We start from the raw sequence: 367,419 nt of genomic DNA, 5'->3' as shown, positions 1-367,419 counted from the left end.
AGGATCAAACTCTTCAGTTCGATCTTGTTAAATTTAAGGTCTTGCGACCTCACTCATAAAAACGGAATTGAAGTGAACTTCACTTCTATCTCCATGAGCGTTTGTTTCAGACCCATCCCAAAGGACGAGCCCAGCAGGCACTCACCAGGAGCACCACCAAACGCCCACGCTTATCGGCTGTAACTTGTTAACGATCCCTTCTCCCCCACAAAAACCCCACAGATCAAGTCCGGGAGCATCCCTTGCAAAGAAGCGCTGCGATCAGCGAAGCCTTGCATTGTATACCCGTTTTTACGAACCGCGCAAGAAGTTGAGGAAAAAATTTGGATGACCTCCTTCCCGCCTCGATAATTCCACCCATGGCACTGATGACACTGATGGATGGGCAGCTGGCCTTCGGGCACTGGCCCCTGCTGGACAAGGCCAGCTTTGCACTGGAGGCGCAGGAGCGCGTGGGACTGATAGGGCGCAATGGCGCCGGCAAGTCGTCGTTGCTCAAGATTCTGGCCAATCTGGCGGCCCTGGACGACGGTCTGCTCGCAGTGCAGCAGGGCACCCGGATCGCCTACGTAGCGCAGGAGCCTGAATTGCAGGCGCAGACGACGGTATTTGAGGCCGTGTCACTGGGCCTTGCGCAGGTGAAGGCCTTGCGCGAGCGCTACCAGCATGCCGGCAATGCGGCAGAGCTTGCGAGCCTGCAGGCCGAGATCGAGGCGCTGGATGCATGGAACTGGGAACAGCGCGTGCAGGAGGCCCTGCAGCGCCTGCACCTGGATGGGGACGGCAAGGTGGGCGAGCTCTCGGGCGGCATGCAAAAGCGCGTGGCACTGGCCCAGGCGCTGGTGGCACGCCCCCATGTGCTGCTGCTGGACGAGCCGACCAACCATCTGGACCTGGAGGCGATCGAGTGGCTGGAGGACCTGCTGCTGGGCTTTGCCGGCAGCGTGGTGACGATCACGCACGACCGCAGCTTTCTGGACCGCATTGCCACGCGCATCGTGGAGCTCGATCGCGGCAAGCTCCATTCCTACCCCGGCAATTTCGCGGCCTACCAGCGACAGAAGGCCGACCAGCTGGCGCAGGAAGAGGCCATCAACGCCAAGGCCGACAAGCTGCTGGCCCAAGAAGAGGTGTGGATACGCAAGGGCGTGGAGGCGCGTCGCACACGCAGCCAGAGCCGCATCACGCGGCTGCACGACCTGCGCCGCGAGCACGCGCAGCGGCGCAACGCCCTGGGGCGCGTGAAGCTGGATGTGGATTCCGGCCGCAGCAGCGGCTACCAGGGCAAGATCGTGGCGCAACTGGAGAACGTGGGCAAGGCGTTTGGCGACAAGGCGATCGTCACGGATTTCACCGCCACCATTTTGCGCGGCGACAAGGTCGGTCTGATCGGCCCCAACGGCGCGGGCAAGACCACCTTGCTCAAACTGATGCTGGGCGAGCTGCAGCCGGACAGCGGCGAAATCAAGCGCGGCGCCAACCTGCAAATTGCCTACTTTGACCAGATGCGGGCGCAGCTGGACCTGGACGCCACGCTGGAAGACTTCATCAGCCCGGGCAGCGAATGGATAGAGATCGGCCAGGAGCGCAAGCATGTGAAGAGTTACCTGGGCGACTTCCTGTTCTCCCCGGCACGCGCGCACTCTCCGGTGCGTTCGCTCTCGGGCGGCGAGCGCAACCGCCTGCTGCTGGCGCGCCTGTTCGCCCGCCCTGCGAATGTGCTGGTGCTGGACGAGCCGACCAACGATCTCGATATCGACACGCTGGAACTGCTGGAAGAACTGCTGCAGACCTACGACGGCACGGTCTTCCTCGTGAGCCACGACCGGCGCTTCATCGATAACGTGGTGACCAGCATCATCGCCAGCGAAGGCGAGGGGCGCTGGCGTGAATACGAGGGCGACGTCGAAGATTGGCTGACGCAATCCCGGCGCAGCCGCACGCTGGCCAGTCCCAAGGACGCATCGCCCGAAAATTCAAGCAAAACCAGCATCAAGCCCAATACTGGAGAGCGCGAGAAGCTACAAAAAAAGAAGTTGAGCTACAAAGAGCAGCGCGAGCTGGAGCAATTGCCCGCCCAGATCGAGGCGTTGGAAGCGGAGCAGCAGGCGCTACGCGAGACGCTGGCCGACGGCACGCTCTACGCGAGCGACCACGAACGCGCAGCGCAGCTGGCCCAGCGCGACGGTGCCATTGAAGACCTGCTGATGCAGGCCCTGGAACGCTGGGAAACGCTCTCCGGCTGAAGGCCGCTACCGAAACACCACCGTCTTGTGGCCGTCCAGCAGCACGCGGTGCTCGCTGTGCCATTTGACGGCGCGTGCCAGCACCTGGCTTTCCGTGTCGCGTCCGCGCGCGGCAAGGTCTTCCACCGTATCGGTATGGTCCACGCGCGCCACGTCCTGCTCGATGATCGGGCCTTCGTCGAGGTCGGCCGTCACGTAGTGCGCCGTGGCGCCGATGAGCTTCACACCGCGCTCGTGCGCCTGGTAGTAGGGCTTGGCACCCTTGAAGCTCGGCAGGAAGCTGTGGTGGATATTGATCGCCCGCCCGGCCAGCCGGGTGCACATGTCGTTGGACAGGATCTGCATGTAGCGCGCCAGCACCACCAGTTCGGCGCCTGCGGCATCGATGATCTCCAGCTGCCGCTGCTCCACCTGCGCCTTGGTGGCGGCGGTGACGGGCAGATGATGGAACGGAATGTCGTAGCCGGCGGCCAGTTGGTAGAAATCGCGGTGGTTGCTGATGATGGCCGCCACTTCGACGGCCAGCAGACCGCTTTTCACGCGAAACAGCAAGTCGTTCAGGCAATGGCCCTGCTGGCTCACCAGGATCACCGTCTTCATGGGCCGCGCGCGGTCGCGCAGGCTCCAGCGCATCGCGTAGGGCTCGGCAAACCCCGCAAGGCGCGCCGTCAGCGCCGCATGGTCATGCCGGTCGCAGAAAAACTGCACCCGCATGAAAAACAGGCCGGTGGCCGGATCGTTGTATTGCGCGGCTTCTTCGATGTTGCCGCCATGTTCGAGCAGAAAGCCGGAGACGGCGTGCACCAGCCCGAGGCGATCCGGGCAGGACAAGGTCAGCACATAGGTGTGATTCATGCCGGTGATTGTCGCAGCAGGAAGCTCCCGCGGGGCCGCGGCGGTCTCTCATTCAGTATTGAATACATAGCTGGCAGCGCCCGTATTCACTGCGTCGGGCACCATTTTTTCGCTATTCCCACCACATGGCCGCGAGGTCGTGCGCCACGATGGGGTAATTGACCCACGCGCCGCGCAGGCCCTTGCGCGCCACCGTGCCCACCTGCGGCGTATAGATCCAGGCGTTGACGGCGTCATGGGCCAGAAAGCGCTGGATGCGTGCAAACAATTGCTGGCGCTCGCGCGCATTGGTGCTCGTGGCATGGCGTGCGACCAGCGCACGAAACGCGCTGCTGTCGTAGTGAAAGTAGTAGGCCGGGTCGGTGTAGATGAGGTAGTCCAGCGGCTCGACATGGTTGATGAAAGTCATGTCGAAATCGCCCTTGAACGGCCCCGCCAGCCATTGCGCCCACGTCATGGGCACCGGTTCCACGCGGATGCCCACGGCCGCCAAGTAGTGGGCCAGCAGCGGCGCGCCGGTGACCGCGTACGGCGTGGGCGGCAACGCCAGCTGCAGGCGCAAAGGGGTACGCACACCCGCTTCCGCCAGCAGCGCGCGTGCTGTTTCGGGGTTGTAGGGGTACAGGCTTTCCAGGTGCAGGTAACCCGGATCGGTCGGTGCGAAGTGGCTGCCGATCGGGACGCCGCGCCCGCCGAAGGCCTGGCGGATCAGGCTTTCGCGATCGATGGCATGCGTGAGGGCGCGGCGCACCCGCGCGTCATCGAGCGGTTTGCGCCGGTTGTTCAGTGCCAGCATGGCCTTGCCGCTGGACGCGCCCACCAGCAGTTGAAAGCCTGCGTTGCGCTCGAAGCGCTGCACCGTCGGGGTCGCGAACTGGAAGAGAAAGTCCAGTTCGCCGTCATCCAGCGCCGCCGCCTGCTGGTCGGGGTCGGTGATGAAGCGGAACACGCCCTCCTCGATCTGCGGCGTGCCGCGGTCATGGTGCGGCGCACGCACCAGGCGCAGGCTGTGGCCCTTGGTCCAGCGGTCCAGCCGGTACGGCCCGGTGCCGACCGGTTGCGTGGCCGCCTGGCCCGCGCTGTCGGGGTGCAGGATCACCGCCGTGTTTTCGCCCAGATGGAAGAGAAACTGCGCATCCGCGTGGTGCAGCGTGATGTCGATCTGATGGGTGCCGCGCGCCTCGATGCGCGCCATGTTGGCAAACAGCGCCTTGCGCGCCTTGTTGGTCGATCCGGGGGCGGCCGCGCGCTCGAAACTGAAGCGCACCGCCTGCGCGGCAAGCGCGCTGCCGTCGTGAAAATACACCCCCTGGCGCAGGTGAAAGCGGTAGTGCAGCCCGTCGTCGCTGGCACTCCAGTGCTCGGCCAGCAGCGGCGCCACGCTGCCGCTCTCCTCGATCCGGGTGAGCCCCTCCAGGATGTTGTAGTGCGTGGCGCCGCCCACGGCCGCCAGCGCATCCATGGTGGGATCCAGACTGGAGGGCTCCTGCGTGGTGCCCAGCGTCACGCGGCGCGCGGAACCCGCAGCCTGTGCCGGCCGCACCCAGGCCGCCGCGGCACTGCCGCATGCCAGCAGGCTTGCCAGCGCCTCGCGCCGACGCCATCCCGAGAGGGCACCTGAATCCGCATCCGCATCCGCGCCCGCACACCCCTGACTGCCCGTCCGCACTGCCATTGACCACCTTGTTGAGTGCCACGCCTCCCCCGGCGCATAGTGCCAACGGGCTATTTCGGCATGTTTCGAAGTGTGACATAGTAAGCCTTCTCTGCTCCATTTCCCGGCCTCCACTGCTGCAGATGTCTCCCGCTGCCCCGCTTACCCGACAGTCCCCGCGCACCCTTGCCGCACTCACACTGCTGCTGATCGCCGTTTTTTCGGCCACGGGCTGGGGCCTGTGGAACAGCTATGCCAACCGCGAAGCACGCTTTCGCCACCAGGTGGAAGCGGGGCTCAATGCGATCAACGAGCTGCAGGTGAGCTCCGTCGCGACGTGGCGTGCGCGGCGCGTGGCCGAGGCCGGCATGCTCAGCGACGATCCGACGCTTGCCGATGCCACCGCGGCCTGGCTTTCCGGGCGCAATCCGGCCGAAGAGGTGGCGTTGCGTGAACGGCTGCGCTCGCTGGTCGAGCGCCTGCAGTACGGCAACGCCTGGCTGGTGAACCCGCAGGGCCGGCTGCTGCTGGCAGCGCATGGCGCGCGCCGCGGCGAGCTGCCGGTGGCGGAGCAGCAGGCGCTGGCGCGTGCCTTTGAGCTGGCGGTGCCCGCAGTCGTCGGGCTGCGCAGCGACCAAGGCATTGGCTACCCGTTCTACAGCCTGCTTGCGCCCTTGTTTGATGCCCAGGGCACGGCGCTGGGCGCGATCTGGCTGGTGATGAATGCCAACACCACGCTGTTTCCGCTGCTGCAGACCTGGCCCACCAGCAGCCAGAGCGCGGAATCCCTGCTGGTGCGGCGCGAAGGCGATGGCATGCAGATGCTGAGCCCGCTGCGCCACCGCGATGACCCGCCGCTGAGTCTGCATCTCTCGTCCAAGGATGCACAGGATCCGGTGGCCGCCCAGCTGGCGCAGGGCGTGCGCGGCACGCTTCAGGGGTCGGACTACCGCAATCAGCCGGTACTGGCCACCGTCGGCGCCATCCCCGAAAGCGACTGGCTGATCATCTCCAAGGTGGACCGCGCCGAAGCCTTCTCCGACAGCGAGCAGCGCGAGGGACTGGCGGTGCTGCTGATCGCCAGCCTGGCGCTGCTCTTCACCGGCAGCCTGGTGCTGCTGTGGCTGCGCAGCGCCTGGCAGCGCGAGCGCACGCTCAAGCATGATCTGCAAGAGCACATGCTGTGGCTGGATGCGGCGCAAATGGCCGCGGCGATCGGCTACTACGCCTACGATACCGCGACCCGGCGCTACGCCATCTCGCCCATGGCGGCCGAGATTTACGGCTTCGCCGGCCGCTCCACGGTATCGCGCGAAGACTGGCTTGCCGCCGTCCACCCGCACGATCGCAACTGGGTATGGGACTACACCGGCCAGGCCCTCAAGGACCGCCGCGCGCTGCGCATGCAGCACCGCATCGTGCGCGTGAACGACCAGGCGACACGCTGGATCGAGGTGCTCGGCGACTTCATGCAGGACGCGCCCGGCGCCGCCACGCGCATCGTCGGCACGATGCAGGACATCACCGAGCGCAAGCTGACGGAAGAGCGCCTGGAGCACTACCGCCAGGAGCTGGAAGCCCAGGTGCGCCTGGACCCGCTGACGCAGGTGGCCAACCGGCTGGCATTGGACGAAGCCCTGTCGCAGGAATGGGCGCGGGCACAGCGCGCCCACACGCCGGTGGCGCTGCTGATGATCGACATCGACCTGTTCAAGGCCTTCAACGACCACCACGGCCATGTCGCGGGCGACCAGTGCCTGCGCCGCGTGGCCCAGGCGCTGATGCAATCGACCGGGCGCGCCGGCGATCTGGTGGCGCGCTACGGCGGCGAGGAATTCGCCGTGCTGCTGCCCGGCACGGATGAAGAGCAGGCACGCACCGTCGGCGAGCGGCTGCGCCACGCCGTGCGCGAACTGGGGCTGCAGCATCTGCCGGGCGAAGACGGCCACCCGGTCACCATCAGCGTGGGCGCCGCCAGCGTCTGGCCGCACGCCCAGCCCGCGCCCGGCGCGACCGAGCCGACCGGACTGGAACTGGCCAATGAGCTGGTGCACCGCGCGGATACCGCGCTGTACGCCGCCAAGGCGCAAGGGCGCGACCGGGTGGCATCGTGGCTGCCGGGCATGGGGCAATCGACGCTGTTTGACCTGGCCCCGCCGGCGACATTGCAATGAGCTTTCAGGCAGTGCTTTTCGACTGCGACGGCGTGCTGGTGGACAGCGAAGCCATCACCAACGGCGTGCTGTGCCGGATGCTCAACGAAGCCGGCTGGGCACTTTCGCCGCAGGCGTGCCTGCGCATCTTCATCGGCAAGGCGGTGCGCAGCGAAACCGAGCGCATCGAGCGCGAAACCGGCCAGCCGTTGACCGATGCCTGGATGGCGGCCTTCTACGCGCGGCGCAATGAACGCTTGATCGCAGAGCTGCAAGCCATGCCCGGCGCCGTGCAGGCCGTGCGCACGCTGCATGCGCGGCTTGGCGGGCGCATCGCCTGCGCCTCGGGTGCGGACCTGGCCAAGGTGCAGATGCAGCTGGCGCAGGTCGGTCTGGCGCCCTACTTCGGCGCGCATGTCTTCAGCGGCCACGACCTGCCGGCCAGCAAGCCCGCGCCGGACGTGTACCTGGCCGCCGCCGCCAGCCTGGGCGTGGCGCCCGGGCGCTGCCTGGTGGTGGAGGACACGGCCATCGGCGTGCGCGCCGGCGTTGCCGCAGGCGCCACCGTGGTGGGTTTCTGCCCGCCGCAGGGCGCCGTCAACACCGAGGCGCAATTGCGCGAGGCTGGCGCGGTGCATGTGCTTGCCGACATGCACCAGCTTCCCGCCTGGATCAGCGCAGCTTGATGAAGAACAGCACCGTCATCACCAGCCCGATGACGACGATGCTCCAGCGCAGCACGGCGGGCGGCAGCTTGCGCGCACCGCGCGCGCCGAGGTAGCCGCCAAGCGTGGCGGCCACCATCATGATGAGGGCTTCCTTCCACTGCACGATGCCGCCCACCGCATAGATCGCCACGGCAATCGCGGTGAGCAGGGTCGACACCAGATTCTTGATCGCGTTCATTGCATTGAGCCGCGTCTGGCCCAGCAGCCCGAACAGCGCCAGCATCAGAATGCCCATGCCGCCGTTGAAATAGCCGCCGTAACCCGCCACCAGCAGCAAGCCCGCCACCGCTTTTGCGCGCGAGGGCTGCGCGCCCTCGGCACGCTGGCTGTCGGCCCAGCGGCGGATCTGCGGCCCGAAGGCGAACATGGCGGTGGCCAGCAGCAACAGCCAGGGAATCAGGCGATTGAACGCGGCATCCGAAGTCACCAGCAGCAGCGCCGCACCCAGCACGCCACCGACCAACGAAAGCAGGATCACCAGGCGCATCGACAGACCGGGCGCCGGCTCCATGTCCTCGCGCGAACCGGCGATGCTGGCGACATAGCCCGGCAGCAGCGCCACCGTGCCGGTGGCATTGGCGACGATCGGCGGCACACCCACAAAAATCAGCGCGGGCAGCGTGAGAAAGCTGCCGCCGCCGGCAACGGCATTGAGCGTGCCGGCGAAAAAAGCGGCGATGAGCAGAAGAGCGATGTCCATGAGGCGTGAGGCGTGAGGCGTGAGGCGTGGGGCGTGGGGCGTGGGGCGTGGGGCGTGGGGCGTGAGGCGTGAGGCGTGGGGCAAGGCATACCTGTGGTGGTTTCCTCGCTCAACGCTCAACGCCGAACGCTCAACCTCCCCCGTAGGGATCTGAAAAGCCCAGCCCCGCAAGAATGGTGGTCTCGCGCGCTTCCATCGCACGCGCATCGTCCTCGCCGGTTTCATGGTCCCAGCCCTGGGCATGCAGCGCACCGTGCACCAGCAGGTGGGCGTAGTGCTCCTCCAGGGTCTTGTTCTGTTCGCGCGCCTCGCGCTGCACCACCGGGGCGCACAGCACCAGATCGGCCAGCACGGTGGGTTCCTGCTGGTAATCGAAGGTCAGTACATTGGTGGCGTAGTCCTTGTGGCGGTAGCTGCGGTTGAGCTCGCGGCCTTCCTCCTCGCCGACGATGCGCACCGTGATCTCGGCAGGCCGGTCGAGCGCGTGGCGAATCCAGCGCGCGACTTTGTGGCGCGCCAGCAGCGCACGGTGCTGCGACGCATCGCGTGCGATCTGCAGGGAAAGCGCGAGGGCACTGAGTTTCATTTAACCAACAAAATGGGCCTATGACGCTTATGCAGCAAGCGATGACAGCTATTGAAATAGTTGCTCACAGCATCTGCGTCGGTACCTTGTGCGTCAGCGAGACCTGGCGGTTTTTCTCGTCGACGAAGACCAGGCGCGGCTGGTGCGTGGCCAGTTCCTCCTCGCTCACCTGCGCGAAGGCCGCGATGATGAGCAGATCGCCCACGCAGGCGCGGCGCGCGGCCGATCCATTCACGGAAATCATGCCGCTGCCGCGCTGGCCCTTGATGGCGTAGGTGACGAAGCGCTGGCCGCTGTCCACGTTCCAGATGTGCACCTGCTCGTTTTCGACGATGCCCGCTGCGTCGAGCAGATCCTCATCGATGGCGCAGGAGCCCTCGTAGTGCAGGTCGCAAAGCGTGGCACGCACGCGGTGAATCTTGGATTTGAGCAGAGTACGGATCATGGGGGTAGGGCAGAAAAATCAGGTCGCGCTGCGCGCCTTGCGCTGCGCATCATAGGCATCGACGATGCGCGCCACCAGCGGATGGCGCACCACATCGGCGCTGGTGAAGTGCGTGGTGGCGATGCCTTGCACACGCCTGAGGATACGCTCCGCGTCCACCAGGCCGCTGGTTGCCCCGCGGGGCAGATCCACCTGGCTGATGTCGCCCGTCACGACGGCCCTGGAGCCAAAGCCGATGCGCGTGAGGAACATCTTCATCTGTTCCGGCGTGGTGTTCTGCGCTTCATCGAGGATGACGAAGGCGTTGTTCAGCGTCCTGCCGCGCATGAAGGCCAGCGGCGCGATCTCCAGCTGGGCGCGCTCGAAGGCTTTCTGCACACGCTCGAATCCCATCAGCTCGTACAGCGCGTCATAGAGCGGGCGCAGGTAGGGATCGACCTTCTGCGTCAGATCGCCCGGGAGAAACCCCAGGCGCTCGCCCGCCTCCACCGCCGGACGCGTGAGGACGATGCGCTGCACGCCGTTCCTCTCCAGCGCATCGACCGCGCAGGCCACCGCCAGGTACGTCTTGCCGGTGCCCGCGGGGCCGATGCCGAAGGTGATGTCGTGCGCCGCGATGTTGGCCAGATACACGCTCTGGTTGGGCGTGCGCGCCTTCAGGTCGGCACGGCGCGTGCTTAACTGAATGGCGCCGTCGGCATCTTCGGCCAGCTGCAGATCGCTGGCCAGCACCAGCTGCACCTGTTCGGGGCGCAGGGGCCGCGCCGCCATCTCGTACAGCGCCTGCAGCACCTCCATCGCGCGCGTGGCCTGCGCCTTGGCGCCCTCCACCTTGAACTGCTCATGCCGATGCGCAACCTTCACCTGCAGCGCGATTTCGATGCTGCGCAGATACTCGTCGGCGGGCCCGCACAGGTGCGCAAGGCGGGTATTGTTCAAGGGAATGAAGGTATGGCGCAGGATCACGCAGATAATTTCCGTCAGGCGCCGCAAGGGTTGCGGCAAAGGATGTGAATGATAGGCAAACTCACCGGACAGCTGCTGGAGAAGAACCCGCCCGAGGTGCTCATTGACTGCCACGGCGTGGGTTACGAGGTGCTGGTGCCGATGAGTACCTTCTACCACCTGCCGGCCACCGGCGAGCCGGTCAGCCTGCTGACGCAGTTCATCGTGCGCGAGGACGCGCAGCTGCTCTACGGTTTTGCCACGGCGGCCGAGCGCCAGACCTTTCGCGAGCTCATCAAGGTCAGCGGCGTGGGGCCGCGCACCGCGCTGGCGATTCTCTCGGGCATAGGCGCGGCAGACCTCGCGCAGGCGGTGACGCTGCAGGAAGCAGGCCGCCTGGTGAAAGTACCGGGCATCGGCAAGAAAACCGCCGAGCGGCTGCTGCTGGAGCTCAAGGGCAAGCTGGGCGCCGACATCGGCGCCCGCGCGCAGCCCGGCAGCCAGGCGCAGACGGATATCCTGCAGGCGCTGCTGGCGCTGGGCTACAACGACAAGGAAGCCGCCGCTGCGCTCAAGGCACTGCCAACTGACGTGGGCGTGAGCGAGGGCATCAAGCTCGCGCTCAAGGCGCTGGCCAAATAACAGGACAACCATGCACACAACGCGTTTCCAGCGGATCTCATCGCTTTGCCTCTTGCTGGCACTGGCGGCCTGCGGCGGTGGTTCGGACGCACCGGCTCCCGCACCATCGCCAGCGCCTGCACCGGCCCCCGGCTCCAATCGCATCGAACCCTATGACCCCGGGCCGCTGCTGAAGCAGGCACCCTTGCCCCAGGCCGAGCTGCCGCTGGTCAGCGCGGTGCCCGGCGCCACCATCACCCTGCCCCTGCTCCCGCCGCCCCTCGCCAAGGCCGGCGATACGCAGCAGGCAGGCACACCGCTGCAGATCGGCACGGGGCGTTCGATCACCGCCACCGCGGACGAGGCATCCACCGCGGCACTGCTGCAATGGCAGCCGGCGGAGCACGGCATGCAGCAGGCCGCGCTGCGCTTTCACGCCGATGGAGCGCAGGGCCTGCGCCTGGGGCTGGCCGTGCGGGCACTGCCAGATGCCGCGCAATTGCTGGTTCAGAGCGCGGACGGACAGGCCCGGCCCATCGACACCGCGCTGCTGCCAGCCGCCGCGCCGCTGTACTGGAGCCCCGAAGTGGCCGGAGAAGAAGCCACCCTCGTCATCCAGATTCCCGCAGCAGCATCGCCGCCGCAGGTGCGCCTGGCGGTACCGCGCCTGTCGCAGACCACCCTGGCGCCCGGGCAGGCACCAACGCTGGCCAAAGCCGGCGCGGGCAGCTGCGAAGTAAGCGTCGCCTGCAGCCCGGACTACATCGAGCAGGGCCGCTCGGTCGCGCGCCTGCGCTTCGTCGAGGCCAGCGGAGACGCCTTCCAGTGCAGTGGCACGCTGATGAACGACATGGCCTCCAGCGGCACGCCCTACCTGCTCACGGCCCGCCACTGCATCGCAGACCAGGCGACGGCCGCCACGCTCACGACCGACTGGCTGCTGCGCGCCAGCGCCTGCGGCAGTCCGGCCCCTTACGCGGGCCACGCACAGCGCACCGGCGGCGCCACGCTGCTCTACACCAGCACCAGCACGGACACCACGCTGCTGCGCCTGAACGATGCGGTGCCCGCAGGCGTGGTCTACGCCGGCTCGTATTTCGGCGCCAATGTCGTCGCGGGCACGGCCATCTCGGATGTGCATCACCCCGAGGGCGACTTGCAGCGCGTCAGCACCGGCGCCATCATCGGCTACAGCAACTGCAGCAGCAGCCTGTGCCAGGACACCGACCGCAGCCTGGCCCGCTTCTACGCGGTGCGCTGGCAGCAGGGCGTGGTCGAGCCGGGCAGCAGCGGCTCCGGCGCCTTCACCGCCATGGGCTCGCGCCGCTATCTGGTGGGGCAGCTCTTTGGCGGAACGTCCAGCTGCAGTGCGCCCAACGGCACGGACTACTTCGCACGCTTCGACGTGAACTACGCGAATGCGCTGCACCAGTGGCTCAATCCTTGACGCAGCCGCACGCCCATGAGCATCCACACCGACGACTTCGCCGCCCCGTCCGCGCCCGCCCATGCCCGCGTGATCTCGGCGGCGCCCGCCTCACCCCAGGAAGAGGCGCTGGAGCGCGCGCTGCGCCCCAAGCTGCTGCAGGAGTACGTGGGCCAGGCCAAGGCGCGCGAGCAGCTGGAAATTTTCATCGGCGCCGCCAGGAAGCGCGGCGAAGCGCTGGACCATGTGCTGTTGTTCGGCCCGCCCGGCCTGGGCAAGACCACGCTCTCGCACATCATCGCGCACGAGTTGGGCGTGCAGCTGCGCCAGACCAGCGGCCCGGTGCTGGAAAAGCCCAAGGACCTCGCCGCGTTGCTCACCAATCTGGAGCGCAACGATGTGCTCTTCATCGACGAAATCCACCGTCTCTCGCCGGTGGTCGAGGAAATCCTCTACCCCGCGCTGGAGGATTACCAGATCGACATCATGATCGGCGAGGGCCCTGCGGCGCGCTCGATCAAGCTCGATCTGCAGCCCTTCACGCTGGTGGGCGCCACCACCCGCGCCGGCATGCTCACCAACCCGCTGCGCGACCGCTTCGGCATCGTCGCGCGGCTGGAGTTCTACACCGCCGAGGAACTCTCGCGCATCGTCACCCGCTCCAGTGGCCTGATGAACGCCCCCATCGAAGCAGATGCCAGCCTGGAGGTCGCGCGCCGCTCGCGCGGCACCCCGCGCATCGCCAACCGCCTGCTGCGCCGCGTGCGCGACTACGCCGACGTGAAGGGCGATGGGCGCATCACGCTCGATATCGCCCGGCGCGCGCTGGCCATGCTGGACGTGGACCCACAGGGCTTTGACGTGATGGACCGCAAATTTCTCGAAGCCGTGGTGCAGCGCTTTGACGGCGGCCCCGTGGGGCTGGACAACATCGCGGCCAGCATCGGTGAAGAAGCCGGCACCATCGAGGACGTGATCGAGCCCTATCTGATTCAGCAAGGCTTTCTGCAGCGCACCCCGCGCGGGCGCGTGGCCACGCTCGCCGCCTGGCGGCACCTGGGCCTGCAGCCAAGCAGCACTGCAGGAGGACTGTTCGATCAGGCTTCTGGCCCGGCGTAGATATCGGGGTAGGTCTCGAAACTCTGCTTGATGAGCTCGCGCAGCCAGACCAGACCCGGTTCGTGGTGGAACAGCGGATGCCAGTACTGGTTGATGGCAAACGTCGGCAGTTCCACAGGCGGCTGCAGCATGCGCACCGTGCCCAGGCGGGCGAAGACATTGCCCAGTTCCAGCGGCACGGTGGCGATCAGCTCGGGGTTTTGTTCCAGCAGCAGCGGCACCATCAGGAAGTGGGGCGTGCGCAGCACCACGGTGCGCCTGATTCCCGTGTCTTCCAGCACCTTGTCGTAGGCCACAGGCTCGCGTCCCGTCAGGGTCACCACGATCTGCGGCGTCTGTTCGAACTGCGCCAGGCTGATGTCCTGCCCCCACCGGGTGTTGTCCGCATGGGTGATCGTCACGAAGCTGTGCATGAACAGGCGCTGCTTGTACAAGCCATCCGGCGCTGTCCGGTAGGAGCCTATGGCTAGGTCGACGGTGCCCTCGGCCAGCAGTTTCTCGATCTGTTCGGCGGGCACCTGCAAGGTCCGCAGCGAGCACTGCGGCGCTTCAAGCCGCAAGCGCCTGAGCAGCGTGGGCAGGAAGACCAGTTCGCCCATGTCCGTGATGCACAGCACGAATTCACGCTCCGCGGCCTGCGGCTGGAATACCGCCTGCGTGCGGATGCGCTGGCGCACCGTGGACATGACATCGAAGACGGCGGGCTGCAGCGCCTGCGCCTTGGGGGTCGGCACCATCGCGTTGCCCGACTTGACGAACAGCGGATCATCAAAAAATTCACGCAAGCGATTGAGCGCATGGCTGGCCGCGCTTTGCGTCATGTCCAGACTGCGCGCCGCACGCGTCACGCTGCGTTCGGAAAGCAGGGCCTCCAGCACCCGCAGCAGATTCAGGTCGAAGGCATCCATATGAATCTTGTGCATTGTTTGTATGAGAACAATGATATTGCTGCATTCAAGAAGAACCCATACAGTTCATCGGCCTATTCATCAGGAGACCGAGATGTGGCTTCGCAATTGCTGGTACGTCATCGCCTGGGACCATGAGATCCCGGCGGCCACCGAAGGCACGCTGTTTTCCCGCAAGGTGCTGGGCGAGCCCATCCTCGTCTACCGCACCGCGGACGGCACATTCGCCGCGCTGGAAGATCGCTGCTGCCATCGCCACGCGCCCCTGTCGATCGGCCGGCGCGAAGGCGACGCCGTGCGCTGCGGCTACCACGGGATGATGTTCAATGCCAGTGGCCAATGCGTAGACCTGCCAGGCATGGAGCGCATTCCGCCCCGGGCGCAGGTCAAGACCTATCCGGTCGCCTGCAAGAACAACTGGGTTTTCGTCTGGATGGGGGATCCGGCCCTGGCGGATGAGAAAAATTTGCCGGACAACTTCTCGTGCGACCACCCGGACTGGGTCAACATCCCCGGCTATCTGCACTACGACACGCCCTACCTGCTGATCTGCGACAACCTGCTGGACTTCTCGCACCTGAGCTATGTGCACGAAAAGACGCTGGGAGGCTCCACCGCGATCGCACAGGCCCGCCCCAAAATCGAGACGGTGGACGCCGGCGGCCAGCGCGGCATCAGGGTCACGCGCCACGTGCACGATGTGCCCGCGCCGCCGTACTACCAGCGCTTTCGCAAGTTCGAATCGAACCTCGACCGCTGGTTCATCTACGACTTTCTTTTCCCCGGCACGCTGTTGATGCACTCCGGCGGGCGGCCCGTCACCGATGCGCCTGACGACCTCAGCCATGCCGTTCAGCTGCACAGCTGCCAGACGCTGACACCCGAGACGGAAACCACGACGCACTACTTTTTCCAGCAGTCGCACCGCCGCGGCGAAGGCGATTCGACGATGAAAAACTCGATGTACCGCACGCTGCTGGAGGCTTTCAACGAGGACTGCCGCATGATCACCGCGCAGTTCAAGAACCTGGCGCCGGGGGCAGAAGAGCACATGCTGCCCCTGCACTTCGATGCCGCACTGGGGCGGTTTCGCCACATGCTCGCAGACGCCGTCGCCCTGGAGCGGGCGGGCGCAATAGCAGGCGCCAGCACTTCCTCCTGACCACCACCGAACCCTGACACCGGAGACACTTTCATGAAATTCCCCCTGATCGCACGGGTTGCGGCTCTGCTCCTGACCGGCGCAATGACGGCAGCACAGGCCGACGTCAATGTCGGCGTGACGCTCTCCTTGACCGGGCCAGGCGCCTCGCTGGGCATCCCCAGCCACAACGCGGTCAAACTGTTTCCCAGGGACATCAACGGCGAGAAGATCAACTACGTGGTGCTCGACGACGGTTCCGACCCATCGACCGCGCTGCGCAACCTGCAAAAACTCTCCGACGACAACCTCGCCGACGTGATCATCGGCTCCAGTATCACCCCTGCGACGCTGGCCATGGTCGATGCCGCCGGCGAACGCAAGCTGCCCCTGCTGAGCCTGGCGGCCAGCGCACGCATCGTGCTGCCGCAGGACGCCAGCCGGCACTGGGTCTTCAAGGCCATTTCCAACGAGAGCCTGGTGGCTGCCGTCACGGTCGACAACATGCTGGCCAACAAGGTCAAGACGCTGGGCTTCATCGGCTTCTCCGACCCCTATGGCGAATCCTGGCTCAATGAAATCAAGGCCGCCGCAGAACCCGCAGGCATCAGGATCGTGGCCGTCGAGCGCTATGCGCGCAACGACACCAGCGTGATCGGCCAGGCCGTCAAGCTGCTCTCGGCCAAGCCCGATGCCATCATGATCGCCGGCGCCGGCACCCCCGCCGCACTGCCGCAGAAAACCCTGGTCGAGCGCGGCTACAAGGGCCACATTTACCAGACCTACGGCATCGCCAACAACGACTTCCTCAAGGTCGCCGGCAAGGACGCGGAAGGCGCCGTGTTCGCGGCCGGTGGCGTGGTGGTGGCGGACCAGCTTGACCCATCCAACCCCACGCGCAAGATTGCGCTGAGCGAAATCCAAGCCTACGAAAACGCATACGGCAAGGGCTCGATGAATATCTTCGCCGCCAATACCATCGACACCAACCTGCTGCTGCGCAAGGCCTTGCCTGCCGCGCTGGCCAAGGCCAGGCCGGGGACGGTGGAATTTCGCAGCGCGCTGCGCGATGCGCTCGAACAGGTGCGCGACCTCGTGACCACGCAGGGCATCATCAACATGACGCCCGAAGACCATGTCGGCTATGACAAGCGCGCCGTCGTTGCCATTCAGGTGAAGAACGGGGCGTGGCTTTATGTGAAGTAAAAACCTCGGCTCGACACATGATGGAGGCGGTTTCATCGCCATCGGTCAAGCAACCATGCGACGTGAATGCCGTACCGATGCGCAAAATTCCGCCCGTTGCTTCAGCCATCAACGCCTTGCGGCGTTGACATGCCCGGCATTCATGTGCAAGATGATTCGTTCAAGATTTCAGCCAGCCCATTGATTCATGACAAGTATTTTCTTTGGCTGAGTTTTTGAAATTTTTGTTTTCAAACTGGAGATATTGATGCCGAAATTCAAAAAAATATTCCTTGGATGCATTGCCATCTTTACACTTGGAATTTCATATGCCGATGTCAACGTGGGTGTGATTCTTTCCTTGACGGGCCCCGCGGCTTCTCTTGGAATTCCCGCGCAACAGACCATAGAGATGTGGCCCACAACCATCGGCAACCAAAAACTCAACGTCACCGTGCTGGACGATGCTTCCGACCCGACGGCTGCGACACTGGCCGCACGAAAGCTCGTTACCAAGAACAACGTGGATATTTTGATCGGTCCATCCATCACCGCGACGGCACTTGCCGTGCTGGAGGTGGCGGGAGAAACAAAAACGCCCATGATCACGCTCTCGGGTGGGGGCGCCGTGATCAACCCTCAGGAAGGGCCCAAAAAATGGGCCTATAAATTGCCGCCCTCGGAAGAAATCCAGTTGAATGTCATTTTCAATCGCATGAAAAAGCGGGGAGAAAAGACGCTCACCATCATTGCGGCCAAAGACGGGTATGGCCAGGTTTTCATCGAAGAAGCCAACAAACTCGCACCCACCGTCGGCATTGACATCGTCAGTATCGAGCGTTTTGCCAGCAACGACACTTCGTTCGTCTCGCAGGCACTGAAAATCATGAGCAAGAAACCGGATGCGGTATTCATCGCAGCATCCGGCACACCCGCGGCGCTGCCTCAGCTGGAGCTGAAGAAAATTGGCTATGGCGGCACGCAATACCAAACCCAGGCGGTCGCCAACAACGATTACCTGCGCGTTGGCGGGAAATCGATCGAAGGCACTTTCATGTCGGTCTCTCCTATTCTGGTCGCGGAACAATTGCCGGAAAACAATATCGTCAAGCCGGTCGCGGTCAATTATGTTGAAAAAGTGAAGGCCAAGTATGGTATCGGCGCACTTTCCCTGTTCGGCGGCACCGCCTGGGATGCGCACCTGATACTCAACCACATCGTGCCTTTGGCAATGAAATCAGCCGCCCCGGGCACGCCGGAATTTCGCCTGGCATTGCGCGACACGCTGGAAAACGACATCAAGAATCTGGTCTTGGCGGAAGGCGTATACACGATGTCGCACACCAACCACAACGGTGCGGACGAGCGCAGCCAGGTACTGGTCGAAGTCAAAAACGGCAAGTGGAAGTTTGTCGACTGACATTGGCCGGATTTCGCTTCATATCTCACGACAAGGAGATTGACATGGAAAGATTATTGACGAAAGAAGAAATTTCGGCGTACGAGCGCGATGGAGTCATATGCGTCAGAAACATATTGACTCCAGAATGGATCGATAAAATGACCAGCGTCGTTGATGCGCAGTTGGCAGCACCAAGCCGCTGGGTCAATGATGCCAATCCCAACGCGAATCGCAATCGATTGTTTACAGATCGGTATCTGTGGCGGGAAAACCCGGAAATCCGGAACTTCGTGTTCGAATCCGGAATCGCCGCCATTGCCGGACAGGCGATGCGAAGCTCGGTGGCGCGGTTTTATTTCGATCACATGCTCGTCAAGGAGCCGGACACCACCGCGCCGACGCCATGGCACCAGGATGTGCCGTATTGGCCGTTCAAAGGCCGCCAGATCTGTTCGATCTGGGTGGCGCTGACCGATTCGACGGTGGAGCAAAGTGCGCTGGAATTCGTGCGTGGTTCACACGCCGATCGGCGCTACTACATGCCGGAACAATTCGGAAAACGCGACAACCATCCCAGCAGTTGGCAGCTCAAGGGCATCGAAGGCGAGCCCGTTCCGGCCATCGAAGAAGACAGAAGCGCCTATGACATCGTCGGCTGGGACATGAAAGCCGGGGACTGCGTGCTGTTTTCTGCCTGGGTCCTGCATGGTGCGCGCGGCAACAGTTCGTCAAAACACCGCCGAGCAGCCATTTCCACCCGCTGGCTGGGCGACGATGCGATCTGGTATCCCCACCCCGGATCCGACCCGACGGTCACGCAGGCGGATGTGACCGTCCAGCCAGGCGAGGCGGCCCACGACGACGACCGCTTCCCGATCGTCTGGAAAAAATGATGGGCGGCTGCCGGCGCCGTCCTACCGCCGGCGCGCGCCCCCGCGCAGCATGCCGACGACGATCAGCGTCTGCGCCGCGTAGTAGCTGGACAGCACCCCTGCCTGCGACCAGGGCAGCGGCTGCACGAAGCGGTTGATCGCCAGCAGCGAATCGCTGAGCATGAAGCAGCAGGCGCCGAGCGCCACCCACAGCGCAGGCCCATTGCGCAGCGTCAGCCAGCGTGCCCAGGCCTGCGCCGCCATCAGCGCAATCACCAGCACATAGGCGGCCACCGGCGCACGCAATTCCGGCGGCAGGCCGCCGTGCCAGAGCAAGGCATACATCCCGCCCCCCAGGCTCAGCGCCGCCAGCAGCGCCTGGCGGTGCGCGAACCACGGCGCATCGCGACGGAACAGCACGATGTAGCACAGGTGGGCCAGCAGAAAACTCACCAGCCCGGGAATGAAAAACCCCGGGAACATGAGGAAGACGTCCCCCGCGAGCGAGCCGAGCAGCGCCAGCAGCAGCCATGCGGACGAATACGAATGAAATCCGCCTTTAAGGCCTGATGGATAAGCGCGATAAGCTGCTGAGATGATAGCAAACACCATGGCTGCCGGCTTGGCGATGTGATGCCATTGAGCCAAGCCGAGTTCAGCGCTTGCCGTGGCCAGCGCACCGGCCTCGATCATCAGCGCCACGGCCATCGACAGCCGCCCCTGCATCACCGCTCCCAGCGCCCACTGGCACACGAGCAGCACGGCAAACCAGAGCAGGTTGTCGGCCAGCGGCGCACCGTCGGCATGCCAGAGGAAAACGCTGACGCCCGCCAGCAGCAGCACGAATTGCACACCCGCGAACCAGCGCTGGGCACGCGTCATCGCCGGGTCGAAGAGGGTCATCCGCGCCAAGTCGAAGGCCGGTTTGGGGAAGCGCTCCGCGACATCCGCCGGCCTCCAGCCCGGCGGCTTGAGCCAGACCAGCAGCTTGTCGCGCCAGCGCCGCGCATGCCAGCTGTCGCGCGCCAGTCCGGCATAAACCTGCAGATTGGCCCAGAGCGGATCCCAGCTGGCGAGCAGCCCGCGCGTGCCGTAGACGCAGGGCTCGCGATCGTCCTCCTCGACAAAGGTGCCGAAGAGCCTGTCCCAGACGATGAGGATGCCGCCGTAGTTCCTGTCGAGATAGCGGTCGTTGACTGCATGGTGGGCGCGGTGGTTGCTCGGGCTGCAGAACCAGCGGTCAAACCAGCCCAGGCGCCCTATCTGCTCTGTATGCACCCAGAACTGGTAGAGCAGATCGACGAGGCCGACGACGACGAACACCAGCGGCGGCACGCCAGCCAGCGCCATCGGCAGGTAAAACAGCCAGCCCAGCAGCGCGCCCGAGCTGGTCTGGCGCAGCGCGGTGGAAAGGTTGTAGTCCTGGCTTTGGTGGTGCACCGCGTGCGCCGCCCACAGCACCGCCACCTCGTGCCCCATGCGGTGCAGCCAGTAGTAGCAGAAGTCGTACAGCAGCAGCGCCAGCAGCCAGCCCGGTGCGCTCAGCCAGAACGCATCGTCGCGCCACAGCGCCAGCTGCTGCCACGCCAGCGTGTACAGCCCCACGCGCAGCAGCACGGTGAACACCGCGCTGGTCTGGCTCAGCATCCCCAGACTGATGCTGCTGACCGCGTCGGCCAGGCGAAACGCCACTCGCCCACGCGCACGGCCCACCATCCATTCCAGCGCCATCAACGCGAGGAATACCGGCGTGACGAGAACGATAATCTGGCTGCCCGACACAGTGTAAAAAAGGGCTCAAATCAGACTCTGACGCTTATCCAGAAAGCGCCTTTAGCTCCTGAAACAGGAATCACCTGGCGGGCTTGGTCTTGCGCGCCGGCGCCTTCTTTGCCGCAGCCTTGCCCTGTGAGCCCTGCGGTTTTTTCGCCGCTGCCGCCGGCGCCTTTGGCACCAGCGAAGACGCCATCTCCTCCGCTGCCTTGAGCGCGCCGGTGGTCATCTCGCGCGTGGCCTGCAAGGCTGCCTGCTGCGCGCCGGCGTCGGTCATGGCCTTGGCGGCGATCTGCTGGAATTGCTGCGTGAGCGCGCCCCACCACTGCAGCGGATCGATCGCCGGCGCGGCCGCGGATTCCCGCGGCTGGGCGGCCTCCTGCGCCGGCGCTTCTGCAGCCGGGGCGGGCGCGGGCGCCTTGGCCTTGGGCGCGGCAGCGGGGGCTGTTGCATCTGCCGCCTTGAATGCCCCGCCCGCGAGGTCCTTCATCGCCACATTCATGCCCTGCAGCGTGGCCAGGGTCATGCGCTGCACCTCCAGCGCCTGGATGGTGGCAGCCAGCGCGCGGGCGTTCTGCTCCAGCCAGAACTGCACCGTCTTGAGCTCACGGATGCGCTGGTCGATTTCTTCCACGCTCATCGTCGGTGCCACCCAGTTGGCCATGGGCGGCATGGCGGGCATGCCGGCCGCCGCACCTTCGGTGAGCTTCTGCAAAAAGTCAAAGCCCGGGACGAAGCGCCCGAAGCCGAAGGGGGAAGAATCGCTCATGTTCGCTCCTCGCGGTGGATGAAGGCGCCAGCTTAGCGCGGCGGCGCCTCGAGGTACAGCGCCGCGAGCCGCGCGCGTGCGGCATCGCTCAAACCCAGACGGCCCTGAAGATAGCCTTGCAGTCCACCCGAGCCCTGGTCGACCGCGGCGAGCGCCGATTGCAGATACTCGGCGCGCACGCCCCAGATCACTTCGTGCACGGCGCGCGTGGTGTCATCCTGCGCGGGCGGCGGCGGACGGCGGTAGAGGCGATTGGTGAGCAGATAGTCCTGCATCACCTGTTCGCGCCCCACCCCCAGGGCCAGCAGCAGCAGCGCAGCCGCAAACCCCGTGCGGTCCTTGCCCGCGGTGCAGTGAAAGACCAGCGGCGCGTCGTCCTGCAACAGTTGTTCGAAAAACTGCGCGAACTGCGGGGCATCGTCGGCGACGAACCCCAGGTAGGTTTCTCGCATGAGCCGATCGGCCAGCGCCACGCCGAAGCGCTCGCCGCGCGCCGCCAGCTCGCGGTAGCGGCGCACCACCGTGGGCTCTATCGGCAGGGGGAGCTGGCGCACCCGTGGCAGGGCATAAGGCTGCGCGGAGCGCTCTTCCTGGCCGCGGAAATCGATCGTTCGGGCCAGCCCCAGCCGAGCCAGTGCCTGCGCATCCGCCTGCGTCAGGGCAGACAGCTGGTCCGAGCGGAACAGCCGGCGCCAGCGCACCCGCATGCCGTTGCCGGCCGCATAGCCCCCCAGGTCGCGAAAATTGCTGGCCCCTTCCAGCGGCAAGGCGCGCATTGCATCATCCATGCCGCAACTGTATGCGATGGCGACGCCGGCCCATGCGCTCACGCGCGGGCGATCCATTCATGGCGATCGGGGGCTGCCTCCGCTGCGCAGGGGATGTGGCAGCAAGGCAGGATGGTGCGGCTGGCGGGGATCGAACCCACGACCCTTGGCTTCGGAGGCCAATACTCTATCCACTGAGCTACAGCCGCACAAAAGAAGCTTCAAATTATCGCATGCCACCCTGCAGGCGATAGCCAAGCCCGCGCAGATAGGCGCCTACCGCACCCGCACCAACCTGCTCCAGGTCAAACGGCGTGCCGCCCAGAATCCAGGCCTGCAGCAAGCCCTCGAACAGGGCTTGCAGTCCGAGCGCGGCATCGGCGGCGGGCAGCGGCAATGACAGGCACTGCTGCTGCCCCGCCAGTGCGAGGTCGCGCGTGAGCTTGGAGTGAAAGCGCTGCAGCGCAGCCTGGTGTCGCTCGCGCACGCCGCTCAATTCCTCGACATACTCCACCCGGTACAAGGCAATCTCGAAAACCCGGCGGGCATGGGTGTCCTGCACCGCCGTCTGCAGCAGGCGCTGTACGGCGTTCTGAACACGATCAAGCGGATTTCCGGCAAGCTCCGCGTCGCGGTACGCGGCCTCCAGCGGCAAGGCGACGCGGTCCATCATCGCATTGAACAGATCCACCTTGTCCTTGAAATGCCAGTAGATCGCGCCGCGCGTGGCGCCGGCAGCCTGGGCAATCTCCGCCAGCGAGGCGCGGCCCACGCCTTTTTTGTGGAAGACATCCTCCGCCGCATCCAGCAGCGCCTGCCGGGTTGCGTCCGCGCCTTCCTTGGTACGCCTTGCCATCTGAAAGAATTCTTGAAAAAAGGGACAATCCGCGATTGTCCGAATCCGTGGATTATACATTCATCAATGTATGTATAATTCCCGGCTCCGCATTTGTGCGCCCAATGCGCGCTGTGCCCAAACATCTGGGCTGGCGCTGGTCAGCGCACCGCCCAGCAAAGGAATTTCATGTTGCGACTGCCTTCCTCGGCCCGTCCTGCCTCCCGTTTGCGCTCGCGCGCGCTGGTTCTCCCGCTGGCCCTTGCGGGCGCACTGGCGCTCAGTGCCTGCGGCCAGTCTGGCGCGCAACCGGCCGGGGGTGGCACGCCGCCTCCGCCCCAAGTCGGGGTGGTCACCGTGCAGCCCGGCAACGTGGGTCTGGTGACGGAGCTGCCCGGGCGTCTGGAGGCCTCGCGCATAGCCGAGGTGCGCGCGCGCGCCGCAGGCATCCTGCAAAAGCGGGTGTTCACCGAAGGGAGTGACGTCAAATCCGGGCAGAAGCTGTTTCTGATCGACGACGCGCCTTATCGCGCCGCCGTCGCGCAGGCACAGGCCAGCCTCGCGCAGGCACAGGCCAGCCTCGCGCAAAGCCGTGCGCTCGCCGATCGCTATGCGCCGCTGGTGGCCCAGAACGCCGTCAGCAGGCAGGATTACGACAACGCCATCGCCGCCCAGCGCGCCGGCGAGGCCAACGTGGCCGCCGCCAAGGCAGCGTTGACGGTGGCGCAGATCAACCTGGGCTACGCGACGGTGACCGCGCCGATCGGCGGGCGCATCGGCCGCGCGCTCGTCACAGAGGGCGCCCTGGTCGGCCAAGGCACGCCGACGCAACTGGCGCTGATCCAGCAGATCAACCCGCTCTATGTGAATTTCACGCAGTCCGCGGCCGACGCGCTCAAGCTGCGCGCGCAAATGGCCAGCGGCAAGATCCAGTCCGCCGGGGCCAACGCGGCCAAGGTCAGCGTGATCCTGGAGGATGGCAGCACCTACACGCACATGGGCAAGCTGCTGTTCACCGACTTGTCCGTCGATCCCACCAGCGGGCAGGTGACGCTGCGCGCCGAAGTCCCCAACCCCGAGCACGCGCTGCTGCCCGGCCTGTACGTGCGCGTGCGCCTGGAACAAGCGCAGGCAGACAACGCGGTGCTGCTGCCGCAGCAGGCGGTGACACGCTCACCCGCCGGCGATACGGTGATGGTGATAGGCGAAGGCGACAAGCTCACGCCGCGCCCTGTCAAGCTCGGCCCAAGCCAGGGCGACAGCTGGGTGGTGCTGGATGGTCTGAAGGCAGGTGAACAGGTGATGGTGGATGGCTTCCAGAAGCTGCCACGCGTCAAGCCGGGCGATCCGATCATCGTGCAACCCGTGCCATGGACGGCGCTGGGTGCCGCCCCCGCCAAGGCGCCCGCGGCACCAGGCAAGGACGCGGCTGCCGCGGCCAAGTCCTGATCGCCGGGAGCACGGCACATGGCCAAATTTTTCATTGAACGGCCCATCTTTGCGTGGGTCATCGCCATCTTCATCATGGTGGCGGGCGCGGTCTCGATCACCAAGCTGCCCATCGCCCAATACCCGGCGGTGGCGCCACCGACGATTCAGGTCTCGGTCGTCTACCCGGGTGCGACGGCACAGGTGCTGGAAGATTCCGTGCTCGCCGTGATCGAGCGCGAGATGAACGGCGCCACCGGCCTCGTGTACATGGAGACGACCAGTCAGGCCAATGGCACCGGCACACTGGTGCTGAGTTTCGAAACCGGCACCAACCCCGACCTGGCGCAGGTGGACGTGCAGAACCGCCTCTCGCGCGCCACGCCGCGCTTGCCGGCGGCAGTGGTGCAGCAGGGCGTGCGGGTGGAAAAATCGCGCTCCAACTTCCTGCTGTTTTCCATGCTGACGACCGAGACCCAGGACGTCACCATCGATGCGCTCAATGACTACGCCGCACGCAACATCGTGCCCGAGCTGCAGCGCCTGCGCGGCGTGGGCACGGTCACGCAGTTCGGCGCCGAACGCGCAATGCGCATCTGGATCGATCCGGCCAAACTCAAGGGCTTCAATCTCTCGCTCGACCAGGTGAACGCCGCCATCCGTGCGCAGAACGTGCAGATTTCCGCCGGCAACCTGGGTGACCTGCCCAGCACGCCGGACCAGACCACCACGGCCACCATCGTCGTGCAAGGGCAGCTCACCACCCCCGAGCAGTTTGGGGCCATCGTGCTGCGCGCCAACACCGACGGCTCCAGCGTTCGCCTCAAGGACGTGGCGCGCGTGGAGCTCGGCGCGCAAAGTTACAGCAGCGGCGCCCGCCTGGATGGCGCGAAAGCCGTGGGCATGGGCGTGCAGCTCACCCCGACCGCCAATGCGCTGGAGACCGCCAAGCTGGTCAAGGACAAGCTCGATGAGCTCCAGCAGTTTTTCCCGCAAGGCGTGAAATACACCATTCCCTACGACACCTCGGTGTTCATCTCGGTCTCGATCCAGAAGGTGGTCGAAACCCTGCTCGAGGCGGTGGCGCTGGTGTTTCTGGTGATGTTCCTGTTCCTGCAGAATTTCCGCTACACCATCATCCCGACCATCGTGGTTCCCGTGGCCCTGCTGGGCACCTTCTCGGTGCTGATGGCCCTGGGCTTCTCGATCAACGTGCTGACCATGTTCGGCATGGTGCTGGTGATCGGCATCGTGGTGGACGACGCCATCGTGGTGGTGGAGAACGTCGAGCGCATCATGGCCGAGGAAGGTCTCACGCCACTGCAGGCCACGCGCAAGGGCATGTCGCAGATCTCGGGCGCCATCATCGGCGTGACCGTGGTGCTGATCTCGGTGTTCGTGCCGCTGGCATTCTTCCCAGGCTCGACGGGCAACATCTACCGCCAGTTCGCCGCGACCATGGGCACGTCCATCGCATTCTCGGCCTTCCTGGCGCTCTCGCTCACGCCGGCGCTGTGCGGCACGCTGCTCAAGCCCATGGCCGAGGGGCACACCGAAAAACGCGGCTTCTTCGGGGCCTTCAACCGCGGCTTCAAGCGCACCACCCATCGTTATGAATCCGGCCTCTCGCGCCTGCTGCACCGCGGCGGGCGCATGCTGGTGGTCTACGCGGCACTGATCGCCGTGGTGGCGCTGATCTACACCAAGCTGCCCACCTCCTTTCTGCCCAACGAAGACCAGGGCAATCTGATCACCAACGTGCAACTGCCGCCGGGAGCGTCGCTCGCCCGTACCGAGGTAGCGCTCAAGGCGGTGGAGAAATACTTCCTCGCGCAGCCCGAAGTGGAGCACATCGTGACGGTGGCCGGATTCTCGTTCTCCGGCCAGGGACAGAACGCGGGCCTGGCCTTCGTCACGCTCAAGCCGTGGGATGAGCGCAAAGGCGCGCAGCACGACGCCAGCGCCATCGCCAACCGTGCCACGATGGCGCTGCATGGCTTTCGCGACGCCTTCCTGTTCGCGATCAACCCGCCGCCGATCCCGGAATTGGGCAACGCCGCAGGCTTCACCTTCCGCCTGCAGGACCGCGGCGGCAAGGGGCATGACGCGCTGGTTGCCGCGCGCAACCAGTTGCTGGGCATGGCGGCACAAAGCAAGGTGCTGGCCGGGGTGCGGCCAGATGGCATCGAAGACGCGCCGCAGATGCAGATCGACATCGACCGCGACAAGGCGGCGGCGCTGGGGGTGGGCTTTGACAGCATCAACGCAGCCCTCTCGACCGCGCTCGGTTCCGCCTACGTCAACGACTTCCCGAGCCAGGGCCGGTTGCAGCGCGTGGTCGTCCAGGCCGACAGCGAGGCGCGCATGCAGCCCGAGGCGGTGCTGGATCTGCCGGTACTGAACAACAAGGGACAGGTGGTGCCACTCAACACGTTTGCCAGCACACGCTGGATCACCGGCGCGATGCAAACCGTGCGCTACAACGGCTATCCGGCCATGAAGATTGCCGGCGGCCCGGCGCCCGGCCTGAGCACTGGCGAGGCCATGGCCGAGATGGAGCGCATCGCCGCCAGCTTGCCCGAGGGCTTCGGCTACGAATGGACCGGGCAGTCGCGCGAGGAAAAACTCGCCGGTGGCCAGGCGATGATCCTCTACGCCTTCTCGCTGCTGGCGGTGTTCCTGGCACTCTCCGCCCTGTACGAGAGCTGGGCGATTCCATTCGCGGTGCTGCTGGTGGTGCCGCTGGGCGTGCTCGGCGTGCTGCTGGCCACCCTGTTCAGAGGGCTGGCCAACGACGTGTATTTCCAGATCGGCCTCGTGACCATCATCGGCCTGTCGGCGAAAAACGCCATCCTGATCATCGAATTCGCCAAGGATCTGCATGCTTCGGGCAAGAGCGTGTTCGAGGCCGCACTGGCAGCGGCGCACCTGCGCTTTCGCCCCATCGTGATGACCTCGCTCGCGTTCACCCTCGGCGTGATGCCGCTGTTCCTGGCCACCGGCGCAAGCTCCGCCAGCCAGCGTGCCATCGGCACCGGCGTGGTCGGCGGCATGATCACGAGCACCTTGCTGGCCGTCCTGTTCGTACCCACCTTCTTCGTACTGGTCCGCAGCTTCTTCAAGGGCAGCAAGCGCCAGCAGGAGCATGATGCCGAGCAGGCCCACCAGCACGGCAACGACCATTGACCACTGACATCGAGCCTCCCATGATGCAAACCACACACTCGCCGCGTACGCTGGGCGCTGCCCTGGCGGCGCTGATGCTTGCCGGCTGCAGCTTCATCCCCGCTTACGAGCGCCCCTCGGCGCCAGTGCCGACCAGCTACCCTGCCACCGTGCCGACAGATACAGCTGGCGCGAAACCGGCAGCAGACATTCGCTGGCAGGACTACTTCACTGATCCGCGGCTGCAATCGCTGATCCAGCTGGCACTGGAAAACAACCGCGACCAACGCGTCGCCGTGCTGCGCGTGGAACAGGCGCGCGCACAGTTCGATATCCAGCGCGCAAACGAGTACCCCACGCTCAGCGGCATTGGCAACTTCACCCGCCAGCCCAGCACCACCACCGGGAAATACGGCTCGGTCTGGCAGGTGGGCGCCGGCATCACCAGCTGGGAGATCGACTTTTTCGGCCGGGTCGCCGCACTCAAGGAACAGGCGCTGGCCCAATACCTTTCCACCGACGAGGCGCGCAAATCAGGGCAGATCAGCCTGGTGTCCGCGGTGGCTTCCGGTTGGCTGGCGCTGATGTCCGACGAAGAGCTGCTTGACCTCTCGCGCCGCACGCTGCAGACGCGCGAAGAGTCGGTCAAGCTCACGCAGTTGCGGCTGGATAACGGCGTCAGCTCTGAACTCGATCTACGGCAAGCGGAAAGCCTTGCGCAGCAAGCGCGTGCCACGCTGGCCCAGCAGGAACGCCAGCGCATGCAGGATGAAAACGCGCTGGTGCTCCTTGTCGGCCAACCATTGCCCGATGAAGTGCGCGCCAGCCTTGCGGCTTCGCGCCTCGCCAAGGCTGCGCCCATGCAGCCCCTGCCCGCCGGCCTGCCGTCGGATTTGCTGCAGCACCGTCCGGACATCTCGGCCGCGGAGCAGCAGTTGATCAGCGCCAACGCCAACATCGGTGCCGCACGCGCAGCATTCTTTCCACGCATTTCACTGACGGCGCAGCTGGGCACGGTGAGTACCGAGCTGTCGGGCTTGTTCAAAAGCGGCTCCTGGGCTTTCTCCTTCGCACCGCAGGCAGTTGTGCCGATCTTCGATGCCGGACGCAACCAGGCGAACCTGGCAGCCGCTCAGGTCGGGCGCGATATCGCCGTGGCCCAGTATGAAAAATCAATACAGACTGCGTTCCGTGAAGTGGCTGACGCCTTGGCTGGCCGCGCAACGCTGCAAAAACAACTCGATGCGCAGCAGGCACAAGCCAAATCCGATACCCGCCGCTTTGAACTTTCCGACCTTCGCTATCGCAATGGCGTAGCCAGCTATCTGGATCTTCTCGATGCACAACGCTCGCTGTTCGCGTCCGAGCAGGCCTTGGTCCTCACGCGATTGCAGCAACTGCAAAATCAGGTGGCGCTCTACAAGGTACTGGGGGGCGGCTGGAACGCAGCACCCGATGACCAGGTGGCTGCGAACGCCCGCCGATAGCCGGGACCAGTCTCCGATTTGTGTCCAGATACGAATGGACACTCCTATAATCGGGCAAGCCGCTGCACGCGCGGCACATCTGTATTCATCGAGAACACCATGAGCCAGGAACACGAAGAGACAAACCACGGATTGATCAAGACACCCATGCAGACCTTGGTCGCGGCCGGGCTGGGTTTCGCTGCACCCGTATTCATAATCATGGGGCTGGTGAGTTTTTATTCGTCCGGTACAAAGACCGGTGTGGGCGCCATTCCGACACCGCAAGCCTTGGAGCAGCGCATTCAGAAGGTTGGTGAATCCGAAGTGGGCGACCCTGCGAAGATTGCAGCAGCGGCGGCGGCCACACCGGTGGCAGCCGCCGCTGCGCCTGCAGCCGCGCCCGCCGCAGATGCCGGCAAGAAAATCTACGACACCACCTGCGTTGCCTGCCACGGTACCGGCGTGGCCAATGCGCCCAAATTCGGCGACAAGGAAGCCTGGGCACCGCGCTTGGCGGCTGGATTCGATGAAGTGCTCAAGATTGCCACCCAGGGCAAGGGAGGAATGCCTCCCAAAGGCGGATCCAGCGCCTCAGATGCCGACTTCAAGGCGGCGGTCGAATACCTGGTCAACTCCGCCAAATAGGTCCATCAGGGCCCCCTCCGCAACCCTCGGAGGCGTCTACCGTTGAACCGGGTCGTAGGCTGGTGACACGACATATCCAAACCGCGCTGGAAGGGTTTGCGCAACAACATCCTCTGGCGCTGCCAGCCTGCCTTGCTCCAGCAATGCAGCTACCGTGGGGACATCGAGGCTGTGCACAATGCCCAGCCCTATAGCAGTGGCGATGTACACCCGGCCCTGCTCATCCAGCAATATCTGCTCAGCAGTTGCTGGTTGATCCGTATGTGACCGAATCTCGCCATCAGCGCTGATGCGCCACACCCAGGGCGTGGCCTCAAGCTCAACAAAGACCTGCTGCGGGCCATTCTGGAAGAACCAGCGCCCCCTCTCGTCCGCCAGATAGTTGCGCCCGATGAACGCAAGAAGCTTGACGTGGCGCAGCCAGTCTCCCTTCGAGACGCGAAAGCTTCCCTTGGCCTGTGTTGCCGCATCCCGCAGATACCACCGGCCGCGCGCATCCAACCCGAGCCAGCCAAAGCACGCAGGAACCCGAGGCCACTTCGCAATGGCTTGTCTGACGATTGCATCCATTACGGCATTGTGGCACCCGAAAAAAGGCCCGCTGATGCGCAATGCCAGTTCGTTAAGTCCTGACTGGCATTTTCTTTCGTGGGTACTTGCTGCGTATGGAACGCTTGACTTCACGAGGAAAGCTGCGCCCCTGCCTGCGTGGCGCAAGCACGAAGTGCCGGACCCCATCCATCAGCCCTGGCAACAACTGGGGTACGCCAGGCTGCCACGCGGTTTTCTGATCCCGACGCCAGTCGGCGACTACAACCCGACCGGGCCATCAGCTTCAGGGAAGGCCCGGTCAGGCACATCTGCTTCGTCGCGAAAACCAAGGGAACGATGCCTCGATGGATCTGCGCAAGATCGAGGAGACCAAGATCAAGTGCGCCCGCAAGTCCTTCGATGAGATGAACCGCCGCTTTGCGCCGGAGAACGCCAAGTACGACGTGGTGGACGGCTTTGGGAAATTGATGAAGGCGGTGAAGTGAAGCGCCTTTTCGTCACCAAAGACTGTTTGCAAGGTCAGCACACCTGCGCACGTGTCCAGACATTTCCAGCAAGCGCCTACTGCAGCCGGGACGACATGGCATACCTAATGGCATGCTGGCTCAATACAAAAAGAAAAACCCCAAATGAATCAATCACTTAGGCTTTATCCTTGGCGGAGACGAAGGGATTCGAACCCTTGATGAGGCTCAACACCCCATACTCCCTTAGCAGGGGAGCACCTTCGGCCACTCGGTCACGTCTCCAGGAACCCGCGATTATGCCTGAGTTCGCGGGCCAATCCGTCACAATTTCAGGCGGATCGTCACTGGTCAAGCCCAAACGCCTTGTGCAGGGCGCGCACGGCGAGTTCGACGTATTTTTCGTCGATCACGACCGAGGTCTTGATCTCGCTGGTGGAGATCATCTTGATGTTGATGCCTTCTTCGCTCAGCGTGCGGAACATGGTGCTGGCCACGCCCACCTGGCTGCGCATGCCGATGCCGACGATGCTGACCTTGGCGATGTGCGCATCGCTCACGAGCTGGTCGGTGCCCAGCTGCGGCAGCACCTTCTCGCGCAGCAGCGCGCTGGCGCGCTCCAGGTCACCGCGCGGCACGGTGAAGCTGAAATCGGTGATGCCGTCCTTGCTCAGGTTCTGGATGATCACGTCCACATCGATCCTGGCGTCGGCCACGGCGCCGAGGATCTGGTAGGCGATGCCGGGCTTGTCGGGCACGCCGAGCACGGAAATCTTGGCCTCATCGCGCGAGAAGGCGATGCCGGAGACGATGGCTTTTTCCATTTGTTCATCTTCCTCAAGGGTGATCAGGGTGCCGGATGCGGCCTCTTCGTTGATGGCGATATCCCAGGGCGTGAAGCTGGAGAGCACACGCAGCGGCACCTTGTACTTGCCGGCGAATTCGACCGAGCGAATCTGCAGCACCTTGCTGCCCAGGCTGGCCATTTCCAGCATTTCCTCGAAGCTCAGCGTCTTCAGGCGTTTGGCTTCCGGCACGACGCGCGGGTCAGTGGTGTAGACCCCGTCCACATCGGTGTAGATCAGGCATTCGTGCGCCTTGACGGCGGCGGCGATGGCGACGGCGGAGGTGTCCGAACCGCCGCGGCCCAGCGTGGTGATGTTGTTGCCCGCGTCTATGCCCTGAAAGCCGGTGACGATGACCACCTTGCCGGCATCGAGCTCGGCGCGGATGTGCTTGTCGTCGATCGATTCGATGCGCGCCTTGGTGTAGCTGCTGTCGGTGCGCACCGGTACCTGCCAGCCGGTGAAGCTCACGGCCTGCTGGCCCTCGCTCTGCAGCGCGATGGCCAGCATGGCGGACGATGCCTGCTCGCCGGTGGCGGCGAGCTGGTCGAGTTCGCGGTGGTAGGCGTCGCTGGCACGCCCGGGGGCGAGCTCCTTGGCCAGGCCGAGCAGGCGGTTGGTTTCGCCGCTCATGGCGCTGGGCACGACCACCACCTGGTGGCCTGCCCGCACCCATTTGGCGACGCGCCGCGCGACATTGCGTATGCGCTCGGTGGAGCCCATCGAGGTGCCACCGTATTTGTGAACGTACAAGGCCATGAGAGTGTGCGTGGTGCGGCGCCAGATGCTCGGAATACCCGGCTTGGCGGCGCCTGGGGTGAATTCAGGACAGCCGGAAATTGTACCAATGCAGCAGCGCGCCTTCGCGCCGCACAAAGCCGCCGCCGACCTTGAGATCGATGCGGTGTCCGCGCGTGGTGCACGCCGCGATCTGCACCAGCAGCGCCTGCAACTGGGCTGCGGTGGGCGTGGTGGCATGGTGCTGGCGCAGCCAGTGGCGCAGCACATTGGCCTGACGCGCTGCGCTCAGCCCCCGCAGCGCCGCAAGGGCGGGCGGCACGCCCACGGCCGTCAGGTCTTCCTCGGCCAGCTCCTGCAGCAGTTGCGCGGCCTGGGCCGCGTGGCGGCTGGAGCGCGCAAAGGTATCGCGAAATTGCGGGAACACCTGCTCCAGCATGGGCAGCAGCCGGTGGCGGATGCGGTTGCGCGTGTAGCGCTCGTCCTGGTTGCTCGGGTCTTCGGTCCAGCCCACGCCCTGCGCCTGCAGCCATGCGCGGATGTCGGCGCCCGCCACGGCGAGCAGGGGACGGTGGAAGGTGATCCCGCCCTGCTGCCAGCGCGCCGGCATCGCTGCCAGCCCGGCGACACCCGCGCCACGCGACAGTGCCAGCAGCAGGGTTTCCGCCTGATCGTCGGCATGCTGGGCCAGTGCAATATTTTTGATAGCTGATAGCGATTGACTGGCCTGCGCCAGATCCTCAAAAGCCTTGTACCTTGCACGCCGAGCTGCGTCCTCCGGGCTCTCGCCTTGCGCGTGGCGTGCATCGACATGGGCCACCTGCAGCGGCACGCGCAACCCGGCGCACAGCTGCTCGCAGTGGCGCACGAAGCCATCGGCCGCCGCCTGCAGCCCATGGTGGACATGCAAGGCCCGTACCTGCCCCGGCCAGCGGCGTGCGCAGGCGACGAGCAAGGCGGTGGAATCGGCCCCGCCGCTCAGGGCCACGGCCAGCGGCAGGCCGGGCGAAAACGCGGCAATGGCTGCATCAAAGAGTTGCGTCATGCCGCTGGCACCAGGCCATTCAGTCCGCGGCCGCCGAATCAGTGCGCGTCGGCCTTGGTGTCGGTAAAGCGCCCATAGCTGCGCAGGCGCTCGTAGCGGCGCTCGAGCAGTTCCTTCACCTTGAGATCGGCCACCTGGCGCCAGGCGTCGCCCAGCGCGCGCTTCAAGCTGGCGGCCATCTGCTTGTGGTCGCGATGCGCGCCGCCCACGGGTTCGTTGACGATCTTGTCCACCACGCCCAGCGCCTTGAGCCGGTGCGCGGTGATGCCCATGGCCTCGGCGGCGTCCTGCGCCTTGTCGCTGGTCTTCCAGAGGATGGAGGCGCAGCCCTCGGGGCTGATGACCGAGTAGATCGAGTATTGCAGCATGATGAGCTGATCGGCCACGCTGATGGCCAGCGCGCCGCCCGAGCCGCCCTCGCCGATCACGCTGGTGATGATGGGCACTTCCAGCTGCGCCATCTCGAAGATGTTGCGCCCTATGGCTTCGGACTGGCCGCGCTCCTCGGCATCGATGCCCGGGAAGGCGCCCGGCGTATCGACGAAGGTGAACACCGGCAGCTTGAATTTTTCCGCCGTCTTCATGAGGCGCAGTGCCTTGCGGTAGCCCTCGGGGCGCGTCATGCCGAAGTTGCGCGCGGCGCGCTCCTTGGTGCTGCGCCCCTTCTGGTGGCCCAGGACCATGCAGGCGTTGCCGTTGAAGCGCGCCAGGCCGCCGACGATGGATTGGTCATCGGCGAAGTGCCGGTCGCCGTGCATTTCGATGAAGTCCGTGAAGATTTCGTTCACGTAGTCCATCGTGTAGGGCCTGTCCGGGTGGCGCGCGATCTTGGTGATCTGCCACGGTGTCAGGCTGCTGTAGATGTCCTTGGTGAGCTGCTGGCTCTTTTTCGTGAGCTGGCCGATTTCTTCGGAAATATCGACCGCGCTTTCGTTGTGCACGTAGCGCAGTTCCTCGATTTTGGTTTCAAGCTCCGCAATCGGCTGCTCGAAATCCAGGAAGGTTTTTTTTGCCAAGTTGTTCTCTCCTCGGGCGCCGGCACGTGGGGCGCGCCCGCCGCGGACCGGACTTCAATTCAGACCGGAAGCGGATCCAATGAGCGCCAAATATACCAACTCGCCACGCTGCACCAGGGCGCCCAGGCCTGGGCCACCTCGCGGATTTCGCTGCGGCTCACCGCCTCGCCCGAGAAATAGTGGCGGCTGATGCCGCGCGCCAGGCCCACATCGTCGAGCGGCAGCACATTGGGCCGCGCGAGGTGGAAGATCAGCAGCATCTCGGCCGTCCAGCGGCCCACGCCGCGGATGGCGGTGAGCTCGGCGATGATGGCCTCGTCCTCCATCCGCGCCCAATCCTGCACATGCAGGCGGCCGTCGCTGAAGTGCAGCGCCAGATCCACCAGGTAATCCACCTTGCGCGCCGACAGGCCGGCGGCGCGCATGTCGTCCACCTTGAGCAGCAGCACGCGCCGGGGCGTGACCTTGCGCGAGAGCCTGGCAAAGCGCTCCCAGATGCTGGAGGCCGCCGCCACCGAGACCTGCTGGCCGATGATGGAACGCGCCAGCGTCGCGAACGCGTCCTGCCGGGGCTGCAGGGCGGCGTTCTCGAACTGCGGGATCAGACGGCGCAGCACGCGGTCTTTCCGGGCCAGGTGCTTGCAGGCATCGGTCCAGTAATCCGGTTCGGAATTAACGGTTTTGATAGCTATCACCGACCGTCCCATCTGCGTTTTAGCCCTATTTCCATGTTGGACATTCAGACCGCCTCCCAAGTCGTGCCGCCGGGGCCGTCCTTGAGTGCAACGCCTTGCGCCAGCAACTCCTGGCGGATGCGGTCGGCCTCGGCCCAGTTCTTGGCGGCCTTGGCGGCGGCACGCGCGGCGATCTGCACCGCGATCTGCGCTTCATCCAATGGGCTGCCGGCCTGCAGAAAGGCCTGCGGATCGCCCTGCAGCAGACCCAGAACGCCGCCCAGCGCCTTCAGCAGGCCAGCGGTCCGCGCCGACCGGCTGCGGTTGACATCCGCGGCCAGCTCGAACAGCACAGCCACCGCCTCGGGCGTGCCGAAATCCTCGTCCATCGCCGCCTTGAAGCGCGCGGCGTGCGGCTCGCTCCAGTCCATCTCCACCGCCTCGGGCGCCACCAGCGACAGCGCGGTGTACAGCCGCTTGAGCGCGGCGCGCGCATCGTCCAGGTGCACGTCGCTGTAATTCAGCGGGCTGCGGTAGTGGCTGCGCACGACGAAAAAGCGCACGGTCTCGGCGTCGTAGACCTTGAGCACGTCGCGGATGGTGAAGAAGTTGCCCAGGCTCTTGGACATCTTCTCGTTGTCCACGTTGATGAAACCGTTGTGCATCCAGACCTGCGCGAAGGGCTTGCCGGTGACCCCCTCGCTCTGCGCGATTTCATTTTCGTGGTGCGGGAACGCCAGATCGGCGCCGCCGCCATGGATGTCGAAACTCTCGCCCAGCAGCGCGCAACCCATGGCCGAGCATTCGATATGCCAGCCCGGGCGCCCGGCGCCCCAGGGGCTTTGCCATTTCACCTCGTCGGGCTCCTCGGGCTTGGCGGACTTCCACAGCACGAAATCCAGCGGATCGCGCTTGCCGTCCTGCACCGCCACGCGCTCGCCGGCGTTGAGCTCATCGAGCGACTTGCCCGAGAGCCTGCCGTAGCCCGGAAACTGGCGCACGGCGAAATTCACGTCGCCGCCCTGCCCCGCCTGGTAGGCCAGGCCTTTGTGTTCGAGCCGGCCGATCATGCCCAGCATCTGCGGCACGTAGTCGGTGGCGCGCGGCTCGTGCGTGGGGCGCTCAACGCCCAGCGCATCGGCGTCCTGGTGCAGCGCGGCGATCATGCGGTCCGTCAGGCTGCGGATGCTCTCGCCGTTTTCCACCGCGCGGCGGATGATCTTGTCGTCGATGTCGGTGATGTTGCGCACATAGGTCACCGCCAGGCCGGAGGCGCGCAGCCAGCGCTGCACCACGTCGAACGCGATCATCGAGCGCGCATGGCCGAGATGGCACAGGTCGTAGACCGTCATGCCGCAGACATACATGCGCACATGGCCGGGTTGCAACGGGGCGAAAGCTTGCACCGCACGCGCAAGCGTGCTGTAGATACGCAGACTCATGGATGGTGTGGACAAAGGCGCCGCCCGCGCCGGCCGGCGGGCCGGGAGACCCCCTCAGATAGAATCCGCCGCAGTATAAATCGCGGGTCCCGCGCACAGATTCCACGCACTCCCGCACCCGGAGAATCTCCATGCCTTTCGCCCGCCTCTCCCTCCCCCGTTTTCTGCAGCTGGCGGCAGCGGCAGCGCTGCTGGCCGCATCGGCGGCGCAGGCGGCCGACTACGGCGACATCACCAGCCTGCTCAAGGCCGGCCAGCCCGCCCAGGCGCAGGTGCTGGTGGAGCAACGCCTGGCGGCCACGCCCAAGGATCCGCAGCTGATCTTCCTGCGCGGCGTGGCGCAGAGCGAAAGCAAGCAGGCCAAGGCGGCGATCGAGACTTTCAACGAGCTCATCCGCGACTACCCCGAGCTGCCCGAGCCCTACAACAACCTGGCCGTGCTGTATGCCCAGGACAACCAGCTCGACAAGGCGCGCGTGGCGCTGGAGATGGCGGTGCGCAGCAACCCGCGCTACGCCACGGCGCAGGAGAACCTAGGCGACATCTACGCCCGCCTGGCGGCGCAGGCCTACCACCAGGCGCTGCGGCTCAATGCCAGCGCGGGCGATGGCACCCAACGCAAGCTGGCGCTGATCCAGGAGCTGTTTGACACCCCGGGCGGCGCAGGCGCGGCACCGGCGAAGTCCAGCGAGGCGCCGGCCGCCGCACCCGCCACAACCGCCGCTGCCGCAGGCGCGGCGCCTGCCCCGGCGCCGGCAAGCACCGCCGAACACGGCAGCGCTGCCGCCGCGCAGCCTGGCGCACCGGCGCCCGACAGCCAGGCCGTGGCCAAGGCCATAGAGGCCTGGGCGCAGGCCTGGTCCGAGCGCGACGTGCCGCGATTTCTGGGCAGCTACGCCAGCGATTTCGTCCCGGAAAGCCCGCTGTCGCGCCAGGCCTGGGAAGAACGCAAGCGCACCCAGATCCGCAACAAATCGCACATCGACGTGCGGCTTTCAGACCTGCAGATCGCCCTACGGGGCCGGCAGGCGGTGGCGCAATTCCATCAGGCCTACCAGGGCGATGCGCTGCAATTGCAGACACGCAAGGAGCTGGCGCTGGTGCAGCAGGCGGGAACCTGGAAGATCGCGCGGGAATCCATTCTCCGGTGACGCACCGCCCATTGGCGGTGCAACGACCGGCACACCCTGCGCCAGCCATCGCCGGCGCTTTTTTCATTGAGGAATAACTGATGATCTCCAGACGGGCGGCCGCGCAGGCCATTTTCATCGGCGCCGCAGGCGCGCTGGGCCTGCCGCTGCAGGCCGCGGAGCAGGCCGCGCCCAGGGTGAAGCTCAAGACGAGCCTGGGTGACATCGTGGTCCAGCTCGACCCGGCCAAGGCGCCCAGGACAGTGGAAAATTTCCTGCAGTACGTCAAGGACAAGCACTACGACGGCACGGTGTTTCACCGCGTGATCAACGGCTTCATGATCCAGGGCGGCGGCTTTACGCCCGACATGGCGCAAAAGCCCACGCGAGCGCCCATCCCGCTCGAAGCCGGCAATGGCCTGAAAAACGACCAGTACACCATCGCCATGGCGCGCACCGGCGACCCGAATTCCGCCACCTCGCAGTTCTTCATCAACGTCAAGAACAACGACATGCTCAACGCCCCCAGCCCCGACGGCCACGGCTACGCGGTGTTCGGCAAGGTCGTCGAGGGGCAGGAGGTGGTTGACAAGATCAAGGCGGTTGCCACCGGCAACCGCGGCCCCTTCCAGAACGTACCCGCGACACCCGTCGTGATCGAATCCGCCACTGTCTTACCCTGAGGAAAACACCATGAACCACCCGCAAGTCCAGCTGAACGTCACCATCAACATGGCCGAAACCGCCACACCCGGCGTGATCGTGCTCGAACTCGACACCGACAAGGCGCCCGAATCCGCCGCCAACTTCCTCGCCTACGTGAACAAGGGCCACTACGACGGCACCATCTTTCACCGCGTGATCAAGAATTTCATGCTCCAGGGCGGCGGTTTCACCCCCGACATGCAGCAAAAATCCACGGATGCGCCGATCCGCAACGAGGCCGCCAACGGCCTGAAGAACGACAAGTACACCATCGCCATGGCGCGCACGGGCGACCCGCACAGCGCCACCGCGCAGTTCTTCATCAACGTGGTGGACAACGATTTCCTCAACCACACCGCGCCCTCGGGCCAGGGCTGGGGCTATGCGGTGTTCGGCAAGGTGGTGCAGGGCCAGGACGTGGTGGACCAGATCAAGGGCGTGCGCACCACGCGCAAGGGCCACCACGACGACGTGCCGTTCGACACCGTCGTGATCGACAAGGCCGTCGCGCTCTGAGCGGCAGGGCATGCCGGTGCCGCCCATCGCCGCACTGACGGCACCGAGCAGCTGGCGGGCCGTTGATTGCCTCTCGGACCTGCACCTGGACGCGGCGCACCCGGCCACGCTGCAGGGGCTCGCCAGCTACCTGGACCGCACGCCGGCCGATGCGGTGCTGATCCTCGGCGACCTGTTCGAGGTCTGGGTCGGCGACGATGCCATGACCGAGCCCGGCAGCTTTGAAGGCGAAGTCTGCACCTTGCTCGCCAAGGCCGGCCGCCAGCGCGCGCTGTACTTCATGCACGGCAACCGGGATTTTCTGGTGGGCCAGGGCTTTGCGCGCGCCACCGGCATCACGCTGCTGGCCGACCCCACGCTGCTCACGCTCGGCAGCCGGCGCTGGCTGCTGAGCCACGGCGATGCGCTATGCCTGGATGACGGGGATTACCAGCGCTTTCGCGCCATGGTGCGCGATCCGGCATGGCAAGCCAGCGTGCTCGCCCAGCCCCTGGCCGTGCGGCGCGCGCAGGCGCGCGGCATCCGCAGCGAGAGCGAGGCGCGCAAGCAATCGGGCGCGGCCTATGGCGACGTGGACAGCGCCGCGGCGCTCGATTGGCTGCGCGCCGCGCAGGCGCCCTGCCTCGTGCACGGCCACACCCACCGCCCGGCGGACCACCAGCTCGCGCCCGGCGTCACGCGCCTCGTGCTGACCGACTGGGATCTGGACGCGGCCGAGCCTCGCGCCGGGGTGCTGCGCCTGACCGCGCGGGGCGCCGGGCGGCTGCCGCTGGACGCGGTCTAGTGCCGCGCCTCTTCACCCGCCTCGCCACGCGGCTGCAACGGCTGCTGGCGCCCGTGCCGGTCATCGATGATGCGCTGTGGCTGCCCACGCTCGCGCACTACCCGTTTCTCGCGGCGCTGCCGCTGCAGGACCAGGCCAAGCTGCGCGCGCTCGCGGCGCTGTTCTTGCGGCACAAGGAATTCACCGGCGCGCATGGCCTGGCCGTCACCGATGCGATGGCGGTGGCGATCGCCGCCCAGGCCTGCCTGCCGCTGCTGCATTGGGGCGAGCCGCGCAATGCGCTGCGCTGGTACGGCGACTTCGTCGGCATCGTCGTGCACCCAAGCGAGGCGCTGGCGCACCGCGAAACCATGGACGCCGCGGGCGTGGTGCACCACTACAACGAACCCTTGCTGGGCGAGGCGATGGAGCATGGCCCGGTGATGCTGGTCTGGCCCGCGGTGCAGGAGGCCGGCCGGCGCGCCAGCAGCGTGGTGATCCACGAGTTCATGCACAAGATCGACATGCGCGCCGGGCATGCCAACGGCTGCCCGCCGCTGCCGCTGCATTTCATGGGCAGCGCCACCCTGCGCGCCGGCCGGCGCCTGTGGCGGCGCACCTGGACGGTGGCCTACCAGCGCTTTCGCGAACAGGTTGCGATGGCCGAGCGCTTTGGCGGCGACTGGCCCTGGCTGGACGCCTACGGCGCAACCGCGCCCGCCGAGTTCTTCGCCGTCGCCTGCGAGGCGTATTTCGTTGATCCGGCGGGGTTTGAGCGGGAGTTTCCCACGCTCATGCCGCTGCTGAATGCGTTCTTTCGCCCGGCTGCAGCGCCGGGCTGACGCGGGCTACGGCCTGGCCGCGGGCACCTTGGCAACGCGGGCGCGCACCTTGCCGAGCACGGCCTTGAGCCGGCGTTCGTTCTGCAGGCCGGCGCGCACCATGACCTTCTGCCCGGCGGAGAGCGCCTGCAGCTGCGGATCCACATACTCATAGCGCACCCAGGGGCGCAGCGAAGGCACCTGCCCTTCCACCTGCACCAGATGCACCGCCACCGGCCCCTGCGGCTCGGGCGCCGCCAGCAGGTGATCGATCACGGCCACCAGCCGGTCGTTGAAGTATTTGCCCGGAAAGCCCAGTTCCTCATACGCCACCTGGAACAGCGGGTAGAGCCGGGCGTACAGGCGCACCGCCGCCTCCACCGGAACGCCCTCGGCAAATGCCACGAAAGCGTCGTAGCGCTGCGCATTGACGTCGGCGATCTGTTCCGTGCCGCCGGCCTTCTGCACCGCGAAGCGCCCCGGCATGGGGTGCACCGGCCACATGCGGGCCGGCGCCTGATCACGTGCGAGGTTGTCGACGGTCGCCACCACACGGCGCACAAAGCCGTCGATCTGCAGAAAGGCGCCCACACGCCTGGCGCCCAGCAGCTCAGTCAAGGCCTTGCCCACTTCGGCATCGGCATCCGCGAGCGCCGGCAGCGCGGGCTGCGCGCCCTCGGGCTCTTCCACCGGGTTTTGCGGGGCTGCGGGCAGTTCCGGCTGCGGCTCCGGGGGCTGCGTCGCCACGGGCGCCGCGGCAGGCTGCTCAACGGCCGCAGGCACCGCCGCCGGCGCCTGCCGCCCGTGCCACCAGTTCCAGCCGAACCCCGCCGCCGCGAGCAGCAGAACCAGCGCCACCAGCCAGGCGCCACCGCCGCGTCTGCGCGGCGGGCGCAATTCCTTGGGATCGTGCATGGGCATGTGCTGTCTCCTTTCGCGCCCGCAAGCTTACAGCGTCGGCACCGGCTGCGGGAGAGCGCCCGGCCCGCGTCAATACCCGTGCTGCTGGCGAAACGCCCGCGCCTTGCCGAAGTGCCCGCAGCCGATGAAGGGCACGGGCGGGCGCAGCGCCGACAGGGGCGAGGGGTGGTTGGCGCAGAGCACGAGGTGGCCGCGATCCACCGGTATCAGCGCGCGCTTGGCCTGCGCATGGCTGCCCCAGAGCATGAAGACGACAGGCCGCTCGCCCTCGGCCACGTGGCGGATCACCGCGTCGGTGAGCAGTTCCCAGCCCTTGTCGGCGTGGCTGGCGGGCTGGCCCTCTTCCACCGTCAGGCAGGTGTTGAGCAGCAGCACGCCATGGCCGGCCCAGTGCGCCAGAGAACCGCCGGGCGCGGGAAACGCCGGCCAGGGCGTGGCCAGATCGCGCTGCAGCTCCTTGAAGATGTTGCGCAGCGAGGGCGGCAGCGGCACGCCCGGCGCAACGGAAAACGCCAGCCCCTCGGCCTGCCCGCGGCCGTGGTAAGGGTCCTGGCCCAGGATGACGACGCGCACCGCTTCGGGCGCGGTGAGCTGCAGGGCGCGCAGCGGCTGGGGCGGAAAAATCGCCGCGCCAGCCGCCAGGCGCTGGCCGAGGAAATCCAGCAGGCCCCGCCCGCGCTCGCCCTCGAAGAACGCGCGCACCAGCGCCGCCCAGCCGTCCGCGACCGGCCAGTCGGCGGGTTGGGCAGACATCAATTGGACAGGGACTGGCATGGCGCTGGATTATCTGATTGGAAACTTGTTTTTTTCATGCCTGACATACGTTTAATGCTATTAATTTTGAATACACTGCAGCGCCTCAAGGGCCGCGTTCCGCCCCTGGGACTTGGACCGGTACAGGCCGGCATCGGCCTGGCGCACCAGAGCGGCCGGATCGCCGCCTGCCTGCGGCACCACACAGGCAATGCCCACGCTGATGGTGAGCACCGGCGCCACCGGCGAGCGCGGGTGTGCGATCTGCTGCTCCAGCACCGCCTGGCGCAGCCGCTCGGCCACCGCACGGGCGCCGGACAGGTCGCACTGCGGCAGCAGGCAGACGAATTCCTCGCCGCCGTAGCGCGCCAGCAGGTCCGGCCCACGGCCCAGGCAGGCCGACAGCGCCGCCGCCACCTGCCGCAGGCAGGCATCGCCACGCGCGTGACCGTGGCTGTCGTTGTAGGCCTTGAAGTGGTCGATATCCAGCATCAGCACCGCCAGCGGCAGACGGCTGCGGCCGCAGCGGCTCCATTCACGGGCCAGCGCTTCATCAAAACTGCGGCGGTTGGGCACGCCGGTCAGCGCGTCCACATAGGCCAGTTTGCGCAGCAGCTCGTTCTGCGCCAAGTGCACGGTATGGTCCTCGAAGGTGACGAGCAGCCGCTCGCCAAAGACCATCCCGGCCACGTCCATCACATGGTGCGCGCCGTCGCGCGAGGTGATGCGGTAGGGCCGGGCGGCGATCTGCCCGTTCACCGCAGCCGCCTTGCTGCGCTTCCACTGGGCCGCCGCCTCGTCGCGGTAGGCCGGGTCGGGGTAGGCCTGCACCGCCCACTCGCGCAGACTGGGCACGTCCTGCTCGGAAAAGCCGAGCTGGTCCAGAAACCGCTGGTTGCGGTAATAGATGCGCAAGTCCGCATCGACCATGCACAGGGCCACCGGCATCTCGCTGATGATCTGGCGCAGCACCTGCTCGGTCTCCTGCAGCCGCCGCGCCTTCCTGCGCAGGGACAGCCAGGCCGCTGCCATGGCAAGCGCCAGGGCCGCAACCATCAGCCATGCCAGCAGCAGGGCCGCCGTCATGCCTGCCGCCGCGGGCAGTTGCCGCCCACCGTGTCACCGCCCGCCGTGCCGCTGCCCGCCATGCGCTCGTCCCTGTCCCGTGTTCTCACGTCCACCTGCGCCATGAAGCCAAGGAAACCCGCCATCCTACGCAGGCTTGGCCGTCAGCGCCAGTGCAAAGCCTGCCGGTTCAGAGGATTTTGGAGAATTGCGCCCGGCTTTCCTGCGCCTGCAGGTAGCGGTCGAACACCATGGCAATGCCGCGCACGAAAAACCAGCCCAGCGGCGTGACCTCGATCGCATCGGCGCTCAGATGCACCAGGCCATCGTCGTGCATCGTGCGCAGGCGGGCCAGTTCGGGCGCGAAGGTGCTGCGAAAGTCGATGAGGTGCGCGGCTTCAATCGCCTCGAACTGCACCCGCCCCTGGCACATGATGGCGTTGATGACCGCGCGGCGCAGCACGTCGTCGCGCGACAGCGCCACGCCGCGCACGATGGGCAGGTGGCCGTGGTCCAGCATGTCCTGGTACTGCAGCAAATCCTTGGCGTTCTGGCTGTAGGTGGCACCCACCTTGCCGATGGCGGAATTGCCCAGCGAGATCAGATCGCAATCGGGCTGCGTGCTGTAGCCCTGGAAGTTGCGGTGCAGCCGCCCCTGGCGCCTGGCCACCGCCAGCGAATCGCCCGGCAGCGCGAAGTGGTCCATGCCGATGTAGACATAGCCCGCCTGCTCGAACATGGCGATCGAGTGCGACAGCATCGCGATCTTGTGCCTGGCCGCCGGGATGTCGGCGGCGCGGATGTGGCGCTGCGACTTGACGCGCGCCGGCAGGTGCGCATAGGCGTAGAGCGCGATGCGGTCGGGCCGCAGCTCGGCCACCTGAGCCAGGGTGCGGTCAAACGACTCGGGCGTCTGCCTGGGCAGGCCGTAGATCAGATCGACGTTGATCGAATCGAAGCCGATGCGGCGCGCCGCCGCGACCAGCGCGAACACCTGCTCCGCCGGCTGCACGCGGTGCACCGCCTTCTGCACCTCGGGGTCGAAGTCCTGCACGCCGAAGCTCAGGCGGTTGAAGCCCAGTGCGCGGATGACCTGCAGGCGTTCGGCGCTGATGGTGCGCGGATCGATCTCGATTGAATACTCGCCCTTGGGCGCGAAGGCAAAACGCCGACGCAGCATGTCCATCAGCCCGGAGAGCTCTTCGTCGCTCAGGAAGGTGGGCGTGCCCCCGCCGAAATGCAGCTGGCTGACCGGCTGGCCGGCGCCGCCCAGGTGTTTGACATGCAAATCCAGCTCGCGCTCGACATAGCCCAGGTAGGGCGCGGCGCGCTCGTGGTGCTTGGTGATGATCTTGTTGCAGGCGCAGTAATAGCACAGCGATTCGCAGAACGGCAGGTGCACGTAGAGCGAGAGCGGCTGGGCGGCCGGGCTGGAGCCCACCCCGCGCTGGCGCAGCGCCTGCAGGTAATCGTCCTCGCCGAAGGCCTCGACGAAACGATCGGCCGTCGGGTAGGAGGTGTAGCGGGGTCCGGAGACGTCGAACCGCTGGATCAGCTCGGGGGTAATCATCGGCATGGTCAACGCTACTGTCGTCCGCCGGACATCCGGTGTCCTTGATCGGCATCAAGATTGCTGCGCCCTTGCCTAGAATGAGCGCCTACGCCACGACCGAGCCAACGCCATGCCCCACCGCGCCCTCCAGATCGCCTGTTCGCGCTGCAGCCTGCGTGAGCTGTGCATGCCGGTCGACGTCAGCGCCGCCGACATGGAGCGCCTGGACACGCTGGTCACCACGCGCCAGCGCGTGAAAAAGGGCGATGCGCTGTATTCGCGCGGCGAACGCTTCAGCGGGCTCTACGCCATACGCTCGGGCTTCTTCAAGACCCGCATCACCACGCACGACGGGCGCGAGCAGGTGACGGGCTTCCAGATGGCGGGCGAGATCATGGGGCTCGATGGCATCGTCTCGGACGAGCACACCTGCGACGCGCTGGCGCTGGAAGACGCCGAGGTCTGCGAGATGCCATACGACCGCATCGAATCGCTCTCGCACGAGGTGCCCGCGCTGCAGACCCACGTGCACAAGATCATGAGCCGCGAAATCGTGCGCGAGCACGGCGTGATGCTGCTGCTGGGCAGCATGCGCGCCGAGGAGCGCGTCGCCTCCTTTCTGCTGAACCTGCTGCAGCGCCTGCATGCGCGCGGCTTCTCCGAGGCCGAACTGGTGCTGCGCATGACGCGCGAGGAGATCGGCAGCTACCTGGGGCTGACGCTGGAGACGGTGAGCCGCACCTTCTCGCGCTTTGCCGAGGACGGACTGATCGAGGTCAAGCACCGGCAGGTGCGCATCGTCGACGGCGCGGGGCTGCACGCCATCGTCAACAGCGGCACGCGCTGATTCCCTGGCGTATAGCTATTCAAAAGATAGCTTTCAGCGCTTGATGGACAAGAGCAAACACCATTTTTCATTCAAATTTCCCTGTGCCGGAGCGCAGCGCCTTGACCGCGCCGCGTTCGCGCTTGGCCTGCAGGCGCCGCTCGCGCGAGGCGCGTGTGGGCCGGGTGGCGCGCCGTGTCCGGGGCGGGCGCGCCACCTGCGCCACCAGTTCCTGCAGCCGCTGCAGCGCATCGAGCCGGTTGGCCTGCTGCGTGCGGTAGCGCTGCGCGCGGATCACCACCTCGCCGGCGTCGGTGATGCGCGCATCGGGCAGCGCCAGCAGCCGCTGCTTCACATCGTCGGGCAGTGACGATGCGGCAATGTCAAAACGCAGATGCACCGCGCTGGACACCTTGTTGACGTTCTGCCCGCCCGCGCCCTGCGCGCGCATGGCGCTGAAACCCACCTCGCGCTCATCCACGAGCGACATCGTTACCATCGGCGTCTCCTGCCATTGCCCTGCATCCGCCCGTCCTCCATGCCCATTCTCTCGCGCCGCCAGCTGATCGGTCTCACGCTGCTGGTGCTCGCCTGGGGCATCAACTGGCCGGTGATGAAAGTGGCGCTGCGCGAGATGGGACCGCTGTATTTTCGCGCGCTCACCATGGGTCTGGGCGCGCTCGCGCTGGCGGGCTACTTTGCCACGCGGCGGATACGCCTGATGCCGCGCGGCTGGGTCGAATGGCGCGCGGTGGCGGTGCTGGGCCTGCCCAACATTCTCGGCTGGCATGCGCTCTCGATCATCGGCGTGGCGCAGCTGCCGGCCGGGCGCGCCGCCACGCTGGGCTTTACCATGCCGGTGTGGACGGTGCTGCTGTCGGTGCTGTTCTATGGCGAAAAGCTCACCGCGCGGCTGATGATCGCGGTGGCCGCCGTGCTCGCGGGCATCGCGCTGCTGCTGTGGAACGAGCTGGCGCAGATCGCCGGGCGGCCGGCCGGCATCGCCTGGATGCAGGGCGCGGCCTTCTGCTGGGCGCTGGGCACGATCTGGATGCGCCGCGCGCGGCTGACGCTGCCCGCCGAAACGCTGCTGGTGTGGATGATGGTGCTGGCGACCGCCGCCCTGGTGCCGCTGGCGCTGTGGCTGGACCCGCCGCAGCGCTGGAGCTTCAGCGCACCGGTCTGGGCCAGTCTCATCTGGGGCGTGTTCATCAACTACGGCCTGGCCCAGGTGATCTGGTTCGCCCTGGTGCGCGTGCTGCCGGCCACGACCAGCGCGATGAGCGTGATGGCGGTGCCCATCATCGGCATTCTGAGCGCGCCCTTCGTGATCGGCGAGTGGCCGCACTGGCAGGACCTGGCCGCCATGGCCTGCGTGGTGGTGGCGATCGGCGCGGTGCTGCTCAGGCGGGCGTAGCGCCCAGCGCGCCGAGCAAGACCCGGTCAAACGCCTGCGGCTGTTCGTACTGCGCCCAATGCCCCGCATCGGGTACCAAAGTGAAGCCACGGCCATCGCAGCCGGTGGCGCGCACGGCCGCCTGCAGTTCGTCAAACCGCCCGAGGTACAGCGCATCGTGCTCGCCGTAGATCACATGGACCGGGCAGCGCACCTGGCGCAGCGCGCGCGCCAGGATGTCGGTGTTGGAGAGGCGCCGGCGCTGCATGCGGTCGCGCGCCACGTTGTGCGCGTGCAGCGCCAGCGTCGCATCGTCGATCCGGCCGGCATCCGCCAGCATCAGCACCGCCAGGTTGTGGCGGTGCACGCGCTGCTGCGCTTCCCCATCGGCCAGATGCCGCCAGCCGCGCAGAGTGACCCGGTTGGCCCGCTGCTCGGTGAGCGCCGGCGCGCCGACCAGCACCAGCCGGCGCGCGCGCCCGGGATGCGCCGCCTCCAGCAGGCCGGCCGTCATCGCGCCAAAGGAAAACCCCACCAGATCGCAGACTTGCTCGCCAAACAGGCTTTGCAGCGATTGGTGCAACGGCTCTATCACCGCATCCACATCCTGCCCGACGGCGCCGGAATCGCCAAAGCCCGGAATATCCACCGCCCAGACCTCGCGGCCGCTGGCGGCCAGCGCATCGATGTTGCGCAGCCAGTGCGTCCAGCTGCCGCTGCCGCCATGCAACAGCACCAGCGGCGGATGGGCGTGCGCCGCCTGGCCCCAGACATGCCAGACGACGGCGCCTTCCCTGTCCGCCAGCGGGGTGCGGATGCAGCGCGCCCGCTGCGCCAGCCGCAGCACCGACGCGGGCGGTGTCACGGGCAGGGCTACCACTGGGCGATCGCTTCGATCGCGAGCGCGTAGCCCGCCACGCCCAGCCCGCAGATGACGCCGCGCGCGGCGGGCGAAATCCAGGAATGGTGCCGAAAGGACTCGCGCGCAAAGACGTTGCTGATGTGCAGCTCGATCAGCGGCACGCCCGTGCCCTTGATGGCATCGAGCAGCGCCACGCTGGTGTGCGTGTAGGCGCCGGCGTTGAGCACCACGCCTGCCAGCGTGCCCGCGGCGTGTTCGCGCCCGGCCTCGTGGATCCAGTCCACCAGCACGCCCTCGCGGTTGCTCTGGCGAAACACCATGGAAAAGCCATGCCGCGCGCAGGCCGCCTCGCACAGCCGCTCTACATCCGAGAGCGTATGCGCGCCATAGACCTGCGGCTCGCGCGTGCCCAGCAGGTTCAGGTTGGGGCCGTTGAGGACATGGACAGCTTCGGACATGGGCAGGGCTTTCAGAGAGAGCGCCGATTATGCGATGGGCCCCACGACGAAAACGGCCCCGCGCGGGGCCGTCGATACGCACTGCGGCGATGCTCAGCGCCAGTCGCGGCGGTCACGGTGATCGCGACGGCCATGCCTGTGTTCCCAGCGCTCGTGGCGGCCCCCCCAGTAGGGGCGCGGCGGCGCATACACCACCGGGGGAGCATAGACCACCGGCGGCGGCGTGTAATACACGGGTGGCGGCGCGCGGTAGACCGGCGCAGGTGCGTAATACACCGGCGGCGCCGAGTAATACACCGAGCCCGCATTGCTTGCGCCCAGCACGACGCCAGGCACGCCTATGCCTACCGACCAGGTCACATCGTTGCGCGCCTGGGCGCTGGTGGCGCCCAGCATCAAAGCCATGGCCACTCCCGCCGAGGCTGCTGCAGCCAACCAGGTACGACGAACAGTCATTGCCTTCTCCTTGAAAAGCGGCCGGTTTCCAGCCAATACGGTCATAACGCGCGACATGGCGTTCAGGATGGCATGCCGAGGTATCTATCTTGTGTCTGGACGTAGGCAGCCTTGTATCCGGACGTAATTCCCGCTGGCCGGCGCCACCTAGAATCCATGCCATGAGTACGCCCGATACCGCTCCCACGCCGCCCACGAATTTCCTGCGCCAGATCGTCGAAACCGGCCTGGCCCAGGGCACGCACGCGCACAAGCGCTGGGCCGGCAGCCCCGGCGACGGCGCGCACCAGGCCCAGGCGCCCGTCGATCCGGCGCGCATCCGCACCCGCTTTCCGCCCGAACCCAACGGCTACCTGCACGTGGGCCACGCCAAGAGCATCTGCCTGAATTTCGGCCTGGCGCGTGACTACCAGGGCGTGTGCCACCTGCGCTTTGACGATACCAACCCGGAAAAGGAAGACCAGGAATACGTGGATGCCATCATCGACGCGGTGCACTGGCTGGGCTTTGACTGGAAGGACCCGGACGGGCACGAGAACCTGTACTACGCCAGCAGCTACTTCGACTTCATGTACCGCGCCGCCGAGTACCTGATCGAGAGTGGCAATGCCTATGTCGATGAACAGACCGCCGAGGCCATGCGGGCGAGCCGGGGCGACTTCGGCAAGCCGGGGATGAACAGCCCTTTCCGCGACCGCACACCGGCCGAAAACCTTGCACGCTTTCGCGAGATGCGCGACGGCAGGCATGCGGATGGCGCCATGGTTTTGCGTGCCAGGATCGACATGGCGCACCCCAACATCAACCTGCGCGACCCGGCGATCTACCGCATCAAGCGCGCCGAGCACCACGCCACCGGCAACCACTGGTGCATCTACCCGATGTACACCTTCGCGCACCCGATCGAGGATGCGCTGGAATGCATCACGCACAGCATCTGCACGCTCGAATTCGAAGACCAGCGTCCGTTCTACGACTGGCTGCTCGATCACCTCGCCGCAGGGGGGCTGATCGCCACTCCCCAGCCGCGCCAGTACGAGTTCGCGCGGCTCAACCTCACCTACGTCGTCACCAGCAAGCGCAAGCTCAAGCATCTGGTGGACAGCGGCACCGTCGCCGGCTGGGACGACCCGCGCATGCCCACCCTCGTGGGACTGCGCCGGCGCGGCTACACGCCCACGGCCATCCGCGCGTTCTGCGATCGCATCGGCGTGACCAAGGACTACAGCTGGATCGACTACGCCACGCTGGAAGGGTGTCTGCGCGAAGACCTGGAGCCCTTCGCCCATCGCGCCATGGCGGTGCTGGACCCGGTCAAGCTCGTGCTCACCAACTGGGACGCCGTCTTTGGCGCCGGGCACCTGGAACCCTGCCAGCTCCCGGCGCTGCCGCACGGAGCCGAGGGCCAGACCATCCCGCAGCGGCACTTCCAGCTGGGGCGCGAGGTCTGGATAGAACGCGAAGATTTTGCCGAGACGCCGCCCAAGGGCTACAAGCGCCTGTTCGTCGGCAACAAGGTGCGGCTCAAGGGCGGCTACGTGATCGAATGCACCGGTGCTGCCCGCGCTGCGGATGGCCAGATCGTCGAAGTGCAGGCGCTGGTGATTCCGGATACCAAAAGCGGCACGCCCGGCGCCGACAGCGTCAAGGCCAAGGCCGCCATCACCTGGGTGGGCGCGGCGGATGGCGTGCGGGCCGAGGTGCGCCTGTACGACCGGCTCTTCACCGATCCGCAGCCCGACGCGGGCGGCAAGGATTATCTGGCGCTGCTCAATCCGGACAGCCTCAAGACCACCACGGCGTGGGTGGAGCCCTCGCTCGCCCAGGCGCGGCCGGACGACAAGTTCCAGTTCGAGCGCCACGGCTACTTCGTCGCCGACCGCGTCGATCACACGGCGCAAGGTCTGGTGTTCAACCGCATCGCGGGCCTGAAGGACTCCTGGGGCAAGTAACTCAAGCGGCGGTGCAATCCGGCGGGCACGGCAGCAGCGCCATTCGAGGCGGATCAGGGTTTGTTCGGCCTCGTGCCGCTGGGCTGCCGGCAAAGGTATATTGCCGCCCTTGGGCAGCCGTTCCAATCCTCATGCGCGACAACCTGGTTCCATCGGAAGACAGCATCGACCACAGCACGCACTACCTGCGCACCCTGACCACCATGGCCCAACGCCGCAAGGTCACGGCGCAGGAGGCCATATTCAGTGTCAACGGCATCAAGCTCGTCGACAAGGGGGCGCGCATCGACAGCCGCATGCACGACCGGCTGGTGCAGCACAAGCTGCGCGAACCCGTGGACATGCACCTGACCGTGGAAGATGCGGTCACCAGCGCCTTCCTGCGGCAGCAGGCCGATCACCTGCTGCTGCATGCCGACCTTCCCAGGCTGCTCGCGCAATCGCTCGGCGGCACGGCACGCCTGTCCGCGCCGCTCAAGACCCTGTCGCTTACCCCGCGCATCGCCTTCAGGCTCACCGTGATGCGCGAGGAGCTTCCAGAGCTTTTCACGCACAGTCTGCAAGTGATGCTGACGGCGCAGTACCTGGCATTGGTCAGCCGCATGGCCGACGAGGACTGCAACCGGCTGGCCGCCGCCGCCTTGCTGCATGACCTGGGTGTGCTGCACATGGACCCCCTCTGGCGCGATCCGGACCGCAAGGTGACCGGCGCCGAGCGCCGCCATCTGGTGGCCCACCCGATCACGGCCATGCTGCTGGTGCGCGATGCCGGCATTTACGGCCCCCGCGTCGAAACGGCCATCCTGGAGCACCACGAACGCATGGATGGGACGGGCTATCCACGCGGACTGTCCGGCAACGATATTTCGCCCCTGGGGCAGGTGCTGCTGATGGCAGAGCTCGTGGCCGCATTGGCAGAGAAGCACCCCGATACGGCATTCGAGCAACTGTCGCTGGTGCTGCGGCTCAACCATCGCAAATTTCCCAAGGCCCTGGCGGAGCACACCCTGGCATTGCTGAGCGCCGCGGGGCATGCCGACAAGCCACCGCCACCGCCACCGCCACCCACGGAGCCGTTGCGGCCGCTCGTCCTGCACCTCGTGCAGGCATTCGGCCAATGGAAACAGGCCAAGGCACAGCTCGATGGCACGGGCGATGCCACCGGAAAATCCGGGCCGGCAGCCTTTGTCGAAGAGCGTCTGCACCTTCTGGAACGCGCCCTGGCAGAAGCGGGCATGCAAACGGCAGAGTCCGAGTCATTGCCGGACGACGATGGCGCCGATCTGTCCGAGCTTTCCTTCGTGGTGCGTGAAGCCCTGTGGCAACTGACCAGCATCGTCAACGGCTGCGAACGCCGCTGGCCCACAGAACTCCAGCAACGAACCGACCCCCAGGCATCGGCCGTCGGCCAGTGGTGCGATTGGGTGCGCGGCATTCCCCGGGCCTGAGCCGCCTGGCCTCGGTCACACCACGATAGGCTCTTCCCGCATCGCCGCGATCTGCTCGCGCAGCAGGGCCACCTGCCCCTGCCAGTAATCCACCGTGCCGAACCACGGGAAGTGAATGGGGAAGGTCGGATCGCTCCAGCGCCGCGCCAGCCAGGCGCTGTAGTGGATCAGGCGCAGCGTGCGCAGCGGCTCGATCAACGCCAGCTCGCGCCGGTCAAAATCGCGCACCTGTTCGTAGCCGTCGAGCAGCGCCGAGAGCTGCTGCGTGCGCTGGCGCCGGTCGCCCGAGAGCAGCATCCACAGGTCCTGCACCGCCGGGCCCATGCGCGCATCGTCCAGATCAACGAAGTGCGGGCCGCCACCGGCATCCTCCACCGGCGTCCAGAGCACATTGCCCGGATGGCAGTCGCCGTGCACGCGGATCACGCGGGAATTCTTTAAGCCAAATTGGCCCGTAGCGCTTTCCCCGTCTGCGTTACCAGCTATCAACGCAAGAGCATCTTCACACACCATACGCCACTCGGTGCGCACCTCGGGCGCCACCGCTTCGTGCGCCAGCAGCCAATCGCGTGCCTGCTCGCCAAATTCCTGCAGGCCCAGTTGCGGCCTGTGGGCAAACGGCTGCGCACTGCCCACGGTGTGCATGCGCGCGATGAAGCGGCCCAGCCACTCCAGCACCTCGAAGTCATCGAGCTCAGGCTGGCGCCCGCCGCGCCAGGGGCTGACCGAGAACGCAAAACCGGCGTGGTGGCGCAGCGTGGCACCGTGGAGCACCAGCGGCGCCACCACCGGCACCTCGGCAGCAACCAGGTCGGCGGCAAAGGCGTGTTCCTCCAGGATCTGCGCCTCGCTCCAGCGCCCCGGCCGGTAGAACTTGGCGACGACGCGCCGGCCATCCTCCAGCCCCACCTGATAGACACGGTTCTCGTAGGAGCCGAGCGCCATCAGGCGCCCATCGCCCTGCAGACCGCAGGCCGAGAGCGCATCGAGCACCACGTCGGGCGTAAGCGCGGCGTAGGGGTGCGAAGCTCCCGCGCGGCCCACGATGCCTGAGGGCATGTCAGTAGGTATAGACGCCCTTGCCGGTCTTGCGCCCCAGGCGCCCGGCGGCGACGTATTCCTTGAGCAGCGGGCAGGGGCGGTACTTGCCGTCGCCGAACTCGCTCAGGTAGACCTCCATCACCGCCAGGCACACGTCCAGGCCCACCATGTCCGCCAGCGCCAGCGGTCCGATCGGCTGGTTGCAGCCGAGCTTCATCCCGGCGTCGATGTCCTCGGGCGTGGCCAGGCCCTCGGCGAGCACGAAGAAGGCCTCGTTGATCATGGGCACGAGGATGCGGTTGACGACGAAGCCGGGCGCGTTCTTCACCGTGATCGGCGTCTTGCCCAGGCGCTCGGCGAGGTCCTTCACCGCGGCGTGCGTCGCGTCGCTGGTCTGCAGGCCGCGGATGATCTCCACCAGCGCCATCATCGGCACCGGGTTGAAGAAATGCATGCCGATGAATCGATCGGCACGGCTGGTGGCCGCGGCCAGCTTGGTAATCGAGATCGAGGAGGTGTTGGAGGCGATGATCACCCCGGGCGCGACCAGCGCATCCACCTGCCTGAGAATCTTGAGCTTGAGCTCGTGGTTCTCGGTCGCCGCTTCGATGATGAGCTGCGCACCCTTGAAATCCTCGTAGTTCGTGCTGCCCTTGATGCGCGCCAGCGCCGCATCCCTGTCGGCAGCGGTGATCTTGTCCTTCTTGATCAGCCGGTCCAGGCTGCCGGCGACGGTGGCGATGCCTTTCTGCACCGCGGCTTCGGCGATGTCCACCATCACCACGTTGATGCCCGAGACCGCGCAGGCCTGGGCGATGCCGTTGCCCATGGTGCCCGCGCCGATGATGCCTACTGTCGAAATCTGCATGGAATACCTGCCTGGTTGAAGAGAGAAAGCGATGATGGTAGCGGCAAGCCTCAGGCCCGAAAGCGCCGACGGGTAAGTGCCAGCGCCACCCAGTAGGCCAGCACCGTGGTTGCCAGCAGCACCAGGCCCAGGCGCAGCGGATGCGCCGGCCACTGGTCCATGAACAACGGGCGCACCAGCTCCACGGCGGTGGTGAGCGGCAGCCATTCGGTGGCCACGCGCACCACCCAGGGCAGCTGCTCGCGCGGGAAGAACACGCCCGAGAGAAACATCATGGGCGTGAGCACCAGCGTGAAGTAGTAGGTGAAGAAGTCATAGCCCGGCGCCAGCGCGTTGAAGATGAGCGCGATACTCGAGAACATCATCCCCACCAGCACCAGCACGCCCCAGACAATGATGAGCTTGGGGCTGTGGCTGATCGAGAGCGCCAGGATCACGCCGAGGATGGCGGTGGCCGTGAACGTGGCCCACAGCATCTCGGCCAGCACCACGTTGTCGAGCGTGACCGGGGCGTTCATGATGCCGTCCCAGGTCTTCTGCACATGCATGCGCGAGAACGCCGAGTACAGCGCCTCGAAGCTCGCGGCATTCATCACGCTCATGCAGATGGCGCCGCTGGCGAGAAACAACAGGTAGGGCATCTTCTGCCCGTCCACCGTGAGCTCACCCACCAGCGCGCCCATGCCGTAGCCAAAGGCGACCAGCCACATCAGCGGCTCGGCGATATTGCCGATGAGGCTGGGAATGGCGAGCTTGCGCCAAACCAGAAAGTTGCGAAGGAACACCGGCCACCAGCGCAGCGAGAGATCGGGCGCGTGCCAGAGCCCGGAGGTGAGCGGGGAAGACATGTCAGGCATCTTCGCGGATCTGGCGGCCCGTGAGCTTGAGGAACAGATCCTCCAGATTGGCATGCCGGTGCAGCGTGTGCTGGTGCCCCCGCTCTGCCAGCGCCTGCAGCAGCGGCCGCGCGTCCGGGGTGTAGAAGAACACCGTCTCGCCGCTCACCTCCACGCGCGCCGCCAGCGGCCGCAGCCGCGCATCGTGCGCCAGCGCCGGCGCGCCGCTGCCGTAGGCCTCGACCACCTCGCGCTCCAGATGCTCGGCGATCAGCGCGCGCGGCGCGCCCTCGGCGATCTTGCGGCCATGGTCCAGCACCAGCAGGCGCGAGCACAGGCGCTCGGCCTCGTCCATGAAATGCGTCGTCAGCAGAATCGACTTGCCTTGCTGCAGCAGCTGCTGCAGCCGCTCCCACATCAGGTGGCGCGCCTGCGGATCGAGCCCCGTGGTCGGCTCGTCGAGCAGCAGCAGGCGCGGGTCGTTCACCAGCGCGCGCGCCAGCGACAGCCGCCGGCGCATGCCGCCCGAGAGCTCGGCCGGGCGCGCGTCGGCCTTGGCCCTGAGCGCGGCAAAGTCCAGCAGCGCCGGAATGCGCCGGTCCATGACCGCGCCACCCAGGCCAAAGTAGCGCCCGAACACGCGCAAATTTTCGGCGCAGCTGAAGTCCGGGTCCAGGCTGTCGAACTGCGTCACCACGCCCAGCTGCGCCTTGATGGCCAGCGCGTCCTGCGGCATGGCCAGCGGCGCGGCGCCGTCACCGGGCTGGAACTGCACGCTGCCCTCGTCGGGCGCGGTGAGGCCCAGGCAGATGCGGATGGTCGTCGTCTTGCCCGCGCCGTTGGGGCCGATGATGCCCAGGCACTCGCCGGGGGCAATGGCGAACGACACGCCGTCCACCACGGTGGCGGCGCCGTAGCGCTTGCACAGGTTCCGGGCTTCGAGGAGCACGCTCATGCGGCGATTGTGGGGTAAGGCCCCGGGAATGTGCTGGAATATTGGTGAAAATTGCTCCAAATACTTGCCTTACAAGTGCTACAAGCTATGAATATGAAAGCGATCTAGTGTGCCCGGGGAGCAGCGCTTCCCTGCTCTTCCATGCTCCAATCGCCGCAACCAACCTCACAAGAATGGACACCATGGACATATCCGGCTTCCAGGACACGCTGGCCGTGCTGGCCGGCGCCCTGGGCAGCGGCCTGCTGATGGGCATAGAGCGCGAACGGCGCAAGGGCCAGGGCCCGCTGCGCGCGCTGGCCGGCGTGCGCTCGTTCGCGCTGGCGGCGGTCTCGGGCGCCACGGCGGCGCTGCTGGGCAGCGAGGCGCTCACGGTGGTGGGAGCGGTGTTCATCGCGCTGCTGGGCGTGGTGGCCTATGCGCGCGACCGGTCCGAAGACCCCGGCGTGACCACCGAAATCGCGCTGCTGCTGGCCTACCTGATCGGTGTGCTGTGCACCCAGAGCCTGCCCGTGGCGGCGGGGCTGGCCGTGGCCGTCACCAGCCTGCTGGCCGCGCGCGAGGCGCTGCACGAGTTTGCGCGCGAATGGCTGCGCCAGGGCGAGGTGCGCGGCGGGCTGATCCTGGCGGCGCTGGCGCTCTTGGTGCTGCCGCTGGCGCCCAACCGGCCGCTGTGGGGCGAGGCGCTGAACCCCCAGGTGCTGCTGCGCCTGGTGCTGGTGCTGCTGGTGATCCAGTCGCTGGCGCACCTGGCGCGCCGGCTCATGGACGCGCGCCGCGCCAGCGCGCTGTCGGCGCTGGCCTCGGGCTTCATCTCCAGCACCGCCACCATCGCCAGCCTGGGCGTGGCCGTGCGCGAGGGGCGCGAGCCCGTGCGCGCGCAGGGCGGCGCGGCGGTGCTGTCGTGCGTGGCCACCATGGTGCAGATCCTGGTGGTGGCGGCCACCGTGCAGCCCCAGTGGCTGGCGCGGCTGTGGGCGCCGGCACTGGCGGGCGGCGTGGTGGCGCTGGCCTGGGGCTGGGTGCTGCTGCGCAGCATGCCCGCGGGCCAGGCGCCCGCCCCGGCGGATGTGGATGGCACGACGCTGTTCAAGCTGCACGACGCGCTGCTGATCGCCGTGCTGCTCACGGCCGTGCAGGTGCTGGTGCAGGCGCTGCGCGCCTGGTGGGGCGACGCGGGCCTGCTGGCCGGTGCGCTGCTGGCGGCGCTGGCCGACGTGCATGCGGCCACCGCTGCCATCGTGTCGCAAGGCCTGCCGCAGGGCGCGGCGGACGCCAGCCTGGTCCAGGCGCTGGCCCTGGCCCTGAGCGTGCACGCCGTCAGCAAGTGCGTGGCCGCCCTGGCCAGCGGCGGCTGGCGCTACGGCCTGGCGGCCGGCGGCGGCGTGGTGCTGCACACGCTGGCGTTCGTGGCGGTGCTGCTGCTGGTTTGAGGTTTATATAAAAAAACGGCTCCAGCACTTGTGTGGCAAGCGCTGGCAGCTATCAAATGTACGGTAATTTGCCGGCAGGACTTACTGGAACGCCACCTCGGCAAAGCTGCGCAGCTTGCGGCTGTGCAGCCGCGCCACGCCGCCCTCCTGCAGCAGCTCGATGGCGCGCATGCCGATGCGCAGGTGCTGATCGACGCGCTCGCGGTAGAAGTGGTTGGCCATGCCGGGCAGCTTGATTTCGCCGTGCAGCGGCTTGTCGCTCACGCACAGCAGCGTGCCGTAGGGCACGCGAAAGCGGAAGCCGTTGGCGGCGATGGTGGCGCTTTCCATGTCCAGCGCCACCGCGCGGCTTTGCGAGAAGCGCCGCTGCGGCGTGTTGTCCGGCAGCAGCTCCCAGTTGCGGTTGTCGGTGCTCGCCACCGTGCCGGTGCGCATGATGCGCTTGAGCTGGTCCTCGGGCATCTGCGCCACGTCGGCCACCGCTTGCTGCAGCGCCTGCTGGATTTCGGCCAGCGCCGGAATCGGCACCCAGATCGGCAGCTCTTCATCGAGCACATGGTCTTCGCGCACATAGGCGTGGGCCAGCACGTAGTCGCCCAGCTGCTGGCTGTTGCGCAGCCCGGCGCAGTGGCCCAGCATCAGCCAGGCATGCGGGCGCAGCACGGCGATATGGTCGGTGATGGTCTTGGCATTGGCCGGGCCCACGCCGATATTCACCATGGTGATGCCGCCATGCCCCTCGCGCACCAGATGGTAGGCCGGCATCTGCGGCAGGCGCGGCGGCGCGGCGCCGAGCGCATCGGCAGGCCCCGCCGCCAGGCCCGCGCGGCGCGTGATGACGTTGCCGGGCTCGACAAACGCGGCATAGGGGCTGGCCGCGTCCTGCATCGCCGCGTGGCCCAGGCGCACGAACTCGTCGATGTAGAACTGATAGTTGGTGAACAGCACGAAGTTCTGGAAATGCTCGGCTCGCGTGCCGGTGTAATGGCGCAGGCGCTGCAGCGAATAGTCCACGCGCGGCGCAGTGAAGAGCGAGAGCGGATGCGCCTCGCCCGGCTGCGGCTGCCAGGTGCCGTTGGCGATGCCGTCGTCCATCGCGGTGAGGTCGGGCAGATCAAACAGGTCGCGCAGCAGCAGGCGCTGCCCGCGGTCGAGCGTGCCTTCCAGCGGATCGTCGGCATCGAGAGCAAAGTAGACCGGAATCGGTTGCGTGCTGGTGCCCACCTCCAGCGCCACCCCGTGGTTGTGCGTCAGCAGGCTGAGCTGCTTCTGGTAATAGTGGGCAAACAGGTCGGGGCGGGTGAGCGTGGTCTCGTAGCGCCCCGGTCCCTGTACAAAACCATAGGCCAGACCCGAAGGCGCGCGCGCCACGGTGCTGGTGTGCAGGCGCACAAAGGGGTAGAAGGCGCGCACCGGCTGCGCCGGCGCCTTGCCGGCAACGAAGCGCTGCATGGCCGAGCGCAGATGCGTGGTCTGCTGGGCGTAGATGCGCTGGATCTGCGCCAGCGCCTCGGCCGCATCGCGGTGGTGCGTGGGGGCGATGAAATCAGGTGTCAGAGGCATGCCGCGATTGTCCACGCGGCGCGGCGGAAAATCACGGCGGCAATTCCACCAATTTGCGCAACAGGGCAATCAGGCGTGCCGCATCACGCGCGCCCAGCGGCTTGAGCACCCTGGCCTGGTGCGCAAGCGCGAGCCGGGTGTGGTCACTGGCCACCTCCCGGCCCTCGGCGGTCAGCGTCACCAAGGTCTGGCGCCGATCCATGGCGGTATCGCCTCGGGCGACCAGCCCCTGGCGCTCCATGCGCTGCACGATCTTGCTCAGCGTCGGCTGCTTGGTCAGCACGAGATCGCTCAAGGTACCAATGGTTTCACCCGCGCTGCCTGAGAGGCTGGCCAGCACACGCCATTCCGTGACGGACAGACCGGCGTCTTCCACCTCCCGGTGAAAGACGCCTGAAATGCGATGACTGGCCTGCGCGAGCAGGAAGGCCAGGTAATCATCAATGAAGCGCGGCGCTTCGGAATCCGCGGCCGACGCGGCCTCGGCCCGAGCGGCCGGGCGTTCTCCACGGCCGGATGCAGGTGTTGTTGCAGGGGCTTTCGTCACCGTCCAAGCATAGCGCGCGGCGCTCAAATTGCATCCGTGGAAGCTAGGGGTTTTCCCGCAATTTTGTATGATTTTTCATGTTTTTTATTGACATCTAAAGCGTTTCTTCCTACAGTCCCTCCCCATCAGCCATCCAATTGCCGCACCGGTGATGCGGCAGCGGGTGGGCGCCACTTCCCACGAAGGCCCTCATGTCCGGTCCCTTGCTCCAGGTCTCCGAAATCCGCGCCGAAACGCCGCTGATCCGCCGCATCCGCCTGGTGGCGCCGCAGGGCAGCACGCTGGCGCCGCTGGCCTCGGGCGCGCACCTGCAGTTCATGGTGCCAGGCGTTGCCGACCGGCGCTGCTACTCCATCGTGCAGCTCACGGCAGCCGAGGCGACGGAACACGCCCCCGCCGCCTACTGGATCGCGGTGCGGCGCGAGGAAGCCAGCCGCGGCGGTTCGGCCTTCATGCACCAGCTCAAGGTGGGCGACACCCTCGCCACCAACGAGCCGCGCAATGAGTTCCCGCTGCATGCGGCCGCTCCGGGCGAAACCTCCACGGTGCTGATTGCCGGCGGCATAGGCGTCACGCCGCTGGCCAGCCACGCGGCAGCACTCAAGGCGGCTGGGCGCCCGTTTGCCCTGCACTACAGCAGCCGCAGCCGCGACCAGCTGGCGATGGTGGGCGAGCTGCAGGCGCTGTGCGGGGATGCACTGCACCTGTACGCCGATGACGAAGCGGCCACACGGCTCGATCTGGCGGCGCTGCTGAAGACGCTCAAGCCCAGCCAGCACCTCTACGTCTGCGGCCCCAAGGGCATGATCGATGCTGCGATTGCGCTGGCCACGCAGCAGGGCTGGCCCAAGGACCACGTGCACGTCGAGCTCTTCGTCGAAGCCGCCACGCTGTCGGGCGACCAGCCGTTCGAGGTCGAGCTGCGCCAGTCCGGCAAGGTGCTGCAGGTGCCCGCCAACAAGACCATTCTCGAAGTGATGGAAGAGGCGGGGTGCGACCCGATGTTCGATTGCCGCCGCGGCGAATGCGGCGTCTGCCAGGCGACGGTGCTCGAAGGCATTCCGGACCACCGCGACTACGTGCTCAACGACGCAGAGCGCGCTTCCAACACGCTCATCCAGACCTGCATCTCGCGCGCCAGGACGCCGCGCCTCGTGCTCGATTTGTAGGTCCCTACAGGCCCCGCCTCAAGGAGATTCACCATGGGTCGATACACCGACAACCCCGCCGCCATCCGCGCCCTCGTGCGCGAGGCCGAAGTCCACAAGGACACCTACATCGATCCCGAGATCTTCGATCTGGAGATGGAGCACCTGTTCGCCAACACCTGGGTCTACGTGGGCCACGCCAGCCAGATCCCGAACAAGGGCGACTACTACAGCACCACGGTGGGACTGGAGCCGGTGGTGATGGTGCGCCACACCGACGGCAGCATCCGCGTGCTCTACAACCGCTGCCCGCACAAGGGCGTGAAGGTGGCGGGCGAGACCTGCGGCAACACCGGCAAGTTCTTCCGCTGCCCCTACCACGCCTGGACCTTCAAGACCGACGGCTCGCTGCTCTCCATCCCGTTCAAGCAGGGCTACGAGAAGACCGAATTCAGCTGCTGCGAAGCCAGCGGCGGCATGGCCGCGGTGCAGGCCGTGCAGGTCTACCGCGACTTCGTCTTCTGCCGCCTCAATCCCGAGGGCATCTCATTCGACGATTTTTTCGGCAAATCACTCTCGACCATAGACAACATGGTCGATCGCTCGCCCGAAGGCAAACTGCAGATCACGGGCGGCGTGCTGCGCTACATCAACCGCTGCAACTGGAAGATGCTGGTCGACAACCAGACCGACACCACCCACCCCATGGTGGTGCACGAATCGTCTGCCGGCACGGCGGCATCGGCCTGGAGCAAGGCGCCGCCGGGCACGCTCAAGCCCATGGCGGTGGAGGTGTTCACGCCCTTCGTCAGCTCGTATGAATTTTTCGCCGAGATGGGCATCCGCGTCTGGCCCCACGGCCACGGGCACACCGGCGTGAGCAAATCCATCCACTCCGACTACTCCGCGATTCCCGGCTACCTGGAGCAGATGGAAGCCGCTTACGGCAAGGAGCGCGCCCACGCCATCCTGCACGAGAACCGCCACAACACCATCTACTTCCCCAACCTGACGATGAAGGGGCCGGTGCAGACCATGCGCGTGTTCAAGCCGCTGGCGGTGGACAGGACGCTGGTCGAATCCTGGACCTTCCGCCTGGTGGGCGCGCCCGACATGCTGCTGGAGCGCACGCTGATGTACAACCGCCTGATCAACGCGCCCACCTCCGTCGTGGCGCACGACGACACCGAGGTGTACGAGCGCGCGCAGGAGGCGCTGCACAGCCGCGGCCGCGACTGGATGAACCTCTACCGCCTGTACGACAAGGACGAGCCGCGCGACGACCCGCAGCACGAGACCAACGGCACGAACGAGCTGCAGATGCGCAACCAGATGCGCGCCTGGGCAGATTTCATGACCGCCAGCATGCAGGGCAAGACCGAAGGGGGTGCAGCATGAGCACCATCACCGACGAGCAACTGCGCACTTTCGTCTACGACGAGGCGGCGCTGATCGACGAGCAGAAGCTGCAGCAATGGGAGCAGCTCTTCACCGACGACGGGCACTACTGGATGCCCCTCACGCCCGGCCAGACCGACCCCATCCTGCAGGGTTCGCTGATGTACGAAGACAAGATGCTGCTGCAGATCCGCATAGAGCGCTTCTTCGGCAAGCGCACCTTCTCGCAGCAGCCGCACACGCGCTGCCACCATCTGCTGCAGCAGCCGCGCATCACGGCGCGCGACGATGCCGCCGGGCGCTACACGCTGCGCACCGCCTTTCACTACGTTGAAACGCGGCGCGACGAAGAAGCGCTGTACGCGGGCTGGGTCACGCACGAACTGGTGCGGGTGGATGGCACACTGCGCATCCAGCTCAAGCGCGTGGACCTGCTCAACTGCGACGCCGCGCTGCCCAATATCCAGCTTTTCATGTGAGGCCTGCTTGAACGACGCCATCGCCCGTTTCGCCCCGTCGGACCGCACCCTGCCCGCGATGCTGGCGCAGCAGTGCGCGCGTTTTGCCGATCGTGATTTATTGGTCTGCGGCGACACCCGCTGGAGCTATGCCCAGGCGCTGCACAAGGCACGCGCCATGGGCGCGATGCTGCTGGCGCAGGGCATCAGGGCAGGAGACCGCGTCGCGCTGATGTGCGGCAACCGGCCGGAATTCATCCAGGTCTTCCTTGGCTGCGCCTGGATAGGCGCCGTCACCGTGCCGATCAACACCTCGGCACGGGGCACCAACCTGCGCCACATCCTGAGCAACTCGGGCGCGCGCCTGTTCATAGCCGAGGCCAGCACGCTGCCCGCGCTCGCGGGGCTAGAAGAACGCGCCACCCTGCCGCTGGAAAAAGTCTGGAGCGTGGACGGCTCGACAGAGGCTGGCGCCCAGCCCATGCCGCTGCCGGGCGATGCACTGGCCGATGCCGCCGCCATCACCCCCGGCGACACGCTGGCCATCCTCTACACCTCGGGAACCACGGGCCTTTCAAAAGGCGTGTGCTGCCCGCACGCGCAGTACTACTGGTGGAGCCGCTATTCCAGCGAACTTCTGGGCCTGCAGGATGGCGATGTGCTGCTCACCACCCTGCCGCTGTTTCACACCAACGCGCTCAACGCCTTCTTTCAGGCGCTGCTCACCGGCTCCACGCTGGTGGCCGAGCCGCGCTTCTCGGCGTCCGACTTCTGGGCCGCGCTGGTGCGCCACCAGGCCACGGTAACCTACGTACTGGGCGCCATGGTGCCCATCCTGCTGTCCAAAGACCCGACGCCCGACGACCGCGCGCACCGGGTGCGGGTGGCCCTCGCCCCCGCCATTCCGCAGCGCTTTCACGCCACCTTCAGCGAGCGCTTCGCCATGCGGCTGCTCGACGGCTACGGCTCGACCGAGAGCAATTTCGTCATCGGCCTGGATGCCGAACAGAAACCCGGCAGCATGGGCCGCGTGGTGCCGGGCTTCGAGGCGCGCGTGGCCGACGAGTTCGACGAAGCCGTGCCCGACGGCACGCCCGGCGAACTGCTGCTGCGCGCCACCGAGCCGTTCGCCTTTGCCTCGGGTTACTTCGGCATGCCCGAGAAAACCGTCGAGGCCTGGCGCAATCTGTGGTTTCACTCGGGCGACCGCGTGGTGCGCGATGGCGATGGCTTTTTCACCTTCCTCGATCGGCTGAAAGACGCCATCCGCCGACGTGGCGAAAACATCTCTTCCTACGAGGTCGAGCAGGTGTTGCTGAGCCACCCCGCGGTCGCCGTTGCCGCCGTGTTCCCGGTGCAGAGCGAACTGGCCGAGGACGAAGTCATGGCCGCCATCGTGGCGCGCGAGGGGCAGACGATAGATCCGGTGGAACTGATCCGCTACTGCGAGCCGCGCATGGCCTATTTCGCCGTGCCGCGCTTCCTTGAATTCATGGCCGAGCTGCCCAGCACCGAGAGCGGCAAGATCCAGAAATTCAAGCTGCGCGAACGCGGCACCACCCCCGCCACCTGGGACCGCGAGGCGGCCGGGATCAAAGTCAGCCGTTGAAATGATGCCCGCCCGCTGTTTTCACGACACGCTTGCCTCCATTGTGGGAGCGGCTTCAGCCGCGAATGCCTGTTCAAAAATGGGATTGAAAATCATCGTCTCACTCTTCGCGGCTGAAGCCGCTCCTACAAAGACAAGACAGTGCCTGCCTGCAAAAAGGGCGAGGGCGATTACCCCATGACCGCCTACCTCCAGCGCAAGGGCTACGAAGGCGTGGCCGTCACCGTGCCGGTCACCGTGGCGTATGAGCGCTATTCCACGCACGGCGCGCACTGGTTCCTCGGGCAGGCGGTGCGCGCGCTGGTACAGCAATCGGGCTTGGCCAAGGAGCAGATCGACGGCCTCACCGTGAGCAGTTTCTCGCTCGCGCCCGACACGGCGGTCGGCGTCACGCAGCACCTGGGCCTGTCGCCGCGCTGGCTCGACCACATTCCCACCGGCGGGGCGTCCGGCGTGATGGCGCTGCGCCGCGCCGCGCGCGCGGTGCAGGCGGGTGATGCCGAGGTCGTCGCCTGCGTCGCGGCGGATACCAACCACGTCGATTCCTTCCGCCATACGCTGGGCGCGTTCAGCAATTTTTCGCGTGACGCCAGCTACCCCTATGGCGCGGGCGGGCCGAACTCGATGTTCGCCTTCATCACCGCGCACTATATGCGCCAGTACGGCGCGCGGCGCGAAGACTTCGGCCGCATCGCGGTGGCGCAGCGCAGCAATGCGCTGAAGAACCCCAACGCGCTGTTCAAGAAGCCGCTCACGCTCGATGAATACATGGCGGCGCGGCCGGTGTGCTATCCCATCCATCTGTTCGACTGCGTCATGCCCTGCGCCGGTGCCGAGGCCTTTCTCGTGATGTCGCCCGAGCGCGCGCGCGATCTCGGCCTGCCGCATGTGCTGCTGCGCGGCGCGATCGAGCGCCACAACGCGTTCAGCAGCGACCCGGTCATGGTCTGCGGCGGCTGGGCCATGGACCGCGACGACCTCTACGCTCAGGCGGCGGTCAAGCCCCAGGACATCGACCTGCTGCAGACCTACGACGACTACCCGGTGATCGTGATGATGCAGTTCGAGGATCTCGGCTTCTGCGCCAAGGGCGAGGGAGCGGAATTCGTGCGCAGCCACGATTTGGCGTATGCCGGCGACTTTCCGCAGAACACCGGCGGCGCGCAGCTTTCCTGCGGCCAGGCGGGCGCGGCCGGCGGCTTCATCGGCATGACCGAGACCCTGCGCCAGCTCACCGGGCAGGCCGGTGAGCGCAATGTAAAGGATGCCCGCTACGGCATGGTCGGCGGCTTCGGCATGGTGACGTATGACCGCTGCCTGTGCACCGGCGCCGTGATACTGGAGGCCGCATGACCGAGCCCCTGCAGCGCCCGCCGCGCAAGAACCCCATGCTGCGCACGCCGCAGATGAACCTGCCGCCGAGCCACCGCGGCCGCGTGGCGCTGGGCATCACCGCTGGGGCGGCGGAAGGCCGCTTCGTGCTGCAGGTGTGCAGCGAATGCGGCACAACTCAATACCCACCGCGCGAAGCCTGCTATCAATGCCTTTCGCCCGCGCTGCACTGGAAGACGCAGGATGGCCAGGGTGAGCTGCTCGCCGAAACCACGCTGGACCACAGCAACGACCTGTACTTCCGCGAGCGCCTGCCCTGGCGCCTGGGCATGGTCCGCCTGGATGCTGGCCCCAGCGTCATGGTGCATCTGCATGGCGAAGTGGGCGCTGCGCCTGCGCGCGTGCGCATCACGGCGCGCCTCGACCGCTCCGGCCAGGCGGTGCTGATCGCCCTGCCGGAAAAAGGATCCCCGCATATGCAAGACGACCCCATGCTGCGCGAGATGGCGAGCGATCCGAAGCTGCGCAAGGTGCTGGTGACCGATGGCAAATCCCCCGTCGGCCAGGCCATGGTGCGCACGCTGATCGGCGCTGGCGCCGACCATGTCTGGGTGGGCGAGGCCGAGCCGTGGAAGCAGCCGCCGGGTTTTGCCGAACTCGCCCGGCTACCGCAGATCACCGTGGTGCCGCTCGATGTGCGCGACGAACGCTCGGTGCAGGAGACGGCCAGCCTGATCGGCGCCAAGGTGGACATCGTGATCAACACCGCCGAGATGCACCGCGGCGGCGGCATCGGCAACCGGCGCGGCGTGGATGTGGTGCGCGAGGAGATGGACGTCAATTACCTGGGCCTGCTGCGCCTGGCGCAGGCTTTCGGCCCGGTGCTGCGCAGCCGCGCTGCCGATGGCAACCTGCACGCCTGCGCCTGGGTCAACCTGCTGTCCATCTTCGCGCTCGCCAACCATCCGCCGGACGGCACCTTCTCGGCCTCCAAGGCGGCTGCGCTGTCGCTGGCGCAATGCCTGCGCGCGGAGATGCGCGGCGCCGGCATCCGGGTGGTGAATATTTTTCCGGGGCCGATCGACGACGAATGGAACCAGAACCTGCCGCCGCCCAAGCTCGCGCCCAAGGCCGTCGCCAGCGCCATCGTCAAGGCGCTGCAAAGCGGTGTGGAGGATGTCTATCCCGGCGACATCGCGCAGGACTGGCTGGCGCGCTGGCGCGACAACCCCAAGGTGCTCGAACGCGAGCTGGCCGCCGGAGGCATGTAAGCGATGAACCCCACAGCCCATCCCGATCTGCTGGCCCATTTCGCGCTGGGTCTTGCCAGCGGCGCGGTGCGCATCATCGATCTCTCGCACACGCTGAGCACCGACTTCCCCACACTCGGCCTGCCGCCCGAACTGGGCCAGTGCGCGCCGTTTCGCGTCGAGCAGGTCTCCAAGTACGACGAGCGCGGCGCCGCCTGGTACTGGAACAACATCTCGTGCAGCGAGCACACCGGCACGCACTTCGACGCCCCCATCCACTGGGTCACCGGGCGCGATCTGCCGAACAACGCGGTCGATGCCGTGCCGCCGAAGCACTTCATCGCCCCCGCCTGCGTGATCGACTGCAGCGCGCAGGCGGCCCGGAACGCCGACTACCTGATGACGGTGGCCGACATCGAGGCCTTCGAAGCCGCGCACGGCCGCATTCCTGCGGGGAGCTGGGTCTTGATGCGCACCGACTGGTCGCACCACTGGAGCCACCGGCGCGACGCGCGCGCCTACCAGAACTACGACGCCAGCGGCCAGCACACGCCGGGGCCGAGCGTGGAGGCCGTGCGCTTTCTCGTCGGGCAGCGCGACGTGCTGGGCTTTGGCTCCGAGACCATAGGCACCGACGCCGGCCAGGCCGCGCACCTGCTGCCGCCCTACCCCTGCCACACGCTGATGCACGGGGCGGGCAAGTACGGATTGCAGTGCCTCGCCAATCTGGAACAGTTGCCTGCAACGGGTGCGCTCATCATCGCCGCGCCGCTGAAAATCGAACATGGCAGCGGCAGCCCGTTGCGCGTCATCGCGCTGATCCCAGGCCAATGAAGAAAGCACCCCATCATGAGTGAGCCGCAATACACAGCGCTGGTGACCGGCGGTTCCGCCGGTATCGGCGCCGACATCTGCCAACGCATGCTGCAGGATGGCTGGCACGTCATCAGCCTCGCACGCCGCGCGCCCGAGTGGACGCATGCCCACCTGACGGCCATCAACGTCGATCTGCTGGATGCCGCGGCCACCGCGCAGGCGGCGAAGGAAGTCGCCCAGCGCTTTGAGGTCACGCACTTCATCCACAACGCCGGGGTGATCTGGCCGCACCTGCTGCAGAACGCCACCATCGATGAACTGCAGGGCCTGACGCAAATCCACCTTGGCAGTGCGCTGACGCTGATGCAGCACGTGCTTCCAGCTATGGAAAAACAAGCATTCGGGCGTGTGGTGCTGATGTCCTCGCGCGGCGCGCTGGGCCTGGCCACGCGCACCAACTACTCTGCCACCAAGGCCGGCATGATAGGCATGGCGCGCACCTGGGCGCTGGAGCTGGCGCCCAAGGGCATCACCGTGAACGTAGTGGCGCCGGGCCCGATCCAGACGCCGATGTTCTACGACGTCGTGCCCTCGGGCAGCGAGCGCGAGGCCAAGCTGGCGGCCAACATCCCGGTCGGCCGCATCGGCCGCCCCGACGACGTGACGCGCGCCGTGATGTTTTTCAGCGACCCGGCCAACAGCTTCGTCACCGGCCAGACGCTGTATGTCTGCGGCGGCGCCAGCGTAGGCACCCTCACGATTTGAGTTTTCGCGATCCCTTCAACCACACCAGGAGACACCTGCATGCGCATTCCCCGCACACTCAAAATCGCCGCCCAGGCCTTGGCACTTTCCGCCGCCCTGGGGCTGGGCAGCGGCGCCGCCATCGCCCAGATCAAGGTCGGCGTGATCTATTCCGGCACGGGAGCCACCTCCTTTGTCGGCATCCCGCAGGGCAACACCATCGCCCTGCTGCCACAGAAGATCGGCGACTACACGGTGCAGTACATCGGCCTGGATGACGCCAGCGACCCGACGCAGACCGTCACCAACGTGCGCAAGCTGATCGACGAGCAGAAGATCGACGCGCTGATCGGCCCCAGCGGCTCGCCCAACGCCATGGGCGTGATCCAGTTCATCGCCGAGGCCGGCATTCCCATGCTCGCTCCGGTGGGCACCGCAGCCGTGGTCCAGCCCATGGACGACAAGAAGAAATGGGTCTTCAAGACCACGCAGAACGACGAGATCATCGGCGCCGCTCTGTTCGACTACATGAGCAAATCGGGAGTCAAGACCATTGGTTTCATCGGTCTCAGCGACCCCTACGGCGAGAACTGGTACCGCGTCTCCACGGGCCTGGCGGAGAAGCACGGCATCAAGATCATCGCCAACGAGCGCTTCGCGCGCACCGACGCCTCGGTCACCGGCCAGACGCTCAAGCTCATCGGCGCCAAACCCGATGCCGTCCTGATCGCCGCCGCCGGCGGGCCCACCGTGCTGCCCGAAGTGTCGCTGCGCGACCGCGGCTACAAAGGCCCGATCTACCAGACGCACGGCGCGGCGCTGCCGGCCTTCATCAAGCTGGGCGGTGCCAAGGTCGAAGGCACCATCATGGCCGCCAGCCTGATGCTGGTGCTGCCCGAGATCGCGGACAGCAACCCGTCCAAGAAGATCGCTCAGAACTACATCGACGAGTACAAGAAGCGCTATGGCGAGCCGCCTGCCACCTTCGGCGCCAACGTGTTTGACGCCGGCCTGCTGCTGCAGAACGCCATCCCCAAGGCCGCGGAAAAGGGCAAGCCCGGCACCCCGGAGTTCCGCGCGGCGCTGCGCGATGCGCTGGAGCAGACCAAGGAACTCGTCGGAACGCAAGGCGTGTACAACATGACGCCCGAAGACCACAGCGGCTTCGACCAGCGCGGGCGTGAACTCATCACCGTCAAGGACGGGCAGTTCCGCTTGCTCAAATAATCAGAGCATCATCCACAAGAAAACCGGGCGCCAGGTCCGGTTTTTTACTTGGTTCGATGAAGCATGATGTCGGCTTGCGCCGCCAGGCGCGCCCTGCCTGCGCAGCAGGCGTCATCCTTCATCAGTTGAGCAGCTTCACGCCCGTCTTGGACTGAATCTCGTCAAAGCTCACATCCGGCGCCAGTTCCACCAGCTTGAGCCCCTGCGGCGTCACGTGCATCACGCCCAGGTCGGTGATGATCTCGTGGATCACGCCGACGCCGGTCAGCGGCAGCGTGCACTGCGGCAGGATCTTCAGGTCGGTGCTGCCGTCCTTCTTCTTGGCCACATGCTCCATCAGCACGATGACCTTGGGCACGCCGCCGACCAGGTCCATCGCGCCGCCCATGCCCTTGACCATCTTGCCGGGGATCATCCAGTTGGCCAGATCGCCCTTTTCGCTGACCTGCATGGCGCCGAGGATGGCGAGGTTGATCTTGCCGCCGCGGATCATGGCGAAGCTGTCATGGCTGCCAAAGATGGCCGAGCCCGGCAGCGTGGTCACCGTCTGCTTGCCGGCGTTGATGAGGTCGGCGTCCACCTGGTCCTCGGTGGGGAAGGGGCCTATGCCCAGCAGGCCGTTCTCGGACTGCAGCCAGACTTCCTTGTCACCGGTGTAGTTGGCCACCAGTGTCGGAATGCCGATGCCGAGGTTCACATAGAACCCGTCCTGCAATTCCTTGGCGGCACGTTCCGCCATCTGTTCCTTGGTCCACGGCATGTCAGGCTCCTGCTTTCTCGGTGATGGTGCGTTTTTCGATCTGCTTGGTCGGGTTGGCGTTGAGCACGATGCGGTGCACGTAGATGCCTGGCAGATGGATGTCGTCGGGGGCAAGCTCGCCCGGCTGCACGATTTTTTCCACTTCGGCAATGCAGATCTTGCCGGCCATGGCCACGGCCGGGTTGAAGTTGCGCGCCGTCAGGTGAAAGCGCAGATTGCCGGTGGTGTCGGCGACAGCCGCATGCACCAATGAGATATCCGGCGTGAGCGAACGCTCCATCAGATAGGTATGGCCATCGAACTCGCGCGTTTCCTTGCCGTCGGCAACGATGGTGCCCACGCCGGTGCGCGTGAAAAAGGCCGGAATGCCGGCGCCGCCCGCGCGCAGCTTCTCGGCCAGCGTGCCCTGCGGGGTGAACTCCAGCTCCAGTTCGCCGCCGAGGTACTGGCGCTCGAACTCCTTGTTCTCGCCCACGTAGGAGCTGATCATCTTCTTGATCTGGCGCGTGTTGAGCAGCTTGCCCAGGCCCACGCCGTCAATGCCGGCATTGTTGGAAATGGCGGTGAGGTTCTGCACGCCCGAGGCGCACAGCGCCTCGATCAGCGCCTCGGGGATCCCGCACAGGCCAAAGCCGCCGACGCCGATCAACTGGCCATCGCGCACGATGCCCTTGAGCGCCTCGGCCGCGGAGGGATAAATCTTGTTCACAAATGTTTCTCCTGAATCTGAAACGACTGTCCTACGATACTGCGGCTTCAATTTTGTTGCGTCGCACAATGGGTGTCAACAGGCGCGCAACGGGGTTATCCCTGAGCCGCAATCCTGTCCCCTCGCAGCAGGCCTGGCAGCCGCGGCAAGGCCGCGCAGGCATTGCGCCAGGCCGCCTGTGCCAATTCATCCATCGCCATGCCCCGCAGCCCGGCCACCGCCTGGGCAATGCGCGGCAGCTCGGCGGGGCTGTTGCGCCCCTGCTCCGCGCCTGCCTGCCGCCGCTCCTGACTCTGGTACAGCCACTGCGGCGGAATATCGGGCGCATCGGTCTCCAGCACCAGCGCCTCCAGCGGCAGCTCTGCCGCCAGGCGCCGCAGATGCAGCGCGCGCTCGAAGGTCACCGCGCCACCGAAGCCGAGCTTGAAGCCCAGCGCAATGAAGGCCTGCGCCTGCTGCGGGCTGCCGTTGAACGCGTGGGCGATGCCGCCCGCCACCGGCAGCTCGCGCAGGGCCTTCAGCACCCGGTCGCAGCTTTTGCGCACATGCAGCAGCACCGGCAGATCAAGCCGCCGCGCCAGGCGCAGCTGGGCACGCAACAGCCGCTCCTGGTGCGGGCCATCCAGCCCCGGCACAAAATAATCAAGGCCGATCTCGCCCACGGCGACAAGATGCGAATCCTCCCCGCAGGCGTGCAACAAGGCCCCAAGCGCCTCGATATCCGCATCCGTGGCATCCGGCGTGCACATGGGGTGTATGCCCAGCGCATAGCTGTCGCCCCACGCATGCGCCAGACCGCGCACCGCGTTCCAGTTGAAGCGCGCCACCGCCGGGATCACGCAGTGCGTAACGCCCGCGGCCCGTGCCGCGGCGCGCATGGCCGCGCGGTCGGCGCCAAACTCCGCCGCGTCCAGATGGCAATGGGTATCGATGAAGAACGTCACACGCGGCCCAGCACGGGCACCAGAGCGCCGTGCACCGCCCGCGCGGCATCAGACGCCAGGAAGCCGATGACCTCGGCCAGCGCCTCGGGCGCGACCCAGCGCGAAAAATCCGCATCGGGCATGGCGCCGCGGTTGGGCGGCGTATCGATGATGGAAGGCAGCACGGCATTGACGTTGATGCCCTCATCGCGCAGCTCGGCGGACATGGATTCCACCAGGCGCATGAGCGCGCTCTTGGAAGCGGCATAGGCGCCCGTCGATGCGCCGCCCTTGAGCCCACCGGCCGCGCCGACGGCCACGACGCGGCCCCTGCCCTGTGTCTGCATGTGCGGCACCACCGCCGCCGCCATGTGGATGAAGCTGCGCGCGTTCAGGTCCATCATGAAGTCCCAGGCTGGCGCTGGCGTGGCATGCACCGGCTCGCCCATGTGAAAGCCGCCCGCCAGATGGCACAGCACGTCGATGTGGCGCACCTGCGGCAATGCCTGCGCCACGGCCCGCACCACCGCCGCGCGGTCGAGCAGATCGACCGGCAGCAGCACCGCATCGGTCAATGCGCCGTAGCGCGATTGCAATGCTTGCGCATCGCGGTCCAGCAGCATGAGGCGCGCGCCCTGGCGCCCAAACCACGCGGCGACGGCCGCTCCCAGATTGCCGGCCGCGCCGGTGATGCAGACCACATCTCTATCGGTACCCATGACATTCCTCCCGCTGAGAATGCGGATCATAGAAGCGGCGCCGGTCGGCTACGCTTGCGCCCTCGCCAACGTTCTTTCACCAGGGAGCCCCCATGACAGCCGCACTCACCACCACCGATTACAAGCAGCTGACCAGCACCATCTCCGGCAACGTGCGTACGCTCAAGGAAAGCGTCCCCGACGTGCTGGCCAGCTTCAACGCCATGGGCAAAGCCGCGCTGGCACCCGGCGCCATTGATGCGAAGACAAAGGAATTGATAGCGCTTGCCATCGGCGTGGCGGCGCGTTGCGATGGCTGCCTGGGTTTTCACACCCAGGCGCTGGCCCGTCTGGGCGCCACGCGCGAGGAAGTCCATGAAATGCTCGGCGTCGCCGTCTACATGGGCGGCGGGCCTTCGCTGATGTATGCGGCCAGCACGGTTGCCGCGTTTGACGAAGCCCTTGCCGCCAGGAAGGGCTGATCCTCGGCACGGCGCTTCGGGCCCACGGGCCCGAAGCGCCGCGGGACTTACGCCGCGGCTTTTTCCGACGCCGCGGTCCTGGCCTGCTCCTGCGCAATCGCCGTCTCCAGCGTGCGCCGCATGCGCACTGCCGCCACGTCGTTGCTCATCAGCACCGGCTTCATCGCAAAGAAATCATCGGCACTCACGCCCATGCGCTCCTGTATCGCCTCGGCCAGGGGCACGTCTTCATCGACAAAGGCGTTGCGCATGGCCTCGATCTTCATCTTGTTGAAATCCGCGTCATCGACGTTGTGGTTGCGCCGCGTGACGAAGAAATAGTGGGTGGTGGTCAACGTCTCCGGCGTCACCGTATGCAGGTCGTACTGCCCCGTCGTTCCCTCAAGATCCAGCGGTGCGCCCGCATCCTGCGTGGCGCCCACCGACAGCTGGATGTTTCCCGGCATCAGATAGGTGATGTCGAAGAAGTGGCGCGCCTCGGCCTTGGGATCCGGCAAGAAGCCGGCGAAGATCATCATCGCCGGGGTCTGCGACCACTCCCAGCGGGCGGCGAAGGCGTCGCCGACGGCGCGCACCTGCGGCACCAGGGGCGACAGCTTGCCACGCGTGGTGATGATCTCGCCGTGGACATGGTCGATATGGCTCAGGTCCATCACGTTGTCGAGGATGAGCTTGTAGTTGCACTTGACGTAGATATTGGTGTAGCCCACGCCGGTCTCCGGGCCCTCCGTCAGCGGGCCGAAATCGTGCAGCTTGCTTTCGTCGGCTGCCTCGTCGCCCATCCAGATCCAGATCAGGCCATTGCGCTCGCGCAGCGTGAAGCTGGGCACGGTCGATGCAGCGGGAATATGCTGGTTGCCGTGCGGGTTGTGGGTGCAGGCGCCATCACAGTCGAACTGCAGACCGTGGTACTTGCAGGTCACCTTGTCGCCGTCGCGATCACCCATGTGCAGCGGCAGGAAGCGGTGCGGGCAGCGGTCGAGCATGGCGACCGGCTCGCCGCTGCCCTTCTTGCGGTAGATGAGGACCGGGGTATCCAGCAGCGTGCGATGAAACAGCGCTTGCGCATCGACTTCGGTGCTGAGTGCTGCCACGTACCAGGCATTCATGAGGTAGGGCCTGGGCTGGGTCAGCGGCTGGGCAAGATTGGACATGTAGATCTCCTGAATTTTCAAACGTCTAACGGAAAAACTGTGGCTTGCCGCCGCGACACGCGGCCGTTCACCACGGGCGATGCCTGCCGTGCCGTGCCCTGGGCCACGGCACGGCAAACCTAGATGCGCTCCAGTACGAGGCGCGTGGATCTGGAGCGCGAACAGCAGGGCGTGAAGAGCTGGCTCTGGTGTTCACTGTCAGTCAAGAACATGTCGCGATGGTCGGGCTCGCCCGACACCACGCGCATGACGCAAGTGCCGCAAATGCCTTGTTCGCAGGACATGGGTAGCTCCACGCCGTGCTTGCCGAGGCATTGCAGGATGCTTTGGTCCGGCGCGACCGTGAAAACCCCATCCACCCCTTGCACCACCACTTCAAAGTGCCCGCCCGGATCGCAGGCTGCTTGAGGGTCGGCGCTGAAGCGTTCGAAATGAATCCGCGCGTCTTGCCAGCCTTGCGCGTGCGCGGCAGCGCGCACGTAATCGATAAATCCCGCCGGACCGCAGACGTACAGCTGCGTGTCCTGCGAAGGTCGCCCCAGAACGCGCTCGGCGTCAAATTTTCGATCTGCGGCGCAATCATCCAGGTACAGATGAACGCGGTCCGCGTACGGCCGGGCATTCAATCGGTCCAGAAACGCCGCGCGGCCACGGCTCCTCACGCAGTAGTGCAGCTCGAACGACCGGCCATCGGCGTGCAGTTGCTCCGCCATGGCCAGCAGCGGCGTGATGCCTATGCCTCCGGCCAGCAGCACCGTGTGCTCGGCCGGCTGCAGCGCAAAGTGGTTGCGCGGCCCGCGCACACGTACGCGCGCCCCCACGGTCAGATCTTCGTGCACGCTGCGTGAACCGCCTCGCCCGCCTGATTCCAGCAGGATGCCCAGCTCATAGCAATAGGCTTCGCCGGGCGCATTGCACAGGGAATAGTTGCGCACCACGCCTGCCGGCGTTTCCAGATCGATGTGCGAGCCCGCGTCAAACGCCGGCAACCGGTCTCCGCACGCGCTGCGCAGCTCCAGACCAACGACCTGCTCGGCAATCGCCTTGCGCGAGGTCACCACGAGTTCAAACCAACCAGCCTCTGGTTGCATGACTGTCTCCTTGTTTTTTCAACCCAACCGTACGCAGGAGGTGATGAGCAATCAGCGTGCCACCCAATGGAAGATTCATACGTCATTGATTTTCAATGACAATTTATTCGCAGCCCTTCTGCAGCCAGCGGCTCGGCTTGGTAATTTCTCCTGTGCATTAATATTTCTCAAAAATTCCGCCTCAGATGAAATCCAAGCTTCGGCGCCACCGGATCCCCCATGGCCACGCCATAGCCCAGCCTTCTCACCCCGAGCCACTGCCATGAAGCCGCGCACCGCCATCCCTGTTGCCGACCCCGACGCACAAGCCTTGCTGCGGAAATTGCAGTTCACGCCGGAAACGGGCGAGGTGCACTTTCTGGGTCACCGCATGCTGCTGCTGCACGCAAGCTCCCTCGACGAATTGCGCCATGAGCTGATAGACCGGCTGGGGTCGGACATCACGCAGGAGCTGTTCATGCGCATGGGCTACCAGCAGGGCTTCGCCGACGCCCTGAAAATCAAGGAGCTGCACGGCGCGGAGCCGCTGTCCAGACAACTCGCCCTGGGCCCGCGCGTGCGGGAAATCGAGGGTTTCGTGAAAAACCAACCCATCGAGCACATGGAGCTGGACCCCACCAATGGCGCCTTTCGCGGCGACTTCTTCTGGGAGCACTCGTGGGAGGCTTCGGCCCATCTGAACCACTTCGGTCCCAGCGGCGCACCGAGCTGCTGGATCATGACCGGCTACGCGAGCGGGTATTGCACGGCGATCACGGGCGTCCCGATCCACTGGCATGAAAAGGAATGCCGCGCAATGGGCCACGCCCGCTGCCGCGTCATTGCCCGGCCGCTGACCGAATGGAAAGACCTCGCCGAAACCGAGATCGCCTACCTGCGCACCAGCCAGCTCACGGCCGGCGCGGCGGCAGGCGCCGTGGCGCCCCTCCGGCGCAAGACCCCTCCGCTGGGCAAGCCGCCCGTCGCCAGCGTTCAGCCGCCGCAGGCGATGAACCTCCCGGGCTTTGAAGACATGGTGGGCACCTCGCCGGGGTTTCTTGCCGCCGCCGCTCTCACCGGCCGTGTCGCGCCCACCCATGCCACGGTGCTGCTCAATGGAGAAACCGGCACCGGCAAGGAAGGCTTCGCGCGCGCCGTGCACCGGCTGAGCGAACGCCGGGACGCGGCGCTGGTGACGGTCAATTGCGCCGCCATCCCCAGCGAACTCGTGGAGGCCGAATTGTTCGGCGTCGAACGCGGCGCCTACACCGGCGCCACGGCGTCCCGCGAAGGCCGGTTCGAACGCGCCCATCGCGGCACGCTGTTTCTCGATGAGATCGCCAGCCTGCCGCTGGCGGCCCAGGGCAAGCTGCTGCGCGCGCTGCAGCAGCAGGAGATCGAACGGGTGGGTGGCACGCAGCTCATCAAGGTGGATGTGCGCCTGATCGCGGCGGCCAACCGCGACCTGTACCAGGAGGTCCTGGCCGGGCGGTTCCGGGAGGATCTGTACTACCGGCTCAACGTCGTCCCGGTGCAGATTCCGCCGCTGCGCGAGCGGCGCAGCGACATCCTTTTGCTGGCTTCGGTGTTCATGCAGCGCTTTCAGCACCAGTTCAACAAGCACGTGCACGGCCTGTCCCCGCGCGCCAGCAATCTGCTCCTGAAATACGATTGGCCCGGCAATGTCCGTGAACTCGAAAACACGATGGAACGCGGCATCGTGCTGGCCAACCCCGGGGGCGTCGTTGACACCCAGCATCTGCTGCTGCCGCAGGAAATCGGCAGCTCAATCGGCGCAAGATCCGGCGCGCCGGCGCAAGAGACTCCCGAAGCATCGCCCGACACGCTGGTCGATGCGCTGCTGTCCAGCACCCCGCGGTTCGAGGACATCGAGCACCTCGTGCTCTGCCGCACCCTGGCCCTGTGCAAAGGCAACATCTCGGCCACCGCGCGCGCCTTGGGTCTGCGGCGCGCGCAGGTCGAATTCCGCTTGAAACGCCACGGGCTGCACACCGGCAAACCCTCAGGCGGCGCCCCCGGCTGACCCCCACCGCAATACGCCAGCGACCAGCGGCACGGTCTTGTCACACTGCGCCGCAAGCTGCTCATCGTGCGTCACGACGATGAAGGCCGTGCCCTGCTCGCGTGCCAGGCGCAGCATCAGCGCGAACACGGTCTGCGCGGTGCCGCGGTCCAGGTTGCCCGTGGGCTCATCGGCCAGCACGCAGGCCGGGCGCGTCACCAGCGCCCGGGCGATGGCCACGCGCTGGCGCTCGCCGCCGGAAAGCTCGGCCGGGCGGTGCGCCAGACGCTCGGACAACCCCACCTGCGCCAGCATGTCCGCCGCCTGCCGCAGGCATTCCTGCTCGGGCAGGCGCCGGATGCGCAGCGGCATGGCGACGTTCTCCTGCGCGGTGAATTCCGGCAGCAGGTGATGGAACTGGTAGATGAAGCCCAGCTGCTGGTTGCGCATCCGCCCCTGCGCGGCGGGCGAGAGCTGCTGCAGGTTCTGCCCCTTCAGGGCAACGCTGCCGCTGCTGGGTGCGTCCAGCCCGCCCAGCAGGTGCAGCAGCGTGCTCTTGCCCGAGCCCGAGGCGCCGACGATGGCCAGCGTCTCGCCCGCATGCACGGTCAGATCGACGCCCGCGAGCACCTGAACATCCAGCGGCCCTTCGGTGTAGCGCCTGGCCAGGCCCTGGGCCTGCAGTACCACGTCACTCATAGCGCAGCGCCTGTGCGGGGTTGACGCGGCTGGCGCGCCAGCTCGGGTAGAGCGTGGCGGCAAAGGCCAGCAGCAGCGAGATGATGGCGATTGGCACGATGTCGCTCTCCTGCGGATCGCTCGGCATGCGGCTGATGAGGTAGATGTCGCGCGGCAGAAAAGTGACGCCCAGCAGGTGCTCTATGGCCGGCACGATCACGTCGATATTGAAGGCCACCAGCAGGCCCAGCAGCAAGCCGGCCAGCGTGCCGATCACGCCCACCATCGCGCCCTGCACCACGAACACGCCCATGATGCTGGCGGGGCTGGCGCCCAGCGTGCGCAGGATGGCGATGTCGGCGCGCTTGTCCTGCACCGACATCACCAGCGTGCTCACCAGGTTGAACGCCGCTACCGCGACGATCAGCGTGAGGATGATGAACATCATGCGTTTTTCCACCTGCACCGCGGCAAACCAGGTGCGGTTCTGCTGCGTCCAGTCGCGGATCAGGAGGTTGCCCGAGAGCGTCTGCGCCAGCTCCTGCGTGACGCGCGGCGCCTCGTGCAGGTCTTTCAGGCGCAGGCGCACGCCCGTCGGCCCTTCCAGGCGAAAGATGCGCTCGGCATCCGCGTGGTGCATCAGCACCAGCGTGGAGTCGTACTCATAGTGGCCAGAGTGAAACAGGCCCGAGACCGTCACCTGCTTCAGGCGCGGCACGATGCCCGCCGGCGTGATCTGCCCACTGGGCGCCACCAGCGTGACCTTGTCCCCCGGGCGCACGCCCAGCGCGCGCGCCAGATCGCTGCCCAGCACCGCGTTGAAGCTGCCGGGCGTGAGCGTATCGACGGCCTGGCGGTTGGCATCGGCGATCTCGGTGACCGCGCCCTCCTGCGCCGGGTCTATGCCGCGCACCAGCACGCCCTTCATGTCCTCGCCGCGCGCCAGCAGCGCCTGCGCCGAAACGAACGGCGCCGCACCCACCACATTGGGGTTGGCGCGCACCTCGGCCAGCGTGCGCGCCAGATCGGGCAGCGCGCCGCCGTCGGGCGAAAACACCTCAATATGCGCCACCACGCTGAGCATGCGGTCGCGCACCTCCTTCTGAAAGCCGTTCATCACCGACAGCACGATGATGAGCGCCGCCACCCCCAGCGCAATGCCCAGCATGGACACGCCCGAGATGAAGGAGATGAAGCCATTGCGCCGCGTGGCGCGCCCGGCCCGGGTATAGCGCCAGCCCAGGGCCAGCTCGTAGGGGATTTGCATGAAAGGAATGGACCGCCCGGATGGGGCGGGGGCGATTGTGGCATCCCTCAAAATACGCGCCATGCCTTCCCATCTGCTGATCCCCCTGGCCGCAAGCCAGACACCCGGCTGCGAACAGGCGCTCAGCCACCTGAAACTGCCCCAGCTGGACCGCCTGCTCGCACGCCTGACGCTTAGCCACACCGACACCGGCCAGGAAGCCGATTTCGCCCCGCCGCACGAGCGGGCGCTGGCGCGTGCTCTCGGCCTGCCCGAGCCCGCCACGCCCTGGGCTGCGGCGGCGCAGCACACTGCGGGCGAAGGCTGGGCCTACCTCACGCCCTGCCACTGGCAGGTGGGCGCGGACCATGTCACGCTGCTGCACCCGGCGCAGCTGCAACTGACCGAGGCGGATTCGCGCACGCTGGTGGACCTCCTCGCGCCCTGGCTGGCGCAGGACGGCATCACGCTCAGCTATGAGCAGTCCACGCGCTGGCTGGCGCGTGGCGACCTTTTCAAAGACCTGGAAAGCGCGTCGCTCGACCGCGTGATCGACCGCGACGTGCGCGCCTGGATGCCGCGCGGCCCGCGCGCCACCGAGGTGCAGCGCCTGCACAGCGAGGTGCAGATGCTGCTCTACACCCACGCCTTCAGCGAGGCGCGCGCGGCTGCGGGGCAACTGGCGGTCAACGCCTTCTGGGTGCACGGCGCGGGCCAGCTCGCCACCCTGCCTGCGCCCCGCGATGCGCCCGAGATGCCGGGCGCGCTGTTCGATGCCGCGCTGCAGCAGGACTGGAGCGCCTGGGCGCGCGCCTGGCAGCAGCTGGACAGCGGCCCCGTGGCCGAACTGCTGCGCCAGGCGCTGGCGGGCGAGCCCGTCACCCTCACGCTCTGCGGCGAGGCCAGCGCGCTGAGCTTCACCAGCCAGCAGCGCGGCTTGGGTGCAAAAATTCACAGTCTTTTTGGCCGCCAGCGCTTTGCCGATCTGCGCAAGCAGCTATGAAAATCATCAACCGTGACGTGCCGCCCCGAACCACCTGGGCGCTGGAGCAGGCGGGCGTGCACCCGCTGCTGGCGCGGCTGTACGCGGCGCGCGGTGTGCGCAGCGCCGATGAACTCGACGATGGGCTCAAGCGCCTGCTGCCGCCGGCGGGCCTCAAGGGCGTGGAACGGGCCGCGCGCCTGCTGGCCGATGCGCTGGCGCGCGACGCCCGGATCTGCATCGTGGCCGATTACGACTGCGACGGCGCCACCGCCTGCGCCGTGGCGCTGCGCGGCCTGCGCCTGCTGGGCGCCAGGCAGGTGGATTACCTAGTGCCCGACCGCGTGGTCGATGGCTACGGGCTCACGCCACCGATCGCAGAGCGTGTGGCGGCCCGGGGCGCCGATCTGCTCATCACCGTGGACAACGGCATCGCCAGCGTGGCGGGCGTGGCCGCCGCCAGGGCGCTGGGCATGCAGGTGCTGGTGACGGACCACCACCTGCCCGGGGCCGAGCTGCCTGCGGCCGACGCCATCGTCAACCCCAACCAGCCCGGCTGCGGCTTTGCCAGCAAGGCGCTGGCGGGCGTGGGCGTGATGTTCTACGTGCTGATGCAGCTGCGCGCCGAGCTGCGCGCGCGCGGCCTGTTCGACGCCGCCAGCCAGCCGCGCCTGGAACCGCTGCTGCCGCTGGTGGCGCTGGGCACGGTGGCCGACGTGGTGGCGCTGGACGAGAACAACCGCCGCCTGGTGGCGCAGGGCCTGAAGCGCGTGCGCGCCGGCCAGATGCCCGCCGGCATGGCCGCCCTGTTTGCCGCCGCCAGTCGCAAGGCGCCGCAGGCCGCCACCTTCGACTTCGGCTTTGCGCTGGGCCCGCGCATCAACGCCGCCGGGCGGCTGGCGGACATGCGGCTCGGCATCGAATGCCTGACGACCGACGATGCCGCGCGCGCCCAGCAGCTGGCGCAGCAGCTCGATGCCATCAACCGCGAGCGCCGCGAAATCGAAGGCGGCATGCGCGAGCAGGCGCTGCAGATCGCCGAAGGGCTGCTGGATGCCGACGCGGCGCCGCCGCCCGCGATCAGCGTGTTCGACGGCGCATTCCACGAGGGCGTGGTCGGCATCGTCGCCTCGCGCCTCAAGGACCAGTTCCATCGCCCCACCTTCGTCTTCGCGCCCAGCAACGCGCCGGGGCACGAACACGAGCTCAAGGGCTCGGGCCGCTCGATCGCCGGCTTTCACCTGCGCGACGCACTCGATCTGGTGGCCAAGCGCCACCCCGGCGTGCTGCTGCGCTTTGGCGGCCACGCGATGGCGGCGGGCTGCACGATTGCCGAGGCGCATTTCGAAGTCTTCGAACAGGCGCTGGCGCAGGTGGCGCAGGAGTGGCTGGATGCCGCCACGCTCACGCGCCGACTGGAAACCGACGGCCCGCTGGCGCCCGAATACCTGCGCGCCGATCTGGTGGACATGCTCGCGCGCGAGGTCTGGGGCCAGGGCTTTGCGCCGCCCACCTTCAGCGACCAGGTACAGGTGCAAAGCCAGCGCCTGGTGGGCGAGGCCAAGAACCATTTGCAGGTCAAGCTGCTGCACCGGGGCGAGGCGGTGGACGCCATCTGGTTCAACCACACCGAGCCGCTGCCGCAAGAGGTGCTGCTGGCCTACCGCCTGGATGTCAACGAATGGCGCGGCGAGCGGCGCGTGCAGTGGCTGGTGGAGGGGGTGCAGGGCTGACTGCACGGGCTGAGACGACTGTGCATTCAAGCGTAGAACAAGGCGGGAAGCCGCAGATCAGTGCTGTAGCACGGCAAGGCGAACCAACGCAGTGATACGTTTGAAGGCGAAGTCGTATGAGACGCCTCCTACAATGGATCGCATGTCCACCCCAACCCCGCCACGCGCCGATCTGCACTGCCATTCCACCATCTCCGACGGCACGCTCACGCCCGAGCAGGTGGCCGAGCGCGCGCACGGGCGTGGCGTGCAGCTGTGGGCGCTGACGGACCATGACGAAGTGGGCGGCCAGCGCCGCGCCGCGGCGCACGCGCGCGCGCTGGGCATGGATTACCTCGCCGGAGTGGAAATTTCCATCACCTTTGCCGATACCACGGTGCACATCGTGGGGCTGGGGGTGGACCCGGAAAACGCGCAGCTGGTGGAGGGCCTGCGCGCCACGCGCGAGGGGCGCGACGAGCGCGGGCGCGAGATGGCCGCGCAGCTGGAGGCCGTGGGCATCCACGGGGCGTATGAAGGCGCGCTGCGCTACGCCGGCAACCCGGCGCTGCTGGCGCGCCCGCACTTCGCGCGCTACCTGGTCGAGCGCGGCGTGTGCCAGGAGGTGAGCGAGGTGTTTCGCAAATACCTGACCGAAGGCAAGCCCGGCTACGTGCCGCACCGCTGGGCGACGCTGGCCGACGCGGTGCGCTGGATCCGCGGCGCCGGCGGGGTGGCGGTGATCGCGCACCCGGGGCGCTACCGCTTCACCGCGAATGAGGAGTACGCGCTGTTCACCGACTTCAAGGCGCATGGCGGACAAGGCGTGGAGGTGGTGACCGGCAGCCACACCACGGCGGAATACCAGGAATACGCCGACATGGCGCGCGAATTTGACCTGGCGGCCTCCACCGGCAGCGACTTTCACAGCCCGGACGAGTCGCATGCCGATCTCGGCTCGCTGCCGCCGCTGCCCGCCGACCTGACACCGATCTGGGCGCTGCTGCAGGAGCGCATCCAGCGCGCCGCCACGCACTGAAACCCGATACAGCCAACGTTCCATGGCCCAGTATTTCGAAGTCCACCCCGACAACCCGCAGCCGCGCCTGCTCAAGCAAGCCGCCGCCCTGCTGGCCAGCGGCGGCATCCTGGCGGTGCCCACCGATTCCAGCTACGCCTTCGTCTGCCAGCTCGACGACAAAAGCGCCGTGGACCGCATCCGCCGCCTGCGCCAGGTGGATGAAAAGCACCACCTCACGCTGATCTGCCGCGATCTGTCCGAGCTTGCCACCTACGCCCATGTGGACAACCGCCAGTACCGGCTGCTCAAGCTCGCCACGCCCGGCCCCTACACCTTCATCCTGGATGCGACCAAGGAAGTGCCCCGGCGCCTGAGCCACCCGCAGAGGAAGACCATAGGCCTGCGCGTGCCCACGCGCGCCACCACGCTGCAGCTGCTGGAGGCGCACGGCGCGCCGCTGCTGGCCACCACGCTGATCCCGCCGGGCGAGACCGAGCCGCTGAACGACCCCGAGGAGATCCGAGAGCGCTTCGAGAAACTGGTGGACGGCATCATCGACGCCGGCGCCTGCCCGCTGGAACCCACCACGGTGCTGGATCTCACGCCCATGGGCACCGGCGGCGAGCCCGTGGTGCTGCGCGAGGGCCGGGGCAACCTGCAGGCGCTCGGCCTGTAACGGGCTTGCGCCGCGGCAGGCCGCCGGTCTGCGAAAATCCCCCGCGTGAACGCCGACGCCATTCAAACCATCCTCATCTACGCCCTGCCCGTGCTGCTGTCCATCACGGTGCACGAGGCGGCCCACGGCTACGCCGCGCGCCACTTCGGTGACCGCACGGCGGAGATGATGGGCCGCATCACGCTCAACCCGCTCAAGCACATCGATCCCATCGGCACCATCGTGATGCCGCTGTTCCTGTACTTCGCCACCTCGGGCGCCTTTCTGTTCGGCTACGCCAAGCCGGTGCCGGTGAATTTCGGCGCGCTGCGCAACCCCAAGCGCGACATGGTCTGGGTGGCGCTGGCGGGCCCCGCCTCCAATCTGGCGCAGGCGATCGCCTGGGCGCTGCTGCTGGTGGTGTATGCGCTGCTGGGCGTGAGCGAGCCCTTCTTCCTCAAGATGGCGCAGGGCGGCATCCTGGCCAACCTGGTGATGTGGGCCTTCAACCTGTTTCCGCTGCCGCCGCTCGACGGCGGGCGCATCCTCGTGGGGCTGCTGCCCTGGCGCCAGGCGCAGGCCGTCGCCCGGCTGGAGCCCTGGGGGTTTTTCATCGTCATGGCGCTGGTGCTCGTCGGCATCGTCGGCACGTACTGGCTGCGGCCGCTGATGGAGCTGGGCTACTGGCTGATCCACCTGCTGCTCCTGCCGTTTGCAGCGCTGCTGCGTTAGTTTTCTTATGGCCATCACTCGATTTCTTACCGGCATCACGCCGTCCGGCACACCGCACCTGGGCAACTACGCCGGCATGATGCGTCCGGCCATCGCCGCCACGCACAACCCGCAGGTGGAGAACTTCTACTTCCTGGCGGACTACCACGCGCTCATCAAGACGCAGGAGCCCGAGCGCGTGAACCGCTCCACGCTGGAGATCGCCGCCAGCTGGCTGGCCTGCGGGCTCGACCCCGACAAGGTCACGTTCTACCGCCAGTCCGACGTGCCGGAGATCCCCGAGCTCACCTGGCTGCTGACCTGCGTGACCGGCAAAGGGCTGCTCAACCGCGCCCACGCCTACAAGGCGGCGCAGGACAAGAACCAGGAGGCCGGGCGCGACCTGGACGACGGCGTGAACGCCGGCCTCTTCATGTACCCGGTGCTGATGGCGGCCGACATCCTGATGTTCAACGCCCACAAGGTGCCCGTGGGACGCGACCAGGTGCAGCACCTGGAGATGGCGCGCGACATCGCGGCGAGCTTCAACCACCTCTACGGCGAGCATTTCACGCTGCCCGAAGCGGCGATCGAGGAAAACGTGGCGACGCTGGCAGGCCTGGACGGCCGCAAGATGAGCAAGAGCTACGACAACACCATTCCGTTGTTCGCCCCGCGCGCGCAGCTGCAGAAACTGATCGCCACCATCGTCACCGATTCGCGCACGCCCGGCGAGCCCAAGGAGGTCGAGGGTTCGGCGCTGTTCCAGATCTACCAGGCCTTTGCCACGGCCGAAGAAACCATCGCCATGCGCCAGGCCTATGCCGAGGGCATCGCCTGGGGCGAGGCCAAGCAGCTGCTGTTCGAGCGCATCGACCGCGAGCTCGCCCCCATGCGTGCACGCTATGAAGAGCTGATGGCGCATCCCGCGCAGGTCGAGGCGGCGCTCGTCGCCGGCGGCGAGCGCGCACGCGCGCTCTCGCACCCCTTCATCGAGCGGCTGCGCGCGGCCGTCGGCCTGCGCTCGGTGGCGGCGAAGGTGGAGAAAAAGGGCAAGGCCAAGGAGTCCGCCCAGCTGCCCAGCTTCAAGCAGTACCGCGAGAAAGACGGCAAGTTCTATTTCAAGTTCGTCGCCGCCGACGGCCGGCTGCTGCTGCAAAGCACCGGCTTTGACGCTCCGCGCGAAGCCGGGCAGGCCATCGCCCGCCTGCAGCACGAGGCGGGCGCGCTGCAGGCGCTGCAGGCACAGTTGCAGCCCGCCGAGGGTGTTGCGCCGGAAACCATCACCGCGGCATTGGCGTTGTCAGGCGCATCGTCCAGCGACAAATAAACCACTCGTTTTGATAGCTTGCACCGCACGCCCAGATTGGGCAAAAAGCATGAATCATTGGTATTTCTTGGAGGATGCTCATGCGCATCGCGGCGGTAGATGACGATCCGCTCCAGCTTGAGTTCTATGCCCGGGTGCTCGATACCCAGGGGCATGGCTTTCATGGCTTCGCCAGTGGCGCCGAACTGCGCCGCCAGTGGCGCCGCGAGACGTTTGACCTCTTGATCGTCGACTGGCAGCTGCCCGATGCCAGCGGCCCGGCACTGGTCGCCGAATTCCGCGCGCAGTTCGGCGCCGCGATGCCCATCCTCTTCATTACCCACCGCGACAGCGAAGCCGACATCGTGCAAGGCCTGGCCCAGGGCGCCGACGACTACATGACCAAGCCGGTGCGCGTGGGCGAGCTCGTCGCACGCGTCACCGCGCTGCTGCGCCGCGCCTGGCCCGCCCCCGCGGAGGAAACGCTGGATTTCGGGCGCTACCGCTTTCTCGCCGCCCAGCGTGCGCTGGAGATGGACGGTGTCCGGCTGGAATTGACAGGCCGCGAATACGACCTGGCGCTGCTGCTGTTTTCCAATCTGGGGCGGCTGCTCTCGCGCGACCACCTGCGCGAGGCGGTCTGGGGACACAGCGCGGAGGTGGTCTCGCGCACGCTCGACACCCACATCTCGCGCCTGCGCCAGCTGCTTGACCTGCATCCGGCCAGCGGACTGGTCATCACCGCCGTCTACGGCATTGGCTACCGGCTGGAAAACGTCGCCGCCGGGGCCACATGAACCCGCCATGGCCGCAGCCTCCCTTCTGACCCTGCTGGACGACATCGCCGCGCTGCTGGACGACGTGGCCCTGATGACCAAGGTGGCCGCCCACAAATCGGCCGTGATGGCCGACGACGTGGCGGTGCTGAGCAAGGTGGCCGCGCAGAAGACCGCCGGCGTGCTGGGCGACGATCTGGCGCTCAATGCCGAGCAGGTCTCGGGCGTGCGCGCCGAGCGCGAGCTGCCGGTGGTCTGGGCGGTCGCCAAGGGCTCGCTGGTGAACAAGGCCATCCTGGTGCCGGCGGCGCTGGCCATCAGCGCGCTGGCGCCCTGGCTGATCACGCCGCTGCTGATGCTGGGCGGCGCCTACCTGTGCTTCGAGGGCATGGAAAAGCTCGCGCACAAGCTGCTGCACCGCGGCGCGCCAGCCGATGCCGGCGCGCCGCCGGCCGACGCCCAGGCCGCCACCGATCTCGCCACCTTTGAAAAGGAACGGATCAAGGGCGCGATACGCACCGATTTCATCCTCTCCGCCGAGATCATCGTCATCGCCCTGGGCATCGTGGCGCAGGCGCCGCTGGCGCAGCAGGTCGCCACCCTCAGCCTGGTGGCGGTGGTGATGACGCTGGGCGTCTATGGGCTGGTGGGCGGCATCGTCAAGCTGGACGATATCGGCCTGTGGCTGCTGCGCAAGCGCGGCGCGGTGGCGCAGGCGCTGGGCCGGACGCTGGTGGCGGCCGCGCCACGGCTGATGCGTTTTCTCTCGGTCGCCGGCACGGCGGCGATGTTTCTCGTCGGCGGTGGCATTCTGGTGCATGGTGTGGCGCCGCTGCACCACGCGCTGGAGGCAGCGGGCGCCGCCGTGGCGCAGGGTGCGCTGGGCGGGCTGTGGCAGCTGCTCGCCACCAGCGCGCTCAACGCCCTCGCCGGCATGGCCGCGGGTGCGCTGGTGCTGGGTCTGGTCTCCGCGGTTCAAAAACTGCGCGGCGCCTGAACCCGCGAGCGTCCCGCAGGCCACCACCGGGGCAAATGTCAATAATCGTGAAGCCGCTCTCCGGCGGCAGCACCTGCCGCACGCCAGCGGCTAGCATAGGTGCGAAGGGACGACAGGCGTGTTTCATTTCAAACCCCGGCTTGCATGGCCTGCTGGCGCGGCACCCGCGGTGCTCGCGCTATTGGCGCTGGCAGCATCGCTCCCTCCCGCAGCGCGCGCGCAGAACGCAGGGACGGATAGCCTGGAACATACCGTCGTGCCTGGCGATACGCTGGAAGCACTGGCGCGCGGCTACCTCGACGACCCGCGCCAATGGCCCGCCCTGCAACAGGCCAACGGCATCGCCGACCCACGCCGGCTGCAGCCCGGCAGCCGCATCCTGATCCCCCACGCACTGCTGCCCACGCGCCCGGCGCGGGTGCAATTCACGCACGGGCAGGTGCGCGCCACGCTCCCCGGCGCGCAGGCCCCCCGTGCCCCGACGGCGGACGAAGCCTTGCCCGAGGGCACGCGGCTGCAGACCGGCGGCGATGGCTTCATCAGCATCCAGCTGCACGATGGCAGCACGGTGCGCGTGCAGGCCGATACCGACCTGCGCCTCACCCGTCTGCGCAAGCGCGCCCGGCCCGGCAGCGCACAGTCGGTCATCGAGCTGCAGCGCGGCACGATCGAGCCCTCGGTGCCGCCCGCCAGCGATGGTGCGCGCCGGCTCGACATCCGCACGCCGGGCGCCACCGCCAGCGTGCGCGGCACGCGGTTTTCGGTCAACGCGACGGCGGATGCACGCACGCTCACCGCCGTCACCGAAGGCACGGTGGCGGTCCAGGGCAGCGCCGGCGGCGCCACCCCGGTGCCGCACGGTCACGGGCTGGCGGTGGCCGCCAATGGCCTCGCCGGCACGCCGCACGCCCTGTTGCCCGCTCCTGACCCAGCGCAATGGCCCGCGAGCGTGCACGATGCGGACTTCGTGCACCTGCACCTGCCGCCCATGGCCGGCGCCAGCGCCTATGAAGTGCAACTGGCGCGCGATGCCGATCTCACGCAGGTGCTGCGCGCGGCCACCAGCCGCAGCGGCGCTGCCACCCTGCCCGCCGTCGAGGACGGCCACTACCAGCTGGCGGTGCGCGCCATCGATGCGGACGGGCTGCCCGGCCAGCGGACGGTGCGCCCGCTCAGCGTCAAGGCGCACCCCATCCCACCGTTGTACGCCGCGCCCGCCGCCGCAGCCACGCTGGCGGCCGGGGTGCTGCGCCTGAGCTGCACCGGCGTGGCCGAGGCCGGGCGCTACCGCCTTCAGCTGGCCAGCGGCGCCAGCTTTGACCAGCCGCTGCTGGACGCCAGCACCGACGGTGCCTGCGAAGCCGCCACCCCGGCCCTGCCGCCGGGCCAATACCAATGGCGCGTCGCCAGCCTGCGCCGGCTGGCCGACGGCCGCTGGGACCAGGGGCCGTTTGCCGCGCCGCAGCGCTTTACCGCAGTCGCGCCGCCGCAGGCACCTGCGAGCCTTGGGGTGCGCGGTGCCACCCACCTCTTCTGGCCCGCCCAGCCAGGGCAGCGCTTTGAACTGCAGGTCGCCGCCAACGCCGATTTTTCACCGCTGCTGGCCGATGAAACCCTGGCCCGGCCCGAATGGTCTGCGGACGCATTGCCGCCAGGCCGCGCCTTCGTGCGCATCCGCACGCTGGATGCCTCGGGCCTGGCGAGCGCCTTTTCCACGCCCCACCTGCTGACCATCCCGGCCCGGGTGCAGGCGGGCGACGGTCTGCCCGTCACCAGCGGCGACGGACAGCCGCTGCAGCGCCCCTGAAAGCCACGCACCAGAGGCGGTAAGCTCACCGGATGATGCAAGCCAGTGCACGCATCCGACGCCCCTATCTGCGCGAATGGCTGGCGCTCTCGCTCGCGCTGCTGGTCTTCGTGGCGCTGGCCGGCGGCCGCGGTTCGCTGGCGCGGCTGGACCATCTCGTGCAAGACCTTGGCAGCCGGCTGCTGGCGCAACCCGCCGCGCCGGATATCGCCCTGGTCGCCATCGACGACCGCAGCATCGCCGCCATCGGACGCTGGCCCTGGCGGCGCGCGCTGCACGCCGAGCTCGTCAACCGCATCACCGCCCAACAACCGCGCGCCATCGGCCTGGACATCCTGCTGGGCGAAGAAGACCCCGACTACCCGCAGGACGACGCGCTGCTGGCGCACGCCATCGCGCGCAGCGGCGCCGTGGTGTTGCCGGTGGCGCAGCGCGGCCAGGGCAGCACGGAGGCGGCCGATCTGCCACTGACGGCGCTGCGCGAAGCGGCGCGCCAGATCGGCCACGTGCAGGCGCAGGTGGATGCCGACGGCATCACGCGCGGCGTCTTTGCGCGCGAGGGGCCGCAGCCAGCGCCCTGGCCGCATTTCAGTACCGCGCTGCGCTGCGCCGGCGGCCAGGCCGATCCTGCCGCCTGCCGCGGGCATGCACTGCCCGCGGCAGGCCCCTGGGTGCGCGAGGATTTGCGCCTGCTGAGCTTTGCACGCGGCGTGCCGCCCTTCCCCACCTACGCCTACATTGACGTGATCAAGGGGCGCGTGCCGGCAGATGCGTTTCGCGGCAAATACGTGCTGGTCGGTGCCACCGCCGCCGGCCTCGGGGACTTTTTCGCGGCACCCGTCGCCTCGGGTTCCGAGCGCATTGCCGGAGTGCAGCTGCTGGCCCATGCGCTGCATACCGAGCTCTCGGGGCTGGATATCCGGCCCGCCAGCGCGGCGCAGAACGCCGCTTTCAACAGCGTCCTGGTCGCCGCTGCCCTGGTCGGGCTGTGGGTCCTGGGACCGCTGGGCAGCCTGCTGCTCTGCACCGCACTCTGGCTGGCAGCGATGGCGCTCACCCTGCTGACCCCCGGGCTGTGGGGCCTGCAGCTGGCGCCGGCTGCGGCACTGGTCGGCATCCTTGCCGCCTATCCGCTGTGGAGCTGGCGGCGATTGAGCTTTGCCGCGCACTTCCTGCAGCGCGAGCTGCGCGCACTGCGCCAGGATGGCATGCCGGCAGCGCAGAACAGCCAGCCGCCGCTGCTCTCCGCCGACCGGCTGGAGCAGCGCATCCACGCCGTCGAATCGGCGACGCAGCAGCTGCGCGACCTGCACCGCTTCATCGCCGGCAGCCTGGATCACCTGCCTTCGCCCACCTTTGTCTGCGACCAGGCCGGGCGCATCACGCTGGCCAACCAGGCGGCGCAGACCTTCGCCCAGCGGGAAGCCAGCCTGCAGCACCAGCGGCTGATGGATGTGCTCTCGGACACCGTCCGCCCGGAAAGCGGCCAGCCCCTGCTGAGCCACTGGCCGCCCCAGCCCCTGCCGCTGCCGCAGGAAGGGCGCGACCGCCAGGGCCGGCGCTGGCTCATGCTGACCAATGCCTTCGCCCAGCAAGCCGAGCAGCACTGGCTGGTCACGCTCGTGGACTTGACGGAAATGCGCCAGGCACAGGAGCAGCGCGACCGCGCGCTGCACTTCATCTCGCACGACCTGCGCGCTCCGGCCGCCTCCATCCTGACCCTGCTGGAGATGCAGCGCGAGCTGCCCAACCCCATGCCGGAGGCCGAATTGCACGCGCGCATCGCACGCCATGCGCGCACGGCGCTGGAGATGGCGCAAAGCTTCATGCAGCTCGCCAGCGCCCAGACGCAGGCGCTGCGGCGCGCACCGCTGGACCTGGCCACGCTGCTGCAGGAGGTGCTGCAGCAATGCTGGGCGCTGGCGCAGGCGCGCCAGGTGGCGCTCACCTGCGCCGCGCTGCCCGCACAGGCGCCGTGCGAGGGCGATCGCCATCTGCTGCAGCGCACCTTGACCAACCTGCTGACCAATGCCATCAAATTCACCGCACCGGGCACCGAGGTGGTCTGCAGCCTGCGGGCCGAGGACGCCCTGTGGGAAATCGCCGTGCGCGACCAGGGCCCGGGCATCGCGCCCGAACGGCAGGCCGAGCTGTTCCAGCCCTTTCGGCGCCTGCATGGCGCCAGCCACCCGCAGATCGAGGGCGTGGGCCTGGGTCTGGCCTTCGCGCACGAAGTCGCACGCCGCCATGGCGGCGACATTCAGGTGCAAAGCGACGGCCTGCACGGCAGCACCTTCACACTGCGCCTGCCGATGGCGTGAACGCACGGTGATGCGGTTTCGGGGTTTTCCCTGTACCGCTTCGATACACCATGGTCTGCGCACCATCAGGCACTACACTTGTCCGCAGAAATACAGTAGCGCCAGCACGGGACAACCTTGGGGCGCGCTCAGACAAGGGGACATTCGTTGGCAACGCAAAACGCAGGTGCGCCAGCCGATGGCGCGGTGCTGACCTGCGAGAAGGTCAGCCGCTGGTTCGGCGGGGTTAGGGCACTGTCGGAAGTTTCACTGGACATCCAGCAGGGCGAAATTTTCGGCCTGGTCGGCCCCAACGGCTCGGGCAAGACCACGCTGGTCAACTCCATCACCGGCTTTTATCCGCCGCAGGAAGGCGTCATCCGCTTCGAGGGGCAGCAGATCAACGGCGTGCGCCCGCACCGCATCGCATCGCTGGGCATCGCGCGCACCTTCCAGAACGTCGCGCTGTTCAAGGGCATGAGCGTGCTGGACAACATCCTCATGGGACGCCACACCTTCATGAACCCCAGCGCGCTGGCCGCGCTGTTCTACTGGTGGTGGGCACAGAAGGAAGAGCTGCGCCACCGCGACAAGGTGGAGGAAATCATCGACCTGCTGCAGCTGGAGAGCGTGCGCGACGAACCGGTCGAAGTGATTCCGCTGGGCATGCAGAAGCGCGTGGAGCTGGCACGCGCGCTGGCGGCCGAGCCGCGCATGCTGGTGCTGGACGAGCCCATGGCCGGCATGAACCAGGAAGAAAAGGAATACATCGTGCGCTTCATCCTGGACGCCAAGGAAGCGCTCAACCTCACGGTGCTCATCATCGAGCACCACATGGACGTGATCACCGCCATCTGCGACCGCGCGCTGGTGCTGAACAACGGCCGCATGATCGCCCAGGGGCCGGTGCGCGAGGCCGTGAACCATCCGGACGTGATCGCCGCCTACATCGGAGGGGGCCAGGATGCTGCGTGAAGACGCCTCGGGCCTGCAGGCGGCCCAGCCCGGAAATCCGCGCACCAGCGCCAACCCGGGCGACCACCTGATCGCGGCGCTGGCCGCCAACGCCAGCAACCACGGCAGCGGCATCGCCATGCGCGAGCGCGACCGCGGCATCTGGCAGGAAACGACCTGGCAAGACTATCTGCGACACACGCTGGAGGCCGCCGCCGGTCTGGAAGCGCTGGGCATGGCGGCGCACGACAAGGTGCTCGTCGTCGGCGACAACCGCCCCGCCCTGTATTTCGGCATGCTGGGCGCCATCACGCTGCGCGCCATCCCCTCGCCCGCCTACCCTGATTTCACGCCCGAGCAGCTGCTCGGGCAGCTGCAGCGCGAAGGCGTGCGCTTTGCGATTGCCGAAGACCAGGAGCAGGTGGACAAGCTGGTCGCGCTGCGCGGGCAGTACCAGGGCCTGCAGTGGATCATCTACGACGATCCGCGCGGCCTGGCGGGCCATGAGCCCGAAGGCACGATGGCCTTCACCGAACTCGCCCGGCGCGGACGCGAACGCCTCCAGGCCGAACCCACGCTGGCCGACGCGCTGCAGCGCCGCCCGCAGGCCGATGATGTCGCCATCCTGCTGCACTCCTCGGGCACCACCGGCGCGCCCAAGGGCATTCCGCTCAAGCACCGCCACGTGCTGTTCGCCGTGCGCAGCGCCGCGCAGGCCGGGTACTTTCGCACCGGCGAGACGCACATGGCCTACATGCCGATCGCCTGGGTGGGGGATTTCATCTTCACCATCGCGGCGGCACTCGCGCTGCAGTTCTCGGTCAACATCCCCGAGAAACAGGAGACGGTGCAGCGCGATCTGCGCGAGATCGCGCCCACGGTGTACTTCACCTCGCCGCGCGCCTGGTCCACCATGCTCACGCGCGTGCAGGTGGGCATCGCCGAATCCACCCCGGGGAAGCGCTGGCTGTACCAGCGCTTCATGCCGCTGGCGGTTGACATCGAGCGCGCGCGCCTCAAGGGGCAGGAACCCGGCTTGGGTCAGCGCCTGCTGCGCGCCCTGGGCGAGCTGCTGGTCTACGGCCCCATCAAGGACCAGCTCGGCCTGTCGCGCGCGCAGCACGCCTATACCGCGGGCGAAGCGATCGGCGAGGAAATCTTCCTGTTCTTTCGCGCACTCGGCCTGCCGCTGCGCCAGTTCTACGGCCAGACGGAGAATTCCGCCTTGTGCGCCGCGCAGGAAATGGGCTCCGTCAAGCTGCACACCGTGGGCAAGCCCTTCCCCGGCATCGACCTGAAGATCAGCGACAGCGGCGAGATTCTGGTGCGCGGCGGCAACGTGTTCGACGGCTACTTCCAGGACGACGCGGCCAGCGCCGAGTCACTGCGGGACGGCTGGCTGCATACGGGCGACGCGGGCTACCTGGAAGACGACGGCCAGCTCGTCGTGCTCGGGCGCGTCTCGGAGGTCATCTACACCAGAGGGGGCCAGCGCTTCATCCCTACCTTCATAGAGAACCAGCTCAAATTCAGCCCCTACATCAAGGACGTGTGCGTGCTGGGCGACGGGCGCGATTACCTGGCCGCCCTTCTGGCCATCGACTGGGAGGCCGTGGGCCACTGGGCGCAGGAGCGCGGCGTGACATACACCTCGTTTTCCGAACTGTCGCAGCAAAGCGGCGTGTACGACCTGATGGCGGATTTGTTCGCGTCGGTCAATGCCAGGCTGCCCGAGGGCACGCGCATCCGCCGCTTCGTCAACCTGCACAAGGAGTTCGATCCGGATGACGGTGAAGTCACCCGCACGCGCAAGCTGCGCCGCGGGGTGATCGCCGAGCATTACGCCGACATCATCGAGGCGATCTACGCCGGCAAGAATGATATTGAATCCATAGCGCACATCACTTACGAGACAGGCGAAACAGGCGTATTGAAGCGCCATCTCGCGATCCGCGACGTGCCTGCCAGCGCGGGAGCCGCCGCATGAGCTACTTTCTTGAACTGCTGACCAACGGCGCGCTGACCGGCCTGATGTACAGCATGGTGGCGCTGGGCATCGTGCTGATCTACAAATCCTCGGGCGTGCTCAATTTCGCACAAGGGGCGCTGGTGATGATGGCCGGCTATGGCGTCTGGCTGTTCACCAGCTGGGGGCTGCCGCTGTGGCTTGCGGCCATCGCGGCGCTGGTGGCGATGTTCGTGCTCGGCCTGGTGATCGAACGCTTCCTGCTGCGCACCATGGTGGGCCAGCCCATCATCATGGTCGTGATGCTGACACTGGGGCTGGACGTCTTCCTGCGCGGCTTCGGCCCCGGGCTGCTCGGCACCGAACCCAAGCAGCTTGACATCGGCCTGGGCCTGGCGCCCCTCATCATGGGCGACATTCTGGCCAACCGCACCTACGTGGTGGGCGGCATCATCGCGCTGGTGCTCGTGGGGCTGGCGCTGGCGTTCTTCCGCACCCGCCTGGGCACCAAGCTGCGCGCCGTCTCGGACGATCACGTCTCCAGCTGGTCCGTCGGCATTTCGGTGGAGCATGCGGTGGCCGTCTCCTGGGGTCTGGCGGGCATCTGCGCGGTGGCCGCGGGCACGATGTGGGGCTCGGCGCAGGGCGTGGACTGGTCGCTCACCGCGCTGCTGTTCCCGGCCGTGGCGGTAGTGATCCTGGGCGGCATCGACAGCATCGTCGGCGCGCTGCTCGGCGGCCTCATCCTGGGCATCCTGGGCAGCGTGATCCCGGGCTATGTCGATTCCCTGGTGGGCGGCAGCACGCGCGACGTGGTCACCTCGGTGGTGATCCTGCTCACCATCCTGTTCCGGCCCTACGGCATGTTCGGCCGCGAAGACATCGAACGCATCTGAAGGGGCTGCACCATGTTCTATCGCCTCTCGGGTGTCTACCACACGCGCTACAGCCAGACACGCCAGCTCTGGCCGATTCCGGCCGACCGCTGGCAGGTCGGCATCCTGTTTGCCCTGGCGCTGCTCGCGCCGCTGTACATGTCCAACCTGTACCTGTCCAGCTACATGCTGCCCTGGCTGATCTTCAGCACCGCAACGCTGGCGCTGACCCTGCTGATGGGCCTGGCGGGACAGCTGCACTTCGGCTTTGCGGCCGTCATGGCGATCGGCGCCTACACCAGCATCCACCTCACGCGCGCCGGGGTTCCGCTGGAGATCGCACTGCTCGGCTCCGGCCTGATGTCGGCCGTGATCGGCTGCGTCTTCGGCGCAGCGGCGCTGCGCGTGAAGGGCCTGTACCTGGTGATGGCGACGCTGGCCATGCAATTCCTGGTGGACTGGGTCATCACCAACGTCACCGTGATTTCGGGCGGTGCGACAGCGACGCTGCAGACACCCAGCGTGCGCTTTCTGTTCATTCCGCTGCAGAGCCTCACGGCGCGCTACTACCTGGCGCTGGCCTGGACGGTGATCGTGGTGCTGTTCATCCTCAACATCAAGCGCACCAGCTTTGGCCGCGCGCTGGTGGCGGTGCGCGACAAGGACTTCGCCGCCGCCGTGATCGGCGTGAACATCTTCAAGTACAAGCTGCTCGCGTTTTTCGCCAGTTCGTTCCTGGGCGGCATCAGCGGCGCCATCCTGGCCTTCTGCTTCTACAAGGCGGTCACGCCCTCGCAGTTCAATTTCGACGTGACCATCCAGCTCGTCGCCATGGCCCTGGTGGGCGGCCTGGGCAGCGTGATCGGCGGCTTCCTGGGCACCGGTTTCGTGCTGCTGATTCCCATAGTGCTGCTCAATCTGATCTCGTGGATCGTCGGCAACGGCTGGCTCAACGTCTCGACCTCCCTGATGGCGCACATCCCGATGATGCTCTATGGCGCGATGATCATCGGCTTCCTGCTGTTCGAGCCGCTCGGCCTAGCAAAGATTTACGATAACGCGCGCAAATACCTCCTGGTCTGGCCCTTCCGCCATACCCAGAGCTGATTTCCGTCAACCACCCACAGGAGACATCACGATGAACCATACCGATCTGGCGCTGAGCCGCCGTACCGTGCTCGGAGCCGCCGCGGCCGCCAGCCTGGGCGCCGCGCTGCCCGTCTGGGCTCAGGGCAAGGACCCCATCCAGTTCGCGACGCTGCTGGACTTCACCCGCGTCTACACCTTCCTGACCGACGAATACAGCCAGGGCCAGCAGGACTACATCAAACTGCTCAACCTGGAGGGCGGCCTCGACGGCTCGCCGATCAAGCTCATCGTCAAGGACCACGCGAGCTACCCCGAGCGCGGCATCGCCCTGTACAACGAAGCCAAGGCCGCGGGCGCCGTGTTCTTCGACTTCCTCAGCTCGCCGGTGGCCAATGCGCTGATGCCGCGCGCCGATGAAGACCACCTGCCGATGATCGCATTTGCCCACGGGCGCGCCGACGCGGCCGATGGCCAGGCCTTCCCCTACGTCTTTCCGTCGGCCGCCATCTACCGCTCGCAGGCGGCGCTGCTGCTCAAGTACATCGACGAGAAAGAGGGCGGCCTCAAGGGCAAGAAGATCGCCTTCGTGCACATCGACTCGGCCTTCGGCAAGGAGCCGATCGAGCTGCTCGAGCGCGTGGCCAAGACCAAGGGCTTCGAGCTCAAGCTCTACCCCTATCCGGTGCCCGGCACCGAGCAGGCCGCCACCTGGAGCGAGGTGCGCAAGAACCGCCCGGACAAGATCATCATCTGGGGTGCCGGTCCCGGCCAGGCGGTGTCGATCCGCGGCGCCGTCACCAACGGCATCGCGCCCAAGAACATCTACTCGGTGATCTGGCTGTCCGAAGCCGACATGTCGGCCTTCAAGGGCAACGAGGTGGTTGGCGTCAAACGGGTCACCCTGGTCAACACCGGCACGGAGACGCCCATCGTCAAGCGCATCGTCGAGAAGGTCGTCAATGCCGGCAACGGCAGCGGCGACAAGAAGCGCGTCGGCGGAACCTACTACAACATCGGCGTCGCCACGATGGCGATTGCGGCGCAGGCCGCCAAGCTCGGTGCGCAAAAGGCCGGCGGTCCGGTGACGCCCGAGAAGATCAAGCAGGGCTTCGAGATGCTCAAGGACTTCACGGCCGAAGGCCTGATTCCGCCGCTGACCATCACCGCGCAAGACCACCAGGGCGGCGGCATGGGCATGATCTCCGAGTGGGATGGCAAGCAGTGGGCGCCCAAGTCCGACTGGGGCAGCGCCTACCAGGACGTGGTGTGGGATCTGATCAAGGAAGACCGCGCCAAGGCCAAGGAAAAGAAATGAGCCTGCTCTCCCTGAACAACGTCGAGGTCGCCTACGACCGGGTGTTCCTTGCGATCAAGGGCGTCTCGCTCGAAGTTCAGGAGGGTTCGGTGGTGGCCCTGCTCGGCGCCAATGGCGCGGGCAAGTCCACCACGCTCAAGACCGTGAGCGGGCTGCTGGCGCCCGAGCGCGGCGAGGTGCGCCGCGGCGAGGTGCACTTCATGGGTCAGGATATCGGCCACCTCTCGCCGCCCGAGCGTGTGCACATGGGCCTGGTGCACGTGATGGAGGGGCGGCGCATCTTCGGGCACCTCACGCCCGACGAAAATCTCGTTGCCGCCTACCGTGGCCGTGGCGCCAAAAAGAGCTTTGACGAGCTGCGCGAGCAGGCCTACACCTACTTCCCGCGCCTGAAGGAGCGCATCCGCAGCAAGGCGGGCTACCTTTCAGGCGGCGAGCAGCAGATGCTGGCGATCGCGCGCGCGCTCGTCACCGAGCCCAGGCTCATCATGCTCGACGAGCCCTCGCTGGGCCTGGCGCCGGTGCTGGTCAAGGAAATTTTCGCCATCATCCGCGAGATCAACCGTACGCAGAAACTCAGCGTGCTGCTGGTGGAGCAGAACGCCACGGCCGCGCTCAACGTGGCCGATCATGCCTACCTGATCGAGAACGGCAACATCGTGATGAGCGGCGAGGCCGCCGAGCTCAAGAAAAACCCGGACATCCAGGAGTTCTATCTGGGCGGCGGCGAGCGGGTGGACTACCACAACGTCAAGCACTACCGCCGCCGCAAGCGCTGGCTGGCTTGACGAGTTCGTGCGCGAGCACGACCCCGTCCGGGATTCAGGCGCGTGCCTCCACGGCCTGCTGTACCAGCTTTCCGGTCAACGCAAGGTATTCATCGCGCTGCCGCAGCCCATCGATGAAGCGCCGCGGTATCGCCTCCATGCCACCGATCGCGCCGCTGAGCGCCCCCGTGAGCACCGCGCGCGACTGGTTCTGGCCGCCGCCGTTGACGGCGTGCAGCACCGCCTGCTCGAAATTGCCCTGAAAGCGCGCCGCCAGGTAGTAGCTTGAAGGCAGCAGGAAGTAGGCCGCGCACTGCAGGCCATGCACCTGCGCAATGCTGCTCGCGGGCTCCACGCGAATGTGCGGGCTGGCGGCCATGCGCGCCGCCGTCGATGCGACGAGCAGCGGCTCGGGCGTGGAAAACTGCCCCGCCACCGCGGGCTTGCCATCACTTGGCGCTGGCCCCTGAAAGCGCAACTGTCCGCCGCGCGCCGCCGTGACCAGCCTGCCGGAAAGCGCGCCGTCGAGCGGCGCGCCTGCCATCAAGGCACCCAGCACGATGCCGTAGGCCGTGGTCATCGCGGCCACCGTGGCATCGCGCTGCAGCAGCACGGTATTGCCGCTCGCGTGGTCGGCGATCTGGTTGGCGTCCGACGCGTAGCGCGCGGCGATCGCGATGATGCGCTCCGCCGCGTCGGTGTTGTCCGCCAGGCGCGCCACCTGCCCCCATGGCTGGCCCGCATGGCGGCCTGCCCAGCCTTCACGGATGGATTGGTTGGTATAGCCGCCGGGGCCGGAATTGGGCGTGCCATCCATGCGCGCAAAAAGCTCTTCGTCCATGCGGCGGCAGAAATCCGCCTCGTCATAGCCCCCTTTCTCGACCAGCGAGCGCAGCGTCAGCGCCAGGATGAAGCCCGATTGCGAGGATGCTCCCGCAGGCAGTCCGCCGTGGTAGCGCCCCGCCTTGGGTGCGGTATAGCCATCCACCCACTGGCCGTAATCGCGGCGCATTTCGTCCAGGTCGTAATACCAGTGCGGCCCGAGCGCCAGCGCATCGCCGACGAAGGCGCCCATCAATGCACCCTGGATGCGGCTTTGCATGGACGGTTGAACAGCAGCATTCACAGCAGTCTCCTTTCAAAAATCACGCATCAATCCATGACGATGCAGTCGCGCAGGCCAGACCCGCTGGCAAGATGGTCAAAGCCCTCGTTGACCTGCTCCAGCGTGAACGCCTCGCCCAGCAATTGATCCACCGGCAGCTTGCCTGTCTGGTAAAGGTCGATGTAGCGCGGAATGTCGATGGCGGGCACGCCAGAGCCCAGGTAGCTGCCGCGCACCTCGCGCTCCTCACCGACGAGTTGCGCAATCGGGAGGGCGAACGAGGTCTTGGGGTGCGGCAGGCCCGAAGTGATGGTCATCCCGCCGCGGCGGGTGAGCCTGTAGGCCGACTCAAACGCCGCGAGCACGCCGGCGGTGTCATAGCCGAAATCCACAGCGCCGCCCGCCGCCGCCAGCCAATCGGCATCCGTCCCCATCGCCCTCGGATCGATCACATGCGTTGCCCCCAGCGTTTGCGCCAGATCGCGCTTGCGGGCGTCCGGCTCCACCGCCACCACGCGCCGCGCCCCCGCGGCAACGGCCGCCAGCAGCGCGCTCAGGCCGACACCGCCCAGCCCGACGATGGCGATGGCGTCGCCTGCCTTGAGGTGCGCGCGGTTGATGACAGCCCCTGCACCGGTGAGCACCGCACAGCCGAACAGCGCGGCTTCGCGGTGCGACAGCGGTGCGTGCACCTTGACGCAGGAGCGCGTGGACACCACCGCGTACTCGGCAAAGCAGGAAACCCCCAGATGGTGATTGAGGGCCTCGCCGCCCGCACGCAGACGCCGCCCGCCGCCGAGCAGTTCGCCCACGGTATTGGCGCGCGCACCAGGCTCGCACAGCGCCGGACGCCCGGACATGCAGGGTGTGCAATCGCCGCAGCTCGGCACGAAAACCGTCACCACATGATCGCCCGCGCGCAGGCCCGAGACACCCGGGCCGACCTCGGCCACCTCGCCCGAGGACTCATGCCCCATGGCCAGCGGCATCACGCGCGGGCGGTCGCCGTTGATCACGGAAAGATCGGAATGGCAGAGCCCGGCCACCTTGATTTTCAGCAGCACCTCGCCCGGGCCGGGCGGGTCAAGCTCCACGGATTCAATCTGCACCGGCCTGCTCTGCGCGTAGGGCGCGGGCAGACCCATGGTTCTGAGCACGGCGGAACGCATTTTCATGGGCTGTCTCCTTGTCCATCCTGTCTGCTGGATTTATGGCGCAGCGCCCAGCAACACTGCCGGGAACGCACTACATTTATTTCACCAGTATGCGCTTGTCTGCAGCAATGCGCGCTGCACGCTTTCGACGCCCTTCAACCCCAGGAGATTTTCAATGGACATGCCCGCCTCCCCCCTCGGCCAACTGGCCGATGCCAGCCTGCTGGTGACCGACAGCCTGATCAACGGCAAATGGCTCAAGGGCAAGCAGCGCTTTGACGTGACCGACCCGGCCACCGGCCTCAAACTGGCCGACGTGGCCGATCTCGGCGCCAGGGAAACCAAGGCCGCCGTGGACGCCGCCAATGCCGCACTGCCCGCCTGGCGCGCCAGAACGGCCAAGGAGCGCCATGCCATCCTGATGAAGTGGTACGAGCTGCTGGTGGCGAATCAGGAAGACCTGGCGCGGCTGATGACCGCCGAGCAGGGCAAGCCCCTGGCCGAGGCGCGCGGCGAGGTGGCCTATGGCGCGAGCTTCGTGCAGTGGTTTGCCGAGGAGGCCAAGCGCGTGAACGGCCAGACCCTGGCCACCTACGACGGCAACAAGCGCTACCTGGTGCTCAAGCAGCCGATCGGCGTGTGCGCGGCGATCACGCCCTGGAACTTCCCGCTGGCGATGATCACGCGCAAGGTGGCGCCGGCGCTGGCCGCGGGCTGCACCGTGGTGATCAAGCCGGCGGAGCTCACGCCGCTGACCGCGCTGGCGGCGGCCGAATTGGCGCAGCGCGCGGGCTTTCCGGCAGGCGTCATCAACGTCGTCACCGGCATGGATGCACCGGCCATCGGCGGCGTGCTGTGCGAGAGCGACACCGTGCGCCACCTCTCGTTCACCGGTTCCACCGAAGTCGGCCGCATCCTGATGGCGCAGTGCGCGCCCACGGTGAAGAAGCTGGCGCTGGAGCTGGGCGGCAACGCGCCTTTCATCGTGTTCGACGATGCAGACCTCGATTCCGCCGTCGAGGGCGCGCTGGTCAGCAAGTACCGCAATGCCGGCCAGACCTGCGTCTGCGCCAACCGCCTGTACGTGCAGGATGGCGTGTACGAGGCCTTCGTCAAGAAGCTGGCCGCCAAGGTCAAGACGATGAAGGTGGGCAATGGCTTTGACGAGGGCGTGAGCGTGGGCCCGCTGATCGAGCCGGCGGCCCTGGCCAAGGTGGACAAGCATGTGAAGGACGCCGTGAAGAAGGGCGGGCGCGTGCTGGCGGGCGGCGGCAAGCTCAAGGGCCAGTTCTTCGAGCCCACCGTGATTGCCGACGCCAACGCCAGGATGCTGGTGGCGCGCGAAGAGACCTTCGGGCCGGTGGCGCCGGTGTTTCGCTTCAAGACCGAGCAGGAGGCCATCGACGCGGCCAACGCCACCGAGTTCGGCCTGGCCAGCTACTTCTACGCCCGCGACATCGGCCGCATCACGCGCGTGAGCGAGGGCTTGGAATACGGCATGGTGGGCATCAACACCGGCCTGATTTCGACCGAGCATGTGCCGTTTGGCGGCGTCAAGCAATCGGGCCTGGGCCGCGAAGGTTCGAGTCACGGCATGGAGGAGTACCTCGAAATGAAGTACCTCTGCATTGCCGACGTGACGAAATAGGCGCTATTTCGGGTACAGCCCCAGCTGGCGCGCATGCAGCCGCGCCAGCCCCAGCAGCGCATCGGTGAACGGCGTTGCAACGCCGGTGAGCTGACCGAGTTCACGCACCGAGGAAACGAGCGCATCGAGCTCCAGCGCCCGCCCGGCGCGCACGTCCTGCAGCATCGAGGGACTGAAATCACCGAGCTTGGCCGTCACCTGGTGGCGGTCTTCGGGCGAATCGGTGATGGGGATGCCGATGCGCCCGCCGATCTCGCGCGCCTCCAGCATCACGCGGCTCATGAAATCGCGCACCAGCGGATCGGCCAGCACCGGACCGGCGCTGGAACCCGTCAGCGCGCAGATCGGGTTCATCGTCATATTGCCCCAGAGCTTGTACCAGATCTCTTTCTGGATCTGGGGCGTGAGCCGGGCCTGAAGCCCTGCGGCGCGCAGCAGCGCCACCAGCGCCTTGGCACGATCACTCTCGGCACCGGAAGGCTCGCCGATGATGAGCTCGTTGCCGAAACGGTGGCGCACCACGCCCGGTGCATCCACCGCGCAACTGGCGTGCACCACGCAGCCGACGACATGCGGCAGGGCAATGCCGCGCGCGATGACGCCATCCGCATCGACACTGGCGAGCTGCTTGCCCGCCACCGCGCCGCCAAAGCCCTGCAAAAACCACCAGGGCACGCCGTTCATCGCCGTCAGCACCACCGTGTGCGGCGCCAGCAGCGGCGCGATCTGCGCGGCCACACTGGCCAGCGCCGGGCCCTTGACAGCGACGATCACCAGGTCTTGCGGCCCGATCTGCGCCGGGTCGTCGCTGGCGCGCACGGCATGCACGCTTTCATGCTCCGCGCCCTCCAAGCCCTTGCTGCGCAGGCGCAGGCCCTGCGTCTGCAATGCCTGCAGCGTGGCGCCACGCGCGACCGCGCTCAACCTTACGTTGGGCTGCGTGGCCAGATGCGCGCCGATCCAGCCGCCGATGGCGCCGGCGCCGTAGATGCCAATTTTTTGGAACATGAGATTAGAAGGTGCGTGGCATGGTCTTGGGATCGAGCTTGAGGTCGATCAGCAGCGGCTTGCCCGGGGTGCGGGTGCGGATCGCCTGCTGCATCGCGCCCAGGTCTGCCTGCGTGCGCACAACCAGGCCCTGCCCGCCCATGGTGGTGGCCACTTCGGAAAATTCCGGCCAGTCGAACAGCGCCAGGCTCGGGTCCATGCCGTGGTCGGTGAAGTGCAGGTACTCGGCGCCATAGCCGCCGTCGTTGCACAGCACCACGATCAGATCGAGCTTTTCGCGCACCGCCGTGTGGAATTCCGTCAGGCCACCCAGCATGAAGCCGCCATCGCCCACCACCGCCAGCGTCGGCAGGCCGCGTTCGGCCACGGCCGCGCCGATGGCGTAGCCTATGCCGGTGCCGATCGCGCCAAACAGATTGCCCGCAATGAAATGCCGCGGCTGCTGCACGCGCATCAGCTGCCAGGGCTGGCGCATGAAGCGCCCGCCGTCGGTCACCAGCAGGCGCTCTTCCTGCACCGCATGCTCTATGGCGAGCAGCGCCTGCTGGATGGTGATCGGCGCATCCGACGGCGCGGGCAGCGGCGTATCGTAAGAGGCGGCGATCGCCGCCACCGCCTGCGTGACCACCTCTTCGAAGGCGAATTGCGAGGACGGAATTTCCGCCTCGTCCAGCCAGTACAGCATGCGTTCGGCCACCGCGCCGGGCTCACCCAGGATGGCCGCATCCACCGCCATGGTGCGGCCGATGTCATGGCGGTCTTCGGCCACCAGCACCAGACGCTTCTTGTTCAGCAGCGTGCCGTTGGCGGTGGTGAACATGTGCAGGCTGGCGCCAAAGGCGATCACGCAATCGCTCACGCCCACGGCCTCGGTGACTTCCTCGCGCCCGGAGATGCCGAGCACGCCGAGGTTGCCGGCCTCGCCGCGGAACAGGTCCTTGGTGCGCAGCGTGGTCATCACCGGTGCGTCCAGCCGCTTGGCGAATTGCAGCACCGCATCGCGCTGCCCGCTGGTCACCACGCCATAGCCCGCGAGCACGATGGGGCGCTTGGCGCTTGCGATGATGCCGACGGCCAGCTCCAGCGCCTCGGTATCGAGCTGCGTGCCCAGCCGCTCTGGCGTATGCAGACGCGGCGGCTGGTACTCGCCGATGTCTTCCCATTGCTGGTCGTACGAGGGGAAGTTGAAGACGATGGGCCTGCGCTCCGCCCAGGCGCGCTGAAAGGCATGGACCAGATCGCGCGGCACATCCTCGATGCGCCGGGGCGCCTCATAGCCCGCGCCCGTGGCCAGCACGAACTCGCGGTGCGAGGCGCTTTGCGGGTGGTACTTGAATTTGGAGAGGCTGTCGCCGGTGACGATCACCATGGGCACGTGGCCCTTGACCGCCTCAACGATGGGCATCAGCGCGTTGACCAGCCCAGGCCCGCAGGTCACCGTCGCGACGCCGGTTTTGCCCGTCACCTGCGCCCAGCCCGAGGCCATCAGCACCGCCGCCGATTCCGTCGTGGCGCTGGTGTAGCGGCCGCCCTCCTTCATGAAGCGATCGACGATGAAAAGATTCACGTCGCCGATCACGCCAAACATCTGCGCCACACCCAGGTCCTTGAGCAGGCGGGCGATGGTGTCGTTCATCTTCATGCGGAAATCCTTGAAGGCTTTTATGGCTGCAGAGCTTGATACGTAAGCGCTGGCAGCTTCATTGTTTGTAGCTGTCGTCGATACGGTCGATCTGGCGCACCAGCGCATTGAACACATCCTGCCCCGCGCCCATGCGCGGATCGAACTGGAAGGAATCGCGCGTGCACTGCGCGGCGATCGCCTCGGTGATGGGCAGAGGCGTGCCCATGCTTTGCGTGGCAAGCTGTATCTCGCAGGCGCGCTGCAGCGTCCAGAGCACGGCAAACGCCAGCGGCAGCGTCTCACCCCAGGAGAGCAGGCCATGGTTGCGCAGAATCACCGCCTTGCGGCCCGCGATGCTGGCGACCACGCGCGGGCCTTCCTCGGCGCGGATGGTGATGCCCTCGAAATCGTGCATGGCCACCATGCCGTGCAACTGCGCGCTGTAGAAATTGCTCTGGCTCAGGCCCGAGGCGAGCGAGGCCACCGCCACACCCGCCGTGGTATGGGTGTGCATCACGCAGTGCGCGCCGGGCACGCCGTCATGGATGCAGCTGTGCAGCACGAAGCCGGCCGGGTTGATCGGGTAGCTACTCTCCGAAAGGACTTCGCCGGCCAGATTCACCTTGACCAGGTTGCTGGCCGTCACCTCGCTGTAGTGCAGGCCAAAGGGGTTGATGAGAAAGTGCTTCTCCGCCCCGCTCACGCTCTCGGGCACGCGCAGCGTGATGTGGTTGTAGATCATCTCCGTCCAGCCCAGCAGGGCGAAGATGCGGTAACAGGCGGCCAGTTGCTGGCGTGCCGCCCATTCGTCAGGATGCATATGCGCGTTCATGCCTGGCCTTCGGGCAGTAGTCCGTCAAAGTCGCTGGCCGCATGGCGCTCGCGCAGGCCCTTGTGGCGGCGGTTCACCAGGCGCCCGCGCTGCACCGCGGGGCGTGCGGCGATCTGTTTTTGCCAGCGCAGCACATGGGTGTACGCAGCGGCATCCAGAAACTCTGCGGCGCTGTAGGCCTCGTTCACCACCAGCGCGCCGTACCAGGGCCAGATCGCCATGTCGGCAATCGTGTAGTCGCTGCCGGTGATGTACTCGTGCCGCGCAAGCTGCTTGTCGAGCAGGTCGAGCTGGCGCTTGACCTCCATGGTGAAGCGGTCGATTGGATAGGGCTGTTTTTCGTGCGCGTAGGCGTAGAAATGCCCGAAGCCGCCGCCCAGGTAGGGCGTGGCGCCCATCTGCCAGAACAGCCAGGAAAGCACCTGTGCGCGCGCCGCGGGCTCGGCGGGCACGAAGGCGCCGAATTTTTCCGCCAGATACAGCAGGATGGCGCCCGACTCGAACACCGGAATCGCCGCCCCCGCGCTGCGATCGACCAGCGCCGGAATCTTGGAATTGGGGTTGACCGCGACGAAGCCGCTGCCGAACTGGTCGCTCTCGCCAATGTCGATCAGCCAGGCGTCGTATTCGGCGCCGGTAATGCCCAGCGCCAGCAGTTCTTCGAGCAGGATGGTGACCTTCTGGCCGTTGGGCGTGGCCAGCGAATACAGCTGCAGCGGGTGCTGGCCCACCGGCAGTTCGCGCTCGAAGCGCGCCCCGGCCGTGGGGCGGTTGATGCCGGCGAACTGGTTGTCTTCCCTGGGCTCCCAGCGCCAGACCTTGGGCGGAACGTAGGCGGTGCTCATGCGTGTCTCCTTTCGCGTTCGTGTCTATTGCTTCGCATCGGCGAAGCGCTCGACCAAGGCCGTCGTGCCGCGCGCGAGCAGGGTCATGTCTATGCCCACGGCCATGAAGCTCGCGCCCCAGTCCATGAAGCGCCGTGCCATCGCCTCGTCGATCGCCAGGCTCCCCGCAGCCTTGCCGGTCTTCACAATGCGACGGACCGCGTCCTCGATCGCGGCCTGCATGTCCGCATGCCCGGGATTGCCCAGATGCCCCAGGCTGGCCGACAGGTCCGCCGGGCCGATGAACACGCCATCGACGCCGTCGACCGCCGCAATCGCCTCGATGTTGTTCAGCGCCGTGCCGGTTTCCACCTGCACCAGCACGCACAGGCGGTCGTTGGCCTCATGCAGGTAGCGCGGGTAGCGCCCCCAGCGCGAAGCCCGCGCGCCGCCTATGCCGCGGATGCCGCCCTGGCCGCTCGCATCCGGGTAGCGCGCCGCACGCACCACGGCCGCCGCCTGCTCGGCGCTATCGACCATGGGCACGAGGAGGGTCTGCGCGCCCACGTCGAGCACGCGCTTGATCCACAGCTCGCCCACCCGGCCATGGCCCATGGGCACGCGCACGATGGGGTGCACGCCGGGATAGGCGGCGACAGCCTGCAGCTGCGCCTGCACGCCGGCCACGTCGTTGGGCGCGTGCTCGCAGTCGATCAAGAGCCAGTCAAAGCCTGCACCGGCACAGATTTCCGCCGTCGTGGGGTTGGCCAGCGTGAGCCAGAAGCCGATCTGTCTGCGCCCGGCCTGCAGGGCTTGCTTGAAGAGGTTGTGGGGTGTTTCCATGGTGTTTCAGACAAATTCAAATTGCAGTGTGCCGAGGGGCCCGTAATCGGCCTCGAAGACGTCGCCCTTCTTTGCCGCCACCGGGCGCGTGAACGAACCGGCGAGCACGATCTGCCCGGCCTTGAGCGTCTCGCCCCAGGGCGCGAGCTTGTTGGCCAGCCAGGCGATGCCGATCGCCGGGTCGCCCTGCACGCCGGCCGCCAGCCCGGTTTCCTCGACCACGCCGTTCTGGCGCAGGATGGCGCCGACCCAGGGGCGGTCAATGGCGCGCGCATCCGCACGCCCCGCGCCGACGACGATGCCGGCATTGGCCGCGTTGTCGCTGATGGTGTCGAACACCTTGCGCATCACCTTGGTGTGGCGGTCGAACTGCTCGATGCGCGCGTCGATGATCTCGATCGCGGGCGTTACATATTCCGTAGCTGCCAGCACTTGCTCCACGCCAATCTCCGGCCCTTTCAGATCGGATTTCAGGACGAAGGCCAGCTCCACCTCCACGCGCGGCGCGATGAAGCGGTCCGTGGGAATCCTCAACACCTGGCCTGGCGTGGCGGTGAACAGCATCGAGTCGAGCAGCGTGCCGTAATCGGGCTCGGTGATCTGGCTGCTGATCTGCATCGCACGGCTGGTGAGGCCGATCTTGTGGCCTATCACCTGGCGGCCCTGCGCGATCTGCAGCGCCACCCAGGCGCGGCTGACGCGGTAGCCGTCTTCGATCGTCATGCCCGGGAAACGCTTGGAAAAATGCTCGACCTGCCGGCGCGATTGCTCGCTGGCCTGCAGCTCGGCGGCAAGCTCGGTGATGTGTGCTTCGGTCAGCATGGGATCAGGGCTTCTTGAACAGCGGATGGATGGTGCTGTGCTTGGTGTCGAACACTTCGGGTCCCTCGTCCACCTGCACCGTCAGGCCGATGTGGCGCGTCGCCATCGCCGGGTCCATGTGCTTGCGTATGGCAGCGGACACCGCCTCTCCGGCCTTCTGCTGCGACGCGGCGCTGCGGCCGCGCGCCATGCGCAGATTGGCGTACATGAAGCCGTATTCGCCCGGGTCGTCGGTCGCCAGGCCGGTCTTGCCCGCGCCCGCCGCGCGGCCGGCGGCGCCGCCATCGGCCAGCGCGAAGTGCGGCGCGGGGTAGGCCAGCACGCGCGTGCCGCCCGTGGGGAAAACCTGCTTGCCTTCCTCATCGCGCACGGCCAGCATGGCATCGGCGCAGTCGCGGCAGAGCCGGGGCATGTCAAGCACGGCGTCGAGGTTGCCGGAGTAATTGATCACGAGGTGGGGCATGGGCTTATCTCCAATCCAGAAGTTTCACAAACGAGGAAAGGCTTTATAGCTCCCGGCGCGCGAGGCTTCCGGCGCCGGCACGCTGCTCCCGTCCTGCGGCGTGACGGGGAAGATGGCATTCATCTGCCCCGTGCCCGATGCCGCGAAATACGGCGTGATGACCTCGGCCTTGCCGTCGTAGGCCGACCAGCCCAGCGCGCCCAGCAGCATGGCGGTGTCGTGCATCATGCCTTCCCCATGGCCCTTGACGGCGTATTCGGGCAGCATGGCGCAGAAGTCCTGCCACTCGCCGTTCCGCCACATCTGGACGACGTCGTGGTCCAGCCGTTCGAGGAAGGGGCTCCAGACCTTGAAGGCAAATTCCGGCGCCAGACCGTTCTGCGCAAAGCGGTGCGAGAGCGAGCCGCTGGCCAGAAAGGCCACCGTACCGTCGTAATGCTTTTCCACCGCCTCGCGCATGGCCCATCCGAGGCGGGCGCTATCGTTGAGATAGTGGCTGGTGCACAGCGCCGAGACCGAGACCACCTTGAATTTCTCGTCCTCGTTCATGTAGCGCATGGGCACCAGCGTGCCGTATTCGGGCGCCAGCGTGGTGGCGTCATGCGCCAGGGTTTCCACGCCCTGCGCGTTGCACACCTGGGCCAGCAGCCTGCCGAGCTCCGGGTTGCCGGCAAAGCTGTAGCGCATGTTGCTGATGAAGTGCGGCAGCTCGTTGCTGGTGTAGGTGCCCGACCAGTGCGGCGCGCAGTTGAGGTGGTAATTGGCGTTGACCAGCCAGTGGGTGTCGAACACCACCAGCGTATCCACGCCGAGCGCGCGGCAGCGGCGGCTGATCTCCATGTGGCCTTCAATGGCGTCCCTGCGCGTGCCCTGGCGCGGCCCCGGCAGCTCCGAGAGGTACATGCTGGGCACGTGGGTGATCTTGGCGGCGAGGGCAACGGTTCCCATGGGGGTCTCCTTCAGAGTAGCGGGCAGGTGGATGCGAGTGCGTCACGCACCCCAATGCGGTATATGGTGGCTGCCCATCGATACGGCAACGTTCTTGGGCTCCAGGAACACCTCGTAGCTCCACGTGCCGCCCTCGCGCCCGGTGCCGCTGGCCTTGGTGCCGCCAAAGGGCTGGCGCAGGTCGCGCACGTTCTGGCTGTTGACGAAGCACATGCCGGCCTCGACGGCGGCGGCGACGCGGTGGGCGCGGCCGATGTTCTCGCTCCAGACATAGCTGGACAGGCCGTACTGGATGTCGTTGGCCTTGGCGATCGCATCCTGCTCGTCCTTGAACGGAATCAGGCAGGCGACGGGGCCGAAGATTTCTTCCTGGGCGATCTTCATGCGGTTATCCACGTCGGCGAAGACCGTCGGCCAGACATAGTTGCCCTGCGCCACATGCGCGGGAAGTTCTGCCGCATAGCTCGGGCGGGCTATGCCACCGCAGAGCATGGTGGCGCCCTCCTTGGGGCCCAGCTCGATGTAGCTGCGCACCTTGGCCAGATGACCCTGGCTGATCATCGGGCCGACGATGGTTGTCTCATCCTGCGGATCGCCGACGATGATCTTCTTCGCGCGTTCGGCAAATTTCGCGGCAAAGTCGGCGTAAATGCTTTGCTGCACCAGGATGCGGCTGCCGGCGGTGCAGCGCTCGCCGTTGTTGCTGAAGATCATGAACACGGCGGCATCCAGCGCCCTGTCCATGTCGGCGTCATCAAAGATCACGAACGGGCTTTTTCCACCCAGCTCCATGCTGAATTTCTTCAAGCCCGCGGTCTTGACGATGCGGTTGCCGGTGGCCGTCGATCCGGTGAAGCTGATGGCGCGTACATCGGGGTGCGCGCACAGCGGCTCGCCGGCTTCCTTGCCAAAGCCGTGCACGACGTTGAGCACGCCGGGCGGGATGCCGGCCTCCAGCGCCAGCTCGCCCAGGCGCGCGGCGGTCAGCGGCGACAGCTCGCTCATCTTCAGCACCGCCGTGTTGCCGAAGGCCAGGCAGGGCGCGACCTTCCAGGTCGCCGTCATGAAGGGCACGTTCCAGGGGCTGATCAGCGCGCACACGCCGACCGGGTGGAACAGCGTGTAGTTCAGGTGCGTGGGCGTGGGGTAGGTGTGGCCATCGACGCGCGTGCACATCTCGGCGAAGTAGGTGAAATTGTCGGCCGCGCGCGGGATCAGAGCCTTGCCGGTCTGGCCTATGACCTGGCCGGTGTCGTCGGTCTCGGTGCGGGCGATTTCGGGCACATGCTTGGCGATCAGGTCGCCGAGCGCACGCACCTTTTTGGCGCGCTCGGGCGCGGGCAGGCCGGCCCATTTCGGAAAGGCTGCTTTCGCGGCGGCGACGGCGGCATTCACCTCGGCCTCGCCACCCGAAGCCACCTCGGCCAGCACCTGCTGCGTGGCGGGGTTGATGGTTTCGAAATAGTCACTGCCGGCAACTGGCTTACCGTCGATCAGATGGTCAATTTTCATAGCTGTCCTCGCGCGGATATCAAGGGTTTGCGTGGCTTTGCGCCACCATGGTGGTTTCCAGGCTGCCCAGGCCTTCGATGCTGCAGACGATGCGGCTGCCCACCGGGCAATCGACCACGCCATCGGGCGTGCCGGTCAGGATCAAATCGCCCGGGTAGAGCGTCATGAAGCTGGTGAAATATTCGATCAGCGTGGGCACGTCAAACACCATGTCGGCGGTGCTGCCCTGCTGGGTGACGGCGCCATCGACGGTGGTCTGCAACGCCAGCGCCATCGGGTTGGGCACATCCGCCGCGTCCACCAGCCAGGGGCCGATCGGCGTGCAGGTATCGCGGTTCTTCACGCGCAGATTGGGGCGATACCAGTTCTCCAGGTAGTCGCGGACCGCAAAATCATTGGCCACGGTGTAGCCGCGCACGAAGCCGTAGGCGTCCTGCTTTTTCACCTGCTTTGCTTCGCGGCCGATGACGACGGCCAGCTCGCATTCGTAGTGCATGTTCTGCACGCCATCGGGGCGCACCGTATGGGTGCGGTGGCCGATCAGCGAAGCGGCCCCCTTGGCAAAGGCCAGCGGCTCCTCGGGCGGCTTGAAAGCCAGTTCACGTGCGTGGTCGGCGTAGTTCAAGCCCAGCGCCAGCACGGTACGTGCGCGCGGCGTGGGCGCCAGCGGCGGCAGCCAGGTGACTTCGTCGAACGACAGACGGCGCCCCCGAAAAGCCGACGTTTGCAGCTCCAGTTGCCCCTCACGCTCGATGGCGTGGTGCATAGCGCCTGCCCAGGCAATGCGTGCGTGCTTCATGCGGCCTCCTGCACCAGGGTGTGGGTCAGCGGCGCGAGACCGGGTGCGCTGATCTCGATGCGATCGCCCGCCCTGGCCAGCGGGCGCGTGCCGCCCTCCAGGCAATCATTGCCCAGCATCAGCACGTCGCCGGGCTGCAGCGTCATGAATTCGGACACATCGGCCAGCAGCGTGGCGGCATCGCGCACCAGCGTGGAAAGGCTTTGCCGCTGCACCAGCACGCCGTTGACGCGGGTATCGATCGTGAGCGATGCCAGATCGACCTGCCGCAACGGCGTGACCGCCGGGGCACAGGGCAAAAAGCCATCGCGGTTGCGAAAGCGGATCGCCGGGCGGTAGTAACTGGCATGCGGCAGGCTCAGATCGCCGAGCAGCACGCAGCCGGCGATGGGCGGCGAATCAATGGATTTGATAGCTGCTTGCGCTTGCCCAGCATGCGTAAATGCCAGATTTGATTCAAAACCGTCCACCACCAGACCCAGCGAGGCGCTGGCCCAGACTTCGCCCGCCACGGGCACGGCGGCGCCATCGCAGGCAAAGGTATTGGCGGTCTTCACGTACAGCACCGGCGCCTTGGGCGCCGCCTTGTAGGGCACCTCGGTCATCTTGGGCGCCCACAGCGCCTGCTCTCGCCAGAAGTTCAGCAGCGTGCCGTACACGGTGCCTCGCGGCTGCCACGGCAGGTGGTCCGTCATGGTTCATTCCTCCATCGATTCTTCGAGCGCCACCGCATGCGCAGGCAACGCCAGCAGCCCATCCAGCAGGCCGTAGAGCTGCTCCAGCGGCTCGGGGCCCAGATGCTGGGCCAGGTCTTCGTATTGCGCGGCAATCGAGCCCGTCAGCGCCTCGGCCAGCGCCCGCCCCTGCACCGTTGCCCGCACCACGCTGCGGCGCGCGTCCTCGCCGCTGCGCTCGCGCGTCACCAGGCCATCGCGCTGCATGCGCGCAAGAATGCCGGTGAGGCTGGGGCCGAGGATGAAGGCCTGCTCCGCCAGGCGCCCGGTCTCCAGGCCATCGGACTGCTCGCGCAGCACGCGCAGCACGCGCCACTGCTGGTCCGACAGGCCATGCTCACGCAAGGCGGGGCGCCAATGCTGCATCAGCGCCTCGCGCGCCTGCAGCAGCAACAGCGGCAGGTTGCGGTAGCGCAGACGGGTTTTCTGGAGCATTTATTTAATATATTAAATATCTGACCGAAAAGCAAGAGGCTGAAGCATCCGTCGAAAAAAAACAGGGGCAGCGTGCGCCTGCCCTGAAGGCGAAAGCCCGGGCAGGTACTGCCTCAGGCCGCCTTCTTGCCCGCGCCGAGGTAGGTCTCGATCACGCGCTTGTCGCTCATCAGCATGCTCGCCTCGCCGCTGAGCGCGACCGCGCCCATCTCCAGCACGTAGCCGCGGTCAGCCACCTGCAGCGCGCCGCGCGCGTTCTGCTCCACCAGCAGCACCGAAACCCCCATGCCGCGCAGCGAGGCGACGATCTGCAGCACCTCGCGCACGATGAGCGGCGCCAGGCCCAGCGAGGGCTCGTCGAGCATCAGCAGGCGCGGGCGCGCCATCAGCGCGCGGCCGATCGCCAGCATCTGGCGCTCGCCGCCCGAGAGCGTGGCCGCCAGCTGCGCGCGGCGCTCCTTCAGGCGCGGGAACAGCGCGAACACCTCTTCCATGCGCTCCGCCTGATCGCGCTGGCCGCGGCGCCAGCGCGCAAAGCCGCCCAGCAGCAGGTTGTCCTCGACCGACATCTCGCCGAACAGCTCGCGCTTCTCGGGCACCAAGCCCACGCCATGCGCGACCATGGCCTCGACCGACGGGCGATCAACCCTCTTGCCCTCGAACTGCAGCTCGCCGCGCGAGCCCAGCAGCCCCATGGCCGCATTGAGCAGCGTGGACTTGCCCGCGCCGTTGGGGCCGATGACGGTGACGATCTCGCCCTCGTTCACGGTCAGATCGATCTGGTGCACCGCCTCCACCGGGCCATAGGAGACGGAAAAACCCTTCAATTGCAGCAGCGCGGTGGTACTCATGCCGGGGCTCCTTCGGTATCTTCCACGCCCAGATAGGCTTCCATCACGCGCGGGTTGGCCTGCACCTCGGCCGGGTTGCCCAGCGCGATCACCTTGCCGAATTCCAGCACCGTGATGCGGTCGGCCAGGTTCATCACGAATTCCATGTCGTGCTCCACCACCAGCAGGGCCATGCCTTCGCCGCGCAACTGGATGAGCAAATCGGCCAGCGCCTGCTTCTCCAGGTGGCGCAGGCCCGCGGCCGGTTCATCGAGCAGCAGGATGGTGGGCTGCGCCGCCAGCGCGCGGGCGATCTCGACCACGCGCTGCTGGCCCAGCGGCAGCGAGGCCGCGGGGGTGTCGATGTAGCTCATCAGGCCGCAGCGCTCGATCTGCTTGCGCGCCTCGGCCAGCAGCGCCGCTTCTTCATGGCGGTCGCGGCGCAGCATGGCGGCGACCCAGCCCTTCCTGCCGCGCAGGTGCGCGCCCAGGGCGACGTTTTCCAGCACGCTGCGCTGGCCCAGCAGGCGCACGTGCTGGAAGGTGCGGCCCATGCCCAGTGCCGCGAAGGCGCGCGACGGCTTGCCCGCCATGGACTGGCCCATCAGCGTCACGCTGCCCGAGGTGGGGTCGTCCACGCCCGAGATCATGTTGAAGAAGGTGCTCTTGCCGGCGCCGTTGGGGCCGATCAGCGCATGCACCTCGCCCGCCTTCACGTCCAGGTCCACCGCATCGTTGGCCACCAGACCGGCGAAGCGCTTGGTCACCTGCGTGGCGTTCAGCACCACCTGCCCGACCGGTGGCAGCTTGCGCCGCGCCAGCACGGCCTGCGTGACGTGGGCACTTGCCGCCGCCGCGGCGGCAGGCTTGACCCAGCCTCTGGTACGCGCGGTGATGAGTGGCCAGATGCCGTCCGCCGCACGCTGCAGGATCAGCAGCATCAGGATGCCGAAGACGATCACTTCGAAATTGCCGCTGCTGCCCAGCAACTGGGGCAGCAAATCCTGCAACTGCTCCTTGAGCAGCGTGATCAGCGTGGCGCCCAGCACCGCGCCCCAGAGGTGGCCAGAGCCGCCGACCACGGCCATGAACAGGTATTCGATGCTGATGTTCAGGCTGAAGGGCGTGGGGTTCACGAAGCGCTGCAGGTGCGCGTAGAGCCAGCCCGAAATGGCGGCCAGCAGCGCCGCCAGCAGGAACAGCTTCATGCGCTGGCGCGAGGTATCGACGCCCATGGATTCGGCCATCACACGACCGCTCTTGAGCGCGCGGATCGCCCTGCCCTCGCGCGAATCGAGCAGATTGTTCATCGCCCAAATGCCCAGCAGCAGCACCACCCAGATGATGATGCCGAACAGCCGCGGCGAGGTCAGCTCGTAGCCGGCTATCGACAGTGCCTGGATGCCGGATATGCCGGTGAAGCCGCCCAGACCTTCCAGGTTGCCGAAGATGTAATACAGGCTCAGGCCCCAGGCGATCGTGCCCAATGCCAGAAAGTGGCCCGAGAGCGGCAGCGTCACCGCGCCCAGCACCCAGGCGATCACGCCCGTGACGATCAGCCCCAGCACCAGCCCCAGCCACGGCAGCACGTCGGGATGCACCCAGGACAGCGCCTGCGCCGCCACCGGCGAGGTGCAGATCCATGCCGTGGCATAGGCTCCCAGGCCGACGAAGGCCGCCTGGCCGAAGGAGGTGATGCCGCCCACGCCGGTGAGCATCACCAGGCCCACGGCCACCATGGCGTACAGGCCGATGTAGTTGAGCAGCGTGACGTTGAACGGCGACAGCAGCGGCCAGGCGATGACCAGCAATGCAATCGCCAGCCAGGTCCATTGACGGTTGGTCATTCCTCGTCCTCCACGTGGCGGGTATTGAGCGAACGCCACCAGAGCACCGGGATGATGAGCGTGAAGACGATCACCTCCTTGTAGGCGCTGGCCCAGAACGAGGAGAAGGATTCGAGCTGCCCCACCAGCACGGCGCCGGCAACGGCGCCCGGATAGCCCGTGAGCCCGCCGATGATGGCCGCCACGAAGCCCTTGAGACCGATCAGGAAGCCGGTGTCGTAGTAGATCGTGGTGACCGGCGCGATCAGGATGCCCGAGGCGGCCCCGATCAGCGCCGCCAGCGCAAAGCAGACATCACCCGAGAGATCGGTCGGTATGCCCATCAGGCGCGCGCCCACCCGGTTGATGGCGGTGGCGCGCAGCGCCTTGCCGATGATCGAACGGCCGAAAAACCAGAACATCGCGATCAGGAGCACGATGGCCGTGAACACCACCACCAGCGACTGGCCGCTCACCGGCACTCCGCCCAGATCCCAGGAGGCATCCCAGATGGCATTGGTGCGCGAGCCTTCGGCACCGAAGTAATACAGCCCCAGACCGACCATCACCAGATGCAGCGCCACCGCGACGATGAGCAGGAACAGCACCGAAGCATGCGCCAACGGGCGAAACACCAGCCGGTACACCAGCGGCCCCATCGGCGTGATCAGTGCAAAAACCACCAACGCCTGCAGCCAGCCGCTCTGGGGCTTGAGGCCAAACACCAGCGCCGCCGCCATCGCCGGCACCACCACGGCCCAGACCACGGTGGATTTCCAATCCACCCGCACGCCGCGGCTGTGGCGCCAGGTCTCCACGATGAGCACCAGCACCGCCAGCGTGATCAGCAGCCAGACGATGGATGGAAGCTTGCCCGCCTGAATGGCCGCCATCGACAGCGCCGCGTAGGTGACGAACTCCCCTTGCGGAATGAGGATGACGCGTGTAACCGAGAACACCAGCACGAGCGCCAGCGCCATCAGGGCGTAGATGGCGCCATTGACCATCCCGTCCTGCCCGAGCATCAAAGCAATCTGTAAATCCATGGATGCCACACCGCCTTTGCAACTTGATGAAAACGCGGCCGCACGGCCGCCTCTGTCCGGGGAATACGAAACCCGCGTTTATAGCCGATCAAATAGTTATTGAATATCAGTAAATACCCGATGATTCAAGCCCGAATTTATAGGAAAATTCATGTATTTTCCGGCCGAACGCCCTGCGGATTCCAAGGCTGCAGTATCGGCGAACCCCCGCCGCGCCACAAGCCGGATTGCGCAAACGTGGCAGCGCGCCTGTTGCCGGGCGGCCGGTTGTTGCCGCCAAAGGCCGCTCAAAGGCCCAGCGCCCGTTCGGCAGGCGCGGCCGGCAACCCGCCCTCGCGAAAGATTCCGGGCGCGCCCCCGGTTGCCGCACCGGTGCATTCTAGGCAGGGTTGCGCTGCGCAAGGCATCCGGATCGCGCGAACAAAATGTCCGTGAAATTGGACAATCGCCGCCGCTTCAGCGCTGCGTGCGCGCGTAGGCGGCCAGCGCGTCGAGGAAGTGACGCACCTTCTCGGGCACCAGGCGTTTGCCCGGCAGCAGCGCATAGACGCGCAGCGGCTCGCAGGCATAGCCCGGCATGGGCAGGCGTACCAGCGTGCCACCGGCCAGTTGCGGCGCGCAGAAGGTCGCGGTGACGCGCGTCACACCCATCCCGGCGACGGCCGCCTGCACGCGGAAGTCGGCGTTGTTGCTGACGATGCGCGGCGCCTTGATCGGCACGTGGTGGTCGATGCCATGGTGGTCGGCAAACGACCACTGGGTGTCCACCGTGCTGGCCAGCAGCGGCCACTGCCGCAGGTCGTCCGGCGAGCGCGGCTGGCCCAGGGTCTGCACCAGTTCCGGCGCGGCGAACAGGCCGCGTTCGAGCGAGAACATGCGCCGGATGACGACCGTGGACGCGGGCAGCGGGCTCTCCAGCATGGCGAACACGATGTCGTAGGGCTCGGTGAGCGGGTTGATGGGACGGTGCTCGACTTCGATATGCACCTGCAATTCCGGGAAGGCCGCCATCACCCTGCAGGCCACTGGCCCGACATGGTGGGCGCCGAACTCATAGGGCGCGGCGATGCGCAGCGTGCCGGCCACCACGCGCCCCGAGGTCAGCGTCTCGTCGCAGGCCTCGCGCAGGCGGGTGAACAGGTGCGCGGTGCGTTGGTAAAGGATGTCGCCAGCTTCGGTCACGCGCACGCTGCGCGTGGTGCGCTCCAGCAGTCGCGTGTCCAGTTCCTCCTCCAGGCGCTGCACGGCACTGCTGATGCTGGACTTGGGCTGCCCGAGGTAATTGCCGGCGGCAGAAAAGCCGCCATGCTCGACCACGTGGCAGAAAATTTCACAGTCATTCCAGTTCATCACAACGATTATCCGAACTGTTGAACAGTCTGTCCGCCCATACCCGGTTGATCGCGCACCGCCATCTTCCTAGACTGCAGGCTGCATGCTTGGCGGTGCGAGGAAAACGCCGCCATCGGCACCCAAGATACCGCCGCCATGTTCACCAAGGGCCGCTGGCAAGCAGCGGCCTGGAACGGCGGACCATGCGCGTGAACCCGTAAAGGAGATCAAATGGCAGGCAAGGCAGCGAGGATTGCAATCATTGGCGGAGGGCTGGGTGGGCTCGCCGCAGCGATTGCACTGAAAAAGATCGCGGGGGTTCAAGCCACCGTGTTCGAGCAATCCCACAAGCACGATGAGGTGGGCGCGGGGGTGACGATCGCGCCCAACGGCGCCCGCGTGCTCGACACACTGGGGCTGCTGGAAGCGATGCAGCGCGCCGGGGCGATTCCAGACGGGCACGGTGCCTACCTGGATGCCATGGGGAACGTCGTCACGGATGCGGCCTGGGAAGACTCGGCGAAGCACTACCAGAACATCGGCATATACAGGCCGGACATGATCGACATCCTGGCCCAGGCCGTGGACCCCGAGGCGATCCGGCTCAACCAGCGGGTCAAGTCGGTCGAGATGGCGGGCGCTGGCGTGCGCGTTCACCACGAAAACGGCGAGCAGGAAGACTTCGATGCGGTCATAGGCGCAGACGGTATCCGCTCGGTGGTGCGCAAGGCGGTGGGCCAGCCCACCAGATTCGTCTACTCCGGCTTCATCGCGTACCGGGGCGTGATCGATGCGTCCGATCTGCCCAGGGACTGGAACCGGATCAGCCAGACCTGGATGGGCAACGACCGGCACCTGATGACCTACCCCTTGCAGCAGCACAAGCTGTACAACTACGTCGCCTGCATCCCCAGCGACCGGCCGCTCAAGGGCCCCTGGTCCGGCCCCGCGGACATCGCGGAAGTTCAAGCCGAATTCGCGCGCCAGAAATGGGACCCTAGGGTTCACCAATTCCTTGCACAGATCAAGGAAACCTTCTGGTGGGGTCTGTTCGATACCGATCCGATCACCAATTGGTCGCGCGGGCCGATCGCGCTGCTGGGCGATGCCGCCCACTGCATGGTGCCGCACCAGGGCCAGGGGGTGAACCAAGCGTTCGAGGACAGCATCACGCTGGCCTTTTTCCTCAAGCAGGCCGAAAGCGTCAGTGAAATTCCCGAAGCCTTCAGGCGCTACACCGCCGTTCGCATGCAGCGGGCGACGATCCTGCAGGTGGGCTCACGCCGGGCCGGCGCGATGTTCGACTCGCAGTTCCAGTTCACCAACACCCACAAGCGCGACGTCGACATCACGTCCGGACGCGATTTTCGCAGGGCTGCCGTTTTCGACTACGACGCACTGAAAGTCGCCGAAAAGGCACTCGAACGATTCAAGAGGATTTAACGCATATGACATCGATCAGCATCATTGGCCGCGGCAAGATGGGTTCGGCGATCGCGGACATCGCGGCGCGCGCCGGCGCGAGCATTCAGATCGTCAATCGCAGTGCCAAACCCACCGGAGACCACCCGGAGGCCACCTATGCGGCGCTCGGCGACGATCTGACGGGGGATCTCGTCGTCCTCGCGGTCCCTTACAGCGCCTATCCCAACATCCTGAAACACTACCGGGACCGGCTGGGCGGCAAGGTCGTCATCGACATCTCCAACACCATTGATTTCAGCACCTACGAGCAGCCGGAGGCTCTGATCGGCACCTCCACCGCGCTGGAACTGGCCCGGCAGCTCCCCGCAGATGTCGCCGTCCTGAAGGCGTTCAACGTCAACCTCGCCGACACGCTCATCACCCGCACGAATGGCACCACGGCGACGACGGTTCTGTTCGCCGGAGACGACGCCGAGGGGAAGATCGCGCTGGCTGACCTTCTTCAGGCAGCGGGGCTGCGCGCCATCGACGCCGGCCCCCTGCCGCGCTCGAAGCAGTTGGAGGCGATAGGCTTCCTGCAGATGGTGTTGGCATCGACTGGCAAGACGCGCTATGAATCGGGCTTCACTTTGCTGCCCTGAAGGCGGCGATTGTCCACATTCATGGACATTTTGTTCGCCAGATTCCCATTTATCTGCTGACCACGCTCAGCTAAGGTAATCCATCCCCCGCCGCGGGACGGCGACGGGAACGACAACGTCCGCAGACAACCCAGGAGACGACAATGACATACACACAACTGTTGCGCGGCGCATGCGCGCTGGCCGCCATCGCTCTGGCAGCCGCCAGTGCCCAGGCGCAGATCAAGATCGGCGTGGTGCTTTCCACCACCGGCCCGGCCGCGTCGCTGGGCATTCCGGAGCAGAAGACCGTGGAGCTCTTCCCCAAGGAAATCGGCGGCGAGAAGGTGCAGTACATCATCCTGGACGACGCCTCCGACCCGACCGGCGCCGTCAAGGTCACCAAGAAGCTGATCATCGAAGACGGCGTGCATGCCATCATCGGCGCCAGCACCACGCCCAGCTCGCTGGCCATGCGCGACTCGCTGGCCGATGCCGGCGTGCCGCAAATTTCCGTGGCGGCGGGGCGCTCCATCGTCTTCCCCATGGATGACAAGCGCCGCTGGGTCTTCAACACGGCGCCCTCCACGGCGCTCATGGCCTCGGCGATTGCCACCCACATGAAGGCCAACGGCGTGAAGAAGGCCGCCTACATCGGCTTTGACGACGCGTTCGGTGAAGACTGGGCGGTGAACTTTGCGGAATCCGCCAAGGCCGCCGGCATCGAACTTGTTGCCAGCGAACGCTACAGCCGCGCCGCCACCTCGGTCACGGGGCAAACGCTGCACATCAAGGCCGCCAATCCTGATGCGGTGATGATCGGCGCGTCGGGCACGGCGGCGGCCCTGCCCGAGCGCTCCTTCAACCAGATCGGCTACAAGGGCAAGCTCTACCAGAGCGGCGGCGTGGCCAACCCGGATTTCATCCGCATCTGCGGCGCGGATTGCAACGGCACCATCGTTGCCGCAGCCCCCGGGCTGGTGGCGCAGCAACTGCCCGAAACCGCCTCGTTCAAGGCGGCCGCCATGCGCTACGCCAACACCTACGAAGGCGCCTACGGCCCCAAGACGCTCACGCAATTCAGCGCCAACGCCTGGGACTCGGGCGTGCTGCTGGAGCAGGCCATCCCCGTCGCGCTCAAAAGCGCCAAGCCGGCCGACCGCAAGGCCTTCAGCGCCGCGCTGCGTGATGCGCTGGAAGGCCTGAAGAACGTGCCCGCCGCCGGCGGCGTCTACACCATGACGCCGACCGAGCACAACGGCCTGGACGAGCAGGGCGTGGTACTGGTGGAAATTGTCAATGGCGACTGGAAACTGCTGAAGTAGCCCGGCCAGCCCACTCTCTTGCGCACCTCCTGCCCCGCCGCCTGGGGGGGTTTTTTTTGGCTTGCGAACGCAGGCCAGACGCCGCCGCCAGCCGGTCAGGCGCCGCAGCACTTCTTGTATTTCTTGCCGCTGCCGCAGGGGCATGGGTCGTTGCGGCCGATTTTTTCGCTGACGGCGGGCCGCATGCGCGGCCCCAGGCTGAGGGCGGTGTCGTACAGGTCGTACACCGCCCAGATCGCCTCGCCGAATGCCTCCAGACGCGCGTCGCTCACGGAAGGGTCTCCCGTTTCATCGTAGAGATTGACCGTCGGCGCCGCGCGGTCTTCCTGCAGCAGGGCACGCAGCGCGCCCATGGCGCGGCGCATGTCGGCGGCGATTTCCTTGTCGCGCGGCAGCATCCAGTCGTGGGGCCAATAGTCCACGGCGCTGAAAAAACCACCCGCCCAGGCCTGCGCAAACGGGGGCGGCTTGCCGCCGCCAAAGGCCTGCTCACGCTCCTCCTGCGAAATCGTGGCGGCAAGCCCGCGCCAATCCAGTACCCCTGGTTCCAGCGCGCCCTCCTCCTCCAGCGCCTCTACCGGTGCCTGCAGTGCAGCGCGCAATTGCGCCTCGCGCTCCATCCAGTGCATCAGGAAATGCGTGCGCTCTGCCGGACTGGCAAAGATGTCGTCTGCGTCGGCATCGAACAGCATGGGCAGCCATTCTTCGGCAGGCACGACGCGGCGCATGCACAGCATCGCCGTCATCACCCCTTCGCAAAACTCCCACTGCGGCACTTCGCCCGGCCGCCGCTCATCCATGGCTTCCAGGGCCATTTCCAGCGCGTCCAGTGTCCTGCCGTCCGGGGTTTCCGGCGTCTGGCCGGGAGCGCTATCGCTGTCAGTCATGCTGCTTCCTTCCTTGGCCGCGATCGTACCCGTCACCCGTCAGTGCCTGCGCGTGCCCAGCCATACCACGGTGCCTACCACCACCAGCGCGCCGGCGATCTGCACCGCCGCCACGGACTGGCCCAGCACCAGCCAGGCAATGGCCAGGGCAAACACCGGCTCGACGTTCATGACCGCTGAATGGCCCACCACACCCAGCCTCGGCAGGACCGTAAAGAGCAGCGTGATGCCGGTGCCATACAAAACCATGAGCAGACCCAGGCCCCACCACCCTTGCGGCGCCACGGGCAGAGCAAACCCGCCTTGCAGCCCGGCGGCCACGCTGGCCACCACCCCGACGACCGCCATCGAAATCAGGGTCCGCACCCGCCCATCGACAGCGCCGGCTTCATGCTGCGTCAGCACCAGCGCCAGGCCGAACATGGCCGAGCCCGAAAGCGCAAAGGCCACGCCCGTGCCCATCGCGCGCCACTGCCCGCCAGCGCCCAGGCCCGACGCGGCGCCCAGCACATCCAGCGCCAGCACCAGGCCGCAGAGAATCAAAGGCATCGCCAGCAGCACGGCCCGCTGCGGGCGGTGCTGGTAAAGCACGCGCGCCCAGAACGCGGTCATCAGGGGAAAGGTGTTGAACACCAGCAGCGCCAAAGCCACCGGCAGACGTGCCACGGCCGAATACAGCAGCAGGCTTTGCACGGCCACCAGCAGCCCGATCAGCACCAGCGCCCAGCGCTCGCGCGTGCGCAAGACCAACGAGACGCGCTGGCCCAGCACCAGCAGCCCCACGGCTGCCGCCGTGCCCAGGCTGCGAAACGCGACCGCGGTGGTGACATTCACGCCATGGTCGAACGCCAGGCGCGCGGCCACATGGTTGCTCGCCATGAGCAAGGCAATCAGCAGCAGCACGGCGAAGCCGATGGCTGATAACGATGGTTTCAACACAATCCCCTCCGTGGGCCATTGCAGCGGCCGTGCGCAACCATGGCGCGCGCGCAGCGCCGGCGATTGTTCCACGCGGCCATGAAACAGGATGCGAGCGGCCCGCATCCAATGGCGCGGAGACGATCAATCGTGTTACATGCAATAACATTCTGCACGGAGAGCCAATCCGGACCTGCGGTAAAACCACCCGATCGAAGACCCGCCATGCTTTATCAAACCCTCGCCGCATTGCTGATCACGGCCTTGCTCGGCTCCGTCCTGGCGGCCCATGTGCTGCGCGGCAAATTCGCGCCCTGGACGCTTTCGCCGCTGCATGCCTTGCTCGGCACCACCAGCCTCGCGCTGCTGATTGCCATGCTGATCGAAGGCGACACCCCGCCGCAGGTGCTGTATGCCCTGGTCTTGCTGCTGGCGGCGGCGCTGGGCGGATTCTTTCTGGTGTCGTTTCATCTGCGCAACCGCCTGCCGCCGAAAATCATCGTGATCATCCACGCCAGCGTCGCCCTCTGCGGTTTTCTCACGCTGGCCAGCCTGCTGCTGAACTGAAATGAGCCGCCATCCCTTGCATCCCGCGCTGGTGCATTTTCCGATTGCCTGCTGGACGCTGGCCGTGGTCGCCGACTTCGCCAGCTTGCGATGGGGCGAGGCCGCCTGGCACTGGTCGGCGGGCTTGCTGACCGCCGGCTGCCTCATCGCCCTGGTCGCGGTGATCGCTGGCATGGCCGAAATCCCGCGCGTACCCGAAGGCCGGGCGCAGCGCACCGTCAACCTCCACATGGGGTTGATGCTGGCCGCGTTCACGTTGTTCGCAACGCGCCTGCTGCTGCGCATCGAACAAACACAACCACTGGCACCCGACACAACCTCCCTGGTGCTGGATGCCATCGGTTTCGCAACCCTGGTGGCCGGCGGATGGCTGGGCGCACAGCTGGTCTACCGCCACGGCGTGGGCAGCGACAGCCCGCGTGCGTAAGCCGGGCGCTGCCGACAGGGCCGTTACCAATACTTCTGGAGGAACCCGAAATGCTCATGCACGTGTCACCCACAGCCAACGCCCACGAAGGTGAAGCACAGGCGCAAAGTGCGTCGGAGCGCATCCGCTACCGCCTCGTCAGCGCAGGGCAGCGCTTTTTTGCCAACGACAACATCGCCGACTTCATCGAGGACGGCGAACTGGACGCGCTGCGCGACGAAGTGCAGGCCAAAATGCAGGAGGTGCTGCGCGCGCTGGTGATAGACACCGACAGCGACCACAACACCGGCGACACCGCCCGGCGCATGGCCAAGCTCTACATCGATGAAGTGTTCGGCGGGCGCTATGAAACAGAGCCGCAGGTCACGGCGTTTCCCAACGTCTCGCACCTCGATCAGCTGATGATCGTCGGCCCGCTCACGGTGCGCAGCGCCTGTTCGCACCACCTGTGTCCGATCGAGGGCAAGGTCTGGATCGGCGTGCTGCCCAATCCGAAATCCGACCTGATCGGCCTCTCGAAATACGCGCGCATCTGCGACTGGATCATGCGCCGCCCGCAGATTCAGGAAGAGGCCATCACCATGCTGGCCGACGAGCTGGAGCGCCGCGTCAAGCCCGACGGCCTGGCGGTGGTGATGCAGGCCAGCCACGCCTGCATGCACTGGCGCGGCGTGAAGGACAACGGCGCGAAGATGACCAACTCCATCATGCGTGGCGCGTTCCTCACCAACGAGGCGCTGCGGCGCGAGTTCCTGAGCCTCACGCGCCAGCAGGGCTGAGGGCCATCAGGTCTCTTTGCTGATCTTGATGGTCGGAAACGCCGGCTGCTCGCCGCCGCTGCGCGCGGCAATGTTGGCGGCGAGCTGGCGCGCAATCGCCTTGTAGATGCCGCTCACCTCGCTGTCCGGCTCGGCGGCCACCGTGGGCTTGCCCGAATCGGTCTGCTCGCGGATCGAGAGCGCCAGCGGCAATGCGCCCAGATAGGGCATGCCGTATTTCTGCGCCAGGTTCTTGCCGCCATCTTCGCCAAAGATATGCTCGGCATGGCCGCAGTGGCTGCAGATGTGCACCGCCATGTTCTCGACGATGCCGAGGATGGGCACGCCCACCTTCTGGAACATGGTGATGCCCTTCTTGGCGTCGATCAGCGCGATGTCCTGCGGCGTGGTGACGATCACCGCGCCGGTCAGCGGCACCTTCTGCGCCAGCGTGAGCTGGATGTCGCCGGTGCCCGGCGGCATGTCGACGATGAGGTAATCCAGGTCGTACCAGTGCGTCTGCATGATGAGCTGCTCCAGCGCATTGCTGGCCATGGGCCCGCGCCAGACCATGGCCTGCTCGTCGCTCACCAGAAAGCCAATGGAATTGATCTGCAGGCCCATGGCGCGCTTGGGCTCCATGTGCTTGCCGTCCAGCGTCTCGGGCTTGCCCGAGGTGCCGGTCATCAAGGGCTGGCTCGGGCCGTAGATGTCGGCATCCAGCAGCCCCACCTGCGCGCCCTCGGCAACCAGCGCCAGCGCCAGGTTCACCGCCGTCGTGCTCTTGCCCACGCCGCCCTTGCCCGAGGCGACGGCCACGATGTTCTTCACCCCCGGAATCTGGCGCGCACCGCGTCCGGCCACCTGCGAGGTGATCTTGGTGCCGATGTTCACCGACACGTTGGCAACGCCCGGCAAGGTCTTGGCCGCCGCCACTAGCTGGCTGCGCAGCTGCGCCACCAGGCTTTTGGCCGGGTAGGCCATCTCCACGTCGAAGGCCAGATCAGCGCCTGTCACCTGCAGATTGCGCAGCGTCTGCGGCGTGACGAAGGCGGCGCCCGACAGCGGGTCTTTCACACTGGCGAGCGCTGCCAGCAAATCCTGTTCGGTGATCGCCATCTGGACTGATTCCCTTGCGTGGTTGGAAAACAGGGCTAGTCTAGCCAAGCGGCCGTGCCAATGGGCACAGTGAGGAAATACCCGCAAAAATGGCTTGCAGCGCCCGTAATGAAAGCGGACAAAGCTCCTTTTTCAGAAGCATATCGAGATCGCCTTCAACGTGACCGAAAATACCGGCATCCTCCCCGATCCGCTCGCCCCTTGGCCCAGAACCACTCCATCCGCCCCGCGGACATCGCGCAGTTCGACACGCTGATCGACGCCCGCTCGCCCGCCGAATTCGCCGAGGACCACATCCCCGGCGCCATCAACTGCCCGGTGCTGGACGATGCCGAACGCGCCATCGTCGGCACCCTGCACGCGCAGCAGGGCGCGTTCGAGGCGCGCCGCGTCGGCGGTGCGATGGTGGCGGCGCGCCTGGCCGAGCACCTGCGCACCCGGTTCGCCGACCAGCCACCCGGCTGGCGCCCGCTGGTGTATTGCTGGCGCGGCGGCATGAGGAGCGGCGCCATGGTGCAGTGGCTGCGGCTCGTCGGCTGGAAGGCGGAGCAGCTCGCCGGCGGCTACAAGGCGTTTCGCCGCCACGTCATCGAACAGCTCGAAGTGCTGGTGCCGCGCATGCGGATCCGCGCCATCGTCGGCGCCACCGGCTCGGCCAAGACGCGCATCCTGCACGCGCTGGCGGCGCAGGGCGCCCAGGTGCTGGACCTGGAAGGTCTGGCGCAGCACAAGGGCTCGCTGCTCGGCAGCCTGCCCGGCGTGGAACAACCATCACAAAAATACTTCGAAATGCAGATCTGGCGTGCGCTGACAGCTATGGATTTGACGCAAACTATCTACGTGGAAGGCGAAAGCGCGCGCATCGGGCGCCTGTCGGTACCGCCGCTGCTGGTGCAGCAGCTGCGCAACGCGCCCTGCTTCGAGATCGATGCCGCCCCCGAAGAGCGCCATGCCTACCTGCTGCGCGACTACGCCTATCTGGGCGATGACCCGGCGCTGCTGTGCGAGCGCCTGGGCCTGCTGGTGGAAATGCACGGGCACGAGGTCATCACGCGCTGGCAGGGCTGGGCGCGCGGCGGGCAGCTCGCGCCGCTGTTTGACGAGCTGATGCGGCTGCACTACGACCCGCACTACGGACGCTCGCAGGCGCGCAATTTCCGGCACTGGGACGGCCGCACGCAGATGCCAGCGCCCGACCTGTCGGACGCGGGCATCGCGGCGCTCGCGGGCCGCATTCTGGGCGCCGCCGCACCCACCGCCTGAAGGCGAAGCTGAACAAGCCCCTTGCGCGCGGCGCATCCCTGGCTTGGGCGGTCTGCGTCGTTGCAAATGCTCGCCATGGCTACGGCCATGTCTGCGCTTTGCGCCTCGCAGCCCATCCCAAGTCAGGGCGCGCCGCATCGCTGGGATTTATTCAGCGTCGCCTAAAATCGCCCCACCCAGCCTCTGGATGAACACCATGACCCGCTGTCGCCCCCTCATCACCGCCATCGCCGCCCTGGGCCTGCTTCTTGCAGGCCTGCCGGCCAGCAGCCAGCAGCAGCCGCTTGCCACCACGGGTGCGGCGGCGCGCAACTTCCCGGCCAGCGCGCTGCGTGGCTCGGTCACTTTCGTGTCCGGCAACAAGGTGCTGCTCAACGACAACGCGGTGCGCAGCGCGCCGGGCCTGCGCGTCCTTGACGCCAGAAACCGCCTGGTGATGCCCGTCACCCTGCGCGGCAACACCTATACCGTGCACTATGTGCTCGAAACCTCGACAGGCATGCTGCAGACCGTCTGGCTGATCACCGAGGCCGAGGCCGCCAGGCCGCGCGCCGCGCCCGGCATGGTGGTGCGCAACTTCAAGTTCGAGTCCGAACTCCCCGAATCGCGCCAGCAGCGCTGAACCGGCCGCGTTTGGCGCAGCGGCCCGCCGCGGCCGCCTTTTCCCTTTTGCCAAGAGATCCCCATGAGCAAGAAAGTCTTCATCAAAACCTTTGGCTGCCAGATGAACGAGTACGACTCAGGCAAGATGCTCGACGTGCTCGCCGACGCCAAGGGCTACGAGGCCACCGACAACCCCGACGAGGCCGATCTGGTGCTGTTCAACACCTGCTCGGTGCGCGAGAAGGCACAGGAAAAAGTGTTCTCCGACCTCGGGCGCGTCAAGCACCTCAAGGAAAAAGGCGTGCTGATCGGCGTGGCCGGCTGCGTCGCCAGCCAGGAGGGCGAAGAGATCATCAAGCGCGCGCCCTATGTCGATGTCGTGTTCGGCCCGCAGACCCTGCACCGCCTGCCGCAGATGCTCGACGCCCGCATCCGGCAAGGCCGCGCGCAGGTGGACGTGAGCTTTCCGGAAATCGAGAAATTCGACCACCTGCCGCCTGCGCGCACCGAGGGTTGCACCGCGTTTGTCTCCATCATGGAAGGCTGCTCCAAATACTGCAGCTACTGCGTGGTGCCCTACACGCGCGGCGAGGAAATGAGCCGGCCGTTCGAGGGCGTGCTGGTGGAAATCGCCCAACTGGCCGACCAGGGCGTGAAGGAAGTCACGCTGCTGGGCCAGAACGTCAACGCCTACCGCGGCCGGATGGGCAACACCAAGGAGATCGCCGACTTCGCGCTGCTGCTCGAATATGTGGCTGAGATCCCCGGCATAGAGCGCATCCGCTACACCACCAGCCACCCCAACGATTTCACGCCCAGCCTGATCGAGGCCTACGCGCGCATTCCCAAGCTGGTCAGCCATGTGCACCTGCCGGTGCAGCATGGCAGCGACAAGATCCTGAGCTACATGAAGCGCGGCTACACCGCCGCGCAGTACAAGAAGACGATTGCCCAGCTACGCGCCATGCGCCCCGGGATGGCCATCGGCAGCGATTTCATCATTGGCTTTCCGCGCGAAACGGAAGAAGACCACCAGAAGCTGCTGGAGCTGATCGCGGAAGTGAACTTCGACAACTCCTTCAGCTTCATCTTCAGCCCCCGCCCCGGCACGCCCGCCGCCAGCCTGCGCGACGAGACGCCGCAGGAAGTCAAGCAGCGGCGCCTGCTGGAAGTGCAGGCGCTGATCGACCGCCAGATGCACGCCATCAGCGCGCAGCGCGTGGGCACCGTGCAGCGCATCCTGGTCGAAGGCCCGAGCAAGCGCGACGCGAGCGAACTGATGGGCCGCACCGAATGCAACCGCGTGGTGAACTTTGCGGGCGATCCGTCGCTGATCGGTCGCATGATCGAAGTACGCATCACCGAAGCGCGCCACTACACGCTGCGCGGCGAGGTGTGCGAGGAAGTGACGGTTCTCTAAAAACAGGTATGGATCGCGCCAGAGACGGCGCCATCGTCCTCCACCACCGCCATCCAGCGCCACTTGTCAAACGTGGTGCAGGGGTGCGAAATGCCCAGCTCCACGCGGTCACCCACGGCGGGCGCTGGCCCGGCAGGGTCGAAGCGCAGATAGGCGTGCTGGTCGTTGAGCGCGGTGATTTTCCAATCCTGCGGCGGTGCCTGCACTTCGCGGCTGGTGCGCATTGCCCAACCGACCGGCTTGGGCAGGTCGATATCGAACGACAGATCGCGCCGCCCGGCATTGAGCAGCGCCAGGCCCGCCTCGGGCACCGACTGCACCAGCGCCCAGACGGTGAGCGCGGGCTGCAGGCTCTCCGGCAGCCCTTCGCGCTCGGCTACCAGGCGCACGAAGCGCTGGTAGTTGCCGTGGTCGTGCGTGAGATAGCAGCCCGAGCGCAGCACGCCCTGCACCGGGCGTGAGAGCTGCTGGCATTGCAGCAGCGGCAGCACCAGATCGAACACAGCCGAGCCACCTGCGGACAGCAGGATCTCGGTTTCACCATCTACCCAGAGGTTTTCAGCATCCACCGCCTTGGCCAGGGCCAGTGCACGCTGCACCAGATCGGTCACGGCCCGTGCGTCGTGCGCGCTGTCGCAGGTGGCTACCAGCCCCTCATAGCATTCAATGCCGCACAGGCGCGCGGCAGCACTGGCCGCAATGGCCCGCGCCAGCAGCAATGCTTCTTCCTGCGTGCGGCAGCCGGTGCGCTGGCCGGGAATGCCCAGTTCCAGCAGCACATTCAACACCCGTGAACCGCCTCGGCGCTGCGCCCAGTCTTCGATCAGCGCAAGCTGGCGCAGCGAATCGACGAGGAACCAGACCCGCAGACCGGCATGCTGGGCAAGCAAGGCATCGAGCGCATCCAGATCCGCATCCTGCAGCACCTCATTGGCGATCAGGATGCGCTGCGCACCGGCCGCAATGCCCACCCGCGCCTGCCAGACATTGGCAAAGGTCAGGCCCCAGGCGCCGCTGGCCAGCTGCATCGCGCACAGTTCCGGCGACATCGTGGTCTTGCCGTGCGGCGCCAGCCACACGCCGCGCTCGGCGACGTAGCGCTGCATCCAGGCCAGGTTGTGCTCCAGCGCAGAGCGCTTCAACACCGCCAGCGGCAGTGGCAGATCACCCGCCAGCACGTTCCAGCGCCGCGCGCCGATCTCGGTGGCGGCGCAAGCGGGTGCCGTCAGCGGCCAACCCTTGAGTGCGCCATCCAGCGTGAAGTGAGCTGCCATGGCGGTCTCCTTAATTGATAGCTTCTCACGCTTATCCAGCATGCGCTAAGCGTATGAAACGCTTAGAAAGGCATGCCCGGCATGCCCTTCATTCCCTTCATGCCGCCGAGCTTCTTCATCATCTTCATCAGGCCGCCGCCCTTCATCTTTTTCATCATGGTGCGCATCTGGTCAAACTCGTTGAGCAGCCGGTTGACCTCAAACACCTGCACCCCGGCGCCCGCGGCGATGCGCTTCTTGCGCGTGGCCTTGATGATGTCGGGCTTGCGCCGCTCCTGCAGCGTCATGCTGCAGATGATGCCTTCCTTGCGGCGGATGTCGCGCTCGGCCTTGTCCATGTCCATCTCGCCCGCCTTGGCGGTGAGCTGCGACGGCAGCTTGTCCATCAGGCTGGAAAGCCCACCCATCTGCTTCATCTGCTGCAGCTGGCCCAGGAAATCGTTCAGGTCAAAGCCATCGCCGCTCTTGACCTTGGCGGCGAGCTTCTGCGCCGCCTCCATGTCCACGCCCTGCGCCACCTGCTCCACGAGCGCGACGATGTCGCCCATGCCCAGGATGCGCCCGGCGTGGCGCTCGGCATCGAATACCTCCAGGCCGTCGATTTTTTCAGAGACGCCCGCAAATTTGATGGGAGCGCCGGTGATCGCGCGCACCGACAGCGCCGCGCCGCCACGCGAATCGCCATCCAGTTTGGTGAGCACGATGCCGGTAAGCGGCAGCGCCTCTTTGAACGCCTTGGCGGTGTTGACCGCGTCCTGGCCTTGCATGGCATCGACGACGAACAGCGTCTCCACCGGGGTCAGCACCGCATGCAGCTCCTTGATTTCCTGCATCAGCACCTCGTCGATCGCCAGGCGCCCGGCGGTATCCACGAGCAGCACGTCAAAGAAGTGCTTGCGGGCGTAATCCAGCGCCGCCAGTGCGATCTCGCGCGGCTTCTGCTCGGCTCTGGAGGGGAACCACTCGGCGCCCGCCTGCGCGGTCACGGTCTTGAGCTGCTCTATGGCCGCCGGGCGGTACACGTCGCCCGAGACGGTGAGCACCTTCTTCTTGCGCTTCTCGATCAGGTGCTTGGCAAGTTTTGCGGTGGTCGTCGTCTTGCCCGCGCCCTGCAGGCCGGCCATCAGGATCACCGCCGGTGGCTGGGCCGCCAGGTTGATGTCGGCCACGCCCTCGCCCATGGTGGCGGCCAGTTCCTTGTTGACTATGCCCACCAGCGCCTGGCCGGGCTTGAGGCTGCCCAGCACCTCCTGGCCCAGCGCCTTGTCTTTCACGCGGGCGATGAAGTCGCGCACCACGGGCAGGGCCACGTCGGCCTCCAGCAGCGCCATGCGCACCTCGCGCAGCATGTCCTGCACGTTGGCTTCGGTGATGCGCGCCTGGCCGCGCATCTGCTTTACCAGGCGCGAGAGCTTGTCGGTCAATGCGGATGCCATGGGGGGTAGATGCTCCTGCGGGGCCGAAACGCCCCGGTTGACAGCGCTCTGGAACAACCACCCAGAGGCTAAACTGATGGGATCATGATTTTACCGACCGCATCATCGCCGGGATGGCTGCTGGCAGGCGCTGCGGCGCTTGCCTACATGGTGCCGGTCTTCATGGGGCGACACGCATCGGGTCACGCGCAACGCCTGGCCATGACGCCCGGCTGGCTGCTGCACGCCCTGGCACTCGCGGCAGGCCTGCTGGGCGCCAGCCCGCATTTCGGTTTTGCTCCGGCGCTCTCGATGACGCTGTGGCTGGTGCTGGCCACCTACGCCGTGGAACACCAGCTGCTGCCGCAGATGCAGTCGCGCGGCGCCGTCATCGTCATGGCGGTGCTTGCCGCGCTGGTCGTGCTGGCAGCGGCGGCGTTCCCAGGCCTGCCGCTGGAAGAGCGCTCCTCGCCCTGGCTGGCGCTGCACCTCACCTTCGGCATCGCCAGCTATGGCCTGTTCGCCGCCGCGGTCGTGCACGCCTGGCTGATGGTGCGTGCCGAACAGCGCATCCGCCAGGCGGCCGAAATGCAGGGGCGCATGCCGCTGCTGGCGCTGGAGCGCCTGACGTTCCGCTTCATCACCGCCGGCTTCATCCTGCTCACGGCCACGCTCGCCGAAGGCTGGCTGTTTGGCGAGCAGCTCTACGGCCACGCGCCCAAATGGGACCACAAGACGGTGTTCTCCGTGCTCGCCTGGGCAACGATTGCGGTGCTGCTGATAGGGCGTTCTCGTTTTGGCTGGCGCGGCCGCAAGGCGGTGCGCGTGCTCTATGTCGGCGCGGCGCTGCTGCTGCTGGCCTATGTCGGTTCGCGCTTCGTGCTTGAAATCATTCTGGGGCGTGCCACGTGAGCAAATACCTGCTGATCGTCGCCATTGCCGCCGTGGTCTACGCCCTCGTGCGCAGCCAGCGCAAACCGCCTGCGCCGCCCCGGCGCAAACCGCCTGCGGTGGCGGCGCCGCAAGCCATGGTGGCCTGCGCGCATTGCGGCGTGCACCTGCCGCAAACCGATGCGCTGCCGGCGGGTACCCGCTATTACTGCTGCGCCGCGCACCGCGAACAGGGCCCGGCTTGACGCCCAGCGCCGCCACGCCCGCCGAAGGCCAGGCCTTCACCAGGCTGTGGAGCGGTTTCCTTTCCGCCCGCGTGCTGGTCGCCCTGGCCCTGCTGGCGCTGCAGCTCACCGGTCTGGCGCTGGGCCAGCCGGTCACCGGCGCGCTGCTCGGCGCCAGCGGCGCCTACCTCGCGGCAACGGTGGCGCAGCGCTGGCTGCGCCCAACCGCGCCCGCGCCGCAGCACGCTAGCGTGCGCTGGTTGTCGTCCATCGGGATCGACCTCGTCACCTGGACCGGACTGCAGTTTCTGCAACTGCAGTCGCAAGACCCGATGAACTACGCGCCGCTGTACGGATTCTCGGTGCTGATGGCTGGCGTGCTGGGGACGCGCACCACCGCTCTGGGCACCGCGGCCGCGGCGACGATCGCCCTGCTGGCGCTGGCGTGGTGGGCCGGCGTGCGCGGCGGCACCGACGCAACCGGCCCCTACCTGGGCGCCGCCCTCACGGGCACCGCCTACTTCATCGTGGCCTGGCTGGCGCACCAGCTATCCGCCCGCCTGCTGCGCGAGCAGCAGCATGCCGAACAAAGCCGCATGGCCGCACGCACGCAAGAGGCCATCAGCCACATGGTGATGGAGCATGCCAACGACGGCGTCCTGGTGCTGGACCGGCGCAGCCAGGTACGGCTGGCCAACCCGGTGGCCCAGGCCCTTCTGGGACAGTCAACGCAGGGCGGCACGCCGTTCGCGCTCGTGCCCGAGGCCCGCTGGCAGCCCCTGGTTCAGCTGGTGCACCAGACCTTCGCCGAGGCGCAGGCACAGGCGGCGGACATCACCATCCTGCACGAAGGCCAGAGCCCCATGGGCCTGCGCACCCGCACCTGGCTGACGACGACCCGCCATCGCGCGGCAGACGATGCATTCGACATCCTGTGCGTGGTGTTTCTGCAGGACCTGCGGGCGATGGAAGCGCAGCTGCGCACCGAAAAAATGGCAGCCATGGGCCGCATGTCGGCGGCCGTCGCGCATGAAATCCGCAACCCGCTGGCGGCCATACTGCAAGCCAACCAACTCTTGCAGGAAGAGCTGACCGACGCCGGGCAGCAGCGCCTGGCGCACATGGTGCGCCAGAACGCCGAGCGACTCAAACGCATCACCGAAGACGTGCTGGACATCGCCCGCGTGCAGCACCAGATGGGGCACGCGGGCTCCACCGCGCTCGCGCTCGACAGCACCGTGCAGCGCATCGTGCAGGAGTGGCAGGTTTCGCACCCCAGGCAGGCAACCTGCGTCGCGCTGCAGGCACCGGGTACGCAGGTTCCGTTCGATGCCGAACACCTGCGGCGCGTGCTGGTGAACCTGCTGGACAACGCCCAGCGCCACGTCAGCGGCGCGTCCGATGCCTTGCAGGTCCTCACCCAGGGCGGTGGCGACGCCCCCGCCTTCGTGCAGGTCTGGAGCGACGGGGCACCGCTGGAAAAATCGGTCGAGCAGCATCTGTTCGAGCCATTCTTCTCTTCCGAAAGCCGCTCCAGCGGTCTGGGCCTGTACATCAGCCGCGAACTCTGCCAGCGCCACGGCGCGCGGCTGCACTATGCACGCAAGCCCCTGGCCCTGGCCCGCGGCAGCACCGAAGGCAACGCCTTCACCATCACCTTCCGCGCGGCAAGCCGGCCGGCCGGCTCGGCCGCGCTGTTTGACACAATCGTCGTCTAGCCATGAACAGCCCTGCCTCCGCCCGCATCCTGGTCGTCGACGACGAACCGGACCTGCGCACCCTGTGCGAGCTGACGCTGCTGCGCGCGGGCTATCGGGTGGAGACTGCCGGCGACCTCGCACAGGCCCGCAGCCTGCTGGCGCGCCAGCGCTTCGACGTGATGATCACCGACATGCGCCTGCCCGACGGGCTGGGCATGCAGCTGCTGCACGAGCTGCGCGAGCAGCAGCGCGGCGAGCGCTGCATCGTCATGACCGCCTATGGCTCGGCGGAAAACGCCGTCGAGGCGCTGCGTGCCGGGGCCTTCGATTACCTGACCAAGCCGGTGGATCTCAAGCAGTTTCGCAGCGTCGTGGCCTCGGCCGTGCAAGGCGCCGCCGCGCCGCTGCCCATTGCCGCGCGCAAGCGGCAGGACATGCAGGACGCCCCCACGGAAACCGCCGCGCTGGCGCAGATCATCGGGGCGTCCGACGCCATGCGACGGCTCAAGACCGACATCGTCAAGGTGGCCCGCAGCATGGCGCCGGTGCTCGTGCGCGGCGAATCGGGAACGGGCAAGGAACTCGTCGCGCGCGCCCTGCACGCCAGCAGCCAGCGCAGCAGCGGCCCCTTCGTCGCGGTGAACTGCGGCGCCATTCCCGAGGCGCTGCTCGAATCCGAGTTTTTCGGTGCCCGCAAGGGTTCCTACACCGGCGCCACGCAAGACCGCGAAGGCTTTTTCCAGGCAGCACGCAGCGGCACCTTGTTCCTTGATGAAATCGGCGAACTGCCGCTATCGATGCAACCGCGCCTGTTGCGCGCCATCCAGGAGCGCACGGTGCGCCCGCTCGGCTCGACGCAGGAAGAGGCCGTGGACGTACGCATCGTCAGCGCCACCCACCGCGACCTGGCCGCGGACGTGCAGCAGGGGAGCTTCCGCCAGGACCTGTACTACCGGCTCAACGTCATCGAGCTCGCCATCGCGCCGCTGCGCGAACGCCGCGAGGACCTGCCGGCGCTGTGCGCGGCGCTGCTCACCCGCATCGCCGCCGAATCCGGCATGCCTGCACCCGCGCTGGACGAAGCGGCGCTGCAGCGCATTGCGCAGTACCCGCTGCCGGGCAACGTACGCGAGCTGGAAAACCTGCTGCACCGGGCCATGGCGCTGAGCGACGCCGGTGCGCTGCAGATTCCGCCCTTCGGCGGCCCTCCCCGCGCAGGCGCACCAGCTCCCGCCACCGCCCCGCAGCACGCTGTCCCGCAGGAGCAGCCCGCGACGCCTCCCCGCCCGCACACGCTGCAAGCCTGGCTGGACGCCCGCGAACGCGAGATCCTGTTACGCACGCTCGGCGAAGCGGACGATGATCTGGCCACGGCAGCGGCGCACCTGGGCCTGAGCGCGCGACAGTTGCGCCATCGCCTGGAGCGCCTGAAACTGGCGCGCACCGAGCCCGATGCCTCCACGACATGACGTGAGCCCCTGGCGCGGCGGCTGGCTGCGATGGGCGCGTCATTGCCCTTCGCCCAACTGCAATACGCGCCCGGCGCATGCCTGCGTCGATCTGATCGTGGTGCACTCGATCAGCCTGCCGCCCGGCGAATACGGCGGCGGCGCGGTGCAGGACTTGTTTCTCAATCGACTCGGCTGGGACGCACACCCCTACTACCAGCAGATCCGCGGACTGCAGGTGTCCAGCCATTTCTTCATCGAGCGAAGCGGGCGCGCATGGCAATTCGTCAGCGTGCACGAGCGTGCCTGGCACGCGGGCGTATCGCACTACCGTGGCCGAGACGGCTGCAACGACGACTCGGTCGGCATCGAGCTTGAAGGCCTGGAGGACGACCACTTCGAAGCGGCGCAATACGCCACGCTGCTGCGCCTGTGCGACGCGCTGGCGCGGCGCCTGCCCATCCGCCACATTGCCGGCCATGAGCACATCGCACCGCATCGCAAGCACGATCCCGGTAGCGCCTTCGACTGGCACCGGCTCGCGCGCCACTTTGCAGGCACGGGCATCATGATTGCGCCAACCATCCAGCATCACACGTGACGGCGATGCGGAATGGCCCCCGCATGCGCGCCGCAGTTCCTCAGGCGCCTCGCATTCGCGCGCAGACCGCTGCATTGAAGCAACAAATCCCTGTTTTACAAGGCTTGTGTGCTTTTCATTTCGAAGCACTGCTCTCATAATCCGCAGCAGGATTTGCCATACTTCATCAAGCCCAAGACACTCCGCATCCGGCCATGCAATGGCGCGCACCGGCGTCTTCTTTCAACGCCATGCCACTGACCCCGGCCTGATCCGTCACCGCATTTGCAGCGGCTGTCCGCACCTCACCACCGATGAAATTTCCAACGTCCCGCACACCGACCACAGGCCAGAGGCCCTGGGTTGGGGGACGCTCCCCCATTCATGTCGGCGGGCATGCTGCCACGCCGACACGAATCGCTGCATGCGCCATGCAAGCAGGCAGTGCTCTTTGCTAATCGACTCAAGGAGAACATGATGGCAACTGCGAAGAAGCCCGCCGCAAAGAAAGCGGCACCAGCGAAGAAAGCCGCCCCTGCCAAGAAGGCGGCAGTGAAGAAGGCCGCCGTGCCGGCCAAGAAGGCTGCACCGGCGAAAAAAGCGGCTCCGGCCAAGAAAGCCGTGCCCGCCAAAAAGGCAGTCGTGAAGAAGGCCGCGGCACCCGCCAAGAAAGCGGCCCCGGCCAAAAAGGCAGTTCCTGCCAAGAAGGCCGCTCCCGCCAAAAAGGCAGCCGTGAAGAAGGCCGCGGCACCCGCCAAGAAGGCAGCTCCGGCCAAGAAAGCCGTGCCCGCCAAAAAGGCAGCCGTGAAGAAGGCCGCGGCTCCTGCCAAGAAGGCGGTTGCTCCTGCCAAGAAAACAGCGCCTGCGAAGACCGCGCTGAACCCACAGGCGGCCTGGCCATTTCCGACGCAGAACAAGCCCTGACAGCGGCGTGCGTCCTGGCGGCTCCTGCAGTCCTCGGGCGGCAGGGGCCGTTGTCTATTGCACGGTGAAATCCAGCCTGTAGTTCTGCGGTCCGCGGTGGGCGACCTTGACCGCGCCCAGGCGATTACCCAGCGCAGCGCAGCGCAGCAGCGGCCATCCGCGCTCCAGCCCGAACAGCAGGGCACCACGCCAGGCATCGCCGCAGCCCGTAGGGTCCAGCACCGCGCTCGGCGCGACAGGCGGCACCAGCGTGCATACGCCCTTTTCCCACACCTCGCAGCCCTGCGCACCCAGCGTCACCACCAGGCCCTTGACTTGCCGTGAGATCGCCTCTTTGCTCCAGCCCGTGCGTTCGCACAGCATGCGGCCTTCATAGTCATTCACCGCCACCCAGCTGGCCTGGGCGATGAAGCGCCTGAGCTCTTCGCCATCAAACATCGGCAGCCCCTGGCCCGGATCGAACACGAACGGGATGCCAGCCTGCACCATCTGCGCCGCATGCTCGATCATGGCTTCGCGCCCATCGGGCGCGACGATGCCTATCGCCCACTCGGCGTTGCGCGCGATCCGGTTGCCGTGGGCCTGCATCATCGCGCCGGGGTGAAACGCCGTGATCTGGTTGTTGTCGCGGTCGGTCATGATCATGGCCTGCGCGGTGTACACGCCATCGAGCAGCACGACGGTGTCCGTCGAAATGTCCAGCGTGCGCAAGCGCTGCAGGTAATCCGCGCCATCGCTGCCCAGCATGACCATGGGCCGCGGATCGCCCCCCAGCAGCTTGAGTGCGTAGGCGATGTTGCCGGCGCAGCCGCCGAAGTCGCGGCGCAGCGTGGGCACGAGAAACGACACGTTCAGGATGTGCAGCTGTTCAGGCAGTATCTGCTCGGCAAACCGCCCCTCGAAGGTCATGATGGTGTCAAACGCCAGCGATCCGCAAATCAGTGCCGCCATGGCCGCTCCAGTTCAAAAATTCAGGGATAGAAAGCCAGCAGCCGATAGCCGGTGACGCGTGAAGCGCCCTCCTGCAGGCGCAGCTGCACCGCGCCGCTCCAGCGGCCCCGCGGCGCAAGCCGGTCGGGGGCGCCCAGCTCGGTGGCCGTCAACACGCGCCGCACTACGGGCTGCTCGCGCGCATCGATCAGCGTCAGCTCCAGTGCCGGCATGGCCAGCGCGACGGCGGCGCTGCTCTTCACCGTCAGCCGCAGCGCGTACACCGGTTCGTCATCGCGCAGGCGTGCGAAGGAAGACGCATCGATCGCCACGTCGGCAATCTGCCGCGGCATACCCACCGTGCACTGCAAGGGTTCGCACAGGCGCTGCAGCCAGGGCTGCAGCGGCGGATAGGCCCCGGCCAGCCGGTCGCGCTGTTGCACCGCCACCTGCAGGGCAAGCACGGCAGCAAGCGCGAGGAGCAGGATAGCCAGCACGGCGCGCACCAGCGGCCTGCGCCAGAAGGCTCCACGGCGCGCGGCGCGGACAAAATCAAAATCGGGATGGCCGGCTTCTTCCTGCGGCGCAGCGTCAGGCCCTGGTGCAGGCTCGTGCTGCGCCGTGCCGTCCAATGCCTCTTCGACTTCCAGGGCGGGCTCAGGGACGCGCTCCTCCATGGCCGGTTCCGCACCGGGCGCCGTCTCGGTCGCCACCTCTGCCTCGGGCAAGGATGCAACCGCGTCGTCCCATCGGGGTTCGACATCCGGCTCCGGCACAACAGGCTCGGGCATTGCCGGAACGGGTTCCAGCACCGGCTCCACACGCGGCCCAAAGGGTTGCGGCGGGGGTACATCGAGCTGGAAGTCAGGGTCTGGCCGCTGCGGCCGCGCGGGGGCGCCCACCAGATCGTGCAGATGCAGTTTCCACGCGGGCAACTCCGCCGGCGCTGGCGGCATTGGCGGCTCTTGCGGCGCCATGGGGGGTACAGGCAGGGGCAGGGGCGGCGGCAGTCCGCCCGGTGGCTCGGGAACAGCCTGCGGCTCCGGCGCGCGCTCGCCGGCCTCATCGGCGGCCGGGGGCAGTGCCAGTTCGTCGGGCAAGGACAGCAATGGCGCCGGTCTGGCGGAGTCGTCAGCCTCCAGCATGTTTTCGAGCGCATCGAAAACCTGCTTGCATTGCCCGCAGCGCACCCAGCCATCGGCGACGCGCAACTGGTCGGCGACAACCTTGAACGATGTCTGGCAATGGGGGCAGCGCGTGACCTGGCTCATCGGCTTGCGATTGTAGGGAGCGCCATTCCCGCCCGCGCTCAGCGCCTGGCGGTCATCAGAATCCAGCCATCCTCGCTGTCGGCCACGTCCAGTGCGAGCCACGGCGCATAGGCCTCGCGCAGCTCCTGCGCCTGGCGCTCCAGTATCCCGGCAAGCACCAGCCAGCCATCCGCCGCCACATGCGCGCACAGCAGCGGCGCCAGCACCTTCAGCGGTGTGGCGAGGATGTTGGCCAGCACCGTCTGGTACAGGCCCTGCGCCTGGTCCGGCAGCCCTGCCCTGAGTGCCACGGCATTGGCATCGGCATTGGCCAACGTTGCCTCCACGGCGGCCGTGTCGATATCCACGGCATCGATATCCGTGGCACCGAACTTGGCGGCGCCTATCGCCAGGATGCCCGAACCGCAGCCATAGTCGAGCACCCGGCCCAGCGCCGCCCCCTGCGCGCGGCGCGCGACCCAGCGCAGGCACATGCGGGTGGTGGGATGCGTGCCGGTGCCGAACGCCAGGCCCGGATCCAGGCGGATGCTGGTGCGGGCTTCCCTTGGCGGTTCGTGCCAGCTCGGCACGATCCAGAAATCCGGCGTGATCTCGACCGGGCTGAATTGGGACTGCGTCAGGCGCACCCAATCCTGATCGGGCAAGGCGTTGACGCCCGCCACGCTGCAGCCGGTAAAAAAGTCCTGCAGCGGCAACAGGCGCGCGGCCTCATCGGCCGCAGCGCGGGTGGAAAACAGGGCACTGATGCGGCTGCGCTGCCAGCCCGGCTGCGGCGCGGGCATGCCGGGCTCGCCGAACAGCGGCCGCTCGTGTTCGGTGAGCGCGTCGGCATCCTCCACCGACACACTCAGCGCATCGAGCGCGTCCAGCGCCTCGCTCAGCGGCTCGACACGCTCCTCGGGGCACAGCAGGCGCAGCTCGAACAGGCTCACGGCACCTTCAGCGCTTGCGCGCCGCCAGCCATTCTTCCAGGTAGTGGATGCTGGTGCCGCCTGCGACAAAGCGCGCATCCACCATGAGCTCGCTGTGCAGCGGGACATTGGTGGAAATGCCCTCCACCACCGTCTCGCGCAGCGCCGTGCGCATGCGCGCCAGCGCCTGCTCACGCGTGTCGCCGTGCACGATGATCTTGCCGATCATCGAGTCGTAGTTCGGCGGCACGAAGTAATTGGTATAGATGTGCGAATCGACGCGCACGCCCGGCCCGCCCGGCGCATGCCACTTGGTGATGCGGCCCGGCGATGGCGTGAACTTGTAGGGGTCTTCAGCGTTGATGCGGCACTCGATCGCGTGGCCCTGAACCTGCACCTGCCGCTGCGAAAAACCGAGCTTTTCCCCCGCCGCCACCATGATCTGCCAGCGCACGATGTCCACGCCGGTGATCCATTCGGTCACCGGGTGCTCCACCTGCACGCGGGTGTTCATCTCGATGAAATAGAACTCGCCGTTTTCGTAGAGAAATTCGAACGTGCCCGCGCCGCGGTAGCCGATCTTCTTGCAGGCGCTCACGCAGCGCTCGCCGATTTTCTCGATCTGCTTGCGCGGAATGCCGAGCGCCGGGGCTTCCTCGATCACCTTCTGGTGGCGCCGTTGCATGGAGCAGTCGCGCTCGGCCAGATACACCGCGTTCTTGTACTTGTCCGCAAGGATCTGAATCTCGATGTGGCGCGGGTTCTGCAGGAATTTTTCCATGTAGACCGAGGGATTGCCGAACGCCGCCTCGGCCTCGGCCTTGGTGAGCTGCACGGCATTGACCAGCGCCGCTTCGGTGTGCACCTCGCGCATGCCGCGCCCGCCGCCGCCGCCCGCCGCCTTGATGATGACCGGGTAGCCGATGCTCCTGGCGATCTTGCGCCACTGCGCCGGATCGTCGGGCAATTCGCCATCCGAGCCGGGCACGCAGGGCACGCCGGCCTTGATCATGGCGCGCTTGGCCGAGACCTTGTCGCCCATGGTGCGGATGGATTCGGGTGTCGGACCGATGAACTGGAAGCCGCTTTGTTCCACGCGCTCGGCGAAGTCGGCGTTTTCCGACAGGAAGCCGTAACCCGGGTGGATGGCCTCGGCGTCCGTCACCTCGGCGGCCGAAATGATGGCCGGCATGTTGAGGTAGGACTGCGCCGAGGGCGCCGGGCCTATGCACACGGCCTCGTCGGCGAGCTTGACGTATTTGGCATCCCTGTCGGCTTCGGAATAGACCATGACGGCCTTGACGCCCAGCTCGGCGCAGGCGCGCTGGATGCGCAGGGCGATTTCGCCGCGATTGGCGACCAGAATCTTTTTAAACATGGGCTGCTCCGCGGCTCATCACCCGCACGCTCACGCGTGCCAGTGCAATTTGCTTCGCCTTGCCTGCGGCAAGAACGCCCCTGTTGGCAACCAAAATCTTCTTGAACATGATGTCCTCGCGGTTAGTGGGCTCGTCCCCCGCTCACGCAGAGGCCGCGAACATCATTCAATGACGAACAGCGCCTGGCCGTATTCAACCGCCTGGCCGTTTTCCGCCAGCACGCGGGTGATGGTGCCACTGTGATCGGCCTCGATTTCGTTGAGAATCTTCATCGCCTCGATGATGCAGATCACGTCGCCTTCCTTGACCTGGCTGCCGACATCGACGAACGGCGCGCCGCCGGGGCTGGAAGAGCGGTAGAAGGTACCCACCATCGGCGATTTGATGACGTTGCCCTCCGCGGCCTCGGGTGCCGGCGCCGGGATGGGTGCAGCCGCTGTGGCAACCACGGGCTGTTGCACCAGCACGGGCTGCACGGCAGCCTGCTGCATCGGAGCAGCGCCGGCAATGCCGCCCTTGACGATGCGGACCTTGCCCTCAGCCTCGGTGATTTCAAGCTCGGACACGTTCGACTCGGACACGAGATCGATCAAGGTCTTGAGTTTTCGCAGGTCCATGAAAATTCCAAAAGAAACTATAAGACGCTAATTTACCGCAATTGGCATGCAATTGCGAGAATCAGGCTTGGATTTAGAGTGGGCAGACTAAGGTGGATGCCTACAGGGAAGCACGCCACTGCTGCAAATCATCAGAAGAGAGTTCGCCGATTTTACGCTGGGCAATGGCGCCATTCGCGGCAAAAAGCACGGAGAAGGGCAAACCCCCGTTGGGGTTGCCCAGGTCTCGCACCAGCGTCAGGCCCGAGACGCCGCCGAGCGCCACGGGAAACGCCAAAGGGGCCCGCTGCAGAAACTTCCGCACACTGGCGAGTTGATCGATCGCCAGGCCCAGCACCTGCCAGCCGTCTCCCTTGTGCGCTTCATGGAAAGCGTTGAGCCGGGGCAATTCCTGCACGCAGGGAGGGCACCAGGTGGCCCAGAAGTTAAGCAGCAGCGGACGGCCCCGGAATACCGCCATGCCCATCGGCGCGCCATCCAGCCCTTCGAATTCGGAGGCCCAGAACTGATCCACCGCCTGCGCATCGGCGCTCCTCGGGCTGAAGCGCCACCACGCAAGGCCCGCGCCAGCCGCTGCCGCCGCGCCCGCAACGCCGAGCGTCAGCCATTGGCGGCGCGATCCGCCTGCCGCCCCGCCCGAGCCCACAGGAGGCTTCGCCGCTTGCTCTGAAACTGTCATTGCCCAAGCGTACCAGACCCGCCAGCATCCAGCAGCTTGCGCACCGCAGCCGCATCCCCGCGCGGCGTACGCCCGCGCGGATCGCTGCGCAAGGCACCGCGCAGGTCATCGAGGTCGTACACCTGCAGCTGCACCACGACCTCCTGCGCCAGCGCCGCGCTGCGCACCAGCACGGCCAGCGTCTGCACCGGCTCGCCGCGCAGACCGGCGCTGGTGTGCGGCTCGTAGCGTACCTGCTGGTTGAGCAGGTCTATCTCCGCCGACTTCGGATCGTCGCAAAACAGCGCAATCACCACGTCGCTGCGCCGCGTGGCCGTGCCCCACCACACGGCCCCGCCCAGATAGGGGCGAAACGCCTGCATGCGGCGCATCCACTCCAGCGCCAGCAGGCGCAGCGTGTGCAATTCGCCCGGTTGCGTATCGGCATGAAAGAGCGCGATGTGCTCGCGCACCGCATCTTCCATCTGGAGGTTGTCTGGCAGCGGGGTGCGCGCAGGCAACCCCAGCTCGCGCACGGCGCGGCGCTTGGCGCTGCCCCAGTCAAAACCTTCATCGACCGCAAGGCGGGCGGCGGCCTGGAGCAGTTCATCGGAAACAGGGCTGAGCATGGCGTGGGGGCGGCTGGTGCCGCAAGAATACCGCCGGCGCGCACCATGGGGATGCGCCGTGTGCTTTGAACTTTATTTTGATAGCTGTCAACGCTCTATGGTAAAGCCCTGAGGGCGATTTTCAATCAAATATTCCTGGAATGACCCGCCTCTTAGAATCCCCGCATGCACATACACATTCTCGGCATCTGCGGCACCTTCATGGGCGGGCTTGCCGCGCTCGCACGCGAGGCGGGGCACAAGGTCACGGGCTGCGACGCCGGTGTCTACCCGCCCATGAGCGACCAACTGCGCGCGCTCGGCATCGAATTGATCGAAGGCTATGGCGCCGACCAGCTGAGCCTGAAACCCGATCTCTTCGTCATCGGCAACGTGGTGAGCCGCCTGCACCTGGCGGGCGGCGCAGCCAAGTTCCCGCTGATGGAGGCCATCCTGGACGCCGGACTGCCCTACACCAGCGGGCCGCAATGGCTCAGTGACCATGTGCTGCAGGGCCTGCATGTGCTGGCGGTGGCGGGCACGCACGGCAAGACGACGACCACCGCGATGCTCGCCTGGATCCTGGAGGCTGCCGGCCTCACGCCCGGCTTTCTGGTGGGTGGCGTGCCGCTGAATTTCGGCGTCTCCGCGCGGCTGGGCCGGCAGGCCGCCGGACAGGCGCGGCCGCTGTTCGTGATCGAGGCGGACGAATACGACACGGCCTTCTTCGACAAGCGCAGCAAGTTCGTGCACTACCGCCCGCGCACCGCCGTGCTCAACAACCTGGAATTCGACCACGCCGACATCTTCCCGGACCTCGCCGCCATCGAGCGGCAGTTTCACCACCTGGTGCGCACCGTGCCACCCACCGGGCGCGTAGTCGTCAATCGCCAGCAGGACAGCCTGGCGCGCGTGCTGATGCAGGGCGCATGGAGCGAAGTCACCGGCTTCGGCACGCCGCAGAGCGACTTTGCCGCGCTGGGCGAGCCGCACGACTTTGCCGTGCTGCACCAGGGCCAGCGCGCCGCGCAGGTGGCGTGGCAACTCACGGGCGAGCACAACCAGATGAATGCCCTGGCGGCAATCGCCGCTGCCGAGCATGTGGGCGTCGCGCCTGCGCAGGCCGCCCAGGCGCTTGCCGATTTTCACAACGTACGCCGCCGCATGGAGCTGCGCGGCACGGTGCGCGGCATTGCCGTCTATGACGATTTTGCCCACCACCCCACGGCCATCCACACCACCCTGAACGGCCTGCGCCGCCGCGTGGGGCCGCAGGCGCGCATCCTCGCCGTCTTCGAGCCGCGCAGCAACACCATGAAGCTGGGCACCATGAAGGCGCAACTGCCCTGGGCGCTGGAGACGGCGGACCTGGCCTTTTGCCACACCGCGGGACTGGACTGGGACGCCGCCGAGGCGCTCGCGCCGATGCAGCAGCGCGCCCGGTGCAGTGACGATCTCAAGGCGCTCGTTGCGCAGATCGCGCAGATCGCCCGGCCGGGCGACCATATCGTGTGCATGAGCAATGGCAGCTTTGGGGGAATCCATGCGCTGCTGCTGCAGGCGCTCGCTGAATCAACTCCCTCCCGGCAATAAGTCGGTTTGATCATCACCAGATCCATCACCCTCCATCGCCATGCCGATCTACCGGTGCAATCAATGCGGTTTGACTTCGGAAAAATCTCGCGCCCTCATGGAACTGCACGCGGCGCCGGTCCACGTCATCCCGATACAGATCAAAGAGAACCGGCTCGCAGCCCAACCAAGGCAACTCAGTTGGCCCAGGACATTCTTGCCCCTGTCAATTCAAAATGGCGTCAAGCCCAGTGCAGCTCGGAAACGGTTTTTGATATAAGGGCCATCACGAGGGGGCAGCATACGCGGCGGTTGATTGGCATCTATGAAGACCTGAACAAAGGTGGTTTGCTTGCGGGCATTGATACCTTGGGCGATGTCTTCGCAGGCATCCGTGCTGTTCACGGAGAACGAATCGGCAATGCCAAAACCCTTGGCCACTGCAACCAAGTCGGCACCCAGGCTTGAATGACTGCGCTGCATGCCGGTCTCACCGAAATGGCCATTGTCCAGCACGACGATGGTCAGATTCTTTGGCTGTTTAACAGCAATGGAGGCCAGACTGCCAATGCCCATCAATTGCTCACCATCGCCCGTGATTACGATCACCGACTCATCCGGTTGCGCGAGCGCCAGACCCAGGCCCAGCGAGGCGGCTCCACCCATGGCACCCCATAAATAGTAATTTCGATCACGGTCGCCAGCAGCGAACACGTCGTAGGAGGCAGATCCCAGGCCGGCAACAACCAGAGCATCAGGTGCTGCAGCAATCAATTGGGAAACGAAAGCGCGGCGGTCAGCGCGCGAAGCCGATATCTTTTGATTCATGTTTAGCGATCCCATTTCTTGCGACCGATCAGTTCCTGACCCAACAGCACTGCGACTTTCTCGCCAGCCTGGAACGCAGCATCGAAGCCTGCGCTGACGACCTCTTCCACATCCTCAGGCCTGGAGACACGCAGCACGTGAATACCCATAAGCTCCAACGCGGCCTGCGTGGCCTTGCCCATCGGGCCCTGCCAGGGGTTGAACTCGGCATACTCTCCACGCATGGTCACCAGCGTACAAAAAGGAAAATCGGCCGATTGCAGCAACGAAAACATGTTGATGCAATTGCCTACGCCGCTGCTCTGCATCAGGAGCACCGCGCGCTGGCCACCAAGCCAGGCGCCACTGCAGACCGCCACTCCCTCTTCTTCAGTGGTCAAGACCACATCCTGAATTTCAGGGTCGGCAATGGCGCTGCGAATGACATGCGAATGGCCGGCATCTGGCACATAGGCGATCTGGTTGACGCCGCCCTTCCTAAGGACTTTGAAAACGGCTTGCTGCCAAGAAGAAGCCGCTGCAGTTGTTGGGGTCATCGCCGTAGACACCTTCCTAGAGTGATGCGAGTGAAAAATATTGATTTGCGATTCCGGGAACTGGAGCCCTAGGGGGACTTCCCTGTTCGCAGCCAATGCGCCAGTTCGCCCACGACGCCTTGGCGAAACAACCTTACGCAAACAATAAAGATGAGCCCGATCACCATGGGAACGGATTGACCGAGCAGCTCAAAGCCGTTCCAGCCTGTCGCACTCGCCAGCATCTGCCCAAATTCGCCAACCTTGTTCTCGAGCACCACAACGATGAGCGCACCGATCACCGGCCCGAGCAAGGTACCGACTCCGCCAATGAGGGTCATGAGGACAACCAAGCCTGACATGTGCCATACGACGTCAGCCAGCGTCACGGAGACGAACACCAGACTTTTGAGAGATCCGGCCAGGCCCGCAAGCGCGGCGGACAGCACGAATACGATCAGCTTGAAACGCTCCACGTCGTAGCCGAGCGAAATGGCTCGCGGCTCGTTCTCCTTGATCGCCCTGAGCGCGTAACCAAACGGCGAGTTCACGACCCGGCTGCAGAATGCGAAGCTGAGCGCGCACACCATGAGCACAAAGTAGTACAGAGCGAGATCGTTGTTCAGGTCGATACCCAGGATGCTGCCCCGGGGAATCGCCTGGAGACCATCTTCTCCGCCCGTGAACGGTGCCTGCATGAAGAAAAAGTAAGCCATCTGGGCAAGGGCGAGCGTAATCATCGCGAAATAAATACCACTGCGCCGAATGGCCAACGCACCAAACACCACGCCCATCGCCGCCGCCACCATCACACCGAAGACGAGGCCCTGCACCGTGCTCATCCCCCATACCGCGAGCGCATGGCCGGTCGCATATCCCGCCCCTCCCAGGAACGCGGCGTGTCCGAACGAGAGTAATCCCGCATACCCCAGCAGCAGGTTGAATGCGCAAGCGAAAAGCGCATAACACAGGATTTTCATGATGAAGACGGGATACGCGCCTACGAACGGCAGTGCGCACAGCGCCGCGAACACGGCGAGAGAGATCGCAAATTTTTTGTTCATGCCTGTTTTCCAAACAACCCGGCTGGCCGGAGCACCAGAACGATGACCATGATCATGAACACCACCGTATTGGCTGCCTCGGGCCAATAAACCTTCGTCAGGCCTTCCAGAACGCCCAGCCCCAGGCCCGTCACGATGGATCCCAAAATCGACCCCATACCACCGATCACGACAACAGCGAATACGACGACGATGAGATTCGCACCCATGGACGGAGACACTTGCATGATGGGTGCGGCCAGTACACCAACGAAACCGGCCATGGCAACGCCGCAGCCAAACGTCAGGGTGACTATCAACGGCACGTTGATGCCAAAGGCCTCAACCAGCTTGGGATTGGATGTGGCGGCGCGCAGCAGTGCACCAAGCTGGGTTTTTTCCACGAGGAGCCAAACCCCCAGACACAGTGCCAGCGAAACCACCACGACCCACAACCGGTAAATGGGCAGGTACATGAAGCCCAGATCGATGCCTCCCTGCAAGGCGCTCGGCACGGGGTAGGGAAGCCCCGAAACGCCATAAATGCTACGAAAGAACCCTTCCATCAGCAATACGACGCCAAAAGTCAACAACAGGCCGTAGAGATGGTCCAACTGGTAGAGGTGGCGCAGCAACCCTCTCTCGAGAATGATGCCCGCCACCCCCACCAGCAGAGGCGACACCAGCAGCATCACCCAGTAGCTGACCCCCAGGTAGTGCAACCCCATCCAAGCAAAAAAAGCGCCCAACATGAAAAAGGCGCCGTGAGCGAAGTTGATCACATTGAGCAGGCCAAAAATCACGGCCAAACCCAGCGAAAGGACTGCGTAAAACGAACCGTTCACCAGTCCGAGGAGAATTTGCCCCATCAACGCCTGGATGGGAATACCAAATATTTGAATCATCATTCATCCGATTTCGATGGGGTCATGCCGGGGGCCGAAGTACGCAGCAGTGCCACGCTAAACACCCAATAACTCATCCAGCATGGCTTGCTGTTCGGACAACTCCGAGGCCAGGACTTCCCGAACGATTCGCCCATGCTCCATCACGTAGAAGCGGTCGGCGAGCGAAGCGGCAAAGTGAAAGTTTTGTTCGACCATCACGATGGTGAAACCTCGTTCCTTAAGCATCCGAATCAGATGCGCCAGGGCCTGCACGATGACCGGCGCCAAGCCCTCGGATATTTCGTCCAGGAGCAGCAGACCAGCCCCTGTGCGAAGGATCCTGGCCACTGCCAGCATCTGCTGTTCACCACCAGACAGACGCGTGCCGGGGGAATATCGCCGTTCGTGGAGATTGGGGAACAGTTGGTAGATTTCATCCAAGGACATCGCCTGGCCGCCTTGCACCCGCAGTTTGCGGGGGAGAAGCAAGTTCTCCTCGCAGGTCAGGCCGGGGAAAATGCCGCGCTCTTCGGGGCAATAGCCCAGACCAAGGTGAGCGATCTGATAGGCAGGCCAGTCGATGACCTCCTGCCCGCCAATGCGTATTGAGCCCTCTCTCCTGTTCAACAAGCCGAAAACGGCGCGCAGCGTGGTCGTTCTGCCGGCACCATTGCGCCCCAGCAGCGTCACGACTTCGCCCTGGTGAACCTGAAAATTCACGCCGTGCAATACATGCGCCTCACCGTACCAGGCGTGCAAGTCGGAAATCTCCAACATCGGTGTGGTCATCCAGCCTCCTGCTGAAGTTTGGAAATTGCCGTACCCATGTAGGCCTCCACCACGGCCTTGTTTTTCGACACTTCCGCATATGAGCCTTCAGCCAGAACCGAACCACGCGAGAGAACGGTAATCCTGTCGGCGATCTTGGCGACCACGTTCATGTTGTGCTCGACCATCAGGATGGTTTTGCCGACGCTGACTTCCTTGATGAGTTGCGTGACCTTGCCGACATCCTCATGGCCCATGCCCTGGGTGGGCTCATCCAGCAGCATCAGTCTGGGCCGCATTGCCAGCGTCGTTGCGATTTCCAAGGCACGCTTGCGCCCATAAGGCAGGTCGGCGACGATGTGGTGGGCAAATGACTTCAGATCAACCCTTTCCAGGAGTGCATATGCCTGGTCATTGAGCCGATCGAGCCGCCGCCCGCTCTCCCAGAATCGATATGAAGCGCCGGTCATCCGCTGCAAGCCGACGCGGACATTGTCAAGCGCCGTCATGTGGGGGAAAACCGCGGAAATTTGAAACGAACGAACCATTCCGCGGCGAGCGGTCTTGACAGGTTTGTCACGCGTGATGTCTTCTCCATCGAAGAGGATCTGCCCCGAAGTTGGCGTCAGGAATTTGGTCAACAAGTTGAAGCAGGTCGTCTTGCCCGCTCCATTGGGACCGATGAGGACATGAATACTGTCCCTCTCAACCTGCAGATTGACATCCTGAACCGCGACAAACCCTCGAAATTCCTTGGTCAGGCGCTTTGTCTCCAAAATGTATTTTTTCATTCCAAAGACCCCACTCGCTGATACGAGCAGGGTAGAGTTCGTTGACTATGCGGGAGCTGAATAGCGAGCCGTACGGCTCATGGCCTCAGGAAATCAGACAATCGTCTTCCAACGGTTCGAGCGCCGTCGCGTCGGGGTTGCAGTGATGCGCCGCCCGCTTTTTCTTCGTTGGTATATTGCCGACGGAATTCGCATTGATATAGATGATGGAGCGGGGATACGGGGTGACATTGCCCGCGGAAGCATGCAGAAGGTTGCAATGCATGAACATCACGCTGCCTGCCGATCCCGTCAAGGCCTCGATGCCAGATTCCTTCACCAGCCCGGCGACCACATCGCGCGAAACCTCCATGACGGTGTAGCCCGTCTCATCCGGGTTGGGCACCCGCTCGGGAATCTCTCCATACTTGTGCGACCCCGGTATGACCATCAACGGCCCATTGGTGTCATAGATGTCATCCATGAACACGGCGATCATCAGGGCATTGGACGTCGGCATGCCATCCTCGAAATGCCAGGTTGAAAAGTCCTGGTGCCACCAGAAACCCTCACCTTCATAAGGTGCCTTGGGATTGATTCTGAGTTGATGAATGTAGACATCTGATTCGAGTATCTGCTTGGCAGGTTCCATCCACCGTGGATGGCGAACCAGTCGCGCAAAAACCTCGTTGAACTGGTCGGCGCCATAGATGAGACGCGGCGCCTTGCTGTTTTTCTCTCGCGACACGCCTGGCCGATCAATATCATCATTGAGAATTTCCTGAAGCGCGCCACGCAAGGTTTTCATTTCCTCGGACGTGAAAAGATCCTTGCAGATCACATAGCCCTGCTGCTCGAATTGCCGAAGTTGCTCGATGCTGAGTTTCATTGCCATTTACTCCTGTTGACGTTAATGCGTTCATTTCCAATGGGCACACTTGGACTCCGCCTTGCTCATGAAGGCCTTTTCCCCCGGAACTGTGCCGATCAATTTGGAATAGTCCCATGGATATTTCGATTCCGCGGGAGACTTCACTTGCATCAGGAACATGTCGTGCACCATCCGCCCATCAGGGCGAATCGTTCCGTTCTGCGTAAAGAAGTCGTTGATGGGTGTCGCGCGCATTTTTTCCATCACCTTGTCCGCATCGGTGCTGCCCACAGCCTTGACCGCCGAGAGCCAGTGATTGGTCACGGAGGCGTTGCCCGCCTGGTAGCTGGTGGGCATGGCCTTGCGCTTGTCGAAGAAGCGCTTTGCCCAGGCTCGCGACTTTTCGTCGTGGTCCCAGTACCACCCTTCCGTGTAATACAGCCCCTGAGCGACAGGCAGGCCAAGTGCATGAATATCCGACAAGAAGGCAAGCGGCGCCGCAACCTTCATGGATCGGTGCAAACCGAATTCCTGCGCCCCTTTGATGGCCGCCAGAAGGTCACCGCCCCCCGTCGCCAACCCAACCACCTGGGCACCAGACGACTGTGCTTGCAGCAGCATCGACGAAAAATCCGTGGTGCCCAAAGAATGCCGGATTGAACCCTTGATGGTGCCGCCTCCCGCCTTGACGACCTCCACCAGGTCTTTCTCGAGTGAATGGCCGACCGCGGTATCCACTGAAATCAAGTACCAGCTCTTGCCGCCATCCTTGACGACCGCCGACCCCGTGACGCGGGCGATGGCCGTCGTGTCCGTCACGTACTGCACGGACCAGGGACTGCACTCTTCATTGGACAATCTCGTAGTCGCCGCACTGGAGGACAGCATGACCTTCTTCTTCTGGCGCGCCACATGATTGATGGCGAGGACAGCCGATGAGTTGGTGCCTCCGATGATGACATCCACCCCCGAGTCATACCACTCGCGCGCCCGCGCGGCGGCGATGTCCGCCTTGTTCTGGTGATCTGCGACCAGCAACTCGACCTTGCGGCCGCTGATGGCCCCACCTGCATCCTCGATGGCCATCCGGATCGCTTCAACGCCACCCGGGCCATCGATGTCGGCATAGACACCGGTCATGTCGGTAATGAACCCGATCCTGATGGGATCGGTCTGTGCCTTGCCCACGCCGGCAAGGCCCATCGTCAACATGGCTGCGGCCGCTGCGTTCTTCACCCATTTCTTCATTGTCTGTCTCCTGAATCAAGTTTTAAGTCAAAGGAATGCACGAAATCAAATACAGGACTGGTAGGTCAGAGAGTGATACCTCCATCGATCGAATAGATCGCCCCCGTGACGAACGAAGCCTCATCCGACGCCAGGTAGACGACGAGAGGCGCGATTTCTTCCGCACGGGCCAGACGGCCTGTTGGCTGACGCGCGATGAAGGCCTTGGTCGCGGCTTCCGGATCCGGCATGGCACTCATGCGGTCCTTCAGCGAGGGCGTATCGACGATCCCCGGACAAATGGCATTGCACCGCACTCCTTCACGGATGTGATCGATGGCCACGGATTTGGTCAATCCAATGACGGCCGCCTTGCTCGTGGAATATGCGAAGCGATTGGTTGCGCCCTTGACCGAGGAAGCCATCGACGACATGTTGACGATGCTTCCTGTACGGGCCCGGAGCATTCCCGGCAGAAAGGCCTTGATGAGCCAGAACATGCTCTTCACGTTGATGGCCATCGTGGTGTCCCAGGCCGCGTCCGTGCAGTCGAGCACCGTGCCATGGTGGACGTAGCCCGCGCAGTTGAAAAGCACGCCCAACGAACCCACCTGCCCGGCCAGCCGTGTGATTCCCGCCGCATCGGTGACGTCGAGCAAAGCCACCTGGACACGTGGAACATCGCGCAGAGCCTCTAGACCCTTTGCATCCCGATCCACGGCCCATACCATGGCTCCTTCGCGCGCCATGGCATGGACCGTCGCCAGCCCGATCCCATGGGCCGCGCCCGTGACCAAGGCGGTTTTTCCTTCCAGTCTTCCCATGTCTGCTGCCCTCCCATCAACGCTTCGTGATGGCCGACGAACGCAGGCCCGCCAGCCAACGGGTCAGGACGGCGTTGAACGCCTCCGGCCTCTCGATGTTCGGAAGGTGCCGGCACCCCGGTACTTCCTCGTACCGCGCACCAGGAATCAGTTCAGCCAACCGTCGGTTCTCCGCAGGCGGCGTTCCCGGGTCATCGCTCCCGCAAACCACCAGCGTGGGCACTTGCACCTTCGGCAGTGCCTCGGAGAAATCGAATTGCCGGATCGCCCTGACGCACCCTTCGAAGCCATTCACGCTGGTGGCGAGAATGCTTTCATGAACCTGCCGACACCGGAGAGGCGAGCGGCGCCTGAAGTCCTCCGTGAACCACCGGCCCAGCGTAGCCTCAGCCAGAGGAAGAAGGGAGTTGGCGGAGCGTGCAGTGGCGATCCGCTCGTCCCACATGCCTTCAGCGCCTGATGCCGAGGCAGGCATGGTGTCGCACAGCATGGCCGAGCGCATCAATTGCGGGTACTTGAGGGCAAATGCCTGCCCAAACATGCCGCCAATCGAGAGGCCAACATAGTGGACACCATCCAGCCCCAGCCCCTGCACGACGATCGACACATCGTCGGCGAGGTTTTCCAGCGTATAGGCGCCATCCATGGCATCGCTGCCGCCATGTCCCCGGATATCCATTCGAAGCACCCGGTATCCCGCCTGCAGCAACGCAGGCACCTGCTCGGCCCACATACCGCTATCGGCGGTCAGGGAGTGGGTCAAGCAGACGACTGGGGATTCGGGGTCTCCCAACATTTCATACCAGATCCGCCGGCTGTCCGGCAAACGAAAGTACATGTGTTGCTCCTTGTATCCATCCAACATCAACAGCCGAATGCACGGATCAAAGCCCCAAGTCGGGCACCGGTTTTCGACTGACTTTTTGCGCTTGAATTGACGGACATCAATCACTGCGCTCTAAAATCTGTTCTACTCTAATGCAGAAAAAATTAATAGAACAGATACAGATTGCCGAACAATCAATAGATACAGAAGGGAGACCGAATGAACCGATACCTGGAGATCGCACGCAGCCTTTCGGACCTCATCGCCAAGGGCTCTCTGCGGCCTGGCGATCCCATCCCATCCATCCGCCAGGCGTCAGCCCAGCATCGGGTAGGCAACGGCACCGTGGTCCACGCCTATGGAGTGCTCGAAGCGCAAGGGCTGATCGAGTCAAGGCCCCGTTCGGGCTACTACGTCAGTCAGTCACGCGGATTGCGCGAGTTGCCTGAAGTGGCGCTGCGCCGCCCCACGCTGGTAGAAGGCAACAACCAGGCGCGGCTGCACAAAATCCTCGGTGACCTGACCGCGTCCAAGACGACGTTCCTGGGCTCCTCGTTCGTCGATCCGTCGCTATTCCCCCTGAAAGCCTTGCAAAAAGAGTTGATCGCAAGCATGAGGGATCCGAGTTTTTCAGCCCCGGTGCAAGACAGCCTTCTGGGATTGCCCCGGCTTCGTCGGGCCATCGCGCACCGGTATCTCGAGTTGGGCTACGCCGTTCCGACGGACGAAATCATCATCACCAATGGCGGGATGGAAGCCATCTATTTGGCGCTGAAGGCCGTCACCAAGCCCGGCGACCTGGTGCTCATCGACTCTCCGATGTACTTCGCAGGTCTGCAGTTGCTCGAACAGCTTTACCTTCGCACGGTTGAGGTGCCGACGAACCCTGGCGACGGTCTCGACCTGGGCCAGTTGGACAAGACGCTGCATCAGCACAAGGTCGCCGCGTGCCTGCTGATGACGAACTGCCACAACCCGCTCGGCTTTTCCATGAGCGAGGACAAGAAGAATGCGCTCGTCAAGCTGCTGGAAAAGCACCAAGTCCCGCTGGTCGAAAACGACGTGTACACCGAGCTTCAGTTCGACCTGCGGCATGTCCGCGCGGCAAAGGCCTTCGATCGCAGCGGACTCGTCCTGCATTGCGGCTCCTTTACCAAATCCCTGGCGCCGGGCTACCAGATTGGCTGGCTCGCCACGGGAAAATTCAGGGAGCGTGTCGCCCGGCTCAAGTTCGTCACCACCTTTGACACCAACACCCCGACACAGGCTGCGATTGCCCACTACATGCAGTACGGCTCCTACGATCGCCACTTGAGGAAGCTCCGGGGGGAACTGCAATCCCGATTGGCTGGCATGACGAGCGCGGTGGAAAAGTATTTCCCTGCAGGAACGCGCCATACCCAGCCAAAGGGAGGATTCGTACTTTGGATTCAGTTGCCTCAGGCGGTCGACGCGTTTGCCCTGTTCGATCTGGCGGCAACATCCAATGTCGGTATCGCGCCTGGGCCGATTTTTTCTGCCAGCCGCGGGTACCAAAATTTCATTCGGCTCAATTGCAGCCGCGCCTGGACTCCGACCATGGACAAGACCATCGCCTGGCTGGGTCACCAAGTCAGGCGGCTGATGTAATTCAGCACCGCATCCTTACTCCACCGTCACGCTCTTGGCCAGATTGCGCGGCTTGTCCACGTCGGTGCCGCGTGCGCAGGCGGTGTGGTACGCCAGCAGCTGCAGCGGCACCACATGCAGCAGCGGGCTGAGCTGCCCATAGTGCTCGGGCATGCGGATCACGTGCATGCCCTCGCTGCTTTCGATGCGCGTGTCGGCGTCGGCCAGCACGTAGAGCACGCCGCCGCGCGCACGCACTTCCTGCAGGTTGCTCTTGAGCTTTTCCAGAAGCGCGTCGTGCGGCGCCACGGCGACGACGGGCATGGCGCTGGTGACGAGCGCCAGCGGCCCGTGCTTGAGCTCGCCCGCGGGGTAGGCCTCGGCGTGGATGTAGCTGATTTCCTTCAACTTCAGCGCGCCTTCGAGCGCGATGGGGTAGTGCAGGCCGCGGCCGAGGAACAGCGCGTTTTCCTTTTTGGCGAAGTCTTCGGACCAGCCTATGAGCTGCGGCTCCAGCGCCAGCACGGCCTGCAGCGCCACGGGCAGGTGGCGCATGGCGGTGAGGTGCTCCGCCTCCTGCTCGGGCGTGAGCCGGCCGCGCGATTGGGCAAGGGCCAGCGTGAGCAGGAACAGGCCCGCGAGCTGCGTGGTGAAGGCCTTGGTACTGGCCACGCCGATTTCCACCCCGGCGCGCGTGACGTAGGCCAGCTCGCACTCGCGCACCATGGCGCTGGTCGCCACATTGCAGATGGTGAGCGTGTGGCGCATGCCCAAAGACTGCGCGTGGCGCAGCGCGGCCAGCGTGTCCGCCGTCTCGCCGCTCTGACTGATGGTGACGACCAGCGTGCGCGCATCGGGCACGCTGGTGCGGTAGCGGTATTCGCTCGCCACCTCGACCTGCGTGGGGATGGCGGCGATGTCTTCGAGCCAGTACTTGGCCGTGCAGCCGCTGTAGTAGCTGGTGCCGCAGGCGAGGATGAGCACGCGGTCGATTTCCTTGAATACGCGCCAGGCGGCGGTATCCGCACCGTCGAACAGCTCGGGGACGATGGCCTCGATACCGTCCAGCGTGTCGGCGATGGCGCGCGGCTGCTCGAAGATTTCCTTCTGCATGTAGTGGCGGTAGGGGCCGAGCTCGGCCGCGCCGCTGTGCGCGGCCACGGTGCGCACCGGGCGCTGCTCGGTTGCCAGCGGCTTGCCGGCCCTATCGGTGATCCAGTAGCGGCCGAGCTGCAGATCGACCAGGTCGCCCTCTTCCAGATAGACGATCTGATCGGTCACGCCCGCCAGCGCCATGGCGTCGCTGGCGAGGAAATGTTCACCCTCTCCAACCCCCAGCACCAGCGGCGAACCGGCGCGCGCGCCGACCACGCGGTGTGGCTCGTCCTTGTGGATCACGGCGATGGCATAGGCGCCGCGCAGCTCGGCCGTGGCAGCGCGCACGGCGGCGAACAGATCGCCGTCGTACAGGCTGTCGATCAGGTGGGCGATGACCTCGGTATCCGTCTGGCTGGCAAACTGGTAGCCGCGCGCCTGCAGTTGGGTGCGCAGTGCCTCGTAGTTTTCGATGATGCCGTTGTGCACCAAGGCTACGTGGCCGGCCTGCGCGGTGTCGGCAGGTGCAACACCGGGGCCGTAGCTGGCATGCGGGTGGGCATTGCTCACCGCCGGTGCGCCATGCGTGGCCCAGCGCGTGTGGGCGATGCCGGTGGCACCCTGCAGATGGTCCTGCTGCACCTGCGCCAGCAGCTCCGCCACGCGCGCCGTGCTGCGGGCGCGGCGCAGGCCGCCCGTGGGGTGCTGGCCCAGGCTTGCCTCATGCACCGCCACGCCGCAGGAGTCGTAGCCGCGGTATTCCAGGCGCTGCAGGCCCTGCACGAGGATGGGAACGATGTTGCGCTGCGAGACTGCGCCGACGATGCCGCACATGGGAATACCTCCTGAAGCAATGCCATGGATGCTAAGCACCGCAGAAGGGATGGTGAATGCAATATTTGAGTTATTTTGAATTTATATTTCACAAATGAAATAAACTTCAATAATTCATCATTTATTGCCAAATTATGGAATTTTCATTCTCTCCGGATGCCATCGACCTGCGGCTCATGGATCTGCTGCAGCGGGATGCGACGCTCAGCAACCAGCAGCTGGCGCAGCGCGTCGGCGTGTCGCCCGCCACCTGCCTGCGGCGCGTGGCACGGCTGCGCGAGGGCGGCCTGATCGAGCGCCAGGTGGCGCTGCTCTCGCACGATGCACTGGCGCAATGGCAGGGTCACGGGCTGGCGGCGATCGTCGAGGTGTCGCTGGACCGCCAGGGGGCGGAGCACCTCGCCGCCTTTGAAGCGCGGGCGATAGAGGAAGACACGGTGCAGCAATGCTGGCGCGTCTCGCCCGGGCCGGACTTCGTGCTGGTGGTGCAGGTGCTGGACATGCCGCATTACCAGCAGCTCGCCGAACGGCTGTTCACCCAGAACGCCAATGTGCGCAACGTCAAGGCCTTCTTTGTCACGCACCGCGCAAAATTTGATACAAAAATGCCGTTGGCGCCCGTTGGTAAAACGCAAGCAGCTATCAATTCAGCAAAATCCAGCGGCCGATGAACCTCTGCCTCTTGACCTGCGCCGCATTCGCCATCATCTTCTGGCAATGACCGGCCGCGGACACCGCGGCACAGGGAGCGCGACACATGGAGTTCAAGGACTACTACAAGACACTGGGCATCGCCAGGGACGCCAGCGCCGACGACATCAAGAAGGCCTACCGGCACCTGGCGCGCAAGTACCACCCCGACGTGAGCAAGGAGGCCGACGCCTCGGCGCGCATGGCCGAGGTGAATGAGGCCAACGCGGTGCTGTCCGACCCGGAAAAGCGCGCCGCCTACGACGCGCTGGGCAGTGGCGCGGCGCATGCCGGCGGACAGGATTTCCGCCCGCCGCCCCACTGGGATGCGGGCTACGAGTTCACCGGAGCGCCCGGCGGCGGCGCCGGCATGGACGAAGCCCAGTTCAGCGATTTCTTCGAGCAGCTGTTTGGCCGCGCGGCGCAGGCGCGGCATGGCGCCGGCCACGCGCGCGGCGGCGCCAGCGCAGGTGGCGCGCAGCGCGGTGCGGACCACCACGCGCGCATCGAGCTCGAATTGCGTGATGCCTACCTCGGCGGCGATCGGCTCTTGAGCCTGCGCGGCGCGCGGCTGGATGCGCAAGGCCAGCTGGTGCAGCAGGAGCGCCAGGTGCAGGTGACGATTCCCAAGGGGGTGCGCGAGGGCCAGCTCATCCGCCTGAGCGGCCAGGGCGGACCGGGGCTAGGCGGCTCGCCTGCCGGTGACCTGTTTCTGGAAGTGCAGTTCACGCCTGACGCGCGCTGGCACACGCAGGACCGCGACGTTTATCTGAGCGTGCCCGTTACTCCCTGGGAAGCAGAGCTGGGCGGCCCCATCGAGGTGCAGACCCCGGGCGGCGCCACCGTGGAAGTGACGGTGCCGGCGCACTTCAAACCCGGGCGCAAGCTGCGCCTGAAGGGGCGCGGCATTCCCGCGGCCACGCCGGGCGATCTGTATCTGGAGCTGCAGGTGGCGCTGCCCGCAGCCCATACCGAGGCGCAGCAGCAGGCCTACCGCGCGCTGGCAAAGGCCTTTGCGGGGTTCGCCCCGCGCGCTTCCCAAGGAGCTTGAAATGGCTGACCATTCCCCCGTACCGAACGCCGTGGCCGAAATCCTGGGCGATGCCCCCTGCCTGAGCGTGCAGGATCTGGCGCAGGCCTGCCGCATGCAGGTGGGCTGGGTGACGGAGCGGCTGAGTGCCGGCCTGCTGCAGGGCGAACTGCAGGCCGGCCACTGGCGCTGCAGCGGCGCTGCCATCGTGCGGGCGCGGCGCCTGGCGCAGTTTGAAACCGCTTTCGATGCCGACCCTGAACTGGCCGCGCTCACCACCGACCTGATCGAAGAAGTCGCACAGCTGCGCCAGCAGCTCAGGCGGCTGCAGGCACGGCTCGGATCGCTCAACTGATCAGGCGGCAGGCAGCGCCGGCCAATCCAGCGTGATGGTGCAACCCGCACCCGGCTGCGCCGCTGCGCCTATGCGCGCGCCGTGGCGCTCTGCTATCAGTTTGCAGAGCGCGAGGCCCGCGCCCACGCCGTCGAACTCGCCATCGCGGTGCAGGCGCTGGAACACGCCAAAAAGGCCTTGCGCATGCGCCGGGTCAAACCCCACGCCGTTGTCGCTGATCGTGAAAGCCACCCGGCCAGACTCCGCCGCCGCGGGCAGAACTGCAACGCGCGGCGCGCTCTGACGGCCGGAAAACTTGGCGGCGTTGTCCAGCAATTGCCCAAGCAACTGCTGCAGCAAGACTGCGTCGGCCTGCAGCGCGGGCAGCTGCGGTGCAATGTCCCACGCCACCGCAGCGCCACGCGGCAAGCCGGCCGCCGCTTCGCGCACCGCTTGTGCAAGATCGACCGCCGCCAGACGCAAGGGCGCACGCGCCGCACGGCTGAGGGTCTGCAGGCCGTCGATCATCGCCGCCATGCGGCGCGCCGACTGCTCCATCGTGGCCGCAAAGCCCAGCGCCTCCTGCACCTGGGCCGGCGGCTCGGGCAGCTCCTGCAGCACCTCGCGCAGCAGCGCGGCATACGAGGTGACGTGGCGCAGCGGCGCCCGCAGATCGTGCGAAACCGCGCGCAAAAACTCCTCCTGCGCGCCGGTGAGCTCCTGCACGCGGGCCCGCAGCGCGTCGCGCTCGGTCGTGAGGCGCTCAAGTTCGGTGGGCATGTCAGTTCTTCAGCGGCTTCACGGGTTTGTGCCACTCGGTCTTGCTCACCTGGCGCCCGCGCCCCAGCGTGAGCACGCCCGGCGGCGCGTCGTGCGTGACCACCGAGCCCGCGCCCACCACGCCGTCGGCGCCCAGGGTGACCGGCGCCACCAGCACGCAGTTGCTGCCCACGTGCACGTCGTGCTCGATCACCGTGCGGTGCTTGTTCACGCCGTCGTAATTGGCGGTGATCGACCCGGCGCCGTAATTCACGCGCTCACCCACCGTGGCATCGCCCAGGTAGGCCAGGTGGTTGGCTTTTGCGCCGTCGGCAAGCTGCGAATTCTTGATCTCGACGAAGTTGCCCACGTGCACCCCGCGCCCCAGCACGGCCCCCGGACGCAGCCGGGAGAAGGGGCCGACGCGCGCGCCTTCGCCCACCCGAACCCCGGCCTTCTCGCCGTCGATGTGGGTGAAGGGCTGGATCACGCTGCCGGCGGCGATCACCGCGTTGGCGATGCAGCAGTACGCGCCGACCTGCACTCCCTCGCCCAGCTCCACGCGTCCGGTGAAGATGCAGCCCAGGTCGATCTCCACATCCTGCGCGCAGAGGAGCTCGGCGCGCGTGCCGCGCACCGCATCGTCGCGCAGATCAAAGCGCGCCGGGTCCGCCAGGCGCACGCCCTGCTCCATCAGCGCATGGGCCTGGCGCAACTGCCAGGCACGCTCCAACTCGGCAAGCTGCGCCGGGCTGTTCACCCCCGCCACCTGCAGCGCGTCGTCAATGCAGTGCGCGACCACCGGCACGCCGTCGGCCACCGCCATCGCCACCGCGTCGGTCAGGTAGTACTCCTGCTGCGCGTTGTCGTTCCTGAGCTGGCCCACCCAGCGCCGAAGCAGCCGCGTGGGCACGGCCATGATGCCGCTGTAGATTTCGTCGATGGCGCGCTCGGCGCTGCTGGCGTCCTTGTGCTCGACGATGCGCCGCACCTGCCCGCCCGCGGCGCGCACGATGCGCCCGTAGCCGGCCGGGTCCGGCAGGCGCACCGTCAGCAAGGCGAGCCGCTCCCCGCCACTCGCCGCCACCAGCGCCTGCAGGGCATCCACCCGCGTGAGCGGCACATCGCCCGAAAGCACCAGCACCAGCCCATCATCATCGAGCTGCGGCAGCGCCTGCTGCACCGCGTGGCCCGTGCCCAGCTGCGGCTGCTGCAGCGCAAATTTCAAGTCAAATTGGCCACTAAAGCTTACCTGGCGGGCGCAAGCAGCTTCCACTTCCGTAGCGCCATGGCCGGTGATCAGCACCACGCGCCGCGCCTCAAGCTGCGCCGCCCGATCGAGCACATGAAACACCAGCGGCCGCCCGGCCAGGCGCTGCAGCACCTTGGGATGGCGGCTCTTCATCCGCGTGCCCTTGCCCGCGGCCATGACGATGATGTCCAGCGGCATCGCGCTCATGAGAGCACCACCCGCGCAAACTTGCGCTTGCCCACCTGCACGACATAGCTGCCCGCGGCCAGCTTCAGTCCCTTGTCGCTCACCGCGCCGCCATCGATGCGCACGCCGCCGCCGTCGATCAGGCGATTCGCTTCACTCGTGGAGGGCGCCAGCCCCGCCTGCTTGAGCAGCGCCCCCATGCCCAGCGGCGCGCCCGGGAGCCGCACCTCGGGGATCTCGTCCGGAATGCCGCCCTTGGCGCGGTTGGCGAAGTCCTGCTCGGCCGCATCGGCCGCCTGCGCGTCGTGAAAGCGCGTGGTGATCTCGCGCGCCAGCAGTACCTTGGCTTCCTTGGGGTTGCGCCCCGCGGCCACCTCGGCCTTCAGGGCCGCAATCTCCGGCAGGCCCTTGAACGACAGCAGCGTGTACCAGTCCCACATCAGATCGTCGGAGATCGACAGCACCTTGGCGAACATCGAATTCGCCTCTTCAGTGATGGCGATGTAGTTGTTCTTGCTCTTGGACATCTTGTCCACGCCATCGAGCCCCACCAGCAGCGGCATGGTCAGGATGCACTGCGGCTCCTGGCCGTATTCCTGCTGCAGGTGGCGGCCCACGAGCAGATTGAACTTCTGGTCGGTACCACCCAGCTCCAGATCGCTCTTCAGCGCCACCGAGTCGTAGCCCTGCATCAGCGGGTAGAGGAACTCGTGCACGCTGATCGACTGTCCGGCCTTGAAGCGCTTGTCGAAGTCGTCGCGCTCCATCATGCGCGCCACGGTGTAGCGGGCGGCCAGCTGGATCATGCCGCGCGCGCCCAGCGGGTCGCTCCATTCGCTGTTGTAGCGGATCTCGGTCTTCGATTCATCCAGCACCAGCTTGGCCTGCGCGAAATAGGTCTCGGCATTGGTGCGGATCTGCTCGGCGGAGAGCGGCGGGCGCGTGGCGTTGCGCCCGGAAGGGTCGCCGATCAGGGTGGTGAAGTCGCCGATCAGGAAGATGACCTGGTGCCCCAGATCCTGCAGCTGGCGCATCTTGTTGAGCACCACGGTGTGGCCGATGTGGATGTCCGGCGCCGTCGGGTCGAGGCCGAGCTTGATGCGCAGCGGCTGGCCGGTGGCTTCGGAGCGCGCGAGCTTTTGCGCCCAGTCTTGTTCCGGCAGCAGTTCGCTGGCACCGCGCAGGGAGACTTCCAGCGCATGGCGCACGCCATCCGTGACCGGGTATTTTGTAACAACAGGCTGATTCATAAGGGTTTTCCAGCTGGACGCTTAGGCCAAACGGACTATACTGCGCGGGTTTTCGCCGTGGCGGATTTTAGTGACCACCCGTTTCAACGGGCCTCTGTCACACCGCCGCCTTCATTTTTTCTGCGCCACAACGCGGCCGAGCACCTGCATGATGCCCCAGCGCTGGCGCCCATTTGCCTGGGGCCGAGATTGACCAACGGACTGAACAACGCCGGTACGGCATTCCTGAGTTCACTCAAGTCCTCGGTCCGGAAACACCCCAAACGCCTCACCGCCATCATTGCGGCGGTGCTGCTCACGGGCGGCGGCGGCGCCTTTGCCGTGGCGTCCCTCGCACCGGACCCGGCCGACCTGCCCATGGTCACCGTCACCGAAAGCGTTCCCTCGCTGGCGATGGACGCCGAACTCGCCGATCTGTCCAGCATCGGCGCGCTGGCGCTCTACCGCTCCGACATCACGCGCGGCAATGACACGCCCGAGGCCATCCTGCAGCGCCTGGGCATTGCCGATCCGGTCGCCTCCGGTTTTCTGCGCAGCGACGCGCTCAGCCAGCAGAACCTGCTGGGACGCGCCGGCCGCGTGCTGTCGGCCGAAGCCGGCAGCGACCAGGCGCTGATCCGCCTGACCGCGCGCTGGGCGCCCGACGACAGCGGCAGCTTCAAGCGCCTGGTCGTGGAGCGCCAGGAGGGCGGCACCTTCGCCTCGCGCATCGAGAGCGCGCCGCTCACCGCGGGCTCGCGCCTGGGCAGCGGCGCCATCACCAGCTCGCTCTTCGCCGCCACCGATGCCGCCAACATCCCCGACGCGGTGGCCGTGCAACTGGCGGAGCTCTTTTCCGGCAGCATCGATTTTCGCCGTGCGCTGCGCAAGGGCGACCACTTCAGCGTGGTTTACGAATCGCTTGAAGCCGACGGCGAACCCATGCGCACCGGCCGCGTGCTGAGCGCCGAATTCTTCAACAACGGCAAGACCTACAGCGCCGTCTGGTTCCAGGACGGCCCCCAGGCCAAAGGCGCGTACTACACGCTGGCCGGCAACAGCATGAACCGCGCCTACCTGACGTCGCCCGTCGCCTTCACGCGCGTGACCAGCAGCTTCAAGATGCGCTTTCACCCCATCCTGAAAACCTGGCGCGCCCACCTCGGCACCGATCTGGCCGCACCCACGGGCACGCCGGTGCGCACCATAGGCGACGGCACGGTGAGCTTTGCCGGCGTGCAGAACGGCTATGGCAACGTCGTGCATATTCAGCACGCGAACCAGCACGAGACGGTCTACGCCCACCTGAGCCGCATCGACGTGCGCCAGGGCCAGGCGGTCTCGCAAGGGCAGACCATCGGCGCCGTCGGCCAGACCGGCTGGGCCACCGGGCCGCACCTGCACTTTGAATTCAAGGACCATGGCAGGCAGGTCGATCCGATGGCAACCGCGCTGCGCAGCCAGGAAGCCGCGCCGATTGCTCCGGCCCAGCGCCCGGCATTTGACCGTCTGGCGGCGCAGATGCGCATCGAGCTGACGGCCGCCGACCAGACCCTGCTGACCGCCCAAACCAACTGAGCCCGCCCCGAACCCGCCCACGCCGGCAGCCCATGGGCGCCCCCACCGCGCGCTGGTTCATCGGGCTGATGTCCGGCACCTCGCTGGATGGGGTGGATGGCGTTCTTGCGGATTTATCCGAAGAAAAATGCCGTATTGCGCATACTGCATCTGCGCCGTTAGCTCCTGAATTGAAAGCAGAACTGCTGGCGCTCAACCACAGTGGCAGCAACGAGCTGCACCGCGCCCAGCTGGCCGCCAATGCGCTGGCGCGGACTTACGCCGCAGTCGTGCAGCGCCTGCTGGCACAGGCCGGGCTGCAAGCCCGTGCAATCGAAGCCATAGGCGCCCATGGGCAGACCGTGCGCCACCAGCCCCAGGCCTGTGACGGCACGGGCTACACGCTGCAATTGAACAGCCCCGCCCTGCTGGCCGAGCTGACTGGCATCACGGTGGTGGCCGACCTGCGCAGCCGCGACGTTGCCGCTGGCGGACAGGGCGCGCCGCTGGTTCCGGCATTTCATCGGCACGCCTTCGGCCAGCCGGGGCAGACCGTGGCGGTGCTCAACATCGGCGGCATGGCCAACCTGAGCATCCTGGCCGCCGGCGGCGCGACCACCGGGTGGGATTGCGGACCGGGCAATGTGCTGATGGACGGCTGGTGCCAGGCGCACACCGGCCATCCCTACGATGCCGAAGGCCGCTGGGCGCGCACCGGCCAGGTCCTCCCCGCCCTTTTGCAGACCCTGCTGGCAGAACCGTTTTTTGCCCGGCAACCGCCCAAGAGCACCGGGCGCGATCTGTTTCACCCGCAGTGGCTCACGGCCGGTCTGCAGGCGAGCGGCGCCGCAAACGCACAGCCCGAGGACGTGCAGGCCACCCTGCTGGAGCTGACGGCGCGCACCTGCGCGGCCGATGTGCAACGCCACGCCGCAGGCGCCGCCATGCTCATCGTCTGCGGCGGCGGTGCGCGCAACACCGCCCTGTTGCAGCGGCTGCGCACCTTGCTTTCCAGCCTGCGGGTGGATGTCTCGGACAGCCATGGCCTGCCGGCGCAGCAGGTGGAGGCGGCTGCCTTCGCCTGGCTGGCCCAGCGCTGCATCGACGGCCTGCCGGGCAACCTGCCCGCCGTCACGGGTGCCCGCGGCCCGCGCGTGCTCGGGGCGATTTACCCCGCGTAGTCACATTTCCAGGTCCGTGCCCGGCGTGCCCGGCCGTGCGTCAGGCGCCAGCTGGGCAAAAATGAAGGTGGCGGCCAGCGTCAGCAGGCCCATGCTGGCAAATGTCGCCTGGAAGGCATGCAGGGTCTGTGCCTGGCCGGAGCCAAACGCCTCCGAATACGCCCCCAGCGCGGCACCGGCCGCTGCCACGCCCATGCCCATCGCCAGCATCTGTACCATGGACAGCAGGCTGTTGCCGCTGCTCGCCGTCCCCTGATCCAGGTCCTTGAGCGTCACCGTGTTCATCGCGGTGAACTGCAGCGAGTTCACCAGGCCGAACAGCACCAGCTGCACGATGCGCAGCGCCAGCGGCTGGTCCGGCGTCATCAGCGCAAAGCTGGCCATCATCAGCGCCACCGCCAGCGTGTTGCCCACCAGCACCCGGCGGTAGCCCAGGCGGCTGATCAGGGGCGTGGCCGCGCGCTTCACCGCCATGCCGGCGATGGCCACCGGCAGCATCATCAGTCCGGCGTACAGCGGCGAGTAGCCCAACCCGACCTGGAACATCAGCGGCACGAGAAACGGCATGCTGCCGCTGCCCAGACGGGCAAACAGGTTGCCCAGCAGGCCGATACGCATGGAAGGAATGTCAAAAAGCCGCGGCGAAAACAGCGGCTGGGGCACACGCGCGGCATGCAGCCAGTAGGCAGCCAGACTGGCCAGACCGAACACCATCAACAGCACCACGCCGGCCTGGCGCAAGCCAAGGCCGGAGAGGCCATCGAGCCCCAGCGACAGCGCCACCATGCCGAAGGCCAGCATGGCATATCCGGCCAGGTCAAACCGCCCCGCCGCCGCCGCCCCGTCAGGGGCCATGAAACGCAGCGTGGCGGCCAAACCGATCAAACCCACCGGCACGTTGATCAGAAAAATCCAGTGCCACGACGCCACCTGCACCAGCCAGCCGCCCAGCGTCGGGCCGATCAGCGGCCCCACCAGACCCGGGATGGCCACAAAGCTGATGGCTTCGAGAAATTCCTCGCGCGGGAAGGTGCGCAGGATCACCAGCCGGCCCACCGGCAGCAGCAGCGCGCCGCCCAAGCCCTGAAGCACGCGCGCCGCGACGAGGAAATCCAGCGTCGGCGAGAGCGCGCACAGCACCGATCCGAGCACAAAGGCCACGATGGCGCCGAAGAACGCCCGGCGCATGCCGACGCAGTCCGCGATCCAGCCCGACGCCGGAATCAGCATCGCCATGGCGACGGAATACGCCACCACCACCGACTGCATGCGCAGCGGACTCTCCCGCAGGTCTGCGGCCATCGCCGGCAGCGCCGTGTTGACGATGGTCGCATCCAGCGTCTGCATGAAAAAGCCGATCGCCACCAGCCACAGCAGGCGCGCGCGCGAAGGTGGAAACCGCCGCGTCATTGCACAACCGCCGGCATGGTGCCCGGCGCAAAAAAGCCGCCCTCACGGCGGCCTGCGCGCAGCGGCATGCGCGGCTTTCAGCAGTTCGCCGGTGAAAAGCTCGTGCCGCAGCCGCAGGTCGCCTCGGCGTTGGGGTTGCGCACGACGAACTGCGCGCCCTGCAGGCTCTGTTCGCAGTCGATCTCCGCGCCTTCAAGAAAAGGGTAGCTCAACGCATCGATCACCAGCGCCGCGCCATCCTTCACCAGAGTGGTATCGCCTTCCCGGCTGGCGGCATCGAGCGAGAACTTGTACTGCAGGCCAGAGCACCCGCCGCCCTGCACCAGCACCCGCAGCTTGAGCGCGGGGTTGCCTTCCGCCGCCACCAGGCGCGCCACCCGCGCCGCCGCACCATCGCTCATCTGAATTTGAATCGGCAGGTTTGCAGTCACGAAATTTCCTCACAGGCTCAAAAGTGCCGCATGGTAGACCAAGGCCGGCTTTTCCGCCCGCACGGCGTCTCAGCCGGAGGCGGCCGCCAGCTTGAGCCCGGGTTTGTCGTCCGCCAGCGCATCGCCCGCGGGGCACATCTGGCCCGCAATCACCGCGCCTTGGTGCATCTCCAGCGCCTTGTAATGCACATCGCCGGTCACGCGCGCGCGCGGCTGCAGCTCCAGCAGTTCGCGCACATGCACCGGGCCGTCCACCACGCCATCGATGATCGCGTGCGCCGCGACGATGGCTCCGCGCACCTTGGCGGACTCCGAGACGACGACGATGCTGTGCTCGGTCTCGGCACGCACATCGCCGCAGACCTCGCCATCGATGCGCAGGCCATCGGTGAATGTGATATCGCCCTGCACGCTGGTGCCGCGGGCGATCAAGGTCTTGATGAGCGGTGGTTTCTTGCGGGAAAACATCGGCCGGGCTCCAGCGGGTTGCGAGGGCGTGCGGTACGCGGCGCAACCGCGGTCATTCCAGATTCACGGTCTGCAGGGCGCGCACGGAACCGTCCTGCAGCAGGCGTACGGTCACGGTTTTTACCACAGCGCGCTCGGGCAGCTGCACCACGCCCTCCACGCGCCGGTACTGCTGCAGCTGCAGCGGGCGCGCGACCGCCGGCGGATCGGAGGTCCACGGCTTGCCGTCCCTCAGCCCCGCCAGCAGCAGCTCCAGCTGCCCCTTGAACTCCGGCGCGCTGCGCATCGGCTGGATCACCAGCACCTGCCAGCGCAGCTGCACGCCATCGCCCATCAGCTCGGCCTGCAGGCCTCGGATATCCATGGCGCCGCCCTTGCTGGACGAGGCCGGAATGAGCTTTTCGAAAAACGCCAGGTCGTCGCGCAGGCTGCGGTTGTCGGCTTCGAGCTGGCGCAGCCGCTCGGCAAGCGCATCCATCGCGGCACGCTCCGTGGCGCGCAAGCTCTCGGCGGCGGTGGCCGATTCCTTCATCCGATTCACCTGGGCATGCAGGTCCCTGGATTCGGTGCGCAGGTATTTCAGCTCCTGCCGCGCGCCCGCGTCCAGTCCGGCCAGCGATTTGCCGAATTCAAACGCCCACAGCGCCACGGCGGCGCTGAGCCCCAGCACCAGGGCCGCCGCCAGCCAGCGCAAGGGCCAGGGCACGGCACGGCGTACCGCCAGCCGCGGGCCGGTCAGCACGAAACGGCGGCGCAGGCGGCGCAGACGCATGGCTCAGAGCGCCACCAAAAAAGCAAAAACCGCCCCGAAGGCGGTTCTTGCTGTGGCCAGGCCAGCGGCGGCGCCATGCGCACCACCCATGCGCCGCTGCAGCGCACGGTGCGGGCTGCAGGGATGCGGCGGCATGGCAGGGTGCTGCGCGGCGACCCGCTGCGATCAGCGCTTGGAGAACTGCTTGGCGCGGCGTGCGGAGTGCAGGCCGACCTTCTTGCGTTCCACTTCGCGGGCGTCGCGGGTGACGAAGCCGGCGGCGCTCAGGGCGGGCTTGAGCGTGGCGTCGTAGTCGATCAGCGCGCGCGTGATGCCGTGGCGCGTGGCGCCGGCCTGGCCGGACTCACCACCGCCGTTGACGTTCACCTGGATGTCAAACGTCGCGGCATGGTCGGTCAGCACCAGCGGCTGGCGGGCGATCATGATCGAGGTTTCGCGGCCGAAATACTGCTGAATGTCCTTGCCATTCACCGTGATCTTGCCACTGCCTTTTTTGAGAAACACGCGGGCGACGCTGGATTTGCGACGGCCGGTGCCATTGTTCCATTCACCAATCATTGTCCGGCTCCTCAGATTTCGAGCAGCTTGGGCTGCTGCGCGGTGTGCGGATGCTCGGCGCCGCCATAGATCTTGAGCTTCTTGACCATGGCGTAGCCCAGCGGACCCTTGGGCAGCATGCCCTTGACGGCCTTCTCGAGCGCGCGGCCGGGGTGCTTGGCCTGCAGATCGCGGAAGTTGGTCGCGCGGATGCCGCCCGGGAAGCCCGAGTGGCGGTAGTACATCTTGTCGATGGACTTGGTGCCGGTGACCTTGAGTTTGGAGGCGTTGATGACGACGATGTAATCGCCCGTATCGACGTGAGGCGTGTAAATGGCTTTGTGCTTGCCGCGCAGACGGTGGGCCACTTCGCTGGCGACCCTGCCGAGCACCTTGTCGGTGGCGTCAATCACAAACCACTCGTGCACGACCTCAGCGGGTTTTGCGCTGAAAGTAGTCATGAGTTTCTCTTCAAAAAGAGGGTTTGAAGGCCCTTTTCCACGGTCGGTGCTCCTCTTGAAACGGGAGCCTCTTAGGTGGGTTGAATGCTCCGCCGCGGGGCCACGAAATCGCTGCGAAGCCGGGCATTATATCAAGCAGCCGCGCGCAGTTCCCGCGCCGCGGCCACCATGCGCGCCAACGCCGGGATCACCTCACTCCACTGGCGGGTCTTGAGACCGCAGTCGGGGTTGACCCACAGGCGCTCGGCCGGCACGCGCTCGGCAGCCTTCTTCATGAGCTGCACGATGTGTTCCCTGGCCGGGATGTTGGGCGAGTGGATGTCGTACACGCCGGGGCCGATCTCGTTGGGGTACTGGAAGTTCTCGAACGCATCGAGCAGTTCCATGTCGGAGCGCGAGGTCTCGATGGTGATGACGTCGGCATCCATGGCGGCGATGCTGGCGATGATGTCGTTGAACTCCGAATAGCACATGTGGGTGTGCACCTGCGTCTCGTCGCGCACGCCGTTGGCGGTGATGCGGAAGCACTCCACGGCCCAGTCCAGGTATTCCTGCCACTGCGAGCGGCGCAGCGGCAGGCCCTCGCGCAGCGCGGCCTCGTCGATCTGGATCACGCGCACGCCGGCCTTCTCCAGGTCCAGCACCTCGTCGCGGATCGCCAGCGCGAGCTGCTTGCACGAGGCCGAACGCGGCTGGTCGTCACGCACGAAGGACCAGTTCAGGATGGTCACCGGGCCGGTGAGCATGCCCTTCATGGGCTTGCTCGTCAGCGACTGCGCGTAGGTGATCCACTCCACCGTCATCGCCCTGGGGCGGCGGATGTCGCCGAACAGGATGGGCGGCTTGACGCAGCGCGAGCCGTAGCTCTGCACCCAGCCGAACTGGCTGAACGCGTAGCCGTCGAGCTGCTCGCCGAAGTATTCGACCATGTCGTTGCGTTCGGCCTCGCCATGCACCAGCACGTCCAGGCCCAGTTGCTCCTGCTCGCGCACACTGCGCTCGATCTCGGCGCGCATCGCGGCCTGGTAGCCCGCTTCATCCAGGCGCCCGGCCTTGAACTCGCTGCGCGCGTGGCGGATCTCGGCGGTCTGCGGGAACGAGCCTATGGTGGTGGTCGGGTACTTGGGCAGCTTCAGGATGGCCGCCTGCTTGGCCGCGCGCGCGGCGTAGGGACTCTCGCGCCGTCCCAGGTGGGCATCGATGCGCGCCACCGCCGCCTGCACCGCCGGGTTGTTGACGCGCGGCGAAGCGCGGCGAGCGGACAGCGCGGCAGCGTTGGCGGCCAGCTCCGCCTTGATGGCATCGCGCCCGTCGCTGAGCGCCCGGCCCAGCACGCGCAGTTCATCGAGCTTCTGCAGCGCGAAGGCCAGCCAGGATTTGACCTCGGCGTCGAGCTTGCGTTCCTGCGCCAGGTCCACCGGCACGTGCAGCAGCGAGCACGAGGGCGCGATCCACAGGCGATCGCCCAGGCGATCGGCCAGCGGCTCCAGCCAGTCGAGCACCGCCGTCAGGTCGGTCTTCCAGATGTTGCGCCCGCTGATCACGCCCAGCGATAGCACCTTGTGCGCGGGCAGCAGGTTTAGCAGCGGCAGCACGTCATCGCGGCCGCTGACGGCATCGACGTGCAGGCCGGCCACCGGCAGGTTGGCGGCCAGGTAGCCGTTGTCCAGCAGCGGACCGAAATAGGTGGCCAGCAGCAGCTTGACCTTGGCACTCTTGAGCTGGTGGTAGGCGACGTTGAAGGCGTGCTGCCAATCGGCATCCAGCTCGGTCACCAGGATGGGCTCGTCGATCTGCACCCATTCCACGCCCTGCGCGGCCAGGGTGTCGAGCAGCTCGGCGTAGACCGGCAGCAGGCGTTCCAGCAGCGCCAGCTTGTCCGAATCGTCCTTGGCCTTGCCGATGGCGAGGTAGGTGACAGGGCCGACGATGACAGGTTTGGCGCGCACGCCCTGCGCTTTTGCCTCGGCCAGTTGCGCCAGCAGGCGCGAGGCGTCCAGCTTGAACTGGGTGCCGACGGTGAACTCCGGCACGATGTAGTGGTAGTTGGTGTCGAACCACTTGGTCATCTCGCCCGCCGCCACGCCGCCGCAGCACAGCAGGTGCTGCGGATCGAACAGCGCCGAGCGCCCGCGCGCCACGCGGAAGTAGTTGTCCAGCGCGTCGCCATGAAAGCCCTGCACGCGCCCGGGCAGGTTGCCCAGCGTGAAGCTCATGTCCAGCACCTGGTCGTAGAACGAGAAATCGCCCACGGGCACCAGATCGAGGCCCTGCTGGTCGGCCCAGTGGCGCTGGCGCAGTTGCGCGCCCACGGCCTGGAGTTCGTCACGCGAGGATTCGCCCTTCCAGTAGGACTCCAGCGCGAACTTGAGTTCGCGCCGTGCGCCGATGCGGGGAAAGCCGAGGTTGTGGATCATGGTCATGGTTCGTCTTCGAGAAACCGGAATAAGAAACTCCCGGTATCGTATGAAAACGATCTAATGAAGTAAAATGGTTTTATTTCACATATTGATGAATTTAATTCACTTATCATGCTTGAACGCATCCATCTGGCCATCGTTCAGGAAGTCGAAAAGCAAGGTTCGCTGACGGCTGCGGCACAGGTGCTGCATGTCACGCAGTCGGCGCTGAGCCACAGCATGAAGAAGCTGGAGCATCAGTTGGGCACCGCCGTCTGGCTGCGCGAGGGCCGCAGCCTGCGCCTGACGCAGGCCGGCCAGTACCTGCTGACGGTGGCCAATCGGGTGCTGCCGCAGCTCGACCTGGCCGAGGAGCGCCTGGGCCAGTTCGCCGAGGGGCAACGCGGCAGCCTGCGCATCGGCATGGAGTGCCACCCGTGCTACCAGTGGCTGCTCAAGATCGTCTCGCCCTACCTGGCGGCCTGGCCCGACGTGGATGTCGATGTGAAGCAGAAATTCCAGTTCGGCGGCATCGGCGCGCTGTTCGGCTACGAGATTGACTTGCTGGTGACACCCGACCCGCTGTACAAGAGCGGCCTGCACTTCGAGCCGGTGTTCGACTATGAACAGGTGCTGGTGGTGAACGCCCGCCACCGGCTGGCCGACGCCGTCCACATCGAGCCGCGCGACCTGGAGCGCGAGGTGCTGATTACCTACCCCGTGCCCACCGAGCGGCTGGACATCTACACCCAGTTCCTGCTGCCCGCGGGCATCGCGCCCAGGCGGCACAAGACCATGGAGACCACCGACATCATGCTGCAGATGGTCGCCAGCGGCCGCGGCGTGACCGCGCTGCCGCGCTGGCTGGTGGACGAATACGCTGAAACGCTCGGCATCGCGGCGGTGCGCCTGGGTCCGCACGGCATCGCCAAGCAGATCCACCTGGGCATGCGCGCAGGCGAGCTGGCCGTGGACTACCTCGCGGCTTTCATTGCGTTGGCGCGGGACTTCCGGCTGGCCCCTCCCTCCCCTTCCCGGTAGCGGGGAAACCCACGCGCACGCACAGGCCGCCCAGCGCCTGCGATGGCTGCAGCACCAGCCGCGCGCCATGGCGCCGCGCGATGGTCTGCACGATGGCGAGCCCCAGGCCGCTGCCCGGCGTCTGCTGCGCGCTCTGCGGCGAGCGGTAGAAGCGCCCGAGCACCCGCTGGCGCTCCTCTTCGGGCACGCCTGGGCCGCTGTCCTGCACCAGCAGGCTGACACCTGCTTCGCCGCTTTCGACAGCCACGTCCACCCGGCCGCCCTCGGGGCTGTACTTGATCGCGTTATCCAGCAAATTGCGCACCAGGAGGCGCAGTTCTTCGGGCACGCCCTCGACCACGCGAGGGCCTTGCACAGACGGCGCTAGCCCGGCGTCGATGCCGCGCGCCTGCGCACTGGCCGCCACGTCGGCCAGCGCCAGCCGCGCCACTTCCAGCAGATCGACGGGCTGCATGGGACTGCTTGCAGCCTCCTGGCGCGCCAGCACCAGCAACTGCTCCACCAGCCGCGCGGCGCGGTCCATGCCCGCTTCCAGCCGCGCCACGGCGCGTTCGCGCGCGGCATCGTCCGCCGCGCGGCGCAGGCCCTGCGCCTGCAGCTTGAGCGCCGCCAGCGGCGAGCGCAGCTCATGCGCCGCGTCGGCGACAAAATCCTGCTGCGCCGCGAACGCCTGCCGCACCCGCCCGAACAAGGCATTGAGCTCGCGCACCAGTGGCTGGACTTCCGTGGGTAGTCCCTCCTCATCCACCGCCGAGAGGTCTTGCGCCTCACGCTGCGCCACCTGGGCGCGCACGCGGTCCACCGGAACGAACACCCGCCCCAGCAGCCACCACACCGCCAGCGCCAGCAGCGGCGCCATCACGGCCAGCGGCAGCAGCGAGCGCCAGGCCAGGCCGCGCGCCAGCCGGTGGCGCACCGCCATGTCCTGCGCCACCTGGATCACCTGCGAGCGCGTCTGCAGCGAGAACACCCGGTAGGTGCTGCCCTGCGCGCGCACATCCTGGAACCCGAGTACCGCCCGCTGGGGCAGCAGATCGCCCATCGCCGATTCAAAGATGCGCAGGCCCTCGTTGGTCCAGACCTGCACGATGAATTCATTGTTCTGGTATTCGGGGCGCAGGCTGCCCAGCCCTTTGGCATCCGCCGGGAGCCCTGCGCGCAGCGCGAATGCCGTCTGCTGCATGTGGTAATCGAACAAGGCGTCCGCCTCGCTCAAGGCGGATTTATAGGCAAAAATGCCTTGAACGCACGCTGTGATTGCGATGGCAGCTATCAAAAACACCAACAATCGCAGGCGCAGCGACTGCGGCAGGCGCCAGGGCGCGCTCATTTGGGCACCATATAGCCGACGCCGCGCACATTGAGCACCAGCCCGGCCCCCAGCTTTTTGCGCAGGCTGTGGATGAAGACTTCCACCGCGTTGCTGCCGATCTCCTCGCCCCAGCCATAGAGCTTGTCCTCCAGCTGCTGGCGCGAAAGCACCAGGCCGGGGCGCGCAATCAAGGGCTCCAGCACCGCCCACTCGCGTGCCGAGAGCACCACGCTGGCTCCCTGCACCAGCACCTCGCGCGTGGCGGGGTTGATGCTGACGCCCCGGTGTTCATACACCGGTTCGGCCCGCCCGGCAGCGCGGCGCAGCAGCGCGCGGATGCGGGCCAGCAGTTCATCGAGGTCATAGGGCTTGAGCACGTAGTCGTCCGCGCCCGCATCCAGCCCCTCGATGCGCTGCGCCACGCCGTCGCGCGCGGTGGCGATCAGCACCGGCGTGCGGTCGCGCCGCGCCCGCAGGGCGCGCAGCACCGAGAGGCCGTCGCGTACCGGCAGTCCCAGGTCCAGCAGCACCAGGTCGTAGCGCTGCGCGGCCAGCACCGCATCGGCCTGGCCGCCATCGCGCACCCAATCGACGGCATAGTCCTCGGCGCGCAGCAGGTCGTGCACGGCTTCGCCGATCATGGCGTCATCTTCCACAAGCAAAAGGCGCATGGCTTTCAGCATAAGCCATGCGTCTTCGGTTCCCGGCCGACCAAAGGTCAGCCCATATTCACCGGCACGAAGATGCGGTTGCCGTCACGCTCGATCAGCAGCGCGACCGACTTGCCCGACTTGTCCAGCGCCGCGCGCACCTGGTCCATGCTCTTGACCGCGGTGCCGTTGATGGCCAGCAGCACATCGCCACCCTGCACGCCCGCCAGCGCCGCCGGGCCGCGCGCGTCCTCGATCAGCATGCCCTGCTCGACGCCAGCCTCACGCGCCTCCTGCGGCTGCAGCGGGCGCAGCGCCAGGCCGATCTGGCCCTTCTTCACGCCCTGGTCCGCCTGCGCCACCTTGCCGCTCCTGTCGTTGGCGTTGCCCAGCGTCGCCACCAGCGTCCTGGCCTCGCCGTTGCGCCAGACCTCCAGCTGCACCTTCTGCCCCGGCAGCGACTGGCCGATATAGGCCGGCAGATCGCCGGAGGTGATGATGGGCTCGTCGTTGATCTTGAGAATCACGTCGCCCGTCTTCAACCCCGCCTTGGCCGCCGGCCCGGCATCATCCACATTGGCCACCAGGGCGCCCTCGGGCTTGGCCAGCTTGAACGAATTGGCAAAGGTCTGGTTCACGCCCTGCACCGTCACGCCCAGGCGCGCATGCTCGACCTTGCCGGTCTCGACGATCTGCTTTTCCACATGCTTGGCGACCTCGATCGGTATCGCGAACGACACCCCCTGGTAACCGCCGGTGCGGCTGTAGATCTGCGAGTTGATGCCGACCACTTCGCCCCGCGTGTTGAACAGCGGGCCGCCCGAGTTGCCGGGGTTGACCGCCGCATCGGTCTGGATGAAAGGCACGTAGCTGTCGTCCGGCAGCGTGCGCCCCTTGGCGCTGACCACGCCGGCCGTCACGGAATTTTCAAAGCCGAAGGGCGAGCCTATGGCCAGCACCCACTCGCCGACCTTGAGGTTGTTCGAATCGCCCAGCTTGACCGTGGGCAGGTCCTTGGCATCGATCTTGAGCACCGCGATGTCGGTCTTGGGGTCAGAGCCCAGCACCTTGGCCTTGAATTCGCGCCGGTCCGTCAGCTTGACGGTGACGCGGTCGGCGCCCTTGACCACATGGGCATTGGTCAGGACGATGCCATTGGGGTCGATGATGAAGCCCGAGCCCTCGCCGCGCATCGGCTGCCGCATCTGCGGGCCGCGGCCATTGCCAGGCACGCCAAAGTAGCGGAAGAACGGCGCAAACGGGTCATCCGGGTCGATCTGCGGCCCCTGCTGGCGCTGGCGCGATGCAGTGCCGGAATCGCCGTCATCGCCGTTGTCCGACACGTTGCGCATGCCGCTCACGCTGATGTTGACCACCGCCGCGCCGTAGCGCTGGGTGATCTGGGAAAAATCGGGCAGCGTCACCAGCGCGGGGCTTGCCGCCGGGGCGCTGGCCGCCGGCGCGGTCGCGGCCGGCGCGGAGTCGCCGAATGAAAACGCATGCGCCGTGCGCGCCGTCATCAGTCCGGCGCCCGTGGCGCCCAGCATGCCCGCGGCGATGAGGGCCGCCACCAGGCGGCGCGGGGTGGAAATCAAGGTGTTCATGGTGTGTCCTTCCAGCGATTGCTTCAATGGAAGGGCAGTGTGCGGGTGCGGGCTTAGGGGAAACTTAATGCCGACAATGCCGTGCACGGCGTTTTTACAATGCTCCGCATGGCTATGCACTTCGACCTCGTGGATCTGCGCCTGATGACGCACATCGCCGACGCCAACAGCATGACGCGCGGCGCCGAGCTGTCCTTCATTTCGCTGCCCGCGGCCAGCACGCGCATCAAGAACCTGGAAGAGAGCATAGGCGCCAAACTGCTGTACCGCACCAGCCAGGGCGTGACGCTGACGCCGCCCGGCCAGGCCTTCGTGACACACGCGCGCATCGTGCTGGGCCAGCTGGAACACCTGCGCGGCGACATGCAGGAATACGTGCGCGGCATCAAGGGCCACGTGCGCGTGTTCGCCAACACCACGTCGCTGGGCGAATTCCTGCCCCCGGTGCTGCGCCTGTACCTGAGCCGCAACCCGGACGTGAACATCGACCTGCGCGAGCGCCCCTCGCACGACATCGTGCGCGCCGTGACCGAAGGCCAGACGGACATCGGCATCGTCGCCGGTCTGGTACGCACCGAGAACCTGAAGACCCTGCCCTACCGCCGCGATCGCCTGGTGCTGGTGGTGCCGCGCGGCCACGCGCTGGACGACCAGAGGCAGATCGCGTTTGCCGACACGCTGGAGCTCGAACACATCGGACTGCAGGAATCCATGGCCATCCACACCTTCCTGCGCCAGGCCAGCGACCAGTTGCACCGCCCGATCCGGCTGCGCATCCAGGTGGGCAATTTCGAGACGGCCTGCCGCATGATCGAATCCGGCGTGGGCGTGGGCGTGCTGCCCGAATCCGCCGCCCGCCGTCACGCGCAGACCATGCGCATCGCGCTGGTGGCGCTCTCCGATGACTGGGCGGTACGCGAAATGCAGATCTGCGTGCGCAGCATGGACGCCCTGCCCGCCTTCGCCCGCGAACTGGTGGATCTGCTGGTGGCGGACGCGCAGGGGGCGCTGCAGATCGCGTGAAGCCACGCCCGTGGCGGGGGCGGCAGGGGTCTTCACGTCCGCAAAAGACGCGCTTTCACAAACACCGATTGCGCTCGGCGCCGCCACGGGGGACGATGGCGCCATGACCGAGACGTTCATCGACGCGCCCCTGCTCGCCCATCTGCAATCCTGGCAGAGCCGCAGCGAGACGACAGCCGACACGCTCAGCGAAGCCCCGGTGCGCGCGCTCTCGGCCACGCTCGATCGCGACGACCCGCCGCCCGCGCCCGGCGACAAGCTGCCGCCGCTGTGGCACTGGCTGTACTTTCTGCCGCATGCGCGCCAGAGCGGACTCGGACCGGATGGCCACGCCAGGCGCGGCGGCTTTCTGCCGCCCGTGCCGCTGCCGCGGCGCATGTGGGCCGGCGGGCGGCTGCGCTGGGAGGCGGGCAACCCGCTGCGCGTGGGGCAGCAGGTACGTCGCGAGTCCACGATCCAATCGGTGAACCACAAGACCGGGCGCTCGGGCGAACTGCTGTTCGTGCTAGTTCAGCACCGTTTCTTCAATGCCGATGGCCTCGCGCTGACCGAGGAGCACGACATCGTCTACCGCAGCGCGGCCCAGCCCGGCGAAGCCGCGCCCGCGCCTACGTCGCCGCCGCTGGCCGGCCAGCAGGCCTGGTCGCGCCACATCAACGCCGACGCGGTGATGCTGTTCCGCTACTCGGCGCTGACCTTCAACGGCCACCGCATCCACTACGACCGCCAGTACGTGACCGAAGTGGAAGGCTACCCCGGCCTGATCGTGCATGGCCCGCTGATCGCCACGCTGCTGCTGGACTTGCTGCGCCGCGAACTGCCCCAGGCCCGGCTGGCCAGCTTCGACTTCCGCGCCGTGCGCCCGACCTTCGACCTGCATCCGTTCAGCGTGCATGGCAAGCCCTCCGCCGACGGCAAGAGCGTGGAGCTGTGGGCCCAGGATCACGAGGGCTTCCTGACCATGCAGGGCAAGGCCACGCTGGCCTGAAAACCAATAAATCAATAGCTACCAACGCTTGCCGCATCAGCGATAGAGACCAAAAACACTTGAAAGAACCACCATGATTCACCAGCCCGACCAATACCAGGAAATCCGCGACGCCGTGCGCGCCCTCTGTGCCCAGTTCCCCGACGAATACTTCCGCAAGGTGGACGAGGCGCGCGCCTACCCCGAGGAGTTCGTCGATGCCCTGACCAAGGCCGGCTGGATGGCCGCGCTGATCCCGCACGAGTACGGCGGCTCGGGCCTGACCATGGCCGAGGCCTCGGTGATCATGGAAGAGATCAACCGCAGCGGCGGCAACTCCGGCGCCTGCCATGGCCAGATGTACGTGATGAACGCCATCGTGCGCAGCGGCTCTCAGGCGCAAAAGGAAACGTACCTGCCCAAGATTGCCGCCGGCGAGCTGCGCATCCAGTCCATGGGCGTGACCGAGCCCACCACCGGCAGCGACACCACCAAGCTCAAGACCAGCGCCGTCAGGAAGGATGGCCGCTGGGTGATCAATGGCCAGAAGGTCTGGATCTCGCGCATCCAGCACAGCGATTTGATGATTCTGCTGGCCCGCACCACACCCGCCGATCAGGTGAAGAAGCGCTCCGATGGCCTGTCTTGCTTCCTGATCGACCTGCACCAGGCGATTGGCAACGGCCTCACCGTGCGCCCCATCCTGAACATGGTCAACCACGAGACCAACGAGCTGTTCTTCGACAACCTCGAAATCCCCGAGGACGCGCTGCTGGGCGAAGAGGGCAAGGGCTTCAAGACCCTGCTGGACGGCCTGAACGCCGAGCGCACGCTGATCGCCGCCGAGTGCATCGGCGACGGCTACTGGTTCATCGACCGCGCCACCAAGTACGCGAACGAGCGCGTGGTGTTCAACCGCCCCATCGGCCAGAACCAGGGCGTGCAGTTCCCGATTGCCGATGCCTTCATCGAACTGGAAGCCGCCAACCTGATGCGCTGGAAGGCCTGCGAAAAGATCGACGCGCACCAGAACGCCGGCGCCGAGGCCAATATGGCCAAGCACCTGGCGGCCAAGGCCAGCTGGGAGGCGGCCAACGTCTGCCTGCAGACCCATGGCGGCTTCGGCTTCGCCTGCGAATACGACATCGAGCGCAAATTCCGCGAAACCCGCCTGTACCAGGTGGCGCCGATCTCGACCAACATGATCTACAGCTACGTGGCCGAGCACATCCTGAAGCTGCCGCGTTCGTTTTGATGACTGCAACTCCTTCCCCCTCTGGGGCTGAAGGCTGCGGCTCCAGTTCCGCCAGTGCGGAACTGGACTGCCTGAAGAGCGGCGGCGTCTCGCCGCCAGCACCGAGGCAGGGATGGGGGCCGGAGCGCCGGCATCTTGCCGGCATCAAGGCATAAGCGCCGCTGGCCCCCACCCCCGCCCTCCCCCAGAGGGGGAGGGGGTAAGAGAACCCCGCGCACAACACACAACGGAGTTTCCATGACCCGCCCCCTCGACGGCATCACCGTCATCTCGCTGGAACACGCGGTCGCCGCGCCCTTTGCCACGCGCCAGCTGGCCGACCTGGGCGCGCGCGTGATCAAGGTGGAGCGCCCCGGCAGCGGCGACTTTGCGCGCGGCTACGACCAGCGCGTGCGCGGCCAGTCGTCGCACTTCACCTGGATCAACCGCAGCAAGGAAAGCCTGGCGCTGGACGTGAAGCAGCCGGCGGCCAAGGCGGCCTTGCTGCAGCTCTTGCAGACCGCCGACGTGCTGGTGCAGAACCTGGCGCCCGGTGCGGCGGCGCGCATGGGGCTGTCCTATGAGGCCTTGAAGGCGCACAACCCCAAGCTCATCGTCTGCGACATCAGCGGTTACGGCGCCGACGGCCCGTACCGCGACAAGAAGGCCTACGACCTCTTGATCCAGAGCGAGGCCGGTTTTCTGTCCGTCACCGGCACGCCCGAGACGCCGAGCAAGTCCGGCATCTCGGTGGCCGACATTGCCGCCGGCATGTATGCCTACACCAACATCCTCTCGGCCCTGCTCTTGCGCGGCAAGACCGGCGAGGGCAGCCACATCGACGTGTCCATGCTGGAAGCCATGGGCGAGTGGATGGGCTACCCGCTCTATTACGCCTTCGACGGCGCGCCGCCGCCGCCGCGCACCGGCGCCTCGCACGCCAGCATCTACCCCTACGGGCCGTTTGCCGCGGGCGACGACGGCACGGTGATGCTGGGCCTGCAGAACGAGCGCGAGTGGAAGGCGTTTTGCGACGGCGTGCTGCAACAGCCCGAGGTGGCTGTCGATCCGCGTTTCTGTTCCAACGCCGAGCGCAACCAGCATCGCGCAGAGTTGCAGGCGCTGATCCTGCAGACCTTTGCCAGCCTCAGCGTCGCGCAGGTGGTGGAGCGCCTGGAGGCAGCGGGCATCGCCAACGCGCGCGTCAACGACATGGCCGACCTGTGGGCGCACCCGCAGCTGCAGGCGCGCCAGCGCTGGCGCAGCGTGGGCACACCTGCGGGTGAGGTGCCGGCCTTGCTGCCGCCCGGCGTGAGCAGCGCCTTTGATTACCGTATGGATGCCGTGCCCGCCGTGGGCCAGCACAACAGCGCCATCCTGGCCGAGCTGGGCTGGAGCGCCCAGCAGATCGACGCTCTGCAGGCACCCCAGGCCATCTAAAACAATAGCTGCAGGCGCTTGTCACGCCTGCGTTGGAACCTTATATGAAACAAGAACCCCAAGCCACCATCCACCCCCTGGCCCAGTTTGCCGCCCAGCTCCAGTGGAGCGATGTCCCCCCCGCCGTGCAGGATCGCACCGTGGACTTGTGGGTGGACTGGTTCGGCTCGGTGCTCGCCGGCTGCCAGGCCCGGCCCGTGGCCAGCATCACGCGCTTTGCACTGTCGCAGGGCCCGGCGCAAGGCCCGGCCGAGGTGATCGGCCATGGCGCCAGCAGCTCGCCCATGATGGCGGCGCTGGCCAATGCCGCCGCCAGCCATGTGGCCGAGCAGGACGACGTGCACAACGGCTCGGTGTTCCACCCTGCCGCCGTGGTCTTCCCGCCGGCCCTCGCCGTGGCGCAGCAGATCGGCGCCAGCGGCGCCGAGCTCATGGCCGCCTGCGTGGCCGGCTACGAGGTCGGCATCCGCGTGGGCGAGTTCCTGGGCCGCAGCCATTACAAGATCTTCCACACCACGGCCACCGCCGGCACGCTGGCCGCGGCCGCCGCCGTGGGGCGCCTGCTCAAGCTCACACCCGCACAGATGCAGCACGCCTTCGGCTCGGCCGGCACGCAATCGGCCGGCCTGTGGGAATTTTTGCGCACCGCTGCCGACAGCAAGCAGCTGCACACGGCGCACGCCGCCGCGGCCGGCCTGATGGCGGCCTTCCTGGCGCAGGACGGATTCACCGGCGCGCAGGACATCTTCACCGGCCCGCAGGGCCTGGCCGCCGGCATGTCCACCGACGCCAATCCGGCCAGGCTGACCGATGGCCTGGGCACACGCTGGGCCACGGCCGAGACCTCGTTCAAGTGGCACGCCTCCTGCCGCCACACCCACCCCGCGGCCGACGCGCTGCAGCAGGTGATGCGCGAGCATGGCCTGGCGCCCGCCGACATCGCCCAGGTGACCTGTCATGTGCACCAGGGCGCCATCGACGTGCTGGGCCCGGTGGTCTCGCCCAGCACGGTGCACCAGAGCAAGTTCTCGATGGGCACGGTGCTGGCCCTGGCCGCGCGCTTCGGCCATGCGGGTTTGACCGAGTTCGACGCCGAGTTCCTGGCGCCGGACACTGTGGCCCTGCGCGAGAAAGTCAGCATGGTGCTGGACCCGGAAGTCGACGCCGCCTACCCGCAGCGCTGGATCGGCAAGGTCACCGTCCAAACCACCGACGGCCACACCCTGCATGGCCGTGTCGATGAGCCCAAGGGCGACCCCGGCAACACGCTCTCGCGCCAGGAAATCACGGACAAGGCGCTGCGCCTGGCGGCCTATGGCGGCGCGGTGCCGGCCGAACAAACGCAGACGGCCATTGAACGGCTATGGCAGGTCGCGCTGTGGCCGTGCACGCAACGGCTGTTGCCAGCGAATTGATGGCGGCGCGTTTATCAGGATGCAGCGGACGTCATTCGAGCGAACATGCACCCATGTCCGGAGCACCAAGCCGCCTTGAGATGGCAACGGAAATTCTTTTCAGTGCTTTTTTTACGTTATTTATACGGCGTCTCGATCATCTTCATTTCACACGCACTGGAAGGGCGCCCGCCGTGATCGCGATCTCCTCTTACCTGCCTGAAGTCATGCTGCTGTCCGACCGCCTCCTGGTGTCGCGCCAGGGGCGCATCGTCGAGGAATTCAACAGCCTCGAAGCGACGGAGGAAAAAATCATGTACGCCTCCATCCATTGACCTGCACGACAGCAAACCTCCAACCTACTGCCTCAAGGAACAGAAAGCATGCAGAAAAATTTCATCAACGGCCAATGGGTCCCCGCAACCTCCGGCAAGACGCTGCCCGTCCACGATCCGAGCACAGGGGAAGTGTTTGATCACCTGGCGCGCAGCACCGCAGAGGATGTCAACCACGCCGTCGCGGCAGCGCGCGCCGCGCTCGGCGGCGCCTGGGGTGCAATGACGGCGACCGAACGCGGGCGCATTCTCGTCCGCATGTCCGAGCTGATCCTCGCGCGCAGCGAGGAACTGGCGCAGTTGGAGGCGCGCGACACCGGCAAGCCGATCTCGCAGGCGCGCAACGACATCCAGGTCGCCGCGCGCTACTGCGAGTTCTATGGTGGTGCCGCCGACAAGGTCCATGGCCAGCAGATCCCCTACATGAACGACTTCCACGTCGTCGTGCTGCGCGAGCCCTACGGCGTCACCGCCCACATCCTGCCCTGGAACTACCCGGCGCAGATGTTCGGCCGCTCGGTGGTGCCGGCGCTGGCCATGGGCAACGCCGCCGTGCTCAAGCCCTCGGAGGATGCCTGCCTCTCGCCGCTGGCGTTCGCCGCCATCGCCAAGGAGGCGGGCTTGCCCGATGGCGCGCTCAACATCGTGACCGGCCTGGGCGAAGAGGCCGGCGCGGCGCTGAGCACGCACCCGGACATCAACCTGATCACCTTCACCGGCTCGCCCGAAGTCGGCACCCTCATCCAGAAGGCCGCCGCCGACAGCCTGATCAAGTGCGTGCTTGAACTGGGCGGCAAATCACCGCAGATCGTGTTCGAGGATGCGGACCTCGACCGCGCCGTGCAGTTCGTCGTCCGCGCCATCACCCAGAACGGTGGCCAGACCTGCTCGGCCGGCAGCCGGCTGCTGGTACAGCAAAGCATCTACGACCGCTTCATCGCCATGGTGGTTGAGCGCTTTGCGCAAACGGCCGCCGGCACACCGGCCATGGACAGGGAATGCGGGCCGCTCATCAACCGCGCGCAGAAGGAACGCGTTGAAGGTTTCATCCAGCGCGCCAGGGAAACCGGCATCCGTGTGCTGGCGGAAGGGAAGATAGCCGACGGCGTGCCCCAGGGCGGGTACTACGTCGCACCGACCCTGTTTGGCGCGGTGCCGCGCGACCACCCGCTTGCCTGCAGCGAGGTTTTCGGCCCCGTGCTTTCGGCGATGACGTTCACTGACGAAGAGGACGCGGTACGCCTGGCAAACGCCACCGAGTTCGGGTTGCTCGCCGGCATCTGGACACGCGACGGCGGGCGCCAGACACGCATGGCCAAGAAGATGCAGTGCGGTCAGGTGTACCTCAACTGCTACGGCGCCGGCGGTGGAGTGGAATTGCCTTTCGGCGGCTACAAGAAAAGCGGACATGGGCGCGAGAAAGGCTTTCTTGCACTGGAAGAATTCTGCATCGTCAAGACCGTCGTCCAATACCACGGAACGTAAATCGCGCAACGCTGTCGGACCCGACCAACCGCCGTGGCCCGACCACTGATTCAATGGGCAGAAACAGGAGAAACCAATGATTAGTTTTGACATCGTGGCACTGAACCAGCCTCTGGTCCGCACCGAACACCCTACCCCTGAACCCAAAGGCCATCAGGTTCTGATGCGCGTGCTGGCAGCCGGCGTATGCCATTCGGACCTGCATATCTGGCAAGGCACCTACGACCTGGGAAATGAATCGCCGGAGAGGTGATGGCCATTGGCGATCAGGTCACGAATGTGCAGGTGGGCAAGAACTACGTCGTCTACCCCTGGCATGGCTGCGGCACCTGCAAGGTCTGCCGCAGGGGCGATGAAAACCTGTGCACCAATGGGAGATCCCTGGGGCTTTTCCAGCCCGGCGGCTATGCGGACTACGTGCTGGTTGCCGATGCGCGCTATCTGGTGGATATCGGCGACATGTCGCCCGTGCAGGCGGCTCCCTATGCCTGCTCCGGCCTCACGACCTACAGCGCCATCCGCAAGATCAAGGACCAGGTGCTCAAGGACGAAAAAGTCGTGCTGTTTGGCGCCGGCGGGCTAGGCTTCATGGCCATTACCTTGATCAAGGCACTGGGCGGCGCCGGCGTGCTCGTGGTCGAGTCCGATGAATCCAAGCACGCAGCGGTTCTGAAGGTCGGCGCGGATGCGGTTTTCAACCCTCGAACCCCCGGTGTCGCCGATGAGATCAAAAAAGCGGCCGGAGGCAGCGTCTGGGCCATTCTGGATTGCGTCGGAACCAACCAGACGATACAGATGGGCATGGATCTGCTGGTCAAGGGGGGGCAACTCGTCCAGATCGGTCTGTTCGGCGGCCACATCGACATTTCGACGCCCTTCATGGTCCTCAAGGCCATGACCTACCAGGGCACCTATGTCGGCAATCTGCGCGAACTCCAGGAGTTGGTCGCCCTCGTCAAGGACAAGCAGCTACCCGCCGTGCCGACCACCTGCATGCATTTCAGCAAGGCCTTTACCGCCCTGCTCGCCCTGGAACAAGGCAAGGCCATCGGCCGCCAGGTACTCACGCCCGAGAACTCAGGCGCCTGACTGCGCTACCCGCAAAAAAGCCCGGGGTAATGCATCATCACCCCGGGCTGTATGGCTGGCGGAGAGGGTGGGATTCGAACCCACGGTAGGGTTGCCCCTACGCCTGATTTCGAGTCAGGTACATTCGACCACTCTGCCACCTCTCCGCGACTCGAACCGGCGATTGTAGCGGCGATTTCCGGCAACCGGCAACCGGCAACCGGCAACCGGCAACCGGCAACCGGCAACCTGCAACCTGCAACCTGCAACCTGCAACCTGCAACCTGCAACCTGCAACCTGCAACCTGCAACCTGCAACCTGCACGTTTCCGAACAGAAGAATACACTCGGCGGCCCCGGGCAACGAAGGCTGCTCGCTTTAGCCAAGTTGCATGAAATTCCTTATCTTGAAGATGGTGGTTCTGGCGCTGTTGTACGGCGGGACCACCCAGATGGTCGTGGCCGCCACGCCGGTGACGATCACCAACATCGTTTCCGACAGTTTCAACTACCCCGCAGGGCCATTGGCCCCGAATGCAGGCGGCACGGGATGGACGTCGGCATGGCAGAACAACGGGCACAACTCCATGCAGGTCACCACGCCTGGCGTCCTGACCTACCCCGGAGTCACGCCAATGGGAGGGCAGATCAATTGGGGTGGTGGCCCTTTTCAGATCAGCGACGCCACACGCACGCTGCCAGCGGTCAATTCCGGCGTTGTCTTTGTACGTTTCCTGGCGCAGTTCAGCGCGCAAAGTGGCGGCGGCACACCCAACCTGCGCTTTCTCTCCGGCGGCATCGAGACAGGCGCGATCGGCGGGAACAGCGGCTGCCCGGGCATCTATTACTCGATTCTGAACGCCCCTGCCTTGTCCCCGGTCGGATGCACCGGCAAGTCGCTCGCGGCCATGTCCCTCGTATTGGTGCAGATCGATTACACCTCGTCCATCACCAAAATGTGGATCAATCCGGTTCTGTCCAGCTTCGACTACCTGAACCCTCTGGCACCGGATGCGCAGGCCAACCTGGCCCCGGCCATCGACCAAGTGTCTTTGTACATGCGCGGGGGCAGCTTTGATGAACTGTCCATCTTTCGCGTCACAGCGGCTGCGCCTGCCACAGCGCAACCCGTGCCCGGCCTGGCGTGGCCGTCGCTGTTGGGGCTGGCGCTGGGCATCGCCCTGACCGTGGCCGCACTGCGCCGCCGCCAGACCCATTCCTGAGCTTCGCTCTCAGGGCGCGAGCCGTTCCAGCCCGCCCATGTAAGGCCGCAGCGCCTCGGGAATCGCGATCGAACCATCGGCCTGCTGGTTGTTCTCCATCACCGCCACCAGCGCGCGGCCGACGGCGACGCCCGAGCCGTTGAGCGTGTGCACCAGTTCGTTCTTGCCTTGCGCGTTCTTGAAGCGCGCCTGCATGCGCCGCGCCTGGAAGGCTTCGCAGTTGCTGACCGAGCTGATCTCGCGGTAGGTGTTCTGCGCCGGCAGCCACACTTCCAGGTCGTAGGTCTTGGCGGCGCCAAAGCCCATGTCGCCGGTGCACAGGCCCACCACGCGGTAGGGCAGGCCGAGCTTTTGCAGGATGGATTCGGCGTGCCGCGTCATCTGCTCCAGCACCTCATAGCTCTTTGCGGGGTGCACGATCTGCACCATCTCGACCTTGTCGAACTGGTGCTGGCGGATCATGCCGCGCGTGTCGCGCCCGTAGCTGCCGGCCTCGGAACGGAAACACGGCGTGTGCGCGGTCAGGCGGATGGGCAATTCGCTCTCGGGCACCACACGATCGCGCATGAAATTGGTCAGCGGCACCTCGGCCGTGGGGATCAGATAGAGCTGGGCGTGGTCGGGGGCGGGCTCGGCGTCCTGCCCGCCCTTCTGCGCGGCGAACAGGTCGGCCTCGAATTTCGGCAGCTGGCCGGTGCCGCGCAGCGTCTCGGCGTTGACGATGTAGGGCACGTAGCACTCGGTGTAGCCGTGCTCGGCGGTGTGCAGGTCCAGCATGAACTGCGCCAGCGCCCGGTGCAGGCGCGCGATGCCGCCCTGCATCACGGCAAAACGCGCGCCGGTGAGCTTGGTGGCGAGGTCGAAATCCAGACCCAGTGCGGCGCCCAGATCGACATGATCCTTGACGGCGAAATCCATGGCGCGCGGCGTGCCCCAGCGGCGCACCTCGACGTTGGCCGACTCGTCGGCGCCCACGGGCACACTCGCGTGCGGCAGGTTGGGCACAGCGGCCAGCATGGCCTGCAGCTCGCCCTGAATTTGCTCCAGCCGGGCAGCGGAGTGGTCGAGCTCGCCCTTGAGCGCAGAGACCTCGGCCTTGGCCGCCTCGGCGGCGTCTTTTTCGCCCTTGCCCATGAGCTGGCCTATCTGTTTGGACAGGCGATTGCGCGTGGACTGCAGCTCTTCGGTGCGGGTCTGGATGGCCTTGCGCTCGGTCTCCAGCGCCTCGAAGGCCGCCACGTCGAGGTAGGGCTGGGGATTTTTTCGGGTTTGCAGGCGCGCAACGACCGAAGCCAAGTCTTTGCGCAGCATAAGAATGTCAAGCATAGTGCGTGATTTTAGGGTGACACTGCCGATCACCAGAGGCGGGAGGTGCAGCCATGTTCTTCGTCTTCGGCCCCACGGGGCGCATCGCAGCGGGTGACGCGGACAGGATTGCGGGCGTGACCGGCCTGCGCCGCGTGGGGCGGCCGCAGGCGCTGCGCACGCGCCCGGACGAGGGCGAGCCCTTCGCCCTGCCCGAGGGCGCCGCGCCACGCGAAGGCAGCAGCGGCCCGGCCAGCCGCCCCGCGCCGATTGCCGCCTACGAGGAAACGGCCGCCGGGCCCACGCTGCCGCGCCAGCCCATCAAGCAGGTGCGCGGGGTGATGACGCAGGGCGCCATCACCGTGGCGCCGCAGGCACGCGTGAACGATGCCTGGCAGACCATGGCGCAGCACCACGTGGCGCAGGCGCCGGTGGTGGACGACAAGGGCCAGGTGATCGGCCTGCTGCTGCGCGCGGACATGGCGCCGCTGGATCTGCTGCCCGAGCCCGGCGCGGTGCAGCAGGCCATCGCACTGGCGCGCCGACCGGTGGCGGAGGTGATGTTCAGCCCCGTGCCCACGGTGTCGCCCGACACCGACCTGCGTCGCGTGGCGCGCGCCTTTCTCGACACCGGCCTGCCGGGGCTGCCGGTGACCGACGAGGCCGGGCACTGCACCGGCTTTATCTCGCGCACCGACATCCTGCGCGCGATGGTGGCCGATCCGCCGCTCGATCTGTGGAGTTGATTTCCGTGGGAGCGGCTTCAGCCGCGAACGATGGGCGCATGCAATCAACGGGCATTCGGGGAACGGGCATTCGGGGCTGAAGCTCCTACAGGGAGCCATCCGCAAGCACCGCGCTGCCGTAGGGCACGAAGCGGCTCTGGTTCTCGTCCACCGCGAGCGGGCGGCCAATGAAGGGAAAGGCGCGCTGCGGGCAGTTGGCGCGCTCGCACACCTTGCAGCCCATGCCTATGGGCGTGGCCGCGTCGGGGTCGCGCAGATTGAGCCCCTGCGAATACACCAGGCGCGGCGCATGCCGCACGTCGCAGCCCAGGCCGATGGAGAAGATGCGCGGCGGCGTGCCCCAGCCGCCGCGGTGGCTGGCGACGGTGCGCGCGATCCACAGGTAGGCGCGGTCATCGGGCATGCGCGCCAGTTGCGTCAGGATGCGGCCGGGCTGCGCGAAGGCTTCGTACACGTTCCACAGCGGGCAGGTGCCGCCGGTGCGGCTGAAGTGAAAGTGCGTGGCGCTCTGACGCTTGCTGATGTTGCCCGCCCGGTCCACGCGCACGAAGAAGAAGGGCACGCCCGGCGCGCCCGGGCGCTGCAGCGTGGAGAGGCGGTGGCACACGGTCTCGAAGCCGACACCGAACCGCTGGCCCAGCAGGTCGATGTCGTAGCGCAGGCGCTCGGCCGCCGCGAGGAAGGGCGCGTAGGGCAGCAGCAGCGCGCCCGCGAAATAGTTGGCCAGCCCGATGCGCGCCAGGTGCCGCGAGGCGTCGTCGCCGCGCAGCGGCGCTTCGCCCGTGAGCGCATCGAGCAGCGGCGAATGCTCGACCAGCGCGAGCTGCGTGGCGAGCTGGAACACCTGCTGCGCCGGGGCCAGCGCGGGTGCCAGCCGCAGCACGCGCCGCGCGGGGTCGTAGTTGCGCTTGCCGCCGTCGCCCTGTGGCGCCTGCTCGACGCGCACACCGTGGCGCTCGGTCAGGCGCCGCGCGAGCCAGTCGGGCAGCAGAGCAACGCCCACGCCGGCCTCGCCGGCCAGCGCCTCGGCGCGCCGGTCCACCTCGTCGAAATAATTCTGGTGCGCGAAGAAGAAGTCGCGCACCATCTCGAACGGCATGGCGCGCGCCGGCGGCGGGCCGCCGCGGTCGTCGCCCAGGCGCAGCGCCATCGCTTCGAGCTGCGCCTGCACCTCCAGCGTGCGCCGGTGCAGGCCCACCAGCGCGCGGCCCAGCTCGGGCATCTGCGAGGCCACTTCGCGCAGCTCGGGCAGCGAGATTTGCGCGGGCGCGTCCGCCAGCGCCTCGCGCATCGCGGCGGCCAGGCGCTCTTCCTCGTCCTCGGAGAACTGCTGCACATCCACGCCCAGCGCGCGGTGGATCTTCAGCAGCACCGCCACGGTGAGCGGGCGCTGGTTCTGTTCGAGCTGGTTCAGGTAGCTGGGCGAGAGGCCCAGCGCCTGCGCCATGGCGACCTGCGACAGGCCGCGCTCAGCGCGCAGGCGGCGCAGACGCACGCCCATGAAGGTCTTCTTCATCGCGGCCTCGTGGCAAGCGGAAAATTCGCAAAATTTGCAAATTCAAGGATTTTAGTTCGCAAGATTTCGCCTTTTCAGTGCTGGGCAGAAGCCGCTATTTTGCGTAAATTGCGAAGCATGACAAGCCCTTCGGGAACCCTGGAACTGCACGAGCTGGTGCTGCCCGCGCACGCCAACCACCGTGGCACGCTGTTCGCTGGCGAAGGCCTGCGGCTGATGGCCAAGGCCGCGTTTCTCGCGGCACGCGGCCTGGCGCAGCGCGAAGCGGTGATGGCCGCCGTGACCGGCGTGCAATTCCTCTCGCCCGTGGCGCTGGGGCAGCAGTTGCTGCTGCGCGCCTGGGTCAGCCGCGTCGGGCGCAGCTCGATGACGGTGTGCGTGACGGGCCTGTCCGAATCGCCCGGCACGCCACCCGAGGAAGTGCTCAAGGGTGTTTTTGAAATGGTGGCGGTGGACGGCAAGGGCCGACCTAGCCCAGCGAAACGGTGAAATCGGCTGTGCGTGAACGTCTGGCAAGGCCCCAATCGAGGCGACGTGCGCAGTCGGGTTGGACACCCGGCGAGCACGGCAACGACGAGTGTGGCCTTGCCAGGCGTTCACCCGAAGGGCTGGGGCTGCAACGGGCGCATGACAGCGTTGCCCACCTTGCTAAGGCAGCCAGCCTTGGCTGCGGTGCGCGCCTTGCCCTGCACCCGTTGCAGTCCCAGCGCACAGCCGATTTCACCGTTTCGCTGGGCTAACGCCATCGACCGTTCGTACCTGAACCAGGAAGCCGCATGACCACTGCTACCGCAACCCCTCCCAAGGCGAAGAAATCCGTCGCCCTCTCCGGCATCACCGCCGGCAACACCGCCCTATGCACCGTGGGCCGCACCGGCAACGACCTGCACTACCGCGGCTACGACATCCTGGACATCGCCGAAGTCTGCGAGTTCGAGGAGATCGCCCACCTGCTGGTGCACGGCAAGCTGCCCACGCGCGCCGAGCTGAAGGCCTACAAGGCCAAGCTCAAGGCCCTGCGCGGCCTGCCCGGCAGCGTGAAGGCGGCGCTGGAGCAGCTGCCCGCCGCCAGCCACCCGATGGACGTGATGCGCACCGGTGTCTCGGCCCTGGGCTGCGCGCTGCCCGAGAAGGACGACCACAACCTGCCCGGCGCGCGCGATATCGCGGACCGGCTGATGGCCAGCCTGGGTAGCATGCTGCTGTACTGGTACCACTTCAGCAACTCGGGCCGCCGCGTGGAGGTGGAGACGGATGACGACTCCATCGGCGGCCACTTCCTGCACCTGCTGCACGGCGTCAAGCCCAGCGACGCCTGGGTGCGCGCCATGCACACCTCGCTCAACCTGTACGCCGAGCACGAATTCAATGCCAGCACCTTCACCGCGCGCGTGATCGCCGGTACGGGCAGCGACATGTATTCGAGCATCGCTGGCGCCATCGGCGCGCTGCGCGGGCCCAAGCACGGCGGGGCGAACGAGGCGGCGTTCGAGATCCAGAAGCGCTACGACTCGCCCGACGAGGCCGAGGCCGACATCCGCCGCCGCGTGGAAGCCAGGCAAGTGGTGATCGGCTTCGGCCACCCGGTCTACACCGTGAGCGACCCGCGCAACGTCATCATCAAGGGCGTGGCGAAACAGCTTTCCGAAGAGGCCGGATCGACCAAGATGTTCGACATCGCCGAGCGGCTCGAATCCGTGATGTGGGAAGTCAAGAAGATGTTCCCCAACCTCGACTGGTTCAGCGCCGTCAGCTACCACATGATGGGCGTGCCCACGGCCATGTTCACGCCGCTATTCGTGATCGCGCGCACCAGCGGCTGGGCTGCGCACGTGATCGAGCAGCGCATCGACAACAAGATCATCCGCCCCAGCGCACACTACACCGGGCCGGAGGATCAACGCTTCGTACCCATCGACCAGCGCGCCTGAAGCTGCTCCTTCCCCCTTTGGGGGAAGGCTGGGATGGGGGCTTGCAGCGCTCGCTACCCCACTTGCGCCGCAGGCCCCCACCCCTGCCCTCCCCCAGAGGGGGAGGGAGTAAAAACCGCCGAATTTTTCATTTCAACCAGAGCATTTCCATGTCTTCACCCATCTCCAACGTCCGCCCCGACTACGACCCCGTCATCCAGGACATCGCCGACTACGCGCTGAACTACGAAATCAAATCCGAGCTCGCCATCGAGACCGCGCGCAACATCCTCATCGATACGCTCGGCTGCGGGCTGGAGGCGCTGGAATACCCGGCCGCCTGCAAGCTGCTCGGCCCGGTGGTCAAGGGCACGGTGGTGCCGCACGGCGCCAAGGTGCCGGGCACGCAGTTCCAGCTCGACCCGGTGCAGGCGGCGTTCAACATCGGCGCGCTCATCCGCTGGCTGGACTTCAACGACACCTGGCTGGCCGCCGAGTGGGGCCACCCCAGCGACAACCTGGGCGGCATCCTGGCCGTGGCCGACTGGCTGAGCCGCACCGCCGTGGCCGCGGGCAAGAAGCCGCTGACCATGATCGAAGTGCTGCGCGGCATCGTGAAGGCGCACGAGATCCAGGGCGTGATCGCGCTGGAAAATTCCTTCAACAAGGTGGGGCTGGACCACGTGCTGCTGGTCAAGGTGGCGTCCACCGCCGTGGTCAGCCAGATGCTGGGCCTCACGCGCGACGAAACGCTGGCCGCCGTGTCGCTGGCCTGGGTGGACGGCCAGAGCCTGCGCACCTACCGCCACGCGCCCAACGCCGGCAGCCGCAAGAGCTGGGCGGCGGGCGACGCCACCAGCCGCGCCGTGCGCCTGGCGCTGATCGCGCAGACCGGCGAGATGGGCTACCCGAGCGCGCTCACCGCCAAGACCTGGGGCTTTTACGACGTGCTGTTCAAGGGCCAGCCGTTCAAGTTTCAGCGCACCTATGGCAGCTACGTGAGCGAGAACGTGCTGTTCAAGATCAGCTTCCCGGCCGAATTCCACAGCCAGACCGCCGTCGAGGCCGCCGTCACGCTGCACAAGCAACTGAAGGACGCAGGCAAGAGCGTGGAGGACATCGAAAAAATCACCATCCGCACGCACGAAGCCTGCATCCGCATCATCGACAAGCAGGGGCCGCTCAACAACCCGGCCGACCGCGACCACTGCATCCAGTACATGGTGGCCGTGCCGCTGATCAAGGGCAACCTGACGGCCGCCGACTACGAAGACAGCGTGGCGGCGGACCCGCGCATCGACGCCTTGCGCGCGCGCATCACCTGCGTGGAAGACCCGCGGTACACCCGCGACTACCACGACCCCGACAAGCGCAGCATCGCCAACGCGCTGACCGTGACGTTCAAGGACGGCAGCACGCTCCCCGAGGTGGCGGTGGAATACCCCATCGGCCACAAGCGCCGCCGCGCCGAGGGCATCCCGCTGCTGGAGGCCAAGTTCCGCACCAACCTGGCGCGGCGCTTCCCGAAGAAGCAGCAGGACGCGATCCTCGCCGTCTCGCTCGACACCAAGACCCTGGCAGCAATGCCGGTGCACGAGTACGTCGATCTGTACGTCATCTGACACCATGAACACCAAACAGCAACTCAAGGCTCTGGTCGAGGCCCGGCGCGGCGCCATCGTGCCCGGCGCGTTCAACGCGCTCTCGGCCAAGGTCATCGAAGACCTGGGCTTCGAGGCCATCTACGTCACCGGCGCGGGCGTGACCAACATGTGGTTCGGCATGCCCGACCAGGGCTTCATGGGCCTGGCCGAGATCGCCGACCACGCGGCGCGCATCCGCGACGCGGTGAGCCTGCCGCTGCTGGTCGATGCCGACACGGGCTTCGGCAACGCGCTCAACGTTTATCACACCGTGCGCACACTGGAGCGCGCAGGCGCCGACTGCATCCAGCTCGAAGACCAGGTGGCGCCCAAGCGCTGCGGGCACTTCAGCGGCAAGGAAGTCATCAGCACCGAAGAGGCCGTGAGCAAGATCAAGGCCGCCGTCGATGCGCGGCGCGACCCCGATTTCCTCATCATGGCGCGCACCGACGCCGCCGCCACGCACGGCTTCGAGGCGGCGGTGGAGCGCGCACAGAAGTTTGCCGAGGCGGGCGCGGACATCCTGTTCGTCGAAGCCGTAACCAAGGCCGAGGAAGTGCGCGCGCTGCCGCAGCGGCTGCAAAAGCCCCAGCTCATGAACATGGTGATCGGCGGCAAAACGCCGATCTTCAACGCCGACCAACTGGCGGGGCTGGGCTTCGGCCTGGTGCTGTACGCCAACGCCGCGCTACAAGGCGCGGTGATGGGCATGCAGAAGGCGCTGACGGTGCTGCGCGACGAGCGGGAAGTGCGGGAATCGGGCGGCCTGGTCACGCCGTTCGCCGAGCGCCAGCGGCTGGTGGGCAAGCCCGCGTGGGATACGCTGGAGCAGCGCTACCGGTAGAAGTTGGGCGTTGAGCGTTTTGCGAGCGGCCAGCAGCCTCACACCTCACGCCTCACGCCTCACGCCTTCAGGCTCCATCCGCGTGGCCAGTACCTTGTCTATCGTCTTGCCGTCCATATCGACGATCTCCAGGCGCCAGCCTTCCCACTGCACCACGTCGGTCTCGCTCGGCAGTTTGCCGGTCAGCAGCATCAGCATGCCGCTGAGCGTCTGGTAGCGGCCCTTGTCTTCCTCGGGCACGCTGGCCAGGCCCAGGCAGTCCTTGAGCTCGGGCACGGGGATGTGCCCATCGAGCAGCCACGAGCCATCGTCCCGCTGCACGGCCCAGGCATCCTCCACATCCGCGGTCTGGAACTCTCCGGTAATCGCCTCGATCAGGTCCTGCAGCGTGACGATGCCCTGCACCTCGCCGTATTCATCCACCACGAAGGCCATGTGGATATCCGAACGGCGAAAGTCGTGCAGCAGCTCCATGCCGTTGATGGTTTCCGGCACGTACAGCGGCGGCTGCAGCAGATCGCCGTCGAGCGCCTTGGCATCCGCGTCACGCAGCACGCGCGCAAGCCATTGGCGCGCCCGCACCACGCCCAGGATGTTTTCCATGCCGCCGCGCACCACCGGGAAATGCGCGTGGCTGGATCGCTCTATGCACGCCAGGTTGTGCTCGAACGGCGCCTGCACGTCCAGAAACACCACATCCGAACGTGGCACCATCAGCGAGCCGATCTGGCGCTCATCGAGCCGAAAGACGTTGCGCACCATCTGGTGCTCATGGCGCTCGATCACGCCGGCGCTGGTGCCCTCGGCCAGCATCGCGTGGATCTCGTCCTCGGTCACCACCTCGCGCTTGGCGTGCACGCCCAGCAGGCGCAGCAGCGCTTCGGTGGACACCGTGAGCAGCCGCACGAAGGGCCGCGTCGCACGCGCCAAGCCGTTGATGGGGCGGGCAACGGCGCGCGCGATCGTCTCGGGGAAGCTCTGGCCCAGGCGCTTGGGCACCAGCTCGCCGATGACGATGGAAAAGTAGGTGATGACCACCACCGCCACACCCAGCGCCACATAGTCGGCCGTCTTGGTCTGCATGCCGGCTTCCACCAGCAGCGCCGACAGCGGCTGCGCCAGCGCCGTCTCGCCGACGATGCCGTTGAGCACGCCAATCGAGGTGATGCCGATCTGGATGGTGGAGAGAAAGCGCGTGGGGTTTTCGCCCAGCTTGGCGGCCGCCATCGCGCCGGCGTCGCCTTCATCGATCAGCTTCTGCAACCGCGCCTTGCGCGCGGAAACCAGCGCCAGCTCGGACATGGCGAAGACCCCGTTGAGCAGGATCAGTGCAAAAAGAATCGCAATTTCAACCATGGGACCAGGGCGCGAAGGACAGCCCTGATTGTGCTTTCAGTTGGAGCGACACCATTTTTCCATCAAAAAAGTGTCGTTTGCGCACTATACACAAGCGTCTGCAGCTATCTTTTTATAGAGTAGTGCTCGCCTGCCCGCGCACGTGCAGGGCCGAGCGCTCGGGCGGCTCGTCGCCGTCCAGCTTGAGTCCCTTGGGCAGCGGAAAGCGCATGTCCTCCGTCACGCCGTCCATGGTGCGCACGGCCACGCCGCTGATCTCGTGGATGCGCGCGATCACCTCCTGCACCAGCACTTCCGGCGCGGACGCGCCCGCCGTCAGGCCCACGGTGTTCACGCCTTCAAACCATTGGGGCTGCAGCTCGTGCGCGCCATCCACCATGTGCGCGGGCGTGCCCATGCGCTGGGCCAGCTCCAGCAGGCGGTTGCTGTTGGAACTGGTCTGGCTGCCGACGACGATAACCATCTCTACCCGCCGCGTGAGCATCTTCACCGCATCCTGGCGGTTCTGCGTGGCATAGCAGATATCCTGCTGCTTGGGCTCGCGCACCGCCGGAAAGCGCGCGCGGATGGCGGTGGTGATCTCGCGCGCATCATCGACGGAGAGCGTGGTCTGCGTCACCAGCGCCAGCTTCTCGGTCTGGCGCGGCGTGATCTTGTCCACGTCGGCCAGCTCCTGCACCAGATAGATGCCGTCATGCAGCTGCCCCATCGTGCCTTCCACCTCGGGATGGCCGGCGTGGCCGATCATGATGAATTCGTAGCCTTCCCGGGCCAGCTTGGCCACCTCCACATGCACCTTGGTGACCAGCGGGCAGGTGGCGTCGTACACCCTGAGGCCCCGCGCGACGGCCTCTTGCTGCAGCGCACGGCTTACGCCATGGGCCGAGAAGATCACCACCGAGCCCTTGGGAATGCCTTCCAACTCTTCGACGAAGATCGCACCCTTGGCCTTCAGGTCGTTCACCACATAGGTGTTGTGCACGATCTCGTGGCGCACGTAGATCGGCGCGCCGAACTTGACCAGCGCGCGCTCGACGATCTCTATCGCCCGGTCCACGCCCGCGCAGAACCCGCGCGGCTGCGCCAGGACGACTTCCTTGGGTAAATTCACTGTCATAGCACCCCGATGATCTGCACCTCGAAGGTGACGGGTTGGCCCGCAAGCGGGTGGTTGAAATCCATGCACAGCGCGCCATCGCCCCGCACCTGCATGACGGCGCCGGCGTAGGTGCCCAGGCCGTCGGGCGTGGCGAATTCCACCACCTCGCCGACGTGGTATTCATCCTGCGGATCGCCCATCTGATCGAGGAGCTTTTTCGCCACCCATTGCTGCATCTGCGGATTGCGCTCGCCAAAGGCCTCGCCCGCGGGCAGCTCAAAGGTGCTGCGCGCGCCCTCGGGCAAGCCGATCAGGCGCGCCTCCAGCGCGGGCGAAAGCTGCCCGGAGCCCACCGAGAGGGTAGCCGGCTTGCTCTCGAAGGTGTTGATCACATCCCCTGCCGGGCCCGCCAGGCGGTAGTGCAGGGTCAGAAAAGAGCCCTGCGCCACCTGGGCGGTGGCGGCGGTGGCGGCGGGTTCGGTCATGGAAGGCGCTCTGGATAAACTGCCCTATTCTAGAAAGCTGGGGCAAACCCCTACCGACATGCCGCTCAAAGACCTGCCGCCCGAGAGCCAGCCGCGCGAAAAGCTGCTGGCGCGCGGCCCCGCCGCGCTCTCGGACGCCGAGCTGCTGGCGCTGCTGCTGCGCACCGGCATCCAGGGCAAGGGCGTGCTGCAACTGGCGCACGAGCTGCTGGCCGCCCCCGTGCGGGACGACAAGGGCGCACCCACAGGCGGCTTTGGCGGCATCGCCGGGCTGCTGAACGCCCAACGCGACGACTTGAAGCGCATCAAGGGCCTGGGCCCGGCCAAGCGCGCCGAACTGCTGGCGGTGCTCGAACTCGCGCGCCGGGCGCTGGCGCAGCAACTGCGCCAGCGCGCCGTCTTCGACACGCCGCAGGCGCTGCGCGAGTACCTGCAACTGCACCTGGGCGCGCAGCCGCACGAGGTCTTCGCGCTGCTGCTGCTCGACAGCCAGCACCGCCTGATCGCGCTGGAAGAACTCTTCAGGGGCACGCTCACGCAGACCGCCGTCTACCCGCGCGAAGTGGTGCTGCGCGCGCTGCACCACCAGGCGGTGGCGGTGGTGCTGGCGCACAACCACCCCAGCGGCAGCGTGGAGCCCAGCCGCGCCGACGAGATGCTGACGCAGACGCTCAAAAGCGCGCTGGCGCTGATCGACGTGCGCGTGCTGGACCACATCATCGTGGCGCCGGGCGCATCGCTCTCGATGGCCGAGCGCGGACTGATTTGACCCATGCGCGCCTGGGCCGCCCTGATCCTGCTGCTGAGCGGCTGCACGCTGCCGCTCACGCCGCCCGCGCCGCAACCTGCGCAGGCGCCGTGGCTGCGCCTGATAGGCAGCGTGGATTTGCCCACCGCCACCGAATTCGGCGGCACCACCGTCGGCGGCCTCTCCGGCATAGCCTACAGCGCCGAGCGCGATGAATACCTCTTGATCAGCGACGACCGCGGCAACGACGGCCCGGCGCGGGTCTACACCGCGCGCATCCGCTACGACGCAAGCCACCTGCAGGCACCGCAATTCACCGGCGTCCACCACCCACGCCACGCCAGCGGGAAACCCTTCGCGCCCTGGTGGCGCCCTGGCGCCGGCATGGACCGCCCAGACGCCGAGGCCGTGCGCTGGCTGCCCGGCGGCACGCAATTCCTGTGGACCAGCGAAGGCGATTTCGCGCGCGGCTTTGGCCCGCAGCTGCGCGAGAACGCGCTGGAGGGCGCCTTCATTCGCAGCATTGCGCTGCCGTCCAGCATGGAACCGCGAAAAGGCGATCGCGGGCCGCGCGGCAACGGCACGCTGGAAGGCCTTGCACTGGCGCCGGACGGGGACAGCGCATGGCTTTCGATGGAGCTGCCGCTCAAGCAGGACGGCGAACAGGCCACGCCCGACGACGGCGGCGCGCCGGTACGCATCACGCACATCGATCTCGCGAGCGGCACGGTGCTGCGCCAGATCGCCTACCAGCCGGAACCGGTGCCTTACCGCCGCATGCTGCCCGGCCCGCAGATCAACGGCGTGAGCGAAATCCTGATGGAGGACGCGCACCATCTGCTGGTGCTGGAGCGCTCCTACAGCGCAGGTCGGGGTTTTGGCGCACGGCTGTACCGCATCGATACGCGCGCGGGCAGCGACACGCAGACGCTGGATGCCTTGACACCCGCCAACCACCGGACCGCGTCCAAGCAGTTGATCGGCGACCTGGCGGCGCTCGGCATTCCCCTCGACAACATCGAAGGCATGACCTGGGGCCCGCGCCTGCCCGATGGCGGCTGCGTGCTGCTGTTCGTGGCCGACAACAACTTCAACCCGGCCGAAGCCACGCAGTTCATCGCCGCACGCTATCTGGAGCCCCCCGGAGGCGCGGGCCGCTGCCCCGCGAGCGCGCCATGAGGGAACCGGCCGCACGGTCATTCGCCGAACTGGCGCTGCTGCGCCGCCGCTTGCGCGCCCTGCACGAGCAGGAGCTGGCGCGCCTCACGGCCGAGCGCGAGGCGCGCGAGCGGGCCTGGGCCGAGCAGCATCTGTTCGAGAGCACCGTAGGGGCCGTGCTGCCGCTCAGGCAGGTGGAGCGCCACTGGAGCGCGCCGCCGCAGCCCGCGCCCCACCCGGTGCAGCGCCTGCGCGACGAGCGGCAGGTGCTGGCCGAGTCGCTCAGCGACGAATTCGACGTGAGCACGCTGCTGGATGTGGATGACCAGCTGAGCTTTCGCCGCCCCGGCATCGGCCTGGACGTGACGCGCAGGCTGCGCGCGGGCCACTGGAGCATCCAGCGCCAGCTCGACCTGCACGGCCTGCGCCGCGACGAGGCGCGCGAGGCGCTGGCGCAGTTCATCCGCCTGGCGCACCGCACCGGGCTGCGCTGCGTTCGCGTCATCCATGGCAAGGGTCTGGGCTCGCCCGGCAAAACACCGGTGCTCAAGGGGCGGGTGCAGGCCTGGCTGGTGCAGAAACGCGAGGTGCTGGCCTTCGTGCAGGCGCGCGCAGCCGAAGGCGGCGCCGGCGCATTGGTGGTGCTGCTGCAGCCGGGCGGGCGGTGATGGGCTGGCTCGGCCGTCTGGCGGCACTCAAGCTGTGGGCGCGGCGTCTGCGGCTTGAAGTGGTGGCCGTCTACTTCGCCGCGCGCGACCCGCGCACGCCGCGCGCCCTGCGCTGGCTGGCGCTGCTGGTCGCGGCCTATGCGCTCAGCCCGATCGATCTGATTCCGGACTTCATCCCCGTCCTGGGCTGGCTCGACGACCTGATCCTGGTCCCGCTGGGCCTCTGGCTGATCATGCGCTGGCTGCCGCCCGAGGTGCTGCAGGCCTCGCGCCGCAAGGCCGAGGCGCTGTGGCGCAAGCCGCGCAGCCTGATGGCCGCGGCGTTCATCGTGCTGCTGTGGGCGCTGGCGGCGTTGATAGCGGGCGTCGCACTGTGGCGCTGGCTGGCCCGCTGAACAACTTCAAGGTTCAATTATTGAGGCCTATCAGGGTTTATCCTGATGGCGGAATTTTTTTATCGAAATAACAATTGAATTTCAAATTGATTTTTTATTTGAAATTCAATCATGTTCGCCTGCACCGCCCTTCGCGGACGCCCCCAGAGACCGGCGGTGGAAGGTCGTCACCTCCCGCGTGATGGATTCGTAGACGCGTTCCAATGCTTCCAGCTGGTCACGCAATCCGCCGGCCCCGGCCAGAAAGCCAGGCACGCCTTCCGTCCCCTTGAGCAGCAGCTTTTCGCGCAGCCGGGCGTAATCGTCGCAGACCCGCATGCCCTCGGCCGTACCGGCGTAGAACACCCCTTTGCGCGCGCTGCCGCTCTTGGTGACGAAGCCCAGCTGCATCAGCTTGCGCAATGCGTACTGGATGTTGGGCAGATCGCCGCGGTTGGTCATCTGCATCAGCTCGCGCACCGTCTTGGGCTGCTCATGCATGCAGATCACGTGCAGCAAGGTGTTCTCGCTGCCCGACAGCTGCGCGCCGGTGACCGCCGCCAGGCATTCGCTCTGCCAGCGGGCAAACGATTCGGCCGTGCGCATCAGCGCAAATTCCACATCCGTCACCGCCACCCCGGTGCCGCCGCGCGCCAGATGCCAGAAATGGTCATCGCCGCGGTCGCTGGCATCGGTTTGCGCTGTGGTCATGGTCTATCCCCTGCATCGGGCTGCACGGCCAGCCCCTCGCGCAAAGCATAGCAACAGATTCCCCCAACCCGCGGGTGGCAACCCGCAATGACCCCAGGAGCCCGCGTATGTCGCAGCCTGTACAGCAGCACCCCTTCTTCCAGCACGACAAATTCCTGCTGGCCACCTTCTCGTCCAACTGCTCCGGCGGCATGACGGTCTCCAGGCTGCCCGATCGCTGGCAGGCGACGATGGAGAACAACATCCAACTGGCGAAATTGCTGGACGACGCCGGCATCGACTTCATGCTGCCGATCGCGCGCTGGATCGGCTACGGCGGCGAGACGGACTTTCACGGCACGGTGCTGGAGACCATGACCTGGGCCGCCACCATCCTCGCGCACACCAGGCGCATCACCGCCTTTGCCACCATGCACACCGTGGCCAACCACCCGGTGGTGCTGGCCAAGCAGATCGCCACGCTCTCCGAGGCGAGCGGCGGGCGCATCGGCCTGAACATCGTCGCCGGCTGGAACAAGCCGGAATACGACGCGCTGGGCCTGACCCTGCCCGACGACCACGAAACCCGCTACGGCTACGCGCAGGAGTGGTTCGACTTCGTGCGCAAGCTCTGGACGTCCGAGCAGCCCTTTGACTGGAAGGGAAAGTACTGGAACACCACGCGCAGCTACGGCTGGCCGCACCCAGTGAGCGCGCCGCCCATCGTCAACGCGGCGGGCTCGGGCCAGGGGCGCGACTTCGCCACCAGCAATGTCGATTTCCTGTTCACGCCGGCGATCGACCTGGCGCGCTCCAGGGACGAAATTGCGTAGCTCAAGGAGCAGGCCGCCTCGAAGGGGCGCAAGGTCGGTGTGCTGACCTTCTCGCATGTCGTCTGCCGCCCGACCGAGGCCGAGGCCAAGGCCGAGCTCCAGCGCCAGCTGGACAACGCCGACTGGGGCGCGGTGGACAACCTGGTGAAGCTGCAGTTCGCCCATGCGCAGAGCTTCCCGCACGATCTGCTGGCGCTGATCCGCGAGCGCATGGCCACGGGCCACGGCGGCTTTCCGCTGGTGGGCACGCCCGAACAGGTGGCCGACGGCATCACCCAGCTGCACCACGTGGGCTTTCGCGGCACCACGCTCTCGTTCCTGGATTACGTCAAGGAATTCCCGTACTTCCGCGACACCGTGCTGCCCATTCTGTCGGCGCGCGGTATCCGCTGAGAGGGCGCCATGTTGCAACGCGTCTCCCCGGACACCCTGGCCGCGCTGGGCCTGCCCATGCTGGCCGATGCCGCAGGCTTTCGCCTCGCGATGCGCCACTTCGCCGGTTCGGTCTGCGTGCTCACCGCCGATGGCGAAAAAGGCCCCACGGGCTGCGTCGCCAGCTCGGTCAGCTCCTTCAGCGCCGCGCCGCCGGTGCTCGCGTTGAGCCTGGCGCAGCAGAGTTCCACCGCGCAGGCGCTGCGCGTGGGCAGCCCGCTGGGCATCAGCCTGCTGGCACCGGAGGACGAAGCCGTGGCCCAGCGCTTTTCCGGCTTCACCGGTGTGGCGGGGTCAGCGCGTTTTGCGGGTTCCGACTGGCTGGAGCTGGATCCCGGCGCGCAGGTACTGGCCAGCGCAGTGGTCGGCCTGGGCTGCGCAGTCGAGGAAATGATCCCGCGCCATGGTCAGGTACTGGTGCTGGCGCGCGTATGCGCGATCGCGCCCAGCCCCGGCCAGCGGGCGCCGCTGCTGTACTGGCACGGTGCCTACCGGGAACTGCGGGACGGCGGCGCGTGCGCTGGGCCTTGACTGCGGTCCGATGGGCGGCCTGGTCAAGGGAAAATCGACGCGGCGTCCCGGACCGGCACGCAGGTGAAGACCAACTTCGTATGCAACCTGGGCTGCGCCGATCACGGCAAGACGCCGCAGCGCCTGGCGCTTGAAGACGCCTGCGCGGTGATTCAAATAATGCGCTGCTCGTCAAAAATGAGCAGCTCGGCCCCGCCATCGGCGAAGTTGGGCACGTCCTGCGCGGCGCGCTGGCCTTCGGGCGAGCCCAGGCCCTGCATCAGCGCCGGCAGCGATTCGGCGGTGAGCGTCGCCACCATGTGGTAGCTCGCCGGCCCCTGGGGCGTGTTGACCGGCCCCTCGCTGATGGTGAACGCCTGAATGCCCGCAATCTGCTTGACGATGGGGACGTGCTTGTGCATGTAGTAGTCCCGGAACGCTGCCGGGTCCTTGGGCTTGCCATACAGAACCACGAGTTTGGCCATGGTGTGTCTCCTTTGAAGGGTGGTTGAAGTGCCCCAGGCCGCAAGGCGGCGGGCAGAGCCATGCTACGACATGCCGGGGGCATCGTGCCGTTCAAAAGTAACTTTGAATGAAAAGTGGCTACAACACGCACCCACCCTGCGCTGGAAGCTATCTTTTCAGCGACAACACCAGTACGCCGCCCGCCACCAGCCCAATCCCCAGCCAATCGCGCAGGCCGGGGCGCTCGCCCAGGAAGGCCACGGCAAACAGCGTCACCAGCACCACGCTGAACTTGTCCACCGGCGCCACCTGCGAGGCGTCGCCGATCTGCAGCGCACGGAAGTAGCAGACCCACGAGGCCCCCGTGGCCAGTGCCGAAAGCACCAGGAACACCATGCTCCTGCCCGGCAAGGCCAGCGGGTTGCTCCACTGCCCCGTCGCCAGCACGAAGCCGGTGAGCACCACCAGCACCACCACGGTGCGCACCCAGGTGGCCAGATCCGAGTTGATGCCCGTCACCCCCACCTTGGCGAAGATCGCCGTCAGCGCCGCAAAGCCCGCCGACAGCAGCGCCCAGAAAAACCAGGATTGCGTCTGCGCCATGGTTTCACTCCTCCGTACCTGGGCGGCGCTGCATGGTGGTGTCCCAATCCGGATTGGCCACGCCCTCGCCCGCCGGTTGCTGGTTGCGCGAGTTCGACCGCCACACGCCGCCCGACCAGTTCAGCTGCGGCTCGGTGCGGTACCAGAACCAGCGCCCATCGGCATCCTGCGCAAGCCAGTTCCAGCCTGCGGGGGCATCGGCCCAGTCGGGCGCACTGCCGCTCTCGTTCATACAACCCCCGTCATTGCGTCCTATCTGGTGCCAGCCAGACGATCATTTTGTCATCGAAAAATGGCTCTAACGCTTACCCATCAAGCGCCACCAGCTCTCTTGTAGATAGCAAATATTCCAAAAATCTCACTGCGCCGCCTCCCGCAGGGTCTGCACCACCGGGCGGCGCAGCACCTCGCGCAGGCCCCACCAGCCGGCCGCCAGCGCCAGCAGCGCACCGGCGATGCTGCCCGCCAGCGGGATCCACAGGGGGGCCGTCCAGGTGAAATCAAACACGTAGAGCGCCAGCAGCGCGCCCACCACCAGCGCCACGCTGCTGGCGAGCAGGCCCGCCAGCAGGCCCACGCCCGCCAGCTCGGCCCGCTGCACCTGGCGCAGCAGCCGCCCCGAGGCGCCCAGCGCGCGCATCACGGCGAATTCGCGCGCGCGCTCCTCGCGCGTGGCCGTCACCGCCGCAAACAGCACGATCAGGCCCGCCGCCAGCGTGAAGGCAAAGAGGAACTGCACCGCGCCTATCACCTGCGCCAGCACGCCCTGCACCTGCGCCAGCGTGGCGCTCAAGTCCACATTGGTGACGTTGGGAAATTGCCGCACCAGTGCGTTGTCAAAACCCGGCTGGTCCGGCGCGCGGTAGGCGGCCAGGTAGGTGATGGGCACCTCGGGCATCTCGGCCAGCGGGTAGAGCACGAAGAAGTTGGCGCGCATCGAGCTCCAGTCCACCTTGCGCAGGCTGGTGATGCGCGCCTGGCTCTGCATGCCGGCGATGTCGAAGGTGAGTGTGTCACCCATCTTCAGGCCCAGGGTCTTGGCCAGACCTTCTTCCACGCTCACCGCATCCGCCTCGCCCGGTGTCCAGCGCCCGGCGGTGATGCTGTTGTGCGCGGGCGCATCCAGGCTGTGCGAGAGGTTGAATTCGCGCTCCACCAGACCCTGCGCGCGGTCATCCGGGTAATCGGCGGCGCTCACCGGCTTGCCGTTCACCGCCACCAGCCGGCCGCGGAACATCGGGTACCAGTCGTAGTGCTCTACGCCCACGCTGGCCAGCAGCGCGCGAAAGTCCTCGGCCTGGTCCGGCTGGATGTTGATGACGAAGCGGTCGGGCGCATTGGCGGGCGTGGCCTGGCGCCAGCTGGCGATCAGATCGGTGCGCAGCAGCACCAGCAGCACCAGCGCCAGCAGACCCACCGCCAGGCTGCTGACCTGCACCACCGCGTAGGCCGGGCGCGCGGCGATCTGGCGCGTGGCCAGCACCAGCCAGCCCGGGGCGCGCGATTCCCGCACGCTTTTGCGCAATACCCACACCGCCAGCCATGCCAGCAGCGCAAACAGCAGCACCGCCACGGCAAAGCCGCCGACGGCGATCAGGCCCAGGCGCCAATCACGGCTGACGATGAGCAGCAGCGCGGCAAAGCCCGCCATGCCCAGCAACAGCACCGCCGCGGACGCGGGCTTGATGCCGCCCAGATCGCGCCGGATGACGCGCAGCGGCGGCACGCGCGCCAGCTGCAGCACCGGCGGCAGGCCAAACGCCGCCAGCAGGGTAAGGCCCACGCCCAGCCCCAGCAGCGCGGGCCAGGCGCTGGCGGCAGGCAGGCCCGCGGGCACCAGCCCCGCCAGCAGCCAGACGAAGACCCAGTGCACGACCCAGCCCAGCAGCACGCCCAGCAGACTGGCGAACAGGCCCACCAGCGCGAATTCCACCAGGTAGGCCGCGGCAATGCCGCGCTGCGCCTGGCCCAGCACGCGCAACAGCGCCGCGCCATCCAGATGCCGCGCGGCAAACGCGCGCGCCACCAGCGCCACCGCCACGGCGGCCAGCAGCGCCGCCAGCAGGGCGACGAGGTTCAGAAACTGCTGGGCGCGGTCCAGCGTCTGGCGCATTTCGGGCCGGCCGCTTTCCAGCGATTCCACCCGCACGCCGCGCACGCCCGGCGCCTGGGCCTGCTGCTGCGCCCAGGCGGTGTAGCGCGCCACGGCGTCGCCCTGGCCCGCCACCGCGAAGCGCCAGGTGATGCGGCTGGCGGGCTGCACCAGCGCCGTGGCGGGCAGATCGGCCACATTCATCAGCACGCGCGGCGCAAAGCCCATGAAGCCGCTGCCGCGGTCGGGCTCCAGCGTGATGACGCGGGCGATGGCCAGTTCGGCATCGCCCAGCCAGAGGGCATCGCCCACCTTCAAGCCCAGCGCCCCCAGCAGTGGCGCATCCACCCAGACCTGGCCCGGCGCGGGGATGCCCTGCGTCGCCGCACCGGGCTGATCGGGCGCTGCCGCCGTTTGCACCTGCCCGCGCAGGGGGTAGCCAGGCGCCACGCCCTTGAGCGCCACCAGGCGGCTGGCGCCGCCCCGCGCATCGTCCGCGCGCGCCATGGTGGGGAAGGACAGCGTGCCCACGCCCGCGAGGCCGAGAGCGCGGGCTTGATCCACAAAGGCTTCGGGCGTGGCCTGGTCGCTGGCGATCACCACATCACCCCCCAGCAGCTGCACCGCGTCGCGCTGCAGGCCGCCCTGCAGCCGGTCGGCCAGAAAGCCCACCGCGCTGAGCGCCGCCACCGCCAGCAGCACCGCCAGCATCAGCAGGCGCAATTCGCCCGCGCGCAGATCGCGCCAGAGCGCACGCCAGCCCAGCCGCAGGGGCGAAGGTGGACGAATGGTGGGGGCGGGAGCAGGGGCTTGCATGGATGCCATGATTGTCTCTAAAGTGCGAACCTCCCCTTGGAGCATTGCGGCGGCGGGAATATCCGGCGCTCAAGATGCATCTAAACCGGCAGAACCATTCCAAAAAGACACGCCATGACAACACAAACCGTCCACCTCAAGGCCAAGACCGAAGCCGCCAACGGCACGATCGCCTTTCATCTGGAAAAACCCCAGGGGTTTGAATTTCGGCCCGGCCAGGCCATTGACGTGATCCTGGCCGACGCGGGCGAGGCGCGCAACACCGGCGATGGGCGCCATGCGTTTTCCATCGTCAGCGCGCCGCACGAGGACGAACTGGTGGTGACCACGCGCATGCGCGACAGCAAGTTCAAGAAGGCGCTGGGCAGCATCCCGATCGGCGGCGTGCTGGAGATCGACGGGCCGTTCGGCTCGCTCACGCTGCACAAGAAGGTGGAGCGCGCGGGCGTGCTGATCGCCGGCGGAATCGGCATCACGCCGTTCATGAGCATGCTGCGCGATGCCGCGCACCGCCAATCGCCGCAGCCGCTGGCGCTGCTGTATTCCAACCGCCGTCCGGAGGACACCGCCTTTCTCGCCGAGTTGCAGCAGATGGAAAAAACCAACCCGCATTTCAAGCTGGTGGCGACGATGACCGACATGGCCAAGTCCAGCCAGAGCTGGAATGGTGAAACCGGCGTCATCGATGCCGACTACGTCAAGCGCGCCACGGCCCATCTGCCAGCGCCCATCTTCTACCTCTGCGGCCCGCCCGGCATGGTGGAGGCCATGCGCAACATGCTGGCCGAGGCCGGCTACGACGAAGACGACGTGCGCAGCGAAGAGTTCTACGGTTATTGAAGGAGCGGGAAATGGCATTCGCGGCAATGCAACTCAAGGACACGCTGGGTCCCATCGGCGATGTGCAGCTCGTGAAAATGGCGCTGGCCGGCGAGAAGCAGGCCTTCATCTCCATCATGCGGCGCTACAACCAGCTGCTGTTCCGCACCGCGCGCAGCATCCTGAAGAACGACGCCGAGGCCGAAGAGGCGCTGCAGGACGGTTACCTGCGCGCCTGGAAAGCGCTGGCCACCTTCCGCGCCGACGCCAGGCTCTCCACCTGGCTGGTGCGCGTCGTCGCCAACGAGGCGCTGGGGCGCCTGCGCCGCAGACATGGCGAGGTCATTCCGCTGGACGCCGCGATGCTGATCCCCGACGCCGACGTACAGTCCCATTTCATTGCCGACGCCAATGAGCAACCCGAAGGAGCCGCCATGCGCGAAGAAATCCGCAAGCTGCTGGAAAACCGCATCGACCGCCTGCCCGATGCCTACCGCACCGTGTTCATGCTGCGCGCCGTGCAGGAAATGAGCGTGGAGGAAGTCGCCCACGCGCTGCAGATCCCCGAAGCGACGGTGCGCACGCGGTTCTTTCGCGCGCGCGGGCTGCTGCGCGAGGGCCTGGCGAGCGAGATCGACGTGACCCTGGGCGATGCGTTCTCGTTTGACGGCGAACGCTGCGACCGCATCGTCGAGCGCACGCTGGAGCGCACGCTGGCCGAAGGTTTCTTCCGGGCGGCCTGAGAACAGCCGGGCCCGCGGAGCATGAGGTGGCGCCATGAACAGCGTGCTCGGGCATCTGGGACGCTGGCTGGCGCATTACCTGGCCCGGCGCAGCCCGCGCCATGACGCGCTCTCCACCACCTCGGGCGCGCAGCTCAGGGCGCTGCTGCAGCCCGGCGACGTGCTGCTGGTCGATGGCGACACGCGCATCAGCACCGCCATCAAATACCTGACGCAATCCACCTGGTCGCACGCCGCGCTGTACGTGGGCGGCGCGCCGTTTGCCGGCACCGACCACGCCGGCCATTGCCTGGTCGAGGCCGATCTGAACGCAGGCGTGCGCAGCCTGGCGATTGACGAATACACCCAGGTGCCCACGCGCATCTGCCGCGCCGTTGGCCTGAGCGAGGCCGAGCGCCAGGCGCTGGTGGCGTTTGCCATCGCCCGCATCGGCGAGGCCTACGACCTGCGCAACGTGATCGACCTGGCGCGCTACCTGCTGCCCACGCCGCCCATACCGGTGCGCTTTCGCCGCCGCATGATCGCGCTGGGCAGCGGCGCGCCGACGCGCGCCATCTGCTCCACGCTGATCGCCGAGGCCTTCCAGGCCATCGACTACCCCATACTGCCCATCATCGAACACCGGCCCGAGCCCACCGCCGTCTGTCCGGCCTGTACCGCCGAGGTGCTGCACATCCGCGACCATTCGCTGTTCACTCCGCGCGACTTCGATGTGTCGCCCTACTTCGAGATCATCAAACCGAAAATCGCCACCGGCTTTGATTTCCGCCATCTGGTGTGGGACCGCACCAGCGAGCCGGCTCAGAGCGAACAACCCGCCTGATGGCGCGTCCCGCCGGTGACAAGGCCAGACCTGTGTTTTTTGGCGGCTTCTGGCATGCTTGCCGCCACAAGCTCCAACCTGGAAGCGGTCTGGTGAAATCTCAAGTTGCGGGAGCCGCTCCCACAATCAGTACAAACTTCACAGGACCCATCCATACATTCAAGGGACGGCAGCGTGACAGCAACACAGGCTGAGGTTTTGGTCATTGGCGGCGGCCTGGCGGGCATCGTCAGCGCGCTGGAGTTGCTGCGCGCGGGCAAGCGCGTCACCTTGATCGACCGCGACACGCCCGAACGCTTTGGCGGCCTCGCGCTCTGGGCCTTTGGCGGCATGGCGCTGGTGGGAACGCCCTTGCAGGCGCGCGCCAAAATCAAGGACAGCCCGGAAATCGCGCTGGCCGACTGGCTGCGCTTTGGCGAGCTGGCGCCCGACGAGCACTGGCCGCTGCAATGGGCCAAATACTACGTGGAGCACAGCCGCGCGCAGGTGCACGATTGGCTGCTGGCCCATGGCCTGACGTTCATGCCCGCGGTGCAACTGGTGGAGCGCGGGCGCCACGGCGATGGCAACAGCGTGCCGCGCTACCACATTGTCTGGGGCACTTCGCGCCACCTGACGCGCACGCTCATCGCCGCGCTGCTGGCGGCCGACCAGGGGCGGCTCGCGCGGCTGCACCGCCACCGCGTGACGGCGCTCGATACGCAGAACGGGCGCATCACCGGCGCCATCGCGGTCAACGAAGACACCGGCGCTGAAGTACCCCTGCAGGCCGATGCCGTGGTGCTGGCCATGGGCGGCATCAACGGCAGCCATGAGGAAGCGCGCCGCAACTGGCCCAAGGACCGCCCGCTGCCCGCCGCCATGCTCAACGGCGCGCACCCGTTTGCCGACGGGCGCATGCACCACTGGGCGGCCAGGCACGTGGGCGCGCGGATCACGCATGCGGGCGAAATGTGGAACTACGCCGCGGGCATTCCACACCCGTTTCCGCATTTTCCGGGCCACGGCCTGTCCTTGATCCCGGCCAAGTCCGCGCTCTGGCTGGACCACTCGGGCCGGCGCATCGGCCCCGAGCCGCTGGTGACCGGCTTTGACACCCACTGGCTGTGCCAGCAGGTGGCCGCGCAGCCCAAGCCCTGGACCTGGCAGCTGATGAACTGGCGCATCGCGGCCAAGGAATTCGCGATCTCGGGCGCGGAGCACAACCAGCGCATCCGCGATCGGCAGTTTCCGTGGTTTCTCAAGGAAACCCTGCTGGGCAACCACCGGCTGCTGCGCCAGATGCAGCGCCAAAGCCCGCATTTTCTCGTCGCCGATACCCTGCGCGAGCTGGCGAACCGGATGAACCAGCTGACCGCCTCGCTGGATATCGACCCGGCCGTGCTGCAGGCCACGGCAGACCGCTTTGACGCCCATTTCAGCCACGGCAGGCCCGAGGATGATGAACAGGTGCGCCGCATCCTGCAGGCGCGCGCCTGGGGCCCGGACAAGCTGCGCACCAGCCGGCCCGCGCCGCTGCAAAAGCCCGGCAGCGGCCCCTTCATCGCCCTCCACACCCAGCTCATCACGCGCAAAAGCCTGGGCGGGCTGCAGACCGACCTGCACAGCCGCGCGCTCGATGCGCGGGGCGCGCCCATCGCCGGCCTGTACTGCGTGGGCGAGGCGGCAGGTTTTGGCGGCGGGGGCGCCAGCGGCAAGCGATCCCTTGAAGGCACGTTTCTGCCCGGCTGCATCCTCACCGCGCAGGCCGCGGCGCGTTCCATCATCCAAGGAGCCTAGACATGGGTCTTGCCTATTCCGCCACCGCCGCCGACTGGCGGCAGGCCGCGCGCAAGCGCCTGCCGCATTTCTACTTTGACTACATAGCCGGCGGCGCGGGCGAGGAGCGCACGCTGGCCGCCAACGCGCAGGCCTTTGCCGATCTGCGGCTGCGCCAGCGCGTGATGGTGAACGTCGAAGGCGCGAACACGCAGGCCCACATCGCCGGGGAAAGCTGCGCGCTGCCGCTGGCGCTGGCGCCCGTGGGGCTGGCGGGGCTGGCCGCCGCGCGCGGCGAGGTGCAGGCGGCGCGCGCCGCCAAGGCCTTTGGCGTGCCGTTCACGCTCTCCACCGTGGGCGTCTGCCCGCTTGCGGAAGTGGCGGCGGCCACGCAGTCGCCGTTCTGGTTTCAGCTCTACATGCTGCGCGATCGCGGCGCGGTGCAGGCGCTGCTGCAGGACGCCTGGCAGAGCGGCTGCCGCACGCTGGTGTTCACCGTGGACCTGGCCGTGACTGGCCCGCGCTGGCGCGACGTGCGCCACGGCGTGACGGCCACCGGCACGCGCCCGGGGCTGATCCGGCTGCTTCAGGTGCTGGCGCGCCCCGGCTGGGTGCGGCGCGTGGCGCTTGCGGGCAAGCCGCTGACCTTCGGCAACCTGGCCTCGCAGGTGCCCGGCGCGCGCGATCTGAGCGCCTTCCGCGCCTGGGTGGATGCGCAGTTCGACCCCAGCGTGACCTGGCAGGACATCGCCTGGCTGCGCGGGCAGTGGAAGGGGCGGCTGCTGATCAAAGGCATCCTCTGCACCGAGGACGCGCAGGCCGCCGTCGATGCGGGCGCGGACGGCATCGTCGTCTCCAACCACGGCGGGCGCCAGCTCGACTCTGCTCCGGCGACGGCCAGCGCGCTGCCCGCGATTGCGCAGGCAGTCGGCGAAAAGACCGAGGTGCTGGTCGATGGCGGCGTGCGCAGCGGCGTGGACGTGTTCAAGGCGCTGGCGCTGGGCGCGCGCGGCGTGCTCATAGGCCGGCCCTGGGTCTGGGCACTGGCGGCCGAGGGCGAGGCCGGCGTGCGCCGGCTGCTGGCGCACTGGCAGCAGGAGCTCAAGGTGACCATGATGCTCACGGGCGTGACGCGGGTGCAGGACATCCACGCGGCGCATCTTGAACGCAATTCATGGAACCAAAACAAGTGCTAACGCTTGGCTGGAAAGCGCCGTCAGCTATCAACAACATAGTTCATGCCCTTTGACGAACCGGAGACACTGCGATGAACGGCGCCCAAGCCCTGCTCAAGACCCTCGCCGATGCCGGCGTTGACGTCTGCTTCACCAACCCCGGCACCAGCGAGATGCACTTCGTCGCCGCGCTGGACAGCGAGCCGCGCATGCGCGCCGTGCTGGCGCTGTTCGAGGGCGTGGCCACCGGCGCGGCCGACGGCTACGCGCGCATGGCGGGCAAGCCCGCCGCCACGCTGCTGCACCTGGGCTGCGGGCTGGGCAATGGCCTGGCCAACCTGCACAACGCGCGCAAGGGCAAGGTGCCGGTGCTCAACATCGTGGGCGACCACGCCACCAGCCACGTGAAGTACGACGCGCAGCTGCAGTCCGACATCGAGACCGTGGCGCGCAATGTCTCGCCCGGCTTTGTGCGCACCTCGCAATCCACGGCGGATTTGTCCCGGGACGCGCTGGCGGCGCTCGCCGCCGCGCGCGGCCTGCCGGGGCAGGTGGCCACGCTGATCCTGCCCGCCGATGTCTCCTGGGGCGAAGGCGGCGTGCCGTGTGCCGCCGCGCCGCCCACGACAGCGTCCGCCGCCGATGACGCCACCGTGGCGCGCATCGCCGAGCTCCTGCGTTCGGGCGAGAAAGTCGCACTGCTGCTGGGTGGCCACGCCCTGCGCGAAAACGCGCTGTTGCCGGCCGCCCGCATTGCCTCGCAGACCGGCGCGGCACTGATCGCCGAATGCTTTCCCACGCGCATGGAGCGCGGCGCAGGGCTGCCGAACGTGGAGCGCATCGCCTACCTGGCGGAACTGGCCGGCGTGCAGCTCGCGGCCTACAAACACCTGGTGCTGGTCGATGCCAAATCACCCGTCTCCTTCTTCGCCTACCCGGGCAGGAAGAGCGACCTCGTGCCCGAAGGCTGCCAGGTGCACACGCTGGCCAGCCCCGCGCAGGATGCGGCGGCCAGCCTGCACAAGCTGATGCAGCTGCTGGGCACCGCCAGTGCCGCGCCCCTGCTGCAGCCCGCCCTGCGCCCGGTGCGCCCCACGGGCAAGCTGACCGCGCCCAAGGTCTGCAAGGCGGTGGCGCATCTGCTGCCCGAGAACGCCATCCTGATCGACGAGGCCATCACCTCCGGCCTGATGCTGGGCGTGATGACGGCCGGCTGCCCGCGCCACGACCTCATCACGCTGACCGGCGGCGCCATCGGCCAGGGCCTGCCCAACGCCGTGGGCGCGGCCGTGGCCTGCCCCGATCGCCCGGTGGTGGCGCTCATCGGCGACGGCACCGCCATGTACACCCTCCAGGCGCTGTGGAGCATGGCGCGGGAAAACCTGAACGTGACGGCCATCATCTTCAACAACGCCAGCTATTCGGTGCTCAACGTCGAGCTCGACCGCGTGGGCGCCGGCCGCGGTGGCGGGCCCAAGGCGCGCGCGCAGCTCGATCTGCACGGCCCGCAGCTCAACTTCGCCCAGCTCGCCCAGGGCATGGGCGTGCATGCGGTGCGTGCCGGCACGGCGGAGGACTTCTGTCAGGCGTTTGAATACGCCCAGGCGCAGCCGGGGCCACACCTGATCGAGGCGCTGGTGCCCGAATCGCTCGCCGGCGCCAAGCGCCGCGTGCTGCCCTGGATGCTGCGCGCCCTGCCCAGCCTGCCGCCTGCGGTGGCGCAGGCGATCAAGCGCAAGATCGCGCCCTAGGGATGCCCCTAGGCTTCACCCGCCCTGCGGCACATCCTCGCGGCTGCCGGCGCGCCGCACCTTGCCATCGGGGCCGAAGGTGACCGTGAAAAACATCGCGCGCGTGGGTCCGTCCAGCCATTTCCAGTCCCAGTCGGTCTCGCGGCTCTGGTCATAGGTCACCTGGCGCGCCGGCTGGCCCAGCATGCGGCGCACCGCCTGCTGGTCCATGCCTGGCTGCACGCGGGCGAAATGTTCGGGCGTGAGCACCTGCGTGAGCGCGGTCATGGTGCCGTCCGCGGCGATGGTGATCATGTAGTTCACATGGCCTTCGGGCTGGCGGTTGTATTCAAACGTGCTGGCGCCGCCCGCCTCGGGCCAGATGCGCGCCGGCTCGCCGAAGCGTGCGCGCACGTCGGCCTCGGTCGAGGTGCCGGGTTGCAGCTCGCTGATGTTTTTCATGTCACACCCCGCCAGGGCGAAGCCCAGCAGGCAGGTGGCGATGGCAGAAGCCTTGCGAAGCAGAGGACGCATGGTGGTACCGGTAAAATCCGTGGCTGATAAAGGTTGCCCCATGTATCTTATTCGCCGCCCCGACTACCAGTCCGACACCACCCAGTTCATCCAGCAGTTGCGCGAGCAAAAGCCCGGCCTGGAAAAGCGCCAGTTCGACGGCCGCGAGTTGCTCTGGGACAAGAAGGTGGATCGCACGCTCTGGCAGGACCTGCGCGCCAGCCGCGTGCACCAGAAGGCCTATGTCTACTATTCGTTCGACCAGAACGGCAGCGACTCCATTCCCACATGAAAAAAGGGCTCCAGCGCAATGGCAGCAAGCGCTAGCAGCTCCTCCTTGAATAGCAAGACCCTGCACCCCGAGCCCACCGCCCTGCCCGCCGTGGTGGACCAGGTGGCACTGGCCAGGCTCTACGGCGAGCCGCTCTTCAAGCTGCCGCAGGACCTCTACATCCCGCCCGACGCGCTGGAGGTCTTCCTCGAAGCCTTCGAGGGGCCGCTGGATCTGCTGCTCTACCTCATCCGCAAGCAGAACTTCAACATCCTGGACATCCCCATGGTCGGCGTCACGCGCCAGTACCTGGCCTACGTGGACGAAATCCGCAGTCGCAACCTGGAGCTGGCCGCCGAATATCTGCTGATGGCGGCGATGCTGATCGAAATCAAGTCGCGCATGCTGCTGCCCACCCGGGCACCCGAGCCCGGGCAGGAGCCCGAGGACCCGCGCGCCGAACTCGTGCGCCGCCTGCTCGAATACGAAAAGATCAAGCTGGCCGCGCAGCAGATCGGCGAATGGCCGCAGGCCGGGCGCGATTTCCTGAAGGCGCAGGTGGTCATCGAACAAAGCCTGCAGCCGCGCTTTCCCGATGTGTCGATTGCCGAACTGCAGGAGGCCTGGGCCGACATCCTGCGCCGCGCCAAACTGGTGCAGCGCCACCAGATCACGCGCGAGGAGCTCTCGGTGCGCGAGGTCATGAGCCACGTGCTCAAGCGCCTCCAGGGCCGGCGCTTCACCACCTTCGATGAACTCTTCACGCCTGAAAAAGGCGTGCCGCTGCTGGTCGTGACCTTTGTCGCGCTGCTGGAGCTGGCCAAGGAGGCGCTGGTGGAAGTCACCCAGGCCGAGGCCTTCGCCCCGATCTACCTGCGCCTGGCCTACACGCCGGCCTGATACGGGTCCGCATCCGGCCGGATGACAAGGCGGGACGCCGAAGGCAGTGCTGACGCACGGCAAGGCGAACCAACGAAGTCATACGGCTGAAGACGAATCCGCAGGAGACTGCGGCTCGCGCAGGCGCCGGTACAGCGTGCCGCGCGATATGCCCAGCAGGCGCGCCGTGCGCTGCACATTGCCGCCCTGCTCCGCCAGGGTCTGCTGTATCAACTGCCGGCTGTGCGCGCGCAGCGTCGCCGCAGGCTGGGGCTCCTGCTCCTGTTCCCGCGCCACGGGCTGAACGGCGGCGGCCGGCGGCTGCGCCGCGGGCAGCTCCCAGGCCTGCAGCTGGGGCACGCCCTCGCGCAGCCGCACCTGCACCCACAGGCCCAGGCCGCTGGCCAGGCGCAGCGGCCGGGCCGCATCGGCATGCGCCAGGCCCAGCAGGCCGCGCATATCGGTCGCCAGCAGCTCCAGGGCCGACATCTGCTGCGGCCCGGGCGCCGCGCAGCCCAGCAGGCGCGCGCCCGCTTCATTGGTCCAGGCCAGGGTTCCATCGGCCGCGACGCCTGCCAGCCCTTCCAGCGGAGAGTCCAGCAGCGACGGATGCGTCTGAAAGCGCAGCACCAGCTGGTCGCGCGCCTGCGCCCGCAGCAGGGCATTTTCAATCGTCGTGGCATACAGCCCGACCATGGCCGCCGGGTCAAAGCCGAAGGTCTGGTTCTCCACCGATACATCCAGCACGCCCACCAGCGCCCCCTGCGTATTGCGGATCGGCGCGGCGGCGCAGCGCAGCCCATGCAGCCCTTCGAAGTAATGCTCCGAGGCCGTCACCGTGCAGGCCTTTCCCGTCGCCACCACCACGCCCGGCGCGTTGGTGCCCACCTGCGCTTCCGCCACGCACACCCCGGTGCGCGCCACGCCATGCATCAGCATCCTGCGGCCCTGCGGCGCGGGCGTGGCATAAAGCATCACGCCGTCGCCGTTGGTCAGCAGCACATGGGCGCCGGTGCCGCTCAAAGCCTGTTCCAGGGTCTGCAGCGGCGGCTGCGCCAGTTCCAGCAGCCCGCGGCTGCGCTCGCGCGCCGCATGTTGGCGGCTGGCCGACACGGGCTCGAAAGCCACCTTTTGCCGCTGGTTGGAAGACACCCGCAGGCAGCGCATCCACGACTGGATCACCGCCTCGCTGACCAGGCCTGAAGGCCGCAGGCCTTGTTCGAAGAAATCGATGCGCGCCCGCTGCACCCGCTCGGCATGCGTCGGCGCGAAAAGCTGATGGGGTGCATGGGCCGTGGCGCCCAAAGAGTTCACAGACATATGCCTTACTGCCCTCCTGACGGGGCCAGTGTTCCAGTTTTGGACAGAAGTGACATCAGGGTTAGTCCTTAGATGGCGGATCCGGCATTCTCACGGATGCTATGCGCGGCTTCATTTTCAACCATTCCGAGGAGACACACCCATGAGAATCCGCACCTCCGCGCTGGCACTGGCCGCAGTGTTCGCACTGGCCGCAGTGTTCGCACTGGCCGCGGGCAGCAGCTGGGCCGCCAAGGGCGTTGACGGCGCGTCCATCCAGGCCAACACCGCCAAGACCGAGCAATGGCCCTCCGTCGGCCTCGATTACGCCGAAACCCGCTTCAGCAAGCTCAAGCAGATCGACACCAAGAACGCCAAGGATCTCGGTCTGGTCTGGTCCTACGACCTGGAAAGCACGCGCGGCATCGAGGCCACGCCGCTGGTCGTCGGTGGCGTGATGTACGTCTCCGCCGCCTGGAGCGTGGTGCATGCCGTCAACGCCAAGACCGGCGAGCGCCTGTGGACCTACGACCCCAAGGTCAACAAGGGAGCCGAGGGCTTCAAGGGCTGCTGCGACGTGGTCAACCGCGGCGTGGCGCTGTGGAAGGGCAAGGTCTTCGTCGGCGCCTACGACGGCCGGCTGATCGCGCTGGATGCCGCCACCGGCAAGGAAGTCTGGTCGAAGAACACCTTCGAAGGCCAGAAGGGCTCCTACACCATCACCGGCGCGCCGCGCGTCTACAAGGGCAAGGTCATCATCGGCAACGGCGGCGCCGAATACGGCGTGCGCGGCTACATCACCGCCTACGACGCCGAGACCGGCGAGCAGAAATGGCGCTTCTACACCGTGCCGGGCGACCCCTCCAAGCCCTACGAGAGCAAGGCCATGGCGGACGCCGCCAAGACCTGGGATCCGGCCGGCAAGTACTGGGAGCATGGCGGCGGCGCCACGGTCTGGGACACCATGGCCTTCGACCCCGAGCTGAACACCATGTACATCGGCACCGGCAATGCCTCGCCCTGGTCCTCCAAGGAGCGCAGCCCGGCCGGCGGCGACAACCTCTACATCGCCTCCATCGTCGCCATCAACCCGGACACGGGCGAGTACAAGTGGCACTACCAGGAAACGCCCAGCGACAACTGGGACTACACCTCCACCCAGCCGATGATCCTGGCGGATGTGACCATCGAGGGCAAGAAGCGCAAGGTCATCCTGCACGCACCCAAGAACGGCTTCTTCTTCGTCATCGACCGCACCAACGGCAAGTTCATTTCGGCCAAGAACTTCGTGCCGGTGAACTGGGCCACCGGCTATGACAAGAACGGCCGCCCGATCGAGATCGCCGCCGCGCGCGAGGGCGACAAGCCTTATGACGCCATTCCCGGCCCGTTCGGCGCCAAGAACTGGATGCCGATGTCCTACAACCCGCAGACCGGGCTGGCCTATTTCCCGGCCCAGCACATTCCGCTGGTGATGCAGGACAACAAGGACTGGAAGTTCAACAAGGCCGAGCCTGGCTTCCCCATGTCGGGCACGGGCTGGAACCTGGCCAAGCTCCTGCCGGCCGTTGCGCCCGAGAGCAAGCCCTTTGGCCGCCTGATCGCCTGGGACCCGGTCAAGCAGAAGGAAGCCTGGCGCGTGGAGCAGGTCTCGCCCTGGAACGGCGGCACGCTGACCACCGCAGGCAACCTGGTGTTCCAGGGCACGGCCGACGGCCGCATGGCGGCCTACAACGCCAAGGACGGCAGCAAGCTCTGGGAAACCCCGGTGGGCACCGGCGTGGTGGCCGCGCCCATGACCTATCTGCTGGACGGCAAGCAGTACGTCTCCGTCGCCGTCGGCTGGGGCGGTGTGTACGGCCTGATGAACCGCGCCACCGAGCACCAGGGGCCGGGCACGGTCTTCACCTTCGCCGTCGGCGGCAACGCCAAGATGCCGGACTTCGTCGCCTACCAGCAGGGCAAACTGGTGCAGGGCGTCGAGTACGACCCCAAGAAGGTCGACGCCGGCGCGGCGCTGTATGTGGGCAACTGCCTGTTCTGTCACGGCGTGCCGGGCGTGGACCGCGGCGGCAACATCCCCAACCTGGGCTACCGCGACGCCAGCATCATCAGCAACCTGGACAAGTTCGTCTTCAAGGGCCCGGCGTTCGAGCGCGGCATGCCGGACTTCACCGGCAAGCTCTCCAACGACGATGTGCAGGCCATCAAGGCCTTCATCCAGGGCACGGCGGATGCGGTACGGCCCAAGTAACTGAAACGCCTATCTGAAAATGCAACCGCCGGCGTCCAAGCCGGCGGTTTTTTTATTCGCCAAGCAAGCGCTGCATCAGGCCGCGCGTCGAGGCATCCACGCCCCACCACTGGCCGCTCTCCTGGCGCGACTGCAGATCGCCCGCGAGCTGCTTGCCCAGTTCCACGCCCCACTGGTCGAAACTGTTGATGCCCCAGACCGCGCCCGAGACGAACACCCGGTGCTCGTAGAGCGCAATCAGCGCGCCCAATGAGGCGGGATCGAGCTGCTCCAGCAGCAGAAAGGTGCTGGGGCGGTTGCCGGGGCAACGGCGCTCGGGCGCGGCGCCGCCACGCCCCAGCATCAACGCCTGCGCCTGGGCAATCGCATTGACGACCAGGCTCTCGTGGTGCTCGCCCAGGTATTTGCCGCCATGGCGCAGCGCGATGAATTCCACGGGAATCAGGTCCTGCCCCTGGTGCAGCATCTGGAAGAACGCATGCTGCCCGTTCGTGCCCGGCTCGCCCCAGACGATGGGCGCCGTCGGCACCGCCAGCGCTTCGCCCGCGCGCGTCACCTGCTTGCCGTTGCTCTCCATCTCCAGTTGCTGCAGATAGGCCGTCAAACGCCGCAGGCCATGGCTGTAGGGCGCGATGCAACGGCTCGGCGCTCCCGCAAAATTGCGGTACCAGACATCCAGCAAGCCCAGCCGCAGCGGCAGATTGGCGGCGTCAGGCGCCAATAAAAAATGAGCATCCATCGCATGCGCACCCTGCAGCAGCGCCCGAAAACGTTCTGCACCGATGGCGACCGCAACCGGCAGCCCGATGGCCGACCAGAGCGAATAGCGTCCACCCACCCAGTCCCAGAAACCCAGCGTGCGCGTGATGCCGAAGCGCGCGGCGGCTTCCACCTGCGTGGTCAGCGCCACGAAGTGGCGCGCGATCGACAGCGGCCGCGCCGCATCCGTGCTGCCGCCCTGCGCCAGAAACCATGCACGCGCCGAATGCGCGTTGAGCATGGTCTCCGCCGTGCCGAAGGACTTGGAGGCAACGATGAACAGCGTGCTCTCGGCGCGCACACGGCGCAGCACATGGCCGAGCTCATGGCCATCGACGTTGGAGACGAAATGCAGGCACTTGCCGGCGTCATGCCAGTCTTCCAGCGCCTGCACCACCACCTCAGGCCCGAGGTGCGAGCCGCCAATGCCGATGTGCACCACGTCGGTAATCGCGGTATCCCGCCGTACCTGTTCGGCCAGCGCCAGCATGGTGTCCAGCGTGGCATGCACCTCGGCCAGCGCCTCACGCACGGTCGCGCTCCAGTGCTGCGCTATGGGCGATGCCGCCAGCAGCCCGCCATCCGCAGGCGTGCGCAGCAGCCAATGCATCGCCGCGCGGTCTTCGGTCGTGTTGACGGTCTCACCGGCAAACGTCGCATCGCGCCACGCCTGTACGCCGCACTCCCCGGCCAATTGCCGCAGCAATGATTCAGTGGCGGGACGAATCAGGTTTTTGGAGAGATCGGCAAACACCAGCGGCGCCTGCTGTGACAGCGCCGCCAGCCGGTCGCCATCCTGGGCGAATGCCGCGCTCAGATCCAGCGACTGGATGTCAGCCGCCCAATGCTGCTCCAGCGCGGCCCAGGCCGGGGTTTGGTCACAGACGGTCATCAGGCTTGCATCAGCGCTTCCAGCTTGCGCGCATCCACCGCGAAGCTGCGGATACCTTCGGCGAGCTTTTCCGTCGCCATTGCGTCTTCATTGAACGCAAAGCGAAAGCTGGCTTCATCCAATTGCACGAAATCCACGCGCGCCGCCTGCGCGGCTTGCGCGCCCAGCGCACGCGCCAAAGGTTCCTGGCTATCCCCCAGTTCCTGCATCAATGCCGGTGCAATCGTCAGCAGATCGCAGCCTGCAAGCGCCCGAATCTGCCCCGTATTGCGAAAACTCGCACCCATGATTTCGGTGGCAATGTTGAAATGCGTGTAATAGTCAAAGATGCGTTTGACCGATTGCACGCCCGGGTCATTCGCCCCCGCCATCGCCGCTTCATCCCAGCTGCTGCCCGCTGCCTTCTTGAACCAGTCGTAGATGCGGCCGACAAACGGCGAGATCAGCTGTACCTTGGCCTGTGCGCAGGCGACGGCCTGGGTAAAGGAGAACAGCAGCGTCATGTTGGTATGGATGCCACGCGCCTCCAGCCGCCGCGCGGCTTCAATGCCCTCCCAGGTGCTGGCAAGCTTGATCAGCACGCGGTCGATAGGGATGCCTTCGGCTTCGTAAAGCTCGATGAGTTGCTGCGCGCGCGTGACCATGGCCTCGGTATCGAACGACAGGCGCGCGTCGACCTCGGTGGACACGCGGCCCGGAATGACGGAGAGGATCTCGCAGCCAAAGCGCACGATCAGCCGGTCCATCTGCTCATCCAGCGAGCGCTCATGCCAGCGCGCCTTGTTGGCCTGCAGCAAAGGCGCATAGTCGCTTTTTTGCACCGCCTTGAGGATCAGCGAGGGATTGGTCGTCGCATCCTGCGGCGCAAAGCGCGCAAGCTCATGGAAATCGCCCGTATCCGCCACCACGGTGGTCATGCTTTTGAGCGCCTGCAATTGGTTCACATTTCACCTCGCTTGCACAATAGCCTAGCCGCTTCATGGGCTGCTTCATGAAAAAAGCCGCCCGAAGGCGGCTTTCGCTGAATCAGGCACTACCCACAGGGTAGCGGCTTCATCAGAAGTTGTGGCGAAGGCCGATGGTGTAGCTGTTCCGGCGGTCGACACGCAGGTAGTCAGCGTACGCAAAGGTACGCTTGGACAGGCTGTACTTGCCTTCCAACACGAAGTTGGTGCGCTTGCCAGCTGCATTCTTGGTATCACGGGTGATATCCAGAGTGGCCGAAGCAGCGCCGAAGATCGCCGTGCCGCCGATAGAAATACCGCGGCGAACGCTGCGGGCATCGTTGTAGGACGCGGCAACAATGAAGTTACCCATGTTGTAGCGGCCACCCAAGTTCCAGCCGGTCTTCAGGCCTTGCACCTTGTTGACGGTCAGGGCGCCAGACAGGGGACCGTTCGCATAGGTCACAGCACCTGCCCACTTGGAGCCGGGAGTCACGCCCGTGGCCAAGTCAGCGTTGTCATTCTTCGTGGTGTAGGCAATGCTTCCGGACAGACCACCGAAGTTGGGGGCGTCATAACGGAATTGGTTGTCTTGCCACACGCTATCACCACCAATAAGATAGGTGTTGAGCACGACCGAGTAGTTGGCCGCGCCTGTCAGCTCCCAGAAACCCGTTTGCGCGGAGAAAGACGGGGTGTAATAACGCCCCATCGTGAACTGACCCCAGCTGCCGCCGAGGAACACCATTGCATTACGGTTCCAGAACTGATTGACGAGCTTGTCATTACCGGTGAGATCCTTACCAGTGCGCACACCGTAGGCATTGCCAGTGCCCATCCACAAGCCGGTTTCAAAGTTGAAACCAGCCTTCAGGCCGCCACCCAGGTCCTCAACACCCTTCAGGCCAACGCGCGAAGCGCCGTTGTTGGTGTAGCTGTTGGAGCTGACGAAACCGGTCTTTCCACCGGGGGCCTTGCCGATACCGCCATCTGCCACACCGTACAGAGTCACCGACGATTGCGCCATCGCAAAACCCGAGGCGCCCAAGACTGCCAAGGCAATCAGAGATTTTTTCATTACCAATACTCCAAGGTTAAATAGAAGGCTCCGGCCTGAAAGACTTTGTCCATGCGAGCGCTGCCTCGCCGGGCCAACCTCCTGGTGGGGAAGTTCTACGTATTGCAACAGAGACCGGGCGGATACGCAAAGCAATTCACCGACAAACGCCGCGAAGACCGGTCTTTTGTTGTTCTTGGGCAACAGGCCGACGATCGGCTGCGGCTATGGACCGTCATGCCTCGATCAGGTCGAACCCGGTGGTCACGCGCGCCGTGGCCGAGAGCATGGCGATGGCCGAGCAGTACTTTTCGTGGCTGAGCGTGATCGCACGCTCGACGGCGTCGCGCGCCAGTGCCCGGCCGGTGACGCTGAACTGCATGTGGATGCTGGTGAAGACCTTGGGGTCGGTGGTCGCCCGCTCGGCCGACAGGTGCACGCTGCAGCCGCGCACGTCGTGGCGGCCGCGCTTGAGGATCAACACCACGTCGTAGGCGGTGCAGCCGCCGGCCCCCGCGAGCACGGTTTCCATCGGGCGCGGGGCGAGGTTGCGCCCGCCGTTCTCCGGCCGGGCGTCGTCGGGCGCGCCATCCATGGCGATGACGTGACCGCTGCCGGTCTCCGCAACAAAACCCATGCCCGAGCGCGTGCCTGCGGCGCCGGTCCAGCTGACGGTGCATTCCATGGTGGGTGCCTTTCGTGAATCCATCGGTCGATTGTCTCGCACACGATGCGAATCCGCGGCGCGGTCTATGATGGCGGCCCCGTATTTTGCACTGCAACATCCCCCATGGCCGCGCCGCTTTCACCCTCTGACTACCTCAAGAAGATCCTGACGGCGCGGGTGTACGACGTGGCGATCGAATCCGCGCTGCAGCCGGCCAAGGCGCTGTCACGACGGCTGCACAACAAGGTGCTGCTCAAGCGCGAGGACCAGCAGGCGGTGTTCAGCTTCAAGCTGCGCGGCGCCTACAACAAGATGGCGGGGCTGACCCCGGAGCAGATTGCCAAGGGCGTGATCTGCGCCTCGGCCGGCAACCATGCGCAGGGCGTGGCGCTGAGCGCGGCGCGCCTGAACACCCGCGCGGTGATCGTGATGCCAACCACCACGCCGCAGGTGAAGGTGGACGCGGTGAAGAACCTGGGCGGCGAAGTGGTGCTGACCGGGGAAAGCTATTCCGACGCGTACGACGATGCGGTGCGGCTGCAGCGCGAGCAGGGGCTGACCTTCATCCACCCGTTTGACGACCCCGAGGTGATCGCTGGGCAAGGCACGGTGGCGATGGAGATCCTGCAGCAGGTGCAGCAGATCGGTGGCAACCGGCTGGATGCGGTCTTCGTGCCGATCGGCGGCGGCGGGCTGATTGCCGGCGTGGCCAATTACATCAAGGCGGTACGGCCCGAGGTGAAGATCATTGGCGTGCAGATGCTGGACTCGGACGCAATGGCGCAATCGGCGCAGGCACGCCAGCGCGTGCACCTGGATGACGTGGGGCTGTTTTCCGACGGTACGGCGGTGAAGATCGTGGGCGAGGAGACGTTTCGCGTCGCCTCGGCACTGGTGGATGACTATGTGCGCGTGGATACCGATGCGGTCTGCGCCGCGATCAAGGACATCTTCATCGACACGCGCAGCATCGTCGAGCCGGCCGGGGCGATGGGCGTGGCGGCGATCAAGCAGTACGTGGCCACGCACAAAACCAAGGGCGAAACCTACGCCGCCATCCTCTCGGGCGCCAATATGAATTTCGGGCGGCTGCGCTTCGTCGCCGAGCGCGCCGAGGTGGGCGAGGAGCGCGAGGCGCTGTTTGCCGTGACGATTCCGGAGGAGCGCGGGAGCTTTCGGCGTTTTTGCGAGATTGTGGGCGCGCTGCCGGGCGGGCCACGCAGCGTGACCGAATTCAACTACCGCATCAGCGACGCCAAACGTGCCCATGTGTTCGTCGGGCTTTCAACGCACAGCCGGGGCGAATCGGAAAAAATCACCAGGACTTTCGAGAAGAATGGCTTTGCCGCGCTCGATCTGACGCACGACGAGATGGCCAAGGAGCACCTGCGCCACCTGGTCGGCGGGCATTCCGACCTGGCGCGCGATGAGCGGCTGATGCGCTTCACCTTTCCCGAGCGGCCCGGTGCACTGTTCAAATTCCTGAGCCTGATGGCGCCATCATGGAATATTTCGCTGTTCCATTACCGCAATCAGGGCGCGGACTATGGCCGCATCCTCGTCGGTTTGCAGGTGCCGCCGCAGGATGGTCAGGCGTTTGATGCCTTTTTGCGGGCGCTGGACTATCCGTACATCGAAGAGACGAACAACCCGGCCTACCGCCTGTTTCTGTAGGCCAACGGGCACTGAACACGCAGGCGCCAGCTACGGCTTGCGCGGCAACTCCAGCGTCATCGCCGTATCGCCCTCGGCAGCCGCGCCCAGGTGCACCTCGCGTCGGCCCAGGGATTGCACAACCAGCCCGGGCTGTAGCTCGGCACCGACGCGGTAGGGCTTGGCGGGCTTGCCGTCCACCGCAATCAGCGCTGCACCGTCGCCGCTTTGGGTGCCAGCCAACACGCCTTGCAACACAAAGCGCGCAGGCGCCGGTGCGGCAGCTGTGCTTGCCGCGGCCTGCGCGCCCAGCGCCCGTGCCAGCGCCTGTGCATCCACCGCCAGCGGCGCAGGGGCGGCCAGCGGCACCGGGGGCGCACCGGCAGGGCGCGATAGCTTCAGCCCCCACCAGGCCAGGCTCACGCCCAGCAACGCCCAGAACAACAGGGTCGCAAGGCGCAAGGTCCAGCGGGGACGTGCAACAGCGGGCATGGCGCCATTATCATTGAGCGGCTTGCCCCTGTAGCCATCGAAAGCCGCCCCGTGCCCCTGCCGTCCGCCCTTGCCCGCCTGCGCCGCGCCGCCGGCTTCACCCTGATCGAGCTGATGGTGGTGCTGGTCATCATCGGCGTGCTCGCAGCGCTCATCGTGCCCAATGTGCTCGACCGCGCGGATGATGCCCGCTCCACCGCCGCGCGCACCGACGTGACCAACCTGATGCAGGCGCTCAAGCTCTACAAACTGGACAACCTGCGCTACCCAACGGCGGAGCAGGGCTTGCAGGCGCTGGTCAGCAAACCGACGACTCCGCCGATCCCACCCAACTGGCGCCCCTATGTGGAAAAGCTGCCGACGGACCCCTGGGGTCACGCCTACCAGTACCTGAACCCGGGCATCAAGGGCGAAGTGGACGTGATGTCGCTGGGCGCGGACGGCCAGCCCGGCGGCGAAGGCAAGGATGCGGACATCGGCAGCTGGCAGTAGCGCCCACAGCCACCGCTCTAGCGGCTTCACGCTGCTGGAGCTGCTGGTGGTGGTGGCTATCATGGCGCTGGCCACGGCGGGCGTGGGCTTTGCGCTGCAGGACAGCGGACGCGATCGCTTGCAGCGCGAAGGCGAGCGCCTGGCGGCACTGCTCGAATCGGCACGGGCGCAGTCACGCGCCTCGGGCGCCATGGTGCGCTGGCAGGCGGATGCCACAGGGTTCCGCTTTGACGGTCTCCCGGGCACTAGCCTGCCGACGCACTGGCTGCTGCCGCAGACCGGTGTGCGCGGCGCTGCGGTGCTCTGGCTGGGCCCCGAGCCGCTCATCGGCGCACAGCAGGTGGTGATCATCAATGCCGATCTGCCGGGTCAGGCGGTGCGCGTGGCGACCGACGGGCTGCGCCCCTTCACGGCGCAGGCGCTGCAATGACGCAGACGGGCGCACGCGGCTTCACGCTGGTGGAGGTACTGGTGGCGCTGGGCATCGTCGCCATCGCTCTGCTGGCGGGCTCACAGGCGATCTCGGCTCTCACGCGCGCCAGCGCACGGCAGACCGATGTGACGCTGGCCCACATCTGCGCCGAAAACGCGCTGGTGGCGATGCGCCTGTCGCACCAGATGCCTTCGCTGGGCGACAGCAGCGGGCCCTGTGTGCAGGCCGGACGCGAGTACCAGGTGACACTGCAGGTGACGCCGACGCCGAACCCGCAGTTTCGCCGCGTAGATGCGCGGGTTACCGCGGGTCAAATTCCGGTTTTGCGCCTGTCCACCATCGTAGGCCGCTATTGATGCAGGAGCATGTTCCGCACCACTCTCGCGGCTTCACGCTGGTGGAGCTGCTGGTGGCCATCGCCGTGCTGGCGCTGCTGGCGATCGTGAGCTGGCGCGGGCTTGACGCCATGGTGCGCGCCCAGCACCAGACCCGCGAGCACGCCGACGCGGTCGCCACGCTGCAGACGGTGCTGGACCAGTGGGGCGCCGACCTGGATGCGATCCAGACCCTGGAGCACACCAGCGCTATCGCCTGGGACGGGCAGGCCCTGCTTCTCACGCGGCGCAGCAGCCGGGCGGGCGATGCCGGGGTGATCGTCGTTGCCTGGGCGCTGCGCAATGCCGATGGCACCGACCAGTGGCTGCGCTGGCAATCCGCGCCGGTGGCCACGCGCGAACAGTGGAACGCCGCCTGGCAGCAGGCGGCCAGCTGGGCGCGCACGCCGGATGCCGCCACGCGCCGCAGCGAGACCGTGCTGCTGCCGCTGGCCGGCTGGCAGCTATTCTTCTACCGCGATGGCGCCTGGGCGAATGCGCTCTCTACCGGCACCACCAGCGCGGTGCCCGGAGTGTTGGCGCCCACCCCCGCAGCAGGCGCCAGCGCCACAGCCGCGCTGCCCGAAGGCCTGCGCCTGCAACTCAGCCTGCCCGCAGGCGGGGCGCTCTCGGGCCAGATCACGCGCGACTGGGTCAACCCCACCGTGGGGGGCAACAAGTCATGACGCACCCCCTGCGCCAGCGCGGTGCGGCGCTGCTGGCGGCCATGCTGGTGGTCACGCTGGTGGCGAGTTTTGCTGCCTCGGCGCTGTGGCAGCAGTGGCGCGCGGTGGAGGTGGAAACCGCCGAGCGCGCGCGCGTGCAATCGGCGTGGATCCTGATCGGCGCGCTGGACTGGTCGCGGCTGATCCTGCGCGAGGATTCGCTGGCGCGCGGCGACGGCACCGACAACCTGACCGAACCCTGGGCCGTGCCACTGGAGGAAGCGCGCCTGTCCACCTTTCTCGCCGCCGACCACGGCGTGGCAGCGGATGCCAGCACCGACACCGGCGACGCCTTCCTCTCCGGCACCATCACCGACCAGCAGGGGCGGCTGAACCTGCGCAACCTGGCGCAGGGCAATGCCGTCGATGCGCTGGCGATGCGCCAGTTCGTGCGGCTGTTTGGCTACCTGGGGCTGGATGCCGCGTTGCTGGACCACCTGGCGGACGCCATGGTGCAGGCCACGCGCACCGACACGCCGGCCGATGCCGACGCGCCGCTACTGCCGCGCAACATGGATGAGCTGTCATGGTGGGGGGTGCCGCCCGCCGTTATCACCCGCCTGACGCCCTACGCCACACTGCTGCCGGTGCGCACCAAGCTCAACATCAACACCGCCACCGCCGTGGCGCTGTGGGCCAGCGCGGACGGCCTCTCGCTGGCCGAGGCGCAGCAGCTCACGCAGGCACGCGATGCGCACTATTTCGCCAAGCTCAGCGATGCCGGCAGTCGGCTTTCCAAGCCGAATGCACTGCGCGCCGACCTGCACGATGTGAGCTCAAGCTACTTTGAGGTGCGCGGCCAGCTGCGCCTGGGAAGCATCGTGGTGCGCGAGCGCTCGCTGCTCTTCAAGCAGCGCGGCGCCGCGCGCACGCTCTGGCGCGATCGCGCCGGCTGGATTGCCGCCGCGACAAAACAACCCGGCGACGCCGATGCGCCACCTACAATGCCTCGCGCATCCCCGCCATGAGTACGCTTGCCCTTTCCCTGCCGGCCCAGGCACTGACCGCTGCCACCGAGCTGCACTACGTGCTCTCGAGCGACGGCAGGCACGTCACGCGCAGCGGGCGCTGCAGCGCGCCACTGCTGCCCCAGCCGGGGCGCACCGGCGAGACCGTGGCGGTGGTGCCGCCACGCCAGCTCTCCTGGCAACGCGTGACCCTGCCGCAGGGCGCGCTGGCGCAACGCCAGCGCCTGCGCGCCGTGCTCGAAGGCCTGCTGGAAGAACAATTGCTGGACGATCCGGCCCAGCTGCACTTTGCGCTGCCACCCGAGGCCGTGGCCGGGGTCCCGCTCTGGGTCGCGGTCTGCGATCGCGCCTGGCTGCAAGGCGCGTTGCACGCACTGGAAGCCGCAGGCCACCGCGTGGATCGCATCGTGCCCGCCCATGCGCCCGGTCCGACGGCCAGCGGGCAGCCGGAATGCACCGTCATCGGCACGCCGGAAGAGGCCAGCGCCGTACTGGCCGGCATGGGCCCCGAGCAGGCCGTCACCCTGCTGCCACTGCCCGCGCCCGGGCTGCCCGCGCCCGGGCTGACCGCGCTGCTGCCGCCCAGCGCCAGCGTGCGCGCCGAGCCGGCCGTGGCGGCGCTGGCCGAGCGCCTGTTCGGCCAGGCCGTGCCGCTGCTGTCGCAGGATGAAGCGCTGCTCGCGGCTGCCAGCGGGCCCTGGGATCTGGCGCAGTTCGATCTGGTCAACAACGGCCGCCAGCGCGCGCTGCGCTGGCTAGGCACGGGCATCAATGCGCTGTGGCGGGCGCCGCAATGGCGCGCTGCACGCTGGGCGCTGGGCCTGCTGGCGCTGCTGCAGGTGGCGGCACTCAACCTCTGGGCCTGGCAGGATGCGCGCGTCCTGGCGAGCCAGCAGGCGGCCGCGCGCGCCGTGCTGCAGCAGGCTTTTCCGCAGGTCAAGCTGGTGGTGGATGCACCGGTGCAGATGCGCAAGGAAGTGGCGCTGCTGCGCCAGCAGACCGGCGTCCTGGATGAGCGCGACCTGGAGCCGCTGCTGGCCGCGGCCGCGAGCGTGCTGCCGGCCGACCAGATACCCACGCGCATCGACTACGCCGAAGGCGCGCTGCGCCTGAGCGGGCTTACGCTGACCGAGGCGCAGCGCACGGCGCTGGCACCACCACTGGCCGCCCGCGGCCTGCGCGCCAGCCAGCAGGATGGCGCCCTGGTACTGCAACCGGCAGGAGCCACGCCATGAAGACCCCCGCAGCTCTGGCGGCGCGCTGGGCCCGGTTGGCGCCGCGCGAACGCACGCTGGTGCACGCGGCAGCGGTCCTCGTTGCCCTGGCGCTGCTGTGGTGGCTGCTGCTGGCGCCGCCCTTGAAGGCGCTGCGCGCCTCGCCCGCACGCCATGCGCAGACCAATGCCCAATGGCAGCAGATGCAGCAATTGCAGGCGCAGGCCGAGCAACTGCAGGGTGCGCCGCGCCACCCGGGTGCGGACGCGCCAGCGCTGCTGCGCAGCAGCGTCGAGGCCGCCTTTGGCGCCAGCGCAAAAACCACCATCGCGGGTGCTCGCGCCACCGTCACGCTGACGGACGCCCCCGCCAGCGCCGTCGCCGCCTGGCTGGCGCAGGTGCGCGCCAGCAGTCAGGCAGCGCCGGTGCAGGCGCAGTTGAGCCGCGTCGGCACCGCCTTGCCGGTGCGCTGGAGCGGCAGCATCGTGCTGGCGCTGCCGACACCATGATGCGCAACCCCGCCACCGCCGTCGCCGCGCGCAGCCTCTGGCGCTGGGCGCTGATCGGCCTGCTGCTGGGGCTGCTGCCTGCGCTCGCACTGCTGGCGCCGGCACATTGGCTGGCGGCCGCCTTGGCACGCGCCAGCCAAGGCCAGGTGCGGCTGGCCGACACGCAGGGCACGGTCTGGAATGGCTCGGCACAGTTGCAATTGACCGGCGGCAGCGGCAGCCGCGATGCCCTCGCGCTGCCCGGGCGCATGCACTGGCAGTTGCGGCCCGCACCGGACGGCGCCCATGCGCTGCTGCAATTCGACTGCTGCACCAGCACGCCGATTGCCGTCGATGCGCGCCTTGGCCTGGGCGCGCTGCAACTGCAGGTGCACGATGGCCAGAGCCGCTGGCCCGCCGCGCTGCTCGCGGGGCTGGGCACGCCATGGAACACCGTGCAATTGCAGGGGCAATTGGCGCTGGCGACCACCGGGCTTGCGCTCTCCTGGGCGCAGGGCCGCATCGAACTGGCGGGCACGGTGCAGCTGGATCTGCTGAACATGTCCTCGCGCCTCTCCACCCTGCATCCGATAGGCAGCTATCGCGCCACGCTGTCCGGCGGCGCTGCAGCCCATCTGGCACTGGCCACGCTGGAAGGCGCACTGCAGCTTTCAGGCGACGGACAATGGGTGGGTCAGCGCCTGCGCTTCACCGGCGAAGCGACGGCAGCACCGGGCAGCGAGGCGGTGCTGGCCAACCTGCTCAATATCATCGGGCGGCGCAGCGGCGCGCGCTCCGTTATCACGATTGGTTGACCCATGTTTTTCAGGCCCGCTGGATTGCTCAGAAATACTCTCTTGTTGATAGCTGCTTGCGCAATTGCAGTAAGCGCAAACGCCCAAAATCGCTCCAAACCAGCGAGAGTGGCAGCCAGCGTTCAGGCGAGCGAGCCGGTGACGCTGAACTTCGTCAATGCCGACATTGATGCGGTGGCGCGCACCATGGCCACGATCACCGGGCGCAACGTGGTGGTCGATCCGCGCGTCAAGGGGCAGCTCACGCTCTCGACCGAGAATCCGGTCACGCCCAAGGTGGCGTTCGACCAATTCCTCGCCGCGCTGCGGTTGCAAGGCTTTACCGTGGTGGAGGCGAGCGGCCTGTACAAGGTCGTACCCGAGGCCGATGCCAAGCTGCAGACCGACACCGTCGCCGTCTCGGCCGGCGGCGGCCAGGGCGTGGCCACGGGCGGGCAGATCGCCACGCAGATCTTCAAACTCAACTTCGAGAATGCCAACAACCTGGTGCCGGTGCTGCGGCCGCTCATCAGCCCCAACAACACCATCAACGCCAACCCGGGCAACAACTCGCTGGTGATCACCGACTACGCCGACAACCTGCGGCGCATCGGCCGCATCATCGCGGCGATGGATGTGGCGCATGCCACCGATGTCGAGGTGATCCCGCTGCGCCACGCCGTCGCCGGCGAGCTGGCGCCCCTCGTGGCGCGCCTCATCGAAGGCGGAACGCCCACGGCTGGCGCACCGGCGAACGCGCAGGCACAGACCGATACCTCCTACAAGACCACGCTGCTGGCCGAGTCGCGCAGCAACGCGCTGATCGTGCGCGCGGCCAATCCGGCGCGCCTGGCGCAGGTGCGGGCGCTCGTCGCACAGCTGGACCAGCCGGCCGCCACCACCGGCGGCAACACCAGCGGCAACATCCACGTGGTCTACCTCAAGAACGCCGATGCGGTGCGCCTGGCCACCACGCTGCGCGCGGCGCTGGCCGTCGATGCCCAGGGCCAGGCCCAAGGCAGCACCGCAACCGCCGGCCTGGGCGGCACAACGGCCGCCCCAGGGCGCAGCCGCGCCCTGGGCGGGCTGAGCGCCACGGGCGGGGCCGCCAACGGCCTGGGCGCAGGTGCCACATCCATGTCCAGCGGGCTGGGCAGCGGGGCGCAGGCAGGCACCAGCGCCGGCGGCCAGCAGGAGTCTGTCTCCACCGGCGGCATCATCCAGGCCGACCCGGCGACCAACTCGCTCATCATCACCGCGCCCGAGCCGCTGTACCGCCAGATCCGCGCGGTGATCGACAAACTCGACGGCCGGCGCGCGCAGGTGCTGATCGAAAGCCTGATCGTGGAAGTGAGCGCCAACAAGGTGGCCGAATTCGGCATCCAGTGGCAGAGCGTGCTGGGGCGCAGCGGCACGCTGGGGCTGCTGGGCACGAATTCAAGCGTCGCCGGGCCCAACATCCTGAGCCTGGCGCTGGCAGCGGCCAGCGGCGACCCCAAGACCATCGCCCAGAGCATGCCAGGCTCAGGCTTCAACGCCGCCGTCGCGCCGCGCATCAACGGTCGCTACTACCTCGGGGCACTGGCCAACTTCCTGGAGAACACCGGCGACGCCAACGTGCTCTCCACACCCAATCTGCTGACGCTGGACAACGAAGAGGCGCAAATCATCGTCGGCGAGAACGTGCCCTTTCCCACGGGGCAGTTCACCAACACGGGCGGCGCCAACGGCTCGGTCAACCCCTTCACGACCGTGGACCGCAAGGACGTGGGCCTGATGCTGCGGGTGCGCCCGCAGATCAACGAGAACGGCACCGTCAAGCTCACGCTCTACCAGGAAGTTTCCAACGTCGACAAATCGACCTTGACCAACACCTACGGGCCCTCGACCAACAAGCGCGCGATCGAATCCACCGTGCTGGTGGACGACGGCAGCATCATCGTGCTCGGCGGCCTGCTGGAAGACAGCTATTCGCGCGGCGAGGACAAGGTGCCGCTGCTGGGCGATGTGCCGGTGATCGGCAACCTGTTTCGCAGCGAATCGCGCACGCGCCAGAAGTCCAACCTGATGGTGTTCCTGCGCCCTGTGGTGATCCGCGACAACGCCACCAGCGAGACCTTGGTGCAGGACCGCTACGATGCCATCCGCGCGCTGCAGCAGACCAGCCAGCCCGAGCCGCGCGCCGTATTGCGCAGCGTGAACGATGCGCCCGTGCTGCCACCCCTGCCGGGCACCGTCAAGAAGGGCGACGTGCCCGCCCCGCTGCCACCCAGCGTGACGCGCCCACCCGGTCACCCACCGTACCAACCCCTGTCGGGCAACATGCCCCAGCCGTTGCAATAGCCAATCGTCGCGATGCGCTACCCCCTGCCCTACGCCTTTGCCCGCGCCAGCCAGCTGCTGCTGGAGGAAGACGGCGGGCAGTTGCTGCTCTGGCATGGCCCGGCGCCACAGCCCGGGCCGCTCTCCGAGGTGCTGCGCAAGCACCCGTCGGTGGTGCTGCAGCAGGAGCCAGCGACCGAGCTCGCGCAGCGCATCAGCACCGCCTACGCCCAGGGCGAATCGAGCGCCGCCACCGTGGTCAGCGAGGTCGAGGAAGAAGCCGACCTCTCGCGCATGATGCAGGAACTGCCCGCGGTCGAAGACCTGCTTGAATCGGCTGGCGACGCACCCATCATCCGCATGCTCAACGCGCTGCTGACGCAGGCGGCGCGCGACGGCGCGAGCGACATCCACATCGAGCCCTACGAGCGCCATTCGAGCGTGCGCTTTCGCGTCGATGGCCAACTGCGCGAGGTGGTGCAGCCCAACCGCGCACTGCACGCGGCACTGATCAGCCGCCTGAAGATCATGGCAGACCTCGATATCGCCGAAAAGCGCCTGCCGCAGGACGGGCGCATCAGCCTGCGCCTGGGCACGCGCGCCATCGACGTGCGCGTCTCGACCCTGCCCAACGCGCACGGCGAGCGCGCGGTGCTGCGCCTGCTGGACAAGAGCGGGACCAAGCTCAGCCTGGAATCCGTGGGCATGCAAGGCGAGGTGCTGGCGCGCTTCGAGCACCTGATCGCCCAGCCGCACGGCATCCTGCTCGTCACCGGCCCGACCGGGTCAGGCAAGACCACCACGCTCTACGCCGCGCTCACGCGCCTGGACGCCGCGCGCAGCAACATCATGACGGTGGAAGATCCGATCGAATACGAGCTGCCCGGCGTCGGCCAGACGCAGGTCAACGCGCGCATCGAGTTGACCTTCGCCAAGGCGCTGCGCGCCATCCTGCGCCAGGACCCGGACGTGATCATGATCGGCGAGATCCGCGACTTCGAGACCGCACAGATCGCCATTCAGGCCAGCCTCACCGGCCACCTGGTGCTGGCGACGCTGCACACCAACGACGCCGCCAGCGCCGTCACGCGCCTGACCGACATGGGGGTGGAGCCGTTTCTGCTGTCATCGTCGCTGCTGGGCGCGCTGGCACAGCGCCTGGTGCGCAAGCTCTGCAGCACCTGCCACGGCAAGGGCTGCGACGCCTGCGGGCAGACCGGCTACCAGGGGCGCACCGGCGTGTTCGAACTGCTCACGGTGGATGAGCCGATACGCACCCTGATCCACCAGCAGGCGAGCGAAGCCGCCGTCCGCACCCAGGCCCAGACCGGCGGCATGCAACTGATGCGCGAAGACGCCGAGCGCCTGATCGCCGCCGGCATCACCAGCCGCGAAGAAGTGCTGCGCGTCACGCGCGATTGAGCGGCTAGCGCTCGTACTTCGCGGTGAGCTTCGCCTCGCCCAGCCTGGCGAAGTGGATCATGAAACCCACATAGGCGGCGGTAGCGTCCGCGGGCACATCCAGCTTTTCCACATTCAGTGCATGCAGCGTGAAGACGTAGCGGTGCGGTCCATGCCCCGGCGGCGGTGCTGCGCCGCCATAGCCCGCAGTGCCGAAGTCGGTGCGCCCCTGCCTGGCCCCGGCGGGCAAAGCCCCGCCCGCGCTGCCGGCGCCGCGCGGCAGGCCGGTAGCGCTTGCCGGGATGTCATACACCACCCAATGCCACCAGCCCGAGCCGGTGGGCGCATCCGGGTCGTACAGGGTGAGCGCAAAGCTCTTGGTGCCTTGCGGGGCGCCGCTCCAGCTCAACCCGGGAGAGAGGTTCTCGCCACCTGCGCCCATCGCGCTGTGCACAAAGGTCCTGGCCAGCGTCTGCTGCTCGGCCACATCGGTACTCGTCAACACCAAAGCCATCGTTGGTCTCCGTCGTTGCTACGTCGGGCATTATGGACACATGAGCCAAAGCTGCACTGCAGGCGGCACAATTGATCGCCATGAAGAAACCGCAACTTTCCATGCTTGATCTCGTTGCCGTGCGCGCGGGCGGCACGCCCGCCGAGGCGATCGCGACCACCGTGCGCACCGCACGCAAAGCCGAGGAGTTGGGCTTTTCGCGCTATTGGCTTGCCGAGCACCACAACATGCCGGGCATCGCCAGCTCGGCCACCGCGGTGCTGGTCGGCCATGTCGCCGGCGCCACCTCACGCATCCGCGTCGGCTCGGGCGGCGTGATGCTGCCCAACCACGCGCCGCTGATCGTGGCCGAGGCCTTTGGCACGCTGGCATCGATCTACCCCGGGCGCATCGACCTGGGCCTGGGGCGCGCGCCCGGCACCGACCGCGCCACCATGCGCGCGCTGCGGCGCGACCGTGTCGAGAGCGAGGCGGACTTCCCGCGCGATGTGGCCGAACTGCAGCGCCTGCTGGCGCCCGCCGAGCCCGGGCAGGCGATCACCGCCGTGCCGGGCGCGGGCACCGAGGTGCCGATCTGGCTGCTCGGCTCCAGCCTGTTTTCCGCGCAGCTCGCGGCCGAAAGAGGCTTGCCCTACGCCTTTGCCTCGCACTTCGCGCCGCGCCTGCTGATGCCGGCGCTGGAGCTCTACCGCAGCCGGTTTCGCCCGTCCAAGGCCCTGTCCCGGCCGCTGACCATGGTCGGCGTGCCCGTTATCGCCGCTCCCACGGATGAGGAAGCAGAATTCCTCGCCAGCAGCACCTACCAGCGCGTGCTGGGCATCGTCACTGGCCAGCGCGGGCTGCTGGCGCCGCCAGTGCAGGATTTCCTGGCGCAACTGGGTGAGGCCGAACGCATGGCGATTGCCGATTTTCTGGCGCTGGCAGTCGTCGGCAGCCCCGAACGAGTGCGTGAGGGCTTCGCCGCCATCCATGAGGCGACACAGGCCGACGAGTTCATGCTGGTGAGCGATGTCTTCAATGCCGACCTGCGCCTGCGCTCGCTGGAAATCGCCGCACAGGCCAACACATAGGGCGGAGTGCGCCTTACCATTGCCATACCATGCCCGCGTTCTCGTTTGAAGCCCTGGACAGCGAAGGCCGCGTGCGTCGCGGCACGCTGGAGGCGGACACCGCGCGCTCTGCGCGCAGCCTGCTGCGGGCGCAGTCCCTCGTGCCGCTGGAGGTGGAAACGCTGGCCACTGGCAGCAGCGCCAGCACGTCGCTTGGCGAGCGGCTCTTCACGCGCCCGGTCTTCAACGCCACCACGCTCGCGGTCTGGACGCGCCAGCTCGCCGGGCTGGTGGGCTCGGGCCTGCAACTGGAACGTGCGCTCACCGCGCTGGCCGACGAGGCCGACGACGAGCGCCAGCGCCACCTGCTCGCCTCGCTGCGCGCCGAGGTCAACGCCGGCAGCCCCTTCGCCCGCGCGCTGGCGCAGTTTCCGCGCGAGTTCTCGCCGATTTACTGCGCAGTGATTGGCGCGGGCGAGGCCAGCGGGGGCCTGGCGCAGGTGCTGGAGCGCCTGGCCGATGACCTGGAAGAGCGCCAGCAGCTACGCGCCAAACTGGTCGGCGCGGCGCTTTATCCGGCCATCGTCACCGTAGTGGCGATCGCCATCGTGCTGTTTCTCGTCGGCTATGTGGTGCCTCAGGTGGCGAGCGTGTTTGCCGGCAGCAAGCGGGCGCTGCCGCTGCTGACGGTGGTGATGCTGGGCATCAGCGATTTCGTGCGGCACTATGGCTGGGTGGTTCTCATCGCTATTGCAGTGATAGCTGCTGGCGCACGTCTGGCGCTCGAAAATGCTCGATTTCGTGAGAAATTTGATGGCTGGTGGCTGCGCCTGCCCATTCTCGGGCGCCTGGCGCGCGGCTACAACGCGGCGCGCTTTGCCGGCACGCTGGGCATGCTCGCCAGTGCCGGTGTGCCCATCCTGAAGGCCTTGCAGGCAGCGGCCGAGACGCTCTCCAACCAGGCCCTGCGCGCCGATGCGCTGAACGCGCTCGCGCTGGTGCGCGAAGGCGCGCCGCTGGCCTCGGCGCTGGCGCGCACCCGGCGCTTTCCCTCGCTGCTGGCGATGTTCGCACGCCTGGGCGAGCAGACCGGGCAGTTGCCGACGATGCTGGAACGCGCCGCCCGCCAGATGGGCAACGAGGTGCAGCGCCGCGCGCTGCAACTGGCCACCATTCTGGAGCCACTGCTCATCGTCTCCATGGGCCTCATCGTGATGCTCATCGTGCTGGCGGTGCTGCAGCCCATCATCGAACTCAACCAGTTCGTGAAATAGCCGTGCCCCAGACACTCACCGGCAAGCTGGTCGTCGCGATTTCCTCGCGCGCGCTGTTTGATTTCGAAGAGGAAAACCACCTGTTCGAGACCGGCGACGAGGCACGCTACATGCACTACCAGCTCGCGCATGTGCAGCAGCCGCCCGGCCCGGGCGTGGCGCTGGCCCTCGTCAAGAAGCTGCTGGCCTTCAATACCGAAGAGGAGCAGCGCGTGGAAGTGGTCATGCTCTCACGCAACGACCCGGCCAGCGGCCTGCGCGTGTTTGCCTCGGCCCAGGCAGCGGGCATGCGCATAGAGCGCGGGGTCTTCACGCGTGGGCGCGACCCGTTTGCCTACCTGCGGCCGCTGGGCGCTCACCTGTTTCTCTCGGCCAATGCCGAGGACGTGCAGCAGGCGCTGAGCCTGGGTTTCCCGGCCGCGCGGGTGCTGACCGAATCGCGCCCTGCGGGCGACCATTACCCGCAGGAGGTGCGCATCGCCTTCGATGGCGACGCCGTGCTGTTCTCCGACGAAGCCGAGCGGGTGTTTCAGGAACGTGGACTGCCGGCGTTCGTGCAGCACGAAACGCAACTGGCCACAACCCCGCTGCCCAGTGGGCCTTTCAAACCGCTGCTGGCCGCACTCAACCACCTGCAGCAGCAGGCGGCGGCATCGCAGACCATGCGCATCCGCACCGCGCTGGTCACCGCCCGCAGCGCCCCGGCGCACGAGCGCGCGGTGCGCACGCTGCTGGACTGGGGCATCACGGTGGATGAAGCGATGTTCCTCGGCGGGTTGGAAAAGGGGCCGTTCCTGCGCGAATTCGAACCTGATTTTTTCTTTGACGACCAGCGCAGCCATGTGCTGAGCGCCGCGCAGCATGTGCCAGCGGGGCATGTGAGCGGCGGCAGCGCCCAGAAAAAAAGCTAGCGCCTGGCTAGCTTTTCAAAAGCCCCCTGGCCTGACGCCGGCAAGGGCTGCCCCCACCAAAAACCCTGCCGATCACAGACTCCCGGATTTCTTGACCGATGGATCGGCGTAGGTGACGGGCTCGCTCTTGGGCGGCGGCACCTGCTGGTTCAGCCGGTCCGCGAGCGTGGTCTGGTTCATCTCTTCGGCCATCTGGACCGCGTTGCCGCTGGCGCGCCACATGGATTGCACGATGTCGATGAGCTGCTGGTACAGCGGCGGATCGCGTGGCGGCGGCTCCTCCACCTTGGGTCGTTCCTTCTCGGGCTGGGCCAGCGTCCAGTCGTGCTGGATGGCTTCCGGAATCCCCGTCTTGCCGGAAATGCGCACGATGGCGCTTGCGCCGAGCTCATCCGTGGACGCCATCGCATTGACGGAATTCACCGGGCGTACCGGCACGGCCCCGGATGCCCCGGTGGAATACAGGTCGCTCTGCGGCGGCGGCTGCGTCCAGTGAGCGGGCGTTCTTTCTACAGGTGATAGTGGCATGGCTGTGCTCCTCCAATGCGAGGGCGCTAGACAGGGCTAGCACTACGTCGTACCTGCAGTACGGCAAACAAACGGGGAAATGAAGGGTTTTTTAGTTTTAGTTACAAATACGAGGGTAAACCCGCAGGGGTAAATCCATCCCAAAACGCAAGGAAAATTCGTTGCCTGCGCTTGCCTGACATGCGCAAAGCGCTATAAAAATCGCTCAAGCAATTTGCGCGAAGGTTTGTCCAGCTGGTTCACGTCCAGGATCTGGAATTGCACGCCGTCACTGGCGCTGATGCGCAGATGCGTGCGCCTGGCCAGGCGCCGGATGTCTTCCTCACCCTTGAGCACCAGCATGGCCGGGCCCTTGTCGGTTTCGAGCTGCCAGGTGCTGGGCGTGGAAAAGCTGGAAACCGACACGATCCGCTCTATCGTCGGCAGGAATTCACGCGCGACGAGGTCTTCCTCGATCAGCGCACGGACCTCGCCGGGCAACGCGTCCAGCCGATCGATCCAGAGCAGTTCACTGCCTTCGGCGCCCACGAGGGAAAGCCCCTCCTCGGACGCGGTGATCGGAAACGCGCGCACCGGGGTCACGCCCACATGCTCGCTGCCATCGGCCATGTGCAGCACCAGGCGGCCGTGGGCGTTGCGCGCCAGTTCAAACAGACGGCTCATGCGGCTGCTCCTTCTTCCTCGGCTTCGCGCCGGGCCTGCGCCTGGTACAGCCGCCAATAGGCGCCTTCGCGCGCCATGAGTTCATCGTGCGGGCCGATCTCCACGATCTCGCCGCGGTCCATCACCACCAGGCGGTCCGCCTTGCGCAGCGTGGAGAGGCGGTGAGCGATGGCAATGGTGGTACGGCCCTGCACCAGGTTATCCAGTGCGCGCTGGATTTCCTTCTCGGTCTCGGTATCGACGGCGGAAGTCGCTTCGTCCAGGATCAGCACGCGCGGATCAATCAGCAGCGCACGGGCGATGCTGATGCGCTGGCGCTCGCCGCCCGAAAGCCCCTGGCCGCGCTCGCCCACCAGCGAGTCATAGCCCAGCGGCAGACGCAGGATGAAGTCGTGCGCATGCGCGGCACGCGCGGCGGCGATGATCTCGGCGCGCGTCGCCTCGGGCTTGCCGTAGGCGACGTTCTCGGCGATGGTGCCAAAGAACAGAAACGGCTCCTGCAGCACCAGGCCAATGTGGCGGCGCCAATCGGCCACCGCCATGCGGCGGATATCGACGCCATCGACGCTGATCGAACCATCCGCCACATCGGAAAAGCGGCTGATCAGGTTGACCAGTGTGCTCTTGCCCGAGCCGCTGTGGCCGACCAGGCCGATCATCTCGCCGGGGCGGATCGAGAGCGAGACATTCTTGACCACCGTGCGGCTGCCGTAGCGGAAGACCACGTTTTCCAGGTCGATGGCGCCCTGGATGCGCGGCAGGCGCACCGGGTTGGCCGGATCGGGCACGTTGCTCACATGGTCCAGGATGTCGAAGATGCGCTTGGCGCCGGCCGCCGCCTTCTGCGTGACCGAGACGATACGGCTCATCGAATCGAGCCGGGTGTAGAAGCGCCCGATGTAGGCGAGGAAGGCGGTGAGCACGCCGACGGTGATCTGCTCATGCGCCACCAGCCAGATGCCGCAGGCCCAGACCACCAGCAGGCCGATTTCAGTGAGCAGCGTGACCGTGGGCGAGAACAGGCTCCAGGTCTTGTTCAGGCGGTCGTTGGCCGCCAGGTTGCGCTGATTGGCCACGCGAAAGCGCTCGGCCTCGCGCGCTTCCTGCGCGAAGGCCTTGACGACGCGGATGCCGGGAATGGTGTCGGCCAGCACGTTGGTGACCTCGCTCCACAGCCGGTCCATCTTTTCGAACCCGGTGCGCAGACGGTCGCGCACGCTGTGGATCATCCAGGCGATGAAGGGCAGCGGCACCAGCGTGACCAGCGCCAGCCAGGGGTTGATCGAGACCAGAATCACCGCCGTCATGACCATCATGAGCACGTCGGTCGCGAAATCGAGCGCATGCAGCGAGAGGAAGACGTTGATGCGGTCGGTCTCCGAACCGATGCGCGCCATCAGGTCGCCGGTGCGCTTGCTGCCGAAGTAGTCCAGCGACAGGCGCAGCAGATGCTCGTAGGTGGCGGTGCGCAGGTCGGCGCCTATGCGTTCCGAAACCAGCGCCAGCACATAGGTGCGCGCCCAGCCCAGCGCCCAGGCGAAGAGCGAGGCCGCCAGCAGCCCGCTCAGGTACATCGCCACGGTGGAAACCGGAATGCTTTTGCCGTCCTGATAAGGAATCAGCACATCGTCCATCAGCGGGATGGTGAGGTAGGGCGGCACCAGCGTCGCCGCGGTGGAGAGCAGCGTGAGCACAAAGCCCAGCAGCAGCTTGCCCTGGTAGGGCCTGGCGAAGCGCCACAGGCGCAGCAGCACCCAGCCGGAGGCGGCGGGCTCCTCTTCCGTGGGCGCGCAGGCGGGGCATTCTTCGCTGCCTTCGGGCAGGACGGCATGGCATTGCGGGCAGCGCGGCGCCTGCGCCTGCAGCGCAGCCAGCGCCTGCGGACGGCCCAGGTGCGCGATGCAGCGGGCAAAGTGCTGCTGGAACTCCAGCGCCTGCGGATGGCGCGAGAGCGTGAAGCGCCACAGCGCCCGCCGGCCATCGCCATCGTGCAGCTCCAGCGTGCCGACGCCGCCGGCATCGAACTCCTGCAGGGCCTGGTCTTGCGCCAGCGCCCATTCCCGCAGCCTCCCCTGGCCATCGCGCGCCAGCAAACGCTGCGAGGTGAGCGCGAGGCTCCCCCTGGCAAAGCGCAATTCGCTACTGAGGTCAACCTCCAGCACCGCCAGCACGTTTTCGCTGGGTGCAAGGATGTCTTGCCAACCACCCGCCAAGGGTTCCGTCAGTGCGCCTGGGGCGCCCGATTCATGGTGATGTTGCATTGTTTGACTATTGAACGCGCTGCCTGCACCGCGGGAACGCGGCAGGCCGCAGGCGCGACTTCTGGTTATCCCTAACGCCCGCACCCCTCTCGCGGCTGACAGCCGCTTGGTGCATCATTGCCTGCCGCGGCTGCAAAACGGCCCGTTTCCTCCTCCAACCCCTGTCGCTCATGCCACGCTTTGAAGATATCCGATTGCTTCGCGCCACCTACCTGCGCGGACCCAGCATCTGGACCTACCGCCCGGCGCTCGAGGTCTGGCTGGCGCTCGGAGAGCTGGAGCACCATCCATCCAACAAGGTTCCCGGCTTCAACGAAAGGCTGACCGCCTGGCTGCCGGATCTGGTGGAGCACCACTGCGGCGTGGGCGAGCGCGGCGGCTTCATCGAGCGCCTGCGCGAGGGCACCTGGATGGGCCATGTGCTGGAGCACGTCATCATCGAGCTGCTCAACCTCTCGGGCCTGCCGGCCAAGTTCGGCCAGACGCGCGAGACTTCCGTCAGCGGCACCTACCGCATGGTGTTCCGCTGCCCCGAAGAGGCCGTGGCGCGCGCGGCGCTGGCGCAGGGCCATGCGCTCATCATGGCGGCGATCAACGGCGAGGCGTTCGACCTCAAGGGCGCGGTCCAGGCGATCAAGACCACCATAGACGACAACTACCTCGGGCCCAGCACCGCCTGCATCGTCGATGCCGCGCAGGAGCGGCGCATCCCGCAGGTGCGGCTGAACGACGGCAACCTGGTGCAGCTGGGCTACGGCGCGGCGCAGCGGCGCATCTGGACGGCCGAGACCGACCAGACCAGCGCCATCGCCGAGGGCATCGCGCAGGACAAGGACCTGACCAAGCGCCTGCTGGCCGCCGCCGGCGTGCCTGTCCCTGAAGGGCAGATCGTGGCCAGCGCCGACGAGGCCTGGGAGGCGGCGCAGGACATCGGCCTGCCCGTCACCGTCAAGCCCAGCGACGGCAACCACGCGCGCGGCGTGACGCTGGAGCTCTACAAGGAGAAGAACATCCGCGCCGCCTTCCCGCTGGCCGAGAAGGAGGGTTCGGAGGTCATCGTCGAGCGCTTCATCGAAGGCACCGAGCACCGCCTGCTGGTGGTGGGCGGCAAGGTGGTGGCCGCCTGCCGCGGCGAACAGGTGTTCGTCACCGGCGACGGCCAGCGCACGCTCAAGGCGCTGGTCGATGAACTCAACCGCGACCCGCGCCGCGGCGTGGAAGAGGAATACCCGCTGGAACTGCTGGATCTGAACCTGCCCAACATCCAGCTCGAACTGGCGCGCCAGGAGGTCGCGGCCGACACCGTGCCCGCCGCGGGCCGCAAGGTGCTGCTGCAGCGCAACGGCAACATGGCGATCGACTGCACCGACGAACTGCACCCCGACGTGGCCTACCACGCCGAGCTGGCCGTGCGCGTGGTCGGCCTGGACATCGCCGGCCTGGACATGATCCTCAAGGACATTGCCCAGCCCATGCGCGCGCAGGGCGGCGCGATTCTGGAGGTCAACGCCGGCCCCGGCCTGCTGATGCACCTCAAACCCTCCAGCGGCTCGCCGCGCCCGGTGGGCCAGGCCATCGTCGAGCACCTGTTTCCCGGCAGCGGCGAAAAGGGCAGCCACGCGGGCCGCATCCCCATCATCGGCGTGGCGGGCACGCGCGGCACCGCCTTCATCGCGCGACTGGTGGGCTGGCTGCTGCAGCTCTCGGGCAAGCTCACCGGCATTGCCAGCAGCGAGGGCATGTTCATCGCCGGACGGCAAACCCAGAAAACGGACACGGCCCACTGGGCGGGTGCGCATCGGCTGCTGACCAACCGCCTGGCCGAAGCGGCGGTGATCCAGACCACGGCGCGTTCCATTCTCGATGAGGGCCTGGCTTATGACCGCTGCCAGGTCGGCATCGTCACCGACATGGATGGCTGGGAGCAACTCGCCGATCACGACGTGCGCGGCCCTGAGCAGATGCCGCGCGTGCTGCGCACCCAGATCGACGTGGTGCTGGACGGCGGCGCCGGCGTGCTCAATGCGGACATACCGGCGGTGGCCGAGCTGGCAGAACTCTGCGATGGCGAGGTGCTGCTGTATGCGCTCTCGGCCGATAACGCGGCGCTGACGCAGCACCGGGCGCAGCCTGAGGCCCGTGCCGTCTTTGTCCACGGCGACCAGATATGCCTTGCCACCGGCGCCAAGGAGCGCGTGCTCGGCAGGCTGGCCGCGCTGCACCCGGCGGACGGCAGCCCCCCCGATACCGCCGCCCTGCTGGCGGCCATTGCGGGCGCCTGGGCGCTGGGCATAGCCCCCGATCTGATCGCCGCCGGCATCAAGACTTTTGAATACCAACATTGATAGCTGCTGACGCACGCCTATCAAGCGCAAAACCCTTATTCAACCTTTATTTGCACCATGCAAATCCTTCGCTCCCGCGCGCTGCGCGGCCCCAACCTCTGGACCCGCAGCACCGCCATGGAAACCATCGTGCACTGCGCGCCCGGCGAGCACGACATCGCCTCGATCACGGGGTTTGAAGACCGCCTGCGCGCGCGCTTCCCCGCCGTCGGGCCGCTGGCGCCGCAGGGCGCCGAGCAGCCGGTGTCGCTCGCGCACGTGCTCGAAACCGCCGCGCGCCAATTGCAGGCGCAGGCGGGCTGCAGCGTCACCTTCAGCCGCACGCACGAGACGGTGGAAACCGACACCTACCAGGTGGTGGTGGAATACACCGAGGAACAGGTCGGGCACAAGGCGGTCGAAGAAGCCACGGCGCTGATCCGCGCCGCGCTGGACGACCACCCCTACGACGCGGCCGCCACCGTTGCCGCGCTGCGCGAGCTCGACCAGGACGTGCGCATGGGTCCGTCCACGCGCAACATCATCGACGCCGCGCAGGCGCGCGGCATTCCGTTCAAGCGCCTCACCAGCGGCTCGCTGGTGCAGCTGGGCTGGGGCGTGAAGGCGCGGCGCGTGCAGGCCGCGGAGCTGGACATGACCAGCGCGGTGGCCGAATCGATCGCGCAGGACAAAGACCTCACCAAGCGCCTGCTGCATGCCGCAGGCGTGCCCGTGCCCCTGGGCCGGCCGGTCAGCGATGTCGAGGACGCCTGGGCGCTGGCGCAGGAAGTCGGCTTGCCCGTGGTCGTCAAACCGCAGGACGGCAACCAGGGCAAGGGCGTGACGGTGAACATCACCACGCGTGAGCAGCTCGCGGCAGCTTATGCCACGGCGCAGGAATACAGCGGCGAGGTGATGCTCGAACGCTTTCTTCCCGGCCACGATTTTCGCCTGCTGGTCGTGGGCGGCCAGATGGTGGCGGCCGCGCGGCGCGAGCCGCCGCAGGTGCTGGGCGATGGCGAGCACACTATTTCGCAACTGGTGGATATCGTCAACCAGGACCCGCGCCGCGGCAGCGGCCATGGCACCGCGCTCACCAAAATCCGCCTGGACGATATCGCGCTGGCGCGCCTGACCAACGAAGGCTTGACGCCCGAATCAGTGCCCGCGCAGGGCCAGCGCATCGTGCTGCGCCACAACGCCAATCTATCGACGGGCGGCAGCGCCACCGATGTGACCGATGACGTGCACCCAGAGATCGCAGCGCGCGCGGTTGATGCCGCGCAGACCATAGGCCTGCATATCTGCGGCGTGGACGTGATCTGCGAATCCATGCTCAAACCCCTGGAAGAGCAAGGCGGCGGCATCGTCGAGGTCAACGCCGCGCCTGGCCTGCGCATGCACCTCTCGCCCTCCTACGGCAAGCCGCGCAACGTCGGCGTGCCGATGATCGACGCCCTCTTCGCGCCGGGCGAGGATGGCCGCATTCCCGTGGTGGCCGTTACCGGCACCAACGGCAAGACCACCACCACGCGCCTCATCGCCCACCTGTGCAGCGCGCATGGCTGGAACACCGCGATGACCAACACCGACGGCGTGTACGTCGGCGGGCACCAGATCGACAGCGGCGACTGCTCCGGCCCCAAGAGCGCGAGGAACGCCCTGGCCCACCCGGATACCGAGGCGGCGGTGCTGGAATGCGCGCGCGGCGGCATCCTGCGCGAAGGCCTGGGCTTTGACCAATGCCAGGTGGCTGTAGTGACCAACATCGGCGCCGGCGACCATCTGGGGCTGAACTACATCACCACGGTGGAAGACGTGGCCGTCTTGAAGCGCGTCATCGTGCAGAACGTCGCCCCCACGGGCCATGCGGTGCTCAACGCCGCCGATCCGCATTGCGTGCCGATGGCGCATGTCTGCCCCGGCAAGGTGACCTTCTTTGCCCACGACCGCCACCACCCCGCCATGGTCACGCACCGCGCGCAGGGCGGACGCGTGGTGTACGTGGACGAGGGCCGCATCGTGGCGGCCGAAGGCTCCTGGCGCGAGGGCATCCCGCTGCGCGACATCCCGATCACGCACGGCGGCGTGATCGGCTTTCAGGTGGACAACGCCATGGCCGCCGTGGGCGCTGCCTGGGGCCTGGGCCTGCCGTGGGACACGGTGCGCCGGGGTCTCGCAAGTTTCGAGAGCAGCGCCGACGCCGTGCCCGGGCGCTTCAACGTGATGGACTACCACGGCGCCACCATCATCGCCGACTACGGCCACAACCCCGACGCCATCCGCGCACTGGTGCAGGCCACGCAGGCCATGCCCGGCAAGCGCCGCGCGGTGGTCATCAGCGGCGCGGGCGACCGGCGCGACCAGGACATCAGCGAGCAAACCGAAATCCTGGGCAGCAGCTTTGACGACGTGATCCTCTACCAGGACGCCTGCCAGCGCGGGCGTGCCGACGGCGAGGTGCTGGCGCTGCTGCACAAGGGCCTGCAGAACGCCCAGCGCGCCAGCTACATCACCGAAATCCACGGCGAGTTCATCGCCATCGACCATGCGCTCAAGCGCCTGCAATCGGGCGACCTGTGCCTGGTGCTGGTCGACCAGGTGCTGGAATCGCTTGCGCACCTGCAAAAGCGCTGCGGCGAGCCGCATCTGTGAATGACCGCGCTGCGCGCAGCGCAGCGGTCATGCCGCGCAGCGGCGTGATCGAGCCGCCACGCCCCACATCCACAGCCAAACAACCCATGAAACACTTCACATTCACCGCCCTGCTGCTCGTCGCCAGCAGTGCCTTTGCCGCCTCGGGCGAGAAGATCGGCAGCGTCGATACCGCGTTCCAGTGGCTGGGGCGCGACCACGACATCATCGTCGAGGCCTATGACGATCCGCAGGTGGAGGGCGTGACCTGCTACGTCTCGCGCGCGCGCGTCGGGGGCATCAAGGGCACGCTGGGGCTGGCGGAAGACCGCGCGGAGGCATCGATCGCCTGCCGCCAGGTGGGCCCCGTGGCGTTTGCCAAGCCGCTCAAGCAGCAGGACGAGGTTTTCAGCGAGCGCATTTCGCTGGTCTTCAAACGCCTGCGCGTGGTGCGCATGGTCGATGCAAAGCGCAACACGCTGGTCTATCTGACCTATTCCGACAAGCTCATCGACGGCTCGCCGCAGAACAGCATCACGGCCGTGCCCATCCCCGAGACAACGCCGATACCGCTCAAAAAATAGTCACCACGCGGCGACGGGGCTGGCAAAGCCCTGGGGCGCCTCGCGCTCGCGCTCAAAGCTCACGAACTCCCACGCATCCTGCTGCGCCAGCAGGGCGCGCAGCAGCTGGTTGTTGAGCGCGTGCCCGCTGCGAAACGCGGTGTAGGCGGCCAGCAGCGGATGCCCGATGAGATAGAGATCGCCCATCGCGTCCAGGATCTTGTGGCGCGCGAATTCCGCGTCGTAGCGCAGACCATCGGTGTTGAGCACCTTGTAATCGTCCATCACGATGGCGTTGTCCAGCCCGCCGCCCAGCGCCAGGCCGTTGGCGCGCAGCATCTCCACGTCCTTGGTGAAGCCGAAGGTGCGCGCCCGCGCAATGTCGCGCGCATAGTTGCCGCTGCCGAGATCGAATTCAGCCGACTGTTCGGTGGAATCGACCGCGGGGTGGGCGAAATCGATCTCGAAATGCAGCTTGTAGCCGTGGTAGGGCGCAAGCCGCGCCCATTTGAGGTTGCGTCCTTCGCCCTCGCGCACCTCGACGGCGCGCTTGACGCGGATGAAGCGCCGCGGCGCGTTCTGCAGCTCCACGCCTGCGCTTTGCAGCAGGAAGACGAAAGAGGCCGAAGAACCGTCCAGGATGGGCACCTCTTCGGCGGTGATATCGACGTAGAGGTTGTCCAGCCCGAGGCCGGCGCAGGCCGACATCAGGTGCTCCACCGTGTGCACCTTGGCGCCGCCCCGCCCAATCGTGGACGCCATGCGTGTGTCCACCACCGCCTCGGCAGAGACGGGGATGTCCACCGGCTCCGGCAGATCCACGCGGCGAAACACGATGCCGGTATCGGGCGCGGCCGGGCGCAGCGTGAGTTCCACCCGCTGGCCGCTGTGCAGACCCACGCCCACGGAGCGGGTCAGCGTCTTGATGGTGCGTTGCTGGAGCATCGCGGGATTTTAGTGGTGCGCCGAGCGTTGCGCACCGCGCGCCACGCCCCCCGTCAGTCCGCCTGCTTGCGCAGGAACGCGGGAATCTCCAGCTCGTCCATGCCGCCCGAGGACATCGCATCCACGCGCGCCGAAGCCTGCGAGCGGTTGGTGCGCCACACGCTGGGAACCGTCATGCTGGTGTAGTCGCCGCGTGCCACCGGGTTGGCGAGCGCGCCGGTCATGGGCGTCGCCACGAAGGGCAGGTTGTCCGTCCCGGTGCGCTGGCCGCCCTGCACCACCTGGATGGCCTGGCGCCGCGTCTGCGCATTGCAGAGACCGGTGGCCACCACGGTCACGCGGATCTCGTCGCCCAGGCTGTCGTCGTAGGCCGCGCCGAAGATCACATGCGCATCCGGCGAGGCGTAGGCGTTGATGGTGTTCATCGCCAGGCGCGATTCGGAAAGCTTGAGGCTCCCCTTGCTCGCGGTGACCAGCACCAGCACGCCGCGCGCGCCCGAAAGGTCTATGCCTTCGAGCAGCGGGCAGGCGATGGCCTGCTCGGCCGCGATGCGCGCGCGGTCCGGCCCGCTGGCGGTGGCCGTGCCCATCATGGCCTTGCCGGGCTCGCCCATCACGGTGCGCACGTCCTCGAAGTCGACGTTGATCTGGCCGTACTCGTTGATGATTTCGGCGATGCCGCCGACGGCGTTCTTGAGCACGTCGTTGGCGTGCGCGAAGGCTTCTTCCTGCGTGATGTCGTCGCCCAGCACTTCAAGCAGTTTCTCGTTGAGCACCACGATCAGCGAATCGACGTTGGCTTCGAGCTCGGCCAGGCCTTCGTCGGCATTCTTCATGCGCCGCGAACCTTCCCAGCCGAAGGGCTTGGTGACCACGCCCACGGTCAGGATGCCCATCTCCTTGGCCACCTTGGCAATCACCGGCGCCGCACCGGTGCCGGTGCCGCCGCCCATGCCGGCGGTGATGAACAGCATGTGCGAGCCGGCAATCGCCTGGCGGATTTCCGCTTCGGCCGACTCGGCCGCCTCGCGCGCCTTCTCGGGCTTGCTGCCCGCGCCCAGGCCGTTGCTGCCCAGCTGCACCGTCTGGTTCGCGGAGCTGCGCAGCAAGGCCTGCGAATCGGTGTTGGCGCAGACGAATTGCACGCCCTGCACGTTGCGCGCGATCATGTGCTCGACCGCATTGCCGCCGCCGCCGCCGACGCCGATCACCTTGATCTGCGTGCCCTGGTTGAATTCTTCGGTTTCGATCATTTCGATGGCCATGTGTCTGCTCCTGGATAAATGGGTAATACGGTGAAATCGGATGTGAAAAACGGAAACCCTGAATGGCTGTCGGGCGGCGGCTTGGCACGGCACCGCCATCGGTCGCGCTTGCGCCGGCGTGAACGAATCGAGTGGCGCTTGCGCAGCGGCAGGTGAAGAATGCGACGCATCAGAAATTCCCCACGATGAAATCCTTGAAGCGCCCGAACGCGGTCTTCATCGAGCCGTTCTTGGCCGCCACTTTGAAGCCGCGCATGTGCGCCATGCGCCCCTCTTCCAGCAGGCCCATCACCGTGGCGGCACGCGGCTGCGCCACCATGTCGGCAAGCGCGCTGGCGTAGTGCGGCAGGCCGCGGCGCACGGGCTTGAGAAAAATGTCCTCGCCCAGCTCCACCATGCCGGGCATGACGCTGGAGCCGCCGGTGAGCACGATGCCCGAGGAGAGCACCTCCTCGTAGCCCGATTCGCGGATCACCTGCTGCACGAGCTGGAAAATTTCCTCCACCCGCGGCTCGATCACCCCGGCGAGCACCTGGCGCGTGAGCACGCGCGGATCGCGGTCGCCCAGGCCCGGCACCTCGACCTGCGCCTCGGGGTCGGCCAGCAGCTGCTTGGCGCAGCCATGCTCGACCTTGATGTCCTCGGCATCCTTGGTGGGCGTGCGCAGCGCCATCGCGATGTCGCTGGTGATGAGGTCGCCGGCGATCGGCAGCACCGCCGTGTGGCGGATCGCGCCGCCGGTGAAGATGGCGATGTCGGTGGTGCCGGCGCCGATGTCGACCACCGCCACGCCCAGCTCGCGCTCGTCGTCGGTCAGCACCGCCTGGCTGCTGGCCAGCGGGTTCAGCAGCAGCTGCTCCACCTCCAGGCCGCAGCGGCGCACGCACTTGATGATGTTCTCGGCCGCCGCCTGTGAGCCGGTGACGATGTGCACCTTGGCTTCCAGGCGGATGCCGCTCATGCCGATGGGCTCCTTGACCTCGTTGCCGTCGATCACGAATTCCTGCGGCTCCACCAGCAGCAGGCGCTGGTCGCTGGAGATGTTCACCGCCTTGGCGGTTTCCACCACGCGCGCCACGTCGGCCTGGCTGACTTCCTTGTCCTTGATCGCCACCATGCCGCTGGAATTGAGCCCGCGGATGTGGTTTCCGGTGATGCCGGTGTAGACGCGCTGGATCTTGCAGTCGGCGATCAGCTCGGCCTCTTTCAGCGCCTGCTGGATGCTGTGCACCGTGGCCTCGATGTTGACCACCGCGCCGCGCTTGAGCCCGTTGCTCGGCGCCACGCCCAGGCCCGCCAGCTTGAGCCGCCCGTCGGCCAGCACCTCGGCCACGGCCACCATCACCTTGGCGGTGCCGATGTCCAGGCCCACGATGACGTCTTTGCTTTCCCTTGGCATCTGTTTGGTCCTAGCCTCGTTGGTTTTTGGGTGCAGGGCGGCGCACGGGCGCTGGCGCATCGCCGCCGAGGGTGGTGACGCCCTTCAGCCGCAGGGCATAGCCGTTGGCGTAGCGCAGGTCGGCGTATTCGAGCTGGTCGGTGCGCCGGCCCTGGCGCTGCGCCACCTGGGCCAGCGTGCCGGTCAGGCGGCGCAGGCGCTGCAGCAGGTCCGTGGCTTCTCCCTGCCCCAGCTCGACGGCCGCACCGCCCGCCAGCACCGCGCGCCAGCTGCCATGCGCGCTCAGCAGCAAGGATTCGAGCGGCAGCCCCAGGGGTTGCAGCGCGGGCGCCAGACGGTGGAACATCGCCAGCATCCGCGCCGAAGCCCCCGCAGGGCCCTCCAGGCGCACCAGGTGTTCGTCCTCCAGGCTGCCGACATCGGCCTGGAACACTTCCCCTTCGCGGTTGACCAAGGTATCGCCGCCCGCCTCGCCCCAGTACGCCGCGGCCTGCTGCTGGCGCACGCGCACATGCAGGGTGTGCGGGAACTCGCGCTGCACCTGCACGCTCTGGATCCACGGCACCTGCTCGAACGCCTTGCGCACCGCCTGCAGGTCCGCGGTGAAGAAATTGCCGGTCAGCGACGGCGCCACCTCTGCCCGCAAGATCTGCGCGTTCACGCGCGAGAGCTCGCCATCCACGCTGACATGCGTGAGCGCGAACAGCGGCAGGCGCGCCGCCCAGTGGCCCAGCGCCAGCACGAACGCGGCCATGCAGCCCAGCAGCAGCACCGCGGCCGTCCAGTTCATGAGGCGCACGTCGATGGGCAGGGGCACCGCGGCGCTCATGTCCGCCCTCCCCGGCCCTGCCAGGCATCGAGCGAGGCGCCCGCCAGGATCGCGAGGCACAGGTCTTCGTAGGCCACGCCGCAGGCGCGCGCGGCCATCGGCACCAGCGAATGGCCCGTCATGCCCGGCGAGGTATTGATTTCGAGCAGGAAGGGCTTGCGATCGGTGGCCCGCACCATGATGTCCGTGCGCGCCCAGCCGCGGCACGCCAGCGTGCGGTAGGCCGCCAGCGAGAGCTGCTGGATCGCCGCCTCCTCCTCGGCCGGCAGGCCGCTGGGGCAGTCGTAGCGCACCACATCGGTGAAATACTTGTTCTGAAAATCGTAATTGCCCTGGGGCGCGACGATGCGGATCAGCGGCAGTGCCCGCGCACCCTGCCCCTGGCCAACCAGGGCGCAGGTGGTTTCATCGCCATCGATGAACTGCTCGCACAGCACCTCGGGGTCATGGCTGGCGGCCAGGCGATAGGCCTCTGCGCACTGGTCCGCCGACAGCACCTTGGTCAGCCCCAGCGTCGAGCCCTCGCGCACCGGCTTGACGATCATCGGCGCGCCCAGCGCGGCAAAGGCCTGCGCCACGCCCGCGGCGGAGGTCACCAGGCGCCAGTCGGGCGTGGGCAGGCCCTCGAAACGCCAGATGCGCTTGGCCATGGTCTTGTCCATGGCGATGGCGGACGCCATCACGCCCGGCCCGGTATAGGGAATGCCGAGCAGCTCCAGCGCGCCTTGCACCGTGCCATCCTCGCCGTGGCGGCCGTGCAGGGCGATGAAGCAGCGGTCGATTTTTTCGCTCGCCAGCTGCGCCAGAGGCCGTTCGCCCGTATCCCAGCCCTGCGCATCGACGCCGCGCGAGCGCAGCGCCTTGAGCACCCCGTTGCCCGACAGGAGAGAGATCTCACGCTCGGCCGAATCACCACCCATGAGCACCGCCACCTTGCCCAGCCGCGCCGCGTCGATTTTTTGATCAAAAATGCTCATGACGCATGCCCTTCCTGCGCTGGCAGCTCATTATTTCGGAGCAATTCAGCCGTCCTGACCGCCGCCGCGCCGATCGAGCCCGCGCCCATGCACAGCACCACGTCGCCACCCTGGGCGAACTGTGCAATCTGCCGGGGCAGCTCTTTCACATCCTCGACGAAAAGCGGCTCCACCCTGCCGGCGACGCGCAGCGCGCGCGCCAGCGCCCGGCCATCGGCGAGGGCGATCGGCTCCTCGCCGGCGGCATAGACCTCGGTGAGCAGCACCGCATCGGCGCGGCCCAGCACCTGGACGAAATCCTCGAAGCAGTCGCGCGTGCGCGTGTAGCGGTGCGGCTGAAAGGCGAGCACCAGGCGCCGCCCGGGAAAGGCGCCGCGCGCCGCGGCGATGGTGGCCGCCATCTCCACCGGGTGGTGGCCGTAGTCCTCGATCAGCGTGAAACGCCCGCCATCCTGCGCCGGCAGCTCGCCGTGGCTCTGGAAGCGCCGGCCCACGCCGGTAAAGCCGGCCAGCGCCTGCAGGATGGCAGCGTCGGGCACGCTGAGCTCGGTGGCCACGGCGATGGCCGCGAGCGCATTGCGCACGTTGTGCTCGCCCGCCAGGTTCAGCACCACCTGCAGGTCGGGCAACGTCACGCCGTTGCGCCGCTGCACGGTGAAGTGCATCTGCGTGCCCACCGCGCGCACCTCCAGGGCGCGCACCTCGGCATCGTCGCCCAGGCCGTAGCGCGTGATGGGGCAGTTCAGGCGCGTGGCAATCTCGCGCACGGCCGGATCATCCACGCACAGGATGGCGGTGCCGTAGAACGGCATGCGGTGCAGGAAATCGACAAACGCCTGCTTGAGCCGGCCGAAATCATGCCCATAGGTGTCCATGTGGTCGGCGTCGATGTTGGTCACCACCGCCATCACCGGCAGCAGCTTAAGGAAGGAGGCATCGGATTCATCGGCCTCCACCACCATGTACTCGCCCTTGCCAAGCCTGGCGTTCACGCCCGCGCTGTTCAGGCGCCCGCCGATCACATAGGTGGGATCGAGCCCCGCCTGGGCCAGCACGCTGGCCACCAGGCTCGTCGTCGTCGTCTTGCCGTGGGTGCCCGCGATCGCGATGCCTCGGCGCAGGCGCATGAGCTCGGCCAGCATCACCGCGCGCGGCACCACCGGAATCTTGCGCGCACGCGCCGCCAGCACCTCGGGGTTGTCCTCATGCACCGCGGTCGAGGTCACGACGGCATCGGCGCCGGCGATCTGCTCGGCCGCATGGCCCACATGAGTGGCGACGCCCAGGGACTGCAGGCGGCGCAGCACGGGGCTGTCGCTCTGGTCCGAGCCGGAGATGGTGTAGCCCAGGTTGTGCAGCACCTCGGCGATGCCGCACATGCCCGAACCACCCACGCCGACAAAATGGATGTGGTGAATGACGTGCTTCATGCCGCCAGCTCCTCGCACGCGGCCGCCACTTCGCGGGTGGCCTGTGTTTTCTGCATCTTTTTGGCTGCCAGGGCATGTTGCAACAGCGCCGGACGCTCCCATTTTTCAATCATGGCCGCCAGGCCTTGCGGCGTGAGGTCGGCCTGCTGCACCAGCCAGCCCCCGCCGGCATCCACCAGAAAGCGGGCGTTCGCCGTCTGGTGGTCGTCCACCGCGAACGGAAAGGGCACGAACAGCGCGGCGCAGCCCACCGCCGCGAGCTCCGTCACCGTGCTCGCACCGGAGCGGCAGATGACGACATCCGCCTCGGCGCAGGCCCGCGCCATGTCGGTGATGAAAGGCAGCAATTCGCCCTGCACGCCCGCCGCCGCGTAACTGGCGCGCAACTGCTCAAGCTGCTTTTCACCGCTCTGGTGCGTGACGGCGGGGCGCCGTGCCTCGGGAATCAGCGCCAGCGCCTGCGGCACCACTTCATTGAGCGCGCGTGCGCCCAGGCTGCCGCCCACCACGAGCAGCCTCAGCGGGCCGCCGCGACCGGCAAAACGCGCCTCGGGGGCGGGTTGCTGCGTGAATGCCGCGCGCAGCGGGTTGCCCACCCACTGGCCCTTTTTCAGCACGCCGGGAAAGGCCGTGAAGATGCGGTCGGCAATGCCCGCGAGCACCCTGTTCGCCAGGCCCGCCACCGAATTCTGCTCATGCAGCACCAGCGGCTTGCCTGCCAGCACCGCCATCATGCCGCCGGGAAAGGTCACGTACCCACCCAAGCCCACGGCCACGTCGGGCCTGACGCGCCGCACCACGGCCAGCGCCTGCCAGAACGCGCGCAGCAAGCGCAGCGGCAGCAGCGCCAGCGTGATCGGCCCCTTGCCGCGCACGCCGGAGAAATCAATGGTTTCCAGCGCAAAACCCTCGGCCGGCACGATGCGCGCTTCCATGCTGCCGGGCGTGCCCAGCCAGTGCACCGCCCAGCCGCGCGCGCGCAGCTCCTGCGCCAGCGCCAGGCCCGGGAAGATATGGCCGCCGGTGCCGCCGGCCATGATGAGGGCAGTCTTCCGCGTGCTCATACGCGCCCCCCGCGCATCAATAGCTTGTTCTCGTAATCCACCCTCAGCACCACCGCCAGCGCCACCAGATTCATCAGAATGGCCGAGCCGCCATAACTCATGAGAGGCAGGGTCAGCCCCTTGGTCGGCAGCGCGCCCAGGTTCACGCCGACGTTGATGAACGCCTGAAAACCCACCCACACCGCCACGCCCTCGGCGACGAGGCCGGAGAACACGCGGTCGAGCGCGATCGCCTGGCGGCCGATCAGCATGATGCGGCGCGTCAGCCAGAGGAAGGCGACGATCAGCGTGAGCACGCCGATGAGGCCGAATTCCTCGCCGATCACCGCCAGCAGGAAGTCCGTATGCGCCTCGGGCAGCCAGTTGAGTTTTTCCACGCTGCCGCCGAGCCCGACGCCGAAGATTTCCCCCCGCCCGATCGCGATCAGCGCGTGCGAGAGCTGGTAGCCCTTGCCCAGCGCGTGGTCCTCGCTGAACGGGTCGAGGTAGGCGAAAATCCGCTCGCGCCGCCAGGGCGAGGTCCAGATCATCAGCGCGAACGCCGCCACCAGAATGAGCGCGATCAGGAAGAACATGCGCGCGTTCACCCCGCCCAGGAACAGGATGCCCATGGCGATCACCGCGATCACCATGAAGGCCCCCATGTCGGGCTCGGCCAGCAGCAGGCCGCCGACGATGGCGACCGCCGCCGCCATGGGCAGCACCGCGCGGAAGAACCGCTCCTTCACCTCCAGGCGCCGCACCATGTAGCCGGCGGCGTAGATCAGCACCGCGAACTTGGCGAGTTCCGAAGGCTGGAAGTTCATCAGTCCCAGGCTCAGCCAGCGCCGCGCGCCGTTGACCACCGTGCCCACATGCGGAATCAGCACCACGACCAGCAGCACGATGGAGGCGATGAACAGCCAGGGCGCCGTACGCTCCCAGGTATCCATCGGAATCTGGAAGGCCAGCAGCGCGGCGACGAAGCCGACGGCAATCGCGGCGACGTGGCGCACGACGAAGGTGGTGGCGGTGATGTGGCCGAAGCGCGGGTTGTCCTGCATCGCAATCGACGCGGAATAGACCATCACCACGCTGAACGCCAGCAGCAGCACCACCACCCACAGCAGCGACTGGTCAAAGCCGAGCACGCGCGCCGGCACCGCGGCCGTGCGCCGCAGCTCCATGCCGCCGATGCGCACGGGCAGGCGGTCCACGCTTTCGGCCTGCTCCTTGCGCCCGCCGCCGAAGAGGCGCTGCAGCAGGCCGGGCTTGACGGTGGTGCTCATGCGCTCCCTCCCGCCAGCGACTGCCCGCGCGATTCGGCCAGCGCGTGCACCGCATCGACGAAGACCCGCGCGCGGTGCTGGTAGTTGTCGAACATGTCCAGGCTCGCGCAGGCAGGGGAAAGCAGCACCGCGTCGCCCTGGTGCGCCGCCGCGCTGGCCTGCTCCACGGCCTGCGCCAGCGTTGCCGCATCCATGAGCGGCACATGCGTACCCGCCAGCGCCGCGCGGATCAGCGGCGCATCGCGCCCGATCAGCACCACGGCACGCCCATGGCGCGCCACCGGCCCTGCCAGCGGCGAAAAGTCCTGCCCCTTGCCGTCGCCGCCCAGGATCACCACGATGCGCTGGCCCGCGCCCAGACCCGCCAGCGCCGCCACCGTCGCACCCACATTGGTGCCCTTGCTGTCGTCGAAATACTCGACGCCATCGATCAGCGCGACGGACTCCACGCGGTGCGGCTCGCCGCGGTATTCGCGCAGCGCGTGCAGCATCGACGCGATGGAACATCCCGCCGCGCGCGCCAGCGCCAGCGCGGCCAGCGCGTTGGTGGCGTTGTGGCGGCCACGGATGCGCAGCGCATCGACCGGCATCAGGCGCTGCAAGTGCAGCTCAGGCGCGGCGGCAGCGCCGCGCCGCCCCGCATCGTCGGATTCGAGCGCCCGCACCAGCCAGGCCATGCCGCCCACCTGTTCGATGCCGTAGTCGCCGGGCGCACGTGGAGAATCACCGCCAAAGGTGAGGTGCGGGCGCTGGCGCGGCTTCTGCAGCCGCACCGGCACCGCGGGCGGCAGCATGTCCATCACCCGCGGGTCTTCGCGGTTGAGCACCATCAGCGCCTGGCTGCCGAAGATGCGCGCCTTGGCCGCGGCATAAGCCTGCAGGCTGCCGTGCCAATCGAGGTGGTCTTGCGTCACGTTGAGCACCGTGGCGGCGGTGGGCTCGAAGCCCTCCACGCCATCGAGCTGGAAGCTGGAGAGCTCCAGCACCCAGATCTCGGGCAGCGTGCGCTGCAGCAGATGCTGCTGCAGCGTACCGAGCAGCGTCGGGCCGATGTTGCCCGCCACCGCCACGCTGCGCCCGGCGTGCGCCACCAGCTGGCCGGTGAGCGAAGTGACCGTGGTCTTGCCGTTGGTGCCGGTGATGGCCAGCACCTGGGGCGCATAGCCGAAATCGCGGCGCAGTGCATTCAACGCCTGGGAATACAAGCCTAATTCGCCATGAACCTTTGCTCCACATGCGCTGGCAGCTTCCATAACAGGAGCAATCAAGGCCGGCGGCAGACCGGGCGAGCGCGCCACCACCGTCTGCCCCTGCGCCAGCGCGGCGGTGAACGGCCCCGCGACAAACGCCGCCTGCGGCCATTCGGCGCGCAGCTCGGCCAAGTGCGGCGGCGCCTCGCGCGTATCGGCCACGGTGACTTCGGCGCCGCGCAGCGCGCACCAGCGCGCCATCGCTAGGCCCGAATCGCCCAGGCCCAGCACCAGCACGCGCTGGCCTGCCAGCGGCTTCCAGTCGCCGCCCACGGCAATCGCTGGTGCGGCGGCAAGCGGGGCGGGCGCCTCCTCGGTGGGCGCCAGCGGCGTGGGCTCGGCGGCGCCTTCGTCCTGCGCATGCACCTCGGCAAACAGGCGCGCGACGAACTCCGCCGCCTCGGCGGCCTTGCTGGGCGCGCCCTCGGGCGTCGGAGCAATGGGGGCGATGGGGGTGTGGGGCGTGTCGCTCATCGCAGTTTCAGCGTGGCCAGGCCCACGAGGCACAGCAGCATGGTGATGATCCAGAAGCGCACGACGACCTGCGTCTCCTTCCAGCCGCTCTTTTCGAAATGGTGGTGCAGCGGCGCCATCTTCAGGATGCGCCGTCCCTCGCCGTAGCGGCGCTTGGTGTATTTGAACCAGAGCACCTGCGCCATCACCGAGATCGCCTCGACGACGAAGATGCCGCCCATGATCGCCAGCACGATTTCCTGGCGCACGATGACCGCGATCGTGCCCAGCGCGCCGCCCAGCGCCAGCGCGCCCACGTCGCCCATGAAGATCTGCGCCGGGTGGGTGTTGAACCAGAGAAAGGCCAGGCCCGCCCCCGCCATCGCGGCGCAGAACACCAGCAGCTCGCCCGAACCGGGGATATGCGGGAACAGCAGGTACTTGGCATACACCGCGTTGCCCGTCACGTAGGCAAAGATGCCCAGCGACGAGCCGACCATGATCACCGGCATGATGGCCAGGCCATCCAGGCCATCGGTCAGGTTCACCGCGTTGCTGCTGCCGACGATCACCAGGTAGGTCATCACGACGAAGCCCAGCACGCCGAGCGGGTAGCTCACTTCCTTGAAGAAGGGCACGAGCAGCCCGGCCTTGGGCGGAAGATCGAGCGAGAAGCCCGATTGCACCCAGGTGACGAAGAGCTCGAACACGCGCGCGTTGGAGTTCTCGGAGATCGAGAACACCAGGTACAGCGCCGCCATCAGGCCGATCACCGATTGCCAGAAATACTTCTCGCGCGAGCGCATGCCCTCGGGGTCTTTGTTGACCACCTTGCGCCAGTCGTCCACCCAGCCGATCGCGCCCATGGAGAGCGTCACCGCCAGCACGATCCAGACGAAGCGGTTGGAGAGATCGAACCACAGCAGCGTGGAGACCGTGATCGCGATCAGGATCAGCACCCCGCCCATGGTCGGCGTGCCGCTCTTGGAAAGGTGCGACTGCATCGCATAGCCGCGTATGGGCTGGCCGATCTTGAGCGCGGCCAGCATGCCGATCACGCGCGGGCCGGCCACCAGGCCGATCAACAGCGCCGTCATCGCCGCCAGCAGCGCGCGCAGCGTCAGGTACTGGAGCGCGCGCAGAAAACTGAAATCGGGCGAGAGCCCCTGCAGCCACTGGGAGAGCCAGAGAATCATGCCGCGGCCTCCTCGATGGCGCGTACCACGCGCTCCATGCGCATGAAGCGCGAACCCTTGACCAGCACGCTGCCCGCATCCGGCAAGGCCTGGCGCACGGCGACGATCAGCGCATCGGCCTCGCCAAAATGCGCCGCGCCCGCGCCAAAGGACCGCACCGCGTGCTGCGTGAGCTCGCCCAGCGCATAGAGGCGGGTCACGCCGCGCTCCTTGGCATAGCGCCCTGCCTCGGCATGGAACTGCGGCCCCTGGCTGCCGATCTCTCCCATGTCGCCCAGCACCAGCAGGCGCGGCGCCGGCAGGCTGGCGAGCACGTCGATGGCGGCGCGCACCGAATCGGGATTGGCGTTGTAGGTGTCGTCCACCACGGTGATGGAGCGGCCCGCCTGCTGCAATGCAAAGGCACGCGAACGGCCGGAAACGGGCCGGAACTGCGCAAGCCCCTGCGCGATGGCCGCTAGCGGCGCGCCCGCTGCCAGCGCACAGGCGGCGGCGGCCAGCGCGTTTCGGATGTTGTGCTCGCCAGCAATGGCAAGAGGGGTTTCGAATGCGCCCGCGGGCGTTTGCGCCTTCAGCGCCCAGGCGCCGTCCAGCCACTCGGCCGACACGCAGCGCACATCGCCCTGCGCACCAAACGTGAGGCAGCGCCGCTCTGCCGCCAAGGCCTGCCACAACGGCGTGTAGGCATCCTCGGCGGGAAACACCGCGACGCCTTCGGGCGGCAGCGCCTGCAGCACCGCGCCGTTCTCGCGCGCCACGGCTTCGACGCTGTGCATGAACTCCTGGTGCTCGCGCTGCGCGTTGTTCACCAGCGCCACGGTCGGCCGCGCGATCGCGGCCAGCCCGGCGATCTCGCCCGGGTGGTTCATGCCCAGCTCCACCACGGCCACGCGGTGCCGTGCGGACAGGCGCAGCAGCGTGAGCGGCACGCCTATGGCGTTGTTGAAATTGCCGCTGGTGGCCAGCGCCGCATCGCCCTGCCAGGCGCGCAGGATGCTTGCCACCATCTGCGTGACCGTGGTCTTGCCATTGCTGCCGGTCACCGCGATCAGCGGCAATGCACACTGCGCGCGCCAGCCCGTGGCCAGCGCTGCCAGCGCCGCAAGCGTGTCGGGCACCTCGATGCCCGCAAGCTCCGCCGCCGCAAGACCGCCGTGCGCAATGGCGGCAGCCGCCCCGGCCGCGCGTGCCTGCGGCAAAAAATCGTGCGCATCAAAACGCTCGCCCTTGAGTGCCACGAACAGATCGCCCGGCGCCAGCGTGCGGGTATCGGTGTGCACGCGCAGGAACGCCACAGCGCCATCGCCCACCAGCCTGGCCTGGGGCACCCGCGCGCGGATCAGTTCAAACGCCTGGTGCAGCGTGGCCATGCCGCGGGCCTGCGGCGCGCGCCGCGCCAGCGCCAGCCGCGCCTGTTCCAGATCCGAAAACGGCCGGCGCACCCCGGCGATTTCCTGGTAGGGCTCATGGCCCTTGCCGGCGATCAGCACCACATCTTGGCGGCCGGCCTGCGCAAATGCCTGCGCGATGGCGGCCGCACGGTCGGGCTCGGCCCGCACGTGGCGGCTGGCGATCATGCCCTGCAGAATTTGGTGGACGATGGCCGCAGGCGTTTCGCCGCGCGGGTTGTCGCTGGTCACGATCACGCGGTCCGCGCCCTGCTGCGCCGCCGCACCCATCAGCGGGCGCTTGCCGGCGTCGCGGTCGCCGCCGCAGCCGAACACGCACCACAGCCGCCCGCCCCGACCTTGCGCCAGCGGGCGCAGCGCGGCCAGCACCTTGGCCAGCGCATCGGGCGTGTGCGCATAGTCCACCACCGCGAGCGGCTGGCCCGGTTCGGTCACCTGCTGCATGCGCCCGGGCACAGCCTCCAGGTCAGCGCACACGCCGCAGGCGGCGGCGAGCGATACGCCCAGGGAACGCAAGGCCGCAATCACGCCCAGCAGGTTGGAGACGTTGTACTGCCCCACCAGGCGCGTGGAAAGAGGCACGCGCTCACCGCCCTCAACCACCGTGAACGCAAGACCGGTGGCGCCATGGTGCAGATCGACGGCCCGCAGCCGCGCAGGCGCATCAACCGCCACGCTCCACAAGTCCAGCGCGCGAGCGGCCAATACCCGGTGCAGCGCCGCCCCATGCTCGTCGTCGATGTTCACGACCGCGGCACGCAGCCCTGGCCAATCGAACAGCGCGCGCTTGGCCTCCCAGTACGCCTGCATGCTGCCGTGGTAGTCCAGATGGTCCTGCGTCAGGTTGGTGAACAGCGCGGTGTCGATCTGCGTGCCCGCCAGCCGCTGCTCTGCGATGCCGATGGAAGAGGCCTCGATGGCGCAGGCGCCGACGCCCGCACGCACGAAATCCGCCAGCACCTGCTGCAGGCGCAGCGGGTTGGGCGTGGTCAGGCCGGTGGCTTGCAGATCGGGTGCAATTCCCACACCCAAAGTACCTATCAACCCGCAACCATCAAGCGCGAGCAGCTCTTGTTTCGATAGTTTTTGCAGCGCATGGGCAAGCCACCAGGCGGTGCTGGTTTTGCCGTTCGTACCCGTCACGGACAATACCTTGAGGTGGCGACTGGGCTCACCCAGCCAGAGCGAGGCCAGGGCGCCGGCATGCGCCTTGAGCCCCGCGAGCGCTGCCACCCTATCGTCATCGACCAGGCCTGCCGCGTCGCCCTCGACCTCGACGACACAAGCAGCGGCGCCGCGCGCCAACGCATCCTGCACAAACGCCCGTCCGTCCGCGTGGTAACCCTGCAGCGCGATGAAACCGTCGCCCGGCTGGACCGCACGGCTGTCGATGCGCAACTGCCCGCCGACGCGCTGGCGCAGAAACGCCAGTGCCTCATCCACGCTGGAAAGCCGTTGCAACGTCACAGCAGCGGCTCCTCGATCGGGTTGGAGACGATCAGCGGCTTGACCGCCAGATCGGGCGCCACGCCCATGAGGCGCAGCGTCTGCTGCACCACTTCGCTGAACACCGGGCCGGAGACCGAGCCACCGTAATACACACCCGCCGATGGCTCATCCACCATCACCGCGACGATGATGCGCGGGTTGTCGATCGGCGCCATGCCGGTGAACCAGGCGCGGTACTTGCCCGCCGCGTAGCCCTTGCCCACCTGCTTGCGCGCGGTACCCGACTTGCCGCCGATGGAATAGCCCATGGTTTGCGCCTTCTGTCCGGTACCGCCCGGCCCGGCAGCGAGCCAGAGCATGTGGCGCACGAGTTCCGCCGTCTTTTCGGAAAAGACCCGCATGCCCTGCGGACGCTCGCCCGTCTTGAGCATGGTGGCGGGGATGACCTCGCCACCGTTGGCAAAAACGGTGTAGGAGCGCGCCATCTGAAACAGCGAGGCCGACAGTCCGTAGCCATAGGCCATCGTCGCCTGTTCGACCGGCTTCCAGGTTTTCCACGGGCGCAGCCGGCCGCTGGCCGCACCGGGAAAGGCGAGCTGCGGCTTCTGGCCGTAGCCCAGCTCGGTGTGCACCGTCCACATTTCCTGCGGCGACATGCGCTGCGCCACCTTGAGCGCGCCGATATTGCTCGACTTCTGGATCACGCCATCGACGGTGAGCACGCCGTAGTTGTGCGTATCGGAAATCGTGAAGCCGCCGATCGCGTACCTGCCCGGGTTGGTGTCGATGATGGAGTCGTGCTTCACCCGCCCGAGCTCCAGCGCCGTGCCTATGGTGATCGGTTTCATCGTCGAGCCGGGCTCGAAGGTATCGGTGAGCGCGCGGTTGCGCAGCTGCTCGCCGGTGAGTTTGCGCCGGTCGCCGGGGTCGTAGCTGGGGTAGTTGACGAGCGCCAGCACCTCGCCGCTGTGCGCATCGAGCACCACCACGCTGCCGCCCTTGGCCTTGTTGGCGATCACCGTGTCGCGCAGCTTCTGGTAGGCGAAAAACTGCACCTTGCTGTCCACCGAAAGCTGGATGTCGCGGCCGTCCACCGGCGGCGTCTCGGTGCCCACGCCGGCCACCACCCGGCCGCGCCCGTCCTTGATCACACGCAACGACCCGGGCTTGCCGGCCAGCTCGTCATCGAACGCGAGCTCCATGCCCTCCTGGCCATGGTCTTCGACGTTGGTGAAACCCACCACATGCGCCACCGACTCGCCCTCGGGGTACTCGCGCTTGTATTCCTTGCGCAGGTAGATGCCCTTGATGCCCAGCGCCATGATCTTCTGGCCCACGTCCCAGTCGAGCTGGCGCTTGATCCAGACAAAGCTCTTGTCCTCGTCGGCGAACTTGGCCATCAGCCTGTCCAGCGGCATCTCCATGAGCCGGGCCGCCTGCTTGAGCCGCTCGCGCACCGCCGGCTCCTTGTCCTCGACGTCTTCGGGGATGGCCCAGAGGCTGGCCGCCGGCACGCTGGACGCCAGGATCAGCCCGTTGCGGTCCAGCAGCCGGCCGCGGTGCGCCGGCAGCTCCAGCGTGCGCACGAAGCGCACCTCGCCCTGGCGCTTGAAAAAGTCGCTGTGGATGACCTGCACCCAGGCGGCACGTGCCGCCAGGCCGAAAAAGCCCAGCGCCACCAGCGCGACGACGAACTTGCTGCGCCAGACCGGGGTGCGCGCGGCAAGCAGGGGGCTTACGGTGTAATTGACGCGGTGGCGGCTCACGGCTTGCCTCCCGCGGTTGGATTCAGAGCGGTTCCATCGGCGGTCACATACAGCGTGGTGGCCGGCGTCGGCGTCTGCATGCGCAGCTTGTCGCGCGCCAGGCGCTCCACGCGCAGCGGCGTGGCCTGCGCGCGCTTTTCCACCAGCAGGCGCTGGCGATCCACCTCCAGCTGGCGCGCCTGCACATTGGCGCGGTGCCACTCGGTGTTGATCCGGCGCGCGTCGTACTGCACCCGCACCAGCCACATGCCGCTGGCCATCACCGCCAGCAGCAACAGGATGCTGACCCGGGTCATGCCGCCGCCCCCGTGCGTTCGGCCACCCGCATCACGGCACTGCGCGAGCGCGGGTTGGCCGCCTGCTCCGCCGCGCCCGGCTTGACGCGCCCCAAGGCCTTGAGCGGCATCGCGCGTGGCACGGCAAACGGCGCATGCCGGTCCACTTCCTCACGCGAATGGCGGGCAATGAACTGCTTGACGATACGGTCTTCGAGCGAATGGAAACTGATCACCACCAGCCGGCCGCAGGGCGCCAGCACCCGCAGACTGGCCTCTAGCGCCGCGCGGAGATCCTCGAGCTCGGCATTGATGAAAATCCGAAGAGCCTGAAATGTCCGTGTCGCAGGGTTCTGCCCGCGCTCGCGGGTGCGGACCGCGCCAGCCACGAGGTGGGCGAGCTCGGCAGTGGTCTGAACAGGCCCCTGCTTCTCGCGCCGAGCAACAATCGCCTTTGCAATGGCGCCAGCAAACCGTTCTTCACCGTAGTCACGAATCACCTCCGTAATCGCCGATGCATCGGCATGCGCGAGCCACTGGCCCACGCTCTCGCCCCGTGCCGGGTCCATGCGCATATCCAGCGGCCCATCGAACCTGAAACTGAAGCCGCGCTCGGGCGCATCGATCTGTGGCGAGCTCACCCCCAGGTCGAGCAAGATGCCGGCCACGCTGGCGCCCGCCAGTTCGCCCAGCTGCACAAAGCTGCCCTGGCGAATGGAAAAACGCGCATCCGTGATCCGCGCCGCATGGGTCAGCGCCTCGGGGTCCTTGTCAAACGCCACCAAGCGCGCGCCCGGCCCGATGCGTCCCAGGATGCGGCGGCTGTGGCCGCCACGCCCGAAGGTGCCATCGACGAACAGCGCGTCGGGCGCATGCACGTCGCCCACGAGGGCGGCGACCGCCTCTTCGAGCAAGACGGTGGTGTGTGGCTGCTGCTGATCCACCTGCCACTCTCAGAAGGAGAAATCCTTGAGCACGTCGGGCATCGGCGCCTGCATGGCCGCGGTCTCCCTGGCCTCATAGGTTGCCTTGTCCCAGAGTTCGAGATGGGTGCCCATGCCCAGCAGCACCACATCCTTGACCAGGCCCGCGGCAGCCCGCAGTTCGGGCGAAACCAGCACCCGGCCCGTGCCATCCATATCCACATCCATCGCATTGCCCAGAAAAATCCGCTTCCACCACTGCGCCTGCATCGGCAGCTGGGCAATGCGGGCGCTGAAGTCCTCCCACGCCGGGCGCGGAAACACCATCAGGCAGCCATCGGGGTGCTTGGTGATCGTGAGCGGGCCCGCAGCGCCCGCCGCAAGTGCGTCGCGGTGCCTTGTCGGCACCGACAAACGCCCCTTGGCATCCAGACTCAGCGAAGACGCACCTTGGAACACGGACTTGGAACCCCTCGAACAACCCGCAGCCGCCACGACCCTCTTTTTCGGGTCACAACGGCACTTTTCACCACTTCATTGCACTTTTTTGCACTGTAGCAGGAAAGCAGGCGCACACAAGGGGGTTCACCCTGAGAATTTGTGAATGAAATCAAAGGTTTAGCGATTGAACTTCAAGGCAAGAAGAGAGAAAAACCTTGATAGTCAAGCACTTGGATCACATTGCGCATGTGATCCATGAAGGCAGTGCGGCTCGGGGCGAGCCGGTCACAGGATGTAGCGCGAGAGGTCTTCGTTGGTACTGAGCGACGCCAGGCGTGCGTTCACCATGGCCGCATCGACCACCACGCTCTGCCCCGCGCGGTTCACGGCGTCAAAGCTCACCTCGTCCAGCAGCCGCTCCATCACGGTGGCCAGGCGCCGCGCGCCGATGTTTTCGGTGCGCTCGTTCACGTCAAAGGCGATCTGCGCCAGGCGCGTGATGCCCTCGGGGGTGAATTCCAGCGTGACGCCCTCCGTCGCCAGCAGCGCCTGGTACTGCCTGACGAGGCTGGCGTGCGTCTGCGTGAGAATGGCCTCGAAATCCTGCACCGAGAGCGACCCCAGCTCGACACGGATCGGAAAGCGCCCCTGCAGTTCGGGAATCAGGTCGCTCGGCTTGGCCAGGTGAAACGCGCCCGAGGCGATGAACAGGATGTGGTCGGTCTTGACCATGCCGTATTTGGTGGAGACCGTCGTGCCCTCCACCAGCGGCAGCAGATCGCGCTGCACACCCTGGCGCGAGACGTCGGCGCCACTGGTTTCCTGGCGTGCCGCCACCTTGTCGATCTCGTCGATGAAAACGATGCCGTTCTGCTCCAGGTTGGCGATCGCGCGGCCCTTGACCTCATCTTCGTTCACCAGCCTGGCGGCCTCTTCGTCCGTCAGAATCTTGAGCGCCTCGGCAATCCTGAGCTTGCGCGTGCGGCGCTTTTCCTGCCCCATCTGCGAAAACAATCCGCGCAACTGCTCGGCCATTTCCTCCATGCCCTGGGGGCCCATGATCTCGACCTGCGGGCGCGCATCGGCCACTTCGATATCGATCTCCTTCTCGTCCAGCTGCCCTTCGCGCAGCTTCTTGCGGAACACCTGGCGCGCGGTGTTCTCCGAGGGCGGCTCATCGGTGCGGGCCTGGGGCACGAGCACATCCAGAATGCGGTCCTCGGCCGCATCCTCGGCGCGTGCGCGCAGTTTCTTCATGTCCGCCTCGCGCGTCTGCTTGACCGCCACTTCGGCCAGATCGCGGATGATGGCGTCCACGTCCTTGCCGACATAGCCGACTTCGGTGAACTTGGTCGCCTCCACCTTGATGAAGGGCGCGTCGGCCAGGCGCGCGAGGCGCCGCGCAATTTCGGTCTTGCCCACGCCGGTGGGGCCGATCATCAGGATGTTCTTGGGCGTGATCTCGCCGCGCAGTCCTGCATCCACCTGCTGGCGGCGCCAGCGGTTGCGCAGGGCGATGGCGACGGCGCGCTTGGCGTCTTTCTGGCCGACGATGTGGTGGTCGAGTTCGGAGACGATCTCCTGGGGAGTCATGGAAGACATCTGATTCAAATCCGGTGTTTACGCATATTCAGCATGCGCAAGCAGCTATCAAAAACGAGATCAAAGCGTCTCAATCGTATGGTGCATGTTGGTGTAGATGCACAGCTCGCCGGCGATTTCCAGCGACTTCTTGATGATCTCCACCGCCGACAAATCGGTATGGGCCAGCAGCGCCTTGGCAGCCGAATGCGCATAGGGGCCGCCCGAACCGATGGCGACGATGCCCTGCTCGGGCTCCAGCACGTCGCCGTTGCCGGTGATGATGAGCGAGGCGGTTTCATCAGCCACCGCGAGCATGGCTTCCAGGCGGCGCAGCACGCGGTCGGTGCGCCAGTCCTTGGTGAGTTCGATGGCGGCGCGCGTTAGCTGCCCCTGGTGCTTTTCGAGTTTGGCCTCGAAGCGCTCGAACAGCGTGAACGCATCGGCCGTGGCGCCGGCAAAACCCGCCAGCACCTTGTCGTGGTAGAGCTTGCGCACCTTGCGCGCCGAGCCCTTGATAACGATGTTGCCGAGCGTGACCTGGCCGTCGCCGCCGATGGCGACCTGCATGCGGCCGTCCGCAAGCTGGCGCCGCACGCTCAGGATGGTGGTGCCGTGAAATTGCTCCATAGCAGGCGAAAATGGGGGCGCCGCCCGCATTTGCAAGGCAGCGGCGATAGCATCAATCCTTGCGCGGCTCGACCCAGGCGTGGTCGTTGATGCCGATCACGTTGAAGAACACGGCGATCACGCGATGCAGGTTGTGGAAATGCAGCTCGCAGCCCTGCGCCTGCTGCGTTGCCGCCCAGTTGAGCACCGAGCCAACGGCGGCAAAATCAATGCGGATCAGCCGGTCGCAGGCGATCACCAGCGGCTGACCCGGCCGGGCCATGGCCTCCAGGTGTGCCAGCTGCGCCTGCGCATCGCCTTCGATATGACCGGTCAGCTCCGCCTGCGCGGCACCAGCGCCCGTTGCGGGTGCGTCGCTCTCCAGCGCCGCCTCCAGCGCCGCCGCGCCGTCCAGAAGACTGCATTTCGGATCGATCCATGAGGGCGGCGACACTTCATAAGTGACGCAGTAATCCAGCGCCACCATTTCGAAATCGTCAGGCAGGCGCAGCAGGCGCAGCAGCGCCATGCGCAGCAGCCACCACTGCGGATCCGCGCCGCGGTCTTCGGCCACCGTATGGGCCTGCACCACCTGCTGCAAGGCGGCGACCGCTTGGAAGTGCAATTCGACCGCCTCGCTGGCCCAGCGCCCGAACAGTTCAATCAGCGCGGGCAATGCCGCCGTTTCGATATCCGTCAGACGGCTCCAGTTGAGCGTCCACGGCGGGCTGGAGCGCGCCAGCGATGCCTGCAGCGCCGCCACGGATTGCAGCCCCAGCGTGGCCGGCGCATTCCAGGCCAGCTCCCGCTGGGGAGACGCCGGCTCCTCGGCCACCGGTTCGACACCAAGCTGCGCCGGCATGGAAAACCACAAGGGGGAAGAACGTCCGTACTGCGCTGCGTAGTCGATGGCCAGCGCATCGAACGGCTCCTGCTGCCCTGTCGCCCGGTACAGGTCAAACAGGGTCATCCAGATCTCGTGCTGTTGAAGCGGGTCATCCTGTGCATGCCGCACCAGCACGTCGGTCAGGCAGCGCGCCGCGCCAGTGTAGTCAGCGTTGGCAAACAGGATGGCGGCTTCTTCCAGGTCGGGTTCGTGCACGAATTTTTCCTCTCTTGGCGCACTGGTCGCGTCGCCAGGCTGCAGCTGTGCCAGCAAGACCGATGGATCCGGCGCATTGTCCTCTCGAAACAAGGCCCGCGACGGCGCCTCCTCACCCGAGCCCGACTGCAGCCTGGACGGCATCGTCGGTGCAAAGGCCTGCAGCGGATCGGTCCAGGCTCCCGCCTCCGAGCCTGAGTGGACTGGCGGCAGCGTGGTTTCACCCGCCACGGCGGCAGGCTCCAGTGGCGCGGGCGCGGGCATCGCCGCCGCCCCTGCCTGCAGCCCCCCTGGCGCGGTCGCTCCCGGCGCCTTCCACCACTGCTGCGACATCTGCTGCTCGATCGCATCGATCTTGCGCAAGGTCTGGGCGCGCGCCTCGCGCTCACCAACATCGGTATCGAGAAACGAGGTCTGCACCGGCGTGTCGTCCTGCATCAACCCGGGGCTGGCCTCTTTGCGGCGCAGCTTGCGCAACTGGTCGAATTCGCGCTTGCGCACGAAATCGTTGCGCCGCTTGCGCTCGATCATGTCCTTGAGCTTCTGGCGGCTGACCTGGGCCTCGCGGCTTTCGTCGATCGAATCGAGCTCGGACCAGTCCACCGTGGGATTGCGCACAAAACGCACCACCTTGGACAACAAGCCGCCAGGCGCCGTTTCTTCCTTGGTCATGCGCTCTCAGCCTGTTGCCGGCCCGGCATCGGGTCTGTCAATCCCCGAACATCTTCTGCTTGAGCTCGCGCCGCTGCTGCGCTTCCAGCGACAGCGTGGCCGTGGGGCGCGCGATGAGGCGCCCCACGCCGATGGGTTCGCCCGTCTCGTCGCAATAGCCGTAGTCGCCGGCGTCGATGCGGGCGATCGACTGCTCGATCTTCTTCAGCAGCTTGCGTTCGCGGTCGCGCGTGCGCAGCTCCAGCGCGTGCTCTTCCTCGATCGTCGCGCGGTCGGCCGGGTCGGGCACCACCACAGTGTCCTCGCGCAGGTTCTCCGTCGTCGCGCCGGCGTTGTCGTGGATGTCGTTCTTGAGCCGCACCAGCTTGAGGCGGAAGAACGCCAGCTGCTTCTCGCTCATGTACTCGCTCTCGGGCATGGAGAGCACATCCTCATCCGTGAGCTCCTCGATCGATTTGGCCTTCCAGTTGCCGGCCAGCTTGGGAGTTTTCTTGGCGGCCGCCACAGATTTTTGCAGGGTCGTGTTCATGGTGCAGTACGCTGGCGAAAAAGGGAATGGATACGGGAGGTATCGGCGGATGGTAACTCCAGTTGGCGGTGAACGAAAGCCGGTCTCCCTCGAACGGGCGGCGATTGTATAGACGCCCCGCACGGATGCGCGTTTACCCGCGCCCCGCGGTGCGGCACTCGCCGCCCGGCCGGCGCATCAAGGAGGCATCAGGCGGGCACCAGGCATTGTTCCAGCCCCTGGAAAAAAATGTCCCTGGGCAGATCGATGCCGATGAACACCATGCGGCTCTGGCGCAACTCCCCCTTGCCCCATTCGGGCCCGAGGTCGCTGCCCATGAGCTGGTGCACGCCTTGAAAAATCACCTTGCGCTCCGTGCCCTTCATCGCCAGCACACCCTTGTAGCGCAGCATGCGCGGACCGTAGATGTTGACGATGGCGCCGATGAAATCCTCCAGTTTGGCTGGATCGAACAGGCGGTCGGTACGGAAGACGAAGCTCTTGACGTCGTCGTCATAGTGGTGATGGTGCAGATGGGCGCAATGCTCGCCATGCTCATGGCCATGTTCGTGGTGCTCATGGTCATGGTCATGGTCATGGTCATGGTGCCCATGCTCATCTTCCTTGAGCAGTTCGGGATCCACTTCAAGCTTGTCGTTGAGGTTGAAGCCGCGCAGATCAAGCACCTCCTTGAGCGGCACCTCGCCGAAATGCACCGCGCGGATCGGTGCGCGCGGGTTCATGTGCCTGAGGCGGTGGATCAGCGCGTCCTTGTCCTGCTCGCTCACCAGGTCTGTCTTGGAGAGGAAGATCTGGTCGGCAAAGCCCACCTGGCGGCGCGCCTCCTGGCGCGTGTCCAGCTGCCCATTGGCGTGCTTGGCGTCGACCAGCGTGATGACGGAGTCCACCATGTAGGATTCGGCGATTTCGTCGTCCATGAAGAAGGTCTGCACCACCGGCCCTGGGTCGGCCAGGCCCGTGGTCTCGATCACCACGCGCTCGAAATCCAGCAAGCCCTTGCGCTTCTTGGCCGCCAGCAGGCGCAGCGTGTCGCGCAGGTCCTCGCGGATGGTGCAGCAGACGCAGCCGTTGCTCATCTGCAGGATCTGTTCCTTGGATTCGGTGACGAGCAGATCGCTGTCGATGTTTTCCTCGCCGAATTCGTTCTCGATCACGGCGATTTTTTTGCCATGGGATTCATGCAGAACCCGTTTGAGCAGTGTGGTTTTGCCAGAACCGAGGAAACCAGTGAGGATGGTGGCGGGAATCAGGGACATGGCGCACCTTGCAAAAAGACATGGCAGCCCGGAGGCTGCCTGCGGGAATTCTATAGCTACAAGGAATCCCGCACCGCTCCCGCAAGTTCAGCCGCTTGCGGCGACAGCGCAGCCATGCCTTCGTCGTGCAGGCGCCGATAGATCGTCTGGCGGCTGATGCCCAGGCGCCGCGCGGCCGCGCTGACGTTGCCGCGGCATTCCTTCAGCGCCGCGTGCAGCGCCTGATGCGCCAGTGTCTTGAGGCTGTTGTCTCCCGCCGCAGCGGTCACGGGCCCCGATGCACTCGGGGCGGCAGCCACGCCTGCGCCCGCGCGCAGCAGGGTACGCCGCAAATCGTCCGGCAAATGCTGAAAGCCGATGCCGGGCTCATCGGGTTCGCGCAGCGCGCAGGCGGTTTGCAGCACGTTGGCCAGCTGGCGCAGATTGCCCGGCCAGTCATGGCGCAGAAAGGCCTGGCGCAATTCGGGCGCGAGCGTGCAGTCAGCCTCGCCCAGCTCCGCCAGGATGGACGCGACGAGCGCATCGAAATCCGTGCGCTCACGCAGGGGCGGCAAGCGCAGGCCAAAGCCGTTGATGCGGTAGTACAAATCTTCCCGGAACTCCCCCGAGGCGACCGCTTCGTCCAGCGAGCGATGGGTGGCGCTCATGAGCGCGAAGTCGACCGCCACCTCGGCACCCCCCAGAGGCGTCACCTTGCGATCCTGCAGCACGCGCAACAGGCGCGTTTGCAGCACCAGCGGCATATGGCCAATCTCATCAAGAAACAGCGTGCCGCCGTCTGCCTCGCGGATGCGGCCCAGGCTGCCGCCACGCTGCGCCCCGGTGTAGGCGCCGGGCGCATAGCCAAACAGCTCGGCTTCTATCAGCGACTCAGGGATGGCCGCGCAGTTGATGGCCACGAAAGGCTTGCCGCGCCGTGGACCGCTGTCGTGGCAGGCGCGCGCGAAGACCTCCTTGCCTACGCCGGACTCGCCCTGAATCAACAAGGCAATGGATTTGCCCAGAATGCGGCGCGCCCTTTGGGTGGCCGCGCGCCATTGGGCGTCACCCGTGTCATGCCGCGCCAGGGCGTCCTCGGGCCCCTGCTCCATCGGCACTGCGGCAGCTACGCGAGAACCGGGCACCAAGACGGCGGCCGGTGGCAGGTGAACCTGCATGTACAGGCCGCGCCCGTCCGGCAAGGACAGGCGAACCGGCGCCCGCCCGGCGCGTGCCAGCAAGCCCCCCGGGCTCAGGTACAGGCGGTCGGCGATCGGCAGCCAATCAAAATCGCCGCCTTTCAGCCCCAGCAGCCGCATCGCCCGCGGATTGGCGCCCAGCACGATGCCTTCGTGGCTGATGGCCAGCAGCCCGGCGGCCGGCGTATCCAGCCCTTCCATCTCCGCATGCAGATGAAGGATGGGATGCTGCCGAAACTGCGTCTTCAGACCACTGTTTTCCATCAGGCGCGCCGCGTTGCACGCCAGGCCCAGCGCGTGCGGCTGCGATGCGCATTCATCGCCCGAAATGTCGATGACGCCGGCCACGCGACCATGCACATCGAACACGGGCGCCGCGGAACAATGCAGAAAGCCGTTTTGCAGCAAATAGTGTTCTTCGCCACGCACCTGCACCGCGCTGCTCTCGGCAATCGCCGTGCCGACGGCGTTGGTGCCACGCCGGCTTTCGTGCCATGAGATGCCTCGGCGCAGGGCCACGCGCTGCGCCTTTTCCAGGAAGGCATCGTCGCCCATCGTGTGCATCAAGACGCCCTGCGCGTCGGCCAGCACCAGAATGCAGCGGCTGCCGCGGATGGGCGCATGGAAAAAATCCATCACCGGCCGGGCGGTGGCCAGCAGCGAACGATTGCGATCCATCAGATCCGCAAGCGACAGGGCGTCAAGCTCCAGGCCAGGCTCCGCGCCGCCACCGTGCGGCAGCAGGCCAGCCTCCAGACTGCGCCGCCACGAGCGCGCCAGAGGCTCGCTCATCACACCCGGGGCCAGGCTGCCGCATTCCAGCAGCTGTCGCCGCATCTGGGTCAAATCGGGCTGGGAACGCATGCACTTCTCCAAGGACCAGTCACACTGTCAAGACATGGAATTTCGTTGTTCCAAAATGGAATAGCGATTATGCCTTTGGTTCAACTTCGGCGCAAAACCGAGGGAGGCGGTACCCGCACGCCAACCTGGCCCGAAACATGCTTGGTGATGGTTGGGTGGCCGCACGGGGCGGCTTGCTTTTCACCCGAATTCACACAGGAGATTCGTCATGGACATGTTTGAACTGAAGAAATTCAACATCAACGCCAACTACCCCTACAAGGAAAAATACGACAACTTCATCGGCGGCAAGTGGGTCGCCCCGGTGGAAGGCCGCTACTTCGACAACGTGACGCCCATCACCGGCAAGCCGTTCTGCAAGGTCGCCCGCTCCAGCGCCGCCGATGTCGAGCGCGCATTGGATGCAGCCCACGCAGCGCAGGACAAATGGGCCGCCACATCACCGGCCGAACGCGCCGGCATCATGCTGAAGATCGCCGATCGCATGGAGCAGAACCTGGACGTGCTGGCGCTGGCCGAGACCATCGACAACGGCAAGCCGCTGCGCGAGACCATGGCGGCCGACCTGCCTCTGGCCGTCGATCACTGGCGCTACTTCGCCGGCGCCATCCGCACGCAGGAGGGCGGCATCTCCGAGATCGACGCCACGACCGTGGCCTACCACTTTCACGAACCCATCGGCGTGGTCGGCCAGGTCATCCCATGGAACTTTCCGCTGCTGATGGCCTGCTGGAAGCTGCCGCCGGCGCTGGCTGCCGGCTGCTGCGTGGTGATGAAACCCGCCGAGCAAACGCCCGCATCCATCATGGTGCTCATGGAACTGATAGCCGATTTGCTGCCCCCGGGCGTCATCAACATCGTCAATGGCTACGGCAAGGAGGCGGGTGAGGCCCTGATCACCAGCAAGCGCATCGCCAAGGTGGCCTTCACCGGCTCCACGGCCGTCGGCCAGCGCATCCTGCACGCCGCCGCCGACAGCATGATCCCCTCCACGGTGGAACTCGGCGGCAAGAGCCCCAACATCTTCTTTGCCGACGTGATGGATGCCGATGACGAGTTCCTCGACAAGGCGCTGGAAGGCTTCTCCATGTTCGCGCTGAACCAGGGCGAGGTCTGCACCTGCCCATCGCGTATCCTGGTGCAGGAATCGATCTACGAAAAATTCGTCGAGCGCGGCACCAAGCGCGTGCAGGCCATGAAGCAAGGCCACCCGCTGGACATGAGCACCATGGTGGGCGCGCAGGTGTCGCAGGTGCAGATGGACAAGATCCTGGGGTATATCGACATTGGCCGCGGCGAAGGCGCCAAATGCCTGACCGGCGGTGAACGCCTGCGCGCCGGCGACGAAACCAACGACGGCTTTTTCGTCAAGCCCACGCTGCTGTTCGGGCAGAACAACATGCGCGTGTTCCAGGAGGAAATCTTCGGCCCCGTCGCATCGGTCACCACCTTCAAGACGGCCGAAGAAGCCATCAAGATCGCCAATGACACCGAATACGGCCTGGGCGCCGGCGTCTGGAGCCGCAACGGCAACACCGCCTACCAGATGGGCCGCGCCATCAAGGCGGGCCGTGTGTGGACCAACTGCTATCACCTGTACCCGGCACACGCGGCCTTCGGCGGCTACAAGAAGTCGGGCATCGGGCGCGAGAACCACAAGATGGCGCTGGGCAACTACCAGCTGACCAAGAACCTGATGGTCAGCTACAGCACCAAGGCCCTGGGCTTCTTCTGACGCCTTGTCATCCGTTGACGCCCCGGTCGCTGGCACCGCCAGCGACCTGCTGCTCCTCCGCCCCTGGCTGGAGGAGCAGCCCTTTTTCCTGCTGAGTTCGGCCAGCGCGGCAGGCGCCTGCGATTGCTCCTATCGCGGACGGGAGATGCACGGCGTCCCCGAACCGCTGCTGCACGTGATGGACGCGGGCTCCCTGGTCATCCCCGACTACCGCGGCAACAACCTGTTCAACTCCATAGGCAACCTGCTTGAGCACGACCGGATCGCCCTGCTGTTCGTTGATTTCGCCCAACAATGCACCGTGATGATCCAGGGCCGGGCCGAAGTCGCCGTGCGGCAGGCGGACCGCGGCCCCGCATGGCAAACCATTTTCCCCACCGCGCCGCGCGCCATCTTCATCCAGGTGAGCCGCGTGCAGACGGCGCCGGTGGCCGACTTGCCGCATCTGGAATGGGTGGCTGACTGATGATCCGGATCATCCTGGAGGGCTCCGAGCCAGCCGAAATTTTTCATGCCGGCGAACGCGAAGCGCACCGACGATTTGACGTCGTGGGGGAAGCGCGCGAATTGAGTGGCACCATTCAGCCGGGCCTCAGCAGTGGCCAGGCGCGGCTGATGGCGGGCCAGCCATTTTTCTTCCTGAGCGTGCGCGAGCCCAGCGGCGAAATCCACAGCCAGATGGTGACTTGCGTGCAAACCGGGCAAGGGGTCTATCCGCTGGTGGCTTTTCGTGACGCGCAACATTTCTGCTTTCTCCTGCGACACAGCGAAGGCAGCCGGCTCTGGGAGCTGGCCCGGCAATCGGGCTGCCAGGCCGGGGCGATCTTTGTTGACTTCGCGCGCCGTCTGCGCCTGCGCGTCAACGGTCTGCTGCACATGGCCGGCGAAGCCGATCTGCCCGGTTTCCAATGCCCGGCGCAACACCATCTGATGGCAATGGCCGTACAGCAGGCCTATTCGAATTGCAGCACCCGCATCATCAGGATGCAGTCCGTGCCGGACCGCGAACCATCGGCCGGTTCGCGGTGATCCGGAAAGGCCCGCAGATCCGGCGCCAGCCATGCTGAAAAATACGGGGCAATGAACCCGCTCACGGCGGCTTGTGCCGGCGCCATGGGGCGTATAACAGCAAGCCATGCCATGCCTCCGGGAAACCTTCGGATACATCGCGTACCCGCGGACACCGCTGCCCTTTGAAAGGTCTTCCATGTCAGCCAACCACCTCAAGATCAGCACCCGGCTCACCCTGGCGTTTGCCTTCATGGGCCTGATGATCGTCATCATCGGCGCCACGGCGTTGATCAAGACCAACACCTTGCACGACGAATTCCAGTACGTCGTGAAGGACCAATACCCCAAGATCACCGAAGTGCACCGGATCAAGGCGGCGGTCGCGTCCAACGAGCTTGCGATCTCCAACATGCTGGCGTTTCGCAACCAGGACAGCGTCCAGGGGCAGATCACGGCAATGGGGGACACGCGCAAGCAGATTGGCGCGCTGTTCAAGAAGCTGGATGAAACCATTGTTTCCAGCGCCGGCAAGGCGGCGCTGGAGCGCACCCGGGCCCCGCGGACGCAATACCTGGCGCTGCAGGACAAATTCGTCGGCCTCATCCAGCAGGGGCTGACGGGCGACGCCGCCGCCGTGCTGGAGAAAGAAATGCCTGCCGCGCTCGGGCCCTACAAGGAGGCGGTGGACGGCCTGCTCACTTTCCAGGGTGAATTGATGGACAAATCCATAGGCATCGCCACCAGCACCGTCACGGGCATGGAATGGACCATCAGCATCGTGGCGGTGATTGCCCTGGCGCTGGCGGTGATCCTGGCGCTGTGGATCATCCGCTCCATCACCGCACCCATCCGCCAGGCGGTGGGCGTGGCCAACGCGGTGGCGGGCGGCGATCTGACGCAGAGCATCGATGCCAGCGGCCAGAGCGAAACCGCGCTGCTGCTGCAGGCGCTCAAGCGCATGCAGGACGGGCTGGTGCAGGTGGTGTCGCGCGTGCGCGAGAACTCCGAAGGCGTGGCCACGGCCAGCCAGCAGATCGCGCAGGGCAACCAGGATTTGTCCTCGCGCACCGAGAGCCAGGCCAGCGCGCTGCAAGAAACCGCCGCCTCGATGGAAGAGCTCAACTCCACCGTGCGCCAGAACGCCGACAACGCCAGCCAGGCCAACCAGCTCGCGCAGAGCGCCTCCACCGTGGCCGTCAGGGGCGGCGAAGTGGTGGCGGACGTGGTGCGCACCATGAAGGACATCAACGACAGCTCCAGCAAGATCGCCGACATCATCGGCGTGATCGATTCCATCGCCTTCCAGACCAACATCCTGGCACTCAACGCCGCCGTCGAAGCCGCGCGCGCCGGCGAGCAGGGGCGCGGCTTTGCCGTGGTGGCCAGCGAGGTGCGCAGCCTGGCCGGCCGCAGCGCCGAGGCGGCGCGCGAGATCAAGCAGCTCATCGGCACCAGCGTCGAGCGCGTGGGAACCGGCACGGCGCTGGTGGACAAGGCGGGGCAGACCATGACCGAAGTGGTGCAATCCATCCAGCGCGTGACGGACATCATGGGCGAGATCAGCTCGGCCAGCAACGAACAGAGCCAGGGCGTGTCGCAGGTGGGCGAGGCAGTCACGCAAATGGACCAGGTCACGCAGCAGAACGCCGCGCTGGTCGAGGAAATGGCGGCGGCCGCCTCCAGCCTGAGCACCCAGGCGCAGGACCTGGTGAGCGCGGTATCCGTGTTCCGTCTGAGCGGCCACCAGAGCAGCGCGCGCGCCGCGGCGGCCGCAGTCCCCGGCAGACCGGCGCCCGCCAAGGCCGTACCGGCACCTGCGCGGGCCCGGGCCAGCATCGGCCAGGCCCAACCCAGACCGGCCGCGCCCAAGGCCCTGCCGGCGCGCGCCGCCCCGGTGGCCGCTGCACCGGCAGGCAAGGACGACGACTGGGAAAGCTTCTGAAGCGCCGCTCCGCCGCCAATGGAAAACCCTGGCTGACGACGCTGCCGTCAGCCAGGGTTTTTCACTTCCTTGCGCCGTCTGGCTACTTGCGCCAGTAGTTGTTGGCGGCAGCCACGGTCTGGAAGTTGGTCGCGATGACCTGGGACGCGGCCGTCAGACCGGCCGCGTCGTTGGCGTATTCGGGGCGCAGCTTCTTGAGCGTATCCACATCGGGCTGGGTGTACTTGACGCCGCGGCGGCTGAGCGTGATGGCCAGCTCGAAGCCCTGCTGGGGCGTGTCGGTGATGAGCGAGGGCAGCCAGGTATCGGCCATGGGTTTCTCCTTCAAGGGGTGGTGACAGGGCATTGTGCGGGTTTTGCCATTGCCGCAGTCACCGCAGGGAAAAGCCGGGGCGCGGCCCCTGAGGCTATGGCTTCTTGTGCGCGCGCGGGTGCGCCTGGTCGTAGACCTTCGCCAGGTGCTGGAAATCCAGGCGCGTGTAGACCTGCGTGGTGCCGATGTTGGCGTGGCCCAGCAGTTCCTGCACCGCGCGCAGGTCGCCGCTCGATTGCAGCAGGTGGCTGGCAAAGGAATGGCGCAGCATGTGCGGGTGCACCGGCGCGCCCAGGCCCGCCTGCTGGCTGCGCTGGCGCAGCCGCTGCCAGATCGACTGGGCGCTCAGGCGCTGGCCGCGTTGGCCTATGAACAAGGCGGGCTGCGCCAGAACGGCAAAGGGCTGCGTGCGCACGCCCAGCCAGCGCTCCAGCGCCTGCTGCGCGGCCTGTCCGACCGGCACGCTGCGGCGCTTGGAGCCCTTGCCCAGCACATGCGCCTCGCCCGCCTGCAGGTCCAGCCAGCCATGCCCCTGCTGCTGGCTTGTGCCCGTGGGCGCCACGTCCAGCCCCGCCAGCTCGCCCACCCGCAGGCCGCAGCCGTAGAGCAGCTCGACGATGGCCGCATCGCGCGCCTCCAGCCAGGGATCGGCTTGCGGCCGCGCAAAATCCGCCAGCCGCACGGCTTCATCCACCGGCAAGGCCTTGGGCAGCAGCCGGGGCGACTTCGGCGCGCGCAGATCCTGCACCGGGTTGGATGCCACCAGGCCCTGGCGCCCCGCCCAGGTGAAAAAACCGCGCCAGGCCGACAGCGCCAGCGCCAGGCTGCGTCCGCCGTGGCCGCTGCCGTGCAGCCGCGCGACAAAGCGCCGCAGCTCGCTGGCGTCCAGCGCCAGCAGCGGCCGGCCCTCGGCCAGCGCCACCAGCCGCTGCAATTCGAACTGGTACAGAGACAAGGTCCGCGCCGCCAGGCGCTTCTGCACCCTGGCGTATTCGAGGTACTGCCGCACCTCGGGTGGCATGGCGGCAGGCATGGCCCGTGCGATCAACGCAGGCGGGCGAGCGCCGCGCTCGCCAGCTCTGCCATGCGGGTAAGGAAGTCCGTGCCCATGGTGCTGTCAAAGCGCGCCGCATCGTCGGAGGCCAGTACCAGCAGGCCAAAGGCTGGCGCATCCATATCGTCCATCGCGCCTGGGCGCATAGGCAGCAGCGCCACCGAGCGCACCTGGGCCGACTGCGGCAGCCAGCCTATGGCTTCGAAACCCAGGTTGGGGCCGCAAAACGGCATGGTCAGCGAAGTGGCGAACGAGCGCACGTCCTCGCTCACGCCCTGCGTCCACGGCGCCTGCTCCCAGCCGGGCGCCACATCCCACAGCCGCAGCGCCACCTTGGGCACGTCAAACAAGGTTTGCAGGCCTTCCTCCACCTCCTGCACCAGGACGGCGGCATCGCGCACCGCGAGCATGCGGCGCGCCCACTGCTGCACCTTGTCGGCGATGGCGGCGTTTTCGCTGCCGTTGCGCACGATTTCCATGATGTGCTGCTCCAGCCCCTTGATTTTTTCACGCAGCATTTCCGCCTGCCGCTCCTGCAGGCTGACGGCGCGCTGGCCGTGCTGGCTGGTGAGCACCACGCTGGTGAGCAGCTCCGCGTGGCGCTCGAAAAATTCCGGCGTATTGGCAAGGTACTGAGCGATATCGTCTTCGGTGATCGGCGGAATGGCGGAGGAGTTCATGGCGCGGCGGTTGCAAACAAAATGGTCAGGCCGGCATCTTAGAGCCTGGTCATGATCTTTTCATGGCGCCCGTGGCTACCAACCCAAACAACTGCAAGCCCAGACGCTGCGCCCTGACCCATGTGATAATTGATAGCGTACGTGCCCTCGGTTCGTCACCCGTCATTGAGTTTCAGCCCCTTCACGCACCCAAGGTCCCCCCATGAACGTCTTCTACCACCCTCGTGCCGGTGCCATCATCCTGCGCACCGTGCTTGCCCTGCTGCTGCTGTTTCATGGCGTCAGCAAAGTGATGGGCGGGGTGGGATGGCTCGTGGGCGTGCTCGAAAAAATGGGCCTCCCGGGCTTCGTCGCCTATGGCGTCTACATCGGCGAAGTGCTGGCGCCGCTGCTGCTGCTGGCCGGGATCTTCGTCGTACCCGCGGCGCTGATCGTGATGATCAACATGGTCGTCGCCATCGTGCTGATGCACATGCCGCACTTCATGACGCTCAACTCCTCGGGCGGTTGGGCGCTGGAGCTGCAGGCCTTCTTTTTCTTCTCGGCCCTCGTCGTGATGCTGACGGCCAAGCCCAGGAGCTGACGCGCGCGGCGCGCGCGGCGTGGCCATAATCGCGCCATGCCTCGTTCCAGCCAACTCCTCTACCCCCACCGCGAACCCCCGACACCGCTGCCCGCAGCCACCGTGCTGCTGCTGCGCGACGACCCTGCCCACGGCCTGCAGGTGTTGATGACGCGGCGCTCTGCCAAGGCGAGCTTCGCGCCCGGCGCCTACGTCTTCCCCGGTGGCGGCATCGAGGCCGCCGACGAGGCCGCGCACCCGCTGGCCGACCACCGCCCCGGGCAGACGGGCACCGCCCTCACGCAGGCCATCGCCGCCATCCGCGAAAGCTTTGAAGAGCTGGGCTTGGTGCTGGCGCGCCACGCCGACGGCCGCTGGGCCGACGCGGACGACATCGCCGCGCTGGAGCGCCAGGCGCCGTTTGCCGAACAATGCGCCGCGCGCGGCCTGCGCCTGGCAGCCGACGGCATGTTCCTGCTGGCGCACTGGATCACCGACCGCGACCTGCCCAAGCGCTTTGACGTGCCCTTCCTCGTCGCGCGCATGCCGCCGGGCCAGAGCCCGGTGCCCGACAACGCCGAGCAGTTCGCGCCCGAATGGATCAGCCCCGCGGACGCACTCGCACGCCATGCAGCCGGCAGCTTCTTCATGATCTTCCCGACCATCCGCACGCTGGAGCGCCTGACGCGCTTTGCCAATGCCGATGCACTGCTGGCTGCCTTGCACGACGAAAAGCCGCTGTGGGTGAGCTGCCCGCGCGCGGGCCTCAAAAGCGGCAAGGACTCGCGCCACATGGAGCACGAGATGGAGTTCGGCGAGCTGGCGCTGGTCTGCCCCGACGGGCAGATCAAACATGCGCTGGACTGGCAGAGCGACCGTGCCGTGCCGCTGCTGAAAAACGTGCAGCGCCTCACGGCCCCCAACCCCGGCGCGATGACCGGCCCCGGCACCAACAGCTACCTGGTGGGCGACCCGGCCACCGGCTACATCGCGATCGACCCCGGCCCGGTGGACCCCGGCCACCAGGAGTGCCTGTGGCACGCGGCGGGCGGCGATATCCGCATGATCGTCTGCACCCATTCGCACCCCGACCATTCGCCCGGCGCGCGCCCGCTGCAGCAACTGTGCGAGCAATCGGGCAAGCCCCGCCCACCCATCCTGGGAATGCAATCGCTGCCCACGGCGCGCCCGCACAGCGAGTTCACACCCGACCTGGAACTATCAAATGGGGAGCTGCTTGCGCTGACTGGCAAAGCGCCAGAAGGCGAAATCACCCACACTCTGGAAGTGATTCACACCCCCGGCCACGCCGCCAACCATGTGTGCCTGCTGCTGCGCGAAGATGGCCTGCTGTTCTCGGGTGACCACATCCTGAACGGCAGCACCACGGTGATCGACCCGCCCGACGGCAACATGGCCGATTACATGGATGCGCTCGATCGGCTGGACGCGCTGTGCCAGCAGTGGAAGGTGCAATTCATCCTGCCCGCGCACGGCTACGTGCTGGGCGGTCCGCCCAACGGAGCGCGTGATGCCATCGCGCACCTCAAGCGGCATCGCCTGGCGCGCGAGGCCAAGGTGCTGGCCGCGATGCAGAAGCTCCCCGACGGCACGCCCGAGCAGTGGGTGGAACTGGCCTACGACGATGTGCCGCCGCGCATGTGGCCGCTGGCGCAGCGCTCGCTGCTGGCGCATGTGGAGCGCATCCGGTCGCTCAAGCCCGGCAATGACTGAAAGCGAAGCCGGCGAGCGTCTGGCCAAGCGGCTGGCGCACGCATTGCCCTGCTCGCGCAGCGAGGCCGAGCGCTACATCGAAGGCGGCTGGGTGCAGGTCGATGGACAGACGGTGGAGACCCCGGGCGCGCATGTCGGCGCCGCGCAAGCGGTGCGCCTGCTGCCCGGCGCCCGCGCGATCGACATCCCGCCCGCCACGCTGCTGCTGCACCAGGGCGCGGGCTGCACGGATGCCGCCGCGCTGCTGCTGCCCGGCCACTTCGCCGCCGAAGTCGGCGGGCCGCCGCAGCGTGTGCTGCACAAGCACTTTCGCCACCAGCAATGCGTCGCGTCGCTGCCCGCGGGCGCCAGCGGACTCGTCGTCTTCACGCAGGAGGCACGCATCACCCGGCGATTGCACGAGGACCTGCTGGAGCACGAATGCATCGCCCATGTCGAGGGCCAGGTGACCGATGCCGCCGTGCAACGGCTGTGCCACGGCCTGGCCCTTGATGGCCGTCTGCTGCCCGCCATCAAGGTCAGCCGCCAGAGCGAGCAGCACCTGCGCTTTGCGCTCAAGGGCATCGCGCCGCAGCAGGTGGGCGCGATGTGCGCCGCCGTCGGCCTGCGGCTCGTGGGCCTCAAACGCCTGCGCATAGGCCGCATCGCGCTGGCCGGCCTGCTCGAGGGGCAATGGCGCTTTCTGCAGGGCTGGGAGCGGTTCTGATCCGCTGCGGTCAGGCATATCGATATAGCCCATCCGTCTGACACTTCTGCAAGAATTTCCGGTCCAACCCCCTCGTCCTGAACCCCGGAGCCTTTGATGAAAGCCGACACCATCCTGCAGACCATAGGCAACACGCCGCATGTGCGCATCCAGCGCCTGTTTGGCGCCGCCGCCAACGCCTGGCTCAAGTGCGAACGCGCCAACCCCGGCGGCTCGCTCAAGGACCGCATCGCGCTGGGCATGGTCGAAGCGGCCGAGCGCGAGGGGCGCCTCACGCCCGGCGGCACCATCATCGAACCCACCAGCGGCAATACCGGCGTGGGCCTGGCCATGGTGGCGGCCGTCAAGGGCTACCGCCTCATCGTCGTGATGCCCGAAAGCATGAGCGTGGAGCGCCGCCGCCTGATCAAGGCCTATGGCGCGGAACTGGTGCTCACGCCCAAGGAAAAAGGCACGAGCGGCGCCGTCGCCCGCGCGCAGGAGCTGACCGAGGCCACGCCCGGCGCGGTGATGCTCAACCAGTTCGACAACCCGGCCAACATCGACGCCCACGCGCGCACCACCGCGCAGGAGGTGCTGGCCGACTTCCCCGAGGGGCTGGACGCCATCATCACCGGCGTGGGCACGGGCGGGCACATCACGGCGCTGGCGCGCGTGCTCAAACCCAAGTGGCCGCAGCTCAAGGTGTATGCGGTGGAGCCCGCGCAATCGCCCGTCATCAGCGGCGGCGCCCCCGGCCCGCACGGCATCCAGGGCCTGGGCGCGGGCTTCGTCCCGAAGAACCTCGATACCAGCGTGATCGACGGCACCCTCACCATCGCCGACGAGGACGCGCGCGAATGGGCGCGGCGCTGCGCGCGCGAGGAAGGCATCCTGGTCGGCATCTCCACCGGCGCGGCGCTCGCCGCCATCGCCCACAAGCTGCCCGACCTGCCCCAGGGTGCGCGCGTGCTGGGCGTGAACTACGACACCGGCGAGCGCTACCTTTCGGTCGATGGCTTTCTGCCTGCCGCCTGAAGCATTGCGCCTTGCACAGCGGCCGCCTTGAGCGGTCGTTTTCATGCGTTTCCATGCCACTGGCGAAATATCTTTGCGTGTAACATCCCACAGTCAATCAGGTTTCGATGCCGCCTACAAAAGGCCTGAACGACAGGATGAAATTTCTCCTGCCTTGTTACTTACTATGACTATGGGGACGCCATGCTGCAAGTCGACATCAACAAACTGGAACAACTGATCGAGGATCTGCGCTCGCTGCTCAAGGACGGCCTCGCCGCCACCGATATCTGGGACCGCTCAACCGGGCTGTCGCTGGCTGGATACAACGCCCAGCCGGCAGCCGTTGCCCTGTTCAACCAGCTCACCGGCGACCTTGTGGACACCTTGAGCGGAGCCGGCTTTCCAAAGCTGAACCGCTACTACCTGCTTGACCTGGACGCGGACAACGCGGTGGTCATCATGCGGCACGGCGACGACCTGCTGCAAGGTGCGCTGCTCAACTCCAAGAAGGTCAACATGGGGATCCTGTTCAGCATCGCGATACCCAAGGCGATTGACGCGGTCGCCAAGGCGCGCACCTGAAGCCGGACGCCCAGGTGCATGCCGTCGTCGGCAGCCTGGCTGCCGGCGGTCGATAGCTCGTACGCCGCTCCCGCCCGCCCGTTTTCCGCGCACAGACCCATGAATGACAGCCTCTGGACGCCCACGCGCGACAGTGCGGCCGCACGCGCCTTCATGGCAACCCTGCGGCTGCACTCGGCGAGCTGGGAGTGGGCGGAACAAGCCGAGCAGGCCCGCTGGTGGGTCCTCGACGCCAGAGCCATCGCTGACCTGCCGGCCCTGCTGGAGTGCTACGGCCGCATGCCCGTCAAGCCCCGGGTGGCCTTTCTGGCGGCCCAGTTGAGCGCGCTGCCGTGCCCGGCCTGGACGTTCTTCAAGCCCCCGGTGCAAAGCGGCCTGATCTTCAACTGGATACGGCCCCACATCGCCAGCGCTGCCGTCCCACCCGACGCCGCGCCGGACCACGCCCACCCCCCGTGGCGCCACGGCCTGATGCGTCTGCGCAGATGGCCCAACGTGAGCCGCTACGGAAATGCGCTCGAACTCACCGTGGCCTGCTCGCGCCTGTTGACGGCCCCGGCAAGCTACGAGCAGGTGTTGCAGTGGAACGTCCCGGCACCACTGCTCGACCAGTTGCTCGCCGACACCCATCGGCAAGGCTTGCTGCTGCTGGAGCAAGGAACCGCACCGGCACCTGTCAGCCTGGACGCACCGGACGCACCGGCCGTCCAGGCTTCGGGAGAGCGCTCGCGCTGGGATCTCATCAAACGCCTGCTCGGAAAATTCGCGCGCACATGAAAGTCGTTCTCGGACACCAAACGCGGCACCAGGTGGTGTTCGTCGGCCCGTTCGGCGTGGGCAAGACCACCGCCCTGCGCGCCGTCTCTGACATCCCGGTGGTCAACACCGAAGCCTCCAGCGGCGAAGCGACGACCCTGGCCGACAGTGGCAAAACCACCACCACGGTCGGTTTCGACTACGGCGAATGGACTTTCCCGGACGGCGCACGCGTGGCACTGATCGGGGTGCCTGGGCAGGAGCGCTTCAACGCCATGTGGGACGCACTGCTGCCGCAAAGCTCGGCCGTAGTGCTCTGGCTCTATGGGAATCGCGCAAACGCGCTGGCCGAGTGCCGTTTCTGGCTGGAGGCGCTGGCCGTACGCAAGGCGGTTGCACGCCTGGCGCTGGCGCTCACCCGGTTGCCCGGCGACACACCCGACCACACGCTCGAACCGTTTCGCCAACTGACCGGCAATTACCACCCGCTGGCCCCCGTGCTCACCGCCGACCCGCGCGAGCCCGCCCAGGTGATGCAGGCGATCATGGTGGCGCTCAGCACCCCCTACTCGCCGCTGCAGGCCTGAGTGCCGGCGCTCGCTCACCCATGGGTGCCCCAATCGCTCCGGTTACCACGCAGGCCCCATCGCCGCGCCACGCACGAGTGCAAACCATGCGCGCGGCACCTTCCACACCACCGACCACCACCGAAAACTCAAGGAGATGGGTCATGGACTCAGAGGCTCTGGGCCGCTACGTACTGCCGGCCATGGAACAACTACCCAGGCACATCCCGAAGCTGAATGCGGCGGTCCTGTGCACTCCCGACGGTTTCAACATCTGTGCGCTGGGCGTGGACGATAGGCAAGTGGGCAAGCTGGCCGCGCTGTCGGGCTCGCTGCTGTCGGTAGGCAACGCCACCATGACCGAACTGCGTCCCGAACTGGGAGCGCAGTCGATGGACCTGCTCACCCTGCAGGCCGGCACCTTCCAGGTGCTGGGCATCAAGGTGAGCAAGCCCGATGGGCACCTGATCCTCATGGCTGCGGCGCAGGACACGACACTGGGCGTCATGATCATGGGCATGCGGGTTGTGGCGCGCGCCGTCGAGCAGCTATTCAATCCAGCCTGAGTGCCTGTGGGCGCGTCAAGGGGCGGACAACAAGATGCCGGGGGTGCCACCGTTCCCGTGGAACGGGCAACACAGCTGGCGGGAATCGGGGTCGCACCGCTGCAGGAAGGCGGACACGGCCGCGCGCGAGGCGCAGCATTGGCCCGCGGCAAGGTATTGTTTCTCGCGCCCAACGGTGATCGCCTGCGCTGGGTCAATGAAGATGGCAGCTTGGGTGGCACGGGAAGCTGCCCGGCATGCAGGAGCGCGAGCGGCTGAGACCGCCCCAGCCGCATGAAAAAGTGTGAAGCCCGCCGATAAGCCGGATTCTGTGCATGCGGTTGCCCGCATGTGACCGCCATTAATCTGGGCCGAGGGTCGCCCCGCCGGCTCGATGCCACCTACCCGCACACTCCGGGGGCCCCGTCAACGTGTGCCTACTTGGTGTTGCTGCGCGCAGAGATTGCCCGTTTCACCCGAAGCGGGCGCCGCCCGCTTCGGGTGACTATGGTCTTTGCGGCTTTCGCCGCAAACCGTCTGGCTTGCGCCAGCCTGGCCCGCTTGCGCGGGCGACCGATAGAACACCGTCGGTGGCTTGCTGCCTGATTCGACTCGTCTCTGTTGCTCTGATCCTCACCTCACGGTGGACAGCCGTTGGCTGCTGCGCTGCCCTGTGCAGTCCGGACGTTCCTCCAGTGCCTGGTTTCCCAGATTGCACCAGCGGCGGTCTGGCGTGCTTCACGGGCGTGATTATCGGCGACCGGGCTACGATGCGCACATCCATTTCGCACCGTACTGCCATGCACGCCTTTGCACCTCTCACAACGCTCGACCATGCCGCCGCGCAGCTCGCACGCGGCGCCACCAGTGCCGCGCAGCTGGCGGAGACCGCGCTGGCGCGCGCCTGCGAAGGCGAAGGGCCCAAAACCTATACCCGCGTGCTGCCGGGCAGCGCCCGCGCCGAGGCGCGCGCCAGCGACACGCTGCGTGCGGCGGGCCTGGCGCGCTCGGCCATCGAGGGCCTGCCGATTTCGGTCAAGGATCTGTTCGACATTGCGGGCTACCCCACGCGCGCCGGTTCGCGCCTGCTGCAAGGCGAACCTCCCGCCACGCGCAACGCGCGCATCGTCGATCGCCTGCGCGCGGCCGGTGCGGTGATCGTCGGCGCGACCAACATGACCGAGTTCGCGTTCTCGGGCATAGGCATCAACCCGCACTACGGCACGCCGCGCAACCCCTGGGGGCGGAGCGATGGCGGCGGGCGCATTCCGGGCGGTTCATCGTCGGGCGCGGCGATCAGCGTGACGGACGGCATGGCGCTGGCCGCCATAGGCACGGATACCGGCGGCTCGGTGCGCATTCCCTCGGCCTTGTGCGGCCTCACCGGTTTCAAGCCGACGGCGCGGCGCGTGCCCAGCGCGGGCGCCATCCCGCTCTCGACCACGCTCGATTCGATCGGGCCGCTCGCGCCCTCGGTGCGCTGCTGCGCGCTGCTGGACAGCATCCTCGCGGGCGAGCCGTTTGCCGAGCCCATGCCTGCGGCGATTGCACAGATGCAGCTGCTGGCGCCGGCGAATTACGTGCTGGACGGCATGGACGGCCCGGTGGCCGCCGCCTGGGAGCGCGCGCTGTCGCGCCTGTCGCAGGCGGGGGCGCGCATCACGCACGCACCGCTGGCGCCGCTGGATGAACTGGCCGCCATTCATGCAAAGGGCGCGTTTTCCAACGCCGAGGCCTGGGCCTGGCACCGCCGCTACCTGCCCGCGCGCCAGGGCGAATACGACCCGCGCGTGGCCGCGCGCATCCTGGTGGGCAGCCGCATGAACGCGGCCGATTACGTTGATCTGCTGATTGCGCGCCAGCGCTGGATTGCCGCCATGCAGGCGGCGCTGGCGGACCATGACGCGTTGCTGATGCCGACGGTGCCCATCGTGGCGCCCGAGATGGCGCCGCTGGTGGCGAGCGACGAGGCGTTTTCCGCCGCCAATGCGCTGATCCTGCGCAACACCACCCTGGTGAATTTTCTCGATGGCTGCGCGGTATCGCTGCCCATGCACCAGAGCGGCGAAGCGCCCTGCGGCCTGAGCCTGGCCGCGCCGGGCGGGCACGATGCGCGCCTGCTGGCGCTGGCGCTGGCCGTGGAAGCCGTGCTTACCCGCGCAGCGCCTTGAGCGCTTCCACCCGCTGCTCGATCGGCGGGTGCGAGGAGAACAGCTTGCCTATGCCGCCCGCGATGCCCATGGCCTGCAGGCTCTTGGGCATTTCACCGGGCGTCATGCCGCCCAGGCGATAGAGCGCATTGATCATCGGCTGCGTCTGGCCCAGCAGCTGGGCGGAACCGGCATCGGCGCGGAATTCGCGCTGGCGCGAGAACCAGGCGACGATGATCGCGGCAACGAAGCCGAAGACGATGTCGAGCACCAGCGTGGTGACCATGTAGCCTACGCCCGGGCCGCTGTTGCGGTCGTCGCCGCGGCGCAGGAAACTGTCCACCAGGTAGCCGATGGCGCGCGAGGCAAACACCACGAAGGTGTTCATCACGCCCTGGATCAGCGTCATCGTCACCATGTCGCCGTTGGCGACGTGCGCGATCTCGTGGCCCAGGACCGCGCGCACCTCGTCGCGCGTCATGCCGGCAAGCAGGCCGGTGGAAACCGCCACCAGCGCCGAATTCTTGAACGCGCCCGTGGCAAAGGCATTGGGCGCGCCCTCGTAGATGCCGACCTCGGGCATCTGTATGCCGGCCTTGCCGGCCAGCTCGCGCACGGTCTCGACGATCCAGGCCTCATCGGCGTTGCGCGGCGCGCCAATGATCTGCACGCTCATGCTCATCTTGGCGATCATCTTGCTCATGAGCAGGGAAATGATGGAGCCGCCAAAACCCATGATGAGCGCGAAGCCGAGCAGGTTGGTCAGGTCCAGGCCGTTGGCCGTGAGATAGCGGTTGACGCCCAGCAGGCTGGCGACAACGCCGAGCACCGCCACGACGGCGATGTTGGTGAGCAGGAACAGCACGATGCGTTTCATGGGTCGGGGCTCCAGTGGGAGTCGTGGGAAGACGGGATGAAGATGGGCGCCGCCGTGCGCGCTTCAAGGGCTGCGCGGTGGGCGGAACACCGTGGAGTCATCATAAAAGCGAAAGTTCGCGTTTTCGCCGCACCAGCCGGGCACGCCCAGCACCGGCAGCGGCGCGAACGGCTTGCCGGCCAGGTGATCCGCCGTGAGGTCGCGTGCCAGCCAGGTGTCCAAGGATTCTTCTTTTTTGATAGCTGAATGCGCTTGATAGACATGTGCTACAAGCTGTTTTCTTGGTGAAATCAGCTTTTCCATCAAGGCATGGCCGAACAGCCACAGGCGCGCCTCGCGCCACAGCGGGCGCAACGCCACGAAAAGCCGCTGCCAGTCGCGCGCACGCAGCACCTGCCACAGCGGCTCGGGCGCCAGCAGCAGCGCGCCGTTCTCGTCGAACACCGTCGCCGCGTCGCGCAGCGGCCCACGGGTGGCGCCCACGCCATCGCGCGCGATCGCCTGCGCCTGCAGTGCGTTGAGCCGCGCCTTGGCCAGCGGCCAGTGCAGCCAGACGAGGCCATTGAAAAAATCATGCGGATTGCTGCGCGTGGGCACCTCATGGCGTGCGGCGATGAAGGCCTCGTAGGCCGTGCCCGCGGGCAGGCGCGCTTGCGCAACGAAACGCACCGGCAGCAGCGCAGGCGCCTGCGCCATCAGTGCCTCCTCCACCCGCCGGCCCTCTGCGATGGCCTGCGCGATGCGGCGCCCGAGCGGGGCGTAATCCGCCAGCCACGGCGCCTCCCAGGCAATGCCCTGCACCCAGGCGGGTGCGTCAAGGATGTTCCTGAACGCCATCGCCCGCGGGTCCGCCCGTCTGGGTTCCCAGGTAATCCCAGAGCGCCTGCGTGAGGCCCTTGGCCGGTTCGCGCCGCGAGGGCTTCTTGCGGTAGGCGCGCACCTCCATCACCATGCGCAGGCTGTCCGGGTTTTCCCTGGGTGCGGCGCTCGCCAGCTTGCGCCCGCGCACTTCGGCGCGCACCGCGCTGTGCGGCAGAAACGCAATCCCGTGGCCCTCCAGCGCCATCGCCTTCAGGCCTTCGGCCATGTCGGTTTCGTACACGCGGTCCAGATGCACGGCCGTGCCGGCCTGGCGCAGCACCAGGTCGGTCATGCGGCCCAGGTAGGCGCCGGGCGCATAGCCGAGGAAGGGCAGCGGCTCGGCCGCGGTGCCGGGCAGGCGGTAGATCGGTTCGCCATCGCCGCCCGCCTTGGCGTAGGGCGCGATCGGCTCCTCTCCGATCAGGATCATGTCGAAATGCTGCGGATCGAGCTGCAGCGGCTGCGACGGGTGGTGGTAGGTGATGAGTACGTCGCAGCTGCCTTCCATCAGGCGCACCACCGCATCGTGCACATTGAGCGCGATCAGGCGGCTCTTGAGCGGCCCGAAGCCCTTGCGCAGGCTGGTCGCCCAGGTGGGGAAGAAGGTCAGCGCCAGCGTGTGCGGCACGGCGAATTCGATCACGTCATCGCTCGGCGCGGTGTGCGCGCGCAGCACCGCGCGGGTGTTCTGCAGCGTCTGCAGCACCTCCAGCGCCTGGTCGTAGAGCGTGTCGCCGGCGGCGGTGAGGCGCGTGGGGTAGGAGGTGCGGTCCACCAGATCCGTGCCGGCCCAGGCCTCCAGCGCCTGGATGCGGCGCGAGAACGCCGGCTGCGTCACATGGCGCAGCTGCGCCGAACGGCTGAAGCTGCGCGTTTCGGCCAGGCTGACGAAGTCTTCAAGCCATTTGGTTTCCATGGCGCGCATTATCCGGTGGCATCAGGCGTGCACAATGCGCGACTGCGCCGCAGACCCGCGGCCACAGACCATCGCACGCCAACACCCCCCATGGCCGCCGCCCCACCCCCCGCCCCCATTCCCTCCGACTCGCCCGCCACGACCGGCCTGCAGCGCTCGCTGCGCCTGGAGGACTGGGTGACGGTGATCACCATGGCGCTGCTCGCCTGCATCACCTTCGCCAACGTGCTGGTGCGCTACTTCACCGATGCCTCGTTCGCATGGACGGAGGAGATCTCGGTGTTTCTGATGATCGTGCTGGCGATGGTGGGCGGCGCCTCGGCCATGGCGCGCGACGCGCACATCCGCATCGAATTCTTCGCCGAAAGCGGCTCCGCGGCGCGGCGCAGGCGCCTGGCGCAGCTGGGCGCGGCGCTGGTGGCGCTGCTGTTTGCCTTCATCGCGGTGATCAGCGTGCGCCTGGTCTGGGACGATTACCGCTATGAGGAAACCTCGCCCGGCATCGGCGTGCCGCAGTGGTGGTATTCCGTCTGGCTGCCCATCCTCTCGGCGCTGATCGCGGCGCGCGCCGTGGGCCTGTACCGCCGGCGCTCGCGCCAGAGCGATGCCGAATACCTCGCCCGCGACGAGAGGAGCGAAGCATGATCGCGACGCTGCTGTTCACCGCCTTCGTGCTGCTGATGTTCCTGGGCGTGCCCATAGGCGCGGCGCTGGGCCTGGCGGGCGCGGCGGCGATCGCGCTGGCCAACCAGGACACGCAGTGGTTCGGCCTGCTGGCGGTGCCGCAGAACTTCTACGCCGGTCTGGGCAAATACCCGCTGCTGGCGATCCCGATGTTCGTGCTGGTGGGCTCGATCTTCGACCGCTCGGGCGTGGCGCTGCGGCTGGTGAACTTCGCCGTCTCCATCGTCGGGCGCGGCCCCGGCATGCTGCCGCTGGTGGCGATCAGCGTGGCGATGTTCATGGGCGGCATCTCGGGCTCGGGCCCGGCCACGGCGGCGGCCGTCGGCGGCGTGATGATCGCGGCCATGAGCCGGGCGGGCTACCCGGCGGCGTTTTCCGCCAGCGTGGTGGCCGCGGCGGCCTCGACCGACATCCTGATTCCGCCCTCGATCGCCTTCATCGTCTATTCGGTGCTGGTCTCGGGCGCCTCGGTGCCGGCGCTGTTCGCCGCCGGCATGTTCCCCGGCATCCTCGCGGGCCTGGCGCTCATCGTGCCGGCGGTGTGGCTCTCGCGCAGGCACAAGATGGGGCAGAACGAAGCCGGCGAGCCGCGCCCGCCGTTCTGGCGCAGCCTGCGCGAGGCGGCCTGGGGGCTGATGGCCCCGGTGGTCATCCTGGGCGGCATGCGCATGGGCTGGTTCACCCCGACCGAGGCGGCGGTGGTGGCGGTGTTCTACGGCCTGTTCGTCGGCATGGTGGTCCACCGCACCATCGGCCTGCGCGACCTGTTCGAGATCCTGCGCGAGGCAGGCGAGCTCTCGGCGGTGATCCTGATCGTCGTCTCGCTCGCCGGCATCTTCGCCTTCTCGCTTTCCACGCTGGGCGTGATCGACCCGATCACCCACGCCATCGTCAATTCGGGCCTGGGCGAATGGGGCGTGATGGGCGCCATTCTGGTGCTGCTGCTCATCATGGGCATGTTCCTCGACGGCATTTCCATCATGCTGATCTTCATCCCGCTGGCCATGCCGGTGGTGACGCATTTCCAGTGGGACGTGGTCTGGTTCGGCTCCATCCTGGTGCTGTGCATCGCCATCGGCCAGTTCACGCCGCCGATGGCGGTGAACCTGATGGTGGCCTCGAAGATCGCCAACGTGCGCATGGAATCGACCACGCGCTGGGTGCTGTGGATGGTGCTGGCGATGACGCTTGCCACCCTCGTCGTCGTGGCCTTCCCGCAGATCGCGCTCTGGCTGCCTGCCAAACTGGGTTACTGATTTTCAACCACCAAGAGGAGACTTCCCCATGAAACTACGCACCTTTCTGGCCACGGCCACCGCGGCCGCGACGCTGATGGCGCTGGGCCTGCCCGCCGCCCAGGCGCAGAGCAACTACAAGAGCGAATACCGCATGTCCCTCGTGCTGGGCACGGCCTTCCCCTGGGGCAAGGGCGGCGAGATCTGGGCCAACAAGGTCAAGGAAAAGACCCAGGGCCGCATCAACATCAAGCTCTACCCCGGCGTTTCGCTCATCCAGGGCGACCAGACACGTGAATTTTCCGCGCTGCGCCAGGGCGTGATCGACATGGCGATAGGCTCCACCATCAACTGGTCGCCGCAGGTCAAGCAGCTCAACCTGTTCTCGCTGCCCTTCCTGATGCCCGACTACGCCGCGATCGACGCGCTCACACAGGGCCCGGTGGGCAAGAGCCTGTTTGCCACGCTGGACAAGGCCGGCGTGGTGCCGCTGGCCTGGGGCGAAAACGGCTACCGCGAAATCTCCAACTCCAAGCACGCGATCAAGACCCCGGCAGACCTGAAGGGCCTGAAGATCCGCGTGGTGGGCTCGCCGCTGTTCCTCGACACCTTCACCGCGCTGGGCGCCAACCCGACGCAGATGAGCTGGGCCGATGCCCAGCCGGCCATGGCCAGCGGCGCGGTGGATGGGCAGGAGAATCCGCTCTCCATCTTCACCGCCGCCAAGCTGCAGAACGTGAGCCAGAAGTACCTCACGCTCTGGGGCTACATCGCCGATCCGCTGGTCTTCGTCGTCAACAAGGAGGTCTGGAACAGCTGGACGCCGGCCGACCGCGAAGCCGTGCGCCAGGCCGCCATCGAGGCCGGACAGGAGCAGATCGCCCTGGCGCGCAAGGGCGTGGTCGAGCCCGACAAGCCACTGCTCAAGCAGATCGAGGGCCTGGGCGTGACGGTGACCCAGCTCACACCCGCGGAGCGGGAGCAATTCGTGCAGGCCACCCGACCGGTGTTCAACAAGTGGAAGGGGCAGATCGGCGCCGATCTGGTGAACCAGGCCGAGAAGTCGATTGCGGCACGCAAGCAGTAATTAAAAAAGCGTAGCTGTCAGCGCCCGCCAGACGGGCGTTACAGCCCTATTTGGCATAAATTTTCTGCAGGCAGGCAATTCCACCACCAACCGCAACAACTGCTTCGGTTGCTCCAGCCACCCACGGCATGCACAACAACCGAAACGATAGCTTCCGGCGCTTATCCTGCAAGGCTTGCACGTACTTTTTCCTATGAATCAACAACGCCATAGGTAAGCTTGGCGCCGCCCGCCGATTGCTGCACTCGCCCCTGCGATTGCAGCAGAGCCCATACTTTCTCAGCCACCGCAGCGCGATCCAGGCCCACCGGAACATGGGTGGCAATGTGTTTGAGCAGGCTGGTACGGGTCTTAGGGCGCTTGTCGCCCATCTTCTTCAGGCTGGTCAGCACGCGCTGGGCAAGCTTCGCCGGGGTGGCGGTCTTGGCAGCGGCAGCGGGTTTGGCGGCAGCAGTTGGCGCCTTGGCAACAGCCTGCTTCGCGGCTGCTTTTTTGCCAGGCACGGCCTTGGCCGGAGCTGGCTTCGCTGCGACCGTCTTCTTGGGGGCGGGCCTGGCGGCGGGTGAAATTGCCTTCGATGCACCGCCGACAGGCGTGGCCTGCACCACCTTCTCAGGCACAGCGGGCAGCGTTTGCGGTGCACTCTGCGGCGCCAGCAGATGGCCGCGCGCGATCAACCACTGCCAGACATCCTGCAGCAGCGCATTTCGCTGCAAATGCGACGGCGGGACGAACAACCCGATGTAGCTGAGCGCATCGCCCTCGCTTCTGGGACGGTCTGCCAGCGCCATGGTGCGCAAGTTGGACCAGGCCCCACGGCCTATCCGCTCTGCATCTGAAATGGCCGGGGAATTCGATTGAACGACATCCTGCTTGGGCTCTGCCGACTTGCTCCACGCATGGCGTTTGGCATCGAAGCCCAGCACCTCGCGCGCATGTTCAAGCATGGGGTCATAGCCTTGGTCGTTGGAGACCACGACAAAGGCCTGCGGCTGCTTGCGTGCGCACAGATACCCGACGTAATACGCCAAGTGAAAATCGAGCGCGTTTTTGCCGTTGCCCGAACGCGGCACCAGCGTCACCCGCTCCACGCCGAAAACGCGCTCGTGGCTGCTGGTGTCCACTTTCTGCTGCGGGCCATGGAACAGCCAGACGTCAGCGGCATCGGGTATCAGCGCCCGCAGCGCTTCGCCACTGGGCTGCACGTTTTCCCAGTCCACCAGTACCTGGGTGCGCGGCGGTGTCGGGGGCAGCAGCACCTCAGGGTGCCTGGCCGGGTACTTTTCGGCGTTCTTGCGCAGTTTGTGCTCGACCGCCTGTTCCACGTCGATTCCTGCATGGTCGGCAAATTGCAGCAGGTAAATCAACACGTCGGCAACTTCGTCCGCCACGCGACCGCGATCGCCCAGCTGCGCCCCAAAATCGACCGACTCCCGCGGCGTCAGCCACTGGTAGAGCGCCTGCAACTCGGCCGCTTCAACCATCAGCGCCATCGCCAGATTCTTGGGGCAATGCAGCGATTGCCAATCGCGCGCGACAGCGAACTCCCGCAGCTGCCGCTGCAATGCAGTGATGTTCATCCATCCTCCTTTATCGATAGCTGCCAGAGCCTGCCTAGCAAGCGTTAGAGCCCATTTTCATCATTACTCCTTTGCAGCGCCCACATCCCCGCATAGCGCCCGCCCGCAGCCAGCAGCGCCGCGTGCGTGCCGCGCTCGACGATGCGCCCGGCGTCCATCACCAGAATCTCGTGCGCGTCCACCACGGTGGAGAGCCGGTGCGCGATCACCAGCGTGGTCTTGCCCCGGGCCGCGCTGCGCAGTTCGGCCTGGATGGCGCGCTCGTTGGCGGAATCCAGCGCGCTGGTGGCCTCGTCGAAGATCAGGATGGGCGGGTTCTTGAGCAGCGTGCGCGCGATGGCCACGCGCTGCTTCTCGCCGCCGGAGAGTTTCAGCCCGCGCTCGCCCACCATCGCGCCGTAGCCCTGCGGCGTGGAGACGATGAAATCGTGGATGTGCGCGGCGCGCGCCGCCTGCTCCACCTCGGCCTGCGCGGCACCGGGGCGGCCATAGGCGATGTTGTAGGCGATGGTGTCGTTGAACAGCACGGTGTCCTGCGGCACGATGCCGATGGCGCGGCGCAGACTGTCCTGCGTCACCCCGCGGATATCCTGCCCGCCGATCGTGATGGCGCCCTGCTGCACGTCGTAGAAGCGGAACAGCAGGCGCGCCAGCGTGGATTTGCCCGCACCCGAGGGGCCGACGACGGCGACCGTCTTGCCTGGCGGGATTTCGAAATCCACGCCCTGCAGGATGGGGCGATCCGGCGCATAGGCAAAGTGCACGCGTTCAAAGCGCACCACCGGCTCGCCCGCAAGCGCCAGCGGCTGCGCGCCGGGGGCATCGCGCACCTCCTGGCGGCGGTCCATCAGCGTGAACATGCGCGAGAGATCGGTCAGGCTCTGCTTGATCTCGCGGTAAATCACGCCCAGGAAGTTGAGCGGGATGTAGATCTGGATCATGAAGGCGTTGACCATCACCAGATCGCCCAGGGTCAGGCGTCCCTGCACCACGCCCTGCGTCGCCAGCCACAGCATCGCGACCAGCGCCACGGCGATGATGAGCTGCTGCCCGCCGTTGAGCAGGGCGAGCGAGGAGCGGCTCCTGAGCTGCGCCAGGCGAAAGCGCTCCAGGCTCTCGTCGTAGCGCCCGGCCTCGAAGGCCTCGTTGTTGAAGTATTTGACGGTTTCGTAGTTCAGCAGCGAATCGACGGCCTTGGTGTTGGCGGCCGAGTCCGAGCGGTTGGCCTCGCGGCGAAACTCGATGCGCCACTCGGTCACCCAGACGGTGAAGGCGATGTAGATCACCAGCGCCGCGAGCGTGACGGCGACGAAGCGCCAATCGAATCTGGCGCCCAGCACGCCCAGCACCAGCGCCACCTCGATGAGCGTGGCGATGATGTTGAAGAGCATGAACGAGACCAGCGATTCGATGCCGCGCACGCCGCGCTCGATGTCGCGCGTCATGCCGCCGGTCTGGCGCTCCAGATGAAAGCGCAGGCCCAGGCTGTGCAGATGCACGAAGGTCTGCAAGGCGATCAGGCGCGCCGCGCCATGCGTGACCCTGGCAAACACCAGTTCACGCAGTTCGTTGAACACCGAGGTCGACAGCCGCAGCCCGCCATAGGCCAGCAGCAACCCGACGGGAACGACCAGCAGCGCAGCGGCCGTGCCGGTCCTGGCGTCCATCGCGTCGATCAGATCCTTGAGCAGCAGCGGCACGCCGACGTTGGCCAGCTTGGCGCCCAGCATGAAGGCGATGGCGGCGACCACGCGCCACTTGTACTGCCACAGATAGGGAAAGAGCCGGCGCAGGGTGCGCCAATCCGACGCCGTCCCGGGGTCATCGGGCAAGTCGACAAAGGAAGCGGGGCCGCCTGGGCGCATGACGCACAATCCAAAGATTCACCAAAGAAGGGGATTCTTGCCCATGCCGCAAAACGCTGCCGTCATCCACACCAGCCTGCCGACCGACAAGGAGCTGGTGCTCAAGGTCATTCCGCTGCCGAGCGACACCAATGGCAACGGCGACATCTTCGGCGGCTGGGTCATGTCGCAGGTGGACCTGGCCGGCTCGGTGCTGTGCGCGCGCGTGGCGCAGGGCCGCATCGCCACCGTGGCGGTGAATGAATTCGTCTTCAAGCAGCCGGTGCGCGTGGGCGATCTGCTCTCCTTTTATTCAAGCGTGCTGCGCCTCGGCCGTACCTCGATCACGGTGCAGGTCGAGGTCTTCGCCGAGCGCATCCGCGCGCAGGGCCAGTATGTGAAGGTGACCGAGGCGCGGCTGACCTACGTCGCCATCGACGATGACGGGCGGCCGCGGGTGCTGGCGCAGCCGGCCTGAAACGCGCCCGCCGCTCAGAACGCGTCTACGAGCTCAGACGACGATGTAGGCGCCTGAGCCCGCGGCCAGCAGCTCGCCATCGGCGCCGCGGCATTCCATGCGCGTGCTCGCCACGCGCGAACCCAGGCGCAACACCTGGGCCTGCAGATCGATATGCGGGCCGACCGCGGGGCGCAGGTAGTCGATGCGCAGGTCTATGGTGCCCAGCCTGGAAAAAAGCTTTTCCAGCGGCGCGTCGGGGTGCCTGGCCGCCATCGCCGCCATGATGGACAGGCCCGCCATGGCGTCCATTCCGGCACTGGTCACGCCGCCATGCATGCGGCGAAAGCCATAGTGGCCGATCAGCTCGGGCCGCATGGCGATGCGCCCCGAAACCGCATCGGGCGCAAACGCCGTGATCTTCAGCCCCAGCACGCGGTTGAAGACGATTTTTTCCTCGAACATTTCACGCACCTGCGCGACGAATGCATCGGAAAACGGCGCCGGGTTGGGGGTTGCAGTCATGTTTATCAGGGTAAATACGCAGCCCACAATCGCGCCGCTGCTGGCATTATCCGCATTTATTCCAAGCAGGTGCTTGGCAAAAATCACGAACCCCCTCGGTGCAATTCATCCAACTTCTGATCAGTGGCGTCGCGCAAGGCTGCATCTACGGCCTGATCGCGCTGGGCTTCGTGCTGATCTACAAGGCCACCGAGATCGTCAGCTTCGCGCAGGGCGAACTGATGATGGTGGGCGCCTTCATCGGCGTGGCCGTCATGGCGTATCTGGGCTTTCCGTTCTGGCTCGCCGTCATCGCCAGCATGGCGGCGATGGCGCTGCTGGGCCTGCTGCTGGAGCGCCTGGTGATCCGCCCGGTGCTGGGCCAGCCGGCGTTCTCCATCGTCATGCTCACCATCGGCATCGGCTATCTGCTGCGCGGGCTGGTGACCATGATCCCGGGCATAGGCACGGAAACCCGCACGCTGGACGTGCCCTACAAGGATGCCACCTTCCACTGGGGCGGCCTGATCGTCGGCGCCGAGCAGCTCGTGGTGATCGTGGCGACCATGCTGCTGTGCGCCCTGCTGTTCACGATGTTCCGCTACACCCGCCTGGGCGTGGCGATGCAGGCGGCCTCGCAGAACCAGCTGGCGGCCTACTACATGGGCATTCCGGTGCAGCGCATCAACGGCATGGTCTGGGCGCTCGCGGGCATGGTGGCGGCCATCGCCGGCCTGCTGCTCGCGCCCATCACCTTCGTCTACGCCAACATGGGCTTCATCGGGCTCAAGGCCTTCCCCGCCGCCGTCGTCGGCGGCTTCGGCAGCCTGCCGGGCGCCATCGTCGGCGGCCTGGTGATCGGCGTCATCGAGTCGCTCTCCGGCTTTTACCTGCCCGAGGGTTTCAAGGACGTGGCCGCCTACATCGTCGTGCTCATCATGCTGATGGTGCGGCCCAACGGGCTGTTCGGCGAACGCCTCGTGAAGAAGGTGTAACGGGCGATGCGTTTCATTTTCAAGACCCATTACGCGCAGGACATCCGTCTGGCCAGGCACGGCGGGCATGTGTTCTGGTACGGGCTGCTGTCCGCGTTTCTGGCGATCGCACCGTGGGCGCTGTCGGAATACTGGCTGGCGCAGCTCACCTTCGTGCTGATCTACGGCATCGCGGGGCTGGGGCTGATGCTGCTCTCGGGCTTCACCGGGCAGTTTTCGCTGGGGCATGCGGCCTTCCTGGGCGTGGGCGCCTACACACAGGCCTTGCTCACCGCCGCCGGCTGGCCGTTTTTCCTCGCGCTCGCCTGCGCGGCGCTGCTGTCGGCGGCGGCAGGCATCGTCGTCGGCCTGCCGGCGCTGCGGGTGAAGGGCATCTACCTGGCGATTGCGACGCTGGCCTTCGGCTTCATCGTCGAGGAAGTCTTCGCGCGCTGGACCTCGGTGACCGGCGGCAACAAGGGCATGTTCCTGCAGGCGCCGGAGATTGCCGGGTTTGCCTTCGATTCGTCCCCGTCCTTCTACTTCCTCTGCCTGGTGATCGCCGCCGCCTGCACGCTGGCCATCCTGAACCTGTTGCGCTCGCCCACGGGGCGGGCCTTCGTCGCGATCCGCGATTCCGAAATCTCCGCCCAGAGCATGGGCGTGCATCTGGCGTATTACAAGACGCTGTCGTTCGCGCTCTCGGCGGCGCTGGCCGGCATCGCCGGGGCGCTGTACGGCCACAAGCTGCAGTTCATCACGCCCGAGCAGTTCAACATCGTGCAGTCGATCGACCTGCTCCTGATGATCGTGATCGGCGGCCTGGGCTCGGTGCATGGCGCCTTCCTGGGCGCATCGTTCCTGATCTTCATGCCGCAGCTCATCGGCCTGGCCAAGGACTACCTGCCCGATTCGATCGGCCAGTCGCCGGGGCTGCAGACCTTCGTCTATGGCGCCGTGCTGATCGCCTTCGTGATGTTCGAGCCGCTGGGCATCTACGGCCGCTGGCTCAAGGTGCGCGCCTGGCTGCAGCTGTTCCCGTTCTACCGCGCGGGCATGTTCCGGCGGCAGAAGTCCTTTCAGAAATCGGAGCGCCTGCGGTGAGCGGCGCCCTGCTTTCCGCCCGCAACCTGAGCGTGCGCTTTGGCGGCCTGCTGGCGGTCAATGACGTGAGCTTTGAGGTTGCCCAGGGCGAGGTGTTCACGCTGATCGGCCCCAACGGCGCGGGCAAGACCACGGTGTTCAACCTGATCAGCCGCATCTACCAGCCCACCAGCGGCAGCATCACCTACGCCGGGCCGCGGGGCGAGGTCACGCTCACCGGCCAGCCGGCGCACACCGTGGCGCAACTCGGCATTGCGCGCACCTTCCAGAACATCGAACTGTTCGAGCATGCCAGCGTGCTCGCCAACCTCTTGATCGGCCGCCACACGCGGCGCGAGACCGGCCTGTGGCGCGATCTGCTGTTCACCCCGCGCACCCGCGCCGCCGAGCTCAAGGCGCGCGAGAAGGTGGAAGAAGTCATCGATTTTCTCGACCTGCAGCATTACCGCGACACCCTGGTGGGCGGCCTGCCCTACGGCGTGCGCAAGGTGGTGGAGCTGGGCCGGGCGCTGTGCGCCGAGCCGCGCCTGCTGCTGCTCGATGAACCTTCGTCGGGCCTGAACGTCGAGGAAACCGACGACATGGCATTCTGGATCCAGGACATCGCGGGCGACCTCGGCATCACCGTGCTGATGGTGGAGCACGACATGTCGCTGGTCTCGCGCGTCTCCGACCGGGTGCTGGCGATGAACCAGGGCGAGGTGCTGGCGCTGGGCTCGCCCGCCGAAGTGCAGGCCGACCCCGGCGTGGCCGAGGCGTATCTCGGCACCATCGACGACGTCAGCAGCCTGCGCCGCCCGCCGGGACACAAGGTGAGGGGGCGCGCATGAACGCACCCGCCGCCACGGCGCCGCTGCTGCAACTGCAGAACGTGGAAAGCGCCTACGGCCCGATCAAGGCCATCCGCGGCGTGAGCCTGGCCGTGCACGCGGGCGAGATCGCCACCGTGCTGGGCAGCAACGGCGCGGGCAAGACCACCATCCTCAAGACCATCAGCGGCATCATCGACCCGCTCAAGGGCAGCGTGCATTTCAAGGGCGAGAACATCACCGCCAACGACCCCACGGCCATCGTGCGCCGGGGCCTGATGCATGTGCCCGAGGGGCGCGAGGTGTTTGCGCTGCTCTCGGTGCGCGACAACCTCATGATGGGCGCCTACACGCGCGGCGACCGCGACGCGGTGGCGCGCGACCTGGAGCAGGTCCATGCCTACTTTCCCATCCTGAAGGAGCGCGGCCACCAGGATGCGGGCCTGCTTTCGGGCGGGCAGCAGCAGATGCTGGCGATCAGCCGCGCGCTGATGGCCGCGCCGGAACTCATCCTGCTCGACGAGCCCAGCCTGGGCCTGTCGCCGCGCCTGACCAAGGAAATCTTCGAGATCGTGGTGCGCATCAACCGCGAGCGCGGCACCACCATGCTGCTGGTGGAGCAGAACGCCAACATGGCGCTGAACGCCGCCGATTTCGGCTACGTGCTGGAGAACGGCCGCATCGTGATGGAGGGCGCCTGCGAGGTGCTGCGCGAGAAGGAGGACATCAAGGAGTTCTATCTCGGCATGAAGGGCGACGGCGTGCGCGGCGAGCGGCGCTGGAAAAAGAAGAAAAACTGGAGATAGCGGCATGAGCGTGCTCTGGAACCCCGATTGCGCCACGCGCGAAGGCCTCGCCATGCAGGGCGACACCCTGGCCGCGATGTTCTGGAATGGCGTGGCGCAACGCGGGCCGCAGGTCTGGCTGCGCGAGAAGAAGCTCGGCCTGTGGCGGGCCTGGACCTGGACGCAGGTGGGCGACGCGGTGCGCGAGATCGCGGGCGGCCTGATGGCGCTGGGCTTCGAGGCCGGGCACACCGCCTCCATCCTCTCCAACACCATCCTGGAATGGGTGCTGGCCGATCTGGCGGTGCTCTCCTGCGCCGGCGTGGCCAGCGGCATCTATCCCACCGATGCGGCGGCGCAGGTGCACTACCTCACCGAGGATTCGCACAGCAGCTTCCTCTTCGTGGAAGACGACGAGCAGCTGGACAAGGCGCTGGCGGTGCGCGGGCAGCTGCCGGGCCTGCGCAAGATCATCGTCTTCGACATGGAGGGCCTGCACCAGCTCGATGACGCGGGCGTGATGAGCCTGGCCGCGTTGCGCGAACTCGGCCGTCAATGGAACGCGCAGCATCCGCAGGCCCTGCCGCAGCGCGTGGCCGCCGTGAAACCCGAAGATCTGGCGATTCTGGTCTACACCTCGGGCACCACCGGCAAGCCCAAGGGCGCGATGCACACGCACAGCGCGCTGGTGGCCACCGTGCGCGGGCTGAACACCGTGATCGCGCGCAGCGGGGCGGACGAAGCCATGGCCTTTCTGCCGCTGTGCCACATCGCCGAGCGCATGGGCGGCGAATACCTCTCGCTCTATTCCGGCTGCAAGCTCAATTTCGTCGAGAACCCCGACACCGTGCCCGAGAACGTGCGCGAGATCGCGCCCACGGTCTTCGTCGCCGTGCCGCGCGTGTGGGAGAAGTTCTATTCCGGCGTGACGATCGCGCTCAAGGAAAGCACGCGGCTGCAGCAGCTGGCCTACGCCTGGGCGATAGCCGTGGGCCGGCGCATCGCCGACAAGGTGCTGGCGGGCGAGGCCATACCCGCCACGCTCAAGGGGCGCTTTCACATCGCGCGCTGGCTGGTGCTGAACAACGTGCGCAAGATGATAGGCATCCACCGCGCGCGCTATCTGGTCACCGGCGCGGCGCCGATCTCGCCCGAACTCATCAAGTGGTATCTCTCGCTCGGCATCCCGATGCTCGAAGTCTGGGGCATGACCGAGACCTGCGGCGTATCGACGGCGGTGCTGCCCACGCACATCAAGCCCGGCTCCATCGGCCCGGCGGCGCATTACAACCAGGTGCGCATCGATGCGCAGACCGGCGAAATCCAGGTCAGGGGGCCCAACGTCTTCGCGGGCTACCTGAACCAGCCCGAGAAAACAGCCGAGACCTTCACCGAAGACGGCTGGCTGCGCACCGGCGACGTGGGCACGGTGGATGCAGAGGGCTTCTACCGCATCACCGACCGCATGAAGGACATCATCATCACGGCGGGCGGCAAGAACATCACGCCCAGCGAGATCGAGAACGAGCTCAAATTCAGCCCCTACATCACCGACGCGGTGGTGATCGGCGACCGGCGCGCCTACCTCACGGTGATCGTCATGATCGACCAGGAGAACGTGGAAAAATTCGCGCAGGACCACGACGTACCCTTCTCCAACTACGCCAGCCTGACGCGCGCGGCCGAGGTGCAGGCGCTGATCCAGAACGTGATCGACGAGGTCAACGGCAAGTTCGCGCGCGTCGAGCAGATCAAGAAATTCTTCCTGCTCGACACCCAGCTGACGGCGGAAGACGAAGAACTCACGCCGACGATGAAGCTCAAGCGCAAGCTGGTCGAGAAGAAATACGCGGCGCAGATCGACGCCATGTACGCGGGCGGCACGGGTAAACCCTGAGCCCCTGCAGGCACCCCACTGTCCACAATCGTTTCACCCACACAAGGAGGACTTCCCATGCAGACGAAATACCGCCTTCTGGCCCTGGCTTGCGCCCTGGGCTTTGCCGGATCGGCGCTGGCGCAGAACCAGGGCATCACCAAGACCGAGCTCAAGATCGCCACCATCCAGGACCTCTCCGGTCCGATCGCGGCGATCGGCAAGCAGGCGCGCGACGGCATGCAGCTGCGCGTGGACGAGGCCAACGAACAGGGCGGCATCAACGGCCGCAAGATCGTGCTCAAGGTCGAGGACGACGGCTACGACCCCAAGCGCGCCGTGCTCGCCGCGCAAAAACTGGTGAACCAGGAAAAGGTTTTCGCCATGGTGGGCCATATCGGCACGGCCGCCAACCTGGCCACCTTCCCGGTGCTGTTCCCCAAGAAGGTCTTCAATTTCATGCCGCTCACGGCCGCGCGCGAGATGTACGAGCCGCTGAACCCGCTGACCTACGCCTTCATCGCGCCCTACTACCAGCAAATCCGCGAAGCCGTGCCGGAGATGGTCAAGGAGAAAAAGCTCACCAAGGTCTGCGTGATCTACCAGGACGACGAATTCGGCGAGGAGGTGCTCAAGGGCACCGAAGACGGCCTCAAGGACATCGGCATGCCATTGGCCGAGAAGGCCAGCTTCAAGCGCGGCGCCACCGATTTCTCCTCGCAGGTCGCCAAGACCAAGGCCGCGGGCTGCGAGCTGGTGACGCTGGGCACCATCATCCGCGAGACCATAGGCACCATAGGCACGGCCAAGAAGATGGGCTTCAACCCGGTGTTCCTCGGCTCGGCCGCCGCCTACAGCGAACTGATTCCCAAGCTCGCCGGCAAGGCGATGGACGGCCTCTACGCCACCATGGCGGCGCAGGTGCCCTACACGGATGACGCCAGCAACAAGCCGCTGGCGTTCTGGGCCACCAAGTACAAGACCAGGTTCAATGAAGACGGCGGCATTTTCTCGGCCTATGGCTACATCGTGATGGACGCATTCCTGCAGGCCGTGGCCAAGACCGGCCCGAACCTGACGACCGACGGCTTCATCAAGACGATGGAGAACTTCAGCACGCAGACGGACATCTTCGGCAGTGCCCCCACCACCTTTACCGCGACCAAGCACCTGGGCAGCACCGCCTGGCGCCTGTCGCAGGTGCAGGATGGCAAGTGGAAGGTGGTCTCGCAGTACCACACCAAATAATTTTTACCGAACCACGACACAAACCGCCTCCGGGCGGTTTGTCGTTTGGGCGACTGGGTTTGCCGCACCAGGCTGCCACAATTAAATCAAGCAATTGCTTTGGGAAATACCGCCATGATCGAACGCACGCTTTTTGATGCCGACCACCTGTCGTTCGCCGACAGCTTCCACCGCTTCATCGAGAAAGAGATCACGCCGCACCACGCCAGCTGGGAAGAACAGGGCTATGTGGACCGCGAGGTCTGGCGCAAGGCCGGCGCCAACGGCTTTCTGTGCATGAGCATGCCCGAGGCCTACGGCGGCGCGGGCGCCGACAAGCGCTACTCCGTCGTGCAGATGGAGGCCATCGGGCGTGCGGGCTGCACCGGCATAGGCTTTGGCCTGCACAGCGAGATCGTCGCGCCCTACATCCTGCACTACGGCACCGAGGCGCAAAAGAAGAAATACCTGCCCCAGCTTGCCAGCGGCGAAATGGTGGGCGCCATCGCCATGAGCGAACCCGCGGCCGGCAGCGATCTGCAGGGCGTGAAGACCACCGCCCTGCTGTCGCCGGACGGCAGCCACTACGTGGTCAACGGCAGCAAGACCTTCATCACCAACGGCTGGCATGCGGATCTGGTCATCCTGGTCGCCAAGACCGACCCGGCCGCGGGCGCCAAGGGCACCAGCCTGCTGCTCATCGAGCGCGGCATGCCGGGCTTCGAGAAAGGCCAGCGCCTGAAAAAGGCCGGCATGAAGGCGCAGGACACCTCCGAGCTGTTCTTCAACGACGTGAAGGTGCCGGTCGAAAACCTGCTGGGCGGCGCCGCGATGCAGGGCAAGGGCTTCATCTGCCTGATGGAGCAGCTGCCGTGGGAGCGGCTGCAGATCGCCATCACCGCCGTCGCCGCCGCGCAGGCCGCGATCGACTGGACGCTGGACTACGTCAAGCAGCGCAAGGTCTTCGGCCAGACCGTGGCTGCGTTCCAGAACACACGCTACACGCTGGCCGAACTGCAGACCGAAGTGCAGGTGGCGCGGGTTTTCGTGGACAAGTGCTGCGAGCTGATCCTCAAGGACCAGCTCGACACCGCCACCGCCAGCATGGCCAAATACTGGACCAGCGACCTGCAATTCAAGGTGATGGACGAGTGTGTGCAGCTCTTCGGCGGTTACGGCTACATGTGGGAGTACCCCATCACCCGCGCCTGGGCCGATGCACGCGTGCAGCGCATCTACGGTGGCACCAACGAGATCATGAAGGAAGTGATTTCGCGCAGCATGGGGTTGGGTGGCGCCAAATGAGCGTCCCTCCGGTATCGGCTCCCTCCCCCTCTGGGGGAGGGCTGGGGTGGGGGCCAGCCTGCCGCCGCGCCTTTGCCAGCCCGCCCCCATCCCTGCCTTCCCCCAAAGGGGGAAGGAGATAAATGCATAGCTGATAGCGCATGATGAGCAAGCGTTAAAGCCAGTTTCTATTAAGATTTTAGGAGACCCCAGCATGACCACCGCCTATGTGTTCGAGGCCCTGCGCACCCCGCGCGGCAAGGGCAAGAAGGATGGAAGCCTGCACGAGGTCAAACCCATAGACCTGGCCGTCGGACTGCTGCACGAATTGCAGGCGCGCCAGGGCTTTGACACGGCGGCCGTCGATGACGTGGTGATGGGCATCGTCTCGCCGGTGGGCGAGCAGGGCTCGGTGCTGCCCAAGATCGCGGCACTCAAGGCGGGCTGGAACTGGACCTGCGCCGGTCTGCAGATCGACCGCTTCTGCGCCTCGGGCCTGGAGGCGGTGAACCTGGCCGCGCAGAAGGTGGCCAGCGGCTGGGAAGACCTGGTCGTCGCCGGTGGCGTGGAGAGCATGAGCCGCGTGCCGCTGGGCAGCGACGGCGGCGCCTGGGCGCAGGATCCGGCCACCAATCTGGAAACGCTCTTCGTGCCCCAGGGCATAGGCGCGGACCTGATTGCCACGCTCGATGGCTTCAGCCGCACCGACGTGGATGCCTTCGCCGTCGAATCGCAGAAGCGCGCCGCGCACGCACGGGCGCAGGGCTGGTTCCAGCGCTCGGTGGTGCCGGTGCGCGACCTGCTCGGGCAGGTGATTCTGGCCGAGGACGAATTCATCAAGCCGCAGACCACGCTCGAAGGGCTGGCGGCGCTCAAGCCCTCGTTCGCGCAGCTCGGCGACATGGGGTTTGACCAGGTGGCGCTGCAGCGCTACCCGCAGGTGCAGCGCATCCACCATGTGCACCACGCGGGCAATGCCTCGGGCATCGTCGATGGCGCCACCGTGGTGCTGATCGGCAGCGAAACCGCCGCAAAAACCCACGGCCTCACGCCGCGCGCGCGCATCGTCGCCACGGCGGTGAGCGGCGCAGACCCCACCATCATGCTCACCGGCCCCATGCCTGCCACGCGCAAGGCGCTGGCGCGTGCGGGCATGGCCATCGACCAGATCGACCTGTTCGAGGTGAACGAGGCCTTCGCCGCCGTGCCCATGCGCTTCATGCGCGAGATGGGGGTGCCGCATGAGAAGGTCAATGTCAACGGCGGCGCCATCGCCATGGGCCACCCGCTGGGTGCCACCGGCGCGATGCTGCTGGGCACGCTGATCGATGAGCTGGAGCGGCGCCATCTGCGCACCGGCCTGGTCACGCTGTGCGTGGGCGGGGGCATGGGCATTGCCACCATCGTCGAGCGCGTCTGAGCACCGAGGAGACACCCCATGAAAACCATCCGCTACGAACGCATCGCCGCGCAGGGCGAAGGCCAGGTCGCCCTCATCACCTTTGATGAGCCGGATTCGCCCGTCAACACCATGTGCCAGCAATGGCAGGACGACTTTGCCGAGGTCACCGCGCAGGTGCTGGCCGACCGCGAAAAGCTGGGCGGCGCGCTCAAGGGCATAGCCCTCGCCTCGGCCAAGAGCAGCTTCTTCGCCGGCGCCGATCTCAGGGCCGTGCTGCGCCTGACCGAAGCCGACGCACCACAGGCGTTCGCGCAAATCGAGCGCCTGAAGAAGCAGGCGCGCACGCTGGAGACGCTGGGCATTCCCGTCGTCGCCTGCCTCAACGGCTCGGCGCTGGGCGGTGGCTGGGAGGTGGCGCTGATCGCGCACCACCGCATCGCCGTCGATGACGCCAGGATCCAGCTCGGCCTGCCCGAGGTCACGCTGGGCCTGATCCCCGGCGCCAGCGGCATCACCAAGATGGTGCGGCTGCTCGGCCTGATGGGCGCGCAGCCCTATGTGCTCGAAGGCAAGCTCTTCAACCCTTCAAAAGCGAAGGAGCTCGGGCTGGTGCATGCACTGGCCGCAGGCAGGGACGCGCTGCTGCCCGCGGCGCTGGCCTGGATTGCCGCCCACCCCGAGGCGCACCAGCCCTGGGACGAGAAGGGCTACAAGATTCCGGGCGGCACGCCGAGCAACCCCAAGATCGCCGCCGGCCTGGCCGTGGCGCCCGCCATGCTGCGCAAGACCACGCGCGGCCGCTACCCGGCACCCGAGGCGGCATTGAGCTGCATGGTCGAAGGGGCGATCGTCGATTACGACACCGCGCTGCGCATCGAAAGCCGGTATCTGGCCAAGGTCATGACCGGGCAGGTGGCGCGCAACATGGTCAGCGCCTTCTTCTTCGACCTGAACGCGATCAAGAGCGGCAAATCGCGCCCGCCCGTCAAGGAGCGCTTCAAGCCCGCCAAGGTCGGCATCCTGGGCGCCGGCATGATGGGCGCGGGCATCGCCTGGGCGCAGGCCAGCCGCGGCATCGCCACCATCCTCAAGGATGTGAGCCTGGAGAAGGCCGAAGCGGGCAAGGCCTACAGCGCCAGGCTGGCTGCCAGGCGCGTGGAAAAAGGCCGCATGAGCGCCGAGGCGGCCGAGGCGCTGCTCGCGCGCATCACACCCACCGCCAACGCGGCCGATCTGAACGGCTGCGATCTCATCATCGAGGCCGTGTTCGAGAACCGCGCCCTCAAGGCCCAGGTCACACAGGAGGCCGAGCCGCACCTGGCGGCGGGCGGTTTCTTCGCCAGCAACACCTCCACGCTGCCGATCAGCGGCCTGGCCAGCGCCAGCAAGGCGCCGGAGACATTCATCGGCATCCACTTCTTCAGCCCGGTGGACAAGATGCGGCTGGTGGAAATCATCCGCGGCAAGCAAACCAGCGACGCCACCGTGGCGCGCGCGTTCGACTACGTGCAGGCGCTGGGCAAGGTGCCCATCGTCGTCAACGATTCACGCGGCTTCTACACCAGCCGCACCTTCGCCACCTTCGTGATGGAAGGCGCGGCGATGCTGGCCGAGGGCATCCCCGCCGCCGTCATCGAAAACGCCGCGATGCAGGCCGGCATGCCCGTCGGGCCGCTGGCGGTGCTCGATGAAACCTCACTGTCCCTGGGCGTGCACGTCATGGACCAGACCCGCGCCGACTTGGCCGCCGAAGGCAAGACCTACGGCGCCACGCTCGGCGAACTGCTGGTGGAGCGCATGGTCAAGGAACTGGGGCGCCCGGGGCGCGCGGGCGGCGGCGGCTTCTACGACTACCCGCAGGGCGGCAGGAAAGAACTCTGGCCGCGGCTCACAAGCCTGTTCGAGAAACCCGGCGCCGCCTGGAACGTGCAGGACATCCAGGACCGCATCCTCTACCGCCAGGCGATAGAGACCGCGCGCTGCCTGGCCGAAGGCGTGCTCACCAGCGCGCACGACGCCAACATCGGCTCGATCTTCGGCATCGGCTTCCCGGCCTGGACGGGCGGGGCGATGCAGTTCATCCATGGCACGGGCGTGGAGGCGTTCCTCCGGCGCGCGGATGAACTCGCCACGCGGCATGGCGCCGGTTTTGCGCTGGATGCGGCCGCGCGCAAGGCGATCACGGCACACCAGCCACAGCGCTGAACCGCGCAGCCAGGCAGGCATGCAGACGCGGTATGCTGCATGCGATGAACCGCAAATCCGCTGTCGCCCTGGCACTTGCCGCCTTGCTGCTGGCCTGGATCATCGCGGCGCCGTGGCTCACGGTGGTCCGCATCCGTGACGCCGCCCAGGCACGCGATGCCCAGGCCCTGGCAGGCCACGTGGATTTCGCCAGTGTGCGCCAGAGCCTGAAAGACCAGATGAATGCACGGCTGCTGCACACCATGGCCGAGGGCGGCGGCAACGAGCTGAACCCGCTGGCTGCTCTGGTGGCGCCGCTGGCGGGTGCGGTGGTGGACAGGCTGGTGGACGCCTACGTCACCCCCGCCGGGGTCGCCGAGCTCATGGCCGGCGGCAATCCAAAGAAGCCGCAGCCTCCCACGCCCGCCGGCCCGGAGAACGAAGCCGGCGGGGACGCGCGCCAGCCGCTCGCCCAGGCCGACATGGGCTACCGCTCGTGGAACCGCTTCGTCGTGACCGCCCACGGGCGCGGCGGCGACACGCAATTCGTGCTGGGCCGGCGCGGGCTCGGCTGGAAGCTCACCGAAATCATTCTTGCGCCGCAGTGAGCCTGGCGGGCCGCGCCGTGCTCCATTCGCGGATGGCGCCGCTCAGGGCGTGGCGGACCGGCTGCGCGCCGCGGCCTGCTTGCGCGGCAGCCAGCGCCAGAACATCCAGGCGGACACAAACCCCAGCCCGCCCGTCACCACGATGCCGCCCGCCAGCGTGATGAGCGCCGTCAGCCCCGACAGCAGCAGCGGCCCGCCGCCGCCGCCGATGTCGGTGATCACGCGCCACAGGCCAAGGAACTGCGTGCGCCCCTGCACCGGCGAGGCATCCGCGCCGATGGTGAGCACGATGCCCGCGCCTATGCCATTGCCCACGCCCAGCAGCATGCTCGCGGCCAGCAGGCTGGCAAAGCCGCCGGTGAGCGGCATCACCAGCAGGCTGGTGCCCATGATGAGCAGGCTGGGGATGGTCACCGCACGGCGCCCGCGCTGGTCCATCACGCGCCCCGCGGGGTAGAACAGCAGCATGTCCACCGCGCCCATCAGGCCGTAAATCAGCGAGGTGGTGGCGGCATCCAGCCCGATGTGGCTGGCCCACAGCGGTATCACCACCTGGCGGCAGGCGCGGATGGCGGACACCAGCGCGCTCGCCACGCCCAGGGTCAGCAGCACAGGGCGGTGATCGCGCAGCAGCTGCAGCGTGGTGGGCGCGGCCGGCGATGGCGCATCGGCGGGCGCGCCAACAGGCTCCAGATCCGGCACCAGCGCCGACAGCGCGCCCATGGCCAGCGTCACCACCAGCGCCGCCCAATAGGCGCCCGAAAGCCCCAGGCCATGGATGGCCGCCGCCCCGAGAAAAGGCCCGATGAACATGCCGATGCGGTGCACGCCGCCCAGCATCGCCATCGCCCGCGCGCGCACGCCCGGGGGCGCCGCCTCGACCAGGAAGCTCTGGCGCGCCAGCAGAAACACGGCGCGCGACAGCCCCACCATCAGCACACCCAGGCCAAACAGCCACACCGCGGGCGCCACCAGACAGACGACCAGCGCCAGCAGCGAACACACGGAGGCGCCGATCATCGCCCGGCGCTCGCCAAAGCGGCTGGCCAGCCAGGCGGCAGGGATGTTGGCCAGGAACGAGCCCAGACCCACCAGCGCGACGATGAACCCGGCCTCGGCCAGGCTCGCGCCGAGCGCTCGCGCGCTGAGCGCGAGCACCGGCAGGATGGTACCCTCGCACAGGCCGAACATCAGGGAAGGGCCGAACGCGGGCAGCGCCAGCCGCCGCAGGCTGAAGATTTCGTCGGATGAGGTCATGGGCGGCGCGATTGTCCGCGTTTGGCGGCGACGATGCCGGCGCGGCGCCGCCTGTCAGCATTTCTTGCAGCGTTTCACGCCATCGTCATGAGCTGCGCGTTGCCTCCGGCCGCTGCCGTGTTGGTGCTGATCGACTGCTCATGCACCAGCGCCGCGAGGTCGTAGCCCCGGCCGGCCTGCAGCTCGAAGACCGTGCGGCGGCTCACCCGCGCCAGCGCACCGGCGCGTTCGGCCACGGTGCCCAGAAGCTGTTTCAGCGCATCGCCATCGCCTTCAAAGAGCAGCGCCGCCACGGGCAGCGCGCCGTCGGCGATGTCCTCATGCCTGCCCTGCCGCAAGCGGCCCTCGGCGGCGGCACCCAGCGCGGCGCGCAGCGCCTGCCACAGCGCGGCGCAGGCGCCCCCGTCCTCGGGCAGCACCGCATGGCAGCGGTTGCCGCTGGCCAGCGCCGCCACCACCTGCGCGAGCAGCCCCAGTGGGCTCGCGGGCAGCGCCCAGACCGGGCCGCGCGGCAGCAGCCGCCAGGCATTGGATTCGCCCGTGGGGCCCGCGAGCAGCCAGCGCTCATGGAGGCGCGAGGCGCGCATGGCCGCATCGATCAAGGCCTTTGCCTGCGCGCCGTCCACCTGCGGCAGATTCGCGCCGGCGAGTGGGGCGAGCACCGCCCCCGAAGGCTCGCCCACCGTGGCCTGCGCCTTGGGCAGCAGCGCCAGCGCGTCGCCCGGCGCCTCCTGCACCAGGCGGTGCAGGTACAGCGGCCCGCCCGCCTTGGGGCCGGTGCCCGAGAGCCCCATGCCGCCAAAGGGCTGCACGCCCACCACGGCGCCGATGATGTTGCGGTTCACGTAGATGTTGCCCGCCTGCACCTGGTCGGTGAGGTGTTCTATGGTTTCGTCGATGCGGCTGTGCACGCCAAAGGTGAGGCCGTAGCCGCTGGCGTTGATCTGCGCGATGAGTTCATCGAGGTGATCGCGCTGGTAGCGAACCACATGCAAAACCGGCCCAAAAACCTCGTGTGTCAAGCGCGAGGCGATATCAATTTCGATAATTGCGGGCGCCACGAACCAACCATTGCCATCGCTCTGGTGCAGGCGCGTGACCTTCTGGCCCGCGGCCTGCATGGCGTCGATGTGCGCCTCGATCTGCGCGCGCGCGGCCTCGTCGATCACCGGGCCCACGTCGGTGGCGAGGCGATCGGGGTTGCCCATGCGCCACTCCTGCAGCGCCGCTTTCAGCATGGTGAGCTGGCGCGCCGCCACATCCTCCTGCAGGCACAAGAGGCGCAGCGCCGAGCAGCGCTGCCCGGCGGAATCGAAGGCCGAGGTCAGCACGTCGAGCACCACCTGTTCGGCGAGCGCGGAGGAATCCACCACCAGCGCGTTCAGGCCGCCGGTCTCGGCAATCAGGGGCACGGCATGGCCATCGGGCGAGAGGCGCGTGGCCAGCTGGCGCGCCAGCCGCCGCGCCACCTGCGTGGAACCGGTGAACATCACGCCCGCCACCAGCGGGTGCGCCACGAGCTGCGCGCCCACGGTTTCGCCCTGGCCCGGCAGCAGCTGCAGCGCATCCTGCGGCACGCCCGCCTCGTGCAGTATGGCCACCATGGCGGCGGCGGTGAGCGGCGTCTGTTCCGCCGGTTTGGCCAGCACCACGTTGCCCGCGGCGAGCGCCGCCGCGAGTTGCCCGGTGAAGATCGCGAGCGGGAAATTCCAGGGGCTGATGCACAGCACCACGCCCAGCGGGCGCTGCGCCGCGTTGTCGAACTGCGCCGCCACCTGCGCGCCGTAGTAGCGCATGAAGTCCGCCGCCTCGCGCACCTCGCCGAGCGCGCTGGCCAGGGTCTTGCCGGCCTCGCGCTGGATCAGCCCCATCAGTGTCTGGCCGCGCTGCTCCAGCAGGTCGGCCGCGCGCAGCAGCGCATCGGCGCGGCCCGCGGGCGGCATGCCGGCCCAGATCGGCAGCGCCTGCGCGCCGCGCCGCACGGCCAGGTCGGCTTCGTCGGCCGAGGCCTCGCGCACCCAGCCCACGGTGTCGGTGAGCTGCGCCGGGTTGCGCACCGCCTGCCAGCCATCGGCCTGCGCCGGGTCGGGCGGCGGCTCCACGCCGGGCGCGGCGGCCCACCAGGGGTGGCTGGTGCTCTGCAGCAGGGCCACGGCCAGGGAGGCCAGGCGCTGCTCGTTGTGCAGGTTGAGCCCGTGGGAATTGGCCCGCGAGAACATGGGCTGATTCAGGTACAAGTCCCTGGGCAGGGCAATGCCCGGGTGCGGCGCGCCCAATTGCCCTTCGGCCTGCGCGATCGCGCGCACATCATCCACCGGGTCGCGCACCAGCTCGGCCACGGGAATGCTGGCGTCGCCTATGCGGTTCACGAACGAGGTGTTGGCACCGTTTTCCAAGAGGCGCCGCACCAGGTAGGCGAGCAGCGTTTCGTGGTTGCCCACCGGCGCGTAGATGCGGCACGGCCGCGCAAGTTTGCCCTCGGCCGTCGGCCCCACCACCTGCGCGTACAGCGGCTCGCCCATGCCGTGCAGGCATTGGAATTCGTATTGCCCACTGTAGTAGCTGCCGCCCACGGCCAGCGCCAGGTGGTGGATGCTGGCCAGCGTCTGCGCGTTGTGCGTGGCAAATTGCGGGTAGATCGCATCGGGTGCGCAGAGCAGCTTTTTGGCGCAGGCGATGTAGCTCACATCGGTGTAGGCCTTGCGCGTGTAGACGGGATAGCCCGCGTAGCCGTCGATCTGGGCGCGCTTGATTTCACTGTCCCAGTAGGCGCCCTTGACCAGGCGCACCATCAGGCGGCGGCGGCTGCGGCGCGCCAAATCAACCAGGTAATCAATCACCTGCGGGCAGCGCTTCTGGTAGGCCTGCACCACGAAGCCTATGCCGCTCCAACCCTTGAGCGACGGCGCGGCGCACAGGGCCTCCAGAATGTCGAGCGAGAGCTCCAGCCGGTCGGCCTCTTCGGCGTCGATGTTCATGCCGATGTCGTACTGGCGCGCGAGCTCCGCCAGGTGCAGCACGCGCGGCAGCAGCTCCTGCATCACGCGCTCGTACTGCGCGCGCGCATAGCGCGGGTGCAGCGCCGAGAGCTTGATGGAGATGCCGGGGCCATCGAAGATGCCGCGTCCGTTGGACGCACTGCCTATCGCGTGGATGGCCTGCTGGTAATGGGCCAGATAGCGCTGCGCGTCCTGCTCCGTCGTCGCCGCCTCGCCCAGCATGTCGTAGCTGTAGCGAAAGCCCTGCTTTTCGTGGGCGCGGCTGTTGGCCAGCGCCTCGGCGATGTTCTGGCCGGTGACGAACTGCTCGCCCATGAGTTTCATCGCGCGGTGCACGCCCTGACGGATCAGCGGCTCGCCGCCCTTGCCGATCACACGCGTGAGCGCCGCCGATAGCGTCCTTTCGCTGCTCGTGGCCGTGAGCTTGCCGGTGAGCACCAGACCCCAGGCGGCGGCATTCACGAACAGCGAGGGCGAGCGCCCCACATGCGCGCGCCAGTCGCCGCGGCTGATCTTGTCCCGGATCAGCGCGTCGCGCGTGGCGCGGTCGGGAATGCGGAGCAGCGCCTCGGCCAGGCACATCAGCGCCACGCCTTCCTGGCTGGAGAGCGAGAACTCCCGCACCAGCGCCGCCACACCGCTCGTGACCGGCGCATCGCGCAGGCCCTGCACCAGGCGGGCGGCCAGCGCGCCGACCTTGGCGAGTTCCCCCTCATCGCTCAGGCGCGCCTGCGGCAGCAGGGTGGCCAGACACTCGGGCTCCGGGCGATGCCAGGCTGCCGTAATCGCCGCGCGCAGCGGGGTTTGCGGCAGGATGGACTGGGCAAAGGCAAGAAATGGTTGCACCTCTTGCGCCGAAGCTGGTTGCACCGCCTCGGCTGTTGCTTCCTCCGGTCCGCCGGGCAGGCCGCGCAGCGAGATGTCCGTGGCGCCGCGCTCGACGGCATCCACATAGAGCATCGCCGCCTGCTTCACCAGCCAGTGCGGTGTCCGCCCGATCTGCCGCGCCGCGGCGTGAATGCGATCGCGCTGCAGGTCATCGACCTTGATACCCAGGGTAGTGGCCGCCATGGGACTCCATCCAGAAAAGAGAGCGAGAGCGCCATCCTGCCGCAGGCGGGGTTATTTTGGAAACAAGGGTTAACCCTTGGTTCCCTCTATTCCTCGATGACTGGAAATCGGCGCGGCGCCACCAGCAGCACGAGCAGCATCAGCAACGCAATCACGCTCATGCCCCGATAGAGCGCATCGGTCGCCGCACCCATTGCACCGCGCAGCCAGGCACCCACCGCCGGGGCGGTGGCGGGCGAGTGCAGCGCCCCCATGACGGCATCCACCGTCTGCGGCACCTGCCCCGCCAGGGCCTGGGGAGCACCCGCCAGCCGCGCGCCCAGCGCCGCATTGAAGATGGCGCCAAACAGCGCCGCGCCCAGGCTTTGTCCGAGGTAGCGCGCAAACATGTGCGAGCCCGTCACCACGCCGCGCTGCCCCCAATCGACGGTGGACTGCATGCCCACCAGAATCGGCGTGGAAAAGAAGCCCAGTCCGGCGCCCAGCAGCACCTGGTCGAGCAGCACCCACGGCACCGGCTGCGGACGCGGCAGCCAGAGAAAGGCGAGCGAGGCCAGCAAGATCAGCGCGCAGCCGAACAGCCCCGCATCGCGAAAGCCAAAACGCGCGTACAGCGGCGGCGACAGCGCGGACGCCGCCGGCCAGCCCAGGCTGAGCGTGGCCAGCACGAAGCCGGCGGCAATCGCTCCCAGCCCCTGCACCGATTGCAGAAAGGTGGGCAGAAAGATGCTGGGCGCCATCATCACCAGCCCCATGCCGATCGCCGCCAGGTTGGAGCCCGCCAGCTCGCGCCGGCGCCACAGCCAGCCCGGCAAAATCGGCTCCGCCGCGCGGCGCTCCACCAGCACCAGCGCCGCCAGCGAGAGCACCGCCAGCACGCCAATCAAGCCCATCTGCCACGATGCCCAGGGCCAGGCCTGCCCGCCCTCCAGCACGCCAAAGATCAGCAGGCTGAGCGCGACGAACAGCAGCACCGCGCCCGCGACGTCGATGCGCGCCTCGCGCCGGTGAAAGGTTTCATGCAGCTCCCGCCCCACCAGCAGCAGCGCCAGCGCGCCGATCGGCAGGTTCACGAGGAAAATCCAGCGCCATGAGGCGTATTCGGCAAACGCCCCGCCCAGCAGCGGCCCGGCGATCGCCGCCATGCCCCAGACGCTGGACAGCCAGCCCTGCACCGCGCCGCGCTCCTGCACGGTGTAGAGGTCCCCCGCCAGTGTCATCACCGTCGCCATGATCGCGCCCGCGCCCAGACCCTGCAGGCCGCGGAAGGCAATGAGGGCGTGCATGTTCCACGCCATGGAGCAGGCGACCGAGCCGATCAGGAACAGCACCGTGCCGCCCAGCAGCACGGGCTTGCGCCCGAACAGATCGGAGAGCTTGCCGTAGATCGGAATCGTCACCGTCTGCGCGACGAGGTAGATGGAGAACACCCAGCTCACCAGTGCCAGCCCGCCCAGGTCGCCGACGATCTGCGGGATGGCGGTGGAGACGATGGTGGTGTCCATCGCCGCCAGCATCATCATGGCCATCAGGCCGATGAGAATCCAGCCACGGTGGGCAGGTGCGGGCGCGGAGGTGGCAGACATCGCCCGATTCTCTACCCGCCGAAACCGCGAACGGCAGCCTCGGGACGCAGCCCAAGCAAAAAGCGACCGTGCGAGGTGGTGGCATGTCGCGGAAGATTGGGAGGCAGCTCGGGCCTTCCATCGGCCAGGCGTGCATTTGAGCAGACAGGGGCGAACGGGCTTCCCAATTTTGTAGTTAACAAACCGGGAGCGTCCCTGTCTGTGGCAGGGGTGCCGTCAATAATGATTGCCCCCTATGCCGATTGAAACCACCGGCCCACGAAAAGTCGCCTCCTCAGACCGGATTCGCCGCGAAGGCCTCGACCAGGTAGTTGACCATCACCCGGACCTTGGCCGGCGGGCGGCGGTCGGGCGGGTAGAGCACGTGGATGCCGCCCAGGTCCACCAGTGGCCTGTCGAGTTCCAGCGCCACCAGATCGCCGCGCGCCACCGCCTCGCCAACGATGAACTCCGGCTGGTAAATGATTCCCTGGCCGCGCACCGCAGCTGCCAGCAGGGCATCGCCGTTGTTGGCCATCAGGTTGCCGCTGATCGGCACATGCACCTCGCCCTGGGTGCCAAAGGCCCAGTGCTCGCGGCCCTGGGTGCCCGAGAGCGTGTAGCCCAGGCAGTTGTGCTGGACCAGCTCGGTCACGTGGCGCGGAACGCCTCGCTCGTCCAGGTAGGCGGGCGAGGCGCACACCCGCATGGGGCTGTCGCCCAGGCGGCGCACCTGTAGCGGGCTGTCGGCCAGGCGGCCGATGCGAATGGCCAGATCCCAGCTGCCGGCGATGAGGTCAAGCTCGGCGTCGCTCAGCCCCAGTTCCACCGTCACCTCGGGATAGCGGCGGCTGAACGCCGGCATCAGCGGCGCCACGAAGCAGCGGCCGAAGGACAGCGGCACGTTCATCCGCAACAGGCCGGTGGCCTTGATCCGCTGCGAGGTCGCAGCGGCCTCGGCTTCGTCAATCTCGGGCAGGATGCGCAGGCAGGCGTCCAGGTAGTCGCTGCCGGCCTCTGTCAGGGCCAGGCGCCGAGTCGTGCGGTGAAACAGCTTGACGCCCAGGCGCGCCTCCAGCGCATTGGCGTGCTTGGTGGCCATGGCGGGCGACATGCCCAGGTGGCGCGCGGCCGCCGAGAGGCTGCCGTCGGTGGCGGCGCGCACGAAGACGCGCATGCTGGTGATCCGGTCCATGCCTTTAATTTAGCACTATCAGTATGAAGTATTGGTCTCCATTGACAGATTCTATTTTTATTCATTGGAGATAAAAATAACAACCATGAACACGATCACCACCTCCACCGCGATCAACCACAGCGCGCGCATGCCGGTTTTCTTCATCCCCCACGGTGCCGGCCCCTGCTTCTTCATGGACTGGAATCCGGCCGACACCTGGGACCACATGGCCGCCTTCCTCAAGGGTGTCGCCGGCACTCTGCCGGGGACGCCACGTGCGATCGTGCTGGTATCGGGCCACTGGCTCGAGCGCGGCTTCAGCGTCACCGGCCACGCACGGCCAGGTCTGATCTACGACTACAGCGGCTTCCCGGCGCACACCTACGAGCTGACCTACCCGGCACCCGGCGATCCGGCCCTGGCCGAGCGCATCGTCCAACGGCTGGGCGAAGCCGGCGCGCAGGCGCGGGTCGATCCGCAACGCGGCTACGACCACGGCGTCTTCATTCCGCTCAAGCTGATGTTCCCCAAGGCCGAGGTGCCGGTGGTGCAGCTTTCACTGCGCCATGACATGGACCCGGCCGCGCACATCGCCGCCGGCCGCGCGCTGGCCGCGCTGCGCGATGAGGGCGTGCTGATTGTGGGCAGCGGCATGAGTTTCCACAACATGCGCGGCTACGGCGACCCGCGCTACACGCCGGTCTCGGCCAAGTTCGACGACTGGCTGAGCGCGGCGGTCGAAAGCGATACCGAACAGCGCGAGGCGCTGCTGCGCGAGTGGGCAAGCGCGCCCCACGCCCGCGACAGCCACCCACCGGGCGGCGAAGAGCATCTGCTGCCGCTGCTGGTCGCCGCCGGTGCGGGCGCGGGCTCCGAAGGCCGCAAGATTTATTCGGAGGAAGTGATGAAAACCACCCTTTCCGCCTTCCGTTTCGGCTGATCCAGCCCTCTTTACCTTTACAGGAGATACCCCATGCAGATCGACCTTTCCGGCAAACGCGCCATCGTCACCGGCTCCACCGGCGGCATCGGCCTGGCCATCGCCACCGGCCTGGCCAAGGCCGGCGCCAGCGTCACCATCGCCGGGCGCAGCCAGGCGCGCGTGGACGAGGCGCTGGCGAAGCTGCGCAGCGACGACGCCAGTGGCGTGGTCGCCGACGTCGGCACGACTGAAGGCTGCGCCGTGCTGATCGCCGCACGCCCCGAGACCGACATCCTGGTCAACAACCTGGGCATTTACGGCGCATGCGAGTTCTTCGACATCGACGACGCGCTGTGGGAGCAGTTCTGGCAAGTCAACGTGATGAGCGGCGTGCGCCTGTCGCGCCACTACGCCCGCGGCATGCGCGAGCGAGGCTGGGGCCGCATCCAGTTCATCTCCAGCGAGTCGGCGCTCAACATCCCCACCGAGATGGTGCACTACGGCGCCAGCAAGGCCGCGCTGCAAGGCCTGTCGCGCGGTCTGGCCAAAGTCCTGGCCGGCAGCGGCGTCACGGTCAACACCATCCTGCCGGGCCCCACGCGCACCGAAGGCGGGGTACGGATGATGGCCGACCTGGCCGCCGAGCGCGGCGTCACGCCCGCCGCGATGGAAGCCCTGTTCCTGGCGGAAAACCGCCCCTCCAACCTGCTGGGGCGCTTTGCCGATGCGCAAGAAGTGGCCAACCTCAGCGTCTACGTGGCCTCGCCCCAGGCCAGCGCCACCACCGGCGCCGCGCTGCGGGTCGACGGCGGCACGGTGGAAACCATCGCCTGACACATTGGCGAGCGGACATCAACCAACCTATCCGAGGAACCGATCATGCAACAACGTCAACTGGGCCGCTCCGGCCCGAGCATTTCCCCGCTGGTCTTCGGCGGCAACGTCTTCGGCTGGACGGCCGGCGAGACGACCTCCTTCCAGCTGCTCGACCGCTTCGTCGAACGCGGCTTCAACGCCATCGACACCGCCGACGTCTATTCATCCTGGGGCCCGGGCCTGGCCGGCGGCGAATCCGAAACCGTCATCGGCCACTGGCTCGCCAAGCGCGGCCGCCGCGACGACGTGGTGCTGATGACCAAGGTCGGCATGTGGGCTCCGCGCAAGGGCCTGTCGGCGGGCAACATCGCCGCCGCCGTGGACGACTCGCTCAAGCGCCTGCGCACCGATTACATCGACGTGTACTTCGCCCACATCGACGACGCCGAGGTGCCGCTGGCCGAGACCCTGGGCGCCTTCGGCCGGCTGGTCGAGGCCGGCAAGGTGCGCGCCCTGGGGGCGTCCAACTACGGCGCCGAGCGGCTGCGCGACGCCCTGGCGGTCTCCAAGGCGCAAGGCCTGCCGCGTTACGAGGTCGTCCAGCCACAGTACAACCTGTACGAACGCGCCAGCTTCGAGTCGGCGCTGGCGGGGGTGGCCCAGGAGCATGAGCTGGGCGTGGTCAGCTACTTTTCGCTGGCCAGCGGCTTCCTGACCGGCAAGTACCGCAGCGCCGACGACTTGAAGGGCTCGGCCCGCGAAGGCTTCCTCAAGGGCTACTTCGACGCGCGCGGCCTGAAGCTGCTGGACGTGCTGCGCCAGGTGGCGGCCGAGGTGTCGGCCACTCCGGCGCAGGTCGCATTGGCCTGGCTCATCGGCCGCCCCAGCCTCACGGCGCCGATCGCCAGCGCCACCAGCATCGGGCAACTCGACGACATCCTGCGCGCTGCCGATCTGTCGCTGCCCGCCGCCGCCGTGGACAAGCTGAACGCGGCCAGCGACCAGTAACCGCCCCGCCGCCCACGCGGGCGGGCGGCCCTGTTCAACCCAAGCAGAAAAAGAGATCCTCATGAACATCGACTCCCAAGAACGCTACGGCGCCACTTCGCGGCTGCTCCACTGGGGCATGGCCCTACTGGTGGGCTGGCAGTTCCTCAAGTTCTTCGACCGCATCGGCGACGGCGAGCACTGGGTTGGCCAGACCCTGGTGTCCTGGCACGTCTCGATCGGCACGCTGTTGCTGCTGCTGGTGGCATTGCGCATCGTCTGGCAGCGCTACAACCGCCCCCTGGCATCGCGCGAACCGCTGATGGCTTTTCTGGCCAAGGCCGGGCACGTCCTGCTGTATGCCGGCATGGTGCTGCTGCCGCTGACCGGCATCGCGATCCTGATCGGCAAGGGTTATGGCCTGACCGTGTTCGGCATCGAGCTGGTCGCCAAAGACGCCGAGGTGCCGTGGCTGGCCAGCGTGGGGGGTGCCCTGCACTCGCCGGTCGCCTGGTTGCTGCTGGTGATGGTCATTGGCCACATCGGCATGGCCCTGGTGCACCACGTCGTCAAGAAGGACAATACACTGCGGCGCATGCTCTGAGAACGCGTTCACGATCTTCTGATTAGCAGTGCCAAGAATGCCAAGTGGACCAACCGCAAGCTGGTGTTCAGGAACCGCTCGCAGTTCTTCCACAGCCGCCTGTTCTTGTCCAGCCACGCAAAGCTGCGCTCGAACAGATCGGAGAGCTTGCCGTAGATCGGAATCGTCATCGTCTGCGCGACGAGGTAGATGGAAAACACCCAGCTCACCAGCGCCAGGCCGGCGAGGATCCAGTTGCGGTGGGCGGGGCAGGAGGGGCGTTGTCAGGCATCAGGCGATTGTCCACGCACTGACAACGGCATGCCGCTGCATCAGCGGATGCATCTCAAACAAAAAGCGACCTTGCGGTCGCTTTCTCACGGGAGCGAAAACGTACTAGCCTGTCTACGCCGCCAGCCCAGCCGGCGCACGCTTTTTGCGACCGATGCCGAGCATGCCCAGCAGACCGGAACCCAGCAGCAGGGCCGCGGCCGGCAGCGGCACGGCGCTCACAGCGGCATTCACGGTGATGTCGTCTATCGCGGCGTGCGACCGGTCGCCGCCCAGGGTGGTCATGCGCACCCGGGTGATGCCGGCCCAGCCAAAATTCACCAGGGTGGGTGCGCTGGTCGTCGCGAACACATCCAGCACGAACAGTGAATTCACGCCGTTGAAACCCTCGAAACGCGTCGTGCCGTCATTCCACGCACGGGTGAGGTAGAGGCTGTTCAGCGTGAACTCGATGGCGCGAGAGAAGCTGGCCGGGTTGGCGTATCCGTTGAACGCCGTATTGGGCGAAGAGACCACCCCATGCTGGTACCCAGTTCCTGCATTGTCCGGACAATCCAATGCTGCAAGCCCATTGCCATAGTCCGCTCGGATCATGGGAAACTACTCATTGACAACCGATACCCCATCGTCATGCCGTGAAATTTCCCGGCTTGGGATGCCTGCTACAGGGTCGTCAGCGCTGCACCGCCGCGCCATCCGCGCTCCAGAACTTGCGCAGCTCGCGCTTGAGCACCTTGCCCGTGGCGGTGCGCGGCAGGGCGTCGACGAAACGGATCACGCGCGGGCACTTGAAGCCGGCGAGCCGCTCGCGCGCCCAGGCAATGAGTTCGTCGGCGCCCAGCTGCGCGCCGGGCTTGAGGGCCACCACGGCGGTCACCGCTTCGCCCCACTTGGCATCGGGCGTGCCCAGCACGGCGACCTCGGCGATTTCGGGGCGCTGATAGAGCACCTGCTCGATCTCGGCCGGGTACACGTTCTCGCCGCCGCTGATGACCATGTCCTTCTTGCGATCGACGATGTAATAAAAGCCCTCGGCGTCCACGCGCGCCAGGTCGCCGCTGTGGAACCACCCGTCCTCGTCCAGCGCCTCGCGCGTGGCCTCGGGCTTTTGCCAGTAGCCGACGAACACGTTGGGGCCGCGGATCAGCAGCTCGCCGGTCTCGCCCACCGCCAGATCCACACGCTGCTCGCTGACGATGCGGTATTCGACGTGGGCGATGGGCTTGCCGACCGAGCCGGCATGCGCCACCACCTCGTCCGCGCCCAGTGCGGAAGCCACCGGCGCGGTCTCGGTCAGCCCGAAGCCTTCGGTGAACACCAGGCCGTGGCCGCGCAGCTTCTCGATGAGCACCAGCGGGCAGGGCGCGCCGCCGGAGATGGCGCAGCGCAGCGACGCAAAATCGCGCCCTTCCAGGCCCTTCGCCGCAATCGCACCCCACATGGCCGGCACGCAGAAGGCCAGCGTCGGCCGGTATTTTTCCACCGCCGCGAGCCAGCCGGCCGGGTCGAAGGACTCCAGGATGACGGAGCTGCCGCCCAGATAGATCAGCGGCAGCGTGTAGATGCCGAAGGCACCGATGTGAAACAGCGGCGCGCTGACCAGCGAGACATCTCTGGGCGTGAGCCCCTCGGTCATCGCGAAGTGGGTGAAGGCGTTCCACAGATGGTTGCCATGCGTGAGCATCGCGCCCTTGGGGAAGCCCGTGGTGCCCGAGGTGTACATGAGCGAGGCGACCTCATTCTGAAGAACGCGCACCGGTGCGTGCTCTGCCGCACCGCCCTGGGCGATCCACGCCTCGTAATCCGCGCCCTCGCCCGCGGCGCGTTTGGCGGCCGAGGGGATTTCGATCACATGGCGCACCAGGCTGCCGTCGGCCGCCTTGCGCGCGGTCTCCAGCGTCTGCGTGGACGCAAACAGCACGCAGGGCGTGGCGTCGTCGAGGATGTAGCGCACCTCGGCCGCGGTCAGCCGGAAGTTGATGGGCACGAAGACCGCGCCCAGTTTGGCGGTGGCGATCGCCACCTCGAGGAAATGCGGGCTGTTGAGCGCCAGCAGCGCCACGCGGTCGCCCTTGCGCACCCCCTGCGCGCGCAGCGCGTGCGCGAGCGCGTTGGTGCGCTGCTCCACCTCGCCGAAGGTGTAGCGGCGGTCGGTGTTGGCGTCGATGAAAGCCAGTTTTTGCGGGTTGCGCTGCGCGTGCAGCGTGGTCCAGCTGCCAATGCCTTGGTCCATGGTGAGTCCCCCCATCAATGCTGCTTCAAAATCCGTATGACATCTATCGGCCGAAGCACCGTGTCGACGCCGGCCACCCCGCTATCACGCTCCGTCCTGCCCCCAGGCCTCTTGCGCCACCGCCTCGAACTGCTTGCGCAGCATATGCTTTTGCACCTTGCCCGTCGAGGTTGCAGGCAAGGCATCGATGAAGCGCACGAGCTTGGGCACCTCAAAGCCGCCCAGCTGGGCGCGGCAATGCGCGAGCAGCGCCTCTTCATCCAAGTCGGCGCCGGGCTTCTTCACCACGAAGGCGCAGACCGCCTCGATCCAGCGCGGATGCGGCAGGCCGATGACGCCCACACCGGCCACCGCCGGGTGCGCGAGGATCACCGCCTCGACCTTGACGCTGGCGACGTTCTCGCCGCCGGTCTTGATCATGTCCTTCTTGCGGTCGAGGAACATCATCTGCCCCTGCGGGCCCCACATGCCCAGGTCGCCCGTGTGGTGCCAGCCAAAGCGCTGCGCGGCCGTCGTTGCCTCGGGGTCCTTGAAGTAGCCGAGCATGGCGTTGGCTCCGCGGTGCACGATCTCGCCCGGCTGGCCTTCGCCCAGCAGATTCCCGTCGTCGTCCATCACTGCCGTTTCGTTGTGCGGCAGCGAGGTGCCCCAGTAGTTGGCGTCCAGATCCGGCCAGTCGCCGGGGCGGAAGGTCATGGTGCCGGGGTACATCTCGGTCTGGCCCGTGGCGAGCATCACCTCGGGCGTCATGCGCCCGGCGATCTGGGCGATGAGCGGCTTGGGAATGGGCGCCATGGCGTACATCGCCAGGCGCACCGATGGCGCACGGAACGTCGGCTCCATCAGCAGCGCGCCGTACATCATCGGCAGGCCGGTGAAGATGGTGTAGTTCTCGCGCAGGATGGAGGCACGCACCTCGTCGGGCACGAAGCCGCGCAGCAGCACCACCGTGGCGCCGGCCGCATGGGCGGTGGCCACCAGGCAATGCTGGGCGCAGTGGAACAGCGGCAGCACGCCCGAGAACACATCCTGCTGCGTGATCTGCATGCCCACCATGTTGCCCATGAGCGCGGCCGCCACCGAGGCGTGCGAGTGCACCACGCCCTTGGGCCTGCCGGTGGTGCCACTGGTGTACATGATGAGCGCGGGCTGGTCGCTGCCGATCACGGCGTCGGGCAGCGCCGCGCTGCGGCCCGCCCAGGCCTGCGCAAACGCGATAGCGCCATGGGGCGCGGCGCCCGCCGCCATGCTCAGGATAAGCGGCACCGCCAGCTCGCGCAGCACGGCGGCGAGTTCGGGCATGGCCATGAAGGCCTCGTCCACCACCACGGCCGACACCTCGGCGTGGCGCAGGACGTAGGCGATGGTGTCGGCATCGAGCCGCACATTCACCGGCACCCAGACGTTGCCGGATTTGTGGATGCCGTTGTAGGCCACCACCATGTCGGCCGAGTTCAGGCACAGCATGCCGACCTGGCAGCCGCTGCCTATGGTGTCGAGCAGGTAGTGTGCAAAGCGCGAGCTGCGCGCATCGAGCTCGGCATAGCTCAGGCGCAGGTCGCCATCGACCACGGCGGTGCGCCCGGGGAATTTCAGCGCGCTGCGGTGCACGAAGTCGCCCAGCGCCACGCGGCGGATGCGGCGCAGGGCGTCGGTGGTGGGAATCTCGATCATGGGTGGGTCTCCTGTTTACGTCGTGAAGTTCAACGAGTTGCCATGCCCTGCCCGATGGCAGCGGTGATCATGGGCGTGAGCATGTTCTGGGCGCCGCCGTCGCAGGCAATCACGGTGCCCGAGAGGTAGGCCGCGGCATCCGAGCCAAGAAACATCGCCAGGTGGGCGATGTCCCGCGGCGTGCCCATGCGCCCCAGCGGCACCATGGCGCGCACCAGCGCATCGCCTTCAGGGCCTTGCGGGGCCAGGCGCTTCATGCCTTCGGTGCCGGCAATCGGCCCGGGCGAGATGGCGTTCACCCGCACCCCGGCCGCGCCCCACTCCAGCGCCAGCACGCGCGCAAACTGGTCTATGCCGGCCTTGGCCGCGCCCACATGCGCCTGCCAGGGCATGGGCACGACCGCCTGCGGCGCGCTGATGAAGAGCACGCTCGCGCCGGGCTTGCGAAGATGCTCAAACGCATGGCGCGCGACGTGAAAGCTGCCCACCAGATCGATGTCCACCACCACCTTGAAGGCGTTGGACGACATGCTGTTCACATCCGCAAGGAAGTTGCCCGCCGCGCCCGAAACCAGTACGTCGATGGGGCCGTGCTTGTCATGGGCCGCCGCCAGCGCGGCGCGCACGCTGGCCTCGTCGCGCACATCGGCCACGGTGCCAAAGCCGCGCGCACCCAGCGTGGCCACGGCGGCGTCCACATTCGCCTGCTTGCGGCTGACGACCGTCACATCGGCACCCGCAGCGGCAAAGGCCTGAGCGATACCGAGGTTGATGCCGGTGGTGCCGCCAAAGACCACGGCGTGGCGGCCGGAGAAATCGAATTGAACATTCATGCTTTCAACCCCCATGCGCTTGGCACCTGGATCGGCATGGTCAGCAGCATCTGCCCCATGCCCTTGCCCAGCGCGTCGTTGTTGAGCGACGCCATGCCGCCGCCGCCCAGCGCCTGTTCACAGACGAAGTTGAAGGCGTGGATGCCGGGCACCTCATGGCGTGTGACCTGGCCCTGGATGGCGTGGGCCAGGTAGGCCTTCACCGCCTCGGGCGTGAGCTGGGCGCGCAGCAGGGGCAGCCACTCGGGCTTGCGCGCGATCACACCGATGTTGGAGGTGTCGCCCTTGTCGCCCGAGCGGGCCCAGGCGAGGCGGATGAGAGGCACTTGTACTGTCTGCTCTTCATTATTGATAGCTGTTTGCGCAGGGTGGTCAAGCGCTACAGGCCGATTTGAATGCAAGCCCTCACCCCTGCCCTCTCCCAGAGGGAGAGGGGGAGATACCGGGGATGCATTTGCTCCCTCTCCCTCTGGGAGAGGGCGGGGGTGAGGGCCGACGGCGACCAGAACACCCTCCAGCACGACCACAGGCGCCACGCTCGCCTTGTCCAGCAAAAACGCGTATTGCCGTATCAGCGGCGACACCCCAGACCGCCCACCCGCGCCGGTGGTGCCCGGAGCGAACGAGGTGCCCGCAGGCGCGATCTCGCGCGCCAGCAGCTCCAGCGCCTTCCTGTCGGCATGGCGCGCGGTGAGCCGCAGCACCGCTTCGCGCGTGTGCTGCACGGCTAGGTTGGCCAGCGCCCCCCAGCCGGACTCGGCCCCCAGCACCTCGATGTGCGTGGCGCTGAACGGCGCCATGCCCTGCGCGGCAAGCAAACCGCCCACACGCTCCAGAATCGCCTCGCCGGTGCGCCGCGCCTTGGCCACGGCGTCGATACCGACGATGGTCAATTGCGCCGAGGTCTTGAAACCATCGATGTACGTCGCGCAGACCTTGTAGCTGCCCGTCGGCGCCACGCCGCGCGCGCCTGCCACCCGCACACGATCGGCGCCCGTCTGCACCATGGTCACCTGCGTGAAATCGCAGACCACATCGGGCAGCAGATAGGCTTTCGGGTCGTGGATTTCATACAGCATCTGCTCGGCCACCACCTGCGGCGCGACCAGCCCGCCGGTGCCCGCGGGCTTGGTGGCGGTGAAGCTGCCATCCGCCGCGCATTCGACGATGGGGTAGCCGATATGCGCCCAGTCGGGCACCGCCTCCCAATCCGTATGCAGCCCGCCCGTGCCCTGGCAGCCGCATTCGATGATGTGGCCGGCCAGGCTGCCTCCCGCCAGGCGGTCGTAGTCATCAGCCTGCCAGCCGAACTCGTGCATCAGGATGCCCAGCGTCACCGCCGAATCCACGCAGCGGCCGGTGATGACGATCTGCGCGCCCGCATCCAGCGCCGCCTGGATGGGCAGCGCGCCCAGGTAGGCGTTGGCGGTGACGATCTTGGCGGGCAGTGGCGCGCCGCTCTGCAACTCGGCCACCGGCGGCTGGCGATCGCGCAGGGCGGGCAATTGCGGCATCACGTCGTCACCCGTGACGACAGCAATCTTCACCGCCACGCCCAGCTCGGCGGCCAGCGCGCGCAGCGCATCGGCGCAGCCCTCGGGGTTCACGCCGCCGGCGTTGCTCACCACGCGAATGCCCTGGGCCACCACGTCCTTGAGCACGGCGCGCATCGCCACCGTGACGAAGTCGGTCGCATAGCCCAGCTCGGGCTTTTTCATGCGCGCGCCGGCCAGGATGGACATGGTGAGCTCGGCGAGGTAATCGAACGCCAGGTAGTCCACCTGGCCGCTCGCCACCAGCTGCGGCGCGCCCACGCTGGAATCGCCCCAGAAGCCGGAGGCGCCGCCGATGCGGATGATTTTTGTGTCCGTCATTTGCCACTCCAGTTCGGTGCCCGCTTTTCACGGAAGGCGGCCTGCCCCTCGGCCGCGTCTTCGGTCAGCGCAAAAAGGCCAATCTGGCTTTCGGTAAAGGCCATGGACTGCGCGAACGGCAGGCCGTCCAGGTGCTTCATCAGATACAGCCCGCGGCGGATGGCGGCGGGGGATTTATCCAGGATGCGCGCAAGGAGCTTGCCCACTGCGGCGTCCAGATCCTCGGCCACCTCGTTGATCAGGCCAATGGCCAGCGCCTGCTGCGCGTCCATCGGTTCGCCGGTGATACACAAATCTGCCAGCGCGCGCCGGCCGACCAAGCCCTGCAGCACGGTGAGCACCTGCGCGGGGAATACGCCCACCTTCACCTCCGGCAGGCCAAAGCGCGCGTGCGGCGCGGCCACCGCCAGGTCGCACATCGCAAGCAGCCCCATGCCGCCCGCCATGCAGGCACCGTTCACGCGTGCAATCAAGGGCAGATGCGTGGCATGCGCCGCGCGCAGCAGGTTGGCAAAGCCCTGCTGCGGTTCGGAATAGTCAAACTTGAACGACTTGCCCGTGGCCAGATCGGCCCCGGCACAGAAGGCCTTCTCACCCGCGCCGGTGAGCACGATGGCGCGCAGGCTGCGGTCGGCATTGGCCTGCTGCAATTGCCGCGTGAGGCCTTCGACCACCGCCGCGCTCATCGCATTGCGCCGCTCTTCGCGGGCAATGGTGAGCCAGAGGACACCGTCTTTGCGTTGAACCAGCAGTTCCGTCATGCGTATATTCCTCGATTCAGAATTCGACTCCTTCCCTCTCTGGGGGAAGGCAGGATGGGGGCGGCTCGCAGAAGCACGGTGGCTGGCTGGCTGGCCCCTACCCCGGTGCTGGCGGCGAGACGCCGCCGCTCTTCGGGGGAGGGAGTGAAAAAGTCAAAACCCCCACTGGCGCGCCGCCAGCTCCTTCATGATTTCCTCGGTGCCGCCGCCTATGGTGATCACCTTGACCTCGCGGTAGATGCGCTCGCACACCGTGCCGCGCATATAGCCCATGCCGCCCAGAATCTGCACGCCCGCATCGGCGCAGAACTGCATCGTCTGCGTGGCCTGATTTTTAAGGGTGCAAACCTCGGCCACCCAGTCGGGGCTGGTGTCGCCCGCATCGGCGCGCGCGGCCACGGCATCCAGCCAGGCGGCGGTGGCGCAGATGCGCTGGCGCATGTCCACCAGCTTGTGGCGGATCACCTGGTGCGCCACCAGCGGCTGGCCGAAGGTGCTGCGCTGGCGCGCCCAGGAGAGCGCTTCATCCAGACACGCCTCGGCAAAGCCGACGGCGCCTGCCGCCAGGCCAAGCCGCTCGCCGTTGAAGTTGCCCATGATGCCCTTGAAGCCCGCGCCCTCTGCCCCCAGCAGGTAGCGCGCGGGCACGCGCACGCCGTCAAAGCGCAGGTGGGCGGTGTCCGAAGACAGCCAGCCCATCTTGTCCAGCCGCGTGCGCGAAAGGCCGGGGGTATCGCCCGGCACCACGATCAGGCTGATGCCGCCCGCGCCCTTGCTGGCCGCATCGGTGCGCACCGCCAGCGTGAACCAGTCGGCGCGCATGCCGGAGGTGATGAAGATTTTTTCGCCGTCTATGACGTAGTCGCCGCCGTCGCGCCGCGCAGTGGTTTTGAGTTGCGCGACGTCCGAACCGCCGCCGGGTTCGGTGATGCCCAGCGCGGCAATTTTCTCGCCCGCCAGCACCGGCGGCACCACCTCGCGCTGCACCTCGGGCGCACCCAGCGCCACCACCAGCGGCAACGCGATGTTGTGTGAAAACAGGCTGGCCTGCACCCCGCCCGAGGCGCCATGACGGCACAGCGCGCGCCAGGCCGGCATGCGCAGCGCGTAGGGCGCGGGCGTGCCACCGAGCGCCTCGGGGTAGCCCAGGCCGAGCAGGCCCAGATCGGCCGCGCGGCGGTAGAGCTGGCGCGGGAATTCACCCGCCTGGTCCCACTCGGTGGCGTGCGGCGCGATCTCGCTGCGGGCAAAGCGGGCGACGGTATCGGCGAGCTGGGTCGTCGCCTCGCGCAGTTCTTCGGGGGTGAAGCTCATGCGGCCTCCTTTTGCTGCTGCTCTGGCTTGGCAAAGCGCAGCAATATCTGGCCCGGCGTGACCTGCTGGCCGACCTCCACCAGCACCTCGGCCACCGTGACGGCGGCGCGCGGCGCGAGGCTGTGCTCCAGCTTCATCGATTCGACCACCAGCGCCGCCTCGCCCTGGGCCAGCGCCTGGCCCGGCTGCACCGCGATGCGTACCACGCGGCCATTGAACGGCGCTTTCAATTCCGTAGCTGCCAGCGCACCACCGGCGCCCGCTTGCGGCAGATAGGTGACGTCTTCAAACCACCAATCCACGCCGCCCGATTGCGCATGCCAGCGCTGGCCGCCCTCGCCGCCCACGCCACCGGGCACGGCCACGGCGCGCACGCGCTCGGCCAGGCCGTCTTCGGTGCAGCGCAGGCTGCCATCGGCGAGCGGCTGCACGGCGATGGTGCGCCATGGTGGCGGGGCGTCCCCCTGCTGCTGCTGTGGGAGCGGCTTCAGCCGCGAAGGCGCTTCTTCGCGGCTGAAACCGCTCCTACCAGAGAGGTCGGGCAGCGGGCTACCCACCTCCTGCACCTGCCAGCCACCAGCCACGGCACGCACGGCCAGCGTTTGCGCCTTGTCCCGGTGCACCAATCGGCGCGGCGCAGCGTAGGCGCAGGCCAGGCCTTGGTTCAAAGGCAAAACCGCCGCCAGCGCATGATGGACATGCGCAAGCAGCTCTCTTTCAAGGAGCGTTGCGCGCAGTGCGTCGCCATGCATATCAAGGAAGGAAATCAGCGCCTGCCCCGCACCAAAGCGCGCATCGCGCAGGCATTCGACCAGGAAGGCGCGGTTGGTGGGCAGGCCCAGCACCTCGGTCTGCGCCAATGCCCCGGCCAGCGCGGCGATCGCCTCGGCACGCGTGGGGGCGTGGACGATGAGCTTGCCCAGCATCGCGTCGTAGAACGGCGTGACCTCGGCGCCGGAAGCGATCGCATGGTCAAAGCGCAGCGCAGAACGCGCGAAGTGACTCGCGCCCGGCGGCTCGGCAAAGTGCAGGATGCGCCCGGCGTGCGAGGTGTAGTTCTCGTCCTCGGCGCACAGGCGGACCTCGATCGCATGGCCGCTCAGTGGCACCTGATCCTGCGTGAGCGGCAGCGCCTCGCCCCGCGCCACGCGGATCTGCCATTCGACCAGATCCAGCCCGGTGATCGCCTCGGTCACCGGGTGCTCCACCTGCAGACGGGTGTTCATCTCCATCAGGTAGAAGGCGTCGCCCTCCAGCAGAAACTCCACCGTGCCCGCGCCCACGTAGCCCGCGCCCTGGGCCAGCGCCACGGCGCACTCGCCCATGCTGGCGCGCAGTTCGGCAGAGACCGCCGGGGACGGTGCCTCTTCAATGATTTTCTGGTGGCGCCGCTGCACGGAACAATCGCGCTCGCCCAGATGGATGCAATGCCCCAGCGCATCGGCAAACACCTGCACCTCGACATGGCGCGGCTGCATCACGGCGCGCTCGATCAGGAGCTGGCCGTTGCCAAACCCGGCCAGTGCCTCGGAGCTGGCGCTCTGCATCGCCGCGTGCAGATCGCCCGCCTGCATCACGAGGCGCATGCCGCGCCCGCCGCCACCCGCGACGGCCTTGACCATCACCGGGTAGCCGATCTTGTCGGCCTCTTGGGCAAAGCGCTCCGGCGACTGGTCTTCGCCCGCATAGCCGGGCAGCACCGGCACGGCCTGCGCCACCGCCAGCCGCTTGGCCGCGCCCTTGTCGCCCAGCGCGCGGATGGCGGCGGGCGGCGGGCCTATCCACACCAGTCCTGCATCAATGACGGCCTGGGCAAAGCTCGCGTCTTCGCTCAAGAAGCCGTAGCCCGGATGGATCGCATCCGCGCCCGTGGCCTTGGCCGCGGCCAGCAGCTTGTCTACGCGCAGATAGCTTTCAGCCGAGGTGTTGCCGCCGAGCGCATAAGCCTGCGTGGCCTCGCGCACATGGGGCGCGTGGGCATCGGCATCGGAATGCACGGCGACGGTGTCTATGCCCATGCGCTGCGCCGTGGCGATGACGCGGCGGGCGATCTCGCCACGGTTGGCTATCAGGATCTTCTTCATGCGCAGCACCTCCGCGGCTCGATCGCCCGCACGCACGCTGCGCGTACCCGGGCAATTTGCTTCGCCATGCCTGCGGCATGAACGCCGCGGTTGGCAATCAGTATCTTGTTCATGCGTTCCCCTGAATTTCTCCCTCCCCTTTCGGGGCTGAGAGCTGAGGCTCACGCTTCGCCTGCGCGAAGCGGGACAGATCGAAGAGCGGCGGCGTCTCGCCGCCAGCACCGGGGTTGGGGTGGGGGCTGGCGACGTCTCTAACTCCAGCGCCGCTCGCCCCCATCCCTGCCTTCCCCCGAAAGGGGAAGGAGAAAATGCCAAAGCCTGTCATGCCGCGCTCCGCTTGGCCATGCCCATGGTCTTGGCGATGATGCCCATCATCACCTCGTCCGCGCCACCGCCGATCGAGCCCAGCCGCCCATCGCGGTACAGGCGCGAGACGCGGTTGTCCCAGGTAAAGCCCATGCCGCCCCAGAACTGCAGACAGGTGTCGGCCACCTCGCGCGTGAGGCGCCCGGCCTTCAACTTGGCCATGCTGGCCCACTGCAGCACATCGTCGCCCGCCACATAGCGCTCACAGGCCGTCCAGGTGAGGGCACGCAGCGCCTCCACTTCGGTCTGCAGTTCCACCAGCTTGAACTGCACCCACTGCTGATCCAGCAGCGTGCTGCCAAACATCTTGCGCTGGCGCGTGTATTCGATGGTCTCGCGGATCGCCACGTCCAGCCCGGTGATCGCATTGGCCGCCGCCCACAAACGTTCTTCCTGAAACTGCTGCATCTGGTAGATGAAGCCCTGCCCCTCGGCGCCGATCAAATTGCGCTGCGGCACGCGCACCTCGTCAAAGTAGATCAGGCCGGTGTCGCTGGCGTGCATGCCGATCTTCTTGATCTTCTGCGCGACGCTGATCCCGGGCGTCAGCTTGCCATTGGGTCCATCGCGCATGGGCACGATGATCAGGCTCTTGTTCTTGTGGATGGCACCCTCGCCGGTGTTCACCAGCATGCACATCCAATCGGCCTGCAGGCTGTTGGTGATCCACATCTTCTGCCCGGTGATCACGTAGTCATCCCCATCCTTGCGCGCATGGCTTTTGATGCCCGCCACGTCGCTGCCCGCGCCCGGCTCGGAGACGCCGATGCAGCCCACCATGTCCCCTGCAATCGCCGGGGCAAGGTAATCGCGCTTGAGTTCATCGCCGCCAAAGCGCGCCAGCGCCGGGGTGCACATGTCGGTCTGCACGCCGACGGCCATGGGGATCGCACCGCAGTTCACCAGCCCCATGGTCTCGGCCATCAGCATGCTGTAGGAATAGTCCAGCCCCATGCCGCCGTATTCCACCGGCTTGGTCAGGCCCAGCAGGCCCAGGTCGCCCAGGCCTTTGAAAACCTGGTGCGCGGGGAAGATTTCGGCGGCTTCCCATGTGTCCACATGCGGGTTGATCTTCTCGGCAATGAAGCGCTTGAGCGTGTCGCGGATTTGTTCGTGTTCGGGGGTGAGTTGCATGGGTGTCTCCTGATGATGGTGTTACCCCCTCCCCCTCTGGGGGGAGGGTGGGGTGGGAGCTGGTGCGGCACGTGGATCGCCCTGCAACGCAAGCCCCCATCCCGGCCTTCCCCCAGAGGGGGAAGGAGAAAATCGGCAACGCGTATTGGAAGTTCACATCCGCGCCACCCCAAACTGCATGGGCCGCACCGGCCGCGCCGCGCCTTCGGCGATGGTGTCCAGGCAAAAGCCCAGCACGGCGCGGGTGTCGCGCGGGTCGATCACGCCGTCGTCCAGCAGGCCGCCGCTGGTGTAAAAGGCGTCCTGCTGGCGCTCGAACATCTGCACGATGGCATCGAACTGCTGTTGCATGCGCGCGGGGTCGGGCTCCACGCCTTTGCGGCGAATGGCGGCCTCGGTGACGATGCGCATGGTGCCGGCGGCCTGCTCGCCGCCCATCACGGCGGTGACGGCGCTCGGCCAGGTGAAGAGAAAACGCGGCGCGTAGCCGCGCCCGCACATGCCGTAGTTGCCGGCGCCAAAACTCGCGCCGCACTGGATGGTGAGCTGCGGCACGGTGGCGTTGGTTACCGCCTGAATCATCTTGCTGCCGTGCTTGATGATGCCGCCCTGCTCCACGTCCTTGCCCACCATGTAGCCGGTGGTGTTCTGCAGGTAGATGAGCGGGTGGCCGAGCTGGCACATCCACTGGATGAAGTGCGTGGCCTTGTTGGCACCGGCGATGTCGATGGGCCCGTTGTTGGTGATGATGCCGATGGCGTGGCCGTGGATGGCTGCCTGCAGGCAGACGGTGGCGCTGCCGTAGCCGCTCTTGAATTCCAGCAGCGCGCCGCCATCGGCGATGCGCGCCGCCACTTCGCGCATGTCCACCGGCTCGCGGTGGTGGGCGGGCATCAGGGCGAGCAGTTCATCCTGCGGCCAGGGCGGCTCCGCATATCCTGTATTGATAGCTGTTTGCGCTTGACTGGCTTGCGCTGCAGGCTTATTTGACCATTGCAATTGCGCCACCACCTCGCGCGCCAGGCCCAGCGCCTCGCGGTCGTCACGCGCCAGGTATTCGCCCAGGCCGGAGACGGTGGTGTGCATCAGCGCGCCGCCCAGTTCTTCTTCGGTCGCCACCTCGCCAGTGGCGGCCTTGAGCAGCGGCGGCCCGGCCAGAAAGGCGCGCGAGCGGCCTTCGACCATGATGACGACATCCGACAGGCCGGGCATGTAGGCGCCGCCCGCCGTGCCCGAGCCGTGCTGCACGGTGATGACCGGAATGCCCGCGGCCGACAGCCGCGCCAGGTTGCGGAACAGCGAACCGCCCTCGACGAAGGTGTTGACCTTGTAATCCGCCAGATTGGCGCCCGCGCTCTCCACCAGGTGGATGAAGGGCAGGCGCTCGGCCAGCGCGATCTCCTGCACGCGCAGCACCTTGTACAGGCCCATGGGCACCAGCGCGCCGGCGTCTATGCCCGAATCGCTCGCCACCACCATGCAGCGCGTGCCGGAGACAAAACCGATGCCGGCGATCACGCTGCCGCCGGGGATGGACTTTTCGGCATCCTCGGTATCGCGCAGATAGCCCGCCAGCGTGGCCAGCGGCAGCCAGGGGCTGCCTGCGTCCAGCAGCAGCGCCACGCGCTCGCGCGGCAGCAGCTGGCCGCGTTTGGCAAAGCGTGGCCCGGCCTGGGCGGAGACGGCGGCGGCGCGTTCTTCCAGCGCGCGCAGTTGATCGATGCGCGCAAGCATCCGCGCCTGCCGCGCCTGGGCAGTGCTGCTGGCGGCATTCCAGCCAGAGTCGAATGGCTTCATCGCATCAACCTTCCTTGATCGGCATGCCCATGGGGCCCAGCCTGAGTCCGGCGGCCTCTGCCGCCTTCCACTGCGCCGCGCGGGCGCGTACCAGTCCATCCTGCTGCTGCAGCCGCGCCCAGTAGGCGGCCACGTGGGGCGTGAACTGCGCGTTCAACCCCAATTCATTGGCCAGCAGCAGCGCATAGCCCACGGAGACATCCGCCGCCGTGAAGCGCCCGGCGCAGAGCCATTCCCGATCAGCCATCACTGTCTCGATCGCGCGCAGGCGCGCCAGAAACCACTGCGCGTAGTCCTGCGCCACCTGCGGCTGGCGGCGTTCGGGCGGCTCGAAGCGCGCATAGCGCAGCACCAGGGTCTGCGGAAAGGTGAGCGTCGCCTCGCCGAAATGCAGCCAGTTCAGAAAGGCGCCGTAGTCCGGCTCCTCCACGCCCACGGCCAGCGGCGAGGGGCCATGGCGCGTGGCCAGGTACTGGCAGATGGCGGCGGATTCCGTCATGCGCACGCCGCCATCGAGCATCAAGGGGATGGTGCCCAGCGGGTTCTTCTCCTTGTAGCCGGACGCGAACGCGCGCGGCGGGAAGGGCAGCACATGCAGCCGGTAGGGCAGGCGCATTTCCTCCAGCACCCAGAGGGGGCGCAGCGAGCGCGCGTCGATGCAGTGATAAAGCTCGATCATGGTGAATGGGAAGGAATGGAAGCGGCTGCGCCGCCGAAAAAGAGGGCGAGTGCGTCTTCGGTGAGTTGATCGAGCGTGCGCGTGCCGCGCCGGTCGAACCACTTCACCGCCCAGTTGAGCGCACCGAAGATGAACAGCCGCGCGATGGCAGGCTCGGCATGCAGCGCCCCTTGCCGCGCCAGCGCGTCGAGCGCGGGCATCCAGGCGGCTTCGTACGCGTCCTTGATCTGGGAGACGCCTTTTCTCTGCGCCGCCGTGAGCGAGCGCCACTCGTACAGCATCACCGGGATGAAACCGCTGCGCGGGCCAAGCAGGATCTCGAAATGGTGGCGCACCAGCGCGCGCATCTGCGTGCGCGCATCCATGCCCGCCACCGCCTGCAGCGCCCGCTGCTGGCTGGCGCTGGCCATTTCCATGCCCTCGCGCATCACGGCGTAGAGCAGCGCGCTCTTGCTCTTGAAATAGTAGAACGGCGAGCCGCTGTGCATGCCCATCGCGGCGGCGATGTCGCGCGTGGTGGTGGCGGCGTAGCCCTGGGTGAGAAACAGCCGCGCCGCCTGCTCCATGAGCTCGTGGCGGCGGCCGCTGTCATCCGCGTCCTGCGTGCTCTTGCGCGGGCGCCCGCGCGGGCGAGGCGCCGGTGCGTCGGCAGCGGGAACAAGAGCTGGGGAACGTGCCATCCGCGCAGGATAGCAAAGCTGTTTTATTTAATCAAGCGCTTGCTTGGTAAAAATATCAGGTGCGGGCTGCGGTGTGCTCGCGCAGCCAGCGGGCGAAGGCGTCTTCGTCAATGGCGCCGGCGGCGACGGAGAGCATGGTGATCACGCACGCAGCATCATCCGCCACCAGTTCGTACCCGTTCAGACGCAAGAACAGCTCGGTCGCCACGAATGCCGTGCGCTCGTTGCCGTCAATGAAAGGGGGGGTGCGCGCAATACCCCAGCCGTAGGCGGCGGCCAGTGCGGCCGCATCCGGCGCTCCGTAAGTATCCAGATCCTGCGGGCGCGCCAATGCAGATCTCACGCCTCACGCCGCCCGCAACCGCACTCCCGCCAGGCTGGGCGCTGCCAGCGGCCCGGCGCTGCTGCCGGCACGCACCGGCGGCGCCAGGCGCCCGGCGTTCCATTCGTCCAGTGCGGCCTCGATTTCAGCCTGCGTGCGGCCGACGAAGTTCCACCAGATGATCAAGCCTTCACCCATCGGCTCGCCACCCAGCAGCAGAAATTGCGCTTCGGCATCGCAGGCAACCGCCAGTTCGGTACGCCCGGGCGCAAAGTACAGCCACTCGCCCGGCGCCAAGGCTTCGCCCGCCATCCGCGCCGTGCCGCGCAGCACCATCGCCGCGTATTCGAAATCGGCACGCAACGGCACGCTGGCACTGGCGGCCCGCGGTGCGGTGAAATCGATGCCGACCAGCGGCGTGTGCACCTGCGCGGGCGCCTGCAGGCCAAAGGCGCTGCCCGCGAGCACCGTCGCATGAAAGCCGCCCAGCGCCGTCTGCGGCAGATCGGGGTAATGGGCAAACGCCGGTTCGCGCCGCGCCTCGCTTCGGGGCAGCGCAATCCACAGCTGCGCCGCGTGCGCGGTCGCGCCGTCGTGCAACGAATCCTCGGTGTGCGCAATGCCACGCCCGGCGGTCATGAGGTTGACCTCCCCGGGACGGATCACCTGCTCGTTGCCCAGCGAATCGCGGTGAACGACTTCGCCTTCGATCATCCAGGTGAAGGTCTGCAGGCCGATGTGCGGATGCGCGCCGACGTGCATGCCCTTGCCCGGCGCGAAATGCACCGGGCCCAGATGGTCCAGGAAGCACCACGCACCCACCGTGCGCCGCGCGCGGTGCGGCAAGGCACGGGTGATGCGCGTGTCTTCGCCCAGAATGGCCGGGCGGGACTGGTAGCGCTGCGGGACGGTGAGGGCAGTCATCGTGTCGCCTCCTTCAATGCAGGCGGCCAAAGCGCCCGCTGTTGAAATCATCGACCGCCTGCACCAGCTCCTCGCGCGTGTTCATCACGAAGGGGCCGTAGGCCGCGACCGGTTCGTTGATCGGCTCGCCGGAGAGCACCAGCACCTTGGAGGCTTCAGCCGCCTGCAGCGTCAGGCCCTCGCCCGCCGTGGAAAGCGTGGCCATCTGCGCCGCACCCACCGTTTCGCTGCCGTTGATGCGCACGCTGCCCGCCAGCACCACGACAAGCGTGGTCCAGCCCTCGGGCTGGGGCAACTCCATGGTCTGGCCTGCGCCAATCCGCACATCCAGCACGTTCATGGAAGTGAAGGTGCGCGCCGGGCCGCGCACCTCAGCCACACCGCCGGCGATCACGCGCACGCGGCCACCGGGCAGCACGGCCACCGGAATCTGCGCGTCGGTGATGCCCTGGTAATGCGCGGGTGTTTCCTTGTCCCTGGCCGGCAGGTTGACCCAGAGCTGCACCATCTCGAACGGCCCGCCCTTGGTGGCGTAGTCGCGTGAATGGAACTCCTCGTGCACGATGCCGCCGCCGGCCGTCATCCACTGCACATCGCCCTGGCGGATCACGCCGCCGGCGCCGGTGGAATCGCGGTGCTCGACCTCGCCTTCATAGACGATGGTCACCGTTTCAAACCCCTTGTGCGGGTGGCTGCCCACGCCGCGGCGCTGGCTGGTGGGGGTGAATTCCGTCGGCGCGGCGTAATCCAGGATCAGGAAGGGGCTGCGCTCGGCCACGCCGGCGCCGCTGTAGCCGAACATGCCATGCACCGGAAAGCCGTCGCCCACCCAATGGCGCGGCGGCGCGGCGTGGGTGGAAAGCACGGTCTTGCGAACGAGAGTGGCGGCTTCGGTCATGGCAGATTTCCTCATGCAATGCGCCCGCGGAGTTTGGACGCGATGCCCTCATGATAGGAACTGTCTGCCGAGATACAAGACCGGCAAAACGGTTTCATCGTCCTGCCCACAGGACGATAAAGCACCCTGCGCCTTACATTCCCGAAAAGTCAGGCTTGCGCTTCTCCAGAAAGGCGCCAAAAGCCTCGCGCGCCGCGGGTTCGCGCATCAATCGGCCAAATTCCCTGGATTCGTCCAGCATCACCTGCAGCACCTGTTCGGTCTGCGCGCCCTTCATCAGGCGCTTGGTGGCCATCAGCGACGACAGCGGCTTGGCGGCCAGCTTCCTGGCCTGCTGCTGCGCCAGCGCATTGCACTCGGTGGGCGGCACCACGCGGTTGACCAGCCCCACTTCCAGCGCCGCCTCGGCCATGAAGGGCTCGCCCAGCATCAGCGCCTCGGCCGCGCGGTGCATGCCGAACATTTTTGGCAGCAGCAGGCTGGAGGCCGCCTCCGGGCACAGCCCCAGGTTGACGAAGGGCAGCGCGAAGGCGGCGTTGTCGCCCGCGTAGACCAGATCGCAGTGCAGCAGCAGCGTGGTGCCCACGCCCACGGCCGGGCCGCAGACGGCGGCCACGAGCGGCTTGGGAAAGCCGGCAATCGCCTTGAGGAAGCGCCAGACCGGGCGCTCGGTCATCTCGGCGGGCTGCGTCTGCTGGCCCTGGCGCAGAAAGTCGCCGATGTCGTTGCCGGCGCTGAACACCGTCGCGTCGCCCTGGATGACAACGCAGCGCACGGCCGCATCCTGCGCCGCCGCTTCCAGCACGTCGGCCATGGCGCCGTACATCACTTCGGTGAAGGAGTTCTTCTTCTCCACCCGGTTGAAGGTGATGGTGGTCACGCCGGCATCGGCGTGCACCAGGATGTCCTGCGTGGCGGTGGTCATGGTGTCATTCCTTGTAGTAAACGATCTGCTGCGTGGTGACGAGCATCTCGCCCGCCTCGTTCCACAGCTGCGCGGTCTGGTCGAAAAAGCCGTTGCGAAACTCCTGCGCGCGCGCCTGCGCCAGCAGGTAGCCGCCGCCGGTGTGCGCCAGCAGCTCGGCACCGGCGTGAAAGTACACCGTCATCGAGACGGTGCCGATGGGCACGCGCGTGGCGCGCCTGCGCCAGATGCGCGGAAAGAACACGTCGCTGATGCCGGCCAGAGCGGCAAAGTCCAGCGCGCGTGCGGGCGTATCGCGCACCCAGAGCCGGGTGAGGCTGTCGTGCTCGGCGCCATCCCACTGCGCGGGCAGCGGCCCTGCGATGGGGCGCATCTCGTAGCGGCGCACCCACTGCACGGGAAACAGGCCGTCGATCGCCGGGTAATCGGCAGGTTTTTGCACGGTGGGCATCGGCGTTTCCGTGCTGCTCCAGGTGCCGCGGCGCACGGCGGTGATCACGGTGGCCGTCGTCGCCACCTGCTCCACGCCCTCGGCATCGGCCTGCGAGAGCGTTACCCACCAGTGCTGGGTGGAGCGGTTGGTGCGCACCGCCTGCGCACGTACGGTGAACGCGCCCTCGGTGACGGCACCGGCGTAGTTCACGGTGAGCGAGAGCGGATCGCCCAGGCGGCCCCGGTGCTGCAGCACGCCCTGCAGCAGCGTCGCCGCCGTCACGCCGCCATAGGGCCCGACCATGTTCCAGTAAGGCTCGGTGGTGCGGCCGGTGAAGACGCCAGGCGCAGTGGGCTGCAGCAGCAGCGCATCGTCCAGCGGGTGGATGTGGGTATGTGATGTCATGGCGCCGCAGTGTGCCCGCAATTGCTCTGCAGCGGCGTCATGGTGGCGACTTGCGCGAGCCGATTCAGCGCCGTGGCCGCGCGCGGCCAGAGCGTGGTTTCAAAACGCGGCTTGAAGAACCCCAGATGGCCGATGCGCTGGCCCGCCGCATCCTGCGCCGTGAGCGTCTGTATCTGCTGGCTGCTTGCGGGGTACATCGCCAGCAGATCGCGGTTGGCCTGCTCGCTCATCATCTCGTCGTCGTGCATGCGCAGCAGGTGGATGGGAAAGCGCACGCGCGCATAAGCATCGCGCGCGTTCTCGGCGCCCATGCCGTACCGCGGGTTCAGGCACCAGCGGCGCCACTGCCAGGCGATGCTCGCGGGCAGGTCGCCCACCATGCCCAGCCGCGCGCCGGGGAAGTAGCCGCAGAGCGCCGTGGCCACGGGCATCACGGCATACCAGAACGGCAGGATGCTTTTGCGCAACTGCGGCGCATTCACGCGCCAATAGCCGCTGCCTGCCGCCACGGCCAGCATGCCGTCCACGCGCTCGGGGTGCGTGAACAGTCCCGGTAGCTGCGCGCCCAGGCTGTGGCCGACGAGCAGCAGGGGTTTCCTCGGCATCAAGGCTTTGGCGTGGGCGATCACCGCCTCGTAGTCGGCCACCCAGTCCTGCAGCGTGGGGTGCACGGCGCGCAGGCTGCCCGCAAGCGACGCACCCTGGCCGCGCCAGTCGAAGGTCCAGGCGTGAAAGCCCTGGCGCGCGAGCCAGGCGGCAAAGTCCTGGTAGTAGCGCTGGTGCACGCCGACGGCGTTGCCGATGACCACCTGCGCGCGCGCCGCGCCCGGGCTCTCATGGCTCTGGACGGCGATGGGCGCGCCGCTGTCGCTGAGGGTGATTTGCTGCTGCATGCGATGAAGATCAAACGCGCTCGAAAATCCCCGCCGCACCCTGCCCCATGCCGACGCACATCGTGACCATGCCGTACTTCAGGTTCTCGCGCTGCAGCGCATGCACCACGGTGGCCGAGCGGATCGCGCCCGTGGCGCCCAGCGGGTGGCCGAGCGCGATCGCGCCGCCCATGGGGTTGACCACGTCGGTGTTCAGCCCGAGCGTGCGGATGACGGCGAGCGACTGCGCGGCAAAGGCCTCATTGAGCTCGATCCAGCCCATGTCCTCGTGCTTCAGGCCCGCGAGCTTGAGCGCCGCCGGAATCGCCTCGATCGGCCCCACGCCCATGATCTCGGGGCGCACGCCGCGGCTGGCAAAGCTCACGAAGCGCGCCAGGGGTTTGAGATTGAAGCGCTTCACGGCCGCTTCGCTGGCCAGGATCAAGGCGCCCGCGCCGTCGCTGGTCTGGCTGCTGTTGCCCGCCGTCACCGTGCCGCGCGCGGCGAACACCGTGCGCAGCTTGGCCAGGCCTTCCATGGTGGTGTCGGGGCGCGGGCCTTCGTCCAGGTTCACCGTGCGTGTGGCGCTCGTGGGCTCGCCCGTCGCCAGGTCCAGCCCGCGCGCCACCACCTCGATCGGCGTGATCTCGTTGGCAAAGCGCCCGGCCTGCTGCGCCGCCACCGCGCGGCGGTTGGATTCCACCGCAAAGGCATCCTGCGCCTCGCGCGTCACCTTCCACTGCTGCGCCACCTTCTCGGCCGTCAGGCCCATGCCGTAGGCAATGCCCACGTCCTCATCGCCGTTGGCAAAAATGTTGGGCGAAAGGCTGGGGCTGTTGCCCATCATGGGCACCATGCTCATGCTCTCCACGCCCGCGGCGATCATCACCTCGGCCTCGCCCACGCGGATGCGGTCGGCCGCCATCTGCACCGCCGACAGGCCTGAAGCGCAGAAGCGGTTGACGGTGATGCCGCCCACGCTCTTGGGCAGGCCCGCGAGCACGGCGGCAATACGCGCCACGTTCAGGCCCTGCTGCGCCTCGGGGATGGCGCAGCCGGAGATCACGTCTTCCACCGCCGCCGGGTCGAGGCTGGGCACCTGGGCCAGCGCCGCGCGGAGGATGGTGGCCAGCAGGTCGTCGGGCCGCGTATTGCGGAAAAAGCCCTTGTGTGATTTGCCGATCGGCGTGCGCGTGGCGGCGACGATGTAGGCGTCCTGGATTTGCTTGGTCATGGTCTGACTCCTTGTGACTTCAACTCCTTCCCCTCTCTGGGGGAAGGTGGGGATGGGGGCTGGCGCTGCAGATCCGCCAGCCGCTCGGCAATAGCCTGCAACACGCCTTCCAATTCCAGCAACGGCGTATTGGACGGAAAGCGCAGCACGTCAAAGCCTTGGAAACGAAAAAACGCATCACGGCGTGCGTCGTACCCAGCCTGTTCCTGATGCTGCGAGCCATTGAGCTCGACGATCAACCTGGGCTCCAGGCAGGCAAAGTCCGCGATGTAGGAGCCCAGCGGATGCCGGCGCCGAAATTTCACGCCGAGCTGCTCGCCGCGCAGGCCGCTCCAGAGCTTGCGCTCCGAGTCGGTCATGGCGCTGCGCAATGCCTGGGCATTGGCGTAAGCACGCGGTGTGGCCTGGTTTCGCATCGTTCTACAAAAAATGGCGGCTCGCAGTATTGGCTCCCTCCCCTCCCGGGGGAGGGCTGGGGTGGGGGCCAGCGTGGCAAGCCGCCTGGCCTGTTTGGCGCCGTGCGCCCCCATCCCAACCTTCCCCCGGAGGGGGAAGGAGCAAAGACGCATCAATTCCTCACCGGCTTGCCGGTATTGAGCATGCCCAGAATCCGCTCCTGCGTCTTCGGATGCTGGATCAGCGCGCAGAAGGCCTTGCGCTCCAGGCTCATCAGGTATTCCTCGTTCACCAGCGTGCCCGCGTCCACGTCGCCGCCGCAGACCACCTCGGCGATCAGGGTGGCGATGTGCTGGTCGTGGTCGCTGATGAAACCCCCGCCGCGCATGTTGACGAGCGAGCCGCGGATGGTGGCGATGCCGCTCCTGCCCGCCACCGCAAAATTGCGCTTGAGCGGCGCCCGCCAGCCGCCGCGCGCCATGGAGCGCGCCTCGTTGATGGCGACGAACAGCAGCTCGTCCTTGTGCGGCACGATGAGGTCCGAATCGAGCAGGTAGCCAAGCGCACGCGACTCGATCGCGCTGGTGCCCACCTTGGCCATGGCGGCAGCGGTAAAGCCTTCGGTGAGGAAGGGCAGCAAATCCTTGCCGGTGCTGCTGGCGGCGTTCTCGGCCGCACGGCGTGCGATGTAGGTCAGGCCCCCGGCACCCGGCACCAGGCCCACGCCCACTTCGACGAGGCCAATGTAGCTCTCCATGTGCGCCACGCGCCGCGCGCTGTGCACCGCGAGCTCACAGCCCCCGCCCAGCGCCATGCCATGAATGGCCGAAATCACCGGCACCTGCGCATAGCGGATGCGCAGCATCAGGCCCTGCAGTTCCTGCTGCAGGCCGTCGATGGCATCGATGCCCGCAGCGATGAAGGCCGGCATCGCGGCCTGCAGGTCGGCGCCCACGCTGAAGGGCGCGTCGCCCGACCAGATCACCATGCCGGCGTATTCGCGCTCGGCCAATTGCAGCGCCTCGCCCAGTTCCTCGATCACCGCCGGGCTGATCGCGTGCATCTTGCTTTTGATCGAGGCGATCAGCACCCGGTCTTCATCGGCGCAGTTCTGGTCCAGCGTCCAGACGCGCACGCCGTCGCCCTCGCTGATCGTGGTGCCCGCCACGCGCCAATCGGGCAGGTTGTCCTCGCCCAGCAGTTTTTCAGGGAAATACTGCCTTGCGTAGACGGGCAGCGCGCGACGCGCTACGAATTTGCCAGCAGACGGGCTCCACGAACCCTGCGCGGTGTGCACGCCACCGGCATCCGCCACCGGGCCCTTGAAGACCCAGTCGGGCAGCGGCGTCTTGCACAGCGCCTTGCCGGCGTCTATGTCTTCCTGCACCATTCTGGCCACTTCGGCCCAGCCGGCTTCCTGCCAGAGCTCGAACGGCCCCTGCTTCATGCCAAAGCCCCAGCGCATCGCCTGATCCACGTCGCGCGCGGTCTCGGCGATGTCGGCCAGATGCACGGCGGCGTAGTGAAAGCCGTTGCGCAGAATCGCCCAGAGGAACTGGCCCTCGGCACCCGTCGCCTCGCGCAGCAGCTTCAAACGCTCGGCTGCCGGGCGCTTGAGCATGCGGGCATACACGTCGTCGGCCTTGGCGCCGGCAGCGACGTATTCACCGCTTTCCAGATCAAAGCGCAGGATGTCGCGCCCCACCTTCTTGAAGAAGCCCGCCTTGGTCTTCTGGCCCAGATTTCCCAGCTCAATCAGCTTGGCCAGCACCGCGGGCGTCTTGAAGCTGTCGTAGAACGGGTCGGTCGCGAGGCTCAGGTTGTCCTGCATGGTCTTGATGACGTGCGCAAGCGTGTCCAGGCCCACCACGTCGGCGGTGCGGAAAGTGCCGCTCGATGCACGGCCGAGCTTCTTGCCCGTGAGGTCGTCCACCACGTCGAACGTCAGGCCGTATTTTTCAACTTCCTGCAGGGTCGAGAGGATGCCCGCGATGCCGATGCGGTTGGCGACGAAGTTGGGCGTGTCCTTGGCGCGCACCACACCCTTGCCCAGGCCGCTGGTGACAAAGGCTTCGAGGTGGTCGAGTACCTGCGGCTCGGTCGTCGGCGTCTTGATCAGCTCCACCAGCGGCATGTAGCGCGGCGGGTTGAAGAAGTGGATGCCGCAAAAGCGCGGGCGCAGCTGCTCGGGCAAGGCTTCCGAGAGCTTGGTGATCGACAGGCCCGAGGTGTTGGACGCCAGCAGCGCGTGATCCGCCACATGCGGCGCGATCTTGTGGTAGAGGTCCTGCTTCCAGTCCATGCGCTCGGCGATCGCCTCGATCACCAGATCGCAGTCGGCAAGCAGCGCCATGTGCTCCTCGTAGTTCGCGGGCTGGATCAGGTCTGCGTCAACGGCCACGCCGATCGGCGAGGGCTTGAGCTTCTTCAGGTTGGCGATGGCACCCAGCGCAATGCCGCTCTTGGGCCCCTCTTTGGCGGGCAGGTCAAACAGGATGACCGGCACCTTCACATTGACGAGGTGGGCGGCAATCTGCGCACCCATCACGCCCGCGCCGAGCACGGCGACTTTTTTCACGTTGAATCGGGTCATGGCACTTCCAAATTCGGTTTTCAGGCTCCTTCCCCCTTCGGGGGAAGGCGGGGATGGGGGCTCGCAACATGCCGCGCTGGCCCCCACCCCTGCCCTCCCCCAGAGGGGGAGGGAGAGATGCGCTTACTGCACCCGCTTCCACACCTGCGTGCGGAAGAACGGGCCGATGAAACCCCGCACCTGCAGTTGCTTGCCGCCTTCGATCGGCGTGAAGGTGGCGCGGTATTCCTTGCCGTTTTCCGGGTCGAGAATCTTGCCGCCTTCCCACACATCACCGCTTTCGGCCTGCGTGCCGCCGCGGATGATCTCCAGGCCCGCGATGGGCTTGTCCTTGCGGTCGTCCGTGCATTCGGTGCAAGTGGGTTTGGCGTCGGGCTTGAGCGTCTTGAGAATCTTGCCGCTCAGGGCCCCGGCGTTGTCCACGATCTGAATTTCGGCCTTGGGCTGGTTGGTCTTGTCGTCAATGCTGTTCCAGGTGCCCACGGGGGTCATCTGCGCCCATGCCGGGGCGGCGATTGCTATTGCAAAGAGAGCTGCCAGCGCTTTGTACATAAGGTCTCCGTTGATATTTTTTCAAAATTCGCGGCTGAAGCCGCTCCTACATCCACCATTTGTGGGAGCGGCTTCAGCCGCGAATAGCTCCACTCAAGCCAGCACCGCATCCGTATCCATCAGCGATTTGCCGCCCGCACGCGCGGTGCGCATCAGCGAATGGATCTCGGGGAAGAGCTTGGCGAAGTAAAAACGCGCCGTCTGCAGCTTGGCGGTGTAGAACGGGTCGGTGTCGCCCGCCGCAATCTTGCGCAGCGCCACCTGCGCCATGCGCGCGAACATGTAGCCAAACACTAGGTGCCCCGCCACGCGCAGGTAGTCCACGGCGGCGGCGCCCACCTCGTCGGGGTTCTGAAAGCCCTTGAAGCCGATCTCGGTGGTGAATTTGGTCATCTGCTCGCCCAGGATAGCGATCGGGTTGATGAACTCGGCCATGGCCTCGTTCACGCCCTCTTCCTGCACCAGCTGGCCGACGAGTTTGCCCAGTTTCTTCAGCACCGCGCCCTGATCGCCCAGCACCTTGCGGCCCAGCAGATCGAGCGACTGCACGGTGTTCGTGCCCTCGTAGATCAGGTTGATGCGGGCATCGCGCACGAACTGCTCCATGCCCCATTCCTTGATGTAGCCGTGGCCGCCGAAGACCTGCATGCAGGCGTTGGTCGCAGCAAAGCCGTTGTCGGTGATGAAGGCCTTGACGATGGGCGTGAGCAAGGCCACCAGGTCATCGCTCTCCTTGCGCACTTTTTCATCGGGGTGGTGGTGCGCCTTGTCCAGCAGCAGCGCGCAGAACACCTGCAGCGCCCGGCCGCCGTCGGCATATGCGCGGGCGGTGAGCAGCATCTTGCGCACGTCGGGGTGCACGATGATGGGGTCGGCCTCCTTGTCCTTGGCCTTCTTGCCCGAGAGGCTGCGCATCTGCAGGCGGTCCTTGGCGTAGGCCAGCGCATTCTGGAAGGCCACCTCCGTGAGGCCCAGCGACTGGTTGCCCACGCCCAGGCGCGCCGCGTTCATCATCACGAACATCGCCGCCAGGCCTTTGTTGGGCTCGCCCACCAGGGTGCCTACCGCGCCATCCAGGCTGATCGCGCAGGTGGCGTTGCCGTGGATGCCCATCTTGTGCTCCAGCGCGGTGCAGAACACCGGGTTGCGCTCGCCCAAAGAACCATCGGGCTTCACCACAAATTTGGGCACAACGAACAGGCTGATGCCCTTGCTGCCCTTGGGCGCATCGGGCAGGCGCGCCAGCACCAGGTGCACGATGTTGCTGGTGAAATCATGCTCGCCCGCGCTGATGAAGATCTTGTTGCCGGTGATCCTGTAGCTGCCATCGGGCAAGGGCTCGGCCTTGGTGCGCAGCAGGCCCAGGTCGGTGCCGCAATGCGGCTCGGTCAGGCACATGGTGCCGGTCCACTCGCCGCTGGTGAGCTTGGGCAGATAGGTCTTCTTCTGCTCCTCCGTGCCATGCGCGTGCAGAGCTTCATAGGCGCCGTGCGAGAGGCCGGGGTACATGGTCCAGGCCTGGTTGGCGCTGTTGAGCATCTCGTACAGGCACTGGTTCACCACGAACGGCAGGCCCTGGCCGCCGTATTCCGTCTCGCACGACAGCGCGGGCCAGCCGCCTTCCACATACTGCCGATAGGCCTCTTTGAAGCCCTTGGGCGGCGTCACCTCGTGCGTGGTCTGGTCGAGCTGGCAGCCCTCGCCGTCGCCGCTGATGTTGAGCGGGAAGGTCACTTCGGCGGCGAATTTGCCGGCCTCTTCCAGCACCGCATTGATGGTGTCCGCATCCACCTCCGCATAGCGCGGCATGGCCTTGAATTCGTCGCTCGCGTTGAACACCTCATGCATCACGAACTGCATGTCGCGCAGGGGTGGGGTGTAGCTGGGCATGGATGGGCTCCTGTGTTGAATGGATGAAAAGAAAAACCTCAGGCGGCGTAGCGCGTGAGGATGTTGTCGAAGCCCCGGTGCGCACGCTCCAGCGATCCGGGGGTCTGCAGGAAGCGCGCCTCGTAGTGCAGCGCCAGAATCATTCCGTGAATGCTGAACAGCACCTGTTCTTCATCGGTGTCGGCGCGCAGCTGCCCGCATTCCTTGCACTGCGCGATGGCGCGGCGCATCGCCGCCAGCCAGGTGCGCACCGAACCGGCCAGGGCCTCGCGTACCGGGCCGGGGCGGTCGTCGAACTCCGCCGCGCCGCTGATGTAGATGCAGCCCGAATCGATCTCCACCGAGGTGCGCTGCATCCAGCGGTCAAACAGCGCCTTCAGCCGCGGCAGGCCGCGCTCTTCCTGCATCGCGGGGTAGAACACCTCCTGCTCGAAGCGCTGGTGGTATTCGTGCACGACGGAAATCTGCAGTTCTTCGCGCGAGCCGAAATGGGCGAACACGCCCGATTTGCTCATGCCCGTCTCATCCGCCACCGCACCTATGGAAAGCCCTTCCAGCCCGATCTGGCTGGCGAGCTGCAGCGCCGCATCGACGATCATCGCCTTGGTCTGTTGCCCCTTGTGCGCAGGGCGGCCCACCGCGCGGTGCGCGGAGGAACGTGATGGAGCGGTCTGGTTTGGCATGAAATAAAACGAACGGTCGTGCTATTTTGCACGAAAGTCTGCTGCACTGCCAGTTCCACCGCGACAAAAATTAGGGCGGCTGCCCTATTGATCCGACCCTGTGAAGTTTGTACCGCTTGTGGGAGCGGCTTCAGCCGCGAACGGCTGCATTCGCGGCTGAAGCCGCTCCCACAACTGGAGATTGCATAGCGCCGGAGCAACAAGCCACTGCGCTACCCGCGGATCATCGTGCCGTAGGCCTGGTCCGTCAGGATTTCCAGCAGCATCGCGTGCGGCACGCGCCCATCGACGATGTGCACCGCGTTCACCCCGGCCTTGGCGGCATCGATCGCGCCGGCCAGCTTGGGCAGCATGCCGCCGGAGATGGTGCCATCCTGGATCAGGCCATCGATCTGCGCCGCTGTGAGCTCGGGCAGCAGCTTGCCCTGTTTATCCAGCACGCCGGGGATGTTGGTGAGCAGCAGCAGCTTTTCCGCTCTCAGCTCGGTCGCCAGGCGGCTGGCCACCACGTCGGCGTTGATGTTGTAGCTTTCGTTGTCCGCGCCAAAGCCGATCGGGCTGACCACGGGGATGAAGGCATCGTCCTGCAGCGCCTTCACCACGCTCGAATCGATCGCGACGATCTCGCCCACCTGGCCCACGTCGTGTTCCAGACTGGGGTCTTTGTGGTCGAGCATCTTGAGCTTTTTCGCGCGCATCAGGCCGCCGTCGCGCCCGGTCAAACCCACCGCCTTGCCGCCCGCCTGGTTGATCAGGCCCACGATGTCCTGCTGCACCTCGCCGGCCAGCACCCATTCGACCACCTCCATGGTCTCGGCGTCGGTCACGCGCATGCCCTGGATGAATCGGCCCTCCTTGCCCAGGCGCTTCAGGGCCGCCTCGATCTGCGGCCCGCCGCCATGCACCACCACCGGGTTCATGCCCACCAATTTGAGCAGCACCACGTCCTCGGCGAAATCCTGCTGCAGCGCCGGGTCGGTCATGGCGTTGCCGCCGTATTTGATGACCAGCGTCTTGCCGTGGAACTGGCGGATGTAGGGCAGCGCCTGGGCCAGGATTTCGGCCTTGTCGCGGGCGGCGATGGATGCAGATTCGGTCATGGGCGGACACTCAAGGTAATTGGAAACAGCGTTATTGATCAGGCCCGATGAGGTCTCCAGTCGTGGGAGCGGCTTCAGCCGCGAACGGTTGCGTGGCTGAAGCCGCTCCCACAATCTCAGTACAGACTTCACCTAGCCGGATCAATCATTGTGGCGCACTCAGGTAGCTGCGGACTCCGTGGCGAGCTGCTCGTGGCGGTAGCCTCCTACCAATTGCGCAAGAAGACTGTGGATCGCTTCTGTGTCGCCCGCCTTGGCGGCGCAGCGCAATTCCAGCAGGGCAGGAACCAGCTCGGCGTGCGTCACCGTCAAAGGCCCGCCATGACGCAACTGCCTTCGAAACAGCGGCACCACGCTGCCGCTGCTGTGCACCACCAGCGCGCTAGCCAATGGCTGGTGCAAGCGTTGCATTACGGCTGGGCGTCGTCCTAACCACTCACCCAAAAGTTGGTTGTTTTGTAAGAAGCCAGCCCTCTGAAAGATGGCTGTTGGTGCGAAATCCAGCGCAGCGAGGGTGCCATTCCCACAAGTTAAATTGTATTTTTTAAACGGACGTATTCAAATAAAATTGACTTTCATGAACGATCAATTTCGCGCCATTTTCCGTCAAAAAATTTTGGACACGCAGGCCGCGCCATTGCCCGCACTCACGCGACGCGATGTGTGGCTGCCTGCGGTACCGGGCAAGGCCTTGGCGGTGATTGGCATGCGCCGCGCGGGCAAGACCAGCTTTTTGTGGCAACTGTTGGCGCAGCGCCATGCCCAGGGTATGCCACGCCAGGGGCTGCTGTACTTCAGCTTCGAGGACGAGCGACTGGCGGGCTTGCAGGGCAGCGATCTGGACATGCTGCTGGATGAGTATTACCGCCTGCACCCGCAGTGGCGGGATCAGCGGCGATGCACGTTTTTCCTGGACGAAATTCAAGTGGTGCCGGGCTGGGAGCTGTTTGCGCGCCGCTTGCTCGACAGCGAAAACGTGGAGCTGTTCTTGTCCGGCTCGTCAGCCAAGCTGCTTTCGCGCGAGGTGGCCACCAGCATGCGCGGGCGCGCACTGGAAGCGGTGGTGTCGCCCTTCAGCTTGCGTGAGGCGCTGCGCCATGCGGGGCAAGAGCCCGCTGTTGCGAGTGACCGTCTGCCCAAGGCGGAGCTGTCGCAGTTGGATGCGGCGCTGGATCGTTATCTGGCTGAGGGGGGCTTTCCTGAGGCTCAGGGGCTGGATGCGCGCAGCCGCGGCGAGCTGCTGCGCAGTTATGTGGACGTGGTGCTGCTGCGCGATGTGCTGGAACGCCATAACCTGAGCCAGCCCCAGGTGTTGCGCTGGTTGGTGCAGCAGCTCTTGGGCAATGCGGCGGGGGGCTTCAGCATCAATAAATTTCACGCCGATTTGCGCTCGCGCGGGGTGCCTGTGGCCAAGGAGACTTTGCACCAGATGCTGGCGCATCTGGAAGATGCCTTTTTGCTTCACAGCGTGGCCCTTGCAACCGACTCTGTTCGCCGCCAGCAGGTCAACCCGCGCAAGGTTTATCCGGTGGATACGGGGTTGATGGCGCTGTTTGACAAATCCGGCAAACCCAATGGCGGCCATGCGCTGGAGACGGCGGTGCTGCATGCACTGCTGCGCCGGGGTGCGCAGGTGGGCTATGTGCTGACGCCTGGCGGGTTTGAGGTGGATTTTTACGCCCATCTGCCAGATGGTCAGCAATGGCTGGTGCAGGTGTGTCTGGACATAGGCGACGCCGCTACCCCGCAGCGCGAGGTGCGTGCCTTGCAAGATGCGCAAGCTTTGTGGCCGCGGGCACGCTGCTTGTTGGTGGCGCAATACATGCCGGCCAAGGTTGCCTTGCCTGATGGAATGGAGTTGCATCAGGCCAGCGTGTGGTTGCTGGGCGATGGGGGATAGCGTGTCATCGCGGCGAGGGCGCCGCTCCCACAGAGAAGGGGGTTGTTTTGTAGGAGGCCAGCCCTCTGGCCGATGGATCGGCCGATCAGTGGTCAATTGGGCTACGAAATAGCCGAACAATCTCTCACCCGAAACCCATTACAAAATCAAAACTTCATCCAGTCCGGCACCTTGAAGCGCACGATGGCCACGTAGGCTGCCACATAGCTCACGCAGAACAGCAGGCACAGCCCGAGCAGCACCGGCGTGTTGCTCCAGAACAGCACCGCCGGCACGACGGACAGCATGGTGAAGGCCCACAGGTAGGGCGCGGTGCGGTTGTTGCGCTTGAGCATGCGCCGCGCTTCGTCCTCGAACAGCACGCTGCGCACGATGCGCCGGTAAATCAGCTGGTGAAAATGCAGCGCATCCGCCATGCCGGGAGACTCGCCGCGCGCCAGTTTGCGGTAGATGGAAAACACCGTCTCCCAGACCGGATAGATCAGCAGCAGCACCGGAAACCAGGGAGAAACCTGCGGGTGGCGCTGCACCAGGGCAATGCTCGCCAGCGCCACCACGCCACCCCAGAGGTAGGCGCCGCCATCCCCCGCAAACAGCAGGCCGCGCGGATAGTTCCATACCAGAAACCCCGCCGTCGCACCCGCCATGCAGACCACGATGGCCGCCAGCTGCCTGTCTCCCACCTGCAGGCAGACATGCACCAGCGCCAGGCTGATGATGAAGGCCACCATGCCGGCCAGCCCGTTGTAGCCGTCGATGATGTTGAACGCGTGCGGCAGGCCCGCCACCGCCAGCAGGACAACCCCCATGCCCAGCCAGGGCGCAGCATGCAGCAGCCCATCGACCCAGGGCAAGTCCAGCCGCTGCACCTCCAGGCCCAGAAGCCACAGCGCCAGCAAGCCCGATACCAGCGTCATCGCCAGGCGCCACGCCACCTTCAGTCGCTGCGTCAAATCCTCTGCAATGCCGCACAGCACCGCCGGCAGCAGCACGGCCAGCCAGTGCACCACGCCGCCACCCAACTGCAATGAACCGGGATCGCCAGTCAGCGTCTGCCAGGCCCCGGCAAACCAGCCCGCGCACAAGCCCAGCAAAAGGGCGATCCCGCCCAGGCGCGGCACCTCCCCCATGTGGAACCGCTGCGGCTTGCCCAGGCCATACCGCACGGACCGCCACCCCAGCCAGCGAATCACCAGGGCCGCGGAGCACAAGGTCACCAGAAACGCCACCACGGCCAGCACGATCATGGCCGTCCTTCGTGCGCCAGCGGCGTCAAGGGCGCGGGCGCGAGCCGGCCCGCGGCCCTGAATGTGGGCGAACACCACAGGCGCAGCAGGCTGCGCAGATGCCAGGCCAGATGCCGCAGGCTGCGGTGGCTGGCCCGCTGCCCGGCATGCACCACCGTGACCGGCGCACGCACCAGGCGCAGACCGGCCAGGCGCAGGCGCAGGCTCAGGTCCACATCCTCGCAATACATGTAATAGCGTTCATCAAACCCGCCCAGCTGCCGCCACACGGGCGCCGGCAACACCAGGCAGGCCGCGTTGACCCAGTCCGTGCGCGGCTCGCTTCGGCCCAGCACACGCCGGCGCCACAACGCCATCGGCGTGGGCAGCGCACGTTCGCTGTCCTGCAAGCGCCCCCGCGCATCCCGCTGCAAAGGATAGGCCGCCCCCACGCCCGCGCCGCCCGCCTGGGCGATCAGGCCGGCAAACGGATCATTCGCCAGGCGCACATCCGGGTTGAGCACGCAGACCCACGGCTCTTGCGCGCCGGCGAGCGCACGGTTATGGTTGGCGCCAAAGCCCAGCGGGCGGGCATTGCGGCGCACCTGGAGCACGAAAGGCCACCGATCCGTGGGGCCGGCCGGCGCCGGCTCGCCCGGCAGGTTCAGCGTCAGCACCACGCGCGTGACCACACCCGGGCTGAGCCTCGCCAGGTCTTGCAGCAGCTCGCGCACGGCCGCGCCATGTCCGTGGCTGACCACGGACACCACAAGACCCTCCCGCACCGGAAAATGCACCGCTCCCATGAGGCCGCTATTGTCGCCGCACGGCGGCCCGCCCCGCCTTGGGATAATCCGCGCCCATGACACAAACCATCACGGATCTGCACGTCTACCTGCGCAGCATCCGCGAGGGCGAACGCACCTCGCTCTCCGTTCTTGCCAGCCTCGCCCCACCCGGCGCCACGGTGCTGGATCTCGGCTGCGGCAGCGGCGCGCTCGGCCAGTACCTGCGCGAAACCCGCCAGTGCACCGTCGACGGCCTGACCTGGAGCGAAGCCGAGGCCGCGCACGCCCGCCCGCACTACCGCCGCGTGGTCGTCGACAACCTGGAGACCTGCGATCTGCTGGAAACATTCGAGCACAACAGTTACGACACCATCGTCTGTGCCGACGTGCTCGAACACCTGAGCCAGCCCGAGCGCGTGCTCGATGCCTGCCGCCTGCTGCTCAAAAGCGGCGGGCAACTGCTGACATCCGTCCCCAACGCCGGCTACGCCGGGCTGATCGCCGAACTGCTGCAGGGCGAGTTCCGCTACCGCGAGGAAGGATTGCTCGACCGCACCCACCTGCGCTTTTTCACGCGCCGCTCGCTCAGCCGCTTCCTCGGAGAAAACCGATGGGCGCTGCGTCAGCTGGACACCATCCGCCGCGAACTGCCGGAATCGGAGTTCAAAACCCGCTTTGACGAGCTGCCGCCCGCCGTCGCGCGCTACCTGCTGGCCACGCCCGATGCGCTGGCCTACCAGTTCATCGGCGCCGCCGAACCCGCCCCGGAGGTGGTGGCCAACGACTTCGGCGCCAACGACGCGCCCGCCACCGCGCTGTTCACCGCGCAGCTGTACGTGGCCTATGGCCGCCAGGGCTTTGCCGAGCAGGACAAGCGCAGCGCCACCGGCGTGCTGGGGCAGGAGCGGCAAACGCTGCACTTCACGCTGCCCGACAGCGCCGCGCCGCCCACCACCATCCGCCTGGACCCGGCCGACCGCCCCGGCTTTCTGCACCTGCACCGCCTGCGCCTGCTCGATGCGCAGGCCCATTGCCTGTGGCAATGGACCAGTGCGGACGGCGCCGGCGCGCTGCTGGCCAACACCCGGCTGCAATCCATCGTCTGGCAGGGCCCGCTGCCCGCCAGCAGCCCCGCGCTGCTGCTGCTGACCGGCGAGGACCCGTGGCTTGAACTGCCCATCCCCGCCGCGCAGCTCTCGGGCGCCGCGCGGCTGGAGGTGGAACTGGGCTGGCCGATGTCGGCCGACTATCTGGCGCTCTCGGCCACCGTCCAGCCGCTGCTGGCGCGTCTGGGCGTGCTGGAGCCGCAACTCCAGACCAGCCTTGCCCAGACCCGGCTGCTGCAGGAACAAAGCAGCAGCTTTCAGCAGCAGGCCGACCAGTGGCAGCGCGAGACCGCCCGCCTGCGCCACGAACTGCGCGGCCTGGGCGAACACCTCACGGCCATAGAGAATTCCACCATCTTCCGGGCCACGCGCCCGCTGGTCGCCGCCAAGATGCAAGTCGATCGCCTGCTGGGCCGCACGCCCAGGCGCCTGCGCGCCGCGCGCCGCCCGGCCGCCACACCCATCGCCCCCGCCGCCCACCCGGTGGACATCATCATCCCGGTCTACAAGGGCTTGGCCGATACCCGGCGCTGCATCGCCTCGGTGCTCGCGGCGCCGCTGGCCTGCGACTGGCGCCTGGTCGTGATCAACGATTGCAGCCCCGAGCCCGAAGTCACCGCCTGGCTGCGCGAGATTGCCGCGCAGCACCCGGACCGCATCACGCTGCTCGAAAACGAGGAGAACCTCGGCTTCGTCGCCACGGTGAACCGCGGCATGCAGCATTCCAGCGACAACGACGTGCTGCTGCTCAACAGCGACACCGAGGTGGCAAACGACTGGCTCGACCGCATCCGCGCCGCCGCCTATGGCGACGCCAAGGTCGCCAGCGTCACGCCGTTCTCGACCAACGCCACCATCTGCAGCTACCCGCGCTTCTGCAAGGACAACCCGCTGCCGCCGGGCGAAACCACCGCCAGCCTGGATGCGCTGTGCGCCCGCACCCACCCCGGCGCGGTCGTCGACGTGCCCACCGGCGTGGGTTTCTGCATGTACATCCGCCGCGACTGCCTGCGTGACGTGGGCCTCTTCGACGTGGCCAACTTCGGCAAGGGCTACGGCGAAGAAAACGACTTCTGCCAGCGCGCCGCCGCCAGGGGCTGGCGCAACCTGCATCTGCTCGACACCTTCGTGCTGCACACCGGCGGCGTGAGCTTCGGCGACAGCAAGAGCCCGCGCGAGCGCGCCGCCATGCAGACCCTGGACCGCCTGTACCCGCGCTATGCGCGCGAGGTGCAGGCCTTCGTGCAGGCCGACCCGGCCGCGCCGTACCGGCTGGCGCTGGACGTGGCCCGTCTGCAGGTCGCGCACCGGCCCACCATCCTCGCCGTGCTGCACGACCGCGCCGGCGGTACGGTGCGGCATGTGCGCGAACTGGCCCTGCACCTTGCCGGCACGGCGCAGTTTCTCACGCTCACGCCGGCGGCCGGCGGCCGCGTGCTGCTGCGCATGGCAGGCCGGGGCGAAGGCTTCACCCTCGCCTTCCGCCTGAAAGACCAGTGGAACGATCTGCTCACCGTGCTGCGCCAGCTCGGCGTCCGCCATCTGCACTACCACCACCTGCTCGGGCACGATGCGCGCGTGCGCGACCTGCCCGCGCTGCTGCATGTGGCCTACGACTGCACGGTGCACGATTACTACAGCTATTGCACTTACATCAGCATGACCGGCAAAGGCAGTCACTACGAAGGCGAGAGCGCCCCGGGCCAGTGCCGCTGCTGCCCGCCCGAGATGGCCGCGCCGGGGGACGCACCCTCGGATGCCAAAACCGTCGCCCAATGGCGCGGCGCCAACGCCTACCTGCTGACCAACGCACGCCACGTCTTCACCCCCAGCCACGACTGCGGCGCGCGCATCGCCGCATTTGCCCCGGCAGCCAGCGTGCTCGTCGTGCCGCACACCGACATCGCACCCGGCACGCACCTGCCCACCCCAGCGCCCGCCCCTTTCTTTCCCCCTCTCCCTCTGGGAGAGAGCAGGGGTGAGGGCCGCCCGCTGAAGATCGTCGTCATCGGCGCGCTCAGCGTCATCAAGGGTGCCGACGTACTCGAAGCGGCAGCGCTGGAAGCCGCCAGGCGCAACGCACCGCTGGAATTCCACCTGCTGGGCTACTGCTACCGCCACCTGCAGACCCAGCCGCGCGCGCGCCTCACGGTGCACGGCGAGTACCAGGACGAAGACCTGCCCGGGCTGCTGGCCTGGCTGCAGCCCGACCTGGTGTGGTTCCCGGCCCAATGGCCGGAAACCTACAGCTACACGCTGAGCGCGGTGCTGCAGGCCGGCCTGCCCGTGGCCGTGCCCGACATCGGCGCCTTTGCCGAACGCGTCGCGGGCCGCCCCTGGAGCTGGGTACACCCGTGGGACCAGAGCGCGGCGCAATGGGTGGCATTTTTCACCGGGCTGCGCAGCGCCCACTTTGCCAGCGCCACGCCGCCCGAACCACCCGTGGGCACGCACGGTGCCGCGGCCGACTGGCGCTATGAGCGCGACTACCTGGCGGGCCTGCCCGCGCCCGTCGCCTCCGGCGCGCCGCCCCTGACGGCCGCCGCGCTCGCCGCCTGGCTGCCCCAGCCCGGCGCCGATGCCGTGGTCAAGACCGGCCTGCTCGGTGTGCTCGTGCGGCTGCGCAGCCTGCCCCTGCTGCGCAGCGTCGCGCGCGCCGTGCCCGCGCACTGGCAGCAGCGCGTCAAGACCTGGCTGCAGGCCTGATTCGTTCGCGGCTGAAGCCGCTCCCACAAAAACCCAGATACCTCTATTTTTGCTGTGAGAGCGGCTTCAGCCGCGAACGACTTCCGCAAATCATCAACCTCAGACAGTGACCAAAGTCACTTGTCCACCCTCTCGTGGCGCCACAGAATGGCTGCACGTGCCCCGCGGCACGCCCGCAACCACGACGCAGAGGGAATCCCATGATGCACGCCAGACAGTTTCAACGCTCCGCCGCACTCGCCGGCAGCGTCCTCTTCGCTGCCTTGGGTGCCCAGGCGGCCGGCAGCTTCACGGTGCAGAACGGCAACTGGGTGGTCACCTCCGAACTCAACGGCGAGCCCGGACGCGGCATGAACATCGACGTGCAGGACGGCACGCTGGTGATGCAGGTCTACAACTACGACATCGCCGGCCAGCCCACGTTTCACATGAGCTACGGCCCCATCACCGCCAACCACTTCAGCGGCGCGCTGCGCCAGTACAAGGACGGGCGCTACTACGGCAGCGGCCCCAGGAGCGCCGAGGAATACGGCAGCGCCGGCGACGTGCAGGTGAATTTCACTTCCGCCACCACCGGCACCATCCAGTTCCCGGGTGAGCCCGCGGTGGCCATCTCGCGCTACAACTTCGACAACATTCCCGCGGGCACCCTGTCGGGGCCCAAGACCACCGAACAGTGGCTGCTGGCCGAGCTGGACGACAGCGACAAACCCGTCAATGCCATCCTGCTCTACACCACCACCACGGGCTTTTCCCCCGGCCCCATGAACGTCCCCGCGATCAACACCGCGCAATCCTTCAAGGACGGCAGCGGCGCCTTCACCATCTGCAGCTACGCCAGCGCCACGCAGCAATTCACCTGCGACATCCAGTTCGACGGGACGCCAGGCAAGCGCAAACTGGTGTGGTCCAAGAACCTGGAGAGCATGTCCGGCCGGATCAGCGCCACCGGGGGCTGCACCTTCTCGCCCTGCCCACCCACCACGCGGCGCGTCGTCGGCATGCGCCTGGGGATCGGAGACACCTCCTCCGCAGTCAAAGTGGATTGGCAGATGGACGCCCCGTCGGCCTCCATGTCGCCACCCATCTACCAGCCGGCGCCCGATCCGGGCAACTGGATCATCACGTCCGAGCTGGACGGCAAGCCCGGCCGCGGCATGGCCATTGACGTGCAGTCCGGCAAACTGGTGATGCAGGTCTACAACTATGAAACATCGGGCGCCTCCACATTCCACATGGCCGTAGCGGACTACGCACAGGGCAAGGCTGCCGACTCGCTCATCCGCTACGAAGGTGGCCGGTACTACGGCGGGCCGGCGCTCATCGCCCATGCAGCCGGGGATGCGGGCCCGGTGCAGGTCAATTTCACCAGTCCGACCAAGGGCACCATCCAATTCCCCGGTGAACCTGCCGTTTCCATGCAACGCTATCAATTTGGCGACGCCGCGGCTCCGCAGCCAGAGTCGCTCTTTGGCGGCTGGATGATCTTTGATCCCGGCAAAAACCAGCTGGAGTACTACACCCTCGACCATGTGTACGCGGGTGACCCAACCGTCGCGACAGGCACTGGCGCCCTGCTCTCCATCCGCTGCAACTACCCTGGCGGCGCGGCCGAGGCGGTGAAGTGCACGGACCAAACCTTCACGTCCATCGATGACTACCGCTTTACACCCGTCAACGGCCGCGCCATCGGCAGCCATGACGAAACCAGCACCATCTACGTCCTGCGCGTGAAAGACCGCAACGGCGTGCTCGCAGGGCTGGGCAAGTTCTGAACTTTCAGCCGCGATACCCGGGTACCGTCCAGTAGCGCAGCCGCTGCATCGCCCTGCGGTGCAGCTTTTGCGCAGCGGACAGCATGGGCTGGCGAAACACACCCACGGTGTCACCCCAGGGCGCGCTGTCCTCGCTTGGGTGCGGCTGCCAGTCGGTGCTCACGCGCAGCAGTTCCATGCCCGCGTATTTGGCCAGTGCCCGGAACCCATCCGGATAAAACCGCCAGCAATCCTGCGGATAGCGGTGCTCCGGCCCGCGCGACGGCGCCAGCAGAAAGATCAGCCCCCCGGGCTTGAGCACGCGCGCCATCTCCAGCCAGGTGAGCCAGAAATATTCCACATGCTCGAACGCCTGCCCGGAGACGATCACGTCCACCGAATGGCTGGCCAGCGGCAGCCGGTAGGGCGAGGTCAGCACCACATCCACATTTGGCCCCGCCGCCAGATCCACGCCGGTATAGCGCCACGCGGGATGCAGGAAGAACTGCTTGTAGCTGCCGTTGACGTCGTAGCTGCCGATATCGACGATGGACAGCGGCTCTGCCGTGCGCTCCGAAAGGTACTGATGCACCAGGCCCTGCACATGGGCCAGCGAACTCGTATGCATGCCGCCTCCTCAATGCGCGGGTTTTTCCAGCACCCAGGCATCCTGGTGGTGCCAGAAATGCTGGGGTGAAAAACCCCGCACCACCGCATCCGGCAGGTGCTGGGCGATGCAGGCGCGCACGAATGCTTCGGAGCTGAAGGCGGTGCCGTACTCCTGCGCGTCAATCGCATTCGATTCGCTCGACGGCGTGAAAAAGAATCCATCCGGCTCCAGCGTCACGCCCTGCTTGCGCACCGCCGCATCGCCGTGCGTGGTGAACACCAGCACGCCACCGGGCGCCACCATGGCGTAGATGCGCACCAGCCAGCGCGCCCAGGTCGAACGCGGCAGGTGACTGAACAGCGAGAGCACGAACACCACGTCGTGCTGCTGCGCGTGCGCCACCTGTTCGGGCACGGACGCCGAGACAAAACCCGAAACCCCGAGCGCCGAGCGCGCGAAGTCCACCGCATCCGCCACCACGTCGGACACCACCACCCGCGGCGCGCCCAGCGCCTTGACCAGGTGGCGCGTGAAGCGGCCGTGGCCGCTGGCGAACTCCAGAAAGCTGCGCGTCTGCAGCAGCGGATGGCCGGCCGCCTCCAGCAGCAGCACCAGCTCGGCCATGGTGCGCCAGCCATCGGCCAGGTAGTCGCGGATCGGGTTCAGGCTGGACGGGTGCGCCGCGAAGAACTTGAAGATGTCGTCCGCTTCGGAAATTTCGCAGGGGCAGCCCATCCACTGCCCGTAGGACAGCAGGGGGAATTCGCGCTCGATCAGCCGGTGCGCCGCCAGGCGCGTGTCGCGCTCGTCGCGCGCACGCACCAGCAGCTCGCCCGCGCCCGCACGGTCGCCTTGCGCCAGCAGGCGCTCGGCTTCGCTCAGCCAGTGCTGGCCTTGGGTTGTTGTTTGCGTCATAGGGATGTTTGGGGAAAATCAAATCGCGGCGAGAACCCTTCGTTCAGCAGCCGGATCACTATCGCGGCAAGGCGAGATGCACCTTGATCGCATCTTCAACCGCCTGCATATCTGCCTTGGCAAGCAAGCCGACCCGGCTTTTGAGCCGCGATTTGTCGGCTGCCATGATCTGGTCGGCCATGGCCTTGCTGCTTTGTTCGCCAACCGTAACCACGGCTTCACCGGGGTACTGCCGCCCCGTATTGCTGGTTACCGGAACCACCACCACACGCGCGAGATGGCGATTGGCCGCATCGTTGCTCACGATCACGGCCGGCCGCGTCTTGCGGATTTCACTGCCCACCGCTGGGTCGAACTCGACCCACCAGACTTCACCGCGTCGCATCATCGGCCATGTCGGCAGCCAGCGCGTTGCACCATTGCGCGGCCTCGGCCTCGCGTTCTTTGTCGGCAGCCATGGCCTGGTAGCCGCTGTCCAGCGAGGTATCCGCCACATGCGGGCGAATCAGATCTTCAATGAACTGGCTCATCTTGCGGCGTCCCACGGTTCGGTAAAGTCCCTCATACACCGCCTCATCGAGGGTGATGGTCATTTTTCTGTGCATTGAGCAGCCTCATGTAAATACGGTATACGTATTACATTTTACCATCCACCCTCACCCCCACCGATGCGGCAGCCGCACCAGCCCCGGCATCAGCGTCGGCGAGACGAAGCGAAAGCGCTGGTACTGCAGCCACGCGTCGTACAGCACCAGCCCGGTTTCGTCGAATAGATAGGCGCTCACCACATACTCGCCGCTGTGCAGCGGCAAGTCGGGAAAGGTCAGCACCGCCTGCCAGGTGCCATCCGGCTGGAGGATGGGGCGCGCGCCCTCCTCGTGCGTGGCCAGCGAGGTGATGCCCGAGCCCTGCGCCAGTTCGATCATGAAACCCAGGTTCGGGCATTCATCGCCCCGCCCGCGCACCGTGAAGCGCACCACCAGATCGGGGCTGGCGAGCAGCGCCGGGCGGTCGCCGTCCAAGTCGTCGATCGTCACCGCCATCAGGCAGGCGCCCTGGGCATCGGTCTGCGGCATGCGCCTGGCGTCTGCCGCGGGCTCCCCATCGGCCTGCAGCGGCGCCAGCGCCTGCTCGCGCAGGCGGCTGTGCAGCTCGTAGGCACCCATCACCGCCTCGGTCTCGCCCTGCTCCACCACCTGGCCATCGCGCAGCCACAGCGCCCTATCGCACATGTGGCGGATGTGGTAGGAACTGTGCGAGCAGAACACGATGGCGCAGCCGCTTTCGCGAAAGGCCATGATGCGCTCGGTGCACTTCTTCTGGAAATGCTGGTCGCCCACGGCCAGCGCCTCGTCGATGATGAGCACATCGGGCTGCACGGCGGTGACCAGCGCGAACGCCAGGCGCACCACCATGCCCGAGGAATAGGTCTTCACCGGCCGGTCCATGGCTTCGCCCAGTTCGGAGAAGGCGATGATTTCGGGCTCCAGCCGCGCCATCTGCTCCGCGCCTATGCCGATCAGGCTGCCGCCAAAGTACAGGTTGTCGCGCCCGCTGAAATCGGGGTGGAAGCCCGCTCCCAACTCCAGAATCGCGGTCACCCGCCCGGCGTGCCAGACGCTGCCGCTGCTGGGCTGTATCGTGCCCGTCAGCAGTTTGAGCAGGGTGCTCTTGCCCGCGCCGTTGTCCCCGATCACGCCCAGGCACTGGCCGCGCTGCAGTTCAAACGTCACGCCCCGCAAGGCCCAATGGCTGCGGTGCAGCGCCCGGCGCGTGAACAGCGCGCGAAAGCGTTCGCGCGGCGAGGCGTAGAGGCGGTATTCCTTGGCCAGGGCGTCGGCACGCAGGACGGTGGGGGAGTTCGCGGCTGAAGCCGCTCCCACAGGAGAGGACTCGGCCTGGCTTTGTGGGAGCGGCTTCAGCCGCGAATCAGCACTCACAGCCAATCCACCAACTGCTCGCGGCTGCGCGCCACCAGCAGCGACAGCGCCCCAGCCAGCACAGCGATCCACGCCAGCAACGCCACCCACACCGCCGCAGGCGGCCAGGCGCCCTGCAGCAGCAGCGACTGCAGGCCCAGCACCACCGGCGTCATCGGGTTGCACCACAGCACCCAGCGCCACGCCGCGGGGAACAGCGTGATGGGGAACAGCACCGGCGAGAGGAAGATGCCGATGGCCAGCCCAAACCCCACCACCTGCACCACATCGCGCAGCGCCGCCGCCATGATGGCCAGCAGCCAGGCCAGCAGCACCGCCATCAGCAGCATCAACAGCAGCAGCGGCAGCACCGCCACCACGGCAAGCGCAAAGTGGTGCAGCGGCGCATAGGCCAGCACCAGCAGCAGCAGCAGCGGCCCATACACCACCGCGCTGGCGGCCACCGTGCGCAGCGGAAACAGCGCGGGCGGCAAGGCGTTTTTCTGCAACAGGCCGCCCGCATCCAGCAGGCTGGAAGTGCCCCGGCCCACCGCATCGCAGAACGCCATCCAGGGCAGGCTGCCGACGATGAGATAGGTGCCCACGCGGCCCGTGGGCGCCTTGTCGCCCAGGCGCATGCCGAAGACGATGTCGAACACCAGGTAATACGCCGCCACCGTCAGCAGCGGCTGCACATAGGCCCAGGCCACACCCGCCGCCGAACCCTGGTAGCGCGCATGCACCTCGCGGCGCGTGAGCACGCGCAGCAGCGCGCGCAGGCGCCAGAGCTGGGCGAGTTCCTGAAAGAGAGCTGTCATGCTATCGGGAGTATAGCTTTTGGCGCTTGTCCCATATGCACTGAAGCCCAATTTGAATCACAATTCGTATCAAACAAAAATCACCGTGTCGCTATAGAGCGCCACATGGCGATCATGCGTCACAAGCCGCATGGGCTCGGTCATGGCCTGGGCGATCAGAAGCCGGTCAAACGGATCTTGATGGTGCCCGGGCAATCCTTCCACCCCCATGGCATGCTCGGCTGAAATACTCAAAATTCCGTAGCCTGACGCCTGGAAATAGCGCAACGCATCCGCACTCGATATCGGCATGTCACCACGGCCCAAGGCACGCTTGATGGCAATTTCCCAGAGGGAGGCTGCACTCACCCACACCTCATTGGCCGCGCCCTCGATAAGCCCACGCGCCATGACAGGTAGCCGAATGTCATCGACGATGGCCCATAACGCAATGTGCGTGTCCAGCAGCAGCCTCACGATGCCAGCCCTGAAAACAGCACGGCGACCTCGGCATTGCCGCCGTCTATGCTCTCGGGTACCTGAAACACCCCTTTGGCCACCCCAATGCGCTGGCCTGCGTGTTCGGCAGCAACAGGAACCAGACGGGCCGCAGGACGGCCGTTGCGTGCGATGGTGATTTCGCGCTCACGCCCCGTCTCCACCGCCTCGACAAGGCGTGAAAGCGAGGACTTGGCTTCGAACATGTTGACAGTTGGCATGTGCATCCTTGGCATTTGATTTTCTTAGGTTAGTCTAACTTAGCCAAATTCAAAAACCTAGGAGTCTGCGCGGCAGACGTGAAATGATGAGCTGTTCGACGCCACTGCAGGCACCGAGCCGTTGGTGCGAAGACCAAGGAACGCGCATCCGATGCGCTGCAGGGTCGAGTATCGAGTCGCCATTCGGGCGGCAGCGGGTTCGAGAAGGTTTTGCCTTGTGTTTTGCCTCACAAGTACGCCATGCGCCGCAGATTCAGCGCCATGCAGACGAGTTTCCACTCGCATCTGGCTTTGGCGAAGCTGCGCAGACTGAACTGGCGGAACCCCAGGACCGACTTGATCCACCCATTGGGTGGCTCAACGATGTGCTTGCGTCGACGATAGGCGTCCTTGACCCGTGCCGTCTGTAAT

341 protein-coding genes, 3 tRNA genes, 1 other RNA gene and 3 pseudogenes are annotated in these 367,419 nt (G+C 66.9%); 157 read left to right on the top strand and 191 right to left on the bottom strand.

Features of this window, described 5'->3' with window-relative positions:
* Positions 1–359 precede the first annotated feature (359 nt).
* Positions 360–2,246: a ribosomal protection-like ABC-F family protein gene (gene abc-f / locus K320_RS0112960; RefSeq protein WP_024539268.1), complete on the top strand. Its 1,887-nt coding sequence runs from the start codon at positions 360–362 to the stop codon at positions 2,244–2,246.
* Positions 2,247–2,252: 6 nt separating this feature from the next.
* Here the strand turns inward: abc-f and purU are convergent, their stop codons facing one another.
* Together purU and K320_RS0112950 are read right to left on the bottom strand one after the other, a co-directional pair.
* The gene (purU, locus tag K320_RS0112955; RefSeq protein ID WP_024539267.1) at positions 2,253–3,101 is read right to left on the bottom strand and encodes a formyltetrahydrofolate deformylase; all 849 of its coding nucleotides are present in this window, start codon (positions 3,099–3,101) and stop codon (positions 2,253–2,255) included.
* Positions 3,102–3,213: 112 nt separating this feature from the next.
* Positions 3,214–4,776, bottom strand: coding sequence for an ABC transporter substrate-binding protein (locus K320_RS0112950; RefSeq protein WP_024539266.1), 1,563 nt, complete (start codon positions 4,774–4,776; stop codon positions 3,214–3,216).
* 122 nt (positions 4,777–4,898) lie between these two features.
* Between K320_RS0112950 and K320_RS19665 the strand changes: the two genes are divergently transcribed.
* Positions 4,899–6,929 (top strand): diguanylate cyclase domain-containing protein, encoded by a 2,031-nt coding sequence (locus K320_RS19665; RefSeq protein ID WP_024539265.1) that lies wholly within the window; start codon positions 4,899–4,901, stop codon positions 6,927–6,929.
* Entirely contained in the window at positions 6,926–7,594 is a 669-nt protein-coding gene (locus tag K320_RS0112940) for an HAD family hydrolase (RefSeq protein ID WP_024539264.1), read from the top strand. Before K320_RS19665 ends, K320_RS0112940 begins: the two co-directional genes overlap by 4 nt.
* Here K320_RS0112940 and K320_RS0112935 read toward each other — a convergent pair.
* From K320_RS0112935 to K320_RS0112920, 4 genes are all read right to left on the bottom strand, one after another.
* A complete protein-coding gene (locus K320_RS0112935; RefSeq protein ID WP_024539263.1) occupies positions 7,581–8,336 on the bottom strand; it encodes a sulfite exporter TauE/SafE family protein in 756 nt (251 codons plus the stop codon). The genes K320_RS0112940 and K320_RS0112935 overlap by 14 nt on opposite strands.
* A gap of 130 nt (positions 8,337–8,466) precedes the next feature.
* On the bottom strand, positions 8,467–8,922 hold the full coding sequence (gene ybeY / locus K320_RS0112930; protein WP_024539262.1) for an rRNA maturation RNase YbeY: 456 nt from the start codon (positions 8,920–8,922) through the stop codon (positions 8,467–8,469).
* A gap of 64 nt (positions 8,923–8,986) precedes the next feature.
* On the bottom strand, positions 8,987–9,367 hold the full coding sequence (panD, locus tag K320_RS0112925) for an aspartate 1-decarboxylase (RefSeq protein ID WP_024539261.1): 381 nt from the start codon (positions 9,365–9,367) through the stop codon (positions 8,987–8,989).
* Between the two features lie 18 nt (positions 9,368–9,385).
* Positions 9,386–10,333, bottom strand: coding sequence for a PhoH family protein (locus K320_RS0112920; protein WP_024539260.1), 948 nt, complete (start codon positions 10,331–10,333; stop codon positions 9,386–9,388).
* 48 nt (positions 10,334–10,381) lie between these two features.
* Between K320_RS0112920 and ruvA the strand changes: the two genes are divergently transcribed.
* From ruvA to ruvB, 3 genes are read left to right on the top strand one after another with little or no spacing between them, the layout of a single operon-like run.
* Positions 10,382–10,954 (top strand): Holliday junction branch migration protein RuvA, encoded by a 573-nt coding sequence (ruvA, locus tag K320_RS0112915; protein WP_024539259.1) that lies wholly within the window; start codon positions 10,382–10,384, stop codon positions 10,952–10,954.
* Positions 10,955–10,964: 10 nt separating this feature from the next.
* Positions 10,965–12,380, top strand: a complete 1,416-nt coding sequence (locus K320_RS0112910) for a trypsin-like peptidase domain-containing protein (RefSeq protein ID WP_024539258.1) — start codon at positions 10,965–10,967, stop codon at positions 12,378–12,380.
* Positions 12,381–12,395: 15 nt separating this feature from the next.
* Entirely contained in the window at positions 12,396–13,478 is a 1,083-nt protein-coding gene (gene ruvB / locus K320_RS0112905) for a Holliday junction branch migration DNA helicase RuvB (protein ID WP_024539257.1), read from the top strand.
* Here the strand turns inward: ruvB and K320_RS0112900 are convergent.
* Positions 13,457–14,401: a LysR family transcriptional regulator gene (locus tag K320_RS0112900; protein ID WP_029696123.1), complete on the bottom strand. Its 945-nt coding sequence runs from the start codon at positions 14,399–14,401 to the stop codon at positions 13,457–13,459. The genes ruvB and K320_RS0112900 overlap by 22 nt on opposite strands.
* Positions 14,402–14,480: 79 nt before the next feature.
* On the opposite strand from K320_RS0112900, the gene K320_RS0112895 reads away from it, so the two are divergent.
* The 4 genes from K320_RS0112895 (at position 14,481) to K320_RS0112880 (ending at position 19,007) form a co-directional block, all read left to right on the top strand.
* A complete protein-coding gene (locus tag K320_RS0112895; protein ID WP_024539255.1) occupies positions 14,481–15,548 on the top strand; it encodes an aromatic ring-hydroxylating dioxygenase subunit alpha in 1,068 nt (355 codons plus the stop codon).
* 33 nt (positions 15,549–15,581) lie between these two features.
* Entirely contained in the window at positions 15,582–16,733 is a 1,152-nt protein-coding gene (locus K320_RS0112890) for an ABC transporter substrate-binding protein (RefSeq protein ID WP_024539254.1), read from the top strand.
* A 247-nt stretch (positions 16,734–16,980) separates the two neighbouring features.
* Entirely contained in the window at positions 16,981–18,132 is a 1,152-nt protein-coding gene (locus K320_RS0112885) for an ABC transporter substrate-binding protein (RefSeq protein ID WP_024539253.1), read from the top strand.
* Between the two features lie 44 nt (positions 18,133–18,176).
* Positions 18,177–19,007, top strand: coding sequence for a phytanoyl-CoA dioxygenase family protein (locus tag K320_RS0112880; protein ID WP_024539252.1), 831 nt, complete (start codon positions 18,177–18,179; stop codon positions 19,005–19,007).
* Positions 19,008–19,028: 21 nt separating this feature from the next.
* On the opposite strand, the gene K320_RS0112875 is transcribed toward K320_RS0112880, so the two are convergent.
* The 5 genes from K320_RS0112875 to K320_RS0112855 form a co-directional block, all read right to left on the bottom strand.
* A complete protein-coding gene (locus K320_RS0112875) occupies positions 19,029–20,717 on the bottom strand; it encodes a lysoplasmalogenase family protein (RefSeq protein WP_051384914.1) in 1,689 nt (562 codons plus the stop codon).
* A gap of 121 nt (positions 20,718–20,838) precedes the next feature.
* Positions 20,839–21,528: a PhaM family polyhydroxyalkanoate granule multifunctional regulatory protein gene (locus tag K320_RS0112870; protein WP_024539250.1), complete on the bottom strand. Its 690-nt coding sequence runs from the start codon at positions 21,526–21,528 to the stop codon at positions 20,839–20,841.
* A 32-nt stretch (positions 21,529–21,560) separates the two neighbouring features.
* Positions 21,561–22,316, bottom strand: a complete 756-nt coding sequence (locus K320_RS0112865) for a tyrosine-protein phosphatase (RefSeq protein ID WP_024539249.1) — start codon at positions 22,314–22,316, stop codon at positions 21,561–21,563.
* A gap of 112 nt (positions 22,317–22,428) precedes the next feature.
* Positions 22,429–22,504 (bottom strand) — tRNA-Arg (locus K320_RS0112860).
* A 17-nt stretch (positions 22,505–22,521) separates the two neighbouring features.
* Positions 22,522–23,151, bottom strand: a complete 630-nt coding sequence (locus K320_RS0112855; RefSeq protein ID WP_024539248.1) for a TetR family transcriptional regulator — start codon at positions 23,149–23,151, stop codon at positions 22,522–22,524.
* Positions 23,152–23,319: 168 nt separating this feature from the next.
* Here K320_RS0112855 and K320_RS0112850 point away from each other — a divergent pair, with 168 nt between their 5' ends.
* From K320_RS0112850 to K320_RS0112835, 4 genes are all read left to right on the top strand, one after another.
* Positions 23,320–24,579, top strand: a complete 1,260-nt coding sequence (locus tag K320_RS0112850) for an efflux RND transporter periplasmic adaptor subunit (RefSeq protein WP_024539247.1) — start codon at positions 23,320–23,322, stop codon at positions 24,577–24,579.
* Between the two features lie 18 nt (positions 24,580–24,597).
* Positions 24,598–27,744 carry an efflux RND transporter permease subunit gene (locus K320_RS0112845; protein ID WP_024539246.1) on the top strand — a complete coding sequence of 1,049 codons (3,147 nt, stop codon included), beginning with the start codon at positions 24,598–24,600 and terminating at the stop codon, positions 27,742–27,744.
* Positions 27,745–27,767: 23 nt separating this feature from the next.
* Positions 27,768–29,210 (top strand): efflux transporter outer membrane subunit, encoded by a 1,443-nt coding sequence (locus tag K320_RS0112840; RefSeq protein ID WP_024539245.1) that lies wholly within the window; start codon positions 27,768–27,770, stop codon positions 29,208–29,210.
* A gap of 99 nt (positions 29,211–29,309) precedes the next feature.
* Positions 29,310–29,837, top strand: coding sequence for a c-type cytochrome (locus tag K320_RS0112835; protein ID WP_024539244.1), 528 nt, complete (start codon positions 29,310–29,312; stop codon positions 29,835–29,837).
* Positions 29,838–29,873: 36 nt separating this feature from the next.
* Here K320_RS0112835 and K320_RS0112830 read toward each other — a convergent pair whose 3' ends face one another.
* Positions 29,874–30,407 (bottom strand): DUF2946 family protein, encoded by a 534-nt coding sequence (locus K320_RS0112830; RefSeq protein WP_024539243.1) that lies wholly within the window; start codon positions 30,405–30,407, stop codon positions 29,874–29,876.
* Positions 30,408–30,733: 326 nt separating this feature from the next.
* Between K320_RS0112830 and K320_RS19540 the strand changes: the two genes are divergently transcribed.
* A complete protein-coding gene (locus tag K320_RS19540) occupies positions 30,734–30,874 on the top strand; it encodes a hypothetical protein (protein ID WP_245593881.1) in 141 nt (46 codons plus the stop codon).
* A gap of 171 nt (positions 30,875–31,045) precedes the next feature.
* Here K320_RS19540 and K320_RS0112820 read toward each other — a convergent pair.
* The 6 genes from K320_RS0112820 to cysS all read right to left on the bottom strand — a co-directional run bounded on the left by K320_RS0112820 (position 31,046) and on the right by cysS (position 36,613).
* Positions 31,046–31,138: transfer RNA gene (locus K320_RS0112820), tRNA-Ser, on the bottom strand.
* 59 nt (positions 31,139–31,197) lie between these two features.
* On the bottom strand, positions 31,198–32,457 hold the full coding sequence (locus K320_RS0112815; protein WP_029696118.1) for an aspartate kinase: 1,260 nt from the start codon (positions 32,455–32,457) through the stop codon (positions 31,198–31,200).
* A 64-nt stretch (positions 32,458–32,521) separates the two neighbouring features.
* Entirely contained in the window at positions 32,522–33,481 is a 960-nt protein-coding gene (tilS, locus tag K320_RS0112810) for a tRNA lysidine(34) synthetase TilS (protein WP_024539242.1), read from the bottom strand.
* A 38-nt stretch (positions 33,482–33,519) separates the two neighbouring features.
* A complete protein-coding gene (locus tag K320_RS0112805; RefSeq protein WP_024539241.1) occupies positions 33,520–34,497 on the bottom strand; it encodes an acetyl-CoA carboxylase carboxyltransferase subunit alpha in 978 nt (325 codons plus the stop codon).
* Positions 34,498–34,556: 59 nt separating this feature from the next.
* Positions 34,557–35,204: a DNA-3-methyladenine glycosylase family protein gene (locus tag K320_RS0112800; protein ID WP_051384913.1), complete on the bottom strand. Its 648-nt coding sequence runs from the start codon at positions 35,202–35,204 to the stop codon at positions 34,557–34,559.
* Positions 35,205–35,236: 32 nt separating this feature from the next.
* The gene (cysS, locus tag K320_RS0112795; protein ID WP_024539239.1) at positions 35,237–36,613 is read right to left on the bottom strand and encodes a cysteine--tRNA ligase; all 1,377 of its coding nucleotides are present in this window, start codon (positions 36,611–36,613) and stop codon (positions 35,237–35,239) included.
* A 131-nt stretch (positions 36,614–36,744) separates the two neighbouring features.
* On the opposite strand from cysS, the gene K320_RS0112790 reads away from it, so the two are divergent.
* The 5 genes from K320_RS0112790 to K320_RS0112770 all read left to right on the top strand — a co-directional run bounded on the left by K320_RS0112790 (position 36,745) and on the right by K320_RS0112770 (position 40,569).
* Entirely contained in the window at positions 36,745–37,764 is a 1,020-nt protein-coding gene (locus tag K320_RS0112790; RefSeq protein WP_024539238.1) for a nuclear transport factor 2 family protein, read from the top strand.
* A gap of 80 nt (positions 37,765–37,844) precedes the next feature.
* On the top strand, positions 37,845–38,426 hold the full coding sequence (locus K320_RS0112785) for a peptidylprolyl isomerase (RefSeq protein ID WP_024539237.1): 582 nt from the start codon (positions 37,845–37,847) through the stop codon (positions 38,424–38,426).
* Positions 38,427–38,436: 10 nt separating this feature from the next.
* Entirely contained in the window at positions 38,437–38,964 is a 528-nt protein-coding gene (locus K320_RS0112780; RefSeq protein WP_024539236.1) for a peptidylprolyl isomerase, read from the top strand.
* A 10-nt stretch (positions 38,965–38,974) separates the two neighbouring features.
* On the top strand, positions 38,975–39,748 hold the full coding sequence (locus K320_RS0112775) for a UDP-2,3-diacylglucosamine diphosphatase (protein ID WP_024539235.1): 774 nt from the start codon (positions 38,975–38,977) through the stop codon (positions 39,746–39,748).
* On the top strand, positions 39,748–40,569 hold the full coding sequence (locus K320_RS0112770) for a M90 family metallopeptidase (protein ID WP_024539234.1): 822 nt from the start codon (positions 39,748–39,750) through the stop codon (positions 40,567–40,569). The genes K320_RS0112775 and K320_RS0112770 overlap by 1 nt, the downstream gene beginning before the upstream one ends.
* Before the next feature lie 6 nt (positions 40,570–40,575).
* Here K320_RS0112770 and K320_RS0112765 read toward each other — a convergent pair whose 3' ends face one another.
* The 5 genes from K320_RS0112765 to hemN all read right to left on the bottom strand — a co-directional run bounded on the left by K320_RS0112765 (position 40,576) and on the right by hemN (position 44,863).
* Positions 40,576–41,469 carry a DUF3014 domain-containing protein gene (locus K320_RS0112765; protein ID WP_024539233.1) on the bottom strand — a complete coding sequence of 298 codons (894 nt, stop codon included), beginning with the start codon at positions 41,467–41,469 and terminating at the stop codon, positions 40,576–40,578.
* Positions 41,470–41,538: 69 nt separating this feature from the next.
* A complete protein-coding gene (locus tag K320_RS0112760; protein ID WP_024539232.1) occupies positions 41,539–42,243 on the bottom strand; it encodes a uracil-DNA glycosylase in 705 nt (234 codons plus the stop codon).
* Between the two features lie 60 nt (positions 42,244–42,303).
* Positions 42,304–43,308: a diguanylate cyclase domain-containing protein gene (locus K320_RS18410; RefSeq protein ID WP_024539231.1), complete on the bottom strand. Its 1,005-nt coding sequence runs from the start codon at positions 43,306–43,308 to the stop codon at positions 42,304–42,306.
* Positions 43,305–43,433, bottom strand: coding sequence for a hypothetical protein (locus tag K320_RS19660; RefSeq protein ID WP_281172644.1), 129 nt, complete (start codon positions 43,431–43,433; stop codon positions 43,305–43,307). The genes K320_RS18410 and K320_RS19660 overlap by 4 nt, the downstream gene beginning before the upstream one ends.
* Before the next feature lie 44 nt (positions 43,434–43,477).
* Entirely contained in the window at positions 43,478–44,863 is a 1,386-nt protein-coding gene (hemN, locus tag K320_RS0112745) for an oxygen-independent coproporphyrinogen III oxidase (RefSeq protein ID WP_024539230.1), read from the bottom strand.
* 106 nt (positions 44,864–44,969) lie between these two features.
* Here hemN and fnr point away from each other — a divergent pair, with 106 nt between their 5' ends.
* Positions 44,970–45,686 carry a fumarate/nitrate reduction transcriptional regulator Fnr gene (gene fnr, locus K320_RS0112740; protein WP_024539229.1) on the top strand — a complete coding sequence of 239 codons (717 nt, stop codon included), beginning with the start codon at positions 44,970–44,972 and terminating at the stop codon, positions 45,684–45,686.
* 67 nt (positions 45,687–45,753) lie between these two features.
* Here fnr and arfB read toward each other — a convergent pair whose 3' ends face one another.
* Positions 45,754–46,164 carry an alternative ribosome rescue aminoacyl-tRNA hydrolase ArfB gene (gene arfB / locus K320_RS0112735; protein ID WP_024539228.1) on the bottom strand — a complete coding sequence of 137 codons (411 nt, stop codon included), beginning with the start codon at positions 46,162–46,164 and terminating at the stop codon, positions 45,754–45,756.
* 39 nt (positions 46,165–46,203) lie between these two features.
* Between arfB and K320_RS0112730 the strand changes: the two genes are divergently transcribed.
* Entirely contained in the window at positions 46,204–47,082 is an 879-nt protein-coding gene (locus tag K320_RS0112730) for a DMT family transporter (RefSeq protein ID WP_024539227.1), read from the top strand.
* Here the strand turns inward: K320_RS0112730 and K320_RS0112725 are convergent.
* The 3 genes from K320_RS0112725 to K320_RS0112715 all read right to left on the bottom strand — a co-directional run bounded on the left by K320_RS0112725 (position 47,069) and on the right by K320_RS0112715 (position 48,837).
* Positions 47,069–47,941 carry an alpha/beta fold hydrolase gene (locus K320_RS0112725; protein WP_029696116.1) on the bottom strand — a complete coding sequence of 291 codons (873 nt, stop codon included), beginning with the start codon at positions 47,939–47,941 and terminating at the stop codon, positions 47,069–47,071. The two genes, K320_RS0112730 and K320_RS0112725, sit on opposite strands and share 14 nt — an antisense overlap.
* Positions 47,935–48,381, bottom strand: coding sequence for a type II 3-dehydroquinate dehydratase (gene aroQ / locus K320_RS0112720; protein ID WP_024539225.1), 447 nt, complete (start codon positions 48,379–48,381; stop codon positions 47,935–47,937). The genes K320_RS0112725 and aroQ overlap by 7 nt, the downstream gene beginning before the upstream one ends.
* Before the next feature lie 93 nt (positions 48,382–48,474).
* Positions 48,475–48,837, bottom strand: coding sequence for a hypothetical protein (locus K320_RS0112715; RefSeq protein WP_024539224.1), 363 nt, complete (start codon positions 48,835–48,837; stop codon positions 48,475–48,477).
* Positions 48,838–48,998: 161 nt separating this feature from the next.
* Between K320_RS0112715 and K320_RS0112710 the strand changes: the two genes are divergently transcribed.
* Positions 48,999–50,789, top strand: coding sequence for a glutamine--tRNA ligase/YqeY domain fusion protein (locus K320_RS0112710; protein WP_024539223.1), 1,791 nt, complete (start codon positions 48,999–49,001; stop codon positions 50,787–50,789).
* Between the two features lie 131 nt (positions 50,790–50,920).
* Positions 50,921–52,237 (top strand): HD-GYP domain-containing protein, encoded by a 1,317-nt coding sequence (locus K320_RS0112705; RefSeq protein WP_024539222.1) that lies wholly within the window; start codon positions 50,921–50,923, stop codon positions 52,235–52,237.
* Positions 52,238–52,252: 15 nt separating this feature from the next.
* Here K320_RS0112705 and K320_RS0112700 read toward each other — a convergent pair whose 3' ends face one another.
* From K320_RS0112700 to K320_RS0112685, 4 genes are read right to left on the bottom strand one after another with little or no spacing between them, the layout of a single operon-like run.
* Positions 52,253–53,296 (bottom strand): serine/threonine protein kinase, encoded by a 1,044-nt coding sequence (locus tag K320_RS0112700; RefSeq protein ID WP_051384912.1) that lies wholly within the window; start codon positions 53,294–53,296, stop codon positions 52,253–52,255.
* A gap of 1 nt (position 53,297) precedes the next feature.
* Positions 53,298–54,146: a 3-hydroxybutyryl-CoA dehydrogenase gene (locus tag K320_RS0112695; protein WP_024539220.1), complete on the bottom strand. Its 849-nt coding sequence runs from the start codon at positions 54,144–54,146 to the stop codon at positions 53,298–53,300.
* A 50-nt stretch (positions 54,147–54,196) separates the two neighbouring features.
* Positions 54,197–54,994: an ABC transporter permease gene (locus K320_RS0112690; protein ID WP_024539219.1), complete on the bottom strand. Its 798-nt coding sequence runs from the start codon at positions 54,992–54,994 to the stop codon at positions 54,197–54,199.
* Position 54,995: 1 nt separating this feature from the next.
* Positions 54,996–55,937: an ATP-binding cassette domain-containing protein gene (locus K320_RS0112685; protein WP_024539218.1), complete on the bottom strand. Its 942-nt coding sequence runs from the start codon at positions 55,935–55,937 to the stop codon at positions 54,996–54,998.
* A gap of 182 nt (positions 55,938–56,119) precedes the next feature.
* On the opposite strand from K320_RS0112685, the gene K320_RS0112680 reads away from it, so the two are divergent.
* A complete protein-coding gene (locus tag K320_RS0112680; protein ID WP_245593880.1) occupies positions 56,120–57,370 on the top strand; it encodes an MgtC/SapB family protein in 1,251 nt (416 codons plus the stop codon).
* Between the two features lie 81 nt (positions 57,371–57,451).
* Here the strand turns inward: K320_RS0112680 and K320_RS0112675 are convergent, their stop codons facing one another.
* Positions 57,452–58,933: an AMP nucleosidase gene (locus K320_RS0112675; protein WP_024539216.1), complete on the bottom strand. Its 1,482-nt coding sequence runs from the start codon at positions 58,931–58,933 to the stop codon at positions 57,452–57,454.
* 31 nt (positions 58,934–58,964) lie between these two features.
* Positions 58,965–59,480, bottom strand: a complete 516-nt coding sequence (locus K320_RS0112670) for a MarR family transcriptional regulator (protein ID WP_084301260.1) — start codon at positions 59,478–59,480, stop codon at positions 58,965–58,967.
* Between the two features lie 191 nt (positions 59,481–59,671).
* Between K320_RS0112670 and K320_RS0112665 the strand changes: the two genes are divergently transcribed.
* From K320_RS0112665 to K320_RS0112625, 9 genes are all read left to right on the top strand, one after another.
* Entirely contained in the window at positions 59,672–60,649 is a 978-nt protein-coding gene (locus tag K320_RS0112665; RefSeq protein ID WP_024539214.1) for a PDR/VanB family oxidoreductase, read from the top strand.
* Positions 60,650–60,682: 33 nt separating this feature from the next.
* Entirely contained in the window at positions 60,683–62,026 is a 1,344-nt protein-coding gene (locus K320_RS0112660) for an aromatic ring-hydroxylating dioxygenase subunit alpha (protein ID WP_024539213.1), read from the top strand.
* Positions 62,023–62,505, top strand: coding sequence for an aromatic-ring-hydroxylating dioxygenase subunit beta (locus K320_RS0112655; RefSeq protein ID WP_024539212.1), 483 nt, complete (start codon positions 62,023–62,025; stop codon positions 62,503–62,505). Before K320_RS0112660 ends, K320_RS0112655 begins: the two co-directional genes overlap by 4 nt.
* 7 nt (positions 62,506–62,512) lie before the next feature.
* A complete protein-coding gene (locus K320_RS0112650) occupies positions 62,513–64,093 on the top strand; it encodes an ATP-dependent acyl-CoA ligase (protein WP_024539211.1) in 1,581 nt (526 codons plus the stop codon).
* A gap of 177 nt (positions 64,094–64,270) precedes the next feature.
* A complete protein-coding gene (locus tag K320_RS0112645; RefSeq protein ID WP_024539210.1) occupies positions 64,271–65,446 on the top strand; it encodes a thiolase family protein in 1,176 nt (391 codons plus the stop codon).
* On the top strand, positions 65,443–66,696 hold the full coding sequence (locus K320_RS0112640; RefSeq protein WP_024539209.1) for an SDR family NAD(P)-dependent oxidoreductase: 1,254 nt from the start codon (positions 65,443–65,445) through the stop codon (positions 66,694–66,696). The genes K320_RS0112645 and K320_RS0112640 overlap by 4 nt, the downstream gene beginning before the upstream one ends.
* Before the next feature lie 3 nt (positions 66,697–66,699).
* Entirely contained in the window at positions 66,700–67,509 is an 810-nt protein-coding gene (locus K320_RS0112635) for a cyclase family protein (RefSeq protein ID WP_024539208.1), read from the top strand.
* A gap of 15 nt (positions 67,510–67,524) precedes the next feature.
* On the top strand, positions 67,525–68,256 hold the full coding sequence (locus tag K320_RS0112630) for an SDR family NAD(P)-dependent oxidoreductase (RefSeq protein ID WP_024539207.1): 732 nt from the start codon (positions 67,525–67,527) through the stop codon (positions 68,254–68,256).
* 39 nt (positions 68,257–68,295) lie between these two features.
* Positions 68,296–69,462 carry an ABC transporter substrate-binding protein gene (locus K320_RS0112625; RefSeq protein ID WP_029696113.1) on the top strand — a complete coding sequence of 389 codons (1,167 nt, stop codon included), beginning with the start codon at positions 68,296–68,298 and terminating at the stop codon, positions 69,460–69,462.
* A gap of 121 nt (positions 69,463–69,583) precedes the next feature.
* On the opposite strand, the gene K320_RS0112620 is transcribed toward K320_RS0112625, so the two are convergent.
* From K320_RS0112620 to K320_RS0112605, 4 genes are all read right to left on the bottom strand, one after another.
* Positions 69,584–70,222, bottom strand: a complete 639-nt coding sequence (locus tag K320_RS0112620) for a 3-oxoacid CoA-transferase subunit B (RefSeq protein ID WP_024539205.1) — start codon at positions 70,220–70,222, stop codon at positions 69,584–69,586.
* 1 nt (position 70,223) lies between these two features.
* On the bottom strand, positions 70,224–70,931 hold the full coding sequence (locus K320_RS0112615) for a CoA transferase subunit A (RefSeq protein ID WP_024539204.1): 708 nt from the start codon (positions 70,929–70,931) through the stop codon (positions 70,224–70,226).
* Positions 70,932–71,026: 95 nt separating this feature from the next.
* Complete coding sequence (locus tag K320_RS0112610) at positions 71,027–71,875, bottom strand: TatD family hydrolase (RefSeq protein ID WP_024539203.1); 849 nt, start codon at positions 71,873–71,875, stop codon at positions 71,027–71,029.
* Positions 71,872–72,573, bottom strand: a complete 702-nt coding sequence (locus K320_RS0112605) for an SDR family NAD(P)-dependent oxidoreductase (protein ID WP_024539202.1) — start codon at positions 72,571–72,573, stop codon at positions 71,872–71,874. The genes K320_RS0112610 and K320_RS0112605 overlap by 4 nt, the downstream gene beginning before the upstream one ends.
* A gap of 92 nt (positions 72,574–72,665) precedes the next feature.
* Here K320_RS0112605 and K320_RS0112600 point away from each other — a divergent pair, with 92 nt between their 5' ends.
* Entirely contained in the window at positions 72,666–73,034 is a 369-nt protein-coding gene (locus K320_RS0112600; RefSeq protein WP_024539201.1) for a carboxymuconolactone decarboxylase family protein, read from the top strand.
* Between the two features lie 47 nt (positions 73,035–73,081).
* On the opposite strand, the gene K320_RS0112595 is transcribed toward K320_RS0112600, so the two are convergent.
* Together K320_RS0112595 and K320_RS0112590 are read right to left on the bottom strand one after the other, a co-directional pair.
* Positions 73,082–74,188: an aromatic ring-hydroxylating dioxygenase subunit alpha gene (locus K320_RS0112595; protein WP_029696112.1), complete on the bottom strand. Its 1,107-nt coding sequence runs from the start codon at positions 74,186–74,188 to the stop codon at positions 73,082–73,084.
* 119 nt (positions 74,189–74,307) lie between these two features.
* Entirely contained in the window at positions 74,308–75,279 is a 972-nt protein-coding gene (locus tag K320_RS0112590) for a PDR/VanB family oxidoreductase (protein WP_024539199.1), read from the bottom strand.
* A 262-nt stretch (positions 75,280–75,541) separates the two neighbouring features.
* Here K320_RS0112590 and K320_RS0112585 point away from each other — a divergent pair, with 262 nt between their 5' ends.
* A complete protein-coding gene (locus tag K320_RS0112585; RefSeq protein WP_024539198.1) occupies positions 75,542–77,302 on the top strand; it encodes a sigma-54-dependent Fis family transcriptional regulator in 1,761 nt (586 codons plus the stop codon).
* Here the strand turns inward: K320_RS0112585 and lolD are convergent.
* Together lolD and K320_RS0112575 are read right to left on the bottom strand one after the other, a co-directional pair.
* Positions 77,282–77,980, bottom strand: coding sequence for a lipoprotein-releasing ABC transporter ATP-binding protein LolD (gene lolD, locus K320_RS0112580; protein WP_024539197.1), 699 nt, complete (start codon positions 77,978–77,980; stop codon positions 77,282–77,284). The two genes, K320_RS0112585 and lolD, sit on opposite strands and share 21 nt — an antisense overlap.
* The gene (locus K320_RS0112575) at positions 77,973–79,226 is read right to left on the bottom strand and encodes a lipoprotein-releasing ABC transporter permease subunit (RefSeq protein ID WP_024539196.1); all 1,254 of its coding nucleotides are present in this window, start codon (positions 79,224–79,226) and stop codon (positions 77,973–77,975) included. The genes lolD and K320_RS0112575 overlap by 8 nt, the downstream gene beginning before the upstream one ends.
* Positions 79,227–79,287: 61 nt before the next feature.
* Here K320_RS0112575 and K320_RS0112570 point away from each other — a divergent pair, with 61 nt between their 5' ends.
* The 16 genes from K320_RS0112570 (at position 79,288) to K320_RS0112495 (ending at position 98,462) form a co-directional block, all read left to right on the top strand.
* On the top strand, positions 79,288–80,208 hold the full coding sequence (locus tag K320_RS0112570) for a phosphoglycerate mutase (protein ID WP_024539195.1): 921 nt from the start codon (positions 79,288–79,290) through the stop codon (positions 80,206–80,208).
* Complete coding sequence (recJ, locus tag K320_RS0112565) at positions 80,205–81,920, top strand: single-stranded-DNA-specific exonuclease RecJ (RefSeq protein ID WP_024539194.1); 1,716 nt, start codon at positions 80,205–80,207, stop codon at positions 81,918–81,920. The genes K320_RS0112570 and recJ overlap by 4 nt, the downstream gene beginning before the upstream one ends.
* A gap of 142 nt (positions 81,921–82,062) precedes the next feature.
* Positions 82,063–82,938 carry a 3',5'-nucleoside bisphosphate phosphatase gene (locus K320_RS0112560; RefSeq protein ID WP_024539193.1) on the top strand — a complete coding sequence of 292 codons (876 nt, stop codon included), beginning with the start codon at positions 82,063–82,065 and terminating at the stop codon, positions 82,936–82,938.
* Between the two features lie 22 nt (positions 82,939–82,960).
* Positions 82,961–83,596, top strand: a complete 636-nt coding sequence (locus tag K320_RS0112555) for an L-threonylcarbamoyladenylate synthase (protein WP_024539192.1) — start codon at positions 82,961–82,963, stop codon at positions 83,594–83,596.
* 45 nt (positions 83,597–83,641) lie between these two features.
* Complete coding sequence (locus K320_RS0112550) at positions 83,642–84,307, top strand: site-2 protease family protein (protein ID WP_407059763.1); 666 nt, start codon at positions 83,642–83,644, stop codon at positions 84,305–84,307.
* Between the two features lie 7 nt (positions 84,308–84,314).
* Entirely contained in the window at positions 84,315–85,616 is a 1,302-nt protein-coding gene (locus K320_RS0112545; RefSeq protein ID WP_024539190.1) for a tryptophan--tRNA ligase, read from the top strand.
* Between the two features lie 80 nt (positions 85,617–85,696).
* On the top strand, positions 85,697–86,392 hold the full coding sequence (locus tag K320_RS0112540; RefSeq protein ID WP_024539189.1) for a response regulator transcription factor: 696 nt from the start codon (positions 85,697–85,699) through the stop codon (positions 86,390–86,392).
* A gap of 7 nt (positions 86,393–86,399) precedes the next feature.
* Positions 86,400–87,368 (top strand): DUF808 domain-containing protein, encoded by a 969-nt coding sequence (locus tag K320_RS0112535; RefSeq protein ID WP_024539188.1) that lies wholly within the window; start codon positions 86,400–86,402, stop codon positions 87,366–87,368.
* A gap of 118 nt (positions 87,369–87,486) precedes the next feature.
* On the top strand, positions 87,487–89,175 hold the full coding sequence (locus K320_RS0112530; RefSeq protein ID WP_245593879.1) for a FecR family protein: 1,689 nt from the start codon (positions 87,487–87,489) through the stop codon (positions 89,173–89,175).
* 32 nt (positions 89,176–89,207) lie between these two features.
* Positions 89,208–91,496 carry a CHASE2 domain-containing protein gene (locus tag K320_RS0112525; RefSeq protein WP_156913968.1) on the top strand — a complete coding sequence of 763 codons (2,289 nt, stop codon included), beginning with the start codon at positions 89,208–89,210 and terminating at the stop codon, positions 91,494–91,496.
* 147 nt (positions 91,497–91,643) lie between these two features.
* Positions 91,644–92,450: an ABC transporter ATP-binding protein gene (locus K320_RS0112520; protein ID WP_024539185.1), complete on the top strand. Its 807-nt coding sequence runs from the start codon at positions 91,644–91,646 to the stop codon at positions 92,448–92,450.
* Positions 92,440–94,416, top strand: coding sequence for an AMP-dependent synthetase/ligase (locus K320_RS0112515; RefSeq protein WP_024539184.1), 1,977 nt, complete (start codon positions 92,440–92,442; stop codon positions 94,414–94,416). Before K320_RS0112520 ends, K320_RS0112515 begins: the two co-directional genes overlap by 11 nt.
* A complete protein-coding gene (locus tag K320_RS0112510; protein ID WP_024539183.1) occupies positions 94,413–95,291 on the top strand; it encodes a branched-chain amino acid ABC transporter permease in 879 nt (292 codons plus the stop codon). The genes K320_RS0112515 and K320_RS0112510 overlap by 4 nt, the downstream gene beginning before the upstream one ends.
* A gap of 12 nt (positions 95,292–95,303) precedes the next feature.
* On the top strand, positions 95,304–96,377 hold the full coding sequence (locus K320_RS0112505; RefSeq protein WP_024539182.1) for a branched-chain amino acid ABC transporter permease: 1,074 nt from the start codon (positions 95,304–95,306) through the stop codon (positions 96,375–96,377).
* 31 nt (positions 96,378–96,408) lie between these two features.
* Complete coding sequence (locus tag K320_RS0112500) at positions 96,409–97,674, top strand: ABC transporter substrate-binding protein (protein ID WP_029696107.1); 1,266 nt, start codon at positions 96,409–96,411, stop codon at positions 97,672–97,674.
* The gene (locus K320_RS0112495; RefSeq protein ID WP_024539180.1) at positions 97,671–98,462 is read left to right on the top strand and encodes an ABC transporter ATP-binding protein; all 792 of its coding nucleotides are present in this window, start codon (positions 97,671–97,673) and stop codon (positions 98,460–98,462) included. The genes K320_RS0112500 and K320_RS0112495 overlap by 4 nt, the downstream gene beginning before the upstream one ends.
* A 34-nt stretch (positions 98,463–98,496) precedes the next feature.
* On the opposite strand, the gene K320_RS0112490 is transcribed toward K320_RS0112495, so the two are convergent.
* Both K320_RS0112490 and K320_RS0112485 read right to left on the bottom strand, forming a co-directional pair.
* A complete protein-coding gene (locus tag K320_RS0112490; protein WP_029696106.1) occupies positions 98,497–99,567 on the bottom strand; it encodes an ADP-ribosylglycohydrolase family protein in 1,071 nt (356 codons plus the stop codon).
* A gap of 26 nt (positions 99,568–99,593) precedes the next feature.
* Positions 99,594–100,721: an alcohol dehydrogenase catalytic domain-containing protein gene (locus K320_RS0112485; RefSeq protein ID WP_024539178.1), complete on the bottom strand. Its 1,128-nt coding sequence runs from the start codon at positions 100,719–100,721 to the stop codon at positions 99,594–99,596.
* A gap of 154 nt (positions 100,722–100,875) precedes the next feature.
* Here K320_RS0112485 and K320_RS0112480 point away from each other — a divergent pair, with 154 nt between their 5' ends.
* Positions 100,876–102,348, top strand: a complete 1,473-nt coding sequence (locus K320_RS0112480; RefSeq protein WP_024539177.1) for an NAD-dependent succinate-semialdehyde dehydrogenase — start codon at positions 100,876–100,878, stop codon at positions 102,346–102,348.
* A gap of 3 nt (positions 102,349–102,351) precedes the next feature.
* Here K320_RS0112480 and K320_RS0112475 read toward each other — a convergent pair whose 3' ends face one another.
* The 16 genes from K320_RS0112475 to K320_RS0112400 form a co-directional block, all read right to left on the bottom strand.
* A complete protein-coding gene (locus K320_RS0112475; RefSeq protein ID WP_024539176.1) occupies positions 102,352–103,356 on the bottom strand; it encodes a 2-dehydropantoate 2-reductase in 1,005 nt (334 codons plus the stop codon).
* A 4-nt stretch (positions 103,357–103,360) separates the two neighbouring features.
* Positions 103,361–104,998, bottom strand: a complete 1,638-nt coding sequence (locus K320_RS0112470; RefSeq protein ID WP_024539175.1) for a thiamine pyrophosphate-binding protein — start codon at positions 104,996–104,998, stop codon at positions 103,361–103,363.
* Between the two features lie 58 nt (positions 104,999–105,056).
* Positions 105,057–105,812 carry a class II aldolase/adducin family protein gene (locus K320_RS0112465; RefSeq protein WP_024539174.1) on the bottom strand — a complete coding sequence of 252 codons (756 nt, stop codon included), beginning with the start codon at positions 105,810–105,812 and terminating at the stop codon, positions 105,057–105,059.
* Complete coding sequence (gene yghU / locus K320_RS0112460) at positions 105,809–106,657, bottom strand: glutathione-dependent disulfide-bond oxidoreductase (protein WP_024539173.1); 849 nt, start codon at positions 106,655–106,657, stop codon at positions 105,809–105,811. Before yghU ends, K320_RS0112465 begins: the two co-directional genes overlap by 4 nt.
* A gap of 24 nt (positions 106,658–106,681) precedes the next feature.
* A complete protein-coding gene (locus K320_RS0112455; protein WP_024539172.1) occupies positions 106,682–107,479 on the bottom strand; it encodes an aldolase/citrate lyase family protein in 798 nt (265 codons plus the stop codon).
* A gap of 6 nt (positions 107,480–107,485) precedes the next feature.
* Complete coding sequence (hpaH, locus tag K320_RS0112450) at positions 107,486–108,301, bottom strand: 2-oxo-hept-4-ene-1,7-dioate hydratase (RefSeq protein ID WP_024539171.1); 816 nt, start codon at positions 108,299–108,301, stop codon at positions 107,486–107,488.
* A 4-nt stretch (positions 108,302–108,305) separates the two neighbouring features.
* Positions 108,306–108,764, bottom strand: coding sequence for a 5-carboxymethyl-2-hydroxymuconate Delta-isomerase (locus K320_RS0112445; protein ID WP_024539170.1), 459 nt, complete (start codon positions 108,762–108,764; stop codon positions 108,306–108,308).
* Between the two features lie 24 nt (positions 108,765–108,788).
* A complete protein-coding gene (gene hpaD, locus K320_RS0112440; RefSeq protein ID WP_024539169.1) occupies positions 108,789–109,712 on the bottom strand; it encodes a 3,4-dihydroxyphenylacetate 2,3-dioxygenase in 924 nt (307 codons plus the stop codon).
* A 42-nt stretch (positions 109,713–109,754) separates the two neighbouring features.
* Positions 109,755–111,224: a 5-carboxymethyl-2-hydroxymuconate semialdehyde dehydrogenase gene (gene hpaE, locus K320_RS0112435; protein ID WP_024539168.1), complete on the bottom strand. Its 1,470-nt coding sequence runs from the start codon at positions 111,222–111,224 to the stop codon at positions 109,755–109,757.
* Between the two features lie 19 nt (positions 111,225–111,243).
* Complete coding sequence (locus tag K320_RS0112430) at positions 111,244–112,023, bottom strand: fumarylacetoacetate hydrolase family protein (protein WP_024539167.1); 780 nt, start codon at positions 112,021–112,023, stop codon at positions 111,244–111,246.
* Positions 112,020–112,718, bottom strand: coding sequence for a fumarylacetoacetate hydrolase family protein (locus tag K320_RS0112425; protein ID WP_024539166.1), 699 nt, complete (start codon positions 112,716–112,718; stop codon positions 112,020–112,022). The genes K320_RS0112430 and K320_RS0112425 overlap by 4 nt, the downstream gene beginning before the upstream one ends.
* Before the next feature lie 3 nt (positions 112,719–112,721).
* The gene (gene hpaR, locus K320_RS0112420) at positions 112,722–113,192 is read right to left on the bottom strand and encodes a homoprotocatechuate degradation operon regulator HpaR (RefSeq protein WP_024539165.1); all 471 of its coding nucleotides are present in this window, start codon (positions 113,190–113,192) and stop codon (positions 112,722–112,724) included.
* A gap of 113 nt (positions 113,193–113,305) precedes the next feature.
* A complete protein-coding gene (locus tag K320_RS0112415; protein ID WP_024539164.1) occupies positions 113,306–114,043 on the bottom strand; it encodes an ABC transporter ATP-binding protein in 738 nt (245 codons plus the stop codon).
* The gene (locus K320_RS0112410; RefSeq protein ID WP_024539163.1) at positions 114,040–115,869 is read right to left on the bottom strand and encodes a branched-chain amino acid ABC transporter ATP-binding protein/permease; all 1,830 of its coding nucleotides are present in this window, start codon (positions 115,867–115,869) and stop codon (positions 114,040–114,042) included. Before K320_RS0112410 ends, K320_RS0112415 begins: the two co-directional genes overlap by 4 nt.
* Positions 115,866–116,894 carry a branched-chain amino acid ABC transporter permease gene (locus K320_RS0112405; RefSeq protein ID WP_024539162.1) on the bottom strand — a complete coding sequence of 343 codons (1,029 nt, stop codon included), beginning with the start codon at positions 116,892–116,894 and terminating at the stop codon, positions 115,866–115,868. Before K320_RS0112405 ends, K320_RS0112410 begins: the two co-directional genes overlap by 4 nt.
* A 456-nt stretch (positions 116,895–117,350) precedes the next feature.
* Positions 117,351–118,244, bottom strand: coding sequence for a LysR family transcriptional regulator (locus K320_RS0112400; RefSeq protein WP_024539161.1), 894 nt, complete (start codon positions 118,242–118,244; stop codon positions 117,351–117,353).
* Positions 118,245–118,457: 213 nt separating this feature from the next.
* On the opposite strand from K320_RS0112400, the gene K320_RS0112395 reads away from it, so the two are divergent.
* The 3 genes from K320_RS0112395 to K320_RS0112385 all read left to right on the top strand — a co-directional run bounded on the left by K320_RS0112395 (position 118,458) and on the right by K320_RS0112385 (position 121,596).
* Complete coding sequence (locus K320_RS0112395; RefSeq protein ID WP_024539160.1) at positions 118,458–119,669, top strand: FAD-dependent monooxygenase; 1,212 nt, start codon at positions 118,458–118,460, stop codon at positions 119,667–119,669.
* Positions 119,670–119,674: 5 nt separating this feature from the next.
* Entirely contained in the window at positions 119,675–120,292 is a 618-nt protein-coding gene (locus tag K320_RS0112390) for an NADPH-dependent F420 reductase (protein WP_024539159.1), read from the top strand.
* A 143-nt stretch (positions 120,293–120,435) separates the two neighbouring features.
* The gene (locus tag K320_RS0112385; protein ID WP_024539158.1) at positions 120,436–121,596 is read left to right on the top strand and encodes an ABC transporter substrate-binding protein; all 1,161 of its coding nucleotides are present in this window, start codon (positions 120,436–120,438) and stop codon (positions 121,594–121,596) included.
* A gap of 95 nt (positions 121,597–121,691) precedes the next feature.
* Here K320_RS0112385 and K320_RS0112380 read toward each other — a convergent pair whose 3' ends face one another.
* Both K320_RS0112380 and K320_RS0112375 read right to left on the bottom strand, forming a co-directional pair.
* The gene (locus K320_RS0112380) at positions 121,692–122,483 is read right to left on the bottom strand and encodes a YecA/YgfB family protein (RefSeq protein WP_024539157.1); all 792 of its coding nucleotides are present in this window, start codon (positions 122,481–122,483) and stop codon (positions 121,692–121,694) included.
* A 39-nt stretch (positions 122,484–122,522) separates the two neighbouring features.
* Positions 122,523–123,419 (bottom strand): EamA family transporter, encoded by an 897-nt coding sequence (locus tag K320_RS0112375; RefSeq protein WP_024539156.1) that lies wholly within the window; start codon positions 123,417–123,419, stop codon positions 122,523–122,525.
* 207 nt (positions 123,420–123,626) lie between these two features.
* Between K320_RS0112375 and K320_RS0112370 the strand changes: the two genes are divergently transcribed.
* The 3 genes from K320_RS0112370 to folE are packed head-to-tail and all read left to right on the top strand — an operon-like array spanning position 123,627 to position 125,174.
* The gene (locus K320_RS0112370) at positions 123,627–123,968 is read left to right on the top strand and encodes a hypothetical protein (RefSeq protein ID WP_024539155.1); all 342 of its coding nucleotides are present in this window, start codon (positions 123,627–123,629) and stop codon (positions 123,966–123,968) included.
* Between the two features lies 1 nt (position 123,969).
* Entirely contained in the window at positions 123,970–124,395 is a 426-nt protein-coding gene (locus K320_RS0112365; protein WP_024539154.1) for a DUF2231 domain-containing protein, read from the top strand.
* Positions 124,396–124,451: 56 nt separating this feature from the next.
* Positions 124,452–125,174, top strand: coding sequence for a GTP cyclohydrolase I (gene folE / locus K320_RS0112360; RefSeq protein ID WP_024539153.1), 723 nt, complete (start codon positions 124,452–124,454; stop codon positions 125,172–125,174).
* 6 nt (positions 125,175–125,180) lie between these two features.
* Here the strand turns inward: folE and apbC are convergent, their stop codons facing one another.
* Positions 125,181–126,272 carry an iron-sulfur cluster carrier protein ApbC gene (apbC, locus tag K320_RS0112355; protein ID WP_024539152.1) on the bottom strand — a complete coding sequence of 364 codons (1,092 nt, stop codon included), beginning with the start codon at positions 126,270–126,272 and terminating at the stop codon, positions 125,181–125,183.
* 201 nt (positions 126,273–126,473) lie between these two features.
* Between apbC and mnmH the strand changes: the two genes are divergently transcribed.
* The 3 genes from mnmH to miaB all read left to right on the top strand — a co-directional run bounded on the left by mnmH (position 126,474) and on the right by miaB (position 129,558).
* Positions 126,474–127,535 (top strand): tRNA 2-selenouridine(34) synthase MnmH, encoded by a 1,062-nt coding sequence (mnmH, locus tag K320_RS0112350; RefSeq protein ID WP_024539151.1) that lies wholly within the window; start codon positions 126,474–126,476, stop codon positions 127,533–127,535.
* Between the two features lie 196 nt (positions 127,536–127,731).
* Positions 127,732–128,157 carry a hypothetical protein gene (locus K320_RS0112345; RefSeq protein ID WP_024539150.1) on the top strand — a complete coding sequence of 142 codons (426 nt, stop codon included), beginning with the start codon at positions 127,732–127,734 and terminating at the stop codon, positions 128,155–128,157.
* 63 nt (positions 128,158–128,220) lie between these two features.
* Positions 128,221–129,558, top strand: coding sequence for a tRNA (N6-isopentenyl adenosine(37)-C2)-methylthiotransferase MiaB (gene miaB, locus K320_RS0112340; protein ID WP_024539149.1), 1,338 nt, complete (start codon positions 128,221–128,223; stop codon positions 129,556–129,558).
* Here the strand turns inward: miaB and K320_RS0112335 are convergent.
* On the bottom strand, positions 129,555–130,832 hold the full coding sequence (locus tag K320_RS0112335) for an alanine racemase (protein ID WP_024539148.1): 1,278 nt from the start codon (positions 130,830–130,832) through the stop codon (positions 129,555–129,557). The two genes, miaB and K320_RS0112335, sit on opposite strands and share 4 nt — an antisense overlap.
* 62 nt (positions 130,833–130,894) lie before the next feature.
* Positions 130,895–132,268, bottom strand: coding sequence for a signal recognition particle protein (gene ffh, locus K320_RS0112330; RefSeq protein WP_024539147.1), 1,374 nt, complete (start codon positions 132,266–132,268; stop codon positions 130,895–130,897).
* Between the two features lie 84 nt (positions 132,269–132,352).
* On the opposite strand from ffh, the gene K320_RS0112325 reads away from it, so the two are divergent.
* The 6 genes from K320_RS0112325 to K320_RS0112300 all read left to right on the top strand — a co-directional run bounded on the left by K320_RS0112325 (position 132,353) and on the right by K320_RS0112300 (position 138,014).
* Entirely contained in the window at positions 132,353–133,159 is an 807-nt protein-coding gene (locus K320_RS0112325; RefSeq protein ID WP_024539146.1) for a cytochrome C assembly family protein, read from the top strand.
* Entirely contained in the window at positions 133,156–133,383 is a 228-nt protein-coding gene (locus K320_RS19535) for a PP0621 family protein (RefSeq protein WP_024539145.1), read from the top strand. Before K320_RS0112325 ends, K320_RS19535 begins: the two co-directional genes overlap by 4 nt.
* Positions 133,380–135,080 carry a histidine kinase dimerization/phospho-acceptor domain-containing protein gene (locus K320_RS0112315; RefSeq protein WP_024539144.1) on the top strand — a complete coding sequence of 567 codons (1,701 nt, stop codon included), beginning with the start codon at positions 133,380–133,382 and terminating at the stop codon, positions 135,078–135,080. Before K320_RS19535 ends, K320_RS0112315 begins: the two co-directional genes overlap by 4 nt.
* A 2-nt stretch (positions 135,081–135,082) precedes the next feature.
* Positions 135,083–136,531: a sigma-54-dependent transcriptional regulator gene (locus K320_RS0112310; RefSeq protein ID WP_024539143.1), complete on the top strand. Its 1,449-nt coding sequence runs from the start codon at positions 135,083–135,085 to the stop codon at positions 136,529–136,531.
* Entirely contained in the window at positions 136,515–137,111 is a 597-nt protein-coding gene (gene ampD, locus K320_RS0112305) for a 1,6-anhydro-N-acetylmuramyl-L-alanine amidase AmpD (RefSeq protein WP_024539142.1), read from the top strand. The genes K320_RS0112310 and ampD overlap by 17 nt, the downstream gene beginning before the upstream one ends.
* Positions 137,112–137,486: 375 nt before the next feature.
* Positions 137,487–138,014, top strand: a complete 528-nt coding sequence (locus tag K320_RS0112300) for a histone (protein WP_407059765.1) — start codon at positions 137,487–137,489, stop codon at positions 138,012–138,014.
* Between the two features lie 54 nt (positions 138,015–138,068).
* On the opposite strand, the gene K320_RS0112295 is transcribed toward K320_RS0112300, so the two are convergent.
* The 7 genes from K320_RS0112295 to K320_RS0112265 form a co-directional block, all read right to left on the bottom strand.
* The gene (locus tag K320_RS0112295) at positions 138,069–138,965 is read right to left on the bottom strand and encodes a carbohydrate kinase family protein (protein ID WP_024539140.1); all 897 of its coding nucleotides are present in this window, start codon (positions 138,963–138,965) and stop codon (positions 138,069–138,071) included.
* A gap of 20 nt (positions 138,966–138,985) precedes the next feature.
* On the bottom strand, positions 138,986–140,215 hold the full coding sequence (locus K320_RS0112290; RefSeq protein WP_024539139.1) for a DUF3426 domain-containing protein: 1,230 nt from the start codon (positions 140,213–140,215) through the stop codon (positions 138,986–138,988).
* A gap of 38 nt (positions 140,216–140,253) precedes the next feature.
* Positions 140,254–141,141 carry a 50S ribosomal protein L11 methyltransferase gene (prmA, locus tag K320_RS0112285; protein WP_024539138.1) on the bottom strand — a complete coding sequence of 296 codons (888 nt, stop codon included), beginning with the start codon at positions 141,139–141,141 and terminating at the stop codon, positions 140,254–140,256.
* A gap of 13 nt (positions 141,142–141,154) precedes the next feature.
* Positions 141,155–142,504, bottom strand: coding sequence for an acetyl-CoA carboxylase biotin carboxylase subunit (gene accC / locus K320_RS0112280; protein ID WP_024539137.1), 1,350 nt, complete (start codon positions 142,502–142,504; stop codon positions 141,155–141,157).
* Between the two features lie 162 nt (positions 142,505–142,666).
* The gene (accB, locus tag K320_RS0112275) at positions 142,667–143,122 is read right to left on the bottom strand and encodes an acetyl-CoA carboxylase biotin carboxyl carrier protein (RefSeq protein WP_024539136.1); all 456 of its coding nucleotides are present in this window, start codon (positions 143,120–143,122) and stop codon (positions 142,667–142,669) included.
* 100 nt (positions 143,123–143,222) lie between these two features.
* Positions 143,223–143,801 carry a TlpA family protein disulfide reductase gene (locus K320_RS0112270; protein WP_024539135.1) on the bottom strand — a complete coding sequence of 193 codons (579 nt, stop codon included), beginning with the start codon at positions 143,799–143,801 and terminating at the stop codon, positions 143,223–143,225.
* Positions 143,798–144,409: a hypothetical protein gene (locus K320_RS0112265; protein ID WP_024539134.1), complete on the bottom strand. Its 612-nt coding sequence runs from the start codon at positions 144,407–144,409 to the stop codon at positions 143,798–143,800. Before K320_RS0112265 ends, K320_RS0112270 begins: the two co-directional genes overlap by 4 nt.
* A gap of 165 nt (positions 144,410–144,574) precedes the next feature.
* Here K320_RS0112265 and mpl point away from each other — a divergent pair, with 165 nt between their 5' ends.
* Positions 144,575–145,981 (top strand): UDP-N-acetylmuramate:L-alanyl-gamma-D-glutamyl-meso-diaminopimelate ligase, encoded by a 1,407-nt coding sequence (gene mpl, locus K320_RS0112260; RefSeq protein ID WP_024539133.1) that lies wholly within the window; start codon positions 144,575–144,577, stop codon positions 145,979–145,981.
* A gap of 210 nt (positions 145,982–146,191) precedes the next feature.
* Here mpl and K320_RS0112255 read toward each other — a convergent pair whose 3' ends face one another.
* From K320_RS0112255 to K320_RS0112210, 10 genes are all read right to left on the bottom strand, one after another.
* Positions 146,192–146,788, bottom strand: coding sequence for a thiamine pyrophosphate-dependent enzyme (locus K320_RS0112255; protein ID WP_029696102.1), 597 nt, complete (start codon positions 146,786–146,788; stop codon positions 146,192–146,194).
* Between the two features lie 2 nt (positions 146,789–146,790).
* A complete protein-coding gene (locus K320_RS0112250) occupies positions 146,791–147,324 on the bottom strand; it encodes a thiamine pyrophosphate-binding protein (protein ID WP_024539131.1) in 534 nt (177 codons plus the stop codon).
* Between the two features lie 68 nt (positions 147,325–147,392).
* On the bottom strand, positions 147,393–148,367 hold the full coding sequence (locus tag K320_RS0112245; protein WP_024539130.1) for a branched-chain amino acid ABC transporter permease: 975 nt from the start codon (positions 148,365–148,367) through the stop codon (positions 147,393–147,395).
* The gene (locus K320_RS0112240) at positions 148,364–149,251 is read right to left on the bottom strand and encodes a branched-chain amino acid ABC transporter permease (protein WP_024539129.1); all 888 of its coding nucleotides are present in this window, start codon (positions 149,249–149,251) and stop codon (positions 148,364–148,366) included. Before K320_RS0112240 ends, K320_RS0112245 begins: the two co-directional genes overlap by 4 nt.
* 57 nt (positions 149,252–149,308) lie before the next feature.
* A complete protein-coding gene (locus K320_RS0112235) occupies positions 149,309–150,022 on the bottom strand; it encodes an ABC transporter ATP-binding protein (RefSeq protein WP_024539128.1) in 714 nt (237 codons plus the stop codon).
* Positions 150,019–150,792: an ABC transporter ATP-binding protein gene (locus K320_RS0112230; protein WP_024539127.1), complete on the bottom strand. Its 774-nt coding sequence runs from the start codon at positions 150,790–150,792 to the stop codon at positions 150,019–150,021. The genes K320_RS0112235 and K320_RS0112230 overlap by 4 nt, the downstream gene beginning before the upstream one ends.
* Before the next feature lie 85 nt (positions 150,793–150,877).
* A complete protein-coding gene (locus K320_RS0112225; protein WP_024539126.1) occupies positions 150,878–151,660 on the bottom strand; it encodes a phytanoyl-CoA dioxygenase family protein in 783 nt (260 codons plus the stop codon).
* A gap of 30 nt (positions 151,661–151,690) precedes the next feature.
* Positions 151,691–152,890, bottom strand: coding sequence for an ABC transporter substrate-binding protein (locus tag K320_RS0112220; RefSeq protein ID WP_024539125.1), 1,200 nt, complete (start codon positions 152,888–152,890; stop codon positions 151,691–151,693).
* 65 nt (positions 152,891–152,955) lie between these two features.
* Positions 152,956–153,693, bottom strand: a complete 738-nt coding sequence (locus tag K320_RS0112215; RefSeq protein WP_024539124.1) for an SDR family oxidoreductase — start codon at positions 153,691–153,693, stop codon at positions 152,956–152,958.
* 16 nt (positions 153,694–153,709) lie between these two features.
* A complete protein-coding gene (locus K320_RS0112210; RefSeq protein ID WP_029696101.1) occupies positions 153,710–154,531 on the bottom strand; it encodes an alpha/beta fold hydrolase in 822 nt (273 codons plus the stop codon).
* 207 nt (positions 154,532–154,738) lie between these two features.
* On the opposite strand from K320_RS0112210, the gene K320_RS0112205 reads away from it, so the two are divergent.
* Positions 154,739–156,148 (top strand): aminotransferase-like domain-containing protein, encoded by a 1,410-nt coding sequence (locus tag K320_RS0112205; RefSeq protein ID WP_024539122.1) that lies wholly within the window; start codon positions 154,739–154,741, stop codon positions 156,146–156,148.
* A gap of 15 nt (positions 156,149–156,163) precedes the next feature.
* On the opposite strand, the gene glmS is transcribed toward K320_RS0112205, so the two are convergent.
* Positions 156,164–158,056, bottom strand: coding sequence for a glutamine--fructose-6-phosphate transaminase (isomerizing) (gene glmS / locus K320_RS0112200; RefSeq protein WP_024539121.1), 1,893 nt, complete (start codon positions 158,054–158,056; stop codon positions 156,164–156,166).
* Positions 158,057–158,190: 134 nt separating this feature from the next.
* On the opposite strand from glmS, the gene K320_RS0112195 reads away from it, so the two are divergent.
* From K320_RS0112195 to K320_RS0112185, 3 genes are all read left to right on the top strand, one after another.
* Complete coding sequence (locus tag K320_RS0112195) at positions 158,191–158,727, top strand: Lrp/AsnC family transcriptional regulator (RefSeq protein ID WP_024539120.1); 537 nt, start codon at positions 158,191–158,193, stop codon at positions 158,725–158,727.
* Positions 158,728–158,813: 86 nt separating this feature from the next.
* Positions 158,814–159,797 carry a DnaJ C-terminal domain-containing protein gene (locus K320_RS0112190; RefSeq protein ID WP_024539119.1) on the top strand — a complete coding sequence of 328 codons (984 nt, stop codon included), beginning with the start codon at positions 158,814–158,816 and terminating at the stop codon, positions 159,795–159,797.
* A gap of 1 nt (position 159,798) precedes the next feature.
* A complete protein-coding gene (locus K320_RS0112185) occupies positions 159,799–160,131 on the top strand; it encodes a MerR family transcriptional regulator (protein WP_024539118.1) in 333 nt (110 codons plus the stop codon).
* On the opposite strand, the gene K320_RS0112180 is transcribed toward K320_RS0112185, so the two are convergent.
* From K320_RS0112180 to tyrS, 3 genes are read right to left on the bottom strand one after another with little or no spacing between them, the layout of a single operon-like run.
* Positions 160,132–160,890 carry a sensor histidine kinase gene (locus K320_RS0112180; protein WP_024539117.1) on the bottom strand — a complete coding sequence of 253 codons (759 nt, stop codon included), beginning with the start codon at positions 160,888–160,890 and terminating at the stop codon, positions 160,132–160,134. It abuts the gene before it with no gap.
* Between the two features lies 1 nt (position 160,891).
* Positions 160,892–162,319: a bifunctional UDP-N-acetylglucosamine diphosphorylase/glucosamine-1-phosphate N-acetyltransferase GlmU gene (gene glmU / locus K320_RS0112175; protein WP_407059764.1), complete on the bottom strand. Its 1,428-nt coding sequence runs from the start codon at positions 162,317–162,319 to the stop codon at positions 160,892–160,894.
* 5 nt (positions 162,320–162,324) lie between these two features.
* Positions 162,325–163,557: a tyrosine--tRNA ligase gene (gene tyrS, locus K320_RS0112170; RefSeq protein ID WP_024539115.1), complete on the bottom strand. Its 1,233-nt coding sequence runs from the start codon at positions 163,555–163,557 to the stop codon at positions 162,325–162,327.
* 189 nt (positions 163,558–163,746) lie between these two features.
* On the opposite strand from tyrS, the gene K320_RS0112165 reads away from it, so the two are divergent.
* Together K320_RS0112165 and K320_RS0112160 are read left to right on the top strand one after the other, a co-directional pair.
* Positions 163,747–165,114 (top strand): M23 family metallopeptidase, encoded by a 1,368-nt coding sequence (locus tag K320_RS0112165; RefSeq protein WP_024539114.1) that lies wholly within the window; start codon positions 163,747–163,749, stop codon positions 165,112–165,114.
* 32 nt (positions 165,115–165,146) lie between these two features.
* Positions 165,147–166,274: an anhydro-N-acetylmuramic acid kinase gene (locus K320_RS0112160; RefSeq protein WP_024539113.1), complete on the top strand. Its 1,128-nt coding sequence runs from the start codon at positions 165,147–165,149 to the stop codon at positions 166,272–166,274.
* Here K320_RS0112160 and mdtD read toward each other — a convergent pair whose 3' ends face one another.
* The 7 genes from mdtD to metE all read right to left on the bottom strand — a co-directional run bounded on the left by mdtD (position 166,275) and on the right by metE (position 172,776).
* Complete coding sequence (gene mdtD, locus K320_RS0112155) at positions 166,275–167,684, bottom strand: multidrug transporter subunit MdtD (protein ID WP_024539112.1); 1,410 nt, start codon at positions 167,682–167,684, stop codon at positions 166,275–166,277.
* 77 nt (positions 167,685–167,761) lie between these two features.
* Entirely contained in the window at positions 167,762–168,115 is a 354-nt protein-coding gene (erpA, locus tag K320_RS0112150; RefSeq protein WP_029696097.1) for an iron-sulfur cluster insertion protein ErpA, read from the bottom strand.
* A 69-nt stretch (positions 168,116–168,184) separates the two neighbouring features.
* Positions 168,185–168,583, bottom strand: a complete 399-nt coding sequence (locus tag K320_RS0112145; RefSeq protein WP_024539110.1) for a bactofilin family protein — start codon at positions 168,581–168,583, stop codon at positions 168,185–168,187.
* 52 nt (positions 168,584–168,635) lie between these two features.
* Positions 168,636–169,355 carry a DUF6776 family protein gene (locus tag K320_RS0112140; protein ID WP_024539109.1) on the bottom strand — a complete coding sequence of 240 codons (720 nt, stop codon included), beginning with the start codon at positions 169,353–169,355 and terminating at the stop codon, positions 168,636–168,638.
* Between the two features lie 165 nt (positions 169,356–169,520).
* Positions 169,521–169,913 carry a 30S ribosomal protein S9 gene (rpsI, locus tag K320_RS0112135; RefSeq protein WP_024539108.1) on the bottom strand — a complete coding sequence of 131 codons (393 nt, stop codon included), beginning with the start codon at positions 169,911–169,913 and terminating at the stop codon, positions 169,521–169,523.
* An 11-nt stretch (positions 169,914–169,924) separates the two neighbouring features.
* On the bottom strand, positions 169,925–170,353 hold the full coding sequence (rplM, locus tag K320_RS0112130) for a 50S ribosomal protein L13 (protein WP_024539107.1): 429 nt from the start codon (positions 170,351–170,353) through the stop codon (positions 169,925–169,927).
* 131 nt (positions 170,354–170,484) lie between these two features.
* Entirely contained in the window at positions 170,485–172,776 is a 2,292-nt protein-coding gene (gene metE / locus K320_RS0112125; RefSeq protein ID WP_024539106.1) for a 5-methyltetrahydropteroyltriglutamate--homocysteine S-methyltransferase, read from the bottom strand.
* 108 nt (positions 172,777–172,884) lie between these two features.
* On the opposite strand from metE, the gene K320_RS0112120 reads away from it, so the two are divergent.
* Positions 172,885–173,793 carry a LysR family transcriptional regulator gene (locus K320_RS0112120; protein ID WP_024539105.1) on the top strand — a complete coding sequence of 303 codons (909 nt, stop codon included), beginning with the start codon at positions 172,885–172,887 and terminating at the stop codon, positions 173,791–173,793.
* Here K320_RS0112120 and K320_RS0112115 read toward each other — a convergent pair.
* From K320_RS0112115 to K320_RS0112105, 3 genes are read right to left on the bottom strand one after another with little or no spacing between them, the layout of a single operon-like run.
* Positions 173,741–175,123 (bottom strand): ATP-binding protein, encoded by a 1,383-nt coding sequence (locus K320_RS0112115; RefSeq protein WP_024539104.1) that lies wholly within the window; start codon positions 175,121–175,123, stop codon positions 173,741–173,743. The genes K320_RS0112120 and K320_RS0112115 overlap by 53 nt on opposite strands.
* On the bottom strand, positions 175,120–175,776 hold the full coding sequence (locus tag K320_RS0112110; protein WP_024539103.1) for a response regulator: 657 nt from the start codon (positions 175,774–175,776) through the stop codon (positions 175,120–175,122). Before K320_RS0112110 ends, K320_RS0112115 begins: the two co-directional genes overlap by 4 nt.
* Positions 175,777–175,823: 47 nt before the next feature.
* Positions 175,824–177,359, bottom strand: coding sequence for a DegQ family serine endoprotease (locus K320_RS0112105; protein ID WP_024539102.1), 1,536 nt, complete (start codon positions 177,357–177,359; stop codon positions 175,824–175,826).
* Positions 177,360–177,467: 108 nt separating this feature from the next.
* Here K320_RS0112105 and K320_RS0112100 point away from each other — a divergent pair, with 108 nt between their 5' ends.
* From K320_RS0112100 to K320_RS19650, 9 genes are all read left to right on the top strand, one after another.
* On the top strand, positions 177,468–178,382 hold the full coding sequence (locus K320_RS0112100) for a LysR family transcriptional regulator (protein ID WP_024539101.1): 915 nt from the start codon (positions 177,468–177,470) through the stop codon (positions 178,380–178,382).
* A gap of 103 nt (positions 178,383–178,485) precedes the next feature.
* Positions 178,486–179,370 carry an FAS1-like dehydratase domain-containing protein gene (locus tag K320_RS0112095; RefSeq protein ID WP_024539100.1) on the top strand — a complete coding sequence of 295 codons (885 nt, stop codon included), beginning with the start codon at positions 178,486–178,488 and terminating at the stop codon, positions 179,368–179,370.
* 73 nt (positions 179,371–179,443) lie between these two features.
* The gene (locus K320_RS0112090; RefSeq protein ID WP_024539099.1) at positions 179,444–180,604 is read left to right on the top strand and encodes an acyl-CoA dehydrogenase family protein; all 1,161 of its coding nucleotides are present in this window, start codon (positions 179,444–179,446) and stop codon (positions 180,602–180,604) included.
* A gap of 237 nt (positions 180,605–180,841) precedes the next feature.
* A complete protein-coding gene (locus K320_RS0112085) occupies positions 180,842–182,023 on the top strand; it encodes a CaiB/BaiF CoA transferase family protein (protein WP_024539098.1) in 1,182 nt (393 codons plus the stop codon).
* A gap of 44 nt (positions 182,024–182,067) precedes the next feature.
* On the top strand, positions 182,068–183,438 hold the full coding sequence (locus K320_RS0112080) for an MmgE/PrpD family protein (RefSeq protein ID WP_024539097.1): 1,371 nt from the start codon (positions 182,068–182,070) through the stop codon (positions 183,436–183,438).
* Positions 183,439–183,611: 173 nt separating this feature from the next.
* Positions 183,612–183,752 (top strand): hypothetical protein, encoded by a 141-nt coding sequence (locus K320_RS19235; RefSeq protein ID WP_169730051.1) that lies wholly within the window; start codon positions 183,612–183,614, stop codon positions 183,750–183,752.
* Between the two features lie 48 nt (positions 183,753–183,800).
* Positions 183,801–185,237: an aldehyde dehydrogenase family protein gene (locus tag K320_RS0112070; RefSeq protein ID WP_024539096.1), complete on the top strand. Its 1,437-nt coding sequence runs from the start codon at positions 183,801–183,803 to the stop codon at positions 185,235–185,237.
* 76 nt (positions 185,238–185,313) lie between these two features.
* Positions 185,314–185,490, top strand: coding sequence for an alcohol dehydrogenase catalytic domain-containing protein (locus tag K320_RS19655; protein ID WP_281172641.1), 177 nt, complete (start codon positions 185,314–185,316; stop codon positions 185,488–185,490).
* Complete coding sequence (locus K320_RS19650; protein WP_281172640.1) at positions 185,490–186,326, top strand: zinc-binding dehydrogenase; 837 nt, start codon at positions 185,490–185,492, stop codon at positions 186,324–186,326. The genes K320_RS19655 and K320_RS19650 overlap by 1 nt, the downstream gene beginning before the upstream one ends.
* Positions 186,327–186,382: 56 nt before the next feature.
* Here K320_RS19650 and K320_RS0112060 read toward each other — a convergent pair.
* Positions 186,383–186,472 (bottom strand) — tRNA-Ser (locus tag K320_RS0112060).
* 240 nt (positions 186,473–186,712) lie between these two features.
* Here K320_RS0112060 and K320_RS0112055 point away from each other — a divergent pair.
* Positions 186,713–187,528 carry a hypothetical protein gene (locus K320_RS0112055; protein ID WP_156913958.1) on the top strand — a complete coding sequence of 272 codons (816 nt, stop codon included), beginning with the start codon at positions 186,713–186,715 and terminating at the stop codon, positions 187,526–187,528.
* A gap of 9 nt (positions 187,529–187,537) precedes the next feature.
* Here the strand turns inward: K320_RS0112055 and serS are convergent, their stop codons facing one another.
* Positions 187,538–188,854 carry a serine--tRNA ligase gene (gene serS / locus K320_RS0112050; RefSeq protein WP_024539094.1) on the bottom strand — a complete coding sequence of 439 codons (1,317 nt, stop codon included), beginning with the start codon at positions 188,852–188,854 and terminating at the stop codon, positions 187,538–187,540.
* A 53-nt stretch (positions 188,855–188,907) separates the two neighbouring features.
* On the opposite strand from serS, the gene K320_RS0112045 reads away from it, so the two are divergent.
* Entirely contained in the window at positions 188,908–189,579 is a 672-nt protein-coding gene (locus K320_RS0112045; protein WP_024539093.1) for a CBS domain-containing protein, read from the top strand.
* An 85-nt stretch (positions 189,580–189,664) separates the two neighbouring features.
* Here the strand turns inward: K320_RS0112045 and K320_RS0112040 are convergent, their stop codons facing one another.
* Complete coding sequence (locus K320_RS0112040) at positions 189,665–191,095, bottom strand: short-chain fatty acyl-CoA regulator family protein (protein WP_024539092.1); 1,431 nt, start codon at positions 191,093–191,095, stop codon at positions 189,665–189,667.
* Between the two features lie 117 nt (positions 191,096–191,212).
* Between K320_RS0112040 and K320_RS0112035 the strand changes: the two genes are divergently transcribed.
* The 4 genes from K320_RS0112035 (at position 191,213) to K320_RS0112020 (ending at position 195,492) form a co-directional block, all read left to right on the top strand.
* On the top strand, positions 191,213–191,584 hold the full coding sequence (locus K320_RS0112035; RefSeq protein ID WP_024539091.1) for an acyl-CoA thioesterase: 372 nt from the start codon (positions 191,213–191,215) through the stop codon (positions 191,582–191,584).
* A gap of 287 nt (positions 191,585–191,871) precedes the next feature.
* The gene (gene prpC / locus K320_RS0112030; RefSeq protein ID WP_024539090.1) at positions 191,872–193,026 is read left to right on the top strand and encodes a bifunctional 2-methylcitrate synthase/citrate synthase; all 1,155 of its coding nucleotides are present in this window, start codon (positions 191,872–191,874) and stop codon (positions 193,024–193,026) included.
* Between the two features lie 149 nt (positions 193,027–193,175).
* A complete protein-coding gene (locus tag K320_RS0112025; protein ID WP_024539089.1) occupies positions 193,176–194,627 on the top strand; it encodes a bifunctional 2-methylcitrate dehydratase/aconitate hydratase in 1,452 nt (483 codons plus the stop codon).
* Positions 194,628–194,631: 4 nt separating this feature from the next.
* On the top strand, positions 194,632–195,492 hold the full coding sequence (locus K320_RS0112020; RefSeq protein ID WP_024539088.1) for an isocitrate lyase/PEP mutase family protein: 861 nt from the start codon (positions 194,632–194,634) through the stop codon (positions 195,490–195,492).
* Positions 195,493–195,537: 45 nt separating this feature from the next.
* Here the strand turns inward: K320_RS0112020 and K320_RS0112015 are convergent, their stop codons facing one another.
* The 3 genes from K320_RS0112015 to K320_RS0112005 all read right to left on the bottom strand — a co-directional run bounded on the left by K320_RS0112015 (position 195,538) and on the right by K320_RS0112005 (position 198,432).
* Positions 195,538–196,848 carry a hemolysin family protein gene (locus tag K320_RS0112015; RefSeq protein WP_024539087.1) on the bottom strand — a complete coding sequence of 437 codons (1,311 nt, stop codon included), beginning with the start codon at positions 196,846–196,848 and terminating at the stop codon, positions 195,538–195,540.
* A 112-nt stretch (positions 196,849–196,960) separates the two neighbouring features.
* On the bottom strand, positions 196,961–197,965 hold the full coding sequence (gene ispH, locus K320_RS0112010; RefSeq protein ID WP_024539086.1) for a 4-hydroxy-3-methylbut-2-enyl diphosphate reductase: 1,005 nt from the start codon (positions 197,963–197,965) through the stop codon (positions 196,961–196,963).
* A complete protein-coding gene (locus K320_RS0112005; RefSeq protein ID WP_024539085.1) occupies positions 197,962–198,432 on the bottom strand; it encodes an FKBP-type peptidyl-prolyl cis-trans isomerase in 471 nt (156 codons plus the stop codon). The genes ispH and K320_RS0112005 overlap by 4 nt, the downstream gene beginning before the upstream one ends.
* Positions 198,433–198,490: 58 nt before the next feature.
* On the opposite strand from K320_RS0112005, the gene radC reads away from it, so the two are divergent.
* The 4 genes from radC to K320_RS0111985 are packed head-to-tail and all read left to right on the top strand — an operon-like array spanning position 198,491 to position 201,401.
* Positions 198,491–199,201, top strand: coding sequence for a RadC family protein (gene radC / locus K320_RS0112000; RefSeq protein WP_024539084.1), 711 nt, complete (start codon positions 198,491–198,493; stop codon positions 199,199–199,201).
* Positions 199,202–199,204: 3 nt separating this feature from the next.
* Positions 199,205–200,359, top strand: coding sequence for an esterase-like activity of phytase family protein (locus tag K320_RS0111995; RefSeq protein ID WP_024539083.1), 1,155 nt, complete (start codon positions 199,205–199,207; stop codon positions 200,357–200,359).
* Positions 200,356–201,006: a Smr/MutS family protein gene (locus tag K320_RS0111990; protein ID WP_024539082.1), complete on the top strand. Its 651-nt coding sequence runs from the start codon at positions 200,356–200,358 to the stop codon at positions 201,004–201,006. The genes K320_RS0111995 and K320_RS0111990 overlap by 4 nt, the downstream gene beginning before the upstream one ends.
* A complete protein-coding gene (locus K320_RS0111985; RefSeq protein WP_024539081.1) occupies positions 201,006–201,401 on the top strand; it encodes a YkvA family protein in 396 nt (131 codons plus the stop codon). Before K320_RS0111990 ends, K320_RS0111985 begins: the two co-directional genes overlap by 1 nt.
* Positions 201,402–201,506: 105 nt before the next feature.
* On the opposite strand, the gene K320_RS18405 is transcribed toward K320_RS0111985, so the two are convergent.
* Entirely contained in the window at positions 201,507–202,091 is a 585-nt protein-coding gene (locus K320_RS18405) for a helix-turn-helix domain-containing protein (protein WP_024539080.1), read from the bottom strand.
* 107 nt (positions 202,092–202,198) lie between these two features.
* Between K320_RS18405 and K320_RS18160 the strand changes: the two are divergent.
* Together K320_RS18160 and K320_RS0111970 are read left to right on the top strand one after the other, a co-directional pair.
* Positions 202,199–203,296, top strand: a pseudogene (locus K320_RS18160) (LLM class flavin-dependent oxidoreductase).
* Positions 203,297–203,305: 9 nt separating this feature from the next.
* Entirely contained in the window at positions 203,306–203,866 is a 561-nt protein-coding gene (locus K320_RS0111970) for a flavin reductase family protein (protein ID WP_024539079.1), read from the top strand.
* 152 nt (positions 203,867–204,018) lie between these two features.
* Here the strand turns inward: K320_RS0111970 and K320_RS0111965 are convergent, their stop codons facing one another.
* From K320_RS0111965 to K320_RS0111950, 4 genes are all read right to left on the bottom strand, one after another.
* Complete coding sequence (locus K320_RS0111965) at positions 204,019–204,330, bottom strand: EthD family reductase (RefSeq protein ID WP_024539078.1); 312 nt, start codon at positions 204,328–204,330, stop codon at positions 204,019–204,021.
* A 148-nt stretch (positions 204,331–204,478) separates the two neighbouring features.
* Positions 204,479–204,913 carry an EamA family transporter gene (locus K320_RS0111960; RefSeq protein ID WP_024539077.1) on the bottom strand — a complete coding sequence of 145 codons (435 nt, stop codon included), beginning with the start codon at positions 204,911–204,913 and terminating at the stop codon, positions 204,479–204,481.
* A 4-nt stretch (positions 204,914–204,917) separates the two neighbouring features.
* Entirely contained in the window at positions 204,918–205,145 is a 228-nt protein-coding gene (locus K320_RS0111955) for a hypothetical protein (RefSeq protein WP_024539076.1), read from the bottom strand.
* 126 nt (positions 205,146–205,271) lie between these two features.
* Complete coding sequence (locus tag K320_RS0111950) at positions 205,272–207,821, bottom strand: ABC transporter permease (RefSeq protein ID WP_156913974.1); 2,550 nt, start codon at positions 207,819–207,821, stop codon at positions 205,272–205,274.
* A gap of 114 nt (positions 207,822–207,935) precedes the next feature.
* On the opposite strand from K320_RS0111950, the gene K320_RS0111945 reads away from it, so the two are divergent.
* From K320_RS0111945 to K320_RS0111920, 6 genes are all read left to right on the top strand, one after another.
* The gene (locus K320_RS0111945; RefSeq protein ID WP_024539074.1) at positions 207,936–208,661 is read left to right on the top strand and encodes a ferredoxin--NADP reductase; all 726 of its coding nucleotides are present in this window, start codon (positions 207,936–207,938) and stop codon (positions 208,659–208,661) included.
* 11 nt (positions 208,662–208,672) lie between these two features.
* Positions 208,673–209,383, top strand: coding sequence for an RNA polymerase sigma factor (locus tag K320_RS0111940; protein ID WP_024539073.1), 711 nt, complete (start codon positions 208,673–208,675; stop codon positions 209,381–209,383).
* 34 nt (positions 209,384–209,417) lie between these two features.
* Entirely contained in the window at positions 209,418–210,206 is a 789-nt protein-coding gene (locus tag K320_RS0111935; RefSeq protein WP_024539072.1) for a YiiX/YebB-like N1pC/P60 family cysteine hydrolase, read from the top strand.
* A gap of 174 nt (positions 210,207–210,380) precedes the next feature.
* Complete coding sequence (locus K320_RS0111930) at positions 210,381–211,985, top strand: FAD-dependent oxidoreductase (RefSeq protein WP_024539071.1); 1,605 nt, start codon at positions 210,381–210,383, stop codon at positions 211,983–211,985.
* Positions 211,986–211,987: 2 nt separating this feature from the next.
* The gene (locus tag K320_RS0111925) at positions 211,988–213,160 is read left to right on the top strand and encodes an L-lactate dehydrogenase (RefSeq protein ID WP_024539070.1); all 1,173 of its coding nucleotides are present in this window, start codon (positions 211,988–211,990) and stop codon (positions 213,158–213,160) included.
* Positions 213,161–213,231: 71 nt separating this feature from the next.
* Positions 213,232–214,890 carry an acetolactate synthase large subunit gene (locus K320_RS0111920; RefSeq protein WP_024539069.1) on the top strand — a complete coding sequence of 553 codons (1,659 nt, stop codon included), beginning with the start codon at positions 213,232–213,234 and terminating at the stop codon, positions 214,888–214,890.
* A gap of 15 nt (positions 214,891–214,905) precedes the next feature.
* Here K320_RS0111920 and K320_RS0111915 read toward each other — a convergent pair whose 3' ends face one another.
* Complete coding sequence (locus tag K320_RS0111915; protein WP_024539068.1) at positions 214,906–215,403, bottom strand: hypothetical protein; 498 nt, start codon at positions 215,401–215,403, stop codon at positions 214,906–214,908.
* Positions 215,404–215,443: 40 nt separating this feature from the next.
* Here K320_RS0111915 and K320_RS0111910 point away from each other — a divergent pair, with 40 nt between their 5' ends.
* Together K320_RS0111910 and K320_RS0111905 are read left to right on the top strand one after the other, a co-directional pair.
* Complete coding sequence (locus K320_RS0111910; RefSeq protein ID WP_024539067.1) at positions 215,444–215,674, top strand: DUF3460 family protein; 231 nt, start codon at positions 215,444–215,446, stop codon at positions 215,672–215,674.
* An 18-nt stretch (positions 215,675–215,692) separates the two neighbouring features.
* The gene (locus K320_RS0111905) at positions 215,693–216,553 is read left to right on the top strand and encodes a segregation and condensation protein A (protein WP_024539066.1); all 861 of its coding nucleotides are present in this window, start codon (positions 215,693–215,695) and stop codon (positions 216,551–216,553) included.
* 78 nt (positions 216,554–216,631) lie between these two features.
* On the opposite strand, the gene K320_RS0111900 is transcribed toward K320_RS0111905, so the two are convergent.
* Positions 216,632–217,852, bottom strand: a complete 1,221-nt coding sequence (locus tag K320_RS0111900) for a helix-turn-helix domain-containing protein (protein ID WP_024539065.1) — start codon at positions 217,850–217,852, stop codon at positions 216,632–216,634.
* 142 nt (positions 217,853–217,994) lie between these two features.
* Here K320_RS0111900 and K320_RS0111895 point away from each other — a divergent pair, with 142 nt between their 5' ends.
* Complete coding sequence (locus tag K320_RS0111895) at positions 217,995–220,085, top strand: PQQ-dependent dehydrogenase, methanol/ethanol family (RefSeq protein WP_024539064.1); 2,091 nt, start codon at positions 217,995–217,997, stop codon at positions 220,083–220,085.
* Between the two features lie 52 nt (positions 220,086–220,137).
* Here K320_RS0111895 and pgi read toward each other — a convergent pair whose 3' ends face one another.
* From pgi to K320_RS0111875, 4 genes are all read right to left on the bottom strand, one after another.
* Complete coding sequence (gene pgi, locus K320_RS0111890; RefSeq protein ID WP_024539063.1) at positions 220,138–221,736, bottom strand: glucose-6-phosphate isomerase; 1,599 nt, start codon at positions 221,734–221,736, stop codon at positions 220,138–220,140.
* Positions 221,736–222,680 (bottom strand): transaldolase, encoded by a 945-nt coding sequence (tal, locus tag K320_RS0111885; RefSeq protein ID WP_024539062.1) that lies wholly within the window; start codon positions 222,678–222,680, stop codon positions 221,736–221,738. The genes pgi and tal overlap by 1 nt, the downstream gene beginning before the upstream one ends.
* Before the next feature lie 112 nt (positions 222,681–222,792).
* The gene (locus K320_RS18400; RefSeq protein ID WP_024539061.1) at positions 222,793–223,758 is read right to left on the bottom strand and encodes a porin; all 966 of its coding nucleotides are present in this window, start codon (positions 223,756–223,758) and stop codon (positions 222,793–222,795) included.
* Positions 223,759–223,972: 214 nt separating this feature from the next.
* Positions 223,973–224,422: an OsmC family protein gene (locus K320_RS0111875; protein WP_024539060.1), complete on the bottom strand. Its 450-nt coding sequence runs from the start codon at positions 224,420–224,422 to the stop codon at positions 223,973–223,975.
* Between the two features lie 105 nt (positions 224,423–224,527).
* On the opposite strand from K320_RS0111875, the gene ilvA reads away from it, so the two are divergent.
* Positions 224,528–226,078: a threonine ammonia-lyase, biosynthetic gene (gene ilvA / locus K320_RS0111870; RefSeq protein WP_029696090.1), complete on the top strand. Its 1,551-nt coding sequence runs from the start codon at positions 224,528–224,530 to the stop codon at positions 226,076–226,078.
* A gap of 30 nt (positions 226,079–226,108) precedes the next feature.
* Here ilvA and K320_RS0111865 read toward each other — a convergent pair whose 3' ends face one another.
* A complete protein-coding gene (locus tag K320_RS0111865; RefSeq protein ID WP_024539059.1) occupies positions 226,109–226,549 on the bottom strand; it encodes a type II secretion system protein N in 441 nt (146 codons plus the stop codon).
* Between the two features lie 51 nt (positions 226,550–226,600).
* Here K320_RS0111865 and gspG point away from each other — a divergent pair, with 51 nt between their 5' ends.
* From gspG to K320_RS0111815, 10 genes are read left to right on the top strand one after another with little or no spacing between them, the layout of a single operon-like run.
* Positions 226,601–227,041 carry a type II secretion system major pseudopilin GspG gene (gene gspG, locus K320_RS0111860; protein WP_281172639.1) on the top strand — a complete coding sequence of 147 codons (441 nt, stop codon included), beginning with the start codon at positions 226,601–226,603 and terminating at the stop codon, positions 227,039–227,041.
* The gene (locus K320_RS0111855; RefSeq protein WP_024539057.1) at positions 227,016–227,471 is read left to right on the top strand and encodes a prepilin-type N-terminal cleavage/methylation domain-containing protein; all 456 of its coding nucleotides are present in this window, start codon (positions 227,016–227,018) and stop codon (positions 227,469–227,471) included. Before gspG ends, K320_RS0111855 begins: the two co-directional genes overlap by 26 nt.
* Positions 227,468–227,830, top strand: a complete 363-nt coding sequence (gene gspI, locus K320_RS0111850; RefSeq protein ID WP_024539056.1) for a type II secretion system minor pseudopilin GspI — start codon at positions 227,468–227,470, stop codon at positions 227,828–227,830. Before K320_RS0111855 ends, gspI begins: the two co-directional genes overlap by 4 nt.
* On the top strand, positions 227,830–228,534 hold the full coding sequence (locus K320_RS0111845) for a PulJ/GspJ family protein (RefSeq protein ID WP_024539055.1): 705 nt from the start codon (positions 227,830–227,832) through the stop codon (positions 228,532–228,534). The genes gspI and K320_RS0111845 overlap by 1 nt, the downstream gene beginning before the upstream one ends.
* A complete protein-coding gene (gene gspK / locus K320_RS0111840; RefSeq protein WP_024539054.1) occupies positions 228,531–229,541 on the top strand; it encodes a type II secretion system minor pseudopilin GspK in 1,011 nt (336 codons plus the stop codon). Before K320_RS0111845 ends, gspK begins: the two co-directional genes overlap by 4 nt.
* Entirely contained in the window at positions 229,538–230,776 is a 1,239-nt protein-coding gene (gene gspL, locus K320_RS0111835; protein WP_024539053.1) for a type II secretion system protein GspL, read from the top strand. Before gspK ends, gspL begins: the two co-directional genes overlap by 4 nt.
* Positions 230,773–231,264: a type II secretion system protein GspM gene (gene gspM / locus K320_RS0111830; protein ID WP_024539052.1), complete on the top strand. Its 492-nt coding sequence runs from the start codon at positions 230,773–230,775 to the stop codon at positions 231,262–231,264. The genes gspL and gspM overlap by 4 nt, the downstream gene beginning before the upstream one ends.
* Entirely contained in the window at positions 231,261–232,058 is a 798-nt protein-coding gene (gene gspN, locus K320_RS0111825) for a type II secretion system protein N (protein WP_024539051.1), read from the top strand. Before gspM ends, gspN begins: the two co-directional genes overlap by 4 nt.
* Positions 232,059–232,061: 3 nt before the next feature.
* Positions 232,062–234,380: a type II secretion system secretin GspD gene (gspD, locus tag K320_RS0111820; protein WP_024539050.1), complete on the top strand. Its 2,319-nt coding sequence runs from the start codon at positions 232,062–232,064 to the stop codon at positions 234,378–234,380.
* Between the two features lie 12 nt (positions 234,381–234,392).
* The gene (locus tag K320_RS0111815; protein WP_024539049.1) at positions 234,393–235,781 is read left to right on the top strand and encodes a GspE/PulE family protein; all 1,389 of its coding nucleotides are present in this window, start codon (positions 234,393–234,395) and stop codon (positions 235,779–235,781) included.
* Between the two features lie 4 nt (positions 235,782–235,785).
* Here the strand turns inward: K320_RS0111815 and K320_RS0111810 are convergent, their stop codons facing one another.
* Entirely contained in the window at positions 235,786–236,274 is a 489-nt protein-coding gene (locus tag K320_RS0111810; protein ID WP_024539048.1) for a YbhB/YbcL family Raf kinase inhibitor-like protein, read from the bottom strand.
* A gap of 80 nt (positions 236,275–236,354) precedes the next feature.
* On the opposite strand from K320_RS0111810, the gene K320_RS0111805 reads away from it, so the two are divergent.
* Genes K320_RS0111805 through K320_RS0111795 form a run of 3 tightly spaced genes read left to right on the top strand, consistent with a single transcriptional unit; the run spans position 236,355 to position 239,508 of the window.
* Entirely contained in the window at positions 236,355–237,344 is a 990-nt protein-coding gene (locus K320_RS0111805; protein WP_029696088.1) for an LLM class flavin-dependent oxidoreductase, read from the top strand.
* Between the two features lie 29 nt (positions 237,345–237,373).
* Positions 237,374–238,597, top strand: a complete 1,224-nt coding sequence (gene gspF, locus K320_RS0111800; RefSeq protein WP_024539046.1) for a type II secretion system inner membrane protein GspF — start codon at positions 237,374–237,376, stop codon at positions 238,595–238,597.
* Between the two features lie 2 nt (positions 238,598–238,599).
* Positions 238,600–239,508 carry a 5'-nucleotidase gene (locus K320_RS0111795; protein ID WP_024539045.1) on the top strand — a complete coding sequence of 303 codons (909 nt, stop codon included), beginning with the start codon at positions 238,600–238,602 and terminating at the stop codon, positions 239,506–239,508.
* 72 nt (positions 239,509–239,580) lie between these two features.
* On the opposite strand, the gene K320_RS0111790 is transcribed toward K320_RS0111795, so the two are convergent.
* From K320_RS0111790 to K320_RS0111780, 3 genes are all read right to left on the bottom strand, one after another.
* On the bottom strand, positions 239,581–240,036 hold the full coding sequence (locus tag K320_RS0111790) for a hypothetical protein (protein WP_024539044.1): 456 nt from the start codon (positions 240,034–240,036) through the stop codon (positions 239,581–239,583).
* Positions 240,037–240,228: 192 nt separating this feature from the next.
* Positions 240,229–240,699: a cyanophycin metabolism-associated DUF1854 family protein gene (locus tag K320_RS0111785; protein ID WP_024539043.1), complete on the bottom strand. Its 471-nt coding sequence runs from the start codon at positions 240,697–240,699 to the stop codon at positions 240,229–240,231.
* On the bottom strand, positions 240,696–242,960 hold the full coding sequence (locus K320_RS0111780) for a cyanophycin metabolism-associated ABC transporter (RefSeq protein ID WP_024539042.1): 2,265 nt from the start codon (positions 242,958–242,960) through the stop codon (positions 240,696–240,698). The genes K320_RS0111785 and K320_RS0111780 overlap by 4 nt, the downstream gene beginning before the upstream one ends.
* A 170-nt stretch (positions 242,961–243,130) precedes the next feature.
* Here K320_RS0111780 and K320_RS0111775 point away from each other — a divergent pair, with 170 nt between their 5' ends.
* The 3 genes from K320_RS0111775 to K320_RS0111765 all read left to right on the top strand — a co-directional run bounded on the left by K320_RS0111775 (position 243,131) and on the right by K320_RS0111765 (position 248,502).
* Positions 243,131–245,305 (top strand): cyanophycin synthetase, encoded by a 2,175-nt coding sequence (locus K320_RS0111775; RefSeq protein WP_024539041.1) that lies wholly within the window; start codon positions 243,131–243,133, stop codon positions 245,303–245,305.
* Positions 245,306–245,362: 57 nt separating this feature from the next.
* Positions 245,363–247,939, top strand: coding sequence for a cyanophycin synthetase (gene cphA / locus K320_RS0111770; RefSeq protein WP_024539040.1), 2,577 nt, complete (start codon positions 245,363–245,365; stop codon positions 247,937–247,939).
* Between the two features lie 86 nt (positions 247,940–248,025).
* Positions 248,026–248,502: a CreA family protein gene (locus K320_RS0111765; RefSeq protein ID WP_029696087.1), complete on the top strand. Its 477-nt coding sequence runs from the start codon at positions 248,026–248,028 to the stop codon at positions 248,500–248,502.
* Here the strand turns inward: K320_RS0111765 and lpxC are convergent, their stop codons facing one another.
* The 21 genes from lpxC to K320_RS0111660 form a co-directional block, all read right to left on the bottom strand.
* Entirely contained in the window at positions 248,503–249,426 is a 924-nt protein-coding gene (gene lpxC / locus K320_RS0111760; protein ID WP_024539038.1) for a UDP-3-O-acyl-N-acetylglucosamine deacetylase, read from the bottom strand. It lies immediately after the preceding gene.
* Between the two features lie 53 nt (positions 249,427–249,479).
* Positions 249,480–250,691 (bottom strand): cell division protein FtsZ, encoded by a 1,212-nt coding sequence (gene ftsZ / locus K320_RS0111755; protein ID WP_024539037.1) that lies wholly within the window; start codon positions 250,689–250,691, stop codon positions 249,480–249,482.
* A 169-nt stretch (positions 250,692–250,860) separates the two neighbouring features.
* A complete protein-coding gene (ftsA, locus tag K320_RS0111750) occupies positions 250,861–252,090 on the bottom strand; it encodes a cell division protein FtsA (RefSeq protein WP_024539036.1) in 1,230 nt (409 codons plus the stop codon).
* 10 nt (positions 252,091–252,100) lie between these two features.
* Complete coding sequence (locus K320_RS0111745) at positions 252,101–252,919, bottom strand: cell division protein FtsQ/DivIB (protein WP_024539035.1); 819 nt, start codon at positions 252,917–252,919, stop codon at positions 252,101–252,103.
* Positions 252,916–253,896, bottom strand: coding sequence for a D-alanine--D-alanine ligase (locus K320_RS0111740; RefSeq protein ID WP_024539034.1), 981 nt, complete (start codon positions 253,894–253,896; stop codon positions 252,916–252,918). Before K320_RS0111740 ends, K320_RS0111745 begins: the two co-directional genes overlap by 4 nt.
* Positions 253,893–255,326, bottom strand: coding sequence for a UDP-N-acetylmuramate--L-alanine ligase (murC, locus tag K320_RS0111735; RefSeq protein ID WP_024539033.1), 1,434 nt, complete (start codon positions 255,324–255,326; stop codon positions 253,893–253,895). The genes K320_RS0111740 and murC overlap by 4 nt, the downstream gene beginning before the upstream one ends.
* Positions 255,323–256,390: an undecaprenyldiphospho-muramoylpentapeptide beta-N-acetylglucosaminyltransferase gene (gene murG, locus K320_RS0111730; protein WP_024539032.1), complete on the bottom strand. Its 1,068-nt coding sequence runs from the start codon at positions 256,388–256,390 to the stop codon at positions 255,323–255,325. Before murG ends, murC begins: the two co-directional genes overlap by 4 nt.
* Entirely contained in the window at positions 256,387–257,658 is a 1,272-nt protein-coding gene (gene ftsW, locus K320_RS0111725) for a putative lipid II flippase FtsW (RefSeq protein WP_024539031.1), read from the bottom strand. The genes murG and ftsW overlap by 4 nt, the downstream gene beginning before the upstream one ends.
* Positions 257,655–259,382, bottom strand: a complete 1,728-nt coding sequence (gene murD / locus K320_RS0111720; protein ID WP_024539030.1) for a UDP-N-acetylmuramoyl-L-alanine--D-glutamate ligase — start codon at positions 259,380–259,382, stop codon at positions 257,655–257,657. Before murD ends, ftsW begins: the two co-directional genes overlap by 4 nt.
* Complete coding sequence (gene mraY, locus K320_RS0111715; RefSeq protein ID WP_024539029.1) at positions 259,379–260,557, bottom strand: phospho-N-acetylmuramoyl-pentapeptide-transferase; 1,179 nt, start codon at positions 260,555–260,557, stop codon at positions 259,379–259,381. Before mraY ends, murD begins: the two co-directional genes overlap by 4 nt.
* Positions 260,554–263,433 carry a bifunctional UDP-N-acetylmuramoyl-L-alanyl-D-glutamate--2,6-diaminopimelate ligase MurE/UDP-N-acetylmuramoyl-tripeptide--D-alanyl-D-alanine ligase MurF gene (murF, locus tag K320_RS18725; RefSeq protein WP_084301249.1) on the bottom strand — a complete coding sequence of 960 codons (2,880 nt, stop codon included), beginning with the start codon at positions 263,431–263,433 and terminating at the stop codon, positions 260,554–260,556. Before murF ends, mraY begins: the two co-directional genes overlap by 4 nt.
* Complete coding sequence (locus tag K320_RS0111705) at positions 263,430–265,181, bottom strand: peptidoglycan D,D-transpeptidase FtsI family protein (protein ID WP_024539027.1); 1,752 nt, start codon at positions 265,179–265,181, stop codon at positions 263,430–263,432. Before K320_RS0111705 ends, murF begins: the two co-directional genes overlap by 4 nt.
* Positions 265,178–265,477, bottom strand: coding sequence for a cell division protein FtsL (gene ftsL, locus K320_RS0111700; RefSeq protein ID WP_024539026.1), 300 nt, complete (start codon positions 265,475–265,477; stop codon positions 265,178–265,180). Before ftsL ends, K320_RS0111705 begins: the two co-directional genes overlap by 4 nt.
* The gene (gene rsmH, locus K320_RS0111695) at positions 265,474–266,400 is read right to left on the bottom strand and encodes a 16S rRNA (cytosine(1402)-N(4))-methyltransferase RsmH (RefSeq protein ID WP_024539025.1); all 927 of its coding nucleotides are present in this window, start codon (positions 266,398–266,400) and stop codon (positions 265,474–265,476) included. The genes ftsL and rsmH overlap by 4 nt, the downstream gene beginning before the upstream one ends.
* Before the next feature lie 9 nt (positions 266,401–266,409).
* Positions 266,410–266,838 carry a division/cell wall cluster transcriptional repressor MraZ gene (gene mraZ / locus K320_RS0111690; RefSeq protein WP_024539024.1) on the bottom strand — a complete coding sequence of 143 codons (429 nt, stop codon included), beginning with the start codon at positions 266,836–266,838 and terminating at the stop codon, positions 266,410–266,412.
* A gap of 267 nt (positions 266,839–267,105) precedes the next feature.
* Positions 267,106–268,422, bottom strand: a complete 1,317-nt coding sequence (hslU, locus tag K320_RS0111685) for an ATP-dependent protease ATPase subunit HslU (RefSeq protein WP_024539023.1) — start codon at positions 268,420–268,422, stop codon at positions 267,106–267,108.
* A 60-nt stretch (positions 268,423–268,482) separates the two neighbouring features.
* Positions 268,483–269,031 (bottom strand): ATP-dependent protease subunit HslV, encoded by a 549-nt coding sequence (hslV, locus tag K320_RS0111680; protein WP_024539022.1) that lies wholly within the window; start codon positions 269,029–269,031, stop codon positions 268,483–268,485.
* A gap of 52 nt (positions 269,032–269,083) precedes the next feature.
* A complete protein-coding gene (locus K320_RS0111675; protein WP_024539021.1) occupies positions 269,084–270,784 on the bottom strand; it encodes an STAS domain-containing protein in 1,701 nt (566 codons plus the stop codon).
* A 37-nt stretch (positions 270,785–270,821) separates the two neighbouring features.
* Positions 270,822–271,436, bottom strand: coding sequence for an RNA polymerase-binding protein DksA (gene dksA / locus K320_RS0111670; protein ID WP_407059762.1), 615 nt, complete (start codon positions 271,434–271,436; stop codon positions 270,822–270,824).
* A 65-nt stretch (positions 271,437–271,501) separates the two neighbouring features.
* Entirely contained in the window at positions 271,502–272,569 is a 1,068-nt protein-coding gene (locus tag K320_RS0111665) for a CobW family GTP-binding protein (protein ID WP_024539019.1), read from the bottom strand.
* A gap of 56 nt (positions 272,570–272,625) precedes the next feature.
* A complete protein-coding gene (locus K320_RS0111660) occupies positions 272,626–274,611 on the bottom strand; it encodes a sigma-54-dependent Fis family transcriptional regulator (protein WP_024539018.1) in 1,986 nt (661 codons plus the stop codon).
* 208 nt (positions 274,612–274,819) lie between these two features.
* Between K320_RS0111660 and K320_RS0111655 the strand changes: the two genes are divergently transcribed.
* From K320_RS0111655 to K320_RS0111640, 4 genes are all read left to right on the top strand, one after another.
* Positions 274,820–276,346, top strand: coding sequence for an aldehyde dehydrogenase family protein (locus K320_RS0111655; RefSeq protein WP_024539017.1), 1,527 nt, complete (start codon positions 274,820–274,822; stop codon positions 276,344–276,346).
* Between the two features lie 4 nt (positions 276,347–276,350).
* Entirely contained in the window at positions 276,351–276,812 is a 462-nt protein-coding gene (locus tag K320_RS0111650; protein WP_024539016.1) for a pyridoxamine 5'-phosphate oxidase family protein, read from the top strand.
* The gene (locus tag K320_RS0111645) at positions 276,812–277,375 is read left to right on the top strand and encodes a hypothetical protein (protein ID WP_024539015.1); all 564 of its coding nucleotides are present in this window, start codon (positions 276,812–276,814) and stop codon (positions 277,373–277,375) included. Before K320_RS0111650 ends, K320_RS0111645 begins: the two co-directional genes overlap by 1 nt.
* Positions 277,376–277,553: 178 nt before the next feature.
* The gene (locus K320_RS0111640) at positions 277,554–279,299 is read left to right on the top strand and encodes a methyl-accepting chemotaxis protein (protein ID WP_024539014.1); all 1,746 of its coding nucleotides are present in this window, start codon (positions 277,554–277,556) and stop codon (positions 279,297–279,299) included.
* A gap of 82 nt (positions 279,300–279,381) precedes the next feature.
* On the opposite strand, the gene K320_RS0111635 is transcribed toward K320_RS0111640, so the two are convergent.
* The 3 genes from K320_RS0111635 to K320_RS0111625 form a co-directional block, all read right to left on the bottom strand.
* Positions 279,382–279,612, bottom strand: a complete 231-nt coding sequence (locus K320_RS0111635; protein WP_024539013.1) for a hexameric tyrosine-coordinated heme protein — start codon at positions 279,610–279,612, stop codon at positions 279,382–279,384.
* Between the two features lie 94 nt (positions 279,613–279,706).
* On the bottom strand, positions 279,707–280,645 hold the full coding sequence (locus K320_RS0111630; protein WP_029696081.1) for a tyrosine recombinase XerC: 939 nt from the start codon (positions 280,643–280,645) through the stop codon (positions 279,707–279,709).
* Between the two features lie 11 nt (positions 280,646–280,656).
* On the bottom strand, positions 280,657–281,346 hold the full coding sequence (locus K320_RS0111625; protein ID WP_024539011.1) for a DUF484 family protein: 690 nt from the start codon (positions 281,344–281,346) through the stop codon (positions 280,657–280,659).
* A 202-nt stretch (positions 281,347–281,548) separates the two neighbouring features.
* Here K320_RS0111625 and K320_RS0111620 point away from each other — a divergent pair, with 202 nt between their 5' ends.
* From K320_RS0111620 to K320_RS18150, 8 genes are all read left to right on the top strand, one after another.
* Positions 281,549–281,929, top strand: a complete 381-nt coding sequence (locus K320_RS0111620) for a DoxX family protein (protein ID WP_024539010.1) — start codon at positions 281,549–281,551, stop codon at positions 281,927–281,929.
* Positions 281,930–281,965: 36 nt separating this feature from the next.
* Positions 281,966–283,642: an MBL fold metallo-hydrolase gene (locus tag K320_RS0111615; protein ID WP_024539009.1), complete on the top strand. Its 1,677-nt coding sequence runs from the start codon at positions 281,966–281,968 to the stop codon at positions 283,640–283,642.
* Entirely contained in the window at positions 283,635–284,348 is a 714-nt protein-coding gene (locus K320_RS0111610; RefSeq protein WP_024539008.1) for an RNA pseudouridine synthase, read from the top strand. Before K320_RS0111615 ends, K320_RS0111610 begins: the two co-directional genes overlap by 8 nt.
* A 96-nt stretch (positions 284,349–284,444) precedes the next feature.
* Complete coding sequence (cysK, locus tag K320_RS0111605; RefSeq protein WP_024539007.1) at positions 284,445–285,365, top strand: cysteine synthase A; 921 nt, start codon at positions 284,445–284,447, stop codon at positions 285,363–285,365.
* A gap of 183 nt (positions 285,366–285,548) precedes the next feature.
* Entirely contained in the window at positions 285,549–285,929 is a 381-nt protein-coding gene (locus K320_RS0111600) for a hypothetical protein (protein ID WP_024539006.1), read from the top strand.
* A gap of 99 nt (positions 285,930–286,028) precedes the next feature.
* Positions 286,029–286,706, top strand: coding sequence for a hypothetical protein (locus K320_RS0111595; protein WP_024539005.1), 678 nt, complete (start codon positions 286,029–286,031; stop codon positions 286,704–286,706).
* On the top strand, positions 286,703–287,272 hold the full coding sequence (locus tag K320_RS0111590) for a GTP-binding protein (RefSeq protein WP_024539004.1): 570 nt from the start codon (positions 286,703–286,705) through the stop codon (positions 287,270–287,272). The genes K320_RS0111595 and K320_RS0111590 overlap by 4 nt, the downstream gene beginning before the upstream one ends.
* A gap of 143 nt (positions 287,273–287,415) precedes the next feature.
* Entirely contained in the window at positions 287,416–287,817 is a 402-nt protein-coding gene (locus K320_RS18150; RefSeq protein ID WP_034343378.1) for a roadblock/LC7 domain-containing protein, read from the top strand.
* A gap of 281 nt (positions 287,818–288,098) precedes the next feature.
* Here the strand turns inward: K320_RS18150 and rnpB are convergent.
* Positions 288,099–288,536, bottom strand: an RNA gene (gene rnpB / locus K320_RS18415) — RNase P RNA component class A.
* A gap of 60 nt (positions 288,537–288,596) precedes the next feature.
* Here rnpB and K320_RS0111580 point away from each other — a divergent pair.
* The gene (locus K320_RS0111580) at positions 288,597–289,967 is read left to right on the top strand and encodes an amidase (protein ID WP_024539002.1); all 1,371 of its coding nucleotides are present in this window, start codon (positions 288,597–288,599) and stop codon (positions 289,965–289,967) included.
* Here the strand turns inward: K320_RS0111580 and htpX are convergent.
* The 3 genes from htpX to K320_RS0111565 form a co-directional block, all read right to left on the bottom strand.
* A complete protein-coding gene (gene htpX / locus K320_RS0111575) occupies positions 289,948–290,823 on the bottom strand; it encodes a protease HtpX (RefSeq protein ID WP_024539001.1) in 876 nt (291 codons plus the stop codon). The two genes, K320_RS0111580 and htpX, sit on opposite strands and share 20 nt — an antisense overlap.
* Before the next feature lie 63 nt (positions 290,824–290,886).
* Positions 290,887–291,660 carry a DUF3025 domain-containing protein gene (locus K320_RS0111570; protein ID WP_051384906.1) on the bottom strand — a complete coding sequence of 258 codons (774 nt, stop codon included), beginning with the start codon at positions 291,658–291,660 and terminating at the stop codon, positions 290,887–290,889.
* Positions 291,638–292,600, bottom strand: coding sequence for a LysR substrate-binding domain-containing protein (locus K320_RS0111565; RefSeq protein ID WP_024538999.1), 963 nt, complete (start codon positions 292,598–292,600; stop codon positions 291,638–291,640). Before K320_RS0111565 ends, K320_RS0111570 begins: the two co-directional genes overlap by 23 nt.
* A gap of 90 nt (positions 292,601–292,690) precedes the next feature.
* Here K320_RS0111565 and K320_RS0111560 point away from each other — a divergent pair, with 90 nt between their 5' ends.
* Genes K320_RS0111560 through K320_RS0111550 form a run of 3 tightly spaced genes read left to right on the top strand, consistent with a single transcriptional unit; the run spans position 292,691 to position 295,606 of the window.
* A complete protein-coding gene (locus K320_RS0111560) occupies positions 292,691–293,245 on the top strand; it encodes a TRAP transporter small permease (protein ID WP_024538998.1) in 555 nt (184 codons plus the stop codon).
* Positions 293,242–294,540 (top strand): TRAP transporter large permease, encoded by a 1,299-nt coding sequence (locus K320_RS0111555; RefSeq protein WP_024538997.1) that lies wholly within the window; start codon positions 293,242–293,244, stop codon positions 294,538–294,540. Before K320_RS0111560 ends, K320_RS0111555 begins: the two co-directional genes overlap by 4 nt.
* Before the next feature lie 28 nt (positions 294,541–294,568).
* Positions 294,569–295,606 carry a DctP family TRAP transporter solute-binding subunit gene (locus K320_RS0111550; protein ID WP_024538996.1) on the top strand — a complete coding sequence of 346 codons (1,038 nt, stop codon included), beginning with the start codon at positions 294,569–294,571 and terminating at the stop codon, positions 295,604–295,606.
* 191 nt (positions 295,607–295,797) lie between these two features.
* Here the strand turns inward: K320_RS0111550 and K320_RS18720 are convergent, their stop codons facing one another.
* Both K320_RS18720 and K320_RS0111540 read right to left on the bottom strand, forming a co-directional pair.
* Positions 295,798–297,186 (bottom strand): PIN domain-containing protein, encoded by a 1,389-nt coding sequence (locus K320_RS18720; RefSeq protein WP_024538995.1) that lies wholly within the window; start codon positions 297,184–297,186, stop codon positions 295,798–295,800.
* Positions 297,187–297,230: 44 nt separating this feature from the next.
* Complete coding sequence (locus tag K320_RS0111540) at positions 297,231–299,051, bottom strand: ABCB family ABC transporter ATP-binding protein/permease (RefSeq protein ID WP_024538994.1); 1,821 nt, start codon at positions 299,049–299,051, stop codon at positions 297,231–297,233.
* Between the two features lie 43 nt (positions 299,052–299,094).
* Here K320_RS0111540 and K320_RS0111535 point away from each other — a divergent pair, with 43 nt between their 5' ends.
* Entirely contained in the window at positions 299,095–299,508 is a 414-nt protein-coding gene (locus K320_RS0111535; protein WP_024538993.1) for an acyl-CoA thioesterase, read from the top strand.
* Positions 299,509–299,541: 33 nt separating this feature from the next.
* Here K320_RS0111535 and K320_RS0111530 read toward each other — a convergent pair whose 3' ends face one another.
* The gene (locus K320_RS0111530; RefSeq protein ID WP_029696078.1) at positions 299,542–300,012 is read right to left on the bottom strand and encodes a thioesterase family protein; all 471 of its coding nucleotides are present in this window, start codon (positions 300,010–300,012) and stop codon (positions 299,542–299,544) included.
* A 98-nt stretch (positions 300,013–300,110) separates the two neighbouring features.
* Between K320_RS0111530 and K320_RS0111525 the strand changes: the two genes are divergently transcribed.
* The 10 genes from K320_RS0111525 to K320_RS0111480 all read left to right on the top strand — a co-directional run bounded on the left by K320_RS0111525 (position 300,111) and on the right by K320_RS0111480 (position 312,244).
* Positions 300,111–300,986: a branched-chain amino acid ABC transporter permease gene (locus tag K320_RS0111525; protein WP_024538991.1), complete on the top strand. Its 876-nt coding sequence runs from the start codon at positions 300,111–300,113 to the stop codon at positions 300,984–300,986.
* A gap of 6 nt (positions 300,987–300,992) precedes the next feature.
* Positions 300,993–302,069: a branched-chain amino acid ABC transporter permease gene (locus K320_RS0111520; RefSeq protein WP_024538990.1), complete on the top strand. Its 1,077-nt coding sequence runs from the start codon at positions 300,993–300,995 to the stop codon at positions 302,067–302,069.
* The gene (locus K320_RS0111515; RefSeq protein WP_024538989.1) at positions 302,066–302,899 is read left to right on the top strand and encodes an ABC transporter ATP-binding protein; all 834 of its coding nucleotides are present in this window, start codon (positions 302,066–302,068) and stop codon (positions 302,897–302,899) included. Before K320_RS0111520 ends, K320_RS0111515 begins: the two co-directional genes overlap by 4 nt.
* Positions 302,896–303,684, top strand: coding sequence for an ABC transporter ATP-binding protein (locus K320_RS0111510; RefSeq protein ID WP_024538988.1), 789 nt, complete (start codon positions 302,896–302,898; stop codon positions 303,682–303,684). Before K320_RS0111515 ends, K320_RS0111510 begins: the two co-directional genes overlap by 4 nt.
* 4 nt (positions 303,685–303,688) lie before the next feature.
* A complete protein-coding gene (locus K320_RS0111505) occupies positions 303,689–305,560 on the top strand; it encodes an AMP-dependent synthetase/ligase (RefSeq protein WP_024538987.1) in 1,872 nt (623 codons plus the stop codon).
* 57 nt (positions 305,561–305,617) lie between these two features.
* Positions 305,618–306,787 (top strand): ABC transporter substrate-binding protein, encoded by a 1,170-nt coding sequence (locus K320_RS0111500; RefSeq protein ID WP_024538986.1) that lies wholly within the window; start codon positions 305,618–305,620, stop codon positions 306,785–306,787.
* A gap of 114 nt (positions 306,788–306,901) precedes the next feature.
* Entirely contained in the window at positions 306,902–308,071 is a 1,170-nt protein-coding gene (locus tag K320_RS0111495; protein WP_024538985.1) for an acyl-CoA dehydrogenase family protein, read from the top strand.
* Positions 308,072–308,264: 193 nt separating this feature from the next.
* On the top strand, positions 308,265–309,470 hold the full coding sequence (locus K320_RS0111490; protein ID WP_024538984.1) for an acetyl-CoA C-acetyltransferase: 1,206 nt from the start codon (positions 308,265–308,267) through the stop codon (positions 309,468–309,470).
* An 18-nt stretch (positions 309,471–309,488) separates the two neighbouring features.
* Positions 309,489–311,657 (top strand): 3-hydroxyacyl-CoA dehydrogenase NAD-binding domain-containing protein, encoded by a 2,169-nt coding sequence (locus tag K320_RS0111485; protein ID WP_024538983.1) that lies wholly within the window; start codon positions 309,489–309,491, stop codon positions 311,655–311,657.
* Positions 311,658–311,701: 44 nt separating this feature from the next.
* Positions 311,702–312,244, top strand: a complete 543-nt coding sequence (locus K320_RS0111480; RefSeq protein ID WP_029696076.1) for a DUF2939 domain-containing protein — start codon at positions 311,702–311,704, stop codon at positions 312,242–312,244.
* Positions 312,245–312,286: 42 nt separating this feature from the next.
* Here the strand turns inward: K320_RS0111480 and K320_RS0111475 are convergent, their stop codons facing one another.
* The 4 genes from K320_RS0111475 to K320_RS0111460 form a co-directional block, all read right to left on the bottom strand.
* A complete protein-coding gene (locus tag K320_RS0111475) occupies positions 312,287–313,501 on the bottom strand; it encodes an MFS transporter (protein ID WP_024538981.1) in 1,215 nt (404 codons plus the stop codon).
* Between the two features lie 74 nt (positions 313,502–313,575).
* Positions 313,576–317,571: a trifunctional transcriptional regulator/proline dehydrogenase/L-glutamate gamma-semialdehyde dehydrogenase gene (putA, locus tag K320_RS0111470; RefSeq protein WP_024538980.1), complete on the bottom strand. Its 3,996-nt coding sequence runs from the start codon at positions 317,569–317,571 to the stop codon at positions 313,576–313,578.
* Between the two features lie 86 nt (positions 317,572–317,657).
* Positions 317,658–319,157 carry an MFS transporter gene (locus tag K320_RS0111465; RefSeq protein WP_024538979.1) on the bottom strand — a complete coding sequence of 500 codons (1,500 nt, stop codon included), beginning with the start codon at positions 319,155–319,157 and terminating at the stop codon, positions 317,658–317,660.
* A gap of 274 nt (positions 319,158–319,431) precedes the next feature.
* A complete protein-coding gene (locus tag K320_RS0111460) occupies positions 319,432–320,331 on the bottom strand; it encodes a LysR family transcriptional regulator (protein WP_024538978.1) in 900 nt (299 codons plus the stop codon).
* 85 nt (positions 320,332–320,416) lie between these two features.
* Between K320_RS0111460 and K320_RS0111455 the strand changes: the two genes are divergently transcribed.
* The 4 genes from K320_RS0111455 (at position 320,417) to K320_RS0111440 (ending at position 323,642) form a co-directional block, all read left to right on the top strand.
* Positions 320,417–321,253, top strand: a complete 837-nt coding sequence (locus K320_RS0111455; protein WP_245593878.1) for a DODA-type extradiol aromatic ring-opening family dioxygenase — start codon at positions 320,417–320,419, stop codon at positions 321,251–321,253.
* Between the two features lie 33 nt (positions 321,254–321,286).
* The gene (locus tag K320_RS0111450) at positions 321,287–322,069 is read left to right on the top strand and encodes an SDR family NAD(P)-dependent oxidoreductase (protein WP_024538976.1); all 783 of its coding nucleotides are present in this window, start codon (positions 321,287–321,289) and stop codon (positions 322,067–322,069) included.
* Positions 322,070–322,114: 45 nt separating this feature from the next.
* Complete coding sequence (locus K320_RS0111445) at positions 322,115–323,059, top strand: aldo/keto reductase (protein WP_034343372.1); 945 nt, start codon at positions 322,115–322,117, stop codon at positions 323,057–323,059.
* A gap of 61 nt (positions 323,060–323,120) precedes the next feature.
* On the top strand, positions 323,121–323,642 hold the full coding sequence (locus K320_RS0111440) for a cytochrome b (protein ID WP_024538974.1): 522 nt from the start codon (positions 323,121–323,123) through the stop codon (positions 323,640–323,642).
* An 8-nt stretch (positions 323,643–323,650) separates the two neighbouring features.
* Here K320_RS0111440 and K320_RS19090 read toward each other — a convergent pair.
* The 27 genes and pseudogenes from K320_RS19090 to K320_RS19720 form a co-directional block, all read right to left on the bottom strand.
* Positions 323,651–323,773, bottom strand: a pseudogene (locus tag K320_RS19090) (IS5/IS1182 family transposase); the annotation flags it as partial.
* A 253-nt stretch (positions 323,774–324,026) separates the two neighbouring features.
* The gene (locus K320_RS0111430; RefSeq protein ID WP_156913956.1) at positions 324,027–324,506 is read right to left on the bottom strand and encodes a hypothetical protein; all 480 of its coding nucleotides are present in this window, start codon (positions 324,504–324,506) and stop codon (positions 324,027–324,029) included.
* A 79-nt stretch (positions 324,507–324,585) separates the two neighbouring features.
* Positions 324,586–326,145 (bottom strand): acyl-CoA synthetase, encoded by a 1,560-nt coding sequence (locus tag K320_RS0111425; RefSeq protein ID WP_024538971.1) that lies wholly within the window; start codon positions 326,143–326,145, stop codon positions 324,586–324,588.
* 84 nt (positions 326,146–326,229) lie between these two features.
* Positions 326,230–327,819 carry a class I adenylate-forming enzyme family protein gene (locus K320_RS0111420; protein ID WP_024538970.1) on the bottom strand — a complete coding sequence of 530 codons (1,590 nt, stop codon included), beginning with the start codon at positions 327,817–327,819 and terminating at the stop codon, positions 326,230–326,232.
* 29 nt (positions 327,820–327,848) lie between these two features.
* On the bottom strand, positions 327,849–328,652 hold the full coding sequence (locus K320_RS0111415) for an SDR family oxidoreductase (protein WP_024538969.1): 804 nt from the start codon (positions 328,650–328,652) through the stop codon (positions 327,849–327,851).
* Positions 328,649–330,526 (bottom strand): acyclic terpene utilization AtuA family protein, encoded by a 1,878-nt coding sequence (locus tag K320_RS0111410; RefSeq protein WP_024538968.1) that lies wholly within the window; start codon positions 330,524–330,526, stop codon positions 328,649–328,651. The genes K320_RS0111415 and K320_RS0111410 overlap by 4 nt, the downstream gene beginning before the upstream one ends.
* Positions 330,523–331,287: an enoyl-CoA hydratase/isomerase family protein gene (locus K320_RS0111405; RefSeq protein WP_024538967.1), complete on the bottom strand. Its 765-nt coding sequence runs from the start codon at positions 331,285–331,287 to the stop codon at positions 330,523–330,525. The genes K320_RS0111410 and K320_RS0111405 overlap by 4 nt, the downstream gene beginning before the upstream one ends.
* A 153-nt stretch (positions 331,288–331,440) precedes the next feature.
* Positions 331,441–332,601 (bottom strand): acyl-CoA dehydrogenase family protein, encoded by a 1,161-nt coding sequence (locus K320_RS0111400; protein ID WP_024538966.1) that lies wholly within the window; start codon positions 332,599–332,601, stop codon positions 331,441–331,443.
* A complete protein-coding gene (locus K320_RS0111395; RefSeq protein ID WP_024538965.1) occupies positions 332,598–334,685 on the bottom strand; it encodes an acetyl/propionyl/methylcrotonyl-CoA carboxylase subunit alpha in 2,088 nt (695 codons plus the stop codon). The genes K320_RS0111400 and K320_RS0111395 overlap by 4 nt, the downstream gene beginning before the upstream one ends.
* Before the next feature lie 321 nt (positions 334,686–335,006).
* Positions 335,007–336,185 (bottom strand): acyl-CoA dehydrogenase family protein, encoded by a 1,179-nt coding sequence (locus K320_RS0111390; protein WP_024538964.1) that lies wholly within the window; start codon positions 336,183–336,185, stop codon positions 335,007–335,009.
* A 153-nt stretch (positions 336,186–336,338) separates the two neighbouring features.
* Positions 336,339–337,982 (bottom strand): acyl-CoA carboxylase subunit beta, encoded by a 1,644-nt coding sequence (locus tag K320_RS0111385; RefSeq protein WP_024538963.1) that lies wholly within the window; start codon positions 337,980–337,982, stop codon positions 336,339–336,341.
* A 4-nt stretch (positions 337,983–337,986) separates the two neighbouring features.
* Positions 337,987–338,661, bottom strand: coding sequence for a glutathione S-transferase family protein (locus K320_RS0111380; protein WP_024538962.1), 675 nt, complete (start codon positions 338,659–338,661; stop codon positions 337,987–337,989).
* The gene (locus K320_RS0111375) at positions 338,658–339,341 is read right to left on the bottom strand and encodes a TetR/AcrR family transcriptional regulator (RefSeq protein WP_024538961.1); all 684 of its coding nucleotides are present in this window, start codon (positions 339,339–339,341) and stop codon (positions 338,658–338,660) included. The genes K320_RS0111380 and K320_RS0111375 overlap by 4 nt, the downstream gene beginning before the upstream one ends.
* A 55-nt stretch (positions 339,342–339,396) precedes the next feature.
* Positions 339,397–339,684 carry a Fic family protein gene (locus tag K320_RS0111370; RefSeq protein ID WP_024538960.1) on the bottom strand — a complete coding sequence of 96 codons (288 nt, stop codon included), beginning with the start codon at positions 339,682–339,684 and terminating at the stop codon, positions 339,397–339,399.
* Between the two features lie 3 nt (positions 339,685–339,687).
* Positions 339,688–340,587 (bottom strand): pirin family protein, encoded by a 900-nt coding sequence (locus K320_RS0111365; RefSeq protein ID WP_029696069.1) that lies wholly within the window; start codon positions 340,585–340,587, stop codon positions 339,688–339,690.
* A 13-nt stretch (positions 340,588–340,600) separates the two neighbouring features.
* Positions 340,601–341,485, bottom strand: coding sequence for a pirin family protein (locus tag K320_RS0111360; protein WP_024538958.1), 885 nt, complete (start codon positions 341,483–341,485; stop codon positions 340,601–340,603).
* 133 nt (positions 341,486–341,618) lie between these two features.
* Entirely contained in the window at positions 341,619–342,410 is a 792-nt protein-coding gene (locus K320_RS0111355; protein ID WP_024538957.1) for an enoyl-CoA hydratase, read from the bottom strand.
* A gap of 4 nt (positions 342,411–342,414) precedes the next feature.
* Entirely contained in the window at positions 342,415–343,248 is an 834-nt protein-coding gene (locus K320_RS0111350; protein ID WP_024538956.1) for an acyl-CoA thioesterase, read from the bottom strand.
* Positions 343,245–344,141, bottom strand: a complete 897-nt coding sequence (locus K320_RS0111345; RefSeq protein ID WP_024538955.1) for an alpha/beta hydrolase family protein — start codon at positions 344,139–344,141, stop codon at positions 343,245–343,247. Before K320_RS0111345 ends, K320_RS0111350 begins: the two co-directional genes overlap by 4 nt.
* Positions 344,142–344,151: 10 nt before the next feature.
* A complete protein-coding gene (locus K320_RS0111340; RefSeq protein WP_024538954.1) occupies positions 344,152–345,354 on the bottom strand; it encodes an acetyl-CoA C-acyltransferase in 1,203 nt (400 codons plus the stop codon).
* Complete coding sequence (locus K320_RS0111335) at positions 345,351–345,713, bottom strand: endonuclease domain-containing protein (protein WP_245593877.1); 363 nt, start codon at positions 345,711–345,713, stop codon at positions 345,351–345,353. Before K320_RS0111335 ends, K320_RS0111340 begins: the two co-directional genes overlap by 4 nt.
* Before the next feature lie 209 nt (positions 345,714–345,922).
* Complete coding sequence (locus K320_RS0111330) at positions 345,923–348,343, bottom strand: 3-hydroxyacyl-CoA dehydrogenase/enoyl-CoA hydratase family protein (protein ID WP_024538952.1); 2,421 nt, start codon at positions 348,341–348,343, stop codon at positions 345,923–345,925.
* A 123-nt stretch (positions 348,344–348,466) separates the two neighbouring features.
* A complete protein-coding gene (locus tag K320_RS0111325) occupies positions 348,467–348,895 on the bottom strand; it encodes a DUF2147 domain-containing protein (protein WP_024538951.1) in 429 nt (142 codons plus the stop codon).
* 93 nt (positions 348,896–348,988) lie between these two features.
* Positions 348,989–350,785 (bottom strand): acyl-CoA dehydrogenase C-terminal domain-containing protein, encoded by a 1,797-nt coding sequence (locus K320_RS0111320; RefSeq protein WP_024538950.1) that lies wholly within the window; start codon positions 350,783–350,785, stop codon positions 348,989–348,991.
* 38 nt (positions 350,786–350,823) lie between these two features.
* On the bottom strand, positions 350,824–351,468 hold the full coding sequence (locus K320_RS0111315) for a TetR/AcrR family transcriptional regulator (RefSeq protein WP_029696068.1): 645 nt from the start codon (positions 351,466–351,468) through the stop codon (positions 350,824–350,826).
* Positions 351,469–351,680: 212 nt separating this feature from the next.
* A complete protein-coding gene (argB, locus tag K320_RS0111310) occupies positions 351,681–352,568 on the bottom strand; it encodes an acetylglutamate kinase (RefSeq protein WP_024538949.1) in 888 nt (295 codons plus the stop codon).
* Positions 352,569–352,853: 285 nt separating this feature from the next.
* Positions 352,854–352,943, bottom strand: a pseudogene (locus K320_RS19720) (polysaccharide biosynthesis protein); the annotation flags it as partial.
* 106 nt (positions 352,944–353,049) lie between these two features.
* On the opposite strand from K320_RS19720, the gene K320_RS0111300 reads away from it, so the two are divergent.
* Positions 353,050–354,468, top strand: a complete 1,419-nt coding sequence (locus K320_RS0111300; protein ID WP_211236115.1) for an ATP-binding protein — start codon at positions 353,050–353,052, stop codon at positions 354,466–354,468.
* Positions 354,469–354,614: 146 nt separating this feature from the next.
* Here the strand turns inward: K320_RS0111300 and K320_RS0111295 are convergent, their stop codons facing one another.
* Complete coding sequence (locus K320_RS0111295) at positions 354,615–355,715, bottom strand: glycosyltransferase family 4 protein (protein ID WP_024538946.1); 1,101 nt, start codon at positions 355,713–355,715, stop codon at positions 354,615–354,617.
* Positions 355,712–356,500, bottom strand: coding sequence for a glycosyltransferase family protein (locus K320_RS0111290; RefSeq protein ID WP_211236114.1), 789 nt, complete (start codon positions 356,498–356,500; stop codon positions 355,712–355,714). The genes K320_RS0111295 and K320_RS0111290 overlap by 4 nt, the downstream gene beginning before the upstream one ends.
* A gap of 56 nt (positions 356,501–356,556) precedes the next feature.
* Between K320_RS0111290 and K320_RS0111285 the strand changes: the two genes are divergently transcribed.
* On the top strand, positions 356,557–360,294 hold the full coding sequence (locus K320_RS0111285) for a methyltransferase domain-containing protein (RefSeq protein ID WP_024538944.1): 3,738 nt from the start codon (positions 356,557–356,559) through the stop codon (positions 360,292–360,294).
* Positions 360,295–360,494: 200 nt separating this feature from the next.
* On the top strand, positions 360,495–362,069 hold the full coding sequence (locus K320_RS0111280) for a hypothetical protein (RefSeq protein WP_024538943.1): 1,575 nt from the start codon (positions 360,495–360,497) through the stop codon (positions 362,067–362,069).
* Positions 362,070–362,073: 4 nt separating this feature from the next.
* Here the strand turns inward: K320_RS0111280 and K320_RS0111275 are convergent, their stop codons facing one another.
* From K320_RS0111275 to K320_RS0111235, 9 genes are all read right to left on the bottom strand, one after another.
* Positions 362,074–362,676: a methyltransferase domain-containing protein gene (locus tag K320_RS0111275; RefSeq protein WP_024538942.1), complete on the bottom strand. Its 603-nt coding sequence runs from the start codon at positions 362,674–362,676 to the stop codon at positions 362,074–362,076.
* 9 nt (positions 362,677–362,685) lie between these two features.
* Positions 362,686–363,573: a methyltransferase domain-containing protein gene (locus K320_RS0111270; RefSeq protein ID WP_024538941.1), complete on the bottom strand. Its 888-nt coding sequence runs from the start codon at positions 363,571–363,573 to the stop codon at positions 362,686–362,688.
* 58 nt (positions 363,574–363,631) lie between these two features.
* A complete protein-coding gene (locus K320_RS0111265; protein ID WP_245593876.1) occupies positions 363,632–363,961 on the bottom strand; it encodes a type II toxin-antitoxin system PemK/MazF family toxin in 330 nt (109 codons plus the stop codon).
* Positions 363,945–364,166, bottom strand: coding sequence for an addiction module antitoxin (locus tag K320_RS0111260; protein WP_245593875.1), 222 nt, complete (start codon positions 364,164–364,166; stop codon positions 363,945–363,947). The genes K320_RS0111265 and K320_RS0111260 overlap by 17 nt, the downstream gene beginning before the upstream one ends.
* A gap of 63 nt (positions 364,167–364,229) precedes the next feature.
* On the bottom strand, positions 364,230–365,456 hold the full coding sequence (locus K320_RS0111255; RefSeq protein WP_024538938.1) for an ABC transporter ATP-binding protein: 1,227 nt from the start codon (positions 365,454–365,456) through the stop codon (positions 364,230–364,232).
* Between the two features lie 53 nt (positions 365,457–365,509).
* Complete coding sequence (locus tag K320_RS0111250; protein WP_024538937.1) at positions 365,510–366,310, bottom strand: ABC transporter permease; 801 nt, start codon at positions 366,308–366,310, stop codon at positions 365,510–365,512.
* 69 nt (positions 366,311–366,379) lie between these two features.
* Positions 366,380–366,766 carry a type II toxin-antitoxin system VapC family toxin gene (locus tag K320_RS0111245; RefSeq protein WP_024538936.1) on the bottom strand — a complete coding sequence of 129 codons (387 nt, stop codon included), beginning with the start codon at positions 366,764–366,766 and terminating at the stop codon, positions 366,380–366,382.
* Positions 366,763–367,008 carry a type II toxin-antitoxin system Phd/YefM family antitoxin gene (locus K320_RS0111240; RefSeq protein ID WP_024538935.1) on the bottom strand — a complete coding sequence of 82 codons (246 nt, stop codon included), beginning with the start codon at positions 367,006–367,008 and terminating at the stop codon, positions 366,763–366,765. The genes K320_RS0111245 and K320_RS0111240 overlap by 4 nt, the downstream gene beginning before the upstream one ends.
* Positions 367,009–367,235: 227 nt before the next feature.
* Positions 367,236–367,419 (bottom strand): transposase (locus K320_RS0111235; protein ID WP_024538934.1); only part of this gene is annotated, 184 nt, incomplete at its 5' end.

Source organism: Comamonas badia DSM 17552, from assembly GCF_000484635.1.
Taxonomy (GTDB): domain Bacteria; phylum Pseudomonadota; class Gammaproteobacteria; order Burkholderiales; family Burkholderiaceae_C; genus Comamonas_C; species Comamonas_C badia.
The sequence above is the reverse complement of the archived record's forward strand: the minus strand, read 5'-3'. Positions and strand labels throughout refer to the sequence as shown.

Excerpts from the sequence above, each read along its gene's own strand:
- abc-f (WP_024539268.1), top strand. The coding sequence starts at position 360 with ATGGCACTGATGACACTGATGGATGGGCAGCTGGCCTTCGGGCACTGG.
- purU (WP_024539267.1), bottom strand. The coding sequence starts at position 3,101 with ATGAATCACACCTATGTGCTGACCTTGTCCTGCCCGGATCGCCTCGGG.
- K320_RS0112950 (WP_024539266.1), bottom strand. The coding sequence starts at position 4,776 with ATGGCAGTGCGGACGGGCAGTCAGGGGTGTGCGGGCGCGGATGCGGAT.
- K320_RS19665 (WP_024539265.1), top strand. The coding sequence starts at position 4,899 with ATGTCTCCCGCTGCCCCGCTTACCCGACAGTCCCCGCGCACCCTTGCC.
- K320_RS0112940 (WP_024539264.1), top strand. The coding sequence starts at position 6,926 with ATGAGCTTTCAGGCAGTGCTTTTCGACTGCGACGGCGTGCTGGTGGAC.
- K320_RS0112935 (WP_024539263.1), bottom strand. The coding sequence starts at position 8,336 with ATGGACATCGCTCTTCTGCTCATCGCCGCTTTTTTCGCCGGCACGCTC.
- ybeY (WP_024539262.1), bottom strand. The coding sequence starts at position 8,922 with ATGAAACTCAGTGCCCTCGCGCTTTCCCTGCAGATCGCACGCGATGCG.
- panD (WP_024539261.1), bottom strand. The coding sequence starts at position 9,367 with ATGATCCGTACTCTGCTCAAATCCAAGATTCACCGCGTGCGTGCCACG.
- ruvA (WP_024539259.1), top strand. The coding sequence starts at position 10,382 with ATGATAGGCAAACTCACCGGACAGCTGCTGGAGAAGAACCCGCCCGAG.
- K320_RS0112910 (WP_024539258.1), top strand. The coding sequence starts at position 10,965 with ATGCACACAACGCGTTTCCAGCGGATCTCATCGCTTTGCCTCTTGCTG.
- ruvB (WP_024539257.1), top strand. The coding sequence starts at position 12,396 with ATGAGCATCCACACCGACGACTTCGCCGCCCCGTCCGCGCCCGCCCAT.
- K320_RS0112900 (WP_029696123.1), bottom strand. The coding sequence starts at position 14,401 with ATGCACAAGATTCATATGGATGCCTTCGACCTGAATCTGCTGCGGGTG.
- K320_RS0112895 (WP_024539255.1), top strand. The coding sequence starts at position 14,481 with ATGTGGCTTCGCAATTGCTGGTACGTCATCGCCTGGGACCATGAGATC.
- K320_RS0112890 (WP_024539254.1), top strand. The coding sequence starts at position 15,582 with ATGAAATTCCCCCTGATCGCACGGGTTGCGGCTCTGCTCCTGACCGGC.
- K320_RS0112885 (WP_024539253.1), top strand. The coding sequence starts at position 16,981 with ATGCCGAAATTCAAAAAAATATTCCTTGGATGCATTGCCATCTTTACA.
- K320_RS0112880 (WP_024539252.1), top strand. The coding sequence starts at position 18,177 with ATGGAAAGATTATTGACGAAAGAAGAAATTTCGGCGTACGAGCGCGAT.
- K320_RS0112875 (WP_051384914.1), bottom strand. The coding sequence starts at position 20,717 with ATGGCGCTGGAATGGATGGTGGGCCGTGCGCGTGGGCGAGTGGCGTTT.
- K320_RS0112870 (WP_024539250.1), bottom strand. The coding sequence starts at position 21,528 with ATGAGCGATTCTTCCCCCTTCGGCTTCGGGCGCTTCGTCCCGGGCTTT.
- K320_RS0112865 (WP_024539249.1), bottom strand. The coding sequence starts at position 22,316 with ATGGATGATGCAATGCGCGCCTTGCCGCTGGAAGGGGCCAGCAATTTT.
- K320_RS0112855 (WP_024539248.1), bottom strand. The coding sequence starts at position 23,151 with ATGGCAAGGCGTACCAAGGAAGGCGCGGACGCAACCCGGCAGGCGCTG.
- K320_RS0112850 (WP_024539247.1), top strand. The coding sequence starts at position 23,320 with ATGTTGCGACTGCCTTCCTCGGCCCGTCCTGCCTCCCGTTTGCGCTCG.
- K320_RS0112845 (WP_024539246.1), top strand. The coding sequence starts at position 24,598 with ATGGCCAAATTTTTCATTGAACGGCCCATCTTTGCGTGGGTCATCGCC.
- K320_RS0112840 (WP_024539245.1), top strand. The coding sequence starts at position 27,768 with ATGCAAACCACACACTCGCCGCGTACGCTGGGCGCTGCCCTGGCGGCG.
- K320_RS0112835 (WP_024539244.1), top strand. The coding sequence starts at position 29,310 with ATGAGCCAGGAACACGAAGAGACAAACCACGGATTGATCAAGACACCC.
- K320_RS0112830 (WP_024539243.1), bottom strand. The coding sequence starts at position 30,407 with ATGGATGCAATCGTCAGACAAGCCATTGCGAAGTGGCCTCGGGTTCCT.
- K320_RS19540 (WP_245593881.1), top strand. The coding sequence starts at position 30,734 with ATGGATCTGCGCAAGATCGAGGAGACCAAGATCAAGTGCGCCCGCAAG.
- K320_RS0112815 (WP_029696118.1), bottom strand. The coding sequence starts at position 32,457 with ATGGCCTTGTACGTTCACAAATACGGTGGCACCTCGATGGGCTCCACC.
- tilS (WP_024539242.1), bottom strand. The coding sequence starts at position 33,481 with ATGACGCAACTCTTTGATGCAGCCATTGCCGCGTTTTCGCCCGGCCTG.
- K320_RS0112800 (WP_051384913.1), bottom strand. The coding sequence starts at position 35,204 with ATGGGACGGTCGGTGATAGCTATCAAAACCGTTAATTCCGAACCGGAT.
- cysS (WP_024539239.1), bottom strand. The coding sequence starts at position 36,613 with ATGAGTCTGCGTATCTACAGCACGCTTGCGCGTGCGGTGCAAGCTTTC.
- K320_RS0112790 (WP_024539238.1), top strand. The coding sequence starts at position 36,745 with ATGCCTTTCGCCCGCCTCTCCCTCCCCCGTTTTCTGCAGCTGGCGGCA.
- K320_RS0112785 (WP_024539237.1), top strand. The coding sequence starts at position 37,845 with ATGATCTCCAGACGGGCGGCCGCGCAGGCCATTTTCATCGGCGCCGCA.
- K320_RS0112780 (WP_024539236.1), top strand. The coding sequence starts at position 38,437 with ATGAACCACCCGCAAGTCCAGCTGAACGTCACCATCAACATGGCCGAA.
- K320_RS0112775 (WP_024539235.1), top strand. The coding sequence starts at position 38,975 with ATGCCGGTGCCGCCCATCGCCGCACTGACGGCACCGAGCAGCTGGCGG.
- K320_RS0112765 (WP_024539233.1), bottom strand. The coding sequence starts at position 41,469 with ATGCCCATGCACGATCCCAAGGAATTGCGCCCGCCGCGCAGACGCGGC.
- K320_RS0112760 (WP_024539232.1), bottom strand. The coding sequence starts at position 42,243 with ATGCCAGTCCCTGTCCAATTGATGTCTGCCCAACCCGCCGACTGGCCG.
- K320_RS18410 (WP_024539231.1), bottom strand. The coding sequence starts at position 43,308 with ATGACGGCGGCCCTGCTGCTGGCATGGCTGATGGTTGCGGCCCTGGCG.
- K320_RS19660 (WP_281172644.1), bottom strand. The coding sequence starts at position 43,433 with ATGGCGGGTTTCCTTGGCTTCATGGCGCAGGTGGACGTGAGAACACGG.
- hemN (WP_024539230.1), bottom strand. The coding sequence starts at position 44,863 with ATGCCGATGATTACCCCCGAGCTGATCCAGCGGTTCGACGTCTCCGGA.
- fnr (WP_024539229.1), top strand. The coding sequence starts at position 44,970 with ATGCCCCACCGCGCCCTCCAGATCGCCTGTTCGCGCTGCAGCCTGCGT.
- arfB (WP_024539228.1), bottom strand. The coding sequence starts at position 46,164 with ATGGTAACGATGTCGCTCGTGGATGAGCGCGAGGTGGGTTTCAGCGCC.
- K320_RS0112730 (WP_024539227.1), top strand. The coding sequence starts at position 46,204 with ATGCCCATTCTCTCGCGCCGCCAGCTGATCGGTCTCACGCTGCTGGTG.
- aroQ (WP_024539225.1), bottom strand. The coding sequence starts at position 48,381 with ATGTCCGAAGCTGTCCATGTCCTCAACGGCCCCAACCTGAACCTGCTG.
- K320_RS0112715 (WP_024539224.1), bottom strand. The coding sequence starts at position 48,837 with ATGACTGTTCGTCGTACCTGGTTGGCTGCAGCAGCCTCGGCGGGAGTG.
- K320_RS0112710 (WP_024539223.1), top strand. The coding sequence starts at position 48,999 with ATGAGTACGCCCGATACCGCTCCCACGCCGCCCACGAATTTCCTGCGC.
- K320_RS0112705 (WP_024539222.1), top strand. The coding sequence starts at position 50,921 with ATGCGCGACAACCTGGTTCCATCGGAAGACAGCATCGACCACAGCACG.
- K320_RS0112700 (WP_051384912.1), bottom strand. The coding sequence starts at position 53,296 with ATGCCCTCAGGCATCGTGGGCCGCGCGGGAGCTTCGCACCCCTACGCC.
- K320_RS0112695 (WP_024539220.1), bottom strand. The coding sequence starts at position 54,146 with ATGCAGATTTCGACAGTAGGCATCATCGGCGCGGGCACCATGGGCAAC.
- K320_RS0112690 (WP_024539219.1), bottom strand. The coding sequence starts at position 54,994 with ATGTCTTCCCCGCTCACCTCCGGGCTCTGGCACGCGCCCGATCTCTCG.
- K320_RS0112685 (WP_024539218.1), bottom strand. The coding sequence starts at position 55,937 with ATGAGCGTGCTCCTCGAAGCCCGGAACCTGTGCAAGCGCTACGGCGCC.
- K320_RS0112680 (WP_245593880.1), top strand. The coding sequence starts at position 56,120 with ATGGACATATCCGGCTTCCAGGACACGCTGGCCGTGCTGGCCGGCGCC.
- K320_RS0112675 (WP_024539216.1), bottom strand. The coding sequence starts at position 58,933 with ATGCCTCTGACACCTGATTTCATCGCCCCCACGCACCACCGCGATGCG.
- K320_RS0112665 (WP_024539214.1), top strand. The coding sequence starts at position 59,672 with ATGTCCGGTCCCTTGCTCCAGGTCTCCGAAATCCGCGCCGAAACGCCG.
- K320_RS0112660 (WP_024539213.1), top strand. The coding sequence starts at position 60,683 with ATGGGTCGATACACCGACAACCCCGCCGCCATCCGCGCCCTCGTGCGC.
- K320_RS0112655 (WP_024539212.1), top strand. The coding sequence starts at position 62,023 with ATGAGCACCATCACCGACGAGCAACTGCGCACTTTCGTCTACGACGAG.
- K320_RS0112645 (WP_024539210.1), top strand. The coding sequence starts at position 64,271 with ATGACCGCCTACCTCCAGCGCAAGGGCTACGAAGGCGTGGCCGTCACC.
- K320_RS0112640 (WP_024539209.1), top strand. The coding sequence starts at position 65,443 with ATGACCGAGCCCCTGCAGCGCCCGCCGCGCAAGAACCCCATGCTGCGC.
- K320_RS0112635 (WP_024539208.1), top strand. The coding sequence starts at position 66,700 with ATGAACCCCACAGCCCATCCCGATCTGCTGGCCCATTTCGCGCTGGGT.
- K320_RS0112630 (WP_024539207.1), top strand. The coding sequence starts at position 67,525 with ATGAGTGAGCCGCAATACACAGCGCTGGTGACCGGCGGTTCCGCCGGT.
- K320_RS0112625 (WP_029696113.1), top strand. The coding sequence starts at position 68,296 with ATGCGCATTCCCCGCACACTCAAAATCGCCGCCCAGGCCTTGGCACTT.
- K320_RS0112620 (WP_024539205.1), bottom strand. The coding sequence starts at position 70,222 with ATGCCGTGGACCAAGGAACAGATGGCGGAACGTGCCGCCAAGGAATTG.
- K320_RS0112605 (WP_024539202.1), bottom strand. The coding sequence starts at position 72,573 with ATGGGTACCGATAGAGATGTGGTCTGCATCACCGGCGCGGCCGGCAAT.
- K320_RS0112600 (WP_024539201.1), top strand. The coding sequence starts at position 72,666 with ATGACAGCCGCACTCACCACCACCGATTACAAGCAGCTGACCAGCACC.
- K320_RS0112595 (WP_029696112.1), bottom strand. The coding sequence starts at position 74,188 with ATGTCCAATCTTGCCCAGCCGCTGACCCAGCCCAGGCCCTACCTCATG.
- K320_RS0112590 (WP_024539199.1), bottom strand. The coding sequence starts at position 75,279 with ATGCAACCAGAGGCTGGTTGGTTTGAACTCGTGGTGACCTCGCGCAAG.
- K320_RS0112585 (WP_024539198.1), top strand. The coding sequence starts at position 75,542 with ATGAAGCCGCGCACCGCCATCCCTGTTGCCGACCCCGACGCACAAGCC.
- lolD (WP_024539197.1), bottom strand. The coding sequence starts at position 77,980 with ATGAGTGACGTGGTACTGCAGGCCCAGGGCCTGGCCAGGCGCTACACC.
- K320_RS0112575 (WP_024539196.1), bottom strand. The coding sequence starts at position 79,226 with ATGCAAATCCCCTACGAGCTGGCCCTGGGCTGGCGCTATACCCGGGCC.
- K320_RS0112570 (WP_024539195.1), top strand. The coding sequence starts at position 79,288 with ATGCCTTCCCATCTGCTGATCCCCCTGGCCGCAAGCCAGACACCCGGC.
- recJ (WP_024539194.1), top strand. The coding sequence starts at position 80,205 with ATGAAAATCATCAACCGTGACGTGCCGCCCCGAACCACCTGGGCGCTG.
- K320_RS0112560 (WP_024539193.1), top strand. The coding sequence starts at position 82,063 with ATGTCCACCCCAACCCCGCCACGCGCCGATCTGCACTGCCATTCCACC.
- K320_RS0112555 (WP_024539192.1), top strand. The coding sequence starts at position 82,961 with ATGGCCCAGTATTTCGAAGTCCACCCCGACAACCCGCAGCCGCGCCTG.
- K320_RS0112545 (WP_024539190.1), top strand. The coding sequence starts at position 84,315 with ATGGCCATCACTCGATTTCTTACCGGCATCACGCCGTCCGGCACACCG.
- K320_RS0112540 (WP_024539189.1), top strand. The coding sequence starts at position 85,697 with ATGCGCATCGCGGCGGTAGATGACGATCCGCTCCAGCTTGAGTTCTAT.
- K320_RS0112535 (WP_024539188.1), top strand. The coding sequence starts at position 86,400 with ATGGCCGCAGCCTCCCTTCTGACCCTGCTGGACGACATCGCCGCGCTG.
- K320_RS0112525 (WP_156913968.1), top strand. The coding sequence starts at position 89,208 with ATGATGCAAGCCAGTGCACGCATCCGACGCCCCTATCTGCGCGAATGG.
- K320_RS0112515 (WP_024539184.1), top strand. The coding sequence starts at position 92,440 with ATGCTGCGTGAAGACGCCTCGGGCCTGCAGGCGGCCCAGCCCGGAAAT.
- K320_RS0112510 (WP_024539183.1), top strand. The coding sequence starts at position 94,413 with ATGAGCTACTTTCTTGAACTGCTGACCAACGGCGCGCTGACCGGCCTG.
- K320_RS0112505 (WP_024539182.1), top strand. The coding sequence starts at position 95,304 with ATGTTCTATCGCCTCTCGGGTGTCTACCACACGCGCTACAGCCAGACA.
- K320_RS0112500 (WP_029696107.1), top strand. The coding sequence starts at position 96,409 with ATGAACCATACCGATCTGGCGCTGAGCCGCCGTACCGTGCTCGGAGCC.
- K320_RS0112495 (WP_024539180.1), top strand. The coding sequence starts at position 97,671 with ATGAGCCTGCTCTCCCTGAACAACGTCGAGGTCGCCTACGACCGGGTG.
- K320_RS0112485 (WP_024539178.1), bottom strand. The coding sequence starts at position 100,721 with ATGAAAATGCGTTCCGCCGTGCTCAGAACCATGGGTCTGCCCGCGCCC.
- K320_RS0112480 (WP_024539177.1), top strand. The coding sequence starts at position 100,876 with ATGGACATGCCCGCCTCCCCCCTCGGCCAACTGGCCGATGCCAGCCTG.
- K320_RS0112475 (WP_024539176.1), bottom strand. The coding sequence starts at position 103,356 with ATGTTCCAAAAAATTGGCATCTACGGCGCCGGCGCCATCGGCGGCTGG.
- K320_RS0112470 (WP_024539175.1), bottom strand. The coding sequence starts at position 104,998 with ATGAAGATGAACGACACCATCGCCCGCCTGCTCAAGGACCTGGGTGTG.
- K320_RS0112465 (WP_024539174.1), bottom strand. The coding sequence starts at position 105,812 with ATGAACGCGCATATGCATCCTGACGAATGGGCGGCACGCCAGCAACTG.
- yghU (WP_024539173.1), bottom strand. The coding sequence starts at position 106,657 with ATGAGCACCGCCTACGTTCCGCCCAAGGTCTGGCGCTGGGAGCCCAGG.
- K320_RS0112455 (WP_024539172.1), bottom strand. The coding sequence starts at position 107,479 with ATGGAAACACCCCACAACCTCTTCAAGCAAGCCCTGCAGGCCGGGCGC.
- hpaH (WP_024539171.1), bottom strand. The coding sequence starts at position 108,301 with ATGCTGACCGAAGCACACATCACCGAGCTTGCCGCCGAGCTGCAGGCC.
- K320_RS0112445 (WP_024539170.1), bottom strand. The coding sequence starts at position 108,764 with ATGCCCCACCTCGTGATCAATTACTCCGGCAACCTCGACGCCGTGCTT.
- hpaD (WP_024539169.1), bottom strand. The coding sequence starts at position 109,712 with ATGGGAACCGTTGCCCTCGCCGCCAAGATCACCCACGTGCCCAGCATG.
- hpaE (WP_024539168.1), bottom strand. The coding sequence starts at position 111,224 with ATGAAAATTGACCATCTGATCGACGGTAAGCCAGTTGCCGGCAGTGAC.
- K320_RS0112430 (WP_024539167.1), bottom strand. The coding sequence starts at position 112,023 with ATGAAGCACGCACGCATTGCCTGGGCAGGCGCTATGCACCACGCCATC.
- K320_RS0112425 (WP_024539166.1), bottom strand. The coding sequence starts at position 112,718 with ATGACGGACCACCTGCCGTGGCAGCCGCGAGGCACCGTGTACGGCACG.
- hpaR (WP_024539165.1), bottom strand. The coding sequence starts at position 113,192 with ATGCTCCAGAAAACCCGTCTGCGCTACCGCAACCTGCCGCTGTTGCTG.
- K320_RS0112415 (WP_024539164.1), bottom strand. The coding sequence starts at position 114,043 with ATGAGTACCACCGCGCTGCTGCAATTGAAGGGTTTTTCCGTCTCCTAT.
- K320_RS0112410 (WP_024539163.1), bottom strand. The coding sequence starts at position 115,869 with ATGACCAACCGTCAATGGACCTGGCTGGCGATTGCATTGCTGGTCATC.
- K320_RS0112405 (WP_024539162.1), bottom strand. The coding sequence starts at position 116,894 with ATGGATTTACAGATTGCTTTGATGCTCGGGCAGGACGGGATGGTCAAT.
- K320_RS0112400 (WP_024539161.1), bottom strand. The coding sequence starts at position 118,244 with ATGAACTGGAATGACTGTGAAATTTTCTGCCACGTGGTCGAGCATGGC.
- K320_RS0112395 (WP_024539160.1), top strand. The coding sequence starts at position 118,458 with ATGGCAGGCAAGGCAGCGAGGATTGCAATCATTGGCGGAGGGCTGGGT.
- K320_RS0112390 (WP_024539159.1), top strand. The coding sequence starts at position 119,675 with ATGACATCGATCAGCATCATTGGCCGCGGCAAGATGGGTTCGGCGATC.
- K320_RS0112385 (WP_024539158.1), top strand. The coding sequence starts at position 120,436 with ATGACATACACACAACTGTTGCGCGGCGCATGCGCGCTGGCCGCCATC.
- K320_RS0112380 (WP_024539157.1), bottom strand. The coding sequence starts at position 122,483 with ATGACTGACAGCGATAGCGCTCCCGGCCAGACGCCGGAAACCCCGGAC.
- K320_RS0112370 (WP_024539155.1), top strand. The coding sequence starts at position 123,627 with ATGCTTTATCAAACCCTCGCCGCATTGCTGATCACGGCCTTGCTCGGC.
- K320_RS0112365 (WP_024539154.1), top strand. The coding sequence starts at position 123,970 with ATGAGCCGCCATCCCTTGCATCCCGCGCTGGTGCATTTTCCGATTGCC.
- folE (WP_024539153.1), top strand. The coding sequence starts at position 124,452 with ATGCACGTGTCACCCACAGCCAACGCCCACGAAGGTGAAGCACAGGCG.
- apbC (WP_024539152.1), bottom strand. The coding sequence starts at position 126,272 with ATGGCGATCACCGAACAGGATTTGCTGGCAGCGCTCGCCAGTGTGAAA.
- K320_RS0112345 (WP_024539150.1), top strand. The coding sequence starts at position 127,732 with ATGACCCGCTGTCGCCCCCTCATCACCGCCATCGCCGCCCTGGGCCTG.
- miaB (WP_024539149.1), top strand. The coding sequence starts at position 128,221 with ATGAGCAAGAAAGTCTTCATCAAAACCTTTGGCTGCCAGATGAACGAG.
- K320_RS0112335 (WP_024539148.1), bottom strand. The coding sequence starts at position 130,832 with ATGGCAGCTCACTTCACGCTGGATGGCGCACTCAAGGGTTGGCCGCTG.
- ffh (WP_024539147.1), bottom strand. The coding sequence starts at position 132,268 with ATGGCATCCGCATTGACCGACAAGCTCTCGCGCCTGGTAAAGCAGATG.
- K320_RS0112325 (WP_024539146.1), top strand. The coding sequence starts at position 132,353 with ATGATTTTACCGACCGCATCATCGCCGGGATGGCTGCTGGCAGGCGCT.
- K320_RS0112310 (WP_024539143.1), top strand. The coding sequence starts at position 135,083 with ATGAACAGCCCTGCCTCCGCCCGCATCCTGGTCGTCGACGACGAACCG.
- ampD (WP_024539142.1), top strand. The coding sequence starts at position 136,515 with ATGCCTCCACGACATGACGTGAGCCCCTGGCGCGGCGGCTGGCTGCGA.
- K320_RS0112300 (WP_407059765.1), top strand. The coding sequence starts at position 137,487 with ATGCTGCCACGCCGACACGAATCGCTGCATGCGCCATGCAAGCAGGCA.
- K320_RS0112295 (WP_024539140.1), bottom strand. The coding sequence starts at position 138,965 with ATGGCGGCACTGATTTGCGGATCGCTGGCGTTTGACACCATCATGACC.
- K320_RS0112290 (WP_024539139.1), bottom strand. The coding sequence starts at position 140,215 with ATGAGCCAGGTCACGCGCTGCCCCCATTGCCAGACATCGTTCAAGGTT.
- accC (WP_024539137.1), bottom strand. The coding sequence starts at position 142,504 with ATGTTTAAAAAGATTCTGGTCGCCAATCGCGGCGAAATCGCCCTGCGC.
- accB (WP_024539136.1), bottom strand. The coding sequence starts at position 143,122 with ATGGACCTGCGAAAACTCAAGACCTTGATCGATCTCGTGTCCGAGTCG.
- K320_RS0112270 (WP_024539135.1), bottom strand. The coding sequence starts at position 143,801 with ATGACAGTTTCAGAGCAAGCGGCGAAGCCTCCTGTGGGCTCGGGCGGG.
- K320_RS0112265 (WP_024539134.1), bottom strand. The coding sequence starts at position 144,409 with ATGCTCAGCCCTGTTTCCGATGAACTGCTCCAGGCCGCCGCCCGCCTT.
- mpl (WP_024539133.1), top strand. The coding sequence starts at position 144,575 with ATGCACATACACATTCTCGGCATCTGCGGCACCTTCATGGGCGGGCTT.
- K320_RS0112255 (WP_029696102.1), bottom strand. The coding sequence starts at position 146,788 with ATGAATCAAAAGATATCGGCTTCGCGCGCTGACCGCCGCGCTTTCGTT.
- K320_RS0112250 (WP_024539131.1), bottom strand. The coding sequence starts at position 147,324 with ATGACCCCAACAACTGCAGCGGCTTCTTCTTGGCAGCAAGCCGTTTTC.
- K320_RS0112245 (WP_024539130.1), bottom strand. The coding sequence starts at position 148,367 with ATGAACAAAAAATTTGCGATCTCTCTCGCCGTGTTCGCGGCGCTGTGC.
- K320_RS0112240 (WP_024539129.1), bottom strand. The coding sequence starts at position 149,251 with ATGATTCAAATATTTGGTATTCCCATCCAGGCGTTGATGGGGCAAATT.
- K320_RS0112235 (WP_024539128.1), bottom strand. The coding sequence starts at position 150,022 with ATGACCACACCGATGTTGGAGATTTCCGACTTGCACGCCTGGTACGGT.
- K320_RS0112230 (WP_024539127.1), bottom strand. The coding sequence starts at position 150,792 with ATGAAAAAATACATTTTGGAGACAAAGCGCCTGACCAAGGAATTTCGA.
- K320_RS0112225 (WP_024539126.1), bottom strand. The coding sequence starts at position 151,660 with ATGAAACTCAGCATCGAGCAACTTCGGCAATTCGAGCAGCAGGGCTAT.
- K320_RS0112220 (WP_024539125.1), bottom strand. The coding sequence starts at position 152,890 with ATGAAGAAATGGGTGAAGAACGCAGCGGCCGCAGCCATGTTGACGATG.
- K320_RS0112215 (WP_024539124.1), bottom strand. The coding sequence starts at position 153,693 with ATGGGAAGACTGGAAGGAAAAACCGCCTTGGTCACGGGCGCGGCCCAT.
- K320_RS0112210 (WP_029696101.1), bottom strand. The coding sequence starts at position 154,531 with ATGTACTTTCGTTTGCCGGACAGCCGGCGGATCTGGTATGAAATGTTG.
- K320_RS0112205 (WP_024539122.1), top strand. The coding sequence starts at position 154,739 with ATGAACCGATACCTGGAGATCGCACGCAGCCTTTCGGACCTCATCGCC.
- glmS (WP_024539121.1), bottom strand. The coding sequence starts at position 158,056 with ATGTGCGGCATCGTCGGCGCAGTCTCGCAGCGCAACATCGTTCCCATC.
- K320_RS0112195 (WP_024539120.1), top strand. The coding sequence starts at position 158,191 with ATGGAATTTTCATTCTCTCCGGATGCCATCGACCTGCGGCTCATGGAT.
- K320_RS0112190 (WP_024539119.1), top strand. The coding sequence starts at position 158,814 with ATGGAGTTCAAGGACTACTACAAGACACTGGGCATCGCCAGGGACGCC.
- K320_RS0112185 (WP_024539118.1), top strand. The coding sequence starts at position 159,799 with ATGGCTGACCATTCCCCCGTACCGAACGCCGTGGCCGAAATCCTGGGC.
- K320_RS0112180 (WP_024539117.1), bottom strand. The coding sequence starts at position 160,890 with ATGCCCACCGAACTTGAGCGCCTCACGACCGAGCGCGACGCGCTGCGG.
- glmU (WP_407059764.1), bottom strand. The coding sequence starts at position 162,319 with ATGCCGCTGGACATCATCGTCATGGCCGCGGGCAAGGGCACGCGGATG.
- tyrS (WP_024539115.1), bottom strand. The coding sequence starts at position 163,557 with ATGAATCAGCCTGTTGTTACAAAATACCCGGTCACGGATGGCGTGCGC.
- K320_RS0112160 (WP_024539113.1), top strand. The coding sequence starts at position 165,147 with ATGGGCGCCCCCACCGCGCGCTGGTTCATCGGGCTGATGTCCGGCACC.
- mdtD (WP_024539112.1), bottom strand. The coding sequence starts at position 167,684 with ATGACGCGGCGGTTTCCACCTTCGCGCGCGCGCCTGCTGTGGCTGGTG.
- K320_RS0112145 (WP_024539110.1), bottom strand. The coding sequence starts at position 168,583 with ATGTTTTCCCGCAAGAAACCACCGCTCATCAAGACCTTGATCGCCCGC.
- K320_RS0112140 (WP_024539109.1), bottom strand. The coding sequence starts at position 169,355 with ATGCGTCTGCGCCGCCTGCGCCGCCGTTTCGTGCTGACCGGCCCGCGG.
- rpsI (WP_024539108.1), bottom strand. The coding sequence starts at position 169,913 with ATGATTGGTGAATGGAACAATGGCACCGGCCGTCGCAAATCCAGCGTC.
- rplM (WP_024539107.1), bottom strand. The coding sequence starts at position 170,353 with ATGACTACTTTCAGCGCAAAACCCGCTGAGGTCGTGCACGAGTGGTTT.
- metE (WP_024539106.1), bottom strand. The coding sequence starts at position 172,776 with ATGACCATGATCCACAACCTCGGCTTTCCCCGCATCGGCGCACGGCGC.
- K320_RS0112120 (WP_024539105.1), top strand. The coding sequence starts at position 172,885 with ATGCTTGAACGCATCCATCTGGCCATCGTTCAGGAAGTCGAAAAGCAA.
- K320_RS0112115 (WP_024539104.1), bottom strand. The coding sequence starts at position 175,123 with ATGAGCGCGCCCTGGCGCCTGCCGCAGTCGCTGCGCCTGCGATTGTTG.
- K320_RS0112110 (WP_024539103.1), bottom strand. The coding sequence starts at position 175,776 with ATGCGCCTTTTGCTTGTGGAAGATGACGCCATGATCGGCGAAGCCGTG.
- K320_RS0112105 (WP_024539102.1), bottom strand. The coding sequence starts at position 177,359 with ATGAACACCTTGATTTCCACCCCGCGCCGCCTGGTGGCGGCCCTCATC.
- K320_RS0112100 (WP_024539101.1), top strand. The coding sequence starts at position 177,468 with ATGGCTATGCACTTCGACCTCGTGGATCTGCGCCTGATGACGCACATC.
- K320_RS0112095 (WP_024539100.1), top strand. The coding sequence starts at position 178,486 with ATGACCGAGACGTTCATCGACGCGCCCCTGCTCGCCCATCTGCAATCC.
- K320_RS0112090 (WP_024539099.1), top strand. The coding sequence starts at position 179,444 with ATGATTCACCAGCCCGACCAATACCAGGAAATCCGCGACGCCGTGCGC.
- K320_RS0112085 (WP_024539098.1), top strand. The coding sequence starts at position 180,842 with ATGACCCGCCCCCTCGACGGCATCACCGTCATCTCGCTGGAACACGCG.
- K320_RS0112080 (WP_024539097.1), top strand. The coding sequence starts at position 182,068 with ATGAAACAAGAACCCCAAGCCACCATCCACCCCCTGGCCCAGTTTGCC.
- K320_RS0112070 (WP_024539096.1), top strand. The coding sequence starts at position 183,801 with ATGCAGAAAAATTTCATCAACGGCCAATGGGTCCCCGCAACCTCCGGC.
- K320_RS19655 (WP_281172641.1), top strand. The coding sequence starts at position 185,314 with ATGATTAGTTTTGACATCGTGGCACTGAACCAGCCTCTGGTCCGCACC.
- K320_RS19650 (WP_281172640.1), top strand. The coding sequence starts at position 185,490 with ATGGCCATTGGCGATCAGGTCACGAATGTGCAGGTGGGCAAGAACTAC.
- serS (WP_024539094.1), bottom strand. The coding sequence starts at position 188,854 with ATGCTTGACATTCTTATGCTGCGCAAAGACTTGGCTTCGGTCGTTGCG.
- K320_RS0112045 (WP_024539093.1), top strand. The coding sequence starts at position 188,908 with ATGTTCTTCGTCTTCGGCCCCACGGGGCGCATCGCAGCGGGTGACGCG.
- K320_RS0112040 (WP_024539092.1), bottom strand. The coding sequence starts at position 191,095 with ATGAAGAAGACCTTCATGGGCGTGCGTCTGCGCCGCCTGCGCGCTGAG.
- K320_RS0112035 (WP_024539091.1), top strand. The coding sequence starts at position 191,213 with ATGACAAGCCCTTCGGGAACCCTGGAACTGCACGAGCTGGTGCTGCCC.
- prpC (WP_024539090.1), top strand. The coding sequence starts at position 191,872 with ATGACCACTGCTACCGCAACCCCTCCCAAGGCGAAGAAATCCGTCGCC.
- K320_RS0112025 (WP_024539089.1), top strand. The coding sequence starts at position 193,176 with ATGTCTTCACCCATCTCCAACGTCCGCCCCGACTACGACCCCGTCATC.
- K320_RS0112020 (WP_024539088.1), top strand. The coding sequence starts at position 194,632 with ATGAACACCAAACAGCAACTCAAGGCTCTGGTCGAGGCCCGGCGCGGC.
- K320_RS0112015 (WP_024539087.1), bottom strand. The coding sequence starts at position 196,848 with ATGGTTGAAATTGCGATTCTTTTTGCACTGATCCTGCTCAACGGGGTC.
- ispH (WP_024539086.1), bottom strand. The coding sequence starts at position 197,965 with ATGACAGTGAATTTACCCAAGGAAGTCGTCCTGGCGCAGCCGCGCGGG.
- K320_RS0112005 (WP_024539085.1), bottom strand. The coding sequence starts at position 198,432 with ATGACCGAACCCGCCGCCACCGCCGCCACCGCCCAGGTGGCGCAGGGC.
- radC (WP_024539084.1), top strand. The coding sequence starts at position 198,491 with ATGCCGCTCAAAGACCTGCCGCCCGAGAGCCAGCCGCGCGAAAAGCTG.
- K320_RS0111995 (WP_024539083.1), top strand. The coding sequence starts at position 199,205 with ATGCGCGCCTGGGCCGCCCTGATCCTGCTGCTGAGCGGCTGCACGCTG.
- K320_RS0111990 (WP_024539082.1), top strand. The coding sequence starts at position 200,356 with ATGAGGGAACCGGCCGCACGGTCATTCGCCGAACTGGCGCTGCTGCGC.
- K320_RS0111985 (WP_024539081.1), top strand. The coding sequence starts at position 201,006 with ATGGGCTGGCTCGGCCGTCTGGCGGCACTCAAGCTGTGGGCGCGGCGT.
- K320_RS18405 (WP_024539080.1), bottom strand. The coding sequence starts at position 202,091 with ATGACCACAGCGCAAACCGATGCCAGCGACCGCGGCGATGACCATTTC.
- K320_RS0111970 (WP_024539079.1), top strand. The coding sequence starts at position 203,306 with ATGTTGCAACGCGTCTCCCCGGACACCCTGGCCGCGCTGGGCCTGCCC.
- K320_RS0111965 (WP_024539078.1), bottom strand. The coding sequence starts at position 204,330 with ATGGCCAAACTCGTGGTTCTGTATGGCAAGCCCAAGGACCCGGCAGCG.
- K320_RS0111960 (WP_024539077.1), bottom strand. The coding sequence starts at position 204,913 with ATGGCGCAGACGCAATCCTGGTTTTTCTGGGCGCTGCTGTCGGCGGGC.
- K320_RS0111955 (WP_024539076.1), bottom strand. The coding sequence starts at position 205,145 with ATGAACGAGAGCGGCAGTGCGCCCGACTGGGCCGATGCCCCCGCAGGC.
- K320_RS0111950 (WP_156913974.1), bottom strand. The coding sequence starts at position 207,821 with ATGCAAGCCCCTGCTCCCGCCCCCACCATTCGTCCACCTTCGCCCCTG.
- K320_RS0111945 (WP_024539074.1), top strand. The coding sequence starts at position 207,936 with ATGACAACACAAACCGTCCACCTCAAGGCCAAGACCGAAGCCGCCAAC.
- K320_RS0111940 (WP_024539073.1), top strand. The coding sequence starts at position 208,673 with ATGGCATTCGCGGCAATGCAACTCAAGGACACGCTGGGTCCCATCGGC.
- K320_RS0111935 (WP_024539072.1), top strand. The coding sequence starts at position 209,418 with ATGAACAGCGTGCTCGGGCATCTGGGACGCTGGCTGGCGCATTACCTG.
- K320_RS0111925 (WP_024539070.1), top strand. The coding sequence starts at position 211,988 with ATGGGTCTTGCCTATTCCGCCACCGCCGCCGACTGGCGGCAGGCCGCG.
- K320_RS0111920 (WP_024539069.1), top strand. The coding sequence starts at position 213,232 with ATGAACGGCGCCCAAGCCCTGCTCAAGACCCTCGCCGATGCCGGCGTT.
- K320_RS0111915 (WP_024539068.1), bottom strand. The coding sequence starts at position 215,403 with ATGCGTCCTCTGCTTCGCAAGGCTTCTGCCATCGCCACCTGCCTGCTG.
- K320_RS0111910 (WP_024539067.1), top strand. The coding sequence starts at position 215,444 with ATGTATCTTATTCGCCGCCCCGACTACCAGTCCGACACCACCCAGTTC.
- K320_RS0111905 (WP_024539066.1), top strand. The coding sequence starts at position 215,693 with ATGGCAGCAAGCGCTAGCAGCTCCTCCTTGAATAGCAAGACCCTGCAC.
- K320_RS0111900 (WP_024539065.1), bottom strand. The coding sequence starts at position 217,852 with ATGTCTGTGAACTCTTTGGGCGCCACGGCCCATGCACCCCATCAGCTT.
- K320_RS0111895 (WP_024539064.1), top strand. The coding sequence starts at position 217,995 with ATGAGAATCCGCACCTCCGCGCTGGCACTGGCCGCAGTGTTCGCACTG.
- pgi (WP_024539063.1), bottom strand. The coding sequence starts at position 221,736 with ATGACCGTCTGTGACCAAACCCCGGCCTGGGCCGCGCTGGAGCAGCAT.
- K320_RS18400 (WP_024539061.1), bottom strand. The coding sequence starts at position 223,758 with ATGAAAAAATCTCTGATTGCCTTGGCAGTCTTGGGCGCCTCGGGTTTT.
- K320_RS0111875 (WP_024539060.1), bottom strand. The coding sequence starts at position 224,422 with ATGGAATGCACCGTCAGCTGGACCGGCGCCGCAGGCACGCGCTCGGGC.
- ilvA (WP_029696090.1), top strand. The coding sequence starts at position 224,528 with ATGGCCGCGCCGCTTTCACCCTCTGACTACCTCAAGAAGATCCTGACG.
- K320_RS0111865 (WP_024539059.1), bottom strand. The coding sequence starts at position 226,549 with ATGCCCGCTGTTGCACGTCCCCGCTGGACCTTGCGCCTTGCGACCCTG.
- K320_RS0111855 (WP_024539057.1), top strand. The coding sequence starts at position 227,016 with ATGCGGACATCGGCAGCTGGCAGTAGCGCCCACAGCCACCGCTCTAGC.
- gspI (WP_024539056.1), top strand. The coding sequence starts at position 227,468 with ATGACGCAGACGGGCGCACGCGGCTTCACGCTGGTGGAGGTACTGGTG.
- K320_RS0111845 (WP_024539055.1), top strand. The coding sequence starts at position 227,830 with ATGCAGGAGCATGTTCCGCACCACTCTCGCGGCTTCACGCTGGTGGAG.
- gspK (WP_024539054.1), top strand. The coding sequence starts at position 228,531 with ATGACGCACCCCCTGCGCCAGCGCGGTGCGGCGCTGCTGGCGGCCATG.
- gspL (WP_024539053.1), top strand. The coding sequence starts at position 229,538 with ATGAGTACGCTTGCCCTTTCCCTGCCGGCCCAGGCACTGACCGCTGCC.
- gspM (WP_024539052.1), top strand. The coding sequence starts at position 230,773 with ATGAAGACCCCCGCAGCTCTGGCGGCGCGCTGGGCCCGGTTGGCGCCG.
- gspN (WP_024539051.1), top strand. The coding sequence starts at position 231,261 with ATGATGCGCAACCCCGCCACCGCCGTCGCCGCGCGCAGCCTCTGGCGC.
- gspD (WP_024539050.1), top strand. The coding sequence starts at position 232,062 with ATGTTTTTCAGGCCCGCTGGATTGCTCAGAAATACTCTCTTGTTGATA.
- K320_RS0111815 (WP_024539049.1), top strand. The coding sequence starts at position 234,393 with ATGCGCTACCCCCTGCCCTACGCCTTTGCCCGCGCCAGCCAGCTGCTG.
- K320_RS0111810 (WP_024539048.1), bottom strand. The coding sequence starts at position 236,274 with ATGGCTTTGGTGTTGACGAGTACCGATGTGGCCGAGCAGCAGACGCTG.
- K320_RS0111805 (WP_029696088.1), top strand. The coding sequence starts at position 236,355 with ATGAAGAAACCGCAACTTTCCATGCTTGATCTCGTTGCCGTGCGCGCG.
- gspF (WP_024539046.1), top strand. The coding sequence starts at position 237,374 with ATGCCCGCGTTCTCGTTTGAAGCCCTGGACAGCGAAGGCCGCGTGCGT.
- K320_RS0111790 (WP_024539044.1), bottom strand. The coding sequence starts at position 240,036 with ATGCCACTATCACCTGTAGAAAGAACGCCCGCTCACTGGACGCAGCCG.
- K320_RS0111785 (WP_024539043.1), bottom strand. The coding sequence starts at position 240,699 with ATGAGCCGTCTGTTTGAACTGGCGCGCAACGCCCACGGCCGCCTGGTG.
- K320_RS0111780 (WP_024539042.1), bottom strand. The coding sequence starts at position 242,960 with ATGCAACATCACCATGAATCGGGCGCCCCAGGCGCACTGACGGAACCC.
- K320_RS0111775 (WP_024539041.1), top strand. The coding sequence starts at position 243,131 with ATGCCACGCTTTGAAGATATCCGATTGCTTCGCGCCACCTACCTGCGC.
- cphA (WP_024539040.1), top strand. The coding sequence starts at position 245,363 with ATGCAAATCCTTCGCTCCCGCGCGCTGCGCGGCCCCAACCTCTGGACC.
- K320_RS0111765 (WP_029696087.1), top strand. The coding sequence starts at position 248,026 with ATGAAACACTTCACATTCACCGCCCTGCTGCTCGTCGCCAGCAGTGCC.
- lpxC (WP_024539038.1), bottom strand. The coding sequence starts at position 249,426 with ATGCTCCAGCAACGCACCATCAAGACGCTGACCCGCTCCGTGGGCGTG.
- ftsZ (WP_024539037.1), bottom strand. The coding sequence starts at position 250,691 with ATGGCCATCGAAATGATCGAAACCGAAGAATTCAACCAGGGCACGCAG.
- ftsA (WP_024539036.1), bottom strand. The coding sequence starts at position 252,090 with ATGCCAAGGGAAAGCAAAGACGTCATCGTGGGCCTGGACATCGGCACC.
- K320_RS0111745 (WP_024539035.1), bottom strand. The coding sequence starts at position 252,919 with ATGAGCGCCGCGGTGCCCCTGCCCATCGACGTGCGCCTCATGAACTGG.
- K320_RS0111740 (WP_024539034.1), bottom strand. The coding sequence starts at position 253,896 with ATGAGCATTTTTGATCAAAAAATCGACGCGGCGCGGCTGGGCAAGGTG.
- murC (WP_024539033.1), bottom strand. The coding sequence starts at position 255,326 with ATGAAGCACGTCATTCACCACATCCATTTTGTCGGCGTGGGTGGTTCG.
- murG (WP_024539032.1), bottom strand. The coding sequence starts at position 256,390 with ATGAGCACGCGGAAGACTGCCCTCATCATGGCCGGCGGCACCGGCGGC.
- ftsW (WP_024539031.1), bottom strand. The coding sequence starts at position 257,658 with ATGAGCACCACCGTCAAGCCCGGCCTGCTGCAGCGCCTCTTCGGCGGC.
- murD (WP_024539030.1), bottom strand. The coding sequence starts at position 259,382 with ATGAGCGACACGCCCCACACCCCCATCGCCCCCATTGCTCCGACGCCC.
- mraY (WP_024539029.1), bottom strand. The coding sequence starts at position 260,557 with ATGATTCTCTGGCTCTCCCAGTGGCTGCAGGGGCTCTCGCCCGATTTC.
- ftsL (WP_024539026.1), bottom strand. The coding sequence starts at position 265,477 with ATGACCCGGGTCAGCATCCTGTTGCTGCTGGCGGTGATGGCCAGCGGC.
- hslU (WP_024539023.1), bottom strand. The coding sequence starts at position 268,422 with ATGTCTTCCATGACTCCCCAGGAGATCGTCTCCGAACTCGACCACCAC.
- hslV (WP_024539022.1), bottom strand. The coding sequence starts at position 269,031 with ATGGAGCAATTTCACGGCACCACCATCCTGAGCGTGCGGCGCCAGCTT.
- K320_RS0111675 (WP_024539021.1), bottom strand. The coding sequence starts at position 270,784 with ATGACCAAGGAAGAAACGGCGCCTGGCGGCTTGTTGTCCAAGGTGGTG.
- K320_RS0111665 (WP_024539019.1), bottom strand. The coding sequence starts at position 272,569 with ATGTCCCTGATTCCCGCCACCATCCTCACTGGTTTCCTCGGTTCTGGC.
- K320_RS0111660 (WP_024539018.1), bottom strand. The coding sequence starts at position 274,611 with ATGCGTTCCCAGCCCGATTTGACCCAGATGCGGCGACAGCTGCTGGAA.
- K320_RS0111655 (WP_024539017.1), top strand. The coding sequence starts at position 274,820 with ATGGACATGTTTGAACTGAAGAAATTCAACATCAACGCCAACTACCCC.
- K320_RS0111645 (WP_024539015.1), top strand. The coding sequence starts at position 276,812 with ATGATCCGGATCATCCTGGAGGGCTCCGAGCCAGCCGAAATTTTTCAT.
- K320_RS0111640 (WP_024539014.1), top strand. The coding sequence starts at position 277,554 with ATGTCAGCCAACCACCTCAAGATCAGCACCCGGCTCACCCTGGCGTTT.
- K320_RS0111635 (WP_024539013.1), bottom strand. The coding sequence starts at position 279,612 with ATGGCCGATACCTGGCTGCCCTCGCTCATCACCGACACGCCCCAGCAG.
- K320_RS0111630 (WP_029696081.1), bottom strand. The coding sequence starts at position 280,645 with ATGCCTGCCGCCATGCCACCCGAGGTGCGGCAGTACCTCGAATACGCC.
- K320_RS0111625 (WP_024539011.1), bottom strand. The coding sequence starts at position 281,346 with ATGAACTCCTCCGCCATTCCGCCGATCACCGAAGACGATATCGCTCAG.
- K320_RS0111620 (WP_024539010.1), top strand. The coding sequence starts at position 281,549 with ATGAACGTCTTCTACCACCCTCGTGCCGGTGCCATCATCCTGCGCACC.
- K320_RS0111615 (WP_024539009.1), top strand. The coding sequence starts at position 281,966 with ATGCCTCGTTCCAGCCAACTCCTCTACCCCCACCGCGAACCCCCGACA.
- K320_RS0111610 (WP_024539008.1), top strand. The coding sequence starts at position 283,635 with ATGACTGAAAGCGAAGCCGGCGAGCGTCTGGCCAAGCGGCTGGCGCAC.
- cysK (WP_024539007.1), top strand. The coding sequence starts at position 284,445 with ATGAAAGCCGACACCATCCTGCAGACCATAGGCAACACGCCGCATGTG.
- K320_RS0111600 (WP_024539006.1), top strand. The coding sequence starts at position 285,549 with ATGCTGCAAGTCGACATCAACAAACTGGAACAACTGATCGAGGATCTG.
- K320_RS0111595 (WP_024539005.1), top strand. The coding sequence starts at position 286,029 with ATGAATGACAGCCTCTGGACGCCCACGCGCGACAGTGCGGCCGCACGC.
- K320_RS0111590 (WP_024539004.1), top strand. The coding sequence starts at position 286,703 with ATGAAAGTCGTTCTCGGACACCAAACGCGGCACCAGGTGGTGTTCGTC.
- K320_RS18150 (WP_034343378.1), top strand. The coding sequence starts at position 287,416 with ATGGACTCAGAGGCTCTGGGCCGCTACGTACTGCCGGCCATGGAACAA.
- K320_RS0111580 (WP_024539002.1), top strand. The coding sequence starts at position 288,597 with ATGCACGCCTTTGCACCTCTCACAACGCTCGACCATGCCGCCGCGCAG.
- htpX (WP_024539001.1), bottom strand. The coding sequence starts at position 290,823 with ATGAAACGCATCGTGCTGTTCCTGCTCACCAACATCGCCGTCGTGGCG.
- K320_RS0111570 (WP_051384906.1), bottom strand. The coding sequence starts at position 291,660 with ATGGCGTTCAGGAACATCCTTGACGCACCCGCCTGGGTGCAGGGCATT.
- K320_RS0111565 (WP_024538999.1), bottom strand. The coding sequence starts at position 292,600 with ATGGAAACCAAATGGCTTGAAGACTTCGTCAGCCTGGCCGAAACGCGC.
- K320_RS0111560 (WP_024538998.1), top strand. The coding sequence starts at position 292,691 with ATGGCCGCCGCCCCACCCCCCGCCCCCATTCCCTCCGACTCGCCCGCC.
- K320_RS0111555 (WP_024538997.1), top strand. The coding sequence starts at position 293,242 with ATGATCGCGACGCTGCTGTTCACCGCCTTCGTGCTGCTGATGTTCCTG.
- K320_RS0111550 (WP_024538996.1), top strand. The coding sequence starts at position 294,569 with ATGAAACTACGCACCTTTCTGGCCACGGCCACCGCGGCCGCGACGCTG.
- K320_RS18720 (WP_024538995.1), bottom strand. The coding sequence starts at position 297,186 with ATGAACATCACTGCATTGCAGCGGCAGCTGCGGGAGTTCGCTGTCGCG.
- K320_RS0111540 (WP_024538994.1), bottom strand. The coding sequence starts at position 299,051 with ATGCGCCCAGGCGGCCCCGCTTCCTTTGTCGACTTGCCCGATGACCCC.
- K320_RS0111535 (WP_024538993.1), top strand. The coding sequence starts at position 299,095 with ATGCCGCAAAACGCTGCCGTCATCCACACCAGCCTGCCGACCGACAAG.
- K320_RS0111530 (WP_029696078.1), bottom strand. The coding sequence starts at position 300,012 with ATGACTGCAACCCCCAACCCGGCGCCGTTTTCCGATGCATTCGTCGCG.
- K320_RS0111520 (WP_024538990.1), top strand. The coding sequence starts at position 300,993 with ATGCGTTTCATTTTCAAGACCCATTACGCGCAGGACATCCGTCTGGCC.
- K320_RS0111510 (WP_024538988.1), top strand. The coding sequence starts at position 302,896 with ATGAACGCACCCGCCGCCACGGCGCCGCTGCTGCAACTGCAGAACGTG.
- K320_RS0111505 (WP_024538987.1), top strand. The coding sequence starts at position 303,689 with ATGAGCGTGCTCTGGAACCCCGATTGCGCCACGCGCGAAGGCCTCGCC.
- K320_RS0111500 (WP_024538986.1), top strand. The coding sequence starts at position 305,618 with ATGCAGACGAAATACCGCCTTCTGGCCCTGGCTTGCGCCCTGGGCTTT.
- K320_RS0111495 (WP_024538985.1), top strand. The coding sequence starts at position 306,902 with ATGATCGAACGCACGCTTTTTGATGCCGACCACCTGTCGTTCGCCGAC.
- K320_RS0111490 (WP_024538984.1), top strand. The coding sequence starts at position 308,265 with ATGACCACCGCCTATGTGTTCGAGGCCCTGCGCACCCCGCGCGGCAAG.
- K320_RS0111485 (WP_024538983.1), top strand. The coding sequence starts at position 309,489 with ATGAAAACCATCCGCTACGAACGCATCGCCGCGCAGGGCGAAGGCCAG.
- K320_RS0111480 (WP_029696076.1), top strand. The coding sequence starts at position 311,702 with ATGAACCGCAAATCCGCTGTCGCCCTGGCACTTGCCGCCTTGCTGCTG.
- K320_RS0111475 (WP_024538981.1), bottom strand. The coding sequence starts at position 313,501 with ATGACCTCATCCGACGAAATCTTCAGCCTGCGGCGGCTGGCGCTGCCC.
- putA (WP_024538980.1), bottom strand. The coding sequence starts at position 317,571 with ATGGCGGCCACTACCCTGGGTATCAAGGTCGATGACCTGCAGCGCGAT.
- K320_RS0111465 (WP_024538979.1), bottom strand. The coding sequence starts at position 319,157 with ATGTCTGCCACCTCCGCGCCCGCACCTGCCCACCGTGGCTGGATTCTC.
- K320_RS0111460 (WP_024538978.1), bottom strand. The coding sequence starts at position 320,331 with ATGGACCGGATCACCAGCATGCGCGTCTTCGTGCGCGCCGCCACCGAC.
- K320_RS0111455 (WP_245593878.1), top strand. The coding sequence starts at position 320,417 with ATGAACACGATCACCACCTCCACCGCGATCAACCACAGCGCGCGCATG.
- K320_RS0111450 (WP_024538976.1), top strand. The coding sequence starts at position 321,287 with ATGCAGATCGACCTTTCCGGCAAACGCGCCATCGTCACCGGCTCCACC.
- K320_RS0111445 (WP_034343372.1), top strand. The coding sequence starts at position 322,115 with ATGCAACAACGTCAACTGGGCCGCTCCGGCCCGAGCATTTCCCCGCTG.
- K320_RS0111440 (WP_024538974.1), top strand. The coding sequence starts at position 323,121 with ATGAACATCGACTCCCAAGAACGCTACGGCGCCACTTCGCGGCTGCTC.
- K320_RS0111430 (WP_156913956.1), bottom strand. The coding sequence starts at position 324,506 with ATGATCCGAGCGGACTATGGCAATGGGCTTGCAGCATTGGATTGTCCG.
- K320_RS0111425 (WP_024538971.1), bottom strand. The coding sequence starts at position 326,145 with ATGGACCAAGGCATTGGCAGCTGGACCACGCTGCACGCGCAGCGCAAC.
- K320_RS0111420 (WP_024538970.1), bottom strand. The coding sequence starts at position 327,819 with ATGATCGAGATTCCCACCACCGACGCCCTGCGCCGCATCCGCCGCGTG.
- K320_RS0111415 (WP_024538969.1), bottom strand. The coding sequence starts at position 328,652 with ATGAATGTTCAATTCGATTTCTCCGGCCGCCACGCCGTGGTCTTTGGC.
- K320_RS0111410 (WP_024538968.1), bottom strand. The coding sequence starts at position 330,526 with ATGACGGACACAAAAATCATCCGCATCGGCGGCGCCTCCGGCTTCTGG.
- K320_RS0111405 (WP_024538967.1), bottom strand. The coding sequence starts at position 331,287 with ATGACGGAACTGCTGGTTCAACGCAAAGACGGTGTCCTCTGGCTCACC.
- K320_RS0111400 (WP_024538966.1), bottom strand. The coding sequence starts at position 332,601 with ATGAGCTTCACCCCCGAAGAACTGCGCGAGGCGACGACCCAGCTCGCC.
- K320_RS0111395 (WP_024538965.1), bottom strand. The coding sequence starts at position 334,685 with ATGAAGAAGATCCTGATAGCCAACCGTGGCGAGATCGCCCGCCGCGTC.
- K320_RS0111390 (WP_024538964.1), bottom strand. The coding sequence starts at position 336,185 with ATGCAACTCACCCCCGAACACGAACAAATCCGCGACACGCTCAAGCGC.
- K320_RS0111385 (WP_024538963.1), bottom strand. The coding sequence starts at position 337,982 with ATGAAGCCATTCGACTCTGGCTGGAATGCCGCCAGCAGCACTGCCCAG.
- K320_RS0111380 (WP_024538962.1), bottom strand. The coding sequence starts at position 338,661 with ATGATCGAGCTTTATCACTGCATCGACGCGCGCTCGCTGCGCCCCCTC.
- K320_RS0111375 (WP_024538961.1), bottom strand. The coding sequence starts at position 339,341 with ATGGCACGTTCCCCAGCTCTTGTTCCCGCTGCCGACGCACCGGCGCCT.
- K320_RS0111365 (WP_029696069.1), bottom strand. The coding sequence starts at position 340,587 with ATGACTGCCCTCACCGTCCCGCAGCGCTACCAGTCCCGCCCGGCCATT.
- K320_RS0111360 (WP_024538958.1), bottom strand. The coding sequence starts at position 341,485 with ATGACCGAAGCCGCCACTCTCGTTCGCAAGACCGTGCTTTCCACCCAC.
- K320_RS0111355 (WP_024538957.1), bottom strand. The coding sequence starts at position 342,410 with ATGACCACCGCCACGCAGGACATCCTGGTGCACGCCGATGCCGGCGTG.
- K320_RS0111350 (WP_024538956.1), bottom strand. The coding sequence starts at position 343,248 with ATGACATCACATACCCACATCCACCCGCTGGACGATGCGCTGCTGCTG.
- K320_RS0111345 (WP_024538955.1), bottom strand. The coding sequence starts at position 344,141 with ATGCAGCAGCAAATCACCCTCAGCGACAGCGGCGCGCCCATCGCCGTC.
- K320_RS0111340 (WP_024538954.1), bottom strand. The coding sequence starts at position 345,354 with ATGACCAAGCAAATCCAGGACGCCTACATCGTCGCCGCCACGCGCACG.
- K320_RS0111335 (WP_245593877.1), bottom strand. The coding sequence starts at position 345,713 with ATGACCGACTCGGAGCGCAAGCTCTGGAGCGGCCTGCGCGGCGAGCAG.
- K320_RS0111330 (WP_024538952.1), bottom strand. The coding sequence starts at position 348,343 with ATGACCCGATTCAACGTGAAAAAAGTCGCCGTGCTCGGCGCGGGCGTG.
- K320_RS0111325 (WP_024538951.1), bottom strand. The coding sequence starts at position 348,895 with ATGTACAAAGCGCTGGCAGCTCTCTTTGCAATAGCAATCGCCGCCCCG.
- K320_RS0111320 (WP_024538950.1), bottom strand. The coding sequence starts at position 350,785 with ATGCCCAGCTACACCCCACCCCTGCGCGACATGCAGTTCGTGATGCAT.
- K320_RS0111315 (WP_029696068.1), bottom strand. The coding sequence starts at position 351,468 with ATGCCAAACCAGACCGCTCCATCACGTTCCTCCGCGCACCGCGCGGTG.
- argB (WP_024538949.1), bottom strand. The coding sequence starts at position 352,568 with ATGACCGAATCTGCATCCATCGCCGCCCGCGACAAGGCCGAAATCCTG.
- K320_RS0111300 (WP_211236115.1), top strand. The coding sequence starts at position 353,050 with ATGGCTGTTGGTGCGAAATCCAGCGCAGCGAGGGTGCCATTCCCACAA.
- K320_RS0111295 (WP_024538946.1), bottom strand. The coding sequence starts at position 355,715 with ATGATCGTGCTGGCCGTGGTGGCGTTTCTGGTGACCTTGTGCTCCGCG.
- K320_RS0111290 (WP_211236114.1), bottom strand. The coding sequence starts at position 356,500 with ATGGGAGCGGTGCATTTTCCGGTGCGGGAGGGTCTTGTGGTGTCCGTG.
- K320_RS0111285 (WP_024538944.1), top strand. The coding sequence starts at position 356,557 with ATGACACAAACCATCACGGATCTGCACGTCTACCTGCGCAGCATCCGC.
- K320_RS0111280 (WP_024538943.1), top strand. The coding sequence starts at position 360,495 with ATGATGCACGCCAGACAGTTTCAACGCTCCGCCGCACTCGCCGGCAGC.
- K320_RS0111275 (WP_024538942.1), bottom strand. The coding sequence starts at position 362,676 with ATGCATACGAGTTCGCTGGCCCATGTGCAGGGCCTGGTGCATCAGTAC.
- K320_RS0111270 (WP_024538941.1), bottom strand. The coding sequence starts at position 363,573 with ATGACGCAAACAACAACCCAAGGCCAGCACTGGCTGAGCGAAGCCGAG.
- K320_RS0111265 (WP_245593876.1), bottom strand. The coding sequence starts at position 363,961 with ATGATGCGACGCGGTGAAGTCTGGTGGGTCGAGTTCGACCCAGCGGTG.
- K320_RS0111260 (WP_245593875.1), bottom strand. The coding sequence starts at position 364,166 with ATGACCATCACCCTCGATGAGGCGGTGTATGAGGGACTTTACCGAACC.
- K320_RS0111250 (WP_024538937.1), bottom strand. The coding sequence starts at position 366,310 with ATGACAGCTCTCTTTCAGGAACTCGCCCAGCTCTGGCGCCTGCGCGCG.
- K320_RS0111240 (WP_024538935.1), bottom strand. The coding sequence starts at position 367,008 with ATGCCAACTGTCAACATGTTCGAAGCCAAGTCCTCGCTTTCACGCCTT.